The organism is Leptospira venezuelensis (assembly GCF_002150035.1).
GTDB lineage: Bacteria > Spirochaetota > Leptospiria > Leptospirales > Leptospiraceae > Leptospira_B > Leptospira_B venezuelensis.
This window is the reverse complement of the sequence record NZ_NETS01000010.1, coordinates 519,043-980,415: the sequence shown is the minus strand read 5'-3', so window position 1 is coordinate 980,415 and position 461,373 is coordinate 519,043. Positions and strand designations below refer to the sequence as shown.

The 461,373-nt window shown below is 38.7% G+C and carries 431 protein-coding genes, 6 tRNA genes, 1 rRNA gene, 1 other RNA gene and 1 riboswitch (2 of these 440 cut by a window edge); of the genes, 222 read left to right on the top strand and 217 right to left on the bottom strand.

The genetic code is table 11. The annotated features are described in order from the left end of the window. Positions 1–705 carry the final stretch of an NADP-dependent isocitrate dehydrogenase gene (locus tag B1C82_RS11785; RefSeq protein ID WP_086447751.1) on the top strand. The gene continues 762 nt to the left of window position 1, outside the view, so only the last 705 of its 1,467 coding nucleotides appear in the window; its start codon lies off the left edge, out of view; its stop codon occupies positions 703–705. A gap of 1 nt (position 706) precedes the next feature. Here B1C82_RS11785 and B1C82_RS11780 read toward each other — a convergent pair whose 3' ends face one another. The 3 genes from B1C82_RS11780 to B1C82_RS11770 form a co-directional block, all read right to left on the bottom strand. Next, on the bottom strand, positions 707–1,117 hold the full coding sequence (locus tag B1C82_RS11780) for a response regulator (RefSeq protein ID WP_086447750.1): 411 nt from the start codon (positions 1,115–1,117) through the stop codon (positions 707–709). Further along, on the bottom strand, positions 1,101–3,014 hold the full coding sequence (locus B1C82_RS11775) for a PAS domain S-box protein (RefSeq protein WP_086447749.1): 1,914 nt from the start codon (positions 3,012–3,014) through the stop codon (positions 1,101–1,103). The genes B1C82_RS11780 and B1C82_RS11775 overlap by 17 nt, the downstream gene beginning before the upstream one ends. A gap of 333 nt (positions 3,015–3,347) precedes the next feature. After that, entirely contained in the window at positions 3,348–3,581 is a 234-nt protein-coding gene (locus tag B1C82_RS11770) for a ferredoxin (RefSeq protein ID WP_086447748.1), read from the bottom strand. Positions 3,582–3,683: 102 nt separating this feature from the next. Between B1C82_RS11770 and B1C82_RS11765 the strand changes: the two genes are divergently transcribed. From B1C82_RS11765 to B1C82_RS11745, 5 genes are all read left to right on the top strand, one after another. Continuing rightward, positions 3,684–4,265 (top strand): hypothetical protein, encoded by a 582-nt coding sequence (locus B1C82_RS11765; RefSeq protein WP_086447747.1) that lies wholly within the window; start codon positions 3,684–3,686, stop codon positions 4,263–4,265. Then, positions 4,255–5,808, top strand: a complete 1,554-nt coding sequence (locus B1C82_RS11760; protein WP_086447746.1) for an FAD-dependent oxidoreductase — start codon at positions 4,255–4,257, stop codon at positions 5,806–5,808. Before B1C82_RS11765 ends, B1C82_RS11760 begins: the two co-directional genes overlap by 11 nt. 80 nt (positions 5,809–5,888) lie before the next feature. Then, positions 5,889–5,978, top strand: a tRNA-Ser gene (locus tag B1C82_RS11755). A 24-nt stretch (positions 5,979–6,002) separates the two neighbouring features. Continuing rightward, positions 6,003–6,233 (top strand): DUF2905 domain-containing protein, encoded by a 231-nt coding sequence (locus B1C82_RS11750; protein WP_086447745.1) that lies wholly within the window; start codon positions 6,003–6,005, stop codon positions 6,231–6,233. Between the two features lie 9 nt (positions 6,234–6,242). Further along, positions 6,243–7,424: a pyridoxal phosphate-dependent aminotransferase gene (locus B1C82_RS11745; protein WP_086447744.1), complete on the top strand. Its 1,182-nt coding sequence runs from the start codon at positions 6,243–6,245 to the stop codon at positions 7,422–7,424. 12 nt (positions 7,425–7,436) lie between these two features. On the opposite strand, the gene B1C82_RS11740 is transcribed toward B1C82_RS11745, so the two are convergent. Beyond that, on the bottom strand, positions 7,437–9,035 hold the full coding sequence (locus B1C82_RS11740; protein WP_086447743.1) for a 7TM diverse intracellular signaling domain-containing protein: 1,599 nt from the start codon (positions 9,033–9,035) through the stop codon (positions 7,437–7,439). Between the two features lie 344 nt (positions 9,036–9,379). On the opposite strand from B1C82_RS11740, the gene B1C82_RS11735 reads away from it, so the two are divergent. Both B1C82_RS11735 and B1C82_RS11730 read left to right on the top strand, forming a co-directional pair. After that, positions 9,380–9,862 (top strand): nuclear transport factor 2 family protein, encoded by a 483-nt coding sequence (locus tag B1C82_RS11735; protein WP_086447742.1) that lies wholly within the window; start codon positions 9,380–9,382, stop codon positions 9,860–9,862. 1 nt (position 9,863) lies between these two features. Next, positions 9,864–10,685, top strand: a complete 822-nt coding sequence (locus B1C82_RS11730; RefSeq protein WP_086447741.1) for an RNA polymerase sigma factor — start codon at positions 9,864–9,866, stop codon at positions 10,683–10,685. A gap of 21 nt (positions 10,686–10,706) precedes the next feature. Here the strand turns inward: B1C82_RS11730 and B1C82_RS11725 are convergent, their stop codons facing one another. The 9 genes from B1C82_RS11725 to B1C82_RS11685 all read right to left on the bottom strand — a co-directional run bounded on the left by B1C82_RS11725 (position 10,707) and on the right by B1C82_RS11685 (position 18,848). Continuing rightward, positions 10,707–11,702 (bottom strand): M14 family zinc carboxypeptidase, encoded by a 996-nt coding sequence (locus B1C82_RS11725; protein WP_086447740.1) that lies wholly within the window; start codon positions 11,700–11,702, stop codon positions 10,707–10,709. Between the two features lie 80 nt (positions 11,703–11,782). Further along, positions 11,783–12,244: a hypothetical protein gene (locus B1C82_RS11720; RefSeq protein WP_086447739.1), complete on the bottom strand. Its 462-nt coding sequence runs from the start codon at positions 12,242–12,244 to the stop codon at positions 11,783–11,785. Between the two features lie 3 nt (positions 12,245–12,247). Then, the gene (locus B1C82_RS11715; RefSeq protein WP_086447738.1) at positions 12,248–12,976 is read right to left on the bottom strand and encodes a flagellar motor protein MotB; all 729 of its coding nucleotides are present in this window, start codon (positions 12,974–12,976) and stop codon (positions 12,248–12,250) included. After that, positions 12,973–13,635 (bottom strand): FFLEELY motif protein, encoded by a 663-nt coding sequence (locus B1C82_RS11710; protein ID WP_086447737.1) that lies wholly within the window; start codon positions 13,633–13,635, stop codon positions 12,973–12,975. The genes B1C82_RS11715 and B1C82_RS11710 overlap by 4 nt, the downstream gene beginning before the upstream one ends. Positions 13,636–13,647: 12 nt before the next feature. After that, on the bottom strand, positions 13,648–14,790 hold the full coding sequence (locus B1C82_RS11705; protein WP_086447736.1) for an LIC13341 family surface-exposed protein: 1,143 nt from the start codon (positions 14,788–14,790) through the stop codon (positions 13,648–13,650). Positions 14,791–14,846: 56 nt separating this feature from the next. Continuing rightward, positions 14,847–15,686 (bottom strand): DUF455 family protein, encoded by an 840-nt coding sequence (locus B1C82_RS11700; protein ID WP_086447735.1) that lies wholly within the window; start codon positions 15,684–15,686, stop codon positions 14,847–14,849. A 2-nt stretch (positions 15,687–15,688) separates the two neighbouring features. Beyond that, positions 15,689–16,270 carry an ATP-binding protein gene (locus B1C82_RS11695; RefSeq protein WP_199775756.1) on the bottom strand — a complete coding sequence of 194 codons (582 nt, stop codon included), beginning with the start codon at positions 16,268–16,270 and terminating at the stop codon, positions 15,689–15,691. Between the two features lie 78 nt (positions 16,271–16,348). Beyond that, positions 16,349–17,911, bottom strand: a complete 1,563-nt coding sequence (gene gltX, locus B1C82_RS11690) for a glutamate--tRNA ligase (RefSeq protein WP_086447733.1) — start codon at positions 17,909–17,911, stop codon at positions 16,349–16,351. Further along, positions 17,898–18,848: an LIC_13346 family putative lipoprotein gene (locus tag B1C82_RS11685; protein ID WP_086447732.1), complete on the bottom strand. Its 951-nt coding sequence runs from the start codon at positions 18,846–18,848 to the stop codon at positions 17,898–17,900. The genes gltX and B1C82_RS11685 overlap by 14 nt, the downstream gene beginning before the upstream one ends. Before the next feature lie 227 nt (positions 18,849–19,075). On the opposite strand from B1C82_RS11685, the gene B1C82_RS11680 reads away from it, so the two are divergent. The 3 genes from B1C82_RS11680 to B1C82_RS11670 are packed head-to-tail and all read left to right on the top strand — an operon-like array spanning position 19,076 to position 23,480. After that, positions 19,076–20,461 (top strand): DNA gyrase subunit A, encoded by a 1,386-nt coding sequence (locus B1C82_RS11680; RefSeq protein WP_086447731.1) that lies wholly within the window; start codon positions 19,076–19,078, stop codon positions 20,459–20,461. Continuing rightward, on the top strand, positions 20,458–22,602 hold the full coding sequence (locus B1C82_RS11675; protein WP_086448585.1) for a toprim domain-containing protein: 2,145 nt from the start codon (positions 20,458–20,460) through the stop codon (positions 22,600–22,602). The genes B1C82_RS11680 and B1C82_RS11675 overlap by 4 nt, the downstream gene beginning before the upstream one ends. Before the next feature lie 53 nt (positions 22,603–22,655). Further along, positions 22,656–23,480 carry an SH3 domain-containing protein gene (locus B1C82_RS11670; protein ID WP_086447730.1) on the top strand — a complete coding sequence of 275 codons (825 nt, stop codon included), beginning with the start codon at positions 22,656–22,658 and terminating at the stop codon, positions 23,478–23,480. 131 nt (positions 23,481–23,611) lie between these two features. On the opposite strand, the gene B1C82_RS11665 is transcribed toward B1C82_RS11670, so the two are convergent. Continuing rightward, complete coding sequence (locus B1C82_RS11665) at positions 23,612–24,952, bottom strand: flavin monoamine oxidase family protein (RefSeq protein ID WP_086447729.1); 1,341 nt, start codon at positions 24,950–24,952, stop codon at positions 23,612–23,614. A gap of 239 nt (positions 24,953–25,191) precedes the next feature. Further along, positions 25,192–25,318, top strand: a riboswitch (adenosylcobalamin (AdoCbl) riboswitch). Positions 25,319–25,511: 193 nt separating this feature from the next. Between B1C82_RS11665 and B1C82_RS11660 the strand changes: the two genes are divergently transcribed. The 6 genes from B1C82_RS11660 to B1C82_RS11635 all read left to right on the top strand — a co-directional run bounded on the left by B1C82_RS11660 (position 25,512) and on the right by B1C82_RS11635 (position 30,699). After that, positions 25,512–26,033 carry a hypothetical protein gene (locus tag B1C82_RS11660; protein ID WP_086447728.1) on the top strand — a complete coding sequence of 174 codons (522 nt, stop codon included), beginning with the start codon at positions 25,512–25,514 and terminating at the stop codon, positions 26,031–26,033. A 35-nt stretch (positions 26,034–26,068) separates the two neighbouring features. Continuing rightward, positions 26,069–26,908, top strand: a complete 840-nt coding sequence (locus B1C82_RS11655) for an LIC_13355 family lipoprotein (protein ID WP_086447727.1) — start codon at positions 26,069–26,071, stop codon at positions 26,906–26,908. 71 nt (positions 26,909–26,979) lie between these two features. Further along, positions 26,980–28,023 carry a nicotinate-nucleotide--dimethylbenzimidazole phosphoribosyltransferase gene (gene cobT / locus B1C82_RS11650; protein WP_086447726.1) on the top strand — a complete coding sequence of 348 codons (1,044 nt, stop codon included), beginning with the start codon at positions 26,980–26,982 and terminating at the stop codon, positions 28,021–28,023. Positions 28,024–28,078: 55 nt separating this feature from the next. Next, positions 28,079–28,891, top strand: a complete 813-nt coding sequence (locus B1C82_RS11645) for an adenosylcobinamide-GDP ribazoletransferase (protein ID WP_086447725.1) — start codon at positions 28,079–28,081, stop codon at positions 28,889–28,891. Next, positions 28,876–29,517 (top strand): histidine phosphatase family protein, encoded by a 642-nt coding sequence (locus B1C82_RS11640; protein ID WP_086447724.1) that lies wholly within the window; start codon positions 28,876–28,878, stop codon positions 29,515–29,517. The genes B1C82_RS11645 and B1C82_RS11640 overlap by 16 nt, the downstream gene beginning before the upstream one ends. 93 nt (positions 29,518–29,610) lie before the next feature. After that, the gene (locus tag B1C82_RS11635; RefSeq protein WP_086447723.1) at positions 29,611–30,699 is read left to right on the top strand and encodes a vWA domain-containing protein; all 1,089 of its coding nucleotides are present in this window, start codon (positions 29,611–29,613) and stop codon (positions 30,697–30,699) included. A 4-nt stretch (positions 30,700–30,703) separates the two neighbouring features. On the opposite strand, the gene B1C82_RS11630 is transcribed toward B1C82_RS11635, so the two are convergent. The 7 genes from B1C82_RS11630 to B1C82_RS11600 form a co-directional block, all read right to left on the bottom strand. Next, positions 30,704–32,362: a mucoidy inhibitor MuiA family protein gene (locus B1C82_RS11630; RefSeq protein ID WP_086447722.1), complete on the bottom strand. Its 1,659-nt coding sequence runs from the start codon at positions 32,360–32,362 to the stop codon at positions 30,704–30,706. Between the two features lie 8 nt (positions 32,363–32,370). After that, positions 32,371–34,476 (bottom strand): mucoidy inhibitor MuiA family protein, encoded by a 2,106-nt coding sequence (locus B1C82_RS11625; RefSeq protein WP_086447721.1) that lies wholly within the window; start codon positions 34,474–34,476, stop codon positions 32,371–32,373. 119 nt (positions 34,477–34,595) lie between these two features. Next, the gene (locus B1C82_RS11620; protein WP_086447720.1) at positions 34,596–35,888 is read right to left on the bottom strand and encodes a sterol desaturase family protein; all 1,293 of its coding nucleotides are present in this window, start codon (positions 35,886–35,888) and stop codon (positions 34,596–34,598) included. A gap of 137 nt (positions 35,889–36,025) precedes the next feature. Next, a complete protein-coding gene (locus B1C82_RS11615; protein WP_086447719.1) occupies positions 36,026–37,591 on the bottom strand; it encodes an OmpP1/FadL family transporter in 1,566 nt (521 codons plus the stop codon). 270 nt (positions 37,592–37,861) lie between these two features. Further along, complete coding sequence (locus B1C82_RS11610; RefSeq protein ID WP_086447718.1) at positions 37,862–39,712, bottom strand: chloride channel protein; 1,851 nt, start codon at positions 39,710–39,712, stop codon at positions 37,862–37,864. A 9-nt stretch (positions 39,713–39,721) separates the two neighbouring features. Beyond that, complete coding sequence (locus B1C82_RS11605; protein ID WP_086447717.1) at positions 39,722–40,516, bottom strand: hypothetical protein; 795 nt, start codon at positions 40,514–40,516, stop codon at positions 39,722–39,724. Continuing rightward, positions 40,516–41,376, bottom strand: coding sequence for a CPBP family intramembrane glutamic endopeptidase (locus tag B1C82_RS11600; protein ID WP_086447716.1), 861 nt, complete (start codon positions 41,374–41,376; stop codon positions 40,516–40,518). The genes B1C82_RS11605 and B1C82_RS11600 overlap by 1 nt, the downstream gene beginning before the upstream one ends. 79 nt (positions 41,377–41,455) lie before the next feature. Between B1C82_RS11600 and B1C82_RS11595 the strand changes: the two genes are divergently transcribed. Both B1C82_RS11595 and B1C82_RS11590 read left to right on the top strand, forming a co-directional pair. Next, on the top strand, positions 41,456–42,367 hold the full coding sequence (locus B1C82_RS11595) for a peptidoglycan DD-metalloendopeptidase family protein (RefSeq protein ID WP_086447715.1): 912 nt from the start codon (positions 41,456–41,458) through the stop codon (positions 42,365–42,367). Then, positions 42,367–43,467, top strand: a complete 1,101-nt coding sequence (locus B1C82_RS11590) for a strictosidine synthase family protein (RefSeq protein WP_086447714.1) — start codon at positions 42,367–42,369, stop codon at positions 43,465–43,467. Before B1C82_RS11595 ends, B1C82_RS11590 begins: the two co-directional genes overlap by 1 nt. A 42-nt stretch (positions 43,468–43,509) precedes the next feature. On the opposite strand, the gene B1C82_RS11585 is transcribed toward B1C82_RS11590, so the two are convergent. The 6 genes from B1C82_RS11585 to B1C82_RS11560 are packed head-to-tail and all read right to left on the bottom strand — an operon-like array spanning position 43,510 to position 49,485. Then, positions 43,510–45,195, bottom strand: a complete 1,686-nt coding sequence (locus B1C82_RS11585) for an NADPH-dependent assimilatory sulfite reductase hemoprotein subunit (protein ID WP_086447713.1) — start codon at positions 45,193–45,195, stop codon at positions 43,510–43,512. A gap of 30 nt (positions 45,196–45,225) precedes the next feature. Next, on the bottom strand, positions 45,226–45,825 hold the full coding sequence (locus tag B1C82_RS11580) for a precorrin-2 dehydrogenase/sirohydrochlorin ferrochelatase family protein (protein ID WP_086447712.1): 600 nt from the start codon (positions 45,823–45,825) through the stop codon (positions 45,226–45,228). Further along, entirely contained in the window at positions 45,822–46,598 is a 777-nt protein-coding gene (cobA, locus tag B1C82_RS11575; protein WP_086447711.1) for a uroporphyrinogen-III C-methyltransferase, read from the bottom strand. The genes B1C82_RS11580 and cobA overlap by 4 nt, the downstream gene beginning before the upstream one ends. 9 nt (positions 46,599–46,607) lie before the next feature. Continuing rightward, entirely contained in the window at positions 46,608–47,849 is a 1,242-nt protein-coding gene (locus B1C82_RS11570; RefSeq protein WP_086447710.1) for a sulfate adenylyltransferase subunit 1, read from the bottom strand. Further along, positions 47,849–48,757 carry a sulfate adenylyltransferase subunit CysD gene (cysD, locus tag B1C82_RS11565; protein ID WP_086447709.1) on the bottom strand — a complete coding sequence of 303 codons (909 nt, stop codon included), beginning with the start codon at positions 48,755–48,757 and terminating at the stop codon, positions 47,849–47,851. Before cysD ends, B1C82_RS11570 begins: the two co-directional genes overlap by 1 nt. Beyond that, the gene (locus tag B1C82_RS11560; RefSeq protein ID WP_086447708.1) at positions 48,754–49,485 is read right to left on the bottom strand and encodes a phosphoadenylyl-sulfate reductase; all 732 of its coding nucleotides are present in this window, start codon (positions 49,483–49,485) and stop codon (positions 48,754–48,756) included. Before B1C82_RS11560 ends, cysD begins: the two co-directional genes overlap by 4 nt. A 600-nt stretch (positions 49,486–50,085) precedes the next feature. Here B1C82_RS11560 and B1C82_RS11555 point away from each other — a divergent pair. Further along, on the top strand, positions 50,086–52,053 hold the full coding sequence (locus B1C82_RS11555; RefSeq protein WP_086447707.1) for a phosphoethanolamine transferase: 1,968 nt from the start codon (positions 50,086–50,088) through the stop codon (positions 52,051–52,053). Here the strand turns inward: B1C82_RS11555 and B1C82_RS11550 are convergent, their stop codons facing one another. Further along, a complete protein-coding gene (locus B1C82_RS11550) occupies positions 52,054–53,037 on the bottom strand; it encodes a lysophospholipid acyltransferase family protein (RefSeq protein WP_086447706.1) in 984 nt (327 codons plus the stop codon). A 180-nt stretch (positions 53,038–53,217) separates the two neighbouring features. Between B1C82_RS11550 and B1C82_RS11545 the strand changes: the two genes are divergently transcribed. From B1C82_RS11545 to B1C82_RS11520, 6 genes are all read left to right on the top strand, one after another. Beyond that, on the top strand, positions 53,218–54,348 hold the full coding sequence (locus B1C82_RS11545; protein WP_086447705.1) for a lipocalin-like domain-containing protein: 1,131 nt from the start codon (positions 53,218–53,220) through the stop codon (positions 54,346–54,348). Positions 54,349–54,450: 102 nt separating this feature from the next. Next, positions 54,451–55,464 (top strand): ABC transporter permease subunit, encoded by a 1,014-nt coding sequence (locus B1C82_RS11540; RefSeq protein WP_086447704.1) that lies wholly within the window; start codon positions 54,451–54,453, stop codon positions 55,462–55,464. Further along, entirely contained in the window at positions 55,461–56,501 is a 1,041-nt protein-coding gene (locus B1C82_RS11535) for an ABC transporter permease subunit (protein WP_086447703.1), read from the top strand. Before B1C82_RS11540 ends, B1C82_RS11535 begins: the two co-directional genes overlap by 4 nt. Continuing rightward, the gene (locus tag B1C82_RS11530) at positions 56,498–57,490 is read left to right on the top strand and encodes an ABC transporter ATP-binding protein (protein ID WP_086447702.1); all 993 of its coding nucleotides are present in this window, start codon (positions 56,498–56,500) and stop codon (positions 57,488–57,490) included. The genes B1C82_RS11535 and B1C82_RS11530 overlap by 4 nt, the downstream gene beginning before the upstream one ends. Continuing rightward, entirely contained in the window at positions 57,487–58,449 is a 963-nt protein-coding gene (locus B1C82_RS11525; RefSeq protein WP_086447701.1) for an ABC transporter ATP-binding protein, read from the top strand. The genes B1C82_RS11530 and B1C82_RS11525 overlap by 4 nt, the downstream gene beginning before the upstream one ends. A 1-nt stretch (position 58,450) precedes the next feature. Then, a complete protein-coding gene (locus tag B1C82_RS11520; RefSeq protein WP_086447700.1) occupies positions 58,451–60,511 on the top strand; it encodes an AsmA family protein in 2,061 nt (686 codons plus the stop codon). Here the strand turns inward: B1C82_RS11520 and B1C82_RS11515 are convergent, their stop codons facing one another. From B1C82_RS11515 to B1C82_RS11505, 3 genes are all read right to left on the bottom strand, one after another. After that, on the bottom strand, positions 60,512–62,482 hold the full coding sequence (locus tag B1C82_RS11515) for an LTA synthase family protein (protein WP_086447699.1): 1,971 nt from the start codon (positions 62,480–62,482) through the stop codon (positions 60,512–60,514). An 82-nt stretch (positions 62,483–62,564) separates the two neighbouring features. Then, positions 62,565–64,475: a MutS family DNA mismatch repair protein gene (locus B1C82_RS11510; RefSeq protein WP_086447698.1), complete on the bottom strand. Its 1,911-nt coding sequence runs from the start codon at positions 64,473–64,475 to the stop codon at positions 62,565–62,567. After that, positions 64,472–64,705, bottom strand: a complete 234-nt coding sequence (locus B1C82_RS11505; protein ID WP_086448584.1) for a hypothetical protein — start codon at positions 64,703–64,705, stop codon at positions 64,472–64,474. Before B1C82_RS11505 ends, B1C82_RS11510 begins: the two co-directional genes overlap by 4 nt. A 164-nt stretch (positions 64,706–64,869) precedes the next feature. Here B1C82_RS11505 and B1C82_RS11500 point away from each other — a divergent pair, with 164 nt between their 5' ends. After that, positions 64,870–65,076 (top strand): hypothetical protein, encoded by a 207-nt coding sequence (locus tag B1C82_RS11500; protein WP_086447697.1) that lies wholly within the window; start codon positions 64,870–64,872, stop codon positions 65,074–65,076. Positions 65,077–65,147: 71 nt separating this feature from the next. Here the strand turns inward: B1C82_RS11500 and B1C82_RS11495 are convergent, their stop codons facing one another. The 8 genes from B1C82_RS11495 to B1C82_RS11460 all read right to left on the bottom strand — a co-directional run bounded on the left by B1C82_RS11495 (position 65,148) and on the right by B1C82_RS11460 (position 80,018). Beyond that, a complete protein-coding gene (locus tag B1C82_RS11495) occupies positions 65,148–66,770 on the bottom strand; it encodes a caspase family protein (protein WP_086447696.1) in 1,623 nt (540 codons plus the stop codon). Between the two features lie 249 nt (positions 66,771–67,019). Continuing rightward, entirely contained in the window at positions 67,020–67,565 is a 546-nt protein-coding gene (locus B1C82_RS11490; RefSeq protein ID WP_157894126.1) for an SH3 domain-containing protein, read from the bottom strand. Positions 67,566–67,859: 294 nt separating this feature from the next. Continuing rightward, on the bottom strand, positions 67,860–68,861 hold the full coding sequence (ilvC, locus tag B1C82_RS11485; RefSeq protein WP_086447694.1) for a ketol-acid reductoisomerase: 1,002 nt from the start codon (positions 68,859–68,861) through the stop codon (positions 67,860–67,862). A gap of 102 nt (positions 68,862–68,963) precedes the next feature. Next, positions 68,964–71,735: a SpoIIE family protein phosphatase gene (locus tag B1C82_RS11480; RefSeq protein ID WP_086447693.1), complete on the bottom strand. Its 2,772-nt coding sequence runs from the start codon at positions 71,733–71,735 to the stop codon at positions 68,964–68,966. A gap of 82 nt (positions 71,736–71,817) precedes the next feature. Beyond that, positions 71,818–73,386, bottom strand: coding sequence for a methyl-accepting chemotaxis protein (locus B1C82_RS11475; protein WP_086447692.1), 1,569 nt, complete (start codon positions 73,384–73,386; stop codon positions 71,818–71,820). A gap of 173 nt (positions 73,387–73,559) precedes the next feature. After that, complete coding sequence (locus B1C82_RS11470) at positions 73,560–75,128, bottom strand: methyl-accepting chemotaxis protein (protein WP_086447691.1); 1,569 nt, start codon at positions 75,126–75,128, stop codon at positions 73,560–73,562. Between the two features lie 165 nt (positions 75,129–75,293). Continuing rightward, a complete protein-coding gene (locus B1C82_RS11465; protein WP_086447690.1) occupies positions 75,294–78,440 on the bottom strand; it encodes a SpoIIE family protein phosphatase in 3,147 nt (1,048 codons plus the stop codon). 126 nt (positions 78,441–78,566) lie between these two features. Continuing rightward, positions 78,567–80,018, bottom strand: coding sequence for an NAD-dependent succinate-semialdehyde dehydrogenase (locus B1C82_RS11460; protein WP_199775755.1), 1,452 nt, complete (start codon positions 80,016–80,018; stop codon positions 78,567–78,569). Positions 80,019–80,266: 248 nt separating this feature from the next. Here B1C82_RS11460 and B1C82_RS11455 point away from each other — a divergent pair, with 248 nt between their 5' ends. Further along, positions 80,267–81,571 carry a hypothetical protein gene (locus tag B1C82_RS11455; RefSeq protein ID WP_086447688.1) on the top strand — a complete coding sequence of 435 codons (1,305 nt, stop codon included), beginning with the start codon at positions 80,267–80,269 and terminating at the stop codon, positions 81,569–81,571. Between the two features lie 37 nt (positions 81,572–81,608). Here B1C82_RS11455 and B1C82_RS11450 read toward each other — a convergent pair whose 3' ends face one another. Next, positions 81,609–82,547 carry a CPBP family intramembrane glutamic endopeptidase gene (locus tag B1C82_RS11450; RefSeq protein ID WP_086447687.1) on the bottom strand — a complete coding sequence of 313 codons (939 nt, stop codon included), beginning with the start codon at positions 82,545–82,547 and terminating at the stop codon, positions 81,609–81,611. Positions 82,548–82,622: 75 nt separating this feature from the next. Further along, a complete protein-coding gene (locus B1C82_RS11445; protein WP_086447686.1) occupies positions 82,623–84,326 on the bottom strand; it encodes a GMC family oxidoreductase in 1,704 nt (567 codons plus the stop codon). Positions 84,327–84,445: 119 nt separating this feature from the next. On the opposite strand from B1C82_RS11445, the gene B1C82_RS11440 reads away from it, so the two are divergent. Together B1C82_RS11440 and B1C82_RS11435 are read left to right on the top strand one after the other, a co-directional pair. Further along, entirely contained in the window at positions 84,446–85,882 is a 1,437-nt protein-coding gene (locus B1C82_RS11440) for a flavin-containing monooxygenase (protein WP_086447685.1), read from the top strand. Next, positions 85,863–86,894 carry an alpha/beta hydrolase gene (locus B1C82_RS11435; protein ID WP_086447684.1) on the top strand — a complete coding sequence of 344 codons (1,032 nt, stop codon included), beginning with the start codon at positions 85,863–85,865 and terminating at the stop codon, positions 86,892–86,894. The genes B1C82_RS11440 and B1C82_RS11435 overlap by 20 nt, the downstream gene beginning before the upstream one ends. 37 nt (positions 86,895–86,931) lie before the next feature. On the opposite strand, the gene B1C82_RS11430 is transcribed toward B1C82_RS11435, so the two are convergent. From B1C82_RS11430 to B1C82_RS11410, 5 genes are all read right to left on the bottom strand, one after another. After that, entirely contained in the window at positions 86,932–87,291 is a 360-nt protein-coding gene (locus B1C82_RS11430) for a hypothetical protein (protein WP_086447683.1), read from the bottom strand. Then, a complete protein-coding gene (locus B1C82_RS11425) occupies positions 87,281–89,203 on the bottom strand; it encodes a S8 family serine peptidase (protein ID WP_086447682.1) in 1,923 nt (640 codons plus the stop codon). The genes B1C82_RS11430 and B1C82_RS11425 overlap by 11 nt, the downstream gene beginning before the upstream one ends. Positions 89,204–89,212: 9 nt before the next feature. Further along, on the bottom strand, positions 89,213–90,724 hold the full coding sequence (locus B1C82_RS11420) for a choice-of-anchor D domain-containing protein (RefSeq protein WP_086447681.1): 1,512 nt from the start codon (positions 90,722–90,724) through the stop codon (positions 89,213–89,215). A 282-nt stretch (positions 90,725–91,006) separates the two neighbouring features. Next, the gene (locus tag B1C82_RS11415) at positions 91,007–91,549 is read right to left on the bottom strand and encodes a hypothetical protein (RefSeq protein WP_086447680.1); all 543 of its coding nucleotides are present in this window, start codon (positions 91,547–91,549) and stop codon (positions 91,007–91,009) included. A gap of 11 nt (positions 91,550–91,560) precedes the next feature. Beyond that, entirely contained in the window at positions 91,561–94,449 is a 2,889-nt protein-coding gene (locus tag B1C82_RS11410; protein WP_157894125.1) for a choice-of-anchor D domain-containing protein, read from the bottom strand. 532 nt (positions 94,450–94,981) lie between these two features. Between B1C82_RS11410 and lsa26 the strand changes: the two genes are divergently transcribed. Then, complete coding sequence (lsa26, locus tag B1C82_RS11405) at positions 94,982–95,773, top strand: surface adhesion protein Lsa26 (protein WP_086447678.1); 792 nt, start codon at positions 94,982–94,984, stop codon at positions 95,771–95,773. Here lsa26 and B1C82_RS11400 read toward each other — a convergent pair. The 3 genes from B1C82_RS11400 to B1C82_RS11385 form a co-directional block, all read right to left on the bottom strand. Further along, positions 95,763–96,203 carry a hypothetical protein gene (locus B1C82_RS11400; RefSeq protein WP_235848614.1) on the bottom strand — a complete coding sequence of 147 codons (441 nt, stop codon included), beginning with the start codon at positions 96,201–96,203 and terminating at the stop codon, positions 95,763–95,765. The genes lsa26 and B1C82_RS11400 overlap by 11 nt on opposite strands. A gap of 596 nt (positions 96,204–96,799) precedes the next feature. Beyond that, on the bottom strand, positions 96,800–97,471 hold the full coding sequence (locus tag B1C82_RS11390; protein WP_086447675.1) for a hypothetical protein: 672 nt from the start codon (positions 97,469–97,471) through the stop codon (positions 96,800–96,802). Positions 97,472–97,596: 125 nt separating this feature from the next. Beyond that, positions 97,597–97,779 (bottom strand): hypothetical protein, encoded by a 183-nt coding sequence (locus B1C82_RS11385; protein WP_086447674.1) that lies wholly within the window; start codon positions 97,777–97,779, stop codon positions 97,597–97,599. 72 nt (positions 97,780–97,851) lie between these two features. On the opposite strand from B1C82_RS11385, the gene B1C82_RS11380 reads away from it, so the two are divergent. The 5 genes from B1C82_RS11380 (at position 97,852) to B1C82_RS11360 (ending at position 101,133) form a co-directional block, all read left to right on the top strand. Continuing rightward, a complete protein-coding gene (locus tag B1C82_RS11380; protein ID WP_086447673.1) occupies positions 97,852–98,280 on the top strand; it encodes a MarR family winged helix-turn-helix transcriptional regulator in 429 nt (142 codons plus the stop codon). A 53-nt stretch (positions 98,281–98,333) separates the two neighbouring features. Next, positions 98,334–99,083 (top strand): glucose 1-dehydrogenase, encoded by a 750-nt coding sequence (locus B1C82_RS11375; RefSeq protein WP_086447672.1) that lies wholly within the window; start codon positions 98,334–98,336, stop codon positions 99,081–99,083. Between the two features lie 114 nt (positions 99,084–99,197). Then, positions 99,198–99,758 (top strand): DNA-3-methyladenine glycosylase I, encoded by a 561-nt coding sequence (locus tag B1C82_RS11370; protein WP_086447671.1) that lies wholly within the window; start codon positions 99,198–99,200, stop codon positions 99,756–99,758. A gap of 44 nt (positions 99,759–99,802) precedes the next feature. After that, positions 99,803–100,459, top strand: coding sequence for an SAP domain-containing protein (locus B1C82_RS11365; RefSeq protein ID WP_086448583.1), 657 nt, complete (start codon positions 99,803–99,805; stop codon positions 100,457–100,459). A gap of 77 nt (positions 100,460–100,536) precedes the next feature. Continuing rightward, a complete protein-coding gene (locus B1C82_RS11360) occupies positions 100,537–101,133 on the top strand; it encodes a hypothetical protein (protein WP_086447670.1) in 597 nt (198 codons plus the stop codon). A gap of 20 nt (positions 101,134–101,153) precedes the next feature. Here B1C82_RS11360 and B1C82_RS11355 read toward each other — a convergent pair whose 3' ends face one another. Continuing rightward, positions 101,154–101,750, bottom strand: a complete 597-nt coding sequence (locus tag B1C82_RS11355) for a TetR/AcrR family transcriptional regulator (RefSeq protein ID WP_086447669.1) — start codon at positions 101,748–101,750, stop codon at positions 101,154–101,156. 100 nt (positions 101,751–101,850) lie between these two features. Here B1C82_RS11355 and B1C82_RS11350 point away from each other — a divergent pair, with 100 nt between their 5' ends. Then, positions 101,851–102,675, top strand: coding sequence for an acyl-CoA thioesterase (locus B1C82_RS11350; RefSeq protein WP_086447668.1), 825 nt, complete (start codon positions 101,851–101,853; stop codon positions 102,673–102,675). 45 nt (positions 102,676–102,720) lie between these two features. Continuing rightward, positions 102,721–103,404, top strand: coding sequence for a YwaF family protein (locus tag B1C82_RS11345; protein WP_086447667.1), 684 nt, complete (start codon positions 102,721–102,723; stop codon positions 103,402–103,404). On the opposite strand, the gene rsx is transcribed toward B1C82_RS11345, so the two are convergent. The 4 genes from rsx to B1C82_RS11325 form a co-directional block, all read right to left on the bottom strand. Next, on the bottom strand, positions 103,405–104,766 hold the full coding sequence (gene rsx, locus B1C82_RS11340; RefSeq protein ID WP_086447666.1) for an LIMLP_03685 family anti-sigma factor: 1,362 nt from the start codon (positions 104,764–104,766) through the stop codon (positions 103,405–103,407). A 1-nt stretch (position 104,767) separates the two neighbouring features. Continuing rightward, positions 104,768–105,298 carry an RNA polymerase sigma factor gene (locus B1C82_RS11335; protein WP_086448582.1) on the bottom strand — a complete coding sequence of 177 codons (531 nt, stop codon included), beginning with the start codon at positions 105,296–105,298 and terminating at the stop codon, positions 104,768–104,770. Positions 105,299–105,438: 140 nt separating this feature from the next. Beyond that, the gene (locus B1C82_RS11330; RefSeq protein ID WP_086448581.1) at positions 105,439–107,127 is read right to left on the bottom strand and encodes an RICIN domain-containing protein; all 1,689 of its coding nucleotides are present in this window, start codon (positions 107,125–107,127) and stop codon (positions 105,439–105,441) included. Positions 107,128–107,446: 319 nt separating this feature from the next. Further along, entirely contained in the window at positions 107,447–107,848 is a 402-nt protein-coding gene (locus B1C82_RS11325; protein ID WP_086448580.1) for a hypothetical protein, read from the bottom strand. 351 nt (positions 107,849–108,199) lie between these two features. Between B1C82_RS11325 and B1C82_RS11320 the strand changes: the two genes are divergently transcribed. Further along, positions 108,200–108,496, top strand: coding sequence for a DUF433 domain-containing protein (locus B1C82_RS11320; protein ID WP_086447665.1), 297 nt, complete (start codon positions 108,200–108,202; stop codon positions 108,494–108,496). A gap of 56 nt (positions 108,497–108,552) precedes the next feature. Here the strand turns inward: B1C82_RS11320 and B1C82_RS11315 are convergent, their stop codons facing one another. The 6 genes from B1C82_RS11315 to B1C82_RS11290 form a co-directional block, all read right to left on the bottom strand. Beyond that, entirely contained in the window at positions 108,553–109,080 is a 528-nt protein-coding gene (locus tag B1C82_RS11315; protein ID WP_086447664.1) for a NuoI/complex I 23 kDa subunit family protein, read from the bottom strand. After that, positions 109,067–110,521 (bottom strand): NADH-quinone oxidoreductase subunit G, encoded by a 1,455-nt coding sequence (locus tag B1C82_RS11310; protein ID WP_086447663.1) that lies wholly within the window; start codon positions 110,519–110,521, stop codon positions 109,067–109,069. The genes B1C82_RS11315 and B1C82_RS11310 overlap by 14 nt, the downstream gene beginning before the upstream one ends. A 145-nt stretch (positions 110,522–110,666) precedes the next feature. Beyond that, positions 110,667–111,812, bottom strand: a complete 1,146-nt coding sequence (gene aroC / locus B1C82_RS11305) for a chorismate synthase (RefSeq protein ID WP_086447662.1) — start codon at positions 111,810–111,812, stop codon at positions 110,667–110,669. A 72-nt stretch (positions 111,813–111,884) separates the two neighbouring features. Beyond that, complete coding sequence (locus B1C82_RS11300) at positions 111,885–113,372, bottom strand: HD-GYP domain-containing protein (protein ID WP_086447661.1); 1,488 nt, start codon at positions 113,370–113,372, stop codon at positions 111,885–111,887. A gap of 144 nt (positions 113,373–113,516) precedes the next feature. After that, positions 113,517–115,010 (bottom strand): HD-GYP domain-containing protein, encoded by a 1,494-nt coding sequence (locus B1C82_RS11295; protein ID WP_086447660.1) that lies wholly within the window; start codon positions 115,008–115,010, stop codon positions 113,517–113,519. Between the two features lie 123 nt (positions 115,011–115,133). Beyond that, positions 115,134–115,745, bottom strand: coding sequence for an ACT domain-containing protein (locus tag B1C82_RS11290; RefSeq protein ID WP_086448579.1), 612 nt, complete (start codon positions 115,743–115,745; stop codon positions 115,134–115,136). A 266-nt stretch (positions 115,746–116,011) separates the two neighbouring features. Between B1C82_RS11290 and B1C82_RS11285 the strand changes: the two genes are divergently transcribed. Next, positions 116,012–117,889 carry an ABC transporter ATP-binding protein gene (locus B1C82_RS11285; protein WP_086447659.1) on the top strand — a complete coding sequence of 626 codons (1,878 nt, stop codon included), beginning with the start codon at positions 116,012–116,014 and terminating at the stop codon, positions 117,887–117,889. 4 nt (positions 117,890–117,893) lie between these two features. Next, on the top strand, positions 117,894–118,292 hold the full coding sequence (locus B1C82_RS11280) for an SET domain-containing protein (protein ID WP_086447658.1): 399 nt from the start codon (positions 117,894–117,896) through the stop codon (positions 118,290–118,292). Here the strand turns inward: B1C82_RS11280 and B1C82_RS11275 are convergent. Then, positions 118,289–120,334 (bottom strand): sigma-54-dependent Fis family transcriptional regulator, encoded by a 2,046-nt coding sequence (locus tag B1C82_RS11275; RefSeq protein ID WP_086447657.1) that lies wholly within the window; start codon positions 120,332–120,334, stop codon positions 118,289–118,291. The two genes, B1C82_RS11280 and B1C82_RS11275, sit on opposite strands and share 4 nt — an antisense overlap. Before the next feature lie 342 nt (positions 120,335–120,676). On the opposite strand from B1C82_RS11275, the gene B1C82_RS11270 reads away from it, so the two are divergent. Genes B1C82_RS11270 through yihA form a run of 4 tightly spaced genes read left to right on the top strand, consistent with a single transcriptional unit; the run spans position 120,677 to position 124,549 of the window. Next, positions 120,677–122,605 carry a GAF domain-containing SpoIIE family protein phosphatase gene (locus tag B1C82_RS11270; protein WP_086447656.1) on the top strand — a complete coding sequence of 643 codons (1,929 nt, stop codon included), beginning with the start codon at positions 120,677–120,679 and terminating at the stop codon, positions 122,603–122,605. 1 nt (position 122,606) lies between these two features. Beyond that, positions 122,607–122,918 (top strand): PP-loop family protein, encoded by a 312-nt coding sequence (locus B1C82_RS20880; RefSeq protein ID WP_086447655.1) that lies wholly within the window; start codon positions 122,607–122,609, stop codon positions 122,916–122,918. Between the two features lie 20 nt (positions 122,919–122,938). After that, complete coding sequence (gene tilS / locus B1C82_RS20875) at positions 122,939–123,859, top strand: tRNA lysidine(34) synthetase TilS (RefSeq protein WP_086447654.1); 921 nt, start codon at positions 122,939–122,941, stop codon at positions 123,857–123,859. Between the two features lie 15 nt (positions 123,860–123,874). Further along, positions 123,875–124,549 (top strand): ribosome biogenesis GTP-binding protein YihA/YsxC, encoded by a 675-nt coding sequence (gene yihA, locus B1C82_RS11255; RefSeq protein ID WP_086447653.1) that lies wholly within the window; start codon positions 123,875–123,877, stop codon positions 124,547–124,549. Positions 124,550–124,551: 2 nt separating this feature from the next. On the opposite strand, the gene B1C82_RS11250 is transcribed toward yihA, so the two are convergent. The 3 genes from B1C82_RS11250 to B1C82_RS11240 form a co-directional block, all read right to left on the bottom strand. Continuing rightward, entirely contained in the window at positions 124,552–125,256 is a 705-nt protein-coding gene (locus B1C82_RS11250; protein WP_086447652.1) for a hypothetical protein, read from the bottom strand. Between the two features lie 77 nt (positions 125,257–125,333). Next, entirely contained in the window at positions 125,334–125,672 is a 339-nt protein-coding gene (locus tag B1C82_RS11245) for a PilZ domain-containing protein (RefSeq protein WP_086447651.1), read from the bottom strand. A 161-nt stretch (positions 125,673–125,833) separates the two neighbouring features. Then, positions 125,834–126,772 carry an MBL fold metallo-hydrolase gene (locus tag B1C82_RS11240; RefSeq protein ID WP_086447650.1) on the bottom strand — a complete coding sequence of 313 codons (939 nt, stop codon included), beginning with the start codon at positions 126,770–126,772 and terminating at the stop codon, positions 125,834–125,836. A 49-nt stretch (positions 126,773–126,821) separates the two neighbouring features. Here B1C82_RS11240 and trmB point away from each other — a divergent pair, with 49 nt between their 5' ends. Then, positions 126,822–127,475, top strand: coding sequence for a tRNA (guanine(46)-N(7))-methyltransferase TrmB (gene trmB / locus B1C82_RS11235; protein ID WP_086447649.1), 654 nt, complete (start codon positions 126,822–126,824; stop codon positions 127,473–127,475). 2 nt (positions 127,476–127,477) lie between these two features. On the opposite strand, the gene B1C82_RS11230 is transcribed toward trmB, so the two are convergent. The 5 genes from B1C82_RS11230 to rsgA all read right to left on the bottom strand — a co-directional run bounded on the left by B1C82_RS11230 (position 127,478) and on the right by rsgA (position 136,289). After that, a complete protein-coding gene (locus B1C82_RS11230) occupies positions 127,478–131,050 on the bottom strand; it encodes a tetratricopeptide repeat protein (RefSeq protein WP_086447648.1) in 3,573 nt (1,190 codons plus the stop codon). Next, positions 131,050–132,669 (bottom strand): LIC10124 family lipoprotein, encoded by a 1,620-nt coding sequence (locus tag B1C82_RS11225; RefSeq protein WP_234008277.1) that lies wholly within the window; start codon positions 132,667–132,669, stop codon positions 131,050–131,052. Before B1C82_RS11225 ends, B1C82_RS11230 begins: the two co-directional genes overlap by 1 nt. Positions 132,670–132,889: 220 nt before the next feature. Beyond that, positions 132,890–133,819, bottom strand: a complete 930-nt coding sequence (locus B1C82_RS11220) for a FecR family protein (protein ID WP_086447647.1) — start codon at positions 133,817–133,819, stop codon at positions 132,890–132,892. 204 nt (positions 133,820–134,023) lie between these two features. Further along, positions 134,024–135,337 (bottom strand): hypothetical protein, encoded by a 1,314-nt coding sequence (locus B1C82_RS11215; RefSeq protein ID WP_086447646.1) that lies wholly within the window; start codon positions 135,335–135,337, stop codon positions 134,024–134,026. Further along, positions 135,321–136,289 carry a ribosome small subunit-dependent GTPase A gene (gene rsgA / locus B1C82_RS11210; protein WP_086448577.1) on the bottom strand — a complete coding sequence of 323 codons (969 nt, stop codon included), beginning with the start codon at positions 136,287–136,289 and terminating at the stop codon, positions 135,321–135,323. Before rsgA ends, B1C82_RS11215 begins: the two co-directional genes overlap by 17 nt. 27 nt (positions 136,290–136,316) lie before the next feature. Here rsgA and B1C82_RS11205 point away from each other — a divergent pair, with 27 nt between their 5' ends. The 3 genes from B1C82_RS11205 to thiD are packed head-to-tail and all read left to right on the top strand — an operon-like array spanning position 136,317 to position 139,303. Next, on the top strand, positions 136,317–138,131 hold the full coding sequence (locus tag B1C82_RS11205; RefSeq protein ID WP_086447645.1) for a sensor histidine kinase: 1,815 nt from the start codon (positions 136,317–136,319) through the stop codon (positions 138,129–138,131). Next, the gene (locus B1C82_RS11200) at positions 138,128–138,481 is read left to right on the top strand and encodes an MGMT family protein (protein WP_086447644.1); all 354 of its coding nucleotides are present in this window, start codon (positions 138,128–138,130) and stop codon (positions 138,479–138,481) included. Before B1C82_RS11205 ends, B1C82_RS11200 begins: the two co-directional genes overlap by 4 nt. 18 nt (positions 138,482–138,499) lie before the next feature. Further along, positions 138,500–139,303, top strand: a complete 804-nt coding sequence (gene thiD / locus B1C82_RS11195; protein WP_086447643.1) for a bifunctional hydroxymethylpyrimidine kinase/phosphomethylpyrimidine kinase — start codon at positions 138,500–138,502, stop codon at positions 139,301–139,303. On the opposite strand, the gene B1C82_RS11190 is transcribed toward thiD, so the two are convergent. Together B1C82_RS11190 and B1C82_RS20830 are read right to left on the bottom strand one after the other, a co-directional pair. Next, complete coding sequence (locus tag B1C82_RS11190; protein WP_086447642.1) at positions 139,300–141,120, bottom strand: DUF885 domain-containing protein; 1,821 nt, start codon at positions 141,118–141,120, stop codon at positions 139,300–139,302. The two genes, thiD and B1C82_RS11190, sit on opposite strands and share 4 nt — an antisense overlap. Positions 141,121–141,138: 18 nt before the next feature. After that, a complete protein-coding gene (locus B1C82_RS20830; protein ID WP_234008276.1) occupies positions 141,139–141,363 on the bottom strand; it encodes a hypothetical protein in 225 nt (74 codons plus the stop codon). A 28-nt stretch (positions 141,364–141,391) separates the two neighbouring features. On the opposite strand from B1C82_RS20830, the gene B1C82_RS20825 reads away from it, so the two are divergent. After that, positions 141,392–141,580, top strand: coding sequence for a hypothetical protein (locus tag B1C82_RS20825; protein ID WP_234008275.1), 189 nt, complete (start codon positions 141,392–141,394; stop codon positions 141,578–141,580). A gap of 109 nt (positions 141,581–141,689) precedes the next feature. Here B1C82_RS20825 and B1C82_RS11180 read toward each other — a convergent pair whose 3' ends face one another. The 4 genes from B1C82_RS11180 to hisB form a co-directional block, all read right to left on the bottom strand. Then, entirely contained in the window at positions 141,690–142,907 is a 1,218-nt protein-coding gene (locus B1C82_RS11180; protein ID WP_086447640.1) for a vitamin K epoxide reductase/DsbA family protein, read from the bottom strand. A 95-nt stretch (positions 142,908–143,002) separates the two neighbouring features. Continuing rightward, positions 143,003–143,737, bottom strand: a complete 735-nt coding sequence (gene hisA / locus B1C82_RS11175; RefSeq protein ID WP_086447639.1) for a 1-(5-phosphoribosyl)-5-[(5-phosphoribosylamino)methylideneamino]imidazole-4-carboxamide isomerase — start codon at positions 143,735–143,737, stop codon at positions 143,003–143,005. Beyond that, the gene (gene hisH / locus B1C82_RS11170) at positions 143,734–144,366 is read right to left on the bottom strand and encodes an imidazole glycerol phosphate synthase subunit HisH (RefSeq protein ID WP_086447638.1); all 633 of its coding nucleotides are present in this window, start codon (positions 144,364–144,366) and stop codon (positions 143,734–143,736) included. The genes hisA and hisH overlap by 4 nt, the downstream gene beginning before the upstream one ends. Further along, a complete protein-coding gene (gene hisB, locus B1C82_RS11165) occupies positions 144,363–144,944 on the bottom strand; it encodes an imidazoleglycerol-phosphate dehydratase HisB (protein ID WP_086447637.1) in 582 nt (193 codons plus the stop codon). The genes hisH and hisB overlap by 4 nt, the downstream gene beginning before the upstream one ends. Before the next feature lie 115 nt (positions 144,945–145,059). Here hisB and B1C82_RS11160 point away from each other — a divergent pair. After that, positions 145,060–145,141, top strand: a tRNA-Leu gene (locus B1C82_RS11160). A 212-nt stretch (positions 145,142–145,353) separates the two neighbouring features. Here the strand turns inward: B1C82_RS11160 and B1C82_RS11155 are convergent. The 4 genes from B1C82_RS11155 to B1C82_RS11140 all read right to left on the bottom strand — a co-directional run bounded on the left by B1C82_RS11155 (position 145,354) and on the right by B1C82_RS11140 (position 150,567). Continuing rightward, the gene (locus B1C82_RS11155; protein ID WP_086448576.1) at positions 145,354–148,503 is read right to left on the bottom strand and encodes an efflux RND transporter permease subunit; all 3,150 of its coding nucleotides are present in this window, start codon (positions 148,501–148,503) and stop codon (positions 145,354–145,356) included. Then, a complete protein-coding gene (locus tag B1C82_RS11150; protein WP_086447636.1) occupies positions 148,493–149,920 on the bottom strand; it encodes a TolC family protein in 1,428 nt (475 codons plus the stop codon). The genes B1C82_RS11155 and B1C82_RS11150 overlap by 11 nt, the downstream gene beginning before the upstream one ends. A gap of 5 nt (positions 149,921–149,925) precedes the next feature. After that, the gene (locus B1C82_RS11145) at positions 149,926–150,156 is read right to left on the bottom strand and encodes a YgaP-like transmembrane domain (protein WP_086447635.1); all 231 of its coding nucleotides are present in this window, start codon (positions 150,154–150,156) and stop codon (positions 149,926–149,928) included. Positions 150,157–150,300: 144 nt separating this feature from the next. After that, positions 150,301–150,567, bottom strand: a complete 267-nt coding sequence (locus tag B1C82_RS11140) for a metal-sensitive transcriptional regulator (RefSeq protein WP_086447634.1) — start codon at positions 150,565–150,567, stop codon at positions 150,301–150,303. A gap of 229 nt (positions 150,568–150,796) precedes the next feature. Here B1C82_RS11140 and B1C82_RS11135 point away from each other — a divergent pair, with 229 nt between their 5' ends. The 3 genes from B1C82_RS11135 (at position 150,797) to B1C82_RS11125 (ending at position 154,356) form a co-directional block, all read left to right on the top strand. Continuing rightward, positions 150,797–151,405: a hypothetical protein gene (locus B1C82_RS11135; RefSeq protein WP_240509600.1), complete on the top strand. Its 609-nt coding sequence runs from the start codon at positions 150,797–150,799 to the stop codon at positions 151,403–151,405. A 112-nt stretch (positions 151,406–151,517) separates the two neighbouring features. After that, positions 151,518–153,131 (top strand): long-chain fatty acid--CoA ligase, encoded by a 1,614-nt coding sequence (locus B1C82_RS11130; protein WP_086447633.1) that lies wholly within the window; start codon positions 151,518–151,520, stop codon positions 153,129–153,131. 31 nt (positions 153,132–153,162) lie between these two features. Further along, positions 153,163–154,356 carry a multidrug effflux MFS transporter gene (locus B1C82_RS11125; RefSeq protein WP_267890326.1) on the top strand — a complete coding sequence of 398 codons (1,194 nt, stop codon included), beginning with the start codon at positions 153,163–153,165 and terminating at the stop codon, positions 154,354–154,356. Positions 154,357–154,768: 412 nt separating this feature from the next. Here the strand turns inward: B1C82_RS11125 and lpxD are convergent, their stop codons facing one another. Beyond that, on the bottom strand, positions 154,769–155,821 hold the full coding sequence (lpxD, locus tag B1C82_RS11120; protein ID WP_086448573.1) for a UDP-3-O-(3-hydroxymyristoyl)glucosamine N-acyltransferase: 1,053 nt from the start codon (positions 155,819–155,821) through the stop codon (positions 154,769–154,771). A 330-nt stretch (positions 155,822–156,151) separates the two neighbouring features. On the opposite strand from lpxD, the gene B1C82_RS11115 reads away from it, so the two are divergent. Next, on the top strand, positions 156,152–157,084 hold the full coding sequence (locus B1C82_RS11115) for a ferredoxin reductase domain-containing protein (protein ID WP_086447632.1): 933 nt from the start codon (positions 156,152–156,154) through the stop codon (positions 157,082–157,084). Positions 157,085–157,201: 117 nt separating this feature from the next. Next, positions 157,202–157,414 carry a transcriptional coactivator p15/PC4 family protein gene (locus tag B1C82_RS11110; RefSeq protein ID WP_162494896.1) on the top strand — a complete coding sequence of 71 codons (213 nt, stop codon included), beginning with the start codon at positions 157,202–157,204 and terminating at the stop codon, positions 157,412–157,414. Here B1C82_RS11110 and B1C82_RS11105 read toward each other — a convergent pair. Beyond that, complete coding sequence (locus tag B1C82_RS11105) at positions 157,411–159,015, bottom strand: anti-sigma factor antagonist (protein ID WP_086447630.1); 1,605 nt, start codon at positions 159,013–159,015, stop codon at positions 157,411–157,413. The two genes, B1C82_RS11110 and B1C82_RS11105, sit on opposite strands and share 4 nt — an antisense overlap. A 73-nt stretch (positions 159,016–159,088) precedes the next feature. Here B1C82_RS11105 and B1C82_RS11100 point away from each other — a divergent pair, with 73 nt between their 5' ends. The 4 genes from B1C82_RS11100 to recR are packed head-to-tail and all read left to right on the top strand — an operon-like array spanning position 159,089 to position 161,999. Next, on the top strand, positions 159,089–159,547 hold the full coding sequence (locus tag B1C82_RS11100) for a nucleoside deaminase (RefSeq protein WP_086447629.1): 459 nt from the start codon (positions 159,089–159,091) through the stop codon (positions 159,545–159,547). 60 nt (positions 159,548–159,607) lie between these two features. Then, positions 159,608–161,056 carry a DNA polymerase III subunit gamma/tau gene (gene dnaX / locus B1C82_RS11095; protein WP_086447628.1) on the top strand — a complete coding sequence of 483 codons (1,449 nt, stop codon included), beginning with the start codon at positions 159,608–159,610 and terminating at the stop codon, positions 161,054–161,056. A 9-nt stretch (positions 161,057–161,065) separates the two neighbouring features. Beyond that, entirely contained in the window at positions 161,066–161,413 is a 348-nt protein-coding gene (locus tag B1C82_RS11090) for a YbaB/EbfC family nucleoid-associated protein (protein ID WP_086447627.1), read from the top strand. Next, the gene (gene recR / locus B1C82_RS11085; protein WP_086447626.1) at positions 161,406–161,999 is read left to right on the top strand and encodes a recombination mediator RecR; all 594 of its coding nucleotides are present in this window, start codon (positions 161,406–161,408) and stop codon (positions 161,997–161,999) included. Before B1C82_RS11090 ends, recR begins: the two co-directional genes overlap by 8 nt. Here the strand turns inward: recR and B1C82_RS11080 are convergent. Genes B1C82_RS11080 through B1C82_RS11060 form a run of 5 tightly spaced genes read right to left on the bottom strand, consistent with a single transcriptional unit; the run spans position 161,996 to position 167,856 of the window. Continuing rightward, positions 161,996–163,543 (bottom strand): hypothetical protein, encoded by a 1,548-nt coding sequence (locus B1C82_RS11080; RefSeq protein ID WP_199775774.1) that lies wholly within the window; start codon positions 163,541–163,543, stop codon positions 161,996–161,998. The genes recR and B1C82_RS11080 overlap by 4 nt on opposite strands. Positions 163,544–163,570: 27 nt before the next feature. After that, on the bottom strand, positions 163,571–164,419 hold the full coding sequence (locus tag B1C82_RS11075; protein ID WP_234008271.1) for a substrate-binding periplasmic protein: 849 nt from the start codon (positions 164,417–164,419) through the stop codon (positions 163,571–163,573). A 53-nt stretch (positions 164,420–164,472) separates the two neighbouring features. Continuing rightward, positions 164,473–165,750, bottom strand: a complete 1,278-nt coding sequence (locus tag B1C82_RS11070; protein ID WP_086447624.1) for an OmpA family protein — start codon at positions 165,748–165,750, stop codon at positions 164,473–164,475. 53 nt (positions 165,751–165,803) lie between these two features. Next, a complete protein-coding gene (serS, locus tag B1C82_RS11065; protein WP_086447623.1) occupies positions 165,804–167,057 on the bottom strand; it encodes a serine--tRNA ligase in 1,254 nt (417 codons plus the stop codon). After that, positions 167,050–167,856 carry a TatD family hydrolase gene (locus B1C82_RS11060; protein ID WP_086447622.1) on the bottom strand — a complete coding sequence of 269 codons (807 nt, stop codon included), beginning with the start codon at positions 167,854–167,856 and terminating at the stop codon, positions 167,050–167,052. The genes serS and B1C82_RS11060 overlap by 8 nt, the downstream gene beginning before the upstream one ends. 119 nt (positions 167,857–167,975) lie before the next feature. Here B1C82_RS11060 and B1C82_RS11055 point away from each other — a divergent pair, with 119 nt between their 5' ends. Genes B1C82_RS11055 through B1C82_RS11045 form a run of 3 tightly spaced genes read left to right on the top strand, consistent with a single transcriptional unit; the run spans position 167,976 to position 169,809 of the window. Then, positions 167,976–168,959, top strand: a complete 984-nt coding sequence (locus B1C82_RS11055) for a M23 family metallopeptidase (protein ID WP_086448571.1) — start codon at positions 167,976–167,978, stop codon at positions 168,957–168,959. Beyond that, the gene (locus B1C82_RS11050; protein WP_008589609.1) at positions 168,959–169,306 is read left to right on the top strand and encodes a bactofilin family protein; all 348 of its coding nucleotides are present in this window, start codon (positions 168,959–168,961) and stop codon (positions 169,304–169,306) included. Before B1C82_RS11055 ends, B1C82_RS11050 begins: the two co-directional genes overlap by 1 nt. Next, the gene (locus B1C82_RS11045; RefSeq protein ID WP_086447621.1) at positions 169,303–169,809 is read left to right on the top strand and encodes a YaaR family protein; all 507 of its coding nucleotides are present in this window, start codon (positions 169,303–169,305) and stop codon (positions 169,807–169,809) included. Before B1C82_RS11050 ends, B1C82_RS11045 begins: the two co-directional genes overlap by 4 nt. Here the strand turns inward: B1C82_RS11045 and B1C82_RS11040 are convergent, their stop codons facing one another. The 5 genes from B1C82_RS11040 to B1C82_RS11020 are packed head-to-tail and all read right to left on the bottom strand — an operon-like array spanning position 169,810 to position 174,134. After that, positions 169,810–170,229 (bottom strand): acyl-CoA thioesterase, encoded by a 420-nt coding sequence (locus B1C82_RS11040; RefSeq protein WP_086447620.1) that lies wholly within the window; start codon positions 170,227–170,229, stop codon positions 169,810–169,812. It lies immediately after the preceding gene. A 34-nt stretch (positions 170,230–170,263) separates the two neighbouring features. Then, entirely contained in the window at positions 170,264–171,145 is an 882-nt protein-coding gene (locus tag B1C82_RS11035; protein WP_086447619.1) for a ParB/RepB/Spo0J family partition protein, read from the bottom strand. After that, entirely contained in the window at positions 171,145–171,906 is a 762-nt protein-coding gene (locus B1C82_RS11030) for a ParA family protein (RefSeq protein ID WP_086447618.1), read from the bottom strand. The genes B1C82_RS11035 and B1C82_RS11030 overlap by 1 nt, the downstream gene beginning before the upstream one ends. Further along, entirely contained in the window at positions 171,881–172,672 is a 792-nt protein-coding gene (locus B1C82_RS11025; protein ID WP_086447617.1) for an RsmG family class I SAM-dependent methyltransferase, read from the bottom strand. The genes B1C82_RS11030 and B1C82_RS11025 overlap by 26 nt, the downstream gene beginning before the upstream one ends. Position 172,673: 1 nt before the next feature. After that, on the bottom strand, positions 172,674–174,134 hold the full coding sequence (locus B1C82_RS11020; RefSeq protein ID WP_086447616.1) for a M20/M25/M40 family metallo-hydrolase: 1,461 nt from the start codon (positions 174,132–174,134) through the stop codon (positions 172,674–172,676). A gap of 311 nt (positions 174,135–174,445) precedes the next feature. Between B1C82_RS11020 and B1C82_RS11015 the strand changes: the two genes are divergently transcribed. Continuing rightward, complete coding sequence (locus B1C82_RS11015) at positions 174,446–175,189, top strand: hypothetical protein (protein WP_086447615.1); 744 nt, start codon at positions 174,446–174,448, stop codon at positions 175,187–175,189. Between the two features lie 120 nt (positions 175,190–175,309). On the opposite strand, the gene B1C82_RS11010 is transcribed toward B1C82_RS11015, so the two are convergent. Next, on the bottom strand, positions 175,310–175,762 hold the full coding sequence (locus B1C82_RS11010) for a class I SAM-dependent methyltransferase (RefSeq protein WP_086478623.1): 453 nt from the start codon (positions 175,760–175,762) through the stop codon (positions 175,310–175,312). A gap of 149 nt (positions 175,763–175,911) precedes the next feature. Beyond that, positions 175,912–177,798 (bottom strand): tRNA uridine-5-carboxymethylaminomethyl(34) synthesis enzyme MnmG, encoded by a 1,887-nt coding sequence (gene mnmG / locus B1C82_RS11005; RefSeq protein ID WP_086447613.1) that lies wholly within the window; start codon positions 177,796–177,798, stop codon positions 175,912–175,914. A 110-nt stretch (positions 177,799–177,908) separates the two neighbouring features. Here mnmG and B1C82_RS11000 point away from each other — a divergent pair, with 110 nt between their 5' ends. The 10 genes from B1C82_RS11000 (at position 177,909) to B1C82_RS10955 (ending at position 191,106) form a co-directional block, all read left to right on the top strand. Further along, positions 177,909–178,832: a branched-chain amino acid transaminase gene (locus B1C82_RS11000; protein WP_086447612.1), complete on the top strand. Its 924-nt coding sequence runs from the start codon at positions 177,909–177,911 to the stop codon at positions 178,830–178,832. A gap of 17 nt (positions 178,833–178,849) precedes the next feature. Then, the gene (locus tag B1C82_RS10995; protein WP_086447611.1) at positions 178,850–179,797 is read left to right on the top strand and encodes a hypothetical protein; all 948 of its coding nucleotides are present in this window, start codon (positions 178,850–178,852) and stop codon (positions 179,795–179,797) included. 314 nt (positions 179,798–180,111) lie between these two features. Then, positions 180,112–181,419: a chromosomal replication initiator protein DnaA gene (gene dnaA / locus B1C82_RS10990; RefSeq protein ID WP_086447610.1), complete on the top strand. Its 1,308-nt coding sequence runs from the start codon at positions 180,112–180,114 to the stop codon at positions 181,417–181,419. Positions 181,420–181,744: 325 nt separating this feature from the next. Then, positions 181,745–182,866, top strand: a complete 1,122-nt coding sequence (gene dnaN, locus B1C82_RS10985; protein ID WP_086447609.1) for a DNA polymerase III subunit beta — start codon at positions 181,745–181,747, stop codon at positions 182,864–182,866. Between the two features lie 12 nt (positions 182,867–182,878). Continuing rightward, positions 182,879–183,976: a DNA replication/repair protein RecF gene (gene recF, locus B1C82_RS10980; RefSeq protein ID WP_086447608.1), complete on the top strand. Its 1,098-nt coding sequence runs from the start codon at positions 182,879–182,881 to the stop codon at positions 183,974–183,976. Then, a complete protein-coding gene (locus B1C82_RS10975; protein ID WP_086447607.1) occupies positions 183,973–184,434 on the top strand; it encodes a DciA family protein in 462 nt (153 codons plus the stop codon). Before recF ends, B1C82_RS10975 begins: the two co-directional genes overlap by 4 nt. 86 nt (positions 184,435–184,520) lie before the next feature. Next, positions 184,521–186,434, top strand: coding sequence for a DNA topoisomerase (ATP-hydrolyzing) subunit B (gene gyrB, locus B1C82_RS10970; RefSeq protein ID WP_086447606.1), 1,914 nt, complete (start codon positions 184,521–184,523; stop codon positions 186,432–186,434). 30 nt (positions 186,435–186,464) lie between these two features. Then, positions 186,465–188,978: a DNA gyrase subunit A gene (gene gyrA / locus B1C82_RS10965; protein WP_086447605.1), complete on the top strand. Its 2,514-nt coding sequence runs from the start codon at positions 186,465–186,467 to the stop codon at positions 188,976–188,978. After that, positions 188,975–189,928 carry a tRNA dihydrouridine synthase gene (locus B1C82_RS10960; protein WP_086447604.1) on the top strand — a complete coding sequence of 318 codons (954 nt, stop codon included), beginning with the start codon at positions 188,975–188,977 and terminating at the stop codon, positions 189,926–189,928. The genes gyrA and B1C82_RS10960 overlap by 4 nt, the downstream gene beginning before the upstream one ends. Continuing rightward, the gene (locus B1C82_RS10955) at positions 189,928–191,106 is read left to right on the top strand and encodes a multiheme c-type cytochrome (protein ID WP_086447603.1); all 1,179 of its coding nucleotides are present in this window, start codon (positions 189,928–189,930) and stop codon (positions 191,104–191,106) included. The genes B1C82_RS10960 and B1C82_RS10955 overlap by 1 nt, the downstream gene beginning before the upstream one ends. Positions 191,107–191,147: 41 nt before the next feature. Here B1C82_RS10955 and B1C82_RS10950 read toward each other — a convergent pair whose 3' ends face one another. Then, a complete protein-coding gene (locus B1C82_RS10950; protein ID WP_157894123.1) occupies positions 191,148–192,470 on the bottom strand; it encodes an SH3 domain-containing protein in 1,323 nt (440 codons plus the stop codon). A gap of 110 nt (positions 192,471–192,580) precedes the next feature. On the opposite strand from B1C82_RS10950, the gene lenA reads away from it, so the two are divergent. Then, positions 192,581–193,333 (top strand): lipoprotein LenA, encoded by a 753-nt coding sequence (gene lenA, locus B1C82_RS10945; protein ID WP_086447601.1) that lies wholly within the window; start codon positions 192,581–192,583, stop codon positions 193,331–193,333. A 112-nt stretch (positions 193,334–193,445) separates the two neighbouring features. On the opposite strand, the gene B1C82_RS10940 is transcribed toward lenA, so the two are convergent. Both B1C82_RS10940 and B1C82_RS10935 read right to left on the bottom strand, forming a co-directional pair. Then, positions 193,446–194,027 (bottom strand): lipoprotein LipL21, encoded by a 582-nt coding sequence (locus tag B1C82_RS10940; RefSeq protein ID WP_086448570.1) that lies wholly within the window; start codon positions 194,025–194,027, stop codon positions 193,446–193,448. 100 nt (positions 194,028–194,127) lie between these two features. Continuing rightward, on the bottom strand, positions 194,128–194,682 hold the full coding sequence (locus tag B1C82_RS10935) for a lipoprotein LipL21 (RefSeq protein ID WP_086447600.1): 555 nt from the start codon (positions 194,680–194,682) through the stop codon (positions 194,128–194,130). A gap of 134 nt (positions 194,683–194,816) precedes the next feature. On the opposite strand from B1C82_RS10935, the gene B1C82_RS10930 reads away from it, so the two are divergent. Continuing rightward, complete coding sequence (locus B1C82_RS10930) at positions 194,817–196,391, top strand: LIC10012 family protein (RefSeq protein WP_086448569.1); 1,575 nt, start codon at positions 194,817–194,819, stop codon at positions 196,389–196,391. 7 nt (positions 196,392–196,398) lie between these two features. Then, entirely contained in the window at positions 196,399–197,295 is an 897-nt protein-coding gene (locus tag B1C82_RS10925) for an AAA-type ATPase lid domain-containing protein (RefSeq protein ID WP_086447599.1), read from the top strand. Here the strand turns inward: B1C82_RS10925 and B1C82_RS10920 are convergent. Beyond that, complete coding sequence (locus tag B1C82_RS10920) at positions 197,240–198,343, bottom strand: DNA polymerase III subunit delta (RefSeq protein WP_086447598.1); 1,104 nt, start codon at positions 198,341–198,343, stop codon at positions 197,240–197,242. The two genes, B1C82_RS10925 and B1C82_RS10920, sit on opposite strands and share 56 nt — an antisense overlap. 94 nt (positions 198,344–198,437) lie before the next feature. Between B1C82_RS10920 and B1C82_RS10915 the strand changes: the two genes are divergently transcribed. Continuing rightward, positions 198,438–198,659 carry a hypothetical protein gene (locus B1C82_RS10915; protein ID WP_086447597.1) on the top strand — a complete coding sequence of 74 codons (222 nt, stop codon included), beginning with the start codon at positions 198,438–198,440 and terminating at the stop codon, positions 198,657–198,659. A gap of 24 nt (positions 198,660–198,683) precedes the next feature. On the opposite strand, the gene B1C82_RS10910 is transcribed toward B1C82_RS10915, so the two are convergent. Then, positions 198,684–199,238 carry a nucleoside triphosphate pyrophosphatase gene (locus B1C82_RS10910; protein ID WP_086447596.1) on the bottom strand — a complete coding sequence of 185 codons (555 nt, stop codon included), beginning with the start codon at positions 199,236–199,238 and terminating at the stop codon, positions 198,684–198,686. A 72-nt stretch (positions 199,239–199,310) separates the two neighbouring features. On the opposite strand from B1C82_RS10910, the gene B1C82_RS10905 reads away from it, so the two are divergent. Genes B1C82_RS10905 through B1C82_RS10885 form a run of 5 tightly spaced genes read left to right on the top strand, consistent with a single transcriptional unit; the run spans position 199,311 to position 203,090 of the window. After that, a complete protein-coding gene (locus B1C82_RS10905) occupies positions 199,311–200,189 on the top strand; it encodes a hypothetical protein (protein ID WP_086448568.1) in 879 nt (292 codons plus the stop codon). Positions 200,190–200,227: 38 nt separating this feature from the next. Continuing rightward, on the top strand, positions 200,228–200,731 hold the full coding sequence (locus tag B1C82_RS10900) for a hypothetical protein (protein ID WP_086447595.1): 504 nt from the start codon (positions 200,228–200,230) through the stop codon (positions 200,729–200,731). Next, the gene (locus tag B1C82_RS10895; protein WP_086447594.1) at positions 200,728–201,471 is read left to right on the top strand and encodes an SDR family NAD(P)-dependent oxidoreductase; all 744 of its coding nucleotides are present in this window, start codon (positions 200,728–200,730) and stop codon (positions 201,469–201,471) included. Before B1C82_RS10900 ends, B1C82_RS10895 begins: the two co-directional genes overlap by 4 nt. Then, complete coding sequence (locus B1C82_RS10890) at positions 201,468–202,085, top strand: L-threonylcarbamoyladenylate synthase (protein ID WP_086447593.1); 618 nt, start codon at positions 201,468–201,470, stop codon at positions 202,083–202,085. Before B1C82_RS10895 ends, B1C82_RS10890 begins: the two co-directional genes overlap by 4 nt. A gap of 15 nt (positions 202,086–202,100) precedes the next feature. Then, positions 202,101–203,090, top strand: coding sequence for an aldo/keto reductase (locus B1C82_RS10885; RefSeq protein ID WP_086447592.1), 990 nt, complete (start codon positions 202,101–202,103; stop codon positions 203,088–203,090). A gap of 14 nt (positions 203,091–203,104) precedes the next feature. On the opposite strand, the gene B1C82_RS10880 is transcribed toward B1C82_RS10885, so the two are convergent. Beyond that, positions 203,105–203,467, bottom strand: a complete 363-nt coding sequence (locus B1C82_RS10880) for an arsenate reductase family protein (RefSeq protein ID WP_086448567.1) — start codon at positions 203,465–203,467, stop codon at positions 203,105–203,107. A gap of 133 nt (positions 203,468–203,600) precedes the next feature. On the opposite strand from B1C82_RS10880, the gene fliG reads away from it, so the two are divergent. The 6 genes from fliG to B1C82_RS10845 all read left to right on the top strand — a co-directional run bounded on the left by fliG (position 203,601) and on the right by B1C82_RS10845 (position 209,879). Beyond that, positions 203,601–204,614 (top strand): flagellar motor switch protein FliG, encoded by a 1,014-nt coding sequence (gene fliG, locus B1C82_RS10875; RefSeq protein WP_008589915.1) that lies wholly within the window; start codon positions 203,601–203,603, stop codon positions 204,612–204,614. 267 nt (positions 204,615–204,881) lie between these two features. Then, positions 204,882–206,816, top strand: coding sequence for an adenylate/guanylate cyclase domain-containing protein (locus tag B1C82_RS10865; RefSeq protein ID WP_086448565.1), 1,935 nt, complete (start codon positions 204,882–204,884; stop codon positions 206,814–206,816). 119 nt (positions 206,817–206,935) lie between these two features. Continuing rightward, positions 206,936–207,439 carry a hypothetical protein gene (locus B1C82_RS10860; RefSeq protein WP_086447591.1) on the top strand — a complete coding sequence of 168 codons (504 nt, stop codon included), beginning with the start codon at positions 206,936–206,938 and terminating at the stop codon, positions 207,437–207,439. 1 nt (position 207,440) lies between these two features. After that, a complete protein-coding gene (locus tag B1C82_RS10855) occupies positions 207,441–208,643 on the top strand; it encodes an LIC10025 family lipoprotein (protein WP_086447590.1) in 1,203 nt (400 codons plus the stop codon). A gap of 146 nt (positions 208,644–208,789) precedes the next feature. Next, positions 208,790–209,494 (top strand): urate hydroxylase PuuD, encoded by a 705-nt coding sequence (locus B1C82_RS10850; RefSeq protein WP_167373757.1) that lies wholly within the window; start codon positions 208,790–208,792, stop codon positions 209,492–209,494. 10 nt (positions 209,495–209,504) lie between these two features. Then, positions 209,505–209,879: a c-type cytochrome gene (locus B1C82_RS10845; protein ID WP_086447588.1), complete on the top strand. Its 375-nt coding sequence runs from the start codon at positions 209,505–209,507 to the stop codon at positions 209,877–209,879. Between the two features lie 51 nt (positions 209,880–209,930). On the opposite strand, the gene B1C82_RS10840 is transcribed toward B1C82_RS10845, so the two are convergent. Genes B1C82_RS10840 through B1C82_RS10830 form a run of 3 tightly spaced genes read right to left on the bottom strand, consistent with a single transcriptional unit; the run spans position 209,931 to position 213,711 of the window. Next, positions 209,931–210,776 (bottom strand): inositol monophosphatase family protein, encoded by an 846-nt coding sequence (locus B1C82_RS10840; RefSeq protein WP_086447587.1) that lies wholly within the window; start codon positions 210,774–210,776, stop codon positions 209,931–209,933. Between the two features lie 17 nt (positions 210,777–210,793). Beyond that, complete coding sequence (locus B1C82_RS10835) at positions 210,794–211,735, bottom strand: LIC_10030 family protein (protein ID WP_086447586.1); 942 nt, start codon at positions 211,733–211,735, stop codon at positions 210,794–210,796. Then, a complete protein-coding gene (locus tag B1C82_RS10830) occupies positions 211,732–213,711 on the bottom strand; it encodes a beta-galactosidase (protein ID WP_086448564.1) in 1,980 nt (659 codons plus the stop codon). The genes B1C82_RS10835 and B1C82_RS10830 overlap by 4 nt, the downstream gene beginning before the upstream one ends. A gap of 172 nt (positions 213,712–213,883) precedes the next feature. Here B1C82_RS10830 and B1C82_RS10825 point away from each other — a divergent pair, with 172 nt between their 5' ends. The 7 genes from B1C82_RS10825 to B1C82_RS10795 all read left to right on the top strand — a co-directional run bounded on the left by B1C82_RS10825 (position 213,884) and on the right by B1C82_RS10795 (position 222,358). After that, positions 213,884–214,741 carry an Hsp33 family molecular chaperone HslO gene (locus B1C82_RS10825; protein WP_086447585.1) on the top strand — a complete coding sequence of 286 codons (858 nt, stop codon included), beginning with the start codon at positions 213,884–213,886 and terminating at the stop codon, positions 214,739–214,741. Positions 214,742–214,749: 8 nt separating this feature from the next. After that, positions 214,750–215,310 (top strand): tRNA (adenosine(37)-N6)-threonylcarbamoyltransferase complex ATPase subunit type 1 TsaE, encoded by a 561-nt coding sequence (gene tsaE / locus B1C82_RS10820; protein WP_086447584.1) that lies wholly within the window; start codon positions 214,750–214,752, stop codon positions 215,308–215,310. Then, positions 215,307–215,996 carry a tRNA (adenosine(37)-N6)-threonylcarbamoyltransferase complex dimerization subunit type 1 TsaB gene (gene tsaB / locus B1C82_RS10815; RefSeq protein ID WP_086447583.1) on the top strand — a complete coding sequence of 230 codons (690 nt, stop codon included), beginning with the start codon at positions 215,307–215,309 and terminating at the stop codon, positions 215,994–215,996. The genes tsaE and tsaB overlap by 4 nt, the downstream gene beginning before the upstream one ends. Continuing rightward, positions 215,993–218,539, top strand: a complete 2,547-nt coding sequence (locus tag B1C82_RS10810) for a ribonuclease R family protein (protein ID WP_086447582.1) — start codon at positions 215,993–215,995, stop codon at positions 218,537–218,539. The genes tsaB and B1C82_RS10810 overlap by 4 nt, the downstream gene beginning before the upstream one ends. A gap of 73 nt (positions 218,540–218,612) precedes the next feature. Then, complete coding sequence (locus B1C82_RS10805; RefSeq protein WP_086447581.1) at positions 218,613–219,116, top strand: hypothetical protein; 504 nt, start codon at positions 218,613–218,615, stop codon at positions 219,114–219,116. Between the two features lie 5 nt (positions 219,117–219,121). Further along, entirely contained in the window at positions 219,122–220,735 is a 1,614-nt protein-coding gene (locus B1C82_RS10800) for a GMC family oxidoreductase (RefSeq protein WP_086447580.1), read from the top strand. 111 nt (positions 220,736–220,846) lie between these two features. Then, the gene (locus tag B1C82_RS10795; protein ID WP_086447579.1) at positions 220,847–222,358 is read left to right on the top strand and encodes a tetratricopeptide repeat protein; all 1,512 of its coding nucleotides are present in this window, start codon (positions 220,847–220,849) and stop codon (positions 222,356–222,358) included. A 4-nt stretch (positions 222,359–222,362) separates the two neighbouring features. Here B1C82_RS10795 and B1C82_RS10790 read toward each other — a convergent pair whose 3' ends face one another. From B1C82_RS10790 to B1C82_RS10775, 4 genes are read right to left on the bottom strand one after another with little or no spacing between them, the layout of a single operon-like run. Continuing rightward, positions 222,363–223,088, bottom strand: a complete 726-nt coding sequence (locus B1C82_RS10790) for a type I 3-dehydroquinate dehydratase (protein WP_086447578.1) — start codon at positions 223,086–223,088, stop codon at positions 222,363–222,365. A gap of 6 nt (positions 223,089–223,094) precedes the next feature. Continuing rightward, on the bottom strand, positions 223,095–224,063 hold the full coding sequence (locus B1C82_RS10785; protein ID WP_086447577.1) for a KpsF/GutQ family sugar-phosphate isomerase: 969 nt from the start codon (positions 224,061–224,063) through the stop codon (positions 223,095–223,097). 2 nt (positions 224,064–224,065) lie between these two features. Next, a complete protein-coding gene (locus B1C82_RS10780) occupies positions 224,066–224,587 on the bottom strand; it encodes a UpxY family transcription antiterminator (RefSeq protein ID WP_199775753.1) in 522 nt (173 codons plus the stop codon). Next, positions 224,580–225,158 carry an LIC_10042 family TonB-like protein gene (locus tag B1C82_RS10775; protein WP_234008264.1) on the bottom strand — a complete coding sequence of 193 codons (579 nt, stop codon included), beginning with the start codon at positions 225,156–225,158 and terminating at the stop codon, positions 224,580–224,582. The genes B1C82_RS10780 and B1C82_RS10775 overlap by 8 nt, the downstream gene beginning before the upstream one ends. Between B1C82_RS10775 and B1C82_RS10770 the strand changes: the two genes are divergently transcribed. From B1C82_RS10770 to B1C82_RS10750, 5 genes are all read left to right on the top strand, one after another. Next, on the top strand, positions 225,145–226,338 hold the full coding sequence (locus B1C82_RS10770; protein ID WP_199775752.1) for a DUF445 domain-containing protein: 1,194 nt from the start codon (positions 225,145–225,147) through the stop codon (positions 226,336–226,338). The two genes, B1C82_RS10775 and B1C82_RS10770, sit on opposite strands and share 14 nt — an antisense overlap. 171 nt (positions 226,339–226,509) lie before the next feature. Further along, positions 226,510–228,204: a methyl-accepting chemotaxis protein gene (locus tag B1C82_RS10765; protein ID WP_086447574.1), complete on the top strand. Its 1,695-nt coding sequence runs from the start codon at positions 226,510–226,512 to the stop codon at positions 228,202–228,204. Positions 228,205–228,233: 29 nt separating this feature from the next. Continuing rightward, entirely contained in the window at positions 228,234–229,106 is an 873-nt protein-coding gene (locus B1C82_RS10760) for a M50 family metallopeptidase (RefSeq protein WP_086447573.1), read from the top strand. Then, positions 229,099–230,034: a UDP-glucuronic acid decarboxylase family protein gene (locus B1C82_RS10755; protein WP_411550321.1), complete on the top strand. Its 936-nt coding sequence runs from the start codon at positions 229,099–229,101 to the stop codon at positions 230,032–230,034. The genes B1C82_RS10760 and B1C82_RS10755 overlap by 8 nt, the downstream gene beginning before the upstream one ends. A 78-nt stretch (positions 230,035–230,112) precedes the next feature. After that, positions 230,113–231,282 carry a Re/Si-specific NAD(P)(+) transhydrogenase subunit alpha gene (locus tag B1C82_RS10750; RefSeq protein WP_086447571.1) on the top strand — a complete coding sequence of 390 codons (1,170 nt, stop codon included), beginning with the start codon at positions 230,113–230,115 and terminating at the stop codon, positions 231,280–231,282. Here B1C82_RS10750 and B1C82_RS10745 read toward each other — a convergent pair. Genes B1C82_RS10745 through B1C82_RS10730 form a run of 4 tightly spaced genes read right to left on the bottom strand, consistent with a single transcriptional unit; the run spans position 231,229 to position 236,365 of the window. Then, on the bottom strand, positions 231,229–231,741 hold the full coding sequence (locus B1C82_RS10745; RefSeq protein ID WP_086448562.1) for a phosphatase PAP2 family protein: 513 nt from the start codon (positions 231,739–231,741) through the stop codon (positions 231,229–231,231). The two genes, B1C82_RS10750 and B1C82_RS10745, sit on opposite strands and share 54 nt — an antisense overlap. A gap of 52 nt (positions 231,742–231,793) precedes the next feature. After that, on the bottom strand, positions 231,794–233,116 hold the full coding sequence (hisS, locus tag B1C82_RS10740) for a histidine--tRNA ligase (protein ID WP_086447570.1): 1,323 nt from the start codon (positions 233,114–233,116) through the stop codon (positions 231,794–231,796). Positions 233,117–233,121: 5 nt separating this feature from the next. After that, positions 233,122–234,276, bottom strand: coding sequence for a DUF1577 domain-containing protein (locus B1C82_RS10735; RefSeq protein WP_086447569.1), 1,155 nt, complete (start codon positions 234,274–234,276; stop codon positions 233,122–233,124). A gap of 10 nt (positions 234,277–234,286) precedes the next feature. Beyond that, on the bottom strand, positions 234,287–236,365 hold the full coding sequence (locus B1C82_RS10730) for an OmpA family protein (protein ID WP_086447568.1): 2,079 nt from the start codon (positions 236,363–236,365) through the stop codon (positions 234,287–234,289). A 39-nt stretch (positions 236,366–236,404) separates the two neighbouring features. Between B1C82_RS10730 and folP the strand changes: the two genes are divergently transcribed. Then, a complete protein-coding gene (gene folP / locus B1C82_RS10725) occupies positions 236,405–237,280 on the top strand; it encodes a dihydropteroate synthase (protein ID WP_157894122.1) in 876 nt (291 codons plus the stop codon). On the opposite strand, the gene B1C82_RS10720 is transcribed toward folP, so the two are convergent. Both B1C82_RS10720 and B1C82_RS10715 read right to left on the bottom strand, forming a co-directional pair. Then, positions 237,268–238,284, bottom strand: coding sequence for a tetratricopeptide repeat protein (locus B1C82_RS10720; protein WP_086447566.1), 1,017 nt, complete (start codon positions 238,282–238,284; stop codon positions 237,268–237,270). The two genes, folP and B1C82_RS10720, sit on opposite strands and share 13 nt — an antisense overlap. Beyond that, complete coding sequence (locus tag B1C82_RS10715; RefSeq protein WP_086447565.1) at positions 238,238–239,146, bottom strand: tetratricopeptide repeat protein; 909 nt, start codon at positions 239,144–239,146, stop codon at positions 238,238–238,240. Before B1C82_RS10715 ends, B1C82_RS10720 begins: the two co-directional genes overlap by 47 nt. 103 nt (positions 239,147–239,249) lie before the next feature. On the opposite strand from B1C82_RS10715, the gene mpl36 reads away from it, so the two are divergent. Continuing rightward, positions 239,250–240,152, top strand: a complete 903-nt coding sequence (mpl36, locus tag B1C82_RS10710; RefSeq protein ID WP_008590167.1) for an RlpA family plasminogen-binding lipoprotein MPL36 — start codon at positions 239,250–239,252, stop codon at positions 240,150–240,152. A 54-nt stretch (positions 240,153–240,206) separates the two neighbouring features. Here mpl36 and B1C82_RS10705 read toward each other — a convergent pair whose 3' ends face one another. Further along, positions 240,207–240,473, bottom strand: coding sequence for a hypothetical protein (locus tag B1C82_RS10705; protein ID WP_086447564.1), 267 nt, complete (start codon positions 240,471–240,473; stop codon positions 240,207–240,209). Between the two features lie 86 nt (positions 240,474–240,559). Continuing rightward, positions 240,560–241,273: a serine O-acetyltransferase gene (cysE, locus tag B1C82_RS10700; RefSeq protein ID WP_086447563.1), complete on the bottom strand. Its 714-nt coding sequence runs from the start codon at positions 241,271–241,273 to the stop codon at positions 240,560–240,562. Between the two features lie 150 nt (positions 241,274–241,423). On the opposite strand from cysE, the gene B1C82_RS10695 reads away from it, so the two are divergent. Together B1C82_RS10695 and B1C82_RS10690 are read left to right on the top strand one after the other, a co-directional pair. Further along, positions 241,424–242,368, top strand: a complete 945-nt coding sequence (locus B1C82_RS10695) for a site-2 protease family protein (RefSeq protein WP_086448561.1) — start codon at positions 241,424–241,426, stop codon at positions 242,366–242,368. Further along, a complete protein-coding gene (locus B1C82_RS10690; protein WP_086447562.1) occupies positions 242,365–243,810 on the top strand; it encodes a Vgb family protein in 1,446 nt (481 codons plus the stop codon). Before B1C82_RS10695 ends, B1C82_RS10690 begins: the two co-directional genes overlap by 4 nt. Here B1C82_RS10690 and B1C82_RS10685 read toward each other — a convergent pair. Then, on the bottom strand, positions 243,803–245,128 hold the full coding sequence (locus tag B1C82_RS10685) for an MATE family efflux transporter (RefSeq protein WP_086447561.1): 1,326 nt from the start codon (positions 245,126–245,128) through the stop codon (positions 243,803–243,805). The genes B1C82_RS10690 and B1C82_RS10685 overlap by 8 nt on opposite strands. Continuing rightward, the gene (locus tag B1C82_RS10680; RefSeq protein WP_086447560.1) at positions 245,125–246,435 is read right to left on the bottom strand and encodes a dicarboxylate/amino acid:cation symporter; all 1,311 of its coding nucleotides are present in this window, start codon (positions 246,433–246,435) and stop codon (positions 245,125–245,127) included. Before B1C82_RS10680 ends, B1C82_RS10685 begins: the two co-directional genes overlap by 4 nt. Positions 246,436–246,622: 187 nt before the next feature. Here B1C82_RS10680 and B1C82_RS10675 point away from each other — a divergent pair, with 187 nt between their 5' ends. The 3 genes from B1C82_RS10675 to B1C82_RS10665 all read left to right on the top strand — a co-directional run bounded on the left by B1C82_RS10675 (position 246,623) and on the right by B1C82_RS10665 (position 254,111). After that, a complete protein-coding gene (locus tag B1C82_RS10675) occupies positions 246,623–249,808 on the top strand; it encodes a SpoIIE family protein phosphatase (protein WP_086447559.1) in 3,186 nt (1,061 codons plus the stop codon). Continuing rightward, positions 249,805–250,731, top strand: coding sequence for a hypothetical protein (locus B1C82_RS10670; protein ID WP_086447558.1), 927 nt, complete (start codon positions 249,805–249,807; stop codon positions 250,729–250,731). Before B1C82_RS10675 ends, B1C82_RS10670 begins: the two co-directional genes overlap by 4 nt. Before the next feature lie 185 nt (positions 250,732–250,916). Continuing rightward, positions 250,917–254,111, top strand: a complete 3,195-nt coding sequence (locus B1C82_RS10665) for a SpoIIE family protein phosphatase (protein WP_086447557.1) — start codon at positions 250,917–250,919, stop codon at positions 254,109–254,111. 7 nt (positions 254,112–254,118) lie between these two features. Here the strand turns inward: B1C82_RS10665 and dcd are convergent, their stop codons facing one another. Both dcd and B1C82_RS10655 read right to left on the bottom strand, forming a co-directional pair. Beyond that, positions 254,119–254,649: a dCTP deaminase gene (gene dcd, locus B1C82_RS10660; RefSeq protein WP_086447556.1), complete on the bottom strand. Its 531-nt coding sequence runs from the start codon at positions 254,647–254,649 to the stop codon at positions 254,119–254,121. Positions 254,650–254,719: 70 nt separating this feature from the next. Next, entirely contained in the window at positions 254,720–255,493 is a 774-nt protein-coding gene (locus tag B1C82_RS10655; RefSeq protein WP_086447555.1) for an enoyl-CoA hydratase/isomerase family protein, read from the bottom strand. Between the two features lie 125 nt (positions 255,494–255,618). Here B1C82_RS10655 and B1C82_RS10650 point away from each other — a divergent pair, with 125 nt between their 5' ends. Together B1C82_RS10650 and B1C82_RS10645 are read left to right on the top strand one after the other, a co-directional pair. Further along, the gene (locus B1C82_RS10650) at positions 255,619–256,347 is read left to right on the top strand and encodes an LIC10067 family putative lipoprotein (RefSeq protein ID WP_086447554.1); all 729 of its coding nucleotides are present in this window, start codon (positions 255,619–255,621) and stop codon (positions 256,345–256,347) included. Between the two features lie 69 nt (positions 256,348–256,416). Then, entirely contained in the window at positions 256,417–256,617 is a 201-nt protein-coding gene (locus B1C82_RS10645) for a hypothetical protein (protein WP_086447553.1), read from the top strand. Positions 256,618–256,700: 83 nt separating this feature from the next. On the opposite strand, the gene B1C82_RS10640 is transcribed toward B1C82_RS10645, so the two are convergent. The 3 genes from B1C82_RS10640 to B1C82_RS10630 all read right to left on the bottom strand — a co-directional run bounded on the left by B1C82_RS10640 (position 256,701) and on the right by B1C82_RS10630 (position 259,921). Further along, complete coding sequence (locus B1C82_RS10640) at positions 256,701–257,072, bottom strand: VOC family protein (RefSeq protein WP_008589759.1); 372 nt, start codon at positions 257,070–257,072, stop codon at positions 256,701–256,703. 99 nt (positions 257,073–257,171) lie between these two features. Continuing rightward, the gene (locus tag B1C82_RS10635; protein WP_086447552.1) at positions 257,172–258,317 is read right to left on the bottom strand and encodes a hypothetical protein; all 1,146 of its coding nucleotides are present in this window, start codon (positions 258,315–258,317) and stop codon (positions 257,172–257,174) included. Further along, the gene (locus B1C82_RS10630; protein WP_086447551.1) at positions 258,317–259,921 is read right to left on the bottom strand and encodes an NAD(P)-binding protein; all 1,605 of its coding nucleotides are present in this window, start codon (positions 259,919–259,921) and stop codon (positions 258,317–258,319) included. The genes B1C82_RS10635 and B1C82_RS10630 overlap by 1 nt, the downstream gene beginning before the upstream one ends. Before the next feature lie 115 nt (positions 259,922–260,036). Here B1C82_RS10630 and B1C82_RS10625 point away from each other — a divergent pair, with 115 nt between their 5' ends. Next, on the top strand, positions 260,037–260,789 hold the full coding sequence (locus tag B1C82_RS10625) for an HAD family hydrolase (protein ID WP_086447550.1): 753 nt from the start codon (positions 260,037–260,039) through the stop codon (positions 260,787–260,789). Between the two features lie 20 nt (positions 260,790–260,809). Here the strand turns inward: B1C82_RS10625 and B1C82_RS10620 are convergent, their stop codons facing one another. After that, positions 260,810–261,370: a TetR/AcrR family transcriptional regulator gene (locus B1C82_RS10620; RefSeq protein WP_086447549.1), complete on the bottom strand. Its 561-nt coding sequence runs from the start codon at positions 261,368–261,370 to the stop codon at positions 260,810–260,812. A gap of 120 nt (positions 261,371–261,490) precedes the next feature. Between B1C82_RS10620 and B1C82_RS10615 the strand changes: the two genes are divergently transcribed. Beyond that, positions 261,491–262,648: an FAD-dependent oxidoreductase gene (locus tag B1C82_RS10615; RefSeq protein WP_086447548.1), complete on the top strand. Its 1,158-nt coding sequence runs from the start codon at positions 261,491–261,493 to the stop codon at positions 262,646–262,648. A 16-nt stretch (positions 262,649–262,664) separates the two neighbouring features. On the opposite strand, the gene B1C82_RS10610 is transcribed toward B1C82_RS10615, so the two are convergent. Next, positions 262,665–263,525, bottom strand: a complete 861-nt coding sequence (locus B1C82_RS10610; RefSeq protein ID WP_086447547.1) for a class I SAM-dependent methyltransferase — start codon at positions 263,523–263,525, stop codon at positions 262,665–262,667. Positions 263,526–263,677: 152 nt separating this feature from the next. Between B1C82_RS10610 and dapF the strand changes: the two genes are divergently transcribed. Beyond that, positions 263,678–264,547: a diaminopimelate epimerase gene (gene dapF, locus B1C82_RS10605; RefSeq protein WP_086447546.1), complete on the top strand. Its 870-nt coding sequence runs from the start codon at positions 263,678–263,680 to the stop codon at positions 264,545–264,547. Here dapF and B1C82_RS10600 read toward each other — a convergent pair. The 9 genes from B1C82_RS10600 to B1C82_RS10560 all read right to left on the bottom strand — a co-directional run bounded on the left by B1C82_RS10600 (position 264,544) and on the right by B1C82_RS10560 (position 267,909). Next, positions 264,544–265,254, bottom strand: coding sequence for a lysophospholipid acyltransferase family protein (locus tag B1C82_RS10600; protein ID WP_086448560.1), 711 nt, complete (start codon positions 265,252–265,254; stop codon positions 264,544–264,546). The two genes, dapF and B1C82_RS10600, sit on opposite strands and share 4 nt — an antisense overlap. 19 nt (positions 265,255–265,273) lie before the next feature. Beyond that, a complete protein-coding gene (locus B1C82_RS10595; RefSeq protein ID WP_086447545.1) occupies positions 265,274–265,552 on the bottom strand; it encodes a hypothetical protein in 279 nt (92 codons plus the stop codon). A gap of 437 nt (positions 265,553–265,989) precedes the next feature. Then, positions 265,990–266,466 (bottom strand): WbuC family cupin fold metalloprotein, encoded by a 477-nt coding sequence (locus tag B1C82_RS10590; RefSeq protein WP_086447544.1) that lies wholly within the window; start codon positions 266,464–266,466, stop codon positions 265,990–265,992. Then, positions 266,450–266,629, bottom strand: coding sequence for a hypothetical protein (locus B1C82_RS10585; protein ID WP_010515017.1), 180 nt, complete (start codon positions 266,627–266,629; stop codon positions 266,450–266,452). Before B1C82_RS10585 ends, B1C82_RS10590 begins: the two co-directional genes overlap by 17 nt. Before the next feature lie 137 nt (positions 266,630–266,766). Next, positions 266,767–266,843: transfer RNA gene (locus B1C82_RS10580), tRNA-Arg, on the bottom strand. Positions 266,844–266,849: 6 nt separating this feature from the next. After that, entirely contained in the window at positions 266,850–267,281 is a 432-nt protein-coding gene (locus B1C82_RS10575; RefSeq protein WP_086447543.1) for a hypothetical protein, read from the bottom strand. After that, a complete protein-coding gene (locus B1C82_RS10570; RefSeq protein ID WP_086447542.1) occupies positions 267,235–267,681 on the bottom strand; it encodes a magnetosome magnetite crystal formation protein family in 447 nt (148 codons plus the stop codon). The genes B1C82_RS10575 and B1C82_RS10570 overlap by 47 nt, the downstream gene beginning before the upstream one ends. A 40-nt stretch (positions 267,682–267,721) precedes the next feature. Further along, a tRNA-Ser gene (locus tag B1C82_RS10565) sits at positions 267,722–267,810 on the bottom strand. 13 nt (positions 267,811–267,823) lie between these two features. Continuing rightward, positions 267,824–267,909 (bottom strand) — tRNA-Ser (locus B1C82_RS10560). Between the two features lie 54 nt (positions 267,910–267,963). Between B1C82_RS10560 and B1C82_RS10555 the strand changes: the two genes are divergently transcribed. From B1C82_RS10555 to B1C82_RS10535, 5 genes are all read left to right on the top strand, one after another. Further along, complete coding sequence (locus tag B1C82_RS10555; protein WP_086447541.1) at positions 267,964–269,151, top strand: class I SAM-dependent RNA methyltransferase; 1,188 nt, start codon at positions 267,964–267,966, stop codon at positions 269,149–269,151. A 70-nt stretch (positions 269,152–269,221) separates the two neighbouring features. Continuing rightward, entirely contained in the window at positions 269,222–270,223 is a 1,002-nt protein-coding gene (locus B1C82_RS10550) for a patatin-like phospholipase family protein (protein WP_086447540.1), read from the top strand. Between the two features lie 33 nt (positions 270,224–270,256). Next, complete coding sequence (locus B1C82_RS10545; RefSeq protein WP_086447539.1) at positions 270,257–271,195, top strand: ABC transporter ATP-binding protein; 939 nt, start codon at positions 270,257–270,259, stop codon at positions 271,193–271,195. Beyond that, the gene (locus B1C82_RS10540) at positions 271,192–272,259 is read left to right on the top strand and encodes an ABC transporter permease (protein ID WP_086447538.1); all 1,068 of its coding nucleotides are present in this window, start codon (positions 271,192–271,194) and stop codon (positions 272,257–272,259) included. The genes B1C82_RS10545 and B1C82_RS10540 overlap by 4 nt, the downstream gene beginning before the upstream one ends. Positions 272,260–272,282: 23 nt before the next feature. Beyond that, positions 272,283–273,380, top strand: coding sequence for a quinone-dependent dihydroorotate dehydrogenase (locus B1C82_RS10535; protein ID WP_086447537.1), 1,098 nt, complete (start codon positions 272,283–272,285; stop codon positions 273,378–273,380). 2 nt (positions 273,381–273,382) lie between these two features. Here B1C82_RS10535 and B1C82_RS10530 read toward each other — a convergent pair whose 3' ends face one another. Further along, complete coding sequence (locus B1C82_RS10530) at positions 273,383–274,045, bottom strand: hypothetical protein (protein WP_086447536.1); 663 nt, start codon at positions 274,043–274,045, stop codon at positions 273,383–273,385. Between the two features lie 89 nt (positions 274,046–274,134). On the opposite strand from B1C82_RS10530, the gene B1C82_RS10525 reads away from it, so the two are divergent. Together B1C82_RS10525 and hpt are read left to right on the top strand one after the other, a co-directional pair. Continuing rightward, entirely contained in the window at positions 274,135–274,632 is a 498-nt protein-coding gene (locus B1C82_RS10525) for a SixA phosphatase family protein (RefSeq protein WP_086447535.1), read from the top strand. Then, a complete protein-coding gene (gene hpt, locus B1C82_RS10520; RefSeq protein ID WP_199775751.1) occupies positions 274,629–275,171 on the top strand; it encodes a hypoxanthine phosphoribosyltransferase in 543 nt (180 codons plus the stop codon). Before B1C82_RS10525 ends, hpt begins: the two co-directional genes overlap by 4 nt. Here the strand turns inward: hpt and B1C82_RS10515 are convergent. After that, complete coding sequence (locus B1C82_RS10515) at positions 275,156–275,770, bottom strand: hypothetical protein (RefSeq protein ID WP_086447534.1); 615 nt, start codon at positions 275,768–275,770, stop codon at positions 275,156–275,158. The genes hpt and B1C82_RS10515 overlap by 16 nt on opposite strands. On the opposite strand from B1C82_RS10515, the gene B1C82_RS10510 reads away from it, so the two are divergent. Beyond that, entirely contained in the window at positions 275,757–276,857 is a 1,101-nt protein-coding gene (locus B1C82_RS10510; RefSeq protein WP_086447533.1) for a hypothetical protein, read from the top strand. The genes B1C82_RS10515 and B1C82_RS10510 overlap by 14 nt on opposite strands. Before the next feature lie 5 nt (positions 276,858–276,862). Here the strand turns inward: B1C82_RS10510 and B1C82_RS10505 are convergent, their stop codons facing one another. Next, positions 276,863–277,432: a DUF1569 domain-containing protein gene (locus B1C82_RS10505; RefSeq protein ID WP_086447532.1), complete on the bottom strand. Its 570-nt coding sequence runs from the start codon at positions 277,430–277,432 to the stop codon at positions 276,863–276,865. Positions 277,433–277,504: 72 nt separating this feature from the next. Further along, positions 277,505–278,752, bottom strand: coding sequence for a citrate synthase family protein (locus B1C82_RS10500; RefSeq protein ID WP_086447531.1), 1,248 nt, complete (start codon positions 278,750–278,752; stop codon positions 277,505–277,507). Between the two features lie 75 nt (positions 278,753–278,827). Here B1C82_RS10500 and B1C82_RS10495 point away from each other — a divergent pair, with 75 nt between their 5' ends. From B1C82_RS10495 to B1C82_RS10485, 3 genes are all read left to right on the top strand, one after another. Beyond that, positions 278,828–279,961 (top strand): citrate synthase/methylcitrate synthase, encoded by a 1,134-nt coding sequence (locus B1C82_RS10495; protein WP_086447530.1) that lies wholly within the window; start codon positions 278,828–278,830, stop codon positions 279,959–279,961. A 162-nt stretch (positions 279,962–280,123) separates the two neighbouring features. Beyond that, complete coding sequence (locus tag B1C82_RS10490; RefSeq protein WP_086447529.1) at positions 280,124–280,918, top strand: hypothetical protein; 795 nt, start codon at positions 280,124–280,126, stop codon at positions 280,916–280,918. A gap of 61 nt (positions 280,919–280,979) precedes the next feature. Then, a complete protein-coding gene (locus B1C82_RS10485; protein ID WP_086447528.1) occupies positions 280,980–281,468 on the top strand; it encodes a hypothetical protein in 489 nt (162 codons plus the stop codon). Here the strand turns inward: B1C82_RS10485 and B1C82_RS10480 are convergent. The 5 genes from B1C82_RS10480 to B1C82_RS10460 all read right to left on the bottom strand — a co-directional run bounded on the left by B1C82_RS10480 (position 281,465) and on the right by B1C82_RS10460 (position 285,391). Next, entirely contained in the window at positions 281,465–282,562 is a 1,098-nt protein-coding gene (locus B1C82_RS10480; protein ID WP_411550325.1) for a M23 family metallopeptidase, read from the bottom strand. The genes B1C82_RS10485 and B1C82_RS10480 overlap by 4 nt on opposite strands. Positions 282,563–282,658: 96 nt before the next feature. Next, positions 282,659–283,573: an alpha/beta fold hydrolase gene (locus tag B1C82_RS10475; RefSeq protein ID WP_086447527.1), complete on the bottom strand. Its 915-nt coding sequence runs from the start codon at positions 283,571–283,573 to the stop codon at positions 282,659–282,661. 104 nt (positions 283,574–283,677) lie between these two features. Further along, positions 283,678–284,148 carry a hypothetical protein gene (locus B1C82_RS10470; protein ID WP_086447526.1) on the bottom strand — a complete coding sequence of 157 codons (471 nt, stop codon included), beginning with the start codon at positions 284,146–284,148 and terminating at the stop codon, positions 283,678–283,680. Continuing rightward, positions 284,145–284,558, bottom strand: coding sequence for an acyl-CoA thioesterase (locus B1C82_RS10465; RefSeq protein WP_086447525.1), 414 nt, complete (start codon positions 284,556–284,558; stop codon positions 284,145–284,147). The genes B1C82_RS10470 and B1C82_RS10465 overlap by 4 nt, the downstream gene beginning before the upstream one ends. 116 nt (positions 284,559–284,674) lie before the next feature. Then, positions 284,675–285,391 carry a glycoside hydrolase family 25 protein gene (locus B1C82_RS10460; RefSeq protein ID WP_086447524.1) on the bottom strand — a complete coding sequence of 239 codons (717 nt, stop codon included), beginning with the start codon at positions 285,389–285,391 and terminating at the stop codon, positions 284,675–284,677. A 235-nt stretch (positions 285,392–285,626) separates the two neighbouring features. Between B1C82_RS10460 and B1C82_RS10455 the strand changes: the two genes are divergently transcribed. The 6 genes from B1C82_RS10455 (at position 285,627) to B1C82_RS10430 (ending at position 291,036) form a co-directional block, all read left to right on the top strand. Beyond that, positions 285,627–286,163: a flagellar protein FlgN gene (locus B1C82_RS10455; protein WP_162494895.1), complete on the top strand. Its 537-nt coding sequence runs from the start codon at positions 285,627–285,629 to the stop codon at positions 286,161–286,163. Positions 286,164–286,185: 22 nt separating this feature from the next. Next, positions 286,186–288,096: a flagellar hook-associated protein FlgK gene (gene flgK / locus B1C82_RS10450; protein WP_086447523.1), complete on the top strand. Its 1,911-nt coding sequence runs from the start codon at positions 286,186–286,188 to the stop codon at positions 288,094–288,096. Between the two features lie 32 nt (positions 288,097–288,128). After that, positions 288,129–289,394, top strand: a complete 1,266-nt coding sequence (locus tag B1C82_RS10445) for a flagellar hook-associated protein 3 (RefSeq protein WP_086447522.1) — start codon at positions 288,129–288,131, stop codon at positions 289,392–289,394. A gap of 96 nt (positions 289,395–289,490) precedes the next feature. Then, entirely contained in the window at positions 289,491–289,940 is a 450-nt protein-coding gene (gene fliW / locus B1C82_RS10440; RefSeq protein ID WP_086447521.1) for a flagellar assembly protein FliW, read from the top strand. After that, positions 289,941–290,201 carry a carbon storage regulator CsrA gene (csrA, locus tag B1C82_RS10435; RefSeq protein ID WP_086447520.1) on the top strand — a complete coding sequence of 87 codons (261 nt, stop codon included), beginning with the start codon at positions 289,941–289,943 and terminating at the stop codon, positions 290,199–290,201. After that, a complete protein-coding gene (locus B1C82_RS10430; RefSeq protein ID WP_411550319.1) occupies positions 290,119–291,036 on the top strand; it encodes an SHOCT domain-containing protein in 918 nt (305 codons plus the stop codon). The genes csrA and B1C82_RS10430 overlap by 83 nt, the downstream gene beginning before the upstream one ends. A 158-nt stretch (positions 291,037–291,194) precedes the next feature. On the opposite strand, the gene B1C82_RS10425 is transcribed toward B1C82_RS10430, so the two are convergent. The 4 genes from B1C82_RS10425 to B1C82_RS10410 form a co-directional block, all read right to left on the bottom strand. Then, a complete protein-coding gene (locus tag B1C82_RS10425) occupies positions 291,195–292,355 on the bottom strand; it encodes a hypothetical protein (RefSeq protein ID WP_167373756.1) in 1,161 nt (386 codons plus the stop codon). 238 nt (positions 292,356–292,593) lie between these two features. Next, a complete protein-coding gene (locus B1C82_RS10420) occupies positions 292,594–293,277 on the bottom strand; it encodes an SIMPL domain-containing protein (RefSeq protein WP_086447517.1) in 684 nt (227 codons plus the stop codon). A 109-nt stretch (positions 293,278–293,386) separates the two neighbouring features. Then, positions 293,387–294,271 carry a M48 family metallopeptidase gene (locus tag B1C82_RS10415; RefSeq protein ID WP_086447516.1) on the bottom strand — a complete coding sequence of 295 codons (885 nt, stop codon included), beginning with the start codon at positions 294,269–294,271 and terminating at the stop codon, positions 293,387–293,389. Next, a complete protein-coding gene (locus tag B1C82_RS10410; RefSeq protein ID WP_086447515.1) occupies positions 294,261–297,254 on the bottom strand; it encodes a DUF2339 domain-containing protein in 2,994 nt (997 codons plus the stop codon). The genes B1C82_RS10415 and B1C82_RS10410 overlap by 11 nt, the downstream gene beginning before the upstream one ends. Positions 297,255–297,399: 145 nt before the next feature. Here B1C82_RS10410 and B1C82_RS10405 point away from each other — a divergent pair, with 145 nt between their 5' ends. Next, the gene (locus B1C82_RS10405) at positions 297,400–301,329 is read left to right on the top strand and encodes a PAS domain S-box protein (RefSeq protein WP_086448557.1); all 3,930 of its coding nucleotides are present in this window, start codon (positions 297,400–297,402) and stop codon (positions 301,327–301,329) included. A gap of 3 nt (positions 301,330–301,332) precedes the next feature. On the opposite strand, the gene B1C82_RS10400 is transcribed toward B1C82_RS10405, so the two are convergent. Continuing rightward, complete coding sequence (locus tag B1C82_RS10400; protein WP_162494894.1) at positions 301,333–303,135, bottom strand: methyl-accepting chemotaxis protein; 1,803 nt, start codon at positions 303,133–303,135, stop codon at positions 301,333–301,335. A 61-nt stretch (positions 303,136–303,196) separates the two neighbouring features. On the opposite strand from B1C82_RS10400, the gene B1C82_RS10395 reads away from it, so the two are divergent. Beyond that, complete coding sequence (locus B1C82_RS10395) at positions 303,197–304,558, top strand: alkaline phosphatase D family protein (RefSeq protein WP_411550318.1); 1,362 nt, start codon at positions 303,197–303,199, stop codon at positions 304,556–304,558. Beyond that, on the top strand, positions 304,555–305,412 hold the full coding sequence (locus B1C82_RS10390; RefSeq protein ID WP_086447512.1) for an alpha/beta hydrolase: 858 nt from the start codon (positions 304,555–304,557) through the stop codon (positions 305,410–305,412). Before B1C82_RS10395 ends, B1C82_RS10390 begins: the two co-directional genes overlap by 4 nt. Here the strand turns inward: B1C82_RS10390 and mtnP are convergent. From mtnP to acs, 5 genes are all read right to left on the bottom strand, one after another. Then, positions 305,403–306,266, bottom strand: coding sequence for an S-methyl-5'-thioadenosine phosphorylase (gene mtnP / locus B1C82_RS10385; RefSeq protein ID WP_086447511.1), 864 nt, complete (start codon positions 306,264–306,266; stop codon positions 305,403–305,405). The two genes, B1C82_RS10390 and mtnP, sit on opposite strands and share 10 nt — an antisense overlap. A gap of 79 nt (positions 306,267–306,345) precedes the next feature. After that, on the bottom strand, positions 306,346–307,935 hold the full coding sequence (locus B1C82_RS10380) for a methyl-accepting chemotaxis protein (protein ID WP_086447510.1): 1,590 nt from the start codon (positions 307,933–307,935) through the stop codon (positions 306,346–306,348). 48 nt (positions 307,936–307,983) lie between these two features. Then, on the bottom strand, positions 307,984–309,579 hold the full coding sequence (locus B1C82_RS10375; RefSeq protein ID WP_199775770.1) for a methyl-accepting chemotaxis protein: 1,596 nt from the start codon (positions 309,577–309,579) through the stop codon (positions 307,984–307,986). A 71-nt stretch (positions 309,580–309,650) separates the two neighbouring features. Continuing rightward, a complete protein-coding gene (locus tag B1C82_RS10370; protein WP_086447508.1) occupies positions 309,651–310,448 on the bottom strand; it encodes a cobalamin-binding protein in 798 nt (265 codons plus the stop codon). Beyond that, positions 310,445–312,412 (bottom strand): acetate--CoA ligase, encoded by a 1,968-nt coding sequence (gene acs / locus B1C82_RS10365; protein ID WP_086447507.1) that lies wholly within the window; start codon positions 312,410–312,412, stop codon positions 310,445–310,447. Before acs ends, B1C82_RS10370 begins: the two co-directional genes overlap by 4 nt. 153 nt (positions 312,413–312,565) lie before the next feature. Here acs and B1C82_RS10360 point away from each other — a divergent pair, with 153 nt between their 5' ends. Further along, on the top strand, positions 312,566–313,270 hold the full coding sequence (locus tag B1C82_RS10360; protein ID WP_086447506.1) for a lysophospholipid acyltransferase family protein: 705 nt from the start codon (positions 312,566–312,568) through the stop codon (positions 313,268–313,270). Here B1C82_RS10360 and folE read toward each other — a convergent pair. Then, on the bottom strand, positions 313,263–313,814 hold the full coding sequence (gene folE / locus B1C82_RS10355; protein ID WP_008591026.1) for a GTP cyclohydrolase I FolE: 552 nt from the start codon (positions 313,812–313,814) through the stop codon (positions 313,263–313,265). The two genes, B1C82_RS10360 and folE, sit on opposite strands and share 8 nt — an antisense overlap. 140 nt (positions 313,815–313,954) lie before the next feature. Between folE and B1C82_RS10350 the strand changes: the two genes are divergently transcribed. Then, positions 313,955–315,079 (top strand): glycosyltransferase family 4 protein, encoded by a 1,125-nt coding sequence (locus tag B1C82_RS10350; protein WP_086447504.1) that lies wholly within the window; start codon positions 313,955–313,957, stop codon positions 315,077–315,079. Between the two features lies 1 nt (position 315,080). Here B1C82_RS10350 and B1C82_RS10345 read toward each other — a convergent pair whose 3' ends face one another. From B1C82_RS10345 to rocD, 4 genes are all read right to left on the bottom strand, one after another. Next, a complete protein-coding gene (locus tag B1C82_RS10345; RefSeq protein WP_086447503.1) occupies positions 315,081–315,272 on the bottom strand; it encodes a DUF1289 domain-containing protein in 192 nt (63 codons plus the stop codon). An 8-nt stretch (positions 315,273–315,280) separates the two neighbouring features. Continuing rightward, the gene (locus B1C82_RS10340; protein ID WP_086447502.1) at positions 315,281–317,059 is read right to left on the bottom strand and encodes a cation:proton antiporter; all 1,779 of its coding nucleotides are present in this window, start codon (positions 317,057–317,059) and stop codon (positions 315,281–315,283) included. Between the two features lie 141 nt (positions 317,060–317,200). Continuing rightward, positions 317,201–317,530, bottom strand: a complete 330-nt coding sequence (locus B1C82_RS10335) for a hypothetical protein (RefSeq protein ID WP_086447501.1) — start codon at positions 317,528–317,530, stop codon at positions 317,201–317,203. 26 nt (positions 317,531–317,556) lie between these two features. Further along, the gene (rocD, locus tag B1C82_RS10330) at positions 317,557–318,792 is read right to left on the bottom strand and encodes an ornithine--oxo-acid transaminase (RefSeq protein ID WP_086447500.1); all 1,236 of its coding nucleotides are present in this window, start codon (positions 318,790–318,792) and stop codon (positions 317,557–317,559) included. A 145-nt stretch (positions 318,793–318,937) separates the two neighbouring features. On the opposite strand from rocD, the gene B1C82_RS10325 reads away from it, so the two are divergent. The 3 genes from B1C82_RS10325 to B1C82_RS10315 are packed head-to-tail and all read left to right on the top strand — an operon-like array spanning position 318,938 to position 320,221. After that, on the top strand, positions 318,938–319,264 hold the full coding sequence (locus B1C82_RS10325) for a TRL-like family protein (RefSeq protein ID WP_411550317.1): 327 nt from the start codon (positions 318,938–318,940) through the stop codon (positions 319,262–319,264). Next, the gene (locus tag B1C82_RS10320) at positions 319,261–319,851 is read left to right on the top strand and encodes a hypothetical protein (protein WP_086447499.1); all 591 of its coding nucleotides are present in this window, start codon (positions 319,261–319,263) and stop codon (positions 319,849–319,851) included. The genes B1C82_RS10325 and B1C82_RS10320 overlap by 4 nt, the downstream gene beginning before the upstream one ends. Further along, on the top strand, positions 319,832–320,221 hold the full coding sequence (locus B1C82_RS10315; protein ID WP_086447498.1) for a DUF423 domain-containing protein: 390 nt from the start codon (positions 319,832–319,834) through the stop codon (positions 320,219–320,221). Before B1C82_RS10320 ends, B1C82_RS10315 begins: the two co-directional genes overlap by 20 nt. 5 nt (positions 320,222–320,226) lie before the next feature. Here B1C82_RS10315 and B1C82_RS10310 read toward each other — a convergent pair whose 3' ends face one another. Further along, positions 320,227–320,874, bottom strand: a complete 648-nt coding sequence (locus tag B1C82_RS10310) for an NADPH-dependent F420 reductase (protein WP_086447497.1) — start codon at positions 320,872–320,874, stop codon at positions 320,227–320,229. A 157-nt stretch (positions 320,875–321,031) separates the two neighbouring features. Here B1C82_RS10310 and B1C82_RS10305 point away from each other — a divergent pair, with 157 nt between their 5' ends. After that, on the top strand, positions 321,032–321,847 hold the full coding sequence (locus tag B1C82_RS10305; RefSeq protein ID WP_086447496.1) for a PhzF family phenazine biosynthesis protein: 816 nt from the start codon (positions 321,032–321,034) through the stop codon (positions 321,845–321,847). A gap of 4 nt (positions 321,848–321,851) precedes the next feature. Here B1C82_RS10305 and B1C82_RS10300 read toward each other — a convergent pair whose 3' ends face one another. Then, a complete protein-coding gene (locus B1C82_RS10300; protein WP_086447495.1) occupies positions 321,852–322,493 on the bottom strand; it encodes a TetR family transcriptional regulator in 642 nt (213 codons plus the stop codon). A gap of 121 nt (positions 322,494–322,614) precedes the next feature. Here B1C82_RS10300 and B1C82_RS10295 point away from each other — a divergent pair, with 121 nt between their 5' ends. The 3 genes from B1C82_RS10295 (at position 322,615) to B1C82_RS10285 (ending at position 324,251) form a co-directional block, all read left to right on the top strand. Further along, positions 322,615–323,040, top strand: coding sequence for an ABA4-like family protein (locus B1C82_RS10295; RefSeq protein ID WP_086447494.1), 426 nt, complete (start codon positions 322,615–322,617; stop codon positions 323,038–323,040). Continuing rightward, on the top strand, positions 323,027–323,836 hold the full coding sequence (locus B1C82_RS10290) for a hypothetical protein (protein WP_086447493.1): 810 nt from the start codon (positions 323,027–323,029) through the stop codon (positions 323,834–323,836). The genes B1C82_RS10295 and B1C82_RS10290 overlap by 14 nt, the downstream gene beginning before the upstream one ends. A gap of 88 nt (positions 323,837–323,924) precedes the next feature. Beyond that, a complete protein-coding gene (locus B1C82_RS10285) occupies positions 323,925–324,251 on the top strand; it encodes a YnfA family protein (RefSeq protein WP_086447492.1) in 327 nt (108 codons plus the stop codon). A gap of 13 nt (positions 324,252–324,264) precedes the next feature. Here the strand turns inward: B1C82_RS10285 and B1C82_RS10280 are convergent, their stop codons facing one another. Both B1C82_RS10280 and B1C82_RS10275 read right to left on the bottom strand, forming a co-directional pair. Beyond that, entirely contained in the window at positions 324,265–324,609 is a 345-nt protein-coding gene (locus B1C82_RS10280; protein ID WP_086447491.1) for a hypothetical protein, read from the bottom strand. After that, positions 324,606–326,138 (bottom strand): carboxypeptidase M32, encoded by a 1,533-nt coding sequence (locus tag B1C82_RS10275; RefSeq protein ID WP_086447490.1) that lies wholly within the window; start codon positions 326,136–326,138, stop codon positions 324,606–324,608. Before B1C82_RS10275 ends, B1C82_RS10280 begins: the two co-directional genes overlap by 4 nt. A 64-nt stretch (positions 326,139–326,202) precedes the next feature. Between B1C82_RS10275 and B1C82_RS10270 the strand changes: the two genes are divergently transcribed. Further along, positions 326,203–326,274: transfer RNA gene (locus tag B1C82_RS10270), tRNA-Gly, on the top strand. 84 nt (positions 326,275–326,358) lie between these two features. Here B1C82_RS10270 and B1C82_RS20820 read toward each other — a convergent pair. Next, positions 326,359–327,138, bottom strand: a complete 780-nt coding sequence (locus B1C82_RS20820; protein ID WP_086447489.1) for a ZIP family metal transporter — start codon at positions 327,136–327,138, stop codon at positions 326,359–326,361. 60 nt (positions 327,139–327,198) lie between these two features. Beyond that, the gene (locus B1C82_RS10260; protein WP_086447488.1) at positions 327,199–327,858 is read right to left on the bottom strand and encodes a hypothetical protein; all 660 of its coding nucleotides are present in this window, start codon (positions 327,856–327,858) and stop codon (positions 327,199–327,201) included. A gap of 217 nt (positions 327,859–328,075) precedes the next feature. On the opposite strand from B1C82_RS10260, the gene B1C82_RS10255 reads away from it, so the two are divergent. After that, positions 328,076–328,696 (top strand): DUF6935 domain-containing protein, encoded by a 621-nt coding sequence (locus tag B1C82_RS10255; RefSeq protein WP_086447487.1) that lies wholly within the window; start codon positions 328,076–328,078, stop codon positions 328,694–328,696. Positions 328,697–328,837: 141 nt separating this feature from the next. Then, a complete protein-coding gene (locus B1C82_RS10250) occupies positions 328,838–329,620 on the top strand; it encodes an endo alpha-1,4 polygalactosaminidase (protein ID WP_199775750.1) in 783 nt (260 codons plus the stop codon). Here the strand turns inward: B1C82_RS10250 and B1C82_RS10245 are convergent. After that, the gene (locus B1C82_RS10245; protein ID WP_086447485.1) at positions 329,617–331,410 is read right to left on the bottom strand and encodes a monovalent cation:proton antiporter-2 (CPA2) family protein; all 1,794 of its coding nucleotides are present in this window, start codon (positions 331,408–331,410) and stop codon (positions 329,617–329,619) included. The genes B1C82_RS10250 and B1C82_RS10245 overlap by 4 nt on opposite strands. Before the next feature lie 224 nt (positions 331,411–331,634). Here B1C82_RS10245 and B1C82_RS10240 point away from each other — a divergent pair, with 224 nt between their 5' ends. Further along, positions 331,635–332,933 (top strand): porin, encoded by a 1,299-nt coding sequence (locus B1C82_RS10240; RefSeq protein ID WP_086447484.1) that lies wholly within the window; start codon positions 331,635–331,637, stop codon positions 332,931–332,933. Here B1C82_RS10240 and B1C82_RS10235 read toward each other — a convergent pair. Continuing rightward, positions 332,923–333,282, bottom strand: a complete 360-nt coding sequence (locus tag B1C82_RS10235; protein WP_086447483.1) for a hypothetical protein — start codon at positions 333,280–333,282, stop codon at positions 332,923–332,925. The two genes, B1C82_RS10240 and B1C82_RS10235, sit on opposite strands and share 11 nt — an antisense overlap. 208 nt (positions 333,283–333,490) lie before the next feature. On the opposite strand from B1C82_RS10235, the gene B1C82_RS10230 reads away from it, so the two are divergent. From B1C82_RS10230 to B1C82_RS10220, 3 genes are all read left to right on the top strand, one after another. After that, positions 333,491–333,976, top strand: coding sequence for a glutathione peroxidase (locus tag B1C82_RS10230; protein ID WP_086447482.1), 486 nt, complete (start codon positions 333,491–333,493; stop codon positions 333,974–333,976). After that, on the top strand, positions 333,973–334,422 hold the full coding sequence (locus B1C82_RS10225) for a MarR family winged helix-turn-helix transcriptional regulator (RefSeq protein WP_086447481.1): 450 nt from the start codon (positions 333,973–333,975) through the stop codon (positions 334,420–334,422). The genes B1C82_RS10230 and B1C82_RS10225 overlap by 4 nt, the downstream gene beginning before the upstream one ends. Before the next feature lie 68 nt (positions 334,423–334,490). Then, entirely contained in the window at positions 334,491–334,853 is a 363-nt protein-coding gene (locus tag B1C82_RS10220; protein ID WP_086447480.1) for an LIC13410 family lipoprotein, read from the top strand. Positions 334,854–334,911: 58 nt separating this feature from the next. Here B1C82_RS10220 and B1C82_RS10215 read toward each other — a convergent pair whose 3' ends face one another. After that, positions 334,912–335,685 (bottom strand): LIC13411 family adhesin, encoded by a 774-nt coding sequence (locus tag B1C82_RS10215; RefSeq protein WP_086448555.1) that lies wholly within the window; start codon positions 335,683–335,685, stop codon positions 334,912–334,914. A 161-nt stretch (positions 335,686–335,846) separates the two neighbouring features. On the opposite strand from B1C82_RS10215, the gene B1C82_RS10210 reads away from it, so the two are divergent. Further along, a complete protein-coding gene (locus tag B1C82_RS10210; RefSeq protein WP_086447479.1) occupies positions 335,847–338,267 on the top strand; it encodes a 1-acyl-sn-glycerol-3-phosphate acyltransferase in 2,421 nt (806 codons plus the stop codon). Positions 338,268–338,285: 18 nt separating this feature from the next. On the opposite strand, the gene purT is transcribed toward B1C82_RS10210, so the two are convergent. Further along, positions 338,286–339,449, bottom strand: a complete 1,164-nt coding sequence (gene purT, locus B1C82_RS10205) for a formate-dependent phosphoribosylglycinamide formyltransferase (RefSeq protein WP_086448554.1) — start codon at positions 339,447–339,449, stop codon at positions 338,286–338,288. A gap of 96 nt (positions 339,450–339,545) precedes the next feature. Next, a complete protein-coding gene (locus tag B1C82_RS10200; RefSeq protein ID WP_086447478.1) occupies positions 339,546–340,661 on the bottom strand; it encodes a FecR family protein in 1,116 nt (371 codons plus the stop codon). Between the two features lie 142 nt (positions 340,662–340,803). On the opposite strand from B1C82_RS10200, the gene B1C82_RS10195 reads away from it, so the two are divergent. Further along, a complete protein-coding gene (locus B1C82_RS10195) occupies positions 340,804–341,520 on the top strand; it encodes a hypothetical protein (RefSeq protein WP_086447477.1) in 717 nt (238 codons plus the stop codon). 4 nt (positions 341,521–341,524) lie between these two features. Here B1C82_RS10195 and B1C82_RS10190 read toward each other — a convergent pair whose 3' ends face one another. Then, entirely contained in the window at positions 341,525–342,457 is a 933-nt protein-coding gene (locus tag B1C82_RS10190) for a glycosyl hydrolase family 18 protein (RefSeq protein ID WP_086447476.1), read from the bottom strand. A 116-nt stretch (positions 342,458–342,573) separates the two neighbouring features. Between B1C82_RS10190 and B1C82_RS10185 the strand changes: the two genes are divergently transcribed. The 6 genes from B1C82_RS10185 to B1C82_RS10160 are packed head-to-tail and all read left to right on the top strand — an operon-like array spanning position 342,574 to position 347,964. Next, positions 342,574–343,470: a fructosamine kinase family protein gene (locus B1C82_RS10185; protein WP_086448553.1), complete on the top strand. Its 897-nt coding sequence runs from the start codon at positions 342,574–342,576 to the stop codon at positions 343,468–343,470. A 60-nt stretch (positions 343,471–343,530) separates the two neighbouring features. Continuing rightward, the gene (locus tag B1C82_RS10180; protein ID WP_199775749.1) at positions 343,531–344,226 is read left to right on the top strand and encodes a TetR/AcrR family transcriptional regulator; all 696 of its coding nucleotides are present in this window, start codon (positions 343,531–343,533) and stop codon (positions 344,224–344,226) included. After that, positions 344,223–344,885: a rhomboid family intramembrane serine protease gene (locus tag B1C82_RS10175; RefSeq protein WP_086447475.1), complete on the top strand. Its 663-nt coding sequence runs from the start codon at positions 344,223–344,225 to the stop codon at positions 344,883–344,885. Before B1C82_RS10180 ends, B1C82_RS10175 begins: the two co-directional genes overlap by 4 nt. Then, positions 344,886–346,409, top strand: a complete 1,524-nt coding sequence (locus tag B1C82_RS10170; protein ID WP_086447474.1) for an MDR/zinc-dependent alcohol dehydrogenase-like family protein — start codon at positions 344,886–344,888, stop codon at positions 346,407–346,409. 50 nt (positions 346,410–346,459) lie between these two features. Next, positions 346,460–346,927 carry an NUDIX hydrolase gene (locus B1C82_RS10165; RefSeq protein WP_086447473.1) on the top strand — a complete coding sequence of 156 codons (468 nt, stop codon included), beginning with the start codon at positions 346,460–346,462 and terminating at the stop codon, positions 346,925–346,927. Beyond that, positions 346,924–347,964, top strand: a complete 1,041-nt coding sequence (locus B1C82_RS10160; protein WP_086447472.1) for a carbon-nitrogen hydrolase family protein — start codon at positions 346,924–346,926, stop codon at positions 347,962–347,964. The genes B1C82_RS10165 and B1C82_RS10160 overlap by 4 nt, the downstream gene beginning before the upstream one ends. Positions 347,965–347,968: 4 nt before the next feature. Here the strand turns inward: B1C82_RS10160 and B1C82_RS10155 are convergent, their stop codons facing one another. Together B1C82_RS10155 and B1C82_RS10150 are read right to left on the bottom strand one after the other, a co-directional pair. Further along, positions 347,969–349,069 (bottom strand): hypothetical protein, encoded by a 1,101-nt coding sequence (locus tag B1C82_RS10155; protein ID WP_086447471.1) that lies wholly within the window; start codon positions 349,067–349,069, stop codon positions 347,969–347,971. 23 nt (positions 349,070–349,092) lie between these two features. Continuing rightward, positions 349,093–349,716, bottom strand: a complete 624-nt coding sequence (locus B1C82_RS10150) for a hypothetical protein (protein ID WP_086447470.1) — start codon at positions 349,714–349,716, stop codon at positions 349,093–349,095. 40 nt (positions 349,717–349,756) lie between these two features. Between B1C82_RS10150 and prfA the strand changes: the two genes are divergently transcribed. Both prfA and B1C82_RS10140 read left to right on the top strand, forming a co-directional pair. Continuing rightward, positions 349,757–350,821 (top strand): peptide chain release factor 1, encoded by a 1,065-nt coding sequence (gene prfA / locus B1C82_RS10145; RefSeq protein WP_086447469.1) that lies wholly within the window; start codon positions 349,757–349,759, stop codon positions 350,819–350,821. A gap of 77 nt (positions 350,822–350,898) precedes the next feature. After that, positions 350,899–352,401 (top strand): PLP-dependent transferase, encoded by a 1,503-nt coding sequence (locus B1C82_RS10140; RefSeq protein WP_086447468.1) that lies wholly within the window; start codon positions 350,899–350,901, stop codon positions 352,399–352,401. Positions 352,402–352,445: 44 nt separating this feature from the next. On the opposite strand, the gene B1C82_RS10135 is transcribed toward B1C82_RS10140, so the two are convergent. Beyond that, positions 352,446–353,339 carry a hypothetical protein gene (locus B1C82_RS10135; RefSeq protein ID WP_086447467.1) on the bottom strand — a complete coding sequence of 298 codons (894 nt, stop codon included), beginning with the start codon at positions 353,337–353,339 and terminating at the stop codon, positions 352,446–352,448. A gap of 166 nt (positions 353,340–353,505) precedes the next feature. Here B1C82_RS10135 and B1C82_RS10130 point away from each other — a divergent pair, with 166 nt between their 5' ends. Further along, positions 353,506–354,435, top strand: coding sequence for an alpha/beta fold hydrolase (locus B1C82_RS10130; RefSeq protein ID WP_234008258.1), 930 nt, complete (start codon positions 353,506–353,508; stop codon positions 354,433–354,435). 7 nt (positions 354,436–354,442) lie between these two features. Here the strand turns inward: B1C82_RS10130 and B1C82_RS10125 are convergent, their stop codons facing one another. Then, the gene (locus B1C82_RS10125) at positions 354,443–355,069 is read right to left on the bottom strand and encodes a TetR/AcrR family transcriptional regulator (protein ID WP_086447466.1); all 627 of its coding nucleotides are present in this window, start codon (positions 355,067–355,069) and stop codon (positions 354,443–354,445) included. Positions 355,070–355,114: 45 nt separating this feature from the next. Next, positions 355,115–357,262 carry a histidine kinase dimerization/phosphoacceptor domain -containing protein gene (locus tag B1C82_RS10120; protein ID WP_234008257.1) on the bottom strand — a complete coding sequence of 716 codons (2,148 nt, stop codon included), beginning with the start codon at positions 357,260–357,262 and terminating at the stop codon, positions 355,115–355,117. Positions 357,263–357,315: 53 nt separating this feature from the next. On the opposite strand from B1C82_RS10120, the gene pabB reads away from it, so the two are divergent. The 5 genes from pabB to B1C82_RS10095 all read left to right on the top strand — a co-directional run bounded on the left by pabB (position 357,316) and on the right by B1C82_RS10095 (position 362,978). Then, on the top strand, positions 357,316–359,127 hold the full coding sequence (pabB, locus tag B1C82_RS10115; protein ID WP_086447464.1) for an aminodeoxychorismate synthase component I: 1,812 nt from the start codon (positions 357,316–357,318) through the stop codon (positions 359,125–359,127). Then, entirely contained in the window at positions 359,124–359,657 is a 534-nt protein-coding gene (gene thpR / locus B1C82_RS10110; RefSeq protein WP_086447463.1) for an RNA 2',3'-cyclic phosphodiesterase, read from the top strand. The genes pabB and thpR overlap by 4 nt, the downstream gene beginning before the upstream one ends. Positions 359,658–359,693: 36 nt before the next feature. Beyond that, the gene (gene aat, locus B1C82_RS10105; RefSeq protein WP_167373767.1) at positions 359,694–360,353 is read left to right on the top strand and encodes a leucyl/phenylalanyl-tRNA--protein transferase; all 660 of its coding nucleotides are present in this window, start codon (positions 359,694–359,696) and stop codon (positions 360,351–360,353) included. 81 nt (positions 360,354–360,434) lie between these two features. Beyond that, complete coding sequence (locus B1C82_RS10100; RefSeq protein ID WP_008591336.1) at positions 360,435–360,722, top strand: hypothetical protein; 288 nt, start codon at positions 360,435–360,437, stop codon at positions 360,720–360,722. A 198-nt stretch (positions 360,723–360,920) separates the two neighbouring features. Beyond that, entirely contained in the window at positions 360,921–362,978 is a 2,058-nt protein-coding gene (locus B1C82_RS10095) for an AMP-dependent synthetase/ligase (protein WP_086447461.1), read from the top strand. Between the two features lie 61 nt (positions 362,979–363,039). On the opposite strand, the gene B1C82_RS10090 is transcribed toward B1C82_RS10095, so the two are convergent. Next, a complete protein-coding gene (locus B1C82_RS10090; RefSeq protein WP_234008253.1) occupies positions 363,040–363,714 on the bottom strand; it encodes an MBL fold metallo-hydrolase in 675 nt (224 codons plus the stop codon). A gap of 253 nt (positions 363,715–363,967) precedes the next feature. On the opposite strand from B1C82_RS10090, the gene ssrA reads away from it, so the two are divergent. Next, positions 363,968–364,314: a transfer-messenger RNA gene (gene ssrA / locus B1C82_RS10085) on the top strand. Positions 364,315–364,386: 72 nt separating this feature from the next. Here the strand turns inward: ssrA and B1C82_RS10080 are convergent. The 4 genes from B1C82_RS10080 to B1C82_RS10065 form a co-directional block, all read right to left on the bottom strand. Continuing rightward, a complete protein-coding gene (locus tag B1C82_RS10080) occupies positions 364,387–365,331 on the bottom strand; it encodes an alpha/beta hydrolase (RefSeq protein ID WP_086447459.1) in 945 nt (314 codons plus the stop codon). A 65-nt stretch (positions 365,332–365,396) separates the two neighbouring features. Further along, the gene (locus B1C82_RS10075; protein WP_086447458.1) at positions 365,397–366,281 is read right to left on the bottom strand and encodes a patatin-like phospholipase family protein; all 885 of its coding nucleotides are present in this window, start codon (positions 366,279–366,281) and stop codon (positions 365,397–365,399) included. Positions 366,282–366,289: 8 nt separating this feature from the next. Next, positions 366,290–366,664, bottom strand: a complete 375-nt coding sequence (locus tag B1C82_RS10070; RefSeq protein ID WP_086447457.1) for a transmembrane 220 family protein — start codon at positions 366,662–366,664, stop codon at positions 366,290–366,292. Between the two features lie 58 nt (positions 366,665–366,722). After that, the gene (locus B1C82_RS10065) at positions 366,723–368,666 is read right to left on the bottom strand and encodes an adenylate/guanylate cyclase domain-containing protein (protein ID WP_086447456.1); all 1,944 of its coding nucleotides are present in this window, start codon (positions 368,664–368,666) and stop codon (positions 366,723–366,725) included. A gap of 97 nt (positions 368,667–368,763) precedes the next feature. On the opposite strand from B1C82_RS10065, the gene B1C82_RS10060 reads away from it, so the two are divergent. The 13 genes from B1C82_RS10060 to fumC all read left to right on the top strand — a co-directional run bounded on the left by B1C82_RS10060 (position 368,764) and on the right by fumC (position 383,387). Continuing rightward, entirely contained in the window at positions 368,764–370,020 is a 1,257-nt protein-coding gene (locus B1C82_RS10060; protein ID WP_086447455.1) for a pyridoxal phosphate-dependent aminotransferase, read from the top strand. A 131-nt stretch (positions 370,021–370,151) separates the two neighbouring features. Next, the gene (locus B1C82_RS10055) at positions 370,152–372,491 is read left to right on the top strand and encodes a hypothetical protein (RefSeq protein ID WP_086448550.1); all 2,340 of its coding nucleotides are present in this window, start codon (positions 370,152–370,154) and stop codon (positions 372,489–372,491) included. Between the two features lie 8 nt (positions 372,492–372,499). Beyond that, positions 372,500–373,333 carry an Fpg/Nei family DNA glycosylase gene (locus B1C82_RS10050; RefSeq protein ID WP_086447454.1) on the top strand — a complete coding sequence of 278 codons (834 nt, stop codon included), beginning with the start codon at positions 372,500–372,502 and terminating at the stop codon, positions 373,331–373,333. 57 nt (positions 373,334–373,390) lie between these two features. Next, positions 373,391–373,507: ribosomal RNA gene (rrf, locus tag B1C82_RS10045) — 5S ribosomal RNA — on the top strand. Between the two features lie 140 nt (positions 373,508–373,647). Next, positions 373,648–373,809 (top strand): 50S ribosomal protein L34, encoded by a 162-nt coding sequence (gene rpmH, locus B1C82_RS10040; RefSeq protein ID WP_020769764.1) that lies wholly within the window; start codon positions 373,648–373,650, stop codon positions 373,807–373,809. Between the two features lie 9 nt (positions 373,810–373,818). Next, complete coding sequence (gene rnpA / locus B1C82_RS10035) at positions 373,819–374,139, top strand: ribonuclease P protein component (RefSeq protein WP_086447453.1); 321 nt, start codon at positions 373,819–373,821, stop codon at positions 374,137–374,139. After that, positions 374,136–374,366 (top strand): membrane protein insertion efficiency factor YidD, encoded by a 231-nt coding sequence (gene yidD / locus B1C82_RS10030; protein ID WP_086447452.1) that lies wholly within the window; start codon positions 374,136–374,138, stop codon positions 374,364–374,366. The genes rnpA and yidD overlap by 4 nt, the downstream gene beginning before the upstream one ends. A 2-nt stretch (positions 374,367–374,368) precedes the next feature. Continuing rightward, positions 374,369–376,222: a membrane protein insertase YidC gene (gene yidC, locus B1C82_RS10025; protein WP_086447451.1), complete on the top strand. Its 1,854-nt coding sequence runs from the start codon at positions 374,369–374,371 to the stop codon at positions 376,220–376,222. A gap of 22 nt (positions 376,223–376,244) precedes the next feature. Continuing rightward, a complete protein-coding gene (gene jag, locus B1C82_RS10020; protein WP_086447450.1) occupies positions 376,245–376,955 on the top strand; it encodes an RNA-binding cell elongation regulator Jag/EloR in 711 nt (236 codons plus the stop codon). A 6-nt stretch (positions 376,956–376,961) separates the two neighbouring features. Further along, the gene (gene mnmE, locus B1C82_RS10015) at positions 376,962–378,338 is read left to right on the top strand and encodes a tRNA uridine-5-carboxymethylaminomethyl(34) synthesis GTPase MnmE (protein WP_086447449.1); all 1,377 of its coding nucleotides are present in this window, start codon (positions 376,962–376,964) and stop codon (positions 378,336–378,338) included. A gap of 59 nt (positions 378,339–378,397) precedes the next feature. Beyond that, positions 378,398–379,660, top strand: coding sequence for a malic enzyme-like NAD(P)-binding protein (locus tag B1C82_RS10010; protein WP_086447448.1), 1,263 nt, complete (start codon positions 378,398–378,400; stop codon positions 379,658–379,660). Positions 379,661–379,803: 143 nt separating this feature from the next. Next, positions 379,804–381,909 carry a hypothetical protein gene (locus tag B1C82_RS10005; protein WP_086447447.1) on the top strand — a complete coding sequence of 702 codons (2,106 nt, stop codon included), beginning with the start codon at positions 379,804–379,806 and terminating at the stop codon, positions 381,907–381,909. A gap of 83 nt (positions 381,910–381,992) precedes the next feature. Continuing rightward, a complete protein-coding gene (fumC, locus tag B1C82_RS10000) occupies positions 381,993–383,387 on the top strand; it encodes a class II fumarate hydratase (RefSeq protein ID WP_086447446.1) in 1,395 nt (464 codons plus the stop codon). An 89-nt stretch (positions 383,388–383,476) separates the two neighbouring features. On the opposite strand, the gene loa22 is transcribed toward fumC, so the two are convergent. Further along, positions 383,477–384,037, bottom strand: a complete 561-nt coding sequence (gene loa22 / locus B1C82_RS09995; RefSeq protein ID WP_086447445.1) for an OmpA family outer membrane lipoprotein Loa22 — start codon at positions 384,035–384,037, stop codon at positions 383,477–383,479. Between the two features lie 148 nt (positions 384,038–384,185). On the opposite strand from loa22, the gene B1C82_RS09990 reads away from it, so the two are divergent. After that, positions 384,186–385,124: an RluA family pseudouridine synthase gene (locus tag B1C82_RS09990; protein WP_086447444.1), complete on the top strand. Its 939-nt coding sequence runs from the start codon at positions 384,186–384,188 to the stop codon at positions 385,122–385,124. Positions 385,125–385,170: 46 nt separating this feature from the next. Here the strand turns inward: B1C82_RS09990 and B1C82_RS09985 are convergent, their stop codons facing one another. Continuing rightward, on the bottom strand, positions 385,171–385,734 hold the full coding sequence (locus B1C82_RS09985) for a hypothetical protein (protein WP_086447443.1): 564 nt from the start codon (positions 385,732–385,734) through the stop codon (positions 385,171–385,173). A 143-nt stretch (positions 385,735–385,877) separates the two neighbouring features. On the opposite strand from B1C82_RS09985, the gene B1C82_RS09980 reads away from it, so the two are divergent. Genes B1C82_RS09980 through B1C82_RS09970 form a run of 3 tightly spaced genes read left to right on the top strand, consistent with a single transcriptional unit; the run spans position 385,878 to position 387,364 of the window. Continuing rightward, the gene (locus B1C82_RS09980) at positions 385,878–386,219 is read left to right on the top strand and encodes a YkvA family protein (RefSeq protein WP_086447442.1); all 342 of its coding nucleotides are present in this window, start codon (positions 385,878–385,880) and stop codon (positions 386,217–386,219) included. A gap of 12 nt (positions 386,220–386,231) precedes the next feature. Continuing rightward, on the top strand, positions 386,232–387,047 hold the full coding sequence (locus B1C82_RS09975; protein WP_086447441.1) for an inositol monophosphatase family protein: 816 nt from the start codon (positions 386,232–386,234) through the stop codon (positions 387,045–387,047). Continuing rightward, a complete protein-coding gene (locus B1C82_RS09970) occupies positions 387,044–387,364 on the top strand; it encodes a DMT family transporter (RefSeq protein WP_086447440.1) in 321 nt (106 codons plus the stop codon). Before B1C82_RS09975 ends, B1C82_RS09970 begins: the two co-directional genes overlap by 4 nt. 2 nt (positions 387,365–387,366) lie before the next feature. Here B1C82_RS09970 and B1C82_RS09965 read toward each other — a convergent pair whose 3' ends face one another. From B1C82_RS09965 to B1C82_RS09950, 4 genes are read right to left on the bottom strand one after another with little or no spacing between them, the layout of a single operon-like run. Next, positions 387,367–388,662 carry a glycosyltransferase family 4 protein gene (locus B1C82_RS09965; protein ID WP_086447439.1) on the bottom strand — a complete coding sequence of 432 codons (1,296 nt, stop codon included), beginning with the start codon at positions 388,660–388,662 and terminating at the stop codon, positions 387,367–387,369. Next, positions 388,646–389,719 (bottom strand): glycosyltransferase family 4 protein, encoded by a 1,074-nt coding sequence (locus tag B1C82_RS09960; RefSeq protein WP_086447438.1) that lies wholly within the window; start codon positions 389,717–389,719, stop codon positions 388,646–388,648. Before B1C82_RS09960 ends, B1C82_RS09965 begins: the two co-directional genes overlap by 17 nt. Continuing rightward, positions 389,716–390,816 carry a glycosyltransferase gene (locus B1C82_RS09955; RefSeq protein WP_086447437.1) on the bottom strand — a complete coding sequence of 367 codons (1,101 nt, stop codon included), beginning with the start codon at positions 390,814–390,816 and terminating at the stop codon, positions 389,716–389,718. Before B1C82_RS09955 ends, B1C82_RS09960 begins: the two co-directional genes overlap by 4 nt. Further along, complete coding sequence (locus B1C82_RS09950; protein ID WP_086447436.1) at positions 390,813–391,817, bottom strand: LIC_10202 family protein; 1,005 nt, start codon at positions 391,815–391,817, stop codon at positions 390,813–390,815. The genes B1C82_RS09955 and B1C82_RS09950 overlap by 4 nt, the downstream gene beginning before the upstream one ends. An 81-nt stretch (positions 391,818–391,898) precedes the next feature. On the opposite strand from B1C82_RS09950, the gene B1C82_RS09945 reads away from it, so the two are divergent. Continuing rightward, positions 391,899–392,843 carry a GDP-mannose 4,6-dehydratase gene (locus B1C82_RS09945; RefSeq protein WP_086447435.1) on the top strand — a complete coding sequence of 315 codons (945 nt, stop codon included), beginning with the start codon at positions 391,899–391,901 and terminating at the stop codon, positions 392,841–392,843. Here B1C82_RS09945 and B1C82_RS09940 read toward each other — a convergent pair. Then, a complete protein-coding gene (locus tag B1C82_RS09940; protein WP_086448549.1) occupies positions 392,840–393,502 on the bottom strand; it encodes a SanA/YdcF family protein in 663 nt (220 codons plus the stop codon). The two genes, B1C82_RS09945 and B1C82_RS09940, sit on opposite strands and share 4 nt — an antisense overlap. Positions 393,503–393,751: 249 nt before the next feature. On the opposite strand from B1C82_RS09940, the gene B1C82_RS09935 reads away from it, so the two are divergent. The 16 genes from B1C82_RS09935 to B1C82_RS09860 all read left to right on the top strand — a co-directional run bounded on the left by B1C82_RS09935 (position 393,752) and on the right by B1C82_RS09860 (position 409,209). Further along, positions 393,752–394,330, top strand: coding sequence for a hypothetical protein (locus B1C82_RS09935; RefSeq protein WP_086447434.1), 579 nt, complete (start codon positions 393,752–393,754; stop codon positions 394,328–394,330). A gap of 10 nt (positions 394,331–394,340) precedes the next feature. Beyond that, entirely contained in the window at positions 394,341–394,853 is a 513-nt protein-coding gene (locus B1C82_RS09930; protein ID WP_086447433.1) for an RNA polymerase sigma factor, read from the top strand. Positions 394,854–394,865: 12 nt separating this feature from the next. Continuing rightward, a complete protein-coding gene (locus tag B1C82_RS09925; protein WP_086447432.1) occupies positions 394,866–395,246 on the top strand; it encodes a hypothetical protein in 381 nt (126 codons plus the stop codon). A 118-nt stretch (positions 395,247–395,364) separates the two neighbouring features. Next, positions 395,365–396,735 (top strand): cytochrome P450, encoded by a 1,371-nt coding sequence (locus B1C82_RS09920; protein ID WP_086447431.1) that lies wholly within the window; start codon positions 395,365–395,367, stop codon positions 396,733–396,735. A 47-nt stretch (positions 396,736–396,782) separates the two neighbouring features. Further along, entirely contained in the window at positions 396,783–397,760 is a 978-nt protein-coding gene (locus B1C82_RS09915; RefSeq protein WP_086447430.1) for a M23 family metallopeptidase, read from the top strand. A 16-nt stretch (positions 397,761–397,776) separates the two neighbouring features. Continuing rightward, positions 397,777–399,864, top strand: a complete 2,088-nt coding sequence (gene ligA / locus B1C82_RS09910; RefSeq protein WP_086447429.1) for an NAD-dependent DNA ligase LigA — start codon at positions 397,777–397,779, stop codon at positions 399,862–399,864. 108 nt (positions 399,865–399,972) lie between these two features. Then, positions 399,973–400,161: a cysteine-rich CWC family protein gene (locus B1C82_RS09905; RefSeq protein WP_086447428.1), complete on the top strand. Its 189-nt coding sequence runs from the start codon at positions 399,973–399,975 to the stop codon at positions 400,159–400,161. 148 nt (positions 400,162–400,309) lie between these two features. Beyond that, positions 400,310–402,202, top strand: a complete 1,893-nt coding sequence (locus tag B1C82_RS09900) for an AMP-dependent synthetase/ligase (RefSeq protein ID WP_086447427.1) — start codon at positions 400,310–400,312, stop codon at positions 402,200–402,202. 21 nt (positions 402,203–402,223) lie between these two features. Further along, positions 402,224–403,840: an acyl-CoA dehydrogenase family protein gene (locus tag B1C82_RS09895; protein ID WP_086447426.1), complete on the top strand. Its 1,617-nt coding sequence runs from the start codon at positions 402,224–402,226 to the stop codon at positions 403,838–403,840. Positions 403,841–403,867: 27 nt separating this feature from the next. Next, entirely contained in the window at positions 403,868–404,299 is a 432-nt protein-coding gene (locus B1C82_RS09890) for a MaoC family dehydratase (protein WP_086447425.1), read from the top strand. Between the two features lie 18 nt (positions 404,300–404,317). Next, positions 404,318–405,859: a thiolase C-terminal domain-containing protein gene (locus B1C82_RS09885; RefSeq protein ID WP_086447424.1), complete on the top strand. Its 1,542-nt coding sequence runs from the start codon at positions 404,318–404,320 to the stop codon at positions 405,857–405,859. 331 nt (positions 405,860–406,190) lie between these two features. After that, positions 406,191–406,511, top strand: a complete 321-nt coding sequence (locus tag B1C82_RS09880; protein ID WP_086447423.1) for a hypothetical protein — start codon at positions 406,191–406,193, stop codon at positions 406,509–406,511. 60 nt (positions 406,512–406,571) lie between these two features. Next, on the top strand, positions 406,572–406,817 hold the full coding sequence (locus B1C82_RS09875; RefSeq protein ID WP_086447422.1) for a hypothetical protein: 246 nt from the start codon (positions 406,572–406,574) through the stop codon (positions 406,815–406,817). A 355-nt stretch (positions 406,818–407,172) separates the two neighbouring features. Then, positions 407,173–407,427 carry a hypothetical protein gene (locus B1C82_RS09870; protein ID WP_086447421.1) on the top strand — a complete coding sequence of 85 codons (255 nt, stop codon included), beginning with the start codon at positions 407,173–407,175 and terminating at the stop codon, positions 407,425–407,427. Then, the gene (locus B1C82_RS09865; protein ID WP_086447420.1) at positions 407,424–408,542 is read left to right on the top strand and encodes a suppressor of fused domain protein; all 1,119 of its coding nucleotides are present in this window, start codon (positions 407,424–407,426) and stop codon (positions 408,540–408,542) included. Before B1C82_RS09870 ends, B1C82_RS09865 begins: the two co-directional genes overlap by 4 nt. A 16-nt stretch (positions 408,543–408,558) precedes the next feature. Continuing rightward, complete coding sequence (locus B1C82_RS09860) at positions 408,559–409,209, top strand: hypothetical protein (protein ID WP_086447419.1); 651 nt, start codon at positions 408,559–408,561, stop codon at positions 409,207–409,209. Between the two features lie 418 nt (positions 409,210–409,627). On the opposite strand, the gene B1C82_RS09855 is transcribed toward B1C82_RS09860, so the two are convergent. From B1C82_RS09855 to B1C82_RS09795, 12 genes are all read right to left on the bottom strand, one after another. Further along, positions 409,628–411,988, bottom strand: coding sequence for a PP2C family protein-serine/threonine phosphatase (locus B1C82_RS09855; protein ID WP_086447418.1), 2,361 nt, complete (start codon positions 411,986–411,988; stop codon positions 409,628–409,630). Beyond that, entirely contained in the window at positions 411,985–413,235 is a 1,251-nt protein-coding gene (locus tag B1C82_RS09850; protein ID WP_086447417.1) for a hypothetical protein, read from the bottom strand. The genes B1C82_RS09855 and B1C82_RS09850 overlap by 4 nt, the downstream gene beginning before the upstream one ends. A gap of 31 nt (positions 413,236–413,266) precedes the next feature. Beyond that, positions 413,267–414,418, bottom strand: a complete 1,152-nt coding sequence (argJ, locus tag B1C82_RS09845) for a bifunctional glutamate N-acetyltransferase/amino-acid acetyltransferase ArgJ (protein ID WP_086447416.1) — start codon at positions 414,416–414,418, stop codon at positions 413,267–413,269. 82 nt (positions 414,419–414,500) lie between these two features. Next, positions 414,501–415,892, bottom strand: a complete 1,392-nt coding sequence (locus tag B1C82_RS09840) for a HAMP domain-containing sensor histidine kinase (RefSeq protein WP_086447415.1) — start codon at positions 415,890–415,892, stop codon at positions 414,501–414,503. After that, positions 415,882–416,586, bottom strand: a complete 705-nt coding sequence (locus tag B1C82_RS09835) for a response regulator (RefSeq protein WP_008590830.1) — start codon at positions 416,584–416,586, stop codon at positions 415,882–415,884. Before B1C82_RS09835 ends, B1C82_RS09840 begins: the two co-directional genes overlap by 11 nt. 239 nt (positions 416,587–416,825) lie before the next feature. Then, entirely contained in the window at positions 416,826–417,239 is a 414-nt protein-coding gene (locus B1C82_RS09825; protein ID WP_086447414.1) for a hypothetical protein, read from the bottom strand. Continuing rightward, complete coding sequence (locus B1C82_RS09820; RefSeq protein ID WP_086447413.1) at positions 417,236–417,604, bottom strand: hypothetical protein; 369 nt, start codon at positions 417,602–417,604, stop codon at positions 417,236–417,238. Before B1C82_RS09820 ends, B1C82_RS09825 begins: the two co-directional genes overlap by 4 nt. Next, a complete protein-coding gene (locus B1C82_RS09815; protein WP_086447412.1) occupies positions 417,585–418,172 on the bottom strand; it encodes an RNA polymerase sigma factor in 588 nt (195 codons plus the stop codon). The genes B1C82_RS09820 and B1C82_RS09815 overlap by 20 nt, the downstream gene beginning before the upstream one ends. Positions 418,173–418,225: 53 nt before the next feature. Beyond that, complete coding sequence (locus B1C82_RS09810; RefSeq protein WP_086447411.1) at positions 418,226–418,618, bottom strand: hypothetical protein; 393 nt, start codon at positions 418,616–418,618, stop codon at positions 418,226–418,228. Next, complete coding sequence (locus tag B1C82_RS20675; RefSeq protein WP_086448547.1) at positions 418,615–418,791, bottom strand: LIMLP_16695 family PerRB-regulated protein; 177 nt, start codon at positions 418,789–418,791, stop codon at positions 418,615–418,617. Before B1C82_RS20675 ends, B1C82_RS09810 begins: the two co-directional genes overlap by 4 nt. Before the next feature lie 240 nt (positions 418,792–419,031). Further along, a complete protein-coding gene (locus tag B1C82_RS09800) occupies positions 419,032–419,673 on the bottom strand; it encodes an NUDIX hydrolase (RefSeq protein ID WP_411550324.1) in 642 nt (213 codons plus the stop codon). Next, entirely contained in the window at positions 419,669–420,838 is a 1,170-nt protein-coding gene (locus B1C82_RS09795) for a ribonuclease D (RefSeq protein ID WP_086447409.1), read from the bottom strand. Before B1C82_RS09795 ends, B1C82_RS09800 begins: the two co-directional genes overlap by 5 nt. A gap of 40 nt (positions 420,839–420,878) precedes the next feature. On the opposite strand from B1C82_RS09795, the gene purF reads away from it, so the two are divergent. Further along, on the top strand, positions 420,879–422,345 hold the full coding sequence (gene purF / locus B1C82_RS09790) for an amidophosphoribosyltransferase (protein WP_086447408.1): 1,467 nt from the start codon (positions 420,879–420,881) through the stop codon (positions 422,343–422,345). 31 nt (positions 422,346–422,376) lie between these two features. Here the strand turns inward: purF and B1C82_RS09785 are convergent, their stop codons facing one another. Both B1C82_RS09785 and B1C82_RS09780 read right to left on the bottom strand, forming a co-directional pair. Then, positions 422,377–423,381, bottom strand: coding sequence for a hypothetical protein (locus B1C82_RS09785; RefSeq protein ID WP_086447407.1), 1,005 nt, complete (start codon positions 423,379–423,381; stop codon positions 422,377–422,379). Then, positions 423,365–423,838 carry an LIC13259/LIC11441 family protein gene (locus B1C82_RS09780; protein ID WP_086447406.1) on the bottom strand — a complete coding sequence of 158 codons (474 nt, stop codon included), beginning with the start codon at positions 423,836–423,838 and terminating at the stop codon, positions 423,365–423,367. Before B1C82_RS09780 ends, B1C82_RS09785 begins: the two co-directional genes overlap by 17 nt. A gap of 162 nt (positions 423,839–424,000) precedes the next feature. Between B1C82_RS09780 and B1C82_RS09775 the strand changes: the two genes are divergently transcribed. The 5 genes from B1C82_RS09775 to B1C82_RS09755 are packed head-to-tail and all read left to right on the top strand — an operon-like array spanning position 424,001 to position 426,744. Then, positions 424,001–424,321: a (2Fe-2S) ferredoxin domain-containing protein gene (locus B1C82_RS09775; protein ID WP_086447405.1), complete on the top strand. Its 321-nt coding sequence runs from the start codon at positions 424,001–424,003 to the stop codon at positions 424,319–424,321. A gap of 12 nt (positions 424,322–424,333) precedes the next feature. Continuing rightward, a complete protein-coding gene (locus tag B1C82_RS09770) occupies positions 424,334–425,365 on the top strand; it encodes a zinc-binding dehydrogenase (RefSeq protein WP_086447404.1) in 1,032 nt (343 codons plus the stop codon). Further along, complete coding sequence (locus B1C82_RS09765) at positions 425,365–425,934, top strand: LEA/WHy family protein (RefSeq protein ID WP_086447403.1); 570 nt, start codon at positions 425,365–425,367, stop codon at positions 425,932–425,934. Before B1C82_RS09770 ends, B1C82_RS09765 begins: the two co-directional genes overlap by 1 nt. Further along, positions 425,924–426,253 (top strand): LIC13255 family lipoprotein, encoded by a 330-nt coding sequence (locus B1C82_RS09760; RefSeq protein ID WP_086447402.1) that lies wholly within the window; start codon positions 425,924–425,926, stop codon positions 426,251–426,253. The genes B1C82_RS09765 and B1C82_RS09760 overlap by 11 nt, the downstream gene beginning before the upstream one ends. Beyond that, positions 426,253–426,744, top strand: a complete 492-nt coding sequence (locus B1C82_RS09755; RefSeq protein ID WP_086447401.1) for a hypothetical protein — start codon at positions 426,253–426,255, stop codon at positions 426,742–426,744. Before B1C82_RS09760 ends, B1C82_RS09755 begins: the two co-directional genes overlap by 1 nt. Before the next feature lie 141 nt (positions 426,745–426,885). Here B1C82_RS09755 and B1C82_RS09750 read toward each other — a convergent pair whose 3' ends face one another. From B1C82_RS09750 to B1C82_RS09730, 5 genes are read right to left on the bottom strand one after another with little or no spacing between them, the layout of a single operon-like run. Continuing rightward, on the bottom strand, positions 426,886–427,266 hold the full coding sequence (locus B1C82_RS09750) for a hypothetical protein (protein WP_086447400.1): 381 nt from the start codon (positions 427,264–427,266) through the stop codon (positions 426,886–426,888). Positions 427,267–427,269: 3 nt separating this feature from the next. Beyond that, positions 427,270–427,596, bottom strand: coding sequence for a hypothetical protein (locus B1C82_RS09745; RefSeq protein ID WP_086447399.1), 327 nt, complete (start codon positions 427,594–427,596; stop codon positions 427,270–427,272). Positions 427,597–427,607: 11 nt separating this feature from the next. Further along, on the bottom strand, positions 427,608–428,342 hold the full coding sequence (locus tag B1C82_RS09740) for a matrixin family metalloprotease (protein WP_086447398.1): 735 nt from the start codon (positions 428,340–428,342) through the stop codon (positions 427,608–427,610). Then, a complete protein-coding gene (locus B1C82_RS09735; protein ID WP_086447397.1) occupies positions 428,339–429,418 on the bottom strand; it encodes a hypothetical protein in 1,080 nt (359 codons plus the stop codon). The genes B1C82_RS09740 and B1C82_RS09735 overlap by 4 nt, the downstream gene beginning before the upstream one ends. Before the next feature lie 41 nt (positions 429,419–429,459). Beyond that, positions 429,460–430,158, bottom strand: a complete 699-nt coding sequence (locus B1C82_RS09730) for a hypothetical protein (RefSeq protein ID WP_157894121.1) — start codon at positions 430,156–430,158, stop codon at positions 429,460–429,462. A 634-nt stretch (positions 430,159–430,792) separates the two neighbouring features. On the opposite strand from B1C82_RS09730, the gene B1C82_RS09720 reads away from it, so the two are divergent. Genes B1C82_RS09720 through B1C82_RS09695 form a run of 6 tightly spaced genes read left to right on the top strand, consistent with a single transcriptional unit; the run spans position 430,793 to position 440,635 of the window. Next, entirely contained in the window at positions 430,793–431,734 is a 942-nt protein-coding gene (locus tag B1C82_RS09720) for a DUF1175 family protein (protein WP_086447394.1), read from the top strand. Positions 431,735–431,744: 10 nt separating this feature from the next. Continuing rightward, positions 431,745–436,364 carry an alpha-2-macroglobulin family protein gene (locus tag B1C82_RS09715; protein WP_086447393.1) on the top strand — a complete coding sequence of 1,540 codons (4,620 nt, stop codon included), beginning with the start codon at positions 431,745–431,747 and terminating at the stop codon, positions 436,362–436,364. Then, on the top strand, positions 436,342–437,016 hold the full coding sequence (locus B1C82_RS09710; RefSeq protein ID WP_086447392.1) for a YfaP family protein: 675 nt from the start codon (positions 436,342–436,344) through the stop codon (positions 437,014–437,016). The genes B1C82_RS09715 and B1C82_RS09710 overlap by 23 nt, the downstream gene beginning before the upstream one ends. Positions 437,017–437,071: 55 nt before the next feature. Further along, entirely contained in the window at positions 437,072–437,734 is a 663-nt protein-coding gene (locus tag B1C82_RS09705; protein WP_411550323.1) for a DUF2135 domain-containing protein, read from the top strand. Between the two features lie 5 nt (positions 437,735–437,739). Then, positions 437,740–438,834, top strand: coding sequence for a penicillin-binding transpeptidase domain-containing protein (locus B1C82_RS09700; RefSeq protein ID WP_086447390.1), 1,095 nt, complete (start codon positions 437,740–437,742; stop codon positions 438,832–438,834). A 1-nt stretch (position 438,835) separates the two neighbouring features. Continuing rightward, positions 438,836–440,635 carry a hypothetical protein gene (locus B1C82_RS09695; RefSeq protein WP_086447389.1) on the top strand — a complete coding sequence of 600 codons (1,800 nt, stop codon included), beginning with the start codon at positions 438,836–438,838 and terminating at the stop codon, positions 440,633–440,635. A 74-nt stretch (positions 440,636–440,709) separates the two neighbouring features. Here the strand turns inward: B1C82_RS09695 and B1C82_RS09690 are convergent, their stop codons facing one another. From B1C82_RS09690 to murA, 4 genes are read right to left on the bottom strand one after another with little or no spacing between them, the layout of a single operon-like run. Further along, positions 440,710–441,429: a hypothetical protein gene (locus B1C82_RS09690; RefSeq protein ID WP_086447388.1), complete on the bottom strand. Its 720-nt coding sequence runs from the start codon at positions 441,427–441,429 to the stop codon at positions 440,710–440,712. Next, positions 441,426–442,607 carry a SpoIID/LytB domain-containing protein gene (locus B1C82_RS09685; RefSeq protein WP_086447387.1) on the bottom strand — a complete coding sequence of 394 codons (1,182 nt, stop codon included), beginning with the start codon at positions 442,605–442,607 and terminating at the stop codon, positions 441,426–441,428. The genes B1C82_RS09690 and B1C82_RS09685 overlap by 4 nt, the downstream gene beginning before the upstream one ends. Beyond that, positions 442,604–443,257 carry a 4Fe-4S dicluster domain-containing protein gene (locus tag B1C82_RS09680; protein WP_086447386.1) on the bottom strand — a complete coding sequence of 218 codons (654 nt, stop codon included), beginning with the start codon at positions 443,255–443,257 and terminating at the stop codon, positions 442,604–442,606. The genes B1C82_RS09685 and B1C82_RS09680 overlap by 4 nt, the downstream gene beginning before the upstream one ends. Further along, on the bottom strand, positions 443,254–444,552 hold the full coding sequence (gene murA, locus B1C82_RS09675) for a UDP-N-acetylglucosamine 1-carboxyvinyltransferase (protein ID WP_086447385.1): 1,299 nt from the start codon (positions 444,550–444,552) through the stop codon (positions 443,254–443,256). The genes B1C82_RS09680 and murA overlap by 4 nt, the downstream gene beginning before the upstream one ends. Positions 444,553–444,665: 113 nt before the next feature. On the opposite strand from murA, the gene B1C82_RS09670 reads away from it, so the two are divergent. Then, positions 444,666–446,447 (top strand): apolipoprotein N-acyltransferase, encoded by a 1,782-nt coding sequence (locus B1C82_RS09670; RefSeq protein ID WP_086447384.1) that lies wholly within the window; start codon positions 444,666–444,668, stop codon positions 446,445–446,447. On the opposite strand, the gene B1C82_RS09665 is transcribed toward B1C82_RS09670, so the two are convergent. Both B1C82_RS09665 and B1C82_RS09660 read right to left on the bottom strand, forming a co-directional pair. Beyond that, positions 446,444–447,595, bottom strand: a complete 1,152-nt coding sequence (locus B1C82_RS09665) for a hypothetical protein (protein ID WP_086447383.1) — start codon at positions 447,593–447,595, stop codon at positions 446,444–446,446. The two genes, B1C82_RS09670 and B1C82_RS09665, sit on opposite strands and share 4 nt — an antisense overlap. 114 nt (positions 447,596–447,709) lie before the next feature. Next, positions 447,710–448,144: an LIC_13246 family protein gene (locus B1C82_RS09660; RefSeq protein ID WP_086447382.1), complete on the bottom strand. Its 435-nt coding sequence runs from the start codon at positions 448,142–448,144 to the stop codon at positions 447,710–447,712. Between the two features lie 282 nt (positions 448,145–448,426). On the opposite strand from B1C82_RS09660, the gene B1C82_RS09655 reads away from it, so the two are divergent. The 6 genes from B1C82_RS09655 to B1C82_RS09630 all read left to right on the top strand — a co-directional run bounded on the left by B1C82_RS09655 (position 448,427) and on the right by B1C82_RS09630 (position 452,301). Beyond that, positions 448,427–448,960, top strand: a complete 534-nt coding sequence (locus B1C82_RS09655) for an RNA polymerase sigma factor (protein ID WP_086447381.1) — start codon at positions 448,427–448,429, stop codon at positions 448,958–448,960. Positions 448,961–448,976: 16 nt separating this feature from the next. Then, positions 448,977–449,309, top strand: a complete 333-nt coding sequence (locus B1C82_RS09650; RefSeq protein ID WP_086447380.1) for a hypothetical protein — start codon at positions 448,977–448,979, stop codon at positions 449,307–449,309. A gap of 10 nt (positions 449,310–449,319) precedes the next feature. After that, complete coding sequence (locus B1C82_RS09645; protein ID WP_234008252.1) at positions 449,320–449,673, top strand: VOC family protein; 354 nt, start codon at positions 449,320–449,322, stop codon at positions 449,671–449,673. 134 nt (positions 449,674–449,807) lie between these two features. Next, positions 449,808–450,383: a hypothetical protein gene (locus B1C82_RS09640; RefSeq protein WP_086448546.1), complete on the top strand. Its 576-nt coding sequence runs from the start codon at positions 449,808–449,810 to the stop codon at positions 450,381–450,383. Between the two features lie 68 nt (positions 450,384–450,451). Next, entirely contained in the window at positions 450,452–451,648 is a 1,197-nt protein-coding gene (locus B1C82_RS09635; protein ID WP_086447378.1) for an NADP-dependent isocitrate dehydrogenase, read from the top strand. Between the two features lie 20 nt (positions 451,649–451,668). Beyond that, on the top strand, positions 451,669–452,301 hold the full coding sequence (locus B1C82_RS09630) for a hypothetical protein (RefSeq protein WP_086447377.1): 633 nt from the start codon (positions 451,669–451,671) through the stop codon (positions 452,299–452,301). Between the two features lie 66 nt (positions 452,302–452,367). On the opposite strand, the gene B1C82_RS09625 is transcribed toward B1C82_RS09630, so the two are convergent. Together B1C82_RS09625 and mazG are read right to left on the bottom strand one after the other, a co-directional pair. Further along, a complete protein-coding gene (locus B1C82_RS09625) occupies positions 452,368–453,216 on the bottom strand; it encodes a response regulator (RefSeq protein ID WP_199775748.1) in 849 nt (282 codons plus the stop codon). Between the two features lie 106 nt (positions 453,217–453,322). After that, a complete protein-coding gene (mazG, locus tag B1C82_RS09620) occupies positions 453,323–454,519 on the bottom strand; it encodes a nucleoside triphosphate pyrophosphohydrolase (RefSeq protein WP_086447376.1) in 1,197 nt (398 codons plus the stop codon). Positions 454,520–454,689: 170 nt separating this feature from the next. Here mazG and B1C82_RS09615 point away from each other — a divergent pair, with 170 nt between their 5' ends. Next, a complete protein-coding gene (locus B1C82_RS09615; RefSeq protein ID WP_086447375.1) occupies positions 454,690–455,208 on the top strand; it encodes a DUF6580 family putative transport protein in 519 nt (172 codons plus the stop codon). A gap of 55 nt (positions 455,209–455,263) precedes the next feature. On the opposite strand, the gene B1C82_RS09610 is transcribed toward B1C82_RS09615, so the two are convergent. Then, positions 455,264–456,517 carry an LA_2444/LA_4059 family outer membrane protein gene (locus B1C82_RS09610; protein WP_086447374.1) on the bottom strand — a complete coding sequence of 418 codons (1,254 nt, stop codon included), beginning with the start codon at positions 456,515–456,517 and terminating at the stop codon, positions 455,264–455,266. Positions 456,518–456,653: 136 nt separating this feature from the next. Here B1C82_RS09610 and B1C82_RS09605 point away from each other — a divergent pair, with 136 nt between their 5' ends. Together B1C82_RS09605 and B1C82_RS09600 are read left to right on the top strand one after the other, a co-directional pair. After that, a complete protein-coding gene (locus B1C82_RS09605; protein ID WP_086447373.1) occupies positions 456,654–456,905 on the top strand; it encodes a cation transporter dimerization domain-containing protein in 252 nt (83 codons plus the stop codon). A 62-nt stretch (positions 456,906–456,967) separates the two neighbouring features. Further along, positions 456,968–457,528 (top strand): LOG family protein, encoded by a 561-nt coding sequence (locus tag B1C82_RS09600; protein WP_199775767.1) that lies wholly within the window; start codon positions 456,968–456,970, stop codon positions 457,526–457,528. On the opposite strand, the gene B1C82_RS09595 is transcribed toward B1C82_RS09600, so the two are convergent. The 4 genes in view from B1C82_RS09595 to B1C82_RS09580 are tightly spaced (at most 34 nt apart) and all read right to left on the bottom strand, a layout consistent with a single transcriptional unit that may run on beyond the window. Beyond that, entirely contained in the window at positions 457,529–458,626 is a 1,098-nt protein-coding gene (locus B1C82_RS09595) for an ankyrin repeat domain-containing protein (RefSeq protein WP_086447371.1), read from the bottom strand. Further along, entirely contained in the window at positions 458,596–459,618 is a 1,023-nt protein-coding gene (locus tag B1C82_RS09590) for an AEC family transporter (protein ID WP_086447370.1), read from the bottom strand. The genes B1C82_RS09595 and B1C82_RS09590 overlap by 31 nt, the downstream gene beginning before the upstream one ends. Positions 459,619–459,652: 34 nt before the next feature. After that, positions 459,653–460,837, bottom strand: a complete 1,185-nt coding sequence (locus B1C82_RS09585) for a M23 family metallopeptidase (protein ID WP_086447369.1) — start codon at positions 460,835–460,837, stop codon at positions 459,653–459,655. Continuing rightward, positions 460,837–461,373, bottom strand: the 3' portion of a protein-coding gene (locus tag B1C82_RS09580) for a DUF2889 domain-containing protein (RefSeq protein ID WP_086447368.1). The gene runs 93 nt beyond the window's last position; only the last 537 of its 630 coding nucleotides appear in the window; its start codon lies beyond the right edge, outside the window; the stop codon is at positions 460,837–460,839. The genes B1C82_RS09585 and B1C82_RS09580 overlap by 1 nt, the downstream gene beginning before the upstream one ends.

Sequence of the window (461,373 nt, the reverse complement as noted above, 5' to 3'; positions counted from 1 at the left end):
GAAGTTGTCTCAATGTTTGAAGCAATCCATGGGTCTGCACCAGACATCGCAGGAAAAAATATCGCAAACCCAAGCGGATTGATCAATGCAGCAGTGATGATGTTAGTTCATTTAGGACAACCTGATATCGCCGCAAAGATCCAAAACGCTTGGTTACTCACTATCGAAGAAGGAATTCATACCGGAGATATATATAAAGCTGGGGTAAGCCGCATCAAAGTAGGAACGAAAGAATTCGGAGAGGCAGTGATTGGAAACCTTGGTCATCTTCCAGAAAAGTTCAAACCAATCTCTTTTGGAAAAGCAAAAGCAATCCACATTCCGGAATACAAAAGAAAAGCACTCCAAAAAGAATTAGTTGGTGTGGATGTATTTCTAGATTGGGCTCCAGGAACTTCTGAAGAACTCGCTAAAAAACTAAGTGCAGTTGCCGGAGATCTGAAACTCAGAATGATCACGAATAGAGGAGTTAAAGTTTATCCAAATGGTGCTCCAGAAACTTTTTTAACAGATCATTGGAGATGCAGATTCGTAAATCCGGAAACTCCAGACACTGAATCTGGAGATGGTTTTATAAAGATCCAGTCTGAACAGATAGCAAAATTATTACTTAGAATTTCAGAAGCAGGATTAGACAGTATCCAAACGGATAACTTGTATAAGTTTGAAGGAAAAAGAGCATTTTCCTTAGGTGGTGGAGAATAAATTAAACTTGGTTTGTGAGGATTTTTTTAAAGGAATCCAAAGACACAGGTTTGATTATATAATCTTTTACTAATGGAATTTCCTTAGCTCTTCTGAGATCCGAATCGTCGACGGAAGAGCTAACCATATAGATTTCAGGCTTTTTGCTGAGAGCGTGCACGAAATTTGCATACTCATCCAAAAATTGCCAACCATCCATAAAAGGCATATTAATATCTAAAAATATAAAGTCAGGGATGATATCCGGCTCACTTTGATGCTCTTTCAGGAAGCTAATCGCACCTTCTCCATCAGGAAATACTTTTAAACTTTCAACCGCGCCAGTCTTCTCAATGGTTCTCTTAGCAATCTCGACAAAGATCGCGTCGTCATCTACGAGTAAAAGTTTCTGTTTTTTATATAGCGAATTCATTTGCTTTTGAAAGATGAATTATAAACTTCGTGCCCTGTCCGGGAGCACTTTCCACATGGATTTCTCCGCCCAACGATTCTATTTGATTTTTGGTCATAAACAGACCCAAACCTCTTCCGTCCGTGTTTCGATGAAATCTTTTGTGTAATTTAAAAATTTGGTCCCCATGTTTATTTAAGTCAATTCCTAAACCGTTATCTTGCACTTCCAAAACGTGATTTCCGCGAGACCAATATGTCCTAAATCGGATCACTGGATGGGGGGATTCACTTCTATATTTCAAAGAATTAGAAAGTAGGTTTAAGAAAATACTCTCTAGATAGACTGGAGGGTAAACTATAGAAGGAGATTCCGAAAAATCTACGATGATTTCGGCATCACATTCTAATATTTGACCCAAAAACATGGCCTTTACTCTTGAAAATACTGATTCAAATAAGATTTCTTCGGAGACAATCTTCGGGCTTTGCCTTATTTTAATAACTTCAACGATTTCGTTTAATGTAGTAAGTAATTGGTCAGAGGTGGTCTTGAGATAGTCCATGTATTCGACTCTCTCTTCTTCAGTTTCAGCCTCTTCTAGAAATTTTACCAGTGTAGAGATATTTCCGATAGGAGATCTCATATTATGGGACACAATCTGGTTAAATTCCTCGAGTTGAGAGATCCTTTCTTTTAAATGAGTGCCTACTGATTTGAGCCTAGCATTTTTTTCTCGTAAAATATTTTCTAAGATCCTTTTTCTGGAGATATCTTGGATCTGAGAAACGATGAACATTAGTTCTCCCGAATCTTTTCTTACAGCAACTCCGGTGATAAACACCCAGACTATATGTCCTTTTTTATGGATGTATCTCTTTGCGAATTGAGCGCTATCTCTTTCTCCATCAATTATTTTGCGAAATGCTTCTGCACCGACGTTCAGATCTTCTGGATAAGTAACATCTTGGAAAGATTTGAAAAGAAGTTCATCTGGTTCATATCCTATCATCTTAGCAAAGGATTGATTGAGTTCCAAAAAGTGCCCATTCCTATCTAAAAGTATGATCCCATTGCCGGAACTATGAAATGCTTCGGAAAATTTTTTCTCACTTAGACGGATTTCTTCTTCTACCAATTTAGAAAGAGTAATGTCCTGCATCGCGCCGTATACTCCGACGATCCTACCATCCGAATATGCAGGTTTACCTTGGGTACGAACCCAGATCACTCTTCCGGTCTCTGTAACCATTCTATGTTCCACAGAGTAAGTCTCGCCTTTTTGATAGACTCTTAAGTTATTCTCTCTTAGTTTTTCCATATCTTCGGAATAAGAATATTTTTGATAAACAGTATCTCTATCAATTCCAAGAGAAGGATCTCTTTCTAAGATCTTATATATTTCAGAAGACCAATATAAATTGCCGGTTTCAATATTGGATTCCCATGCTCCTACCTTTGCAAGTTCAGCCATGATAGAAGAGAATTTTTTCTCCTGCTGCAAACTTTCCGTCAGTTGCACCTGATCAGTAACATCTCTCGATGTTGTGTTTAAATGAGTGACTTTTCCTTCTTTATTTTTAATTGGCTGAGTCAGGGTTTGGAACCAAACATAATCGCCATTCTTTTTTAAAAAACGATATTGGGTGGCGACTGTAGGTTTTCCTTCTTTTGCTGGATTATGAGAATCCTTCAGAATACGCTCTCTATCATCTGGATGAATAAAATCGTAAGGATTACGTCCCAACATTTCTTCAGGTTTAAAACCGGTAAGAATTTCAATGGCAGGATTTACAAAAAGATAGATTCCTTCTGGATTATGGAGGCAAATCAGTTCTCGACTGGTTTCGATTAAGATCCGGTACAAATCTTGGTCTTGATCCAATTTGGTTTTTTCCTGACCCGGTCTTTCTTCCATAAAATGCAAGAACTTGCTCTACTAACTAATACATATAAAGACAGCTTAGACGAGTACATTGCGAATAAAAAAGAGCCAAAATCCTAAAATTCTAAAGGCTTTCTTTTTACAAAATGAACTGATCTAAAGATTTCAAATTTTACTCGAGTCTAAACTTTTTGCTTTAGAACGAGCGGTCTGCTTTTAATGATTTGGCTCCTGAGAAGGAGCTTTTTTCGCGTGGGCTTTATCTTTTTTATAAGAATTTAAATAAGATAAATAGATTAGAAAAACGTAATTTAACTCTTAAGCGAAATTTTTCGACCTATATTGTTCGAAAAATTTCAGGCTGGTTTACTCTCCATCATCTCCGATCGCTTCTACAGGACAGATTTCCATAGCTTTGCGAGCGGCAACGGCTTCTTCCGGAGTGGTAGGCTGTTTATGAAAATATACCTTAGACTCATCGTCGGTATACTTCAAAAGTTTAGGGGCCTCTTCCAAGCAGTCATTACAAGGGACACAGCTGTTATCAATATAGAATTTGCCCGGAACATTTTCCGGAACTTTGTCATTCTTATCTGCCATGATTACTAAGGATTATCGAACGTTTGGAACGTCAAGTTGGTTTTCTATATAGAGTGGATAGGATAGGATTGACAAGTCCAAGAATCGAAGGAAAACACTGCAATGTCAAATTCAGTCCCGCGTTTTTCCCGCAGAACATTCTTGAGACTGGGACTCGCCGGTTCAGGAGCTCTAGTACTGGGAGGGTCTATTTGTATCCTAAACAGATCTTCCAGACAACTACCTAAGGCACTGTTCTTCTCCGAGTCAGAACTGGAGACTCTAGCTGCATTATCAGAAGCTATTCTACCTGAAGCTGCCAACGCTCCGAGCTATAAAGAAGCAAAGGTATTGGAAAGATTAGATGAAGAATTTTATTTCGTAGATCCATTCTTATCCGACGACTTCAAAACATTAATAATGGTTTTAGAGTATCTCCCATTCTTTTATTGGAAGTTTTCTAGATTCTCTAAACTATCTTTGGATTCCAGAAGAGAGTTCTTATCCGAATTGAATCATTCAGATTCTGATACTGTTCGTGTAGTTTGGGCAAATTTGAGAATGCCAATTTTCCTAATGTACTATGGACATGAATCTACTTTTAAAGCAATTTCGTATGACGGACCATTTTTAAATCCTCCTGAGAAATTAAGCGAATCTAGAATCTATTATCGCAAATTAGCAGGAGGTTCCGATGTCGGGTAAAATTCACGAATGGAAAAATTTGGGCGAGTCTAAAGAGATCCGCACAGAAGTTTTAGTAATTGGAACAGGTTGCGGAGGTGCAACCGTCGCCTACGAGCTAGCTAAAGCTGGGAAGAAGGTAACCTTGATCGAAGAAGGTGGTTACTATCATACAGGATCATTCGATAATCATGAATTAAATATGGCTGGTAAAGTTTCTGCAGAAAGGAACATGGCTACCACGGCAGATGGAACAGTAAATATAGTTTATGGAAAAAATGTTGGCGGGGCTTCCGTTCATTATTGGGCAGACAGTTATAGAACTCCTAAAGACAGATTAGAACTTTGGAGAGATAAATTCGGAATATTAGGTCATGGCTCTGAGGATCTAGAACCTTTTTGGAAAGAGTTAGACGACACACTAAATGTTCATCCAGCCAAAGAAGAAAATTACAATAGAATGAACCAATTGGTTCGTAAGGCTTCGAAAGATTTAGGATGGGAAGGAAATCCAGTCCCGCAAGCTAGAAAGAACTGTCAAAAATCCGGACATTGTATGCAAGGATGTATGTTCGGAGCAAAACAAAGTCAGCTTATCACTCATATTCCGATGGCAATGGCATTGGGCGCCGATCTTTATGCGGATACTAAAGCATTAGAATTGGAATTCGAAGGGGACAAAGTAGTCGGATTAGAAGCAGTTGTGATAGACAGACCTTCTCAAAAAGAATCCGAAATTAAGTTACGCTTCAAAGCAGATACAATCGTTGTTGCAGCAGGAGGATTTGGAAGTTCTACCTTTCTTCTAAAAAACGGACTGAAGAGAAAGTTACCCGCACTAGGAGAATTTTTAGCGATCAATCCTTCTCCATTTGTTCATGCGCTCTATAAAGAATCAATTGTCCAGTGGAGAAATATTCCATCTGCATATGGAGTAGAAGAATTTAGATTAGCACGTTATGCAGGAGGAATATACAGAGAAGGTGGATACCTAATCATGGCAAACCAATTGCAACCAGGAGCAATAGGTGCGTTAGTTCCGGGTTTCGGAGCGGAACATTTCGAGATCATGAAAGAACTTCCTAGACTTGGAGGTACAATAGGTTGGATAGATGATCCGGATACAGAGTTAGGAAGAATAGAGATCAAGTCCGGTGGAAAAAGAGAAGTTCAATACAGCTTCGGACCACTTACTAAAGAGATACTCAGAGATTGTATTCGCAAACAAGTGATCTTAAACTTTAAAGCGGGCGCTTACAAAGTAATCCTTCCTGATCTAAAAAGAACTGTGCTGACTAAATCTGAAGAGGTAGGTGTTGTAGATTCACTTCCGTTGACTCCTGCTTCTATGGCAATGGCAGCTCCTCATCCTGCTGGAGGATGCAGAATGGGACTGGATCCTAAAACTTCAGTCGTTGATTGGAATCATAAGGTGCATGGAATTTCGAATTTATACGTAAGTGATTCCAGTGTATTTCCTACTGCAGTTTCTGTGGATCCAAGCTATACGATCATGGCATTCTCCAAAAGAGCCGCCCAATTTATTTCAGAAAAGAAGGCCTGAACTTCTGCTCTTAACTTTTGGATCGAATCTCCTTGACCGGACCGCTCATTGGAAAAACATCGTAATCGCAACCAAGAACCGGAGAGGTGTCCGAGCGGTTTATGGTACTTGCTTGGAAAGCAAGCGTAGGGTAACACCTACCGGGGGTTCGAATCCCCCCCTCTCCGCCAGTTCTTGTTTCCAGTGGATCTAATATGGAACCGCTAGGTAAAACATTTCTTTGGATCGGGGCATTCTTCCTGATTATTGGGGCCATTATCATTTTCGGCTCCAAAATTCCGTTTATCTCGTCTCTCGGAAATTTACCAGGAGACATCAAGATCGAAAGAGAAAATTTCAGATTCTATTTTCCTTTCGCAACTTCCATTCTAATCAGCATCGGACTTTCGCTTCTTCTGTATCTTTGGAACAGATTTATACATTAAGAAAAACTTATGAATCTGGAAAATACTCCTCGCTTCAGCGATCGATTCGAATTTATCTCCGGAGAGAATGATCTATACTCTCTCTTAGAGTCCTTTAAGAAATCAGGAGAAGATTGGATCGATCTTACGATTTCTAACCCAACGAAAGTCGGACTTGTCTATCCAAGAGAAGCAATATTACATTCTTTGGAAAAGCCGGAAAGTTTGGAGTATGATCCAGATCCTAAAGGGACTCTTCTTGCCAGAAAATCGATCGTTGCTTACTATAAAGAAAAAGGTTATACAATCTCAGAAGAAGACCTATTTTTAACGTCCTCTTCCTCCGAAGCATATTCCTATTTAATAAAGTTATTATGTAATCCCGGCGAAGAAGTTCTAATCCCGTCTCCAGGATATCCACTCTTCGAATTTTTATCCTTATTAGATGGAATAGAATTCAATTCTTATAACCTGGATCAGAAAACAGATTGGAATATTGATTTTGAAGACTTAAGCTCAAAGATCACTAATAAAACTAAGATCTTATTCTTAGTGTCTCCTAATAATCCGACAGGAAGCCTACTCACTTCGGAAGAATTCGAAAAACTAAAAGTCATTTCTAAAACTAAAAAGATAGCATTGGTTTTAGATGAGGTATTTTCCGATTATCTACATGAAGAAAATCGAGACCAACTCGATTTCTTTCATACAGATTTTCCGGTTTTTGTTGTGAACGGGGTCTCCAAGATACTTGCACTTCCGCAGATGAAACTTTCCTGGATGCATGTAGGAGGTCCAACAAACTGGAAAAAAGAATGTAAAGAAAGATTAGAAATTATTGCGGATACTTATCTTTCTGTAGGAACTCCAATCCAGCGTGCTCTTCCTGAATTATTCCAATGGAGAAACATGATCCAAAGTCAGGTTCTGAGAAGAATACGCAGGAATCTTCAAATTCTGGATAGTTTCCATTCTTCTCATCCTAAAATTGCCTATACATCTCCTAAAGGAGGATGGTACGGGATTTTACAATCTTCATCCTTCTTAAAAGATGAAGATTTTTCCTTTAGATTATTACAAAAAGAAAAAGTACTAGTCCATCCAGGTTCGATGTTCGGATTCGATGAAGATTCAGGAAATATTGTGATCAGCTTAATCTCTGAAACCGAATTATTCCAATCGGGTCTCAAAAAAATTTCAAACCTTCTCTAAGTTTTGATAGAGCTATAAAATTGCTTTCTGCACAAAACTTTTATATTGTTTCGGAGTAAGTCCGGTTGCCTTCTTAAACTCAACATTAAAAGAGGTTTTAGAACCAAAACCAACAGCAAATGCGATATTTAGGATGTTGTCTTCAGTATCATTTTTCAGAAGACGTTTAGCTTCTTCTATCCTTTTAGAATTTAAATAAGCAGCAAATCCCATTCCAAGCCTTGAATTTAGTAGTTCAGACAATTGGTGAGTACTTAATCCGATCTTAGAAGCAAGCATCTGGATAGTAACTTCTTCCTCTGCGAATAATTTTTCTGTGCTCATCAGATGTTCCAAAGCATTCAGAGATTCATCCACATCCACTCCTGAAATTTTAGAACGAACATATCTAGGTTTATTTATGAAACCACTTAAGGTCTCTACTAAACTATTTCTTTCTTCCATATTCTGAGAATACTTTTGAATGATATTATAAAGTAAAATGAGAAGGTCAGCAGGAAAGAATAGTGGCACTGAATACACAGTAAAAAATCCGTATTCTAGGAATCCCATATAGTAAAAAATACTAATGTATCCAAAAGTTAGATACATTCCCCAAGAAACCAAAAACAGGTTTAGTTTCCGGTTTCCCCGCCCGCGAAGATAAATTCCTGAAATCAAGATCAAAGGAATTGAAATGGAGTATATAATCTCATTCGTTAATGTGAGATACGCAATTGTATCCATCGTAAATATTAGCGGAAGTGTAATGCTCAGAATAATGGAAAAAAAGAATAAAAGCCTGTCTACCCAAGGCAGAAAGATTTCCGTTTCCAAAAATTTTCTAATGAATTGAAATCCAAAGATCCCACCTAAATTAAAGAAAAAATAATTCACTTTTTCGGTCCAAAGCGGGGAATCTTCCCAAAAAAGTTCTATCGCATTTCCGTAATTTACGTCGTAAGAAGCCCCCATACAGAAAACATAGCAGGTATATAGTAGAAATTCCTTATATTCAGTTGCTCTATAATACAATAAAGCAACTAGTATAAGCATCCCGTATAAGCATGCAGAAAGTGAGAAAACTCCTGTTTCGAGGGCCAGATTGGCTCGAAGGCCTGCCTCATCCATAATATCGATTGGAAATGACATAATGGATTCTGATTTGATTCGAATTATAAATTCTTTTTCTTCTCCAGGCTCTCCCTGCAAGAGCAAGGTTGGATAGAGAACATTCTTAACAGGCCAATTACTTTTTGATAATGTATCTCCAACTCTCTGTATTGGAGTTACCCCATTTGGGGTATATAATTCTGCTAAATCATGAGCCTTCCATCGAATTACTAAGTAAAGATTTTCACGAATTTCTTCGCGAAATCGAATTCTGAATTTTAACCAATACGATCTTTTAGAAAAATTGAAATTTAAGGCGTTTGATCTAGTTTTTTTCCAACCGTCGTTTTGATTTATCGGGGGAGGAATATTTTCAGTATTTGTTTTTTCCCAAAGATAAAGTTCGGACGTAATGTTTTTATTATGTTCGTTTGTTTTTAGACTGAACGGAAGTTCTTTGGCGAAGATGGAACCGAAACTCGAAATTAGAACGAGAAGAAAAAACGAAATTCGGATCATGCGTTAAAAAAACATTTTTTCGTAATTCAATTAGGTGCAAACAAAAAACGTTCGTGTATATAATTCCGAACGATTTTCGATTCTATTTAGTATATTATCGAATTGTTACTCTCCAGTATGAGTTATTACTTAACTCATATACGTTAACTGGAGTTTACATCAACGCCAATGTGGCGTTTTCTATTCGCCTTGCCTCGGACGAGTTTAATCCGCTTGTCCGAATAATTTTCAGGCCCGCTTTTTAGCGGGCCTTTTTTTATCTTTTTCCAAAATTCTTCCGAAATCCAGTCACAGCAAAGCTGCAAATTCGATCCTATTATACGAATTCAATAAAGGATATTCATATGCATCCAAACGAAGCCAAAATTAGAGACTTTTATAAAAGTTTTCATTCAAGAAACTCTGCAAGTATTGCAGACTTTTATTCACAAGACGTTGAATTTTCAGATCCTGTATTTCCTAAATTAAAAGGTGGAGCAGTATCAGGAATGTGGTCCATGCTCTTAGAACGAATGGATCCGAACGCAACAATCGAATTGGTAGAAGCAAACGCTAGCGCAGATACAGGAACTGCATACTGGGTAGCAACCTATCTGTTTTCAAAAACAGGAAGAAAGGTCCAGAACCATATTCGTTCCGAATTCCAATTCAAAAACGGAAAAGTAGTTAAACAAAAGGATAGATTTCCTCTCTGGAAATGGACCAGAATGGCTTTAGGCGCTCCCGGAGTTCTTTTGGGTTGGTCACCTATAGTCCAAGGAAAGGTGAGATCAGAAGCAGCCAGAAATTTGGAACATTATCTTAGGAGAAAAGGAATCACAGCTTAGAATGGAAAAATCCGTAACCATACAAGACGAGTTTACGGATACAATCCGAATCGCCCTAGAAGGAAGACCTAGGGCGATGGAAATTCTTTTGGAAAAGATCCAAGATTATATTTTTAATCTTTCCTTAAGAATGTTATGGGATCCTCAAGAAGCGGAAGACGCTACTCAAGAGATCTTATTTAAAATTTCTAATAAACTTTCAGGATTTAGATTCGAGAGTAAATTTACTACTTGGGTATATTCTATCGCGAGCAATCATCTTCTCACCATCAAAAGACCGAAAAATATTGTATATTTAAGCAGAATACGTCAAGAATATCTGGCAAAACCAAACTTAGTTTCCTTAGAAGATCAGGTAGAAGACAAAATCTTAGAAGAAGAGATCCGATTCGGATGTGTACACGCAGTTCTTTTAAAATTAAATTCCGCAGATAGGATAGTATTCGTTCTGTCTTCTGTCTATGGTATGAATAGCGAAGAAGGAGCCGAAATTTTGAGTATCAGTTCCGAAAACTTTCGCCAAAAACTTTCTCGTTCCAAAAAGAAACTATCCGAGTTTTTATCCAAAGAATGCGGGATGTGGATCGATAATAATAAGGCTTGTCCATGCATAGGGTTGTCAGGACATCTTTTAGATCGGAATCGAGATAATGTTTCTTTCTTTACCGAACTGAAAAGACTAAAGAGGAAAAATCCTAGTTTAGAAGATTCTAAAGTATTAGAACATTTAAAAGACCTAGATCGACTTGCTTGGATCTATAAAAGCCAAGGAGTTTATGAAACTCCTAAGGAAATTTTAGAAAAACTGGGACCTTCTTCTTAATATCCCAAAAACATTAAAGATCTACTGATTTCCTGTCCAATCCTTAGGTTTAGTCAGACCTAACCGCACAAAATCCCTTAGAAAACCTCTGTATCTAGTAAGAACTTCGCTCTTATTATGCTCGGCCGGTCTAAATATTCCTTTTTTGGAAAATAACTTCATAGGTTCTTCTTTGATATCGGACCAAGTACCTACTTCTAATGTTAAAGGAAGAAATTTAGAACTCCAATTCTCTTGTTCAAAATATAATTCTTGGTAATGATCATAAAATTTGTCCCAAAGATCTCCATGAGTTGTGTAACTCTCGCTTTGAGGACCATAAGCAAAATTGATATGGCCGCAATGATCTTTAAAATGAGAAGCGATCTTCTCGTACAAAGCAGTATCGATACAAGGCCTATGAGTATAAGCATAAGGCCACCAAACATTATCCACGGTTCCGAAACCTGAATGTAAGTCCAGAACGGGCAGAATAGAATCTTTTACATGGAAAAACTTTTCGAAAACAGTTCTAGAGAGAGTTCGAGATTCAGGCTCCAATCCATACCCTCGAAAATAAGGAAGTTTATTAGAAAACTTTTGTCCTCCAAAGAATGGAAGAGGTTTCTCCGCATCTATCCCTGAGTTTCTCATCAGGTCTACTCCACCGGGATTCGACCTAGTCTTAGCGGCAACTCCTCCAGGGTTTACAATCGGAATAACAATTAATCCTAATTTACCTTTTTTTAATTCAGGAAGAAAACCGGTAGATTTGGGACTAATGATATATTCCAAAAAATCGATCAGGATCTGGATCCCTATAGTTTCCAATCCATGTACACCTGCAGTGATCCCTACAGGATGTTTTTCTAAACCTTCTTTGGTTCCTATCTCCAAACTATAGATCGGAAAACGAAAACCTTCATTTGTTCTTCTTGAAAAACCTGCTTGGTTAATTTTTACGAGTTTACCACCCAGTTTTGCAATCCTGAGTAATCTTTTCTCGTATCGATTCAGTCTTTTGATACCTCTGAGCAAGGTTCGCCTCCGAAAATTCAGATCGTATCTTTAGTCCACGGATGGGTTTATAACCCTGGTCTTTTTAGACCTTTATATTTTTATTCTTTAGAGTTTTGAAGAGTTTGTAACCATTTACAATCTTCCGAAAGTTCAGAAACTCCTTTTTTGATCAAAGAACAATCTGCTTCCGTTGCTGCTTTCAAACAAGAGATCGTCTTATCGATAACCAATTTAGGTTCTTGAGCAGCCAATATATATACTTTAGATTCTTTAAATTTTTCTAAACAAAAATCTTTTCTTAATCTTTTTTCGAGGATTGCTTCCGAGTCTGGCTTTAAGGTTTTCATGTCAGTATCTGCACATTGTCTGACCTTTTCACAATATTTGGAAACCCATGCGAATCCGTTAGAATTCTCAACACCATTCTGATCCGCTTTCCATATGGATTCTAGCGCAGCCGGAGCCTTTTTCTTTTTGGAACAGCCAAATGAGAAGACTGCTCCCGACAATACAAGAATCAGCCCTAAAGGAATTACAGTTTTATTTATTTTGGAGATCATTCCTTATTCTTCCTTACTTCGTTTACGAATGATGATTTCTATTCTTTCTTGAGAAGCTTTCACTTCAGGACTAGGACCATCTTCCTGACCTAACTTTCTAAATCCGTGATATGCTTGAACAGAAAGTCTTTCTCTGGAAATTCCATATTTTTCGGCCAGTGTTTCTGCAATCAAACCGGCACGATGAGCATTATATTCCCAAATATTTCTGAAACCTTGCCCTGCTTGCTCAGCATAAGGAACCTGGACTCTTAAAGTAATGTCCACGTCCATACCTTGTGCGACCTCAGCTACTTTTTTGAAAGTGAAGTCAGTGTCTTCATCTGGATGAAATTCACCCTCTCCCAAAGAAGGAGCAAATACTTGGATACGAATCTCTTCTGTTTCATTGATCCCAATGAATAATTTTGTTTTCTCTTTTAGTTTTTTTAAAGCATAAGAGATCCTTTCCCAGAAGCGATACATTTGTGTCCTGGGTTGTAGTAAAGGATCCTCTTCTAATGTGATATTAGAGCCTTCAAAAAAAGATTCACCTAGACCAAATCCACCTCTGACCAAATCAGCAACTTGTTTCAATTTGTTTTGATCTACCTGAGAAATAGAATATAAGATAATAAAAAGCCCAAGAAGAAGTGTGATCATATCCGCATACGTCAAAAGCCATCTGTCCCGATTCTCATCACCGGATTCGACAGACTTTCTGTATCTGGAAAAACGAGATCTTCCGTTCAAGCAGTAGGCTCCTTAGGCTGCTTTCCGTTTAAAAAAGCGGACTCTAGATATTCCGACTCTCTTCTCTCTACTTGCTCGATAAAAGAAACAAAAATTTCAGGTGATACAGGTAAAACTGCGTTGTACGCCTTCTCCACTGAATCGAATAAAAGGGAAACTCCTAATAGACCTGCCATAAATCTAGCAGGCCGAATTAAATAAGCAGAGATAGGTTTATGTGCTAGTTCATAGAATGTTCTAAGATTATGAAGAACAATCTCTAACTGCTTTTCTCTCTCTTCTTTATGACCGTAAGCTTTGTACAGATCGTCGTATTCTTCTCTAGAAAGTTTTTTACCATCCCAATCTCTTTGGATAAGTAACTGTGCCATTTCAGAATCTAGATGATCCGTAAGATTGTTTAATTCTATCAAAGTTTCTAGATTCGCCCTGGTCGTTTCCTTCATCATACCTTTTACTTTTTGGTATGTGTCCAAAGCCAAATGCATCCAAGCTTCTTTACCATCTAGGTTGTAAATAGTTTCGAAAAAATATTCCACCATAGAAATCGTTTCTTCTAGATGAAAATAGTCCGCATAAAATTTGCGAAATCTCTCCACCTGAGCTCGAACGACCTCTACCTTGGCGTGTTTAAGTTTATGTTCTTCGAAACTACTCACGATATGACCCGTTTACTTGGACTTTCCTCTCGACACCAATTGTAGAGGATAACTTTTAAAACCCTGTTGGTCTATTTCTGTTTTTACGGAACTATAATCGGTAGGAAGATTAATAGTGTCTCTATAAGATTTGGAACTAGAACGAATTAGTAAACTTGGAACACCATCCTCCGCGGGAGTGTATTTGAAACGGACTCCGTACTTATGATTTCTCGCCCAACCTTCTTTCGTAATTTCTAATAAAGGAAACTTAGAGTTGATATATTTTTTTTCGAAAGAATAAACAGAAGATCCTGGAGAATAATATCTGAGTCCCTCTTTCCCTTGGTCAATCTCCACTTTTCCGCCTTGAGGAAATGAAAGAGTGATATAAGTAGTTCCTGAATAAGATCCTCTGTTCTTGAACCAAATCACCACTTCGGATGCTACATCCTTTTTCCATTCTGCAGGAGCTTCTACACTTAATAATCCCGGAGCAGCAACACTCGGAACATCAGGAACTAATTCCCATCCGTTGAAATTAAAATTCTGAGCATAAGTACGATTATTCGGAAAGATAGTTAGATTTTTTTCTTCTTTATTATAAGAGAAATCGATCCGCTTTGATTTTGCTAAAAACTGATGATCTTTCAGAGAAGCAAGTCCATCTAAAATTTTCTCACCCTTACGGATCACATACGGAACGGAAAAAAGACCTAAAGGAGGCTCTTCACTCAAAACTTCTAAAAAGAGAGAATTGAAAGAATCCCCAGGAAGTTCTTCCATTAAAATTCTTTTAACTACATAGCCTGATTCTTTTGCATTCTCATCTTCTCCTGCCTTCCATGTGGAGGCCTTAGGATCATGAATGAAGGGTCCGATGTTCAGAAGATTAAAACCTATCTTGGACTGGAGTGCCCATTCTCCGTTTTGTTTTTTAAAAACTGCGAGAATCTCTTCGGTTCCATTTCGGACCAAGGAGAAAACTTCAAGATCGGGATCTTCGTCCAAGTTCCCAAGTTTTTTAAGCACCACATCGGGGCTTTTTTCTTCGGACTCTGGAATGGTTAGGGAGATGATCTTGGAATCGGATGGTGTTTTTGAATTACAAGCTATGAGAAGAATGAATACTGAAAAAAGGATCAGTACTCGGGAAAAAGAAACGAAACGAAACATATTCTGAACTACAGCTTCTTTCCAAGAAAAGTAGATGTCTATCGATTTCCTAGGCCTTAACTAGCCTCCATACCGAACACATTTTTTACGATCCTAGCATTTGTAGTACCATCGTATTCGTCCGTATAAGCTCCTAAAGCCTCAGCAAACTCGATCGATAATCCCGCCTTGGTCCTAAGCTCCGGAAAATATAGAAACCCCTTTGCTCTTCTGGGAGTGAATGGATGGGTCAAATATTGCAAATATTTCTCCCATTGTTGTTCTCGAGAAGTGCCGTCCGAGAACACTACCTTAACTCCCCTTTTTACATGCCTGATCTCGTCATCATGAACGATCTGCATGATATCGGCTCGTTTTTGATCCCCGAATTTTTCGAACGCCTTTTGGTAGATCATTGAAAAGTCCAAATTGGCACCTTCGAAAGAAAGAGCCATGATTGCAAAAAACTTTTGCAATGATTGCATATTCGGAGTTTGTTTCCAAAAGATATAATTAAGAGGACGATCTCCCAGATCCATTCCCCATTCCCTGATGGATCCCAAATAAAGCCTCAGATGTTTTTGCTCTTCCAGAATTGTTTTGAACAAACTTTTACGAACGGAAGAAGGAGCATTCTGAAATTTTAATATAGCCCAGGCAAATATCTCCACGGCCATGAGTTCATGATTCGCAAAATGATGGAGAGAAAGTATTCTATTCTCCTCGGAATTCAAATGTTCCACCCGAGGCATTTTTGATTTTTTATCCGAGAAAATTATCTTAGAAGATCTCTCCGGTCTATCTTTCGGAACAAAATTTGGCCAAAGAGTATCTTCCGGCATTTTTTCCGGAGAATATAACTTATCCTCCAGGTTAGGAGAACTTAAAAGAAATTGGGCGTATTCGTTTAGAGTCAAGGTCAGTGTTTTTTAGAATCGAATGCTAATTCGATAATGGACCCGCGGATACTGGAATCAGTAGGGTCTGAGGAAATTCTTCCTTCTTTACAATGGTACATGATCTTCACAGAGTCCATTAAGGATTGCATGATGAGTAAACCTTTACCTAAATTTCTATGTTGGGTAAGCTTTCCTCTATTAGGAAGAACCTCACATTTCCCTTCTTGGTAAGTCTTTACTTTTTTTAAGAACTCTTGGAGAGAAGAAGGTTTGGCTTCCGTTACCTGCTCTTCTATCTTTTCTTTTTTCAGACCGGAACCATAGTCCACAATCCATAAAGTAAATTTAGAATTATCAACGATCCATCTGCAGATGATTGTTTCTTCGGAACTGGAATTACAATTTGCTGAGATTGAGTTGGTAAGAGCCTCGTCTGCTGCGAGCTCAATCTGCTGGATATCCTTAGAGATAAAGGTATTCTCCTCCAAGGATTGACGAAGTGCTCTTCTGAACTCCCGAATGCTAGCTAAGTCGGGAGGCAGGAACATGACGTACGAACCCGAATGATGCCTAACCAAAAGTGAATCGGCCGTATCCCTCATTTCTTATCTGAGAAGTCCCTCTATATATTAATACAGACCGAAAGGGGGGTTTTGCAACAAAAAACCCCCGAAAAAATCTTAAGGTAAAGAAATTCCTACTTGTACCGAGATTTTCTCTATTCGTTTGAGTAGCTTTTCCTTCCCTAAGAGAGGGAATAGGATAGGTAACTCGAGTCCGTGAGCTTTTCCTGTAGCGGAGACTCGGATCGGCATAAACAGGGTCTTTCCCTTTTGGCCGGTCTGTTCTCCCGCTTGGGTCATTAAAGCCTTATAATCCTCATCGGTTTTAGGATCCGACTTTTTTAATAATTCGTAAAATGTTGAGACAACTTTGGGAGAAAATTCTTGGGAAAGAATTTCTTTCGCTTCTCCATCCTCAACTTTCAAGTCGGATACGAAAAATTCTGCGATATAGTCAGGTGCCTGGCGTAAATTGTCCAAATACACTCTAACGCTATCCACCAGAGAATGTAATTCTTGGTTTTTTGGATCTCTGTATTCTACCGGAATATCCGTTCTGTTTTCCAAAAAAGGTACCAGACTATCTGCTACTTTTTGGATTGGAAGTTCTCTGATGTATTTATTAGAAAGCCAATTCAATTTAGACTTAGGGTTCATCGCTTCCGCGATTTGGTCTAAGCTGGAGAAGTTAGTTGCAACTTCTTCGTCTCCACCTTTCGGTTTTCTGAATACGTCAAAAGTAGAAGGTGATTTTGAACAACGATGTACATCGAATGTTTTAGGAAGAATATCACCCGGAAGATATTCCTGGCCGTCTGGAGAAGTCCAACCGAGTAGAGCCATATAATTTAAGAATGTTTCAGGCAAATATCCTAAATCACGAAATGCTAATATAGAAGTAGCTCCCGCTCGTTTGGATAATTTTTTACCGTCCATTCCCACGATCTCGGATGCGTGAGCAAACTCAGGAACAGGAAAACCAAGCGCCTCATAGATCAATATCTGGCGAGGTGTATTAGAAAGATGCCCTACTCCACGGATCACATGAGAAATTTTCATGAGACCATCATCTACAACCACAGCGTAGTTATAAGAAGGGAAACCGTCCGATTTTACTATGATGAAGTCACCGATCAGCTTTGTTTCAAACTTCACTTTTCCTTGGATGATATCATCAAAAATCAAAGTTTTAGAAGGAGTTTTAAAACGAACAGAATAAGGAGTTCCAGCTTTCAATTTTTCCTGAACTTCTGATTCACTCATGTTTGCATGAAGTCCATCGTAAACGTAAGGGACTCCCATTGCCTCTGCCTGCTTTTTCTTTGCTTCTAATTCTTCCTGAGTACAGAAGCAACGGTAGGCTTTTCCTTCGGAGATTAATTTTTCCGTATATTCTTTATAGATAGAGATCCTTTCGGATTGTACATAGGGACCGTAAGGACCTCCTATATGAGGACCTTCATCCCATTCTATCCCTAACCATTTTAAGGACTCAAGGATGGTTTTAAAAGATTCTTCGGTGGATCTGGCTTGATCCGTATCTTCTACCCTTAGTAAAAATTTTCCGCCTTGGGATTTGGCGTATAAGTAATTGAATAAAGCGGTTCTAGCTCCGCCCACATGAAGGAAACCGGTTGGTGATGGTGCAAACCTGGTTCTAACTTCCTTATTTTCTGGCATTGTCGTAATCTTTTAAGAGGATGATTGGATAGTTCTTTAAATCGGCCAAAGCAGTAAACGGAATATTATTCGCAGTATCATAAAAATGCATAGATACGAATTCTTCCTTTCTCTTTTGTTTCCATTGGGATACGTTCTTAGAAGATAATAGATCTTCCGGAAGAATTCCCCAGGCCCAGCGATATTCACCTTCTTCTCTGAAGGTCCAAACTGGAAGCCTACCTTCTATCAAATTTACATATTGGAAGATTTGGTTCTTATAATCGTAGTCTGCGTAAGGAAAACTTCTGCCACCAGGGCTTGTATAATCCGTACTCAAACTAGTACGGCTATTACGAACATTCTCCCAATTCAATTCTACATTCTTACCTAAACTTCTATATTCTTTGGCAACCCATACAATTCCTGATTGGGAAAAATTATAGAGAAGTCCCCAATCAGAAAGATTGAGTTGTTTAGGAGAAGGAATATTTATCCCAGATCTGAAACCTTCTCCTTCCCAATGCCAAGAAAGAACACCTTGTGGATGAAATGAAACTTGTTTAGGATTAGAATATTCTCCATCTTCTAATCTTGCAGAACCGGTGAATAAAGAAGCTTTAAAACTTAATTTTGGAAAAACGATCCCTTTAGGAAGAGTAACATGGAAATCTTCTTTCGTTTCCCAAAGATCTACTTCTCCAGTCCAAATTTTTTCCTTAGATGCTTGGGTCTGTAATACTAAATATCGTAGATGGCCAGGTTGATTCCGAAAAGATTCCGAACTCGCAGGGATCGAGCTGATATTAGAATAGATACGAATACTCGGAAGGTCGGAAACCAATGGTTTTTCTTCTGTCCATTCCGTCAAAAGAGAACAGGACATAGAAAAAAACAAATAGGTCGAACCTAGTAAGAAGAATGTTGCTCTGAGATAAGATCGAGACTTCAGTTCCAAAAAAATACAGCCGGAAAAAGAGGATTTCTTGAAAAACTTTCCGTTTTCGTCCGAATCTTCAAGGAAAAACCGGGAAATTTTCTTTCCTTATCGGTGTTTCCCAACGAGAAAGTAAGAATTACTGCAACTTGAGTCGATTTCTTCCTAAAAAGTATGTACGAATTCGGGTAGTACGTTAAAAGGTTGACAGTAAAACCGTCCTAAAATCCTTTGGCAATAAAAGTCCCATGAAAGATTCCAATAAATCAGGCAAAGAAAACTTCCCTAAAATACCATTTGAGGACCAAGTCAACGACGATCAGAGAAAATATTCTCGATATGTCTGCGATTCCAGGGCAATTCCTCACGAAATCGATGGTTTAAAGCCCGTACAGAGAAGAATTCTTTGGGCTATGTGGAATTCGGACGCAAGAAACCGCTACACTAAGACAGTAAAAGTAGCGGGACTCGCAATGGGATATCACCCACACGGAGACAGATCCATCCAAGATGCTCTTTCTCAGATGGCCCAGGATTTTACTTTCGCAAACAATCAACCTTTAGTTGCAGGTGAAGGAACTTTCGGAGATGTTTTGGATCCGAGCGCGATCGCTTCTCCTCGATACACCGAGGTAAAACTTTCCGACTTCGTAAAAGATCTAGGATTTTTCGAAAGTTTACCTGATATAGATTACGTTAAGAACTATGACGAGACCGAAGATGAACCGATCCACTTCGTAGGAAAAGTTCCGATCGTCCTTCTAAACAATATTATGGGAATTGCAACTGGTTTCCGTTGTTTCATTCCTGGACACAAACTTTCTGCGATTATCAATTCTCAGATTAATTATCTCAAAACCAAAAAGCCTCTTCCTCTAAAACCTTGGTACAAGGATTACAAGGGCGAAGTGAAAATGGCGAAAACCGAAGCGGGCAATATTACAATGACCACTACATTCGGTTTTACTTGGGAAGGAGATACTCTCTATCTTACTGACGCTCCAATGAACTGGAATAGAGAGAAGGTAATAAATCTATTAGATGATATTCTGGAAAGAAAAGATTCTTGGTTGAAAGACTATGTGGATCATTCCAGCCAAACATTCCGTATAGAACTGAATTATAAAAAGGGAGAAAAGCCTAGCGCGAAAGAAATCGCTGCGGTTATCTCCAAAGAAGATACACAGACTTTAGCTAATAACGTGATCACTTATGACGGTCGTCTGAAAAACTTCGGACCGGAAGAGATCATCAAGCGTTTCTGCGATTTCAGAAAGACCCACTTGATCCGCAGGTTCAAACGTTTGGCTGGTTTAGAACAAGAGAAGATCGAAAGAAACTCAGAGTTAATTCGTTTCATCAAAGAAAAGTGGAACGAAAAAGTAATCGGTATTAAATCTAAAAAGGATTTCGAGGATAAACTCCAAAAATCGAAATTCGTATACTACGAATGGTTGGCTTCTATTCCAATCTATAGAATGACTCTGGAAGAAGTTCGTAAATGTGAAGAAGCTATCGTAGAAGCAAAAACTGCCCTTTCCAGATACCAAGGGCTTGTGAAAGAAGATAAAAAATTAACAGAATTCATGGTCGGAGAATTATCCGAGCTGAAGGATAAATGGGACAAGGAATGAGCACTGCTAAAACCAAAACCGAAAAGAAGCCCGCGACCGGAGGGGAACGGAACTTCAAAAAACTCTCCAACGTAGAACACGTAAGGATGAGGACCGGAATGTGGTTAGGGCAAAACTCTGCTTCCACATTCGAGCAGCATTTTTTCCGTAAGAACAGCGGTAATCTATACGAGATCGTACATGAGGAATTGGAAGATGTTCCCGCTAAACTAAAATGTTTGGATGAGGCTTGTATGAACGCGGTGGATGAGTACCGCAAGAACCAAAAGGACAAATCTATCCCCGAAAAGGATAAGATGTCCAAACTGATCATCCAACTTTCTTCCGACAGAAAGACTGTTACTGTTGCAGACAATGGTCGAGGTATTCCTGCAAAGAATGCGGAAGGGGTTTATCTTCATTTGATGTATGGAGAGAACTTCGATGACCACGTGAAACAAGACCATGTGGCCGGCCAGAACGGTGTAGGGATTTCTTTGGTAAGAATGGTTTCTTCTTACTTCAAAGTTAAAACCACCAACGATGGTAGTACTTTCAAAAAGTTATTCACTCTTCACGAAGACGCGAAAAAACAGATCCGCTCCTATAAACTATCTAAAGAAGATACTGAAAGAGTTTTCTTATACTTCGACGAGCATGGAAAATTTGATGATTGTCCTCTTCTTACAAAAGACCAGATTGAAAAATTAGTTCCGATCAGCAAAAAAACAAATATGATCGAAGCGATTGAAAAAGCTTCTAAAGAAGATCATGGAACCGCAGTAGAATTCGAATTAAATCCGAAATATTTTAATAATATAGATACATCCTTCAATGTGGATCTGATGAAACAGTATCTGCAGGACATCGCAATGACCAATCCAGGATTGGAAGTGCAGTTTGTTCATAAAGGTAAGAAGGAAAAGTATAAGTTCAAAAAAGGTTTAGATGAGATATTCTCACATTCTGATCTGACCTACTACAAAATGGATTATAATGCTCCAGCTTCCGGATCCCAATTACATCTGGAAGCTTACTTAGTGATCGGTCAGAATAAAAACTTGACTTGGGTGAACTCAATCTTTGCTCCTCAAGGTGGTTCTGCAATTGAATATCTGGAAAACAGACTTTGCGACGAAGTTCGTAAAAAAAGCCAGATCGTTTCCTTAGAGAAAAAACTCAAAACAAGCTGTACTCGTAACGACGTAAGAAACTGCTTTCATATGTATGTGAATGCAAGGCTTCTGAACCCTCGTTTTAAATCTCAGGATAAGTCTTATCTAATCAACGACTTGAACGAAGACATCCGCAATGCAGTAGATAAACACTTAGATAAGTTCATTAAAAAGACCGGCTTATTAGAAGAAGTGAAACTCCAAATGGAGAAAAGAACTCAGCTGAAAGCTTTTGAAGACGCACAACGCGGACTCAAAAAAGCAAGTAAGATGAATATACCTAAACTAATGCCTCCTACCGGTAAACCGAATGATCCTGGTCGGGTTCTATTCGTAGCAGAAGGAGACTCCGCAATCGCAGGTCTTCGCCCTGCAAGAAACCCTAAACTTCACGGCTTATTCCCTTTAAGAGGAAAGCCAATGAACTGCAAGGGAGTTTCTCTTGCGAAAGCGATCGCAAACGAAGAGTTAAAGAATATAGTTGCGATCCTGGGACTTCCTCTGGACCAAAAAGTAAAATCGATTGAAGAACTGAATTATGATAAAGTAAGTATCATCACTGATGCGGACTTTGACGGATATGCAATTCGTTCTTTGATGCTTTCTTTCTTTTATGAATACTGGCCCGAACTTTTTGACTTAGGGCTGATCCATATATCCAGCGCTCCTCTTTACGAGGTGGATATAAAAGGTGGAGATTCTAAAAAGACTGAAACAATATTCTGTATCGACGATAAAGATTATGATGCTCTAGTCAAACGAGTGGAAAAATCCGGTGGTCAAATCGTCCGTAAAAAAAGGAACAAAGGACTTGGAGAGACCGGAAAAGAAGCAATGAAGTTTGCGGTAGATGAGTGTATGACTAAGATCACCATCGGAAATAAAAAAGAAGCTTCTAAGATCCAAAACCTTTGGTTCCACAAAGATTTTGCAGAACAAAGAAGGGATGCAATCTCCGAATACGCAATGAGCGTAATCGAAGATTAATTCATAATAATTTTCTTTTCTACAAAGAGCCCGGATATTATTTTAAGAATAGAATGATATCCGGGTTTTTCTATTTTAAACGATCCAATTCCTTTTCCTGTAGCTTAATATTTTTCATTTTTATAATATATTTTTTCGCGAGCAACCTTCCCATTTCGTCCGATTCCGATAGAAAATTACAAACATTATTTGTAACGGCTGATATTCTGAACGTTAGAATTCGTCCGGATAAAAAATCCGACAAAATCGGATTTCTACCCTACGGAACTAAAATCCAAACCGAAAAAGCTCAAACCTTTGAAATTCAAAATGGGATAAAAGTTTATTGGTATTACTATCCTGAATCCAACGGATACGTGCTCGGCGAATTCCTGTCCAATACTGAACCGGCAAAGGGAAAGAAGAAGACAGTTTTATACAAACTTTACAGAGATAGATGCGCCCAAAATATAAAACAAAGTCTGGCCCTCTATGCAAACATTGCAGATTTGTACGTCGACATGCAAGAAGAAGGAGGGGGTTGCTCAACCGGGTTATTAAGAGGAAAATACACCTTTAATCAAAACGTTTTGGTAATTTCGGATTTAAAGGGAGTAGGATTAAAGAATAATTGTCCGTTCGATGATAATAAAGTAAGTTTTGCGGAATTAGAAAAACGTTTATTGAATATCGCCCGTGTCAAAGGAGACTTATACTTACGTTACGATCCGGATCTTGACGGCCTAGTAACTGAGGAGGTCCTCAAGCAAGTATCTTCGGAAGGATGGAAGGTAAATAAGTCCAAATGTTCCTTCGAAAAATATTTTGAATGTAAGTATACCAACGAACCGGTTTTAACATCCAAAGGTTATTTTTGTTTTAAAGAGAATTCTTTATGAATAACAATCATAGTTTTTCAATCATCCTAATTTCGACTCTTTGTCTAATAACATTACAAAAATGTATAGAACTTGAAAAGAATTTAGGCCCAAATTCTTCGGGATCCTATTACACGACTGCAGATCGTTCGCTATACTAAATTCACAGCTTTGATCGCCGAACTTAAAGCCGCCTCTACTGTTCCAGTAATTTCTCCAGTATGTTCTCCCGCGAAGAAGATACGATCATAAGGTTTTCTTAAAATAATCTCTGATCCAAAACTTCCAGGAGGAAATTCGGCGATCCCATTTGGTACGTAATCCTTTTTAGTTTCCGTAAAATAGAATCTTTGGATTTGCAGATCTTTTTTTAAGCCCAAGCGATCTAGAGTAAGGCGAATATATTCTACCTTTTGGTCCTGATTAGCAGAATCGAATACTGAAAATCTATCCCCGTTCGCAATGACTCCCAAAACCTTATCAGAGGTATCCGACTTGGTTCCTGCATCATATAAGAATTGGGCGGCCGCATCCGAATGAACAGCAAAAGGAGAGGATTCCCAAGGAGATTCTTTCAAAACCAAAAACAATTTATAGATTTGAGAATAACGTACTCTTAAGGCTGCGAGAAGTTTTTCCTTATCTAATCCAGGATTCCATTTCACGTTAGAGATTTGGTTTGCGGGTAAAGTACAGATACAAGTAGAGCCGTTAAATTTTCTTCCAGAAGCAGTAGTTACCGTAACACCCGCGGAATCTTGATCCACGGAAAGTACCGGATCAGAAAAAACAAACTCGGTATTTTCTATATTCATTACCAAGGTCTTGGCGATATTTTCCATTCCACCTTCTATCTTGCTATTCCTTTGAGGAAATTGTGCAAGATCGCTCAATACCTTCTCCGCTGACAGTACACGAATACTATCTCCATAATGAAGAGAAAGTTTATGACCAAGTAAAGTCAGATCTTCCGGACTGACTCCTTGATAAACTAGATAATTATAAATGCTGATACGATCTAAAGCCTGTTGTTGCGCAGTGTCTAATTTAGAATTTTGTGATACTAATTTACTTAGGATTTCTTGGGATTTGGGAGAAAGTTCCCAAGTGCCTGCTTTTTTATAAGTTCCTAAAAACAGATCAGGAACCAAAGGAGAAGATTGTATTTTTAATCCAAGTTCCCTGACTAAACTACGAACGGTTTTGTCTTCGGAAGAAACCCATTCAGCTCCTAGATCCACAACATGGCCGGAAGGATCTTGGATAGATCTAACTCTTCCCCCCACTCTATCTGTGGCTTCTATCAGAGTAACTTTACTTCCTGTTTTTCCTAAGATATATGCTGCATAAAGTCCAGAAAGTCCCCCACCAAGTATGATTACTTTTTTCCCAGAGTTTGTATTTTGAGCGGATAAATTTCCCTGACGACTTCCCAATAAAGCTGCGGCGCTTATAATTCCGGCTTTTAGAAAAGTGGAGCGGGTCATTTTCATAAGATTCCTCTGGAAAGTTTTTATTAGAACTCTCTCTTTTATTTTCGGTCTATGAAAGATCTTTCCCGAATTTTTTGCAGAATAGAATGTGCCTTCGATCTGAAATTATGTGCCTAATCCTTTTTAATCGATCATGTGTTTAGAATATCGCCTATTTATAGAGATATTGCAAGGAATACGTCGTTTTCATATCCACACGGTTTTTCCCTTGCCAGGGCAAGTGCAGGATCAAAACCTGGAATTACGCTTTCAGGGAGGAAGTCGGGTGTAAATCCCGCGCTGACCCGCAACTGTGATGTCCGTTTCAAACGGAATAAGCCAGATCTTCCCCGCGATACTTAATCCTCGAGGTTGGGGAGTATCGTAAATCTCGCTCTTTAGCGCATCAGCGCTTTCTGCGATGGGGCCCCGAAAGTTAAAATGTCGGGGCTCTCGAACGGAAAAAGACTATTACGGCAAATACGAAATCGTTCGGATCTTTATTAGATCAATGATCGACTAACGTTCTTTTGCTTATAATTCTTTTTTCGCGACATCCGGCAGAAATCTAGGAGAGAAAATGAGAAAAATCAGAACAAAAGCGATAATCCTTCTATTCGCTTTATCATTAATCAACACAGCTTGTTTTGAAACGGAAAAATCAGAATCTGATAATACCGCGATCCTCGCAGCAATTATCCAAGCCAATTATATTGAAATCGCCGGTTCATGGCAAGTTGGCTTTTATTCCGGTGGATCAGACGGAGGAGTTTACGATACTGCTGCTATAACTGCTAAATCCTGGATTGAACAAGGCGGTCAAAAATTAACTGTCGTAGAAGTTGATAACACAAACAGAAAACTATATTATCGCTCTTCTGCGGACGATGCTTTCAATCCGAATAAATACGGAAGAATAGATTGGACCGCAATTCACAGTAATTCTTGTCCTTCAAGCGCTGCTCGTTGTTTTGAATATTGCCAAGCTGTCTTCGGGAAAAATACCTTAGCAGAAGCAAAAAGCGATGCAACTACAACTGATTCTTCCAACTTTAAATCTGCCGGATGCTCAGGATTCGGCTGGAATTACATGATTCCATAATCATTTGTTAAAACTTTAAAGGAGAGTCACAATATATGAAATTGATAGTGAAATTGACATTTTTCGGAACCTTCATCTTTTTCTTTCTCATAGGTTGTGACAGCTCCGGAACCAGTACTGATCTAACAGGACTATTATTGACCGGACAGAATTCAATTTCTAGTTCTGAAAATTGTCCTCCTGGAACTATAGACCCGGAATATTTTTTAGCAAATACAATAGTTAGCGCGCCTGGCAGTAATCCAAGCATTCGATACAAAGATCCAGTAAAAGCGATCAATGGAGTTTGTGGAGGAGGACAAAACTCAGGTGGTATAGACGTTTATACCATGGGTTCTGCGGATCCTAATAATTTTTTGATCCTTTCTTGGAATGGAGCGACTGTGACTAACGGTACTGGCGTTGACTTTATCGTTTTCGAGAACGGCTTTCAGCAACAAGGCTCTATAAATTACTTCATTGAACCAGTAATCGTAGAAGTGAGCTTAGATGGGACTAACTATTGCGGATTCAATCCTCAATATGCTGGAGCTGCAAGTCCTGCAAGTTTGGATCCAACAGATTGGATACGATTTGGAGGAGCAAGTCCAGTCCTATGGAATATGCTTACTTATCCACTCACTCCTGAGGAAATTTTTCCCGACCCATTTGTTGCAAATGCGGGTGGAGACTCATTCGATCTGGATGATCTAACATTAGATGCTCGATTTGCAAATGGGTGCAATTCTACAGTTCTTTCCAATCTGCAAACAAACGGATTCAAGTTTATTAAACTATTGAATGCGAAAGGACAATCTACATTTCCAAGCCCTGTAGGAAGTTTTGACGGAGGCCCGGATATAGACGGAGTCATCGCAAAATCCGTGACCCCTTAACCTAAAACCGAAAAGGATCTTCTGATCTCTTTTAGTTTTAACATTTTAAATTTTTTACAAGTGAAAACAATATGATCCGCCCAAAAGATGTGTACCAATTGGACTTAGATAAATCATTACGCAACAAAATAGACACCAAGACGAAACCATTAGGCGCCTTGGGAAAATTAGAAGATCTAGCATACCGAATAGGTACAATACAGAATACAATAGATCCCGTATTATCCAATCCTCACTTACTCGTATTTGCAGGGGATCACGGACTCGCAGACTCAGGAGTTTCTGCCTTTCCAAAAGAAGTTACTTATCAGATGGTATTAAACTTTTTGAATGGAGGAGCCGCAATCAATGTATTCTGTAAACAGCATGGAATCAAATTGCTTGTGGTAGATGCAGGAGTTTCGGGTAACTTCGAACAATCTCATCCTGATTTTATACCCGCCAAGATCGCCGCCGGGACCAGAAACATTCTGAACGAAGCAGCAATGACAAGAGAAGAATGTGAAGAAGCAATCCGTATCGGTGGAGAGATTGCAAGCACTAAGGTTCCAAAAGACTGTAATGTGATCGGATTCGGCGAAATGGGAATCGGTAATACATCTAGTGCTACTCTACTCGCTTCCGTATTTTTAGATCGTTCCGCAGAAGATCTTACAGGCAGAGGAACTGGTCTTGACGACGAGGCTTTACAGCGTAAAAAAAAGATCCTATCAGAATGCAGAGCAAAACACCAAGTAAATCCAAAAGATCCGATTGAAGTTCTATCTAAGCTTGGTGGTTTCGAGATCGCAATGATCTGCGGAGCAATGCTTTCGTCCTATAAAGAAAATCGTTTAATCTTGGTAGACGGTTTTATCGCAAGCTCCGCATTCTTAACGGCTTCCAGAATTGAACCTAAGATTGTTCGTAATGCAGTATTCGCTCATAAATCTTCCGAACAAGGTCACAGACTGATCTTAGAATTTTTTGATGCAGATCCAATCTTAGATTTAGGGCTTCGTCTAGGAGAAGGTACAGGATGTGCGCTTGCCTACCCTATCCTTGAGTCCGCATTGGCTTTCTTAAGGGAAATGGCAAGCTTTGAATCGGCTGGCGTTTCCGAAAAAAAAGACTAAGAGAAGATTAAATTCTCGCTGCCCGAATCTGAGGAATGAATAAGTTCGTCTTTGCATGTTTGGATTTATCCGAAAAGAACTGATTATTTTTCTTTCCTCCGTTCGTTATAATACTCGTATCATTGTTCCTTCTTGGGTTGAACATTCGGAGGATTATCTTAATTCTTCCTCCAGATATTTTCCCCTGGTGGGATGGATTGTTGGAACTGCAACATGGTTTGTACTATGGGTTGCCGATCTTTCTTTGACCTGGGAAATCAGTATCGTTTTAGCAATGGCTGTTTCCGTTCTAGTTACCGGAGCTTTTCACGAAGACGGATTTACAGATGTATGCGATGGGTTCGGCGGAGGTTGGACTAAAGAGAAGATCCTAGATATCATGAAGGATAGCAGGATCGGCGCCTTCGGAACGATTGGGATCATACTTGTACTTCTTCTTAAATTCGTTTGTTACAAATCTTTAGAAGAGTTCTCTATAGAAGTATTGTTCATAACGATACTTTCCTCTCATTCTTCTAGTAGATTTTGGGCACTATTTACTGCAAAAACGCTCCCCTATGTACGAGAAGATCAACTCTCCAAGGCCAAGCCAATTATCCAAACTTTAAAAACTTCTAATGTGGTTATAGCGGGAATATGGGGATTAGCCCCATGGTTTGCATTTTTGCATAACGAATACCTACCTTCAGATAGAGTTTTTGGATTTTTGTTATATCCATTTCTTTTACAAACTTTCGGATATTTATATCTAAGAAGTTTTTATAAAAAATGGTTAGGAGGATATACAGGAGATTGTTTGGGCGCAGTCCAACAAGTTACTGAACTATTATACTTGATCGGAATTGTCGCTGCATGGAAATCTTTTTAGTCAGACATACAACTCCAGAAGTAGAACCGGGAACCTGCTATGGTAAATCGGATCTAGGACTTCCTTCCAGTTTTGAAAAAGAAGCGGAGAACATTCTGAAATTACTTCCTGAAAAAGTACATTCTATCCGGACCAGCCCTTTATTCAGATGTTATAGTCTCGCAGAATATATTAGCAAACATATGGAATCGAAATCTATCACACCTGCTTGGAAAGTGGACTCCAATATTCAGGAATTAAATTTCGGAGAATGGGAAGGTCGTTTATGGGAAGACTTACCAAGATCGGAAACGGATCCCTGGATGGAAGATTATGTAAACAGAAAACCTCCTGGTGGAGAAACTTATTCTGAATTGAAAACCAGGATCTTGAACTCTTGGGAAGACGGTCTTCAAGAAGCAAAGATTTGGGAAAATCTAAAAAAAGAAGAAGGTGATCACTCTGAATACAAAACGATTTGGGTTAGCCACGGAGGACCCATTCGATGTTTATCTTCAATCGTATTAGGTTTTCCTTTAGAGAATTCATTTAGATTGGTTTTAGAATATGGATCTGTTTCTTGTTTTAAGATCCGCTTCGGAGAAATGGGATCTTATCCTCAGTTTGTTTATTGGAATAAAAAATAACTCTCTTCCAAATGAATAAGACATAAATAGAGAACCGGAACTCTAAGGTGTTTTTATTTTTATCCGATAAGGAATATAGTATTCAAACTTCTCATGTTCTCTTTCCGAATATTCAGATCTAAATCTACTTTTAATAAGGAAATATTAAAATATATTCTTCTAGTTTCTCTAATTCCTAGCTCTTCTATTATCGCTTCAGATACATCACCCGAACTCGCAGTACCGGGACAACCTGAAACTGCAAAACTATTCATCTTAGATGCTAGCGGTTCTATGAATGAATATCTTGGTATCTATCAAAAGGTACATCTTGCAAAAAAGTATGTAAGGCATTACGTGGATAGACTTCCTGAAGAAACAGAAGTTGGTTTTATCGCGTATGGAAATCGCCTTCCAGGTTGCCAATCTTCTAGACTTTATCAACCTTTAGAGAAAGGTAATCGTCCGGGTTTTCAGAACAAACTTTTTGGTCTTACTCCTTCCGGTGCCACTCCACTTGCTGAGTCCATTCGAATTGCTGGAGATTATATTGTACGCAGGAAATCTCCAACTGACTTGATCTTAGTGACTGATGGAATAGAAAGCTGTTATGGAAATCCAGAAAAGGAACTTCAAGTCCTACAACAAAAAGGTATAAATTTTAAAATGCATATCTTCGGCCTTGGCTTGAAGCCTGAAGAAAAAAGAGTCATGCAGTCTTTGGCGAAAACAGGAAACGGAAAATATTATAATGTGGGAGAAGATAGCGACTTCTTTCTCGCAATGGAAGATCTTTTAAAACAAGAACCTATCTCCAAAAGGACGGAACTAGAACCCGAAAAACGTAAACCTAAGATCAGAATTGTAGGTATCGAAAAAAAACAAACCGATTCAGAAGAGAATTTTTATAGAGTAAAATTTGTTTTTGAAAACTCGGATTCTGATAATCAGTGTGTAATCTTAAATTTGAAGAGAAGAAGTTCAAGTTCTTCTAAAATACAAAACTGGAATCCTCAAAGAGCTGCAGAACCAGAAAGAGTCGAACGAACTGAGCAGATCTGTTTCCAATCTAGAAAGGGAGAAGGGGAATTTCAGATTTCTGCTCCTGCACATCTTCCATTAAACTTAGAATTGGAACTTTGGGACACAAAAGGTATCCCAAGTTCCGTAGACAAAAGTGGAGAAAGAAATTTAACAGAATAAGATCTTAAAATGATCTTAAAAAGTCCAAATTTTGGTGATTCGGATAAGTTACTTTATATTCTAACTTGATCTCTTTCTTTCCAGAAGGAGGGATTACCAAACTCCACTCAATAATTCCAGAGTTAGCGCGATATTCTTTTGAACCTGGAGTACTTGTCTCCTGATTTACTTCAACCTTTACACTTGCAGATTCAGAAATGGGGATCTGTTCTCTTACGATCACAGTTTTACTCTCTTTGCCAAAATTTTCTAGACTTAGATAAACCTTTTTCTCCATTACCTTTTGAGTAGAGATAAGTCCTTCTTTTGTTTGGTTCCAATCCTTTCTATAAGAAAGTCTTAAACTACCTTCTGTACCAAGAGAGACAGATAGATTTTCTTTCGGAGAAACATAAGAAACTTTTGTTCTTCCTACAAGACCTGAACTTCTGAACAAAGAAACTTCTCCAGGAAGAATAGGAAATTCTCCCATGTTCTGGAACTCAGCTTCCAATAAAGGAAATGGTTTATATCTTGGGGAAGCCACAGTTTTTACCTGAATAGGCGCACTAAAAGATAACATTTCGAATTTTCTGGATTCTTTTTGAGAAGCCAAAGTAATCGTCTTGGGAAGCCTAAATAAAAATCCGCTTCCTCTTTCACTCGAAGGAGAAGATTCTTCTGCAGAAGGAATATTCGATTCTTCATTTGGCATTTGTGCTGCCCCAACTGCTTGAGTCTGGTTAGTGAGAATTTCTTGTTTAGAATCGACTTCTACATCAAATAATCTTAATGGACGAAGCCTGTCCCTTCTTAAAGATAGATCCGGCCTGGTGGTAGAAAGTAAAAGTTGCACTCCTCTCCAGTCTTCTCCAGATTCTTGTCGGATCTCAACTATATACTCCAACTTTGCTTTGGTTAAAGAATCATCTGCAGTTAAAATATATGCCGGTCTCCAATCTGCATTTGGAACTAAATAACTCAAACGAAGCTCTACATTTTTAGCCTCAGAACTTGTGTTTACGATTTGGACCCAGGTGGTGCGTGTACTTTTTTCTGCCTGGGATAATAAGAGTGAATATTGCGCTCTAGCCTCTTCTAGTTCTGTTTGCACCTTACGCTTGGATTTTTCTAATTTCTCCCAAGATGCAAAAATAGAAACAGCTTCGTCTCTCGTCTTTTTCAGATAAGTTCCCCAGTTTTTTCCATCTCCTTCTACCCTTCCGTATAGAAGATTTCGGCCGACAACATCAGAAACTTTTTTACGCATCTCAGATAATAGATCCTTTTCAGCTCTTAGATCATTCTCTTTTGCTAATAGACTTTCTAAGTCTTTCTCTAACTGCTGAACTTTTTTCTGGAGTTGAGCGACTTCCGGATTAGAAGCGGCAGTACCTTCTTCTTTCCATGTTCTGGAGCCAGTGACCTCAACTTGGGGAGAAGTTACTGCTGCTGTTAATGTTTCTTCTAATAGGGAAACCGGAAGATAGGAGATCTCAATCTTATTTGCTCCTGGTTCCAATTGAACTCTTCCAGATCTCAAAATCTGGGCCGTTCCTTGGTGAACAGTTACCTCTTTAATAGGAAGACTGAATTCTTTTCCAAATATAGGAAAAGAAACTAAAGCGAATATTAATATGAATTTAACAATTGAAGAATACATTAGTTTTTTATAATCTTTCATGATAAGCCTCAGTAAGAATCAGAACCAGGAGTTTCTCTCAGGATATTGTCAGCAGGATAAGAGACTGTGTATTCGAATTGAATTGTTTTACGGGAATTCGCTCCTATCTCAAACTCATAAGTTAGAATTCCATCATCTGTTTTTGATTTAGGAGTATCGGTGCCTGCTGACCATTCCACTTTTACACTATCATCGTTTGTATAAGGAATACGATCGATCAATCTAACAGGAACAGATCTACGCTTATTATTTTTAACAGAGATAATGACTCTATAACGGATATTCTTTTTACGAGAAATAATCCCTGACTTATCATCCAGCTTTTCTTGTTTTCTTTCCACCTTGATATCTCTATCAGGCCCAAGCTCCATTTTGATTTCTTGGCCAGGCTTTAAAGTGGAAACAGTAGTCGTTCCTAGAAGATTTTCCCCCGAGTAAATTTCCAGAGGTCCTGCGAGCAAAGGTTCTCTTTCCGTATTCGAAGAAACCACATTTAGAAAAACTCCGTCGTTTGTAAGCGGAGAAGTTTCATATCCCGGACGAACAGTGATATTCCTTTTGCGAAGAAATACCCGATTCAATGTACGATCAGAAGGAATTTTTTCTCTAGATTGAGCAATGTATCTAAAATCGAATCCTTCTGATGAAATTCCAGGAGCAATCAATTGGTTTGAATATTTTTTATCAGAACTCAACTGAGAAGATCGATTCAAAAGGTTTTGCACTTCGTTCTCCAGATCTTTTAGCTCTTTTCTAGAACTTTCTCTTAAGCCCGAAAATCTGCGGAGCGCTTCTTTTCCGTACCGAATCGATTCTTCATAGGATCCTTGGTCGAAAGAATATTTCTGGTTCGCAAGTTCCCCTTGGAGCCTGTTCATATTCTCTTCTACACGAAGTGAATTGGACCTATCTTTATAATTTCCTTCAATCAATGCGCGTGATTGCATCAATGGACTATCATTCTTTTCTTGGTAATAGGCATCATCGATCCTCTCTTCCGCCTTACTTCTTTGAGATACTTTAGGTGCAGGAGCTTTTTTCTTAGATTCCTTTTTGGTTTGGATCATACTGCCTGCATTTGCAGAAGGTTTAGAAGGTGCGTCATATTCCTTATCAGCTGGAGAATAATCTTCGTCTCCTGAATATACCGCTACTTCTTTGGAAGCGATCCTATATTCTCTATACTCTGGTAAATCTATATCCTGATTTGGATTCGCTGTAGAAAATTCTAATCGAACATTCTTCCAATCTTCACCTGTTTCGTTACGAACCAAAGCATGCCAACCTAACTCTGCTTCTTGTCCATTTGAATTTAGCTCCAAAGTATAACGCGGATACCAATTTGCTCCTCGGATCAGGTACTTATATTCAAAAGGAAAAACATTTGCAGAATCGGATTCCACATCTAATCGGATTTCCTTTCTACGAAGTGTATCCCCTTCCGCAAGGTGAGCAATCTTAGTCGTTACAATATAAAATTCTTCTCTGATGCGATCTAGCTCCTCTAACTTTGCCAATCTAAGTTTTGTATTATCTTCAGCGAGTTCAGCATATGTTTTTCGAAAGGAAGTAAAATTCTCAGAGTCAATCTTCTCCACTACTCCGTCTTGTTCTCTAATTGCAGGTTTGATAGATTTGATAGAAGCTTCCCAGTCCAAAAGGTCTTGTACCTCTCTAGACTTTGTGCTTAATGCCAAGAGTAGACCTTCTTTCCTCTTTTCTAACTCTTCTGCTTCTTGGGATTTTTTTCTTCTAGAAGCTTTTTCAGAAACTCGGATCCCTTTGATCTTAAATTTCTTATTCTGATCAGTGAATGTAATGATTACACTCTTGTCCAAGGAAGCAATCGGAACTTCTCCCAATAAAACTTCTGAAACTCCGGCAGGAAGTTTTACCTCGGATTGTCTTGTGACGTAAACTAAATCGGAATATAGTAAAACAGAATCAATTCGTGCATAGGAAACGGAGATTGGGGACTTAGAAGCCTTCTCCTCTTCCGTTATAGCAGTAGGTGTATCACTCGCAGAAGGATCGGACTCTTGGGCGTAAAAATTAGTCCCTAACAAAATCAAAAAAGATGCAGCAAGAACCGAATAAGAAAAACGAAAAATCATAGGTTCTATGTGGATACTTGCCGAAACAAAGTTCGTCAATTTATTTTCAGAACCATAAAAAAAGCGCCTTCATTGAAAAGGCGCTTTTTAACTCTAAAAACTAGCTCAAAAAACTGGACTTAAACTGTTTTAGGCGTGTATCCTTTGATGCTGAAAAACCTTTTCTGAGAAACCAGGAAGCCTCCCAATACAAAGAATGAGATCAATGCAACCTGCTTCATTAACTCAGGAAGATATTTTAAAGTTTCTGTTGGGAGAACAGCAGTCAATTTTTCCACATGAGTGAAATCAAAAGGATACACATAGGTTAGCGTAGCTATAGAAGCCAAACGAACCAGCTCAGAAATGATCCCTGAAGTTTTTAATTCAAAAATTGCACCTATATTCCAAAGAGTCCAAAGAACATAAAAACCTAAAGCACACATTTCAAATAGAGGTAATTCTTTTTTAAATTCTATATAAACCATAGAAGCGCCCAATCCAAAAAAGAACTGAGTGATCGAATACGCGAGCAGTGTATAAGGAATATGTGTATTAAATTTTTTGTACGTCGATCTATTGATCTCCGGAGGAACCACTGATTCTCCAAGATCTTTTGGCATCCAACCTGGAGGTTTGATCCAAACTAAAAACTTATCCTTCCAGCTTTTAGTTTTCCAGGAAAGAAGGAATAACTCTTCGAAATAATGGAACTGTGTCCAAAGTGGGCTCCAGGTTTGCATAGGTTTTACAATCCCAAAGATAGGTTCTTCTTCTTCCTCTTTATATGATCCGAACATTCTATCCCAAATCGCAAATGTTCCTGCGTAATTCTTATCAATATACTTAGGATCTCTTCCGTGATGAACTCTGTGTTGAGAAGGAGTGTTAAAAACCAACTCGAAAATTCCCAACTTAGGTATTGCTCTAGTGTGAAGCCAAAACTGGTATGCAAAATTGATCTGTATACAGAGAAGGAACATGATAGGTGGGAATCCCATCAAAGCGAGAGGAAGATAAAATGGAAGCGAGAATGTATTCTGAGTTACTCCTTGTCTTAATGCCACTGTAAAATTATAATCTTCGCTTTGGTGGTGAGACACATGCGAAGCCCAGAAAATATTTATCTCATGACCGAATCTATGATACCAATAGTAAAAGAAGTCCGCGAGAACGAAACAGGATACCCAACCAATCCAAGAGTCATTTGAAATATTCAATATTCCAAATTTTGCATATACCCAGGTATATACAGACATCAATGCCAGAGTGATAAACACTGTAAAGATCTGCATAAAGATCCCAGCTGAAAGATTATTGATCGAGTCCTTAAAACGGTAGAACGGTTTGTCTCCGAAAACGGAGTAAAGTAGCTCTACAACTATCAAAACGAAAAATACGGGAGTGATCAGTTCAATGATATTCTTTTCCATCTCTATTACCGAGTTTCGACTATCTCTGTAGCGATCATTCGGTCAAGAAAAAGAACCGAGGCGGTTTTTGAATTCCGCCTCAGATGGAGCTATTAGATAACAAATGTTATTTCATTCCCCGAAAATGGGGAGGAGGGTTAGAAGAATAAGCTTACAGAGAAGTTTAGTGACCAGATATATCCGCCGTAATTATAGCTCGGATTCCTCTCAGTTGGGAGATATTTATTGATCTCCACACTTCTCAACTGTTGGTTCGTGATGGCCAAATCGAAAATCACAGGATTTTTCAATCTGTCTTTCAAGAACGCGAAATTTCTTCCGTTGAAGATATAAGAAACACCGACGGAGTAGATCATCCGATCGTTATCCATCCAGTTATTTTCTCCTGCATAATGAGGAACAGGGCTAGGTCTTTTTCCAATACCACCTCTGAACTTCAAGAAAGGACGGAAAGCATACTCTGCTCCCATACGAACGTTTGTTGTATCATGGAAATCAAGAGGTTCTGAATATTTTTCCTTAATTCTAGAAAGTTTATACAAACTCCAGATCTCCCTGTTTACATCTACGTTTAATAAAAGTTTTTCAGTCGGTCTGAATCCTATCCCGTAAGACCAAACTCTTGGGTTGTACTGATCCAATAAAGCCAGATCGAAATCCAATTGGATTCCTAAAAGAGTTGTCTGGGCACGAGCAGGAATCGGATCCGCAGACAAATAAGTTTCTCTCTTGTACGAGACTCCGGCACTCCATTTACCATAAGTGAATTGAAGTCCGTAAGTAGGGTTAATGATAGGCTTTAAGGTTAATACCACTTGTGAGTTTGCTTGTACTGGATCTGGAGAGATCGGAACATCTTTTAATAAGATCGCACCGGAACCACCTGCAAGAGCAGTGATACCGACCCCTGCAAAAAGACGGTCTTTCCAAAGTTCAACACCGACCCCTGCCATGATGGTAGGGCGTTCATTACTTTTTCCTGATTGAAGGTATCTAGGAACAGTAGGGTTCTGATCATTTACTACCATCAAGTTTCCGGAAGCAGGAACAATAGCGTTCAATCCGAAACGAATGGTTCTACCTATATCGAAAATTTCGTTTAGGTTCATTGTAAAACCCAAACCAACATAACTGTCGTCAGGATTCTTAGTGTTCTCATTCTTAGGAGCGTTGTTTTTTAATGTAGGGTTCGCGTAGGTCCCTAAGAAAGACACTTCATGATAAGGACGGTTCGGGCGAAGAAGAGGTTGATAAGTGAACATCCCCTTTCCCATATTCGCAAAACCGTCTCTGAAATTAAACCAAGCTTTTTTGTACCATTTATCAGGAGGTGCACCTGCTTCGGTTTGAGGTTCAGTGTTAAGTAAAGGACCTTCCTGAGGAATAGGATTACCATTAGCATCCTTGGCACCTTCTCCATTAGCAGCTGCTTCTTTCTCTTTCTCCTTTTGTTCAAATTGAGCGATGAATAAATCCGCTTCGTTCAATCTTCCCAAACCGGCAACATTATAGAAAACCGCAGATGAGTTGTTCACGGTAGCTGTAACTGCACCCGCCATACCGGCTGCACCCGCATGGGCACCATAAATATCCCCGTAACTACCGGCAGTCAGCTCAGATGTGCTGACTCCTAATATCCCCAAGACCGCGAGGATAATCCTCGATCCGGAGATAATTTTTTGACTATAAGCTCTGTTTCGCATTTTCCTTCCTGCTTTGAACCAATTCCATAACTTACCCTAACCCATCTAGAATTGGCTGATCTCTTTATTACACATCAGTTATTTTTTAAAAATTTTCCGTATCTTAGCGGAAAGCCTAAAATTGTCCACTAAAATCAAAAAAAGAGCCAATGGTCATTTTTGCTCATAAAATGGCTAAAAAGAATAAAAATAGAAGATAAATACTTATTATTGTAAAAGAATGAACGCTACATATATTTTTAGGTTTTGGAGAAGGAACTAAAACTCAGCTTACGAGCCTGAAACCGGCTTAGCGGATCGAGTCTTTTCAAAATATATGGAAATGATGTCAGCATAACGTAAATATCCCAAATATTTTCCATTCTCTTCCACCGGAATCTTGTCCATCCCCCTGTCCAATAGGGTTTTAAAGGTAGTAGCAAGGTTTGTCCTAACTGAAATCGGAAGAATCGAGGTATCAGTCACATCTTTCACAAGGATCAGGTTCTGGGTGAGATCTCTTCCTTCTAAAAATAAGCGGCTTGTACGTAGAGAAATCATTCCGAAGTAGTTTCCGTTCTCCTCCAAAACGATATAGTCGCTCGCATTGATCTTCAGTGCTTCTTCTTCTAACTGGGAAAGAAGGACAGAAGTCTTGACCTCAGCAATATTTCTCAATCTACTTCGGATATCCTCAATTAAGATACCTTCGAGCAAATCTCTATTCATGTCCCAATCATGAGCAGGAGATTGGAAACGTGTGTTCTTCTGACTTTTATATAAATTCAATTTATGAGAAAGAACAAAGGTGATAATCGAAACAATCATCAAAGGGGGAAGAAGAGAATAACTTCCTATGATCTCGCAGATCATCACCATTCCCGCTATCGGAGCGCTTGCGATACCTGCGTAAAAAGCTCCCATTCCGACCAACACAAAAGAAGCTACTGATACCTGGTAACCTAAAACTAATTTTGCAAATGTTCCAAGCGCTCCACCTAACATCCCACCAATGAATAAGGAAGGACCGAACATTCCTGCAGATCCCCCACTCCCTATAGTAAATGAAGTGGTGATAATTTTTAATAATGCGAGAAGTAAGAAGAAGAGGATGATCTGCAGATCTTGACTCAAATAAGTATCATAACTAGGAAATCGAAAACTACCCTCCAGTACATCTTGTAAGACCCCTGCACCCGTTCCGAGAACTTCAGGCAAAAAATAACCAATGATACCCACAGTAATTCCGCCTAACGCAGGCTTGATCCAAATGGGGAGTTTCCAAAATTTGGACCATTCTTGTATGAATTGAAATACCCTAATTAGAAAGGCCCCATTCATATAACAGACTATCCCCAAAAACAAATAAAAGATGAGTTCTTTATATTCTATAAATCCTATCTCCGGGACTTTATACACAGAACCAAAACCATTAAAAGAAGAGTAAGTTAAGAAAGCTGTCACAGAAGAAATGATACAAGGAACCAATGTATCACTTTCTATATCTTCTCTGTACATCATCTCTACAGAAGTTAGTGCTCCTCCTAATGGAGCATGAAAAATTGCACCTAGGCCTCCTGCAGTTCCCGCGAGTAATAAAGTGCGTCTTGCTCTTGCACCCGCTTTAGTAAGATTTGCCACTAAGGAACCGAACCCAGCTCCAATCAAAGAGATTGGGCCTTCTTTTCCTCCACTGCCACCGGAAGATAAAGTGAATATGGTAGCGATGGATTTAATCAAAGGAACTTTCGGATCTACTTTCCCCTCCTTATTATGAAATGAATCTATTAGCGAATCTGTTCCTGTGCCCGCTGAATCAGGAGAGAATTTCCATATAACTAATCCGGCAATCAATCCTCCTAAAGATGGAAGAATCAAAAGAGCCCATCTTCCTAGATAAATCGAAGTAATCGGTTCCAGAGAAACGAAATACTCCCCTCCAGAATGTGTATTATGTAAACCTGATATAGATTCTAAAGAAATGTATTCTGCCCAGGCGAGCGCTCTGGAAAAAAGAAGGGCTCCTAGACCGGAAACGATCCCGGTTAAAACACAATATAAATATAAGGATCTTCTACCCTTAATCGTGAAATAAGATGAGATCGGTCTTTGCCGGAATTCTGCGTAGATATTTCCGAACATTGAGTATCCTTAAAATGATTTGGAAACCGAAATCTCCATGATCCGATTATGAGTGTAGGTATCTTGCCAACCACCTATCATCCTATATAGTCTAGGAAGGATCAATAAACCAATAAAGACGGGCGCCCCAGGAGAATCCAAAACGTTTCCAGAAGCTGTAGGCTTAAAGAAGTAAGATTCAAGAGCACTGTTTTTTTCCATTGTAGTAGTCGCATAATAATATCCAACTCCTGCGAGCAGAAGATCAGTTACGATATATCCGAACATACTTTTTAGCCTATCTGAACCTCCATACACTGGAGATTTATACGAGTTATAAAAAACAGAAGCCGCAGGTTGGACAAGTGCTAAAGACTCGCTCCAAAAATAATTCTTACGATAAGGCTCAAACTTTGCTTCATCCGAAACATCTGCGTAATTGGAAAGTCCACCTGTTAATTCTTTTTTGGTAAGTTCTTCTTGTAGAAAATTCCTAAAAACTCTTTCCGTTCCTTTTTTAGAAGATTCGATCCGGATCAAACTCATCTTATCTCTTTTTGCAAGTCCTAAAACGAATACATCTAGTTGTAAGGGAGAATACCATTTCGTAGTGTATCTAAATGCAAAACCTTTCGTGTTTTGGTTAGATAATACTCTATCATAAGTTAATTTATTTAATGCAGAAAGAAGTCTTATGTCATTCTCTCCCGGATCACCCTCTAATTCAAAAACTTCCCCAGCGTATATAGAAGAGAAAGAGGATAAAAAGAGAAATACGAATAAGGTATTTAGGATTTTATGTTTAAAAATTTTTTGCATGTTCATTAAGAGATCCGATCCCCAAGTAGAAATCCGGCCAGAAGCATGGATGCATTATAAGTGATATGTGCTGTCACAGGCACCCATATATTACCGGTTTTTAAATAAGAAATTCCAAATGAAAATCCTACAAAGATGAGAAGGATCGGAGCCACATATGATCCCCCATTAAAATGTACCACTCCAAAAATAACTGAAGTGATTATGAGTCCAATAGAACCTAAGTTTTTTTCTTCAAAGTATTTAAGTAAAAATCCTCTAAAGAAAAATTCCTCAAAAATACCAGCTCCGAATGCAATTGAAAGCAAGGTCCATCCTAGTAGTTTCCAATTTAAGAAAAGATTTTTAGTAAGGATGATTTCCAAATAATTGGATTGAGGTTTACCTATAATAAAGAAGATCAGACTACTAGCTACATTCACAAAACAGAATGTAGCAAATCCAGTCGCGACACCTGCAACTATATCTTTTCCGCTCGCTGAATCGGTAAATTCTGCAGTTTCAATTTTAGCTATTTTTCGGATGAAAAAGAAAGAAGGGACAAGAAAGCATAATCCCCAGATAATCCTGTCTAAGGACAATAACCAAGGACGTTTAGTAACAACGAACTCTGTATATTCTCTAACTGCTTTTTCGGCGGAAGCAGGTTCATTCCAAACTACGCTGGAAGGTACTGTATTTACGACTTCTTTTGCCTTAACAAAATTCTGCTTAGGAGCCTTGAGAGATAGAGTACTTTCTACTTGGAATCGGGTGACCCTCATATAGGAATACATACCAATGAACAGTACAAAAACCTGGATCAGACCCATGAGCAGAACATCTCTACCAGGCGCGAGCTTTTGATCTTCCTTTTCTAAATCCATTCCAAAGGGCCCTTCCAATCATTTATGGGGGATTTTTTGCGTCATTGTTTTTTTATAATCTGCCGATTAGAGAAAAGATATGCCTTCCTTCAAAAGACATCTCATTTTGTTATCCGCACTTATACTACTCTCACTAAACGAGGTTCACGCGGTTTACGATCGCCTTCCATTAAAAAGTTTAGAATATTCGGACACGAAGATCATCCGAGTCCGAGAAGAGATAAAATATAATCTTCAAATTTCAGTTTCTAACTTGGACCAAAAAGATCTGGTTCATCTTAGATTCTTAGTCTACAAAGTTGGACCCAAGGATACTTTCTTTAAGATTATGGCCAGGACCGGAATGGACTTGGACACTCTTTCTTCCGTAAATGAACTTGCATCTCCGCAAGACATATATCCTGGAATGGAACTTTTGATTCCGAATATGAGAGGAGTTTACGACTCGGAAGAACATTCTCCCGACGAGTCCACTCGCAAAAAAGTTGCGGCCCGTTTTCGTATCTCTCCTAAATTCTTATACTATGATGACCTCAGAAAATCCTGGTTCGTTCCAGGAAGAGGATTACCTAAAGAAGAGAAAAACTTTTTTTACGGACTGGTATTTTCAGATCCATTAGCAGAAGAAGGAAGAGTAAGTTCCAAGTTTGGAAGAAGAAAGGATCCGTTCACTAAAAAGGATACTTTTCACGGTGGTATTGACCTGGCTGCGGAAGAAGGAACACCGGTGTATGCGTCTGCGGATGGAGAAGTTTCCTTTTCTGGTACAAGAGGCGGTTACGGAAGTTTAATCGTTTTAAAACATGGATTGGGTTACGAAACCAAATATGGGCATCTAAGTAAATTGTTGGTAGCGCCTGGCACAAAGGTCAAAAAAGGTGAGTTGATCGGAAAAGTTGGAATGAGCGGAAGAGCTACCGGATTTCATTTACATTTTGAAGTGTTAAGAAATAGTTTGAGACAGAGGCCCATTTTTAAGGGTCATGTCTAATGTTCCATCGATCTCTTTCTAACCCAGCTATTAGGATACTAATTCCTTCCGTTCTTATATCTTTGATTTTCGGGATCTTTATTCTTTTCGGTTGGGCAAAAACAGATCCAACAGACTATGATCCAGATGATATCATCCGCCAAGAAGAAAAAGATATATTATTTATTTCTAATGCGGTAAATGAAAAATCTACTATTGAAAAACCTTTCGGTCTTGCAATAGATTCCAGAGGAGCCATTTATACCGGCTCATCGGATGGGAATATATACAAGATCAAGACTGATGGACAATTGGAATTATTCGCTAAAACCTCAGGACGAGCGTTAGGAATCGTATTTGATGGAAAAGAAAATTTAGTCGCCTGCGTTTCCGGACTGGGACTTGCGTTTTATGATTCTAAAGGAAACGAGAATGTACTTCTTCGAGAAGATTCGGAAGGAAATGCATTAACCAATCTTTATGGTCTAGACATCGGATCCGACGGAACAGTATACTTTACGGAAGTCAGTAGAAAGTTCTCCTTTGAAGACTCCTATTTGGAAGAGTTAGAGTCTAAACCGAATGGTAGAATTCTTTCGTACAATCCTAAAACCCAAGAAGTAAAAACAGTTTTAGAAGATCTATATCATCCAACCGGAATCAGTTTATCTTCTTCCGAGGATTTTTTAGTCTTTGGAGAAAAGTATAGACATCGTGTGTCTCGCTTTTGGTTAAAAGGGAAGAAGGCCGGAAAGGATCAGTTCATGATCACACATCTGCCTGGAAGCCCAGCCTTGATCAGTTCAGATTCTGAAAGAAATTTTTGGATCGCTTTATCTTCTCCCAGACATATTGCAATTGATAAAATACAGAATTTTCCTCTTTTGAAAAAGGCAATTGCTGCACTTCCATTCTTTTTTCGACCTTTAGAAGGAGAATTAGCTTATATTCTCTCGATGAATGAAGAAGGAGATATTAGTATTTCTTTAATGGATAATACTTCAGATAAATTGGGATCGATTACTTCTGCTTTGCAGTACGGTTCCGGAGTTTTACTCGCAGGATTTTCTACTCAAAAGGTATGGAAGTGGAAATTGGAAAGTTTGGAAATGTTTTTCTAAACAAAAAAGCGCCCCGACTGGAGCGCTTTAGAAAAGTGAAACTTACATCGCTCCTAATAATTCTCTGAACTTATCCAAGGAATATCGAGCAGCAAAGTCTCCGAATCTTTCATCGGGGTTTCCTTCTTTTTTCCAAACTTCAAATGCCTTCTCTAGTTGGACAGGAATGTCTGCAAATGGAACTTTTTTAGCAACATAGTCACCTACTTTAGTTCCTTCCGGATTTCCTCCGAAGAATAAGGAGTATTTTCCACCTGCCTGTTGGCCGACGATTCCGATTTCCGCAGAATAAGGTCTTGCACATCCATTAGGACATCCGGTCATCCTTACAATAGGGGCTCTATCGTTTAAATCCAGCTTATCGATCACTTTTTGAATGGATTCCAATAATTGAGGGAAGGTTCTTTCGGATTCGGTTAATGCTAATCCACATGTAGGAAGAGCAGGACAGGCAAGCGCACGATCATACAAAGGTTTAGGAGAAGCAGGATTAATATTATAATCTTTTAATTTAGATTCTAATTTTTCCTTATCTTCTTTTTTGATTCCCATCAAAACTAAATCCTGATCTGCAGTTACCTGCACACTCAGTTTAAAAGTAGAGATAATATCTTTCAAAGCAGTCTTTAACGGCTTCTCAGGGAAGTCTTTAATCCTTCCTGAAAGAGTATGGAATCCTAATGCAAGAGTTCCATCCGCTCTTTCTGTCCAACCAAGATAGTTTGGAGTTTCCCATTTAGGAAGTTTACGGTCGATATCAAATTTTGCACCGGATCTGCGTTCTACTTCGGAGCGGAACCATTCCACACCCTTCTCCGCTAAAACATATTTCAAACGAGCATGTTTACGGTTAGTACGATCTCCGAAATCTCTATGAGAAGTTACAATACCTTCCGCAACTGGAATCAGATCTTTTTCGGGGATCCAACCAAGTAAGTCCGCCGCCCTAGGATAAGTCTCAGCTTTATTGTGAGTCATTCCGAGCCCGCCACCTGCAAAAGCGAAATAACCGTCTATCGTTCCATTTGCATCTAAGGTCGCTGCAAATCCCATATCGTTAGTGTAAATATCGACTGAGTTATTTCCTGCAAGAGTAACTGCTATCTTGAACTTTCTAGGAAGATAAGTAGTTCCATAAATAGGATCCGGCTCGTCCTCTTTATTAAGCTGTTTTTCACCTAACCATAGTTCAGCGTATGCATTACTCTTATATTTAAAATGGTCTGATAATAATTGAGCGATCGGATCTAATTGTGTAAGTTCCTTATTTCCCCAGGGATTCAAAGCTTGAGTCACGTTTCGCACAACGTCGCCACATGCGCCCATAGTAGAAAGATTCACTTTATGCACTGCCTGCATGATTGGTTTCAAATCTTTCAAAAGGATTGTGTGCATTTGGATGGATTGTCTAGTAGTTAAACGTAGAGCGCCACCGCCAAATTTATCGCCAAGATCGTTCCAGACCAAGTATTGGTCAGAAGTAAGTCTTCCTCCAGGGATCCTTCCGCGGATCATAAAAGAGGTTGGATTTTCTATAAATTCTCCAGCGTCATCTTTTCTACGGTCCCTGTCCTTTTGCTGGTACATTCCGTGGAATTTGATCAATTGTTTATCGTCTTCCTCGAAACCATCTGCACCTGTTTCGATAGCAGTACCGATCTTTCCTCTTAGTCCCTTAGAGGCGGTTTTAATATGCTCGACTTCGCTAAGTTCTTTTTGTTCTGACATCGATCGTATTCGTCCTTTTGGATTAGCTTCCTATGATTTCGTATCCGTTGATAAGTATTTTTGTTTAAACTCGCTCAGCAAAAATTTGAGAGCAGTTTTCCTTTCTTCCGGATCACCTAGTTTACGTTTGCTCAAATTACGGATTTCTAATAAATTTTCCAATTCTTGATCATGGTCCTCAGGAAGGATCTCTTCAAGAATAGTGCGGATGGTCCCGGCCAGTCCCGCAAACCCTCCTTGGGTGGAGACCGCCACACGAACCGGCCCCCTATCAAAATATGCTGAAGAATAAAAATCACAAAGAGAAGGATCATCTGCACAATTGATCCAAATCTTCTTTTGCTTAGCGTGTTCTACTAAGTTACGATTGGTCTGCCTATCATTTGTAGCAGAATATACGAGATCAAAACCGTCCAGATCTGAAACCTGAACTTCTCTTGTTTCTATCTTCGCATCTTTCACGGAAGAAAGTAAACGGACAGTTTCCGGCTTGAATTCTTTAGAGATAACTGTGAGCGCACAGCCGGTTTCTTTTAGGTGTTGTAATTTTTCGAGGGCAACATTTCCGCCACCCACTACTAACACCTTTTTATTTTCTAATTTTATAAAAACAGGGAGAAGTTTGTTCATACTTCTTCTCCTTGGGAAGCAAAACCCTGAAAGTCCAATTCAGGATTTTCTCCGATCAAATGAACAACCGGACCAATATAAATAATTCCAGGCCCTGAACTTTGTTTGGATAAACCTTCTTCTATAATTCTTCCCAAACTAGTGACAGTTGTCTTCTGGTTTTTTAAACTCGCGTTCTCTACCAAAGCTACTGGAACAAGAGAAGAAGCTCCGTTATTGATCAAATTTTTGGAGATCTGTTCAATGGAAGAAGTTCCCATAAATAAAGCGATTGTACCCTTGAACTCTGCAAACCATTTCCAATCAGTATCTTCTTGCAAAACGGTGTGACCATCCATGATCAAAACCTGTCTGGACAATCCTCTATGTGTTAAAGGAAAACCTGCTCCGGAAGATCCTGCACTCAATGCACTCACGCCCGGAACGATCTCGTAAGGAATTTTATATTTTCTTAAAGTGAGTAATTCTTCTCCGCCTCTTCCGAATACGAAAGGATCTCCTCCCTTCAAACGTACTACTGTTTTACCTTGGAGAGAATATCTAACAATCAGTTCCTGGATCTCTTCTTGAGTTGCGGAATGCTGCCCTGCCCTTTTCCCTACATAATGAACTAGTGCAGAAGAAGGAAAATATTCCAAAAAGGAAGAGTCTAATAGTGCGTCGTACAGAATTACTTCCGCTTTTTCTAATATTTTCAGGGCTTTTAAGGTCATTAATTCCGGATTTCCGGGACCTGCACCCACCAAATATACTTTTCCAATATCGGTCTTCATTAGACTAGATCAGTAGGCTCCTACGATCATCCCGGCACCCACTGTATTATTGGTACCTTCATCCACCAAAACGAAACTTCCCGTTCCACGATTTTCAGAATAACTATCGAATGCGATCGGTTTTGCCGTTCTGATCTTGATCCTTCCGATCTCATTCAGCGCAAGTTGAGAAGATTCCAATTTTTCGTGAGTTTGAATATCTATCCTAAAGGAGATTTCCTTAACGGCTGATTTTACAGAACCTGTAGTCTGTCTTAAAAGGTATTTATTTCCTGGAACCAAAGACTTGGCATCCATCCAGCAGACCTCAGCTTCCAGATCCTGAGAAACGGTAGGTTGGTGTTTGTCTACTACGATCATATCGCCGCGACTAATATCTATTTCATCTTCGAGTAAAATAGTAACAGACATTGGAGCAAAAGCTTCCTCTACTTCGCTTTCGTATGTGTTGATAGATTTGATCTTAGAACGTAATCCACTAGGAAGAACTGCAATTTCATCTCCCTTTTTAAAAACACCACTCCTAACTTGACCTGCATACCCTCTATAGTCGTGATGATCTTCGGTTTGAGGACGGATAACATATTGAACCGGAAATCTAGGTTCATGTTTAGTTTCGTCCACTTCGATTTCTAGATCTTCTAAATAGCCAAGAAGAGTTTTACCTTTCCACCAAGTCATGTTTGGAGAAGGATCTACAACATTGTCTCCGTTCAAAGCGGAAATCGGGATGAATTCCAAGCCTTTAAAATCCAGATCAGAAGCAAAGTTTTTATAATCTTCTACTATTTCCTCAAAACGTTCTTTAGAAAAATCCACCAAGTCCATTTTATTCACGCAGATAACTACATGAGGAATTTTTAATAGAGAAGCTATATAAGAATGTCTGTAAGTTTGTTCGATTACTCCCTTACGAGAATCGATCAGAATAATTGCAAGTTCTGAATTAGAGGCACCAGTCACCATGTTTCGAGTGTACTGGATATGCCCTGGAGCATCTGCTATGATAAACTTTCTTTTAGGCGTGGAGAAGTATTTATAGGCCACGTCAATTGTGATACCTTGTTCTCTTTCCGCCTTAAGTCCATCTGTAAGAAGGGCTAAATTGATCTGACCATTTACTTGGCCTGTTTTTTCAATTGCCTCTAACTGATCTTGGAATACAGATTTGCTATCGTAAAGAAGACGACCAATCAATGTAGATTTTCCGTCGTCTACACTTCCTGCAGTAATAAAACGTAATAAATCCATCAGAAGTAACCGCCTCTTTTACGTTCTTCCATCGCTGCTTCCGAACGTTTATCATCCAATCTGGATCCTCTTTCGGTTGTTCTAGAAGTCTGGATCTCGCGAATAATATCATCTAAAGAGTTTGCTTCAGATTCCACCGCTGCTGTGCAAGTCATATCACCTACGGTTCTAAAACGTACCGTTTTCTCTTCTACCTTATCAGAAGAATCTAAGGTTACAAATTCTGAAACAGGGAATACCACATTCTCTCTCCAGACGATTTGTCTTCTATGAGAAAAATATAATGAAGGAAGAGGGATATTTTCAGATTTAATATATTCCCAAACGTCCAGCTCAGTCCAGTTGCTGATTGGGAAAACTCTTACGTTCTCTCCCACATGGATCTTTCCGTTGTATATATTCCAAAGTTCAGGTCTTTGCAATTTAGGATCCCAGCTACCAAACTCGTCGCGCACTGAGAATACTCTTTCTTTTGCGCGGGCTTTCTCTTCATCTCTTCTGGCTCCACCTATACATGCATCAAATTTGAATTCTTCGATTGTATCTAATAATGTAACTGTTTGGATTGCGTTTCTGCTTGGGAATTTTCCTTTTTCCTCTACGGCTTTTCCTTGGTCGATGGAATCCTGAACGTATCTAACGATCAGTTTTTCGCCGATACGATTTGCAAGATCATCCCGAAATTGTAATGCTTCCTGAAAGTTATGACCTGTATCGATATGTACCAAAGGAAACGGGAACTTTCCTGGACGGAATGCTTTCAGTGCAAGATGGACTAAGGTGATCGAGTCCTTCCCCCCTGAAAATAAAAGCGCAGGTCTTTCAAATTGGGCGGCAACTTCCCTAAGTATATAAATGGACTCCGCCTCTAGTTGTTGGAGATGCGACAATCGAGTTCTAGTCGTCATACTTCTGATCCTTTTTTTCTTACCAGTTTTCCATCCACCCAATGCAGTCCGCATTCTTTCGTGGATTCATTCTCCCACCACCAACGGCCGGCTCTAAAATCTTCGCCTGCCATGACCGCTCTCGTACATGGAGCGCATCCGATACTGGGATATCCCTTATCATGGAGTGGATTGTATGGAATATGTTTATCTTGGACGTACTGTTGTACTTTCTCCCAAGACCAATCCAGAATAGGATGGAATTTCAAAATATCCCTTCCTGCATCCAGCTCCACTTTGGTTAAATTTTCTCTGGAACCAGATTGATCGTTACGAATTCCGGTGATCCAAATTTTAGCTCCCTCTAAAGCTCTGTTCAAAGGGACAACTTTACGAATATGACAACATTCTTTTCTATTTTCTATAGAATCGTAGAAGGAATCAGGTCCCTTCTCATTGATTAAATCTTCTACCGCTTGTGCATCTGGGAAGAATGTTTGGATACGCTTACCATACATTCCATTCGTACGTTTATGAAGTTCATAAGTTTCAGTGAACAATCTGCCGGTATCCAATGTAAAGATACGAATGTCCAAATTTTGGGAATAAATTGCGTGAGTAATAACCTGATCTTCAAGGCCGAAGCTGGTGGAAAAGACTGCTTGTCCCGGAAAATCTTGGGAGATTTTTGCCAGAGAATCTTCTAAGCTCAGACCGTTTAATTTTGCTTCCAGATCGGATGGACTCATCGAAATCGAACCTTTAAGTATTGGACGGACCTAAATTGAGGATGACCAATATAATGTACCAAAGTTTTATATATTGGATTATTTGTAAAGTATAGTTGATACTATATTACAAGGTTCCCACTAGAGCCGGTACAGAATAGAGAATTTTTATCGAATATAGAAATTCTCCGATTTACTTTGAAAATCCTAGATCTCTGCCGAATTTACTGTATATTTTATTTTTCACTGAATGTACTTTCAGTTATGTCACCAAAATTTGGGACACATTTGTCGGCTCAGATAGACTCGAAGCATGCTATGAAATAATTTATTTCCAGCCGTACAAAACTTTTTATACACTCATTGTATACTCTTCAAAAAACCTAACCATCTATTTTCAAAGAACGTCTAACTCCGGATATTCGACTGAGACTGGGTCTTAATTCTTTTTATTGGATTCGTTCAATTTAAAATTAAGAAGAATGAATTAGAATCAATCTACATCGTAACTGAACATCGGTCTAATATTCGTTTTTTATAACTTTCTTTTTAGCCCTTGAGAAGGTATGACATACTTGGTGTAATTGACGAATTACATATCTTTAAGAATTTTGGATAAAGATGGGAACTATAAATAAAAAAAATATACTAGAGATATTCTCCCGTTATTCTGTCTGGGTTTTGCCTGCAGTAATACTAATTTCAGACATCATTGTCAGAGATGAGATATTACCTACTTTTAAACCTTTGCAGTGGGCGTTTTATTTTCTCTCATTCATTTATTCGGTAATTCTATATTCTGCCGCGATCATTCTCCTCAGAATACTCTACCAACAAAAATCTAAGATAGCATACTATATCGTATTCTCTCTGATCTTGTCTTTTTACGTCGGAACATTATTAGGTTCTTATGGTTACTACGCGTATACAGGGATCATGCCTAATTTCTTCGTGTTCTCTTTTATATTCCATGAACCATTGAACAGTTGGACAATTGTTGAAGGAGGATTTACCAAATCCTCCTTAGTCTTCGGACTTATCGCCTTTATCGTTTTAGGTGCTTCTCTTTGGTTCACTACAATAAAGGAACCTTTAAAGTATAGATTCCAAATGCCTGTGCGGATCGGAGTGGTGATCGTTTTTTTGGCGATCAGCGGATTCTTACATAATAATACCAGATTTAATGACCAAGTATATGTTTCTGATACAAACACGATCGCATTCGTATGGAGAAACTTATACAATCAACTAACGGGAGATAGTTTAGGATCAGCAGGATTACAATCCAGGAACCAACCTAGACTTCCTCAAATGGGTTCTAACCCTAAATTCAATGTTCTATTTGTAGTAACAGAAAGTTTAAGGAAAGGAAGTTTAGGAGTATATGGTTACGAAAGAAATACCACTCCTTTCATGTCAAAATTCGCACAAACTGCGGATCGCAGCCAATACTTCCTATTTAAAAGGGCATATTCAAATTCGAGTTCTACTCTTCTATCTTTTCCGAGTATATTAACGGGTGTCTCTCCTTCTCAACCAGTTCCAATGACTCATACTTATCCATTATTCTGGGAGTATGGAAAATCCGCAGGACTATCTACATTCTATATCACTAGCCATAACCTTCAGTGGAATAATTTCGAAGGATTTTTTAAAAACTCAGGGATCGATTTCCTCTGGGATAAAGAAAAAAGCGGCCTAAAAGTATTTAACGATATCGGGATCGATGATCGAGAAACAGTAAAAGAATTCAAAAGATATCTTACAGGATTCAAGAATTCAGGTAAAAGATTCGCAGGTGTTTTACACTTCAATACAAATCACTTTCCTTATATAGTCCCAGAAGATTCTCGATTCTTTGCAGTAGATTCTGTCCCAGACCAGTATGATAACTCTGTTCGTCATATGGATAGCCTTCTGGAAGATGTTTATGCTTATCTTAAGAAAGAAGGTTTCTTAGAGAATACTGTAGTGATCTTTACTTCAGATCATGGGGAATCTCTTTTTGAGCATGATTACCTGGGACATATAGATAGCAACTATGTAGAAACTGTAGCGATCCCAATGTTGTTATATATCCCTAATTCTCTGAAAGAGTCAGTGAATCTACAAGCAATACGCAGAAACACAGATAAACCTGTTTCGAATACGGATCTGATCCCTACATTCATAGATATTCTGAATCTAGAAAATAATTCAGCAATCAAGAGATATGCATCAAATCTAGAAGGTAAATCCTTGCTTAGAGATATTTATGGAGATCGCAGGATCATTATCACTAATAATAACGAGATCTCTCTGTATAAAGTTGGGATCAGCTATATTAAGGGAAATTATCATTATATAATGAATCTGAATTCTAATCCTTCTAAAGAACGTCTATTCGATCTTTCTAAAGATCCGAAAGAGTTGAAAGATCTTTGGGCAGAAGCTAGTGAAGAGAACAGGATCAACTTTAGAGAAGTAGTAAAAGACTGTAGAGTCTGTGTGGAACTATTCACGTCCCAAGGTTTGCAATATAAAGCTTCAGAAGAAGACCTGGAAACCGCTGAACTGAAAAGAAATTCTCTTAAACCTACAGCATTTTAATTATACTTTAGATTTTTCAGAAGAAGATTTAAATTCTTTCCAAAACTTATCTAGCTCTTCTTTATTTTCCGGCTTGGTATGCCAACGTCTATGCAGCCAGAAATAATCCCCAGGATGTTTATAGACTTCTTCTTCTAAACGTTTTACCCATTTGTAAGTAAATTCTCTTTCCCAAAGTTCCGGGTCCTTTCTAGGATCCAGATTTGGTCTTTCGAATTCTTCTACATGAAAATATAACTTTCCGGTTTTATCATACCAACTGCTGCAGAATAAAATTGGCACATCAGTCATTCTGGCAAATGTTGCCGGTCCTAAGAAAGTAGAAGCCATATTTCCTAAAAATGGAAAGAAGGACCCTGTCTTGCCTGCGTCCTGATCCGATATAAACGCGACTAACTTTCCTTGTTTTAACAAAGTTAATGCCTTCCTAGGACTTTCATCCGTATAGACTAGCTTAATTCTTTGAGAGGCTCTGTTTTTTTCGATCCAAGCGTTGGACCAAGGATTGGATTGTCTTTTTGCAAATACGTACAAATCATTTTTAGGAGCAGTATAACAAATGGAAACTCCCATCGTTTCCCAGTTACCCAGATGGCCTAAAACTAGAATCCCACCTTTTTCAAATAGCCTGACATGCGTTTCTTTATCAGGTAAGAAGGTTACCCATTTATCTATGAACTTTCTGTTCATTCTAGGTTCTTCACAAAACTCGTTAGCCATATGGGAAAGGTTTCTGAGGTTATGAAGAATATACTCTTGTATCTCTGATTCTGATATTTGAGGGAATGCAGTACGTATATGTCTTTCGATCCTTTTTTTAGTCGCGCCTGTCGTTTTGGCCAGGAATCGAATAATACGATATAGGATCTTTCCCCTAAGGACATAAGGGAAGATAGATAGGGTTCCTACCAATATTCTTGCGAATACATATTGTAGGAATTTTTTGACTTTTTGTCTCTCGCTTCTGGGTTTAGGATTCGCCATAATATCAATCCCGTGTTTAAAAACAGATCTAAAGATCTCCCACGTATTTCAAATTTTTGGATCTTCTCCGAATCTAAAAATAAAAAAAACGAATCGATTGAATACTTAAAAAGAAAAAGAAACCATGGTCGGGTCTAATTTCTCAGGACTTTGTCCGAAATAGAATGAAAAGGACGATATATGCCCTTCCAATTTTTAACAAATAGAGTCGTAAGACCAAATAAAACCTCCAGGATTCTCGTTTCAGTTCTGTTCTCATCTATGCTCTTAATCTCGAGTGGAAGCGGATTCGCTGCCCCTAAGACCGATCTAAAAGAGGGCCAAAGCAAAAGTTTTAAATTTCCCCAAGATCATTTCTTTCATAAAGGCTACAGAGTAGAATGGTGTTATTTCATTGGTATCTTAGATACGGAAGAAGGTAAAGAGTTAGGATATGAGTTAAGCTTCTTCCGAGCTTACCTTGGACCCAAAGTTGCATTGTATCCTGTTCACTTTGCAATTTCCGATCTGGAAGACGAAAAACATAAGATCTCCCAAACCATCGAAAGAGAATTAGGCGGAGTCGCCGGCCAAGACAAGAGTAACTTATGGAGCGGGGACTATCGTATGGAAGCCACCGGTCCTGCAGATTTTAGGATCTCTGCTTTTCCGAGAACCGACTCAGGCTTCGGCTTGGAATTGGAACTCACCGCTAAGCCAAAAAATATTCTGATTCATGGCAAAAACGGAAAATCACTCAAGAGCAGAAAGAATCCAAAATTTTTCTCCTATTATTACAGTATTCCTCGTTTAGAAACCAAAGGTTCTCTTTATCTAGAAGGAAAAGAATATCATGTCAAATCCGGCACAAGTTGGATGGATCATGAATGGAGTAGTCCAGAAGGCACTGAAGCCGCATTCGATCTTTCCTCCAAAGATATTTCCTGGGATTGGATCTGTATACAAATGGAAGACGGTTCCGATATCATGGCATTCAATTTCAAGAACAGAGCCGGAGACATCGAAACTTTTGGGACTTACCGCTCTCCCGATGGAAAAGTAATCTCTCTAGAAAATGAGAACGATCTGAAATTTGTTCCAGAAGATAAAACCTGGAAAAGTGACCAAACCGGGAATTCCTATAAATTACGATGGAAATTAATTTCCGAACGGTTTAATTTGAATATCTCGCCCAAATTCGAAGAGCAGGAATTCGACGCAAGATCTAGCACTGGACTAATTTATTGGGAAGGCGCAGTTAAAGTCGGTGGAGATATAGAAGGAAAATCCGTAAAAGGAAAAGGTTACCTAGAACTAAAACCTTTCCGTTAATTGCAGATTAATACGGAGAAAAAACCTTTATCCCTGGCAAACACTATGGAAAATTGTTCGATGCCCGAGGCGGGTCTTGATTTTTAACGGACTTAAATCAGAATGAGAAATTATTTTTTAAAAAGGATCTTTCTGATCGTTCCCACTATCCTTGGAATCACTTTCCTAGTGTTTATTTTATCCCACTTGGCCCCGGGTGGACCCTTAGAAAGGGAGATCGCAAAATTAAGAGGATATGGCAACGAAGATGGAGCCAGATCTTCTCTCATCAATAATGAAGAAATAGAGATCTTAAAACAAAAACTACGTCTGGACAAACCATTGCCAATCGCTTATCTGTATTGGCTTTGGGATGTGGCAAGTTTGGATTTAGGAGAATCCAGATTACATTCTCGCCCAGTAAACGAACTCATTTTCGAAAAGATACCTGTTTCCCTCACATTTGGTCTTTCCGGATTTTTACTTTCGTATCTAATCTGTATTCCATTAGGAATTCGTAAAGCGATCCAAAGTGGACAAGCATTCGATAGCGGAACAAGTATCATAATTTTAATAGCATACTCGATTCCAGTATTCGCACTTTCAATGTTGCTATTATATTTGTTCTCTTCCGGTGAAGTGTTTTCCGTATTTCCTCTTGGGCATGAATATTCGGATAATTACGATGATTTGGATTTTTTTGAAAAGATTGTAGATAGAGCAGAGCATATGTTCTTACCGGTACTCTGTTATGTTTCCGGATCTTTTGCCATGCTTACTCTTTTAATGAAAAATTCTCTCTTGGATCAGATCTCTAAAGAGTATGTTAGAACTGCAATTTCTAAAGGTTTAACCTTTAAAGACGCAATTTACAAACACGCTTTTAGAAATAGTTTAATCCCAATTGCCACAGGATTTGGTTCTAATTTAAGTTTAGTCTTAGCTGGATCTTTAATTATAGAGCTTGTATTCAGTATAGATGGGATCGGCTTACTTGGTTTCCAAGCAGTTACAGAAAGAGATACCAATCTTATGATGGGATTACTGCTCATCCAAAGTTTTCTTTCTCTGATCGGAAACATTCTTTCAGATCTTTGTTACGTAATCATCGACCCTAGGATCAATTTCGAAGCATGAACTCTTTAGCCAAAAGAAGATTCGAAAAATTCAGATCCAACACAAAAGCCTGGATCTCTCTTTGGATTTTAGGGACTTCTTATATCATTTCCTTATTTGCGCCCATACTGGCAAATAATCAACCTTGGATCGTTTCTTACGACGATTCTTGGAAATTCCCTATCTTCTTCCGTTATACAGATAAGGACTTTGGCGGATCCGAATATTCCCCCATGAATTATAAAAAACTAAAATTAAGGGAAGATTTTGCAGAAGATGATGATAACTGGATCCTTTTTCCTCCTGTTCCTTATGGATACAACGAAGACAATTTAGAAACGATTGATGACAACGAAAATCCGCCTTCTCCTCCAAGTTTAAAACATTGGCTAGGAACGGATGATAGAGGAAGAGATGTGTTCACTCGGATCTTTTATGCATATAGAAATTCGATGAGTTTCGGGCTCATCTTAGTAGTTATAGAATTTCTCTTCGGAACAATTATAGGCGGTATCCAAGGATATTACGGAAAAAGAACAGATATCATACTGCAGAGAATTATCGAAATTCTATCTGCTATTCCTTTCTTATACTTGATACTCATCATGGGTTCTTTTTTTGGAAGAGGATTCATCGTACTCGGGATCACTTATTCCGCATTGAGCTGGATAGGTATCAGTATGTACATGAGGGGCGAATTTTACAGATCCAAGGCTCTTACCTATGTGGATGCGGCAAAAGCGTTAGGTGCTAGCTCTTGGAGTATTATGAAAAATCATATTCTCCCGAATGCGATCACTCCACTTGTGACCTTCTTACCTTTTGCACTTATCAGCTCGATCTCCATCTTAAGTGCACTCGACTTTTTAGGTTATGGAATTCCTGCGCCTAACCCTTCTTGGGGAGAAATGATAAGCCAAGGAAGGGATAATCTCCGAGCTTGGTGGCTGATCGATTTTCCTTCTTTGGCTTTGGCAGCGACTATTCTTCTTTCATCCTTTATTGGGGAAGGGATACGTGATTCTTTTGATTCTAAGGAGAAGGTAACGTACGAATGAATTCGGAAGCAATTCTCCAAGTATCGAACTTGAATTTAGAACTTTCTAAAGAAGGGAAGTTCGTGCCATTATTAGAAGATATTAATTTTGAGATCAGAAAAGGAGAAGTTCTCGCTCTCGTAGGCGAATCTGGTTGCGGAAAATCAGTATGTGCTGCTGCGATCACAAAATTACTTCCTCATGAATCTTTTAGATACTCGAATGGAAAGGTAATATTCCAAGGAACGGATATTCTTCAAACCGACTCTGAAACTTTAAGAAAGATCCGAGGAAAAAAAGTCTCATACGTATTCCAGGAACCCTTCTCCGCTTTAAATCCTTTAAGCAAAATAAAAGACCAAATGACAGAAGGATTTTTGGCACACGGACTCGGAACCCGCAAAGAAGCTGAAGATAAGGCCGAATATCTTCTTGGAGCAGTAGGAATTACTGACATAAAATTAAGGATGAATTGTTATCCTCATCAGTTGAGCGGTGGGATCTTACAAAGGGTCGGGATCGGGATGGCATTGATGTGTGATCCTGAACTTCTGATCGCGGATGAGCCTACTTCTGCATTGGATGTTACAGTCCAGGCCCAATTGGTAGAACTCCTGCTTAGACTCAAAGAAAAGATGAACTTATCCGTACTATTCATCTCTCATGATTTCGGTTTGGTCAGCCATATCGCTGATCGAATCTGCGTATTGTACGCGGGGCGAATCGCTGAACTTGGAACGGTAGACCAAATTTTGGATGAGCCAAATCATCCATATACAAAAGACCTTTTAGATTCTTTGCCTTCTCATTTTTCGCAGACCGGAGTTTTTAAACCGATCGAAGGAAGATTACCTTCTCCTGGAAATTATCCTAAGGGCTGTCATTATTCAGACAGATGTAATTTTGTATTCTCACATTGTCATACTGTAAAGCCTATATTAAAAAATACGAATGGATCCGGACATCTTTCCGCATGCTTCTTAAATGAGAAGAAGGAGCTTGCAGGATGAAACTTTTAGAGATCAAAGATCTGAATGTAAGCTACGGAAAAGAAGGTTTCTTCGGCGGAAGAAAATCTGTAATCAAAGCTGTTGAGAATGTTAATCTAGAAATGGAAGAAGGAGAAACCTTCAGTCTAGTAGGAGAATCCGGCTGCGGAAAGTCCACTTTAGGCAGGGCAATACTCAGACTTCTAAAATCAGATTCTGGATCCATCTTTTTCAAAGGAAAAGAGATCTTAGATCTAAGAGAAAAAGAATTTTTACCTCTCCGAAAACAGATCCAGATCGTATTCCAAGATCCTTATTCTTCTCTGAATCCAAGAAGAAATATTAAAGATATTTTAACTGAAGGATTATTTATCCACGAAAATTATACGGATGAGAAAGCTGAAAAAGAAGCAGCCGATATTTTGGAAAAAGTAGGGCTCTCTCCCGAGATCCTAAATAGATATCCTCATGAATTTTCGGGAGGACAAAGACAAAGGATAGCTATTGCTAGAGCGCTTATTCTAAAACCCGAATTTATACTTTTTGACGAAGCTGTTTCGGCTTTGGACGTATCCAACCAGGCTCAGGTACTTCTTCTATTACAAAAACTGAAAGCTGATTTTGGTCTTTCTTATTTGTTTATCTCTCACGATTTGGGGATCGTAAAATCTATCTCAGATAAGATCGCTGTCATGTATTTGGGAAAAATCGTAGAGATAGGCACAAAATCCCAAATTGCAGACAAACCTTCTCATCCTTATACAAAGGCTCTGTTTGGAGCTGTATTCGAAGTAGAAAATCGAAAGATCCGAAAAACTCCTCTCCAAGGTGAAGTGCCAAGTATATTAAAAAAACCGAAAGGTTGTCATTTCCATACTCGTTGCCCAATCGCGAAAGAGATCTGTTCCGAGACTACCCCTGAATGGAAAGACTTAGGCGAAGGCCATAAGTCCTATTGTCATTTTCCGGACGGAAAATAACATGCGCTCCTGGGATGTACTCAATCGGTATTTAGAAGAGAACAAGATCCGATATATCTCTGCTATCGGATTCTTTATATTATTATTCGTACTGATCGTTTATATACCTTTTGTTCAAAGGAAGGATGTATATAAAGAATTTATACTAGACCGCCTCAGAAGTTCAACCGATCTAGATATCAAAGTTGCAGATTCGGATCTATACCTTCTACCCTTTCCCGGGATCGAATTGGATCAAATTGAAATTCGAAAAGACAACGTACTTATTGCTGTCAGCGATAAGGTAGATATAGATATTTCTTGGTTCGGTCTTATCAAAAGAGTAATAGAGATCAGAGATATTTCCATTAACGGAGGATCCCTTCATCTGGAAAGAAGGAAAGACGGATCTTTCGATATAGTAGAATATTTGAATGGAAAGAAGAAGCAGATCGAACAAAAGAGCAACGTAAAAGAACTCCTGGATGATGTAAACTCTCGAATCGGATTTTCTACCGAGGACTTTTTTGCAGTAAGTCTGAAGAATATCGAAATTGATAATTTTACATTAGTATATAACGAACAAAGCCATGATAAAAAATATATAGTATATTTCAAAAAGTCCCAGGCCTCTGTTTCATTTTACGGAAAGGATGTAGACCTTTTATTCCAAGGAAGAATAGACGATCAACCTATCGACTTGGAAATGACAGGCGGTCTGCAAAACTTCCCAGTAAATTGGGAGAAATTACAATTCAGTGCAATCTTAAAAACGGAAGAACTTTCTCTTTCATTGCTTAGAGAAATATTTAATATTTTCCCGGCAGGAGATTTCTCCAAAACAAAGCTTTCCGGAAGAACAGAAGTAGTAAAAGAAGAAGGCACCATCTTCAAATTTAAGGTCCGAAATCAAGTAAAGGATCTTGCTTATAAAGGAGGACTTCCTTTCGGAAATATCAGATTGAATGTGGACTTTGATCTGGACCTAATCAATAAAAAAGTATCCTTTCCTTTTATAGAAGCAGTTTGGGAAGGTGTAGCAAAAGCCTCTGCAAAAGGAAGTGTCAATTGGAAGAACAGAAGTTTAGGTCAATTTGATATCAAAGCAGATTATGGAGACTATCACAATCTTTTAAAAATAGGAAAACTATTTCGTGTCAGAGATGACCTCTTCGATCCGAATTCTCCTCCAGGAATCTTCTATTTTACCGGAGAATTAAATAATATTTTTGCATTCAAACATAGATTTGCTCATATCAAAATGGAAGCAAAGTATGTGGACCCGCTCCTTTCTATCCCGAATTTCCATGCATACATCTATAACGGAGAAATATTAGGAAAAGCTAAAATATATCCTGATATACCGAAGATAGAAGTGGAAGGGGATGCTCATAGGCTTCAAGTAGATAAGGTTCTTTTACCTTATTTATCCGAAAAAATTATGGAAGGCGAACTTTCTAGTTGGTTTTCTTTCGAAACGCAGATTAGAAATCATTCTAGAGATTCTGTGACTGAACTTTTCGCCAATATGAAAGGGATCGGGAATATCACCATCAAGAATGGAGAGCTAGTTGGTTATGCAAACTTCATGATCCCAGTCTTGAACACACTAGGTAAAATTATCGCATTCAAAGGAGTCGATGGAAGAGAATTAAAATTCGAAACTCTTAGATCTGATGTGAAAATTTCAGGCAACGAAATGTATTTTCCCAATTTGAAACTAGAAATTGAAAACAGCGGAATGGATGTAGACGGGAAGGGTACAGTAGGCTTTGATCAAAAGATAGATATGAGATTACATCTTCGCTTAGGTGGAAAATATATAGGTAAAGGTTTGCAGATCCCAATTATTTATGCAGGAACTTTTGGAAAGAGTATACCTTATGTTGACCCTATCTGGCTAGGAAGTGTATATACTGGTATGACTTTACTCGGGCCTTATCTCATTCCTTTGGGAGGACCTTACGCAGGTGGTGTCGCAGGGTCCGTGATCGGAGAATATGTCCGAGATCTTTGGGACGGCGTTACCGGCCTATTTGGCGGAAGCAATCCCGAACCAGACAAAAAACAAAAAGAGAAATAATTAATACTCTTTCCTTTCCAATTCTTCCTTAGTTGGAAATACTAAATTCTGATTCATCAATTCGTGGCTCAAATTCAGGAAGGCTCTCGCCTTATTAAAATGAGAATCACAAATCTTAGGCTGAGTGTCACAAAGACTCACTTCTTCTCTTGGACCTTTTGCAGAATATTTTAAATTACGATTTCCATCCACAAAATGGATATAGAATAGATCGGACTCTATCCAACCGATTAGATTTCCATATGCAAAATAAGCAGATTCCGTTTTTTTAGGAGCAAGTAAATTTCTTCCCATAGCTGAGAAGTAAGCCTCTTTTCCAACAAGTCCTAAGATAGTAGGGATAACATCTAGCTGGGAAGCGTCTCTATCGTCTATTGCAGGTAATATTTTTCCTGGAGAATATATTAGAAATGGAATATTCCTATCTTCATAATAATCTAAATAACGATGGTGAGTATGATCCGCCACAAATACAAAGATGGTATTATCAAAGTACTTGGATTTTTCGGCACGATCCATAAAATCTCTAACAGCCCAATCAGCATAATGATATACGTTTAGATATTCGAAGTCTCTTTCATCCTCCTTAAAGATCCTAAATTTTGGATCCGGAGCTCGATAAGGATAATGTGTGGATAAGGTAAGAGAAACTCCCAAGAAAGGTTTTTTGGATTCTGAGATTTTTTCATGTAGTACTTGAAGTACATCTGCATCATCATAACCCCAGGCTCCAATCTTAAATCGATCCAGTTTAGCGATCTCTTTTTCGCCCATAACAGTATCGAATCCCCAATGAGGCATTAAAGTTGCTTTATTATCAAAACTTAAATCTCCACCGGTTACGAAGAATGTATCATATCCTAAACCTTTGAAAATATTTCCGATACCGGAAAAATTTCCTAATACTTGGTGAGTTCTAACCACCGTCAATCCCGGTCGATCAGGCAATCCAGTCAGGATAGACATCATACCATTTGTCGTTCTTCCACCTGAGGCAAAAAATCTGGTATAAAATCTACCTTTTCGTAAAAGTTTATTAAAATTAGGAGTGAGTTCTTTTCCGAAAACTTTTCCATCACCTATTGGATCTATAAATTTTCCGGTCCAGTTTTCCAGAAGGATCAAAACTATGTTCGGAGGTTTTCCGTTATTAGTTTGTTTCTGTTTTCTTAATAGAGGATATTTCTTCCCAACAAATTCCGCACCATCATAAGAGATCTCTTCCCTAACAATACGAACTGACTCTTTAGTTTCCAATTTTAGATAATTCGGAATGGACTGGCTTTTCAAGTCCATGATAGAAGTGAACACACCATTCAATGCAATATTGTTCACGAAAGAATGTCCGGAAACGATCGCATTACTCGCTCTTAATGGAGTTTCTTGAACTCCTCCTCTGATCGCAAAAACAACTAATACCAAAACAACGAAAGATAAAATGGAGTCCCTTTTCCAAGACTCAGGCTCGTGTTTGTACGGATTAAATTTTAAGAAAAGATAAGTGGATAAAGGTAAAAATACCAAAACCAAAAGCGAAGCGACTACCGCCAAAAATGGATTCTGTTCAAAGGCGGATTTTAAGATCACACCCATGTCCCTTCCGATAAATACAAATCCCTCGTAACCTATATGTTTGTTCGCATTCTCGAAATAAACTATATCCGCGATCAAATGGGAAAGCATCCAAACGCTGATGACGATTGGAAAATAACCCCAGAAAAAATTAAAAAACTTAAATCGATTTAAATAAGGAAGACAAGAGAGAAAAGCGAACGGCCCTAAGATCATTCCGATCACGGAAATATCGAACCGAAGTCCTACCAAGATCGCCCACAAAACATCTTTGGTTTCAGCGCCTTCTAATCTATAGGAATACACCCAAAGAAATGCTGCTTTATAAAAAATTAGAATGAGAACATAGTAGATGGCATATCCGCCGATCAATTTAAGATTGCTTGGTAAACGTTTCATCTTTTCTAATAGATTAGAATTTTAGAGAGCTTGTCGGGCAAGACAAAAAAGAGAGATGCTGGCTATCAACCAAAGTCTGATTTTAGTCCAGATCCAAACCTTCTAATCTTAAAACTTCCAGCGCGTTGCTGGACTGCACTATACCGGATCTGATCTTATAGTCGAAAGTCATTTTGCCGTTCTCTATCTCTTCTCTAAAGTGAAACAAGGAAAGCTCAGGTAAGTCTGCCAATTCCAGATCATGAGTTGTAATAATTCCAAAGACTCCGTACTGTCCTAACTTCTTTAAGATCCCTTTGCAGGCGATTGTTCTTTCTCTGGAATTCGTACCTTTCAAGATCTCATCTAATAGAACTAATCTGCCTTTTTTTGAATTTTTAACATCTTGTAATATTCTCCCCAAGCGTCTGACTTCCGCATAAAAGAAAGAGATCCCTTCTTCGACTGAGTCTTCGTTTCGAATACTAGAATGTACTTCTAAAATAGGAGTTATAAATTCAGAAGCAGGAACTGGGCCTCCAGCCATAGCGAATATTCCTGAAATTCCCAACGCTCTTAGATAAGTGGTTTTTCCGGACATATTCGATCCGGTTAAAAGGAGAAGTTTCCCTGGTTGCATAGGCTCCAGATCATTCGAAACTCTTTTGTCGGATGGTATTAATGGATGTACTAAATCTTTTGCGTGGATCGTTGTATTTGATTTTTCTAATTTAGGAAAAGTAAATCCAGGTTCAATCCAACTTAAGTTTGCGAGTGGGAGTAAAGAATCCAACTCTGCAAGGTCGGATATAGAAACCTTAAGAGAAGATCCGTCTTTTTCCCACCATTTAGTGTATCTTTTCCAGATCCAAAGATCGAAAAAGAATAAGATATTTAATAATGCGTGAGCAAGTGGAGACTGAGTATAGACGGCCAGATTGGAAATTTTCAGAAATTGTTTCCAAGAGTTTTTTAGTTCCTTCTTCTTCCAATTGGAAAGAAAAACTTCTCCTTTTGTCCCCGAAAGATTAGCAGAACGAATATAGAGTAGAAGTTTTCCTAACTCCTCCAAAGTCTCAGAGTCTTCCGCGATTGGTTGTAACATCCGTAAGGATCTATTTCTATAAGATCCAAAAAATGCGGAATGAAGAATAAAAATCCCGAATCCCCAAGTTTGTCCGAATAGAAAACTTCCGAATACCAAAAGCCAAACAAGGCCAAGCCAAACTGGGAATAAAACTCTTAGAACTCCTGAAACTTTTCCAAAAGAAGATTTCCAGAAATCATTTGGCTCTTCTTCAAATAGATTAAAAGGAAAGTCTATCCTATTCTTTTCAGAACGTTCCGGTTGTAAGTTCCCTATTTTTGGAATATAAGAAGGAAGTTTTTCATCTTCTCCTTCCCTTCTAGATGGAAAGGATGCCTCATATAATCTAAATTGTCTGAGAAGTTTTTGTAGAACTTTTGGTCTTTTAGAAAGACCGATAATGGCATTTTGTCTCCCAACGACCCGTGATTCTTCAGAACTTTCTAAAAAGTATTTTAAAAACCTAGAAGTTCCTTTCGGAATAACCGTAGTGTCTATTCTGGAAAAGATCCCCTTCTCTCCTAAAAAATCCAAATCCTTGGTCCAAGGAGGAAGTCCAGTTTCTAATACAAGATTTTTATAATATTCTCTTTTGGACTTGGGGTAATGTTTTCCATCCAATTGAATTCTGGAAATTTGAGTAGTTAGGAAATCGGACCAGACATGTAACCTTCTAATCTTCTCTCTTCGCTTTTGATATGCAGATAATAAACGATAGAAGATAGCCAAGATCGCAATCGAAGGTAAATAATATAGATCAGAGAAGGTTCGAAGAAGATAAATTCCAACGATCCAAGCGATAAAGAATAAGAAAGAAAGAATTCTGAAAGTGGATAAAAGAGAAAGAGAGGATTCTTCTTTTCGGATGATCCTGTCCAAGCGAGAAATTTCGGACCCAAGCCTACGGACCCTGATGAGGGCGTTCATACTGCTAAAGTAACGTTCTCGTAGTTTTCCGTCTCTCTTTTGTATATTTCATGGTCCAAAAGACGAACCAAAGAACCTACATCTTGCATCAACCATGTGGAAACCATTTTGCCTTTGTCGCGGCCTAAAAATTTGTCCACGTAGACGTAACCGAATAGATCCGTTCCGTACTCGTATACGACGAATCTCCCCGATCTTTTACCAGTCCTGTTTTCCAGACGGATCTGCATTTTACCGAATTTACTCCGCACTTTCTTTTCGTACAAGAAAAAAAATATCTCAAGTATTTTCGCAAAGTCCCGAAGTACAGTTTGGGAGAAAGCTTCCTTTCCAAGGATGGAAAACCCGGAACTTTCTCCCTTTTTTCCCGAATGGGATCGCACGGAGGCGATTTATGATATATCCCGAAATGGATCCGGATCTACGGAGTTCCTTCGCAAAAATCGGAAAAACCTTTGCTAATCTTACGAACGACACTGCTTTACCGGAGTCGGGTCTAAAAGCTGGGAATTTGCTAGATAGAAGACAAATGAAAATCCTAGTCGAAATTCGAAAAAGAAGGATCAATTCCAAACAATGGAATAGTTTTCAAAAAGATTAAAACCCAAACCAGGAACAAAAAAAGCCCCTCGATCTCTCGAGAGGCTTCTCCTGAAAATTAAATATAGAATTCTAATATTTGGTTTTAGTAGATGGAAGTTTCACATTCAGGATAATATCCACTTCAGTAACTTCTCCTTCCCTCACCTTAATATCAGCATTATTCAAGTTTAGATCTTCGGCAAATGTCGCCTTGATCTCATACTCTCCAGGTTTCAGGTTTGTAAACCAGAAGTTACCATTTTGGTCTGTGTTTAATTTATTAATACCTGTTACGCTAGTGACAGTAGGCATGAAGATTGGCTGATTGATCACAGGATTATCCAAGGTTCTGTAGAATACTTTTCCTCTGATCGCTCCATAACCTGACATAGAAGTCACCACTTCCAGATCGTTTCTCTTATTCGGAAGAACTGCCTGGGTCTTTTGAACTTCAGGATAATCATCCGCTTGGATGGTTACCTTATGAACTCCTGCCGGTACACCTTTTACAGTTAGAGTATAAGTCGCACCTGGAGTGAGTTTCCCCATTCTTTTAACAGCTCCCCAATAATTAGAGGATTCTGTAGTAATCGTCTTATCTACTTCTTTGTCATCTATAAGTACTCGGATAGAACGATTTCCCACTCTCTTCTTGCCAGAAGTTATACGAATTTCCGGAGGAAGATCAGACACCGCATAAGATCTGTCTTGGATGATAGTGGTTTTGATCACTAGATCACCTTTCAGATTTGTAGGAACAACTGGAGGCTCTTCGTTAGTGACCACTGGAGTCTCAGGCTCCGGTTTAGGAGGTTGAACATCCGGAACAGGCGTTGGATTTACAGGAGGTTTCACAGGCTCCACAGGTTTTGGAGGTTCCGGTTTTTTTTCTCCGGCTAGAAAGATACCAGATGCGTTGCCCGAAATCTGAGGCACTTGTTCATGGTCGTACTTTTTAGCCATATTTACTGTTTCGTCTTTAGAAGCGAAGAATGCTTCAAGCGCAGTGATCACATTGTCTTGATTTAAGTCTCCACTAGAGAGAGCCTTTCCGAAATTATAAGTAAAGATCCCGTGATTGATTGTTCCACCAACCTCGATTGCAGTTTGGTTATCATCCGCACTTGAAATAATGGCTTTATCTTGAAAGAAAAAGTCTTGAGAATCTTGCTTTACCGTTCCGTCACTTCCTTCTGGAATTGGAACGTTAGCGGAACCTCTGGTTGCCTTTCCTTTTTTAGCAATTCCTCCGGAGAAACAGCAGTCGAAAACGAAAACTGTTTTAGGGGATTTAATACCTTCTAGATAATCATTCAACTCGTCGTCGGAAAGGTGAGGCCTATCATAACAAATGATCAGGTTTCTCATTCCGTTCTTAGCTTTTTCATCTCTTTGAAAAGCACCGTGACCTGAAAAATAAAGAAACACTGTATCATCAGCTTTTGCTTTCGAAGCAAGAGCCTTAATTTCTTTTTGGATATTGTCTTTGGTTACATCTTTCCCTAAAACAATTTTGATCTCATCGAATTTTCCTACACGTTTGATCTCATCGTGTAGATATTTGGCATCTGCCTCACAAAGATTTAATTCAGGGATTCCGGCTTTGTTTCCTTTATAGTTGGATCCGAAGATAAGGCCGAACCTTTTCTGCGCGAATACATCAGTAGAAAACAAAAAGAGGGAAATTCCGATTATGGAAATTAAGGATTTCAATCAGAGCCTCCTGGCTTGGGTGTCTCAAAATAGCAAAAAGCTAGGCTTTGTCATTATTTTTTTGCCCTAAGGATAGATACCTTCCTAGAGCGAGTACCGGACTTATGACCGATGATTTTTCGATTTTTTTTCCAAACTTAGAATGATTTTAAGGATTTGGGCAAGAAATTTCTAACATGTTACGGCAAGTTCCCTATGATGTGAGGATATCTTTAGTCAATAACTACCGAAACGTCCCATTTTGCGTTATCAGTATCTCTCCCAACCAGAAATTGTTTCACTATTATAATTTTCTTTAAACGAATGAGCCGAATCGCTCGCGATCAATCGACGGTCATTGATCCAATAAACATAAACCGAATCTGATCCTGGATTGAAAAAATAGATTTTATTGTCTTTAATTTCCCATTTACCGGAGGCTCCTGCACTGATACAACCGTCCCCATCACAGCCCCCAAAAAAATTCGCAGAGAAAGTTCCACCGACATAAATACTTATATAATATTCAGAGTTTTTCTCAGGCTTCCAATCTCCTTCAACATCGGATTCACTAATTCTCTCAGGCGTTGCATAGGATTCATCAAATTCTGTACAATCTACTTTTAGATAACCTGAATATACCCATGCGCTTTCTCCTTTGTATTCAATTAAAGCCCATGGGTATTCTTTTCCCGAAATTTTTTCCTCTGCACCGAAACGAATGACTCGAACCTCTGTTTGGTAAGCTAAAGTCTCAAACTCTTTCCCTTTAAGGCTTGGAGTTTCTCTCACCTTTAAACCACTTCGAGTACTCACGCACATCTTTTGAACTGGATCCTGTTTTTTTAGTTCAGGAACTTGAGGAGCAGGGTCTTGATTCGAAATTTCTTTTTTACAAGAAAAAATAGAAAAAAGACAAAAAACGATAATTGATATTATAAAATTTTGCATAGTAAAATCACTTTATTAAACAGATTAATCAAAGATGAAAATTAGAAAATAGGTTCAGATTTAATTTTTTGTAGAATAATTACTAGGTTATGTATCCAACAGGACAATAAAAAAGGCCGGAAAACTTCCGGCCTTTTAAATCTAAGTATTAGGATTTTATTATTTACTCAGCCATTTCATCATGCTGCGTAATTTTTTACCTACGTCCTCGATAGGGTGTCCTGCGTTTTTCTCTCTCATTTTATTGAACTCAGGATATCCAGCTTTAGTCTCTGCGATCCAAGCTTTTGCAAACTTAGAACCGTTAGCTTTTTGGATATCAGCAAGAACATCTTTCATACGAGCTTTCACACCAGCATCAATGATACGAGGTCCGGAAACATAGTCTCCATATTCTGCTGTTCCTGAAATGGAATAACGCATACGAGCCAAGCCACCTTCGTAGATCAAGTCAGTGATGAGTTTAACTTCATGTAAACATTCGAAGTATGCGATCTCAGGATCGTATCCTGCTTCAGTAAGAGTTTCGAATCCGGCCATGATCAAGTTAGAAAGTCCGCCGCAAAGAACTACTTGCTCTCCGAAAAGATCAGTTTCAGTTTCTTCTCTGAAAGAAGTTTCAAGAATTCCTGCTCTTCCTCCACCCACTCCAGCTGCGTGAGCAAGTGCTCTTTGTTTTGCTGTTCCGGTTGCGTCTTGATTTACAGCGATCAAACAAGGAACTCCACCACCTTCTACATATACTCTACGAACCAAGTGTCCTGGTCCTTTTGGAGCAACCATATAAACGTCTACAGTTTTAGGAGGTTGGATAAATTCGAAATGGATATTGAATCCATGAGAGAAAACTAATGCGTCTCCGTCTTTCAGGTTAGGCTCGATATCCGCTTTATAAATATCGCCTTGGATCTCGTCCGGAGCTAAGATTTGGATAATGTCTGCTTTTTTAGCTGCTTCAGAAACGGAGAATACTTCGAAACCTGCTTCCTCGGCTTCTTTTTTGGATTTAGATCCTTCTTTCAGACCGATAATAACTTTCAGTCCGGAATCTTTCATGTTCTGAGCTTGTGCGTGACCTTGGCTTCCGTATCCGATTACGGCGATGGTCTTTCCTTTTAATACGGAAAGGTCCGTATCTTTATCATAGTATAAATTAGCCATTGTGGCACCTCGAATCTTAGAAAACGGGAGTCGAACCGCTTCCCAAAGGGGTCTTTTTTACAAAACATTGTGAAATGGCCGATTCCACAATCTAAATTTGTTTTAGTAGCCCTTCGATTTCAAGAGTTCATCCAGCTTTCGGACTCCTGGGCTTTCTCCGTCGATGGATTCTGCTGCTTCCAGGATGGAACGTGCCTCGTTAAAGCGACCTAATAACCTATAATTATCCGTAAGGTTGATCAGGTTCGCAAGGCGATGCGGTTGGGAGGAGCGAACCTTCTCTGCAGCTTGGCTAGACTTAGAATATTCTTTTAGATGTTTATAACATACTGAAAGTAAGAACCAGATATTAGGAGAGTCTGAATCGTACTCTAAATATTTTTCAAACCAACGAGAAGAAGGATCATATTCCTTCCGATCATAATACACTTGTCCTAATAATCTTGCAGCAGCTTTGAAAGAAGGAACGGATTGTAATGCCTCCTCCAATAGCACAACGGCAGTGCCGATCTCTCTTTGTTGTAATAGAGCCTTGGCTTCAGTATATTTTCTGAGTACAGATTCGGGAATGCTAGTTTTAGATTCCGTAATATTTGGAGAAAGTTTTTCATGAAATCCGATACGGATCAAGGAAAGGTCATCAGACAATGCACCCAAACTATGAATACGATCGACTAAGTTATCCAAATCTCCTTTAGATTCCTCGACAGTTTTGAGAAACATATTCTCATCGGAGTTCATGATCCAATTCACACCGTCTTCTGTTAAATTGATATCATCTCTTCCGTCAGAGCCCACATAAAGTATATCGCCTGGCATCAGATCGAATTCCAAAATCCGAAAGCTCATCTCAGAAGGAGAACCTAATTTACGTAATGTTAATTCTCTTTCCAAGAAAGATGCTTTTCCATCCCGGAGAAGTACGGCCCAAGGATGTTCAGCATTAAAATAATACATCTTTCCGGTCTTCTCATTAATGAGACCAAGAATAGCAGAAGCCATCATAACTCCATCGAACGTTCTGAAAATATCATCTAACTCTCTGTAAGATTCTCTCACCCAATCTTCCGGAGAAATATTCAAAACCTTACCTTGGCTTGCAGATCTGGCCATGATATTGTTCATAGCTGTTCCGAGTACGATGGCACCTCCCGCTCCTTGCATGGATTTTCCCATAGCGTCTCCATTTAAGAACACAGACCATCTTTCCTTTTCAGAACCGAATAGAAGATTTCCGCTGATACAAATATCCCCTCCTATCTCCGATTCTTTGTTCTTAAAAACGAACTTTTTCTTTTGTTCAATATAGAAGTTAGTCGTTACAGAACTTGCTCTATTCCAATTTGTCATCAAAGGTTTGCTCAAAAGGGAAGTCAGAAAATAATCTCCGTCCTGCTGCACCTTGAGTGAATGGATCTCTTCCATTTTTTCGGTAACTTCTTTTGTGCGTGCATCCACCTTTTCTTCTAAGGTGTCTGCATATTCTTCTAACTTTGTTCTTCCTTCTAAAATACTCCCCACCATCTTGTTGAAAGATTCGGAAAGATAACCGATCTCATCCTGAACAAGCACAGGAATTCGGATCGTAAGATTTCCTAAATTTACTTCTCCTACTCCTCGGATTAAAGTGTTTAAGGGACGTACCAAACTTCGATTGAAAAAGAAGGGAAATAAAACTAAGATCACAAAGACAAGTGAAAGAGTTAAGAATACAAGCCAACTATTTGTTTCATCTAAGAATTTTCTATAATGTAAATATGGAAAGGCTACTAGAAGAGTTCTTTCTCCTATTTCGTCTCTCAGATAGTAAGAATAGAACAAGTCATTGGGAGAAGTTACGTAATCTTCTGAACTTGTTTTAGGAAGATTTGTAGTTGGAGTTCTTTTTAGAAAATTCCCTAACTTTCTATTTTCTAAAATTTCTTTTTGAGCCAGACTTAGATTTGGTTCTATTCCAGCAGATTTTATTAAAACCTTAGGTTTCGTTGCAGAATCACCTAAAGAAACTGCGTATGCAATAGAAGAGCCTTCTGATTTGCCCGTATTCAAAAAGGCTTGGGCTTCTTTAATGCTAATCTCATCGAATAAGGACTCGTTTTTTAGGTTCACTACCGTAGAAAACGCCTGAGCAAAAACCAAACAAGTAGCTACAGTAATGCCGATAATTTTGGTCATAAAAGAAGTTTTATCAACTGTATTATTAATAAATAATATAGTTAACGTAAAATATCCCAAAATCATAAAACCAACATACAATTGTTGGAATGCGTTAAAAGTGATCACACCTTCTCTAAACAAAAGATTGGAAACCACAGGAACCAAATAAGTAACGTCCATTCCTAAGGACATTTGTATTATTGCTTTTCTTTCTTCCTTATCAGCTCTGATTATCTTTCTGACTTGGATAAAGATCATAACCAAAAGGAAAGCAAGAAGAGATACTGCGAGAATATTACCTACCTTTTGCTGATAATTATAGATCTGTCCTGCAAAATGAAATAAAGGTTTATTAGTAAAGATCTGAAAGTAAGAGTAAGATATTGTAATTAAAGAAATCCCGAGAAGTGATCCAATCACATACTTTGCTTCTTTCGGATGATCGTTTCTAGGATATAAATAAGCGAATATACAAAGGAAGATTGTACCGAAAGCAGCGGCGGGCCCCGTAACCATTCTATGATAAGCAGCTTCCGGATAAGGAAAGATCGCTGAGAAAAAGAAACCGAAGTTGATCAAAAATACGAAAAGAAAAAGATAAGAGAACGCGCTTGTATAGTTTGCCTTCTTTTTTAACGCAGCTAAAAAAGCAAAAATGATAAAAGTGAAAATGGAACAGATGAGCGAAGAGATCGCCCATGAGTTAAAATAAACCATGGAGCGACTTTTCTAATCCCTATTGTTTAGAATTCAAGATCTTTCTGTACAAGCTAGTTCAGAAATTTTATCAGGAGACTAACTAACCTTTCGAAGCCAATGTTTGGGCTTCAGTTTCCAGAATTTTAATGGTTTCCGCCAACATTTCACTCTTTCTTAACAAAGAATCCATAGAACTTTGCAAAGAAGATACTGACGTCATGATTGCATTAGCTCCAAGTGACTGTTCTTTCGAACCAGCCTCAATATCTGAAGATAAATTTCTTAAAACTGAAAGGCTGTTCAAAAAACGGTCGTTCACTATTTTCTGTTCACTCAATAACTGCTTCAATTGTTTAAAGCTATCTAAGAAGTTTGTGAACAAAGTATCCTGCTCTTTCACTTTTTCATTCGCTGTATGAGCTGACTTTTGTCCGTCTTGGACGTATTTAGTACTTTCGTTTATAATTTTAGAAATACGATCCGCATTCTCGGAACTACTTTCTGCGAGTTTAGAAACTTCAGTTGCGACAACTGCGAATCCTCTTCCAGCTGCCCCTGCCCTAGCTGCTTCGATGGACGCATTCAAAGATAGAAGGTTGGTTCTATCTGCAACGTCCGACATGATCTGGTTTACTTCTCCTACTGAACGGAAAGAACTTCCTAAGGATTCCAAAGAAGTCCTGAGACCATCCACAAATTCGCTCACTGCTTTTCCTGCATCCAAGACTATGTCCATGTTACGATTCAAATCATTGGAATGTCCTGAGATCCGATCGATTAGAGTATTGAGATTTCTACTTTCTCCCAATAAACCTTCGATCTTTGTAAATTGATCTTTTACTGTTTCTGCGGATTGTTCTGTCTGGGCCAAAAATTCTTCCATTGTAGAACTAATCTCTTCGAAAGAAGCAGCATGATTACTTATTACTTCTGAAAAATCATCGGAGAAGTCCTTTAACTTTTTAGAATTTTCTCTCAAAGAAACCGCAGACTCGGTCATTCGGATCCTTCCATGTTCCAGATCTTCTTTTGATTTTTCAATGGCCTGGGATTTTTCTTCTTCTACACTCTTTAGTTGTAAAAAGATCCTAATAACTGCGACTACTATGAATGCAGTGGTCATTAAAAATAGCATCTTAGTGATCTGTTCAGACATAGCGGCATAGCCAGGAGTTATTGAAACGATACTATCCTCTGTAAAAATGACTCCAGTATGGGCAGCATTGACTGTTACTAAACTTTGGCATAAGATGGTTAAGAACCCAGTCAAGTATACAAATCTAGGAGAAAGCAAAAGGCCAGCATAAACTATATAAATAACATTAATTGTATATAGTACTACTTGTTTGATAACATTCGAAGCAAGCTTGGCGTCCTCAGTAGTCGCACCAATCATAACCAGACAGAGAACAACCACATCAGTTACTATAAAAACTTTTCCTAAAAAGGGAGATACTCCGCTTCCAAATCGATTTTTAAGGAAGGAATAGGTGACATACATCACCATCACCGAAGTCCCTATAATATAGAGTGAGTTTTGGAATAGAGTACTTCTTTTGTACCCCATGGCGATGGAAGCAAAATAGAGTAATGTCAGTCCGAATCTGATTCGATTGATTGTGATCGGACCTTGAGCGAGAATTTTTTCCGTTTCGGAACGTGTCGCCATATTAGAAAAACCCGCCTTAGGATAATTTTATTATTTAGTATTCAAGACGGCAAAAGGGCGAATAAATCGATCCTTTTTCGGATTTTATTCGTGGAAAATTTATTGCAAAAGAAAGTTAACGTCGCCCTTTATTTAATAAGTCATAATATATCCGATTATTTAACTGATATAGATCAATGTTCTTTTCCGAGAAGTTCCGCCTCCTCCTCAAGAGCTTTTATAGTATCGGATAAAAGTTCGCTCTTTCTCAATAGAGAATCCATTGAGCCCTGCAATTCAGATATCGCTCCCATAATCATGGAAGCTCCTGTATTTTGCTCGTTTGAAGAAGTTTCAATCCCCGCCGAAAGTTTACGTAATTCTGATAGGCTGGAAAGAAATTGATCGTTTATTCTGATCTGGTCCTCAAGAAGTCCGTTTAATTCGTTGAATCTACCTAAGAACGCGGCAAACTGATCCTCTTGGTTCTTGACTTTTTCCGATGTTACTGAGGCCCTATTTCTGCCTTTGTCTACGTAATCATTAGATTCACCGATTATTTTAGAGATCCGAGCCGCATTTTGCCCGCTACTCTCTGCAAGTTTCGATACTTCTGTGGCAACTACTGCAAAACCTCTTCCTGCAACTCCAGCTCTCGCAGCTTCTATCGAAGCGTTTAAAGAAAGTAGATTGGTACGATCCGCAACATCGGCCATGATTACAGTTACCTCTCCCACGGAACGAAAAGATTCTCCGAGTGAGTCCAATGATTCAGAAAGACCGGAAACAAATTCAGTCACTTCTTTACCCGTATTTAAAACGGAATGAATACGCCCGTTTAACTCAGTTGAATAACCTGAGATCTTATCAATTAAAGATCTCAAATTTTGACTCTCCTTTACGAGTAATTCTATTCTTCCAAATTGGTCCTTAACGCTGGATGCTGCACTTTCAATCTGAGATAAAAATTCGGTTAATGTACTACCTATCTCATCGAATGAAGCGGCGTGATTATTAATCACATCAAAAAATTCATTAGAGAAGTTCCTTAAAGACCTGGATTTTTCCATCAAGGAAACTGCAGCAGAATCCATTCTCTCTTTACTTTTTTTCAGTTCATTTCCGGATATTATGATCGTGTTTAATTTTTCTTCTTCCGCATCACGTAGTAAGCCGAATATATTGATTACACTTCTCACAATAAAAGCGATCACGATCAAAAAAATCAGTTTTAAAATTTGCTCAGAGGTGGAGGCAAATCCAGGAGAAAGTACTTCTATTGGTTCTTCCGAAAATACAACTCCATGAAGATAACAATTTAATATCACTGCACCTTGTGCAATAGCTGAGACAATTCCTGTAATTACTACAAATTTAGGCGTTAAGAGCAACCCTGAATACACGATCAGTATTACATTAATCGCATATAATATGATTTGTCTAATAATACCTGAAGACATGTTTTTGTCCGTCGAAGCGGCAAAAAACATAACGCTCGCAAGTATTAACACATCCAAAAGAACTGAAATCATTCCGATCGATTTCGGAATCTTACCACTTCGATACGAAAAAAATAAATTCACCAAAGAGACGATCGCCATAGAGATCGTTCCACCTAGATAGGCCATATTTTGTTCAAAAGAACTTTGTTCCCAGGAGGCAGCGAGAGATGCTAGAATTAAAAAAACTAATCCTATGCGAATCCGATTGATAGTCAAAGGGCCTAGCGCCGCTATCTTTTCCAAGGTTCGTTCGTCATTCATTGGAGCCCCCGATAATGTTTGGCTTTGTCTAAAGAATACTCTAAATTCAAACCAAAGGCACAGAGAATCGATCTTATTTTTTACAAAGTGAGCAAAAACTCACATTTTAATTTCATATTATTGGGATTATATCTTTGAAAATTGATATTAGTCATTAGTATAAATCTACTGACGCCAATTTTTCCTAAGAACATCTCTTATCCTAAGCACTGCCTCGTTTTCCGGTTCTATGTGTAGAGCTGATTGGACCATATACATTGCTCTTTCATAATTTTTTAAAGCAATATACACTTGAGCCAAATTCATTAGATTTTTAAAATGATCCGGCTCTCGTAACCTCAGTCTTTCTCCAAAGTCTAAGGCCTTTTTTAACTGTCCTGCTTTTCTCGCAGCAAAGGAAGCGACATACAAAATTTCCTTATCCACCGGCTTGATATTCAGATAATCTTCTGCATAATGCGCGGCTTTTGAATAATCTTTGAGTTTTAAGAATAATTTTACAAAATTTTTCTTCACTTCAGGAATACGGCTATCAAGATTTTCCGCTTCCTCGAGGTAAGTAATAGCTTCTGCAACATCTTTATTTTGAGAAGTTTCTTTTGCTCTATTGAGAAGTTCTTTGATCTTCTGTTTTTGTTCATCGTGAACTTTTTGGTCCGAATCAGTTTCTTTAAAAGAAAGCCTGATCAGGGAAAGGTCATCGGTAAGAGGACCTTTCCCTGTAATACAAGTATAGATTCCACCGAGATCACCTTTACCTTCTTCCACGATACGAAGGAAAAGTTTTTCATCATCATTGATAATCCTTCCACCATCAGCATCCGTTCCGATCAAAATATCATCCCTACCATCGGAACCTGCAATGATCACATCCCCTGGTTCTAGTTGGAATGTTTTGATGTAAATACGACCTTCCATTCCGGTCGTTCCGAGTTTTCGGAACATTAACTCATCTTCTATAAAGCTAGCAATCCCATCTCTATACAAAACTGTCCAAGGATGTTCTGCATTAATATAATATAAAATACCGACTTCATCGTCAACGAGTCCCATTACGGAAGAAACCAACATGGAGCCGTCAAAACTTTCGAAAACTTTATGAAGTTCTGTGAAAGCGTTCTTCAGCCAACGCTCTGGTGACTGATTTTTCATATTATCAGCAAGTCTGGTTCTTTCTATAATAGATTCAAAAACGGATCCTAAAACGAGAGCACCACCCGCACCCTGCATAGATTTTCCCATTGCATCTGCGTTCAAGAAGACAGTATAAGATCTCCCGAGTAATTCAATATGGTTGGAAATATTTAAGTCTCCACCGATCTCATCATGGTATCTTCTGAAAGTGAATTTTTTCTTTTGTTCAAGTAAAAAATCTACCTTTACGTTTTCATGAACCGCCTTGTTCGCTCCTAAAGGTTTAATCAAAAGAGAAGTTAAGAAATAGTCCCCGTCCTGTTGTTGTTTTAGCTCTTGTACTTCTCCTAAGGTTTGTTCTAATTCCTTGGTACGTTCCTTTACTTTTTCTTCTAGCTCGTTAGCGTATTGTTCTAATCTTTTTCGAGCCGATTGGATAGACCTTGCCATTCTATTAAAAGATCTCGCGATAAATCCGATCTCATCTTCTACTCTTGGCTCAAGTCTATAATCCAAGTTCCCTGAATTCACTTCGGTTAAACCTACTACAACTTCGTCCATTGGTTTGATAAGAGCATTTTGAAAGAAGAATCTGAATCCTAAACTGATCACCAACATGATAGCGAGTAAACATACTACCAAGATCAACGCAGGTTCATGTATGAATGCACGGAATGATTTATAAGTGAATCCGACCTCGTATACATTTCCATTTGTAGGATGTATAACCAAATAGGAAACATAGTAGTGTGGCTTCTCATCTCCGACTTTATAGTATTTTGTTCCTCTATAGATTCTTTCTCCCACCTCTCTGATAGGAGTTAAGGGTAGAAGGACCGTTTTATCCAAGTCTGACTCTGATATATCTGCTTTAAGATCTGCTTCTGCCTTTATCTTTACTTTTTCTAAAATTGCGGACAGACCGACTTCTTCTGATTTTAAAAGTTTATAAACTGCAGATGAATCCGATTTCGAAGGTAGATGAGAATATTTACTTCTTACAACTTTCAGTCGCTTGTTCAAATGTCTGAAAAATTCTCGTATTTGTTCATCAGAAACAGGATCATTTCCCTTCGATTCTAAAAATTGCTTTAGACCTTCTTGATAAGCATAAAATTCTTTGGGAGAATTTTCTAAAATTGTTTTAGATCTATCCCATCTTTCCTTAGCAGAAAGATTTCCCAAACTTGTCAGATTTTTAGAAATATAAAAGAATTTAATCTCTAGCCTATCTTCAGAATCAAATCTCGGATCCTTAAAACCTTTCTCCGTTTGAAATCGATTTTCGCTCGGATCGAAAGAAGTCAAATATGCGAATCCGCCCGGAGTCTCTCCCTGCAAAACGACCAGTTTAGCTTCTTCTTTTTTGATCAGATCGAAAGAAGAATCGTATCCGTTTAATATTGCGAATCCAACCAACTGAAATGCGAGTAAGAAGGTAGCCATACTCACTCCTACAATCCTACTTAAGATAGTAGTCCTTTCCTTAGTTGCGTTTACATAAACGATAAGAATTAGAAATAATCCAGCAACGAGGAGAATGTCCGCTGTTTGCTGATAAACAGCTCTAGAAACTGTTCCTTCTCTACTTAAAGCATTTGTAATGCCCGGTAAAAGTGTAATTGTTAGGTAGGCTAGAGTGATATAAATTACAGACCTTCTCTCTCCTCCTTTTTCTACGATCGCTCTCCAAATTGCTGCGATCAAAAAAATGAAATTATAAAGAAAAACTATAAGAGAGAAAATTTTATAGAATAAATGAGTTTCGAAATCCCAATAATGGCTTCCCATCACGAAACTTCTTGTAGACTTTAAGGATAAAATAATATAAAAAACTGCTAAGGCTATTACTCCTGCATACAAGATAGCATATAAGGTCAGCCCTAACTTCTCTCTTTTAGGAGTCGGGAAATAAAAGAAGAATATAAAAAGCTGAGTATAACCCACCATTGGAAATGGGATTACGATCCATCTATGAAAGATCGTCCAGTCTTCAGGAGAGCAGAACGCCACCAAATATCCAAAATGAAATATGGTAGTTGATAAGCTCGAAAGACCTAAATGAAATGCTGCCTTACTTCTTTCTTTTATGGTTAGAAAGAAAAAGGAAACGTACAAAGAAAATAAGGAAGCTAGTAAGGATCCGAAGAAGTAAAAGTTAAAATAAAAAGGGTCCATAAAAAGGCAGCCTAAGAAATTGATCCGGAGGACTACTTCGTCAAGGAAAAATGCGAAAAGAAGTCCGAGCTCAAAAGACGAAAATTTTTTTACAAAACTAACAAGGTGAATTCGAGGTAATCTCGTTTAGCCTTGTCCACCCCAGCAGATATATTTTATTTCCTGATATTCTTCTATCCCATATTTGGAGCCTTCCCTGCCCATACCTGACTCTTTTACTCCGCCAAAGGGAACCTGTTCTGTGGATAAAATGCCTTCGTTGACTGAAACCATCCCGGCTTCTAAGGCTTCTGAAATTCTCCAAATCCTGGCAGGATCGTTCGTATACACGTAAGATGCTAATCCTACGTCGCTTGCGTTTGCAATTTGTAATGCTTCTTCTTCTGATTTGAAACTTTTGATAGGTGCGAGAGGACCAAAAGTCTCTTCTTGGAAACATAATGATTTTTCGGAGATTCCCGAGAGAACGCTCGGTTCGTAGAAGTTCCCACCGAGAGAATGAGGCTTACCTCCTAGCAGAAGTTTTCCTCCCTTCTCGATGGCGTCTTTTAGATGAGAATCTACTTTTTTAACCGCAGCAGAATGGATCAAAGGACCAATATTAACCCCTTCTTCAAAACCATTCCCAATTTTAAATTTGGAAACTTCTTCTGCTAAGCCGTGAGCAAATTCTTCTGCAATCTTTTCTTCCACCAAAAATCTATTTGTGCATACACAAGTCTGACCTGCATTACGAAATTTTGATGCGATTCCCCCTCGTATTGCTTCTTTCATATTTGCATCTGCGAATACAATGAATGGAGCATTTCCACCTAATTCCAAAGAAATTCTTTTAACTTGGTTTGCAGATCTTGCTAAAAGTATTTTTCCCACTCTTGTGGAACCTGTAAAACTGATCTTTCGAACAATTTTGTTTTCTAAAAATTCATTTGCGATCGGTTCGGGTTGTCCTGTGACTACTTGGAAAACTCCAGAAGGAATTCCGGCCTCTTCTGCAAGTACAGCTAATGCAATTGCCGAATATGGAGTAAGTTCAGAAGGTTTAGAAATCACAACGCATCCCGCTGCAAGAGCCGGCCCTATCTTTCGAGTGATCATGGAAGAAGGAAAATTCCAAGGTGTTAAAATTCCTGTAACGCCCACAGGTTCTTTCCAAGCCATCAATCTAAGTTCTTTTCTATGAGTTGGGATTAGATCTCCGTATGCCCGTTTTGCCTCTTCTGAAAACCATTCCAAATACGAAGCAGCATAATCTATTTCTCCTCTGGATTCCGCTAAAGGTTTTCCTTGCTCCCAGGTCATAATTTTTGCTAAGTCTTCTTTGTTTTGGATCATTAAATCCGCCCAGTTCCTGAGAAATCTTGCTCTTTGTTTAGGAATTGTTTTGGACCATTCTTTTTGAGACTTCTCAGCAAACTCCAAAGCTTTTCTTACTTCTTCCCTGGGAAGATCGGGCACTTCTCCTATCTTCTCACCTGTTGCAGGATCAAAAACCTGTATAGTCTTTGAGAAGGTCTTCCATTCTCCGGAATAAAAATTAGAATTTTTGAATAAAGAAGGTCGGTTGAGTTGGATCATATTTATGCCTAAGAGAAGCTCTTTCTCCAAAGGTATATCTTTATAACCATGCTGAAAACAGAATTTTATCTGACCTAAAAATACTAAATAGTTTCAGGATCAAATCTTCGTAGGACTCCTAGGAAGTGAAAAAGTTCATGCCATTTTGAAAAATAAGGACTATTATACATCAGTAAAGGGATAAGCAAATAAATGATTACATATGTATGTGAATTGAAGAAAGTGCCGCAATTTTGAATAATGGTTGTATGGGAAGAATTTTAGGTATTTCCTCAATCCTCCTACTGATCCTCACTTTCCCTCTCGAATCAATTTTAGCAGTAACGATCCAAACGAATGCGGGTCGTATTTTCAAAAAAGTTTCTGTTCAAAAAGAATCGGAAACCGAGATAGAGGTGGTCGATCCAGACGGAGTCATATTTAGAATCCGCAAGGATAAAATAAAACAAATTACGGAAGATGCTCCGGATGCTGTTCCGGAATTTGCCTCCGACGAAAGTGTTCCTACAGGAGCAGTGAAAACTCCTTCTCCCAAGGAAACACTCCCGGAGCATTCAATCTTACTTTCTCAATCTTTGTCTAATGATGGTGCCTTCCAAGGGTCCGATCTATTCGGAGAAAGACAGGCAAGAAGGAATGGAACTTCTTATAAAGATTTTTATGAAGCATATTTCTTAACTACAAGCGTAGAAATATTAGGTTTGCCTAAACAATTTAAACTTGGGCTTACCGTTATGAATCCTTTGGTGGACAGAAGTAACACGGACTCGGATCTGAGATTACAATCCACCCCCGGGGGTCCTGATCAAACTCATTTGTTAGATAAGTCACTTGCAACAGGGACCTTGCAATTCGATCCGAACGAAGTAAAGACCAGAAAAGAAAAAAACGGACTCTATGATTATCTGTTTACCAGAGCAATGTACGATCATGAGACAAGACTTGGTACATTCTCCGCTGGATTTTTATTCATTAACCAAAACGATCCTACTTATGTGATGAGAGGATATTGGGTGATCGGATGGAAGGCTCCTTTTTGGGAATGGCTCAACCCTCAGTTTTCAATTAACAATAAAATGTTAAATGATTACGGTGGGACTTTCCAAGGAACTCATAACTATCGTCTCACGGTTTCTCATGAATTTTTTAAAGGTGAAACTTTTAGGATCACTCCTAGCCTAGTTTTAGGCTATGCAGAAGTGAATGATAACACGGATCGAAAAAAAGGAATTAGTGACGTTAGCCCTAGACTCCAATTCGATTACGGTAAGTTTTTCTTCGCCGCTAATATGATGTATAGAGCAACACCTGCTTTAGTGGATAATGGAACTTATACACCGAATATTGGCGCTTATCCTGATAGCAATGCAAACGACGGATTAACTATTGATCCTGCTAAAGCGTACGGATATAAGAATGAGCTGATCGTTAACTATCTCTCTTCCTTATCGGATGATCCCGCAGTAAAAAGAGCCTTAGTTGACCATTACCAGCAGCAACATATAGTTCATGTGATCTTCTTCTATAATATCGGATACACGATTCGTATCTGATACTTCCGTCTCCGGTTCGAAATGAACCGGAGAATATTTACTCCATAAAATATAAAAACTGCAAAGTGGCGGCAAGTTCCATTGCCAATGCAACGCCTATATGTATCAAAATTCCTGAATATACGGATTTGGTCCGATAGGAGATTAATCCTAAGATAAAACCTCCAAAAAAAGAGCCCAAAGCCTCAAAAGAAGGTTTTGTAAAATGTAATAGGCCATACATAAATGCCATTGCTAAAACCGCAGGCTTACTTCCTATTCTCGAAGCGAGAGGGAACACCATAAATCCTCTAAAGAAAGTTTCCAAAACCGCAAAATCAGCTGCATAAGAAATTTCGAATAGAATGATCCATAAAACAGGAGGATAAATCAAATAACCATCTGACAATCTTCCAGCGAATCTAGGATATACAGAAAGAAAAGAAAGAGAGAAGGATGCAATGGCTATAATCGGGAGCATCAATCCTAATAAGAATAACACTTCTCCAAACCTAGGAGACTTACTTAGACCTAAAAATCTATCCGGAGAATTTTTACGAAGAATGATCCAAGCCAAAGGTAATGCAGTGTAAGCAAGAATTGTCCCAACATAGTTTACAGTAAGCATTGCAATCGGTATGGAAGAAGAACCTGCCCAGTAAAATAATTCTGAATCCCTGATCCTTGCTGAACACACAATGGCGAGGACTACTACGAAGCCCAAAATCAGCGGAATAGAAGGTTTGAATTCGTTTAATTTTCCGTAAAATGCGAGAACGATTGGATATATGAGCAATGCACCTGCTGCAAAAAATAAAAAGTAGAATAAGCTTAAACCGATCTGGTTATCTTTTAAAGCCTGAGTGAAAAGTGGAGCAAATCGAAAAGAATAGTTATAAGACCAAAAAATTAGAAATAGTATGAAGATTCCTGCGAAGGAGATCCAATCCTTTTTAGTTTGAAAAAAATCCTTTAAACTTTCTTTTAGTAGGCCCAAAACCCTTCTCCGGATCGGTGATACCCGATACGGAGAGATTTTCTTTAAGCAAAGTATAGGTCTATCGTTTTCGGATCACGTTTTAGGAAAGACTACAGAAGTAATTCCAAATTGTTTTTCAAATTCGAAACTAGCAACCGACTTATTGTCTTTAGGAGGGATCATAGACATTGCTCTTTCAGTCATCGCTGTAATCGAAAGCGAAGGATTCACTCCAAGATTCACAGGGATCATTGAGCTATCACAAACTCTAAGATTTTTATAACCATAAACTTTGTTCTCAAAATCGATCACACCTTCTTCCGGATCAGAACCCATTACGCATCCACCCATAATATGCCCTGTGATAGGAGCATTCAGAAGAACATCATTTAATGAGCTTCTAGGAATACCGCCTATCTTCTTAGCTACCTTTCTTGCGGTTTGGTTTGCGATAGGAATATAAGAAGGTACCTTCTCTCCTGAACTAATAGCGGAAGTTATAGACTTCTCGAAAGGCCAGGACATTCTTCTCTTTCTAACTAACTTTACCTTATTGTCCAAAGTTTGCATGACCAGCAAAATGAGAGAATTTTTTGCAAAGCCGAACGGCCATGATGCTTTCAAAAAATAAATAGGCTGAGTGAACATAGTGAAAAAATATTTAAGAGGTCTAGGAAAGAAGCCTCCGCCGTCAGTAAGAACACTCGCAAGAGTTCCAAAAAAATCAGAACCCTTAGAATAACGAACCGGCTCTATATGTGTGTGTTCATCCGGATGAATGGAAGAAGTGATCGCTACTCCATTGGAAAAATCCACATTCTTTCCAAATTTGGTTACTCCTAAGACCGTTTCACTATTTGTACGAACATCATCTCCTAGACGATGTGACAGGCGTTTCATATGTCCAGCTTCTCTGGAACGCAAAAGTAAACCAACAGTTCCCATTACTGCTGCAGAAAGTACAACAGACCTAGCTTTGAATTTTCTTTTGGGAAATCCGAACCAACCTGTTGTGGATCTTGTAGAAAGTTGATAACCGAATTCTCCGCTTGCATTTGGATCGACTTCTCCCCTTTCATTTAATGGAACTAGATCAGTCGCCTTTGTCTCAGGAAGAACTTTAGCCCCCAACTTCTCGGCAAAAAATAGATAATTTTTATCTAATGTATTTTTAGAATTAAAACGACATCCTACCATACAACCTCCGCAAAGATTACATGTAGTTCTTTCAGGGCCTTCACCTAAGAAGAATGGATCCTTAACTGTTTGTCCCGGCTTTTCACCGAAGAATACTCCAACGGGAGTGGCAGAAAAAGTTTCACCTCTTCCCATTTCATTTGCGATTTCTTTTAAAATGGAGTCAGATTCATCCAAATGAGGATTCTTAACAACACCCAACATTCTAGATGCTACATTATAGAAAGGAATCATTCCATCCTTACCGCCAATTTTTTTATATGTTGGATGATTTAATGTTTTATCGGAAGGAACGTAAAGTGTGTTTGCATAGACTAAAGAACCTCCACCAACTCCAGCACCGCTGACTAAGAAAAAATCCTTTAGAAGATTGAGTCTTTGGATTCCATAAAAACCTAATCTAGGCATCCATAAATATTTGTGAACAGACCAATTCGTTTTAGGAAATTCTTTCGCGGTCCATCTTTTACCCGACTCAATTACCAAGACAGAATAACCTTTTTGGCTTAACCTCATGGCAGAAACACTCCCGCCAAAACCGGAGCCGACTATGATATAGTCGTAATCAAAATGAACATCTGTTTTCTCTTCTGTCTTCATAAGTCCGACCTAAACATATGGATTTATTAACTCAATCCATTTTCGGGCTTGACTATGTGTTCGAAAAACTTCTACTACTAATTCGTTTTATCAACCTCATAAAAAGATCGGAGAACTATATGCAAGAGTTGCCGAAAGTCTGCGTTATTGGCGCTGGCTCTAGTGGAATCACTGTTTGTAAATCATTGCAAGACAAAGGTATCCCCTACGATTGTTACGAAAAAGGAAGCGATGTAGGAGGTAACTGGAGATATAAAAACGACAACGGTCTGAGTAATATTTATAAGTCATTACATATCAACACTCACAGAGATAGAATGGAATATAGAGATTATCCTATGCCAGATTGGTATGCGGATTATCCAAATCATGAACCTATCCAAAAATATTTTGTGGATTACGTGGAACATTTTGGACTTCGTAAACATATTAAATTTAAGAATGGTGTCGCAAAAATAGAACCTCAAGACGACGGAACTTATTTAGTTACAAGTGAGAAAGGAGAAAAAATATTTTATGATGCGGTTATCGTAGCCAACGGACATCATTGGTCTCCTCGTTGGCCTGAGCCTGACTTTCCAGGTAAATTTAACGGAAAGATAATACATTCTCATGACTATGTAGATCCAGAACATCCGATTCAATTAACCGGCAAAAGAGTTGTAGTACTTGGAATGGGAAATAGCGCTATGGATATCTCCGTAGAGTTAAGCCGTCCTGGAGTTGCAAAAAAAGTTTTCTTATCATCCAGAAGGGGAGCCTGGGTAATCCCAAATTATCTTTTCGGAAAACCTTTAGATAAACAAACGGAGTTACTTCCGCCAGGAACTCCTTTTTGGTTAAAACAATTTTTGTTTGGAACAATGTTAAAGATAGGAGTTGGAAAGATGGAAGATTTTGGCCTTCCTAAACCGGATCATAAACCTGGAGAAGCTCATCCAACTATCTCGCAAGATATTTTAGTCAGACTCGGAAGAGGAGATATAAAATACAAACCTGTGATCCAAGAATATAATGGAAACAAAGTAAAGTTTGCTGACGGCTCTGAGGAAGAGATCGACGCAATCATTTATTGCACTGGATACAACGTCAAGTTCCCGTTCTTCAAACCTGAGTTTATCTCTGCTCCTAATAATCATCTTCCCTTGTTTCACAGAACTTTCAAACCGGATCTGAATAATTTATTCTTTGTAGGATTGTATCAGCCTTTAGGAGCAATAATGCCACTTGCGGAGTTCCAAGGAAAATGGCTGGCAGAATATCTAACCGGAAATTATTGCCTCCCAACAACTACTGAAATGCAAAATCAGATCCAAGATTACGAAAAGAAGATGAAGAAGAGGTACGTAAGCTCTGCGAGACATACAATGCAGGTGGATTACGAAGACTTTTTATATTATATGCAGAAGGAACTAAAAGCAGGTAAGAAGAGAGCATCTAAAAGTGTGCAAACATTACCTGTCCCATCCAAAGCAAAGTATAAACAACCTGGAAAACAAAGCTCTTCTAACGGAAAATCTGAACCAAGGAAAAAAAGTGCTCTGGCAAAAGTTTGAGACCTTAGCGGCCAGAGCTTTACTTTCTCTTCCAAATCCGGTTCTAAGGATTTTCGGAAAAGATATCAAAAGAGAAAGAACCTTGGATTCCAAGGTTCGAGCCGCCTTAGTTTTAGCTAAGATAAAACCTAAACCTGAAAATCTTCCTCCGGCTAAAGCCAGAGATCTTTTCAAAAACATAATGGGGTTTTTTGATTTAGAGAAAGTAGATCTTCCTAGAATAGAAAATTTTTCAATCCCAGGAATGGGCCCAAGGATCAAAGTAAGATTATATTCTTCGAATATAACTAAAGACTTGGAACCATGTTTGCTTTATTTTCATGGAGGTGGTTTTGTAATCGGAGATTTAGAATCTCACGATGCGCCTCTAAGATATTTAGCAAAAATCTCCGGCCGTGCTATACTTGCAGTTGATTATAGGTTAGGGCCTGAACATACCTATCCTTCTCCTTGGGAAGATGCATATTCTGCTTATAAATGGGTGCGGAAGAATGGGAAATCGATTGGAATTGATCCTAAAAAGATTGCGGTGGGTGGAGATTCTGCTGGAGGAAATTTAGCGGTTTCTATATCTACTCGGGCTAAAAAAGAAAAACTCGCTCTTCCCCAATTCCAAATACTTATCTACCCTTGGATCGATCTAATCCAAGAAAGAGAAAGTATAGAAGAATTTGCAAACGGATACGCTCTCACTCGAGATCTTCTTCGTTATTTCAAATATCATAGCATACCAAATTCTAAAGATTGGAAGGACCCAAGAGTTACACCTTTCCAGCAGACGAATTTTTCTCATACACCCAAGACTTACATTCTCATTGCTGGATTTGATCCTCTACAGGACGAAGGACTCGCTTATGCGGACCTTCTTCGAAAAGCAAAAGTAAAACTGGAAATCAAAACCTACGAAACTTTGATCCACGGCTTTTTTAATTTAGGAAGAAGTGTCCCTGAAGCCAAAAATGCCTTAGATCAGATTGCAAAATGGATACATGCAGGATTTTCTGGAAAATAATATTATATTTTTATAAAATAATTTTCAGCATATACACTTAAAAAGCCTTGTATACCAAATTATGTTGAACCGATTCTACAAATCCGGATTTGGAAGACACAGTTTTCAGAATTTCCAGACCTGGATCAGATTTATACGTCACCTTATACGTATCTTCAGTAATTAATTCGATATTTAAAATGGTGGAATTAGGAATTAATGCCTTAATTCTTTCCGAGCTAGTTCCAGAAACCAATTTGAAAATATATTCGTTTGGAACAATACGGCCCGGTTTCACATATTTCCCTTTTTCCGCAGGAAGATTATTTTTGGGAAATCCTTGTGAAAATATAGAAGGCAAAGCTATCGATATTAAAAGAATGATCGATGCACTTTTTAAGAAAGTTCTAAGGAACATCGACACTTAGATCCACAGGAGCTTCCAAATTACGCATTGCTCCATTTGCATTCGCAGCCTTTCCAGATTTTGTAATGGATTGCAAATTACTTACAGTAGTTCCGCCTGCTATTATCGCAGTAATCGTATCTTTATATGTGAACTTAGGATTATAAGACCTCAATAAAGCAGCCAATCCAGTTACATGTGGAGTTGCCATTGATGTCCCGTTGATGGTATTGTATTGATTGGTTGTTCCTACATCCAATGTATTTATTCTAAATGTTGTAAAAGCAACCCCAGCACGATTCACGGTTTGATCTGAAATGAATTCAAGCCCAATATAACAATTCGTTGACCCTACACACTTAGGTGCAGAAATTTCTAAATTCGAAATTAACTTTCCATTCGTTTCTCCAGAAAGAGTAGAAATAATATTCGAATTGGAGTATAGAGAAGAATTTCCATTCGCATAAATATTGAAACCATCATAACCTGCTTCTGTATCTAAGTATAGACTCATAACAGCTGTTACTGCATCAGCGGCCGCGCTGATCGGAAACGCTACATCTGCTTGCGAATAAGAATACGTAGCATACCCCGCCCCAATTCCGCTAAATGCAGAATTGCAACTAGTCGCTAATAATAATACTGGAATAGTGAAACAAGTAGTAGCAACCCAACTTGTTCCGCTTCCGCCGCTAGTGAGCCAACTTGTAAATGGTACAGTAGAAGTAGCTTCTAAACCGGCCCATGAACTTCTGATATTCGTCCCTGGAGCACCGATATCCACGTTCGTTTTGGAAGTATCAAAGTTGGAGAAGCTAGCTAATTGGAATTTCTGATCTAAGGCAGCTACGCAAAGAATATTCGCGTCTCCATATTCGCAAGGATACGAATTCTTAACGCTCAAATTGCTACTTTCATTTCCGGCAGCGACAACGAATAAAGCATCATATTTACTACCTGCACTTGCCATAGCAGAACGCATAGCAGCATCATAACTTGGACCGCCCAGACTCAAATTTAAAACCTTCGCTCCATTCTTTACGGCAAAATTGATTCCTTTAATAATCGTAGCTGTATCTCCGGAACCAGATTGATCTAAAACTCGGACCGCCATAATTTTCGCGACCCAGCAAACTCCGACTACACCTGTTCCATCGGCTTCAGCTCCAATTGTGCCAGCGACATGAGTGCCATGACCATTCAAATCCATAGGATTCGAATCCTTATCTACATAATCCCAACCATTTGTGCAAGTTCCGAGGGACTCTCCCTTATCTGAAACGCAAGAATTGGAACTCCACATATTATCATTTAAATCTTGATGATTATAATTCACTCCAGAATCAACAACCGCTACAATAGTATTAGAACAATCTGTTGTGATAGCCCAAGCGCTTTCCATTCTCATGTCGTCGCCACTGGTTCCTGGATTGTTTGTAGGAGCGCTAGTAGGAGCATAAGTAGCAGTAGCGATTGTTTGGCCTGTATTGTTCAATCCCCATAATTGACTATAAAGTGTGTCGGTTGGAGCAACACTCGCATGATAAATATAATTTGGCTGAACATATTCTATATCAGGATGAGCAGAATATTCCGAAATTGCTTCTTCTACAGATTGGCCTTCTCTAAGTTCCACTTGAGAGATTCCGCTCTCATCTAAGTTGTTTACAACTTTTCCTTGGAAACTATCTACCGCATAAGATTTAACCGAATCTCCTGCCCTTTCTCTAAATTTTACAATTAATTGAGAGGATCTAAATGGTTTCTTCTCATCTTTTTTTGTATTATTCTTATTACTAACATCGGAAATCGGCCTGAATAATCTAGAGATGATTGGGACGGAATCATCTTCCTTCTCTGCAAATAAATAACCAATTGATGCGAGAAAGAAAACCGCTAGAAAAATTAATATTTTATTTTTCATTATAATTCCTTAATATCCTGGAGAACTTACTTTTGCCTGGATCGGTTTAGAAAATACTGAGCCAGTAGCGTTAAATTGAGAAAAGGATTTTACTCGGATAAACCAAGTCCCCGAGGAACTTACTGTGATCGTTTTATAATTCGCGGTATACGGGTCTCCAGCATACACTACGTCAGGATCACAGATTACAGATCCACCTTCCGCACTAAAATCGGAACCTTTATTATAACAAACCCTGTAAGCACCCGAAGCCATATGAACTGCCCGTTCTTTAGAATGTGCCCAGGTCACAATAATATCCCTTTTTCCGCCTGCTCCAGAAACACCAAGAACAGAACTAGAGGACCCTCCTCCTTTACCATTAGTAGTGCTCAATGTAATAGTCGCAGACTTGGAACCCAGATTCGTTGGACTGAACTTAATCACGAATGTAGCAGAAGAATTTGGAGAAAGACTCGTAACAGAAGGTTGAGTTATAATAAATTCCCCTGGATCTGCCCCACTTAAAGCCACAGGAGTGCCCGAAAGATCTAAATTAGATTTCCCTAAATTACGAATAGTGACTGTTTTACTAGAAGATACTGCCCCAGGAAAAACACTTCCAAAAGAATAAGAAAACCCAGTGCCACTTGTAATATCTCTAGAAATATTATTATTATCCGAATACATTACTGAAATTTGCGGTACACTTCCAGAAGTTCCTACTCCAGAAAGACCAATCGAATAACTGGCAATATTCGGATCATTACTATCGATCGAGATTGATGCTGAAAATGTAGAAACAGAATCAGGGTTAAACGAAATTGTAAATGTATAAGTTTTTTTAGGAGAGATTGTAACAGCTGAGCCAGTTTGACTAAACCGAACCGCATCTGCCCCGCTTAAGGAAATATTAGAAATTACTAAATCTTGATCTCCAATGTTTTTAACTAAAATTACTTTGGAAGAGGTTTCTCCAGAAGGTGCGTAGAAGTTCGTTTGTGCATTCGGGATAAAATTAAAACTGCCTTCCGAAACTTGAATAGAAGGTGCAGGCGCTTCTGTCCCAGTTCCTTTTAAGTAAAGAATATAAGTACCGATATTCGGATCGTCAGAATTGATTATCAAGTAGGCGGACTTTACACCTGCAGTACTAGGCTGGAAACTGATCTGAAAAGTGGTCGAATCTCCATCTGCAAGACTTGTGCTTGAAGGCTGGGAATCGATTACGTATTGAGAAGAATGGATCCCACTTTTAGAAACTGCATCTGGGTTTCCGGTGAGTGTAACTGTAAAATTTCCATTATTCTCAATCTTCAAAGTATTCGAGGAAGAAGAACTAATCAAAACGGAACCTAGGGAAAGTGTTGAACCGGAAGAATATCTATTACCTGCCGAATCGGAAATATGTAAACCCTTGATACCGGAAGGCGAAGAAGAGAATGGAAATAATGTCATTCCACCGCCCCCTCCTCCACAATTCAATTGAGGAAGGAACCCCACTAAAACACATAAAATAAAACGATAATATGCTGAACTCAATCTCAGATCCTTACTTTGTTGGAATTCCTACAAGGAATCCAATATAAGTTATGATATTATAAACAAACGAAGACTACACTTCTCCCATTCTATTGCCAAATGTTTGGAAAGGTACGTCCAGAAAAATATGATCCTAAGATCAGGAAGAATTGGCAGAATAATTCCAAAAAATAGTGAAAAACGGGAACTTAAAAGAGAAAAATAAGGCTGTTTATGACTCCAAATAAAAAGCCGCAGAGCACTTAACCCTGCGGCCTTTTAAAACTTTGCAACTTGCTAAGCTTATTTTTTTTCGAAAGGTTTATTCCGTCTAAATTTTTCGAAATCCTCTTTGGACGGAGGAGTTTTCTTTTTGAAAGCAGAATACCTAGCTTCTTGCAAAGAAGAATCTACAGCCTTACCAATAGATTTATCGTTCTTGAAAGTCCCTAAAAAGATCTCTGCTTTCTGTGGATCTTTTCCGTAGAATGCAGAAGAGTAACTTCTTACAGATAAATTTCGTAAAGACTTATGTAGGCTTCCATCTTCTATCTTACTCTTTAAAATCGATTCAGATTCTTCCGTAGGATAATACTCCAGAAGAGCAATAGCTTTTTCTTTCACGTAAATCCTAATCGAAGGATCTTCTGTAATCGCTTTCAAATATGGAATTGGATCCGAAACAATCCTTTCCAGAGAAGTTTTAAACTCCGCCTTAGATTTATGCCTGCTAATAGTAAGATCCGATTTCACTTTAGAATAGATCGAAGGATCAATCGACTGAGCAGCCACCGGCAGCGTAAACGCTGCCAGCAAGAGAATAAGTAATGTTTTCTTAATATTCATTTTCGACTCCATTAATATGCCAACGGGTTACTTCTAAGAATCCAACCTTGCTCGCCAGTAAGTTGGGTTTGAGAAGTTACACCGTCTCCGGCCCAGAACATTAGGTTTAAGGCCCCAGAATTGGTGAATCCAGTTCCAGAACATTCTGAGATAGATACGAATCCGTCAGTGTTAACATCCTGAGAACTCAAACAGTAAGGAGTTTCGATCAATGCATCTCTTGCATTCAGACCGAACATGCTCAACGTGGAGCTTGCTCCCCCTCTTTCGTTCGTGTGGAAAAGTCCTAAGAAGTGACCGGCTTCGTGAGCGATCGTATCTCCCAAGAATTGTTGATCAGTTGTGCTTAGGGCAGATGCAGCTGATCCAGAAGTTCTATGAGGCTCGATCAACACGATCATTCCCGCCTTCTTCGTAGCAACTATTCCTGGAACACCTGGAATTCCTGCAGCCATTCCTAATAATCCCGCATAATTCGAATTAGAAGTATCCGAAGTTAGGAAGATATTCAAGGAACTTGCACTTTGCGCTGACCCTGTTGTAGTATACAACTTAGTTAAAGAACTTGCGAGAGTTCCGGTTTCATCTTCGAAATCGGTAAGATCCAAGAATTCGGAAGCTGATACGCTTGTAGCTGAGAATTGAACGTCTATTTTCACAGAATCTTGAGAATAGATGCTAGTAATTCTATCAACCGCATCTTGCAAACCAGCAACCGTGTAAGTCGGATAAGAACCTTGAACAAATATAAACCTAATATTCAGTTTCTTTCTGTAAGTCCAAACCTTTGACAAACCACTGGAACTGTTCGAGCCTGTAGTAGTAACGAATATTCTCTCTTCTGTCAATCTTGGATGACAGCCTCTGATAATCGAGTAGCTCGCATTAGTTGCACTAAAGCTAACCGGCGAGTTAATATCGAAACGATAGGTTTGAGAAATGTTCGGATTGATTGTTATGGAATTAGTTCCGCCCAATAAATTCAAGAATTGAGAACCAGTCGTTCCGTACGGTAACAATCCAGAGAAATTTGTGAGCCCAACTCCATCTCTAGTCTCATAAAGACCGGTCTGAGCAGAATCATAAATACCGCTGAACATTCCGAACAATGTAGAAGTCAAGCTATGCGGTTGATTGATATAATAAATCGCCGCAGGGAAAGATGGTCCGATGGTAATCGGTATCGTACTCGAATAATACAATGTCTGTCCACTTCCACCGTAGTTCGCAATACTATTCAGGTTGGATGTAACCGATTGAGTATTGATATCGAAGCAAGGAGCAATTGGTTCGATTCCATTCGCGGACAAATTGATCACATAACTATTTTCATCCGAATCATTATTTGCGATCGTAAGAGTCGCAGTTTTTGTTCCGGTAGAAGTAGGGGAGAATGTAACCGTGAAAGTGGAAGTTCCACTCGCCGCAACAGTAGCAGAAGGTTGAGAAACCACAGAGAACAGAGAAGAATCCGTTCCTCCCACAACCACACGAGGGCTTCCGCTCAGGTTTAAGGTTGCAGTTCCAGTGTTCTCCACTGTGAACGTTGTAGTCGCACTTGTAGATCCAATCCTTGTATCAGAAATTCCTGAATAAGTTCCAGAACTTGCAATACTTGTAGAGGCTTGTTTTAAATTAATCTCAGGAGCAGGTGTTGGAGTTCCAGTACCTGTGATAGTGAAATTATAAGGATTCTCATCAGAGTCATTATTCGCAATCGAGATCGACCCAGTTTTTGCACCGGTAGAAGTAGGAACAAACCTAACAGAGAAAGTTGTAGTTCCAGAACTAGCTACGCTTGTTGTGCTAGGCTGAACGGTTACTTCAAACTGATCTGAATTCGTACCAGTGATTTCCACGATCGGAGTTCCGGATAAGCTTAAAGAAGCAGTTCCTAAATTCTGGATCCTAAATTGAACTGCAGAACCGGCGACGTTTTCCACTTGGCTTCCAAAATCGAAAGTTCCACTTCCATCGGCGATATTTACAGAACCTGTAACTCTCTGAACATTCATTTCAGGAACAGGTGTTGGAGTTGCAGTTCCGGAAAGACCAAAAGTATAATTTGGAGTTCCAGCATCATCACTTGGGATAGTAATCGTAGCAGTTTTTGTTCCAGTAGAACTAGGAGAGAATGTAACTGAGAATGTTGTAGATCCGGAAGCTGCAACAGCGCTGCTTGTTCCGCTTACATCCAAGCTATACTGGTTTGAATTCGCTCCTGTTAAAGTAATCGTACTTAAATTTAAAGTAGCATCTCCGATATTATTGATCGTAAAAGATACTGCAGTTCCACTCGTATTCTCTTGAACACTTGTGAAAGTATGAACGCTAGATCCACTCGTAAAAGTAGTTGATCCTCTTTTAATTTGGATATCAGGAGCAGGTGCAGGATTTGCAGTTCCACTCAAGTTCAAAATAAATATAGGAGTATTCGGATCGTTAGATGCTATTTGCAACTGAGCCGATTTAGTGCCTGTTGATCCAGATGGAGAAAAAGTCACGGTGAACTCAGTAGTTTCTCCAGGATCCAAAACGTTATCGGTACCTGACTGATCTACTGTAAATTGTGCTGCTTCCGCGCCTGTTTTTGCAATTACAGGTGTGCTTGTTAGATTTAAAGCTAACTCACCATTATTTTGAATCGTAAAAACGCGGGCAGTACTACTTTCCGTAATTTTTACACTTCCTAAATTTTCGGTAGAACTATCTGAAACAGAAGTTACCGTACCACTTCCCCTATAAACTCGAATGGTAGGATCTGGAGTAGGAGCCTCTGCAGTTTCACCTGGCGGTAAAAGCAAAGGTCCCTTTCCTCCACCCTTCGGACAATTTACGAAGGAGAAAAGAATAGCAAGAGTTAGGATACTCTTGAGAAAAAATGTCGCAGACCGTTTCATATCGGAACTTTTCGACCTCTCTATTTCCAATTTTAATAAGCACCAAACCCAAGATGGGAAGGAATGCCTTCTTCCTACGTTAGCCAAAATTGTATACAACTCAGACAAAAGTTCCCAAAAAATTCTCAAAAATACGCAACTGGACTTGTTTTACCGATTTTTTTTATAAGAAAGACTTAGTATACGCGAGATTATTATTTCATCCGATGATTTGCCAAAAGAAACCATACCTCAAATTGGATAAAAATGAAAAGTGTGACGGATAACGTAATCGAGGAAATAAGAATCATTTAATGAAAAGATCCTTTAATCAAAACACTTAATGATCTCTAGGAAATTTATCTCTAAGACAGAAACTTCTCTCCAAAAACCGTTTATAATGGTAGTTTTGAAACCAGATTGTGATAATTTAGAAAGAAAAATTTTTAATATTTTGCACTAGATCGGCTTATAAATGGAAAATACTTAGATCAGAGAATCTAAGAATGCCGATAGGTAGTAAGAGACCGAAAACATCGTCCAATAGAGATTTATGATCCTCAGAAAATATTCCGTCTTCTTCTATATTTCGGTATTATTGTCCCAAACCCCTGTGTTTGCCCTGGGAACCTATTCTGAAGGCTGGACAGTTGCTAAACTAACCCAATTCGAGAGCCGCGGGATCGTATACGAATCCTATGAAGGCGTGATAGAAGTCTTAACATTTGATCCGGCAGAAGAATGTGATGAGACCAGAGACGAATGTTACATGCCTATGCGTAAAAAAGCGAATGTCAGCGTTCGTCCCGAAAACGCAGATGTAGTAAATTTTCTGATGAAAAATCTGAATCAAACAATAGTGATCCAATTCAATATTCATCGGATCCAACCGATTGCACTTTCTAGCAGCATAGAAGTAATCAACGCACAATATCAAGAAAACATAATACCTCATAGCACCCCTGTAAAAGATCCAAGCGGAAGGATTACAGTATGGGTGCAAGCTCATGATACTTCTCATCCGATCGAAAAGATGGTAACTAACAAGACGGGTGGAAAAAGAAACTTTTCCGTAACGGGAAGGATCGTAAGTTTAGAATACAAAGGAACGATGGTAGGAACTTACGAAGGCCTTTATATGGACGAGTCTAGAGGAAGAATACATCCATTTTCAATCACCTCAGAAGAAATGGCAGAATTCGCTTGGAAAGCTATGAAGTATTCTGGCAAATATTATCTAGGTGTCTCTGTTGCCTACGTAACCGGTGTAAGAGAATCACATTACGATCTATTCGAGATAAATTTTCGGGAACCCGCAGGTTCTCAAGAAAGACCTAAAAAATAAAATTGCTTAAATAGGATTTAGAATCTGAAGAAAATGGCCTGCAAACCAGATAACCTTCATTTCCTGTGAGAACAAGTACCTCGATATTACCTGAAAAATTTCTGGACCGATCTTCTCTAATATAAACTTTAGCATCCGTTAAATCTATCGGAGCTTCCAATCCGAAATGAAGAATATCCCAAGATAGCTCTTCTTTCCAAAAACTTTCATCGACAAGGCTTCCATTCTTCCAACCTTGTTTCAGAAAAAGTGCAGGAGAAACTTTCAAATTAAAATGAGCATATACATTATGCTCAGATGGCTCAGCAAAAATCCTCAAATTATGAGTGTCTGCTAATCTGTGTGCCTCAACATAATAGGCCGCATCTTTTACCATCCCCAAAGAAGGATCTTGGATTTCGTATAGATCGCCTTCACAATTCGAACTCATTATGAAAGAGAATACAAATAATATAAAATAAACTAAATGTCTGAACGAAAGCCCCATATTCTATTATACGAAAAATTTTGACACATCGGTCACAGATTTTTACAGAATCTCTCAGAAAATCGATTTGGAAGGAATTTCTCGAATTAGACCGCTAAATAGCAAGAGAATCCAAATATGCTAGTTTACCTATTTAGGATATTTCCCGGGCCTGCGAAAAATATCATTATAAGTTATATCAATATATCCACTTGTTCCATTTTATATTTGGGTCTTTCCAAATCTCTAACGATGCCTTTAAAATTTGTAAACCTTCATCATCAAAATACTCGTATCTACCATGCAATTTTCCTTATGCAGATTTTATTACCTTCCTCAATGAAACAATTATTAGCCTGGGAATGGATTTCAGTAACGAGAGAGAAAAGAATTGAAAAAATTATGATTCGCATAACAACTCCTCTGCACCTATATTGAGAAACAAAAAATTTGTTAGGCGCGCACTAACGTTAATGTGGATAGTTTATTTTTTATCTTAAGTCGTAGGAATTAGTTTTTTGCAATTAAGACGGCAGTCCTGTGATTAATTTAGAATAAATTTAATATTCATTACCTGGTGGATCACATGCAGGCCACTCTCGATCTTTCGGATTGGCCTGTTCTCCACACCACTGGATTCTAAAATTCATAATGCAGTCTCGGATTGTATCTATTTTCTTTTTGTTAAGAGCAATGGATTTAACGTCGAAAAATCTGTTTGTAAAAATTCCAAGGTCATTTGTTGGATTGGAAATCCTTGGTATTGCTCCAACTGGAAAAAGACCAATTTGCCAAAACTTAGTATCAGCTTGATCATCTGTTTCCTGGAATATTCCATCATGCAATGGTTCATTTCCAAAATGAACCGTGTAAATATTCGGGCTATTCTCTGTAAGCTGTAAAAGAGAATGTTTCATATCATCATATTCTTTCGCTACATATTGAATCCGAATGGTCAATGTTTGAGGGTTAAATTCCCCACAAAAAATCGCGTTTCCTTTTTCTTTTAGTTTCGAATTCTTCTTTCGTATAGCTTCATAAATTTCTCTGGAACCACCAGACAATATAGTTTTATTAACCAAATATTCTTTTTTAGAAAGTACTCTATATATAGTCCTACCTTTTTTCTCTGCTTGACCTTCAGCTACGGAAATATTCTTATTTTCTACTCGTGAATTAGCAGTACAGCTAACATACATTACTAGAAAAATAGAAAATATTAATAGCTTCATTTTAAATTCCTTTATTAGTTATTAAGTCCATAGATTTTGTAGATCTTAGTATCCTGAAGATGCTATAGTTTTATTACTTTACCTACTTCGACCATTCCTAAACTTTCATTACGATCGTAATTGATTCAACCGTCCTCAGGTTTTTTAATCAAACAAAAATGATTCGATTCAGAAGCATTGCTATCATCTACCCAAATTTGCACAACTTCAATATCTTTATCGTTCTCCAACATTTGAGTAAATGTATCGAACGGTTTCGGGTTTGGCATATCTAGAAAGTCCCAGAACCTCAGTAAACTTATTAACATTCGACAAATCCTGAAAAAATTTCAGAATTTCCAACTTGACAAAACTTTACAACTATTTCGATGTCTAAATAAGTGAAGCCTGAATATGTAATTCATTTATTGTCTAGGACCAGGGATCGGATCCAAAAACATTTGTCCGAAGAATTCCTTAAGCAAGGTATTCAAGATCTTGTCCCCGCTCATGGAGGTGTACTTTTTATATTAGGTAAAGAAGGTCCTCTAACAATGAGTGAATTGGCAAAGTTTTTGGACAGAACCAATTCTACAGTAACTGCTCTTTTAGATAAGATGGAAGAATTTGGCTATGTTAAACGATCCAAACCTTATGAAGACGAAAGAGTAACTTCGGCAGAATTAACCGAGAAGGGAAAACAAACCTTAGAAAAAGTGCAAAAGGCATCCAAAGCTACACTTTCAAGGCTTAGTCTGAATTTGGAGCAAGGGGAAAAAGAAGAATTCATGCGAATTTTAACGAAGATCCATTCGAATTTTGATATATGATGTAAATTTTTTTGAACCAATATTTCGACATCGAAATAAATAGGAGAATGATTATGTTAGAAGGTAAAACTGCGGTAATCACAGGATCGGCTAGAGGAATAGGTAAAACAATCGCAAAGATGTTTTTGGAAAGAGGTTCTAATATTATTCTCTCCGACCTTGATGATTCCAATTGTAAAGAAACGGCGGATGAATTAGCAAAACTCAGCCCAGAAAAAGTCTTCTGGAAAACCTGCGATGTCACATCTAAACAACAAAACAAGGAATTGGCTGAGTTTGCATTTGAGAAAACGGGAGCCTTGGATATTTGGATCAATAATGCCGGAATAGTTCAAGACGATCTTCTCTTGAGAATGTCTGAGGAAAAATGGGAGAAGGTACACTCAGTAAATCTGAAAGCTGCTTTCTTTGGAATACAAACTGCTGCAAAGTTTATGATAAAGAAAAGTTCAGGTAGAATCGTAAACATTGGATCTGTCTCTGGATTTTATGGGAATGCAGGACAGGCAAATTATTCTTCGGCAAAAGCTGGACTATTCGCACTCACCAAATCTGCGGCGAGGGAACTTGCTTCTAGAAATATCACCGTAAACTGTGTCGCTTCCGGTTTTATAAATAATAGATTTGCTGAACATGTTCCGGAAGAAATTAGAAATTCTATTTTGAATTCGATTCCTTTAAAGATCAAAAGGAATCCCGAGGAAGCAGTAGCTTCGGCAGTTGCATTCCTTTCTTCCGACGAAGCGGATTGGATTACAGGAGCAACTCTTAGAGTAGATGGAGGAATGTTAATTGGTTTTTAGACCGAATACTTATTTTATAGATTTATGAACAGGCGAGAGAAGAATTCAAAAAATTTCTTGCCTGTTCTTTTGTAAGAAGCGAATTAATTCTTAGGATTATCCTATCTTTAGTATATGAATTCTCTTACAAAATATTGCCATTACGTTCTTTCACTCGAAAAGGATCAAGATCCTGAAAACAAAACGTATCATGACACAGAATACGGTTTTACCTTAAAGTCAGACGACGAGTTATTTGGCCGGTTTATTTTAGAAATCAATCAAGCTGGTCTATCTTGGACAACAATTTTAAGAAAGAAGGAAAACTTTCGAAAGGCTTATAAAAATTTTTCCATCGGAAAGATCTCAAAGTTTTCTGAAAAAGATTTTGATCGACTTATGAACGATGCAGGGATCATTCGAAATAAACTTAAGATAAATGCTGCAATTCATAATGCAAATGTGATCGTCGGTCTTCAAAAAGAATTCGGAAGTTTTCAAGATTGGTTAGCCTCTCACCATCCCAAATCATTGGATGAATGGACCAAACTATTCAAGAAAACTTTTGTATTTGTGGGTGGAGAAATAGTGAATGAGTTTTTAATGAGCACAGGATATTTAGAAGGTGCTCACGGACCTGGATGTCCGATTTATAAAAAAGCATTAAAGTCCAAGCCTGCTTGGAATTCTAAATAGAAAAAATAAATCCCTTCTTATTGTTGGAATTCCTGCAAACAAAAATGAAATTACGTCCTTCTTTTGAAAAAATCAAAACAATCTCGGAATTCGAGTCTCATTATTGGTACAGAGAAGAATTACAAGAAATTTGCACAGGATTAAAAATATCTTCCAAAGGTGCCAAAGCGGAACTTGAAGAAAGGTTAAGATCGTATATTAAATTAGGCAGAGATATGTTCCTCAAAAAGGAAAATACATCTATAAGCCCAATATCAATTCGCAGAAAAAACAAAAGTGGAAAGGAGATCACTCTCAAATCTAAAATCATTCCAGAAGGAATTCGTTTTGACTCTAAATTTAGAGAATTCTGCAGAGATTACTATGGTCTTAAAAAATTCAGTTTTACCAAGGCAATGGCAGAAGCAGTTCGAGATGCTGAGAAGGTCGGAAATCTAAAACTCTCTGTCCAAGATCTTTTGAAGGTGTATGAAAATCCTCCCAAGGAAGAAAGGCCGGATGATCGCGTTCTAAGATGGAATCGTTTTGTTAAAGATTTTCATTCTAGTACAAAAACTTCTCCGCTTAAAAATAAACTGAATATAGCTGCGTTTTTATGGGGGAAGGTTCGGGACAGACCAGGTAGTAAAAAATTCGATCCTTCTCTTTTAAAAGAATTTGCGAAGGACATTCAAAAGTTAGAAGCTAAGAGTAATGAGTAATGCTAAATCTGTAATGAAAATCTGATTTTTCTGCTGGTAGACTAACCTAACTCATTATAGAATATTCTTTCAAGCAGATGAAAGTTAAGTTGTTCTTATTCTCCATTCTATTCAGTTTTTTACTCTGTATTCCTTTTTTCATAGGGGCGCAGTCAGATAGTAAAACGGTATGTTTAAACTGGGAAAAAAATTTTCCTAAAATAGATTCTAAACTATATTTAGAGATTAGCGGTCTAGAATTAATCCTGAGTCCACCTTCCGGCGCAATAATGAGAAGCAGAAGGCCGGGAGAATTGGTGCCAATCATACACGGCTCTTATAAAATCGAAGGAAATAAGGATGTATTGATCGAATTTCCGTATGAGCCTGCCGATCCGGATGAGTGTTCTTTTAATTGTAAGGAACAATCACTGACTCTAAGATCTAATCAAAACACCGAAGAAGTATTCGATAATTGTTTTAAAACATGTAAGAATAATACAAGTTTCAAATTCGGAAAAGATAAATTTAAACTTCACTTGAAATTCAAAATTTACAGAGACGAATCGGATACCTTAAGGATCGATTCCGTTTCTTATAAAGATTTAAACCCGATCACTGGGAAATTAGCTTATTCTTTCCCACATTATTTTGCTGGTGATCTGGTAGAATGCGCTAACTCTATTTGGGATTAATAAAACCTAAAAATATTATATTAATTATCTAAGGAAAGAAGTGCTTTTTCTAAACGATGAATATGTTTGAAATCTCCAGACATTCCGTATAATTGCAAAGCCCCTTGATAATAAAAAAGGATACTTTCTGAAATGTCTTTCAATTCAGACTCAGTTTTTACCTTTTTAGAATTCCAGGTAATTTCTTTTAAACAAAGTTCGAAGTCGAGAACCCATCGGTTCAATGCTACCTTCACAAAATCTGAGATCTCCGGCTCATCATGTGTCTGGTTGGATAAATTCGCGTAAGGACAGCCGTAAATATAAGTATTTTTCAAACCTCTTCTCAACATTTTCATCCAAGATTTAATAAAGTCCGAATATTTCTTTTCCTTCTTAGCAATCCTTTTAACAAAACCTAATATAGCTTCTTCCTGTTCCAAAAGATAAGCCTTACCCAAATCCTTTTTAGATGGAAAATGAATGTACAAGCTCTTCTTAAAAGCTCCCGCTTCTTCGAGGATTTCATTTATCCCTGTATTGGGATAACCCTTGGAATAGAATAATTTGAAAGCTGCCTTTAGGATTCTGTCCTTTGCAGGGTCGTCAGACCGAATTAAGTCTTTTTGAATTCTCATTTTTTCCTCCCTTTATTATAATTATGGTAGACTGACTTGTCTACCATAATTTATTCTGGAATTTATGCAGTAGACCGATTTGTCTACCGGAGGCTTTTTTATGAGGCTCATGGAAAAAACAGATAAGATCATCACATCTTTTACAGTTCCTGTCCGTAAATCGGATATAGATGTAAACGGACATGTAAACAATGGAACGTACCAAAGTTATTTTGAAGAAGCAAGGATCAAAACCTTCCAACTTTTAAAAGAAGAAGGGGAAGCAATCCTGAGTTCAGACCGCTTGGTAGTCCGCCAAAGCGTAATAGAATATAAAGCAGAGCTAAAATATCCAGAAGATGCTATTGTTACTACAGACATCCTTCACTCCGATCCAGAATCTACTGAGATCATGCAGGAAATCTTTCGTACTTCCGATTCTGTATTAGTATGTAAGGCAAAATTCGTTTTAAGCCTTTTTGATGATGCGGAAGAAGTCTTTTATTCCGAAGCTGATTACCCTTATGCGTTCTATCATCCGATCAGCGTTGGCTGGCCGGAGATGGATCCAGAAGGAAAGGTAAATTTAGAAACGATCCAGTATTATCTAGATGATGCCAGGATTCGATCTTCTTATCAATGTGGATTGGACCTGCATTCATTACAGGCGAAAGGAATCGGCCCGGTGGTTTACAAAGCTGATTTGAATTACTTTGGCACAATGAGTTTTCCGGATGATTTTGTAATTGTTACGGTTTATCAAAAAGCAGAGAAGAATCGATTAGCATTTCGTCATGATGTATTCTCTAAAAAAACAAAAAAGTTGATTCTTACTTCGGTAGTACATGGACTTTTTATGGATCTAAAAAGAAAAAGACCTCACCAATTCACTGAAGAAGAAATGAAAATGATCTTTAGCGTAAAGAATAATCCACTCTTTGATTGAATTTATGATTTGAAATTTAGCTAACGCAAGGAGAGGGTATCTTCTATGAGATTCGAACATTGGGGCCCTCTCCATTTTATTATTCTTTTTCTTACTGCATTCCTCAGTTTCAGTCTCCCATATTTTGCTAGAAAATTTGCTTCTTCCAAAACCAAAAATATCATCGGATATACTCTTGGTATCATTCTTCTTTTAAACTATTTTGTTTACGTAATATATAGAATAGATTCAGGCTATTGGCAGATACGTTATGATCTGCCTATGGAATTTTGCAATTGGTCGGCAATTGTAACCTCTCTGGCATTATTTACTATGAACAGAACTCTGGCAGAACTTTCTTATTTTTGGGTCATTGCAGGTTCTATGCAAGGAGTAATCACTCCAGATCTTTCGGTTACATTTCCTCATATTTACTTTTTTATATTTTTTATCGCGCATTCCGGTCTGGTGATTTCTGCTCTTTATGTTGTATTTGGTTTAGAGTTAACTCCTAGAAAAGGAGCAGTGCTTAGATCAGTTCTTTATAGCCAAATTTACGTGGTTGTTGCTTTAATTATAGATTTTGCATTAGATTCAAATTATGGATATATGAGGGAGAAGTCTGCCGCAGGCTCTTTGATGGATTATTTAGGCCCTTGGCCTATTTATATCCTTTGGATGCAGGCTTTAGGAATGTTAGTATTTACTTTATTATATCTTCCGTTTTGGAAGAAGAACTTAAATCACTAATTACTCAGATTCTATTCTTTCTACAGCATCTACCGGAATAATCAAGTTACCATCCGGTCTTAATACTACATAGAAGCTATCTTGCTGGTAGATAATCCCTCTTTCCATAGATCCGTCTTTTAGGTAAAGAATACGAACTTCTTGAGAGATTTCTCGAGGAGCAGCACCTGGACCTTTACTATTTAAGATATCCAAAATGGATGCTTTGTCGACCTTCTTGACCAACTCCATCAATTGTTCTCTTTCTTTCAGGTCTTTTGGAGGGAAACGGACCATACTCGCAAACTTTCTTTCCAGGTCCGCTTTTTCATCAGGAAGTATTTTTTTGAGAGAATTCTTAAGCTCTTTAGGAGAGATAAGGAACGGATCCTTAGGAAGAGAATCCACATGAGGTTTTAAACTTTTAATTAAAGTTTCATCTAATTGCACGCTAGGCTGGGACTTCTTACTTGCTTTGATCGAATCTTCGATTCTTTTGAGACCTTTCATTCTCGCTGGAGAGAATCCTTTCCATGCAAGCTGTTGTCCTGATTCTATTGTTAGTTCTTGTTTATCAAATAAGATAGGATATTCTTTTGCGAGAAGAGCGATTTCTTCCTTGGTCAACCAACTGGAGACTGACTCGAAGAAAATCGCATCTCCAGATTCAAATCTAACTTTTCCTTCTAATACTTTTACAGAGAGAGAAGAATCCGTACGTCCTTTGTTGACCGAGACCTTAGTTCCTTCTAAAATTAATCTGAAGTCATCAGAACCTATAGAAATATTTTCTGCGTCTTTCGGGCCTTGGCTATCAAGAAGAATTGTTCCATATCCAAGAGAAACATGGATTGCATTTTCTTTACGTTCAGCAGTGAAGTCTGAATTAGGTAAGGCTCTAAGTGCAACACTCTTCTCCCCTTCTAATTGAACGTCGCAAATTGAAGATTTCCCTGATACGATCCTCTTGCCGGACACATTCTCTCCAGCTTGAGAAGTTTTACCTTCAATAGAACAATCACCATATGAATAAGTGAACTTATCTAAAGTAGCTTCCCCTTTTTTAATCGAAGAATTTTGATAAAAATATATTCCAAAAGATGCAAATACTATAGCTGCAGCCGCAAGATAGATCGCAGGTTTAGGGAAAGGAATGATTTTTTTAGAAGAAGTTTTAGGAGAAAGTTTTTTTAACTCTAAAGAAGCACTAGAAGTTCTAAGTTGTGACTGGATCTGAGTAATTTTTCGGTATTCGGCCGCTCTGTCAGGATCTTTTAATACAATTTCCAAAAGTTGTTTCTTTCCAGCGGCGTCAAGCTCGCCAGAAAGATATAACTCTAGTAGTTCTTCGAAACTATTTGACTGTTGCGTATGTAATGTCATCTTATAGTCCGATCCCTTCTGCTTCAAGATGCGTTCTTAATAATCTAAACGCACTTAATAAGCGACGACTAACGGTCCTCTCGGATATTCCAAGAGCATCTGCAGTCTCTTTGAGAGTCTTCTTCTGGATTTCCTTCAGTAATATTATACTCTTTTCAGGCTCAGGAAGACGTGAAACCCCATCTTTTAATGCTAAATTAAGAGAATTTTTTTCCAATTCCAGAGGATCTTCATGATTCCCTCCTGAGAGTTCCGGAAAGTTCTCTACATTAATTGAGACGTTGCCCGTCTCCTTCTTTGTACGATTGAAATGTTTAAAGTATAGATTTTTAGCGATCGTGCATGACCAAGAAGAGAAGCTTCCCCTATTTGGGTCAAAGCGATCCATGACCTCAAAGGCCTTTAAGAATGTCTCTTGGGTCAAATCTTCGGCAATTTCCGGATTTCCTGAAAATTTGAGCAGGAAATGATACACAGTATTTCTGCAGGACTCATATAGAGTGATAAATTCCTGTTGGGAAAGACCTTGCATTTTCAGTTTAATCGGGCCAAAAAAAGGATTTCTGCTAATTTTTGGGATATTCCGATTCTGCGGAAGCAGAAAAAAATAAGGCTCCCGAAAATCGAGAGCCCTACCTTTCATAAGACGCGGGGTTTTACCCGCCCAGTATCTTAACGCAAGAACTGGAACTTTTCGTTATCAGTCCAAGCACAAGGCCATTGGACCAAGAGACCTCCGTCTCCAGTCGCGCCGCCTGCGATATCCAAACACTGGCTGCTATGTTTTGCTTGAAGAGCAAAGAATCCGTCTCCATAGGAGAGCAATTGAAATCTTTGGTTATTTCCTCCACCGCAAGAATATTGGATCACATTCATTCCTGCTGCAGTAGATCCGCTCTTCACGTCGAAACATTTGCCGCTATGTTTAGCGATAAATTTAAAGTAGCCATCACCCGTGGATTCGAGTGTCCATCTTTGGTTATCCTGGCCAACGTTAGTCCATTGGTAAAGATTAACATTGTCGGCCGTGCTAATTCCTGGAACATCGATCACCTTACCGCTATGTTTTGCCATGATCGCTGAATAATCAGAACCATTCGGATCATTTACGAAAGGAATGTTTCCACCCACGGAAGATTTACCACAACCGTCAGATCCGCAACCTGCGTTAGAACGCCAGTCTCCTCTTTCCATTGGGTGACCGATTCCGTCAAAACATCCACTTCCTTGGCAATTCATCCAGCTAGGAGCATCTCCACCTCTTCTCAATCGAACAAGATTGTTCCAAGTATCTTGGTGATAATCGTTGCCACCTGGATTTCTGAAATCTTCGAAATATAAACATCCGCCGGATCCACCATCATCATGGAAAGATCCATGCGCGTTTTTACCAACATATGCAACTGGGTGAGTACCGTTCGCTACTTCAAAGTTACCCGCTTCTTTTGAATACCATCCAGAGTGTTGAGACCAAGCAACTCGTTTCATTTGGCCATTTACTACTAGGACACTCATTCCTTCCCAGTCAGCCGCATGACTTCCGAAACTTAAGAAACAAGTACTTTGCCAAGCGTAGAAGAACCAGTATCTAATCAGAACTGCATTCGTTCCAACTAGAGAAGTTTCATAGAAAATCGGAACTTGGTTATTTGAAATTGTAGAATAATCTTTATTACAAAGATCTTGAGGTGCAACTCCTGCGGCTCTTTGAGTGTAATAAGTTTGAGGATCGCTAGTAAAACATTTTCCGGAATCTCCAGAACCTGTAGTAGTCTCTTGATCAAATCTCAAACGAGGTGCAAATTGTTGAGCTAGTGCATCCTGATCAACATTTGGTCCACCATTATCAGCTTGGCAAAGATATAAGCTCATACTATCGCAATAACGACCATTACAGCTTGCACCTGCGATATACATAGACTCAGGAGCTACAAATTTTCCACCGTCTTCTTCAGAAATACCGGAAGTCCAATAACATCCTGTTCTAACACCGTTATTATTCAACTGAGAACATTTTAAGGAAACGTTATCGCAATAACTTCCAGAACATTTAATACCTGTTACGAATGCGTTGTTATCGCAAACACGATAGTTGGTTCCTTCTTCTGAAAACCAATCTGTCCACCAGCTATTAGTTTGAGTGTATCCGGATTCGCTTGCGAGAAGATTTACATCATCGCAATAACGACCGCTACATTTCAAACCGCGTGTTAAGAAAGTAGGTCCTGTTTCAATCGGGTTTGCACCATCTGTGGTCCAATTCAACCAGTGTGGTGGAAAAATCTCGTTATGAAAATAAGTGCTAGCTGCAAATAACTTAGATCCATTTCCGCTTTTAGAAGGAAGAAGACTAGAAAGTATTCCTAAGTCTGCTCCGTTTGATGAAGACTTATCGCCGCAAGCCACGAATGACCCTGCGAGAAGTCCTACGATTACCAGAGTATAAACACCCCGGATGATGATTCTCTTCATTATAATCCCTCTTTAGTTTTAATGTGGAGGTTTTAAGTATTTAAACGATAGGGTAATATAAGCGTCTTAATTCTCACTTATTTTCGAAACGAGATAATATAATTTCTGAAATAAATAAAATTTTTATTTATATAGGTCGTTCGAATTTAATGAGTAAAGTTTGTTCTATATTATATAAAGAAGTTTGTTTAGATTACTAAAGGGATGATTAAGGTTTGCGGCCCTTCTTCTTTGGAGAAGCGGCTTTTAAATTTTTAGGATCAGTGTCTTTGCTCATTCTGATCAATTGAGGGCCCATAAATTTTAGGAATTCTTCCAAAAAGGTAACGAATCCTTTAGAGCCTCTATTCTCGCTAATGAATATTAAGATCCTACGAATTGCAGGATCTTCCGTTAAATCGCCTAAAGCAGTTTCGTGGATATTCTTTTTATCTTTATCTAAGAATGCTTTTAGCTCCAAACGAAAGAATAAACAAAGATTGATAAAATCGTGGGTAAGTAGTCTTGATTCACCCCTTTCTATTTTTCCTAAAAGGTTAGGATTGAATGGAACTCCAAATTCTTTCTTAAGAGCGTCTGCAAGTTCCTTTAATGAAAGGCCTTTCTCCATCCGGCAATATCTAAAGACATCGCCTATTTTAACATAAATTGTTTCGATGGAGCCGTTTTCCATATTTTGAACACTAAAAAGTGTTAAGAATAGAATATGATCTGTGAAGCGGCTCTGCTTCGAATCGAATTCTTTTTCTTCGGATTAACTTAGCTCGATTTACACTGAATTTTCTATTCTAGGAGTATTTTAATTACTTTTATATATTTTTTATTCTTTATATTACTTTTGGAATTTTTCTGAAAGTTGTTCATTCCCTAAATCTTAGGGATTATTTCTTTCCAGGGAAAAACTTCAGACTTCAGAATTAAAGATTCAAAATTTGGTCTGTGGCTTTGTTGTATAATTAGAATGGAAACAGATACAAAAAAATTAGAACGAATTATCTCTCATCCTTCCATCTGCGGAGGTAAACCAGTTATCCGGGGAACCTCGATCCGAGTTTTAGAAATACTAGATATGATTTTTTTAGGATTCGGATACCGTGAGATCCTGAATGAATATCCAAATATTAAGGTTTTGGATATCGAAGCTTGTTTGGAATACGCTTCTAAAAGATTACATTCTCCAATATTGGATAAAGCGAATCGAGAACTTCCGAGAGAATTTAGTTCGGAAGTAAGAGACGCAGATCGGAGAGTTTCTTAATAGATTGTTCAGTCTTTTATGGCCTGTATATAACGGGCCATAAAAAACCTAGGAGACTAGAGTCTTTCTCCTAAGATCGGTCCTCCGACCTTTTGCATCATTCTTTCTTTAGTTAGAATTAAATCTTCTCTATTGTCAGCAGCCATCTCAGCAGGACCATCTAAATAGATCGCACCTTTAGGGCATGCCTCTTCGCACATTCCACAGAATATACAACGTAATAAGTCGATCTCGAACTTCTTAGCAAACTTATCTTCCGGATGAAGATGCTGAATTTCAGGAGTTACATGTCCTGCTTCTATCTTAATCGCGTCCGCAGGGCAAATCCACATACAACAGAAACAGCTAGTACATCTTTCTCTGCCAATCTCATCCCGCTTCATGGTATGCATTCCACGGAAACGAGTGGAGAACTTCCTTTTCTTTTCAGGAAATTCTAATGTAACTGCACCTTTTAGGAAAGCAGCTTTAATAAAATGTTTAAGAGTAATCCAAAGACCATTCGCGATTGAATAAGAATATAATCTTTGGTACCAAGCGGGCTTATGTTTTGCCGCTACATTAATTACATTAACGGTTCCCAACGGCTGCCTCTCTAGAGTTAGAACGTAATTCTAAGGTTTTCTTTTCCAATAACGAGAATATTTCCGCCGAACTTGATAAACCTTTTGGTGCTTCCATAGATTTATTAAAGTTCTGGGTCCATCCCTTCTTATTTGTAAAACTTCCACTTTGTTCCGAATAAGCTTTGATCGGCACGGAATACTTTGCTTTAGTCGCATCATCCGTAAGATTCGTTTCTAAGATTACTATAGATTCAGAAGAAACGCCAGCCAAGATTTCGTCAGTTGTTTCTTTAATTACAAAGATTAGATCGAATTCACCTTTTATAGCTGCAGAACGAATAGAATCGATCCCATCGGAGGAAACAAATCCTGCGTCTACTGCACCTTTCGTGTTCGGTCTTTTATCTGTAGTGTATTGGAAATCCACTTGTTCAGGTTCTTTGTATTGCTCAGGACTTACTCTTGCTTCTGTTACGAATAAAACCCCAAGCTTAGATAAAGATTCTTTGATTGATTTTAAGTTCTGATCAGACTCGTGAGCTCCACCGATCACTGCAATCTTTTTAGATCTGGAGATTTTTTCGGAAATCTCATCCAAAACAGTAGAACTAATACTTGTTTCTCCATTTTTATAGAAGGAGAACAATCTGTTTGTATTCAACCAATCAACATTAAATCTTCCTTTATCACAAAGGAAATACTGGTCCTTCTCTTCATCTATACGAGGCATATAACGGAACATTTTGTTGTCTCTTACATTTGTATAAGTTTTACAACCAGTACTACATCCTGGGCATACAGATTCTTCTGATTTATACCACCATACCCGGGACTTAAATAACGTTTTATGATTTAATAATGCACCAACTGGACAAATATCCGCAAGCGCACCTTGATAATTATGATTGATAGGTTCTTCTTTTGCGAGACCTATAATCGAATGATATCCTCTTTCAAAGAGTCCTAGGTTGGACTCTCCTACCATTTCTTCTTCGAAACGAACACATCGATAGCATACGATGCAACGATTGTGATTGATGATTAGATTAGAACCGATTTCTTCTTGAGGAATATTCCTTTTTTCTAATGTGAATCTGGAGTTTCCCTTTCCTGAGCCGAAAGAATTATCTTGGAGTTGGCATTCTCCTGCTTTATCGCATACAGGACAATCTAGTGGATGGTTCGCTAGTAGGAATTCCATCGTTCCTTCTCTCGCTTCGATAACTCTATCACTCTTTGTAATGATAGAAAGTCCTTCGGTGACTTTAGTATTGCAGGCTACTTGTAGACGAGGAATCCCTTCTATCTCGATGAGGCACATGCGGCACATGCCCACCACAGATAATTTAGGATGATAACAGAAAAACGGAATATCCACTCCGGCATCTTTAGCGGCGGATATTAGATTTTTTTTCTCGTCGACCTCGTATTCGATCCCGTCTATCTTTATCTTGACCACTCGAACCTCCGTTTTTCGAAACAAACCAGGGCGCCAAATTTCATTTGAAACGTACTATTCTAAGTTGGCAACCCGTTTCTAGATGCAAAGATGTGAGAGCCTGTCTCAGATTCTAATAGCTTGCTTAGCAGACTAAAAGACAAATTCAGAGTTTTAAATCCTTGTAATAATCAGGAACTTTAGCCCATTTCTGGAACCACTGAGGATTCATCGCCCTTTGGTAGAGATATGCATCTATTAGAACTAGGTTTATAGCCGCTTCTACAATTGGAACCGCTCTAGGCAGAACGCATGGATCATGCCTGCCTTTTGCTTCTAGCATGGTTTCTTTTCCGTCGATATTTACAGTATTTTGTTTTTTGAAAATGGTAGAAGTAGGTTTAAAAGCAGCTCGAACCACCAAAGTTTCTCCGTTGGAAATCCCACCTTGGAGTCCTCCGGAATTATTTGTGCGAGTGCGGACTCTTCCACTTCCTTCTTCTACATAAAATTCGTCATTATGAGTACTTCCGGTTAGAAGAGTTCCAGAAAATCCGGAACCAACTTCAAAACCTTTACATGCAGGAATGGATAGAATTGCCTTTGCTATGTCCCCATCCAATTTATCGTACACTGGATCTCCAAGACCTGGAGGAAGATTATAAGAAGCAGAGCGGATAATTCCACCCACACTGTCTCCTGCTTCTTTCATTTCTAAAATGAGAGAACGCATTTTGTCTGCCGCCTGAGGATCAGGACAACGGACTTCGTTGACATCTACTTCTTCCCTGCTTTGCGGATATTTGTTTTCAGCAATTTCAGAAGATATAGTTCCAATTGTATCTACCCAAGCGACTGTTTTGACTCCCAGATCATCTTCTAGGATCATTCTGGCAATTGCACCCGCAGCTACTCTTGCAATTGTTTCTCTGACCGAGGATCTTCCTCCGCCTACGTGAGCACGAAATCCGTACTTGGTTTGGTATGTATAATCTGCGTGAGAAGGACGGAAAGTTTCTCTTAGATTTTCATAATCTTTGGAGATCGTGTTCTGATTGTTTACTATCAACGCGATCGGACTTCCGATCGTTTTTCCCTCAAATACTCCGGAAAGAACTCGAACAATGTCCGATTCATCCCTAGGTGTGGTGAGTTTACTTTGTCCGGGTCTTCTTCTGTTTAAATCCTTTTGGATCTCATCCAATCGGATAGGAATCCCTGCTGGAACTCCTTCCACGACAACCCCCACGGCTTCGCCATGAGATTCTCCGAACGTACTGACTTTAAATATTTTACCCCAACTGGAAGGCATACAGTACCAGAAAACAGGAGACCACCAACGGAAGAAAGTAGGATTCCGAAGCGGAGAGGAAAAGCGAATCGTTTACGCGACAGATTTCGGAGCTGTTTTGCGGTAACTTCTATCGATCAGATCGAACAAAGGCGGATCCAATTCAGGATCGATAGAATAAATCACCCTTCTTGGGTCTACCGTATTGGCAAGATTGAATACTGCCTTTCTAATATCAGGACGGAAAGTTTTACGATCGTAACCTACGATTTTCAGTTTTCCTTTATTAGAGAAGACAGGTCTGATTGTCCCAACTCTTTCTAAAAGAGGGCGAGTTTGATTTTTGTTAATGTCTCGAATAACGCATGTCTCAAAATGAATCTTATGTTGAGAGTCCGTAGATACTACGATCACATAATCTCCTACGTTCAAAACACTTTTGTTCTCGCACAAACTAAGTGCCATAAAATCGAAAAATTCCTTAACCACTCTTTCATTATATGAAAAAAAGCTGTTATTCAAGATTAGCTTCATAGCAGTTATTGGAGAATAAGCAGACCTCCAATTTTGAGTACTACTCAAAGAGGCAAATTCTCCTGCGATAGAAATGATTGCTGGATCATCTTCACTATAAGAATTACTTTGCAGAATGTGTAATTGTTTCTGCATATCTTCTACAAGTACACTTCTAGAAGGATCATTCTTATATTTTTCGTAATATTCTCCGAGCCGTTTCTCCAAGAAAGCAGTAGAAGGATAGTTATTATTCAATCCCTCTCCCCTATACGGTCTATGACTATTTAATACTGCAGTTTTAACTGGAGTTTGAATAGAAGCCAAATTCCCAATCATCAAATAACTAACGATTGGATGATTCTTCACATATTCAAATTCTTCTGTGCTCAGATTTCCATGCACCGGCAGTTTCATTCTGACTTTGCCTATATCTACCATATAAGCTGCCATCATCAGATTCAATTGTTGTGCTTTTGAATTTTCACTGTCTTTAACGGAGATTGCTTTTAAACTACGTAGCTTCATCGCCATAGAGATGACTGTTCTTTTAGTCAAAACTTCTGAATCAGTTTCCACGCCAGCCGACTTCATCACTTCGATTACGTTTACCAAACCTAATTCAACGTCTTGACTATTCGCGAAATCATCTAGAATTCCATCGATCGCCTTTGCTACTTTCTTCACATGATTTCCGTTTAAAGGATAATCTCTCAACTCTTTGAGAAGATCGGAAGCCTGTCTTGCCATCTGCAAAGTCAGATCAGGATTCACTAACTTAATATAAGAAACTTTTTTGCCGTTTACTGAATCGGGCTGATCTACTTGAATTCCTACCTTGTGCCTTTCGGATAGAAGGTAATAAATGCCTTGAAGTTCAAACTTTTGAAGCTTATTAATATCTGCGTCACTCGCGTTGTCTTTACGGTGAATTAAAATCTGCCCGTTCTTATTGTAAAAATCTACAGGGATGGACTGACTTTCTTTAAATTGTCTGATGACTTCGGCATTAAACTCAAATCTTTCAAGTCTGAGAGGATCGATTGGACCACTTTGAAATTGAGTCATTATAAAAATCCATACGCATTACCAGAGGGCCAAAAATATAAACCCAAAGTACATAACGTTTAAGTAAGATATATGTGTAGTATCAAAGAAATGATTTAACCTTGCTAGTAGGCAAGAATAAATTTCCGAAATTGTGTCAATCGATCAAGAAACCGGCGCTTTAGAGGCGGAATCCGAATCAGAAGAAGTCCTAGAGGGATATGTTTCCCTAACTTTACGATCCAATGAATCAAAAAACTCAGGATCGATTTCAGGATCCACTAAATAGATAATCCTTCTAGGGTCAGCATTACGTTCCAAATTGAAAATTGCTCTTCTTCTATCCACAGTCAAGCTGCCCATTTCGAAGCCTGAGATCCGAATTTTTCCGTTATTTGCAAACTTCGGTCGGATAGTACCAATCCTTTCCAACATAGGTCGGATCGAATTTTTATGAGAATCTTTAATAACGCAGATCTCGAAAAATACCTTACGATTTGAGTCCTGAGAAGCTACAATAACGTAATCTCCAATTTTTACAAACGGCTGGTTATCGCATAAGGATAATCCTACATGATCGAAAAAGTCTTTTAGTGTCTTTTCGTTATAAGCAAAGAAACTATTATTCAAGATTAATTTCATCGCCTTAAGCCCGTCCATAGGTTCTCTCCAAGGCTGAGGGGTGGTCAAGGACGCAAATTCTCCCGCAATAGAAAGAATCCCAATGTCTTCGTAAGAGATCGCGTTAGTAAGGATGGACTTAACTTGCCTTTGGATATCGGTAGCTAAAAGATTTTTGCGAAAATCATCTTTATATTTCTCACGATAACCTTGAAGTTTTTGCACCAAAGGTTTGGTTTGCGGATAGTTATTATTCATCCCCTCTCCGCGATGTGGCCTGTGGTGATTTAGAACTACTGATTTGACAGGATCTTCAATCTCAGGAAGGTTAGCGATCATCAAATAACTAATGATAGGATGGTTCTTGATATATTCCAACTCTTCCGGTTTTAGATTCGCATGAGTCGGTATCTTCATCTGAGTATAGCCGATATCCGCAAGGTAAGAAGCCATCATCAGATTCATCTGCTCCGTCTTCTTCTGATCCATATCCACTTTGGTAAAAACTTTAGCGGCCCTAACCTTAAGCGCCATTGCGATCACAGTTCTTTTAGTAAGAACTTCTGAGTCCACTGGCATTCCGGCATTCTTCATTACTTCTATAATATTGACTAGTCCGGTCTCCATATTTGGAGAAGATTTAAAATCGTCTAGTACTGCGTTAATGGATTTGTTAATCTCTTTAACATGTTCTCCATTTAAGGGGAACTTCTTGATATCAGATAATAGATCCGTTGCTCCTCTAGACATATCCAAAGTGAGAGTAGGATTAATAAGTTTATCGAAAGAAGGATCTAAGGAACCTTTTTTGGTAGAGCCAGGATGGATCTTTGCTATCTCAGCAGATAGAAAATAGATTCCTTGCTTTTCGAATTTTTGGAGACGACTGATATCGTCTCCGGTGGCCATATCCTTTTTATGAATTAGGATCTGTCCGTGTTTATTATAAAAATCGACAGGTATGATTCTATTTTCTCGAAAGTGTTGAATCACTTCTTCCGTGAAATCGAATTTTTGTAAATCTCTAGCTGCGTCCATCGTCAGGTGGAGGGGACTCCTGCATTTTAGTATCGGCAGATTGATTCTTTGAATAGAATCATTCCGTTACCGTAATACATTTCTTTATAGATTTAGTATCTTGGACGATTCAAATAGATCTGATCAAACTTGATTTAGGCTGCTTTGTAGAATATATCTACGGATCCTTTCTTCCGTGGAACTTCCTGCGAACCCAAGTCCTGTACGAGAGTCGGTTAGTATGAATGTATCCTGAGCTTTTAAGGATTTGCCATCAGTCCTGACTTCACCAGAGATAATATTAATCCCCAGATCCTTTAATACTCCGGTCACAAAGTATAATAATCCTTTTCTATCCGGAGCTTCTAAGTAAAACTTTGTAGCAGAATTGCCAGGTACGTCTTCAAACTCCAATTGAGAATCTTGTCCTAGATAAAATGTATTTCGAATATCTATTTCACTTGAGGTTTGGATCATTTCTTCCAATGCATTATCATCGGAAAAGACAGAAGACATTAAGATACCTAGTTTGGATGCCTTGATTTTAGAATCTGTTTCAGGAGATCTAAGAAGAAATTCATCGTAACTGATCATGGAGTCGCCGTCTTTGATCGTGCGAATATCTCCCGAAAGGATCTCGAATCCCATAAAGAACATTGCCTTCACCATTTTATGAAGTGTTCCTGGGGCAGTTTCAGAAGTCTTGAGAGTAACTCTATAGACCCCGTATTCTTCTTTGTAGTTAAATTCTATCATAGTTTCCGCTTTCCTACAAAGCCTGCATAATCCTTGAAAAATAACACTCAAAAACCCGAGTTTTTGAGGAATGTTTTCGAAGTCTAAATGAGTAGTAGCGCCTTTTTCAATATTCTGTCTCGTAAAATTTTTCATCAATGAGACAGAAGTTCGAGGAAAATCCGCTGCTAGCGGATATACGCGGAAAGCCCTCCCGAATATACTGGGGAAATCGGTGAAATTTTTTTACTAACCGATACGCCCTTCTTCCCGCTGGGGATACATATATGACAAATAAACAGAAATTTACCGAAGGATTCAAATTCGGAAAAACACAGGCGACGTATTCTAACACAAAATCAGCAGGACCTAAGGTTCCGCAAGGAAGCCAGGCTGCAAGAGGCTCTTATTCTTCTTCATTAGGGCCAAGTTTTGCTGGAAATGAACCTTCTTCTTCTGAATCTCCTTTCCTAATTCTTCTTGGGTTAGGCAGATATTTTAAAAATTATAAAGTACGACTTGGGATCGTTTTAGGCCTTCTTTTTACCGAAATCATCGTTTATTCTGCGATTCCTTTCTCTTTTAAGTTTTTGATCGATGAAGCTTTGATTGGGAAGAATGAAACAGTTCTATATATTACAGGTACACTTCTAATTGGAGGCACAATCTTAATCACGGCCGCAGGAACTGTACGCGATTATTTATACAATTGGGTTTCAGCCCGTGCCATAAGGGACATGAGAGAAGAGTTATTTATTCACTTACAAAGAGTGAATTTAGACTTTTATGCAAATACTCGTCCAGGCGATGTTCTCTCAAGATTCTCTACTGACTTATCTGCATTGGAAAATGCGGTACTTGCACTCATTCCTTGGGGAATCTCTCCATTATTAGAAGCAATCTTTGGAACTGCATTATTATTTGCTCTAGATTGGAAGTTAGGCGCAATTGCTACCTTGATCTGGCCTATCACCTTTTTAGGTCCTGTATTCTTCTCCACTAGATCTACTGCAGCAAGTTACGAAAGAAAAATAGAAGAAGCTAAGGTCCTCACCGCCGTTGAAGAATCTATCTCTGCTCAAAACTTGATCCGAGTTTATGATCTGGACGGAGCTTTCTGGGACAAATTCAAAGGAAACTGCGAAAAACTATTTCATGTTTCTTTAAGATTAGGACTAACAAATTCTTATTTGGAACGTTCTGCTTCGGGTGGAATTCTACTTTTACAAGCTGTGCTTTTGATCTCAGGTGCATGGTTTGCATTCCATGGAATGGTGAGTGTGGGAGCTTTGGCGGCTTTTCTTCCTCCATTCTTAAATTTGTCTTACTCGCTACTTTATGTATCTCAATATTTTCCTACAATGAACCAAGCAAGTGGTTCAGCTAGAAGAATATTAGAGATCTTAAGAACTCCTACATTTGAATCAGAAGGGGAACGTCCATTTGCACCTTCTGAATTGCAAAATTCTATCAAGCTGGAAGATTTACATTTCCGTTATAAAGGTAGAACTAAGAATCTTAGCGGTGTAAATCTAGAAATTAAAAAAGGAACTTATACAGTAATCCTTGGCCAAAGTGGTTCCGGGAAAAGTACCATTCTGAAATTCATTTTAGGAATGATGGAACCGAACCAAGGAAAAGTTTCTTTGGATGGAATTGCAATGGAGAAAATCCGTTTAGATGCTCTTCACTCCATGATAGGTATCGTATTCCAAGATACATTCCTATTCCACACTAGCATCCTGGAAAATATTCGCATGGGGCGTCCAGACGCAACTCCAGAAGAAGCAATCGAAGCAGCAAAACTTGCAGAGATCCACGAATTCATTTCTGCACTTCCTGATGGATACGAAACAATCGCAGGAGACAAGGGTTCCAAACTCTCAGGCGGAGAAAAACAAAGGATCGCTCTTGCGAGAGCCTTAGTCAGAAATCCTCAAATCCTTCTTTTGGATGAGGCGACTTCTGCATTGGATCCGATCACTGAAGCAAGGATCTTGAAAACTCTCCAAAAATTAAGAGAAGGAAGAACAATCGTTTCCGTTACCCATAGGCTTACCGGTTTGCACGCAGCCGACCAAGTAGTTGTCTTAAAAAATGGAAGTCTGGAACCTTATCCTTCTCCGGAAAATGATTCACTTTCCGCGGCCGCAATCGGATTATAGAAATATGCTGAAAGTACCGACTTACGTTTCCGAGTCTCCAATAGGGGGCCTCGGGGTTTTTGCAGGTAGAGATATAGAAGAAGGCGAACTCGTCTGGGAATTCCATCCTAAAACTGTTTGGACTCTTACTGAAAAAGAAGTCCAAGCTCTCCCGGAAAGATTACAAAATCTGATCTACACCTATTCTTATTTGTTTGAAGGACAATGGTACTTCTGCGTGGATAATTCCCGCTTCATGAACCATAGCGATCAAGCAAACACCTTAGAAGATAAAAGCGGAGTCCAAGGCGAAAGTAACCCATTAGGAAGGGACAGAGCTGTCCGCAAAATCCTAAAGGGTGAAGAATTGACCTGCAACTATAAACAATTTGATCAGAATTGGAAGGAAAAACTTCCTTCTTAATAGTCTATCTTAAGATCTTTGATCTTCTTATCTAAGGTGTTCCTGTTGATACCCAAGAACTTGGCAACTCTGGTCTTAGTATATTTGAATTTTTTCATCGCATACTTGATCAGTCTTGCTTCGACTTCTCCCACCACAACTTCCATAGCTCTTCCATCTAATGCATCTAAATGAGCAGGAGAGAACTTGGAACTTGCTACTTCGGAAGAAGCTTCCGGATCGACACCAACTTCTACATCTTCTCCTTCGTCGCCATAAAGGATACGTCCGCTGATCTCTGAGAAATCTTGGATATCCAACATTTCAGATTGAGAAAGTACTACCGCCCTTTCAATCACGTTCTCTAATTCACGAACGTTACCAGGCCAACTATAGCTCATTAGAAGTTTATGAGCTTCTCTAGTTATACCCTTGATCTTCTTGATATTCTCAGATGTGTATTTGGTAATAAAGTGATTGATCAGAAGAGGGATATCTTCCGGTCTTTCACGAAGCGGCGGGGTCAACATATTGACCACGTTCAAACGATAATATAAGTCAGCTCTGAATAGTTTTTGAGAGATCAAATCTTCTAGGTCCGCGTTAGTCGCAGCTATGATCCTAACATCGATTTTTTTAGGCTTAACTGAACCTACTGCTTCTATTTCTTTTTCCTGAAGAACTCTTAAGAGTTTGGATTGAAGATTGAGATCCATTTCTCCGATCTCATCCAAGAAGATGGTTCCGGTATCGGCCATCTCAAACTTACCTTTTTTGTCAGCAACCGCGCCAGTGAATGATCCTTTTTTATGACCGAACAATTCGGACTCTAAAAGATTTTCAGGAATAGCGGCACAGTTGATCTTGATAAAAGGTTTATCACCTCTAGAAGAGTTATAATGGATCGCAGATGCGATCATTTCTTTTCCAGTTCCGGATTCTCCAGTGATCAAAACCGAAGCACGAGAATCGGAAACAAGTTGGATCATTTCGAAAAGTTTTTCCATGGATTTGGACTTTCCGATCAAGGAACCGAACTTGTATTTATTCTTAAGTTCTCGTTTTAATAGAATGTTCTCTCTTGATATCTCACGCTTCTCTTCATCGATCAGTTTTTGAATACGGATCGCTTGGTAAATTACTGAGGCCACTACCTGAAGGAAGTCTAAATACGTCTTTAAATCGACGTACTTTTTATGAACAAAGAATACACTAACTACACCTAAAACATCTGTATCTGACTTAATAGGTGCTGCAAGAAAACTAACGTTTTCGGGATTGTTTTTAAAGTGGCTAGCGTTATTGAGTCTGTTCAGGAAATTTTCATCGCTTACAATAGACTCTACGATGACTGCTTCTCCGGATTCGTAAACTTTTCCAGTGACTCCTTCGCCAGGAAGATAAACTCCCTTCTCCATTTCTTCCGCAGTGAGTCCAGATGCTGCACTAAGTTTTAAAATATTCTTCTCAGAATCAAATAGAACGATGGAACCTCTTTCTAGGTTAAGAGATTTATCCAATCTATCCATCACATCATCAAAAATTTCTTGGAGAACTAATGTAGAAGTTACAGTTCTAGAAATATCGATGAGAACTTGTTGGATCTTATTCTTCTGCTCCAGCTGTCTAAAAGTTTGGAGGTTCTTAAAGATCTGAGCAGCCATATTGGCCAGAGTGGAAACTAATTCGAGATGTTCGTCAGAGAACGCTTGCTTTCTGCTAGAATCTAGAGAGATAACTCCGATCACTTCGTCTTCCACGATCATTGGAACTGCTAGCTCGGAAAGAATATCGTCCTTAATGGAAATATAATGTGGGTTCTGGGTAACGTCGTTTACGATCATCCCTTCACCGGATGCGGCAACGATACCAGTAATACCTTCTCCCACTCGGAGCTTAACTTTTGTCCGAACAGAAGGGTTCATTCCACGGAAAGTAACTATGTCCAAAACCTCATCCGCTCTGCTGATTAGCATGAGGGATCCTGAACCAACCTCACAAATTTGGATACATCTCTCCAAAATCAAATCCAGAAGGCGATCTGGATCTAAAGTCGAATTCATTGCGGTTGCCACTTCTTGTATATGGCGGAGTGGGCTGGGTTTTATGTAACCGGACATCTGCTTAAAAAAGGTGCTGATTGATGATTTTGCGGTCAAGGAAAAAAACTTAAAATCCAAGCAACTCGCTTCGTTTACAGGACAGAACGCGATATTTGCACCAGAATCAACGTATGTTTAAGATTTCAAAGGACATAATATTACGAATGATCGATATACTTTCAAATTTTAGAATAAACTGAACTTCAATATTTAGAACGAATTCTCGTTATCTGCTGATTTTATTTGAAATAAGATGAAAACGTCTTTCCTCTAGTAAACATTTTCTTTACCATTTTTCTCCGGATGTCCTGCGTATTTTGCGGAGAATTTTATCTTCCGGACGGGAAACTCAAAGATGGAAAATTTCTTTGTAATTCTTGTGGAAGAGAATGGATCTTAGAAAAAAGAAAACGGAACAGGATCAAACCTCCCGAGGTCCATGCATTATCTAATGAGATCTTATTAGAATTCCTTTCTTTATTTAATACTAGTCCAAATTTGGACGACCTTCTCCAAAATTTTACCAATCTAGCATTCAGAAAATTGAATCTTCCTGGGATCTCAGTCATGGTGTATGAACCTAGATTGGATCGAATCCTAGTAAAATCTTGTAAAAACAAAAAAGGCCCTGCTTTAGAGAAGTTAGCCTTTAGAATGGAAATCAAAAAAGGTGAACAAAACGGTCCGCTTGGCCAAGCAATCGAAACTTGCAAATCTGTATATTATAGATTTGATGAACAGCCTCATAAACAAATCCGACAATATGGCCGAGTAAACAAAGTAGAATCTGAACTTTCAGTTCCAATTCATCTCAAAAAGGAAGTATTAGGATTAATCAATGTAGATTATGAAAAGGACGATCCTCTACAAGCGGAGAAGGATCAATATTTTCTGGAATTGATCGCAAGTCAGTTTGCAACTACTTTAAAAAATAGAATTCTTTTCGAAGTCTCTCAAACTCAATCTAGGAATTTTAGAAATCTTCACTCTGCAGCGTTAAAGCTAAGTAGTTTGGGGTTCAAATATAGAACCGAAATTTTCCGAGTCATTCTTCTTTCTCTAACCGAATTTTCGGAAAGTAATCTTTTCGTTTTATTAGAAAGGAAAATTGATGAGGCAGGAAAAACAATTTCTACAGAAGGGCATATACTTACAGGGAGCCCAAGAGCACCAGAGATCAAATTGAATGTACAACTAAAGGGAGAATGGAACGTACTTAAAAGATCTGCAGAATCTGCCATCCTAATAGATTCCGCAGATTTGAAAGAATGGAAAACACTAGGAAGCAACGGAAAGAAAAAACATCTAGCAATATTACCAGTATTACGTTCTGAGAATTCTGAAATTTGGATACTTCTCGCCAAAGAAGAAGAACTGCACTGGAGTCCCGAAGAAATCGACGTATTAAATGCATTTGCAGTCCAAGCTGGGATCTCAGTCCAAAACTTTCATCTATTCCACCAAAGAGCTGAAAAAGAAAGATTGGATAAGGAAATCGAAATCGCGAGAGATTTACAAAGATCTTTGTTACCTAGAAAAATGCCAGACCACGTGAATTACGAATTTGCTGGTACCATGATCCCTGCAGTAGGAGTCGGTGGCGACTATTATGATTTTATAACTCATCCTACTAATAAGGAGACTTACATTTGTATCGGAGATGTAAGTGGTAAAGGAGTTCCAGCGGGAATTGTAATGGCTACCGTTAGGACAGTGATCCATTCGTTAGTTAGAAAAAATCCAAGTCCTTGGGAGATTTTACAAACTGTAAACACTTATCTATATCAAAATTATTTTAAGGATATTATATCTCCTAGATTCATGTCTTTGACTATTATTCACTGGGACCAAAACGAAAATCGATTTGTATTCAGTGGTGGAGGCCAAGGAAATATTCTGGTTTATCGCAAAAAGGAAAATCGTTTAGAGGAAATCCCAACGGGTGGAGTTGTTTTAGGAATAGATCCGGACATAGATCATTTTGAAAATAGTGGAGAATTTCATTTAGAACCGGGAGATTTCTTCCTGATGTTTACTGATGGAGTATGGGAAGCAATGGATCCTACTGAAGATTTTTTCGAAATGGACCGTTTGCACAATTGTGTTTTTGAGGCCCGAAAGGAAAGTCTTCCTCTTCTCTTAGAAACTGTTTTGAAAAACATAAAAAACTTTACTGGGGAAAGGGAGCAGACAGATGATATTACTTTAATAGGCGTAAAACGTTTAAAATAAAATGAACGAAACTTTAGATTCCATTTTTGAAGCCGCTTGGTCCAGATTAAAAAATTATCAGGATTTTATGAAAACTAAGCCTGCTGTGATCGCTTTTTCGGGAGGAAAAGATTCTGCGCTGCTCCTTCAATTTTATCTTTGGCTTCATAATAAAAATCTAATCTCTAATTTCCCCGTAATTTATCATTTAGATCATTCCATCCGTGATAATGGTGAACAAGAATCCGAAATCTTAAAATATATTCGCGCGATTGCCCCAAAGTCGATCTTTAAAAAAAAAACGTTCCTAGGTTTGCAAATAAGGCCAAACTAAGCTTAGAAGAAGCAGGGAGAATTCTCAGATTCAGGGATCTAGAGAAAATTTCCGAAAAAATAGATGGTTATATTGCAACCGGACATCATGCCGAAGATTATCTAGAGACAGTACTCCTACAACTCATCAGGGGAGGAGGCTGGAATTCACTTCGCACCTTGGGAGTTTTAGAAAATAATAGATTTAGGCCATTATTATTATTCGGAGAAGAAGATCGCAAAACTGCGTTAGCAAAGGCTGATTGGCCTGTCTTCGAAGATGAATCGAATCATTCTCCGCAGTATCTTAGAAATAGAATTAGATCCGAACTTCTTCCTATACTTTTGAAAGAAGGTGCAGACCCAGATAAAATTTTTCGTAATTTTCACGACTCTGATACTCCTAGACGCGGAACGACAAATCGCAAAATAAACGAAGATGAGATTAGAGTCATATCCAGACGGATTTTAGAAGAAGAGCAAGCATCGATATGTAAACAAGTTCTGGACTTACACCTTAAAAGTTTAGGTCTTCATCCGCTGAATTCTCAATTTCTTACGGACCTTCTACATAATCTGGACAGAAAAGTTTCCTTCTCTCTCGAAAACAAAGAAGTTTGGTTTTGGAAAAGTGTTTCGTCAGATTTGTACATCTTACCCAAAACAGCATCTTATTTGAAACCGTTCAGTTACAACTCTGACTCTTTCTTTTTGAAATGGAATGGTAAGACCAAAAAGATACCAATAAATTGTGAGCCGTCTAACGACGGAGAAGGAGAAAAAATCCTGCTTGGAGGAATCCATCGAGACGTTTCCGAAATCCTTAGAGAGAAAGAGATTCCGGTTCCGGTCAGAAAAATGCTACCCATTCTAAAACGGAAAGGGAAAACTGTATTGCTTTGTCTTCGTATGTGGGATGCCCGTTTGGATGATATTCGATCGGATGACTTCCTTCAAGATTAAAGAGTCCAGAGGTTTATGGAAGAACTCCAAGAATTAAAGCCGGACCCATTCTTTAGAGAAGTTAGATTTCTGTCTTCTTATGCAGACGCTTCTAAAGTTCCTTCAAAAGGTATTCCTCATATCGCATTCGCAGGGCGTTCCAATTCCGGAAAGTCTAGATTATTAAACGCAATCGTAGAAAGAAAATCCTTAGCAAAAGTTTCTGCAACTCCAGGTAAAACCAAACTTCTTAACTTTTTCTTAGTTTCAAAATCTTTGTTCCTAGTGGATACACCTGGTTTCGGTTATTCCGCAAATTCTCATAAAGATCACGAGCAGATGATGGATCTACTGATGAACTATCTTAACTCTGCAAAAGATTTAAAATGTCTGTTCTTATTGTCTGATGCCCAAAGAGAATTACCTGACGAAGAATTAGAATTGATCGGTACCTGTTTCGAAAAAGGAACTAAGCCTGTATTGATTCGCACTAAAGTAGATAAACTGAATCAGTCTGAACTTTCCAAACTTAGAAAGAAAATGAAAAACATCCAAGGATTATATCCTATGCTGGAGATCGTTTTTGTTTCTCCTAAATACGGAAAAGGATTACCTGAACTAAGAAAGATCATAGAGAATATGATGAAATCATTAATCATTCCTCCAATGGAAGAAGACACGATCCCGCAAGAGACCAACGAACAAGGCTAAAATTAAGCGTGAGTTTCTAAAAGATTGCCGGCGGCGTTAATTGCATCTCCGTAATATACTTGGCCGGCAAATTGGATCTGTTTTTGATTTAATTCTTGGATTGTTTTTAAGGTCTCTTCCAAAAGAGCTTTTAGTTTTTCTTGGCTCAATGCCATCTCTAACTTACGTTTTCTTTCTATGAGTTCCATGTGACGACGAGCTTCGTCTTCCGACTTTCTTTCTGGATCATCATGAGAAGATACTTGGTTCTTATCTAATCTGTTCAACTCAAGATCGATATCTCGCAATTCAGACATAAGCTCCCATTCCTTATCAGATATAAGATCAGAATGAGTAGCTGCTTCCTTCTTCTTAGCGGAATCCGTCTGTTTATTAGAATTTCCTCCTTCTTCTTCATTCAAAGGAGATAGATTGGATTTTCTTTCATCGGTCTTTTTGACAGTGGTTGCTCTAGTTTCTCCCGCAACAGCCACTAATTTCCCATCTCTTAGTTCATATTCGATGGAAACATCTATGGATCGGAGTTCCGCATTGTCTCGAATTGCTTCGTTGCGAAACTCAGCAACATGTGCAAGTTCATGAGAAATAACATGGAGTACAGAACTAGCCTGAGGCGCACTTTCCAGCTGCCCGTGACCAATGTACTTAACCGAAGTATTTTTCGGTCGTTCCATCATGGAAGAAGATTGTATAACTCCCAGGTTCATCCTATTATAAATGTCGGTCTGGCAAGTCTTGAGTTTAGAGCTTTGGGAAAAAATTCCCTTTACTTAATGGAAAAACGTTATTTGCAATGAGCTATCTTATTAAGAATCTCAAGTATGCTTGAGTCGCAAAGATCGTGAAATACTATCGCATATCTTTGCCCCATATCGCTAACAGTTTTACGAATAACTTCTCCTGGTATCTCGCAGGTAAACATTGGTGACATAATCGTAATTTTTTTGCCAGGAGTCCAATCCTCATTCGAAAGAACGGACGCCCCTATCATCGATATATCGACCAAAACACCTTCACTCCAATTTCCTCCCTCAAAAAGTTTAACCCTACTGTCTTTACGGAACCTTGTATAGAATCTTTGATCCGCCGGCAAATTAGATGTTACCTGTTGAGAAGGATTCATCCCGATCTCTAGTCTTTGCATAGCCGGGAGAGCATACTGTACTAAGAAATAATTTAAAAGAAGATTTCTTTTGAAGCTAAAATTCTTTTAAAAAATAAGTTTAGAGACGGAAGGGTCGATTAAGAATAAATCTAAACATCTATTCTTCAAGAGCGATGCGGCTATAAATGAAAGATATCTGCTTCTCTAGCTAGTACAATCTCTGAAAGGGCAGTAGATTGTTTTTCTTCATTGAACATTCGGATGATTTCTTCATCAGGATGATCCGGTTCATGATGAGTTAGAACCAGTTTATTTACACCCAGAACTTCTCCGCAACGAACGGCTAATCTACCTGATGTATGACCCCAACCTATCTTCCGATCCGCTTCTTCAGAACTATATTGAGCGTCGATGATCAACATGTCAGGACTTCCGAATTTAGCGCGTAAATGTTCGAACTCGGAAAGATCTTCTTCTCTAACTTCTACATCTGTGCAGAATAAGAAACTTTTTCCATTTTCTTCTATATGGTAACCAGTACAATTGCCCGGATGTTTTAAGAGAAAAGGGGTTACTTTAAAATCTCCAATCTGGACTGTTTGTTGTCTTTGCAGAAGAGTGAATGTTTTCTGTGACATCATCTCATCTAATGTGATAGGAAAGTTTTCAGGATTTTGCTGCCGGTCAAATCTTTCTTTTAGATTTGAAATCGTGGAATAAAAATCTACTTGGACACTTGGAATGTATCCAGGTTTAAAAAAAGGCCAACCTTGAATATGATCCCAATGAGTATGCGTCACCAGAATTTTGACAGTGCCACCTTGAGCTATACCTTCTTTCAAAAGATCGTTTCCCAGTTCTCTCATTCCAGAACCACAATCTATAATTAATTTCTGACCTTTAGCAGATTCGACGTACACACATGTGGTGTTTCCTCCCACAGGCCGTAACAGTTCAGGACTTAAAGATTGTAAAAATGAAGGAACGGAGAAGCTACCGTTCTGATGTTTAAATTCCCTATGAGCAGACTCTAGGATCTTTTCTAATTTTTCTCTATATTCTGAACCGGAAAGCGGAGTAGGAAGAGAACCTCTTACTCCGTATAATTTTATTTTCACTGTATTAAATTAGACAACTAAGAGATTTGGTATTTGCAGGTATTCAGCGATGACATCGAATTTTCGTGAAAAACAATGGAAGATCGCTACTAGAATTCCCTTTACTTCTGATTATTTCTTAAAAATAAACCCCGGAAGTAAATTAAAAAAAAACGATTTGTTTGTAGAGGAATTCGGGACATATTATCTAGAGTTAGGTTCAGGCTGGGGAGAAGTCGCTGTATCCTTAGCAAAAGACAATCCAAACACCGGCTTTATTCTAATGGAGAAAAAGGCGGACCGCCTGCGCAAAACAATCCGTGATCTGAAAGAGCATAATATCAAGAACGTTAAACTTCTTTCGGTGAACTTTAATTGGTTTCTAGAAGAAATTTTTGAAGAAGGTATCTTCGACGAGATACTATTGAATTTTCCGGATCCTTGGCCTAAACGTAGACATCATAAACATCGAACTTTAAATCCTAGATTCTTAAATACGGTCCATATCCTTCTGAAGAATGAAGGTGTATTCCATTTTGCCACTGACTACGGCCCATATGCGCGGAAAGGCATCCGTCTTTTTAGAAATGATCTTCGATATAAAGTGGTCGATTCAGAGTTTTCTCTGCAAAGAGCAAACTTCCCAATCTCCCATTTTGAGCAGGAAAAACGGGAGGCAGGCTCCCGAATTTATTATTTAGACCGGATCAAGATTCCTAACTAGTTTTAGTGATACAATAAAGAGTAAACGTTGTCCAAATCTTGGACTAATTTGTAAGTCCAGACAGTTTCTCCTTTTTCATCATATCTGACCGCAGTATTATCCTTATATAATACGATCACATCTTTCTTTTTCCCAGGTAATAAACCTTCGACCTCTTTGTCGGAAATTTTAATTTCTTTCATACTGGAAGAATCTGCGTCCACACGATAGATTTTATCATTACCTGCAAACCAAAGGGAGTTTCCTCTAACGCTAAATAGATTAGCAGCTTTGTCTGAAATTTCAGTCTTAGTCGCTTTCCCTTTTCCGGAAATATATACGATCTCTTTGTCAGTTCGGAAAAATGTTCCATCTTCAGTAGCGCCCAGCAATTTTGGATTCGTAGTTCCAGTCCAAGCGGAATCAACATCCTTACTTAGTTTAGCATCCACATACAAAATCTTGTCTTCTTTGGAAGAAGATTGGACCAAGAACACTTGTCCTTTTTTAGATGCAGACCAAGATTTAGAATCCAACGGAATGGATTTATTTTCTTCGAAAGTATCTGAATAACTAGTTAAGGTTCTTTTCCCTGAACTTTCAGTTTCCACCAGAATTCTATCTCCTGAAACCAATGCTTTTTTGAATATCCCCGGTAGATTGATTGTCTGGAAAACAGAACCTGAATTTTGATCTCTGACTTCTAAACTTCTATCAGTAAATGCGTAAACTCTTCGGTCTGCGAGAACATTACGGAATGGTTTAGTACTTGTGATCCTCCAAAGACGAATCGCTCTGTTTTTATCGAGTGCTTCAATAGAAGTTCCATAATTCATCAATAATAGATCGTTGATGATGACCGGAACTCCGATCAAAGATCCGCGGTTCGGAAACGGCTGCAAGATCACAGGAGTATCTGAATCTGAAAGTACCAATCTTTCTGCCTGACTGGAATATGGAGAATTTGGGAATTTTTCCGCAAGTTCTCTTCCTAATTCTATTACTAGCTTTTTATATTCGGCGTTAGCAGGATTTTTAGTTTTTAATTCGGAAAGAATTCTTATACGGGCATGTAAGAACTTCTCATCTCTTTCTAATTCAAGGGCCTTTACAATCTCTGCATCCGCAGATTCCAAATCTCCTTTCTTAAAGTAAATATAAGAAAGTTGAAAATGAGCATCCGGGAAATCGGGATTCTTCTTTATGATCTCTTTAAATATTTCTACTGATTGTTCCAAAAGATTATCATTAAAAAGCACGATGCCTATATTATAAGGAGCCAATTCATTTTCAGAATCTGCCTTCATTGCACTTTCAAATTCTTCTTTTGCTTCTTTGCTCTTATTCTGATTATAATAAGCGATCCCTTTACCAATCCTAGAAGCGGTAAACTCAGGATTCAATAACCAAGAACGATTGAATGACTCGATCGCAGAGTCATAGTTTTTCTTTTGGAGAGAGATAATCCCAAGCTGATAATGGCTATAGTAAGAATCCTGTTTTTTCTCTAGAACTTTCTGAAAACCTTTTTCGGCATTATCCACTTCTCCTTTTCTAAGTAAGAAGGCATAGATTGCTTCTTGAGCAGCTAGATTTTTTGATCCGTCGGGAGAATTTTCTAAAAGGGAAATTCCTTTCTCTTCCATTCCCATTGCAAGATAACATTCAGCTACTTTAATATATAAGGTAAGTTTTTTCGTTTTATCGTAAGCCGACTGATAGAGAGGGACAGCCTTTTCGTACGATTTATTATCAAAAAGACGATTTGCTTTTTGGATCGTGGGAACTACTTCAGAAAACTTTCTATTCTGATCTATCGTTTGTTTTGCTTCCGCAATTTCAGGAAGATCTTTCGTTAATTTTTCAGCTTTTGCTAACCAAGAACTTGCAGAATCATAATTAGCTTTTTCGTTCTCTTCTAAAGCGATCTTATAATAAAGAAAAGCCAGACGGAACTGAATAGATTCGTTGTCCGGATACTTCTTCATTAAATTTTTATAGGTATTCTCTGCCTTATCGAATTCCTTTTTATCTTCGTAAGTTCTTGCGAGTACGATTCCTGAAAGGGGATCATTTCCTGTGATTGCTTCCAATTCTTTAGTGTACTGAGTCACTTTCGATTGGTTTTTCTGAGCAGAATAAAGACGGATCAAACCTTGGAGTGCAGGAAGATTTCCTTTTTGAAGGCTTAAAGCTTTTAGATAATTCTGTTCTGAAAGTTTTACGTCCCCGCTGATCTGGTACAAACGACCATAAGCTGTATAAACTCCCGGATCATCTTGATCTTTTCCTTTTGCGCGATCAAAATAGGTTTTAGCAGCCTTCGTATCCCCTTTGCGAAGACGTAAATCTCCTTCGTGGATCAATTCGGAAGATTCTAGGAAAGCAGCAACCTTCTTCGTTTCCTCATCGGACTTTAGCGATTCCAGTTCATTTTTAGCAGTCTTATATCTATGCTCAGAAGCAAGTAGATACACAAGATTCAGAACTGGTTCCTTATAATTTGGATCCAACTCGCGAGCCTTACTAAAGGATACCATTGCCTTTGCGTTTTCACCCAAAGACTTTTGATTCAAACCAATTTGGTTATAGATAGTTGCATTTTTTGGGAAGAATGGAATAGCTTTCTCTAAAACAGAAATTGCCTTTGGATTATTTCCTGATTTGCTATAAGCAGATGCAAGACCAGAATATGCTTCTAGATAATCCGCTTTCAATCTTAAGGAAGTTTCAAATGCCTTAACGGCCCCATCAGTATCATTAGAAAGAATTTTGGCATTTCCTAAAAATACAAATGGAGAAGGGTTCTTAGGATCTAATTGAGTCGCAGTAGTAAAATATTGGACCGCTTCTTTGTAATTTTTTGCCTTAAGAGCAGCATTCCCTTTCTCTAATAGACCAGCAACTTTAGTAGCAGACGCAGATTGTTTTGCAGATGCAAGATCCGGATCTGCATTTCTAGCCTTCTCAAAATAAGACTCCGCAGCCTCGTAATCTTTTACTTGGACGGCAGTATCTCCCAATTGCATGTACAATTGAGCCTTAAATTTAAACTTATCTTCTGGAATGGACTTAAGAGCAGAATACGCTTCGTCGTACTTTCCGATCGTTTTTAGTAATACGGCCTTTTTGAATGTATAAGCGCTTCCATCTACCTTAGGAAGTTTTTCCAATTTGGAATACACTTCCAATGCATCCTTATTGGCTCCTTGCGAAGTGTATAAGATGCCGAGGGTCAAAAGAATTTGCTCATTCTCCGGATCTAACTCAGTTCCCTTTTTCAATGAGGTCAAAGAGTCTTCCGTTTTTCCTAAACGATATTCGGAAGATCCGATCAGATAATAACCTTCGGCAGTAGGATATGCTTTTACAGCCTCTCTACCCTTAGAAAGAGAAATTTCGAATTTACCTTTTTGGAAAGCAGAGTTTCCTTCATTGATCAACTTGGACGCTTGTTTTAATTTTTGTGCGGCAATAATATCTTTTTCTAAGATCGCATCTTGAGAATTCGATTTTCTAAAATCTTTAGAAGCGCAATGGACCGCAAAAACGGAAACGATAGAGAATATTATAAAACGAGAAAATATACGATTCATCACTTATATCCCTTATAGAGAATCTTCAGATCTTTGATGGGAGTTTTTTCCCTAAACTCTTCTCCTCTGGTCAAAACAGAAACAGTCCAGAGTCCTCCCGCAGGTAAATCTCCCTGCCAAACGACGTCTCTTCCTAAGTATAGAGACAATTTTTTATTCTTTAAATCAGTTTTGAATGAGAATGGACGACCTATATCCTTATCCACATCCAAATATTTATAAGTGCTAAGTGTTTTTCCATCTGAAGGAAATTGAAAGATGGACACTTTCTCTTTTCCTGCCACAACACCCAGAGAAAGACCGTTCAAATGGAATGTCACTGCAACAGATGCATCTCCATGATCTACCGGAAGTAAGAAGTAACCTTCAATTTCTAATTCTTCCGGAATGAAAGGAAGAGAATATACTCCGTTCCAACCATTGGATAAGTTTTTCTTTTTTGCGAATTCCAAACCATTCGGTCCGAAAGGGGAAAACCCAAATTCTCCGGACGGTTTCCAAAATTCTAATTCTGATAATAATCCGTATCCGAAATAAGGAAGTGCCAGTTCTACTAAACGATCTGGTTTAACATCCAAGATACCTTCGTAATAAACATAAGCACCATCAGCACTTTCTTTTAGAAGCTCTAACTGATAGGCGCCAGGAGTTAAGTTACTTCGGAAGAAAGGAGTTTCTCCTTGTTTATAACCATCCAAGGAAACGGAAAGTCCGTTGGGTACAGTAATTACTTTAGCAGATCCTAATGCACGATCTTCTTCCCATTCCTGGAATAGAAAACTTTTTTTGCCTGCTCTTACTTGTATGGTCTTAGTGATTGGTTTTTTTCCTTTTAAGACTACTTGTATATCTTGGATCCCTTCTTGGATTGGGACCTCAGTCAATGGAGTATTTCCAAGAGACTTTCCGTTCCATAGGATCTCTGTATCTCCTGAAGAAGCTCTTACTGTTAAAGTTCCTTTGATGGAAGAATTTACAATTTCTTTGATTCTTGTTAGATCAGGCTTTCTATCCCAAACAGGAACAGTAGTTTGTTTGGAGTCTAATGAGATAACTCTGTCGGAAGATTTCCAGAAGATAGCCTGGTTCCATGTTCCCACTTCTTCACTGGAAACAGGACGTTTAAAGGAAAGTTCAAAGTCTCCATAAGATATTGCATCCACTGAGTCTTTTAATTCAAACTTGAAAGTCCAACCAGTAGAAGATTCGGCAATTGAACCTAAAACTAAGACATCCACGTCCTTGGATTTTAACTCCTGAGCTAAACCGGTTTTGTTTTTCCAAAGTTCGGGAGAAATTTTAGCGTTCGAAAATTTGATATCCTTCCAAATCAAACTGATCTCTTGCTCAAAGTAAGAGGCCAATTTTTTATCCACCGATTTAGGATATTCAATAGGAGAGAACGCTAAAACCGGGACATCGTGCCCAGCTTTACGAACCCGAAAATCAGTGTCAGATTCTCTAAAAATGAATACACTCTCTGAGTCGCCTATTGGCTTGTAATACGGTTCTTGTATCAGCTTAGAAGGTTCGTTTAACTTCTGTACTGAGGAGCAAGTAAGCCCAAAACTCGTAATAAGAGAGAATATAATAAGATTACGAAATGAATTGTTCCCCATCCCGTAAAAAAATTTCCCAGGGACTGATTTAGCAAATCTTTTCCTAGTTCTGGAGAAAATGAGAGCCTTTTTGCAATAAATTATCCGACCTTGGTTGGTCGTTCGGATCATTACAAAATTAAGAATTATTTACGCAGGTATATATATAAGAAGAGAAACCCCGCTGCATAGCGGGGTCCTATTGATTTTTAGAAAAGCGGAAAAGATAAAAGAAACTAAATTAGAAAGTTTCTTTAGGGTTGAGTTTCAACTTTTCTTTTTGAACGTCTTGTTGGACATATTTTGTTTCGTTCACTTGCTGAGCGGTTCTTGCTACTTCGTCCGCGTTGGCTCTAGTAGCTTCACGTTTCTGCAATTGAGTACGAACTTCTTCCACTGTGGAAGCCTGGCTCAAAATGCGAAGTTCTTCGCTGGATGCTTTTAATTCATCCACCAGGTTATTGTATTCTAAAACGTCGTTTTTCTTGAGAACGATTAGTCCTTTCAATTCTTTCACCGACTCAGGTCTTAGCGAAAGGATGAGCTTTTCAGTCAATTTCTGGTTTTTCTTCAGAGTGATCTCTCTGTTTCTTTCCAGAATGACTTCGGACTCTTCTCCAACTTTAGATACCGCAACGGAACCTTCCAATACTGCAAATTTAACATCGCAATGAGCCTCCGCACAATTCACTTTTGTGCCTGCAGGATTCTCAACAGAAGTTAAGAAGGTAGTTCCACGAACTCCCGCAAGAGCAGTAGGAGTCACTACGCTGAAATCGGAGTTTTTGTTCTCTTTACGAACCAGAGTTACGATCCTTCCGTAGTTCAGATTGACCTTAACGTTAGTTCCTTCGTCTCCGACTAGAGCAGCAATAGATACTTCACTCTCTTTGGAAACTTTGATGATACCACTTTCGGCAACCATGATCTCTACAGATCCATTTTTACCGGTAAGGATAGTGTCTGCAGCTGTTACTGTCTGACCAAATTCGGCTTTTTTCTCACCTTCGGCAGACTGGACTTTCACGTCACCATTCAACCAAACGATCTTTGCAGTAGAAGATACCGCTTCCGATTTCACTTGGCCACTGCTCGTTTTAGGACTACAAGCGATTAGATAACTAACAGCTAGTAGTGTCATTAGAATTAGGGTGCTTTTACTTTTTAACATATATTCTCCCCCGCTTTTTAAGCTTAAGAATCCTCTAGATATAACAAACTAACAAGGACTTTTTACCAATACTTTGGTTTAAAGTGTTTTACAAAAAGCAAAAGTTTTCCTTTGGAAAAAAATTTCCAAGAAATGTCCCTTTGGCAGGTTCTAATCAAAAGCTCAAAAACTAACCCTTAAGGGTTAGCAATCTGAGAACAAATTCTATTTTTTCTCCGCCTTTTTTGGCTCTATTTCAGGTAAAGAATCTAGTTCTTCTTCGAGTTTGCACTTCGGATAATGATCAGCGTTTAGACTGGAGCCTACCCAACCGAATGCTTCTTGAGATGAGATGACATGAATATCCCAACCTTGTACTATATTAGGACAATCCCAAACTTTATTCTTACATAGAACCTGGCTTGCCTTCGGTTTTGGATAGGCCCAAGCTGCAGGCGGATGAAGACATTGCATCTCCACTTCTGCCAACTTACGCATACGCTTTACGTTTTCTTCGAATTGTTTGAATAAGTTCACTAAAGGATTAGCTAACACTTCGTTGAAGTAACCTCTGGAAGTGTTGTAAGCTAAGAAATATACCAATTCTTCCATTACATATTCTTTATCATGGGAGAAGGAACTAACTGTATGAATATATCTAGCGATCTTCAAAGAATCCGTGAGAAGTTCGCGCAAAAGGTCTTCGGATTTATCTGGGAGTCCTGCATCTTCTTCATCGTCAGGAGTAGAATCACTCTCTCCATCATCGACCATCATCTCAGCGAAAAATGTTTCGTCCGGATTTTCTCTCTCTGATTTTTTAGATCCGGCGGCTGTTACATCCACATTATCCTGCAATCCCAACGGAACATGGTTAGATGCGGCAGAACACACGAATTCAGGAAGATCCAACTTCTGCATAAAGTTAGCACATTGTTTTGCGATCCTTGTTTTTTCAGTATCATCCGGAAATGGTTTGTTCCATTGGTCTCCGGTAACCCGAGCAATATCCATAAAGATACCACCGAGGAACGAATATCTGCGTAACATTTTGTATTTGAGTGCATCGGGAATCAGAACGATTCCTAAAGCGAGTAAACCTAATTCGCAAATATGTTTGAAAAAATGAGGATTTGTTTCGTAAACTTTAAAGAGAGCGAGTAAATGTTTCTTATTATTAATCCCGTTCCGAATAATTCCCTTAAAATTGAATTTATTCTCTTCGTACATGAACTTTAAGAATTTCTTATCTGTACTCTTAAGTTGCAGAACTATCTTTTCAGCCAGCTTATCCTGGATCTGGCCAATTAATTCTTTTGTTAATTTTATCTTAAATTCGGGATTGTACTGACCTTTAATTTCTTTAAGACGGGTAAGAGCAGATTCTTTTACCTGGACCTCTTCCTTTACTAGAATATTGCCGCTATTATCCTCGATCGCATTTAGGAAACGTAACATATTCCCCGCGTTATAATCGCGTACGAAGTTTAAAACCTCGTCGATTGAGTTGTATTCTATCGATTTAGGATTTACTTTCATTCTTTAAGTGGTCTCTACGTGTGATTCTAAACGGGTTTTCCAGGCTTGCAAGCATAGATTCCAGGCTCTTTTTTCTTTCCATACTTATATCGGTCGCTTCTCCCATAGAAAACAACATTTTGCATCCAGGGCCCGCGTCACAACAATCGGAAATATCACATTCTTCTTTATACTTTCTCAATTCCGGATAACTTTCTAAGATCTCACCTTTGGTTAAGTGTAAGATCCCCCATTCTTTAATACCTGGAGAATCGATTAATACGATATTATCTTCCAAAACCAGAAAGTTTGAGTTTGTAGTCGTATGTTTACCCTTCTTAGTGGAAAGACTGACCTGGGAAGTTTTCTGCAATTCTCTATCCGATAAGACGTTTACTAAGCTAGATTTTCCAACTCCTGAATTTCCTACTAAGTAGGTAGTTTTGGAAGAAAACTTGGAGTAAAGTTCTTCTAGACCTTGGCCGGTCTGGCAAGAAACAATAATTATATCGTAGCCTAGATTTTTATAAACGGAAGAGCGCTTAATCGCCGTTTCTTGATCCACTAAATCCGATTTTGTGAATATAATTAGGGGAGGGACCTCAGAAAGATACGCGGCCGCCAAACATCGATCCAAGAATCCGTCTTTGGTTTCAGGATCTTTTAAAGAGGCAAGTACTGCGATTTGATCTACATTCGCACAAAGTACCTGTGCATCCCCCTCTTTACTTTTTCGTAGAAGTTCGTTTTTACGGGATAATCTTTCTTCGATGGCCCATTCTCCGCCTGATTCCATCGCACAAACTCTGTCGCCTACGACAAATGGATGTCTTTCTTTTGCGACGATATTTCTGAGCCTTCCTCTAAGTACGGCTCTTACTCTTCCTCTTTCTGGAGAATACAAATCATAGAAGGCACCAAAGACCCTCGCTATCGTAAAAAACTCCTTTACTGGAATTGTGGAACTAGACATTCTTAAGCCTAATTTTACAGGCACGCGATGAAAATCATACGCAAATTCGGACCAATATTCGGTCTTGTTTTAGCCGCATTCCTTCTGCAATCGGCGCTAATATTCGGTTTGGATTTCAGATCCTTGGATCCTGATCGTACGATCGTGCTTCTCATCAGTTTGCCTTTTACCACTTTGGCCGCTGTATTTGTTTGGATCTGGTTCAATGAGTTTGGACCTGCATGGAACCTATCATCTGCACTTTCTAAACTGACGGACCAAGAATATGTTAAATACCTTTCTTCGTTAGATAAATTCAAAAGTGATCTGATTGCAACCAACATCACAGAAAGTGTATGTGATAAAATCCTAAAATTTCTACCTAGTATCATCAATGCAAGTAGGGCTAAAATTTACTTATGGAGGGAAGATCTTGGAAAATTCTCTCCGTATCCAAGAGAAACGGGAGAGGATCATTTTTATATCTTCGATCCGTTCCTTTTATGGATCACAGAGCATGATAAAATTTTTTATTCTGAAGAATTTACGGAAAATGCAAAACTACATCAGATACGAGAACACGCGCTTTCTTTTGCAGCAAAAACAAAAGCAGATCTTCTGGTTCCTTTTATCTTAAACAAAAGTCTTTTGGGCATGCTTGTATTAGGACCAAAAAACGATGGAAGAAAATACAATGCATCCGAGCTGGAAAAACTTAACGAAATGAGATCCGTTTCAGTGATGTCACTTTCAAATTCCATTTTTTACGAAAGACTAATAGAGCTTACTGAAACATTGGAAGAAAAAGTCCGAAACAGGACACAGGAGCTGGAAAGCGCTCAATCTCAGTTGATCATGTCCGAAAAAATGGCTTCTTTAGGAACCATGGTTGCAGGAATTGCGCATGAGATCAATACTCCAGCAGGGGTGATCAATGGTTCCGCAGACAATTTAGAATCAAATATGAATTATATCGTAAAGAACGTATTCGAAATCGTTCGTTTCGCGAGAAATAAGAAATTAAGGAAATCATTCGAAGTAGCACTTCTACATATCTTAAGAGACCGAAAAAAAAGTCAGGTTATGGAATCTAAGGACAAGTTCCGGATCAAAAGAGAATTAAAGGAAGAAATGATCCAAATGGGGATAGAAGTTTCCTTAGCAGGTGAGGTTGCTTCTTTCATAATAGAAAACGATGTTATGGAAGTAAGAAAGTACATCTTGGAAATTTTAGCCCAAGGAGCAAAACCTGGATATGAGATGCTCAAACATGCATCTAATACGAATCGTAATATTAAAAATATTAAATATTCTATCAAAAATATAGTCCGGATAGTTAAGGCTCTAAAATATTATTCTCACTTAGACCAGAGCAAATCATTTACTAGTGCAGATCTGATAGAAGGTATCGAAAACACTTTGGTCATCATGAACAACCAACTCAAGTATGGAGTCGAAGTTAAGAAGAACTTCTCCACCATCCCAAAAGTTGTATGTAATCCTGACGAATTAAACCAAGTTTGGACCAACTTGATCCAAAATGCAAACCAAGCCATTCGAGGCCAAGGCACGATCGAATTATCTGTATATTCTATTGGAGATACAGTTACTATAGAAGTACAAGACGACGGCCCAGGAATAGATTCCTCCATCAAGGATCGGATCTGGGATCCATTCTTCACTACAAAAGATCAAGGTGAAGGTTCCGGGCTCGGCCTTGGTATTGTAAAAGGTATCGTAGAAAAACATAAAGGCAAGATCACAGTCGAATCCATTCCTGGGAAAACTGTATTCAAAGTGGAATTACCTCTTAGGCCTCCACAACCGATTTCAGAAACAAATTTAGAAAAATCAGTTATATGACTGCAAAACCTAAAAAGAAAAAGATAGAATTAAAACCTGAGAATTTTTACGAATTAGTTTATAAAATTGTAAAGAAGGTTCCCAAAGGAAAAGTAACCAGTTACGGGAGGATCGCGGTTCTAATCGGAAAACCTAGAGCTGCCAGAGCAGTAGGTTATGCTTTAAACGCATTAAAGAAGGACCAAGAACAAAAGGTCCCTTGGCAAAGAGTCATCAATAGTATGGGAAAAATTTCTCATCGAGGAGATACTCCTAGAGCAATTATACAAAAAAAACTTTTAGAATCTGAAGGTATCAAATTTTCTAGAGAAGAGGTCGTGGATTGGAAACGATTCGGTTGGCCTGATTAAATTATTATAAGGTTCCGAATGCAAAAGCCGGTAGTATTAACAATCGCAGGTTCCGACTCCGGAGGGGGAGCGGGAATCCAAGCAGATCTAAAAACTTTTAACTCAACTGGATCTTTCGGAACATCAGTGATTACCTGTTTGACCGCTCAAAATCCGGACGGCGTCACTGGAATTTTAGAAGTAGATCCTGATTTTTTAGAAAAACAACTCGCAGCTGTTCTCTCTTACTTTCCCGTGAAAGCAATCAAGACCGGAATGCTCTTTTCCGAAAATTTGATCCGCAGAATTTCTAAAATCCTAAAAGAGTACAAATCAAAAGGGCAAAACTTCGAGTTAGTATTAGATCCTGTGATGGTTGCCACAAGCGGAGCTAAACTTTTGCAGGACGAAGCAATCCAATCTCTAATCTCTGAATTAATTCCTTTGGCAAGCCTTGTAACTCCGAACCTGGATGAGGCAAAAATTTTAGGGTCTGGGGAAATTTCCAAAATTGAATCCATGGAGACAGAAGCAGCTTCTCTTTCTAAAAAACTAGGAGTCCCTGTTTTATTAAAAGGTGGTCATATCAAAAATTCAAAGGAAGCACTGGATGTATTAGGAATTCCGACCGGAGAAATCTTAAAATATTCAAAACCTTTTGTAGAAGATTTCAATCCTCATGGAACGGGTTGCACTTATTCTTCTGCCATAGCTTCTTATTTGGCTCAGGATTTTCCTCTCTCTGAATCTGTTGCAAAGGCGAGGGAATTCCTACATGCGGCTATCTTACAGTCCTTCCCAGCAGGAAAAACGAAAACATTAAATCATAACCCAAAGTTCTAATTTTTGGGAATTAGTCCCAATTCTTCTTTAGAAGCTTTTTCTAAAATTTCCAAAGGAAGGGAACCTTTTCCTAAAACGAAACCATGATATTCTTTTATATCGAATGCTTCGCCTTTGACTGATTTCCAATCTTCTCTCATTTTTAGAAAAGAGATCATTCCAATCTTGTAGGAGCATGCCTGTCCTGGATAAACGATATATCTTTCAATCTCTGCCGAAACTTCTTTAGGAGCCATGCCTGTATTGTCAGACATGTAGCGAATCGCATCTTCTCTGCTCCAACGTTTGTAATGAATTCCTGTATCTACAACCAAACGAACTGCTCGGAACAATTCAGCCTGCAATCTTCCTAAATCTACATATGGATCAGAGTAAAAATTATAATCTTTTGCGAGTCTTTCCGCGTATAATGCCCATCCTTCGACAAATGCAGTAAAGTGAGTAGTTCTCAATTTTCTTGGCGCGGAAGTCAATTCTTGGGACCAAGCAATTTGTAAATGGTGTCCTGGAATTGTTTCATGATACGTTAATGTGTTCATTCCAAACTTAGGAATTTCTTTTAAATCACGCAGGTTTGCGTAGAATACACCGGGACGTTTTCCGTCCAGACTTGGTTCTTCGTAATAAGCTCCAGGTGCTCCTGCTTCTTTGAATTCAGGAATTCTTTCTACCTGCACTTTTGCTCTAGGCCAAGAAGGGAAGATAGGTTTAGATTTTTCGATAGATTCCTTTAAGATCTCTTTATAGACCTCTATAACTTTTTCTTTTCCTTCTGGAGTATTTGGAAATTGGAACTCAGATTTTTCTCTCAACTGCTTCATAGTAGCTTGCAAATTGGAAACTGCAATTCCAGAAGTTTGCAAAATAGATTTCATTTCAGTTTGGATCCTTGCAACTTCTGAAAGACCGATGGAGTGAACTTCCTCAGGAGAAAGATTGGTAGTGGTATGATATTTTAAAGTATGTTCGTAATATTTTTCACCGTTTGGAAGTTTCCAAACTCCAGCCTTACTATCGGCAGACTTAAGTTGTTGTTCTAAGAAATTCTGTAGCTTAGAATAAGCTGGATAAACCGAAATCTCTAAGATCTTTTTTACTTCTGCCAAAGAAGAAGTTTTTTGGTCAGAGAGGATCTCATCATTCTTTTCTAATTTTTTACGAAGACTAACATAAAGAATGTTTTCTTCAGAGTTTTTAACTCTGAAATTTTTCAATTCATCCAGAACTCTTCTCAAAATAAAATCCGGCGGGATCACACCATTTGATTGTCTAATCTCCAGACCTCGGATCACTTGATCTAACTTTGTCGAAATCCCTTTTAGCCTAGTAATATAAGATTCAATGTCCTCATCATCTTCTATCATATGAGAAGTCGCTAAGAAAGAAGGAATATGATTTTGGACGCCGAATAGTTGGTTTACTGGATAAGAATTATAAATATATTTTTCATAATCAGCCGCAAGTTCCAGATCCCATTCTAAAGCCTTATAATAGATTTTATCTTCTCCGCTTAATCCGGAAGGATCGTAAGTTTTAAGTGTCTCCAGATCTCTTTTTGCTTTATCTGCTCTTTCCATTTCTTTTTCGGGAGAAGAGTCAGACCATTTATAATTATGAGAAGTGATTCCCCAAGAATCCAAAATTCGGAGAGAGGTCAGTGTCTCCGGATCATCTAGAACATTCTCCCAAAAGATCTTTTCATAATATAAGCCCACTGTGATCGGCCGGAAATTGATCGTATGCCAAATTAAAATCCCTAATGAAATAGATAGAATGGCGACGGTAGATAAAGAGATGATTAGAATCTTCTTCAACATGGATAGCAGCTCCGATGATTAGAAAAGTGGAATAAGGATTTTAGATAAGAATACGAGTAATAATGTCCAAATTGCGGAAGAAGAGGCAGCAAAAGAGAAGTGATTTTCCCAATTCAATAAAGGAACACATACGAATAAGAACATTCCAAAATAAGAGAGATAAGGATTACGAAGATAAAGAGTCTTTTGCCATTCAAAAAAACCTTCTCTAAAATCCTTCGCATCTCCTTTAAACTTATTCAAGAAAATCCATTCTGAAACGAATCCGAAGATGGAGAATGTAAAAAAGAAAAACGAAATCAACAGCACCCAGGACCAATCTAAAAATGGGATTGGATTTAATGCGTGTATGATCGGAAATGCAAAAGCGAGAAAAGCCGAAAAAGGAAAAAAGAAAGCTGTCCGGAATAATCTACTTTCAGATAAAAATTTGAAAAACGGGATTCTTCCTGGTAATTGATAAGAACCGCAAAACAAACATTTTTCCGAATCGGAAAGAATGGAAGAGCCGCAGTTCCTACAATAGAAATTCTTTTTGGAGACTTCGGCTGCTTCCGACACTGAAAACCTCAGACCTTCTTAATTAAACTTTCTATCAAAGCTCTTAAGAAAGCTTCTTTAGGAGTTCCGCTTTGGATCGGTTTATTATTAATAAATAAACTTGGAGTGCTATGGATCTCGACCTTCTCAGCATCATCTACTTCTTTATTGATCTGATTACGAACGGCAGGAGAAGATAAACACGCACGGAACTGATTCATATCCAATCCCTCTTGTTGAGCTAAACTCAATACCGAAGCTGGAGAATGAGCGACTCTATTTTCAGTGTTTCTATAAAGTCCTTCGTAAACTGCAGGGAATTTATTTTGTTTATCGGCACAAATCGCAGCAGAAGCAGCTACACAGGAACTCGCATCAGGACGAGGAGATTGGACCAATCTGTTACAATTTGCATCCAATGGAAAATTTTTATAAACGATTTTTACTAGTCCTGGATAATCTCTCAAAACTCTTTTTAAGATATGAGAAGTATCCATACAGTGACCACAATTGAAATCAGCAAACTTTACAATAGTGATCGGAGCATTAGGATCTCCTTGTATAGAAGAACCTTTTAGATCAATAGATACTACCGAAGCTTTTTCGTAATCAGCCAATTGTTTTTGGATTTGAGCAACACCCGTATGTTCACCGTCTACCAAAGAATCATGGAAAGATTTTCCACCAATCTGACCCGCAGCTAAAAATAATAAAACTACTATATAAGTATTTAAACCTTCCAATTGGAAGATACCGAATGCTTTTTTCAAGGACTTGTCCTTATAGTCTTTAATTTGGAGGAAGGTTCCCACAACCAAAATCAAAGTGGAGATCCAAGTAACTGCACAAAGTCCACAGATCGCATCTATATAAAATATAGAAGCAGAGAATAATCCAAGATCAATCACCAATGCTACTAGCAAGACGTAAAAGGAAAGAAGAAGGTATCCTTCTTTATTTTCCGGACTCTTCTCTGATCTGACAAAAAGGTATGTAACAAATCCGTAAAATGTGAATCCAAAAAGTGCAATCGGAAGATCTCCTAACCAAGGAACATTTCGGATTGCTGAAATGCTACTTTCAGAGACTTTCGAACAAGAACCTGTTTCACTGACTGCATCACAAAGAGACTGTGCAAGTCCGTCCGCAGTTTCTCCACCGAAATATTTTCGGATCAATAAGAACGAGATAAATGCCGCGATACCGGAGATTACGGCAAGGATAGAGCTAGGGGACAGTTTTTTCATTCGGGACTCCGATTACAAAATACCTTTATACGTACCTGGAAGGCATAAGGAAAGAAAAAATATGCAGATTGGTACTTATAAAGGGGAATTAAAAATTAATCTGAACCCAAGCTTGTGATCGCTTCGGCCAGATCTATTTTACCTTCGTATAAAGCTTTTCCTGTAATCACACCGTACATCGGAACAGAAGTCCCTAATGCCGAGAGCGCCATGATGTCTTTCAAAGAAGAAATACCACCGGATGCGATTACTTGAAAATTATATCTGCTTAAAATTTCCTTATATGCGTTAAGGTTTGGACCCGCCAAAGTTCCATCTTGAGCGATATCTGTAAAAATAATATTACGGATTCCTGCTTGTTGCATCTTTTCCAAAAGATCTAGATACTTAACACCGGAGTCTACTTCCCAACCTGCAATTTTGACGATACCGTCTCTTGCATCCACCGCCACAACAATCCTATCTTCTCCGTACTTTTTCAGAGCAAATTCTAGAAGTTCTGGATTGTTTACTGCAGCAGTTCCTAGAATAAAACGATCTATACCTATTGAATCGTAATATTCCAACTTTTCCTTATCTCGGATTCCACCGCCTAGTTGGATCTTAAGTTTGGAAGATTTACGAATTTTTGAAATAGCTTCAGTATTGATCCCAATCTGATTTCTTGCACCGTTCAGATCTACAAGATGTAAAAGGGTAGCGCCATTTCTTTCGAAACCTTCTGCAAGTTTCCAAGGCTCAGTGGAGTAGATTGTTTTTTCGTCGTAATTGCCTTTGAATAATCTAACAGCGCAATTATCCAACAAATCAATGGCCGGAATTAAAATCATAAGGATTGAATAAAGTTCTCCAGAATCTTTAGACCGAAGGAATAGGATTTTTCAGGATGGAATTGTGTTCCGAAAACGTTTCCTTTCTCAACTACTGCTGGGAACTTCTCCCCATAATAATCGCAGAAACCAGTGATCGCGGAACTCTCCACTCCAACGGGACGGTAGGAGTGTATAAAATATGCAAAGGATTCGTCTTCTAAATTTTTCAATAAATTGCTTTTAGAAGGATTTCTTTTATATAATTTATTCCAACCGATATGAGGGACTTTGTAGTTTTTTCCCTTAAACTTTCGGATCTTACCTTTGACATAACCTAACCCAGGAACAGTTTCATTTTTGTTCCCTGAAACAACTTCGTCGGAATCTTCGAACAAAATTTGAAAACCGATACAAATCCCGAACAAAGGTTTTTCTGCCTTTACGTGATCATCTACAAAAGTTCTCAAACCAGACTCATTTAGATTTTTCATTGCCTTATCAAAATGACCATCACCTGGAAGAATGATCGCATCCGCTTGTTTCAAAATGGACGGGTCATTTGTATAAGAAAAATCTTTAGTAAAGAGAGAGATCGCTTTTAAGCAGGAGTGAATATTCCCCATTCCATAATCAAGAACGGCTATCATTCCAAAACACCCTTTGTAGAAGGAATTGTTCCACCTGCAGCTGGATCTATCTCGATTGCCATTCTCAAAGCCTTACCAAAAGCTTTAAAAATAGATTCATGAATATGATGACGATTTTCACCGTAATGAACATGAACGTGAAGATTCATCTTAGCATTTAAAGCGAACTTCTGTAGGAATTCCAACGAGAGCTCTGCGTCATAAATTCCAAACTTACCTACAAGTTCCGGTCCAGTGTATTTATAATAATATCTACCACCCAGATCGACAGCAACAGTAGTAAGAACCTCGTCCATAGGAAGAGTATAATGACCGTATCTTCTGATACCTGCCTTGTCTCCTAACTGCTTATGAAGAGTTGCACCTAGGAGAATTGCAGTGTCCTCAACGCTATGATGACAATCGATTTCTATGTCGCCTCGCAACCATAGATCGATATCCAGAAGACCATGTTTAGAAACATGGGAAAGCATATGTTCAAAGAACGGGATTTGAGTATCGAATTTATAATTTCCTTTGCCCCGAATATCCAGGGAGAGCTTAATGTCCGTCTCCGAAGTTTTGCGTTCTTCTTTCATTCTATCCTGACCCTACTTTCCTCTTAATTATCGTGTCAATGAATTCCAAAAATAAGCTGACGGAAAGTCCTCAAAGGCAAAATTATCCGTAGGGAAACAATCCCTCCAACCACTAGCCGAAGTGGCGGAATTGGTAGACGCACTGGTTTCAGGTACCAGCGGGTAACACCGTGGGGGTTCGAGTCCCTTCTTCGGCAAAAATAATACCGAAATTAATAACAGAATCTAAGGGACTCGAAGCTTTCGAGCGAGAGCGTTTGCAGTGACCCATAGGGAACGTAAGCAAACGCGATCTGAGTCCATGGATGGACGAAGGCGCGAGAAAGACGCCGTGGAGCTCAATCGAACAGGATGTGAGATTGCGTAACGGCGAGTCCTTAAGGCAAACCATTTCCCTTCTTCGGCAAAATCATCCTCTTCTACCCGAAAACCAGAAATAGAAAGCTGGCACCACAAACCTACTCAGCACAGTTGCAGCAATTTCCCCGAAAATTAAAGATACTGCAAGACCTTGAAAGATCGGATCGAATAACATCACCGATGCTCCGACGATTACTGCCGCAGCTGTTAAGAACATAGGACGGAATCTTACTACACCGGCATCTAGGACTGCTTTTTTCAAAGGTTTGCCTGCTGCCAATTCAGCATGTATAAAATCCACAAGAATGATGGAATTCCGAACGATGATCCCTGCTCCTGCAATAAATCCTATCATGGATGTTGCAGTGAAGTAAGCCCCAGAAATCCAATGTCCGGGTATAATTCCGATCAAAGAGATAGGTATTGGAGCCATAATGATGATCGGAAGTTTGTAATCCTGGAACCATCCTAGAACAAGAATGTAGATCAGAACCATTACCACAGCAAACGCACCCCCAAGATCTCGGAAGACTTCATACGTTATGTACCATTCACCATCCCATTTTATTACAGGATGTTTTGTATTCCATGGAACTTCGGAAGTGAATATCGGATAATGTATTTTAGGAGTGAGGGATAAGATCCCATAGACGGGAGCCTCTTCCTTACCGGAGAATTCAGCGGTTACGTACTCGAGCGGTTTTAGATTTTTTCGATGAAGAATCTTAGAAGATACGGTTTCTTCTTTTCCGATCAGTAACTTAGGAGAAATGGAACCACCATATTGAGAAGAAAGATCCCAATCCGAAAACGGCGTCGAAGACGAACGGAAATCATTCGGAACGGAAAGATCTACGGATATATCCTCTGGATGTTCCGACTCAGATAGATAGAATACCGAAGTTTCTCCGAAATAGAAACCTGCATTGCTTGCAAGAACATAGGATGGAATTCCAACGATGCCACCTTTACTGAATTCGAACGGATATTTTATCTTAGGTCTTGTTTCCGAAAGACTGGAATCCAAGTCCACTATACCTTCTTGCTTTTCCGCAATCGATTTGATCTCTTTTGCCACACGAATCCTTTCCGCTTCATTCGGACCGTATATTTCCACAACGAGAGTAGAAAGTACGGGAGGCCCAGGAGGAATCTCCAACACTTTACTTAGTACCGAGTTTTCCTTACTAAATTTGTCCAAAATCGGTCGGATTGATTCAATGATCTCATGACTTTTTTTCTTTCTGGAATCTTTCTCTTTCAAAACGATATGAAGATCTGATTTCCATTCATCTCTTCTTAAGAACGTATGTTTTACCATTCCCGAGAAGGAGAAGGGCGCGGGCTCTCCAGCAAAGATCTGGATCTTTTCTACGTTTTCTTCAGCCAAGATCCTTTTAGCTAGATCCGAGCTTAACTCCACAGTTTTAGAAAGTGGAGTTCTAGGATCATAATCTAATACGATTTGAAACTCATCCTTATCATCGAACGGCAACATTTTTACTTTAACGATCTTGAATGCCACAAGGGAAATCGCAATGGAGAACAAAGCAAGGATCAATAAAACCATTTTTGCCAAGTTTTTCTTAGATTCCAAAAGCCATCCCGCGATCCTTAAATATATTGCATCTAACTTAGAAATTTTTCTTTCAGATTCGGATCCGGTATGTTCCTTAAGAAGTTTTAAACTCACCCAAGGAATCACGGAAAAGGCTACCAATAGCGAGAGGATCATTGCAAGACTTGCACCGACAGGGATCGGTTTCATATAAGGTCCCATAAGACCGCGAACGAAGGCCATCGGCAGTATGGCTGCAATCACGGTAAATGTAGCAAGGATAGTAGGATTTCCTACTTCCGAAACCGCATCCAAGATCGCTCTGACTTTTCCTCTTTTTCCACCAAAGGAAAGATGTCTTTCTATATTTTCAACTACAACGATCGCATCATCTACTAGAATACCGATGGAAAAGATCAAAGCGAACAAAGTGACTCTGTTGAGCGTGTAATTTAGAAAATAATAAATAAATAAAGTAAGCGCCAATGTCACGGGGATAGCCACAAAGACCACAAGCGATGCACGGATTCCCATCCACAAAGCGATCAATACCGAAACCGATATCGTAGCGATAAGTAAGTGTTCTATCAATTCCTTGGATTTTAATCCGGCAGTAAGACCGTAATCCCGAACAACCGTTAATTTTATTCCTTTCGGAAGATCCTTAGCGAATTCGGTAGCTCTTTCCCTAATATTACCAGCAAGAGCCTCTACATTCGTTCCCTTTCTTTTCGAAAAGACGATCGTTACCGCATTCTCGCCGATATCCGGATTTTCCTTCATAAAGAATAAGGATTGTCTCGTTCTCTCCTCCGGTCCTTCATAAACCTGAGCTATATCGCCTAACTTTACGACTCTTCCCCAGCTCTGCTTTACAGGAATTTGTTTGAGATCATTCGTGTTTCGGATAGAAGATCCGATCTCTATATCGTATACCTTTTTAGGGCCCCAATTTTTTCCGGCAGGGAAATCCGAGGAATTCATCTTCAAACTTTCGGAAAGTTGTAAAAAATCCACTCCGTACTGTTTCATTCGATTCGGATCTGCAATAACACGTACCGCCTTTTTCCTTCCCCCCAACAACTCCACTTTGGAAAGATCTGGAGTAGAAGATAGTTCCCTTGCAAGCGGAGCGACCAAACTGCGAAGAGAATAATCGTCTTTTTCGGAGGAGCTAAAGGTGAACGCCAAAAATGGAACATCGTCAATAGTAAAAGAATTAACTGAGGGTTCCGAAGTATTTGGAGGAAGTTGATTCTTTATTTCCAAAATTTTGTGATGTATCTTTACTAAAGAAGGTTCTAAAGGTTCCCCAACTTTAAATCGCACAGTGATCATGGATTTATGATCCTGAGTAGCAGAATAAACGTACTCGACTCCCTCGAGTCCCCAAACTGCTCTTTCTACGACCTCCGTTACTTTTCTCTCCATTTCTTTTCCGGAATATTGAGGAGAGAAGAATGCGATATCCACCATAGGAACGGAGATCTGAGGTTCTTCCTCCTTTGGAGTCAAATATACAGATAATATGCCGGCAAAAATACTTACGACAGCAAAGATCGGAGTCAACTTAGAGCGAATAAATTTTCCTGCGAGTATCCCCGCGAAACCTTCGGTTTGGTCTTGTTTATTATTTTCCATCATCGTTTTCCTCCGAATAAAGAATCAGCTGTGCTCTCGTTTTTAAATATTCCAAATCCATAATCTCTTTTCGATATAAAGCGTCGGATGTTCTTGAGAAACTTTCTGCTAAACTGGAAGCAGGAATATTTCCTCTTTTGAATAATGTTTGAGATAGAAGAAGTTGTTCATATTGTATCCGATAGGATTGTTCAGAATCTTTTCTATTTTCAGATAATACTCTCTCCCTTTCTAAAAGGATCTTGAACTCAGAGTTTTCTTTTAATCTTGCTTCTTTGGCTTTTGTTTCAGCTGCTTCCGCTTGGATCATTGCTTCTTTTTTGGAACCAATGTCAGTAGGATTCAGAAGATTCATTTGCAAGAAAACTCCCGCATTATAAGAGTTCGCAAAGTTTCGATCTCCGTTATAACCATAGGCTTCCGCATAAACTCCTACCTTAGGTAAAAATTTAGAATTTTCCATTGTTACTTTTTGTTTGGATATGTTTGAATGAGATTCCAGAATTTTGGAAATCGCAGTTCGTCTCTCTGAATCGGATGATGGAAGAGGCAAAACTTCTTCATAAAAGCGAGAAGAAGAAATTTCAGAAGGTTGCAAGTTATCTACTACTCCTCCCGACAATATCCTAATTGATTCCAAAGATTCTTTTAAGTATAGTTCCTTCTCTTTTATCTCTGACGATACCCTAAGTTGCGTGGATCTTAACGCGAGAGAACCAGAATGGCCAATCGGATTTCCAACGGTATCCAATCTATATGAGTTTATGAAGAAATCCAATTGACGGAGTATTTTTTCCCTTTCTCTAACTCCGCCTGAAAACACTAAAGAAGAATGGAATGCAACTGCAGTCTGAATATATAACGTTTTCTTAAAGTATTCTGACTCAAGAATATAAGATTGAAGCTCTTTATCCTTAATTTCCTTAAATGCCTTTCCCGATCCTCCTTCATATATTGGAAATTCAAGCCCCAGAGTACCTCGCGAATATACATTGCTACCTGGATGATTTAAGGTATCCTTAGCGAAAATATTTGCAGAATTTGGATTTATGTTTTGATAAAGTTGGTTGTTTGAATCCAAAAAATTGGAAAGATTAGATCGATTGCTTGCCGTTGAAAAATCTGATTGTGTAGCAGATCTTTGCCCTAGTTTTCCAGTAAAATTTAGGATAGGGTCGTTCGTTTGGTAAGTGCGAACGTCAGTATACAATTTAGGAAACCAATGCAAACCCGCTCTAGCGCTTGCGGATTTCGCGGCTTCTATTTCCAAACTTTTCGTTTGCAAAGAAGGAGAATTCCCGGCTACCTTTTCCCACACGGAGAAAAAATCCATGTTTGAATCGGAAGCCTTGCCAGGAAGAGGTATTGAAAATAATACCACACCGAGTATAAGCGATAGAACGGATCTATATTTCATTGGAATTACCTATCAGATCCGCATTTATTAGGGACGCCCAATCGAGTGAGAACAAAACCCATTGGGCAAAATCCTGTCACCGAGAAGAGGATCATATTAACCCCAACTAAAAGATTCAGAAGAAGTCCCCATGGACTGAGAAAATTCGCAACGAGTAAACCAATCAAAGAGACCGATCCCGCGATCAGGAATAAGACTCTTTCCAGATACCAGTTCTGAGTGTTTGTATTCTCCATATTATATACCCCCCTAGGTATACAATATCAACATACCCATGGGGGTATATAATTCGTCAACAAAAATTCACTAGTGAAATAAATTTGAGCGTCCGAAATGAGTTTCGAACGCAAAATGCAGGAAAATTGCTTAGGAAGGGGGAATTACAGAGAGAATGCGGCTTTGATTGCCTTTTTCAAATTCCTTTGGATAGATGCAGATGATTTCTTTTCAGAAAAACATCGATCCATATACTCTTGAACATAGGCTTCTCCAAATTTTTTTAGAGCCTGGCTAGAAGCCTTGAGTAAAATTAAGGTTTTTTCACAATCTTCGTCCTTATCATATAGGCTCTTTTCGAGCGCATCCAATTGGCCTTTAATTCTATGCAGTCTATGAGTTAGCTGTTTTCTTATTTCATCAAGTTCCATAAGGTATACCCTGTATGGTATGTGAGGATGTCAAGATTTTTAACTGAACCCGCAGACGTCTACACGCATTGAATATAAAAAAGAATAGATCGTGTAATCCAATCCTAGATCCTCTATCCATATGAAAACGGTTATAAGTCTTTGTTTTATCCTATTTCTTTCTTGCGTTGGTTCCGCTCAAAGAATGCAACAAGTCTATTTTAATCATCCGGACATAAACAAATCCTGTATGCAGTTTCTTGCCTCTGAAAAATCTGCACCGAATGAAAATGAGCAAATTCTGTTGGATACTCTATACAAAATATCCGAGCATAATATTAGGGAAACTTACTTAACAGGCCAAATCGTGTATGTCCCGGAAATGGGAGAAGGAAAACATTTCCATCTCAACAAAGATGGAAATCCTGAGTATTATAGGATCAAGTATGAGACATTAAATGCAAAAGAAGGAACAGAATTCTTTTGTGCTGAAAGACTACGTTTGGACTTGGAAAAAAAGTTTCAGGCAACTTCTGGAAAATTAAAAAAGAACCCTTTGGATTTAAAAGCAAGACAAGAGCTTGAAACTAATTTGGATTCTTATCTGAAATTTGCAAACTCTGCGCGAGGAAAGTCACAACTTGTGAGGAACTTTCTATTCTTCTCTCTCGGAAAATATATGAAAGGGGATCAAGGTCTTCCTGTTTCTCCCTGTGAATTCACACAGAAAATATTAGATCCAATCACTATTGCAACCAACGATTTAAAAGATGCAGATTCTAAACTTGCTTGGGCCGCCAATATCCAAATTTTCACAGCGTATGAACTGGGTTTTACAATGGCAGGTTACTGCAGATAGCAATCGACTAACTCTGTTTAGATATAAAACAATTTTGAATTCTTTCTATTCTTCTTGACCTGAGCCCATTCAATGCAATAATCTTGGCCCTAGATTTTAAGCGGAGAAGTTTATGCGTTCTACGATGATGGATTATCCATTAGTTTTACCTTCCATTCTAAAAAGAGCTAAAGATGTTCACCCTCATAAGGAAATCGTAACCAAATGGCATGACAATTCCATCCAAAGACTGACTTATGGAGAATTTTATAAAAGAACGATCCGTTTAATGAGTGCTTTAAGAAAAGCAGGTGTAAAGCCAGGAGAAGCAATTGCCACTTTTTGTTTAAATCATTCTGTTCACTTGGAATTATATTTTGCAATCCCGAGCATTCGCGCAGTTCTCCATACGATCAATATTCGATTGTTTCCTGAACAACTTATATATATTATTAACGAAGCAAAAGACAAGTTTATATTTGTAGATAAATCTTTGGCTTCTGCCATCGAAAAGAATCTAGGCCAAATCCATGGTGTTCAAAAGTTTATCATCATAGACGATAAAGAGAATGTTCCATTCCCAAATCTTCCAAATGCGATTTCATACGAAGACTTTTTGAAAACCGGTGATGAAGTAGAAAATTTTGAACCAATAGATGAGTTCGAGGCGGCAGGGATCTGCTATACTTCTGGTACAACTGGGAATCCTAAAGGAGTAGTATATTCTCATAGATCTACATATTTACATTCAATGTCCATCTGCATGGGAGATGCTTTATGCATAAGGGAGGCAGAAACTGTTCTTCCTGTAGTTCCAATGTTCCATGTTAATTCTTGGGGAATTCCTTTCGCATCCGTAATGACCGGATGTAAATTAGTATTTCCAGGAAAACACCTATTAGGTGCTTCTCTTGCAGAACTATTGGAATCAGAAGAAGTAACTCTAACAGCAGGAGTTCCTACAGTTTGGAATGTTCTATACCAACACTTAAAGAAAACTAAATATAATCTAAAACTTCATACTATGGTAGTAGGTGGTTCTGCAGCGCCTCGGGGCTTGATAGAAGGTTTCGAAAAAGATTTCGGTATCTCCATTCTTCATGCCTGGGGAATGACTGAAACTTCTCCAGTTGGTACTGTATCCCATCTTCGTGGTATTATGAAAAACTGGGATGATGCTAAAAGATATTCTTATAGAGCAAAACAAGGTCTACCTGTTCCTGGTGTAGAAATAAGAGCAATCGATGATAATGGTAAAGATGTTCCTAAGGATGGAAAAACTCCTGGAGAACTTTTAGTGAGAGGACCTTGGATCGCTGCTTCCTATAAAAGTGGAGAATCCTCTGAATCTTTTACTTCGGATGGTTGGTTTCGCACGGGAGACGTTGTAGTACTGGATGAATTTGGTTACATGCAGATCACAGATCGTAAAAAGGATCTTATCAAAACAAGAGGAGAATGGATCTCTTCTGTTGACATGGAAAATCTAGTTATGGCAGATCCGGATGTATTAGAAGCTGCAGTTGTAGGAAGAAAAGATCCTGTAAGAGACGAGGCTCCTGTCATTTTTGTAGTACCAGTTGAAGGTAAAGAAATGGATCCTAAAAAGATCCATGATCGATTGAAAGATCATTTTGCTCACTGGCAATTGCCTAAGCTAGATGATATTCGGTCGGTTTCTACAATTCCGAAAACTAGCGTTGGTAAGTTCGATAAGAAAATTCTAAGAAAAGAATTAGAAGAATAGACCTCTAGTATTCGCATCCAATTCTAGGAGAGTGAGTAAATCTAACGGCACTTTAATCCTAATACTTGGGGCATTGACTGCAATTGCACCTTTCTCAATCGATATGTACCTTCCAGGTATGAATGAGATCGCAAAAGATCTTGGGACTCCTATCTCAGATGTGCAACTAACGTTAACTAGCTTTTTCTTTGGAATTTCTTTCGGACAATTATTTTATGGACCGATCATAGATCGTTTCGGCCGCAAAATTCCTTTGCTTGTCGGTCTTGTATTATATATTACAAGTTCTTTAGCGTGTGGATTTTCTAATTCAGTTAGTTCATTAATATTTTTTCGATTTTTACAATCTTTAGGAGCTTGTGCAGGAATGGTTATCCCGCGAGCTGTTGTGAGAGACGTGTTTTCTCCGCATGAAGGAGCCAAAGTTTTTTCTCAGATTATCTTGGTCATGGGAATCGCGCCCATACTTGCTCCTACCGTAGGGGGACTTCTACTACAATTTGCGAGCTGGAAATGGATCTTTTTCACTTTGACTGTTATTTCGACCTTAATGCTTTTTGGATCACTACTGGTATTCCAAGATACTAAGGGAGCAGATTCTTCCATCTCTCTTAAGATTGTTCCAGTAATCAAAGAATATATCGAAGTATTTTCGAATCCGATTTTCAAAACATATGTGCTTAGTTCCGGATTTTCTGCATCCGTGATGTTTGCATATATTGCAGGATCTCCATTTGTATTCATGGCTTTGAACGGACTATCGCAAACAGAATATAGTTATCTTTTCGGGTTTAATGCTTTTGGTTTGATCCTTTCTAGTCAGATCAATCGTATTCTTCTCAAAAAAATGGAAGCAGCAACAATTGTGAGGTATGTTGGATATTCCTACTTATTACTCTGTTCCTTGCTTGTTATCTTCGAAATTATAGGTTTGGGATTTATTCCTATGCTTATTTTGATCTTCTTCTTAGTGAGTGCCTTTGGGCTCATAGTTCCAAATGCTTCCGCACTTGCCATGGCTCCTTTTTCTAAGAATGCGGGAAGCGCATCTGCATTATTAGGTGCATTACAGATGGTGTTCGGAGCATTTTCTACTGCGGCAGTTAGCCTTCTTCATGACGGAACCGCTTACCCGATGATCACCGTAATGTCTATATCCGGAGTAATGTCATTGGCTTGTTTATTTTTCTTAGGGAAAACTCATAAGAAAGTTAAAGAATCATAATATTCTCTGTGAATAAATTAAGAAGAGGGAATGAAGGACCCGAGAATTCGGGTCTTATCAAAGATCTGTTTTTTATTTAGCTGCGGGTATGTCTTAGTTCGCTGATTAGCACCACTTTCGAAGAACGTGGCTCCAGCAAATTATCCGCATAAGAATCCAACAACTTTCCTAATCTATTTATATGAGGAAAGTCCCGCCCGGAAATCTGGGAGTTTGGAATATGGTCCAAGACCTCAGTATTGGGTCGGGTATTCAAGGCTATCCTCCGGTTTGGGATAAGGCGAAGAATTGAACCTTCTCCGAACCATGTCAAGCCTATTGGACATAATTCGGGAAGATTTTGGAACCTTGTCAAATCTCCGTTTTAAGCTCTTTTAGCGAAGAAGGTTAACAGGTTCCCTTTGACAAAGCCTTACTCCTCGGAGCTAAGGCCCAGTTTAGATTCAATAGCCTTTATTCTTCTGGCCCATTTTTGGAAATTAACCACGTTTTTAATATTCACTCTGAGTTTTTGGAATTCAGGGAAAGTCAATCCATAGTCCCAACCAACATAGATGTCCGGCTTTGAAAGAGTGTTTCTGACAGAAGTTCCGCCACCCACAATGGTTCCGCTCGCGATGCTAAGGTGATCTGCAATACCACAACCACCGCCGATGGTACAATTGTCTCCTATTGTAGTAGACCCTGCAACACCAGTATAACCAGCTATCACAACATTTTTTCCTAATACACAATTATGACCGATATGAACTAGGTTATCAAATTTGCATCCATCACCTATGATCGTGTTCTCCAAGCCGCCTCTATCTATTGCGCTATTAGAACCCATCTCCACATCGTCTCCTACAATCACTGTTCCGACCTGGGGGATCTTATTGTGCTTACCGTTTGCGAATACGAATCTGAATCCGTCTCCGCCTATAGTACAATTTCCGAAAGACCTAAATCTTTTTCCTATGATGACCCCGTGATGAATCACGTTATTCGGTCCTATATGAGAACCTTCTCCGACTTTTGCTCCTCTTCCGATGCGAACACCGTCTTCTAAAATTACGTTATCTCCAATCTCAGCATCTTCCGCGACAGATGCAAAGTTTCCTATGTAACAATTTCTACCGATCTTTGCTTTAGGATGAACGAAAGCGTTCGCTTCTACTTTGTTTTCAAAGGTATGTGGAGGATAGATCAGATCCAAAATTTGAGCAAGGATCAGATCCGGTTTATCTACTACCAAACAAGGTACTTCTAATTCTTTAGCGAAATCAGAAGTAGTCAGTACGATACTTGAGGCTGTCTTCTTTGCCTCGTTTAACATCTTCTTATTTGCGAGAAAACTAATGCTGTTCGTAACTCCCGGATTAACCGGAGAAACAGATTCCACCTGAACTTTTTTGGGGTCCGCGCAATTTTCTATTTTTGCTCCGGAAATTTTGGAAGCCAGTTCTTCCAAGGTATATCTAGCCATTAAGACCCTCTTTTCTAGTCTTTTAGTATCTGCCAACGTATTCGCGGATCGAATTCGGATCTATCCCAAATTTCAAAATGAATTACTAGCATATGTAAATGAATATCCACGAGAGGAACTTATATAGGGAATAAAGATAAAGAAGACATAATACGGTAAAATAGCCTTTCTCCTTTGATAAGAGCCTGTCGGCTCTTGAAGCCCCGTGGCATTACATAAATCGATTAACATATAGTCTCTGGAACGGACTATAAATATCCCGTTTGACGAATTAGCTTCCGAAAAAATTCTGTAATACATTAGAAATCGACATTAGGATCCAGCCCGCCTATGAAGCCCGTTAGAGAGCCGCAAATCAATATATTCAAAAAATCAAACCCGCTGAAAGCTAAGGTGATCAGCAATGTACTTCTTACTCCAGAAACTGGAAAGGGTAAGAGACCTAAAAAGGAAGGCGAGTCCTTAATTCATAGAATTACTATAGCTATCGATCATAGCCAGTATCCTTATTTGATCGGACAATCCGGTGGTATCATTCCTCCGGGAGAAGATCCTGAGAAAAAAGCAAAGGGTCTTGCGGACGCAGCTTATACAGTTCGTTTATACTCAATTGCTTCTCCTAGCTATTCTTTCGGTATGAAAGAAGATACCATCGAATTCATTATCAAAAGAGATAATGTTTACGACGCAGAGGGAAATATTCAATTCAAAGGGGTTTGCTCTAACTATGTTTGTGATCTGAAAGAAGGTGACGAAGTAGTAATGACTGGACCTTCCGGAAAAAAATTCCTTCTTCCTAATACTGACTTCTCCGGGGATATCATGTTCCTTGCAACTGGAACAGGTATCGCTCCATTTGTTGGAATGAGTGAAGAACTTCTAGAGCATAAACTTATCAACTTCACAGGAAACGTAACACTAGTGTATGGAGCTCCTTACTCCGACGAATTAGTAATGATGGATTACCTAAGAGGATTAGAGAAGAAGTTCCCAAATTTCAAATTAGTAACTGCTATCTCAAGAGAAGAGAACAATCCTTTCGATGGCGGAAGAATGTATATCTCTCACAGAGTTAAAATGTTAGAAGCAGAAGTTAAAAAAGTTCTCTCTTCAGGTGGACGTTTCTACATCTGCGGTGGTCCAAAAGGTATGGAAAAAGGAGTGATCGAAGAGATCCAAAAGATCGACGGAAACTCCGGAACTTACGAAGAATACAAACATCATCTGGAAGGCGCCCACCAATTATTCGTGGAAACCTACTGATCGATTTTCTAAAATTTTTCTAAGCAAAAGGCTCCCAACTGGGGGCCTTTTTTTATGGAAAACGACTGGAAATCCAGAACCGGGAATTTAGTCTTTTGCCGTCAGGAAGGGAAAACTATGAGCGTAATCCGAGATATCGATAAAGGCAAAGGTGAGATCATCCGAGTCGAAATTTCAGAATTTAAGGGAAATAAATATCTGAACTTAAGAGTATGGTACACAGACAGCGAAGGTGAATACAAGCCTACTCAGAAAGGAATCGCAATCCCGGTAGGATTATACTCAGAAGTAAAAGACGCAATACTAGCGGCGGAAAGCTCTTTAAGCTAAACCGCCTTACTTTCTATCCAGGCCTTTAGTAAACTTTGGGCCTCTTCTTCTGTTTCAGAAGCACGAATATGTGATTCTAATCTAGTAATTGAGAAAACTTTTTTTACAGAAGATCTTAGATTACTTACGATCAATTCTCCGCCTCTTTTTCTGAGCCAGCCTGCGATCTGTATCAACATTCCAATCGCAGAAGAATCTATATAAGAAGATTTGGCAAGATTGAATACGATGTATCTATAACCCTCTTTCATTTTTTCTTGGATCGCCGCTTTGATCTCAGGACATCTATATAAATCTATATCTTCATTTGTACGATATGCATAGATTTGATCGTGGTATTCTACACCATCATCCGGGAAATTTTCCATAGCACCATATTGGAGCTCAGACGCAGAGGCCACCAAATGTTTTGCGGCAGTAGGAGAATTTTCCAAAATCCGATTTTTTAAAGAACTTACTCTGAAACCAAGTGTTTGTAAAACTTCCGGTGCAAGTTCTTCCTTCTCGTTTATTTCTTTGATGAGATCATTTAAAAGTGCGATGGATTCTTCCGTGTAACCTTCTTTCAGAAGTGTTCCTGCTTTCCGCAAACCCTTTCCAGTTTTAGCAATCGTAGCCTCAACTACTACGTCCGCATCTTCCTTGGCAGAATCGTCGCTCCAATCCAAAGGAATATCTATACTTTTTTGCTCTAACTTAGCACCGTCTGTCAGTTCGTAATAACTTGCAGAAATATTAATATTTGCAGGTGTATCTTTTTTGGTTGGGCGAAGCTGGACTACTAGACTTTTTACATCGTCCGCTCTCATGTCCCCGACTTCTAACACTAGAGTTTTAGTACGTCCCGTCTCTTCCGGATCAGGTTCTTGGTAAGAAGAAACTTCTGAAACTAAGTCCAGATAATCCATTCCTTTCGGAAAATCCACTTTCAGTTCTATGGATTGAGCGTATAAGGTCCCGATGTCCCCAAACTCTTTGAAGAATATATCGCCTGTCTCTTCAGGAGTTTCCACATAATAGAAATTTCCTCCACCGGATTCTGCGATCTCTTTTAGAAGTATTTCGTTGAAGTCGTTACCAAAGCCGATCACAGTAGTACTGATCCCTTTTTTATAAGCATCAGCCGCAATCTGGATCAACTGAACTGGATCCTTGATCCCTAATGTTGGATTTCCATCAGTAAGAAGAATAACACGTTTATAACCGTCTGCAATCGGATGTAATTCCAAGGTCCTGAGAACATGAAGCCACCCACCGCTTAGGTTGGTAGAAGTACCCACTTGGATAGAATTCAATCTGTGAATGACTGAATTTTTTTCGGCCAGAGGAACTAGAGGTTGGATGACCTGAACGTCTTCTGCGTAAGCAACTGCCGTTAAAAAATCACGACGGGTCAACCAATTGACCAGGGAAGAAGAAGCCTGGATCACAGAATCCATTTTACTTCCCTTCATGGACCAACTTCTGTCCAAAGCCAGGCCTAAAACTAAAGGCTGCCTTTGAGTAGCAACTGGTCCCGTAGGAGAATTTAAACGTACAAGTAGAGTGTTAGACTTTGCGGAAGAACCGGCCGGTCTCATCAATTTGGCCGAAAGAATCATGCGCTAGAAAAAACCATTTACATACGCTAAGAGCAAGAAGAATTTAAAAGAGAAACGGAAATAGAAACCGAAAATGAGCCAAGAAATTATAGAGCCATTACTTAAGGTTTTTTTAGACCGATTTGCGGAAATTCGAACTCAAAATTCGGAAGAGATCCCTAGTTTCACGCAAATTTACAAAAACGGAAATCTTGTCTGTGAAGCTTTCAACTCGGTGGAAATTTCAGAAGATTCTTCCTTACATAGCGAAGTTCTAGCGATTTCAGAAGCAAAACGGATCTGCAAGGAAAGATATCTCCATGATTGTATTCTGATTACAACTTTAGAGCCTTGTTTGATGTGTGGAGGTTCTATTCTTCTTTCTAGAATCCCTAAAGTAGCATATCTGGTTCCTGCAAAATTGGGAGAAGGGATCTCATCTCTTCCTTTAGAAACGATCTATAGCAGAAATTTTTTTCCAGAACTTGTACTAATTAAGTCAAAAACGACCACAGAGTTATTCAAAACTTTCTTCAAAGATAAGAGAAATTAGACGGACTTTTAGGCTTTTCCTCCTTTCTTACCCCATGCTATCTGGTAAAATAACAATCCTATGGCCGGAAATCACGAAGTTCTCTCCCGCAAATATCGCCCCCAAAGATTCCAAGACGTAATCCATCAGAATCTTGCGATCGGCGCATTACAAAACGCGGTTAAGTCCGGTAAGATAGGTCATGCATATATTTTTTTCGGACCTCGAGGTGTTGGAAAAACTACAATCGCAAGGATTTTTGCAAAAAGACTGAACTGCCAAAATCCGATCGATAACGAACCATGCAATCAGTGTGATTCCTGCCAAGAGATCACCAAAGGAATTTCGGGAGATGTTCTAGAGATAGATGCTGCGAGTAACCGTGGTATAGAGAACATCAGAGAACTTAGAGATAACGTAAAGTTCACTCCGATGGGTGGTAAGTATAAGGTGTACATCATAGATGAGGTGCACATGCTTACCGATCAATCCTTCAACGCACTTTTAAAAACTTTGGAAGAACCTCCGGCTCATGTGGTTTTCGTTTTAGCTACTACAGAATATCATAAAATTCCTGAGACAATTCTATCCCGCTGCCAAGATTTTATCTTCAAAAAAGTTCCTTTATCCGTTCTCCAAGATTACGCGGAGAATTTATGTAAGGAAGAAAACACAAAGTATGATTCAGAAGGTTTGTTTTGGATAGCGAAGAAGGGTGACGGTTCTGTGAGAGACATGCTTTCCTTTATGGAGCAGGCTCTTGTGTTCACAGACAATCGACTCTTAGGTTCCGAGATTCGAAAAATGATCGGTTATCACGGGATTGATTTTTTATCCGATTTTATCAAAAGCCTGGTAGATGCCGAAAATTCTTCTAAGTCATTACAGATCATCGAGAACTTATACCAAGAAGGTCAGGATATATACAAATTCCTTTGGGATTCGATAGAGTTTACTCATACATTATGTTTAGTAAAAGACTCTGCGGCAGATTCCGAATCTGTTAATTATCCTAGAGAAGATCTGATCAAGATGAGAAAGGATTTCGAATCCGTAGATCCGATCGCATTGAACAAACTTTCTTTCCGTCTTTTTGAATTATTCGAAAAAGTGAAAACTCTTCGTTTGAGAAACTCTTTTGAGATCAAAATTTTCATCGAGATACAGATCAAAAAACTTACGGAAGATCTAACAAAACCTAGTCTTGCAGGACTTGTAGACAGGATCAATCATCTCATATTAATGATCCAAGATCAGGATTCCGTTACAGCATCCGTTGCATTCGAAACTCCTAAAAAACAAGCTCCTACTCCACCTAAAGAAGTACAAACTCCTGTTCCGACCCCTGCTCCAGTTGTGTCTAATGAGAAGAAAGAAAGTCCTCAGGAACAAAAATCAGGACCACTTTCTTCCCTGGAAGATTTGGCTAAAGGTGTTTCCTCTGAAGATGCAGAATGGGAAAAATCTTTCAAAAACGAATTTTTAGGAACGGATATAGATCCTTCCAAAGTGCCCAAGCTGGGATCCTAGGTATAAGCCATGTTTGAAAATCTAAAGAACGCATCCGAAATTTTTTCCAAAATGGGAGAAATGCGCGGCAAGATGGAAGAGATCAAAAAGAGGATCTCCAACCTTAGAGTTATGGGTGACGCGGGTGCAGGCATGGTACAAGTCACATCTACCGGAGACGGAGCAATCGTAGACGTAAAGATCAACCGCGCACTATTCGATTCGGAAGATAATAAAATGTTAGAAGATCTAGTCATGGCAGCAACAAACGATGCCATCCAAAAAGCAAAACAAGCCGCAGAGTACGAATTAAAATCGATTACAGGCGGATTGGATCTATCCGAAATTTCTAAATTATTCGGCGGTAACCTTGGCTGAACATTTAATCGAAGGAATGGTAAATGCACTTTCTTCTCTTCCCGGGATCGGAAGAAAAAGTGCTTATCGTATCAGTTTTCATTTATTAAGACAGGACCCTGCAGTTTTCAACGGGTTTATCCAAAGTTTATCAGAAGTAAAAGGAAGGATCCGTTTTTGTTCCAGATGCGGTTCCTACTCGGAAGAAGAGATTTGTGATCTTTGCCTCTCCGAAAAAAGAGACAGCCATACAGTCTGCGTAGTAGAACAACCTGAAGATGTATTCTTTATAGAAAACACTGGCGAGTTCAAAGGAAGATATCATGTTCTCAACGGCGTGATCTCTCCATTAGAAGGTGTAGGACCGCAAGATCTTCGTATCAGGGAACTTTTAAGCAGAATAGAACCGGAAGATCTAAAGGAAGTTTTAGTCGCTACAAACCCTACATTAGAAGGGGATGCAACCGCGGATTATCTAAATCATCAATTAAAGAATTTTAATGTATCCGTTACCAGGATCGCTTATGGTATTACTGTGGGTGGTTCTATTGAACTTGCAGACCAATACACTCTAGGAAGAGCAATTCGCTCCAGACTCAAACTTTAGAATCTGTGCTCTGCAGTCACAAACAATTCTCTTAGGATTGTCCCTTGAGTTGTATCTAAATAGGCTTTTAAACCGTTACCCGCTAAAAAATAACCAGAACGTAAAAGTATCTGCATATCTCTAAACGCACTCCATCTTAGATTCAGGTTATATTCCTGACCAAAGTACGCGGAAGTATGATAAAAGTTTTCCTCATTATAAAATCTATTATTATCTGTGAGTGGAGATTTGGTTCCGTACAATCTATAATAACCTAGTGTTAAAACTAAAGGACCAGATAATACTATATCCGTAAAAATCCCATATTCATAGAGTCCGCTCATATCTCTGCCGGAGAATAACGCATAACCTCCAGTGAAGTCGTTTGCGATGTTAGAAAGTGAATATCCCGGAAGTAATGTACGATAGCCATTCCCATGCAAATTGGATCTAGTTCCATCTTTCTCATAACCAGGCCGTCCAGTAGAGCCTGAAATCATTGTAGTAACACTTACGGATTCATTATAACGATAAGATAATTGTGTATCAAAGAATCCACCTTTGATCTTATACAAATCATACTTTTGCTGGATCTCATTTCCGTCCGCATCTCTATATGGATTCAAAGACTTAACGGTTCCGTGATTATAAATACCATGGATAGTCCATGTAAAATCTGAAAAATTAAATTCGTTAAATAGACCGTGCCAGAACAATTGATTTGCATCGCTAGTTCTAGAAACCAAGCCGTATACGCCATTTACATCTTGAACATCTCTTAGATTATCATCTAAATAAAAGCTATACAATTCATGTTTAGCATTATTGAAGAAGCTTGTCTTAATCTTATAAAAGTAAATATTCGAGCCTTGGTAATTTTTGTCGTTGAATGTGTTTTTATCTAGGTCAGTCAGGTTGTTCTGCTTAGCAACGAACCAACCTCCTTCAATTGTAGTATTCCAATCTCTGATATCTTTAGTTAAGTTCACTCCTGTTCCTGGAACGAACACAACTCTACCTTGCGCAGAAGTAAAAAGTTGCAGCCCAACTCTTGCAGTAAAACTTTTCTCAGGTAATTTAAAGTTAAGATAGAGAAAGTTAGTCTGCATATTCACTGCAGAACTGAAAGATGCCTCTCCTCCTTGTCCGGGTCCTACGTTAGAAGTTTGATTAACTCCTCTGCCTCCAAAGATAATATCGCCAATCTGAACACCTACTAAAGCTTCGAAATATTTCGAAGTGGAGAAGTTCATATTCAAGGTCATCCTTGTATCGTAATACGTCGTATCTTCTTTCTGAGGGGAAAGAGTGCTTGGATAACCTTTTTCTCTCGCAGCTAATTCGTTTTGATATTTAGTGAGAGTATCTTTATTGTATTGTTGTACAAAATCAGAACGATTATAAGGTGTAACAGGAGTCTGCCGGGAAGTATAAATATCTCTTCCCAAATTGAAACCACGCACCCTGTAGTTCCCTTGAAAATCTATCTTCGTCTTTTCTTCGACTTCTTGGGCAGAGATAGAAACACCAGCAAAGAAAAATATTACTACGGTGAGAATTCGGATCTTTTGAAACGGAGAGCCCAACACGAATTATTTTACCCAACCGCTTCCAAGAAAATATTTAGAGCGAAGACCTTCTATCACTCCTGTCCTTTTTAATTCTTTAATAAAGAAATTGAAATTATCGGCAAAGACTAAATCGTTCAAAGGTAATGCAGCACTGATATACTCATCCATAACAGGGTTAACAAGGGCCACATAGCTTGCTTTTAGACTAGGTTGCTTTTGTAATAGAGATAAAATATATAAACTATCTGCAACATAACAGATCACATTCCCTTTTGTTAATGCATCTATCGCAATAGAATCGGAAAGGTAACTATAAATTTGGTTCTTACCAAACCTTCTCAAAAGATAATTATGATTTGTAGTATTAGATCTGACAGAAAATGAGAGTGCATTTAGAACCGCCAAATCTTCCAAAGATTTAAAAGTCCTAGTCGTTACTATACTTCCCTCCGGCTCAGGTGGAAGAGACCGCTTATTAACAAGACCGGCAGGAGTTGTAAGAAGGTACGGATCGGAGAATGTAACAGTTTTTCCCCGGCTTAGATCCGTAGACATACCAGCCATTGCAATATCTATCGTACCTACCGCTATTTCATCCGAAAATTGACGAAATGTTTTAAGAGGTTTTATTTTGAGAGCAACTCCCAAATAATCCGCGTAAAGTTTTGCGAGTTCCATATCGAAACCGGGAAAACCGTCTTTTGGATCTTGAATATAAAAAGGTTCATAAACCCTGTTGACCCCAACCACTAACTCCTTTTTAGAAAGGACTACATCCAATCTAGAAGGCATTGCTTTGCTTTGAGAATACAAGTCTAGAGAGAAAAGGACAAGAACCGAAAGGATTGCCGACTGAAACTGCTTCCGCATTTTCATGATACCTAGGTTATCGGCATCTCCCGGTTGTTAAAGGAGTTTTTAGTCTATTCTAAAATTTGAAATTCGGTCCTGCGATTTTTGCGGTCCGTTTCAGGGTTTTTTTCTGGATAAATCGGCTCCCTGCTTCCCTTTCCATCCGTAGTAAATCTGCTAGAGGAAATTCCCTTTTTGACCAGATACTCCTTCACTGCTCCGGATCGGTTACGACTTAATTCCAAATTGTCGTTCGGATCTCCGTGCAAATCAGTATGACCGGTAATTTTCAATTTTATAGATGGGTTTTCATTTAAGAAAGATACCAATCTGTCTAGAATTTCAAAAGATTCTTCTTCGATTTCGAAAGATCCGGTCCGAAAATGAATAGATTCCAAGGAGATTTTTTTATTCTTCTTCAATTCTTCCCATTCATTCACTGAGAATTCGTAGATGTCGTAATTCCCACCCTCCTTGTCTAACCTGCAAAAGTATGCATTTTTTGCATCAGGAGTTTCCGTATAGAATGCTTCGTCACCAGCTGAATTTATTACTGGACCAAGATTAACGGCAGCGGAGAAGGTACCGTCTTCCTTAATCTCTACTTTATAAATGTCTAATCCACCATAACCACCGGGACGATTGGAAGAAAAATATAAATACTTACTATCTCTGCTTAGAGTTGCAGCAATTTCGGCATGTTCCGTATTCACGGGACTTTCCATACGGATAGCTTTTCTCCATGAGCCATCTTTATACTCAGAAATGTAAATATCAGATTCTGCAACTTTCCCGAAAGGATAACGAGTGAAGAATAAATAGCTGCCTGCTAAAAATGGATTCTCCTCAATGGCCGGAGTATTCACTTCTAAAGGAAGTCTAGTCGCTTTGTCCCAGGTTCCATTTTTTAATGTAGCAAAATATAGATCTCTCGAGACTCCAATCTTGCCACTACTCAATTTAAATTCTATACTTCCGTCTCGATTCGAGGAGAAGATAATTGCTTTCTCATTTTCTATAATAAAGGGGCTTTGATCATCAAACTGAGAATTTAATTCGGAAACTTCTACACCTGAACTCCAACCATCCTTGTTTTTTACAGATTTGTATAGATCCGAATAGTTTGAATTTTTACGTTTCGAATAATAATAAAGAGTGTTTCCGTCTTCCGAAAGGCTGATCCCAAATTCGTTTAAGGAAGTGTTAATCTCTCCTTTTAAAGGAGCAACTTTTCCTTTTGCAGAATCGTCTGCGCCAGATATGGAAAAGCCGGCAAATATGAAATAGCAAAGTAATACGGAGATGATCTTGAAAGAAATAGAAGAAGGAGTATGGATTTTAAGAGCCATACTCTAACTATCTGTCTTTTAGAGAAAAACCTGATACTTTTTCGAAGAAAAAATCAGAGATATTTTTTCAAAGCCTCAGGGAACTCAATAGTTCCGTCTTCTTTTTGATACGTTTCTATTACTGCAGCTAAAGTTCTGCCAATCGCTAAGCCGGAACCGTTCAAAGTATGGACCAATTGGTTTTTGCCTTCTTTAGATTTGTAGCGGATCTTACCGCGTCTTGCCTGAAAATCTTTGAAGTTAGAAACGGAAGAAATTTCCATCCAACGATTTAAACCAGGCATCCAAACTTCCAGATCATACGTTTTGGAAGAAGCAGCAGAAATATCCCCGCTGCATAATAGCATTACTCTGTATCGAATCCCTAATTTTTTTAGAATGTTCTCCGCATGAGAAAGCATCTTTTTATGTTCTTCTTCGGAGTCTTCTGGGCGAGCAAACTTTACAAGTTCTACTTTCTGGAATTGGTGAACTCTTACCAAACCTCTTGTATCTTTTCCATAAGAACCTGCTTCTCTTCTGAAACAAGAAGTATGGGCGGTGATAGATATAGGTAGTGAATTTTCTAGGATGATTTCATCTCTATATAAATTTGTAAGAGGAACTTCTGCAGTAGGAATAAGATTGAGTTCATCTCTTTCTAATCTATAGTATTCATCCTTGAACTTAGGATACTGACCTGTAGTAGTCATACATTCGTCGTTTACCATGACTGGAACCCAAACTTCTGTGTAACCATGTTCAGTAGTATGAGTTTCTAACATTAAGTTCGCTAATGCCCTTTCTAATTTAGCGCCAAGCCCAAAATAAGTGTAAGCTCTTGCACCTGCGAGTTTTGTTCCCTTTTCAAAATTGAACCAACCTAATGATTCTCCTAATTCGAAGTGAGGTTTTGGAGTAAATTTATAATCTCGAACTTCTCCAACTTCATACAAAACTTTATTATCATGTTCGTTCTTGCCTACAGGAACATCTTTATCCAGTATATTTGGTAGTCCCAAATTAATTTCTAATAGTTTAGATTCTATAGATTCAAGATCATCTTCTATCTTTTTGATCTTATCTCCGATCTCTTTTACGGCGGCAGAAGCGGCAGCAATATCTCCGCCTGCTTGTTTTACCTTTCCGATCTCTTTACTTGCTTTATTTCTTTCCTCACGGAACACATCCGCTTCCTTTTGGAGGACTTTTTTCTTTTGGATGATATCTGCAAGTTGGTCCAAAACAGCCAGGTCTTTAAAACCTCTTAGTTCCAGATTGGATTTTAATTCTTCAGTGTTATCGGTAATATATTTTAGATCAATCATGATGATACGCCTTCCTTTGCGTGAATTTTAAGGAATTATTATACAAAGTTTTTTCCACTTCGGAGTTGGATTCTTTTCTAAGTGAGAACATTTTTTCTAAAACGAATTTAGTATAGGATGGCTCATTTCTTTTTCCCCTGAAAGGAGGCGGTGCAAGAAAGGGTGCATCTGTTTCGATGAGCATACTTTCTAACGGAAGTTTTTCGGCGGCTTCTTGGATATCTCTTGCATTCTTAAAAGCGACTATTCCCGAAAAGGAAATATAATATCCTAGATCCACTAACTTCTTCGCCGTTGGATAATCATAAGTAAAACAATGGATCACTCCAAATGCCTTGTCTCTATGTTCTTTTAAGATAGAAACCGTATCTTCTGCAGCATCTCTTGAATGGATCACTACAGGAAGTGAATACTGACCAGAAGCTTCTAAGAAAGAATGCAGCACGTCCGCCTGATACGCCTTAGTCGAAGCATCGTGATAATAATCTAATCCGATCTCTCCAATCGCAGATAACTTTCGGTCCGTCACGTTTTCTTTGACTAATGTCAAAATTTCTTCTTTTTTAGGAAATTCATGAGTTTCAGTCGGATGGCAACCGATCGAATAAAATATTTCTATCTCTTCATTTGAAAATTTTTCAGATAAACCTTTCGCTCTAATTGAACTCTCAAGGTCGATACCGATCTGGACGATCTTTTTTATACCGGATTCTTTTGCTTTTTTTATAGATTCTGCAATATCCTGCCCTTGCTCTTGTATTATATCTAAGTGGCAATGTGTGTCGATGATGGAGTACATATGAAAACGGCTTTTAAAAGGCAGTTTTCGTGATTTGTATTGACTGAAAAGAGAATTTTTTAGAATCCTTACAGCATAACAACGGAACGGGGAAACTCGTTGGTTTGGGACATAATAGCTTGAATCTTAAATCCTATCTTGCACTACTTTATTATAGGCTCAGATACAAATACCAAGATCTGAAGCTTAAGCTAGATATCAAAATAGCAAATTGGAATAAGAAGGGTAAAGAACGTCTCACCGTCATGGTGATCCCTCACTCCGAACAAAAGACGATCAACTTTCATATCTCTTACAGAGCAATCACCATCTTCATCGGGACAATTCTGGTCCTTCTTCTTATCAGCTCTATCAACGTTCTTAGTCATTCAGGATCCATTCACCAACTTACAGAATTGAACTTATCCAACCAAGACTTCATTCGTCAGTCCGCAAAAATGAAAGAAGAGATCAACGGTCTTCACGAGCATGTTGAGTACTATCACAATCATGTAGGCGCTCTTTACGGAAGATTGACCGGAGACAATTCCAAAGTTGCAAAAGGGATCGGTGGAGCAGAAAAACTTTCTCTTGGTTCCGATAAAAATTTAGCACCGGGCGCAGAAGTATTCCGACTGAAAGAAGATGTTCATAATCTTAAAGTAGCGAACGAACTTACTCAAGAAATCATAAGTATATTAAAAAAACGTAAAAATCTAATCCGTCAAACCCCGTCTGTCTGGCCTGTAAAAGGATATGTTCTTTATCCTTATGGAGAATATCTGAATCCGGTTACCGCTCGCAGGGACTTCAACAACGGATTGGATATCGGAGCTTTCCCTGGATCAGAAGTAGTGGCAACTGCACCTGGTACAGTTTACGAGATCGGATACACTCGTAACACCGGATATTTCGTAAAAGTAGCTCACAAGTTCGGTTGGAAAACGATTTACTCTAATCTGGATCGTGTAAAAGTGAAAGCGAATCAGCAAATTTCCAAAAACGAAGTATTAGGTTTCGTTGGAAAATCGGAAAACAGTCCTCAATACAGTCTTCATTATGAAATTCATGTGGGCACCAGAGCGATCGATCCGTTTGCATTCTTGAACCAGATCCAAGACTGATGGCCCATACAGAAGAGCAATTAGCGGTAAATAGCATCATCGGCGAAGGCGCCGAATTCAGCGGAGACTTCAAACTTTCCGGGCTTCTACGTATTGACGGTATTTTTAGGGGAACCATAAAAACCGACGGAAAAGTCCTAATCGGAAAGACCGGAATCGTCGATACGGATATTAAAGCTCGTATTGTCGTCGCCGGCGGTGAAATTAATGGGAATATATTCGCGTCGGAACGAGTGACTCTACTCGCAAGCTGCCGTATGAAAGGTGATATTATCACTCCAAAGGTAGTTATGGAAGAGGGAGTACAATTCGAGGGAAATTGTAAGATTAACCCGACCACTCATTGAAGATCCAATCTCAGCAAAAAGACCCTCGCACAGAATCACGTAAAAAAAGAGACTTCGGACTTTCCCTAAGTGCTTCTATATATCAACCTGTTCCTAGTTCAGTATCAGATTCCCAGATACCTGATTCTAAAAGTGAATTTTTCGATTTAGTAGAACATCTACTTCCTTATAACCAGGAAAGAACAAGAGATCTAAATTCTTTGCTTAGAGATCTTCCTGATGCAGAGAGAAATTTTCTAAAATCTCCTACTTACTCAAATCTGGAAGTTTATAAAAGGATCGTTCAAGGGATCTTGAAAGAAGTTCTAGATAGAAATACAAGTTTGGAAACTTTACGCACTCGCGCCCGCGGCGGATCCGAGAAAGTTTACCAAGTAGTTCAGATAGTAGATGATAAGATCCAAACTTTAGCGGACTTTATCATTCATCCCGAAAATTCTACTTTTGATCTGATGAAAAGAATGGAAGATATTCGTGGTCTATTAGTAGACCTGATGAATTGATCAGTTCTTAGAACTTAAGTTCTTAAATACTTCCGGTAGTTTTGCTGGCTTTCTGGATTCCAATACCAAAAATGCCCAGGTCAATTCTCCATTACAAACTAAAGTATCATCCGAACCTTTTCGAACTTGGATATTCCAAAGAATACTAGCAGGTTTGATCTCTCCCGCTTTCACATAAATTTTTAGTTCTTCGTCAAATCTTGCAGGCGATTTATATTCGATCAAAGAGCGAGTGACTACAAAGTCTAGACCATTCTTCTCTAATTCGCCCTTATAGTCGTACTTTAAAAATCTCATGTACTCGTTCAAAGCGGTATCAAAGTAAGTGAGATAATGTGCGTTGAATACTACTGCTTGCGCATCTATCTCGGAATAGCGTACTCTTAGAGTATAATAGAATTCCGAATCGTTTGAACTCATAGGCTAATTCTGATAACTAATATTCTTTAGCGGGTTATAATCCTAGGGCATCTAAAACTTTTTGTAAAGCATCCAAGCTTGGATAAGCAATACTGAGTTTTCCTTTTCCGGAAGAAGAATTATGAGTGATATCCACTTTCATCGAATACTTTTTGCGGAACTTGTTCTCAAGTTCTACAATATCCACTTCTTTACGTTTGGATTTTTTCTTCTCTCTGACTGGAGTTTCTTCCGTTAAGTTTGCAACTATATCTTCTACTTGGCGAACTGTTAAACCTTTCTCTGCAATTTGGTAAGCGAGCTGTTCTGATTTTTTACGATCCGCAATGGATAGAAGAGGTCTTGCATGACCTTCGGATATTCTACCATTCTTAACCAGATCCATAACTGAATCAGGCAATTGTAAAAGACGAATTAAGTTGGATACGGTCGCTCTGTTCTTACCGACTCTAGATGCAATATCAGTGATCTTTAATCCGGATTTTTCAGAAAGAGTTTTGTAAGCCAAAGCCTCTTCGATCGGATTTAGATTTTCTCTTTGGATATTTTCGATAAGGGCCATTTCCAAAGTTTGCTGCACATTTGCTTTTTTAACTACGACAGGGATTTTTACGAAGCCTGCAATTTTACATGCACGGTATCTTCTTTCTCCGGAGATGATCTCATATCCGGAACCGGTGTCTTTAACAACTATCGGTTGGATAACTCCGTGAGCCTTGATGGTCTCTGCAAGTTCGCGCAATGATTCTTCATTAAAAGTTCTTCTTGGTTGGTCAGGATTGGGACGGATCTCTGAAAGTTTTACCTCTCTGAGCGAACCTTCTCCGCCTGCTTCCTTGAAAGATTTTTCCTCCGAAACAGGAATTAAATTCCCGAGTCCCCTTCCTAATGCTTTCGGTTTTGCGCTGGCACTCATTAATTTTTACCGGCAACTTCTAATGCTAGACTTCTGTAACTTTGAGCACCGATCCCATCCGGATCATAGGAAAGAATGGACTTACCGAAAGAAGGAGCTTCCGAAAGTTTGATGTTTCTTGGAATAACCGTAGTATATACTTTTTCTTTAAAGTAAGACTTAACATCTTCTGCAACTTGTTGAGCAAGATTGGTTCTCTTATCGAACATGGTAAGCAGAACGCCTTCGAGCTCGAGAGAAGGATTTAATTTTTCCTGAACCAAAGAAATGATCTTCATTAGCTGGGTCAGTCCTTCCAAAGCGAAATATTCGGTTTGAAGAGTGATCATCACACTATCAGCCGCAGACAATGCATTGATAGTAAGAACGCCAAGAGAAGGAGGACAATCGATCAGTATATAATCATACTCAGTTCTTAAATGACCGATCGCATCTTTTAAACGATACTCACGATTTTCTTCTCCCAATAAGTCGGCTTCCGCACCGGACAAATTGATATTAGAAGGAATGATATGAAGATTTTCGATATCGGTTCTTTTGATACATTCCGCAGCGGAAGATTCTCCGATCAAAAGTTCATAAGAAGTATTTTGGAGAGTGTTAATCTCGAATCCTAAACCGGATCCCGAGTTGCCTTGCGGATCAAAATCTACGATTAAAACTTTTTTACCAATCGCAGCTAGATTTGCCGCAAGATTGATGGAGGTAGTAGTCTTGCCTACGCCGCCTTTTTGATTACTGATGGATACGATCTTTCCCATAGAATTCTTTGCTCTCCTTCTCGAGAAGCTTCCAAGCTCTAGGAATACCTTGCCTTGCCGATCCGACCTTTTTCAAGACTTTAATATGTCGCATGCCTAAAAATTCAAGTTCAGATAAAAATACAGTCTTAAGAACTTCAAAGCCACTATCAGTTAAGATCTTCTTTTCAATCTTTGCATCAAACTCGTCTTTCCCGATAAAAGGGACATAATATCCTCCTTTTATAATACACCTACTTAAGACTTCTGCGCTCCAAGGATAAGGTACAAACCCCCTAGAAACACCTAAATTCCAGTCAGTTTTCCAGTCCTCCGCCCTTGCAAAAAGGAAATCAACCCCTGTGATTTTGTTTTCTTTCACAAACGTTTCTGTGTGAGAGAGTTTTCTTCTTTGTGAATCTAATAGGACTAGTTTAGGCCTTTCCTTCTCTATTAAACAACGAAAGAAGAAGCCAGGTATGCCTGGACCTGTCCCGGCATCTCCCACCTTCATACTGTTAAACGATCCAACGATGGAACGGATCTTATAAATATGAAAGATGGACTCTAATACATGGCGATCTAAGATCTCGTTTGTATCTCTTTTAGAAAAAAAACCGCCTGCTTGGTTCTTTTCTTTTAGGAAGGTTAAGAATGAAGAGACAAGTTCCCAATCGAATAAGGGAAGGATCTGTTCTGCGTCTTTTGAAAATCTATATTTAACCGCGGCTTGGATCCCATCCGGATCATGATTAAAGTCCGGATGGCTTGTCTCTGTTTCTGTCATTCTACTTTGCGACTTGGTGATTGTATTCTATGATGGACTTGAATAAAATTTCAATTCCCATCTTGAGCTGAGGAATACTCATGCTCTCATTCTTACCATGAATACCATCTATCTCCTCCGAGGAAAGTAATGCAGGAATGAGTCCGTAACATTTTAATCCGATCTGTCTAAGATAAGAACTGTCTGTAGTTCCAGGTGATAAGAATGGAGTTGCGATCGATCCAGGCTCCACTGCAGTCACAGTTCCAGCAAGAACTCTAAATAATAATCCATCCATAGGAGAGATACTTCCGGACTCTAAGTGACGTGCACTGACTTCTACTCCGTATTTTTCTCCGAGTGCTTTTACTTCTTCAAAGATCTTTTTCTCATCTTGTCCCGGAAGAATACGAATGTCCAGTGAACCAGTTGTCTCAGAAGTAATCACATTCATTCCGATCGGATGACTATCTATTCCAGTTAAACTCACAGTGTTCCTAGTCATTGCTCTCAAGTGTCTATTAGAGTTGATCACACCTTTTAAGATGATAAAGAGCAATGGGTTTCTAGATCTCTTTAGCACAAACGAATCGGGAAAATTACTGATAGCTCCCAATGAATAGAAGAATGCTGCAGTCTCATCCTTGATCATCGTTTTGTTTCCGATGTTCTGTACATCTTGTAGAAAATCTACCATTGACTTAGCAGCATAACTCACTGGAGGAGTACTTCCATGTCCGGGAATTGATTTAGCTTTTAAGTCCAGCCACACAGCACCTTTTTCTGCGAGTTGAATATTAAATACTTTAGATCCTTTAATTGCTATGTCTTTGGATCCGGTTCCACCTTCGTTCCAAACATATTCATATCCGTTGAATATTTCTTTATGTTTATCTACTAAGAATCTAGCTCCATGTTCTGAGCGACTTTCTTCATCTGCGATAGCAAGGAACATTAAGTTTCTTTCGAGCGGGATTTTCTTCTCATGAATAAGTAAAAATGCATAGAGCTGCATGATGCCAAGACCCTTAACATCCACTGCTCCTCTTCCATGAATTCTATCTCCTTTTCTTACTCCGGAGAATGGTGGAACATCCCAGTCTTTTGCATCTGCTTCAACAACATCGATATGATTTGTAAGTATTAAACCTTCTTTAGTTGTATCTTTACCTTTTAGTTCAGCAAGAAGAGATGCTCTATCCGGCTTACCAGGATATTCAATTATGCGAGAGGGAATTCCTCTCTTGTCTAAGATAGATTTTAAAAAGAGTGCTCCTTCTTTCTCTCTACCCCTGATAGTTGCGATTCTTATATAAGCTTGTAGATCTTTTGCGGCTTCTTCACTTAAAGCAGAATAATCTAAACTTGGAGCAGTTGCTTCCGGCTGGATAGGTTTGATCCCTTTTTCAGTAAATGCGATTGTATAAATGATGAAGATCGCGATAAGAGCAAGGATCGTGATCCCGATTTTTTTGAGGGACATATTTCCTCTCCACTAGTCTTTCTTTATTGGCTTCTAATCTTTTCGGTATAGAAGCCCGTAAAAAATTATTCTGTCATCACACCTCTGCAAGGAGTTTTCCTTTGATTCCGTGAATGGAATGTTATAATTTTATGTAGGACCTCCTACATAAATAAAATGAGATTCCAAGAGTCTTACAGATACTATAAAAAGAAAAGACCACAATATCTGATCTTAATCCGGTATCATTACGTAAGAAACTCGTTCAAATTTCCTAAAAAGACTCTTAACATTTTACACAAATAGTCGATGTCTAGAGGGAGGTAGTCTCCATGTTAAAAAGAGTATTCTTCGCTTTCGTTCTTATCTTCTGCATTAGTCCGATCTATTCTTTCACACCCGGAAAGTGGTCCCATACAGATAGGATCATTTTAGGTTTCGAAAAAGGCGGCCCTACCCAAGAGTTAGTAAGAGATTCGAAAGGCAATTTGATCTATACAGCAAAGTATGACTATGATGCTTCCGGAAAATTAGTTAAAGAAAACTATATTGGACAAGATGGAAAGTCTGATGGGTTCACTAAGTTTTTATACAAGGATGGAAAAATCCTAAAAGAAGAACTCTATAATAAAGACGGAGTGAATCTTGAATCCAAAAACTTTGGCTATAACAAAGCTGGAGTTCTTTCATCAATTGAACTAATCGATAAAGATGGGAAAAATATACTTACCTGTACGATCATCTCTTGGGGAGAAAATGGTTTAATAAAAGAAGCTCAAACTGAATGGGCTGATGCAAAGACAACTGAAAGATTTGCGATCGTTAAAGACCCGAACAAACCGGGACTATTCCAACAGAACATTTATAACGAAGAAAAACAGCAAGCAGCATCCATCGTTTTGACTTTTGATTCGAATGGAAAACTTCAGAGCAGAATGAATGTCCAAGGAACAATCGAAAGAATGAACAGATTGATCTGGGACAAAGAGAATCGTTTACAACAATTTACTTTCTTAATCAAACAAGGAGACAAATGGGCCGTGGAAAAAACTCACGAGCTTGTTTACGGAAAATAATCCCCGTGTTTCACGTGAAACGGATAGAAGGGAGGGCAATCGCTCTCCCTTTTTTATAATCGCATGTTGGAACTCCAACGTACTCATTAAAGTTAATTTAAAATCGATACGTCTCTAAGTTCACGCCTTGGAAGTTTGACCCATTTGGTTGAACACATATACTTTCTGAAAAACTAACCTAGTCCAAGTAACACCTTGTTTGATCTTCATTAAGCTTGGCTGGTTATCTATAATTAGTGAATTCTTAAGGCCAACTTTTAAAGCCTGATCAATACTAATCTTTCCATCTGTTTCAAACACATCAGTTCCTCTTTCAGTTGGACTCCTACGAAGTGGAAAAGCAAAGATGTCGTCTGGTTTCAGAAGTTCCGATACTCTTTTCATAGAATAGAATTGTTCTTCTCCAGCTAGCTGATGCCAGACTCCGGAAGATAGAATGAAATCGAATTGATTGTTATAATCTGAAAGATATGTAAGACTAGGTAATGAATCTTCTATCAATACAATTCGATCAGAGGAATATGGATTGGCTCCAGCTTGTCTGAATTCTTCGAGTGGTTCCACGCGTTTCACGTGAAACGTTGGAGCTCCAACACGCCGATAATAGTTACATTTCTTCATCGGACGAAATGTTTTAGATTTAGTACCGAGTGATTAACTACAATAAAAAACCCCGAGGTAAACCCGGGGTTTTTCTTTTCATTAGTAATTGTGAGAGTTGTTTAAACCGGACTAGGTTTTCTTCCTTTGATATAGAAAAGAAGCATATCAATATCACTTGGATCAACACCAGAGATCTGAGCTGCTTTTTCTAAATTTAAAGGACGATGTTTTGCAAGTTTTTGTATGGCTTCTTTCTTAATACCAGGTACCAAAGAGTAATCAATCGTTTCAGGTATTGGGGTAGTAAGATATCTATTCTTCCAATCGATAGTATCTTGCTCTCTTTTAATATAACCTTCGTACTTGATCTCCATCTCGATTACTTTTCTATCTTGTGCGCTGAGTTCTTCTGCCTCAGGAACTAAGAACTTAACATCTTCGAAAGCAATCTCAGGTCGTTTTAAAAATGAATCCAGCTTTGCGCCGTACTTTAAACTTTGGATCCCCTTTCTTTCTAATAAAGCTTCGAACTCAGGTAAAGGTTTGAGCGGAGTTGATTGTATCTTCTCCTTAACTTCAGAGATCTTTTTATATCTACTAGTCATCTCATTGAAAGTTTCTTCGGATACAAGACCCATCTTGTATCCATACTTCATAAGTCTTTGATCCGCATTGTCTTGTCTTAAAAGAAGTCTATGCTCGGCACGAGATGTAAACATTCTATATGGATCTTCTACACCTTTATGAACTAGATCATCTACAAGAACTCCGATATAAGATTCGCCTCGGGAGAATAACATAGGCTCCTCCCCTCTTAAGGAAGAAAGTACACTGTAAGCAGCAACTAAACCTTGGGCCGCGGCTTCTTCATAACCTGTAGTACCGTTGATCTGTCCTGCATGATAAAGACCTTTGATCTTCTTGGTTTCTAATGTTGGTTTTAATTCGGTAGGATCAACATAGTCATACTCGATCGCATATCCAGGTCTTAAGATCTCAGCTTCTTCTAGACCCGCTATTGAACGTACAAGTTTCCATTGAACTTCTTCGGGTAGACTTGTAGAGACTCCGTTTAGATAAATCTCTTGCGTATCGTAACCTTCTGGTTCTAAAAAAATCTGATGTCTTTCTCTATCTGCAAAACGAACGATCTTATCTTCAATAGAAGGACAATATCTAGGGCCAGTTGATTTGATCTGACCTGAATACATTGGGGAAAGATGAATGTTCTCATTGATCAGTTGATGAGTTTTTTCATTCGTGTAAGTGATATAACAAGGGATCTGTCTACGAGTGATCTTAGTTGTGGAAAAAGAAAAAGGAGAAGGATCCGGATCACCATCTTGAACACTCATCACAGAAAGATTTACTGAGTTTTTATGAATTCTAGGCGGAGTTCCAGTCTTCAATCTTCCTAATTTCAAATTATACTTAGCAAGTGAATGAGAAAGACCTTTAACGGTAGGTTCTCCGAATCTTCCGTTTTCTTTTTGATAAGTACCTATATGAACGATAGAAGATAAGAATGTTCCGGTAGTTAGGATAACATGATTGGTGAATATTTCAAAACCTCTTCCTGTCCGAACTCCAATAATACGATCTTCTTCTATCAAAAGATCTTCTACTGTATCTTGTCTGATGGATAAGTTTTGAATAGATTCAAGTGTATGTTTTACTTTGAGTTGGTATTCTTTCTTCTCCGCTTGAGCGCGCGGAGCCCAAACACTAGGACCCTTTGATGTATTCAACATTTTGAATTGGATACCGGTAGCATCAATGACCTTACCCATCAAACCACCGAGCGCATCTACTTCTCGAACCATATGTCCTTTTGCAATCCCACCGATAGCTGGGTTGCAAGACATCTGTCCGATCGTATCTAAATTCATTGTGATGAGTAATGTTCTAGCACCACCAATAGATGAGACATAGGCAGCCTCGGAGCCCGCGTGACCTGCACCGACCACAACACAATCAAATCGATTGGGAAAAAAAGAAGAATTCATTCAGACCTAGCACTCCTGCATAAGCTCATCTTAACATAGATCATTAGTCGACAGTAGAGCCTATGCTTAGAATCATGTAATCAATAGTATCACTTTCAGGTTCCCTGTACATGCCCGAATCCATCAAGAAACTCTCTTACTTCGAAGGAAAAATAGTCCCGGAGTCCGAAGCAAATATAAACATCAAAACTCACGCCTTACAATATGGAACCACTGTCTTCGGAGGTATCCGAGGATATTATGATTCAAGTTCTGATAACTTATATGTCTTCAGGATCTTAGATCATTATAGACGTCTCGTTAATTCTACCAAGATCATGCAGTTGCAATTCACAAAAACTCCGGAAGAACTCCGTGACATAACCTTAGATCTGCTTAAACAATCCGGATACAGAAGGAACGTATATCTTAGACCTTTCATCTACACTTCTGCTCTGCAACTTTCTCCTAGGTTCCATGATGTTCCTACTGAACTTGCAATTTATGTTTTAGAGTTAGATGATTACTTAGATACGAAACGTGGACTGACCACAATGGTTTCAAGTTGGAGAAGGTTCGATGATACCGTGATCCCTACTCTCTCCAAAGTTTCCGGTGGATACGTCAACTCAGCTCTTGCAAAATCAGAAGCAGTTCAAAACGGATACGACGAAGCAATCTTCCTAGACAGCAGGGGTTTTGTAAGCGAAGGTTCTGCAGAGAACATTTTCTTAGTGAGAGACGGAAAGATCATCACACCTTCGATCTCATCTTCTTTGCTAGAAGGAATTACAAGACGTTCCGTTCTGCAACTTGCGAAAGATGCAGGCTACGAAGTTATAGAAAGAGATATTACAAGAAGTGAACTTTATATCGCAGATGAGATCTTCTTCTCAGGAACTGGAGTGCAGATTGCTTGGGTAAGTGAAGTTGATAAGAGAAAGATCGGAACAGGAGAGATGGGACCGATCACTAAGAAACTTCAATCTACTTTTTTTGATCTAGTAGTTGGAAAAAACCAAAACTACAAACACTGGTTGACTCCCGTTTATTAATCTTTAATAAAAGGAACATGTCTTCTGCATTCGGTATAGAGGAAATCCAAGGCCAGGAAAGAGCTCTAGTATTCTTAAAAAAATACTCATCTCAACCTGACCTTCTTCCTCCCCTGCTCATCTTTCACGGACCAGAAGGCACCGGAAAGGAATCGGCTGTTGAAAGATTTATCAGACATATTCTTTGTTTAGAAGGAACCTCATGCGGACACTGCGTTTCTTGCAGAGCATTCATGCATCATTCTCATCCGGATATTGTTTGGTTTCCATTAGAGAAAAATAAACAGATCGCGATTGGTAAAGAAGACAATCCGGAAGAATTCACTATCCGTTGGTTAATCCGTACAAGGCTTTATTATAGACCTCACCTTTCCAAAACCAGATTTATTATCATACCTGATGCATCCTTAATCGGTAACGAAGCAGAGACCGCACTTTTAAAATCTTTAGAAGAGGCTCCCTTCTTCACTCGCTTTATATTTATAGTAAACGACTTGGAACAATTGAAAGAAACGATCGTGAGTAGAGCAGTCTGTATTCCTTTCGGGTATCTTCCACAAAAAGTGATCAAGGAACTACATAGTAAAAATTCAATACCTTATATTCCTGCAAAGGGCGGGAGTATGGTATCATTCGATTGTCCACCTGAGGTGCTTGAACAAATTTCACAAAGGATTAATGGAAATCTAAGACAGCCATTAGATTATCTTAGACTAGAAGAATGGATACTCGAATACAAAGAGGAACATTCTGATTGGAAAGAAGATTTTTCCTTCAAAGACCTCCTGGACCTCATCGGATTATTATTACTACAGGAATTTTCCAGATCGGATTTCGATTCTAATCTTCCAAAGATGGAAGCAGTTTTTCGTTTTAAAGAAAAATTACATGAAAGAGTGCATGGGCAAGAGAACATCGCGTTATCATTGCTTATACATGAACTCTCTTTACTCGAACAAAAATAAAATTTCTTCATATTTTCTTTAAATTCTCCATCATCCACTTCGCATAACAACGGTTAAATATAACAAAATACTAGTAGTTACACTAAGTGACATAATGATTTATCTATCTCTAATCCACTGTGTTTTTCCTAAGGTTTCCTTTTCGATTTCCGAATTTTCATTTGTATGCGACTGACAGAAGAAAAATAGTGTAATCTCGTCGGATGGTCCTTCGGACCGTTTCTTAATTCAGTTTTTTCTTTTCCGAGACAAATACGAGTTTCGTATTCAGTAAGTCGTCGGTTCGTTTTTGATTTTTTTCTTTGGAGTTTTTTTTGAATCCTAGTTGGAAGCGTGTATTAGAGGAAGTCTCCAAGGAAATTCCTCCTACGTACTTTGATAAGTTCATATATACCTTACAATTAGAGAGTTTAACAGACGATCGTTGTATCCTCATAGCTCCATCTTCTAACATAAAAACACATGTTGAGAAAAAATACCAAAACCATATAGAAGAAGCGATCTTCAGAGCTAGCGGAAACAGAGTCCCAGTCGAGATCGTTCTTGAAAGTGCTTCTAATCTAAACGAAGTTCTTCAAGAAAAATTCAAAGATAAGTCTTATTCTTTTAACCCAGATTACTCTTTTGATAATTTTATCGTAGGAAATACAAATCGCCTCGCTTTCAGCGCGGCAATGGAATGTGTAAAAAATCCTGCAGAGATCAATCCATTATACTTATTCGGAAAAGTAGGAGTAGGTAAAACCCACCTTTTGCATTCCATAGGTTCGGAAATCCTCAAAAAAGAACCTTGGAAAACAGTACATTACGTAGATATAAAATCATTTATGAGCGAGTTTTTGTTCGCTCTTCAATCTAGAGATTCAATCGAATCCTTTAAAATTAAGTACCAGTCTTATAACTGTTTATTGATTGATGATATCCAACTCTTGAACACAGGGGCGGAGAAGACCCAAGAAGAGTTCTTCTCTATCTTCAACTTTCTATTCGAAAGAAAAAGACAGATTGTGATCGCATCTGACCGTCCAAGTTCGGAACTTCCTCTTCATGAAAGATTAAAATCTAGATTTGTGACAGGTGTTCAGGCAGATATTCAACCTCCTGATAAAGATATTCGTATCGGAATCTTAGAAAAGAACTGCCAAATTTTGAATTTAGGACTTTCTCAAGAACATATACAATTCATTGCTGATCTGATCGAAGATGATACTCGAGCACTTCTTGGCGCATTAAACGATCTTGCTCTTCACAAGAGGGCATTCTCTCATCTATTCTTCACTACAACAATGATAGAAGAGATACTAAAGAATCGTATCTTCCGTAAAAAGAATTTCCAACTCAGCCAAGATAAAGTCATAGAACATATCTCTTCTCTATACAACCTAGATCCAAATGAAGTGATGGGTAAGAGTAGAAAACCAGAGTATGTGATCCCTCGACATCTATGTATGTATGTATTGCACAAAGGGTTCCGACTGAATAAAAGTCAAGTTGGAAGAATGTTTTCTGCAGAACATACAACTGTAATCCATGCAGTTCGTAACATCGAAAATAAGATAAAAGATGATAAAGAATTTTCCATTAAAGTGGAAGAAGTTCTCAATCGATTCCGTTTCCAATAAAAAACTTAGTTTCAATTCTTATCTATTGGCGACATAGACCTATAAATAATATGTAAATAACTAGTTAATAGTTTATTCATAACAAGTAAATAAGACATAACACAAAATTATTGTCCCTTATAGACTTTGGTTTTGAAGGTTATTATAGCAGATATACAGGAGTTTTTTCCGGGTCCTGGAAATTGTACTTTTCAATATATATGCGACATATTTCCCTTATCTAAAGAGTTATGACTCTTATCTACATATGCACAGGTACAAGTACTACAACAGTACATATATAAGAATCTATATATAGATCACCTATATAAATGGAGAATGCAAATTGAAGATCAAAGTGAACACATCCGAGTTCCTAAAAGCGATTCACGCTGTAGAGGGAGTGATCTCAGCTAGAGAGATACGTTCTGTTCTCTCCAACTTAAAATTAGAAGCTGAAACTTCTTCCGTATCTATTTCTGCGACTGACTTAGAGATATCTATTAAAACATCATTAAATGCTCAAGTAGAGAAGTCTGGAAATATTTCCTTACCTGCAAAACAATTATCCAGTATTTTTAAAACCATTCACTTCGAAGAGGCTTTACTTTCAACTGAAGATACTGATGCTGATTCAAGTATCACTTATATCACTGACGCCACTAAAAAGAATGATTATAAAAACAAACTAAATGGAATGGATGCAGAAGAGATTAAGACAATCCCTAAAGTGGATTCTTCTAATATCTCAGATTTTCCAACTGCAATGTTTGCTGAGATGATTCGTAAAACTTCTTATGCAATCGCACATGAAGACCAAAGATATATCTTTAACGGACTATTCATGGTTCCTAAAGGAGATAAGCTTGTATTCGCAGTTACCGATGGTCGAAGGTTATGTAAAATTGAAAGACCTCTTTCTACTACTTTAAAATTCAAAGATTCAGTGATCATTCCTTCTAAGGCAATCAGAGAGATCTCTAAAATGATAGCTACTGCAGAAACTGGAAAGATCGGTATCATCGACAATCAGATCTATGTGAATGCAAATCAAATCGAACTTCTTTGTAAGTTGATTGAAGGTAACTTCCCGAATTATGAGCAAGTCATTCCTAAATCTTCTAAATTCAGCGCAGTAATTCCTAAAGAAGGATTCCAAATCTATCTAAGACAAGCATTGATAGCTGCAGAAGAACCTACTCGTCAAATACGCTTAACATTCACAAAAAATAATATTAACTTCTACGCTCAAACACAAGGAGTAAATGAAGTTAGTATCAATATGCCTATCGATTATTCGGGAGACGAGGTTACCGTAGCATTCAAAGGTGAATATCTATCTGACGTATTCAAGTCTATCGATGACAACGAGTTCAGAATAGAATTCAGTGATTCAAGTTCTCCTGTTGTATTCAAGGATCCTTCTGATCCTGATTTTATATCGGTAATTATGCCGATGAAAATTTAAAAGAGAAGATCCGTGTTTTTACGAAGCCTAAGGCTTCTCAATTTCAGAAATCACGAACAGATAAGCCTGGAGTTCAATTCCAGGCTTATTTTCTTTGTGGGAGAAAACGGAGAAGGAAAAACAAACTTACTCGAAGCAATCTCCATGATCTCTTGGCTAAAAAGTTTTAGAGAATCGGAAGAAGGTAATTTGATCCGTTGGAACTCAGACGGATATTATATCAAAGGCGAAGTAGACAGAGATAATAAAAGAGAAATTTATGAATTAGGTTTTTCTAAAAAACCAGTCAGTCGTCGTAAACTTAAATTCAACCAAGAAGAAGTTAAAAAAAGATCTGACTTAGTTGGCAAATTTCTAAGTGTTCTAATGACTCCTTTAGATCTGGTTATAGTAGAAGGAGGACCTTCCGAAAGAAGAAGATTTTTAGACAGTCTGCTTTCTTCTTTGGACCCTTCTTACTTAAATGATCTAATAGAATACAATCGTATCCTAAAACAAAGAAACGCACTTTTAAAAAGTGGCTCTTCCGATCCCGGACTTTATGAAATTTGGAATCAAAGGCTTATTGAAAAAGGGATCAGTATTTTTAATAAGAGAAAAGAATTCATTTTAGAATTCGATCCTATTTATAGAGAGAATCTAAAAAAGTTAAGTGGTGGAAGAGATAATCTTACTTTGGAATATAAACCCAGCTTTTTTGATCTGGAAAATTTTAAAGAAACCCTACAACGGAATATTAACAGAGATCGAAAACTAGGTTATACTTCTGTAGGAATTCATCGCGACGATCTGTACATTGGAGAAGATAATCGTGATATCATGGATTTCGCTTCTCAGGGCCAAAAAAGAAGTACTGTAATTTCTCTTAAAGCGGCCGCTTTCGAGTATTATCGTAGGAAATTAGGTAGGACCCCTATTCTTCTAATCGATGACGTAATCCGAGAATTGGATGTAAAAAGAAGAGAATATTTCGTGGATCTTGTATTGAATTCTGGACAGGCATTCTTTACTACCACAGACTTAGAAGGTATCTCCGACTATGTGGGAAGATTAGAAGATGAAAAACAGATCTTTCTAGTTAAAGATGGATTAGTTACTCCTTATCAATGAAAGAAGAATCTAAAGTACAGAAAATTGACCCAACCGAGTTCAAAAATATTCTTCAAGATTTAGGTTTAACAGAAGAAAGTTTAGCCGAGAAAATTGCAGTCCAAACTTTAGCTAAACGTTGGGTCGACATAATAGGTCCAGTATATGCAAATCATTCCGAACCATTTGCGTTAAACGGTGATACGTTGGTAATCCTAACAGTTCATTCTGCATACAAGCAAGAGATCCTTTTTATGAGAAAGAGGATCTTAACTTATTCTGCTCGTTATTTAGGAAGAGATGTAGTAAAAAAAATTGAAATTAGGATCGGTAATCTTACTCCTAAAAAGCAAAAAAGCCCCTCGTATACTGCAGATAAAACCGGATTGGAGGGCAAACAAAACCTAGTTTCTTTAGCTGAAAAAGAAACAGATCCTGTCGCAAAAAAAAGACTTTTAGAGCTGATTGAATTCCTCTGAGGAGGATATTCTTTCTAAATAATAAGCCGAATTTCCTTGCCTCCTTAGCGAATTCAGGAAAACTATTCCTAGATTCCGGAGGACCAATGAGCCAACCAGAAAGCAGTTATAGCGCGGGTCAGATCAAAATCCTAGAAGGATTAGAGGCCGTACGCAAACGCCCCGGAATGTATATCGGGACCCAAGATGAGACCGGTCTTCATAAAATGGTCTATGAAGTAGTTGATAACTCCGTAGACGAAGCAATGGCAGGTCATTGTACTGAGATTAATATCTCTATTCTTCCGGATAATATAATAGAAGTAAAGGACAATGGGCGTGGAATTCCAGTCGCCATTCATCCTGAAAAAAATATCTCCACTATCGAAGTCGTAATGACCATTCTACACGCTGGTGGTAAGTTCGAGAACGATGCCTATAAGGTTTCCGGCGGACTTCATGGTGTTGGGGTATCTGTGGTAAATGCACTCTCTGAATCATTAGAAGTGGAAGTTTACCAAAATGGAAAGATTCACCAGCAAAAGTACTCGAGAGGTGTACCGCAAGGACCTGTAAATGTAATTGGAGATACTACTGAAAGAGGGACTGTTGTCCGATTCAAGCCTGACGCAACAATCTTCACTACAACTGAGTTTCATTTTGACGTGCTAACTTCTCGCTTTAGAGAATTGGCATTTTTGAATAAGGGCCTAAAGCTGATTGTTCAGGATAAAAGAAAATCCGATTCCGAAAAGCATGAGTTCATATTCGATGGAGGAATTGTTTCCTTCGTTGAATATTTGAATGAGAACAAACATCCCCTTCATAAAACGATTCATTTCGAAAGAAATAAAGATGATGTGGTCGCCGAAATTGCGATCCAATATTCTGATACATACTCTGAAAATATTTTTTGTTTTACCAATAATATAAATAACAACTTAGGTGGAACTCACTTAGAAGGGTTTCGTGCTGCTTTAACTAGAACACTTAACGATTACTTAAAGAAAGATCAGCAACTTGTAAAAAAACAACCTACTGCTTTATCTGGAGAGGATTTAAAAGAAGGGATCACTGCTGTAATTTCAGTAAAAATTCCTCAACCTCAGTTTAACTCTCAGACGAAAGAAAAATTAGTAAACGCAGAGATTAAAGGGATCATGCAGACTCTAACTGGAGAAGGTCTTTCCCTTTTCTTTGAAGAGAATCCAGCGATTACTAAAAAGATATTAGAAAAATGTATATTATCTGCTAAGGCTCGAGAGGCTGCACGTAAGGCTCGTGACTTAACTCGTCGTAAGTCTGTATTAGAAGGCGGTGGTCTTCCTGGAAAATTGGCGGATTGTTCTGAAAAAGATCCGGCTGCTTCTGAACTTTATATTGTAGAAGGTGACTCTGCAGGTGGTTCCGCTAAACAAGGGAGAGATAGACATTACCAAGCAATTCTTCCTTTAAAAGGTAAAATTCTAAACGTGGAAAAAGCTCGTTTAGATAAAATTCTCGGAAACGAGGAGATTCGCACATTGGTTTCTGCATTAGGAACTGGAATTGGTGAGGATGAATTTAATATAGATAAAGCCCGTTATCATAAAGTCTTTATTATGACGGATGCGGATATCGACGGTTCTCATATTCGCACATTGCTTCTTACATTCTTCTTTCGTTATATGAAACCTATCATTGAAAAAGGATTCTTATACGTTGCACAACCTCCTTTGTATTTAATTAAACATGGTAAGACATCGACTTATTTATTTTCGGATAAAGAAAAGGATGAATACTTAAAATCTTTAGGAACAGAAAAGGCAGTCATCCAACGATATAAAGGTCTGGGTGAAATGAATCCGGAACAACTCTGGGAAACAACAATGGATCCTGAAAAACGAGTCGTTCTAAAAGTAAAACTCGATGATTACGTGGAAGCAGAAGATACATTTAATATACTTATGGGCGATGAAGTAAATCCGAGACGTCGCTTTATCGAGGTCAACGCCGCAAAAGTGGCGAACCTTGATCTTTAATATATTGGTAATAGGAAATTCTAAATACAAATGAGCGAAGAGCTAGAGAACGAAACAAAAACTTTAGGATTCAGCCTTTCTTCTCGTCCTGATATCGGCGATGCATTGAAGAATGGTGTCAGGGTAATTCCTGTCGAGATCGAAGACCAAATGAAGGAAGCCTACCTAGGTTATGCAATGAGCGTAATTGTAGGAAGAGCTCTGCCGGATGTCCGAGATGGCTTAAAACCTGTTCATAGACGTATTTTACACGCAATGAACGAAAGGGCCTGGAGAAGCGACCGTCCTTACGTTAAATGCGCAAAAATTGTTGGAGAAGTTTTAGGTAATTATCATCCGCACGGAGATAGCTCCGTTTACGATGCGTTAGTTCGTATGGTCCAGGAGTTTTCTCTTAGGGTTCCTCTCATTGATGGACAAGGAAACTACGGATCGATAGACGGTGACAACCCTGCAGCATATCGATACACCGAAGCAAGACTTGCAAAGGTTGCAGAAGAACTTCTAAGAGATATCGAAAAGGAGACCGTAAATTTTTCTCCTAACTTTGATGATACCAAACAACAGCCCGATGTACTTCCTGCAAATTTTCCTAACTTATTAGTAAACGGTTCTTCCGGAATTGCAGTGGGAATGGCTACAAACATTCCCCCTCATAACTTAAGAGAAACGATTGAAGCGGTTATTACCGTAATTAAAAATCCTGAAATAAGTATATCAGAAATTCTTAAAATAATGCCAGGCCCGGATTTTCCTACTGGCGGTACAATTATTGGCGGAGAAGGTTTATTATCTGCATATCACTCTGGAAAAGGTTCTATTCGGATTCGTTCCAAAGTAGAAATAGAAGAGAACAAAAAAGGAAGAGAAGTAATCGTTGTTACTGAAATTCCTTACCAAGTAAATAAAAAGACCCTTCTTGAAAGGATTGGTGAGCTTGTTAACGAAAAACAAGTCGAAGGAATTTCCGAAATTTTAGATCTATCTGATAGAAAAGGGATCAGAGTAGAGATCCATATTAAGAAAGATGCAAATGCACAGGTTATCCTAAATCAACTTCTTAAGCTTACTCAACTACAAGTAAGTTATGGGATTACCATGCTTGCGATCTTGGATAATAAACCTAAGATCTTTAATATCAAAGAGATCCTGGTCGCTTATTCTCTTCATAGAAAGGAAGTAATTGTTCGTAGAACTCAATTCGACCTAGATAAGGCCGAAAAGCGTGCGCATATCTTAGAAGGATTGAAGATCGCTCTCGAGAATATCGAAGAAGTGATTAAGGTAATCCGTGCTTCAAAAAATGCTGCGGAAGCAAAACAACAATTGATGGCCCGATTCGTTCTTTCGGACGTCCAAGCAGACGCGATCTTAGAGATGAGATTACAAAGACTTACCTCCTTGGAGGTTCAAAAGGTAATCGACGAGTTGGAAGAAGTTCGAGCTCTCATTATGGATCTGAAAGACATTCTAGCTAAGCCTGAAAGAGTGTCTGATATAGTTTGCACTGAACTTTCTGAAGTTTCTGAAAAATTCGGAAATAAAAGAAAGACAGATATTAGTTTAGAAAGTGTGGAGTCATCCACTTTTAACGCAGAAGATCTAATTGCTGACGAAGAAGTTGTATTACAAATTACTTATGATCAATTCATAAAAAGACTTCCTCTTGATACTTTCAAAAGACAGAGAAGAGGCGGAAAAGGGATCCAAGGACTTTCTCAAAAAAGAGAAGACGTAGTTAAGATCATGAAAACCGCCATGACCCACGATAATGTAATGTTCTTCTCTAATACCGGAAAAGTTTATATGATGAAGGCTTACGAACTTCCTCAAGCTTCCAAAGAAGCCAGAGGAAAATCCTTAAAAGCAATCATAGGACTTGGAGAGAACGAAACAATTTCCGCGATCTTTACATTCAAAGAAGAAGATAAAGGAAAAGATCTACTACTCGTAACCAAAAATGGTTTTATTAAACGAGTAGAATTATCTGAATTCGGCAATGTCAAAAAATCAGGTATCATTGCGATCGGCTTAAGAGACGGAGACCAACTGATCGAAGTAATTTCTGTTGTAAAAGGCGATAACGTCATGATCTTCTCTGCAAACGGACTTGCACTGAGAATTGAAATGGATACAATCCGGGCACAAGGAAGGACCGCACAAGGTGTGACTGGAATGAGACTCTCCAAAGAAGATGCGATCGTCGGACTTTCTAAAGTGGTAGATGGCGATAATTTATTTGTGATCTCAGAGAATGGTTACGGAAAACGTTTAGGCTTCGAAGAGTTTGGGACCAAAGGAAGAGGAGGCAAAGGAATGACCTTCTTAAAAACCGGAGAGAAAAACGGTGCAGCCGTAGCAGTAAGTTCCGTGGGGGAAGAAGATGAGATCATCTTAGTCACTCAACAAGGAATGGTCATTAGAACAGAAGCAAACCAGATCTCTAAAATGGGAAGAACTGCAGTAGGAGTCAGAGTCGTAGACACCAAGGACAATGATAGAGTCCAAGATTGTACTGTGATTCGTGAAAGCAAAGAAAAATGATCCGCATCGGTTCTGTCGAAATTCCCGGTTGGTTGGCTATGTCGCCGATGGCCGGGATTAGTGATAGCCCGACTAGAACAATGGCTCGCAGATACGGATCTGCATTTTCCTACACTGAATTTGTTTCTACTGATAGCCTCGCAGTAGGGTCTAAAAAAGCATTATCTCTATTACGTTTTCGTGAAGAAGAAAGACCTATTACTTTCCAGATCTTTGGAAATAAACTAGAAATAATAGTAGAAGCAGCCAAAAGAATCCGTGAATTAAATCCTGATATCATTGACTTAAATATGGGCTGTCCTGCTCGGAATGTTTCCATGCGGGGATCGGGTGTTGGACTTCTCCGCAAACCTGTATATGCAGGAAAAATAATAGAAGAGATGAGAAAGGCACTGGATATACCAGTAACTGCAAAAATCCGCTTAGGATGGGATGATACTTCCCGAAACTATATGGAAGTCTCTCGGATATTAGAAGAATCCGGAGTAATGGCAATCTCAGTTCATGGAAGGACACGCGAGATGGGATATTCGGGAAAGGCAGATTGGGATGCAATCGCGGATATCAAATCTGAAAGAAAGGTCCCAATCTTCGGAAACGGAGATGTAAGTAGTTACGAAGAAGCAGTTCGTAGAAAAGAAGAATCTAAAGTGGATGGTGTTCTTGTTGGAAGGAATTCCATTGGAAATCCCTGGATCTTTTCAAACATCAAAAAAGAAGATTTAAGTTTCAAAGAAATAGTAACCACAACCTTAAGTCATTTGCAATTAATGAGAGAAACCTTTGGAGATAAATACGGATTGATACTCCTCCGAAAACATTTAGTGCGCTATATACAATCCAGAAAGGAACTTGAACCGATACGATTGGAGCTCCTCAAGATGGAAGATCCAGAATCTTTGATCCGCATTCTTACTGAAGTTCTTGAAGAATCCAAAGTTTTAGTTTAATGAAATTTAAAACCATTTGGATAGGAATTTCTTTAACCTCCTTCCTTGTCCTAATTTCTATTGTTAACTTAAGTTCAGAAAATTTCCAGAATCGATTGGAAGTAGTATTAGGTTTAGAAAAAGGATTGTACGCAGTAAATTTTGATCCAAATCAGGATTCGATCCGAGATAAATACACTGGTAAAATTCTAGAGTCTGCATCTGATTGTAAAACTTGTCATAGGCAGGTTTATGAAAATTGGTCAATATCTCGCCACAAGGTTGCTCATACAAACAGTTTGTATCAGCACAGCTTTGCTATCGAGCCAATGCAATGGTGTGAAAATTGCCATGCCCCTTTAAGAGATATTTCTTCTCAAACTATATATAAACGGGAAGAGGGTATATCTTGCAATGTTTGTCATGTAAGGAAAGGAGAGATCATTACAAAGGAACTTCCTAAATCGGATCAACTATATCATAAATACAATGTTGTCGCTGAATTTGGTTCAGAAAAACTCTGCGAGTCCTGCCATCAATTTAATTTTCCCACTTGGGCTTCTTTGTCAGATCAATCTAGGGGAATCAAATATTCAGATCTTATAATGCAGGGAACTAAAGACGAGTGGAGTAGCTCCGGGTTTGCTAAGGAATCAGATTGTATAGATTGCCATTTAGCTCCTGGCTCAAAAAGTTCTCACAATTTTCGGGGAGGTCATAGTATAAAAAACTTAAGAGAAAGTTTATTCGTAGATATGAAATATGTTTCTTCTAAAACAATTTTAGTACAAGTACACTCGATAGGAATTGGCCACGCATACCCTACAGGAGATCTTTTTAGAGCATTAAGATTGAAAGTTTTCTCTAAAACTGGGAAATTACAGGAAGAATTTTTACTTAGGAAGTTATATAAGATCACTTCCAAAGAAGAGAGAGAAAAACAAACTGCACCGAAAAAACTAATTTATGATTCAAGAATTCCTGCCCCGGAAGAAGGTGAAAATTCAGCTGTAAAAGAATTTTATTTAGAACTGAACGAAAGGCCTGTTTCTCTTAAAATCGAGCTATGGATCGACTATCTGAATGATATAGAAAAAATCCTAACACCTATGGATAAGAAAGAAACAATGAAGATCATTTTGAAGAAGACAATTATTGTCAAAGAGAGGGAAAAATTTACCGGAAAAGAATCTGGATAAAAACAATCAATTTATCCAGATTCTTAGTATATTGGTATGAATTAATCTGGAATAAGTTTTCCTTTTACCAATTTATAATTATATTCCTTCCTGGTTTCTCCCTCACATAAACCGGTTTTTTCAGTAATTGTCTTATATGAATAGTCGATCGAAGAACATTCGTCTGTGTTTTGGATCAGTAAATCAAAAGTACTACCGTTAAATCTATAAATTTTGGTATAAGAATATCCACTTCTGCCTTCCGAATAGGAAGAAACTAGCTCGGGAATTCCATCTTCATCAATATCTGTCGTTTCAACGTTCGTGAAATCACCTTCCAGTAATGTGTAGTTTGTTCCGTCTTTTAAGAAGAAATATTTTGTGGAATAAGTAGAATATTCGGATTTATTTACATCACTATGAGAAACTAGGTAAAGAGCTCTTTTTCCAAATACAGTTTCTTCATAGCTAGTATTTTCAAAGTCGGTTTCTTTAGAGATATTTTTGATAATCGCCTCTGCTAACTTCTTATCAAAAGTAGAAGGTAAATGTCTAAGCGATAAGGTAGCATAGTCCGGATAAGTTTTGAGAAATTCCGACCCTACATAAATATTAGTTTTCCCGAAGCTGTAGAAAACTTTTCCTTTGGGAGTTATTACTTTATTCTCGAATTGAAAAGATCCACCTAAACTAGGAAGGCTTGAAGGTTTTTTAGAAAAATTAAATTTTCCTGCTTCGAATCTATATACTACATTCGGGGTTCCAGTCAATTCTGCCCATCCAGCATCGCTAATAACTAGGTTTTCAATCGCTTTTAATTCTTCAGCAGTAGCTCCTCGCATTAAAAAAGCAGAATATGCATAACCTGACTTTCCATCTGGACTTTTGATTTGCAGCCATGAGCCGGACTTGCCTTCTATCTTTACTTCTTGCTTGGATTCGTTTTGAATTTCTACCAAGGTCTTAGCAGTAAGTTTTCCAATAACTTTTGCTTTCAGGCTAGGTTGTTCTCTGACTTGGAGCGGGTTTGCAGTGACTAACGCAAATCTTCCATTTGCTGGAGGCAGAAAGGTTGAAATATTAGATTTAACGATCTCTTCGTCATAGGAAAGATAACCGGAACCCTTAGGGCTGGATATTTTATACCATAATAATCTGGAACCGACTTCTTTATCGGGAATTTCCGACTCAATTACTTCGTAATTGGCAGAGGAGTTGATTTGGCCGACTTTTTTGCTCTTTGCAGTTGGTTTTTCGTATAAAGATACAGTGTTTCCGGTTACAAAACCAAAACCTTTAACCCCTGCTGAGGCACAGGAAAAGAGAAAAGAAATAAGGACGAAATGAAAAAAAAAGACCGTGTTGAAGCTCTTAACGTATTTCATAAAATAAGAAAACCACATATTAGCCACCAAGTTATTTTCTTTAGATTGAGATTGACAAGAATTTTTCATAGTAAGCTGATTATGGATTTCCTTAAGGAGGACAAATTTAAATGAAACTAGGTAAACAACTCTCAAGCTCTGTTATAGTATTGGCTCTTATATTATTCTCTGCTTGCAAAAAGCAGGAAGAAGCGCCTGTGGCTCAAGTTATAGGCACAAAATACTCAGGTTGGGATCAGTGGATCTATAAAAAGCCGGGAACGGCTGACAAAGCCGAACAACTCACCCTTGTTTATGGAAATGAAGAAGTTAGCGGATTAGAAGTAGTGAATCACGAAAGTACAGACGCAAAAGGTGTTAAAACAACTGTAGAATACCTAAAAGTTAAAACTGTAGACGGAAAAGAAGGTTACGGTCTTTCCAAAAACTTCTTCGATGCAGTTCTTTTCGTAGTAGGTCCAGGTGATAACGCATTTGCTAAGAATTCCTTAACTTCTCCTTCTAAAGGAAAATTGGAAAAAGGAATGTCTTGCTTTGAATTAGAGGCAAGCGGCGATTTTTCTAAAGTTCGTTGTTATTCTTCTATAGTGAAGGGTGGAAAATTGGAAACTTTATATGATGTTTGGATCCAAGGAGCTTCTTCTAATATTTCCAGAGATCCTATTTTGGGAGACAGTATCCGAAATTTGAAATCTGCTAGTAACAAATTAATTGAAGCTAGTAAGTCGACAGATCCTGCAAAGCAAGAAGAGTTGAAAACTGCAGCTGCAAAAGCTTTGAAATCAGTTGCTGAGAAGGGCGACGTGTATTTGGAAGATGCAAATAACATTGCTACTGAATACGGACTAACAATAACAGAGTAATTTCGAGAACTCTGAAACGATTATTCTAAATTAGAATTCTGAAATCGAAACCCGGAGGCATCTCGTTCCGGGTTTTTTTATTCTAGCTGGACTAAGAACTAAAATAAAGTTACTATTTTCCTGCCTCTTTCATTCTTTCAATCAGAGCGTCGCGTCCACCTGGGACTTTAATATAAATAATGCATAAACATTCTTCCCAATTGTCTTTGGAAACATCATTAGGATCTGAACCCGGTCCTGTCGCTTTACATTCATAAATTTTTGGACTACGAAATAAGGATGCAGACACAGAGGGATTACAGTCGGTAGATAAAACATAAGAAACTGCTCCGCGTTCATACTCACTATAAGTAATCCATTCGGATGGTTCAGAGTCACTTATCATTTTTCTCGTTATATTGGACGCCCCTTGTAAGCGAGCATTTTCACGACAGGTAGATTGCATCATTATAGGGTTTTTTTTCGCAATAGCTTTAATCGATGCATTAGAGGAGTATTTTATATAGAAATATTCTTTTGGATTTGTATCCCTTGGAGTTTTACCATTGCTTCCTTGTTCAGGCGGTGGTCCACCCCAACCTTGGAAAGACCAGTCATCTTTACTAACGGAGTTAACGTCTTTTTGAGCTATAGTCGAACCGCAGTAGGTAAGTAATGCAACAGTCACCACAATCGCTATAAATTTCTTGATTATCATTTTCTACATATTCTTCTATCGTGTAAAAATAAAAAACCCCACCAAATAGGCGGGGTTTTCCATTTCAGTTAGAGTAGAAACTCAAACTGACTTAATATTATTTACCAACTTCTTGAGCTTTAGCTACGAGAGCGTCGCGTCCACCTGGAAATTTAGCGTAAATAACACACTGGCATTCTTCCCAGTTGTCTTTAGAAACATCATTAGGATCGGAACCTGGACCAGTAGCTTTACACTCGTAAACTCCTACTCCTTTAACGATACCTGCAGAAGTACCAACGATAACGGAAGCAGTTGCTTCACCGTCGGAAACTCCGGATGCGGATTCAACAGTCTCACCGACCATTTTTTTAACAACGTCGGAAGCACCTTGTAAGCGAGAAGCTTCACGGCAAGTAGACTGCATCATAGCGAGACTTTTTTTCGCAACAGCTTTAGCAGATGCGCGAGAAGCGAACTTCATGTAATAATAGTCTTTAGGATTGGTATCTCTTGGAGTTTTACCGTCGTTTCTTTGCTCAGGTGGTCCACCCCAGCCTTCGAAAGACCATCCTCCGTCGCCAACAGAAGTAGCGTCTTTTTGAGCGGTATTTGCTCCGCAATAGGTAAGTAATGCAGCAGACAGTGCAATAACGATTACTTTCTTGATCATCATTTTCTCCTTGATCAGATGGAATTGAGGAATATATCCATTAAACGGATTCCGCAAGCCATTTTTTAATGAATACGTTTAAAATTAAAAGCAGCCAACTTTTTGGTAAAAAAATAATTATTCGCAGCGCACAATTGTCAAAAAATTTCCGAAATTATCTTTTTGTTCTGCTAACTCTGGCGGCTAGCGACGCAATAGCGACGACAGTTGTATTTCTTCCTGGAAATTGGGAAGGACAAGTTCCAGGGTCAATAGAAGGAACTGGAGAAAGACCTTACGAATTGGCAAAACTAGGCCAGTTTTATGCAACTAGGATCTATTCTCTTCAGATTAAAGAGCAACTCTCCTCTAATTCAGATCCGGAAATAAAAGATTTTCTGATCCCTCAGGTTTCTAGAGAAAAATTTAAACAAACTTGTTCCAGACTTAAACCTGATTATGTAGTGCGAGATCAATTATCCATTGAGGAAAAGATCAGGATAGATCGCTCTGTGTATGATTGTAACCTTTCTAAAATGGAAGAATACTCCACCATAGGAAAAAAGGATCTATTCGCTACACTAGAGAAGTTGACCAAGGATTCCTTTCCTTTGGTTCCCAAGAAAAAAATAAAAGAATATCCTAGAGAATCTTCCAGAGCCGCAAAGTCACAGATCATTGTTCTTGATTCTTCTTATTCTTATACGCCAGAAAGAAAAGAATTTATGTCGCAATTAGAAGCCATCTCTTGGCAACCCGAAACAAAATTTCGCTTAGCTGTTTTTAGTGAGAATGGCTCGAAAGTATTTCCGGAATCTAGTCGTTCAGAACTTATCAAACAATGGAAAGATTTTAAATCGGAGGGAAAATCTAATACTCAAGATCTTACGAATGCCCTTCTTCAATTAAGAAGGATTCTAAGTTCAGAAGATTCTCCAGGAAAGAAGAAGCAAAGAATGATCACCATTCTTACGAACGCCAAAGCTTCTAATTCAATCAGCGGGTATGGCGCTGCGATCGAGGGTTTGAATCAGATAGGTGCTAAAGTTTCTATTATATATTCCTCTTATGCAGGTCCAGAAGCACGTAGGGAACATAAAGAAGCAGCAAAAAGAGGAGCAGAATTCAGAGAAGTTTCCTATTACCAGAGAATTGTAACTTCTAGAGATTCTAAAACTTTGGTATTCAAAGAAGGAAAATTATACACCACTTCGGCTTCTCCTGATCCAAATATGAAAATGGAGGACTCTTCTCTCGAAAAAGTGGAGTTTGCAGGTAAGTATTCCCTAGGAGAATTCTTAAATCCGTGGAGTTTAGGAAGTATTTATGAAGAAGTAAAGAAGGAGAAAGTCCTCACTTCTGAGCCGGTCCACAGTAATTTCGCATTATTATTCTCTTCTTCTGTAAGTGAAGCTTCCAATTCAGAATATTTCGGAAATTTTCCGAAGGTTTTAGTCAAATCAGGGTCTAAGGCGTTCTGGATCCGAGTCCCAAACGTTTCCGGATTTTCAGAAGGAAAAAAAGGAGTGTGGGCGGTTACGTTTCTTTCATCCTCTTTTTCTTCGGAGGGGGTCGAAGTAATACCGGATTCGTTAGAACGATATACTCTCTCGAGTGCTAAAATTTTGGAATGTGATCCTTCCGTTGCTCGAAATTATTTGAGAAATACGGAAAAATTCAAATTCGATTGTTTAGTAAAGGGAGAGATCCTGGAAGTTTCTCAACCGTAGCAGAGCCATGGAAGAATCTAATTTTATTGCATTATCCCCTTCTACCCGGAAAATTCTGGATCGTATGAAACAAGCGGTCTCTTCCGATTTACCGATCTTGTTTTTAGGAGAATCGGGAACCGGAAAAAGTTATTTAGGTTACTTGTTTCATTCCTACTGTAAGGACAGGTTTCCGCAGTATCAGGTTTTCGATTTTTCAGTTTCCGAATCGGAGGAAGAGACTTCAGAGATCTTTTCTAAATTAGACGGCAAAGTCGGAGTTACGTTTTTTTTAGAAGCGATCTCCAATCTGAATCCGAGTTTTCAGGTACAACTTTTACAAAAGATCCGCAATGAAAAAGGAAAGAATAGATACTTACTTTCTGACCAACCCGATCTTCTAGAAAAAGTAAAGTCTGGCCGATTACAAGAATCTTTGATGACTGAGATACAAACTCTTCAAGTCAAAATTCCAACGCTAAGAGATAGAAAGGAGGATATTCCTCCTTTGACCCGATTCTTTCTAGATCTGATTGGTAAAAGATATAATCGTAAGAATATTAAAATTTCTGAAAAGTTAGGAAAGTTCCTATTAGAGTATGATTATCCGGGTAATCTTCATCAGTTAAAGAATCTTTTAGAAGCAATGGTCTCAATGCATAATGTGAAGACATTGGATACAAAACATCTTCCTCCTGAATTATTCGAAACTGGATATAAGCAGAATGATAATCTTACAGTTCGTACAGGAATACCGCTCAGAGATTATGAGAGAGAAATTATTAGACGTAATTTGATCTTAGTAAACGGAAATAGAGAAAAAGCAGCAAGAATATTAGGAATTTCTGAAAGAACAATTTATAGAAAGATCACCGAGTTCGAACTGTTCGATTCCGAGGATGGAAAAAGTCCTCCATCTTCCTGAAGAAGTAATATACAGTTTCTTCCTTTTCGGAACTGGTTTTAATCTTTTGGTTCATTTCCATTAGGAATTCGTACAGTTCTTTGATTTCCAAATCGTTAAATGCGGAGCTTTCCTTTCTGAGTCTTTTGAACGTATGATTCTTTCGAGCGGGCGAATAAGCGCCGATCCCAAGTAGGTCTGATTGCTCTTTTTCGCTCAGGACTTTATCATACATTCTAAGGATAATTTTATAGATCCTTAATTTATCCAGATGATCTTTAACTAAGGATAGGAAGATAAGAAGCGAGTCCTTACCTATTTTAAATTTGGAAAATTCTCTGGAAAATCTTCCGTAATCTTTTTCGAAAAAATATTCTACTATTTCCGAAGAACTGAACTCTGAACTTTGGAAGAGTACTTCTTTTAGATCCGCTAGATTGAAACTTTTTTTACCTAGGTATAGTTTCAATTTTTCTAAGTTCTTTAAGTATGCTCCGGCACTTGGATTTACTTTGAGTAAAAATTCTTCTTCTGCTTCGTTATCTAATTTAACTTCTACTTCTTTAGCGGCTCTTAAAAAGGCTTCCTTTCTTTTATCGGGAAATATTTTAGAAGATTTAAAATGAGAAACCTTATCCCCAAATATAGAAACTAATTCTTTTGGAAGATCCCAATGATCGTAATGAATAAGAATACGTACAGTTTCTGGAACTGAAAAAGATTTGGGAGAAGTTTTAGATTTAGTCTTTCCCAACCAAGGTTTGAAAAACGTAACTCCAGATTTGATGATAAATAATTTTTGCGCAGCGAACATATCCAGGTTTCCTGCTTCGTTCTGAAAGTTTTCCAGATCTCCTGGCTCCGCAACAAATACTACTATCTCATAAGGATCTGCACTTTTTTTATAAGCCGCCTTATAGAGATCACTTACAACACCAAATTCGTAAGAATCCTGAGAGACCACAAATAGTATCTGAGGTAAAGATTCCAGGCTTGGTTTGGTCTTGTGTAGAAAATCGATCAGATTTTCATACGAATTTGAGACTTTGGTATCGGCCACGGAAATCATTCTGGAAGGTTTTCATAGGTAGTCAAGCGGATGATCCGATTCTTTTTCTAAAGTAGATCGCAGATTTTTCCGATCTTTTAGTTAGGTTATCCCTATGAGAATCAGCGACGGCGTCCAAAGAATTTCTGCCCAAGAGGATTATCTTACTTATATCAAACCGATCTTAAATCAATCAAGGGTACCTGCGATCGAACCGATTCGCCAAAGGGATTTTTCAGATTTAGGAAAATCTTTAAAACTATATGGCCCGGAAGGAAGTTCAGCAGCTCAGGAGTCCTCAGCTTCTAAGGGTCGATTCCTAGACCTTTACGTTTAATTCACCTTCTTCTCAAATAAATACTTAGAGAAACCTACTCCAAAGAGAATGGTATAAGAAAAATTTCCGGATCGGAAACCCTAAAATATTCGAGTAAGATCCTTTAAAATTTTTTGCAGGTGAATTTGGATCTTGGATGCCGTAAGATCCAGCTTTGTCATACGGTTTGCAAATTTTAATATATTCTAAAATTTCAGATTTATTCCAAGGATGGAATTCTACTTCTGAAACATCATAATTAAAAATTTTCTCATCCTTGGTCATTATCCCTAGTCCTGAGTAGACCTCATGCGTCTTTCCAGAAAGTTCTGAGATCATAGAAAATGCTTCTGCTTCGTCCGCAGGTTTTTGTAGGATCTTATTTTGAAAAACTACGATTGTATCCGAAGCTAAGATTACATCTTCGGAATTCTTTGACTCTGGTCCAAGTTTTGCCAAGGTCACTCTTTCTAAATAACGAACGGGTGTTTCTTCATGAAGACTTGTCTCGTCTACGGGCAAGGGTAGGATTTGAAAATCTAATCCTAAGGATTGTAAGATCTCTTTTCTTCTAGGAGACTGGGATCTCAGAATGAGCATATATCCATTCTGAAAGAAAAGCCTTGCCAGACACTCCTTTTCCCGGTATCAATGTTCGCACGGATCAAACCAATGAATTTATTTCTTAGATCATTCATCTCCATACGAACCCTAATATCGGTAATTCTTATCTCGCTTGCGGCTTTCACTTCTTCTTATTCCCAAGAAGCTAAGAAAGTTGCTCCGAATGATAGTCCGGAGACCAAACCGACTAACTTGAATATAGATCCTAAATCCAAAGCGTATTCTTTGCGTAAAAAATCTTGGATTTCCTTAAGATATCTTAGAACTAGTCTTTTAAATTTTGGGAAGAAGGCAGATTGGGACGCTTGTCTCGCAGATTATTCGAAAGCAGAATCTTCTTTTCAAAGAGGTGAATGGGAACCTGCCGGAAATCAATTTCAAACTTTAAAAACAAAACTGGATCAACTTGCGGAAGCTCAAGCAAAAGAAGTGTTCAATCGTTCAGACGCATTGGAGAAGGATATCCAACCTAAGGTTGTAGATCTGAAACTAAATACAGACGCACCAGGCAAACAGTATATTCCTGTAATGGAAAAACATCTTCAGATCTATAGAGATACTTGGCAGGCAGCGAAGTTAGAAAGAGAAATAGGAAACCAAGGACAAAATTTATATTTTGCAAAACAAGGCCTCCTACAACTTTATAAAGCAAAGATTCTTCTAGAAAAATCCAAAGAAGGAAAGCTGGAATCGGAAGAGAAACTTACTAAGAACAAAGTTTTAGAAACAGACTATTTAACTCCCGAAGAGGTAAAATACTGGGACGATTGTTTGGAAGTATTGAACGAATCAGAAGAGAAAAATCGCCAAAAAGAAAAACAAGCAATCCTAAGCGTTTACCAATCTCGGACTGGAAAAAAACCGGGCGATGGTAAAAACAACGCAGGCACAGCTAATCCACCTGTAAGCGGCGACGGTAAAAAGTAAGGGCCTTTCAGGATTTTTTCCGAAAGTTAGAATAGAATATGAAATTTTCTAAAATTATCTTCCTTCTATTCTTTCTTTTCTCTGTTTCTTGCCGAGGTTTCAATTTACAAAACTTCAAGAACCATACATTCGAGAACACTTGCGATTGGTTCGATCTATTCTGTGACAAGATAGTTGTAACTCCGGATCTTTCCGACTGCGATCCATTTCATGAAGAATACGAAGGATATTCTCATTATATAGATCGTGGAGTTTTAAAGAACGATTATAAAATAGAAGAAGAAGCGAAACAAGAAAAGGAACCTAATGATCCTACGGAACCTGTTCCTAAGAAAAAAGAGAAGATCAAAGCAACCAATACGGATTATGGGAACAACATGAGAATAGATTCTAAAAAACTATTCGAAAGATATGATATTTCCGCAGGTAGAAGATCCGACAAAGACAAATCCAAGCACCCTTGTGGTGTTTTGCAAAATGGCAACAAACCTAAAGTGTATTATTCGGAACCTAAAACCAATGAAAAGGGAGGAGAATTTTGAAAAACGTATTCGATTTAACTGGCAAATCTGTATTAGTAACGGGAGCTACGAGGGGGATCGGAAGACAGATCGCTCAAGGATTTTTGGATGCAGGTGCAACAGTGTATGGAACTGGGTCTTCCGCGGAGTCCATCAAACGTTTAGAAGGTAGCGGAATCGAGGCATTCGCGGCGGATATTCGCCAACCGGGAGCAATGGATTCTGTTATCGAAACATTGAGTAAAAAACATGGTAAGTTGGATGTGCTTGTAAATAACGCAGGAGTAGCTACCAATCTCCCTGCAGGTTTTTTTAAAGAAGAAGACATACAAAACGTGACACAAACCAATTTTGTGGGAGTGTTTCGTGCAAGTCAGGCATACTATAAAATACATAAGAAAAAAGGCGGGAACATTATCAATATCGCCTCAGTCCTAGGTATGGTCGGTACTAAATTTGCGTCCGTTTATTGTGGAACAAAAGGTGCAGTAATTAATATGACCAAGGCCCTCGCGGTGGAATGGGCAGGTTCCGGATACAGAGTGAACGCGATCTGTCCGGGATTTATAGATACGGACATGACGGAAATGATCAAGGAAAGACCCGAAGTATTGGAGCAAATGAAAGCAAGGATCCCAATGTCTAGATTAGGCAGACCGGAAGATCTTGCTGGCGCTGCAGTCTTCTTAGCTTCGGATGCGGCAGCTTACGTTACTGGTCAGACTATCGTCGTGGACGGAGGTGTTACTTCCGGTATATGATATTAGAATTACATCCCCAAAATCCTGAGAAAAGGATCCTCGGACAAATTTCCAAAAAATTATCCGAGGGAGGGGTGTATGTATTTCCTACCGATACAGTTTACGGTTTAATTGCAGACTCTCAGTCACATGCTGGAGTCGAAAAATTATACAAACTAAAAAACATTTCTAAGAACCAACCTCTTTCCTTACTCTGCGCGGATATTTCTACTGCGTCCAATTATATGGAACAACTCTCCAACGAAGCGTTCCGTTTGATGAAAAGAATCACTCCTGGACCTTATACGTTCGTGGTTAAAGCGAATAAACATCTTCCTAGAGTTTCTTTCTCGAATCAAAAAGATAAGAATATAGGTATAAGAATTCCTGATTCAAAATATCTGCAGGCTTTGATGGAGCTTCATCCAAATCCTCTTACTTCTACTTCCGTATTTTTTAAAGATGAGTTCGTGACCGATGTGGACATGATCGAAAAAGAATATGGTACCAAAGTAGATGGGATTATAGATGGAGGAATTCTAGAACTCGAATTATCTACCATTCTGGATTGCACCGGCGATGGAATTTCCATCTTAAGAGAGGGCAAGGGGATGGAAAAGATTAACTCACTTTAACCTCTGGAGACAATCATGCAAAATAGACAATTGGGAAAGATAGGCCCGCTCGTATCCGAACAAGGATTGGGTTGTATGGGAATGTCTGATTTTTATGGAAAAACTGATGATGCGGAATCTATCGCAACCATACATCGTGCGATCGAACTCGGAATTACACTATTCGACACGGCCGACATGTATGGCCCTCATATAAATGAAGAACTTTTAGGAAAAGCGATCAAAGGTAAAAGAGATAAGTTGGTAATTGCCACTAAGTTTGGGATAGTAAGAGATCCAAACGATCCTTATAAAAGAGGATACAACGGAAAACCTGAATATGTAAAAGCAGCCTGCGAAGGAAGTTTAAAACGTTTAGGAGTGGATACTATCGATCTATATTACCAACACAGAGTAGATCCAGATACTCCGATCGAAGAAACTGTAGGTGCAATGGCGGATTTAGTAAAACAGGGAAAAGTAAAATACATAGGACTTTCCGAAGCTGGGATCGATACAATCAAAAGAGCTGCTAAAGTTCATCCTATCTCTGCATTACAGACTGAATATTCTCTTTGGACTAGAGATCCTGAAGATGGCATCTTGCAAACTTGCAGAGATCTTGGAATCGGTTTCGTGGCTTATAGTCCACTGGGCAGAGGATTTTTAACAGGACAGATCCAGAAATTCGAAGATCTGGATCCAAATGATTTTAGAAGAAACTCACCTCGTTTCCAAGGAGAGAATTTCCAAAAGAATTTAGAACTTGTCGCTAAGATCAAAGAGATCGCTAACGAAAAATCTGTTACTGCGGGACAACTTGCTTTGGCATGGGTTCTTGCTCAGGGACAAGATATAGTTCCGATCGCTGGAACCAAAAGACGCAAGTATTTGGAAGAGAATATTGGCGGAAGTTCGATCAAACTATCTAAAGAAGATTTAGATAGGATCAATTCAGTAGCTCCTAAAGATGTAGCTGCCGGACTACGTTATCCGGCTACTAGCATGGGTTCCGTAGGAAGATAATCTATCTGGAAGGCCTATTTAGTTTTTAGAGTGGCCTTCCATTCTTCTTCTTTAAAGCCTACGAGTCCGAAATTTTCTCCCAATACAAAAGGTCTTTTTACGAGGTTTCCATTCCCGGAAAGTAGTTCGAACTGCTCATCGAGGCTCATTTTGGAAAGTTTGTCTTTGAGTCCTAGTTCCTTATAATCTCCGCCGGAAGTGTTGAATAATTTTTTTGAGTCACCGCCTACATAACCCAGCATTTTTTTGAGTTCCGCCTTGGTCGGCGGGGTTTCCCGGATTGCCTTCTTGTCGAAGTCGATCTTCTTACCTTCCAAGAATTTTAAGGCGTTTCTGCATGTGCTGCAGTTTTTGTATTCGTAAACTTTTAACTTCACGGTTGGATCTCCTACAAAGCTTTCTCTTCCCAAATTCGGAATTTATGTCGTCTTTGCAAGTAGGAACCGACAAAAAAACTTTACCTTGAAAATGGAAAGTTTTGCCGATAGTATTCCTTAGGACGCGCTCAAAGTGCTGAATAAAAAGACCTCTCTAACCGGAAGACAAAAAGCGGCCATTTTTCTAATCGCCGTAGGGTCCGACGTATCTTCGGAAATTTTCAAACATCTACGTGAAGACGAGATCGAACAAATCACGTTCGAGATCGCACGTTTAGATAAGATCACTCCAGAGGATAAGGAGAAGGTTCTCGTAGAATTCAACGAGCTTATGATGGCTCAGGAATTCATTTCGAATGGAGGTATCGACTTTGCTAGGGGACTATTAGAGAAAGCTCTTGGTAACCAAAAGGCGATCGATATTATCAACCGACTCACTTCGAGTTTGCAGGTTCGTCCTTTCGACTTTATTCGTAGAACTGACCCTCAGCACTTATTAAACTTTATCCAGAACGAACACCCTCAAACAATCGCATTAATTTTATCTTATTTAGATCCTCAGAAAGCGTCTAGCATTCTATCAGGATTACCACATACGATCCAAGCGGAAGTTGCAAAAAGGATCGCTACAATGGACCGAGTTTCTCCGGATGTTCTTCGAGAAGTGGAACGGGTGTTAGAAAGAAAGCTTTCCACATTGGCGAGTGAGGATTATACATCTGCGGGTGGTATCGACTCAGTGGTTGAAATTTTGAACCTTGTGGACAGGGGAACTGAGAAGACAATCATCGAAGCTCTGGAAGAAGAAGATCCTGAACTTGCGGAAGAGATCAAAAAGAGAATGTTCGTATTCGAGGATATCGTACTACTCGATGACCGCGCTATTCAAAAAGTATTGAGAGAAGTGGATAACTCAGATCTTGCAAAAGCTCTCAAGTCTGTGGATACAGAAGTTCAAGAAAAGATCTTCAAGAACATGTCCAAACGTGCAGCGAACCTACTCCGAGAGGATATGGACTTTATGGGGCCAATTCGTATTAAAGACGTGGAAGACGCTCAGCAAAAAATCGTTAACATCATACGTAAGCTGGAAGAATCCGGAGACATCGTAGTCGCACGTGCTGGCGAAGACGAACTCGTTATGTGAGGTCCGAACCTGGACCATATATCTCACAAACGATTTGTGTTTTGGATCTGTGTAACCTTATTGGTTGCTCAGTTTGGTTGTGTCGCGGAAACCAAACCGGTCCGTAAAATTGATTTTTCTGAACTAGAATGGGCCGGAAGACTAATAACTGAAACTCCGAACGAAAAGAAAACAGAACAAAAAAATAAAAAACAAGAATCTGTTTCCGAAGATTGGACTCCTCTTCCGAATTTACCTTGGACATTTAATAGTCTATTCCAGATCCCAATAGATTCAGGTCTTCATCAAGTTGAGATTAAAACAGAATTCGATTTAGATAAATCGGATGAACTTCTTAAGACACCTGCCGGCCTCTATATTTCAGATATAGGAGAGAACTGGAAAATTTTCCTGAATGGAATTTTAGTAAGAGAAGAATGGTATGAACCGACTGACGGACATCTGACTAAAAACCGTTCTGTAAAAGGTCTTATCATCCCTCTGCAATTTGGAATCTTAAAATCAGGCAAAAACGATCTGAAAATACGGTTTATGGGAATGGCGGATAGCAATCCTATAAAAGCAAATGACCACTTCGGCTTTTATCATCCAAAAAATTTCAGGATCTCCTCCTTAGAAGAAATCTACAATTCTAGCTCAGAATACTTTGATATATTCCTTTTCGGGATTTATTTTATATTCGGCTTTTATCATGTTCTCTTCTTCGTGACCAGAAAGCAGGATATTTATTATTTATATTTTGGTCTCTTCTCACTATTCTCTTCCGTATACTTCTATTTTACCACTTTTCATATATATAATAAATTTATAAACTTCGCTGGCGGCCCAGATACTGAATTTTTCTTTCGAGGAGAAATCTCAGCACTCATTCCTATGGTGCCTATTTTTATGCTTTTTGCGAAAGATTTCTTTTATCAAAAAGAAGGTAAGTTTTGGATCATTCGGACCTTCTGTGTTTTGAGTGGTATTTTGTTCGTAACGAATTGGGTTCTCCCTTACAAATACGTCCTTCCGAATTTGACAGTTTTTCAAATCCTCCTATTTTTGATGCTTTTGTACGTGATCTTCTTCTCTGCAAATGCGATCCGTTTAAAAAAACCAGACTCAATTAAACTAGCAGTAGGGATTGGGGTCTGCGGTCTTTTTGGACTATGGGATACAATCGATGCGATGACAAAGATTGCAGGGTTCCATTATCCTTTCTTTAAGATCTCTTTCTCAGTATTCATTCTTGTGATTATCAGCCTTTTGGTTTCCAGATACGTGAGTTTGTACAAACAATCTCAGGCTCTCAATTTGGAGATCTCAAAACAGAGGGACGCATTCTACAGATTCGTTCCTTCAGAATTTATTTCTATTTTGGATAGAGAGAGTCCTGTTGAGATCAAAATTGGTGACTCTAAAGAAAAAACAATGTCTGTATTCTTCGCGGATCTTAGAGGTTATACGACTGTCTCTGAAAAGTTGAGTCCTGATGAGAATATCAAATATTTAAACAGATACTTCTCCGCTTTCGAGGATATTATCTTCAAGAATGCGGGTTTCGTGGATAAGTATATCGGAGATGCGATTATGGCATTATTCTCCGATCATAGTGATAGAGCGGAGAAGGAGAACTTTAATTCTGCAGATAATGCTCTTCAGTCTGCGATTGATATGGTCCGTTATGTAGAATCTCTGAATGATGGGATCGGTATCGGTGCAGACTTAGGAATCGGTGTGAATACAGGTCCTTTGATATTAGGAACAGTAGGTAGCGAAAGAAGAATTGATACTACTGTTGTAGGAGACACGGTTAACTTATCTTCTCGTGTACAAAGTCTTTCCGGATTTTATAAGAGTAAAATCCTGGTAACTCATCATACTTTCTTACGCTTGAACTTACTTTCGGATGTAATGGCCAGAGAGATCGATACTGTGATTGTGAAAGGTAAAACTCAACCAGTAATTCTATACGAAGTTTTTCAAGCAGACGAACCCGAATCTGTGGATTGGAAAGAAGGCTCGAAAATGAAACTGAATGAAGGGATTGCTCTTTATAAAGCCGGTCAATTCAAGAATGCCTTTTCTATCTTTAAGGAATTATATAAAGAAAAGCCAACGGACAATATAGTAAAACTGTATGCTAAAAGAACCAAAATGATTCTCGGTCAAACTCCTCCTGGAGACTGGGATGGGATTTTCAGGCTTCATAGAAAATAATTTCCAATTTTCATCCATTCTTCTAAAATTTGGGGAACATATAGAACCTTCTCCTGTCTGATTGTTTACTCGGTTTTGTAATCCGAATTTAATCTTATTCAAATAGTAAATTCTAACACATGAAGTATAAGATCCGGGTCATCTCAATTGTTTTGCTTCTTTCTGCTTTTGGGTTAAATGCCGACGAAAAGGAGAAATTTCCGGATTTCAAATTGTCAGACCAAAAAGGAAAAGTTTTTAGTTCCTCAACTGCAAAGGGAAATACCTACTTTTTACTCGGTTGCGGCTTTAAAGATGTGATTATTTGCAGAAAACACGGACGCAAGATCTATTGGAAGATGCAGACATTATTGAAAGATGAGGATCATGTTATCTTCACTGCTTATCTGAATTTGAAAAATGCACCTTCTGCAGTTTTTGATTACATTCTCCAAGAAAAGGAGAAAGATTACGAAAGTATTTTGTTGGATAAGAAAGGGATCCTGTCCAACGGCTTAGCCGAAGGAAAATCTTTTTTAAGAGTATATTCTCCTAAAGGTACTTTGATCCACAAAGAATATTTTGAATCCGTGGATGATGCTAAAGTTTCTGAACTTTATAAGCTAGTTCGTAACGGGAAATGAAATGAGCCAAAAAGTTTTTTCATCCTACTTTTCGTTAATTCTAATTCTTCCCCTGATGGGGTGTGTAAGAAAGAATCCGCATGTTGCTGACTATTTCGAAAAATATTTTAAATACCAAGACTTTATACAAACCGAATTTAATGACGACCCGGTTCGCGGGATTTTATACGGAAATCCAGAAGCGGATTCAGAGGAAAAATTTTATAAGAAGGATGGGTATCTTGCTCTTTCCTTTCGTTTAAGTGAAAATGGCGGTCGCTTTAGAAAGGAATTATCAGATTCTCCCCTTTCCGTTTTTCCAGAAAGTCCTTATTCTATTTTTGTAAAAGCAGAACCTACAGAATTTTATACAAAGCCAATATACAAGATTACTCGATCAGTCGAGATGCTTTCTCCCGAAGTGAGTGTGTTCGATGTATTCCCATTGATAGACGAGACTATAGAACATTTGCGTAGGTCGGAACCTAATCATGTTTTAGAGCATTCTTCTCTTCAAAAATTTTTATGCCATCAATTCGACTGTGAAATTAAAAAAGAGAATGGGGAACTCTTTCTGACGTATAAACTTTCAGAAAGAATGAAGGAACAATTTCCTATCGCCTATAAAAAATGGAATAAACGTTTAGGTCAGGTTTCTTTTAGATTTCAGTTGTTCCAGCCTGGAGGTTTTTCTAAGGGTTGGGAATTTTATAATGAAGGCAAAAAAATTATATTAGGAATTCCAAATTCTTCAAAGGGATATTGGACTTCTCCTAAGACTTTACATCTCAGGACATACATGTTTATCAATGTATATGGATTAAAGATAGATATTCGAGGATTAGGATATACCCTTAAGTTCAGTCGCTCCGGAAATACAGACATTGTAACTGGATATTATAGTAAAATCCCAGAAACAACTATTGGAGGTAGATTTCTCTCTATCTTTCCTCCCGGAGCTGTGAACTTTTTCATTCCTGGAAATATGGACGAATACGCAGAAGGAAGTTTTAAACTTTTGGTAGAAGGGTCAGACGGTAAGGGAGGGACACGTTTCGAAAATAGAACTAAACGTAACGGAAATAAAACTAAGGTTCTACTTACTACTGAATCTGAAATTTTCAGAGATCGTTTTCTTCCCTTCAAGTCGAGTGATGAAGATGATGAGCCTTCTTTTTTTACTGAGCTCGGAAAAAGTATCGTATTAGATTTACGAGGTAGATGATCCTCAAAACTTCAAGTAAACTTGAAGTTAGTAAAACCAATTTAGAAACTTTCCAAAACTGCTTGACTGGACCTCTTTCACAAATAATCCTAATCGGATTCGGTTAACGACTGAATAATATTTTTAGAACTGTGTTCGGAGGAATCATGGAATTAACCCTGTTTACCACCACGAACGGGCTTTATTACTTAGTTAAGTATATTCACTTTTTATCTGGGGTGACCTGGATTGGAATGTTGTACTACTTCAACTTCGTACAAGGTCCTTTCTTTAACGAAACCGATGCGGAAACAAAGAAGAACGCAACTCAGAAATTAGTTCCACGCGCATTATGGTGGTTCCGTTGGGGAGCAATGTTTACCTTCTTGTCCGGTATTGCGATGATTGCAATTGCACTCGGAGCTCAAGGTATTCCGCATAATTCCCAATGGGTAGTAGTAATTCTAGTAGGTGCACTTTTCGGAACGGTAATGTGGGCGAACGTTTGGTTCGTAATATGGCCGAATCAAAAAGTTGTGATCGCAAAAGCTAAAGGAGAGACCACTGTGGATCCTGCTCCTAATGCAAACCGTGCATTCGTAGCTTCTAGAACTAACACTTTTTTCTCTATTCCAATGTTATTTGCGATGGGAGCGGCTCGTAACCTTCCTATCAATTATAGCCCTGATAAGTTGAGAGTTTTCCTTGGAATCATCGTACTTTTGATTGTGATCTTTGAAGTGAATGCTTTAAGAGCGGACCAAAACGGGCCTACTGTTAAGCCGATCAAAACCGTTAAAGCAGTAATTACTAGCGGAGTGATTTTCGCATTAGTTACTTATATTCTAATGGAAGTTCTTTTAACAGCTTAAGGAATATCGAATGAATCCATTCCAAATCAATCGGAGTGGAAGCAAGAAGGGCGGTAATCACCGCCTTTCTTTTTTTAGCTTTCTACTCTTAGTAATTTTTGCAGCAGCATTCTCGTTATGCAAGGACTCTAAACCGCTTTCTCCCGAAGCCGAAGCTGGTAGAGGATTATACATGGCAAACTGTCTAGCTTGTCATAATGCGAATCCGAAACTCGATGGGGCGGTTGGGCCTTCTGTGGCAAATTCTTCTTATGAATTATTAGAAGCGAGAATGAGAGGAGAATATCCTCCAGGATACGTTCCTAAACGCCAGAGTACTGCAATGACTCGTTTTAATTTTACGGAAGCTCAACTAAAATCTTTAGAAGAGTTTTTGAAACAATAAGATCTTTATTAGGCCGCTATAATTCACAGCGGCCGGGAGTTTCACGAAAAATTAATTTCTTCCGATGGAAAGTCGAACATTTCGAAGAATGTCGATGATTTGCTTATGGATCCTTCCATTGGAAGCTACTACTTCTGCCTGTCCTGACAAGAAGTGTTTTCCTTGAAAGTCGGTAAGTTTCCCGCCTGCTTCTGTTAAGATTACCGAGCTTGCTACGGTATCCCAGAGCTTTACACCCTTTTCCCAGATACCGTCGAGTACACCTTCTGCCACCCAGCAAGTATCTAATACGAATGATCCTGTTCTTCTCATGGATCTACCACAGCTGATAAACGCAGTGATATCAGAGATGACTTCGTTTAAAATTTCCTTTCTATTCGTAGGAAAGCTGGATACCAAAAGAGATCTTGCAAGTGCATCTGTGTTTGAAACATCTATACGAAGTCCGTTCTTAAATGCACCTTGGCTTAAAATTGCCGAGTAACGTGTGTCTAGTTCAGGTGCGAACACTACTCCAGCGACAGGAGTTTCTCTATGTTCTAAACCTACTGATACACAATAAAGCGGGATCCCTCTTACAAAGTTCATGGATCCGTCTATTGGGTCTAAAACCCAACGGAAAGAATTGCTTCCTTCGTGTTTGAAATAATCTTCTGAAATGATTGAGTCGTTTGGAAAGTTTTGTCGGATAAAATCGATCAGGAATTTTCCCATCAATTCGTCCGCTTTATGAATGCGGTCTTTTTCTTCTGAGTCGCTCACGATTCCGAAAACTCGGATCTCTTTTTGAAGCTTGCGAGCGGATTCAAGTATTAGCCCGGATACGGATTGGACTGATTTCACTCTCTTTTTCACTTCTTCAAGAGGGAAATCTATGGGAGGTGCTAAGGATTCCATGTTCGGGCTTATGTCCTTTATACCCGTAAAATTTTCCAAGCCATATTTCCCGATGGGGAAATGATCCTCTCTGATTTATGAGATCGGAGCCAAGCGAAGAATGAATTTCGGGCAGATTCTTCTAAGGTCATGCTGCCTGGTCTTAACAAAAGATCAACTACTTGGTGAAACGAATTAAAATCCTTTGCAATCTTATCTAGGGAAGGATCCAGAAATCGGGCCGTTAGGGTCAGGTATTCTACCGCTAATGGAGCGAAAATTTTTCCAAGAGTCCAATCTGCAGAAGTAATCCCCAGAGACTCATGTATAAAGCTTACCTGCTTAGAATAATCCACTTCATCAAAAATTTCAGAATATGTATGCCTAACTCCTTCGAACGTATCCGTGGAGATCTGTACCATGAAGTCAGACTCTTGGTACTTCTTAGCAGTAAAGTCTATAACCGCATCTTCTAAGACCGTGAGAGAGTCTAAAGGAATTACTCGAGTAGAAAAATATGCTCTCGTGGTGTAAACAGACATAGTTTTTCCTTGAGAAGCAGGGATATAGATATCTTCCTTGGGCGCTCCGCCAAGGTGCATCAAATGAAAACTGGTAACGATTGCAAAAGGGGGAAGTTTCTCTCTCCATACTTCTGGAGAATTCTCTCTGAACATTTCTCCATCCGTATAGAATGGCTTGATCAGAAATAAACGATCAATATCCCTTTTCGGTCTTGGTTCAGGAAGCACAAGTGAATCTGCAACAAACTCAGGCGCAAATAGAAGCATAGATTTCAAAAAATCTTCTGCAGAACTAAACTCTATTTCGAAAACAGAAGTAGAAGGTAAAATAAACTTTTCTTCGAACTCAATGAAGGAAGTATGAAGGTTATCCACATAAACGGAATATTCCTTGTTTCTTCCATTCGAATGATTCTTTAGGAGCTTATTTAATTCTTTAACTTCATTCAGCTTCATTTTTTTGTTTTAGGCAGAATCCTCACCTCGTATGGTTTGAGTAGCTTGAAACCGGCAAGGGCCTTCTTATCGGAATGATTGATAAAAATTTCGTAGTCTTTGGACTTTCCCTTTCTAAAACTATGCTCTATTGTTGGGCCATAAAAAGTAAAAGGGATACCTGCCATTTTTAAGGTTCTTCTGTATAATAGCATAAACGAGATCGGACTCAGACTTGCTCCAACGTATACGACAGATCCTTTTCCAAATCGATTACAAGTAATGACAGGTTTTCCTTTATAAAATTTCTTATCATCAGAATATCTTGCCCAAACTTTGGCAGTAGTGGGTTCCAGTATCTCACAGACTTTGGAACAGGTTCCTGGTAAAACCCTGAATCGGAACTTAACGTTTCGATTTCCGACTGCTTCAAACTTTCTTACCTTAACTCCAGCCATTTCGGAGAATGGACCAGGCACTTGAGATTCTAACATCCAAGAATTTTTATCTTTTAAACCTGCTCTATATCCTAAAACTAAAACACCTCCATCTCTAACGAATTGCTCCAATTTTTTAACAATAGGATCATCCACTATCGCATAGAGGGGAAGGACCAAAACTTTGTACTTGGAAAAATCAGTTTTGGAGATTGGTAAGAAGTGAGTATTTACATTTAGAATATTAAGACCTGCAAACCAAGTTGCCATTTCAATATCATATCCAACTTGAGCAAAAGGAACAGGACTATGCTTCAAGCCAGAAGAGATTGGTTGGTGTTTGAAATTTCTAGCATTCTCTATATCATGAAGAACTGCTACGTCTGCCGGAAAATGTTCTGACGCAAAGTCTTTAGCCTCAGGTAGGATTTCAGAGATCCCTTTTTGCAATTCTAAGTATCTGTCTGTAAGGGATTTGTCATGGTCTAAAATCCCATAACAAAGTTGCTCCTGTCCGAACCTTGCAGTTCTATATCTGAAAAATACAATTTGTTCCGCACCTTGGACGATTGCTTGTTTCATCCAAAGTTGAATCTGGCCTGGAGCGGGAAGATAACCTAAAGTATCATGTCCTTGGAATCCCGAAATTTGTTCCATCACAGTAAATGGAAGATCTTTCAAACCTCGATTGTACTGGTGCATTGCTGAGATAAATGGATGAGGGAATGGCTCTTCTTGATCTCCCCAGGTAGGATAATTATCCCAAGACACATAATCTAAATGAGTGAATAATTCGCTCATATCAATTACAGGAAGAAAAGGACTTGGATATAAGTTTGTAGTGAGTTTTCTATTAGGAGAAAACTTTCTGACAATATCAGACTGCAATTTTACAAAATCCACAATCGTATCTGAGTGGAATCTATAAAAGTCTTGGATCATAGAAGGGTTAAAACCTGCACTCACATGAGGGCCTGGAAGTGGGATCTCATTCCAATCATTGAAGATCACTCCCCAAAAAATATTTCCCCAAGTATCATTTAGTTTTTGGATCGTTTTATATTTTGATTTCAACCAAAGACGAAAAGCTTTAAGGGAAGTTTCCGAATGATCGATGTCTGATCCTTCATGTCCGATCTCATTATCTATTTGCCAGCCAATAACAGCTGGATGATTGCCTAATGTTTGGGCCATCTTAGTCACTAACCGAACCACTGCTTTTCTATAATTTGGAGAAGAAAAACATGCCTGTCTTCTTGTGCCTATATTTCTTAGAACTCCATCTCTTACCTGGAGAACATCAGGATATTTTTTCGCTAGCCAAGGAGGGAATGTTGCCGTTGGAGTTCCTAGGATCACATCCATTTTATGTTTATGAAAGAGATCCAACATCTTCTTCCAAAAAGAAAAATCGAATTTGCCTTCTTTAGGTTCGACTAATGCCCATGAAAACTCTGCGAGACGGACTCTGGTTAATCCCATGTCCTTCATGATCCGAATATCTTCTTCCCAATCTTTTGGAGTCCATTGTTCAGGATAATAATCAGCTCCGAAAATCATTCGGTCCTCGCATGTTAAAAAGGTAGAGACGATGATTCTCTTGAGGGAAGATCTTTCCAGAAAGAAAACCATTAAAACCCATCGAAATTCGGAAAAAATACTGTCTTTTCGATACGATTCAGGGAGAATAGATTAGAACCTCGTCCCATAGGGTCGGGAATCCTAACATTGCATGGAAAATCACGATATATACCATTATGGGATTCTTCCCGACGTTCACTTTCGTTTTTCCTCAGCCGAAATTTCCTACGCAGTAACCGCCGCGTCTAACTTACACGGTTTTGATGATGCAGGCACGGAGCTTCTGGCAAGGACTATGCTTGCCGCGTTCTTCTTAGCAGATCTAGTGAAAGAAGATACAAAGGTGAGCGTTCAAATCCGGTTTTATGATGATACTGAGATACATTCAGTCTTAGCGTATAGCACTCGTGGCGGAAGGTTAAAGGCAACTCTGAGATATCGCCCTGAAGAAGATATAGAATCAGGACAGATCTCAGAGGAAAATTTAGGAATTTTAAAAGTATTCCGTTGGAAAGATGGAGAATGTATTTATCAATCCATTGTTCCATTTAGAAACCAAAGTTTCGAAACAAATATTGAAAACTACCTGAGAGACTCGGAGCAGGTTCCTTCCTTTTTAGTAGCTTATATTAAATTAGAAGGTTTGCATTGGAGGATCAAAGGTTTATTCTTACAAGCATTGCCGGAAGCACGGCCAGAACATATAGATGCAGTTAGGGAACTAGCCGGAAAACTTGAAGAGGAAAAATCCAAAGTTTACGAAGGCACTGTTTCTCAAGCATTAGAAATTTTGCAATCTTCTTGGAATACAAAGTTTGAGATCTTAGCAACCGGAAGACCTGAATATAGATGTGATTGCTCCGAAGAGAAGATTAAAGAGCTGATCCAAAATTTAGGAAAAGAAGAAGCGATGGATATTGCAGAAGAGCAAGGACAGATTGAAGTCACCTGTGAATTCTGTAATTCTATTTATAGATTTCCAAAAGCAGAGGTCTTAGAGTTATTTTAAGAAATAGAATGTTAGGACGGTTCGAAAATCTTACCTTAGATTCTATCGATATCCCTGTCTCAAAACTTGCCGGGATTCTTGCAGCTATCTGGAAGGAAGGAAAATTTCCCCTACTTCTTCTTTCTGGAAAAATGGGTTCAGGCAAAACCACTTTCGTTTCTAAACTTGTAAAAGCTCTTTTGGATCGATTGAAACCTGGATTGGATAAGTCCAAACTATTTGTAAATTCTCCGACATATACTTTGATGAATGAGTATCCGTTTCCAGAGATACAAAACAATTCAGGCGATCCATTAGAGATCTTTCATTTTGATCTATATCGGCTCGGCTCGCCGGAAGACATCTCGGATTTGGGTTTTGAAGAGTATTGGAACGGTAAAGGAATTTCTCTGATTGAATGGTGGGAAAAAGGGGAGCCTGAATTTAAAAACAGAAAATTCCGGATCAAAATCGATTTGGAAGAAGCTGACGAGGACACCAGGAATCTGCAGGTTGAGTTTTTAGGAGAAGAATGGAGAAGATCCGATCTTTCAATCGAATCTTTCCTAAAGTCGGAGAAAATTTTATGACAAAAATATTATTCTTCGATGCCACGAATTCTTGGATTTTAGTGGGATGTTACCTTAAAACAGAAGATGGCAAACTAGAAAAACTTTCAGAATACAAAGAGTTGCATAATAGAGAATCTTCTCTCTTACTCATTAAAGAAATTTCTAATTGTTTAAAAGTTTCTAATTGGGAAAAACCTGATATCATAGTAACTGCTACTGGCCCTGGATCTTTTACTGGAATTAGGATCTCGGTGGCGACTGCCCGGAATTTTTCACAAATCTGGAATATTCCTGTTTTAGGAATTGATAGTATAGAGTTATACACCTGCCAATATTATGTAGAATCCGAATCTTCCGTTTGTGTAGGAATAGAAGCGAAACAAGGAAAAGTTTATTTCGGTCTAAGAGACTCCAGAGGTTATTGGGGTACTATAGACATTGCTCCGGATTTGATTCCGGAAACCATCCCGGAAGATAGGATAGGCTCTTATCTTACTGGAATTAAGTTCAGCGACTCTCCCGACTTTTTTGCGGGAACAAATATGAAAGAAAATCTTCCTTCGCCGGAAGCGAGCATATTGGAGAAATCCAGTGAGATCAAAATGGCATTAGCCAAGCCTGAAGATCATTCGTATTTGCGATTGGTTCCTAATTATTTGCGAGGAACTTATGCTGATGATAAGCCTAAGGTACATTATACATGACACAAAAAAAGAAAATAGTTAAACAAATACAAACAAAGAAAAAAACAAAAACCAAAGAGAATACTGAAAAGAACAAAGGATCTAAAAATTCCGTTCCAAAAGAATCTAAAGATAACGATTTAAGACAAAAAATCAGAGAAGCGAAGGAGAAGGTTTCTAAAAAGAAAAAAGATCATAAGTCTCCTCGTTCCAAAGACCTGGAAATTTTTCCTGTCGAAAAGAAAGTTCAGAGAGACCAAAAAGTCCAGAAATTTGATACGCCTCACCCACCTTCTCCGCCTAAAAAAGAAAAAGAATTCAAGGCTACCAACTTTAAGAAAGAATCTAAACGGGAATCTCATATTCCTTCTTCAAAGCCTAAGTTTTACGATAGAAAATTCGGAAGTCATGATTGGGAAAGAGAGAATGAGCCTGGTAGAAAACTTCTAAAATTTTTCCGTTCTAAAGCAGGAAAGGTTCTTTCTATGCAAGAGATTTATTCAAAGTTCATTGCTCATGCAGGTCAGAAAAAAGGATTTAGAAGAGAGAAATGGGAAGCCCAAGAACAAAAACGTTCAGCAGAAGAAGTTCTGATCTTCTTCGAAAAAGAAGGGCTGATAGAGATCCAAAAAAAGAATATTATAGTTCATCCTAATCAGACCTTGAAAGGAACCATCTCTTTAAGTAAAAAGGGAGATGGATTCGTAAAACTTACCACAGGAACTGAAGTATTTGTTCCGGGTCAGTATACTTCTTCTGCAATCCAAGGTGATCTTGTGGAAATTCTTCCTACAGGTATTGGCCGCAAAGGAAAGTTAGAAGGAGAAGTTGCCTCCGTTCTTAGAAGAGGTCGTGAACTTTATAGAATGAAGGTCACTGAGAAAGATTATAAGTTTATAGTCGGAACCTTCTTAGATATGGAAGGAGATCTGAAAGAAGGTTTCCTTCCCCGCAAATCATTGCTCCAAGATCTACAAGACGAGATCAATATCGGAGACGTTCTGATCGTAACTTTAAAGCAAGACTCTGATCACGAAAAAAATCTATACGAAGCTCACTTTGTACGTTTTGAGTCAGACACCAAAGAAGACACGGATCTGATGAGAATGTTGATGAAGTATAATTATACTATTCTTTATCCGGAAGAAGTAAAATTAGAAGAACTTCCTGACGAAGTGGATGAATCCTCTGTGAATAATTGGAATTCCAGAGTAGATTTAAGAGAGCTTAAGTCCATCACAATAGACGGAGAATACTCCAAGGACTTTGATGATGCGATCTCCTTTATAGATGAAGGAAAGAAGATTAGATTCTACGTTCATATCGCAGATGTTTCTCATTATGTACAACCAGGTTCCGATCTGGACATAGAAGCGTATGCAAGAGCTACTTCCGTATATTTAGGGAGTAGAGTTGTCCCGATGCTTCCTCCTGAGCTTTCTGAAAATCTTTGTAGTCTTGTAGCTAAGAAAAATCGATTGGCTTTCACGGTGGAGATGGAAGCAGATTGGAGCGGAACAATCTTCCATGCTAAGTTTTATAAATCTATAATCAAAGTAGAAGAAAGATACACTTATAATCGTGCTGAAGAAGAGATCAAATCTGGAGATCCGAACAATTGGATTTTCCAAATGATGAAATTTGCAGACATTCTTCGCAAAAGAAGACTTAATTCTGGAAGAGTGGATCTGAATCTAAAGGAGACCAAGGTAGTCACGGACTCCGAACATAATGTAATAGAAATTAAACCTGTAGACAGACTTCAGGCGCACATCCTGATCGAAGAATTTATGCTCTCTGCAAACATCAAAGTTGCAGAATACATTCGTAAAAAAGAAAGACCTACTTTATATCGTGTCCATGAACCGATGGATGTAGAAAAGTTAGAGATGCTGAATTCATTCCTAAGTTTGAATGGAGTTAATGCTCAATTACAAGACACAAAATACGAATCCATTCGGAATGTTTTGCAAGTGATTGAAGGAACTCCTTCGGAACGTTTGTTTAATATTTCTCTTTTAAGAAGTTTTATGCAGGCTTATTATTCGGGCGAATATCTAGGACATTGGGGATTGGGTTTTAAAGATTATTGCCATTTCACTTCTCCCATTCGCCGTTATCCTGACTTGGTTTGTCACAGGGTTTTAGAAAGTATTCTTCTCGCTGAAGAAGAACCTTATTCGGAAGAAGATATCAAAGTGATGGGTCTTCATACTTCTCACGAAGAAAGAAAGGCAACTGATTCTGAAAGAGATTATTATAAACTCAAAGCCTGTAGGTTTTTAGAGAAAACAGGTATCAAAGAATTTAATGCTACTCTTGTTGGATTCAAGGCAGCGGTCGCATTTGTGGAATTGAATAACCCTCCAGTCGAGGCAATCATCCCTGCGATAGAATTCACAGACGAAGGCGAGTTGCAGGCAGAGACAGACTTTACATTCTATTCTAAAAAATATACCAAACAATATTCATTAGGAGAAACATTTCCTGTTGAACTGGATAGAATTGATTTTGAAGAAATCAAAATTTACGTGAAGATGAAAAAATTCCAAAAGAAAGGATAGACAAAGTCGAACAGATTCCAGAACATTCGTTACGGCAAACTTTGTTATTTCGAACAAAGTTTAGGAGTTAGAATTGGAATCGTTTCTGGATGAGAAAGTTTCTCGTAGTCGCTTTCTAAAGTTTCTGTTCAAAACGGCCGCCATCTCGGCCATCCTAGTTCCTCAAGCATCTTGCAAACCTGGATCTATTCCTAAGCTGCATGGATTGAGTGATTCTGAATATCTCGCATTCAAATCTTTAGAAGAAGTTTTCCTTGTAGGAAATCCAATCCAAGGATTTGACTTAGGAGTGGCCGCAGATAAATACATCTACGGTCATCCTTATCCTATCGATACAGAATCCGTTTTGAAATTATTGGCATTCTTGCCTGGCTCTTCTCTTGTTTCCTTTGCTTTGGATTTTTCTTTCACCTCTATGGTTGGGCTTTCCAAAGAAGATAGAGAGAAACGACTTCTTTCCTGGAAAAACTCTTCATTATCTTTGAAAAGAGGCGCTTATAATATCATGCGCCAGTTGTCCTTCTTCTTAGTTTCAATGGAAAGAGATTATAACGAACTAGTGGGATATAAAGGTTAAGAACTATGGGCGGGATTCCTAACGCAAATTCTGAGATCATCACTCCGGATAAACATGAATCTTTGATCAAAGAGAAAGGTATCAAAGACGGAGTTTGGAAATTACAAGCAGAAGCAGTTATTATAGGTTCTGGTGCAGGTGGAGCAGTAGTTGCTGCGACTCTTGCAAAGGCTGGATGGAAAGTAGTCCTGATAGAAGAAGGAGGATATTTCACTCCTGCAAAATTCACAGGGGATGAGTTCCTAGCCCAAGCAAGATTGTATAGAGATGCAGGATTTGTCATCGCAGAAGAACAGACTCTTTCTATCTTACAAGGAAGAACAGTGGGTGGTTCAACTACCGTAAACTGGCAAACTTCTCTTTATCCTCCTGATTACGTAACCAACGAATGGGATTCTCGCTTTGGTTGGAAAGGTTACGGAAGACAGGAAATGGATGCATTTATTTCGGAAGTCCATGAAAGGATAGGTGTCCACGAAGTTCCACAAAATCTTATCAACGCAAACAATAATACTTTAATGAAAGGTGGAAAAGCGTTAGGTTTGCATCCAGAAGTATTAAAGAATAATAATAGAGGATGTATTGGCGTCGGCCGTTGTGGTTTGGGCTGTCCTATTAACGCTAAACAATCTGCATTCTTAACTTGGATCCCTGATGCGATTGAAGCTGGTGCAACTGTAATCTCGAATATGAGAGCACAATACATCCAAGACGGTGATATTAAAACAGTAGTTGCAGAATTCACTCCTGATCCTTATGAAAAGGCTCCGAGCAATATTCTAGAAAAAGTAATGATCGAAGCTCCTGTAGTAATTGTGAGTGCTGGCGCGATAGAAGGGCCTGCTCTTCTTCAAAGATCAGGACTAGGAAACGACTGGGTGGGAAGAAATTTAAAAGTTCACCCTACAAGCACAAACTTTGCAATCTTTGATGAGACTATAAATATGTTCTCAGGGCCTCCTCAATCCGCGGTAATCAAAGATGGTCATAACCAAGACAATACTGGTTATGGTTACTGGTTAGAAGTAGCTCCATTCCGTCCTACACTAGCAAGTTCACTGATTCCTTTTTATGGACAGAGACAATTCGATGCTATGAAGAAGTATCCGAACATGAGTGCGGGCATTGTGCTTGTTCGTGATGGTGCAGATGGCGAAGCGAATGCTTCCGTGAAATGGTCTTTGGGAAGAAGAAAAGTTTATTTCGAGATCACTCCTACCGATGGTAAAAATTTACTTAAAGGACTGAAAGCTCTTGCAGAAGTACAAGTTGCTGCAGGTGCAAAGGCGATCATATTCCCATTCCCTGATGTACTAGATCCGATCCCAGTGGATAAAAATTCCAAGTTCGATTGGATCTTGGATAAGAGTATCGAACCTGGAAAGATTGCAATTGGTTCCGCTCACCCCCATGGATCTATCCAAGCAGCTAAGTCGGCCGACTTGGGTGCAGTGGATATGGATTTCCAACTCTATGGTCATAAGAATATTTTCGTAATGGATGCTTCTGTATATCCTACAGGATTATCCGTAAATCCTCAAATTACGACCATGAGTGTGAATCTAAGAGCTGCAAGAGCCTTGGCTCAAAGAAAGTCAGAGGTTTTAGGAAATAAATAATTCCTTTGGGAAGGCGAGAATTCCACTTTATTCGTGGCGTTCTCTTCCAAAATTGGATAAATGCCTTCCTTCTTTTGTAGTATTCGGAGGGAAAATGTCGGTCTTACCAGTATGGGTAAGCCGTTCTTTTCTCTACTGATTTGCTTTAGTATATTCTTCTTTTCCCATTCTGTCTTCGCAGATATGAAAGAAGGTAAAAAAGCTTATTCCAGAAAAGACTACACAGAGGCTCTCAAACAATTCCAGAAGTATAATGATGGTAACCCCTCCTCCGGTGAGGCTTGGATGTATATGGGTTATATCTATGAGAGCAGAAAAGATTATAATAAATCCATCCAAGCATTCAAAAAGGCAGTTAGTTTAAACCTTCCTAAAAAGGATCTGGTCAATTCTCTCACAAAAATCATTCTTTATCATAATTATCAAAGAGATTATGGAGAAGTAATCTCTTATTCCAATCGATTATTAAAGATCGATCCGGACCTTTCGCATATCCAAAAGATTAGAGCTGCCGCAGAAGAAAGATATTCTTCTGGCGGACCTCGCAAACCTGTTTATCAGGAAGAAGAGCCGGAACAAGAAAGTGTTTCCAGTCTTGAAAAAAAATTAAAACAAGATCCCAATAATAAAGAAATACTCTGGAGACTTGCATTAGCTTATTATAATGAAAAAGAATTTGCTAAATCCGAATCCATTCTTTCCGGATTGGTAAAGGGTGAACCGGAGAATGTGGAGTACGGTTATAAGTATGGTGCTTTGCTTGTGCGAGTTGGAAATTACGATGATGCTCTAGTAGTTCTAAATAGAATAGAACCTAAAATTCCTTCTGAAAGAGAAAAATTACTCTATTATACTCACCTTACTCAAGCGGCCGCTTATCATAAAAAGAAAAACTTCGAGGAAGCATCTAAGTATTATCGAAAAGCGCACGCGAATAAACATACTGTCCTTCCTTTGATTGGTCTGACCAAAATTAAATGGCAGCAAAAAGATTGTGATAACGCGATCAAAACTGCCGAAAAAGCTCTCGAATACGGAGAGAAAACCAGAGAGATCCGAATGTATATCGGGCTTTGTAAGATTCAGATCGGCAAAAAAGAAGAAGGTTATGATATTCTGAAAGAGATAGGTGCGGCTATTGAAAAAGAAAATCCGGAATTGAAAGAACTTCCGGATGTGTATTATGACGGTATCTTAAAACTCGCTAGATATTATACGAATAATGGAAATTACGAAAAAGCTCTTAAATATTTCCATGCGGTCCAACCGGATGAAGAGGAAATTAGAGAATATAATTTCTATTTAGGTAAAACTTATCTTTATACTGGTTCGGTAGACAAGGCAATTATTCTCCTAGAAAAGGTAGAAGATTCCGCAGGAGCTTATTATCTTTTAGCCAAATGTTATGCAGAGAAGAATGACCAAGAAAAGACAGCATCCTATATTAAAAAATCTGGAAGCATAAAATCTTCATACTGGGCTTCTGCGGAGAAAGATAAGGCATTTAAAAAGTTTAGATCCGACGAGAATTTCAAAACATTCTTAGAAACTCGTGCAGGAACTAGAGATCATAAAAAATCAGAAGATGATAAGGAAGAAGACGATTCCCAAGATAAGGATTAGTCCTTTATTTTCTTTTAGAAAGTAAAGTGTCCAGATCGACCTGTCCTGGAGCCTTTGGCTCTCCCAAACAAGAGTAAGTAAACTGAGATCCTATCTTCTCGGGAAAGATCCTGAATTCTTTTCCAGATTCTCCCATTAATATTCCACAGAATCCGATCGGGATATTTTGTTTAGCGCATAGTTTAGAAAGTTTAAGCGCAGAATCTTGAAATTCTTTCGATTCTTGTTCGCTTTTCGGAAGCGCGGCAATCTTAAAAATTCTCTGGAAGGGAAGTTTAGACTTAACTGTTGCTAAAACTTCTTCCGTAACCGGTCTGAGGAAAAAGAGTAATTCTTCGTAATCTGGAATTCCGGAAAAACTATGAACAGACCGAATGATCCCGAAACGTCCCTCATCAATTCCATTAAAGACTGGATTGTCTTTGTCTAATTCTAGATCTATATAATGTTTTCCTGATTCTAAACCAGAAAGTAATAGATCAATATTCTCACTACTCCAAATTCCTACACTTTTCAGACTGGAATCTTCGGGTTGTCTATAGGTGAATACACAGGATGCATTTAGATCTTTAATTTTCTTTAAGATCTTTTCCGGCGCGTCTTTATTGGAACGAAATTGATCCAAACGTATCTCTAAAAAATCAGCCTTAGGAAGAGTTTTTAATCCAAAAAACTCCTCTTCATTCAAAGTAAGAATGATCTGTATTTTCTGAGAGTCGCTTAAGCTCATGAAAGATCAGAGTCCTTTTTGTAAAAGATCATGGATGGAAACGATTCCAAGCAAAACTCCGTCTTTGGAACTGATCGGAGCTACAGAGATAGGTTTTTCTCTCCTTTCCATGGATTGTAAAACGTCGTAAGCCATGATCCCACTTTCAAATACTGTAGGTTTGGAGTTCATTAGATCTTTTGCTTTGATAGATTTATCTAGCTTTCCATCATTCAGTAATTTTCTAATATCATAATCGGTTATAAAGCCGATCAGTTTTCCGCTCGAATTTACTACACCTGTTGCGCCCACGAGTTTTTTTGTGATCTCGGAAAGAACTTCCTCTAAACTTGCATCTGAGCCGACCTTAGCGAGTTTATCTCCCTTTCTCATGACATCGTCTACTTTTAATGACAATCTTTTTCCAAGTCTACCTGCAGGGTGGTATAATGCAAAATCCTCTTTCTGGAAGTTTCTAAGCTCCATTAAAGCCATCGCAATTGCGTCCCCTAACATCAAAGCGATCGTAGTGCTTGAAGTTGGTGCAAGTTCTAAAGGACATGCTTCTTTTAATACTGGAGTTAAGATTACAATATCGCAGTCCAATGCCAATCTGGACCCCGGATTTGCAGTTAATCCTACCAATTTTGCACCAATACTTTTTATAGTAGGAAGAAGGTTGAGTAATTCTTCGCTTTCGCCACTTTTACCGATTGCGATGACCACATCACCTTGGGCTAAAATTCCAGCGTCACCATGAGCTGCATCGGATGGATGAAGAAAATAAGAGGGAGTACCAGTTGAAGATAAAGTGGATGCGATCTTTTTACCAACATCTCCAGATTTTCCGACACCGGTTACGATCACCTTTCCTTTTGATTGGAAGATGAGTTCGACCGCTTTTTCTATATTCGGATCTAGATTTTCTCTGAAATGAAGAATTGCTTCTATCTCTATATCCAAAGCTTTTTTAACTTTATCTAATGTATTTCCCATTTCTAATTCTCCTCGTCCGTTTCTAATAATTCCGAATCCAATTCTAAAGATACTGTGGTACCCGTTCCGGAAATGGAAACAAGTATAGACGATTTACTTCCTTTTCGGATCACTCTCGCTTTTCTGTCTTTAAAAAGTCCACTTCGGATCCGCACCTTTTTACCGGGAGCCAACATCTTCTCTCTTTCAATCTTGATCCTATCCGGATACTCTGTTACAAGTTGGCGGATTATCTCAATATCGTCGTTTTCGATGGCAAAAGGAATTTCTCCAATCGATACGAATCGTACTGCTCCTGGGGTTTCCAGGACTTTTAGTTTTTCGGTCCTGATATCAATTTTTACGAATACATAAGAAGGAAAAACAGGGATCAGAACCGTTTTGATCCGATCAGACCATTTTTTTTCGGTCGAGATAATCGGCAAGTATTGGGTTACTCCCTTTTTCGAAAGTTCTAGTGCTAACTTTTTCTCTGCCCTAGAATTTGTATAAACAGCATACCATGATTTAGAAGGTTCAATCATCAGATTCAATACGAAAGGATATAGGAATAATTATTATATTTCCTTCCGGCAGTTGAAATTTCCAGCTAGAAACTGACCTTCTAAACTGCGTTTCAAAAACCTTATATTTGCAAGGTTTGATCGTTGTAATTTTTTTTGCCGTCCCATTTGAGCCTATCACCACTTCCCAAGAACAATCTGATTCCAATCTCTGCTCCAACGCTTCCGGTGGAAAATGGATCTCGTTTTTAAATCTTTCAATTTCAGCTTCCGGTGTTCCAGCCAAACCCGAATTAGAAGAAGTATCCGGTCCTTCTCCCAAATTTTTGGGAAGTGAAAAATGTAAACTTGGGATTTGGCCTTTGCTAAGACTCAGCTTGATCTGTTCAGTAAAGTTTTCAGATCTTAGATTTTGGACTAAATAATAAGATAAAAATAGGACAGCATGAATAGAGAGAGAAATGAAAAAAGAAACCCTGGAGCCCATTGATTGATACAATTTTACAAGGATATTAGGTGTTGAATTTTTCTTGAATCGAATTTTTGGACCTATAAAACTCAGCTCGATGCACGGGTCAATGATGGAGATCATTTCAATTCTGATTACTTGCTCCTTTGTGGGTTGGATCACCAACTATATAGCAGTGCAAATGATCTTCTATCCTGTTAAGTTTAGAGGATTGGGAATTTTAGGCTGGCAGGGCATCATCCCAAGACATTCTAAAAAAATGGCAGGACTCATTTCTGACGTGATGATGGAAAGATTGATCCGACCTTACGATCTATATAAAAAAATCGATCCGGTGCAAATTTCAGATCTGATCCGAGATAGGATAGGAGAAAAATCTTCTTCAATAGTAAAAGATATATTTTTCGCTGACAACCCAGTGATCTGGAAGATGGTCCCTGAAGAAGCAAAACAAATTTTAGAACAGGAGATCCGAGAAGACATTCCTAAAAAAATAGAGGAGATCTATACTTCCTTTGGCAAGAATTTGGAAAGTATATTAGGAATCGGTGATTTAATTAAAGAATCTCTTTCGGGAGAAAATGCAAATATTCTATCGGAAATTTTTAGAAGATGTGGTGGCCCTGAATTTAGATTTATAGTTCGTTCAGGGATTTATTTTGGATTTCTGATTGGTTGTGTTCAGGTACTATTCATCGCGTATTTGAACCAGTGGTGGACCATGCCGTTGATGGGAATTTTTGTAGGTTACATTACTAACTGGCTGGCTATCCTTATGATCTTTTCTCCCTTACAGCCTAAGAACTTTTTATTTTTTAAATACCAAGGTCTTTTCTTAAAAAGACAGGTGGATGTTTCCAGAGAATTTGCATCCGTAGTCGCTTCTAAAATTTTAGATCCTGAAAGTCTAATAGGTGTGATCTTTAAAGGAAAGGGAGGAGATCTGATCATTGCGGAACTTCTTTTTAAATCCAAAGAATTGATGGAAGAGAAGTTAAAGAAAAAAATTCCTTATGCTTCTTTGATCTTAGGCTCGAAAAAGTTAGAAGAGCTAAAGGAAAGAATTGCGAATTCTATACTAGAACTAGTACCTGAAACTGCAGACAAAATGAAGGACTATATCGAAGAGAGATTAGAAATAGAAAAGTTGGTCTTTGATAACTTAAGTGTACTACCCCCTGAAGAATTTGAGCACCTATTACATTCAGTTTTTAAAGAAGATGAGGCAACCTTAATTAGCTTAGGTGCTTTCCTTGGTGGACTTGCAGGCTGTGTACAAGCGTATCTTGTTTTTGTAAAATAGGAATGCGGTCGGTTATTTAATTCATTATTCTATAAAATAAACCGAAAGTATTATTAGATAAATATAGCTTTATCTGAATTATTTCTCTTTGATATTCTGGTTTAATAAAATCAAGAATTGATTCTTTTAAATTCGCTATACCAAACTTGATCCCCAAAAATTACTGAAAATATGAGAAAGAACCTACCGATAACAGGTCGAGAAATTCAGTTCGCTGAATCGGCGGTAATTATTTCCAGAACAGACTCGAAAGGAAAGATTACTTACGTCTCCCAGGACTTCGCGGATGTAAGTGGTTTTACGGAAGAGGAAATGCTGGGCCAACCTCATAATATTGTGCGTCACCCGGATATTCCCCCTGCAGTCTACGAAGATCTTTGGAATACTGTCCAATCCGGTCGTCCTTGGAATGCAATAGTTAAAAATCGCGCAAAGAATGGAGATCATTATTGGGTGGATGCCACTGTAACTCCAGTTCTTGAAAATGGAGTTATCACAGGCTATATGTCCGTTCGTAAGAAGACGAACAGACAACAAATAGAAAAGGCAGAAAAACTTTTTGCGAGATTGAATGGGGAATCAAAATTATTCAGGACCTTCTTCTCTTTTATAAATTCTGTCCGCATTAAATTCGGATATCTCGGTCTTGTAGCCTTCACATTCGCATGTATATTCGTTCCTTCTTCTTACTTAGGACTGAAATTATTTTTAACTGACCCGGTCGCTTCTTCTGTAACCTTCCTTGCAGTGGTTCTTGGATTTACACTTTGTCTTAGAACTATCTATAAACTGAAAAAGAAAATGTCTGAAACCTTAGAGATCGTAGGCAAGGTTGTGAATGGAAATCTTGCCTCTGAATTTCCAAGAAAAGAAGGGATAGAAGAGGCGGACAAAATTTATTCTAATTTCAGATGTATGACTATAAGTCTCTGGGGACTTCTCGTACAAATGAAAGAGAACTACCAGAGAAACTTAAAACTGTACGAGGAATTATTCCAATCAGTAGGATCATTCGAAAGAGTTTCTCAAAAGCAGGCACATGCAGTCCAAGAAACTGCTGCAGCTTCTCATGAACTTTCCAAAACAATTGATGAGATTGTATTAACTATCAGTGAGCAAACCAGAAGTTTGTCCAATGTAAACGATAGTATCGGTTCCATAGATATGTCCTTGGGAAAAACTTCCGAATCTATGCAAAACTTGGAGTCGCAAGCAGGAAACGTAGCAAACAAAGCAGACCAAGCAAAACAGATCTTTAATGAAGCAATCCAATCCATGGAACAGATACGTTCTTATTCAAATGAGATCAATAAGATCGTGGGAATCATCACAAGCATTTCTGAGAGAACTAATATGCTCGCATTAAATGCATCTATAGAATCCGCAAGAGCTGGAGAAGCCGGGAAAGGATTCTCAGTTGTTGCAGATGAGATCTCTAAACTTGCAGAACAAACAAAGTCTAGCATAAAAGACATTACTTATCTCGTAAAAAGTACATCTAACTCTGTGGAAGAAGGCGCATTGAAAGTAGGACAATCGGTCGATGTATTCGAGAATCTTCAAAACTATATTGAAGAGGTTCATAACTCTGCCTCTAAAGTAAAAAGTCTTTTACTGGAACAGTCCAAAAGACTTGGAGAAATCCGTAGTAGTTCCGATCAGGTTTTGGTTTTAGGAAAGATGATGGCAGGAACTTCGGAACAACAAAAACTTTCTGCGGGTGAAATTTCAGACTCTATGAGTGCTATTTCCAAATCAGCGGAAGACATCGCTGCTACTTCAGAAAGCATAAGACATTCGGTGAAAGATACCTTAGAACATTCTCAAAAATTTGGCGGAATTTTAAGTCATTTTAAAACGGATTAAACGGCAAAAAAGCCGATATTGATCCTAGAATGGAAAATCGTTTCCTAAGGCTTGCGCTATTACTCGCGATCATAGTGACTCTTCTTTCCTATTGGAATCATGGATGGGTTTCTTATCTAAAAGACTTTGTAGTTTTTATCCATGAAGCTGGACATGCCATCGCAACTTTGATATCAGGCGGTTCTGTTCAGATGATAGACCTGAATGGTGACGAAGCAGGGCAAACTGTTGCCTCTCCAACTTCCGGCAAAAGTCCTTTTATATTCGTTGTCTCTGCAGGTTATTTGGGTTCTTGTTTGGTCGGAGGATTTTTGATCAACAGAGGATTCAAAGGAAGTCTGGTCCGTCCCACTTTATTACTTTTGGGAGGGGCAGTTTTATTACTTACTTTAAAGTACACTTCTTCCGGAGGGCTTGCACAAAGAACTGGTTTGCTTTGGGGGATCTTTCTTTTGGTCTCTTCTTTTCTTCCATTCGGTTGGGATCGATTGATCACTGTGTTTTTAGGAACCAGTGTGAGTTTATATAGCCTTTACGATCTTTTAGATTTTACTGAGAACGTTCAGAATACAGATGCAGGTATCTTGGCATATTGGGCCACCGGAACCTCTCCAGGTGGAACTGTTCCGAAATCGGTTTTGTTCTTGGGATATTTGATTGCTCTGCTCTGGTCCTTTTTTAGCGTATCCATCGTATTCTTTTCATTGAAGCGTGCGGTAGCTCATCGTCCTATTTTGGATGAGACTCCTGGATTTGATGAAGGGCCGGTAGTTGGTTTGGACAATCCATTTCCAGGAGAAGTTACTCCTGAAGTATTGGAATGGTTTTTAAGCAGAGGTTTGGATTTGAACGGTAAACCTCTTCCACCGGAATTTATGGATATCGAGAGAATTGATGGCTAATAGAGTGCTAGTGACCGGCGGAGCCGGATTTATCGGATCTCATCTATGCGAAAGATTGATACAAGAAGGTAACGAGGTTATCTGCGTTGATAACTTTCACACGGGAAGAAAGAAGAATGTTGAAAAGCTCCTTTCTCACCCTCGTTTCGAACTAATACGTCATGATATCACTGAGCCGATTCGACTCGAAATTGATCAGATTTACAACTTTGCCTGCCCTGCGAGCCCGATTCATTATCAATCCAACGCAATTAAAACTATTAAGACTAATGTACTCGGAACTACGAATATGTTAGGACTTGCTAAAAGAGTTAAAGCTAGGATTTTACAAGCCTCTACCAGCGAAGTTTATGGAAACCCGATTGAACATCCTCAGAAAGAAACATATTGGGGGAATGTAAATCCAATCGGTATCAGAAGTTGTTACGATGAAGGAAAGAGGGTCGCTGAAACTCTTTGTTTCGATTATCACAGAAATCATAAAGTGGACATAAGAGTTATTCGTATCTTCAACACTTACGGACCTCGGATGCTCCCTGATGATGGAAGGGTTGTAAGTAATTTTGTTGTCCAAGCACTTGCAGGAAAGGATATCACAGTTTATGGAGATGGTTCTCAAACCAGATCTTTCTGTTATGTGGATGATCTTGTAGATGGTATTATTAGAATGATGAATACCCAGGATTTCATTGGACCTGTAAACTTGGGGAACGACGGAGAGTTTACTGTCAAAGAATTAGCGGAGTTAGTTTTAAAAGAGACCGGCTCTTCTTCCAAGATTATTTATAAAACTCTTCCTCAAGACGATCCTGCCCGTAGAAAGCCCGATCTGACTTTAGCTAGACAAAAACTGGGTTACGAACCTAAAGTTCCTTTATTAGAAGGAATCAGGAAAACGGTCGATTATTTCAAAAATCACTTGGATTAATCGTTCGCCGAGAAAATCTGGACCTACTTTTCCCCTATAAGGGAATTTAACCGAAAAATTGAGTTTCGAGTAGGCTGTATGAATATCGGAGTTTTAAAAGAAGCTAAGGAAGAAACTAGAGTAGCGGTAACGCCAGACGTAGTTGATGCCTTAAAAAAAATCGGTGCTTCTGTTATCATCGAGAAAGGCGCTGGAGAAGGTTCTTATTTCTCTGACGAAGATTATAAAAAAGCCGGAGCGACCATTCAATCTCGCGCGGACATCCTGAAAAAATCCGACCTAGTTGTGAGCATTCACTTAGCGGACGGAGCAAGCTTATCTAAGATTAAAAAAGGAGCTTTCTATTTAGGAATGTTCCAACCTGCGGTGAATCCTCAGGTAGTTAAAAAGCTTGCCGCTCAAAAAGTTACAGTATTGAGCTTGGATGCGATTGCTCGTATCACTCGCGCTCAGTCCATGGACGTTCTTTCGTCTCAAGCAACGGTTGCTGGATATAAAGCTGTTCTTATAGCTTCCACTTATTTGACTAGATTCTTCCCAATGTTGACTACTGCTGCAGGAACAATTACTCCTGCTTCTGTGCTTATCATTGGTGCTGGTGTTGCAGGCTTACAAGCAATCGCAAGTTCCAGAAGATTAGGCGCAGTAGTGGATGTATTCGATACTCGTCCTGAGGTTAAAGAGCAAGTTCAATCTCTTGGCGCGAAATTTGTTGAGGTCGAAGGTGCAACTCACTCTGCAGCTGCAGGTGGTTATGCTGTAGAACAAACTGAAGACTACAAAAAACGCCAGCAAGAAGCGATCGAAAAATTCGCGGCTAAAGCTGATGTGATTATCACTACAGCTTTGATCCCAGGAAGAAAAGCTCCTATCATTATCACTAAAAAGATCGTGGATAGAATGAAGGCTGGATCCGTAGTAGTGGACCTTGCTTCTCCAAATGGAGGAAACTGCGAATACACTCAACATGGTAAGGTCGTATTAACTAAAAACGGAGTTTCCATAGTTGGTCACCAAAACCTGGCAGGTTCTCTTCCTTCAGATGCTTCCAGAATGTTCGCTAAGAACGTATTAAATTATCTGAAACTATTGGTTAAAGAGAAGAAGATTAACTTCGACTTGAATGACGAGGTTATCGCTTCTACAACGATCACTCACGAAGGAGAGATTCGTCACAAACTTACTTTGGATGCCTTAGGTGGTTCCAAACAAGAAGGGAAGAAGCCAGCGGCCAAGAAAAAGGCCTAAGGTCCCGAAACAGGTTCCTATCAACCACCCTCCGAGCACATCGGAGGGAAAATGGTGAAGAGATAATAATCTTCCGATCCCCGCCAGCAAACTCAGCACCAAAAACCATTCCGGGAAACCGAATAAAAATACCAAGATCAAAGCCGCAGTCATCGAATTAGATGCATGGGCAGATGGAAATGAATGTTTCATATCCGGATTTTGATCTACTTTCCCAGCAACAGTGATTAGGGGTCTCTTGCGAGCGATTAACTTCTTTAATACTAAAACAAAACGATCATTTGCATAAGCAACTAGGCCTGCATACGGAATTACAATCCACCAAGGATAGAGAAGAATTCCCTGCCATGCTGCGTATGCAAGATAAGGAAGAATAAGAACTAACATTATCTCTCCACGGTTGATCCTAGAGAGAGTTCTGTTCAGAAGAGGAGAATGGATCTTTTCGCGAATGAACATCGCGATCGCATAATCGATTCTTTCGAAAGCGGATAATTTTTCCAAAGTGTTCTTATCCAAGTAAGGATTTCCGTAAAATGGAGATTAGGTCGGATCTAGGGACAGAAGATTGTTCTCCTGAAGCAATATCTTTTAACTGAACCTTATTTTCGGAGAGTTCGGATTCTCCTAAGAAGATCAGGAAACGATACCCCTTTTTTTCTGCCGTCTGGATTTGTTTGCCGAGTTTTGCTGACTCGAGCATTGTTTCCACTCCGATTCCTTCTTTCCTAAGTTCTTCAGCAAGTTTCAGAACTTCTGGAAAAACTTTATCGTCCATCAAAGGAATTAAAACGGCATTTTTAGAATTCAGATTTTTCGGGACCAGGCCATGCCCTTCTAAAAAGTTTTTGAAGGTTACATCACCCAATCCAAAACCGATCCCCGAAAGTTGCTCATTGGAGAATAATCCGATCAAGTTATCGTATCTTCCTCCGCCGTACAAGGATCTTCTGTTTTCAGGATTGGTATCGAATACTTCGAAAATACAACCGGTATAATAATCAAAGCCACGAATGATAGAAGGATCGAATTCTAATTGGTCTTTGATCCCAAGAGAAGCAAGATCTGAAAATAGATTTCGGATAAATTCAACGGAAGAAGGATCTATACCTTCTAATTTTCCGATAGTTTGTAGATTGGTATCTAAGTATTTATAGATCAGAGTTAATTGTTTTTCCGGATTTGAAAGCAGAGGTTTGATCTCTTCTTCGAAAGCTTCTTTGCTGATCTTGGATTTTTTGTCTAAAAGTTTGGAAACTGCATGAGCTTTTTCAGGAGCTAAAGAAAGAGTTTGGTTCAAGAATGAATCCAAAATTCCTCTGTGAGAAACCTTGATCTGATAACTTCCTTTAGGAGCTTTGAAATTTTCTAAAATTGCGTTTGCGATCAGAATGATCTCAACTTCTGCTCTATAGGAATTTACACCGAATAGATCTACATTGAGCTGCCAATGTTCTCTGAGACGTCCTTTGCCTGGTTGTTCATATCTCCATAAGTTTGGGATGGAAAACCAGCGGATCGGCTTAGCAAGATTTCTAACTTCTCCTGCAACCATTCTTGCGAGAGTCGGGGTCATTTCAGGACGGATCGCTACATGGCGATCTCCTTTGTCTGTAAAATTATAGAGTTGTCGTTGGACGATCTCTTCTCCGCTTTTTGCGAGATAGAGTTCGAAAGATTCTAGGATTGGGCCGTCGTATTCTTCATAACCGAAAGATTGGACAGTCTTCCTCATTACGGAAAACATCCAATTTCGGAATCTCATTTCGTCCGGATAAAAATCTCTCGTTCCCTTGTAAGGGGCTGTGGGTAAAAAGGCTTTCTGTTTTTCCAAATCTCTTAGACGCTCTTAATGAAGCTTAAATTCTTCTTTAATAGAGTCATATTCGTCTTGGCATCGTTGGAGCCAACTATTTCTGCACCGACCAGGTAAATTTCCCCGATCTGAGAAATATGTCGGATTTTAAACGCAAACCGCAACGGCGCTTGCATCTTAAAAGTTATATCTGCAGTAAAGAAAGGTTTATGTAGAAAAGATTCGACTAGCTGGGATTCGGTTACTTCTAAAAGAATACCGCCTTCAGATGCGTTGATCACGTTTTGACGGATATCAACATCCAAAGTATTGGAGTCTTCTATCCTTTCGTTGAAGACATCTTCTAACTCTGCATATTTTTTTAGAATAGCAGGATCTAAAATTCTATCCTTAGTCTCCGCATAACCTAAAGCAACGAGCTTTGATCCAGAAGGGTCTTTGTAATAGATCGGATAGACTGCAAAAGATTGTATCTTTCCGGAACGATAAACTTTAGTTCTATCTTCTAGCAACATTTCATCTTCTAATTCTTGTTTTAGATCTAGAATATTGAAACCGTTTGCCTCTTCTTGGGAAAGAGGATCCATGCTGATCGCATCTTTTATAAAGATAGTTTTGCCTGTGCGTTTTGCTAAATCCTGCTCAAAGTTAAGTTCTTTTCCAGTTGGAAATACCAATCTCGAATATGGATACTCTGATAAAATATTCTTATGTAAGTCTGTGAGTAGGATCTGGCCGGAAGTTCCAAGGACTTTAGTGGAATCCTGTTCTTTCTTGAGCATATGGAATCTATGCGCTACTACTTTGCCCTGCAGTCCTTCTATCCTTGGTAGAATTCGGCCATCTTTGGCAATCCTTACATATTCTGGAGAACAGACTACTACTCCGTCCTCGTGATTTACAGATTCTACTTTAAAGCCGATTTCCATGTGTTTACTTAAGGTTTTGTAAACTGTGATCTCACCTTCTTCGTTCAGAGATTCAGGATCCATTCGAAGGAAAATTTTTCCTTCAGGAGTAGTTTGTAGGATCTGTAATTCTTGTTTTAAAGGATTTTCTTTTAGAAAGAGCCCGTTATTATGTACGTACTCTTTCAGAATATAACCGACTTTTTGCGGATCCTTAATGGTATCCCATATTCTTGGTGATTGTAGGTAAGATCGGTACTCGACTTCCATCTGCTCTCCTCTATAGCTTGCGGAAGTCGACCCTCCTGTTTTTAGCTCTTCCGTCTTCGGTAGAGTTATCTTCATCAGGTCTGGAATACCAATATGCTCTGGTTTTTAACCTAGAAGCTTGGATTCCTTTGCTACGAACGTAGTCAAAAACTTTCCGCGCTCTGTTCCCGCTTAAGCGAGTATTATATTCTTTGGAAGCTATATTATCTGTATGGCCCCCAATCTCTATTTTATCCGACGGATTCTTCTTGAGATAGTCTACAATCAGATCGAGTTGTTTGCGATGCGCATCTGTTACTTCAGTCTTATTGAATTCAAAATAGAGTTTAGTACCTAAAACAACTGGTACATCTGAATCTTTCCTCAAGGCTATAGAAATTGTTGAGCCTGGTTTGATATCTTTCTTCAAGATATTAACACTTTCGGAAATATATTTCTCAGCCTTTGCAAAGATTTCAAAATCAGTGTCAGGGATCAACTCGATATGGAAATTTTTTGACAAGCTGTTGTATTTTAAGATTTCTCCCTGTCTATTCTTAGGTGTAAATACTGTAGCGGTCGCTCCAGCAATTGGCTCTTTAGTAGTGGCATCTACAACTACCACATTAAGTCCCTTTCCTTTATCTCCGTCACCAGTATTAACAATTTTACCTTTCTCTTCATCTTTGATGGGAAGAAGCACGTAAGTTTTATAAACTTTCTTATTTCTTTCTACGTTACCACGTAAGTCTAGCTTGTCTTCAGTGGGATAAAATCCTGGAGAAGAAATTTCTACCTTATATAATCTTCCGGTTTTTAAAACTGTTTTATAGTTAGCAGGGTTTCCTTTAGAAAGATCGCCGCCGATCCTTCTGGAAGTAATTGTGCGAGAAGGTCCTATACTATCCGAAATTTTGATCGTAGCATCTAAGCCGATCATTGTGGCTTCTGAACCATCTAAGACCAATCCTTGGAAGGATACATCATAGGAGTTCCTCAGATTTTCAGGTACCTGGAATCTATAAATATCGTATTGGCCCTGTCCTCCATTTCGATTGGAGGAAATATATGCCCAGAGGCCTTCATGATCGAAAGAAATCCCTTCTGAATCGATTCCTTCTGCAGTATCTAAATTAAATGGATGAGGTAGTTTTTCTAAACTTCCAGTTTCAGGAACAGGATGAGGGAGATTTGTTTTAGAAACTGTGAGTTTGTCTTCTGCATCTTCCGTATCCCCGCTTCCTGGAAGATTTAAGAAACTACGATACAAAGAAAACTTTTTACGATCATTTTCTCTATTAGAAGAGAAGTATAATTGTTCTCCATCCGGATGAATATAAGGAAGAATTTCACTAGACTTGGAATTAATCTCTGAGCCCAGATTGATCGGGCTGGACCAAACGCCAGTAGAAAGATTTCGATAACTTACCCAGAGATCGTATTCGCCGTATCCGCCTGGACGATCAGAAGAGAAGATTAGAAATTTTCCATCCGGAGAAACTGCCGGCATCTTTTCATTAAAGTTGGAATTGATCTCGGAGACAGCGATCAAATCACTCCAACGTCTTGTCTTTTCATCTCTTTTAGTATAATAAATATCTAATGCGTCAAAACCTTCTCTATCCGCTTTTACGTTCCGGATAGAAGTTAGAAAAATTTCTTCGGGGTTTCCGGATTCATCGAATCGGATAGAAATTCCACCTTCGTATTTATCCGTATTAAATAGTTTGGACTTTTTTTCTCCAGAAGGAAGTTCTTTTTTATTCTGTTCCCAAATGTCCTGGTTCAGGTTGACCGGTTTCTTCCAGTCTGTTTCTCCATCCCTCTTTTTATAGTTGGCGTTTTCGGAGAGCCAGATATCCATCTCTCCTTCTCCGCCCGGACGATTGGATTGGAAGATCAAATATCTTCCGTCAGGACTTATGATAGGATTGTATTCCACATTTTGCGTATTTAAAGGAGATCCGAAATTTCTTTCTAAAAGTGTAGGAACAGGTTGGGCGGATCCATCCCAGGAAAATAAAAAAAACAGAAGAGTTCCTGCAAGTACGGAACTTAGAAAATGATTTCGTTTTAGAACTAGTCCTTTTCCTTGATTGTAAAAAAACATCTTGTAATTAGTATCGGAACAAAGACCCCAAGTATCAAGATGGAAACTAAGATGGAATCGAACCTTCTGAAAGGAATCCAGGCAGAAATTTTCCCCCCGAAACCGATGTTATTCGGGGTTTTGAACATAACCAGTGACTCATTTTCGGATGGGGGAAAATACCTGAAAGAGGACCTAGCTTTAGCCAAAGCAAAATCTTTAATAGAAGAAGGTGCCGATGTTATAGATATTGGAGCTCAGTCCTCCAATGTAAAAGCAGAGCCCATCTCAGAAGTTATGGAATGGGATAGAATGAAAGAGATTATCTCCGAACTTAAAAAGGAGAAGGTTGCAATCTCTATAGATACGTTCAGACCCTACGTCATCCAAAAGGCTTTGGAAGCAGGCGTAAATTATATCAATAATATCCGAGGATTCGTAGATCCTGAAAGTTTAGATTTGCTAAAAGGTGCAAGTGACAAGTCTACAAAATATATAGCAATGTTCTCCCAAGATCATTCCATCAAGGCTTCTGAATTTTCAGATCTAAGACCGGAGACAGTTGTGCCTTTTGCATTGGAATTTTTTAGAAAAAGAACAAAAACTTTCCAAGCTCTAGGATTGGCAGATCGTTTGATCTTAGATCCAGGAATGGGATTTTTTTTAAGTCCTGATTATAAGGTAAGCTTTGCTGTTCTTTCGAGAATCACAGAAATTCTTTCCGAATTCCCAAACCTTATGGTCTCCGTTACTAAAAAATCTTTTTTAGGAAATGCATTGGGTGGTTTATCTGTAGAAGATAGAATTGTTCCGACTGCGATCTCGGAAATGTATCTTTGGTCCAAAGGAGTTCCTATGATCAGAACTCATTCACCTAAACTATTTTTATTAGCAATGAAAACTTGGGAAATGTCCCACGGAGTTTATCGTCCATAACGAACTCTATCTGCCGCTTCTTTTCCTTCTGGAGTTAGAGTAGGAAAAAATTCCTCTTCAGTGAATTGGAGTCCTTTAGTTTTCAATTTTCTAAAATAAGGAAGAAGTGGAGAAACATCTGCTTTCGGATTTTTAGAAAGTAGAGAAAGTTTCCATAATTCTAAGAATACAAGTGATTCCTTTTCTGATTCGGGAGCTTTATGCAGCCAATCCAATGCTTCTGCATATCTTCTTTTTTCGCAATAAGCATGCGCGATATAGTATTCCAATTCAGGAATTCTTTCTCCGGTACCGCTTAGGCTGAGTCCGAAAACTAAAACATCATCCCATTTCTCCAAGATATGGGCCATTTTTAGCATCAGACCTCTTGCATTTTTATGAAATGGACTTTGTTGTAATATCTTTTCCAAATAATAATAACTTTTGGACCATTCTTGCTTGGAAAAGAAGTATTCTGCTAAGCCTTCCCAAGCATAAATTTCTTGGCCAGGAATGGTAGATAGCGCATCTCTATAAATCACAAGTTCTTCGTCTCTTTGAGCTTCTATAAGAAGATTCTCGAATTTTTTGCGTTCAATTGGAGGAGATTGTTTTAGGAATTTTTCCAGGAATTTTTTGGCCTCAGAGATATCATCCACTAGATAATATAAACGTAATAAATTCAGTGAAGGTATCGGGTTATTAGAAAGAAGTTTTTGCGAACTTAAGAATTCTTCTTCTGCGTCATCTATAAGAGAAAACCTTACGAATAGGACTCCCACATTATTTTTTTCAGGAGCAAGGATTGCTTTTCCTCTATGAGTTTTTGCTTCCCAAGGACTTTTTACTGAGTCAACCTTCTCCCTTGTGTAATCTGTAGCAGGAAGATACAGAAACATCGGATCGTTTTCGATCTGTTCATTGTTTCGTATTGGATATAAACAAGAGAAGAATAGAAGAACAGGTAAAAGAAGGAGATTAACCGGTTTCAGAACTAGGATTTTCCTGTAAGTTTTTCTGCGCATACAATAAATACTTTAAGGCCCGCTCTGTATCTCCATGAAACAAATACATAAGAGAAAGATCAAGCGCGTCCTGTGCTTCTGGAGCCTCGAAATCTTGAGGACTTTCCTTGGATAGAGTGAGTTTATTCTTAAATTCATCCAATTTCTTCCGAGTCAAAACTTCTAAATTATCGAAGAATACTTTCTCTTCTGGTTTAGGTTTTTGTTTGGCTTCCTTGATAGAATCGTTGAATTGAACAAATCCTTGAGCGGTTGTAGTTACCTTTTTGAGAGTCTCGAAGGACTGCTTATAGTTTCCTAGTTTTACATGGATCTCCGTCATTAGGATTTCCATTCTAGGATCATTCGGATTAATCTGAATTGCAGCATTCGCGGCTGCTAATGCTTCCTCCCATTTTTCAGTATCAAAGTAGATGGTTGCAAGCGCAGCATAAGCAGTTTTATTTTTAGGATCTAATTTGATTGCATTCTTCAGATATAATTCTGACTTATCAGGCCGGTCTAACTGCTTATAACAATATGCGAGAAGTAGATGAGAGTTTAGATATTTTTTATTTAATTCTAAAGAACCTTTAAGCGCCTTAATTGCAGCGTCTAAACTTCCTAATCTGTAGAGCTCGACACCAAGGTTATAGTAGAGCTCCGTAGTTTTTCCAAGTTCGAGAGCTTTTTGGTACGTCTTGATCGCATTCTCAGAATCACCCGTCCGAGAATAGAGTGCACCCAGGTTTAAATAAGCTTTTTGGAACTTGGGATTCATCCCCAAAATTTCAGAATATACCTTGGCCGCCTGGGAAATTTTCCCCTCTTTTTCGAGTTTTAAAGCCTGGTTGAACTTTCGTTTGATATCGGCCTCGGTCATATCCGGAATATCGACTAAAATTCCCAAGAAAACAACCTGAAAAAAACTTCAGGTAAAGTGTAAAAAACTCCGAAAATATAACATAGAAAGACAGAGGTCCGAAATGAAACAGATAGCTGCTATCTTCGCATTGATAACTGTTACCGCTTGCGCTTCTTCCGAAACAAGAAGAAGTATCAGCGCGTCCGGAGATCCTTCCGAAATATTTTTTGAAAAAGAAATCGTTCCAATGGACCAAGAGTCCAAACGAGATTTGGTTCTGGCTAAGAACTCTTCCGCTTCCAGAGGATTGGATGATCTTCTTGCGGATAATAAACCAGTAAAAGCCACTACTCCTTCCAGACAACAATCAGGATCCAATGGAGACTTCGACGAAGTTGGATATTCTTCTTGGTATGGTCCTAAATTTCACGGTAAGCCAACTGCTAGTGGAGAAATTTTCGACAAAACAAAACTGACTGCAGCTCACCCAAGCCTTCCTTTAGGTTCAGTGGTTCGAGTGAAAAATCTAGAAAACGATAAAGAAGTTTTAGTAAAAGTAAACGACCGAGGACCTTTCGTAAAAGATAGGATCATCGATCTTTCTGAAAAAGCAGCAGAGAACTTGGAATTCAAAGATGTAGGAATTGCAAGAGTTGGTCTTACTGTAGTAAGTAAAGGTGGAGCAGCAGAGTCTGAAGACATGGAAGGTTTGGAAGATGAAGAAGCTCTTCTAAAAGAAAACAAACCTGAAAGATTGACTCCTAAAAAAGCTGTAACTCCTGCTCCATTAGTGAAGGGAGCTCCCAAAGGACAAACTGTCCAAGTAGGAGTTTTTAGAAACAGCAGACTTGCTGAAGACTACAGAAAAAATCTTTCTGCAGAATATGGTGAGAAAGTATATCTTTTCGAAAGAGATGGTATGTTCGTTCTTCAAATGGGTGATTTTATGGATCGCGCAAAAGCGGACCTTCTAAAATCAAAATTGAAAGAAGACGGAGTGGATTGCTTTATCCCTAAAAAGTAAAATTCTCATTCGGTCTCTGAAAGAAAAAGCCTCCAATCTTGGAGGCTTTTTTATTTAATTCCTGTGAGCCCTGCATCCCTTAAGCTTCATTCTGCTTGCACAAAGTGTTTTAGCTAATTGAATATAGGCAGGAAGACAGGTACCTGTTCCTTGCCCACAAGCAGGATCTGCAATCAGCATAATAGTAAAACAATCATCGTAATTTTTCAGATCTTCTGCACAAAGATCCTCATGATTTACCAAAAGCCCGCAATCTGAAAATGAATAGAGTAGGACTGTAGAAAAACAAACTAGAAAAAATGCCCTTATTTTCGACTTCATAAACCCTCGGCCGCAAAGGCGGCTAACGAATATAGCCTAAAGGATTTGGAAGAAGGTCAGTTTGTCAAAAAAAATCTTTCTGAAATTTAGATTCCGCTGCCGTGAATGAACTCATTTAGTTCATCATCTTCGTGTTTAGAGTCCGACTTTTTCTCTTTGATACTGGACTTTGCATATAATTCGTTCACTTCTTTTTGCAGGGTATCTATCTTTTCGACCAAAATTGAGAAAACTCTTGCGACTGGGTCAGGAAGTTCTCCGTGATCCAGCATTCTTTCTCCTTCTTTTCCGAAATCTACTTTGGAACGGACTACTTTTCCGGGAACTCCAACAACAGTACAATCTGCAGGAACATCTCTAAGCACTACGGAACCAGCACCGATCCGAACATTATGTTCGATGACAATATTTCCTAAAATTTTTGCTCCGGCTCCAACCACCACGTTCTCTTTTAAGGTGGGGTGTCTTTTTCCACTTTCTTTACCTGTTCCCCCCAAGGTAACTCCTTGTAGAATAAGGCAACCTTTCGCTATTTCTGCAGTTTCTCCTATGACAACACCTTGGCCATGATCTATAAAAATACCCGGTTCAATTTTTGCTCCCGGATGAATATCTATCCCCGTCAAAAATCTTGCGAAAGTATTGATGATTCTGGGAAATAAAGGAATTTTGATCTTATATAAAAAGTGTGCCAGGGAATGGAACCAAAGCGCATGTAGACCCGGATAGCAGAGAATAACTTCCAAATAGGACTTGGCTGCTGGATCGTTTTTTTTAATTGCTTTGATGTTTTCGAACAAATGTTTATCCCGGTTCTTCTTTGACAGTCGACAGAAGAATATTGTTGTATCTAGTTATGAATAAACCTGAAACCATCTGTTGGTATGTAAAGGAGGAATCATTTTGGGAAAGTGCCTGAGTCGGAATCTAAAGGAAAACGGTCTAAAAAATTGAATAGATCGTCATACGGATGGAATGTACTTCTTTTCGTTCTAACTTTTTTTACTTTAACATTTCAGGATGATATATTCAAGATCCCGTATTTAAACTTCGCAACAATCTCAGAGATCTTTCGTATTAGAACTCCTTATTCCTTTTCTCTTCTTGGGATTTTATTTTGCCATGAGATGGGGCATTACTTAGCCGCCAGATATTATGGGATCAAATCAACTCTTCCTTATTTCTTACCTGTTCCATTTTCTCCCGTAGGAACAATGGGCGCTGTGATACGTATCAAAGAACCTATCCGAAATAAGATTCAATTATTCGATATAGGGATCTGGGGACCTGTGATGAGTTTGGTACTTTCTATACCTTGTCTTGTGATCGGATTATATAATTCTCAATTAGTTTCTCTCGCAGAAAGAACTGTAATATTGCATGCCCATCCAGAGCTGATGGATATTCATTTCGGAGACAGCATTTTCACTTACGTACTGTCTCAGAAAATTTTAGGCCCGTTCGACTCTTCTCTCTTTACCGTAGAATACAATCCTCTTGCGTTTGCAGGCTGGGTAGGACTTCTGATAACTGCATTAAATCTTTTACCTTTTGGTCAATTAGACGGAGGTCATGTTCTTTATTCATTAGCAGGAGAAGGTTATAGAAAGTGGATCTACTATTTGTTTTCCGCATTTCTTTTGCTATCTCTTTGGAATTATTCGTGGATCTTATGGGGATTGCTCATCTACTATTTCATCAGAGTAGAACATCCATTTGTCCCGGATGCTTCTTATCCAATCGGTAAATTTAGAAAGATATTTGGCTGGGGTATGTTATTATCCTTCCTGCTTATTTTTCCGATCTCTCCGATCACTGTTGTATCCTCTTCTGGAGCTAAGAGCAGTTTAGGAGAAGATCTCTGGAATATTCTACTCGAAGTATTTTCAAAATGAGAAAACTGATCTTCCAACTTTCTATACTACTCTTTCTAATAATCTCTCTTTCTGTCCATTCACAAGAAGAAGGTGATGTAGACATTCAATTGACCGAAAGTCCTTACGGTCTTTCTTACGACGGAACAAATTTTTGGTTCGCTGATAGCAAAAGAAGAGCGATCATTCGTGTGGATCCAAGCGGTAGACAAGAAGCTTTCAATCTAGGAATTCCATTCATTGCAGGTTTGAACTTCGATCCGAGAGAAGGTAAACTATTCGTAGCAAGTAAAAGGGTCGTTTTAAAGGTGGAGCCTAACACTGGTGGAGTTACTGAAAGAATACAGGTCCCAATAGATAAGATAGGTGGGATTGCGAATTTTCAAAATTATCTGTATATTCTGGATTCCGAAACTGGAAAGGTTTCCGTTTATGATAAAGGAACCCAAAGTTTTTTTGGTGGCTTTTTAACGGATAGGTCCGAGCCAAAAGATATTTGTTTTGCAAGAGATAGTCTCTGGATCACAGATTCTTCTGACGGAAACGTATATAGATATGATCCTACTAGCGGAAAGATCACTGGATCGATTCGTTCTCCTTCTAAGGATATACGAGGTATTGCGATCTTAGGAAGCAGGATCTATGTTGTAGATAGAACTACTAGAGAAGTCAAAAAAATCTCCTTTGTAGAAACTGATAGATTTCTTGCTTCAGGCGAGGCCACTTATCTTATCAATGTTAAGATCAAATATTCTTTGGATGAAGCAACATTAGTTGGTGGAGCTTTAGGACTTCTTCCTCCTCCTACAACGGAACACCAAAGGATAAGGAATCTAAAAACAAAAGACCCCAAATTTAAAGGGGATATGGTGATGGGAGTTCGTGCTCTTTCTAAAAAATTGGGAATAGACGATCCGAAAGGTCCCCAAACTTTAGAATACCATTTCGAAGCAAGAACGACTAATGTTCGATATTACGTCCTGGATGATTTCTTAAAGAAGAAGGAAGAGATTCCCACCGACTTGGCAGCATTCACTAAAAATAGGGTTTCTGTAAAAGAGAAGGCGGGGAATTTTTTCTTAGATAAAATTTTCGATGCGAGATTATTCCGTTCTGATTGGGACAGTTTGAAAAAGTCTTTGCTGGATTCAGGTTTGCCCGTTCGCCCAGTGAGAAGTTTGGTATTTTCAGGAAATTCGAATCCTTCTTTCAAGGATACTCTGGACATTTATATTCCGAGTTTCGGTTGGGTGCCTCTTGCCAGTGTAAAACCGGAGAAGATTGAATCTTCGCGTGCTTACCAAAAGGGAGAGGAAATGGTAGATCTATTCCGTAGTGAGGCTTGGGCTGCTCTACCTTCTCCCATTTTATTCAAAGCAAAGGATTCTGAAATTTGGAAACCACTTCCTGCGGAGATAGAAGTTACTCTTCTTCCTAAAGGAACTGATCTTTCTTCTAACTAAAGGATTTTTGCCTGTTTACAAAATATCTCTTATAGGCACCAATTCCAAGTGTGATCGCTCTTCCTAACATATAGAAAGAGAGTGAAAGCCAAAGTATATGATTATTATTTTGAAGCTTTCCCCAATAGGCAATTGGAAAGAAAAATACGATGGAACTCACGATCATTGAATTTCGAAGAATTTTACCTTCTGAAATTCCTAAGAAGAAACCATCGAATATGAAGGCAAAAGATCCAAAGAGCAGAACCGGTGCGATCCAATAACCATATTCTTTTGCAAGTGCGACGACAGGTTTGGACTTACTAAATAATTCGAATAAGAATTCGGCAGGAAGAAGAATTAAAATACAAAAGAGTAAAGAAATCCCAAACCCTGAAACGATCGCCATTTTTAGGATCTTTCTAAGGCCTTCTGAATTATTATTTCCTTTTAGATTTCCTGCAACTGTTTCCATTGCGATCGCCGCACCATCTATCCAAAATGCTCCGATCAATATCAATTGGTGAAGGATCGCATTTGCAGCTAATGTTTCTGATCCCAACCCAGAACTATAATTTCTGAACAAACTGAATGTTGTGATCAGAAGTAAGGTCCGGATCATTATATCCGAATTCAAAGATAGAAGAGATGTATATCCTTTCAGAGAAAAGATCTGTATTTCATGATATATCTGTAAGAAGCGATCCTTCTCCTTAAATAGTAATACAAGGAAGAATACGCACATCAGGTACTGGCTAATCGAAGTAGCGAAACCGGCTCCGTAAGCTTTCCAATCTAAAAATAGAATAAACCAAATATTCAATCCTATATTGACCAGGTTTGCAATTACAGTCGCCACTAATACTGTAGCACTTTTGGACCTTCCTAAAAACCAACCAGTAAGAACGAAATTACAAAGAGTTGCCGGTGCACTGATGATCCTGGATTTAAAATATTCTCCTCCAGCGGATTTTACTTCTTTATCTCCTTCCAAAACAGAAAATCCTAATTCTTCCAAATAAGTTTGAGCAAGCAGAATCAAAAGACCGATCCCGAGGCCGAGTAATAAAGATCGTAAAAGTATCTGAAAGGATTCTTTTGCGTTTTCGTTTCCTTCGGCTTGGGCCGTAAGACCTGTTGTGCTCATTCTTAAGAATGAAAATCCCCAGAACAAATAATCAAATATTACGTTGGATAGTGCGACGCCGGCTACATATGTATGAGATTCCAACTGACCTAGCACCGCAATATCAGCGAAGCTAGTAAGGGGAACAGTTAAGTTTGCGATTATATTAAAGAATGTAAGAGTAAGAAATTTTTTTTCCAAGAGAAGGCTCAAGTGCTCAATCGCTTCTTATTTTCTATACTTTGGAAAACATTGCAGGCTACTAAGTCTCCTGTGACATTTACAGTGGTCCTGCACATGTCCAAAATACGGTCTACTCCTAAAATGATTCCGATTCCTTCTGTAGGAACTCCTACTCCCGCTAAAATAGATGCGAGAATTACTATACCGAGTCCTGGAGTACTTGGAGTTCCGATAGAAGCCACTACAGTTGCGATAAGCACAAATACAAGATTGGTTGTCGTTAACTCTATTCCATAAACTTGAGCTAAGAATATTGTGGCGACCGCTTGGTAAAGTGCAGTTCCATCCATATTTACTGTAGCTCCCAAAGGCAGAATGAACTCTGCGATTTTTCGAGAGACACCCATTTTCTCTATTCCAGTTTTTAATGAAAAAGGAAGAACTGCTGCAGAACTGGAAGTAGAGAATGCAAGTAATTGCACTTCTCCAGCTTGTTTAAAGAACCAAATAGGACTCCTTCTTGCTGCAAGCATTAGTATAATTGAATACATAATGAGAATTAAAACAAGTCCGCCAAGCACAGTGAGAAAATACACTCCTAAGCTTAATAAAACTTTGAGGCCGATTTTAGCAGTAATTTGCGCGATCAGACCAAAGACAGCAAACGGTGCGATTTTCATTGCCCATTGTACGAATATCATACTGGTTTTGAATATAGCCTGAAATACAGGAAGAACATGTGATGCGCTTTGTTGTTCTATAGAAAGAATTGCGATCCCAACCAATAGCGCGAGTAAAACTACCCCTAACATATCTCCGTTTGCAAATGTTTGGAATGGGTTTCTCGGAAGAACTGAAAGTATTAACTCTGGGATCTTCTCTACCGAAATAGTACCCGAAGATTCAGATACTTTGTTTGGGACCTGCACTCTTGGAATCCCTGCCGGATCTACGAAACTACCCGGTTTGACCGTGCTTGCTAAGATCATTCCGATTGATACGGCTAATATTGTGGTGAATACGAAGTATAAGAATGCTTTCAGTCCGAAACTTTTCAGATTATCTAGAGTTTCTCCAGCATGAATTCCCAGAACGATGGAACAAAACACCAAGGGGATCATGATGATCTGCAATAAGATTAGAAAAAAATGACCCGGAAGTCCTAACCAAGAAATGATCGGCTTAGAATATTCTTGGTCTACCAGCGAATTTTCAGGACTTAGATATAAGCCTACTAAAAGTCCGGATACCAAACCTAACAAAACTCTGAACCAGAGTTTTTCTAAAGGAAGAAATCTAATAGCTTTTGGAAAGTTTTGATTCAAGTCGGCGGACATACTTGACAGAATAGGAGTCGCATTCTTATTTTTCTATTGATTTTTCCCTTTTCAAAATGATAGTGAAGGCTTTAGCCGATTTTTTACCTGTTCTGAAGATGTATTCCGGAACCGGTAAACTAAAAATAAAAAATTCGGTTTGAAGTCAGTTTCGATCATCCGGGCGTCCGAGAGCCTACAGGAGTTTATGGGGTTAAATCCGATTTCTTGGGACCTAGTCCTCTTTAATTATTATTCGTTTGGAAGTTTATTGGTCACTTTGACCACCATATTCCTCGGGATCTTCTTTCTTACCCTAAAGAATAGGACCATAGCTACCACTCATCTTGGGATCGGCTTTATGCTATTGGGAATATTCGAGACAGGATACTTCTTAGCTGCCTTCTTATATCATCCGATTGCGGCTTACCATCGCTGGATGACCGGTGGATTCATTCTATTTGCTCTCGCCCATTTCACTCAGTTCTTACTAAGGTTTCCGGGAAATAGCAACCAACGAATTGCTAGATGGGTTTTGCTCACAGAGCATTCTGTTGCTGCAATTACTGTGAGCTTTTTCATATATTTTACGTATATATCTGAGAAAATTTATCACTTCACTGCCCATCATTGGGACTTCAATGCGTTTGATGCTAGCCGTTATCTTGCATTAGTGATTGGAATATTCTCTATTGTAGGTTTTATTGTCGTCCCAACTTGGAGGGTAATAATCACCAAAGATAAGAGAAGGATTGCTCTTCTTATGTTTAATATTGGATTTTTGATCGCTGCGATCTATCCGAATATTTCAAACATTCTCAGCCGAGACGGAGTGATGGAACGTTCTACGTACATGACTTCGAACGTAATTCTGTTCTTAACTGCGTTCTCATTCTTAGTCATAGCATTCATCAATAATAGTGCCGAACGTACTACCTTTATGGTTAAGATTGTAGGGATCACACTCTTTACGATCTGTTTGATCATGCAGGCATTAGTATATATCTCCAGCCAAGAAAAAGACGCAGAATATGACAGTTTGCGTATGGTGAATATCGAAAGAGCTTTGGAGAATGGAGTAAAATCTGGAGATATAGAATACGCCTTTCATTGGGATGATTCCAAGGAAAGTTTGAATTCTTCAGAATATGATCCGAACAAAGAATTAAATCTGAAAGAGATCGAAGCAGATTTACAGAACGTAACCACTTACGAAGAGATCCGTAATTTAAAGGAAGAAGGATTTAGAAAATCTTTAAGTTTACTTTTAGATCGAACTCACACTTACTTTGGCGGTTATAAACGTTTTATCCAAAAATTATTGGAAGAAAAGAAAGACCTCTCCGACGCGGAGCTTAAAAAACTGATCTTAGAAAGTGCAGAACAATGGAATAAGCGTGCTTTCGTTGCTACGAACAGACTCGAGGCAATTGTAGGAGGCTCTTTTTGCAAAAAGGGAAGAGATTTCGTAAATGCATTAGGAGATTCGGAGTTCGGCTTTAAAGAAGAAATTTTCTCCCATTGGTCGGAAGATTGTCTTTGGGATGGAAAAGACTTAGACCAATCTCAGCTTCGTTCCGAAGTTCTGAGATATTTCCGATATTTTAAACCTAGCGAAACTCGCCACTACAGAAGAAGCCAAGATGGAACAGGGCATTACGTTGCCTTCATGAAATTCCAACCTGAAAAACAACAAATGAGCGAGGTTGGATTCTCTTATAGATTATATAGAGAATTCATGCACCCAACAGCAGTGAAACAAACTGGAATCTTGCTCGCGGTAATCTTTATCGTACTCGCGTTGTTTCCACTCTTCTTCAAGAACAGTTTAGTGGATCCATTGAATAGCCTTCTTTCTGGGGTGGAAAAGGTAAACAAGGGAGATCTGGATGTAGTGGTTCCAGTCAAGGTCCGAGATGAGATCGGATTCTTAGCAGACTCATTCAATGCGATGGTGGCTTCTATCAAGCAGGCCAGAAGAGAACTCCAAGATTACGCAGAAAACCTGGAAGAAAAAGTTCGTGAAAGAACTAGAGAAGTTCAGGAGAAGATGGAGGAAGTCCAACGCCTAAAAGTGCAGCAGGATGGAGACTACTTCTTAACTTCATTATTAGCGAAGCCACTTTTCTATAATGCGAATAAATCCAAATTGGTTTCTACTAATTTTATCATTCGCCAAAAGAAACAGTTCGAGTTCAGAGGAAAACATTCCGATCTGGGCGGGGATATCTGCGTCACAGGAAATCTTAGATTAGGACGTCCTGATTCATTCAAACGTTATACAGTTTCTATGAACGGTGATGCGATGGGTAAATCCATGCAGGGTGCGGGTGGAGCGCTGGTTATGGGAGTTGTTATGAACTCCATTCTTGCTCGCTCCGCAGCAAATAACAGGATTCTTGATGCAACTCCTGAACAATGGCTGACTGAAATTTATAACGAAATCCATGCAGTATTCAAATCCTTCAACGGATCAATGGTCATCTCTGCTTCTCTTTATCTTGTAGAGGATGAAACCGGAGTATGTTGGTATTTCAACGCTGAGCACCCTTACTCAGTACTGTATAGAGATGGAAAGGCAAGTTTTATCGAAGACGGATTGACACTAAGAAAATTAGGTCTGGATTCAGAATTCGAATTTAAGGTAAGAAGTTTCCAACTCAAAAAAGGTGATATTATCATCCTTGGCTCAGACGGTAGGGACGATGTGGACCTAACTCCGGAAGAGACGATCCGCACAATCAACGAAGATGAGATGTTGTTCCTACGACATGTGGAAACTGCAAAAGCAAATCTCGAAGATATCGAAACAGAGATCCGTAAAACCGGGGAACTTACTGATGACCTTTCTCTTCTAAAGATAGAGTTCCAAGGAGAACCTAAAAGTGACGAGATCGAAGAAATTTTCGAGTCTTCCGATCATATCGACAAAGCATTAAATACAGATTCCGTTTATGAAGATGCAAAGAAAATGTATAAAACCGGACGTTTGGACGAAGCATTAGAACTTCTGAAAACGGGTTATATGCATGATAGTGCTAACCAAAGGCTGAATAAACTTTTGGGACTCTTGAGCTTTAAGGGCAAAGATTATAGCACCGCTGTAGAAGTTCTAAATAACTATCTTGGAACTGATCCGGACCTTCATGAGTATTGGTTCTATCTTTCCATCGCAAACAAGAAGATGGGTAAATATGATCAGGCTTTGACTGCGAGTTTGAAACTTTTGGAAATCGATCCAAACAATATTTCCAATATGATCAATCTATCTGATATCTATCGTTTGATGGAAATGTATGATAGAGCAGAAGAATATGCTCGTAAAGTATTACAAAAAGAACCGGGGAACGAAAACGCTCATAAATTGATCCGTTTGATAGAGAGAGATCGTTGATCAACGGCTTTCTCTCTAGATTCTTTTTATGGATGCGGATCGGAACACTTTCCGCATGTTTGTTTTTGGTTCCCTCACTTCTTTCTCAAAATAAGAAGTCTTCAAAAACAAATGAGTCAAACTTCTCCTTTAGATTAAAAGGAGGAGAGATTCGGTTATCAGTTCGAAATGAAACTGAACTCAAAGAATGGGACAAATACGCATTCGAAAAAACAAAGAAGATCTTAGATGCGTATGAATCCTATTTAGGGATCCCATTCCATCAGGCATCTTCTCTTATATTTAAAACTCTTCCTTCTTCTGAAAAAGATAAGATTCGTTTGGTCTTAAAGGACACTGTCTTTCTGAACGGAACCAGAGTGGGAGGATATAATAATGTATCCGGAGAATTGGGAAAAGAACTCGGGATCTTTATGGAACTTGGCTTAGTGCCTCCGGGCTATCCAGCATTACTTTTACATGAGTTGGGACATTATTATTTTACTGAACCATCCTGGTTAAGCGAAGGGATCGTTTCTTATCTGCCTTATCTTTTGTCCAAAAGAGGTTATCTGAAACTCGATTCGGATGAACTCCAATCAGTAACAGAAGAATGGAGTCTGACAGAAGCAGTCCCTAAAAACGATCCTCCTCTTTCCAAGGATTTTCATCTTTCCAATCCAGCTTTGGGTCCCTGGTTTTACTCCAAGTCAATCCGCACTCAATTCATCATTCACAAAGAACTTGGCTACGAAGGTTATAAATCATTTCTGAAGCAGGTGGCTTCTTCTGAAATGTTGAATACAGAACTAGTTTTCAAGATCCTGAATAAGGTTCAGAGAAAAGATTGGAATAAGATCCTACAAGGTTGGGTGGAAGCAGGACCTTACAGCGTTTATACTCCCAACTCTTTTACGAAAATCCAAGACATAGAAAAACTTTAAGCTTGATTTTTGCATTGCATTCGTTATACAAAACAGTGAATTCTAGGCGAATTTCTTTTTTGATTTGATCTGATCGGTTCCAGCTTTAATATAATCCATTTATAAGAGCTTGTCTCAAGGGACCAGCTCTTGAAGCCCGATTGATACGGGTTACAAAGTCGCGAATTCGGTCCCCTATTGGTTGCATGGAAATTTCTTCAATCTTACAAAACGATGTTCTGCTGAACTATTATTCTTTCGGAAGCTTGCTATCGATTTTAGCGTTCTTTTGCACTTCCTTATTCTTCCTTTTCTTAAAAGAAAAATCTTCAAGCACAATGCATCTTGCATTAGGCGCTCTGTTTTTCTCATTCTTCTGTTCCGGATATTTTTTTGCGGCATTCTTATACAACCCGATGGCCGCCTATCACAGATGGTTGACCGTTGGGTTTATTTTACCTGCGCTTATTCACCTGGGACAGTTTTTAGCACGTTATCCAGGACATGCGAATCCCAAAATAAATCGAAACCTAACGGTTGGGATGTATGTAGTCGCAGCTATTGGAATTTCCTATTTTTACTATATTACCCTTAGTTCTCCTAGAAAATATCACTTCACCGCACACCATTGGGACTTTAATGCGGAGAAAGCTTCTTCTATCATTGCAGTTTTGATAGGACTATTCGTTTTAATTTCCTTTTTGATCATTCCGATTTATAGAATGACCAAAACAAAAGGAAGGGTCCGATTTGCGATCGGCGGCTTTATGGCAGCACTACTTGCAGGCGGTGTGGTCCCTGCACTTACGAATATTCTCAGCCGAGACGGTTGGATTGAACGTTCTACTTATTTAACGTCTATCGTTCTATTAATGACATTAGGGATCTTTTTGATCCTCGTAATCTTCTTAAACTTCAGTGAAGAAAAAACCACTTTTATGGTCAAGATTGTAGGGATCACTTTTGTGACATTGATGTTGATCATGCAGGCTTTGGTTTTTATTTCTAACCAAGATAAAGAAGCTGAATATGATACCAAAAGTATTGTGAACATGTCTAGAGCACTCGAGGGAGGGAAACAAATCCCTGAGATGTTATATATCGTTCAGTGGGAAGGTGGGTCCAAGAATGTGGATTATTCCCGCTATGATAATCAATACGATCTGAGACTTCCTCAATTAGAGATCGACTTTAAGAACACGATTATCTTCGAGCATATGAAACTTTTGTCAGAAGAAGGTTTTAGGGACTCAGTTAAGAAGACTCTAAAAGATACTCACGAATATTTCAGCGGATACAAAGCTGCGATCCTGAGGTTTTTGGATGATTATCCAAATTTGGAGGGGAAAGAATTAAAAACAAAATTATTCGATCATCTGAGCACTCTAAACACTGCTGTCTTTGTAACTTCTAACAAACTGGATTATATTTTCCCGAAAGAGTTCTGTGTAGACGGCAGAAACTATCTGAAAGGTGTCGGGAACAAAGGAGTTATTCCGTTCAAAGAACATCTTCTTCAAAAATGGAAGGAGAAGGACGGGACTTGTACTTTTGATGAAAAGGATTTGCTGATAGGACATTTAAAGGCAGAAGTTCTTTTATATTTCCGTCCATTCCAGCCGGCATTATATCGCCATTACAGAAAAAGTTTGGATGAACACCAACATTTCGTAACTTACATTCATTATGATGTGAAGAAGGATGTGGTCAGCGAAGTAGGTTATTCTTACCGCAAGTATAGAGAATTTATGCACCCAACTGCAGCAAAACAAACCCTGATTTTGGGTTTGGTTTTGATTGTTGTATTCTTCGTATTCCCTCTATTCTTCCGACAAAGTTTAGTTACTCCGCTAAATAGGCTATTGTCCGGGGTGGAGAAGGTAAACTTAGGCGCTTTGGACGTTGAAGTAAAAGTGGACTTAAAGGATGAGATCGGATTTTTATCCGACTCATTCAATAGCATGGTAACTTCTATCCGAAAAGCTAGAGGAGAACTCCAAGATTACGCAGAACATTTGGCTACTAAGGTAAGAGAAAGAACAAGAGAACTTTCAGAAAAGATGGAGGAACTCCAACGTCTTAAAGTACAGCAGGATGGGGATTATTTCTTAACTTCTCTATTAGCAAAACCTCTTTTTTATAATGCGAATAAATCTCCAAGGGTAAGCACTGATTTTATTCTTCGCCAAAAGAAAAAATTTGAGTTCAAAGGTAAACATGCGGATTTGGGTGGTGACCTTTGTGTAACCGGAAATCTTCGTCTCGGAAAGGAAAACGATTATAAACGTTACACTTTCGCGATGAATGGAGATGCGATGGGTAAGTCCATGCAAGGAGCGGGAGGCTCTCTCGTAATGGGAGTTGTTGTTAACTCCATTCTTGCCAGATCCGCTGCAAATGATAGAGTGTTGGATACCACACCTTCTGAGTTTTTAACGGAAATTTATAAAGAGATGCAGTCCGTTTTCAAATCATTCAACGGATCTATGGTGATCTCCGGAACATTTATCGTTGTAGAAGACGATACTGGTAAATTCTGGTATTTCAATGCGGAACACCCTTTCTCAGTAATGTATAGAGATGGAAGAGCTGGTTTCTTAGAAACAGGACTTACTCTTAGAAAGATTGGTCTGGATTCCGAATACGAGTTCAAGGTCCATTCCGGAAGATTAGAGCCAGGCGATGTATTGATTGTTGGTTCTGACGGTAAGGACGACTTGGATCTCACTCCTGAAAAAGAAGTTCGCACAATCAATGAAGATGAGATGCTCTTCTTACAAATGGTGGAGAAAGGCCAAGGTGATCTGGAAAGGATAGAAGAAGAAGTTCTCAAAGTAGGAGAATTAACTGATGACCTTTCTCTTCTTCGAATTGAATACTCACCCGTTACTTCTCCCGAACTAAATGGAAAAGAAGACGAGATCGCAGATCCTTTCGATTGGAAGTTCATCTATAAAAAAGCAAAAGAAGATTATATGGGCGGCCGTTTAAGCGAGGCTCTAGGTGCGCTCGAGGGTCTGTACAAATCAGATCCTCAAAACACTAAGGTGACCAAGCTACTTGGACTTCTTAGCTTTAAAGGTAAAAACTACGGCAAGGCTGTAGAAGTTCTGAACAAGTATCTTGGATCAGATCCTGATCTGGTAGAATACTGGTATTATCTTTCTTTGGCAAATCGTAGGATCGGAAGAATGGACGAAGCCATCTTAGCTGCCAAAAGAATGGAGGAACTCCAACCGGACAATCCCATGAACCTGATCAATCTTTCTGACTTATATCGTCAGACAGAACAATTTGATCTAGCATTGGAATATGCTCGTTTAGCTCTAGAGAAGGACCCAGAAGACGAGAATGCTCAGAAATTAGTAAGGCTGATTGAAAGAGATAGAAAAGCTTCTTAATAGAAGTTTAATATTTTCCGTTCTCGAAATCCTTATAAAGCATAGAAGTTTGGATACCTTTATTGCCTTGGTATTTGCCTGATTTGTATTCAGTGATCTCACCTTCTACTGTGTGATAGAAGATTTGGCAAATTTCCACATTCGGATAAATGATTAGAGGTTGGATGACTGAAATTTCAAGGGTCCAGAATCCTTTGAATCCCACGTCTCCGAATCCTGCAGTCACATGCACATACATTCCTAATCTACCGATAGAAGAACGACCTTCTAACATCGGGACAAGATTATGTGTTTCAGTGTATTCTAAGGTTCTTCCTAAATAAAGAACTCCAGGCTGTAAGAGTAACCCTGAATCTGGGATAATCAGATTTTCGGAAGGATTGGATTTTTTCATATCCAATGGAGTTTCTGTATAACGAACTAATTCGTTATGAAGCCTTAGATTATAAGAGTTTGGATTTAATCTATTGTCGGAGTAAGGATCAATGATGATGTCCTTCTCTAATCTTTTTTTAATTTCCTTACCCGTTAGAATCATTCGTATTCCAGCTTCCTTGTTTTGCCTATTTTCGGGTCGGCCTTGTGTCTCGCCTCCCTTTTTCGGAGTTCTATTTTCCTTTAAATTCCGGTTTTCTTTTTTCTCGAAAAGCCTTTAAGGCTTCTATCCTATCTTCTGTTTTTAAAGTCTTATTATAATGTTTCCTTTCTATCTTTAAGGCGGTTTGTATATCTTTTCCTTCACCTTCCCTAATAGCTGCTTTAGCAAGCTTTAAGGAGATAGGTGCTTTTTCGGAAAGTAAAGAAGCCAATTTTTTTCCCGCCATAAATGCTGAATCATGCCATATTGAATTAGCAAGTTGGATATTCAGTGCGGTTTGGGCATCTATAACAGAAGCAGTCAAAATAAGTTCTAATGCCTTTGTTTTTCCTACTCTACGCGGAAGTCTTTGGGTTCCACCTGCTCCAGGAATAATTCCAAGTCCAGTTTCAGTAAGGCCTACTTTTGCTTCTGCACTCATCAGAATAAAATCACAACAGAGAGCCATTTCTAATCCGCCGCCATAAGCATCTCCATCCAATGCAGCGATTGTTGGGAATGGAAGATTTTCCAGAGCCAGAAAACATTTACCGACTTGGTCCAGAAATTTATGTACTTCTTTCTCGGACATGTCTGCTCTTTCTTTCAGATCGGCTCCAGCACAGAATACGGAACCTTCTCCGCTAAGTACTAACGCTCGAATTTTTGGATCCTTGTTTGCCCTTTCGATATGTGACATAAGCTGATAGAGTGATTCTCTAGAAATTGCATTTCGTTTTTCGGGTCGATTTAAAGTGATTATGCACGTATAATCTTCGATGGAATAAAGAACAGTCTCGCTCATGTTTACCTTCTAAAAAATCTTTCCCGGATTAAGCTAAATCTTTCCGATAATTGGGTAGATTCTGCGGTTTTTTAAAAACGGCAAGCAAAAGCGTTACGTGCGAACGGTTCTAGGTTAAAGAAAAAATGCGATTTCAGACTCAGATCTTAGCTATTATTGTATCTCTATCTATTTTTGGACTTAGTTGTTCTTCGAGCAAGGACTCTGACCTTGCCAGTCAGCTGGGTTTGGGAAATCCTGTGATCACCGAGATAGATCCTCCTAGTGGATCTCCTCCAATAGGGTCCACTGCGGGAACAACGGTCACAATTAAAGGCCGTTTATTCTCCGCAAATACAAGCTCTACAACGGTTAAATTTAACGGAGTATCAGCGAATGTTCTGAGTGCTACTAGCACTGAGATCGTAACGGTGGTTCCGGCCGGTGCTTCTACTGGTACATTGTTTGTTACTAAAGAAGGTCCAGTTTATTGTGATGAGAATAATGGGAGCGCCGCCACCAATTGTTATGGTACCAAATTTTATGTAGATTGTTATAAGTCTTTCGACAATCTATACGGCGAAGAATTAGGAGTAACTTATCCCGATTCTAAATCCTTTTCAATTGCTGGCCAGACGGGAACCAAAGCTCTGAGGATTGACTTGAATCCAGAAGGGCCTACCAATGTTAAGATCGCCTGCGACACTTATCTGATCTATTCTAAGTTTTCTAAAACCTGCGGGCGCACAGATGTAGGAACTTTTAGTGATACTAATACTTGGGTATTTGAACCTACTTTGACTTTCTCCAGTTACTATACAGTTCAGATGTTTGTTACTGCCGGAAAAGGGGATTGTACAGTATCTTTTCCCTGATCTTTAGGGTAAAAAAATACTTGGTTTATTCTCCGATTTGGATTAGGATCAGCATTGAGGGATTACTGAATGTCAACAATAACCTCTATATACCTCGGACTCGCTGAAAAGGCCTCATCCGATCCACGTAAAATGCCTAAGGTGGAAGGAATACCTAATAAGCCTTATGAAAACAAACAGGCTGAAACCTTTGATCAAAAAGCAATGAATCCTAGTTATGCGGGCGATATTTATAAAACTAAGGGAGCATTTGTAGACAAGATCTCCTAACTTCTTTTGGCCCGATTGTCTAAAACCAATAAAAAAGCCCTCAATTGAGGGCTTTTCTTTATAAGAGCCTATGTCTTTAGGTCTTAATCTTCTTTGTAATTGATCTCTAAAATATTACCGGACGGATCCAAGAAATGAAGGAACTCTCCTCCGTCTCGGGCTTCTGGTCCTCTTACGATTTGAACTGACTTAGACTCGAGTTCTACGATCGCTTCGGTGAAATCATCCACATCCAATACGAAACTGAGGACAGGGGATTTAACTTCGGTTAAAGAACTTTTAACTCCGTTGGTATTGAGGAGTTTAATGTTCACAGAATCCAAACCGATGATTGCGAATTCGTTTCCTTTTTCCTCGATCGTCTCGAAATCAAATAGCTCGGAATAGAATTTTACAGAGGCTTCTATATCCCCGGTAGGTATTACAATATAATCGATTCCTTCTACGATGATCATTGAGGTAGATCCTGTTTTCCTTTTTCGTCATTATGAGATGAAAACCGGGCTTGTCTATCGGAAAACCGTAAGATACTCGTTTTTCAATTCGGAAGGGCTTTACGGGCCTAAATTTCGGAGGCCTATAAAGCCTTCCAGCTCAGAGTTGTTCTTTCCGCCCTTCCAAAGGAACCCATCTAAGATATAATGAGTGAATTGGGGAAGAAAGAAGATCGGCACTAAGATTCCCTCAAGGCCAAGTCCTAGTTCAGCTTTTATTACGGAAGAGTTTCCGAATAGATACGGATGTTCCTTCCATACAAAACTATCCCAAAGCCATTCTTCCGAAAAAGCAAATGCCAATAAGACTAATGAAAAGCTTAGGATGGCAAACGCCCCATTACGAAAGCTATTATAGAATAAGAAAGAAAGCTGCTTCTTTCTAAAATTAGAATATGCGAATACCAAGGCCATATACGGAATTCCATGGTTGATCACGTTAGTAAGGGTAAATGCAAAATCATCGTTTAATAATACAATGCCTACATACCAAACTGAAGCGGTGTTGAATAAGAGTAGAAGTTTTCCTATACTGATCCTTCTTCCTTTAAGAAGAAGATAGAGTTGGCTCAAAGAGTATACTATCACCCAACTCCAAAATAGTATATGAATGAAGTCTGAAAGGAAATGGTTTGGGTATTGATAAAAGTCACCTTCTATAAACCATTCGAAATGCCTGCCACCTGGTACTAGATGCCAATATAATACTGGCAAACCAGTTACCATATAAAGGCAGATCTTATCTAATAGGAATGGGATCTTGCTATCCGTCTTGGGTTCAGTTCTCGCATATAAACTCAAAAAACCATATTGCTGTCTTATAAAATGAAATACTGCAAGATAAGCCATAGCCCCCCAGAAGAATAATTTTCCGAAAGAGTAAAGAACCAAGGCTGCTATAAAACAAAGGAATGGAACTAAGCTTAGAAGCACTTTCTTCCGATTCCAAACTTCCTTATCAAAATAGGCTCTAAACAAAGTAGAATATACATGTGATACATCTACACCAGGAATAAGAAGTAACCAAAGCCAAGGAGGTAATGCATTGCCGTTTGTCCTAGAGGAACCAAGAGGTGAAGGTTCTGGAAATCCTAAGTAATTCGCGAGCAATACTATGATTACTGAAATCAATCCGGGAGCAATAAACCAAGTAAGATCGAATCTTTTAGAAATGATCCATGGACTGATCGTTTTATTCTCCTCCATCAACTTCTCTTTGAAAAGGTTTGTACATTTTTAGAAGCTTCGAATCCTCTATATAAAGCTTCTTCAAAAATGGAAATTCCACTTAGATCGCAATGTGCAAAATGAATTCCTGATTCTGATTGTGCTAATTTCTCCCTTTCTCCTCCCCAAAGAAATCCGGGAACAGGACGTATCATTGCATGTGCATGGGTCATGATATCAATCCGAGAAACTAAACTTTCGATATTGGGATGAGGTCTTTTGAGATCGGTAAGTATCTCTTCTTTCCAATTCTCCCAGGTTTTAGGAAGAATAGATCTTCTAGAAGCGATGGTATCTTTCTCTCCGAAAGCAAGATAATATGTAAGAACAGATTGAGGCCTAAGCGCTCTTAAATCTTGGTGGGTCGATACAACATATCCAAGAGATTTACTTTTATAAATTACATTCTCCCAAGCTGGTGGATGACCTTTTCCTTGAGGCAGTTCATCTACAAACAGATTTGCAACCAACCAAGGAGAATATTCTAATCTTTGTAGAAATGTTTCCTCCTCTCCCAAAATATATTTTCGGGTGAAAGAAGGTAGAGAGTAGATCACTTGCTCTGCTTGGATCAGAAGATCTTTCTTTTCTTTTACATCGTATGCATTGATTTCCCAGCGTCCTGAATTCTTGCGAATTCTTTCTACGAGTGTAGAAGTTCTGATCTTATCCTTAGATGGCTTTTGTAGGAGCTCCAACAGGAATCCGTTTCCTTCCGGCCAGGTTAGAACTGGCGGAGAATCTTCCTCTTCTCTCAAACGAGAACAGAAATAATGAAGTCCTGCCCAGGCGGAGATATTGTCGGAATTCCCACCGTAATCATCTCGAGTGCAATAGTCTGCATACCATAAGATCTCAGGTGATTGGATTCCGAGTGATTTTAGGTAATCGGCAAAAGTGATCCGATCCAATTTTAAAAATTCAGGATCTCTGGAAGAACGATCTATCGGAATACAGAATGCTTTTTGTCCGTCTCTTCCCCTTTTGTTTTGCCAAGAGTTTATAATTTTACGAAATAATAATTCTTGTGAGTCAGGTTCTCCACTTCTTCTAGGAACTAAACCCGCTTGCCATCTTCCTTGGTAAAAAAGTCTTTCTTCCGGATCGAAACAAAGATATTTTTCCGGATAGATTGGATTTCCATTTGAGTCTTTGCCTTGGACGAGTCCGTTCTCTTCTAAAAATTTACGAACTAAAACTGATTCAGGTCCCGGTTGTGGAAGATAATGTGCACCCCAAGGATATTTTAAAGAATTGCTTTCGGAATATCTGGAATTACCACCTATATCCTTCTCCAGGTCCAAGATCAAATAATTCGAGATCCCGAATTGGGATAGATAATATCCGGAAGAAAGTCCTGAGATCCCTCCTCCTGCGATAAGCACTTTTGTTTGGATCGTGCTTGTAGGAGAAAAATTGGTCCTGACCTGTCGGAGTCTATGACCGGTTTCTCTGTCCGGGCCAAGGATACTTCCTTGGATCTTTCTTTTTTTAAATCTGAAATAAGACCCAATTCCTAAAACGGCTGCACAAAATGCTAATGTGGAAAGGAATACTTTTCTGGAAAAACGATCTTCGGACATAAACGAACGGATTGCAGATTAGTTTTGAGGGAAGAAGAAGCAAGGAAAAAGAAATTTCCTAAACATTTTCCAAAACTCTCCTTGGCTTTCCGATCGGTCCGGGAATTTTAGAGTTATGGCAGTTCTTTTGGATTTAGATAATACAGTCTTCGATTCTATAGGGATTTATGAGTTTACGATCCGTGAAATGGAAAAAAAGGCAAAGGTTTTAGGCTTCTCTTCTTCCAAAGAATTTAAAAAGGCATATGATACGGTCCGTGCAGAAGTGAAAAACGAACTTCCGAACAATCCAGTCAATCGACTACGAATTCTTTATTTCAAGAAGATATCAGAACTTCTTTTTGGAAAATTAGATCCTTCTTTCGTTCTAAAACTGGATTCTGCATACTTTGGATTTTTCTTACAAGGGATCAAAGATTGGAAAAAGAAAAATGCCGCTGAGTTTAAAAAGATTCTATCTCTATTAAGAGCTTTGCAAGAAGTCCAGGCTTTAGTCATCATCACAAACGAATCGCTCAGAACTCAATTACTGAAATTATCCGTCCTATTTCCTAAAGACATCCAATACAAATTAGTAACCTCCGAAGAAAGTGGAGCAGAAAAGCCTTCAGCTTTGATCTTTAATAAGGCTCTAACAGGTGCCGATGCTAACAAATCTTATATTATCGGAGATTCTTTAAAAGACGATGTTGGTGGCGGACTTGCTTTCGGATTAGAATCTTTTTATTTGAAAAGCCCTATCTCTTCCGCTAAAACCAAATCAGTCTTGGAAAAGAAAAAATTAGAAGGAAAAGAATATTGGGAATCTCCCGATCTATCCTCCGCTTTAAACTATATCTTAAGTTTGGAAAAAGGAATCGTACTGTAAAATCTTAGTTTAAGATCTACTTATCCGTTCCAGCCATTCTTCAATAAAGAAAATAGAGAGTCTATACTCGTCTTTGGGTTTGCGAATTTCAAGGATCGATGTAAAGAATCTAAACAGAAATGTGCAATTGCCTCTGCTTCGATTTTACTGATTTTCTTCTTAGCTTCTTTTTGGATTGTAGAAGCTAAAGCCTGTTCATGTCTCATCCACATTGATTTTGCATAATTGCTTAATTCCGGGGTAGAATCGATCAGGTGATTAAACGTTTTGAAATTTTTTAATTCTTCTGGTTCGAGAGTCGCGTGCTGGATCGTAAAATCTCTGAGAGCATCCAGGATGGATGTTCCTGGCTTTCTGGAAACTACAGCATCAATTAACTCGCTCTCTTGCTCCTTGTCCTCGTCGAATACTAAAGCTTCCTTAGATGGAAAGTAGTTGAATAAGGTTGGCACGGATACTTGGGCCTTCTCAGCAATCTCTGCCATCGTGACGTTATGATAACCCTTCTCTATGAAAAGTCTAGTCGCAAGATTAGAGATAGATTTGCGCATTCTATCTTTTTTAAGCTCTCTTAGGCCCATAAGGCATTATTCTTAAACTTAGAGAATAGGTAAATAGGATTAATTCTTAAATTATATAAATATTTAAATAGATAAAATATTTAATTGACTTAAATATTTTTGTTTGTTACGATTCTACGTATGAAGGGAAATTTAAAAAACAAACGGGTAGCCATTATTGGCGGAGGTCCAGGTGGTTTAACTCTCGCGAGGCTTTTGCAGCTCAAAGGTGTAGATGTAAAAGTCTATGAAAGAGACATTAATAGAAGTGTTCGAGTGCAAGGCGCAACTCTTGACCTACATTTTGAATCAGGTTTGAAGGTCATGAAAGCGGCAGACCTGATGGATTCTTTTAAAGCCAATTATAGACCGGGCGCAGACAAAGGGCGAGTTGTAGATACTCATGCAAAAATAATCTACGACGAGCATGATAAAGAATCGAATGAAGATTTCGATGATGCAATGTTTAGACCTGAAATTGACAGAGGCCCTTTAAGAGAAATGTTATTAAATTCTCTAGAGCCAAATACTGTTGTTTGGGATAGCCAGTTTAAATCCATGTTACAGGTCGGAAATACTTGGAAGTTGGAATTTAAAAATGGCACAACTGCTAACGCGGATATCGTAATCGGAGCAGATGGTGCTAATTCTAAAATCAGGCCTTTTATTACTTCTACCAAGCCATTTTATTCGGGTGTAACGATTATACAGGGGAATGTGCCGGATTCAGAAACGGCTACACCCAATATTCATAAATTACTGAAAGGTGGAAAAATTTACGCGTATGATGGTGAGAAATTTTTGCATGTTTCTTCCAAAGGAGATGGCAGTTTAGACTTTTATGTTAGTTGTAAGAAGGATGAAAACTGGATTCAAAATAGTGGGATCGATTTTTCGGATAAGACACAAGTTTTCGCTTGGTTTAAAGAAGAATTCTCTGAATGGGATCCTATTTGGTTGGAGTTAGTTGAGAATGTAAGTTTACCTCTTCTACTTCGCCCTCAGTATTGTATGCCTTTAGATCAGAGTTGGGATACTTTACCAAATCTTACTATCTTGGGGGATGCAGCACATCCTATGCCTCCATCGGGTGAAGGTGTAAACTTGGCAATGTTGGATTCTTTGGAATTAAGCGAATGCCTGACAAATTCAAATTTCAAAGATATAAAAACTGCAATTGCGGTGTACGAAGAGAAAATGCAGATAAGGGCTGCGAATGAAGCAAAGGAATCCTTAGAAATGACAGAATGGATGCATTCGCCAGGTGCAGCAGAGAGATTAATGCAAATGTTGAATTAATCTCTCTGCAAGAGCGTTATTTCTTTCTAAGAAGTGCAAACAAGGTCAGATTTAGATTCACTTGTTTGAATGTTAGAAACCAAAGCATTAAAGTTCCGTAATAGAATGTCTTCTTTAAGAAAACCCCTAATTTTGCTTTGGGGCCGGAAACCCCTGATACGGAAGCAATAGGTTTTAAGATAGAAAATTCTACAGAAGAGAATCCACATTGTTCTGCTAAGAGTCCAAGTGTCTTTTCTGTATAATCGTTAATATGATCTTTTGCTTCTAGGTAATGTCCGCCTTCTTGCATTCCTTTTAATGCAACTTTCAAATTTGCTTTGAATAGCTGGACCGGGAAATTAGGAGTCTGCACAAATAAGAATCCACCCGGTTTCAAAAGCCCGAACAGATATTGGATAAGGCTATGAGGTTTAGGAATATGTTCAATCACGTCCCAAAGGGTAATGATATCAAAACTTTCTTTTGGAAGTCCGCTGTCTTGAACGATTCCCGGAAATACTTGTTTGAGACCGTTCTTTTCTCTCGCGAATTTGACCGCTTTTTCAGAGATCTCATAACCTACTGCTTCCCATCCAGGTCTTGAGGTTCCGATCGTTTTTACAAAGAAGCCAAGTCCGCAACCTACATCCAAAATTCTTCCCTTAGGAGCAGAAAGAAATTTGCCTATAAAGTCCTTGTAGATGTCTCTATGAGCCACATCCCACCAGTCTAAATCATAACCGGTTTCGTCGTCCCAGTATCCTTCATAATGTTCATCTTGTTCGTAAGTGGAGAATGCGTGGCTGCAATTCAAACAACGCACGATTGGGATTCCGTTTTCGACGAATAAGGTTTTGTTTTTCTGGCTTCCGCAAAGATAACAGGTCTGGTTCAAAGGAAGTTCCGTTTAGTTGATATTTTTATCCTTCGGGGCTAGTCTTTAAATTCCAGTAAAAAACAAAGCGTATTCGAGGCTTTTTGGATTTTCCGGAGAAGCTCCCATTGGAAGCATGGAAACAACCTCTCAGGTTTGATTAGGAGATTCGTTTGGCTAAAGTACATTTTACCAAGATGGAAGGGATCGGAAACGATTACGTTTATGTGGATGCAACCAAAGATGATTTACGTCTGAGTCCGGAGCAGATCCAAAAACTTTCCGACCGTAATTTCGGGATCGGAGGTGATGGCGTGATTTTCATCCGCGCATCTAATAAAGGCGATTTCCAAATGGATATGTACAACGCTGATGGTTCATCTTCCGAGATGTGCGGGAATGGAATTCGTTGTGTTGGAAAATATGTATTCGATCATGGCCTTACGAACAAAAAACAACCTAAGATAGAAACTGGAGCCGGAATTTTAGAACTCGACCTAAAAGTAAATGGAAGCGGCAAAGTGGAACAAGTTTCCGTAGATATGGGAAAACCGATCTTAGTTCCTTCTTTAATCCCTGTTAAATGGGAAAATGAAAATCCAATTTTAGAGCAGCCGCTTTCTTTCTTAAGTGGATTGCCGGGATATTCTTCTTATAATTTAAAATTCAGCTCAGTAAGTATGGGAAATCCACATTGTATTATTTATGTAGAAGATCCCGATAAATTCCCGGTCCGAGAAATTGGCCCGCTGATTGAAAATCATACTGAACTATTTCCTCGCAGAGTGAATGTGGAATTTGTATCCTTAAGAGGAAAAGATCATCTTTATCAAAGAACGTGGGAAAGAGGAGCTGGAGAAACATTGGCCTGCGGAACAGGTGCATGTGCTGTGATGACAGCTTCGCACCTAAATGGTAAAACAGGAAAAGATGTTCGCATCGATCTAAGAGGTGGAACCTTAAGAGTGCAGTTACTGGAATCAGGCCATGTGCTAATGACAGGTCCTGCTACAGAAGTATTCAGTGGAGTCGTGGAAGTTTAAGCTTCCGCGTACTGTCCTTCTTGTAAGGCGATCATTCTAGTTCTGACCACATCGGAGAGTTGTTTCATATTCTCCTCTAAAGTGCCTGAAAGAAAATCTCTATGATCTACTTTTTCCCCATAGATCACTTTTACCTTTTTATAGATCGCACGCTTTTTGATCTCACAGACTTCTTTAGGCATTCCCATGAAGCTTCGAACGATAGGCGGTATTGGGATATCAGAATATGATTCTTCGACAGGAATGATTACAGAAGGAAGTATATCCACTTTATTACGAATGGAGAATGCTGCGAATCCTGAATGAAAGTCCACCATTCCGGATTTAAAATCGTTTTTGACCATATAATCATGGCCTTCGGGAAAAATTCCTAGTGTCTCTCCCTTTTTAAAAACCTGTTGGATCATTTTGATGGAACCGAGGGAAATGTTTCCGTCGATCGACATCGGTATCCCGCCAGCGATCTTTGCAAGGTCTCTGAAGATAGGAATTCTAAATGTGTATTCTGCAGCGATCCAAGAAATGAATCTCGGAAAAGTATAAGAAAGAATAAATGGATCCATATCGGATCTATGATTGCAGGTAAGAATTACTTTACCATTAGTTACTATATTTTCGGTTCCGTACGCAGTGATATCTACGGCTAAACCTATAAAGGGAGCCACGAAATTTTTGATCCGAAGATATGTCTTTGCTTCTTTCTCCACGGTCAACCTTCCTAAGCGACTATTCTCCTAAGAAAACGCTCCACCATTTTTTATCCTGCCCAGCAGGCTTGTTAGAATTCGGATCTCCATCAGAGGATTTTATCTCCTGTCTGGGTCTTCCGAAATCTTTTTGTTTTCGTCTCGGCTGAACATTGGAGAGATTTTTTTTGATCTCTTCATATTCCTTCGAAGCGTTGGCATTAGAGCGAATATAATTACGTATATCGTCCCATTGAGGATCGTCTTCATTGCCATAAGCGGCATAGTTGAACAGATCAATTTGATCGAATTCAGGCATACTTTTCCTTTCCGTTAAGGGGAAGTTCGAATAAGATATGATCGGAATCGCTTAAAAGCGAAATCCTTTCAAACCATTCGCATGTTTGCCTGGGAAAATACTATGGCAACAGTTTTCGTAAATTTCAAACCGGATTTTCTGATTTCGTTTTTAAAAAATCTAGCGATTGTCACTGAATTTAGGACTTCGATTTTCCGAAGGTATAAGTTATGGAGAGAGAGAATCTCCCCCCTTTAAACAGACATAATCATAAAGAATCGGAAGATATAAAAGAAACCGGTACGGCGAAAAATCTAGGCAGGATCATTCCATTTCCTTCCCCGCCAGGAAGAAATTTGAAAAAGATCCGGGAATTGTACGAGGATATCTTCGATCAGAAACCGTGATAATAGTCCGTCGAGATGCTCCAGGAGCACGCGGCTAAATCGTTTCTGATTTTAGAAAAGAGATCTGAGAAAATCCAGATATTGAGTTTTTCCTTCACCGTTCTCTGGTGGAGCCCAGGAAGCGAACTCTTTGTCGGTGCTAGGATCGTATGGTCCTGACTTTCCTTCGAAGCAGATACAGGTTTCCGTAAGGCAGACCAATGTATGGTACACGCCCGGAAGAATATCTATCCCATAGACAGGTCCGTCCGAACTCAGGATTTGCTTATCTCTGATCGCACCATCTTCTTCGAATAATATGAAGCCTAATTTTCCTTTTAGTACTAAAAAGGTCTCAGGCTTAGGAGGATTTTTGTGACGGTGAGCTTGGACGTAAGTGTCCTTAGTAAGCACGTTTAGAAATCTCTGATAAGGTTCTAGTAGTTCGTGGAAATTATGGTTGGTTCTTCCTCTAGCAGAAGAGGAAGCAAGTGGAAGGAGTTTATCGAATAACTCCTGATCGATGAGTAATTTATCCGGCCGAGACAAGTTGTAGATGCTGCTCGCAATACGCGATTAGGTAATCAGTGCAGGCTGTACAAGTATCCGCAGCTCCGCAAGCTTTTACCACTTCACGATAGTCTTGCCCTTGTTGTTTAGCAGTCTCTACGATTTTTTCAAATGTGATTTGAGCGCAGTGGCACTTTTCCATACTGGTTCCCGATCTCTTTCTCTATAACTATCGTTTTTGAGACTCATTATTAAAGTCAAGTTTTCTGATAGAATTTGAAGAATATTTTCTAAATTATAAGGGACATAATGTCAGAGTTTATGGGGAAAAGAAGAAGTTGGTGCGCCCAGAAGGATTCAAACCTCCGACCTTCTGATCCGTAGTCAGACGCTCTATTCAGCTGAGCTATGGGCGCGGGTGATTAAAAAAGTTTCTTTTCCAAAAGCTCTAAATGCTCTTGGGGAAGTTTTGGGACCAGTTTTTTGCCCTTAGTGTAATTGTATAGCAGTAAACCGGATAGGCCAAGATAGATAATAACTCCAGCCAAGTGAGCAAGATTAGCTAACCAAGGTCCTGCTACAGGAACAAAAGACAAGAACCAAGACAATACTAAGAATGCGATAAAATATAATACGCCAATAAAGGATAGTTTAGAATGTCTGAATACTTCTGCTTCGTTGGAGTAGAAAGAAAATCCTATCAGCCAATTTCCGAATAAAGGAAGAGTCACCAAATAGATTCGAAATCTTTCGGTGTTTATAAAACTCTTTGTTTGGTTCCAGTAAGGGGAGAGAAAATTTAAGGCCTTAGCCTTTAGTTCCTCTAATTTTGCTGAGTATTTTTCGAACTTCATTCTCTATTTCCGGGAATAATGGTAATACGAACAGTTTGCCTTGGTAAGCTTGCAAGGCTCCTAAAATTCCGTAACCGAGCAAAGCTAACCATGCGACATAGCTGATAAAGTCGGTTACGATCGGATTCGCATGTATCCATTTTAAAATGGTGCTTAGAATAGGAAACTCTCTTAAGAACCAAACCACCAAGTATAAAAATAAGAATCCTAGATTTAACTTGATTGCTTGAAGCGCATGAAACTTGCAAATTTCCTGTTTTTTTCTAAAAAACCAAGGAATGACCCATCCTAAAAAAGGAATATAAGAGATGGCAGCAAATAAATTGGGGTATTCTTCCCCTTCTAATAATCGCTTGGTCTCTTCCAGGAATTCCCGGGTGTTGAATCTCTGGTCAGACATCTTCTTATTTCTCGGGGTCAGCGTGAGAGTTTGGAACTTTCGGAGACGCAGGGATTCGAACCCTGGGTACAGGTTACCCCATACGACAGTTTAGCAAACTGCTCCTTTCAGCCACTCAGGCACATCTCCAGCAGTGTTCCATCGGAGAAGGTAGGATTCGAACCCACGGTGGGAGTTACCCACGACGGTTTTCAAGACCGCTGCCTTAAACCACTCGGCCACTTCTCCGGTTAAGGATTACTTTACTGACAAGATGGGGGACCCTGTCAAGGTGATTTACCTATGAGTACGGAAAAGAACCGTAGAGAAATTTCAGGATTGGTCGTAGAGAAATGGGCTAATCTCGGAACTTGTATTTCTCATGCGGAGAATAAAACCGTTTTTGTAAAAGCTGCTGTTCCAGGAGAAAAAGTTCGGATCAGAACAGATAAAGAAAATTCTAAACTGATTTGGGGCACTGTTGTATCTGTTGAAAAAATTTCTCCGCTTCGGATCGAGTCAGATTGTTCTGCGTTTCCTGAATGTGGAGGTTGTTCTTACCGCCATATTCCGTATGAGGAAGAGCTTCAGATTAAAAAATCACTTTTACAGGATTCTTTTTTATATGTTTCTAAATTGGATCTTTCTCAAATTCCTGAAATTGGAATTTTAAGCGGGCCGCCCGACGGTTATCGCAATACTGCTCAGATCAAAATTGAATTCAAAAAAGGAAAAACAAACGCCGGGTTTTATAAGGAGAATTCCAACTCCTTGGTCTCGTTTCCAAAAGAAGGTTGTAAACATCTTCCTTCAGAGATGAACGAGTATGTTAGAAAGAATTTAGGAAATAAGAAAACGTTTTCTAGGAAAGGAGATTGGAGACTTCGATATTCTTCCGGAGAAATTTTAGAATATGATAAAAAAGAAGTGAAGATCGGCCCTTATCTTCCTGAAAAAATCGAATGGTCTATCCCGGCGGAAGGGTTTACCCAAGTGAATCGTTTTCTTTTGGAAGAATGGATGCTTAAGATACGTTCCTGGATCCCGAGAGATTCCGGACCAGTATTAGAATTTTATTCAGGAGCTGGACTGATCAGCTTGGCGATCGGTCACTTGGTGAGTCACCTCTCCGGCTACGAGTTGTCGAGTTCATCCGTAAAGGCAGCGGAGAAAAATGCAAAGAATCTAGGATATTCGCATTTAGAGTTCCATACGTTGGATCTGAATTCTTCTCTGCCTAAGAATTTGGGATCCTTTGGTGCAGATCTGTGTATTCTGAATCCACCAAGGGCTGGGGCTTCTTCTTCCTTATTAGATTTTTTGGATGTTTTACGACCTTCTCGCGTTATTTATTCTAGCTGTAATCCGAGCACCTTGGCAAGAGATCTTGGGATCTTAAAAAATTCAGGTTATAAGCCCAAGGAAATCGTTCTTACAGATTTTTTTCCCAGAACCAAACATTTCGAGGTCTTGGTTCTTTTAGATCTTTGATTTTTTACTTTTAGAATTCCGATTTGAAATTGGAAAATGGTCATAAGGGGCCCGGCTCCGGAGAAACTAAATGCCGATCATAGACGAATACGAACTACCTTCTAAAAAGTCAGATCCTGGATCCAAATTTGGCGAGGTCTTACAGGGCATTTGGTTAGAAGACGAGATCTGTTTTGCGATCGCAGGCGGTGGTTGTAAGGCATTCTACGGTTTGGGCTTTGGACATGAATTAAAAACCTGGGGATTAAAACTTAGACAAGTGTCGGGAGTTTCTGCAGGTGCTGCGATGGTGCTTTCTTTACTTTGTGAAACAGAAGAAGAATCAGTCTCCTTCTTTGAAAGAATAGTCCGCAAAAACCCACGCAATTTTTATTTTACTCGTTTATTCAATGGAGAGAAAGCATTTCCTCACGAGGATATGTATCGTAGAACGATCCGATTTGGAATGGACTTCGATAAAATCATTCGATCCGGTGCAAAAGTTTTTATTCATACGATCAAAGCTTTTCCGAAAGATGATTCTAATAAGAACACATTCAGACTCGCAAGATTGATTGCGGAAACAGGAAAAGCATTCTTAGAGGACGAAAGAGATCGCAACAAAGGGCTTTATACAGAAAGAACATTTCGTGTTTTAAGAAATTGGAATATGAAAGAAGTTCTTTTTACGGAGGCAGACTTTAGGGATCCAAGTGTGATCGAACAGATCATTATGAATTCTTCTTCTATTCCTCCCATTGTTTCTTTTCAGAACCATGGAAAGGAATATTATTTGGATGGAGGACTTACTAATAATTTACTTTTAGAAGCATTTCCTCCCAACGCAAAAATTATAGGAATACATTACGAACCAACTACAATAGTTGGAAAAGACCCACGTCTATTGGATCGTTGTTTCTTGGTAACTCCTTCTAAACAATTGCCGATCACTTCTTTCGATTATACAAATGCAAAAGGTGTAAGAGAAGCTTATGAGATGGGAAAATCGGACGCACTAAAAAAGAAGGATCAGATCTTAGAGTATCTCAAGAAAGATTGGGTGAAAAAAGCAGAAAAGCTTCGTAAGAATTAGACCGATTTTAAATCATGATCTTCAGGTTGTACTGTGGATAAAATTCAAAACCCGATCATCTCGGTATCTAATGTAACTAAAAAATTCAAAGATGTAACCGCCGTTAGCGATCTCTCTCTAGAAATTAAAAAGGGAGAGTTCGTAGGTTTGCTTGGGCCGAACGGAGCAGGTAAAACTACTCTGATCGAAATGTTGGAAGGTATACAATTTCCTGATTCGGGAAAAATCCAAATTTTAGGCACAAGCTGGAAAGAGAGCGAAACATTTTTAAGAAGTAATATAGGTCTCGCTCTTCAAGAAACCAGATTTATGGATAGAGCCACAGTTTGGGAAACTCTCAAATTATTCGGAAGTTTTTATAAGGCTCCAGAATCCAGGCTTCATGAAATTTTAGAACTCACCAGACTTACTGAAAAAAACAAATCCTTCGTGAACAGCTTGTCGGGGGGCCAAAGACAAAGATTGGCATTGGGTGTTTCTATAATGAACAAACCCGAAATATTATTTTTAGATGAACCTACTACAGGTTTAGATCCAGGAGCCAGAAGAGATATCTGGAAAATTTTAGAAGATCTGAAAGCATACGGAACTACAATGATCCTCACCACTCATTATATGGAAGAAGCAGAAGTTCTCTGCGAAAGGATCATAGTAATGGACAAGGGCCGGATCTTAGACCAAGGAACCTTATCTGATCTTTTAGGAAAATTAGGTGGAGGAGAGATTGTTCGTTTCTCTTTAGAGAATGGAACCGATCCTAGTGGATATCTTCCTGAAAAAGGAAAATTCAAATTTAGTTGGAATTCCGACACCAAAGAAGGCCGTATCAATGTGGAAAGAATTACGGATTATCTTCCTTCCATGTTGGATTCGTTTTCTAAAGCAGGTATCGTTTTAAAAGAACTGGAATGTCATAAAAAAACCTTGGACGACTTATTCCTTTCCATGACCGGAAGAGGGTTGGAAGAATGAAACAAATCTATCATTTAGTCACGATTCAATTAAAGGAATTTTATAGAGAACCTGGAATACTATTCTGGGCTTTCATATTTCCAATTGCAATTGCGGGAGTACTCGGACTTGCGTTCACTACTAAAGGAGTGCCTCAGACAAGGGTAGCAATTATCTCTTCTTCACATAATGCGAGTGGAGTTTCCGCAAAGATAGAAAAGGCATTTTCTGATTCTGTCGGTGGTAATTCCGACGGCTTAGGAGTGATTGTTCCTCAAGTGCTCGGAGAAGAAGACGCAATCAAGTCACTTAAAAGAGGAGAGATCAATCTTCTGGTAAAAGAGGATGAAAAAGGAAATTTAGAATTTTCTTTTGATCCGAGCAATGCAAACGCACAAAGAGATTACCTTCTTCTCTCTAATGCTCTTTTAACAATGCAAGGAAAAGAGCAGACCAGCTCTAGTATCAGAAGATTAGATTCAAAAGGCACAAGATATATTGATTATCTGGTTCCTGGAATGCTCGCTATGGGCGTGATGAACTCTTGTCTTTGGGGAGTAGGCTGGAATCTGATCGAGATGCGGCTAAAAAAACTTTTAAGAAGAATGTCTGCGACTCCAATGAATAAGTTGGCATTCGTAATGTCTTTCTTCTTCACTCGACTAGTTGTGACTACAGTAGAATCCATCATCTTCTTAACGTTTACATTTACTGTTTTTGAAAATGCGTTTTTCGGTTCTATTCCCGCGGCCCTTTTGATCTTTCTTACTGGAAATTTCGTATTTGCATGTATTGGAATTTTTGTGGGTTCTAGAGCCCAAAGCTCTCAGGTTGGGAATGGGCTCGTGAATGCATTCACATTTCCGATGATGGTTTTATCTGGGATTTTCTTCAGTTATAAAAACTTTCCGGATATAGTGCTTCCATTCATAAAACATCTACCTCTGACCCTGGTTGCTGATTCTTTGAGATCAGTATTTATCGAAGGAGCCGGGCTAGCAGAAATTGTCTACCCATGCGTGTTTATGGTAGGGATCGGATTTTTCTTCTTGGGTGTTGGGCTTCGTATATTTCGCTGGTCTTAACATATCAATCTAAAGAGGACCGGATGAATTCAGAATGGAAACAATGGGTTTATGAAAAAACTGCAAAACCTTTCTTCTTAAGCATTCATCCTGAATCTGCCCATTATTTAGCCCAAAACTTGCTTGGGCTTTCTAAAAAACTTCCATTTGTGTTTCCTGTTTTGGAATCACTCATGACTTATTCCAGCGACCGACTCAGAACAAAAATCGCTGGAATAGAATTTGCAAACCCTGTCGGTTTAGGTGCCGGTTTTGATAAGACAGGAGAATTGTATCCGTTCCTTTCTAGATTAGGTTTCGGTTCTATTGAGATCGGAACGATCACTGGTCAGGCGCAACCAGGGAATCCAAAGCCAAGAATTTTCAGATATGCGGAAGATGAAGCTTTGATCAATCGTATGGGATTTAATAATCCTGGCGCGGATGAAGCGGAGAAAACTCTCCAAAAGCAGAAGAAAAACTGTGTCAGAGGGATTAATGTAGGGAAAACAAAAATTGTCTCTGAGGAGAATGCAGTTGAAGACTATGTATACTCCCTGAAAAAACTCATACCTTATTCAGATTATGCAGTGATTAATATCTCCTCACCTAATACCCCTGGTCTTAGAAATTTCCAAAAGAAAGAAAATTTTATAAAGTTAATGGATGGAATCAGAAGTGGACTAGGTGGAAAATTTCCAGTCCCTACTTTTGTAAAATTTGCTCCTGATATGGAAAAAGAAGAACTGAAAGGTTTGTTGGAACTCCTACCAGATTCTAAATTATCAGGTGTAATTCTTACGAATACTACTATCGACAAATCGGTTTTATCCAGATATCCAAATGTTGAAAAAGAAGGTGGGGTTTCCGGAAAACCTCTTCGCCAGAGATCCACAGAGTTTGTAAAATATGCTTACTCTATCTTAAAAGGAAGTCTACCTATCATAGGAGTTGGCGGGATTAACTCGGGAGAAGCCGCATTAGAAAAAATTCTAGCAGGCGCGGACCTGGTTCAATTATATACAGGCTATGTATATAACGGTCCTTTCTTACCTGTGAGAATATTAGAATATTTAGATGGAGTTCTGAAGAAAACCGGCGTGAAATCGATTGGTGAATTAGTTGGAAAGAATAAGATCTAATCTTATTCTTCCGATACTTTACATTTTCCTTTTTCGTCCCATTCTGCTTTCCAAGCGGCGGAGTTTTGCTCCTTCACCAAACGAATTACTATATCTGAACAAACGGTTTTAGAACCGTTTTCTGAAACTTCGAAATCTCCCTCGTACCTAAACCAAAATTGTTCTTTATTAGGAGTAAGATTTTGTCCGAATTCTGGCTCTGTTAAACGAATTGAGTCGACCGATTTAGATCTTCCTTTCTCTTCTAGGATCGCTTCTTCTATGATTTGGTAGACTTCGTCTTTTGACGGTGGTTCTTTTCCTGGTTCGGTCACTACAACAGATCTTGCCATTCCAATATCAGAGAAGACCCAACCTTTTTCTCTTATGAATTGGTAAATCACTCCCACTGGAGTTTTGGTTGTCTGGCCTTCTTTCTTTCGAGTAGTTACGAAGAAGGAAAATTTATATCTTAGATCAACTGGTGCATTTTCTTCTGGAGCTTCTTTCTCGATCAGCTTAGGTTTTCCTGCAGCTTGAACGGAAAGTATTCTGTCTCCTGGGAATTTTTTAGACCATTGATTTTGTAATTCTTTTTTAGCCTTTTCCTCATCAGGAGTTCCTGCAATTTGTGAAGAAAGGTTTGTGGCAAAGGATATTAATAGGACTGTTCCGATAATATACATCCTTAACATAGCTCATGAGTTTTATCGTCAGGAAAGATCCTTGTCAATGAAATTCCAGATTCGAAAGTTTTATCGCGGAGGAGAGAATTTTGAAAGAGATTCATCTCATAAGACATTCTAAATCCGATTGGAGTGATACTCATTTAAAGGATAAGGAACGTCCTTTGTCAAAGAGAGGTCGTAAAAACGCGCGATTTTTAGGAAAATATGTGGAGAAGGTTTCCTTTGTTACGGATATCGCCCTTGTTTCGCCATCGATCAGAACTTCGGAAACTTGGAAGATATTACAAGGTTTTCAGAATATTACAAAGGACACTAAGATTATAAGTGAAATATATGAGGCAGAATATTCTGACTTACTTAGGACCTTAAGAAGTCTATCTTCTAAAATTAATAATGTAGTTTTGATCGGTCATAATCCGGGAATGGAAGATCTGGCAAATTATTTACTATTAGGAAATAATACCGATTCCCTTTTCGAAAAATTTCCAACTTCTTCTTTTATAAGTTTAGTAACAGATCAAAAAGAATGGGCAGATTTGGAAAGACAGAGTTGTAGACTTAAAAGGTTTTGGATTCCATCATGAACAATACTTCAAATTTTAATAATATACCCTTCCAGACCTTATTCAGTGAAGAAAAGGTCGTCTCAAGAGTCAGAGAATTGGGCTTACAGATTGCAAGTGACTATATAGAAAAAAATCCTATTTTTATATGTGTCTTAAGAGGAGGAGTTTACTTCTTCGCCGATCTTACTAAAGCGATTCCAATTCCGATAGAATTAGATTTTATACAAGCAAAATCATACGTTGGAACTGAATCATCTGGAAATGTGGAATTGCTTAAAGATCTGGATTCGAATATCGCAGGAAGAGATGTCTTAATTGTAGAAGATATTGTGGATACAGGCCGCACACTGAAATTTTTGATCTCTCATATTCTTTCTAAAAAGCCAAAGTCCCTCGAAGTAGCATCTTTATTATTTAAAGAAGGCGGAGAGGCAGTGGGATATCCAATCAAATACGTGGGTTGGAATATAGGAAAAGAATTCGTGATCGGATACGGTTTGGACTATGACGGCAAATTCAGGAATCTACCTGGAATATTTCTTTATTCAGAAGAATGAGGAGTATCCTCCGATTTTTTGATCAATGTCTTTAGTCCTGAAATGGACGTTTCTAAATCTTGGATCCTAGGTAAAAACTTCTGCCCATCTATAAAACTTTTACTTTCATTCTTTCCAAGCTCAGAATAGATTTCGGCGCTAAGATCATGGTAAGCTTTTTGTAGACTTATAAAAGAAGATTCTAAATGTCCGGGGGAGAGAGCCTTCTTCTTTATTCTATACTTATGAATAAGAGAAAATCCAAACTTAAGAACCACGAAAATATAAGCCGGAAGAAGAAGGATGAGCGCAGTCTTTGTGACCGCGAAAATTTCCCAAGACTCGGAAATCGTATGACTTAAGAAGGATCGAAGTCCTGAGATAAAAACCACAGAGATAGTATAGTTCACTCTTGGGGTCGAAGGAGATAAGGTATTGATAACGTATAATAATGGCAGTGAAAGTATTAAAACCAAGACCAAATCGATAGGAAAGAGATTTGAAATCAAATCCAGAAAATGAACGATGGCCTTATAGGTTTTCACCAGGTCGTCTACGGATTGGTTTAACCTGTCAAAGTCCGCTTTTAGATTGGAGAAAAACTGGGTGATCTGGTTCATTAATTCGTTTCCTAAAATTCCAGGATGGGAAAAGAGAACAGCCCTATCTCGAAAGCTGCAAGAACTTTCCTTAACTAAAAAACTCTTCCTGGTATATTCTGTTTTTGCGTTATATTTTTTATTCTATCATGAGGCTCATCTTCCACTGTTCTGGATGGTCGGTCTGGCTTTGATTGGCTACATTGTGTCAGGTATTCTTTTTTGGGGGATTGTATTCGCTTTCCGCAAACTAGAAACTAAGGTCGTTTTACCTGCGATTTTTGCAGAAGTAGGAATCGAAAGACCAACCATTAAACTAGTTCCTTGGGTAGAAGTTGGGTTCTTTGCCTTTTCAATTCTCGCCTGTTGGCTCACTGGATTTTTTGAGAACAGATCAGGAATTCTTTTTCTTTTGGTTTATGCTGCAGGTGTTTTAAGCGCAAGGCTCATAGACAACAAAACATATTATAAAATTGGATTGTTAGGATTAGTTATTCTGTCTTCTGGACTTATCAGCTTTAAAAGTTTGCAGAAAGCTGAGATATTCGTAGCTTACTCCATGTTCAAACCTGATTTTGAGCAAAAAGATCTATCTCGTTGGAATTACAATGCGGAGAATAGAACCTTACATAACGAAGACTTGAAGCTCGACATTCTTTTGCCGGAAGATTTTTATTTTCATAATCCTCAAAATTTGAATTTAGAAGATAAAACGGGAATTGGACAAATAGCAGGAATTATTTCTACGAGTGATTCCGATCCGAATCGTTATCCAGCTATCAGAATATTTTTTGTTCCATTCCGGTTTGATGATGAATCTGAGCTACTTTCAGAATTCAAAAAGTTTTTAGATCTCCAAGTGCAAAGAGGAGATATCCAGGAATTGAACGAATTAGAAAGAGAAGTTTTCGAAGACAGATATTATGGGACCTTCTGGACATTCTATGACGTTCTTAGGCCAAGATATGCAAAAACCGGAATGTTCTTCTTAGCAAAACACAAACAGCCCTTTAGTTTGGTCTTTATTATAGACGAAAGCCTGATCAAAGGAAGAAGACACGAAGAATCCGTGGAAAAAATTCTGACCAGCGTAAAGATAGAAGAGTAAGCGCTTTAACTAATAGTTACGTAATCTAAATGGTTCGCAATATGCATTGCATGAGCGAGTTCGTACTCTTGTTTAGTTAGTTTTCCATAAGCAAAGTGAGGAGCAAATTCTCCAGTATAATTGGAGAATTTCGTGATCGCTTTTTTTAATTCAAGAACACTATCCGAAATTGAAACTCCAGGCTGTAAAACATCTGCTCCGGGGATAGGTGCATTCAAATCGTGAGACATCTTCCCTTTTATAGAGAAATTCCAAAATGCAATCTTACCTAAAGTGTTTTGGAAAACTTCGGATTTATTTTCCGGATAACCTTTAATAGAATAATAAATACTTTGAGCACAGTGAAGAAGTATCTGGCTTGGGCTCCATTCTCCGTACGGAATAATTGTTTTAGAGAGAAGTATTCTTTCCAACTCAGCATTCACTTCCGAAAAATTTGAAAGTTGAAGTCCTCTTTCTTTTACGCCAGCAGGTGCGCCAGAGCAAGACTCTAATACGGTTGCAGAACTTGTGATAATTCCGACAGCTACAGCTTTTTGTATAAATTCTTTTCTGGAAAAATTAAGATCCGACATAGAGCACTCCACAGTTCTTTATTTCTGTTTTCCTATAACTAATGTAAAGGATAGAAAGAGTCAAGAATTTGATTATTCTTGGGGAAGGTTTCCAATGTACTTAGCTCTCGGTCGGATCAAGTTTCCAGAATCGTATTGCTCCATTGCATGAGCTAACCAACCTGCAGTTCTGCCGATCGCAAAAATTCCGATGCCTGCACCTTTAGGCAATTTGAGAGCTTTAGAAACAAGTGCAAGTCCTGCATCTATGGTTGCATAATCTTCTAGAAGATCTTCTATCTGTTTTAAGAATTGTAAATATAGTTGGATGTCAGGATCTTCTGGAAAAAATCTTTCTACCATCTCGATGAGTTTTCTGCCTCTTGGATCTCCTTTTTTATAGAGCGGATGACCAAAGCCCGGGATGTTCTCTCCGTTCCTTAATTTTTCTTCTAAGAGTTGTTTATCTTTCTTTTTGTTTCCGCTCGCTTGGGAAAGAAGAAGGATTGCTTTTTCAGTAAGTAATCCATGTTTTGGGCCGGATAATGCAGCGAGTCCAGCAAGTACGACTTGGTAAAGAGAAGCCTCACTGGAAGCAACACATCTTGCAGTAAAAGAAGAAACATTCAATTCATGGTCCGCGGAGAGTATCAAAGCCGCTTCTAAAAGTTTGAGTTTGGATAAAAAGTCAGGATCTTCCTTTTTTCTGGATGGGACCCAGCTATTTAATAGTGTTTCTGAAATTTTTCCTTCCGATTTAGTTCTGCCTGAAGAGAAAAGAGTAAGATATCTTAAGATAGAGGAAGAAGTCTTTCTGAAAGTTTTAGGATCTTTTCGAAATGCCTTTGCATCTTCATATTCTAAAAAAGGAAGTAGTATCCTGGAAATATCTAGGATGGGCCGACCTTCTAATAGTTTTAATATTTGACTACATTCTTCAGATAATGTAGGCCAATCTGATTCGAATGGATTTGTTTCTATTGTTTCCCAAAGTAAACAAGCAACATCTTCAAAACTTCCGTTCTCTGAAAGCTCTAGAACATCTTTCCCTCTGTAAAAAAGAGAATTTTCACCAAGCAAAGTAATGGAAGATTCTAAAACAGGTTGCCCTAAGGATAAAGCAGCTTTAGCAGTTTTTCCTGGTTGGCTTCGTTCTTCTCTACGCAATAATAATTGTTCTATATCTTCTCTTCTATACCTTTTACTTCTGTCTTTATTGCCACCAGATTCAGAATGCAACAAGCCGCGACTAACGTATGCATATATGGTTTGGACTTCTACCCCTAAAGCAGAGGCGGCTTCATCAGCATTTAAGAATGGTTTTTTTGAAGAAAAAGCCATATATTGACAATATAATCAATATTGACTAAAGACTGTCAACTCGCTAAACTCTATTAGAAATAAAGGAGAAACATCATGCTAATCTCTGAACAGGAAAAAGAGAAAATTTACAGCCCAGGGTTAGAAGGAATCCCGGCGGCGAGAACCAAACTTTCCCAAGTGGACGGAAAGGGAGGAAGGCTGATCATCGCAGGTTATGCTGTGGAAGAATTCGCAGGCAAGGCTGTCTTCGAAGAGACCATCTTCACGCTTTGGAATGATAGAAGGCCAAAACCTACCGAAACAAGTTTGTTCTCAGAAGAACTTAGAACCTCTAGAAGATTTTCTAAAGTAATACGAACTATCATTGAAGAAGCAGTCTATGCAAATCTTCCATTGATCGATATCTTACGAATCGGATCAGCTGCTCTTTCTTTAGGTTCTCAAAAAGAAGATCCTAGAAAGGATGCAATGGCTGTTCTTTCTACATTTCCTTTGATAGTTGCTTGGGCATACCGTTTGTTAAAGGGACAGGCTCCTATTCTTCCAAGGCAAGACCTGGATATTGCAGCTAATTTTTTATATATGTTGAATGGCACTGATCCTGATCCGAGAAGTGTTCGTGCATTAAATACATATTTAAATACAGTATGTGATCATGGATTGAATGCTTCTACATTTGCGGCGAGAGTAATTATCTCTACACAGTCTGATATGATCTCTGCAGTCACGGGAGGACTTGGTGCATTAAAAGGACCTCTACACGGAGGAGCACCTGGACCAGCATTAGATACTGTTTTCGAGATAGGGGCTAAGGAAAATGCGGAGAAGGTACTAAGAGAAAAATTAAAACATAATGAAAGATTAATGGGTTTTGGACATAGAATCTATAAAGTTAGAGACCCTCGTGCGGATGTTCTTGCGAAGGCGGCGAAAATTCTATACGACACCGATGAAAAAAGAGAGTTTTATGATCTTGCAATGTTTGTGGAAAAAACTGCTTTGGAATTGCTGAAAGAATATAAACCGGATAGAGTTCTACAAACCAATGTAGAGTTTTACACCGCGCTACTTCTTCATGGATTAGGATTTCCGACTGAGATCTTTACTCCTGTATTTGCAATGGGAAGAGCAGCAGGTTGGACTGCACATTGTTTTGAACAAATACAAGAAAGGATCTTAAGACCGGATGCGATCTATACAGGAGAGGATGGAAAACTTTGGAATTGAAAAAAATTGAAGGAAGTAGGATCGTTTTAAGGTCAGAATTTTGACCGAGTTCTTTTCAAAAAAGATATCATATATATGAGTCTTCGGAACAAATATAAACGATCTCTGCTACTTTTCGCTTTTATAGGCGGTATTTTCCTCGGGACTTGCAATGGGTCCATCATGCTAAGCTCTAAAAAGGTTGAACAATACGTTCAAAAGATAGCAGCTAATAATGTTTATATGTCTTCTTCTGTGGGGGTTGGAGGTGAGAAGCCAGACCAATATATATATTATGAAAAAATGATGGATAAATCAACGAGAGACGATTTAATAAATCTATTGGAACATGAAAATACAGTCGTTCGAGCATACGCCCTAGAGGGGATCATTGATCGAGGAATCGCAATGGACTACTTCTCCTTAGCTAAACGTTACTTATATGAATATCAATCGGTTTCGATCTTATTTGGTTGTATAGGTGGAAATCGATATATAGGTGATCTTTTTTTAGAGATTCTAATTCCAAAATTGAATAAGAATGAACTAAACGATCTGGAATCTATCGTTTTGCAAAATCCAGGAAAGACCGTATTTGCATCGACCATTATTGAAAAAATCCAACCAGATCCAAAAAATTACGATTTGATCCGAAATTTGGCAAAGTCAAAAAATCGGAATGCTTTAATAAAATTGGCAGAATTTGGAAAGGAACAAGATTTTCCTTTAATACTCTCACTTAAAGATCCTAAAGACGATGACAGCCTCTTTGATTATTTTAAAGCCATTAAGTTTTATAGATCTCCTAAACTAAAACCGGAACTGAAGTTATACTCTGATAATATATTGCACTCAAAAGAGCATTACCAAAATCAATGGAAGTTCTTTTACCAGGCTGTAGCGCCATATCAGGATTCTTTTTCTAAAGAAATTTTGAATGCTCCGTTAAAATTAAAAAAAAAACAAAGATTTACGTGAATATATTATAAATTTTGCATTTGATGCAATAGCCCCTAATGAAAGCGGATTTTACGACGATTTGTTATTTGAATATTGGGATAAAGAAAATGTAACAGATCTAAAAGTAATAGAATACTTTGCAAAAAAATATCCTGAGAAAATTCTAAAATATGTTCGAATTACTTTAAATCGGATCGACAAAGATCCTCTGCATGAATTTTCTTTGGAAGCGGTTCTAAAATTGGCATTTGAACAAGACTATGAAAATACAGTTCAAGTTTTATCTTCTAAACTCACGGCTCTAGACGTGCATTCCTTTCAAGTTTTAGCAAAATTTGGAAGGAATTACCATCATAATGATTTGAAATCCGCCTTTTTAAGAACATTAAAGACTGAAGATAATACGTACATTATAATTTCAGCAATTCGAGTCTTAGGAACATATAAGGATCCGAATCTGGAAAAAGAGCTAATGAATATTTACTCTACAAATTCCAAAATGAAAAGCAGATTTAGTAAAAATGAAATTAAGGAAATTTTAACTCGAACTGATTGGCCTGAGGATTAGGGTTTAGGTCTTTTAGATTTTACATTCACTAGATCAGTTTGAACAACTGAAAGCGGATCGATCATAGTTCCTAAGACTCTAAGTCCTAAATGTAAATGAGGGCCAGTTGACATACCGGTGGATCCTATCTTTCCAATCAAATCTCCCTTCTTCACCTTATCGCCTGGTTTTACTAAAATTTCAGATTGGTGCATATATAAGGAATATATTTCTAAGCCATGATCTATCACGGTGAAGTTTCCTTCGTAATACATAGATCTTGCTAAGATGACAGTGCCGTCGTTGATTGCGTAGATTGGATCTCCTACACCGCCCTTGAAATCGGAACCACCATGTGGGCGACCCTTCTCTTTATTATAGATCCTACGCTTATAAAAAGGACTGTTTAAGATAGGATTATGAACTGGATATTCAAAATCTGTTTCCACTTGAAGATCAGACTTAGATTGAAATGCTTTTGCTTTTGCTTCTGAACATTCTTTAATGAAAGCTTTTGTTTCATCTGAAAGCTCGTCAGTTGTGTACTGTTTATCCATCGTAAGATGCGAAACTTTTGAAGTTGCGAAATAAGTCTTTTGGATTGGGATCTCGTACTTCTTGGAATCGTTTTTAGTAAAAAGATGCTTTTCAGTTAATTCCAAAACTCCATATGGTTTGGAAAATTCTGGCGAAACAGGAAGAAAGGTGAGAATATAACCATCTCTTAAATTAAATGGTATCTCCTGTCCTTCCCAGTTGATTGTGAAATTTCCGAGCTTATCTAAAATTTTAGGCAAAGGTTTTATTTTTAAAAAAAGAAGTTCCCCTTGCGCGAATTTTCTGCCGGCAAGAGAGAATGAAAACAGTTCTTCCTGTTTTTCTACGATTTCACCTTTCAGCCTTTTGGATATTTTCTTCTCAGCGGAAACAACAGTCTCAGTTTTTTTTTCTTCCTTCTTCTTTTCAGATTTAGAATTTAAAGCTACTTGATTTAGCTTAGGAAGAACAGAAGCCTTTTTAGGTTCTTCTTTTTTCTTTTTATTGGGCTCTTTTGCAAAATGTAAGGAGCTAGAAAAAATGACTAAGGAAACAAATAGTAATATGTTTTTAGAAATGTTGCGCATTGGAAAAAGAGTCCGGAGCACGGACATTCTTATAATCGGATAAGACGAATATTGGTACAGAAATATTTTTCCAGATTTGGAAAGAATCTATTCTTCCATTAAAAAGGACTCCAATTCTGGGTTCAATATTTCAGGGATCTCATGATGGATCCAATGAGTGCCCTTCGAAAAAAAACGAACTGAAGCATCAGAAAATAATTCTAGGGTCTCTTCCGCCATTTCTTTTGCTAAAAACCTATCTTTTTCTCCCCAGAAAATGCGAGTAGGTACTTTAATTTTTCTAGTTCGTATCAATTTAGGAGGATTCTTGACTGCTGCCCGATACCAATGAAGCATTGATTTTATACATCCGGGAATTGCCCAGACTTCTTTATATATAGAGATCTCTTCTGGAGAGAATGCTCCTTTCATAGATGTTTTGGTTAAGGATCTTTCTAATTTTCTGAAATTTAATCTGGAGAGTAAGAACTCAGGTAACCAAGGAATCCGAAAGAAAAGGATGTACATACTCTTCTTCCTTTGAGACTTATCAGAAAGGATTTTTCGTTTCATGATCGTTGGATGAGGAACATTTAATATACATGCTTTTCTAAATCGTTCAGGGAACTTAGAAAGAGTCCAATACGCTACAGCCCCTCCCCAATCATGAGCGATAATATCTGTTTTAGAAATTCCATAAACATCTAAAATTGAAATGATATCTTCGGATAAAATATCCAATCCGTAGTCTGAAATTGATTTAGGTTTGGAACTTCTTGCATATCCTCTTTGATCTGGAGCGATCACAAAATATCCAAGTTTTGCAAAGTAACCAATTTGATTTTTCCAAGCATAAGAAAATTCAGGAAATCCATGCAATAGAAGTAATGGTCTTCCGTCTTTAGGGCCTGACTCTAGTAAGAAAAATTTTTGTCCGTTAGCTTCTATGTATTTAGAACGGACTTCTGGAAAGTCGGAAGGAAATGGGAATATATTTTGCTTCTCTAATAGTTCGATAGACATGATTAAGGCGCATTCTATTTCACTTTTAAGTTAAAGCAAGAACGAATAAACTATTTCAATTTATGTAAACGATCGTTTACTAATGTATGAATATTTGAAAACTATTAAAAAAACAGCGGCATCGGCATCATGGAACCAAAAATGCCGGAACAATATGCGAATGTTGAAAATCTATAATTTTTCATTTCCTCGGGTTCTGAAGATGGGTTACCTCCCGCTGCATCGGTACAAGGATCTGCTGCGATAAGAGTTATGCAGAGGTTAACTTCTCTCTTTTTATAATAATCACGCTCCGCACATCCTTTGATCATATCTTCATCTAGTTCAGTACAGGGATCAGAGGCAGCCATGAAGAGATAACTAGTTTCATAGTTGTACAAAGACTCATGAAACCCTTTACATCTTGCCGATAAACCAGCAACGACAACAGCTAGTTTTTCTTGGGCTTGTTTATAGTGTATCTTGGAATTATCCAAATCCTCAACTTCTTCGAAAAAAAAGGAAGTAACACACGACGAAGTTAAAGCTAAGGAAGTAGAAATAATTAAGATCTTAAATAGCGATTTTGCATTCATAGATATTCCTCTAATTTTCTGCGAACATCCTGAGGCCAATTAATCAGGCTTAAGCTTGCTAAAGATGCGAATCCGTGTAAAAAATCTCCAGAGCATCTTTTTTCGCCGTTACAGGTAGCTTCTATATTGATTAATATATTTTGGCGCCTCAAACGTTTCACTCTTACATGAAAACTTAATATATCTCCTAACTTTGATGGGTTATAGAATTTAGCGATAATTTTCATTGCAGGAATGCCTTGAGAATCATTGGTCACCATTTGTGGAAATCCGAATCCGATCCCTTCTCTGAACCAGTCTTCTATAGCTTCTACAAACAAATTGAAATACTGAGGAGTGAAGACTACACCTCCGGGGTCACAATGCTGCATTCGAATTATTTTGCTGATAGTATAAATTTTATTCTGCATGATGATCTCGTTTTGTTTATTCTACTTAAAGGGAATATCAATTTAAAAAATCCGGAGTAGAGAATTTACTTAGATTTATTTGGGCTCAAAACAAAGTAAAGGCATAGTCATTAATTCTATAATTTATACAGAGACTCTTCGTCTCCGTTCCATACATTTAAATCTACTGGACCGTCTATGCCTGAAATCCTCGCACGGCTATGGTATTGCCAAATGAACCATTTTCTTTCAAATGAAGAAGCTGGATGCCCGAATATATCTCTGATCCAAACAGGATATTCTAAAAAATCGGTATCTAGGTATTGATCTATAAACTCATAGGTAAGGTACAAGAGCGGTCTTTTACCATAATAATTTTCTAATGCAATTAGAAATTCCTGAATCTCTTTTTTTACATCCTGCAATGGTGGTCTTTCTTTACAGTTTCCCACAAATTCAAGATCAGCAACAGGAGGTAATGCTTTAGGATCTTTTGGAACATAGGAAATAAAATTGGCGGCTTGTTCTTTTCCAGAGCGGCATAGAGTGAAAAAATGATAAGCTCCGACTCTGATACCTAATTCGTTTGCTTCTTTCCAGTTTCGCGGGAAAGCTTTATCTTTCCAATCTCCTCCTTCGGTAGCTTTAATGTAAGCGAAGCTAATTTTATTTTCTGAAACCTTCTTCCAATCGATATTTCCTTGGTGATTGGAAACGTCGATCCCCCGGATCGGGTACTTTGATTGGGAAGGATATGCAAACCAAATAATTCCTTTGTCGAAAGCAGTATATACTGCAAAGACCAAAAGTAGTAGGGAGCTGATGAGAGTTAAAAGTTTATAAAGGAATTTCATTTGGTTTTACGAATAATAAATCTGTATTCTTTCGAAACTAGGTCATTTGTTTTCTAAAAATCGTAGACCTGAGTAAATTATGTCTCTTGTTGGAATTCCTACATTCGGTAAATCGTCCGCTTCTCTTTAGAAAATTCTTCTTACTTTACCTTCTCTGCTTTATAGCCTCTGAATTTATAAAAAAACCCCTCATAAAATTCTGGATTCCGCCGAAACAAAGAACAGGGACCGGACAATGATATTAAATAAAGAGGAATGGTTGGATCGGGTGTCTTCTCTTTTCGAGGAAGAAATCCGACTGTACTCCGAAATCCTGGAGTTAGAGAAAGAAAAGACTGAATCGATCACGAAAGCGGACGGAAGATCTTTGGAAACGATTTCTAAAAAGACCTACGAATTGATCGTTCATGCGAGCGAACTGGAAAGAGTTCGTATGTCCGCTATTCATGATGTTTATACATCAGGTAATTTAGGAATTCCTAAAGAAGGCGAACTTACTCTTACTGATTTTTTAAATAAGATAGATCGTGAATCCGAGCACAAATTGAAACAACTCGGAACAAGATTAAAGGATACGGTTCACAGGCTTAAAGATAAGATCAAAGCCAATGATAAATTGATCCGAACCAGACAGGAATTTTTGAAGGCCACCATCGACGCGATGCGAACTAACGCGAACAGCGGAGAAGTTGCAGTTTACGAGGATGAAAATCCAAGCACAGTCAGGAACAAGAAGAAACGTTCCTCGGTATTAGTAAACGCTTCTGCGTAAGATTGGATAGGAGGGAAGAAGTATGGGATCCACATTCTCCGGATTAGAAATTGGTAAAAGAGGTCTTGCGGCTCATCAGCAAGCCTTACAAACTACCGGCCATAATATTTCAAACGCGGATAATAAACATTATTCTCGCCAAAGAGTTGTTTTACAAGCTACTGATCCTCTGTACGAACCTTCTTTGAATCGTGCTCATCTTCCTGGTCAAATCGGTCAAGGTGTTGAAATCGGTTCCATCGAACGTGTTAGAGATAATTTTATCGATGATAGAATTATTGAAACTTCCGGTGTGAAGGATTATTGGGCCGCAAAGAACGAGTATCTCTACCAAGCAGAGAATATCTTTAACGAGCCTAATGGCACTACTTTAAGAACTTTGATGGATAAATTCTGGTCTTCTTGGGAAGAACTCGCGAATTATCCTGAGGATAATGCACATCGTTCTGTGGTTTTGGAGAAAGCACAAGGTCTCGGAAGTAGAATTGAAGATGTGTATCGTAAACTTTCTCAATTAAGAGACCAATCGAATCGTGAGATTGAAGCTCATGCGCTTCATTTGAATACGATCGGTGAAAATATTCGCACATTAAACGAAAGAATCGCTAAATCGGAAGCATTGGGTGATAAACCGAATGATCTTTACGACAAAAGAGATGCTCTTCTTCAAGAACTTTCCGGTCTGACTGATATCACAATTGGTAGAAGCGATGAAGACGAGCTGATGGTATTCATTGGTCAGCAGATCCTTGTCCAAGGTGGAAAGCTCAACAAAGTAGATGTATTAGGAAATCCTGCTAAAGATGGTCTATTAGATCTTTATTGGAAGGTTACTGGAGATCCGGTCCTTCTCCGCAAAGGAAGACTACAAGGTTTGATCGAAGTTCGAGATAAGATATTGGGCGAGAAGATCGACCAAGTGGATGCTCTTGCGATCAACGTTATGGACGTGATCAATGAGATCCATAAAGACGGTTTTGGTTTGAACGGAAATACAAATCAGAACTTCTTCGATATTCGTTCTTTAGCTTTGAATACTTTCGGTGAGTATGATTCAGACGGCGATGGCCAGAATGATATCTCTGCGATCTTCAGAGTTACTGGTAAGAATACTTTGGATCCGGATCGTCCTGTAGGGATCAGCGGAACCATGACATTCTTAAAACCTGATGAAAAAGAAACTCAGGTTTTAATTCCTTATTCTGCAAACGATACTTTGAACGGAATTATCAAACGTATTAATGCTTCTAAGGTTGGTGTTGTGGCTTATATGAACCACGATAACCAGTTGGCATTCAAAGCGACTGTTGCAGAAGATACTCCTAAGAAAAATTTCATTCTTAGACATATCGAAGATTCTGGAGAATTATTAGTTGGTTTGACAGGAATGCTGATGGCTTCCGGACCTTCTGGAGCGTATGATTATAAACGTTTGGGCGAGATCACTAAACTTCAATCCAAGCCGGAAGACATTACTTTAACTCCACACTTCCATCCTTCTTCTCACTTTAAAGTGAATGAACACATTGCGAATAACGTAGCAAATATCGCAGCCGCAAGAGGAAAGGATGTTGGTGGAACAGGAGATTATAATTCTCCTGGGGGCCATAAGGACGGAAGGAATGCTCTATTAGTAGCTTCTTCTCTTAGAAATAATCCTGTGATGGTGGATTATTCCAAAACCACGGATGATTTTTATAATAGTCTGATCTCTAAACTTGCGACTGAAGCAAGAGAATCAAAACAGGAATTTGGAATTCAATCAGATCTTATGACCGAGCTCGAGAATATGAGACAATCGGTGATGGGTGTAAGTTTGGATGAGGAAATGGCCAATATGGTTCAGTTCCAGCACTCGTACAATGCGTCAGCAAAGATGATCAACACTATGAATGAAATTCTAGATACCATCATCAATCGTTTGGGCGCGTAATTCCGCCGGAATAGCAAGGAGGCGAAGCCATGATGCGGATCACTAACATGATGCAAAATAACAGTCTGGTGAGGACTTTGAATCGTCACCAGTTGTCATTGGACGAAACCCAAAACCAATTGGGTACTGGGCAAAGAATTAGGACTCCTTCCGATGATCCAGGAAGAGCGACCAACCAAATGTTCTTCCGTTCCAGAATGAACGAGTTGGATACTTTCCAGGCAAATATTGACGACGGTTTCGGAAGATTACAACAGATCGACGGAGAATTGGATAGAATAGGTAACTTGTTCCAAAGAGCGAGAGTTCTTGCAGTCCAGGCTTCCAACGGTATCTATCAAGGTGATAAAGGTTTCGAATTAGAAGTTGCTGTCGGTAAAGAGATAGATGAATTATTAAGAGCGTTAGTCGATATAGCAAACACTAGAGATGCCACAGGAAGGCCCCTTTTCGGTGGGCATGTGATTGAAAGGCCTCCTTTTGAACCGATCGAATCTAAAATCAAAGGACTCCAAGGTTTGGAATTAAAAAACCAATACATCGGAGTAGAATATAGAGGAGATATCGGAGAGCAGATCAGAGAAATTGAAAAGGGAGAGTATATCCCTGTAACCATTCCTGGAAACAAGGTGTTTTGGGGAACAAACATGAGTGTTACCAGTCGTGTGGATAACTCAGGTTACGTAGCAGTCTCTGATCAAAAGTTTAAGATAGATGAAGTAGAGATCCAAGTGTCCGCAGGCGATACTATTGATGATATCATCGATAAGATCAATAACTCTCCAATCGAAGCTAAGGCAAATAAACTTGCTCAGGATAATATCAGTCTCAGTTCCACTGCACCTCATCAGATCTGGTTAGAGGACGTAGATGGAGGAACAGTTCTTAGAGATATCGGTTTGATCGATGCTGGCAACTCTGAGCCGCCTAATAATTATAGCAAGTCTGCAACTGTCACTGGGCTTTCTGTATTCGATGTATTGATCCAATTCAGGAACGATTTGATCCAGAAAGATCAAGAAAGAATTTCAGGTCGTGACATTCAAGACTTGGATCTTGCATTAGAGAATGTTCTTCGTTATAGATCCATAGTGGGTGCAAGGATGAATCGTATGGAGGAACATTCTCAAAGAGTTTCCTTTGATAAATCCTATATGACCGAGTTACTTGCTAAAAACGAAGGGATCGATTTCCCGGAAACTATCATGAACTTGAAGTGGCTGGAAACGATCCATCAATATGCGCTTAACGTAGGTTCCAAGGTAATCAAATCTACTTTAATGGACTTTCTAAGATAAGAGTTGGATGTCCCAATATTAGTTTTGGGAATTCTTCTTGTAGTGATTTGAAAAAAGTATAAACTTAGAGCATTGCTCTGAAAAACAGGTCGGTCGATGATTGAGATCCAAAGTAAACCTTTCGGAAAAATAGAAGTTTCTGAGCGACAACTTATCAAATTTCCGGAAGGACTTCTAGGTTTCGGGGGATACAAAAGTTTTGCCCTAATCGAAGAAGACGAAGAGTCTGTATTCAAATGGCTACAGTCCATTGACGAAGTGGACCTTGCTTTTGTAGTAATTCCACCTTCTCTATTCAAAAAAGAATATAAACCGATTTTGAGCCAAGAAGAACTTTCTCAAATCGGGTTGCAGGATGTTTCAGAAGCTTTGACCTTAGTCATTGTGACGATTCCGAACGACGATCCTGCATCTATGACAGCAAATCTGCAGGGCCCTATTTTGATTAATAAGACTGATTTGACAGGTCGCCAATTCGTATCACGTAACGAGATCCATTCTGTTCGTGAAAGAATTTTGGAAAGTGCCACTGTGGAGATGTCCTAAGTGCTCGTACTAGCTAGGCGTACTAACGAATCCATTATTATAGGTGACGATATCGAGATCGTTATCGTTGATATCAAAGGGGATCAGGTAAAGATCGGAGTTAAGGCCCCTAAAGAAGTTTCCGTACATAGAGCGGAAGTGTATCGTGAGATCCAGGCTGAGAACAAGAAGGCCGCCGGTGCGAAAATTAAGCCGGAGGAATTGGGAAAAATTGGCAGCATGCTTAAAAAAACCGATCCGGGCAAAAAAGAAAAACCTTAAACTTCTAGGTTTCTTTCTCACCCTTATATTTACGATCCACTGTTTGTCTTCCCAAAGAAAGGGAATGGCTTCCTCTTCGGATTCAATCGTATTATATTATCTTAAAAAAAGTTCGGACACTCCAATCTTCTTGCAAGCGGAGACTTGGTTGCCTATCGCTTCTGGAGTTTTAACTGGAGCAGGGCCGGACCAATTGGACAGGACAGAGTTCATTTCCAGATGGGACAAACTTTTTAAATTTACAGGGGTTTCGGAGACGGGAGTCTTTAATTCGGAACCAATCAGATTATTTACGGAAGAAGAATCCTCTCGTCTTGGAGAATTATTATATAGGGCAGAGGCGGAAATTCCAGACGGACTTCCTCAAGCATACCAAGTCATTATTAAAAGAGAAGATCCTATCAGACCTGGACTTAGGATCAGAAGAACCATTTTTTATATTAGAAATAGTCCGGAAGGAATCGTATTAGAATTTTCTGAAATAGGACAAATCCTTGATTTTCAAACCACTTATTCTTTTAGAGATTGGACTTTGGTTCCTATCTCTAAGCCGGAACCTTCTTCCCGTAATTCTATTTATCTTCCAGAGATCCGTCCGGAAGGTTTAGAATATCTTACATTTACTACAGAAGGAGAAGATGTAAAAAATCGTCTCATTGTAAAAACCGGATTTTGGACCGCAATTCCATCTAAGAAGAATGTTGGAACTCCGACTAAAAAAATCCCAAAAACGATAGAAGACCGATTGAGAACTTTACAGGAACTTTTAGATAAGGGATTGATCTCTAAACAGGAATACGAAAAGAAGAAGGCGGAAATTCTAAAAGAATTATAGTCCGCAAAGCGGGCTTCAGGAGAAACGCGACTATAGTCCGTTCCGAAACTTATTATGATAGATAAAACCCGGAAATTTTTCAGCCTCCGGGTTTTTTGAGAAGAATATTATAAGAGCCTGTCCCAACAGGTCCAGGCTCTTGAAGCCCGCTTTGCGGACTATAGATTCTTAACTAACCCTACTGTTCCTCCGTAATTTCCGAACTGCTCGTTATCTGTAGTAGAGCTTAAATTAGGGACTGTACTTGCTTCTACAAGTCGGCCTCCGGATATGGAAGGTCCCTTTACTTCTCCTACACTGAAATAGGTAAGTTGGTAGAAACCACCAAATCTGATCCCAAATGTTTCAAAAGGTTTAATTACAAAACCTGTTTCGAAAGTCATAGTAAATCCGGAAGCTCCCGCAAAGAATCCGTCCTTAGATTTGAACGCATTAAAGTCTAAACCGTTATATGCGCCGGCAGTAGCTCCTGTATTTACGCCTAACTGCGCAGAACTTAATGATAATGTTCCCCAGAAGAAGCTTGTATCACCACGGAAGTACCAGTTCATCCAACTCCACATAGGGACTGCGACACCGTAATCCAAAGAAAGTGTAGTGATATTATATCTAAGATCTCCAAATCCAATCGCATAACCTGACATTCCATCCGAACTTCCTGAGCTAAAACCAGGGAGTTTGAGTCCGAAATTGGAATAGTCTCCACTTGTTTTACCTTGCCCATATCCGATTGAAAATTCATAACTTATATTATTCGAAGTGTTTAAGTTTAAAGGACCCCAGCCGTACTTTACTTTCCACTCATTGGTGGTTGTAGTAATTTTATCAGTGGTGTATCTATTAGAAGTACTAGTCGTAGTAGTTTCTGTTATAGATTTTTCTCCCAAAGAGGCCACGATACCAATAAAGGTATTATCTGATAATTGATGCGAATATCTGATCTTAGGAAAGCCTCCGCTCGGAGTCGTTTTACTATCTTCTTTGAAAAATTCAGGAGTTCCACCTAATGCGCTTCCTGCAATCCTAACACTATTTAAGATTCCGTTAATAGATTGAGGCCCGCCTTGGTTCAGGCTTCCTGCAACTCCATCTAATTCCAAAATATGTAATAAACCATTTCCATATGAACTACTATTACTTGAGGAAGAGTTAGAAGAGTTGCTTCCTCCTATAGGAGTTTGGTCTTGAGGCGGTTGCTGTTGATTATTGTTCGTAGGTTGATTTTTAGGCTGCCTTTGATTATTCGGATTTGTTGGTTGTCCGAATAAAGAAAAGCAAACTAGATAAGTTGCCAATAAAGCTAGAATCTTTTTTTTCATGAGGTGCCAGAGTAATAATTTTTTTCCCAAAACACCAATTATTCTAGAAGAGAGCAAGGAAAAAAACAAAAGACCGGAGCGGCCCCCGAAAGGGCCGCTCACGTAGTGAGAATAGTGAAGAGAATTGGATATATGTTAACTATTTACCGGGTTATTGGTACTTAGGTAACAATCCATAAATACCATACCCATATAACCGATTGAAAAGACAGATTTTTTTCACTTATTTGCTGATTTTTTAATAAGAAACTTTCAATAAGATCTTCGCTTCACGAAATAAATTTCCAGCTTCGATTGGAGTCGCAGATTTTGCGCTCATAGTTTGAAAACCATCCATCATAGGAAGTGGTTCGGAAATTTCTTGGAAGTCGGCTCTAATCTCTACAAAATCCTTAAATTTCAAACCGAGTGCTGAGAGAATAATATCAGCTTTTTTGCGAGCATCCTTCGCGGCTAACTGCAAAGCTTCTTGAGAAGCCTTTTCTAAATTTGCATCCGTTGCCTGCAATCGGATCCCAAGAATTTGATTTGCTCCATTTTGAATGGATTCATCTATAAGTTTACCTGCAGATTCTACTTTAGATCTTATTAAAACTGTATTGGACGCTACATAACCTTTGATCTGTCTCGCTCCAGACTTAGGATACTCATAAATTGTTTGAAGACGGATTGCTTCTGTCTGTAACGAATGTAAGGACTGTTTTTTGAGATATTTTACGAGAGAATCAGTCTTTGCAGAAGTTTTTTCATGAGCTTCTTCTGCGGTTTTTGCTTCTGTTTCTACTCCAATACGTATTTCTATAAGTTCTACGGGAACGGCGACTTTAGAGAACCCACTGACAATCAGAACCTTTTCTTGTTCTGCAAATGCGGAACCTAAACTAGCGAATAATAATATGCACCCGAATAATATCTTTTTCATAAAAACTCCGAAGGTAAGACCTTTTTCCGTTCGAGAAAATTCCCGAACGTTTCCGGATTTTTAGATTTTATTCGAAGTTATAAAATTTGAAACTTGTAAGAAGAATCCCTTAGTACTTTACGAATTCTTGATCGAGTTCGTCATCGTAACGGCTGACCCGTTTTTTTAAGTTTTTCTTTCCTACATAATATTGGCCCTCATCTTCTCGTTTAGCCTTCTCAGTAAATTTTTCAGAGCGATGAGAAAGATAAGGATGAGTCATAAAATATTCTTGGATTGGAGAAGCTGCATTTTCCTTTCCGCCGCTTGCTTCCTGTAGTTTTAGAAAAGTTCTACCCATTGCGAACGGATCGTAATATTCTCTCAGTAATAGATCGTAACCGTAAGAGTCTGCTTCATCTTCTTGGTTTTTACCGAAAGAAGGTTTTAAAAGTAATGCAGCAGTCATGTCGGCGAGCTCTCCGAGTGTAGAAGCGCCGATCTTCTTTGCTAATAATTCTCCTCTGACCATATCCATGCAGTGGGAAAGTTCAACGTGACCGATTTCATGTCCAATCACTGCAACTAATTCTGCTTCTGAACTTACCATAGAAAGAAGTCCTTTAGTTACGAATAAGATCCCTCCAGGCATTGCATAAGCATTCGGAACGGATGAATCCATTACGAAAATCCTATATTCGAATCTTTTGTTTTTTCCGACCGTAAGGTTAGATACCAAACTTCTTAAATAGATCAGATCCGGATCTTTTTCGTCTGCATAAGATTCATAACGGAATGCAACGGAATCCCCCAGCTTCTTCTCATCTAAATCGCTAATGGGCATAATCTTTGTAAGGGAACGATCCAAGGTTTTGATGGGTTTCCCAAGCAATTGAAATGCCGGAGAAAGAGTGGCTGGCATCTCTACATTCGCCTTACTCTTTACTGCTAAAAATGAAATGGCAACTCCGGAGGCCAAAAGTATGACAAAGAATAATAATCGATTACGGAGCATCTATTTTCTCCCTATTTCCAAATTTACCATAAAGAGTATTCATTAATATAAGTATTCCTCCGACTCCCAGAAATACCAAAGCACGAGTGATTGTAGAAGATTGAGAAAGATCCCAGAAGATCAATCTAAGTAAACACACGATCATAGCAACTAATGACACGTAACGGAAATGTTCTTTTTTCAAAATAAGTCCCATTAAGAAAACGATGAACACTTCTACCATCCATAATAGAGTTAAGAGGGAAGAATCAAAACTCCAGAAGAGGAAGAATGCTCCTGCTGCAAACAAAGGATAGAATATAATATAGTCGGATTTTTGATCCAATCTTTCGGAAAGTTTTCTAATGTTGCCGGGATAACCTTCTGCTTCTATCCCTTGGTATGGAGGAAGGAGCTGGATTCTTACTAAATAAGAGATCTGTAATATGATCCCAGTGAGTCCTCCTAACCATTCTCGGTTCGCCCAATATACAGAAGGAGTCAGAGATGAACTGGAAATGAAAGCAACATGGATACAGGAATACCAATAAAAACAAATAGAATAAAACCTAAACCTGGAAATTTCCCAGGAAGTTTTTAAGCTAATTTGATTTAGGAAGAATGCCCAAACTATCCATGCAACAGGGAGCCATGTATTCGGTATTTCTAATGCAATAATCGCTGTAATAAAGATTCCAGTCAATTCCCAGAATAATGGTAAAAGGGAGTTCCAGTAATTTGGAGTTTCTTTTTTAGGATTAGGACTGTTTGCCCAATATATAAATACTCCTACAGCCAGTGCTTGGATCAGAAGTCTTATCTTAAAAATACCTACATAAAGTTCTGATTGTAAATGGACCAGAATATGAGCGCCAAGGAATAATCCAACGAATGTTAGCGCAAAAAATTGCCAGACAGGTCCCGCAAAATTGATAGAAGACTTCCAGGTATTTTCCCATTCTTTCTCTCTTTCTGAAAAAAAGTTTTTGGTTTCCAAATAAACTAAAGAGAGAAGAAGCCATAGTATTCCTGGTAGAAAAGGAGAAACACTTTGGGTAGTCCAATATGCTAAGAATACAATATGTAAAGAGAGAAGGATTGCTCCTGGAGATGAAAAATATCTAGTCCTGTCAGAACCAATCTTCATTTTAGAAAGAGGAATCATCAAGAAACAGAATAGAATTGTAGGAAGATCTCTTAGTAAAACTTCCCATCTTTCTAAAGAATAAATCCGATAGATCACTTCAAAGTGTAAAGCTGCGACAAAGAAGAAGATCCCAACCCCTAAACCATTCCAATTCCTGCTTTGTCGGATAACCAACAAAATGATCCCGAATACTGGAAGATATAGCTCCGAATGTTTCCAGTCGAATAATTGGAAACAAGTAGCAGATGCTAATAAGCCTGAAAAAATCCCTGAAGGAGAAATTCTATCTTCCCCTCCGATCGAGTAAACGTCATCACTTGCTACGGAGGTTTCTTTGTTTCGTATCTCGTCATAAAATTGGATCAAGAACGTAAGGATGATCATTACAATAGTTGTGATAACGATTGGCCAAGTTCCGAGGTTGAAGCCACCGAAGTATTTTATGACCAGAATAAGAATATACCAGACCCAGGAGATATGAAGAAGAATAGCTCCAATATTCTTTAGTAAATTTTCTTTCTCTTCCGCACTTACTACGAAGAAGATAGAGAACAGAATAGAAACATACACATTGATCAGGAATAGATCCACTTCCCATCGAGTGAGTAATAAGATCCCGATAGAAGCAAGAGCCAAAGAAACTAAAGTATCAGTTAGATATAACCAACGAATGTTTAATTTTTCTCGAGCTGTTCTTGCCCAGAAAAATAGTCCGATCGAAACACTGATTAATACAGGTGGATTCCATTTTGACCCTGTAGAATATACGGACAAACCTAAACCAATCCCAGCCCATACAATTAAATGAGTAATAAAAGGAAGACGTTGTATACTTGCAGAAGAATATACTTTTCTATAATGAGCTAAAATGGATGGAATTCCAACTACAAGAGTTCCTAAAATTCCCCAGATTCTGGACTGAGGAGAACTAAATACATATAGCTGTTCTGAGAAATGTCCTTTATAAAGAAAATTTAAAATTAAAAAAGATACGGCAGTTTGTATTAAATGGAATTCCCAATTAGACTTATAAGATAGAACCACACTGAAAGCGGAAACTCCAACCGCTAAGAAGAATATCAGAGTGCTTAACGGAAGGATTGCTAAAGAAATTAAACTTAATACAATATGTAAGCTTGCAAACTTTTGTTGAGATGTTTGCCAAGCAAGTCCTAAGTTCACTAAAATTCCAGCGATGACTAAAATGAGAGCAAAAAATTCAGATTCTATCCATTTCATTCCCGGTATTGAAACTGCGGCGATACAAGAGAATAAGATAACTGCACCTGAACCACTTCGGATCCAATAACCAATTTGCTCCCAGAATTCTTTTTTAATTAGAAGAACAGAGATTATAAATAAGCCAATACCAATCCCTAATACCATTAGGAATCTGAAGAAAGGAGACATGTTTAAAGCGGCATAAATTCCTAAGAATCCAACCCCCATCACAAGTATGATTGTCCCTAAAATCCCGGTCCAATTGTTCGCGATCTGTTTCTCAAATTTCTCCCAAGCTTCAGATTTTTTAGCTATAGGTTGAGGTTCTTGTTTTATAATAGTTGGAGGTACAACTGCAGCAGGTTTTGGCGTTTTCTCAGCTGGCTTGGAAGAAGGGAGTTCTTTCTTAGTTTCAGAGATTGTTTCTTTTACTAAGATAGGCTTTTCTTCCTTGATAGGTGGTTTTTTCTTTTCTATCTGAGTTTCAAGAAGGGTAGAAGATCCCTTCTCCTTTGATTGATTTTCCAGATCTTTGATCCTTTCTAAAAGTCCATTGATCTTGGATAATAAAACGAACGGAATGATAAGGTAGAATATGCCAGCAAAGAATGCTAATAAACCGATTAATAATTCCATAGTAGGTAGGCCTTTTCGAGTAACGCGTCCTTTAGGATTGCAACTTTCTTGAATTTTGGAAAAAAAATGAAAGTTTTAGAAAAGTAGTTTCTAGCGTTATTTAGTCCATTAGTATTTGAGGGTTTATTCTCTCGGTGATAAAAGTTTGGAATCTTCCCTTTCACAGATCAATATCCTTAGGCAGTTTTTCGAAAGGATCGGAGACGGAGTACTTGTATTCTCTTCTTCAGGAAATCTGATCGAGGCGAATCCGGCTGCTTTACAGATCTTGGGCTATTCTGACAAAGAGCTGAAAGAGATAGATTTCAATCTTATCTCAGATATTCATAGCGGGGTTTTTGAAAATCTCAAAAAAGAAGAGAAGACTAATTGGTATTTAGGTTATTTTTTACTTAAGAGCAAAGAGATCAGAACCTTTTATTGCCAAGGTTTTAAAATCCACAGTGAACCAGATTCAGAAACTACAACTTGGATCCATATTCGTTCTCCAAAACAGCAAAGTGAACTTTCTAAAGAAGATATAACTCATCCAGAGATAGGATGGAGGGCTCTCGAGAAATTTTTCGACATGAACCCTTTGCCTATGGCGATCACTGAAATCGAAACAGGTAAATATCTAAAAGTAAACAGACAATTCTGTATTCAGGTAAAGTATTCTGAAAATGAAATTGTCGGTAAAAGTGCGTTGGAACTTGGTTTCTGGAGTTCTGCTGAAACAAGAGCAGATATAGTAGAAGCTATCAAAAAAGAAGGCTTTGTCAGAGATATAGAATTACGTTTTACTAATAAATTGGGAGAGGAATTTTGGGGACTCTTCTCTGCTCACCCAATTGAATATGCAGGTTCTTTAAAACTTCTTACGATTACCGTTCCAATCACTGACAGGGTAAAGGAAGAAGTAGAAAAACAAAAACTTTTAGATGAATTAAAAGAGAACCAAGAAATACTAAACCAGATCATTCGATTGAATCCCACTGCAATCACCTTATCTAAGGCGGATGGAACTTATCTAGATGCAAATGATGTATTCTTAAGTTTGATTGGCAAAACTAACGAAGAGATTATGGGTAAGTCACCAGCAGAACTGGGAGTTTATTACGATCTAAGTGATAGAGAGATTATTCGAGGACTTCTGCTCCAAAAAGGTGCTGTAGACAATCTAGAAGTAAAAATGGGCACTGCAGACGGAAAGATCCGGTCCATTCTATTTTCAGCTAGAGTAATAGAAGCAGGTGGTGAAAAAAAGATCCTAGCGGTTGGTCACGATATCACGCATATCAAAGAGGCACAGGCGGATCTAGAAAATCTCGCTTCAGAACTTGAAAAGAGTAAGGAACTCTTCCAAAGATTATTCCAATTAATCCCTTCTGCGGTTGTTCTTACTGATTTGATTTCCAGAAAGATAATAGATGTAAATGAAAGATTTTTAGAAGTCATAAAACTTAAAAGATCCGAAGTTATCGGAAAACTTACGACTGATATCAAGGTTTGGGATTATGATCCTGATAGGAGAGCGGAGATTTATAGTCAGTTAGATGAGAAAGGTGAGGTCAGCAATATCGAAACAGTTTTTCGAGCCGCTGATGGAACTGGGATCCCGGTTCTGTATTCAGGAAGGATCGTTAAATTAGATGGAAGACCTCATGTTATTTCTCTTGCAACAGATATAAGAGATCGTTTGGAAGCAGAAGAACAAACCAGAAAATTAAACGCAGAAGTCCGACACAATAAGGAACTCTTTGAGAAAATTTTCCAAATGAACCCTGCTGCTGTTTCTCTTTCTGATCTCGAAACTGGAACTTATAGAGAGGTCAACCAAGAATACTGTGATCTGATCGGATACACAAGAGAAGAGATCATAGGAAAAACTTCCTTTGAATTGGGGATTTGGAAAGGCCCCCTGGATAGAGCAAACATCATTAAGGAACTTGATAAAGTAGGCTGGTTCAAAAATGTAGAGGCAACTATCAATCGATCTGATAATACCGAAAGGGATGTGATTTCAGGAAACAGGGTGTTTAAGATCGGAGATAAGAGGATGCTTTTGGCTCTTCTCATCGATGTCACTGACAAGAAAAAAGTAGAGAAAGAAAGAGATCAGTATCTTTTACAATTAGAAGAGAATAAGGATCTTTTCGAAAAAGTATTCGATTTAAATCCAGATACAATTTGTATCTCTGATTTAGAAACTGGTAAATATATCAGTGTGAACTCTATGTTCTATGATCTATTCGGATATACAAAGCAAGAAGCGATCGGAAAGACCTCCCTTGAACTGGGAATTTGGCCTGATCCTAATCTAAAACATAAACTAATCGATCAGATGAAAGAAGAAGGTATCTTGAGAGATCTCGATATACCTTTTATTCGAAAAGATGGAACTCGGGTAGATTCTATTTTTTCAGGACGTATTGTAAACTTGGTAGGAAGACCTGCGATAGTTGCTATTACGAAAGATAATACAGCAGGAAAAGCTGCAGCGAAAGAAAAAGAAGAAGAGAACTTAAAACTTTCCGAGCAGGCAAGAGTTTTATTGAACATGGCAACTGATCCGGATTTTGCATCGGGCAATATTTCCGCAGGTTTGAATAATATCGTTAAGATGTGTACGGAAACATTGGGGTGTGATCGCGCTTCTATATGGCTTTTTTCTGATAAGGAAAAAACTGTCTGGTCCTTAGTTTCAGGTTGGGATCAAAAATTTGAAACTTATATGGATCCCGCAATAATGGATCTAAAAAAATATCCAAAATATTTCGCCTCTATTAAGACAGAAAGATTTGTAGATTCTTACGATGTAGTCAATGATCCAAGGACTTCTGAATTTGCAGAAAGTTATAGTATTCCTCTTGAAATTAAATCTTTGCTGGACGCTCCAATCTTTTTAAGAGGTGAAATTTTTGGAGTCATCTGTTTGGAACATAGAGGTGCTCTTCGCAAATGGAAAGGATTTGAACAACAATTCGTAGTCACCGCGGCAGAACAAGTCACTCAGTTATTATTAAATTCTGAAAGAAGGGAAGCTAAGGAAGAATTGGAAAATGCTGTTCGTATCCGAACTTCAGAGTTAGCTTCCGCTTTGGATAATTTGAAAAAGACCCAAGATCAACTTATCCTTTCCGAAAAGATGGCGGCACTCGGACAATTGGTTGCAGGTATTGCTCATGAGATTAATAACCCATTAGGAGCGATCTCTGCTTTGAGCGGTGAATTAAGGGCATACTTAGATTCTTCTCCTGAACGTTTGAAGAAGTTAGGCCCTGTATTTGCCGAAGCAGAACCAAGTTATATTAAAAGACTATCAGAGTTTATTCGTGCTGGAATTTCGAATAAAGAAGTTCAGGTTTCAAGAGAAGAAAGAAGAAATGTTCTTAAAAAATTAAAGAATACATTGAGCGAACTTGGTTTCGAAAACTCATATGATCTTGCTGATAGATTGATGGATGTTGGCTTATATCATTCAACAGAAGAATTTCCTGAAATTTTTGAAGCTAAAACAAATCTAGCACTTCTCGATTTTGCGATCGAAGAGATCCAAACATACAAGAACGCGGCCTCTATTCGTTTGGCAGTGGACAGAACTTCTAAGATTGTTTATGCTCTCAAAAGTTTTGCTCATATTGATTCTGGAGAAGGTAAGATCGAAACGGATCTTGCGGAAAACATAGAAACTGTACTTACCATCTACCATAACCAGATCAAAAACGGAGTAGAAGTGGAATTAGATTTCCAAGCAAGGCCGATCATCTATGCTTATCCGGATGATTTGATCCAGGTCTGGACAAATTTAATTTATAATTCTTTGCAAGCTATGCAGTTCAAAGGAAAAATTAAAATTTCCATTCTGGATTCTGATTCTGATGTTTCCGTTTTGATTTCGGATAATGGTCCCGGAATTCCTGCGGATATTAAATCTAAAATTTTCGATCCTTTTTATACCACTAAGGCTCCCGGAGAAGGAAGCGGTCTTGGTCTGGATATTTCCAGAAGGATCGTTTTAAAACATGGCGGAAGAATAGAATTCAATTCCAAGCCTGGAAAGACAGTATTTAAGGTACTTCTTCCCAAGACTTAACGTTTAGGTTTTAAAGAATTCTACTTCTTTTTTCAAAGAGCTTGCCTGCTGAGCAAGTTTCTCGGCAAGAGAATCAATATCGTTCACTATCCCATTCAAAAACTCAGTTGCTTCAGATATACTTCCTATTGTTTTAGAAAATTCTAAAGAAGTTTGAGATTGTTCCTTGGTATGATTTCGGATCTCTTCTGCGGATTGGATCAGTTCGGAAAATGCATTCTTTACCTGAGCGCTTGCGATCAATTGAGACTCGGATAGTGAGGAAACTTGCAAAATTCTTTCAGAAGTATTTTGAGCTGTGTCTCCAATTCTTCTGAATGCGACTTCTGTATTTCCTAAAACTTCTCTTCCTGAGTTGGTTGCCTTTACCGCCTCTGCTAATGTTGTTCGGATCCTTTTTGCATTCTCCTGGGTTTGTTCTCCCAGCTTGGAAATTTCTTGGGCGACAACTGCAAATCCTTTTCCAGCCTCTCCGGCACGAGCTGCCTCGATGGCTGCATTTAAGGATAGAAGTCCGATCCTATCAGTAATCTCATGGATCACGTTTACACTAGCTTCCATTTTGGCTGTATTGGATTCTATCTCGGCCATTGCGTCTCGAGTAGATTTCAGTGCAGATTCCCCATTAGAAGTTTCTAATCTCATTCTCTCCGCATCGTTTTTTGTATCCATCAAAGAAGTATGAACATTGCGGATTCTATCCTCGAGTTCAGCAAGTGATGCAGATGCTTGTTCAACTATATCTGACTGGCTTTCTGCTCTGGAGGAAGTAGACTGAATGGATGCTGCAATTTCTTCTACCCCTGAACTCATCTGCTCTGTAGAAGCGGCCTGCTCCTGCATTTTTATAGAAAGATCTTTCGTTCTTTCTTCTAAAACCTTGGAACTTTGGGAAAGTTTTTCTGATTCTTTGATTACCGTTTTGACTACGATCCGAAGTCTTTTCACAAAATCGTTCAACATTTTGCTACTTCTTCCTAGCTCGTCTGTGGAAACCATCGGAAGCAGGATATCCAGTTCACCCTGAGACATTTCTACAAAGGCATTCATCATATTTTTGGAGTTCCTACGAATACTGGAAGCCAATAAGTAGGAAGAAATAGTGAGAGTGATCACCATAAATAATATGGTGAGAGAAAGTGCTAAAGTAACATCGCCGAGTTTTAACCAGCCGGAAGTCTCTTCTAATAATAAGTAACCAAAAATCACAACAGGCAGTAATGCAATGGATGCAATTGTAGAAATGATCCTGGCGAAGATTGAAACCTTATGAATCTCTTTTTCTTCTAAAGGAAGTCCGTTTAATCTATCTGATTCCAGTACTTCCGAAAGTACTGACTCGGTTAAAAAGAAATGTGAAATCCCTAAAGTGGGATATATGATCAAAGGCAAGAGCAAGAATGGAGCAGATTCGAAAAATTCTGGGATAAAGAAAAAATGCATCATTTTCCATGCTGCAGGAATTCCATAACTCCATTGTACAATATAAAATCCGGTATTGAGGAGAGGGAAATTCAGAAGTTTTTTCTTAACTTCTACCTTACCCTTTGTGTTCAATTTTTCCCAATTAGCGGGCTCTAAATTGGATAATAGCCTTCCTAAATATAAAAAACGAAGTGTAGGGAAAAAATAAGAAGTTGTCAATACGACTGTTGAGGATCCGATCAATACGATCGCCTTATTGAAGTCATACGCTCCTGCCGCTATAATGAATAAAACGGCCAAAGGGACGGCAAGAACGGAAGTCAATAGTTCCAGCCCTAAGGTTAGTCTCCATCTAAGTTTTCTAGATTCACCCCTCGTCATTTCCGCTCTTTTCCTTTTTTTGATTTGAAAGAAGCCAGTGGCTTCAAGATATTTCATGACAATGAGACGCAGATTGTTTTTATCATCCACCTCTTTGTTGTTTTTACTGTTTGGATTCTTTTACATCGATTTTGCAATTTATGGAAAAAGTCAGTCAATCGACACATCCTCGCCTTCGAGTATCCAATCGGGACCGATGCTCGGATACTCGACTCATAAAGAAGTGAAAATCTGGGTCCAGACTAAGAACCATTCTAAAGTTTACGCGAAATATTTTATTTCCGGAAATCCTGAACAAAGTCACATAACTCGTGAAGTGAATACGGATCATTCTAATGGTTATGTTGCCCATTTGATTGCTGATGTATTGGAACCAGGAAAAACATACGAATATAGAATTTATATAAACGGAAAATACCAAGAACCTAAATCAGAACAAAAATTTAGGACACAACCTATCTGGATTGGAAAACAAAGCGGACCACCTGATATCAAATTTGCTTTAGGTAGCTGCGCATTCGTAAACGATCCTAAATACGATACTCAAGTAAAACCTTACGGAGGAGAATATTTTATTTATAAATCCATCTCGGATCAAAGACCCGACTTCATGCTTTGGATGGGGGATAATATTTATCTGAGAGAACCGGATTGGGAATCTCGTACTGGATTTATTTATCGGTATACAGAACAAAGATCCTTGGCCGAACTCCAACCTCTTCTTGCTAATGTTCATCATTATGCAGTTTGGGACGACCACGATTGGGGACCGAATGACGGGGATGCTTCCTTTTGGATGGGGTCTACCGCAGAAGAAATTTTCAAACTTTTTTGGGCCAACCCGAACTATTCAAAAAAAGGAATATACGGTTCTTTCACTTGGGGAGATGCACAATTCTTCTTGATGGACGATCGTAGTTTTAGGACTGCTAACGATAATAAAACAGGATCCAGATCATTTTTCGGCGAAGAGCAATTAGAGTGGCTGGTAAATGGTTTAGCATTCTCCAAAGCTACATTTAAGTTTGTTGTAGTTGGAGGTCAGGTTTTAAATCCGTTAACCGTTTTCGAAAATTATTCCACATACGCAGAAGAAAGGGAAAAACTTCTTTCCAAAATCTCTAAATTGAAGATAAAAAATCTGATATTTCTGACCGGAGACAGGCACTTTACGGAATTATCATATATCCAAGAAGGTTTTGAGCATCCAATATATGATTTTACTGTTTCTCCTCTGACTTCTTCTACACATCCGCCTATTACCGAAAAAAACCCTTTAAGGATCGAAGGTACAATGGTAGATGATAAAAGGAATTTTGGAACGATAGAAATTACCGGGCCTTTGAAACAAAGGAATTTGGTGTTTAGAGTTTTTGATTCTGCCGGAAAAGAACTTTGGTCCAGGGATATTAAGGCCAAATGAAAATTCAAAAGTTTATGTTATATCTTCTCTCGGTCATATTTATTATTCTCCTGGGACTCTTCGGTTTATTATATTCTAACCAAGACAAGCTGATCTTCTTTCCTGAAACTTTGCCCGAGGATTTTCAATTTTCTTTTCCTTATAAGTTCCAGGAAATTTCTTTAGAACTAGAAAATGGAGAGAAAATATATGCATTATTCTTTCCTGCGCAAGGACCTTCTAAGGGGACTGTTCTGTATTTTCATGGGAACGCTGGAAGTTTAAGAAGTTGGGGAGGTGTCGCTGAGGATTTTGTTCCGCGCGGTTGGGACCTTCTCATGACAGATTATAGGGGTTATGGGAAAAGTAGAGCAAAACTAACTGAAAAGGGAATGTACCAGGACGCAGAAAGATGGTACGAATATCTCAAAACAGATAAACTAAAAAAAGAAAATGAAATCATTCTTTATGGAAGATCGATTGGAACTGGAGTTGTAGTGGATTTAGGGACTAAAACAAATCCAGGATATATTATATTAGAAACTCCTTATACTTCTTTGGCGGATCTGGCAAAAGAATTTTATCCGTTTGTGCCAGAATGGTTTTTGGCTTATTCTCTCAAATCTGAAAATAAGATCGGAAAGGTTCGTTCTTCTGCAACGATCATACATGGAAATGAAGACGAGATTGTTCCGTTCAGACAAGGAAAGAAGTTATTCAAAACTGCATTGGAATCAGGACTAAAGATCGAATTTCTGGAAATAGAAGGAGGAAATCATAACAATCTCTCCTTCTTTCCTGAATACCAAAAGGGATTAGTAAATATTTTAGAATCGGTCCATTTAAACCGAAGAAAATCAAACTCTCAGAGATAATCTGGGAATAATACTTTTAGTTTCGCAACAGTATCCGGATTTCTTCTCTCTGGAGCGGTGATGATAGAATATTTAGTACTATTTTTTAAGCTAAGATCGTCTCCGTTTCCAAGAGAAGGAATTAAAGCGCCCAAAAGTTTTTTAGCGTTCTCTGCATTCTTTCCTAAGTTCGCCATCACCATTTCTGCAGTGACTGCTTCTTCATTCTCTCTCCAGCAATCGTAGTCAGTGGACATACAGACCATTTGGTAAGCAATCTCAGCTTCTCTTGCAAGTTTGGCCTCAGGAAGAACGCTCATATTGATGATGTCTCCGCCCCATGAACGATACATATGAGATTCTGCTCTTGTAGAGAACAAAGGACCTTCCATACAAACTAAAGTTTTGTTTCGGTGGATGGGAAGATTAACTTTTGCTGCGGCTTTATTAATTCTATCACTTAAGTTTTGGGAAAAAGGATCTGCAAAAGGAGCATGTGCCACTACACCTTTTCCGAAGAAAGTGGACTCTCTTCCTCGAGTTCTATCAATGATCTGATTTGGAAGAACGAAGTCTAGAGGTTTGATCTCTTCTCTTAAACTTCCGACCGAGCTGAATGCTACTATCTCTTCTACACCTAAAATTTTAAGTGCACAGATATTTGCCTTCATTGGGACTTCGTGAGGCATGATAAAATGTCCCACACCGTGGCGAGGTAAGAATGCGATTAGTTTGTCTTGGATCTTTCCAATCTTGATCGTGTCGGAAGGTTTGCCCCAAGGAGTTTCTGGAAGAACTTCTTCGACAAGTTCCATTCCATCCAGACTATAGAGACCCGTACCTCCGATAACTGCAGCTTTTACTTTAGTCCCCATATCCTTCTCCTTGAATCCGAATAAATTCCATATATCGAAATATGGGTCCGATTGTAAAGAAGAAGGAAACGAAATGGTTTCAGGAATTATCGCTCAATACTTTTAGCTCGGAAGCTTTCATTTTGATCCGATCAATCTCTGAGTTTAAGTTGGATGAATCTTCGTTAATCTCATTAATATCTTTCTCTAATTGAGACATGGTTCTTATCATTTCTTTTTGGCCCACGGACTGTTCCTTTTCAGATTCATGGATCTCGTTTGAAACTGATTTGATACTTTCCAATTCACTTAAAAACTTGCGTATAATATTCCTCTGTTCCAGGTAAAGTTTATTCATCTGGACGATCCGATCAGAAGTTTCTAGGATTTTAAATTTTTGTTTTTCAGTCAGATCTCCTGTTTCTGCGGAAGCATTTTTTGCTTCTTGGATAAAACTCTGGGATTGTCTTACTATGCTTGAGATGGACTTTGCGTTTTCTGAAGTGAAGTCTGCAAGTTTGCTGACCTCGTTTGCTACTACGGCAAATCCTCTTCCTGCTTCTCCTGCTCTTGCCGCCTCGATAGATGCGTTTAATGCGAGAAGGTTTGTTTTATCCGCAATCTCTCCCATGATTTGATTGATCTGATCTACCTTGTCAAAAGAACCTGCGATATCTGCCAGATAGGATTTAGTTTTTTCAGCAGCGATTGTCACATTCTCCATATCCGCTTTATTATCATTCGCGAATGTAGAAAGTGCCTCGCTGTAACCTGTAATATTTGAAACTATTTCACCTAATTTTTTAGAATCATCTGAAAGTTCACTCAAGCTTGCATTCTGTGATTCAATTGATCTAGACGTATTTGTAGAAGCAGCAGAAAGTTCTTCTAATACTGCATTTACTTCTTCTAGAGCGGCAGCCTGGGATTCCATTTTCTCTCCTGTACGATTGATGAATGCAGCGAATTTGACGATAGAATCTTCTAGACTAATTGCAGAATCTTTAATGATTGCTTGGTTCTCGCTTAACTTTTCAAGTAGGTCTTTGGAATCAGTATAGAGGCGGTTCCCTTCTACCGTTAAACTCAAAAACAATCTCATTAATTGAGCAAGTATCACACTAGCAACAAATATGAATGCAAGTTTTATGATCTCAGTGGATCCGCTTATATTATAAGGAAGTTTTGCTGCTTCTGGATCCATAACGAAACCGACTCCATTTTGAAGTGCGCAAACTAGAGCTATAGTTGCACCCACAGTGGAAAATGCCCCCACGATCAAAACGAAAATCCTTTCTCCTAAAAGACAGGAGTAGATCATAATATAAAAATAAATGAAAAATAATACGACATTCTTTAAGGTTCCTGCCGCCACATCAGGAGAGACAAAAGTATCTAGGATCAATGTCGCACTTAGAACATTTACATCGAATAACACAAAAAGTTTGTGAAATCCGATGGACATATTCCTTTTACGATTCGCTGCAAAATTATAAATGCAGTAAAGACCCATGAAAGCTGTACCGCCCGCATGAACCATAAATTGTAAGGGTTGGAAACTTTTATAAGCTCCCGCTAAGGAAATGATAAAAAGTAAGACTAACCCCAATCGTATCCGATTGATTACAATAGCGCCATTCTTCCAGATCTGTAGGATCGTGGACTCTGTTTTTATATGGGAAGTTTCCATTCTATCAATAGACGGAATTTCCCTAGTCAGACTAACGTTGTAGTTCTTTTATTCGGTAGAATGTCCGCTTAATACTCTTAATTCGGAAGCCTGACTATTGATCTTGTCGATCTCAGTGTTCAGTTTGGTGGACTCTTCGCTGATCTCGTTTATGTCTTTTTCCAATTGGCTCATTGTCTTCATCAATTCGTTCTGGCCGAGAGTTTGCTCTTTGGTAGATTCTAAAATATCCGTAGATGCAGATTTGATTGTATCTAATTCGTTTAGGAAACTTTTGAGAATAAATTTCTGCTCCTTATAGAGCTCGTTCATTTTTAAAATCCTATCCGTAGTTTGTATCAATTTGAACTTTTGTTTTTCAGTAAGATCTCCGGTTTCCGCAGAAGCTACTTTTGCCTCATTGATAAAACTTTGCGATTGTTTTACAATAGAAGAAATGGACTTTGCATTTTCCGAAGTGAAGTCTGCAAGTTTACTGACCTCATTTGCTACTACAGCAAATCCCCTTCCGGCGACTCCTGCCCTTGCCGCTTCGATAGATGCGTTCAATGCGAGAAGGTTTGTTTTATCTGCAATCTCTCCCATGATCTGGTTGATCTCGTCTACTTTGTTGAATGAGTTTGCAATATCCACGAGATATGAATTTGTTTTTTCAGCGGCAATGGTAACATTTTCCATATCCGCTTTGTTTTCTTCCGCAAATACAGAAAGTGTTTCGCTATATTCTGTAATATCTCCTATAATACCCCCCAATTTTTGAGAGTTGGAAGCAAGTCCAGAAATACCTTCGTTTTGAGTTTCAATGGATTGAGTATTATTGATAGAAGAAGCAGAAAGTTCTTCTAATACTGCGTTTACTTCTTCCAAAGCGGCGGCCTGGGATTCCATCTTTTCTCCGGTTCTTGCGATATAACCTGCAAATTCTTTAATGGATGTTTCTAAATTTTCTGCTGAGTTGCGTATTATGTTTTGATTATCTTTGATTTGAGATAAGAATATTTGAGATTCTCCGAATAATCTGGAGCCTTCTGCAGTTAGATTTTCGAATAATCGCATCAATTGGTATAAGATCACACTTGCAGTGATCATAAAACCAATCTTTACAATCTGAACAGAGAGGATCAGAGTGTCAGGATCTTTCGATTTACTTGCATTTTCAGTAAGTACAAGCCCACTTTTCCAGCCCACATAAAGCGCTATTGCAACTCCAATCGCAGTCAGTAGGCCAATAAGAAGTACGAACCTTTTTTCTCCGAGCAAGGAAGAATAGATCATTATATAAAAGTAAATGAAGAATAAGATCATATTTGCGAGAGTATCTCTTGCTACGATTGCGTTGATACTGCAGTCTGCGGCCATGATAGCGGAAAGAATGATTACATCTAAAATTACTAATGTCTTTTGGAATCTGATCCCGACCCTTCCTCCTCTTGCCAGGAAAAATTCGAAGATACAGTATAATGCCATCAAACCTGTTCCGACCGAATGAGCAATTACCTGAGTAGGATGGTTTGTTTTAGAAACTCCGATCAGGGTTAGAATAAAAAGAACTACTAGACCTAATCGGATCCGGTTGATTACGATAGCACCGTTCGTCCAGATTTTTGCTATAGACGATTCTTTAGAGATCGCGGAATTTACCATGGAATTCATCATTCACCTTCCGGCAGATTTGATTTTAATTTATTAAATTCGCCTAATATTACTTTAGGATCTTAAGAAAGAGAATTTCTTACTTCTTCTAAAATACGATCCATTTCTAGGATACCTTCTTCGAATAAGGCAGGTCCTGGTTGCAAAATGATTGCAGGGTCCATTTCGAAAATTTTATCATTCTTGATCGCAGGAATGTCTTTCCATTCATCTCTGCTACGGACCCATTCAAAATCCATAGGTTTTCCGCACCAACTACCGATGATCAAATCAGGTTTTGCATCAGCTACTTCATGAAGACTTATGATTCTGTCTTTGGCCAAGGACTTTTCTTTTAAATGACCGAAACAATCCAACCCTCCGACGATCTCCAATAGCTCAGAAACCCATCTGATCCCTGTGATAATCGGATGATCCCATTCTTGGAAAAATACCTTTAGTTTAGGTTTAGAAGAAGAACGCTCTTTTATCTCGTTTAACTTTTTCTTATACGATTCGATGAGTTTAGAAACTTGATCAGATTTTCCAATCAAGGCGCCCACCATCAAAATCGTTTGGAAAATTTCCCCTAAACTTCTTTGATTGGTTATTAGAACGTTTAGCCCTTCTTTCACAAGATCATGAGAAAGTTGTGCCTGAATATCCGAGAAACCGACTACCAGGTCTGGATCTAGTTCTTTGATCCTCTTTATATTTCCGTTAATAAAAGCGGAGACTCTTGGTTTTTCTTCTTTTGCCTTAGGAGGTCTTTCAGTATACGCTGAGATACCCACGATACGATCTTCCTCTCCTAATAAATAGAGAAGTTCAGTAGTCTCTTCAGTCAAACATACGATTCTTTGCGGACCGATTCTACTCAACTGTGATACTTCTTCTTATCTTCTATTAATTTTTCTACAACACTTGGATCTGCTAAGGTAGAGATATCTCCTAAACCTTCGAACTCGCTGGAAGCAATTTTACGTAAGATCCTTCTCATAATTTTTCCGGATCTAGTTTTAGGAAGCCCAGGCGCCCAATGAATCACATCTGGTCTCGCAATCTTACCGATCATTTTTTCGACAGTAGCGATCAGTTCTTTTTTGAGAGAATCATTTGTGGTCACACCTTCTTTCACAGTAACGTATGCATAAATTCCTTGGCCTTTAATATCATGTGGAAATCCTACAACGGCCGCTTCAGCTACTGAATGATTTTCTACAAGCGCGCTCTCCACTTCTGCGGAGCCGATTCTATGACCTGATACATTGATTACATCGTCCACACGACCTGTGATCCAATAGTATCCGTCTTTGTCTCTTCTTGCCCCGTCCCCGGTAAAATAATACCCTTTATAAATGGAGAAGTAGGTATCGAAAAATCTTTTCGGATCCTTAAACACTCCTCTCATCATAGAAGGCCAAGGAGATTTTATCGCCAGATTGCCGGAAACTTCTCCCTTGGAGTTGATCTCTTTTCCTTCATCATCTAATAGAACAGGTTGTACCCCGAAAAATGGAAGAGTTGCTGATCCAGGTTTTTGTGCGATTGCTCCCGGCAACGGAGAGATCATGATCGCTCCGGTTTCTGTCTGCCACCAAGTGTCTACGATCGGACATTTGGATTTTCCAATATTTTTAAAGTACCATTCCCAAGCTTCTGGGTTGATTGGCTCTCCAACTGATCCAATCAATCTAAGAGAGCTAAGGTTTCTTTTTTCGATAGGATCTGTTCCTTCTCTCATCAAAGAACGTATCGCGGTAGGTGCAGTATAAAATACTGTCACTCCATGTTTGTCTATTACGTCCCAAAATCTTCCTGCATCAGGATAAGTAGGAACTCCTTCAAACATTACAGAAGTAGCTCCATTAGAAAGTGGACCGTACACTAAATAACTGTGACCTGTTACCCAACCAATATCGGCAGTACACCAATATGTATCTGTAGGTTTGATATCGAAAACATAATGAAAGGTCATATTGACCCCGAGAAGATATCCTCCAGTTGTATGAAGAACTCCTTTGGGTTTTCCGGTAGAGCCAGAAGTATAAAGAATAAACAATGGGTCTTCGGAATCCATTTGCTCTGGCTTGCAATATGCAGGAAGGTTTGGATCGTTCATTAGATAATGCCACCAACGATCTCTTCCTTCTTTCCAGTTAAGTTCCGTTTCTTGGCTTGTCCTCCTGATTACGATCACATTATTTACTTTTTCAGAAGATTGATCCAAAGCAGTGTCGACCGCTTTTTTTAGATCCAAACTTTTACCACCTCTATAACCTCCATCGGAAGTTATGATCAGTCTTGGTTTACAATCTTCGATTCTACTTTGCAGAGCTTCCGGAGAAAAACCTCCGAAGACCACAGAGTGAATTGCTCCAATCCGAGTACATGCAAGAATTGTAATGGCGAGTTCAGGGATCATAGGCAAATAAACCATGACCACATCACCTTTTCGAATTCCTGAATTTTTCAGAACGTTTGCGAACTTATTCACTTCACGGTAAAGGTCGTAATAGGTATATGTTTTGGATTCCTGAGGATTATCACCTTCCCAAATGATAGCTGCCTTGTTTTTTAGGGGAGTATCTATGTAGCGGTCCAAACAATTATAAGAGACATTGATCTTGCCTCCTTCGAACCATTTTACTTTTGCATTCTTAAAATCGTGGTCTAAAACCTTGTTCCACTTTTTGAACCATGTAAGTCGGGTAGAAGCTTCTCTAGCCCAAAATTTTTTAGGGTTCTCTATGGATTCTTTATATAATGCTTTATAATCTTTGAGGTTGATATTTGCCGTTTTCTTGAAATTGGCGAACGGCTGGACGATTCTTTCTTTCGACATGGCTGATTCCTTCGCAATCGAATACGAAACTTTTTAATTTCAGTATTGTCCACTCATTCTCTAATTAACTTTTAATAGAGTTTTTATATAAAATCTCGCCTGTTACGTAAAAAAAAGAATGCTCCCCGACCGCATTTCAGCAGGCTCGCCTCAATGTCAGAAAAATTGGATACTCGGGAAAGTTTTAAGCGTAGATTCATAGTTTGGCTGGTGCCAACTCTTGTAGTTTTTTTACAAAGGATCATCGGACTCACCTCAAGAAAGGTGGAAATAGGAAAGGAGCATTTTAACTCTCTTTATCCTTTGAAGAAGCCGTTTATCCTATGTGTTTGGCATACGAATGTCCTTTATTCACCATACTTGAATAAAAATCGTAAGCTAGCCGTTTTGATCTCTGAATCTAAAGACGGTGATTTTATCACCGGAGTAGTGCATAGATTCGGTAATGGAAGCATTCGTGGGAGTTCCTCCAAAGGTGGATCAAAAGCACTCAAGGCAATGATCGTTCACTTGAGAAAAAATCTTCCAGCTGCATTTACGCCTGATGGACCAAGAGGACCTGCTTGGATTGTTCAGCCAGGAGTCATTGCGGCAGCTCAAGTTTCTCAGGTCCCTATCTTACCTTTTCATTATGAATGTACAAAACAATGGATTGCAGAGAAGTCTTGGGATAAACACAGGATCCCAAAACCTTTCACAACATTTGTGATCTCTTACGGAGAGCCTCTTATGGTCCCAAGGGATCTAGACGAGGCTGGTTTCGAAAGAGAAAGATTAAGAGTTGAGAAAGCAATGCTCGAAAATAAAAATCGGGCAGAGCAAAAAGCAGAAGAACTTAGAGCAAAATCTTCTAGGTAGAACCGGTCCGAATTAAATCCAGAAACTCGCTCCTAGTCACCATATTTGTTTTAAATTCTCCGAGCATACAGGAAGTGAAAAGTTCGGAGTTTTGTTTTTCTACTCCTCTCATCATCATGCAAAGATGTTTTGCTTTGATGACAACAGCGACGCCCAAAGGATCCAAAACTTCCATGAGGGCGTAAGCTATTTGTTCAGTCATTCTTTCTTGGACCTGTAACCTTCTCGCAAATACGTCTACAATACGAGGGATTTTGGAAATCCCTATGATCTTTTTATTTGGAATATAACCTACGTGAGCCTTTCCAAAAAAAGGAAGAAGATGATGTTCACAAAGAGAATACATTTCGATATCTCGGACAAGAACCATACCTTGGCTGTCCTCTTCGAAGATTGCTCCATTTACAATCGTATCAATGTCTGCCTTATAACCAGAAGTCAGGAATTCATAAGCTTTCCGGACCCTTTTAGGAGTGTTTAAAAGTCCTTCTCTATTCGGATCTTCTCCGATTGCTTTTAATATACTCGTTACTTCGTTTTCCAAGGTGTCTCTCCGTTCTTCGCTTTGAAAATGTATGTAGTTAGACTCGTCTGGACAAGTCTTGGTAATTTACTTCTCTTTTCAAGGGGAAAAGCGATTGGCTTGCCATTCCGACTTCATCCTATACGATGGTTTAACTTTCCATGAAGGCTAAAGGGATCAGAATAGGATTTGATGCAAGGATGATTTCCCATTCGGGGATTGGTTCCAGAGTCAAAGGACTTTTAAATTGGCTGGGAGATATTGCCTCTAAAAAAGGGATTCAGATCGTTCTGCTTGGAAATCCTGATCTTATAAAAAAGAATCTTTCTCCAAAGGTTTTAAATTCTTACGAAATTTTGGAATATAATACGGGAATCTATTCTATTAAAGAATGGTTCGGCATTCCTGAAATGAAAGATTTCGACCTGTTGGATATCCCACATTTTAATGCCCCTTTAAGATTCTTAGATCGTTGTATTGTTACCATTCACGATATCATTCCATTCAGAATGAAACAGTTCCATTCTTCTTTTTTGAAACAAGCATATATGAAGCTCGTTTTTTTACTCATAAGAAAGAAGGCCAAAAGGATTATTACAGTTTCCGATTTTACTGCAAAAGATATTACCGAAGTTTTTTCTTTTTCCCAAACTCAAATACGAACCATCTATAACGGGTTAGATTCCAAAAATTTCTCTCCTAAAAGTGATTTAGAAAAGAAGAAGTTCCTGAAACAGTATGGATTGAAACCTGGGTACTTGCTCAGCGTTGGGATCGGAAAGGAGCATAAAAATTTAGGATTCGTACTTAAATCTTTTAAAAAGCTTTGGTCCGAAAAAAAGATCAAACTAGATTGGGTGATCGCTGGCTCCGGCGGAAAACTTCCCGAGTATTTGATAGAAGATGCAAAAGGTTGGGAAGATAGAATTAAATTAGTTCCTTACCTGTCTGAGCAAGAATTGGCTACTTTATATTCTGCAGCAGGATTGCTTGTTTATCCTTCGTTATATGAAGGATTCGGATTTCCTCCTGTGGAAGCTCAGTCTTGCGGTTGTCCTGTATATTCTTCCAACTCAAGTGTTCTTCCTGAAATTTTAGAAGATACTGCATTTTTCTTTGATCCTACAGATTCTGTTTCTTTCGAAACTGGCTTAGTTAAGTTATTAGATTCTCCCAAACTTCTGAGTTCAAAAACCAAAGCAGGTTTGAAAAATTCTAAGAGGTTCGATTGGAAAAAATCAGCAACCGAAATTGTAGAAGAATATTTAAGGTTGGTGAAGAGCTGATTTAAGGATTTTTGAAAGAAGGTTTTCCTAGGGAAATTTTTCTCTCTTCTATTTTGAGTCGGATGTTCTTTCTTTCATCTTCCGTATACATGGTCCATCGACCGATCTCTTCTAAGCTGCGATAACAACCTTCGCAGAGACCGGTTTCATAATCCATATTGCAGACTTTAATACACGGAGAACGAACAATCATCCTAAGAACTACTTGGTCTTTTTGACCTTCTTCTTATTGGACGTAGTTTTTTTAGGTTTGCCCTTTGCAGATTTCGCAATTGTGGTGCTTCCATTATCATCTACCATTCCGGACAATTCAGTAAATAGAGAAAGCCCTGAAATTTTACCTGGAACGATTACGTGGGCTGCTCCATTATTTCTAAGAACTTCTGCTTCTTTTGGATCATCCGTAGTTAAGATGATCTTAGGTTGGTGATGTCTGCAGATACTTTTTAAGGACTCTAACAATCTACGGTTGGTAGTTCCTTTTAGGATCATATCCGACACTGTACAAACAATATATCTTGCTTCTTCAATTCCTAAATGGTGAAGACTTTCAGGATTTGCTAAGTCTCCATAAGCCCAACGAATCCCTTTAGATTCCAAAGTTTGTCTATAGATTGGATTAAAGTCCACTACCAACATTCTTTTTAGCCAACTAGGTTTATCATCTTCTATTCCGTCGATCAGACCTTGTGCGATCCTGAAATATCCTAAAACTACGATATCTCTTTTGGTCTCTCCGGTAACTTGGGACTCTAGAGGCTCTTTGTTTTCTTTCACTCCAAACAGAGATAAGAAGGAGATAATTCCTCTTGCGATCGTATCATTGAACAAGATCACATAAGTGGAGATAATAGAAGCGATGATCATAGAAGTCAGAACGATCGCTTGTAGATCTTTTCCAATATGTTCTTTTTGAACTCCCAAAGCTAAGATCACCAATGAGAATTCTGAAATTTGTGCCAGGTTGAGTCCTGCAACAATACCGGCTCTTAAACCTTTGCCTGAGAAAAATACAGTAGGAGCAATGATTATAACCCTGCTCACTAAAACAAATCCAACAGCTAAGAATGCGAGGCCTAAGTCACTTGCACTTGGTGCTTGGATTTTCATCCCAAGAGCTACGAAGAATAATGTAATGAAGAAGTCCCTGATTCCGGAAAGTTTGCTGATCACGTCCGCGCCATAAGGGAAGGCCGCGATACTCACACCTGCGATCAATGCTCCCATTTCTTTCGAAAGCTGGAGTTTTTCTGCAACGCCGCATAAAAAGAAACACCAAGCAATCGAAGTGATCAAAACCAATTCAGGTTTGGAAGCAGCAAAAAGGAAAAGTTTGGATAGAATGAAACGGCTGACTGCGAAAGCAACCGCAACGAGAGCAATACCTTTCACTAAGGATCCGAGTACATTCAGGATCTGAGGATCTTGCAAATCAGGTTGGATCCCCATAAATAGAATTGCCCAAATATCTTGTAAGACCAAGACACCGATCGTAAGTCGTCCGGCTACAGTGCTAATTTCAAACTTATCATGTAATAGTTTGACTACGATCATAGTAGAACTTAGCGAGAGTGCAATCGCAAAGTAGAGAAGATCAAAATTTCCAGGAGCAGGAGGGAAGAATGTGCGGAACGCAAACCAAGCCGCTGCGACTCCTAAGAAGAATTGTAAAACTCCCAGAGCAAACATGGAGCGTCCCATTCTTGCCAATTCTTTTAGATCGATCTCTAAACCGATGATAAACAATAAAAGGATCAAACCGATCTCAGAGATCAGTTCTATACTTTCTTCGCTTTTAACATAACCGATGGTCAGCTTTCCGCCTACATATGGTCCGAATAATGGGCCGATGATTAACCCGGCGATTACATAACCTAAGACGAGAGGTTGTTTGAATGCTTTTGCTATGATTGCGAAGAAAGTCGCGAAAATAATACTAAGGGCGATATCAACTAATAGAGTAAGTGAATGATGTTCCATCTTTTCGGTATGAGTTCCCCTTAAATTAGTTTTATTGGAAGGATATTACAAAAAGAAATTATTAAATGAATCTAGTCCATTCACTTTTTAATATGAATTTCCGTATCCAGAGAATGAGGGAGTAATGCTCCAAGAGAATTTTCAGTCGTTAGATTTGAATAAATCCTTCACTGCATCTTTTGCTTTGGACAAGGTGTAGTCTTCTCTATCGATCAGTACAAAATCTAAATTCTCTTTTTCTATTCTTGCTAGTACTTTAGCGATATCTCCAGGAGATTTTAAGTTGGTAGCCAGATATTTAAATTTGGTCCCGCATTCAGGACAAGCCTTGTCCTTGGTATAATTCAGTCCCAGATGTTTACATTTTCCGCAAGTTCCATATAGATCATCTATGATCATCAATTGAGAAGAAACTTCGCTGACGCTCAGTTTTTGCCAGACCCGGATGTACTTTTTGTCTTCAGCTGACATTCTTTTAAAAAAACGAATTCGAAAGATTAGTCAAGGGTTTTACGGATTGTCTGGAGAATGAGAGAAGTCGCTTCTTCTAATTCAGTTTTGGAAATACAAAGAGGAGGAGCGAATCGGATCGTGTGATCATGAGTTTGTTTCGCGAGAATTCCCGATTCTAATAATTTGTAGCAGATTTTTTTCGCTCTCGGTCCTGTCGCATCGGGAAAAAATTCTACTGCGTTTAACAATCCTTTCCCTCTGATCTCTTTTACTTTATCAGGATATTCCGATTTCAGAACTTGCAGAGAAGATCGAAATTCTTTTCCTCGTATGTCCGAGTTCTCTGATAAGTTTTCTTCTAATAACACTTGGACAGCTGTTTTGGCGACAGCTGCAGCCAAAGGATTTCCGCCGAATGTGGAACCATGGGTTCCCGGTTTTAGGGTAAGAATAATCTCATCAGAACCTAAAACTGCGGAAACAGGAAGAGTTCCTCCGGACAATGCTTTTCCCAATACGAGCAGATCCGGCTTCACATTTTCATAGTCTGCAGCCAAAAGTTTTCCGGTTCTACCAAGACCGGTTTGCACTTCGTCCAAGATCAGAAGTACATTTCGCTCTGAGCAAAGTTTGCGAACTTCTGTTAAATAACCTTCTGTTGGAACGATTACCCCAGCTTCTCCTTGGATTGGCTCCACCATAAATGCAGCTACATTAGGATCTTCTAATTCTTTTTTTAAGGCTTCCGGATCGTTAAATGGAATGATAGAAAATCCTGGAACGAAAGGTCCAAAATCTCCTCTGCTAGTTAGATCTGTGGATGCGGAGATTGCACCTATACTTCTTCCCCAAAAATTTCCGGAAGCAAAAACGATTTTAGCTTTATCGGTCGGGATTTTTTTAACTTGGTAACCCCATCTTCTTGCGAGCTTGACAGAAGTTTCTGCAGCTTCTACTCCCGTGTTCATCGGAACCATTCTATCGAATCCAAATGTATCACATAAAAATTTTTCCATGGGGCCAAGTTGATCATTATAGAATGCTCTGGAAGTAAGAGTTAGTTTTTCAGATTGGGTCTTTAATGTTTCTATAATTTTAGGATGGCAATGTCCTTGGTTCACCGCGCTGTATGCGGATAAAAAATCGAAATATTTTTTTCCATCTGTATCCCAAAGAAAGATACCTTTCCCTTTCTCTAAGACAACTGGAAGAGGTTCATAGTTAAATGCTCCGTACTCTTTTTCGGTATCGAAGTAAAATTGGGAAGTTTGCGTGTGCATCGTACTCGATTCTAACCGGTTCAAGAGTCACACAAGGAGATTTCGGTATTTTACCTTGACTTTTATGTTTCAACTTGTTGAAATTTATTACATGCAATTCTCTTTTCCGAAAATATCCGTTTCTTTACCGATCTTTTTTGCGATTATGTTCCTTACGAACTGTCTTTATACGAATATCAAATCTCCAGGTTGGTACTATTCTCAAAGTTATTCAGATGTAAGAGGAATGGAACCGGTGGGAAAATTAGAAGGTATTTCCTGCGGGACTAGCTGGCTCTGGATGGTTTACACTGGAGACGAGAGTTACGAGGCCGCAGTTCAAAATGCAATTAAGGATAAAGCGGACCTTCTATTTGATGTTCAGACTGATTATAGTTACAAATCCTTTATATTCGCTCTTTATTTTGAAAAATGTACCAGAGTGACTGGAATTGGAGTAAAACTTCCTCAAAGACTTCTGAAAAAAGAATGAAACTTGCTCCTTACATACGGATCTTTTTTTTATTTCTGATCATATCTGACTTGGTGGCTTGCATCCAGATAGGAGCAAGTGGTAGGGCATTGGTGCGTAGGAACCCAGAACCTTTCCCAACTGGGATCGGAATTCCACCAGATAATGATGTTCATCTGAATGGTGCAAATTTTAGAGATCCTTCTATCCATTATGGAGAATCATCCACTAAATTAAGGACTGGCGGTTTTGACGGTTATATTCGTACTACAACTTCTCTTCCGCATAAGGATATGTTTCATACATCTTTAGATGGATGGGATTGGTCTGCTCATAGGATCGTAAAATTCGAGGGAGAAAGTAAGGGCTGTCAATTTGGTGTACGTTTGTTTCTTCCAATTAAACGAGGGTCTAACGATGCATTCATTCCAATTCACTTCACATTCGGGAACAAAAGTTTTTATGAAGACTTGGGTGAGCAGATGAAGTTGAATTCTATTGAAGCTTTATTCGATAGTAGGCTGGACGTGGAGTACACCGCCTATATCTTCGGATTATTCAGAAGAAAATGTCTGAGGTTTCAAAGTTATGGCATCCAAAAATTCTAATTCTATTCCATTATTCTTATCTGCTATTTTAGGTTTTTTAGCAGTAGCTCTGGGTGCTTTCGGTGCCCACGGATTAAAATCAATATTAACTCCTGACTTGCTTACTATCTACGAAACAGGAGCAAGATATCATCTCATCCATGCAGTAGTTTTATTAGTCTTAGCACTAAGTGGCAATCTTTCAGGTTCCAAGTTTAGAAGAATCGGATTTTGGCTCATCTTTACTGGAATTTTAATCTTCTCCGGTTCATTATACGCACTCTCTTTATCTGGGATTAGAGTTTTAGGTGCGATCACACCCTTTGGTGGATTAGCATTTTTAACCGGCTGGGCATCGATCGCCTATTCTGCTTTTTCAAACAAAGAATAAGTTTTCTATCTAGTAATATGGAAATTAAAATCCGTATTACCGAAAGTCCCGTACAATCTTAACCAAAGTGGGAGTATCATTTCGGTTGCTCTTGCACCCGTGATATCTCCTAGATCGATAATGTTTTTCCAGGCAAAATCCTTTGTTAAAAGATCTGAAACTTTCTTTTTTGCTTCCGAATCGTTTCCGCAAATGAACACATCATGCTCTCCCGGAACTCTGGAAGCGTTTACCATAATTGTACAATTCATTGTGTTTAATGTTTTAACCACTTTCAGATCCGGAAAAGATTTTTGGATCGTTTCACCTAAAGAATCGTTTGTTCCGAAAATTAAACCGGGCGGTCTTCCTTTAGAGAAATCAAGTGCGTTAGCTAGATCCACTAAAACTTTTCCCTTGAGAGTTTCTTCTCCAGCGGATTTTAAAACTTCTACACTGATCTCTCCTTTAGTACAATTAAATATAATGTCTCCGAAAGAAGCTGCATCCTTGAAGGTCCCTTGAGAAGCTTTACTTCCTGATTTAGAAACCCATTGTGCAGCTTTTTCATTCGTGGCAGAACGAGATCCCATTTTGACTTCGTGTCCTTTTTCGATTAGCTTACTTCCTATGGTTTCTCCTACCATTCCAGTGCCTAAAACTCCGATTTTCATTTAATTCTCCGAAGATATGATTTCAATATTGTTTTAACCAGATCAGTTTAACTGTTCTTAGACAAAAGATCGAATGTATTGTTCTTTCTGTATTGGAAAAAAGAAATAAAACTGTCACTGTATTCCTTTTCAAAAATAAGGAATGATAATTACGAATATGAAAACCGAATATACGATCTTCCAAATAGATGCATTTACAGATTCCTTATTTAAAGGAAATCCTGCAGCGGTTGTTCCCTGGGAAGGAGATTGGTTACCGGACTCTAAACTAATTGATCTTGCTGCTGAGAATAATTTATCAGAAACTGCATTCTTTCGTCCCAGAAAGGAAAAGGGAGAATATGATCTGAGATGGTTCACTCCGGGTGTAGAAGTAGATCTTTGTGGTCACGCAACTCTTGCGACTGCGTTTGCAATTTACGAAATATTAGAAAATAAACCTGGACCTTCTTCTTTAAAATTTCATACGAAGAGCGGGATACTGGAAGTGTATCGCGAGAATGGAAAATACTATTTGGATTTTCCTGCTAGGCCTCCTATAAAGACTGAATATTCTCCAGATGATGTGGCTTCTTGCTTTAATATAAAAGCAAAAGAAATTCTGAAGGCTCGTGATATCTTATTTGTTTTTGAAAAAGAATCAGATGTGAGAGATTTAGTTCCAAATCATGATTCTTTGAAGAAGCTTCCATTCTTTGCGGCAATTGTAACTGCTCCCGCAGACAAGGGGAGGTCCTACGATTTTGTTTCCAGATTTTTTGCACCAGCAAAAGGAGTTCCAGAAGATCCGGTGACTGGTTCTTCCCATTGCACATTGATCCCTTATTGGTCTGAAAAATTTGGGAAGAAGGAACTGAATGCTTATCAGGCTTCCGCAAGAGGTGGAAATTTAGTTTGCGAGAATAGAGGAGAAAGAGTTCGGATCGGAGGGAGCTGCAAATTATATTTGAAGGGTATTTTCTATCTTGAGTAAAATTTTACTTATAAGATTTATTCTTTAGACCCGAATCCAGAATTTGTAAAATTTTCTCTGCTTCCTGCAAAGCGTTGTTCTTATCGATTTGCAGCAATGGATTATTCAGTTGGCATTCGTTGAGTAAAACAGAATATCCGTGAACCAATGACCAGGCTGCAGTTGCTATTTCTCTTGCTTCGAATTTATTGATCTTTTGAGACTCACAAACTAGGACAGTTTCCCAAAGTTTTAAGAAAGAATTTTTACCTGCCTCTACAAGATCTTCTAAATCACCTACCGGCCCAAGATCAATATGCCACATCGCTCTATAATAGCCAACATTCTCTAGACAAAAAGAAATATAAGCAATGCCTAACTTCTTCAATCGATCGAATGGATCAGAAGCATTTTCCGCTTTCGTAAATTCTTCAGTGATCTTTATAAATCCATCTTTTGAAATTTGAGCGAGAAGGTCCCGATGAGAAGGAAAATGTCTATAAGCTGCGGCATGGCTGACTCCCGCTTCTCTTGCGATCTCCCTAATTGTGAATGTTGAATCCTTGCTACTCTCTAGACGTTTTAAGGCTAATGTTTTTAGGGTTTCTGCCAAATTACCATGATGATAAGAACCTTCCGGCTTTTTCATTTTTTTCCTTGCAGGCATAAAAAATTTCCTAAAAAATGTTGACGTTGGTAACATTCGGTGTTACCAATAGTAACATTCTCGAACCGACAATAGATTTTTCAAGTAAATCCCATTTCAAACTGGGAAATTAAGAGGTTTTATGACTCCAGAATTAACATTCAAACTAGCTAGCAATTTTGCGATTATAGGCTGGTTATTACTCGCAGGTCTTCCAAATGCTAGAGTAACTAAATTATTGGTAAGAAACGGGGTTTGGCCTTTGGTCCTTTCCGGATTGTATTTGCTGATACTTGCGTTGTATGCGAGGGGAGGATTCGATTTCGGATCATTGGAAGGTGTAACTAAGCTGTTTGAAAATCCTTGGGTCTTACTCGCAGGTTGGGTTCACTATCTTGCCTTCGACCTATTTGTTGGAATTTGGGAAACAAAAGAAGCAGAGGTATTGGGTATTTCCAAATGGATACTGATCCCTTGTTTATTTTTAACACTGATGTTTGGACCAATCGGTTATTTATTATTTCAAATTGTTCGTTGGAGAAAAGGAGGAAACCATGCAAGCATCTAATGTTTTATATCCGAATCATTCTCAATCGGAAGGTTTTTTCTGTACTTTAAGAAAGAATAGAAGCTTAAGTTTTTATGTTGGGTTGGTATCTTTACTTTTAATACCAGTTTACATTCTTCTTTCTCAAATAGATCCAAGAATTGTAGTAGGAGTCAATACTTGGATCAAACCGATCAAGTTTGCCGTTTCGATTGGAATCTTTCTTTGGACCATGGCTTGGTTCTTGGAATTATTGGGAGACTTTCCTACGTTTAGAGATAGGGTTGAAAAATACTTTGTGATCTCCACAGCTGTGGAATTGGTGCTGATTACTTTTCAATCTGCGAGAGGAGTGCAATCTCACTTTAACCAATCATCTGCATTTGACGGAGCCATCTATAGTATCATGGGAATGTTTATATTTCCTATGATACCAGTCGCAATTTTGATGGATAGAAAGTTCAAACTTCTGGGTTCCAAGTTGGATCCTAGAGTGTTAACTGCGGTTAGATTCTCTCTTTGGATCTTTACAATTGCTTCTGTGATCGGTGTTTTTATATCTGCGAGACTCGCTCATGCAGTAGGTGCTCCTGACGGAGGTCCAGGATTACCGCTAGTGAATTGGAGTGTAAATGGTGGAGATATTCGTATCGCGCATTTTGTGGGGATCCATGCTTTACAAGTTCTTCCATTATTCGCTTTCCTAGCGATTAAACAAAGTTGGAATACTTTTAGTGTTAAAATTGTATCTATAGGTTATGCAATCTTGGTAGGAGCAGTTTTTGTAAATGCGATGCTTGGTCGTCCTTTAATCTAAAAATTTCGAGATCCGAATCTGTCGTTTAGATAAGGTTCGGATCAGTTTTCTTCTTCTAAAAAACAGCCTTTCAAAAAGAAATCATGATATGGAATACTTTAAATCGGTAATGATCTTTATATTCGCAGGTCTTTGTGAAATAGGCGGCGGATATCTTGTATGGCTTTGGTACAAAGAATCCAAATCAGTAGTCTATCTGATTATTGGCGGATTGATCTTAGCTTTGTACGGAGTAGTCGCCGCTTTACAATCTTCTTCCTTTGGAAGAGTGTACGCTACCTACGGTGGATTCTTTATTGTGATGTCTTTGTTATGGGCCTGGAAGATGGATGGGTTTCAACCAGACCGATATGACATCATAGGATCTTTGATCGCCTTATTTGGAGTAGCAGTTATTTATTATACTCCGAGATAAGAATAGTTCTTATTTAAGAGCCTGCCCTTTCTGTTCCGAAATAAAATTTTCCCTGTTTGCGGATCAGGTTCCTTTGTATCAATCCATCAGCAATGATAAGTAGTCCTTGAGCTGCTGCATGTTTCTTTTCATCCGGAACATCGTTTTGTTTGGACATTAGCTCATGAACAAATTTCCTACGTTTTGCATCCATAACTCCTAACATAGAACCGCAAACTTTTTTATCTCCAACCAAGAACGCAAGTGCCAAGGTTTGCGGAGGAGTTTCATTACATAAATAAAACAATGCAAGATTATCAAAGAAAGACAATTCTTCGAAGGATTTTAGAGTTAATTCTTCCTTATCTTCTCCGCTCATATTTCCTCTTGTTCATTGATCTTAGAATCCAAATATTCCACTAAGTATTTGGAGTTTGGCTCTTCTCCGGTTGCTTGTCGGATGAGTTCCTTTGCTTCCAGACTCCTACCCTTACTGTGAACATGTTTTCTAAGCCAATTAAGGAGAGAAGAAGTTTCTCTGTTTTTCAATTCATCCTTAAACTTAGGATTTTGACAGACGAAGGCGGAATAGAGTTGGGCCGCATAAATATTTCCCAAAGAGTAAGTAGGAAAATAACCGAAGGCCCCGCCGCTCCAATGAACATCCTGCAAAAATCCTTGTGAATCATCCGGAACATCTACACCAAGCAAAGATTTCATTCCATCTTTCCAAGCATCTGAAAGATCTTTTAAAGCCAGTTCCTTTTTGAAAATTGCCCTTTCAATTTGGAATCGTAAGATCACATGTAGATTATAAGTAATCTGGTCTGCTTCTACTCTGATCAAAGAGGGTTTGGATTTATTCACAAAAGAATAAAGTTTAGAAAAAGGGAGGGAAGATTCGGAGATTCCTAAGTTCTTCAGAAATAGAGGATAGATCCCTTGCCAAAATTCTTTGGACCTTCCCACTTGGTTTTCCCAAAGACGGCTCTGAGATTCATGAACACCTAAAGAAACGGAATCTTTTAAAGGAGAAGGACCTCCCACAATTAAAGAAATTCCAGCCTCATACAAAGCATGACCAGTTTCATGCAAAACGGAATACACGGAAGAAAGTGGATCAGATTCTTCGTAACGTGTTGTGATCCTTTTATCAAAAGAACCTAAAGAAGTAGAGAATGGATGAGCGCTGGAATCCAAACGAAATCCTGACTCAGGCAAACCCAAAAGAACAGGAAGACTTGTATTAAAAGGAATCTGAGAATCGATCGGAAAATTTCCCTGAAAAGGAAACTCTGCATCTTTTGCTTTCGCAATTAGAGGTACTAAAGATTTTCTAAGATCAGCGAATAGAACTTCTAAGCCTGAAGCTTTTGCTTCCGGTTCATATTCATCTAAAAGAGCGTCATACGCTTCCGTAGAATAACCAAAATAGTCAGCCTTCTGAAATACAAGATCTACGATCTTTTGTAAGATAGGAAGAAAAGAAGAAGCATCATTCTTCTTTCTTGCATCTACCCAAATAGAATGAGCCTGACTTGTAACCTTGGAAAATTCTTCCACCCAAGAGATAGGCAAACAAGAAGAACGATCCAGATCTTTGAATAATAAATGCAGTTCTCTTTCTCTAAGAGATTTACCCGGAGCATCAGAGCGAGAATTTTCTTCTCTTGCTTTCTCCGCTAAACTGCGAAATGAATCACTGATAAAAGATTTATGAGCAAGTCCGGAAAGAAAACTAAGTTGATCACCTCTTTCACCTAAGCCGTCGCTTGGGATACCGATCTCCATGTCCCAATGCAATACACTTCCAATATTCCTAAGATGATAGATATTACGGAATTCATCCCGATACGTCTTGAACGCCGGAAGGATATTTTCCCAATTTTGAAGCTCAGATTCCCACATACTTAAAAAACATTCTTTTCGATTGACATCTCGTCCACCAACCAAAAACTGACTTTTGTCTATCGCGGGCATGGTGTAATGGCTAGCACCGTAGCCTTCCAAGCTTCTAGTGAGGGTTCGAGTCCCTCTGCCCGCAAAAATTTCCCCCTTAAATCAAAACGAAATTGCGTAGAGGTCGAGTCCACAATTCAAAAGTAAGATTCTGACTTTTCCTTCCTCCTTACCCAAAAATCGTATCTAAATACATCATAAATACAAACCCAAAGATTAGTGTCAAAGCGGAGAAGTCGTGGAATCCTCTCTTATGAGTTTCAGGAATAATCTCTCCAACTATAATAAACAACATCGCACCTGCTGCAAATCCCATAGTCCATGGCATCATCGGACCAGCGATGGAAACTGCAAAACTTCCGACTAGTCCTCCAATCGGCTCTATCAGTCCTGTTAAGAATGCTATTGTGAAGGATTGAAGTTTAGAATATTTTACGGATAGAAGGGACACTGCGACTGCCAATCCTTCTGGAATATTTTGGATACCAATTCCTGTTGCAAGAGAAAGGCCTGAAGTCAATCCGTCTCCTGCTATTCCAACTCCTACTGCCATTCCCTCTGGAAAATTATGAAGAGTGATTGCTACTACAAATAACCAGATCCTGCTAAGCGCTTTTGTATCAGGTCCTTCTTTTCCGGATATGAAATGTTCATGAGGAGAATATTTATGGATTAGAAATAGAATACCGACGCCGAATAGAAGCCCTAAAATTACAATACCAGCAGCAGAACTTTTGTTCTGAAAATGAATTTCACCAATCTCTAATGCAGGTAGTAATAAAGAGAAGAAGGATGCAGAGAGCATAATTCCCGCCGCAAAACTCAAAAGCCCGTCTTCTAATTTTGTAGAAAGTTGTCTGATCGCAAAAACACCTGCTGCCCCGAGACCAGTGCAGAGCCCTGCGGCTAAACTTGCTAGGAAACCGGAGAATATGATATTAGAAGACATGGACCAGGTTTTCTCCGTCTGACGCAAGTCTTCAAGATTTTTTATGGATTTAAATGTTTGTTATTTTCCTGGAAATAGTTCATGAAAATTTGAATCTGCAAAATCGTTTGGGATTAGCTCAGGGTGAAGAAGCCAAGATTCTTTTGGATTAAATTTACATTCGCCTAAGCAGTCATATTTTCCGTTCTTAAAAATATTCCCTCGAACATCTGCTAAAAATAATCCCTCAGTTCTTTCCCAGACTCTGATCCCTTTTTCGAATCGGATCCAATTTATTGAAACTGGAGCATCTGAAAGATTGCAGGTAACTATAACTAATCTACCTTTGGGATTCACTAATTCGAATCCAATCATTGCTCCATTCACATCTTCCCAAAATAGAATTCGACGTTTAGATAAGTCTATTGGAGAATTTTCACCACGATTGGGATTTAGGCGGATACATTTCTCTATGCAGATTTCTGTTTGTTTTGATTTAGTATCTCCGAATTTTATCACCTTTGTTTCGATATGATATTTGTTGCTATTGATTCGGACTAAATTCTTTTTTCCGATTTTATTTTCAGATAACCAGCCTAGAAAACTTGAATAGTCAGGAACGAGTCCCCAAGGACCTTGATATGCTCCAACAGGAAAATTACAAATGGAGGAAGGTTTTAAAGGGGTTGAAAGTAAAGCCTTTCCAGAGAAAAGTAAAACTAATATCAATAGTTTTTGCATTCGGGTCTGTTCTCCTAAATGGATTTTTTAATAGTTCGGAATTCTTCTAAATTTCTAAAGAGTCATTCCGGATTTAATGATAATTTCGCTTTTAAAAATGAAGCCGCCTATTTTGGTAAAAAAATTATTAATCTATATTAAGTTTAGAACTTTATACTCGACTTGATTCAGGTTTTGACCTAAATCTGACCTCATTCTTTTGACCAGTGGTGCGATTATGAACCGAATTCTAAAATATGTTTCTATTCTATGGATGATCTTGTTTGTGGGGAGCTTATCCGCTCAAAACGAAACCTATAATGTGACTGCAAATTCTTGGCCCGCAGATTTTACTTCTTTCGAATCATTTAGAGACGCGAATGCAAGTAATTCTCAAGGAGCGGTGATTGTTCTTTTAGCCGCACTTTCTATTTATTCTAAAAATGCAGAAGAAGGTAAGAAGGCGTTGATCATATGCTTGGATGCTAACTCTTTGATTTCCGATAATTCTCCTAATGGATACAAAGGTTTTAATATCAATAGGAATACGATCGACTTAGTAAAAAGGCAGTTAGAGCAACATCCTTATCTGATAGGTTCCTATCTGCCAGGATCTTCTTTCCAAAATGGTTATAAACCTTCTAACCCTCCTTATAATTTTACACTGACTTCGAATCGTTTTAGTGGAACGGAGGAATCGGGGCAGAAGAAATTATTTCTTCCTTCTTCCGGAGCTGATACTCCAAGGCCTGTGACTGTAAAAAGAAATGCTAAGGGTGTATGGAAGGCTGCTGAGTTTTCCAGCCTATTAGTGGGAATTAAAAAACCTGCCACTTCTAATCCAGCGGATGATCTTTGATCATTTTTCATATTTCAAATCTTAAATTCTAGAAGTAATTTTCTGAATCTTATCTTCTAATCGTTATAACTGGGGTTTCCAGCTATAACGATGGTCTCTTTTCGGGCGTTTTCTTTTTTACTTCTGGGCATCCTCCTTTGTTTGAGTTCTTGTAAACATCATTCCAATGGAGAAAGAGATTCTATCTTAATATTTCTTTTGACTAGGGTTTGGATACCATCTCCTGGAACCACTTTCCAAATCCAATTTTCAGATACTCTGGATGAATCTGTGGATGCGCAAGTGTTTGATATAGATTCGGACCTAACTGATTCCGATCCAACCGTGATCCAAAGATTACATGCTTCTGGTAAAAGAGTGATTTGTTATATAGATGTAGGTTCTTATGAAAATTACAGATCGGATGCTTCTAAATTCCCTCCTGAAGTATTAGGAAATGTTTATAGTGGTTATCCGGATGAACAGTGGTTGGATATCAGACGTATCGACCTTTTGAGTCCAATACTTTCTGCAAGGTTTGATAAGGCTAAGGCAAAAGGTTGTGATGGCATCGATCCGGATAATTTGGATGGGTATCAAAATGATACAGGTTTTCCTCTGAGCGCAGGCGATCAGATAAGATTTAATCGTTGGATTAGTGATTTAGCCCATTTTAGAGGAATGTCAGTCGGTTTAAAAAATGATCCGGACCAAATCCCAAATCTGATCGGAAACTTTGATTGGGCGGTCACTGAAAGTTGTTATGATGATGGTTGGTGTAATTTAGAAGAAGCATTTCCAAACAAAGGTTCTGCAGTTTTTCAGATTGAATACACAGAGAATGGCACGACTAAGAACGATTTCTGTTCTCAGTCGATCTCTCTTCGTTTATCTGGTTTTTTGAAAAACCAAAGTTTAGATGCTTACCGAGATCCGTGCCCTTAAGAAGCTTCCTTCTGTAACATATCCGCAGCAAAAGCTTCTTCCAATTGACGAACTGCATTTTTAGAATAAGCGATCAGTTCTTTTTCGTTATGTCTGAGTTTGAATTGATCCTTGACCATTCCTTCATCATAATCCCTGAATTTTTGGATGAAATATTTTACTTCCGAAGGTAAAAATCCAAGATCTTTCAAAGTTTCTTCTGCAAGTTCTAAAGAAGAAGCAAACGTATCTCTGCGTATAGTTTCGATTCCAAGTTCCATTAGATCGAAATAGTGAGATCTATTTCTTGCTCTTGCTATAATCCGTAAGTTTGGAAAGTTCTCCTTAGCCATTTTAGCGATCTTTACTGATAATTCTGCATCTTGGATGGCAAGCACAAGTATTTCAGCGTGCGCAGCTCCTGCAGCAGTTAATAGATCTAACCTGCTTGCATCACCGTAATAGATTTTGTGTCCGAATTTTCTGGCCGCATTTACCTGATCAGCATTATGCTCCAATGCAGTGAATTTGATCTTATGTAGATATAACATCCTCGAGATGATCTGTCCGACCCTTCCGAAACCTGCAATGATCACTCTATTCTTTTCGTAAATAGGATCAGCTGGCCTTTCCTCTTCTTCGTGTAAATAAGGATCTATTATTTTTTCTTTAATGATCCCTACAAAAGGAGTAAGTATCATAGAAGCAGTAACGATCACGATAGAATAATCCGTAGTTTCTTTAGATAGAACGCTTAGTTGAGCAGCAACATTTAGGATTACGAATGCAAATTCCCCACCTTGCGAAATGCTGACTGCAAGATTGGAAGAAGAATCAGAAGTAAGTTTTGCGATCTTTCCTAATACAAAAAGAACTATCCCTTTGACGGACATTAATCCGACTGCCAGACCGAAAATTAAGAATGGATGATTAATCAGAATTTCCAAATTCATCGACATTCCAACTGCAAGAAAGAATAAACCTAATAGTAATCCTTTAAAAGGCTCTAAGTTTGCTTCTAACTCATGTCTGTATTCGGAATCTGCAAGTAGCACTCCTCCTAAGAACGAACCGAGTGCCATGGAAAGCCCGACCTTCTCCATTGCAAAAGAAACTCCGAGCACCAATACCAAAGAAAGAGCTACGAAAATTTCGTGATTTCCAGTGGCAGCGATCATTCTAAAAAGAGGTCTCATTAAAAAACGACCGCTTAAGATGACCAAAAGAATTGCTGCAATCGCAGTTCCTAATTTATAAAAATTTAATCCATTGTGAGTGGCTTGTCCAGGTTCCAAAGCTGCTAAAGGAAGAATTGCCATCACTGGGATCACAGCTAAATCTTGGAAGAGAAGAATTGCAAAAGCAGACCTTCCGTAAGAGGTATTTAGTTGGTTCTTTTCCGCCAAAGATTGAAGAGCAAATGCAGTGGAAGATAGTGATAAACTTACTCCTAAAATGATCGAAGAAACTAATCCTAATTGAAATAGATAACCGATCAATCCGCCTAATAAAATGGAGGAGACTGCAACTTGGAAAAATCCCATCCCAAAAACCGGTTTTCTGAGTACCCAAAGAGTCTGAGGTCTAAGTTCCAACCCGATCAAAAACAGAAGAAGGACCACACCGAACTCTGCAAAATGCAAGATCTCAGTCCCACCGGTTACGAGTCGGACTCCATGTGGGCCAATCAAAATCCCTCCTACGACATAACCTATAATGGATCCTATTCCTAATTTTTTGAAAATAGGAACACATAGAACTGCTGTACTGAGTAGAATAATGGCAGTAACGAGTAGACTTTTCTCTTCCATCAATGCTCTTCCTTTTGATTTGGATTAATTTTCATTAGACATTTTACGGATAGGTAATAAAACCACTTTTCCTGTGTATGATTCTTCTTCTCAAACTAGAAAACGCTATAATTATTTAGGATTAATATGAGGAAAAATTGGTTTCTTCATAAGATTTGCGTTAAGAAATATCTTTCGGTTAAAAATGGGTAGATGATAAACAATTCTAAAATAATCAAAAATTTATGATTCCTAAATTGAGATTGGCCAGATTCATTTTTTTACTTTGTATTTGCTTCTTTTCGGGACCTATTTTTTCAGAAGAACTTCAGGTCCAAGAAACTGCTGGTAAAACAAAAGACAAGATCGTTCAAAACAAAGAAGAAAAGAATGACCCAAAAAAGTCTTCGGAAATAAAAGAAGAAGAAATAGACGGCCTTAAAACCGAAGAATTGAATCCTAAAAAGAAAGAAGATCTAATTCTTCCAATTCAATTCGGTTTTTTTGTGGATGGTTATTATAATGCTAGTTTAAACCGTCCAGCATCAAAAGAACTACAATACACAACTCAAGCAACACGAACAAACGAGTACAATATAAATTTAGCTTACCTAGACGCTAAGGTAGAAACAGATAAATACAGGGGAAGATTTGCTGTCCAATACGGTACTTCTGTCGTAGCTAATTACTCAGGTGAAGGAACAACCGGAAAAACTTCTAACGAGACTTCTATTCGTAATATGCAAGAAGCTTACGGAGGAGTTAAGTTGGGAAAGTCCACGTGGTTGGACGCAGGAATTTATTTCGGGCATTTGGGATACGAGTCGTGGATCTCTCATGAAAACTTTGTATATACTCGTGCTTTCTCACTAGACTACGTGCCATATTATGTTTCGGGGGCTAGGTTGAGTGGAAAGATAAGTGATAAGGTTTCTTATCAACTTCATTTGAATAATGGATACCAAGTAGTTACAGACAATAATAAGGATATCTCCGGAGGTTTCAGATTAGAATGGAACCCTTTAGGAAACTTGATGTTTCGTTGGAATACTTTTATTGGAAATGAACAACCAACTACTACTCCGAAAGAAACCAGATATTATAATAATTTCATCGCAGAATGGAAACCATTCCAACGACTTACGTTAGCTTCTTCCTTTGATGTTGCTTATCAGGAAAGAGCAAGTAGAGAAGATTTGATCTATACCCCTGAGGGTCCAATTTATGTTCGCAGAGACGGTACTGCGTTTAGACAAACCTATGTAGGAAACTTATGGCTTGCATATAGATTCTTTCCTGACTGGAGAATCGGTGTTCGATTAGAAAGATATTTGGATAGAGAACAAATGATCGTCGTTACAAACACAAAAGACGGTTTCCAAACAAGCGGTGCAACTGCTACTTTAGACTATCATCCTGACCCCGCCATTTTAGTAAGATTTACTTACCAATACAGAAGATCCATGGATTCTATCTATCCTCATGAGAATAATACATCTAAACTAGATCGTATGTTCATCTTCTCACTTTCCATTAAGATCTAAATCGATCCGGTAATATTTTCGGAAGAAGCTTTTTGCCTGAAATTCCCGGAGGGACTAGTAATATCTTTTTACTCAACTTAGGGTTTTCACTGAAAACGATAGCGATCTTATTTCTTTCACAAACATCTAAGCAGCCGACTTCTAATACTCTAATATCTCTGATCCCTTCCGAGCGGAGAGCGTCTTTTAATTCCGATTTGAGTCTGGTTCTTTTACCGTCTGTTTCGCCTTTTATCTTCATTGCACATTTGCTACATACTAAGATAGCCGCCTCCCAATTTGCAGCGACGTACTCAATGTCTTGCACTGGGAGTTGTTCTCGTCCTTGGAATAAAGAGATTATATTCATTTTGGATTCCTCTTCATTTATGTTGGAGAACAAGAAGAATCCTTGGATTTATTTTACGGGAAAATCCAAGTAGCGATACTTTTAAACTAGACCCAGGTATTATAAATCCGTCTTTTAAAAGGAAAAGTTTTAGAATTTTTCTAAAAAAGATTGAACAAAATTAAATTGTATGCAATCTATTTACTACGTAATTAGGAGGTGCCGAACTGTGGCCCAGAATTTATACGAACTAACCGCTACTTTAAACAATGGATCAGAAAAGAAATTACAAGATTATAAGGGAAAGGTCTTATTAATCGTCAATACCGCAAGCCAATGCGGATTTACTCCTCAATACAAAGGACTTCAGGAAATGTACGATAAGTACAAAGGAAAGGGTCTAGAAATATTAGGATTCCCTTGCGACCAATTCGGTCACCAAGAGCCAGGAAGTGACGCAGAGATTCAAAGCTTCTGCCAGGTAAACTTCGGCGTGAATTTCCCACTTTTCAAAAAGATAGAAGTAAACGGAGACGGAACTCATCCTGTTTATCAATACCTTAAAAAACAAGCTCCAGGGCTTTTGGGAAAATCCATTAAGTGGAACTTTACCAAATTCTTGATCGATAAACAAGGAAACGTGATCAAAAGATTCGCTCCAATGACTCCTCCAGAAAAACTGGATAAACAGATCGAGGAACTTCTTTCCAAGTGAATTACGAATCCTTAAAGTTAGAGAAACAGATTTGTTTCCCACTTTACGCTTCTTCCAGGGCGGTTACTGCATTATACAGGCCGCTTTTGGAGGAGTTTGATATTACTTACCCTCAATATCTTGTTCTTCTGGTTCTTTGGGAAACGGACAAAATTCCTCTAAAAGAAATTGGAGAAAAATTATTTCTGGATTCTGGAACCCTAACTCCCTTACTCAAAAAAATGGAATCTTCAGGTCTTTTGACGAGAGACAGATCTGATCAGGACGAGCGTTCTCTTGTGGTTAGCCTAACCGCAAAAGGAAAAAAATTGCAAAAAAAAGCGGTTTGTATTCCGGAACGCTTGTTGGAAGAATCGGGTCTCACTGCTGAAAAGGTACAAGGCCTGAAACGAGATCTGGACGACCTTCTTATTATCCTAGAACAAAAATTAAGAAATTCGGCGTGACAAATCCGTTTTATCGAAAACTATAGAGCCGCTTTTTTAAATAGTGCGCTCGCGCTAAGGAGTTAAGAATGAAACGTCAATTATCCGCGATATCATTTGCTGCGGTACTTATATTCGGAGCTTGTTCTTCCGATCAAAAAAAATCGGAGGCGGCTTACGTTCCGAATTCTGACATTCGTGTTGTAGAAGCGAATATGGTTAAAGAAGGAGATAAAAGAATTAAAGCAGAAGCTGTTTTAGGAACTCCTACTTTCGAAGAGAATACTCAAGACGGATCTGTTTTAGAATGGTATTTTGAATCTACTACTTACCAAAAGAATTCTTACAAAACTTTGGCAGATAAACCTTCCAGGATAGATGATAGCACTAAATATATCAAAGTGATCGTAGACAAAAAAGGTGTGATCAAAAAGTACGAATACAAACTCTGATTCAAATATTGATCTATATCCAAAAAAAGGCCGTGATTTAAAGCGGCCTTTTTTATTTTCAGATATCGTCTTCCATCAAATCGATCCCAGCGAACCCTAAAAGAAAATCTAAAAATTCACCGAAGTTAAATCCAACTCTAATACCGTATCGAATAGAAATATATAATTCCACTTCGAACAAAAATGCAGAAGGATAATTGTCTTTGTTTTTAGGATTTTGGGCTAAGAATGACTGGATTGCTTCGTTCCTTTTTTGAGGATCTAAACTTTCTAAGTACTTTCGAAAGAATGCTTCTTTTTTGGCCTTTCTTCTTTCAGAAACTGGATTATTATAAAAACGTAAATATCGGATTTCATAACTTTTAGAATTTAATCTTTCGTCCGAAAGTTCAGGAGTAGGATTTGGGTCTTGTTCCGATTCCGGATTTTCGGGAAGTAATAAAAAGTTTTTATCAGTTTGAGAATTTGATTCAGGTGTTTTGGTTTCTTCTTTTTTGGGAGAAGTTTCATTTGGAGGCATGGAGTGGAACTTCTCTCCTCCTAAAAATCCGAAGATCAATTGTTGAGATCTATAAGGTCCGTAATTTCCGCCTCTTAATCCGTATCCTGTGCCTAAGTCTCTTTTACCTGGCTCAGATTCTCCACCTTGAAAAACAAATCCCGTAGCAAGAGGTCCTATTCTAACTCCGAGTCCGTAACCTGGAGTTTCTACTCCTGCAGTGAAAACATCCGCTAAATCTTTTTTTCTATGAGACCAGTAAGTTGAACAATCGATCACTACGAGATCCAAAATTAAAATAAAGAAAAAATGTATGATAAGTCTTTTTTTCATTTTGGGAAATAGTCTGAATTTAGTCACCGAGATCGGCTTTCCGCTAAGCTCTCGGTTTCATCAGGAAACGCAATCGTAAAAGTAGAGAAATTTTATTGGTTTTCTTCCTCTAGTCTTATTGAAAAGTATCCCGATATAAAAATTAAAATTGGAATGAATAGATGAACGAATTGGAAGAAACTCGAGTCCGTCATAAAAACATCGCCGTCTTCGGGGGCGGGCCAATGGGAGTTCATCTTTCTGTATCCTTAGCCGAAAGAGCGGACAGGCTTTTTCTTTGGTACTTCGATAAGAAAAAGTCAGATCGCCTTCAAAAAGATAGATCGGCTGAGCTGTTGGAAGAAATTGTTCCCCTTGCTGACAATATTATCGTTACAAACGATTTCGATTTTTTATCTCAAGGTTCGTGGATCATCGTTATCGCAGTTCCTTCCAGACAAAAGGAAAATGTGATTGATAGGATCTCCTCTTATCTTTCAGAACAAGAAGAGCATACTATCATTTCTTTCACCAAAGGATTGGTTTCCACTTCTACTCGTAAAAAAACTAACGCTATTACATTCTCCGACTACGTGATCAAAGTTAGAGAGATGAAAGAAAATTTGAACATGGAATATGTTGCCGTGGCAGGGCCTAATCTTCTCTCCGAGATGGCTAAAGGAAAACATAGCTTTTTCTCTATTGCTTCCACAGGTGAAAGAGCTTCCGAGATTATGGAAGATCTTTTTTCAGGACCCAGAAATCATATTAAAACTTTTGAAGATATCAGAACTTTAGAATTATTCGGAGTGATGAAAAATCCGATCGCGATCGCTTGTGGTTTTGTGAATGGAATTCCAGAATGTGGATCCAATTTCGAAGGCGAATTGATCAGCTTAGGTTTTTCAGAAATAATAACTCTATTAAATGCATTAGAACTTCCCATAAAACCTGCAATGGAATTCGGACTTGCAGATTTGATTACTACTGCAACTTCCAGGTCCAGTCGGAATAGGGCTTATGGACAAAGATTTATTCGTAAGTTGATCTCTGGGGAGGATTCTCCGAATTTACTCGAAAGAATCGAGTTATTCTTAAATCCAAAAGAATTCATCCAAAAAGAGATGAGCCAGAGTGAAACACACGTAGAAGGAGCCTATGCACTTTCTACTATTCTGGATCTTGCGGAAGAGAAGAAAGTGGAGCTCCCACTTTTTACAACACTTTTTGAAGTACTTACTAGAAAGGTTTCTCCAACGGAAATGATCCGATTCGTTTCTAAATCTACAAGCGACGATATCAGAAATATCTCCAGGACGGCTCGTAAAAGATTTGGTTTATCTTTGGCATCTGGGAAGGAATTCCAACAAGCATTAAGAAGAAGGGTGCTTCGACACGTTCATTCTCAACCTGGATTATCAGATAGGATCTTAAAACAATCTGGATTGCAGATCAAGTCTTTGGAGAAGAGATATACTGAAGCCGTAGAGACTGAAGCTGGAACAGACCTGATGCTTCTTCCAAAAGAAATTGAATTATGGAAAGAAGCGGAAGTAGCTTATGAAAATGGAAAGAGCAGAAATATAGAACGTCTAGTAGAGTTTTATGTTTCTGAAATAGCAGATGAATATAGCCCACTCTTTAGAGAATCTTTGATTCATTTAGTTGCTCCTGCGCGTTTTGCAATAGGTGGTTTTAAGCCCGGAGGAGGCCTTCCTAAGATCGGCGGAAACATAAAGGAGATCAAAGCTCTTGCTTCTAGGTACGATATTTTATACACTCCAACTCATAGATCTCATTTAGATTCTATCGAAGTAGCTTTTGGTCTGAGATGGCTTGGGCTTCCTGTTCCAAGATATGCTGCTGATAAAAAAGTAATGGGGACTCCTGGGCTTGCTAGGGTTTTAAAATCCCTTGGAGCTTATATGGTGGATCGCAAAAGAAATCGGAACCTTCTATATCTAGAGTGTTTGACCCAGTACTCTACAATGATGCTCGAAGCTGGAATTCCTACATTGGTATATCCAGAGGGAACTAGATCCAGAACCGGCGGCATCATTCCGATCAAAACAGGAATTCTTTCCACATCTGTAGATGCATTTAAACATACAGGAAGCGAAGTGATTGTAGTTCCTATTGTTCTATCTTACGAGAACGTTCCGGAAGATGTGGAGTTTGCCGGAAAGGACACTCATCTTTCTTTCAGAGATTTCTTATTCAAAAGAACAGAGGTGTATATGGATCTTTGCGAGCCGATCCCGGTTTCGAGATATATACAAGAAGATGATCCCACTCTTTCTATCTCGATGGAGATTTCCAGATACTGGCAAGCTCATCATAAAATTCTTCCAAACCATATAGTAGCAAAACTTTTGATGGAAGCGGATGGAGAGATCAGCGCTTCAGATCTTAGCAAAATGATAGAAGAAATGATCCTCACACGAAAAGGAAATTATCTGACTAAGGATGTTTCTGAAATTTTAGAAAGAGGACTCAAGGTCTTAAATTCCAGAAAGTTTATCAAAAAAGAAAATGGTCTGATCAAGGCATTAGAACCTGAACTTTTGCAATATTATGGAAACATGGTACCGGACCCGACTTAAAGCCGGGTCCGTTTTGTATTAATCCACTTTGATCTTAGATGCGATCAATACTGCTCTTTTGCGAAGCATAGAGATGGATTCATCTTTATCAGAATAAGTAAGTGCCACTCCCATTCTTCTATATTTTTTGGTGATCGGTTTTCCAAAAATTCTAAGATCAGATTCAGGCATTTCACAAGCCTTATCGAGTCCTTGGATATTTGGAACCTGGCCTTCAGTTTGAGCTAGGATTACAGCGCTTGCTCCTCTTCTTACCAAAAGAATTTCAGGAATTGGCAAACCTAAAACAGTTCTAACATGTAATTCAAATTCATTAAAACTTTGGGTGCCGGCCAAAGTAACCATTCCAGTATCATGCGGTCTTGGAGAAAGTTCTGAAAAATAGACATCATCTTTTGTTAAGAAAAATTCTACTCCCCAGATACCTGCGCCACCTAGTTCTTTCGTGACCTTCTCCGCCATTTCTTGAGCTGATTTAAGTTGGGAATCGCTGATCTCTGTAGGTTGCCAGCTTTCTTGATAGTCTCCTCTTTCTTGCCTATGACCAATTGGAGGGCAGAATAAAGTTCTTCCCGACTTTTGAGTCACAGTTAATAAAGTGATCTCAGATTCGAAGGAGATAAACTCCTCGACTATGATCTCCGAAGCACCAGTTCTCCCTTTGGTTTGAGAAGCGATCCAAGCCGGTTCGATATCTGATTCCGTTTTAATGACGGACTGTCCTTTACCAGATGAGGACATCAAAGGTTTTACAACGCAAGGAATTCCTATGGTTGAAATTGCTTCTTTCAATCCTTCTAATGTAGATGCATATTTATACTTGGCTGTTTTTAAGCCTAATGTTTGAGAAGCAAGGTCTCTGATTGCTTTACGGTTCATCGTAAAGTTTGCAGCCTTAGCGCTCGGAACCACTTGGTAACCTTGCTTTTCATATTCATAAAATCTTTCGGTTCTGATTGCTTCGATTTCCGGAACGATCAAATCGGGTTTATGTTTGGCAACGACTCTATCTAGTGCGTCCCCATCCAGCATATCGATGACTTCTTTTTCATGAGCGACCTGCATTGCGGGTGCTCCATCGTAACTATCGACTGTAATTATATATTGGCCTAATCTTTGGGCTGCGATTACGAATTCTTTTCCGAGCTCACCTGAGCCGAGCAGAAGTATTTTCTTTCTCATAGGTTCTTTTGAGAGAATTTCCGGAGAGGAAGGAGAATGGAAAGGAAAAAATGGGGATCCGGCCGATTTGCAAGAAAACAAACCGACCGTCCAAGTTTACCTTTTCTTTTTAGTAACCACATCAAAGTTTTTGTATTGGATATACTCCACTTCGGAAATATTCATACGGAAGATACCTTTGGTAGAATGTACCAAAATGGTATTTCCTACCTGAGTTACCACTGCTCCATATAAAATTGTTTTATCCAGCTTATGAATTGATTCTAAAACGCTATAATATTTTTTGATCTCTTCTTCGGAGTCCAGTTTTTGAGAACCTGCAATCGATTCTACTTTATCCAGAGCAATATTCAATTTTTCGTCTTGGTCCTTTTCTATTTCCTTTGCTAGGGACTTACTATTTAAACTACCTGAGATGAGATCCTCATCTACTTTTACTAAGGTTTCTAGATCAGCACTTTCTCTAGGGTCTCTTTCAAATTTTCCTTTTTGGACTGTGCGTAATAAATCATCCCTGAAATTTTCAATACTTTGAGCAACGGCAGCATCATCTAATCGATTCAAAATTGTTTGGGCCAATTGGTCGAATTCCGGTTTAACTTCTGCTTCTTCTTCTTCAGAGATCACTATCTCGTTTTCTTCCAATAATTTCTGGAGTTTTTGATAGTTTGGATTTTCTGCAATTTTGTCTGCAGGGATTACTTGGCTAACAGGGGCCTTTAAGGTCATTGCAACCATTCCCTCATACACTTTGATTTTAGGAAGTGTGCCTTGTACTACTTCGAAAGAGAATGCAGTCCCTCGAACTCCAGCGATTGCAGTAGATGTAGAAATTTTGAACTGTTCCCTCTGGCTTAATTTATTTGTTTTTACAAGAAGAAGTCCCGTTCTAACTGCAAGGGAGGTTTCTTCAGAAAGATCCCCGTGAAGAGCATCAATGCTTAGATCTGTATATGACTTTAGACGGATTACATGGCCAAGGTTTGTTTGAAGATCTAAGGTGCCGCTATTTGTTTTAATGGTATCGTTCTTTTGAAGGATACTTCCTAAAGAAAGGGGGATGAGTTTTCCATTTCTTGAAACTTCTACTTTTCCATTTAGGAATATGACTACTAAACCTGGCTTGGATTTAGCGTTTAGAATTTTGGAACATGAATTTGTAGATCCGATAATTGTTCCAATCAGGAGTAACAGGAAGAGTTTTCGATTCATTTATTTATTCCGCCTGGAAATAAAAAAATAGCTAAATTCGAATAACTTTTTCGAACGAATAAAATTTATTTCCAGTCTTAATAACAATTTATGGCCCGGATTTTTGCAAAGATTACGAAAATTCGACGGAGGTTCCTACAGTATGTTTAAATCGGTTTTTGCTCTTTTCATTTTACTTTTGATATCCCCTCTCTCTTCAACAGAACGTGGAAAAATCAGATTTAATGGGATCGCTTACGATTTACAAACCGGCAATCTTTTGTATAAGGACTTTCACGAAGAGGTCTGGGAGAACGGCAGACATGTTAGTTCTATCATTACATATAAGGACGCTGAAGGAAAAACTTTTGCGAAAAAGAAGATCAGTTTTTCAAAAAGCAGAACCATTCCTGAATTTAAATTGGAGGACTTTAGAGACGGATATCTGGAAGGAGGGACATTGCAGGATGGAAACTCCGTAAAACTATTCGCCCGAAGAAAGTTAAGTGATACAATCCAAGAAAAATCCATAGATGGTAGCGGTTTATCCGCCTTGGATGGAGGTTTCGATTATTTCGTGATCGATCATTGGGATGAACTCATGTCCGGTAAAAAAATAAATTTTCATATTTTAGTTCCGGTAGAAAGAGATAAGTTCCAGTTCTCAGTAGAAAAAACCAAGGAAGGGGAATACAGAGGCAAACCTGCCTTATTCCTGAGAATGAAAATAGCGAGTGCCATTCTTTCTGTATTCGTAAAACCGATTGATTTAGTATATGATATAGAATCTAAAAGGATTATGGAATACAAAGGCACCAGTAATATTAACGATGAAACCGGGAAAAGTTATAAGGTAAAAATCGTTTATGGGTTTAGATAAAATTTCAAAAGCCTTGCCTCCAAAAAGCTATACCCTTCAGCTTTATGTTTTTTGAATACTCTTCCCAGAACTTTAGATCTAGGACCAGACTTCCTTCTCCTTGAGTCGTACGGATGAGAAAGATGCCTTCTTTTTCTTTTCCATGCTGAATTACAAAATTTCTATCGGAGGATTGGGTTAGGAGTTTAGGGCGTCTTACACCCTTCTTCCAATAATAACCGTAAAGAGGGAGACCAAGCCAGATTTGTTCCGGTTTATATGTTTTGAGTAGATGTTCAGTATTTCGTTTTGCCCAATTAAACTCTGTCACCGGTCCGGGAGAAGTTTTAGAAGAATGCAGATCGTAAGCCATAAGCACAATTTCGTCTGCGAGATTTTCTTTATAAATTTCTGAGTGAAAACCGGAAAGTTTAGGATCAAATCCTTCCATCGGAAAGACCGCCAATGTAAGAAGTTTACCTTTCTTTTTTAAGATCGGTTGGAGTTCCAACAAGAGTTCTTTATAGTAGGTAGAATGTTCTGTACCTATTCCTTCAAAATCCAAATGAATCCCTGAATAGAAAGAATGATCTTTCATATAGAGTTCTAGATTTCGAACAAGAGATTTTCGGAGCTGGGGAGAAGCCAGAACCTTCTTCCCTATTGCTTCTGAACTAAAAGTAATGAGCGGAAACCATCTGATCTCATTCTTATTTCCAATTATTTGAAGGGCAGAAGGTACCGAAACTCCGGAGACTTCTCCATTAGCTCCGATATAAGTCCCGGTAAAACAAATGCTGATTCCAGGTTTGAATACCTTCTCCCAATAAGCTAAGGGTTTGGAGCTTAGGTCCTGGCTTATAGTATACTTCCATACATTTTCCTGAGCCGATAAGGGACATAGGGAAATGCAAATAACGCAGTTAAATATGAATCTAAGCCCTGAAAAGACCTTCATTTATCCGTCCTGTAAATATTAAGGAAACCGATCCTTGATTTTTCTTCAATCCTGAAGGTATGATCTCCGATTTTAAATACACAGCCAGGGTCGAAGAATTAGGTAGGATGCGAATGATGGCAATCACGAATACAGGAATGGGTGAATTGATCCGAGACGGATTAGATCGTCTTGGTATTTTATCCTCCTCCAAAAAGGCGGAGATCACTCATCATTCTACAAGTTTATTCGAACTATATAAGGCACGGTTACCTGACGGTTCCCAACTTGCCATTAAGATCATTCCTAAAAAAGAAATGGCCGAGACTGAGGCAGAAGGTCTGGAACAACTTTGCAGGCTTGGGGTGCGGGTTCCTGAATATTTAGGAACCGTTCATTTAGGAAAAGTTTCCCTGCTTGCCATGGAGTTTGTGCAAACAGGTTCTTCTGCGGGTTTTAGAGAAGATCTAATTGCCAGTTTAAAAAATTTATACAAAAACGAATTCGGTTCCTGGGGCTGGAAGAAGGATAACTTTATTGGCACTTTAAACCAAGCCAACGGTTGGTTTTCTTCCTTCAGAGAATTTTATTGGGAACGAAGATTAAAACCTCAGATAGAACTTGCACAAGCCAGAAAACTTCTTACAGACAAAGACCTACTAGCAATCAGAGGGATCTTCAATAAGTTTTCAGAAGATTGGGGACTGGATCATGTAAAACCTAGAATGGTCCATGGAGATCTTTGGTCCGGAAACGTTTTGCAAGGTAAGAATGGATTTGCATATTTGATAGATCCATCTGTGGCTTATTCTCATCCGGAACAAGACCTTGCTATGCTACAATTATTCGGAAGCCCATTAAATTTAGAAGAGATGCAAGATATTCTGGCTACTGCTGGCATAGATGATCCGGGTAATTTGAAGGATAGGATCCAATTCTGGCAATTGTATCCAGTGCTTGTGCATATTAATCTATTCGGTGCTTCTTACCTGACGAGCCTCAGGCATATTCTTCGCTATTACGGCGTGAAATAGTTTTCTTGATAGAATCCAAGTTTTCTGTTCTTTTGTAAGAAACCGACTTAGAACCGGGGAATGTCTTTGCCCAAAATTGCAAAAAAGAAACTGCCAGTATCCTCTAAACAAAAAGAGAAAAACTCTAAGTTAAATCTGAGAAAATCACCTTCTCAAAAACGAGCTATAGAGAGGGTTCAATATATCTTGGATATCGTTGCCGATCTTTTGGATGAAGTTGGAACAGAAGGTCTGACTACAAATTTGATCGCTCAAAGAGCAGAGATACCTATCGGCTCCTTATATCAATATTTTCCAAACAAACATGCCATATTAAAAGCCGTAGGACAAAGGCATCTGGAAAGAGTGAATTCAATGATTCTGAATTTTCTGGATACTTCTCCGAGTAAAATGGAATGGGAAAATCTGGTAGATAAGCTTATAGATGCATTTGCTCAACTTTATAAATCTGAGCCAGGGTTTATACCTATGTGGTCGAATAAAAATCTCGATCCTGAACTTGTAAGTATAGATAGAGAGAATAACAGAGCCATCGCCAATTTTATCGCGGAGTTATTTTTCGGGGTCATTCCTTGGATGAAGAAAAAAGAGGAAATGATGGTCATGTCCAGGATCATGGTAGAAGTATCAGATTCTGTTTTAAGCCGTTGGCTTAGAGAAAGACAGGATAGTGCTCTCGCAGATGGGATTTTACAAGAACTAAAAACAATGCTTAAAGCTTATATGAATTATTATATCCAGAGAGGATCGAAATGAAGGCCTTTCTATTCGAATTTCCTCTAACTGCTTTCATTGTAGGACTTATCAGTATTTCTCAAATACTTCTAAATGTATTCGTTCCAGAAGAAATCGTAAGTACGTTCTTCATCAGTCGTCCTGGAGAATTCTATCCTTGGAAATGGATCGGTATGGTCTTCTTACATGCCGACTTCACTCATTTGTTTTGGAATATGATCTTTCTATTTTTTTTAGGAAGGATCGTAGAATATAAAGTCGGCCAAGCAAAATGGCTTCTTTTCTTTTTTATGGGGGCACTTGTCTCAGGTGGTTTGGATTCTTTTGTAAGAGGAATGATATTAGGAGAGAATCAACCTGCAATCGGAGCTTCTGGCGCTGTATCCGGGTTAGCTGCCGTTGCAGCATTACTTTCTCCTTTTTCTATTCGAATCAGAAAGCGAAGTTACCCTTTTCCTGTTTTCGCAGTGGCCTGGCTTATGGTATATTCTGATATCACCAATTTATTTTCCAGAGACCAAGTCGCACACTGGGCTCATTTGGGTGGATTTATTTCTGTGGTATTCACTGCTTATTTTCTCAATAATAAGATCAAACGAGAATTGCATACTGGCTTTGCATTAAACTTAGTGTTCGTTATTTTACTTTTGATATTGGGATTTTTTGTCGGGGCAAGATAATTGATAGAAGTCCGGTTTACCGCCTACGAATACAATTCCAACGATTCTTTCACGGACGCAGTGTATGAAATGAAAGGTTCAGAAGAATCCGGTTGGCAGATACTTCGAAATTCTTCTCTTTATCTAGAACTAGGAAAAGGTTATAGACTTCTCAAAACGGAACTTTGTGGGATTTGCTCCACAGATTTAGATCGTAGATTTTTACCTTTTTCGCTTCCGCAGATCATTGGTCATGAAGTAGTCGCATCCGATTATTTTAGCGGCGAAAAATATGTATTAGAAATTAATGATACAGTTGTCTCCAGGGGAGAAGAGGCAGATCCTTTTTGTCAGGTTGGAATTCCAACGCATAGCCCGACTAGAATGGTACTTGGAATAGATCGTTTGCCCGGAGGATTCGGACCTTATATCCTCGCACCAAAAGGGAACCTGGTAGAAACCAAACAACTTGCTGATATGGAAGCAGTTTTACTAGAGCCATTTGCAGCTTCTTTGCACGGTGTAGAAGTTTCGCTTCGTCGGGTTGGAGCAGATCTCAAAAAAATCGCAGTTTTAGGCCCTAGACGTTTAGGCTCACTTGTGATTGCCGCTTTGGATCTATATAGAAAGAGAAACAAACTAAACTATGAAATTGTTTCTTTTATCCGGCATCAAAACTTAGCAGAACTATCTTTGAGTATGGGCGCAGATCAGGCTTTATACTTTTCCACTTTAGGAGAAGGGAAAGTCGAAGAAGGACTTTTATTTGAAAAGAATATAGGAACTCCAACATCAGCATCTTGGCTTGATTACAAATATTCTTTCGATCTAGTATTCGATACTACAGGTTCAACTTCCGGATTAGAAACTAGTATACATCTTACGCGAAAAGAAATTCATAGAAAGACTACAAATGGTCAGTCGTCTCTCGGAATTGCTCATCTTACTGAGCTGGTTGTGGATGAACTCACTATTGCAGATCTTAAACCTGGCTTTTTAGATTTGGTTTGGGGAATCGAGGTTTCTTCTCCTGTGTGGGTTTTTGTTTCTTCTTCTGTTTCTTTAAACAAAGAAGAAAAAGAATTATTAGATGATCTGGACAAGGAAAATAAGATCCGGATGTTTATAGGTTCAGTCGAAGAGGGAAAAAAGTTTTTAGGATCCCAAGAATTCCAAGGTGCTCTGCCACGCTTTGATTTTGCAATAGTAGATTCTCCTTCTGAACTCGACTTAGTGATTCGTCCGGATAAGAAGGAAGAAAAATCTTTGGTTCGTCCGAGAGGTTTCATTTTAATATCTGCATCGGCTGGGGCTAAATCGAATTTATTTTTAGATTGGATTGCAGCCGGTGGAATTTTGAGCACAAGTAGATGCGGGGATTTCGTTCGAACCAGGGAACTTCTACTATCCGAACCTGGATTCTTAAAATCTGTTTCTGAAAACTTGATTAGCAAAGAATTCGATTCCAGATCTATACCGGAAGCATATACAGACGCAAGAAAACCGGAGAATATAAAAGTGGTTGTCAGGCATAAAGCTTCCTGAGCGAGTATTTAGTGACTTGCTTCCTAAGGGTCGCTAAAAGGGATAAGGCTTTGAGCAAACACGGTTTTTTTCAAATCACACAAAAGGTTTTTTTGAGAAAAGGAAAGGAACTTCTCATTCTTAGGGATCGCAAATCTGGATTTGGGGATCTTCCTGGCGGAAGAATGAACGAAGACGAATTCTATGGAGATTGGCTGGAAAGTTTATCTAGAGAGTTAAAAGAAGAAATGGGAGAAACTTGTGAGATCAAGATCCACCCGCGACCAATCCTAATTCACAAACATAGAGTCAGTGATGGAAATCATCCATGTGTGATTGTTGCTTATCATGGAGAATTTGTATCGGGAGAAATTACTCTCTCCGACGAGCATGATTATATTGCTTGGGTAGATGCTGCCACATACGATCCCAAACCTTTATTTTTCGAATATATGCTGGATGCTCTGCAATTGTATCAAAAAGAATATGTTCCCCAGATTCCTGATGGTAAATTAAATCCTAAAGGTTGGTTAGCATGAGCCCATTCGTAAGGAATGCACTCGCATCTTTAGTATTAGTCCCGATCTTCGCATTTATCGGATGGCTTCTTTCAGGAGTTTCTCTAAGCGAAGAAGAATTTCAAAAAAGGATCTCAAAAAAAGAGACTAAATCCGTTTCCTTAGGCTGGGATAGAAGGTCCGGAAATTTGCTCATCGTCCAGTTGGAATTCAAACCTGAATATTTTACTAGAGAAGATAGATTCAGAGCTTGGTTGGAAGAACCACTTGCTCTTGCAAAAGAGAAAGGTTGGCTCCAAAACTCCACAATCGTTGCATTTCCTCCGGAGATCGGAAATTATATTTTTCTAATGGATTCCAGAAAGGAACTTGTGGATTCCGAGAATATCGACTCTGCTTGGAACTGGGCCTTATTTTTTCATAGGATCTCTATTAAAAACTTTTCCCATATATTAGATGGAGAAGCAGTTTCTTTTGAAATTGCGCAAGATTCAAAAGAAAGATACGAAAGGATTTTCGGAGACCTTGCAAAGATGTACGGTGTTTCTATCTTAGCGGGATCTATCTGTTTACCTTCTCCTGAAGTGAAAGAAGGAAAACTTTCCATCAAACCGGGTGAATGGCAAGAAAGAGCTTATATTTTCGATCTTAATGGAAAGTTTTTAGAAGGTTCTTTGCTTAGAACTTCTACTCAAAAATTGGAAGCTACGCAGGTCACTGGCTCTGAAAAAGAAATCCTTCCTGAAGTGTGGGTGGCAAATTTACCATCCGGAAGATTGGGCATCTTGTTCACAGAGGATCTAAAATCTCCCCAGATGGAAGAGATTGTTAAAAAAACTTACGTAAGTAAATTGATTGGGCTTGGTTCTCAAGAAGATGAAGGCAAGTTCAGAGAATGGATTAAAAACTCTTCTTTTGAATCTAGCGGACAAGTTCAATTTTCAGGAAAAGCGTATAGCCAAGAATTTCCAGCAAAAAGTTTTGCAAAGACTCGTTACGGTTCACCTGAGCCGATCGAAGGCCAAAAAGGAAATCTGATCATTAATATCTTTTTCTAAAGAATTATTTGTCTCTGGCTTCTTCGTATAGTTTGAGGATTCTCCAATCCTCTTCTGGAAAATCTAAATTGGTGAAATACAATCCACCTTTTTCATTCTCACAAAGAACTTTGTTCTGATCCACGAGCCAGATCCTTTCACAAAGCAAAGGGAGGACCTGACTTTTTCGAGAAGGTCCCCAAAGATGTACTTTGCCAGAGTAGTTGGAAACGAATTCGTTTTTACCTGGAAGTTTCCAAGGATTGATCTCTTTTCTGCTGATCGTAAATAGTTTACTGCTAGAAGGTTTGCCTTTTCCAAGTTGTAATCTTCTTAAATGAAGCCTGCCGATCGAGCCACCTAAATAATATGCGGAATCTCCGGTTCCGTAATAGATTAATGGACTAATAACTTCTTGGTCTATTTTTTCGACCGATTTCTTATCAGGTTGGAAATAGTATAAATAGTAAGAGCCAGCATTTCCGGAGAAGAGTAAAAAATCTTTTCCAATAGGGTATAAAAAGAATCTAGCTTTGAGTCCCGTAAAAGGTGGTGTAATCTTTTCTTTAGAAACGATTAACTTAGGAGTTCTTGGCTCGATTGTTTTTTCTTCATAGAGTTGGTTGTCTACAAAGTAGTAAATTTTAGAACCGTCGTCAGAGATTCCTCCTCTATTCCTACAGGAGATCTGCGCACCTGATTCATAAAGTAGATCATTATTTTTTAATGAAATTGCAAACAAGCGACAACCGTTTGTCATCGGATATTCTGCCAGTGCAAAGTTTGCGTTTAAGGAAACAGCAAGAGAAGCAGGAACCTCGTCCAAACTTTTTGAACCGTTAGATCCGTCAGTAGCATCTCTCCAGTTGAGTTTGCTATCTTCTAAATATACTAATCGTTTTCTGTCATAAGAAAGTTCTATAATTCTAGGAGTTTCAGGTTTTTCGGAAGAAAGAACTTCGTCATCTGATTTAGGTTTTACCAGATAGTCTTTTAAGAGACCGGAAGCTTTTTCATACTTCTGCTCTTCCAGCAATTCTTGGATTTCTTCTATTAAACTTTCCTGTTTACTTTTACAGTTCCAGGAAAGAAAAATTAATAATAAAAAAGATAAAACTCTGATCATTCTAGAGAACTTAGATTTTACGTTCAGGCAGTTTCCTCAGCCCAAGGCTCGTCCGATTGGACGCTGATAATATCTTTAGAAAATAATTTCTGGGCTCTGGATGCTATATTACGAGTTTCCCAAAAGGAATATCCTCCAGAAAGTAAGGATCCGAAAATAGGGAGCCAAAATCCGTTTTTAGGTTTTGCAAACTTCTTCCCTTTCATGAGACCTTTTGCGATCTGATATGTAGCTTCTTGAAGAAGTTTCCAAGCTATTGGCCGGATTAAAACGCGAGCCCCAGCATCTTTTAGAACATTTCTGAAGAACGAGGTCTTGTCCTTGAATAAACAATAAGCCATAAGTTCCGGTGTCACCTGATGCTCTTTTCCATATAAAGCGGCGATATCCTTTACCAATCTACCTTGGAGTCTTAAGACTAAAATAATTTCAGGAGCCAATGTAACAAGTCCCAAACGTCCTTGGGGAAGGGCAAGAGCCGCACTTGCTGCTCCGGTTTGGAGAGAAGATTTTTGGGTAAGCTCTTGGATGAGCTCATCTGGCGATCCTACGGTTTTAGCATAGGGGCTACGATAGGAATGAAGACCGGATAAAAGATTCAGTATCTGATCGGAAACTGCTGAGAGAATCGAATTGTAGTTTTCCATGTAGAGGAGTAAGGTACCAAGGCAATGGGATACGGTTTCTATGTTAGACAGACTAGAAAAAATACAACAAAAATACCTCAAAATATCGGACGAACTCACGACCGCGTCCAATCCGGATGATTTAAAACGACTTTATAAGGAACGTTCCCGACTCACGCCCTTATTCGATAAAATTACCGAATACCAAAAATTAATTCAGAATAAGAAAGACGCTGAAGAACTTTTAAAAACCGAAAAAGACGGGGATATGCGCTCTATGTACGAAGAGGAGCGCAAAGAAGCAGAAGAAAGGATAGAAAGTTTGGAGAAGGAGTTGGAAATTCTTCTACTTCCTCCTGATCCGAATTCCGGTAAAAATATCCTGCTCGAGATAAGAGCAGGGACCGGTGGAGAGGAGGCAGGACTGTTCGTTTCTGATCTTTTCAGAATGTACACCAGATATGCGGACAAGCAGGGCATTCGCCATGAGATCATAGAGTCTTCTCCAACTGGAATAGGTGGGTTAAAAGAGATCATCTTTGCAATGGAAAATGATAAGGCATACGATCTTTTCAAATTCGAGGCGGGAACTCATAGAGTGCAAAGAATTCCTGCAACCGAATCTGGAGGAAGGATTCACACAAGTGCGGTGACCGTTGCAGTTTTACCAGAGGCAGAAGAATCAGAAATAAATATAAATGAAAACGATCTGAGAGTGGATGTGTATCGTTCTTCCGGATCAGGTGGACAGCACGTTAACACAACTGACTCCGCAGTTCGGATCACTCACATTCCTACCGGGATCGCAGTTGCTTGTCAGGATGAAAAATCCCAACACAAGAACAAAGCAAAAGCGATGAGGATCTTAAGCGCTAGGATCTTAGAAAAGCAGGCCGAAGAAAAGAAAGCTGCAGCCGATGCTCTTAAAAAACAGATGGTTGGTTCCGGAGACAGATCCGAAAGAATACGAACTTATAATTTTCCACAAGGAAGATGTACAGATCATCGTATCGGATTTACTAGTCATAATCTTTCTGCTATAATGGAAGGAGATCTGGACGACTTGATCAATGCTCTAACAGAAGAAGATAGAGTTAAACGCCTCGCAAATTCACAGGCCAATTAGAACCGTTTTAGACTTCTGTTCGTCCAACCGAATAAAGTTGATGTTTCTGCCTAAAATTTTGCGATGGTAATCAAAGTATGATACTAGAGATAGAAGAACCGCATCGTAGGATCTGCGGGGAAAGAATACCATTTGAAAATATACATGCGGTTTCCATGAGCCTTCCGGAAGTCGCTGATGTAATCGGATACGAAGAAAAAAGAACCGAAACTCTTTCCAGACTCAAAGCTGGATATCCTCGCTTCGTAGCTCATGCTTATATAGAAAAAATCCTAGATTATAATAAAGAAACGAACGGGGTTAATGGTCCCCAGTTTATCGTAAATTCTCGCAAGGCGGCAGATCATATCGTCTCTTCCTTCGAGATAGAAGGCGCAAGAATTTTAGAAGACGAAGGAATTATCACCTTAACGATTCCTCCTAATAAAGAAAGCGAATCCAAAGTTTTATCATTTATCCAGCATACAGGATGCCTATTATCTTCTCGCAAAGCAGAAGATTACTTATTCAAAAAAGGTCTTATCGATTCAATCTATCAGGAAGAATCCAGAAAAGAAAAACCATACGAAAGTGTAGAAGGATCGCTATCCTCTTTGTATCCGGGTAAAGACCTGCAAGTATATCTGGCGACTTCTGGGATGAATGCAGTCTATGCAGCATTTAGAGCCTTAGATAAAATCCGTGCGAAAGAAGGAAAAGATATTTGGCTCAGACTCGGATGGTTATACGTAGACAATATTAGAATATTAGAAAAGTATTCTAGAGGTTCTCATATTTTTCATGATGTGGTCGATCTAAAAGAACTGGAAGAATTCCTTTCTAAAGAAGGTCATAGAGTAGCGGCAATCCTTACCGAATCTCCAACTAATCCTCTTATTCAAGTTCCTGATTATCCAGAGCTCAAAAAACTTTTGGAAAAATATGGAATTCCATTAGTAGCGGATATTTCCGTAGCAGGTTCCGCAGTCGTGGATCTTTCTCCGTTTGCAGATGTGATCGTGGAAAGTCTAACCAAGTTTGCATCCGGACATGCGGATGTGATGATGGGTGCGTTATTTCTGAATCCTTCTTCTGCTTATTTTGAAAGACTGAAAAAAGATTCTCCTGAGTTTTTAGAAACTCCGTATATTAGAGATTGTGAACGTATGTCCTTCGAGCTAGAAGGTTATGTCGAAAGAGTCAAAGAAATTGGGAAGAATGCAGCAATACTTGCGAATTTTTTCTCAAATCATCCTAAGATCAAAGCTGTTCATTGGAGTGGCTCCGAAGAAAATCACGGAAACTTTTCTAAGATTGCAAGAGATAAAGATCTTCATTGCGGAGTAATCACTATAGAACCCGGAGTTCCTTTGGAACCGTTTTATAATTCCTTAAGATTGCTTAAAGGACCAAGCTTCGGAACTGAATTCACTTTGAACATGTTGTATATGTATTTAGCTCATTATGAGTTAGTTTCTACAGAAGCAGGAAGAGGATTTTTGAAAGAAGTAGGACTGGATCCAAGTCTGATTAGAATTTCCATAGGAAGAGAAAATCCAGAACTTCTAATTGCAGAATACAAAAAAGCTCTGGGAGATTAATCTACCAGAGCAAAAAATTTGAACGGTTCTAAAGAAGGCAATTTTTAGGCGGCAGAACGGACACTCTGCAATTTGCCACCAGTTTCTGTTTCCGATTGTAAAACACTTTTATAAAAGATTTGGAATAATCCAAATTTTGAAATTCCTAAAGTATAAATCACTAAAACGGAAATTATTGTTCCAAGTATCCATCCCAGTTGATGAATGATCACACTGGAAATAATCGCAAATCCTAATGCACCTACAAACACAGTAGCTAAAAACGCTATTGTAGAAGCAAAACCAGAAGGGGATTTTCTAACAGAAAATTCTCCAGATCCTCCTAATTCCCAACCTTCTTTTTCGATCTTTAGAAGTGAAACGATCAGGACAGGAATTAAGATCACGCCCATAACATACAATGTAATGGCAACATCAGATGTTAGCCAATTGATTGCGGTTCCCCAGGTCCATGTTTGGAATTGTTCCACTGACTCTGAAAAAAATCTTTTATAACCGGTTCCATCCCAACCATGAACTAGGATGAAGAACATTCCGAAATATCCCGCAGGAACTTGCAGATAAGCTAAGAAATTTTTTCCCGCTTCGATTAATTTCCATACTACCCAGAAACCCAAGATTCCTTGGGAAATATTCGTTAAACCAAATAAAGCCACAAGCCAACCAGGCATGGTTTTATCTCCTGCATGCATTGTTTCCCAGCTAGTAAATTGCCAAACTAGATACAGACCGGACGGCGCGAATAATAAGCCTAAATATAGAAGGTTCGAGATGAAGTAGGTATTCTTCCAAAATGGGACCTTCTTCTCTTCTTTTTTAACTGAAGGAATAGAACCTGCCGTTGTCTCTCCTGCTTGCAATTTTTTAATTTGGCGAGCTGCGGCCATTGCATAACCGGCTCCCAGGCCGTAGGCCCAAAAAACATCCACTTGAACCATTGGATTAAATTCTCCTCACCTTGATGAATATAAGAATGACATGTCATTCAGTTTTTGTCAATAGAGGAAATTGAAAAATTTCAAAGAAAAACATGTTTTACTTTGGGGCCGGAATGACGTATCTGTGATTCCGATTGGATGGGAATTTTCATTAAACAGGGAAATTATGAAAAGAACAAGAATAAGCTTAATGTTACTTCTCATCATTCTACTCAATTGTAGAGTTTTAGGGATCGGTTCCGATTCCTTAGAGGATTTGAAATCGAAATATGCAAACTCTGAGTCCAAGTTTGCTCCAATTGGGGATCTCAATATCCATTACAGGGACGAGGGCCAGGGTCCTGTAATAATACTATTGCACGGAGTATGTTCTTCTTTGCATACTTGGGATTCTTGGGCGGAATTATTAAAGTCTCGCTATAGAGTTATCCGTATCGATCTTCCCGGTCACGGTTTAACAGGTCCTCCTGAAGATCTAGAAAAGTTGAATTTGGAAGAAGGAGTAGAAGTACTAAATCGATTTCTGGACTATCTAAAAGTGGATTCTTTCTATTTAGTAGGAAATTCTATGGGGGGATATATCTCCTGGAATTACGTATTAAAATATCCTAATAAAGTTCAAAAATTGGTATTGATAGATGCGGCCGGATATGCTCAACCTATGCCTCCTATGATCGCTTTAGGTAGTAATCCGATCGTAAGTCCATTTGCACGACATATGCTTCCAAGTTTTATGGTAGAAAGAAGTGTGGATGAGGTTTATGGAGATCCTTCTAAAATTACACCAGAGATCAAAACAAGATACGTGGATCTTTCCAGAAGAGAAGGGAATAGACAGGCTTATAATTATTTTTTCAGGACTGCTAGGGAGAAGTTTACTGATCCTAAAATTTCAGAAGGAATTAAATCTGTAAAAACTCCTACATTGGTAATGTGGGGAAAAGAAGATCATTGGTTAAAATTGGAATACGCACAGAACTGGACAAAAGATCTTCAGAATTCTAAGTTTATCACTTACGAAGGTGCTGGTCATATCCCTATGGAAGAAATTCCGGACATCACTGCTAAAGATCTGGTGCAATTCCTTACATTATAAAATGTAACTAACGTTTGCCCATTCCTTCTAACATAAGGGTGGGCATTTCTTCCAGCCAACGTTTTGCAAATTTGGAATCTACTTTAGAAGATAAATTGATCCGAATTCCTTCGAACATCATTGCATTTACTGCTTGGGATGCAATACGAGTATCTAATTCTTTTCTCAAAAATCCTTTTTTCACGCCATTCTTCAGATATAACTCTGTAAGCCTAGCACTCTTGTCGATTCCAAGTTGCACTTTTCTTTTTACGGTTTCGTCCAAGGCCATCGCTTCAAAAAAAACGATCTTTGCTTGTCTCGGATCTTTGCTGAAAAGTTGAAATAATTCCCAGCCGATATTTTTGATCTGATTTCTATATTCTTCTATCGTATTTGATTTTTCAGGACTTTCTTTACGGACTACTTCTAATAAGCCGAGAAGGATCCGATCCACTAATGCGTGTAGGATATCTAATTTATTTTTAAAATAACGATAACAGGTTCCATGACCTATATTTAATTTTCCGGCTATGTCCGCGATACCAGCCTCATGATATCCTTTTTCAGAGAATACGTCCAATGCTGCTTCCAGGATCTGTTCTCTTCTTGCTTCTGCCCTGTTGGCAATCGGACTGGGAGGCTTTGTTCTCATGTTCTCCTTACTCCGATTTGGAGAACTAGTTCGCAAGGAATTTTCCTAATTCGGAAGTTCAAAACGAATTTGAAAACTGGCTCCATGGTCTTTGGAACTGGAAAAATCCAATTTTCCTTTTAGCTGTTTCGTTAGGACCTGGACCAAGGTTAGACCGAAGGAATGGGTTGCGATTGGATTTAACTCATTGGGTAAACCGACACCATTGTCTGAAACTTCTAAAATTACTAGATTCTCTTTCTTCTGAAGTCTGACCTGGATTTTCGGCCTTTCATTAGAAGGAGAAAAATTATGAGGAAAAGCGTATTTAAAAGAATTTGTGAGTAGTTCATTCAATGCAAGCCCGAGCGGAATTGCAATGCTGATCTCTAAATGAATAGGACTTGATATCACATCCACTCTTGTTTCCGCTCCGATCTTATAAGCAGACCTGATCTTCTCCGCAAGCCTTTTGGAATATCCTGAAAATTCTACATTTCCCAGATCATTGGATTGGTACAACTCATCATGGATGAGTGCCATGGTTTGTATCCTATTTTGACTTTCGGTAAATGCTTCATGGATTTTAGGATCGTTTTCGTATTCTGACTGAAGATTAAATAAACTGGAAATCACCTGCAGATTGTTTTTTACTCTGTGATGGATCTCTTTCAACATTACTTCCTTTTCTTTTAAGGAAGTTTTTAACTGTCTCTCCGCTTGTTTTTTATCTGTGATCTCTGTAACAGTAATAATGGTAGAAGAGAAAGTTTCTTCGAATTCAGGTGACAAAGACCAACGAATGGATGCTTCGAATTGTTTTCCATTGCAGGTGGATAATGTGGTTTCAGTATGAAGTACCCTTGCTCCAAAACGAATTCTGCTCAGAAGTTTTCTAAAATAATGATTGTTTCCTTTTCGAAAAAAGTTTCTGGCGAGAAATAGAACTTCTTCCTTTGAACTTGCTTCGAATAATCGAACTGATTCTTTGTTTGCATCTATTACACTTACAGTTTCGTAACATTCCGAAACGAACTGAGGATGCGTCTTTAGGAATTTGGAAAATTCTTTTCTGGACATCTTAGGTAGTTCATTCAACATCCTTATTACTTCAGAATAGTCACATTCTAAGATCGCGATCGGAACATTCTCAAATAGACCCTTGTAGATTGCCTCGCTTGCTCCCAGAAAACGATAAGAGCGATCCAATTCTTGGGTTCTCTCAGCCACCAGAACTTCTAATTTTTTATGGGAATGAAAAATCTCATCTTGTGCATCCATTCTTTCCTTCACTACAGATAAAGCGAGAAGCGAAGCGATCGAGATTGCGGATAAAAAACTTTGTAAAAGAAGAAGGGATACTTCCTTTGAAGCAGGAAAATTATACGAAGGTCCTTGCGAGGTTCCTAATATGGATATAATAGAAACTATAATCAGAACAAGAGAAGATTCTCTCCCTCCGAATCTGAGAGACACAAGTGAGATGACTGCGATCAGAAGGTAAGAAAGCGGAAAATACGCAGGGACCTGGTTGATACTAAAGAAGTAAAAGATCCCGCCTCCTAATAAAATTAGAAAGGAAACAAGACCGACACTTTCCTTCCAGGAATGTACTTTAAATGTTGCAATTCCTGATCCTAACCAACTTAAGAAGAACGGAAAGTATACAAATACTCCTAAAGAATCTCCCATCCACCAAGTGATCCAAGTAGGAAATAAAGAATTTAATTCTAAAATGCCTAAGAGTAGAAGTCCGGAACATGCGATCGTTGCGGCAATGATACAAACTAATGTTTCTATCCAAAGAAATCTAAGGACAAAGAAAGTGTTCTTTGTAAGATCTAATTCAGGAACAAACTTTTTATATAAATAAGCTCCCGTGAAAGATTGCAAAGTGCTCCCACACGCGATTAGCACCGCGGCCCCAAAATAAATGCTTAAATCTTGCCCTGGAATAATTTCATGTCGGATCTGGCAGTTGTATAAAAAGGAGCCTGTAAAAATCCCAAAATAGGAAACTCTTCCGAATAATAAAGGAGTGACTAGTCCCCAACCAGACGCAGGCCAAATAGGAGAGGCATAATCTGAAAAAGTACCAAAGAATTCTCCGAATTTTCCCAAAAGAAAATAAACAGAAGCTACCAGCAGAAATTTGCCGGCTGTTTGGAAGAATTTTAAGGATCGATATAACATTAATCTTAGAATCTTATTCATTTCGCTTTTAGGATTCGGAAGCAGCTGAGAATAAGGTTTTAAGACCTTTTCCAATGCTTTCCGATCTATTTCAAAACTCTAGGAAACCCTTTATTTATTTAGGAGAAGGTTTCACTGAAGAGGGGCATCTAGTTCTTACGGAGCCAAATCAGATTCTTACTACTAATCGACGAAGTGACGCAAGGAAATTCCTCTTAGAAATTCAAAACAAGGTTTCCCAAGGATATCACGCCGCAGGTTGGATCTCCTACGAAGCCGGGAATTTGTTTTTAAATCCTGACAATATGGAAGAAGTTTCGGAAGATCCTCTTCTTTGGTTCGGAATTTTTTCTGAGCCAAAGACCTTGGATCAGGCTAAAATTTCAGAATGGGAATCTAAATTTAAGGAAAAAGGTTATTCTGTTAAGATTCAATCTGAAATTAACCTGAAAGAATATGAAGAGAATTTTCGAAAGATACGGAACTTTCTCTACGAAGGAGACATCTATCAGGTCAATTTCACCTTCCCTTTGAAAATAGAATTACAAGGTTCTCTCGGAAAATTGTTTTTCGAACTCAGAAAAAAGCAACCGGTTCCGTATCAGGCCTGGATACATACGGGAGACTCTATTCAGGTACAAAGAGATATTCTTTCCTTCTCTCCTGAATTGTTTTGGGAAAGAAAACAGGATCAAATCAGAACAGTTCCGATGAAAGGAACTAGACCCAGAGGAAACAATTCTTCAGAAGATCAAAAATTAAAATTAGAACTTTCCAGTTCAGAAAAGGATAGAGCAGAAAATTTGATGATCACTGATCTTCTCCGTAACGATTTAGGAAGAATCTCTTTGCCTGGGTCTGTCAGTGTTTCTAAACTGTTCTCTATTGAAGAATATCCAACAGTTTTCCAGATGACTAGCGAAGTACGTTCTGAACTTTCTTCTGATGTAAAATGGACTGATATTTTAGAAGCGTTGTTTCCTGGTGGTTCCATCACTGGAGCTCCCAAAAAAAGATCTTCAGAGATTATCCATAATTTAGAAAAAAAAAGAGGAGTTTATACCGGAGGAATATTCTATCTCTCTCCTCAAAAAGAAATTTCTTCTATTGCGATACGTACTCTTGAATTTTCGCAAGATCCTTCTGGGCAAAAAATGGGAAGAATGGGTGTAGGTTCCGGAATTACGATAGGTTCCGATCCAAATTCAGAATGGGAAGAATGTTGGTCTAAGGCAAAGTTTTTGAATGATGCCAAAGAGGATTTTCATATATTCACAACTGCGATTTGCAAAAGAGGGAAAATCTATTTTTTAAAAGATCATAAAGATAGAATGAGAACATCAGCAAAAGAACTTGGATTCGTTTGGAAAGAAAAAGGTTGGGAATCTGTAGTTCATCAAGTAGAAAGCAAAGTTTCTTCCTACAAAATACACAGAGTGAAAATCATACTTATGCGAAGTGGAGATTTTCAGTTCGAAGTTTCAGAATTTCATTCAGGTCCCAAAGAGGGTAAGGTTCTGTTGAGTGAAACTTCTACCAATAAAAAAAATCAGTTCTTTTATCATAAAACAAATATCAGAGAAATTTTTTCCGCAGGGTACGAATCTGCTGTTTCCAAAGGTTATCTGGATCAAATTTATACAAATACTGATGGTTATTTAACAGAGGGATCTATTCATTCTATCTTTCTTCTTTTGAATGAAGAATGGATCACACCTTCTTTGGAAGAAGGAATTCTTCCTGGAGTTGCCCGGAAACAATGGGTTCGAAAACTAAAAGCCAAAGAAAAGAAAATTTCTAAACAAGATCTGAGTCTTGCTTCTAAGATCATTTTGGTAAATTCTCTTAGAGGAGTAAGAAGAGTTTCCGGAGTGGATTTCGAATGAGAAGTTTTTTAGGATTGGCTCTTCCTGATTCTATAAAATCGGATCTGGAAAAAATCTGTTTTGGCTTGGAAGAGATCCGCTGGGTTTCTCCTGAAAATTTTCATGCTACTCTTGTATTTCTGGGCGAATTAAAATCGGAAGAATTAGAAAAAGTTTCTGAGATCTGTAACGAGGTTTCTGAAAAAAGTTTTTCTTTAGAGATCAAAGGAGTAGGATTTTTCGGCAATAAGTTTCCAGAGATCCTCTATGCAGATGTAACACTTTCAGAAGAACTGAAAAAGCTTCAGAAAGTTTTAGAATCTACTCTCAGAAGGGAAGGTTTCTCGATTGAAAAACGGGATTATAAACCTCATATAACAATTGGAAGATTCAAGAGAACTCCCGAAAAACGTTTAGACCTGTATTTAAATGAATTCTCTCAATTCCAAACTGACATAGTTCCTGTGTCGGAATTCCATCTATTTTCTAGTCGCAGTGGAGCGAATGGTCAGATATACTCGGTCGAAGAATCGTATCCTCTTCTTTTGTAATAAATGGAAAATCCCAGACAAAATCAGTATTCTCCTATTCGGGACTTTTCCGATTTTTTTGCAGATCCTCGACATTCTACCGAAGAGGTTGTGGGCATTGGCGGAGATCTAAAACCAGATCGCCTTTTATATGCCTATACTCGAGGGATCTTTCCTTGGGCAGATAAACCTCTACTTTGGTTTTCTTTGGATCCGCGAGCTATCTTTGACCTAAATGTTCTTCATATTAGTTCCAGAGTTCACCGAAGAATTCGCCAAAAAAAATTTACAGTTACGTTTAATCGTGCTTTTGAGCAAGTTATGCGTTGCTGCGCGTTCAGAACAGAAGAGCAAACTTGGATAACGGAAAACTTTCTACAGGGTTTTACCAACTTTCATAAAGAAGGTTATGCTCATAGTATAGAGGTTTGGGACGAAAACGGACGGTTAGGTGGGGGAGTGTATGGTGTGGCTATCGGTAAATTTTTTGCCGGAGAGTCCATGTTCTCCTTTTTACCTGATTTCGGGAAGATCGGGCTCTATTTTTTGTTCGAAGCATTGAAGAAGGATGGTTTCACATTATTCGATACCCAGCAAATGAACCCGGTCACTTTGAATCTGGGAGCTTACGAGATCCCGAAAGATAAATTTTTGGACCGTTTGTCACTCGCTGTAGCAATCCCGAACAAATGGGTCCCACCTATGGATGAAATCTGATTTTTATGTAAAATGGATTTGATTTGCCTCGCATAATAATAAAATTACGACACAAATCAAAGTTTCTATAGGAAGATCATAATGAACCTATTCAAAAAAATTCTTGTTACCCTTCTTGTGTCTGCAATCGCTCTTTTCGGTTTCACCGGAGTAAGCGCACAAGAGACTACCGGCGACGCTCCTGCAAAGACTGAAGATGCTGGTGCTTCTAAAGCTGAGAAAAAAGAAAAGAAAGCTAAGAAGAAAAAAGCTAAGAAAAAACACCACAAGAAGCATAAGAAAGATTCCAAAAAAGGAAAAGAAGAAGGAACTAAGTCTGACTCTACTCCTGCTCCTGCAGAAGAAGGCGCTGGCGAAGAACAACAGTAATATTTTTCCTTTCTCACTCCGTTCGAGGTCCTCTCGAGCGGAGTTTTCTCTCTTTTATATATCTCTCCTTTGATTTTGCACTGCACCTATGTGTTGACTTCTTCTAAAATTTAGTTGACGGGTCACCTTCTCACATTAACGTAAACGCGCTTTATTGAGATAAGCGAAACATATCCCTTCTTCAAAGGAATAACTCCAATGTATAAGAATTTAGCAGACATGTACCTTAAGGCCGCCGAGTCTTATGGGGACAGACCAGCGTTTTGGTCGAAGGATGAAAATAAAGAATATCAGTCGACCAGCTTTAAACAATTAGTGGATCTAGGTCTCGCTTTATCAGAAGCGTTAATAGATTTAGGCGTGAAGGCCCGCGAACATATCGGAGTGTTAGCGGATAACCGTTTGGAATGGATCATAGTTGATGCGGGAGTTTTACTCTCTGGTTGCGCAAACGTTCCAAGAGGAACTGACGTAACCGATTCCGAGATGGAATATATCTTAACTCACTCCGAAGCTTCCGTAGTTTTCTTAGAAAACGATAAGATGTACGAGAAGTTCCTTAAGAACAAAGCCAAATTGAAAGGCGTGGAAACCGTCATCATTATGGACAAAGATAGCAAAACAAAAGCGAAAGGAGTTTTGCATCTTTATGATCTGATCGAAACTGGAAAAGAGTTAAGATCAAAAGGTGGACACAAGACTGAAAAAAGGATCGAAGGTATTAAACCTGATGATCTATTCACTTTGATCTATACTTCTGGAACAACTGGAATGCCTAAAGGTGTAATGCTAATGCATTCCAATATGGCTCACCAGATGGAATATGTTGTTCCTTTGATCTTAAAAAAATCAATTATTCGGGACGATGACAGTATGTTGTCTATTCTACCTGTATGGCATATCTTCGAAAGAGTCGTGGAATACTCTGCGATCTCTCTTGGGATTTCCACTTTCTACACCAAGGTTTCTGATCTAAGAAATGACCTGGCAAAAGCCAGACCTTCTTTCATGGCTTCTGCTCCACGGGTTTGGGAAAGTATTTATACTGGGATCTACAATAAGATCAACGATCCTAAGCAGACTCCTCCAGTCCGTAAATTCCTCTTCAATACTGCGTATCTGTTCTCTAAGAACTTTAACGCAGGGGTTCGTTTCTTAACTGGAAAAGAAGTAGATTACGAAAACCGTAATATCTTTAAATCTTTGGCACTTGCGGTTAAGGCAATTGCTCAGGTAATCGTATTTGGACCATTTACGGTTTCCTTGATCAGTGCTGTGGGTTATTCTTATATCAAAATGTACAAGCCTGAGTTTGCATTCTTAGCTCCGGTTCTGCTTACAATTGCGATTTTAGGATTAATCTTTAACTTCAAGACCTTGGATACTATCGTTCTTTCTAAGATCCGCCAAGCAACTGGTGGACGTCTGAGAGGGACATTATCCGGAGGTGGAGCTTTACAACGTCACGTTGATAATTTCTTCAACGATATCGGGCTTCTGGTGTTAGAAGGTTATGGAATGACTGAAAGTGCTCCCGTAATCTCAGTTCGTCATTACGATCATCCGATCATCGGCTCCGTAGGATATGTTGTTCCTAAAACTGAACTTCAGTTGAGAGACGATCACGGAAACGTACTGACTCATATCAGCAATGAAAGACAACTTGTTGCTGGTAAACTTGGCGTAAAAGGTATCGTTCATATCAAAGGGCCTCAAGTGATGAAGGGATATTACAAAAACCCTGAAACCACTAAGAAGACTATTGTAGACGGATGGCTGAACACTGGAGATATCGGGTTCATCAACTACAAACATACTCTAACTCTCACAGGAAGAGCAAAAGAAACTGTGGTTCTTTTGGGTGGAGAAAATGTTGAGCCGGTTCCAATAGAAAACCGTATGGACGAATCTCCTTATATCAAACAATCCATGGTATTCGGTCAGGACCAAAAAGTTCTGGGAGCGATCATTGTTCCGGATCTAGAAGTTTTACAACCTTGGTTAAGCCAGAATGGTATCGACGCAAAGGATATTAAAGATCTGATCGATAATGCTAAGGTGATCGATTTTTATAAAAAAGAGATTAGAGAGTATAATAGCACAAAGCACGGATTCAAATCTTTCGAATTGATTCAGCATGTGGTAATTGCTCAAAAACCTTTTGAGATAGGTGATGAATTGACCAACCTGCTCAAAATGAAAAGACACGTGATTACTGAAAAATATCAGAAGAGAATCGATAAAGTTTATAAATAGAAACTTAGATTCTAATCAGTGTGGTAGAGAATCCCTCGGAATAAAAACCGGGGGATTTTTTTTAATCTAGCTTATAAACCCTCGGAAAGACCTCTTCACCTAAAGACATAACAGCAGGGTCATGCATTGTTAAAATTTTAGTCCCACTCAAAGATAGAACGGAAACATAATCTAAAAATTCTTTATTATTGGAAAGAGAGAAGGCCCCCTCCAAAGAAAGACCCTGTCCTTGTTTACAAAATTCTATCCAATAACATTCATCTCCAGTGATCAGAAATCTTTTACCTGGAGATTTTAACCATTCTACCGCGACAGATCCTTGAGTATGTCCTCTGGTTAGTAAGATCCTGAAATTCTTAAAAACTTCCAGACTGGAATTTATAAGTTGGATTTTTCCGGATCTTTCCTTAGCGAAAAAATTTGATCTTACAGATCGCTTTGTTTTTTTTAATGAATCCCAATCTTCCGGAGTAACATAAATCTTTGCATTTGGGAAAAGACCAATTCCTCCAGAATGATCTGAATGGAAATGAGTGAGAATAATTTCTCCAATCATTCCAGATTTAATCCCTGCAGACCCTAAAATTTTATCCGAAGAGATCCAATTATGGATAGTAATCTCAGGAGTTGATATGGAAGAAGATCCTGTATCGATCAAGATATAACGTTTTTCTAATTTGATTAGATAGAATAAATATGCGATTTCAGAATCACCATCCCGTGTATCGGAGTTCATGAGTCGGTTTGGGTAGAATGATTTTCCAACCAGGATTGCATATAACCCATCCTGCAATTCGGACTGCGGTAATTTTGAGCCGGAGATTTCCTGGCTTGTATTTTTGATTTTTGGGGAAGAGGATATTCCGCAATAGAACAATAAAACCGTGACCAGTAGGATGAAAATTTTCAAAATAGGAGCACCAACGGATCTACTTTTTCTTGATTTCCTAACTAGCTCAACGGATTTTTAGTCTAACTATTAAATCTACGGGGACGAATTAGGTTTCGACTGTTGTAGTTAAGATATGGTGGCATGTAGGGGTGAGGGGCCTCTTAAAAACCTTCAAAACATTAAACGCTAACAACGAATTAGCACTAGCAGCTTAATCGCTACTACGGAAGAAAGGCTTACTCTCCCGGTGGTTTTTCTTCTGCCTTAAACGGGAGACTTTTTAGATCGGTTTTCGGTTCACGATTTAGAAAGTATTTGGATCGAATAGGAAGGACACGCCTGCTTGTGGGCTAAGGCCTTTCGAGATTTAAAACATAAGACAAACATGTAGAGGCCATATTAAGGCGCAATAGGACCCGGGTTCGAACCCCGGCGTCTCCAATGTAATTTTTAAAATACAATAATTTCTGAGGGCCTCGAAGCGAGACTGGGTCGCGGCGAACCCTTTCTTACACTTTAATCTTTCAGACCGTTCAAAAAGGCGCTTAGCCTTCTCTCATACTCCTGAGGATTTATCTCTCGAGCCCCACCATGTTCTCCTTTTTCTAAAAACCAAAGTTCTTTAGGACCTTTATAAATATTTGCTAATTCCTGGCTTTGTTGAAATGGAACAATCCTATCTTCTTTGCTATGAATGAATAAGATCGGTACGGACTTTGCGTTTGCCAAAGAACTCGCTGGACTTGGAGAAGTTTCAAACTTTCCTCTCCATTGAGTGAGCTTGATTAAAAGATAAGAAAAGAATGCTGGAATGTCTTTTGCTGTGCCTGGAAATTCTAAGATCAATCTTTCAAAATTATACATTGGATTTTCTACGATCACGGCAGAAAGTTTAGGCATCTCAGGTAAAGCGATTAGAATGGAAGAAGCCCCCACGGAACTTCCTAAAGTATAAATCCGATCGTATCTTTCTGAAAGGTAATGGTACACTGACAGTACATCTTTGGACTCTCTATAACCATATGTGAGTCCTGGGATTATGCAGGTAGCTTCTCCGTGACAACCGAAATCAAAACTATAAACATCCAGGCCTCTTTTCAAAAAGAAGTAGATATGTTTTGTCATTTCTCTTCTGTCGCTCCCTCCTCCGTGAACTAAAAAGATCGCACCTTGCGGTTTTCCTTTTCCATTTCCGAAAGTACCGATTTTCCAAGTAGGAAGATCGAATCCATTTGTAGATGGTATTTTTAGTTCTTCGAATTGAAATTTATTTGAATTTCTTAAATTTCCGCAAGATGGTCCCCAATGTTTTTCTGTTTCAGGGTTACATGTGGAGAAGTCCTTGTTGTCTCTCCAAACAGGAAATAATAACTGATTGCTCGCGGACCAAATCCCGAAGCTCATAAAGATTAGAATGAGAAGAAGAATGGTCAGTATAGACCATAATAAGATACGTTTCATAAAACCTCCTTTTGTATTCTTTTATCAATCGAGGTTTTGGAAATTGGACATCCGCTGAGATTTTTTTACTTAGAAAAAACCTTTCTCCCAAGTTCTATCCCTAACTGAACATTTTCAGTTAGGAGGTTTGCATTTGTGGTCATTCTTCCGGCCGGAAGTGTTTTTTCAGGAGCTATAATTTCGAAGTGGATTCCTTTAGGCGGATTATTCAGTATTTCCATAGCTCGATTATAACGATTATATCTTTGTTCTATAAATGCTTTTCCCATTTCCGGAAATTTAGGGAATGCCAGACTTCCTAGCAAAGGACTTGTCGGAGTTAATCGGAAATCCATAGGTTTAGTAAGAATAACAGTAATATCTTTATAGCCTGCGGATAATACAGCTTCGACTGGGATAGGATCTAAAACTCCTCCGTCCGTATACTTTGAGTTTTCTAAAAAGCCATATCCTTTAGTCGCGATTGGTAAAGAAGTAGCTGCTCTCAGTAGTGGGAAAAGATTTTGAGAAGTGGCCCTAATGTATTCTGGCTGCAAGGTTCTGAAATTGCTGACTACTATATAAAAAGGTACAGTCTTCTTTTGTTTCAGTACTTCTACTTTAATCGGGACCTTCTCTTGGAAAATATGATCTATTAGATAATCTTGGTCTAAGATTCTTTTGCCTCTGAGAAGATTCCAAAAGGAAATAAGCTGATTTCCTGCTAATTCTTTTCTCCAAATATCTAAGGCCCTTTCTATTTCTTCAGAAGAAGGATTCGGTTCAGTAACATAATAAGCGGAAGAGCAAGAACCGGAAGAGACTGCAACAATCAGATCAAATTTGCTAGGAGGATAAGTTGGGGCCATCGAAGACAAGACTCCACCTGCAAAGGAACCTCGCATTCCTCCACCTTCTATTATTAGAGCCTTTCCTTTTTTCTTTTTGGTAAATTTGGGTAGGACTGACATTGAATAACCTATTTAGAATTTTTAGAACGTTTTCTGTACCAAAGCCAGGTAATGACTACGATACTGATTAAAGCTCCTAAAAACTCTCTTCCTAATTCAATATAAGGCTTTTCGTCAGTCATCTTTGCAGTGATTAAATTTTCATTCCCTGTTCGGACCCAATCTAAGAATCCGTCGGCAGTAGCCGCAATTTCAATTAAAGCCATACCGATGATTGCATATAATAAAGGAAGTTTATCTTTATCAAACGCTGCAAGTATACATGCTAATGAAGAAGTAAAATATAGAAGCATCCAATGCAACGGATCAGGATCGTTATACTGAACTGCACCAGCGAAAATGAAATAAGCAGCTAAAAGAAGAGAAACTATTTTAAAAATCATACTTAGGCCCTATGGTTCAGGTATTATCTGGTTTGTTCGAGTTCTTGCAAATCGGTTTTTACTTATCTTCTTCTGGAGAAGTTAAACCGTTGAACACCAACTTGTAAGCTTGGGTTTCTTCGTTGATCCAGCTTTGGTGAAATTTCACTCTTTTTACCTTCCAACCTTTTTCGGTCATCAATTGGCGGAGCTGTTTTTCTCTAAAGACTGTTTCTGAGAAAACAACTTCTCCTCCATCGGCGATTGCTTGTAACTTTGCAGCAAAGTTTACTGTGTTTCCGAAATAATCTATATTACTATTTAGGTTCACTGCCAAACAAGGTCCCGTATGTAAACTTATACGGATTCGAATCGGAGTCTCAGTATTTTCCTCGGAGAAAAATTCTTGTAGTCTTACAGAAGCCTCAACAGCAGCGCTAGGGGAAGGGAAGGCGGCCATCACTGCGTCTCCTATTGTTTTTACAACTGCACCTTGGAATTCTCTTACTACTTTATAAACTTCGACAAAATGATATCTGACTTCGGAGAATGCACCGGAATCTCCCTTATTATAATAGAATTTTGTAGAGCCTACAATATCCGTGAACAGGATAGTCTGCATTCCAATATCTAATTGCAGATCGGTAGAAAGAGCCTCTTGAGAGAATAGATCTCTAAAGTCTTGGAAGTTAAATAAGTCGGTAGGCCTGAGGCAATCTTGGTCTTCTTTTCTTTCTTCGATCACAAAACCTTTTCGCGAAGAAGAAAGATTTTCTAAAATTAATTTAGGATGATGCGCAATCTCTATCTGTTCCTGAGTCTCATCCGTTTTCCAAACTAAGGTTTCATTTGGGACTTCTTCTTTGACCTCTAATAGAGAATAATTTTTTTCTCCGTTTACTCTGAGTCTATAAATTCCAGGAGAAAGTAGAAGTTTGGAATTATATGTTTCTCCTGATTCCAAATATTTTTGGAATCGAATATGACTTTTAGTCGCTGGTTCTGCCGCACAGAACATTCTTTTTTGTACTTCTCGAATAGAAGGATGCACATGAAAAGTGATCTCGATTGAATTCAATTGATTCGCTTCGAATTGTATCTCGCAAACTTCGCAAGTATCTCTTGTAGGAAGATCTCCTAAATGTTGAGCTTCAGTTCTCACTCCCCTACAATGTGGGCATACCACGTCCCAACTCATAGTGAATAATCCCAATCTACATCCATGTAAGAATACGAGTAGTAACTCTTTTTCAGGTATCTTCCATGCCTTGGATAATGCTTTAATTCTTATCCGATAAAGATCGGATTCATCTGCATCCAGAATATAGTTTAAAACTTTATCTACTATTTCTCTGGGCTGTCCTTCTCTAATATACCCAACTCGTATCTGTTGCATTCTCGCAGGAAATACAGGATTTTTTTCTGATTTAGATTCTTTGATTATGCTTAATGCGCTCGGCCCTAACCATCTATATGATCTCGTTTTGATTACGTCTTCTACTACACCTTTCAGTCCTTTAGCGTATGCCTTTTCAAGTTGGATCATTCCGAACTTTAAAAGAGTTTTTCCGAGCCAACCTTTAGGGATCCAACCAAAGTATACGAATAGTCTGGTAGAATCTTGGCCTAATGGATAAACAAGATATCTTACTCGAACATAATGAGCGAAGCCTTTGGAATAGATACGTGCATTATTGAGTTGTTTACAATATTCCCATTCCCAGGGAACTTCTTCCCATTCGGCAGGAATCCCTGCGTTTTTGGACTTACCGAAGAGGCGACCGTTGATCTCCTGAAATTTCATTTCAGGGATATCTATTCTTTTATTAAAAGAAGAAGTGTCGATCAGCCAGGGCCATACTTCTTCGGGAGAAACTTCCAGATCGAATTTCCATAACTTTTCAATGGGCTCAGCTAATGAGGCCCATTTTTCGTCCCAAGGATATTTTTCCAAGTAAGTCTGAAGGTCCAAGGTATTTGGATCCAACATATCATCATAGTCGACGGAATCGATCGTATGCATCGGTCTCTCCAGAGAGGATGTTAAGAGAATAAAAAAATCCTTCCTCTCTTAGATTATCTTTTCGGCAGTTTTGCTAAAAGAAAAGTGGAATAACCTTATGGGTAAAGATTTACTTTTTTCTGAATTTGGCGCCAAATTCCGTAACCAAACGGGGATTGGACAATTGATGGAGGACCTGGGCAATCTTTCTCCCGGGACCTATATGTTGGGTGGCGGAAGCCCGGCGTTAATCCCTGAAGTGGAAGAAGTCTGGAGAAAGATCTTAAGCCAGTTCTCTGAATCTGGTGCCTGGGATTCTATTTTAGGGAAATATGAAACTCCTACTGGCAAGGAGGAAACATTAGAAACACTTGCCTCCTTATTGAGCTCCGAAATCGGAACTTCGATTTCTAAAGATCAGATAGCGATCACTAACGGTTCCCAAAACGCCTTTTATCTTTTACTAAACTTTTATTCTGGAAAATTCGAAGATGGAACATTTAAAAAAATCTTCTTACCAGTTTTACCCGAGTATATTGGTTACTTGGATCAACCTATAAATCCTGATTCGTTCTCTTATTCTTTAGGCAAAGAAATTGTTACGGGAGAAGATGGATTTCGTTACGAGTTGGACACTTCTTCTTTTGAAAAAATAAACGAAGATCTTGGATGTGTGGTTTTGTCCCGTCCCACAAATCCAACTGGAAGAGTGGCAAAAAAAGAAGAATTAGAACTCATCCTTAATTTTGCAAGAAGTAGAAAGATCCCATTTTTATTGGATAACGCATATGGTTTTCCTTTTCCTGGGATCGTATTTTCGGATGAGAAACTTTTTCATTCTGAAGGAATGATCCAAAGTTTCAGTTTTTCTAAAATAGGTCTGCCGGGTGTCAGAACAGGTTTTGTGTTAGGAGATCCTGAAATCATTAAGACATTAAATAAAGCGAATGCAGTTCTGAATTTAGCCGGAGGAAATTTAGGGCAATATATCGCTTTGGAATTTGTAAAATCAGGAGAATGGCTCAGACTCTCGCGAGACATAGTAAAACCTTACTATCTAAAAAAAAGGGAACTTGCAATTTCTTCTATTCGAAGAGAATGGAAGGGAAAGTTAAAATATAGGATCCATGAAAGTGAGGGAGCCTTCTTTCTTTGGGTTCAATTTACAGGGCTTCGCAAAAAAATTTCTGAAATTTATCCCCTATTAAAAGAAAAAGGGGTCATTATCGTACCAGGTAAATATTTCTATCCGGTTACTAAAAGTGGAGAAAATTACGGCGAGGATTCGATACGTATGAGTTTTGCCAGAGAAGATTCAGAAATCCAAGAAGGAATACGAAAAATAGGCGAAATCCTAAGTGTATATACGGATTAATTCGATCTAATTTCAGCCAATATAGAGCTGAATAAAATTGTTTCATTCTCTCTTTCTTTTATGGATCTTGGTTGGAAGGAAACGATAGAAAATTTCCTTACTCGGATTGTTGTTTCGATACGGTGCAAAACATGGAAACCTTGGAGCAGGAAATATCCTTTGAGGAGCTGGCTTCTAGTCAAAACAAGGCCCCAGACTTGGAGGCCTTGGCACCGGATTATATCTTCTTAAATGATGGAGCTGTAGGACTTTCTGCAACTGCTCGTTGTATCTTAGATGAACTTCGTGATTGGCACAAAAAGACCGAAAAACACGGATCTAAAAGTGTTCATCCATCTTACCTTCTTACCCTAGATAAGCTAGGGGAACTTCTGAACAAATACAGAAACTTAAGCGAACAAGCTAAGACTCCTCCTTCGGTGGATATGGCTCTTCGCCAATTGATGGATCTAGAAAAAAAAGGAAGAAACAAATCCGCTCTGGTCTATCCATTCTTGGTTCGTAATGGAAACAAGGTTTTAGCAAGGATCTCGATTGCTTCTCCGCAAAAGGAAGCCAAGACCGATGTTACTCCTTACAGAAAGGCATGTTTTTCTTTTTCAGAAGAAACAATTGATCTTATCTTAAATAATAGAGCGAAGAAACCCCGCGCATTAGAAGAAGATCGTCCTGGAGCTATGCTTCTTCATAAAAACAAAAGCGGACAGATCTGGTTGTATCCTAAGCTTGCTTCTTTACAATCGGAGATGGCAAGTCTTATAAGACGTGGCTTCCAACCTTATAGCTATATTCCTATGAACGATTTCCTAGCCGACTTTGCAAATTATGCAAAGAACAAAGGCGCAGTAGTTGAGATCCTTCCCGATTATCATTTGATCTTGGATGATCTGCAGCTGAATCCTGACGGGACTTATGTACATCAACCGGAAGTGATAGCACATTATCGCGCCCAGAGTGACGCGTTAGAAGTATTCGCTCTTACATATCTAAAACAACTTTCGGAAAGAGCAGGATATAATCTGTTCCGAGCTCGTATCCAAGATTTCGAAACACTACATGGAAATGCTGAACCAGGAAAAAAACAAAACAGTGAAAAGGTAGAAGCACTCATCCAGCTTGTGGAAGATTTTCCTTTCGATAAAGAAAAAGATGATCTTGGAAAAAGAGTGGCAGAGACCTGTCGACAATCCATCGGAATTATTCGTAAACTGATCCAAGAAAAATCTCTATTAAGTGAGAGAAAGATAGAAGGTGCATTCAAAAGTTTGAAGAATCGCCTGAATATCCAAGTCAAGGATCATTCCCAAAACAATTTGACCTTATATAGATTCATACCTGAAAAACGTTTGGATGCCGTTGGTATCACAGATCCTGAACTTGTTTCCAAATATACAAATGAAATCATTGCAGATCTAAAAACTAAATTTGGTTTGAAAGAAACTAAAAGAGAAGATGGTACCACCGAAGTATATGTGGTCGATCCAGGTTATATGGCTGCAGTCCTTCATAAGTTAACCGCGGATGCCAAAATTAGTCCTGCTGCCGAAAAAGAACTTACAATCGCAAAAGAGATTCACGCGTCTTTACTTAGTTCCAAGAACCCAGCACTCAATTCCATGCTAAAAGCGGATTACGTAGTAAAACTACAGCAAGATGCGGCCCTAATGGAAAGAGAAGTTGAGGATCGCCAAAAGAGCGAAGCACTCGCTAAAAAAGTAAATCTTTCCATGGGACTTTTAGGTTTTGTAGGAACCATGCTATTCTTCTTAATTGCAAGCGTTCACTTTAATGCTGCGGGTGTAATCCTGGTTGGACTTCCTGTTGGACTTGTGATTGGCGGATTGCTTGCGGTATTCTTCCGGGATAGAGAAAAATCAGATATTGGTCCTGGTGGAGTTCCTAAATCTTCAGGTGGTGGAGGATTTGCGGCGAGTTATTCCGGAATATCTACAGTTAGCGATTATTATCCAAGCGGTGATGATGACGATGCTGATGAACATTTCGGAAAGGCAGAAAGCCCTAAAGAAAAGAAAGTCAGTCTGATCGCAAAAGGTGCAGAACGTTTCGTATTTCCGAATCGATTTACTAAGATCCAAGATAAGATACATGATTCCAAATCGATGCGCAAAAAGATCTGGGACAATATAGACAATATTCGCCAATCAGTCGCACATCTTAGAACTGAATCCGACGATGATAAAGTAGCATCCACAGTTGAATACGCACTTCTTCAAAATTCAGCGACGATTGCGATACCTGACGAGATCGTTCCAGTAGGAATGCCGAGCACTATCATTTTAAGTCACACTGATTTAAAGGCTCCTTTAATCCGAGATCAAATCTCAGAGTTCTTAAGGAACGAAGCCCAAAAGAAAAAATACGATAAAAAACTCGTAAAATATTATACTTTCTTAATTAATACGATAGAAGTAGAATATTATAAATATCTTCCTAGTCGTAAAAAGAAATAGGAACCATTATGCCTGAACTTCCGGATCTCGTAGTCATTCGAGAACGTCTTCTAAAAGAACTTCCAGGAGAGATAATCCAAGAGATAGAGATCTTAGATCCACTTGTCGTTCGTAACCTGAGCGGTGGAAAATCAGAAACTTCTTTTATAGGTTCTACATTTGAAACGTTGGAGAGAACCGGACCTTTTCTGAATTTTAAATTCGGTCCTAGAAATATAATAATTCATCCGATGCTTGCGGGGCGCTTCTCCTTGGATCCAAAATATAAAAAGAAGGACTTGGCGGTTCGGATCAAATTCCAGAACAAGATCCTGAATTACGCGGATGATGTTCATATGGGGAAGGTGTATTTTACCGAGCCCGAATACTTTTCTCAGATACCAAAGTTCTCTGATCAAGGAGTGGACCTTCTTTCCGAAAATTTTACGCAAGAAGAGTTTTTAAAAAGAATAGAGAAGAATCGCCAACAAACTCGCGTCTTTCTCATGGACCAGACCAAACTCAGTGCTATAGGAAATGCGTACGCGGATGAGATTCTTTTCGATTCTAAGATCCATCCCAAAACTCCATGCAACAAACTTTCTGAAGAAGAGAAAGTCCAGCTCTATCAAAGTATCAAATCCGTCTTAAATGACTCCATTGACTATATCCGTAAAAAACAAGCTCCGCTGGATTTTAAGGTCCGAGACCATGTTAAGGTTCGAAATCGGAAGAATGAACCGTGTCCTCGTTGCGGGACCACGATTCGCAGGGCAAATGTTTTGGGTCATGATTCCTTCTTCTGTCCGAATTGCCAGAGAGTGCCAGGAGAACAGTTCATAGATTGGAATAAAACTCTCTGAACCAAAAGTAAATCGCGCTTGACAGTACAAGCAAATTTTTCAAACTGTCCATAGATTCTCGGTGATTATAGAGAGAGGGTCACACCCGTTCCCATCCCGAACACGGAAGTTAAGCCTCTCATCGCTAATGGTACTGCATGGTTCGCTGTGTGGGAGAGTAGGACGTTGCCGGGTTGCCATTATTTATTCCATTATATTTAATAGTGAAAATCCGTAAAAAGAAACGGATTGACCCTTGGTTCTTCGGTAAAAAATGATACTCGAAGACCGATTCAGGGTCTTATAAGTGCAATCTTAGAGATACAGGGAACCATATGAGAAGAACATACCAACCCAGCCGGATTAAACGTGCCCGTACCCACGGATTCCGCGCCAGAATGGCGACCGCCGGCGGAAGAAAAGTCCTTTCCCGCAGAAGAGCTAAAGGCCGTTACAAGTTAACCGTTTCTGACGAAAGAACTGGTAAAAAATTCTAACGAACCCATATAGAAGAGACACTTACAACTAAGAAGGATATCCGGGAACTATTCGCTTCCGGAAAACGGGTAACCAATCCTCCTCTCACGGTGATTTATCGGGGAAATGGCCTGGAACAAAACAGGTTCTTATACTGCCCCGAACGTTCGGTCGGTAAGGCCGTTCGCAGAAACCGGATACGGAGAAGATTAAGAGCCGCCGTGGCCGAAACGGCTGGCTTTTTTCCAAAGGGTTTCGATATCGCAATACTTGCGAAACCGAGCCTATTCGAAAAAGATCACACCGAACTTCTGGCTTGTTTGGGTCAATTAGCTCGCAGATTAAAATGAACCGACTCGCCATCTTTCTGATCCAAATTTATAAACGTTGGATCTCACCTATTCTTCCGCCTTCCTGCAGATTTCACCCTAGCTGTTCAGAATATGCAATGCAGGCTTTCCAAGAATATGATTTCTTGTCGGCGACTTATCTCAGCACAAAACGAATCTTAAAATGTAATCCACTATTCGCCTCTGGCGAAGACCCTTTACCACCCAACCCTAGAAGGAATCATTAGGAATGGAAGATAGACAAAACAGACTTTTTCTCGCGTTAATTTTATCCATGGGAGTTTGGTTCTTAGTAACCTATTACTTCAACCCGGAAGCAGGAAAACCGAAACAACAACCTAAAACGGAACAAACTCCTGTTGAAAATAAGGAAACCGTAAAACAGGAAACCAAGGTCGAACCTAAACCTGTTGCTACGGTTACAAATCCTAAGGATGTAAAAACTTTTACCTTCAAGACTGAAGCTCATGTAGTTGTTCTTTCTAGCTTAGGTGGAAGGATCGAAAAATTCTATATCAAAAACTATAAAAATGTCGAAGGAAACGAGATCAACATCACCAGAGCGGATTTCCAAGAGATTGAAGTAGAAGGTGAGAAGTTCAAGGCGATCGAACTTTCCCGAGGAAAAGGTTTCGACTTTAACTTCTCGCACAGAAAAGAAGATGTAGCCGCTTCAGAATGGAATCATCTCAATTTTAAAGCAGAAGAAAACAAGGACGATCAAAGCGTTACATTCACTGCTGCAGAGAAAGGTGTTCTTCTTAAAAAAGTTTTTAGATTTTTCCCTCACGAAAATTATTTCAAAACGGAAATCTCTATTACCAACCTTGGAAAAGAAAAACTCTATTTCGGAAATCGTGAAAAACCTGCTTATTTAAGAACTTTTGGAAGTTTAGGACCTCTTCCTTTGGAAAGAGAAGCGAATACTCAGGAGCTGTCTAAATTCTTCCGTGTATATAGAATGGACGGAAGCGAAAAAGACTTCGCTGACGGTGGGGACGCTTGGGGATTCTGGGAAGGAATTCGTAACTTTATCTTCGGTCATCCGAACGGAAACGAATTTTACAAAGAAGTTTGGAGCAGCGGAGAAGGTGTCGATTTTATCGGTTCAGGTAGCCGTTACTTCTTAGCAGCAGCTGACGCATTAAATCATCCAGCAGAAGGAATTCTTTTAGATAATAGAAAGAAAAATGAAACTGGAACTGTTTTAGCTTATTCTAATATCTCTTTGGATCCAGGAAAAGAAGAAACTCTGGAATTTGCCAACTATGTTGGAATTAGAGAATGGGACGGGATGTTATTTAGAGATCCGAAACTGGATCCATTCAAAAATCCTAAGTCCACTTTTGCAGGCATCAGTGCTGACCTGAATAAATCTTTCAATCAAGGTATTTTTACCCCGATCCGAAATGGTATCGTTTGGTTCTTGCAGCAATCCTATAAGTACACGATCCCAAGTTACGGTTTCGGTATTTTACTCTTTGCATTGGTATTTAAGTTAGTCTTCTATCCGCTCAACCAGAAACAGGCAGAGGCGATGAAGAAGATGAGCGCGCTTTCGCCTGAACTTAAAAAGTTAAACGAGAAGTATGCTAACGATCCTGCCAAAAAACAAGAAAAGATGCTGGAACTTTATAAAAAGCATAATATGAATCCACTCTCTCAATTGGGCGGATGTCTTCCGATGCTGATCCAACTTCCTATCTTCTTTGCATTATATGTTGCGTTTGCGGATACGATCGATCTTTGGAAATCTCCTTTCCTTTGGATCTCGGACTTGAGTGAGCCTGATTTTATTTGGACTTCTCCAGCTATCCCTTATCTTTCTGCAACTGGACTTTCCATTAACTTACTTGTTTTATTGATGGTTGGAACTCAGTTCCTATCTATGAAATTGACTTCGGTACAAACTGATCCGAACCAAAAAATGATGATGTATTTAATGCCAGTGATGATGGTGTTCTTCCTATGGAGCATGCCATCCGGGCTGACTTTGTATTGGACAGTGACTAACGTCCTTTCCATTGCTCAACAGTGGTTAACCAATATTCGTAAGAAAGACGAAACCCCTGTAAAAGTGTGAATTCATATATCGAGGATACGATATGGAAAACTATATTTTCGAAGCCGAAGGAAAAACAAAAGCCGAGGCTGAAGAGGTCGCGTTAGAAACCTTAAGACTAGAACCCGGAGACATTCGTTTCGAAACTGTCGAATCCGGTAAGTCTGGATTTTTAGGTTTAACACAAAAAAAACCGGCAGTGGTTCGAGCATTCGTTTCGAACTTTGATATTCCGGCTGAAAAGATCATCCACGGAGTAGTGCTTACGCTTCTCCGCAAGATGGGAGTAGAAGCGGAAGTTGTCGGAATGGGAGATGTGGATGGAAAGATCTATATAGAACTTACTAGCCGCGAATCCGGACTGATTATCGGAAAGAGAGGAGCTACGTTAGATGCTCTTCAATTTTTGGTAAACTTGATGGTAGATTCTAAGATCCGTCATGGTCGTAAGATCGTATTGGATACTGAATCTTATAGAGACAAAAGAGAACTGTCCTTGATCAGATTGAGCAAGTCAGTAGCTTCTTCCGTTGCTAAGTCAGGTAAGTCCAAATTACTTGAGCCAATGAATCCTTTCGAAAGAAGGATCGTTCACATGGCTCTACAAGAGAACGAAAAAGTTTTCACCAGATCGGAAGGAAATGGAACTTATAAAAAAGTTCGAATCATTCCGATGAAAGACAGACACAAGTACAAAGACGTCGTCGATAAAAGTCCTAACGGGGACTTACTCGAGGAAGTAAACGACTACTGATCAGTCGTGGCTGATACAATAGCAGCTATCTCCACAGCTTCCGGGGCCGGTGCCATAGGCATTCTTAGGTTGTCCGGACCGGAAGCACTCCCTATCGCCTATAGGCATTTATCTTTTTTTGATGGAGCCCTTCCTCTTTCATCCATCAAACCTCGTAACGCGTATACCTGTCGTTTTGTAGATGGGGAAAAAAAATTAGACCAAGTAGTCTTTATCTATTTCGCAGGACCGAATTCTTTTAGCGGAGAAGATCTATGCGAGATCCACACTCATGGAAATCCGATCCTACTCAGAGAAGCCTTAGAATGTTTGTTTCGTTCCGGAGCAAGACCTGCCAAACAAGGTGAGTTTACCAAAAGAGCATTTTTAAACGGAAAAATAGATCTGAATGAAGCGGAAGCAATCGGAAGAATTATAGGTGCTCGTTCCAGGTTCGAATTGGAGCTCGCCCAAAAGAATGCATTTGGAGAAATTTCGAGACTTGCTTCGAATCTCAGAAGCCAACTCATCTCACTCAAAGCAGAATGCGAAGCAGAGATCGATTTTTCCACAGAAGATCTTACCTTTGAATCCCTAGAAGAAAGGAAAAAAAGAATTCGTTCTATTTCCGATATTTGCTCTAATCTTCTCAAAAGATCCAGTGAGACGGAAACTCTTCTGGAAAGAAGTAGAGTTGTCTTATACGGAGAACCAAATACTGGTAAGTCCAGTTTGATGAACCTGATTCTGGGAAGAGATCGTTCTATCATCTCCGAAATTCCAGGAACCACTCGAGATTATATCAGCGAAGATTTTTTGCTCTCAGGTATTCCTATCCGACTGATAGATACTGCAGGAGTAAGAGAAACCGGCGATCAGATAGAGAAGATGGGCATTGAGAGAAGTGAGAAAGAATTCTCTCAAGCAGATGTAAGGCTTTTTGTGATCGATGTTTCTCAAAAGAACGATTGGGATAAGTTTGCAGAAGAAAACAGATCGAAACTCGAAGGTGCCATCGTTGCAGCAAATAAATCAGATATAAGAGATCCAAGTTGGGATTCTCAATATATCTTAAAGAAAAATTATCCTGGAACCGTCTTAGTCGAAGTTTCCTGCAAATCCAGACAAGGTTTAGATACTTTGGTCTCTGAAATTTCCACAAAACTCGCTGGATTAGAAAGTTCAGAAGATTATGTCCTTTTGGAAGAAAGGAATAGATTTCATTTTTCTTCTATCACTCGAAGCCTGGAAAACTGTCTGACTTTAATGGCAGAAGGTGCTCCAGCTGAGATTTACATCAAAGAAATAGATTCTGCATTGGAACAAATCGGAGAAGTAAATGGAAGAGTGGACACCGAAGAAATTTTAGGAAGAATTTTTAGTAAATTCTGTGTTGGGAAATAAGCTCTTTCAGAAATAGAATAGAACCTAGGCCCGATCGTCGAAAAATTGGTTTTATCGTTATGAGAGAAAAATCCCTCGAATATCATTCCCTTCATCCAAAGGGTAAAATACAAGTTGTTCCTACAAAGCCGACTAGAGATTCCTTCGACTTATCCTTAGCATACTCACCGGGAGTTGCTTATCCGTGTCTGGAAATTAAAGAAAATCCGGATCTTGTGTATGAATACACAAACAAAGGAAATCTGGTAGGAATTATTACTAACGGAACCGCAATCTTGGGTCTGGGAGATATCGGACCTGCCGCAGGGAAACCTGTGATGGAAGGTAAAGCAGTACTTTTCAAAAAATTTGCTGGGATTGACGTATTTGATATAGAAGTCGATGCCAAAGATCCGGATGATTTTATAAAAGCTGTCCAAATGCTTGAGCCTACTTTCGGTGGGATCAACCTAGAAGATATCAAAGCTCCTGAAAGTTTTTATATAGAAGAAGAACTCATCAAAAGAATGAATATACCGGTCTTCCATGACGACCAACATGGGACGGCGATCATCACCGTTGCTGGACTTTTGAATGCATTCGAGATCAATAAGAAACGCCCTAGTGATGTAAAGATGGTGGTTTGTGGGGCTGGGGCCGCAGGCATTGCGATCGCAGAATTAGTCCAACATATCGGTATCCGCAAAGAACATATCTTTTTAGTGGATACAAAAGGTGTGATCCACACTGAAAGAACCGATCTAAATTCTACCAAACAAAAATACGTTCAGAAGACTAGCGCTCGTACTCTTGCAGACGTTATGCAGGATGCAGACATTTTTGTGGGAGTTTCTGTAGCAGACATGGTAACCGAGGATATGGTAAAATCCATGGCCCCTAATCCGGTTATCTTTGCTTTGGCAAATCCGGACCCGGAGATTCCGTACGCAATAGCTAAGAAGGTTCGCCCTGATATCATTATGGGTACCGGAAGAAGCGATATGCCGAACCAGGTGAATAACGTATTAGGCTTTCCATTCATTTTCAGAGGAGCTTTGGACGTAAGAGCCAAACATATTACTTTAGAAATGAAATTGGCTGCAGCTCGTGCTTTGGCAGAACTCGCTAGGATGGAAGTTCCTGATGCAGTCAGCCTTGCGTATGGCGGGGAAAAATTCGTATTCGGTCCTGATTACCTGATCCCAAAACCTTTTGACCAAAGGGTATTATACCATGTAGCTCCTGCGGTTGCGGAAGCAGCAGTTCAAAGTGGAACTGCGAGAAGGCCTTATCCTGGACGGGAAAATTACGTTTCTTTCTTGGAAGGTTTGATGAGGTCTTAAGATCTTCTCTTCGGGAATCTTTAGAATTTAACGTCTAAACCCTTAGAACTTGCTCAAGAAAGCATGTATTTGTTTCCGAAAATATAATACTAGCTCGGCTCTAACAAAAAGCCAAATTAAAATCGGAGCAAAAGGGAAGATTTATGCCCGAAATGGAAAGTAATTCCACGTCCCCAGCTTCGAATCCACTCTCGGAAGAGGGTGTCATTCCGGTAGATCGTGTCGATCTGATCCCGGAAGAGGAACTTCGTAACCTCCTTCTCCAAACAACTCCCAAAGCGATGAGAGATTTGGATCTGATTGAGAAAGGAGTGGAGAATTTCTTCTTATTCAATTATTCTCCTTTTGCTCTCGCAAAATTTGAACAGCTACAATTCCTAAAACCTGCGGATCTAAAATACTTTGAAGACAAGAATGGATTTGTTCTCTATCAATATCTATTCGTTTCAGAAGAAACAAAAGAATTAGGATTAGCTAATGTTGCTATCCGTCCCGCCTCCAGAAGAGCCGATCAGATCCAAAAGATCAAATCTGCTTGTTTAGCTCAGTCTGCGGCTGCGTTTTTACAATTTATTGTCAGAAGAGATATGAATCTAGCGGATAGAAGGTCCGCAGGAGAGTTAAGGGACTGGGTTATCAGGCAGTATCTTAACACCGATGAGAAAGGAAATCTTTTGGATTTTCAAGATTCCAGAAATCTTCCATACTCTATGCGGAACGTTAAAACTCTTTCCGTAGAATCTTTTCTACAAAGGAATTTCAAGATTAGAGAAGATATTCTTACTTCTTTAATTTCTCTTTTGAGCAAAAAACCGAATGAGATCGTAGCCTTCTTATCTCAGATAAAAGCTGTTCCTGATGCATTACTTGCACTAGAAAAAAGAGGAAGTCGTCCTCCTTTATTAAGACTTCATTTAGAATTTCACGTTATCCAGCCTTCTTTGGAAGAACTTGTAGGTGAAACTTCTATAGATACTAAAAAACCGAATGCAAATGAAGAGACTGAGTTAGAGATTATTTTCGAATTGTTTATAGGCTTATCTAGAAAGATTTTAATGTCACTTCTTCCTGGCGAGCAAGCCGGATGGATCAGACAATCTGGGACAGAACAAGGCGTTGACTTCTTAAGAGAATTATCGAAACACCCTGCATTCACTTCTGGAAAAACTTGGGAAGGCTCCGATATATTCTTACAAGCTTTCGACGTATTATTAAGTTCGATGTCTTCTCTTTCTAGTTTGAGAAAAGAGTCTTTAATTAATTTAGCTTTTAGTGATATAGTTATTCGAATCAGAGAATCAAAAGAACCACTTGTTGTGGATGCCGGTGCTTTGAAGATCAAAGATTCATCTATCCAGGCAGCTGGTCTGACTAAAACAGAAGTTTTGGATCAGGTGCTAGAAAGATTTAAAACTCGAAATGATATTCTCACTAGAGAAAAAGTGACGGGCGCCGGCCCAGGTATAGTGGCGCTTGCTTTAGAAAATGTTGTCTCTTCTTTTTTAAGCAATAAGGAAAGAAGGACTTCCATCCACACTTTGATCCGTAAGAACGGGCAGCCAAAAGGAATTTACGCTTTTCTAAAAGATGTAGTAGAAGGTGTGGATTCCGATCTTGTAATAGAAGATCAAATCCGTCTTTCAAAAGCGATTGCCGATTGGGAGAAAGAAACGGAAAAGCAGAGACTGAAAGCGATCCAAGATTCCAAATCTATCTTGGTAAAACTTTTGGAATGGTTACTCGGTCTGTTCGGCGTGAATCTTTCTCCTTCACCTAAAAAAGATATAGAACCTGCGGACGAATTTCAATCTTCCAAACAAAGTAAAAAGTCCTCAAATAGCGGACCTTCTGCAGAGCCCGAAAAGGAAACTCCTAAAAAGAAAAAGTCTTTGGGAGTACTCGTAGGTCCTAAGGAAAAATCTACTTTGATCCCAGCAAAGGTCCAAAAAGCGATAGATTATGTGGACCGTAAAAATAACGGAATAATCTGGCTGGATGAAGTAGTGAATGCTAGCTCTTCTCCGGAATTCGGAAAAGACAAAGTAGCTGACCTTATGTATTATGACCAGAAGCGGAGATATATCGAGATTCGCTCCATGAATTCTATTCGGCATGTATTTATCCGGAAAGAATTGGAATCCGATTCCGCCTGGTTGGATTCTACCTTGGAATATTTGGAGAATGTCACCGCCAAAAAACCGGAGTTTGCAGCCCTAGCGGATACTCTTCGCAAATTCCGAGACGAGTGATCAACCCAAGTTCTGATTAGGACATTCGTTCCGATCCCGGAAAATCCAACCCGATCAATTCATTACTATTGAACGGAGGATTCATGAAAACTAGAATCGAAACCGACTCCATGGGAGAAATCCAGGTAGACGATTCCAAATACTGGGGTGCTCAAACCGAAAGATCTCTTCATCACTTTCATATCGGGAACGATCGTTTCCCAAGGGAAATGATACGTGCTCTTGGAGTTCTTAAAAAATCAGCGGCTATCGTAAATGCTGGGCTTGGCCTTTTGACAGATGAGAAAAAAAATCTGATCGTTCAAGCTGCAGACGAAGTGATCTCCGGAAAATTGGATGAACATTTTCCTCTAAGCGTTTGGCAAACAGGTTCCGGAACTCAAACCAATATGAACTCAAACGAAGTGATCTCCAATCGTGCGATTGAGATTGCAGGCGGAGTCAAAGGTTCTAAAAAACCGGTCCATCCGAATGACGATGTAAATAAGGCACAATCTTCTAATGACACTTTCCCGACGGCTATGCATATCGCAGCTGCAGAACAATTAGTGAATAAACTTTTACCTGCATTAGAGCAATTGAAGAATACTCTAAAGAAGAAGTCTGATGAATTTAAAGACATCATCAAGATCGGAAGAACTCACTTACAAGACGCGACTCCATTAACTCTTGGCCAAGAATTCTCCGGTTATACAAAACAATTAGAGTACAATATTGAAAGAGTGAAATCTGTTCTTCCTTCTATATACAGATTGGCTTTAGGTGGAACTGCAGTCGGTACAGGACTTAATACTCATCCTGAATTTGCAGTAAAAGCTGCTGCTCAGATTGCAAAGGAAACTGGACTTCCTTTTACTTCAGCAGAGAACAAATTCGAGGCTTTAGCTGCTCACGATTCTTTGGTAGAAACTCACGGAGTTCTAAAGACGATTGCTGCTTCTTTTATGAAGATAGCGAATGATGTGAGATGGTTGTCTTCAGGCCCTAGATGTGGAATTGGTGAGATCTCTATTCCGGAGAATGAGCCAGGATCTTCTATCATGCCAGGAAAGGTGAACCCCACTCAGTCAGAACAAATGACCATGGTGGCTTCTCAAGTAATCGCAAATGATGTTGCTGTGAATATTGGCGGTGCTTCTGGAAACTTCGAATTAAATGTTTTCAAACCTCTGATCATTCATAATGTTCTGAATTCTATCCGTCTATTGGCCGACTCTGCAGTTTCTTTCGAAGAACATTGTGCAAGAGGGATTGAGCCTAATAAGGAAAACATCAAGGAACATTTGAAGAATAGTTTGATGCTCGTGACTGCGTTGAATCCGCATATCGGTTATGATAACGCGGCTAAAATAGCTAAGAATGCTCACAAGAAAGGAACTAGTCTGAAAGAATCTGGAATTGAACTTGGCTTATTGACTTCTGAACAATTTGACCAATGGGTTCTTCCGGAAAGAATGATCTCTCCAAGTGTTGATTGATTCAATCTGAAAGATCTCTAAAGCATAAAGGCATAAAAAAAGGCAGTGTGAAAACACTGCCTTTTTAATTCGGATCGAAACCCTACTGATTATTGTTGTTGAACAAACTTGAAGGTTACTCTGCGGTTTTTAGGATCTTTTGCATCCAATCCGGAAACTGGAGAAGAAGAACCTGCACTCTTAGTAACGATACGATTTGCAGGAATTCCTTGTTTAACTAAGGATTGTTTAACCGCTTTTGCACGAATTTCTCCGTAGAAAACGTTTCCTTTTTTATCGCCTTCTGCTTCTTCAGGTCCAACTTGGTCAGTGTGACCAGTGATCTCTAATGCCCAAGAATCAGGAAGTTTAGAAATTCCGTCTTTAAGAACAGAAATATTAACTTTTGCCCACTCGCTGAAATCTCCCGCGCTAACATCAGCTTTTTTGTAGCTGAAACCTGGACGAGTGATCCCGTCTGGATAGCGGAAGTCTTTAATTTGATTATTGATAGCGTCTGCAGGAGAGTCTACGTTGACGTTACGAGAAGCTGCGGAATTTTGTTCTCCAGGCTCAGGAGCCGCTTGGTCTTTGTTGTCTGCAGAAGAGCAAAGAGCTAAGGAAAAAACCGTTGCACCGATGAGCAGGATATTGAGAATTTTTTTTACCATGTTGTATTCCTTCCTTGATTAGGGTAGGGGTTTATTTCGATGAATTTATCCAAAATATACCTATTCTCGCAAAATGGGAAATCTTTTTTAGACCTCTGTGCGAAAGGGAAACGTTTTCCCTGCTTATATATTTCTAAGGAGAACTATTATGAATCTGGAACTTCATGCCGAAGTTAACGCCGACTCTGAGGGATCCAGACTCGATCGATTTTTAAAGGATTATCTCGGAGACGAGATTTCTAGAGCATCGATCCAGCATTGGATAGATTCAGGTTGGGTCAAAGATGGTTCGGGAAAAATTCTACTGAAATCATCCTACAAAGTAAGTCCTGGAGAAAACTTTCATATCTCAGTTCCTCCTAAACCTCCATTAAACTTAACTCCTGTAAAAATGGAGATAGAAGTTTTAAAAGAAACTCCTCAGTATCTGATCATTCGCAAACCAGCAGGTATCGCGTCACATAGTGGCCCTGGAGATAGATCTGCTACTTTGGTTAACGGACTTCTCTACAAATTTAAGGAGCTTTCGAGTATCGGAGGAGAATCAAGGCCGGGTATCGTGCATCGTTTGGATAAACCGACGGAAGGTATCATGATCGTAGCTAAGAACGATCAAGCTCATGCAAAACTTTCGGAGTTGTTTAGAAGAAGAAATATTACTAAGAAATATCTTGCCTGGGTCCAAGGCACACTTCCGGAAGGAGAAGGTACAATAGACAGACCGATAGGAAGACATCCCATCGAAAGATTGAAGATGACAGTGACTCCTAAAGGTAGAGCCTCAGTTACTCATTATCGGATCTTAAAAACTGCAGTTTCCAAGAATGGGCGTAAGTTCTCTCTTATTGAAGCTGATCTAGAAACAGGAAGAACTCATCAGATCAGGGTTCATTTTCAGAGTCTTAGATGTCCTGTTGTTGGGGATCTTCTTTACTCAAGGAATGCAGCACTTTTTGAGAATTATGGACTTTTACTTCTTTCCTATTGGTTAGAATTTAAAGATCCTTTTACGGGAGAAGATGTACAAATCGTTCTCGATCCTCCTCAAAGATTCGAAAATTTCGAAAGTAATTTGGAGAATTTTTGATCCGAAGACCTTACAAGATAAAAGGGCTTCGGATCTATAAGATAGTTTATTGGAAAGAAACTGAGATTTTTCCGTCCGCAACATAACCTGCCTTTCGTAATTCTTGGAGATAGGCGACTTCGTTTTTCAGATCAATGGTTATATCCAATTTTCCGGTTCCTTTTTCAGTGGCGGCTTGGAATCTAAACTCGTATTCTCCCGGATCTAATTTAGCTTTTAGTCCGCTATAATCGAAGTCTTCATTGAAATATAAGATGATTTCTTTACGTGCTGCGGATAGTTCCGGCCTAAAAACCCCTGCTTGTTTTGCATTAGACCACGAGGAATACTTTCCTTCAGGATTCGAAGTCTGTTTTGCATATAGAACAATCCTGAACTTTTTACCATTCGCTTCTTGAGGGCCTACAGGATCTGCCAAACAAAGTAAGGCCCACATTTCTCCTGAGAAATTCCATTTGGTAACCTCTGCAGGTAGAGCAGAGTCCCTTGAAATTTCTTTATCAAAAAAATACACAGCCCCCTTTTTCTTTCCTTCACAAAGGTCCTTTGCCCAAGCTCCAGATGCTGCAAATAGAAGCGCTAAAACGGCCGCAATTCGAAAGAGTTTCATTCAAAGCTCCTGATTTAATTTATCAAGTCTAAGTGTGGGACGGAATTTTAGATTAAATACTTTCTTTTTCAATATAAAATTAAGGAAATTTTTTTCTGGATGGTCCCAAGTTATACATCAAATACTTATGTTTAATTACGCGTATGGAAGAAGATAAGATAGAAAAGATCAAACAAGGTTTTTGGCCTAAGGTAAAGAAGGTCGCGGGGAAAGTCCCTTTTCTTGCGGATGCGATTGCTTTATACTATGCGATGTTAGATCCTTCTACACCTCTAAAAGCAAGACTTACGATTGCGGGTGCACTTGCTTATTTTCTTACACCTTTTGATGCGATCCCTGACATTCTATTTGGAGCAGGTTATATAGACGATGCAGGAGTGGTCGCAGCTGTTCTCGCTGCTGCATCTATGTATGTTAAAGAAGAACATAAGAAGAAGGCTGCGGATTTTTTAGATTCCAATCCTGAGGGTACCCTGGAGAATTGAAAAACTTCTCCAATGAGCTACCAAAACGAAATCAAGATCAGATACCAACATTTCCTAAACTTCGCCCCAACCATCTCTGAGTTCCTTAAAAAAACTCATGAAAGAGAAGATCTACAAATTTCCTTTAAAGGAAATATTGAATCGGATCTAATCACGATCGCAGACAAGGGTTCCGAAGAATTGATCGTCTCAGAGATCAGAAAGGCATTCCCTAAAGATCATATCTTAGGCGAAGAAGGAAGTAATTACGAAGGAAGTTCGCAGTTCAAATGGATCATAGATCCGTTAGATGGAACTGTAAATTATTCTCATCGCATTCCTCTCTATTGCTGTTGTATTGGATTAGAAGATCTAGAAACAAAATCCGCAGTGATGGGCATCGTTCCTATGCCAGCGCTTGGGCATGTATATCATGCAATGCTTGGAGAAGGCGCATTTAAAGATAAAACTCAGATTAAAGTTACTCAAACCAAAGAGATCAAAAAAGCACTCTTATGTACTGGCTTTCCTTATGATAGAGAAGAGAAAATAGAACAACTCATGTTCAATCTGAAAAAATTCATCTTAAGATCTAGAGGGGTGAGACGGACTGGATCTGCAGGATTAGATATCTGTTGGGTCGCAGAAGGTAAATTTGACGCATTCTGGGAAGAAGATCTGAAACCTTGGGATATGACCGCTGCTGCAGCGATCCTACAGGAAGCAGGAGGAAAATTAAGTACTTATGCAAACAATACATTCCATCCATACGTAACCAGTTTGATTGCGTCTAACGGAGTATTGCACGAAAAAATGGTAGAGACCTTACAGGAGTATTTAGATATATGAGTTGGGTTTTATTGGTATTAGCAGGACTTTTCGAAGTAGGATTTACTACTTGTATGAAATTGTCCGATGGTTTCAAGGACTGGAGATACGGTCTTGGATTTTTAGTGTTTGCGATTTTGAGCTTTTACTTTTTGAACAAGGCAACTCAGAACATTCCTCTTGGGACTGCTTATGCTGTGTGGACTGGAATTGGTGCTGCAGGAACCGTGATCATCGGGATTCTTTCTTTTGGAGATTCTATTAATACTTGGAGGATCTTCTTTCTTTCAACTTTGATATTATCCGTGATCGGATTAAAATTTTTAGGCGGAGATTGATCTTATTCAGAGTATCTTCTTCTGATACATCTCTCTACGATATGGGAGATTTTCTTCTCCACGATATCTGGATTAAAGTTCGCCTGAACGTATTTTTTACCGTTCAAGCCCATCTCTTCTCTCTCTTTGCTATGATTTACTAAATATTCAGCGACTGCACAAAAACTATCTAGGTCTGAATAATACAGACCGCCATTGCTTCTCAAACAATGTCCTTTTAGAACATCAGATCGTCCGTTGACAAGGACGGCTTTTTTACGAATCCAAGCTTCCATAATAATAATAGAAAAACTTTCCATAGGGGAAGGATTAATTAAAATATCAGAAGAGCGGATAATTTCGTCTTTTGCTTCTTCGCTTACGAAGCCTAAAGGTGATACATGAGAAAACTTCGATATTCTTTGTAGAAGTTTGGAATCTCCTCTTCCGGCCAAAAGTAGATTATCGTTCCTACCACTCCTTTTTTGCCATTCGGAAAAGTATTGAGCCATTTCAAGCACACCTTTCCCTTCGTCTATTCTTCCTACATACAAAAACTGGAATGAATCTTGTGGGTTTTTTCTATCGAACGTTTTCTTCTCTGTTTCTTCTGGAATCGCCAGATGCATTCCGATCACATTCCCAAGGCTTGGCTCGTATCCGTATAATTTATGAAAGAGTGCTTTCTCTTCAGGAGTATTAAAACAATAGGCTGAGTCGTCTTTGAAAAGATTAGAATATACGGATAATTTTGCAGGAGGTTCGTCATGCAATGTTGGAATTACAACAGACTTCTTTGCAACTAATGGTAGACCATAAACCATAGGATAATACAGATAAGAAACAAAAACGAATACATCATAATCTCTTTCGTTTGTTTCAATGTATTGGATTAGATCAGGACAATATGGACCCTGCATATCCACCCAGATTCTTTCTTTTTCTTCTTGGGAGCTTACGCTTTTTCCTGATTCAGAATTTCTAAATAGTTTATCTGAAAATCTATTAAACTTTGAGATATTTCTTTCTTTATCTACGGAAAATCTTAAAACCCTGATCCGATTTCCAGGTTCGGGTTCTATCCATTCTCTACTAACCTTCTTCTCTAAATCTTTTCCAAGAAGCACGGGCTCTAAATCTTTGACCGGGATCTGGTTTTTCCAGGTAATATAGTCGAGGGAGCGACTCGCAAGAACAGTCACTTCATAGAACTTGGATAATATTAAAGTATATTGATAGATTAGTTTTTCAGAACCACCTGAGATATGATCCGAAAAAATAGGAGTAACAACGGCTAATCTTCTACGAGAGTCTAGCAAGGACTGGCCTCAATACCGTTTCTGCGTTGATCTGGGAGAAAGAAGACAAACGCCTTTGCTGAGTTTCAAGGATCAAGTCTTTCCAGTTCCGATCTGTTACAATTTTGTGAGCAAGCTCTACGATCATGTCCATTCTCTTTTCTTTAAATAAGATCCCAGCTCCTGAAAGAGTTTCTCCTACTGCGCCACCATCGAATGCAAGGATCGGGATATTATGCACCATTGCTTCCAATAATGGAACACAAAATCCTTCGTGCTCGCTCATCGATAAGAAAAGATCGCAGTTTAAATACATTGATTTTAATTCTTCGTCGGATAAAAAATCAGTGATGATCACATTCTTTCTCAATTTATAAAAATCGAGCATACGCTCCAATTCTTCTCTATATAAATACAATTCTTTGGAACTGAAACCTACCATAAAAAGTTGGAATTCAGGCCCATATGCTTTGAGATAATGGAATGCGAATCGGATCAAGTCATCCTGCTTCTTATTTGGGGCAATTCTTCCTACAAATAAAAAGCGTGGGATGTTTGGCCGATTTTTGGGAAAATTTTCCTTAAGAGTTTGTCTTCCTTGGGGGAGTTGATAAGTGATCGGAAGCACATCCACGTCTTCGAAACCGAGATCCACAAGTTCCGATTTATTATATTCAGAAACTGCGAATACCTTATCGAATTTGTTTCGCAATGATTCCAATTCTTCTCTTCCCTTGCGTAGAAGATATGTAAGTTTTAGATCGTACTTTTCAAAAAAATGACCCGGCGTAACATTATGATATATTAGAATTTTAGAATTCTTAGTTTTTATCAAAGTTTCCAAGACTTCTGAATGGATAGAATGGTGATACACCAATATATCTTTACTATTGGAAGAATATGACTTATACTTCTTTACCAAAGTGTCTGTTCCTGGACCAGTATTCTCTGCGTAAATTTCGGAAGAATATCCTATCTTTTTGAAAACGGATTTTAAGGAATTCATTTCATTTGAAATAGCATCCCCCAAATTAAAACCGGCCGCAAATTGATGTACTCCTCTTTTTTTGAAGATCATGAGGCGGACGCTTCTTTAAATGTGAATATCTGTTTTAAGACTCTTCCGTAAGGCATGGAATCATAATCCATACAAACTTCTTTTCTTTTGGAAGAAGCATGAGGGCCATCCACAGGATGAGGGGAAGATTGAGATTCTAATATAAAATGGATCCACTCAGCCAATTTTTCCAAACTGTTTAGATCCTTTTTCCTAAAAAGATATCCTGCGTCTTTTAAAGTTTCCGGAACAGCAGTACAAGCATATGCAAAAACTGGAATATCATAACTTAGCGCTTCCACAAGAGGGATCCCAAAGCCTTCGTGTTCGCTCATGCTAATATAAGCGTCCATCTCTTCCCAAAATCTGGGCAGTTCGGAATCTTGGACCCCCATTCTGAATTGAACATTTCCGCCAATCCCAAGTTCTCTTGCCATCTGTTTTAAGTTGGTAAAATAATCTTCGAAAATACTAGGAACGTTTCCGATTAATAGAATCCTATATTTTGGTTCTATTCTTTTTAAAAAATAAGAGAGAAATAGAATATCTTCTATCTTTTTACTTGGGACCAGCCTCCCGACATAACCGAGAGTGTAGCCGTTTTTTCGATTTCGCTTTTCTCCCTTCCATCCGTACTTTCTAACAATTGGGACAACGCTGGAATTTACTATGTTAAGGTCTTCCAAATTAGATGCGCTGTATTTAGAACTCGGAAGAAAACGCTCTATAGATCTTTTAAGTTTATGTAATTCTAATATGGATTTTTTATAATCCAATTCGAAACTTTTGAATATATCCTGAGAAACGAAAGGTTTAAAAAACTTAGGAGGGGTGATATTCTGATAACGAACAAATTTCCTTCCAGGAAAGGAAAGAAAAGATTCTATAGGATAACCCGAACCACCATATTCTAAAATATGCATGGAATTAGAGGACAGAATACTTTCGTTGCGAAGTTCTTCAATTTGTATGGTTTTAATGGATCCGTCGCTCAGATCATTCTGACAAACGATCTCCGTTTTGATACCGGAAGAATTTAAAACTTCTCTTAAACCCTTGATGTCGTTTCCGATCCCGTCTTTATCCCTAAATTCGGAAATATGGAGATAGGCATTCATTTTCTGAAACTAAACACTGAGAAACCGTCTCCGGCCTTGGTGTCCACTATATTCTTAAAACCTAATTTTTGTAAGAACTCTCTAAATGCGGACTCGCTGATCTGAGTCAAAAGGATTGGTTGAAAAGGAGAGATCATTCTATTCGAATAATTGGAATATCTAAAGATGAACTCTGTCCCACTGGAAGTTTTAGAAGCTAGGGATTTGAAAAGTTTTTCTAAAACCCAATTTGGCAAAAGGCATAGATTTGCGTTTGAAATAATTTTAGAAGGAAGGGGAGACTCAGGTAAAACTTCTTCAAAGGATAAAAGGGACACTGAGTTCGTGATATTTTCTTTAATATAAGAATATTGGGCCTTATTCCAAGTGACTGATTTAAATTCTATTTGAGCCTTTAAGAGTTGTTTTAAGAATTTTCCCCACTCAGGATTGATTGCAAGAACCGAATCTCCAGGGTTCAATCTAGAAAGGATAAGAGTTTCACTTTCTTCTAAAGTTTCTTCTTCATATAAAAACTCGTTGGACCAAACGAATTCAGGACTGATCTCTTTTTTAAGAGTATAATTTAATTCTACAAACTCGTTATAGAATTTTTCGAATTTCCGCTTTAACTTTTCATGATCTCCTCTTAAAAGGATCAATTCATTTAAAACACTGTAGAATGCACGAGTTCTGTTTTCAGAAAGTTTTTTATCTAAAAATGCATATAACTCGATCAGTTTGATAAACAACCAACGGATCGGGCCACGAATATATTTGAATTTTGGATTAGTGAATTTAGGAGGAGAGATCCCTTTTTCGAATAAGTGCGCTGTTTCAGCGGCGTCGAATTCTCTATATCCTTCAGGGGATTGGGGAGAAAACTTCCATCGAGAAAGACGTTCCAATTCTTCCTTGGAAACTGGTCTTCTCGCAAGCCTGGATTCTATTTCTTCCATGAGCTCGCGGACATTGACCGAGCTGTCCTTGATTTCTATAATATCTGAAGATCTTTCTTCCATGGGAGCCCGGACTTTTATTCGATTGTTTTTTTCTTATTCGACAAAACAATCGTATTTTTACTTCTATTTATCTTAAGAAACATGAAATACTTGGTCACAGGAGCAGAAGGTTTTGTAGGATCGTATCTCGTCCGAGAACTTACAAAAGAATCCAGGTCCGAACTACTGGGCCTGGGAATGAATCCCAAAAATACAGAGTTTTCCTTTCCTTACAAGGTTTGTGATATCCGAGATATCCACTCACTCCAACAAGTATTCGAGTCCTATTCTCCTGATGTATTGTTCCATTTAGCAGGACAAACATTTGTTCCAAGATCTATCGAGAATCCAGAAGAAACATTACTTATCAATGTGGCCGGCACATTGAATATTTTAGAATGTTTTAAACGTTCTGGCAGAAAAGTGAAATTAGTTTATGTATCTTCTTCGGAAGTATATGGAAATCTAAAGGAAGAACAACTTCCAGTTTCTGAAAATCTTCTTCCAAGTCCTGTGAATCCGTATGCTTCTTCTAAGCTTGCAGCAGAAACTTATTGTCTTCAATATTCGCGCTCTTATCAAAATATAGAAACTGTAATCGCAAGACCTTTTAATCATATAGGTATTGGGCAAAACCCAAACTTCGTAGTTCCAAACTTTTGCAAACAGGTGCTGGAAAATATTTCCAAAAACGTTTCTTCTGAAATTTTAGTAGGAGATCTAACTCCTACTAGAGACTTCTTGCATGTAACCGATGTAGTAAAAGCTTATATCCTTTTAGCAAACAAAGGAATAAGTGGGGAAGTTTATAATATATGCTCTGGAGCCGAGACTTCAATCTCTCAGGTCTTGGAATGGATCTTAGAATTTGCTGATTCTAAATTAGTTTCTAAACAAGATCCTACAAGATTGAGACCTGCAGAAATGAAAAGATCTTTGGGAAATAATTCAAAATTAAGATCTTTAGGATGGGTCCCTGAAACTTCTGTCAAAGAAGCCGTTCGAGAAATTTTCGAACATATTCGAAAAACAGAATATTCTATTTAAATTACCGAACCCTTCCAGGTTTTGATCCCGCTACCTTCTATAGGAAACGGTTTGCCTAAGTATTTTGGTGCAGTGTTGGTGAGATTCATATCGATCCAAGCCAAGGTTCTTGCAAAAAATTCCCTAAATCTACTTGTGGGTCCGCTGATATAAATCCTTCTATCCGATTCATAAGATTGTAGATCCAATCCTATTTTTTTAGAAATAAATGCTGCTCTTGGTTGGTGAAATCTTTGGCTTACAAAGATCGCATCCTTGACTTGGAAAATTTCTTTTGCTCTTACTAAAGTATCTAATGTTCTGAAACCTGCATGATCTACAAACACATCTTTTTCGTTCACTCCTCTCTCTAAAACATACAATAACATAGGTTTTACTTCATTATAGTAGCTAGTTCCGTTGTCACCAGAGAGAAGGATTTTTCGGACTTTTCCTTGTTTATAAAGTTCTAACGCACAATCCAATCGATCTTGCAAAACTGGCGAAGGGATTCCTTTGTACACGGATGCACCTGGGACAATTGCAACAGTTGCTGGTTTGAGAGAACGATAATTTCCTGCATGAGTACTTCTATTCTCGTAATCCCATTCGATGGAAAGGTCTATGGATGCTGGGATTCCGATGCAGATTGCGGCGGCGAGTAAGACTGCAAGCCTCATCCTTCCCTTAAAATAGGATCTGGAAGCTTTTTGGATTTCCTGGTTTTTTAGTCCAAAGTCCATATTACTTTAAGGGGAGAATACGCTAAAGAAGCGGTTCTGGAAAAGGAATTTTCCCTAAAATTCAGGTTTTGTCCAAAATTATGTTCTCTTTAAAGGGGGGCCGATTTCTTTTTTTCTCGGACCAAAAATTTCGATCGATATTTGGAAACATGGCTGCTACCTTGGGGTCTTAGGATACACTAGGTTATGAACCGAGTAAGACTCATGAATCTCCTGAATTCATTCGTCAGAGTTGCTCTGGCCGGTGTGTTCCTCACGCCGGCGTATCTTTTCTCGGAAGATACCAAAACTAGTCTTCATACTGCCCGACCTATTCGCACCGTCTCCTTCTACCGTAATGAAAGAGCAGCAGGCGTAGTTTTCGGTGACCTAGATTCATTTAAAAATCGTTATATTCTTACAGACACCCAACTCGAACGTATCGCTGAGCTGAACCGGAGATATAAAAACGAGCATGAAAGATGGCTTCGTAGACTTTCTCCGAAACAAGTCGAACTCGAACTGGTTCTTATGGATGAAAATCCAGACCTGATCAAAGTTCGACTTCTCGTTAACGCGATTGCTAGATACACATCCGAAATCCGGATGAATCAAATCGCGCATCGGCTCGCGATCGAAAGGGTCTTATCCTCTGAGCAAAAAAAGAGGGGAAAGGAAAGGGAAATTGTTACCCTACCCGAGGAGCATAGGGAAGCTCCAGGGTTCCCCTTGAATCTGTTTGTTCCCGAGAGAATAATTTTGCCTGTACCAGGCATCCTGAGATAAGGAAACTAAAATGGACCAAAGAGAATTTGCCGGATTAATAGATAGTACGAAACATATAGTACTCTCTGCGATTAAAAAGAATTTATACGAAGAGTTTTACGATACCATCGACGATGTTGTTCAAGAAACATATATCCGTGCTTATAAAAGTTTAGCAGCAAATAAGTTCAGGGGAGATTCTTCCCACAGTACTTGGTTGTATACAATCGCAAGAAACGAATCCTTGAGGATGAACCAAAAGCGTATGCGCCAGGCAAACCTTGCGATGAAGCTAAAGGAAAAAGCCACTCAAGATTCTATTTTAAACCCAAGAGAAGAATATAACGACTCTGGAATGGACATCGAATTACAGGATTTGATCTCCAATCTTCCTTGGAAGTATAAGTCAGTGCTTGCATTAGTTTCAGAAGGATATAAAGAGCAACAGATTGCGGAGAAGCTGGGAATTCCGGAAGGAACAGTTAAATCCAGATCTTTCCGAGGCAAACAAATGCTGAAGAAACTATTTTTTCAAGAGACCTAGAGATAATCGGAAATGGAAGAAAGAAACAAAGAAAAGTTAGACCAAGAGATTTTCCGTCGTTTAGAAAGTTACGAATGGAGTGATAATATCTCAGCAAAAATAATGAGAAGGCGTAAGATCGCTAGCTTTAAGCGATTTTTCATCTTCTCGTTTAGCGGACTTGTTATTGTAGGTCTTGGTCTATCTTCTTTTTATTTTCAGCCTGAGGGAGAATCCGAATCAGGGGACTGGCAGGTTTTAATCGAAGAGCAAATCGAAGGAACTTTCGAGGAAGCAGAGACTAGTATGCAAACTCCTGATTTGAATCAGGAAGATACTCGTTCTTCTACGGTACCTTCTTCTTCTTTAATGGATATGGACGCGTTGATCGAAACTTCTTTCGAACGAAGATAGGTTTTTAGAAATAAATACAAACTCGGCTTGCTAATATAGCGGTTGTTACATAAAATTGCGGCAAGGATTGGTTGGGTGAAACTAATCCAAATGTCCTTCTTGGACTAGGAGTACACTCTTGTTTTCCTTGCATGAACCGACTTCGAGTCGCGCTAAAAAAAATAAACTGAATCTTCCTCCTGGAGTTTTCGGGATTCGGGCACTTCCTTATGTTTCCAAATTGGCAAAAGATCCGATTGGATTTTTCCAAGTGATGCAGTCCAAATTTGGAAATTCAGCACGATTTGGATTAAGGCAGGTTGTATTTCATTTAATTACACAACCTGAAGATATCAAAAGAGTTCTTCAAGAGAATAACCAAAACTATCATAAAGGAGTTTTTTACAAAGAACTCGGTAGAATTTTAGGTAAAGGCCTCTTGAATAGCGAAGGAGAATTTTGGAAGAAGCAAAGAAAGCTGATCCAACCTTCCTTCCATAAACAAAGGATCTCTGAGTTTGTGGAGATCATGGCGCAGGAAACCGAAAAGACTTCCGAAAATTGGAAAAAGATTTCTAGCCTAGATATTTCCAAGGAAATGATGCGACTAACGTTTGCGATCGTGGGCAGAACTTTGTTCAGAACAGAAGTAGAAAGTTATGCTGCCAGAATAGAACATTCTTTAAAGATCGCTTTGGAGCTTGTGACGAAGAGGATCACTAAAATTTTTCCATTACCATTCAGTTGGCCTACTCCAGATAATTTAAAACTCAAACGGGCTTTGAAGGATATGCATTCCGTAGTCGATGAGCTGATCGCAGAACGTAAAAAGAATCCTTCTAACGATTTGATCTCCATGCTTCTTGAAGTCAGAGACGAAGAAACAGGTGAGACGATGAGTGAAAGCCAAGTTAGGGACGAGGCAATCACACTTCTTCTTGCAGGACATGAGACAACTGCAAACGCATTATCTTGGGGATTCTATCTTTTATCCAAACATCCGGAAATCTGCGAAAAAGTGAGAGAAGAAGCGAATAGAGTTTTAGGAAATAAAACTCCAACTCTGGAAGATGTTCAGAAATTGACATACACTCGCAAAGTATTGGATGAGGTTTTGAGATTATATCCACCTGCTTGGGTAATCGAAAGAACTGCTATGGGTCCTGATAATATTGGCGGTTATGATGTAGAGACAGGAACAAATATTTCCATTTGTATTTTTAATATTCATCGAAATCCAGATTTTTGGGAAAATCCTGACAAGTTTGATCCGGATCGTTTTGATGAGGAAAGATCAGTAGATAGACCTAAATATGCATACCTTCCTTTTGGAGGGGGTCCGAGGATCTGTATTGGTAATATTTTTGCATTAACGGAAGCTACATTGATACTTGCTATGTTGGTCAAAAACTACAAATTCCAAACAGATCCCAACCATCCTGTGGTTATGGAACCTTTAGTCACATTAAGACCGAAGTATGGAATTCTATTAAACATAGTTTCCACTTGACTTAGGCCTTTCCTGGCCGGAATCCTCTTACCAGGGGGATTTCGACCATGGAAAAGATGATAAAAAAACGCATCGACCAGGTAAAAGAAAAAGGTCATCAAAGGTTGACCGTTCTTCTGATCCCGCACGGGTTCGATAAGTCCTTCCATTTTCAAATTTCAATCTTCACAATCTTCTTCTTAGTAGGATTATTGTTTGCGATCGTTGGGATCGCAGTTTTAGGAATTGTTCGTTATAATAATACCAGGATCCAGATCAACGCACTTGCTTCCGTTTATGGAAAGTACTTCGATGAATATATCGAATACAGCGAAAAGTTAGGAGATATTCGAGACGATTTCGCAAGCTTGAACGAAAATTTGCAAGAGGTTCACTCTTTGGTCGATGGTGAGTCGGATGAATTGCTTAAACTTCCTGATGAATCTGATTCAGAAGACTTAGCTGCTACTGAATTAAAGGTAGAAGAAGCAGTAGATAAGGATTTAATGTTAGGAAGATCCTATCTTTCTGAAATTTATGGATACCGTTCGGTGAGAGTGTCCATGGAGAAGAACAAGGCTCTTGTAGATTCAGTATTTAACTTCTTAGATTCCAGATATGGTATCATGAATTCTCTCCCATTCGGAGAACCATTATTATCTTATAATTTAACTTCTTATTATGGAATGAGAAGGTCTCCTACGTTTGGATACATGGAATTCCATGATGGAGTAGATTTAGCAAACGTCCCAGGAACTGATATTGCGGCGACCGGAGACGGAAGAGTTTATAGAGCCATTTACTCCAATAGAGGCTATGGGAATCATATTGTGATCGCTCATGCAAATGGATATTATAGTTTGTATGGCCACTGTACTTCTTTAAAAGTAAGAGAAGGTGAATATGTTCATAAAGGACAGCGGATCGCAACTGTGGGAGCCACAGGAAACGTAACCGGTCCTCACCTTCATTATGAAGTATGGATCGGAGAATCAAATCGGACCGATCCTATGGATTATATGAAAGTAGGTTTCGGCCAATATTAATTTTATATAATCGACTATGCCCAAAAAAGCCCCGGCTAAAAAGACCTCCTCTAAAAAAGAGGAGCCAACCGAAGTATCTAAAAAAGTTTTTATAGATCTGCCAAAGGATGCAAAGCAGGCGGAGAAAGAAATGCGCTCTTTGGAGGAGCAACTCCGCTATCATCAATATTTATACTACGTAAAGAATACTCCTAAAATATCTGATTATGACTTTGACCAGATGTTTAAAAAGCTTCAGGCTTTCGAAGAAGCGTTCCCAAAATTAGCAGATCCTGCCAGCCCTACATTAAGTGTCGGTTCTGATTTGGATAAGGACTTTGAGAAGTTTACTCATAAACTCCCAGTTCTTTCTTTGGAAAACACATATAACGAAGAAGAACTAATGGAATGGATCCAGAAAACAGGACCGGATGAATTGTATTCTGTTGAATGGAAAATAGACGGCGCTTCTCTCATGTTATATTATGAAAATGGAATTCTTGCGAATGGGGTAACTCGAGGAACAGGAGGCATTGGCGACGACGTTACAGAAAACATTCGAACCATTCGTTCTATTCCTCTCAGATTATCTGAATCTATTTCCATTTATTTAAGAGGAGAAGTGTATATGACCTTCTCTGACTTCGAAGAATTCAACGAAGCGGCTGAAGGTAGATATGCAAATCCTAGAAACTTATCTTCTGGATCTTTAAAACAAAAAAACTCTTCAGATGTTGCAAAAAGACCTCTCAGAATTTTTACTTACGACGCATTTTTTCCTGGTTCCAAAGCGAAGTTCAAAACTCACCAAGAAGTAATGAAGAAGGCAGAAGATCTAAAGTTTCCGCTTCCGCCTGATACTAAATTGCTGAAAGGTTCTGAGATCCCGGCTTCTATCAAAGACTTCAAGAAAAAGAAAGAGAAAGTAGGATTTCCTACTGATGGATTAGTTATCAAATTAAACGATCTTTCTAAAAGAGAAGCTTTAGGTTATACTTCTCATTCTCCTCGTTGGGCTCGCGCTTATAAATTCGATGCTTTGATGAAAGAAAGTAAGATCGTAGGTATCGATTATGCCGTGGGAAGAACAGGGAAGATCACTCCAAGGGCAGAGATCGAACCGATTAGTCTGGCAGGAACCACGGTAACATTTGCAACTTTACACAACCAAGATTATATAGATGAGTTGGGAGTAGGGATTGGAGCGATCGTAAGGATCTCCAAAAGAGGAGAGATTATTCCAGCCGTTGAGGAAGTAGTCACTCCTGGAAAAGAAGTTTTTAAGATTCCGCTGCGTTGTCCTTGTTGTGGCACTAAGACTGAGAAGAAACAGGACTCAGTCGATTACTTCTGCCCAAACCCGGATTGTCCAGACCGAGTAAAGAACGGGATTATATTCTATTGCTCTCGCAAGCAAATGGATATAGAAGGTCTGGGGGAGAAGCAGGTAGAATTTTTGTACGACCATAAGTATATCAAGGATATAGCAGATCTTTATTCTCTAAACAAGCATAAAGAAAAGTTAATGGAAGAAGAAGGATATGGAGAAAAGAGCGTATCTATCATCTTAAATGGGATTGAAGAATCTAAGAAAAAAGATTTTAGATTTGTACTTTCTTCCTTAGGCTTGAGAGAGATCGGTCCCAAAGTTGCGGAACTTCTGACAGAGCATGGATATGATACTATTGATTCTATTATCTCCGCAGCTAAAAATCCTAAAAAGCTGGAAAATGTCTTAGAAATTCCAGGCATTGGTCCCTCCACAATAGAAGCTATCCAAGAGAATTTTACTGATAAAAGAATTCTTTCTCTAATTGATCGTTTGAAAAAAGCCGGACTTAAGATGAAGGCTGATCCAATCGAAAAATCGGACAAACAACCTTTTGCAGGACAAAGCTGGTGTGTTTCCGGTTCTTTTGAAAACTTCCAGCCGAGAGATAAGGCAATGGATCTGGTTGTTTACTACGGTGGCAAAAAAGTAGGATCCATCTCTTCTAAAACAACTCACCTTTTGGCAGGACCTGGCGCTGGTTCCAAGCTAGACAAGGCACAAGAGTTGGGAGTTCAGGTAGTATCTGAGGATGAGTTTTTAAAAATTCTAAAACAAAACGGGATCAAGATCTAAAAACCTTCTTATAAAACTATACATCGCGTATAATTTTATTACCTTCTCTCTTTTTATAGTCCTATCGCTAAAGGATTGAAAATTCTCTGCCTTCATTACTATAGAACTATGGATCAAAAGAAATGCCCTCAATGTTCTAACGTTTTAGAATGTGGTGTGGACCAAGGAACTTGTTGGTGTTTCGATATTCGTTTAGATCAAGAAGTTTTGAAGAATATAAGAGAAATGTATGAAGACTGCTTATGCAAAGATTGTTTAACTCGCTTTGAAACGAACGTAGTTAATCAAAAAATTTGAATAACAGCAGTATAATATGTGAACATTTGTTCAACATGTTTCAGTTTTTTTGATCTAAATAAAAATCGATTGAAGCATAGGTCCTTCAACGTAGTGTTTCCGCCGTAGGGAAAAAATCCTAATTTAAAAGTGTTCTCAGGGGGCGTTTTTGGAAACTGATCAAAAGTATTTTTACGATATGCTGGAAAAGACAGCATCTAAATTTCCGAATAAGGAAAGTTTTTCCCGTAGGACCAAAGATGGAATAAAAGGAAGAAAATATTCGGAAATCAAATCCTTAACTGATTCTTTAATTGCAGGTTTGATCGAAGAAGGAGTCCAAAAAGATGATAAGATCTTATACCTTTGTGACTCAAGTCAGAACTGGATCATAGGCGATATCGCGATCATCTCCGCAGGCGCTGTTTCTGTTCCAAGAGGAACTGACGTAGTAGACGAAGATATATTATATATTGTTAATCATTCCGAAAGCAAATACGCAATCGTTCAAAAAGAAAAAGATAAACAAAGATTGATAAATCTTGGTTCTAAACTTCCAAGTTTGAAAAAAGTTTTTGTGATCGAAGACGATATAGGTGATTTGAAGTCCGGACCCGATACGATCCAAGCGTTGATCGAAAAAGGAAAATCAAATCTTTCAAAAGATCCAGGTATTATTCGTAAAAGACTTAAAGAAAAATCTCCAAACGAACTTGCTACATTAATCTATACATCAGGGACCACTGGCGCTCCCAAAGGAGTGATGCTCACTCAAGCAGGTTGGATTTCCGCAGTAGAAAAAGTAATTGGATTTGTTCAACTGACTTCTGAGGACTCCGGAGTTAGTCTTCTTCCACCATGGCACGCGTTTGAAAGAGCGATTGAATATTGTATCTTAGAATTGGGGGCTGGGTTTCTCGTCTCCAATATCAGCAATTTGAAAGAGGATTTGAAGGAATTCCAACCTACATTATTCCCTTCTGTTCCAAGGATCTGGGAATCCTTATATAATGGAATTATGAATAAGGTCTCAAAGGAATCCGGTTTAAAACGAGGAGTATTCAATTTCAGTTTGAAGATTGGAAATCTTTGGGCAGTTCAAAAAGGAGTTCTATTCGGATACGATTTCAGGATAGAAAAGCCAAATCTTATCGTTTGGACTTTTTCTAAATTATCCTCTTTGATTCTTCTTATATTATTATCTCCCCTCAAGTTACTTGCATATTTGGTATTTAAACCAATTCACAATGCTCTTGGCGGAAAATTAAGAGTTTCCGTTTCTGCGGGAAGTGCTCTTCCTTCTGTAGTGGATAAATTTTTATCTTCTATTGGGTTAATCGTTTTAGAAGGATATGGAATGACTGAGACTTCTGCAGTACTTTCCATTCGAAAGCCTAAACAACCTTCTCCAGGAACAGTAGGAACTCCAATACAAGGATATGAATGTATTCTTAAGGATGAGCATGGCAATTTAGTTTCTCAAGGTGGAAAGGGAAGTCTTTGGGTAAAATCCAAACAAGTTCTTATGGGATATTACAAACGCCCTGAGTTAAACGAAGTAGTTTTTGATAAAAACGGATTCTTTGACACCGGAGATATCATGCGTTTCAATTATAGAGGCGAATTGGTATTTGCAGGTAGAGCAAAAGATACTATAGTGCTTGCCGGAGGTGAGAACGTGGAGCCTGTTCCTATAGAGGATCAGCTTTTGAATTCTCCATACGTGAACCAAGTAATGGTAACTGGTCACGAAGCAAAACATCTCGTAGTTCTGATCGTTCCAGATTTCGAAAGATTGAAGGCAGAGTTCCCCGACCTACCTGAGGATGCGAATGTTTGGAATTCTAATCCTAAAATTAGAGAGATCTTTAAGAAGGAAGTTTCTGATAGAATATCTCGTAAAACAGGATTCAAAGCTTTTGAGCTAATCCCTCAAAATGCATTCTATGTCATTCCAAGACCTTTCGATCCAGACAAGGAAATGACAAGGACCTTAAAGATAAAAAGAAACGAAATATTAGAAAGTTTTAAAAAAGAAGTTTCCGATCTAACCAAAAATTAGAATCGGATTGGGAGAAAGAACATGTTTTTAAATCCATATTTAACATCCTCAGATCTAGAATTTTACGAAACCGTAAAGGACTTTGCTAAAGAAAGAGTATTGCCTTCTGTAGAGGACCGAGACGAACACGGCGTTTGGGGAGACGATATCTGGAAAGAAATGGGGAGTATGGGCCTACTCGGTATTCCTGTTCCGGAGGAATTTGGAGGCCAAGGAGGAACTTGCCTTCAATGTTGTATTGCGCAAGAAGCGTTTAACGCAGGTTCACTCGACGGAGGTTTTGGACTTTCCTGGGGAGCCCATATGATCATCGGGACTCTTCCTATTCTTTTCCAAGGAACAGAAGCCCAAAAGAAAAAATACCTTCCTAAACTTGCATCCGGCGAATGGATTGCAGGCCTTGCATTGACTGAACCTGATTCAGGTTCAGATGCGGCCGCTATGAATACCTTCGCTACAAAGGTGGATGGAGGTTTTATTTTAAATGGAAGTAAACTTTACATCACGAACGGACCGAACGGACAAGTATTCATCGTGATGGCGAGAACAACTAAGTCCAGAGGACCAATGGGAGTTTCCGCATTCATAGTAGAATCAAATATGAAAGGTTTTCACGTAAGTAAGGTGCTTAAGAAATTAGGGCATAATACTTCCATGACCGCTGAACTTTCCTTCCAAGATATGTTCGTACCTGATGAAAATCTTTTAGGTCCTCTGAATTCTGGTTTCGTTCGTATAGGAAAAGGAACGCTTGAATGGGAAAGAACAGTGCTTGTTGCTGCAGTCCCAGGTGGAATGGAATTTGGATTAGAACTTTGTTTGGATTACGCATGGAAGCGTCATCAATTCGGAAAACCGATCTTATCTTTCTTCGGAGTACAAGAGAAGATCGCGCGTAACTGGGCATATCTATGTGCATCCAGAAGATTGATTTATTTCGTAGCGAATAAGAAGGACCAAGATCCAACTGCAAGCCTTCCATTTGAAAGTTCTGCACTGAAAGTTTTTGTTACTGAAACCGCAGAAGAGTTAGCGAGTGATGCAGTTCAGATCCACGGTGGAATGGGTTATATGAGAGAATGTCATGTAAGCCGCCAATACAGAGACGTAAGACTCGGCACAATCGGTGGCGGAACTACTGAAGTTCAAAAAAGTATAATATCTTCTACTTACAAAGGTTTCGAAAAGTTGATGGATGTATTACAACAATCCCAACCAGAAGAGATCAGAACTAAGGCAGAAAAAGTCCTGGCAGGTTCTCCGGAAGAAAAAGTATTAACTGCAGCAAAAGAATTACTCAAGGCAGGTGGAGAACATTCTGACAGAAAGAAAAAACAAGCTTTGGAGTTTGGATTTGCTGATCTTGCGGTATTTGTTACTACCGTTCAGTTAGGATTCTGGGACACTGCAAATTCTACTTCCGAATATAAGTCGGAAGATAGACTAAGAGATCTAAAAATACTTACCTTCTATGCTGGTTGTAGATTTTTCAAAAGTGTTCATTTCTTAAAAGAACTAGATGCAGAAAAAACTAAAAATCTAATGAGACTTTTCTCCGAACTTCCTTCTGTGGAAAAAGAAGTGGCTGATTGTGTAGAATTCCTGAAGAACGGGGTCTTGGGCGCACAACTAGCTTAATCCGCAAAAAAGAATAAGGAAATCGGAATGTACGAAAGAGGAAAGACTTACGACGAAATACAAATAGGTGATAAGGGAAGTTTCACAAAAACGATTACTGAAACAGATATCTATCTGTTCGCAGGGATTAGCGGAGATTTTAATCCTCTGCATGTGGACGAAGAATATGCAAAGACCACAGCATTCGGAACAAGAATTGCTCACGGTGGACTTGCTGCTTCTCTATTGGCTCCTGTACTCGGGATGAAACTTCCGGGGTTAGGAACAGTCGCTTTAGAAACATTAACAAAGTTCCGCAAACCTGTGTATCCTGGAGATACGATTACTTGTACAGTCACGGTGAAAGAAAAAATCCCGAGACTAAAAGCAGTCTCCATGAACATAGAGTGGACCAATCAAAAAAAAGAAACAATCGGCAAGGGAGAATGTAAAGTTCTACCTCCTTCTGCCCAAGCTTAGAATTTTCAGGAGTTATAAATGAGTTTTCCCGTTCTATTAGGAGTCGCTGACAGTACGACCAAAGATTTTTCTGAAGAAGAATACAAATCGTGGAGCGGGTCTCAAAAAGTTTTTCAACATTATAAAAAGTCCATAAGCACACTTTTGGATTTTCTTGGAATGAAGAATGAAACGTTATCTTCTGAGCTCACCGACTTCGTAAGTATAGAAGCAGCTTCTTTGGGAAAGGGAGGCTACGGACATACAGTTCGTATCGCTAACGAGCTCGGATATACAGGAATGAAAGCCCATGTGATTGACTTGGGAGGTGCGAGTGTCACTGGAGCAATCGGGCAAGCAAGGACCATCTTAGTAGATAATCCGGATGCAGTCGTGCTTGTAGCCGCAGCAGATATTCCTAAATCAGCATTCCGTCAAGTTTCAGATCTAAAGATGGTAAACGAAACAGTATGCCATCCCGAGTTTGAATTGGATAACGGCGCCACTCTAATCGCAATGTACGGACTCATGATGAAAAGAATGATGTTTGAAGATGGGATTAGTTTAGATGATCTGAAAGAGATCACTCAAAAATTCAGATCTAATGCAATTGGAAATCCAAGAGCATTCTATTATGGACAAGAGATCACAGAGAAACAAATGTCTCGCCCTATTTCTGATCCTTATCCGACTCCAATGATCGCAATCGTAACTGATCATGGATTTGCTACTATCTTAGTATCCGAAAAAAAAGCAGAAGAATGGAAGTCAAAGGGCCTGATAAGAAAAGATCTGAAACCTTTACATCTCGTAGGAGCATCTCACGCAGCCCATAGTGAATATTTTATCTTAAAAGGTGGATTTGATTCACCTTCTAGAAATTCTGCTGAAAGACTCTTTGCTCAATCCGGTTATCAAAGAGAAGAAGTTGACTATGCTTGGATATATGATTGTTTCCCTGGCCAAGTGATCCAACAATCCGCTCAATATTTTAAATTGAGCAAGAAGGAAGTGGTTAACGCACTCAAAGCTTCTTCATTAAAACTTTCTAATGGGAAACAAATTCCAATCAATCAAATGGGTGGGATACTGAATTACCAAGCTGCAATGTCTATCTCAGCTGCCACAGGGCTTGTAGATATCGCTGTCCAATACGGATTATATGCGCAGGCAGCGGATATTGGAAAAGTTCCAGCACATTCTCCGAAATTATCACTCTTGGGAGGGAATGGCGGAATAGATAGTATCAATTCAATTGCGTTATTCTCATCGGAGCGTCCTTCGAGCGATAGAAAATCTAGAACTCCGGAACTTTCTCCTCTTACTTTAAACAAACCTGGTGCAGATATTGGTGAAGAAGGTGTCGTTTGGTCTTCTACAACCGTTAACATGAATCCAGGATTTTCTTGGAAGCCTCCTTATTCTTTAGCTTTGATCAAGTTGGCAGAAAATCGTTTCGTTCTTGCAAACATCCATGAAAAAGATGGGACGATGCGCAAGTCCGGGGACGAATTGCAATACGACAGAACTCGGGTAAAAATAGAAAAAGAAGGTAAAAGATGGAAGGCTATACTTTTATAAACCGATCGTTCGTCTTGCAAAACTAAATAGATTTTTTCTAATATTCTTCGCAGAAAACTGAAAATAAATTGATTAGAATTGTTTTAAGAAGAAAAACTTTTACTTTGTTTTTGGAAAAAAATTTCCGAACTTGAAGTACCTTCCGATTCCATTCCGTCAGATTTTTTCTCGGAATATGAAAGCGGTTTCGGATCTAAATGTTCTGAAAACAAGGCAGTCAAAATTTCAGTCTAATACTTGAGGCTGACTAGCCCCGGATAAAACCGGATATCTGAAAAGAAAATGCGAGAACCGTTTCCGTGATTCGATCTTTGTGTAGGGGACGATATTCTTGTTTATCACTGCGGAGAACATTCGAACTGGAGAAGTTAGGACCTTTCTTGGAAAAGAAAGGATCTTAGTACCCGACTCCAAACATACTGAGGCAGCCCGTTCCCTTTCTGCGCATTGGGAAACGGTAGAAGAATGTTTAGACTTACGTAAATATTCCAAATTTTTCTATGTCTCTGAAACAGAAGGTAAATGGCAAAGGGGAGAAGAAGTTTTAATCTCCACCGAAAGGCCTGTTTCTGATAGATCAGGAAGTAAAAGCCTCTCTATGGATCACGTAGATAGCTACAGAGTACTCGGAATTTTTTTAGAAAAGGAATAAAATCTGAGTAGAATACGAATCGGGAGAAGATAAGGTACGGCCCCGAAGCACTCAGTAACAATGGTCCAAAAAAAGAAAAAGAAACCCTCACCTAAAAAGAAGGTAGTTAAACGGGCAAAATCCTCTTCTACCGGGACAAAAAGTGTACGTATCCCTCGGGATAACGATGTTAAGATGAGCGAAATGGTGGATTTGGCCGCTGAGATATTCGTTCAGACCCTAGAGATTTCTGCTAAAATTCCGGACAGGTTAAGAGCCAGGCTGATCAAAAAACTCAAGGACGCTGCAAAAGAAGCGTTATCCTGAGCATATTCTACCCTCGCTTCCAGGGGTAGATTTTCGATTTTGACTGAAATTTTTTTCCTAAATCCTCGCTTAAACAAGGTGGGATTCTGTACTTATGTCCGTCGAAATTAATATGGAAACGATGTTTTTAGCAACAGCCCTTTTCTTGATTCTTTTCGAACAATATAAGGAAAGAAAGACTCGAGAGAAGGTATTTGTAGAACCTTTACGTAACTTCCTTCACCGTTAACCTACGGTCCAAGCGCCGGGCGAAAGGATGCCCCCGGCCTTCGTTTTTCTCACCTCGTTAATGTTGGAACCGACTTGAATCCTTCCGGATACCAGGGATAATGGCCTTGGGCGGATTTCAACTTCTATGAAGAACAAATTACTCACACCTATCAAAGCGATAGATACCTTCGTTAAATGCAAAAAAGAAGGGGAACGTATTCCCATTCTGGTTTGGGACAGTTTAAGGACTTACCAAAGATGGAATCAGTTGGAGTTAACAGGACTTCTAAACGCTAGCGCCTATTTTCCAGATATTCTTTTTGAAAAAGATATGGAGAAGAAGATCCAGCACCGTCTGGACGAATTTAATTCCAGGATCGTGGACATTCCCATTAAATGAATCAAACTGCTGAACCTAATATTTTATACCAAGAAGCAAATCCTTACGGATCCTTAACCGCGTATTTGGAAGACGACGGAAGAACTGTTTACCTTTATCTACAAGCTGAAGAAAGTCCTGACTTCGCGATCAAATCTGTTTGGGTATGCAATCGTATAGATGCACCTAAAACAAGAACAGATCTGGATCTACGATCAGGACTTGCACCATTTTTAATAGAAGAAGAAGTTACTGATCCTAAAGGCCAACCTGAGTTTGATCCTAAAGAGATCCATTTCATCTGGTCAGAAGAAGGAAACGGAGTCTCTTTATTCTATAAAGAAGAACTTATCGCATATCTTCCTCCTTGGTCAGGTATCAAAGGATTTCATGGCTATTCTAAATTTGCAAAGATGGATACAATTACCGCTTATCCATTAGGTAACGCAGAATACGGAGTAATTCCTGATCGTATCAACCAAGATCGAAATTTTTGGGAATATAGATCTACCAAAGGAATTTGGAAGAATATACAAGAATCCAGACTTGCTTATCTAGAATATGTATTTGGTAAACACGATAAGTATTGGTCTGCAGATGGTGGTAAATATCCGCAACTAGGTATAGTAAGATTCGCTCCGAAAAGTATGCCTGGCGTTTATATATATTCAACTGTAGGAATGAGCGCTCAAAATCTTCCTTCAGTTGAACTATACAGAAAAGATTATGAAAATTACGCGCGAATAGAGTTAGTATGTGCAGTAAAAGTTTCAGACGAGGATAGATCTGAAAGTTGGGTCCCTCATCAAATCGGAGAAATTATTCGTTATCCTTGGGTTATTGGTAAATGGTTTGGCCATGGGCATTCTATTGCAATGAGTAGAAGAGATCCGGAAGCATTGTACTTAAGTTTTAGCTCTCTTGTCCTTAGAGAAATAGGAAAAGAAGAAGGATTCCCTGAATTGACTGATCTAAAGTCTGAAAGAGGAAATCCGATCAAATTTCTGGCGATGATCCCTGTTTCAGAAGAAGAAAGGGTGTTTATAGAAGAAAAAGGTGCTGAAGAATTCTTTTCATTATTAGATTCCACTCAATCTAAATGGATCCATAATCCTGAGAGACAATCTACAATCTGATCCAACAGTTTTTTTAATGAAGACCTTTATCTCTAAGCGATTTTTAATTCTTTTATGCTTATTCTTAGCGATTAACTTTCTAAATCTAAGTTTAAATGCTCAAGATAAGACTTCTGCGGCTGCTATAGAAAAAATTTGGGAGAATATTTACTCTCAGGACTTTATCTCAGCCAAAAAACTAGTCCAAAAAGAACTTCAGTCATCTAATTCAGAGTCATTACAGCTTCTTTCTTTGATGGAAATCTGTTTGAACGGTCTAGAAAGATATAAACAAGCCGACGAAAGTCGTAAAAAGATCTTAAGCGTATGGGAAAAGAACCATAAAAAAGCTTATCTAGAAGAGAATTATCCGTTAAATCTTGCTACTTGGACTAGAATGGCAGTGGTTACACCGAATATTTTGGTATTAGGAGCAGAATATTACCTTCCTTATCCAGTAAATGCGAAGAAAGAAGGCTTCTATTATCATAAATTCACTGCATATAACCGCTATAGTAAGCATGCTATTAAGTTTTTTAAGTTAGAGAACTCACCTAAAACTGAAAAAGAGTATAGATTATTCGAAATTTCAGAAGAAGGAGAGGCGAAACTAGTTAAAAATTACGGAAATACACTGCCGGATTTCAGAGATGAGATGAAAGATGTGATGAAATATCTAAATCTTTAAGTGAATCACATCTAAAGTGTTGTATTTTTACAACAGAATCCGTTAGAAAATCGGAAAATACTAATAAAGAGGGCTATAAAAGAAAAAACCCGCCTCAAAGAAGCGGGTTTTAAGCTTCATTTCTTCCGTATCAAGTACGGAAGAGATGTTGTTGAAGTTAGTTATTTCTTTTTCGCAACTTTCTTCTTAGCAGCTTTTTTCTTAGCTACTTTTTTCTTAGCTGCTTTCTTGACTGCTTTCTTTTTTGCAACCATTGACGTCCTCCATGTATTAGAACTTTATTGCTCTTCATATAATATGATAGATCAAGAAAGCTCTTGGATAGTGACATAATTAAGCAATTTACTTTTCATTGTAAAGTATTTTAATTAATTTTAGGAAAAAAATTTTAAGAAGTTGATTTCACTCTTAGTGATACTTATTCGGAGACTTCTAGACAAACAAAAGAGATATCATCGCTAGGTTCTTTGTAATTTCTAAACTCTTCTAGCGTTTTTTTGATAAGATCAGCTAGTGATTGAGCATCTTTATCATGATTTAAGGATAATATTCGTAAAAGATTCTCTTCTCCGAAGATTTCTTCGTTATCATCGAACGTTTCAGTCACTCCGTCGGTGAACAAAACTAATTTATCACCTGGATTTAAATGAATAGTTAAGATTCTATAATCAGTTGGTAGGACACCTAGAACTCTTTGAGTTTCGTTTCTAAGTTCTATTCTTCCACCTTTTCGAATACAAATTGGTGGAGTATGACCTGCATTTACGAATGAAAACGCTCCATCGCTAGCGTTATATATCCCTGCGATGGAAGTCATGAACTCACTTCCTCTATATCTCTCGATCAAGAACAAGTTAATCGCTTTAAAAATATCAGGAAGAGATGATGAATTGCCCAATTGACGGCGAATAATTCCTCTTACTGCTGAAACAAGATAGCCTGACCCGAGTCCATGTCCTGATACATCTCCTAAGAACAATAACTGTTTTTTAGGAGAAAGTTTGAGTATATCTAGGTAATCTCCTGAAATTCCTACTGCAGGAAGAGTAAAATAACCCAATTGAACCGATTTTATGGTCTCTAACTCAGGTAAATGGAGAGTTTTATCCAAGACCGCTGCCATATTTAGATCTCGCACGATTCTTTTCTTCTCTACTTCATCTACTAGTAGTGTGTAGTTTCGAATGAGTAAGGATGCTAATCTAGTACATTCTTTTAAAAATCTAAGCTCACCCAGTGTAAAATTCTTACGAGTTATCTTCTCTCCGACCAAAAATACTGCGATTACCTCTTTTCCTTTTTCAAAATTGAATAAAGGATATGCTAGTTGGACTTCCATCTGGTTTAAAAATTTAAATACAGACTCTCTGATCCCTAATCCGTAAGCAAGGTGAGAGGTAATCGTAACTTCAGTATGATCTTCGAAATAGGTCCAAATCTCGGATCCGTATGGAATTCTGATGAAGTTTAGGTTTCTTAAATCTGTTCCTGAAAATTTATCAGCAGGGATCAATATCTGGAGTTTTTTCACTTCTAAAGCATCTACAAGCCTGCGGATCAAACTATTGATCGTTGCCCTCATTGAGATTGGAGCGCCAATCATTACTGATAATTCTTCTAATGCCGTGTGAAGTTTTGGATTATTTTTAAAACTCCAATAATCTATCCACTTATACAATTTATTGTTCAACGATCCTAAAAAGTAGGCGGAGATGATTACATAGAATAAATTCCACTCTCTTTGGTATTTTCCCAAGAATCCAGGATTCCATCTTACAAAAAACTCAAGCCCGAACAAATATCCGAAAGTTAAGATCAATATAGAATAAATAGAAGTTAAGGATGAGCTGAAAGCAATTTGAACCGGGACCAATGAGTAAGTATAAGTCCCGAATATGATTAGAACTGGAAATAAGATCAAAGCAGCCATCAGATACGGCCGAATTATGAAAAAACTTTTAGTGGACCCTAATTCCGCCATTAAGAATGGAACGACCGTAATTAAGAAAAATGCTAAGACGATACTTAATTTCTTAAAAACTTCCTGAAAGGTTCCTTTATTCCTAAAAGTGTGGAATACCAACTGCAAGATACAGATTCCTGCAGAGAACAGAGTGAAATACATTCCATTCACTGATAAGAACTGGAAGAGATCCGGATTTCCTTTTTGAGAAAGACCTACAAATCCCGCGACTAAAGAAAATATTACCTGTGGCGCAAACCATCTAGATGGTATTTCTTTTCCTCTTAACCTAAATGAAACATCTAAGATCAAAAATCCTGTGAAGTATAAAAAGAAGAAAAATGGAAAAAGGAAATCGTGAAAAGCTAATAAGAAGAAGTTAAATAAGAATAATGAAGATAAGGATCCGAATAATAAGAAAATGTATAAGTCTCTTGTATAAAAGAAAAACCAAATCGCTACTAAGAAGTATAATAAAGATAAAAATATGTCTGGTAAAAAGTCTTTCAGTACTTCAAACGAAGATCTCATATCTAATGAGAGACTTTTAACGATACTTCCTTCTTTTGCAAAAAAATGAAATGAGTGTCCTGATAATCCGTAATCTGCTCCAAGCTTTCGAACTATCTCATATTCGATTAGGTCTATTTTCATTCCGACTAGATCTATATGCGATCCGCTGGATACCGCGATCTTTCCGTTTGGATAAAAATAAAAGGGGAGTCTTGCTTCTTTAGAATAAGAGTTTAGTAATCCTGAAAATAGGATTAAACTGAATAAGATCACTGAAAGAAATACGATTAGAATATTTCTCACGGTTGTATCCCCAAATGTTGAAAGGAAATAATATTACGGTCATTCCAAGTTAAGAAGAGTGCATCTTTTCCAGGAGTTTCTATATTTTCCCAACCAATTGACGCCAAGTTCCTATCAGGCTTAGATGCATCGAATAATTTGAAATTTTTTCCTATAAATCTAAGAGAGATCTTCCCTGTTTCTTTTTGGACCATCCCTACTGCGAGATCATATCTTTCAGTCCATGAGATCTCTTTTAAGTTATCTTCTACTAAAGATTTGATCTGAAGAATGTTCTTTAACTCACCATTTATCCTAGAAGAATATAAAGTTCCTAATATATAACAAAGAGCTAAAACAGAAACAGCGTTTGTTACACTAAGGCGTAAAAATACAAAATAAAAATCTCCAGAAGGGCTTTGGAAAAATTCCAGAAGTTCTCCAGGTTCTCTGGATAATAGATCTATCTTAATATCTCCAACCATAGGAGGTTCTGGAGATTCCAAAAACTTTCGGATCTTGCCTGCATTTTCCAATTCTTTTCTGTATTTTTTATTTTCAGCAATTTGAGAAGAAAGTATCTGATTGTGAACGGCTAAAGCGCATTTTCCGGCTAAGAAACCAAGCTCATGTCTTACATTGTCTTTTGGAATATTAGAAACTGCTAAAAATCCAAAAAGTTTTTCTCTGAAAACGAAAGGAAGAATGAAGTTTGCTCTCAAACTTACGAAGTCTTCATTGATAATTTTATTTTGGTCCGGTTCTCCAATCATAGCTCCGGATCTTTTGTTTAAGATGTAAGTAAGAAGTGCTGCCCTTGGGTTGATACCTTCTAAGGTATTAACTTTTCTTTGTTTTTTGTGAGCGTAAGTATATAGCTCGTAGTGGACCAAATCATTCTTTAAGATCGCTAACTTTCCAAAATTGCTATTGGTTAATCTTACCAACTCCGGAAATACGTTTTTGATCAGTCCTTCTGAATCAAATCTTCTATGAGCTAACCTAGAAGAACCAGGGTCATCGCTTAAATATTCAGAAACGAATGTAGATTTTAAGAATCCTGAAATTTTTTCTTGGATAGGTAATATGCCGAAAACTCCGAAGACTAAACAAGTAAGTACTGCAATTTCACTTACGAATTCTATTTCTTTAGGAATAAGGTAGATGCTAAGTTCATATAAACCTAGGATCACGAATACAGAAAGTAATCGTACAGCTATAGTAATAGCTGAAGAGATAAGTCTTAGATCGGAAAAATAGGTCTTCACGTTTCAGGGATTCGATTTGGATTGGACAAACTTAGGTTGTGTAGTATGCGTTTTCCTTCACGTAACCTTCGGTCAGGTCGCATCCCCAGAACACCATCTCTTTGTTTCCGGTATTCAATACCACATCGACGAAGATCTCGGAATTCTTTTTTAAATATTCAGATAATTTTTTGAGGGTTTCTGAATCTGCACCTTTGACTGGAAGTCCGCCGAAATAAATTTCCAAAGAGTCAAAAGGGATAGGTTCATCAAAAACTTTACCTACCGCCATGACCAATCTGCCCCAATTTGGATCTCCACCGTAAATTGCAGTTTTGATCAGTGGAGAATTTAAGATGGATTTACCTATTTTTCTCGCCTGAGATTCGTCTTTGGATTTTTTGATACGTACTTCTATCAATTTAGTCGCACCTTCTCCATCTCTAGCTACTTCTTTGGCAAGGTCAGTGCATATTTCTAAAAGTGCTGATTTGAATTCATTTGGCTCTACAGAACCTGCGAGGCCATTACTTAGTAAAGCAACGGTATCAGATGTAGAAGTATCCGAATCTATTGTGATACAATTAAAACTTAAATCCACGCAGTCTTTTAACATTGGATAAACTTCGCCTTCTATCTGTGCGTCAGTAAGAATATAGGAAAGCATGGTCGCCATATTAGGCTCAATCATTCCTGCGCCCTTAGCCATTCCAAAGATAACAGCTTCTCCATTAGATGACTTGATCTTTCTCACAGAAATTTTTCTGCGAGTATCTGTGGTCATGATTGCTTCCGCCACTTGTTCTAGATTACCAGGTTTCAAATTTGATTTTGCCTGAGCACATGCAGGAAGAATTACCTGCATAGGTAGTGGAACTCCAATTACTCCGGTAGAGGATGGAAGCACAGAAGTTTCCGAAATACCAAGAGACTTTGAGATCTCGGAACAGATCTGTCTGGAATCTGAAATTCCTTTTTCTCCTGTAGCAACATTTGAGTTTTTGGAATTTATAACTACGGCTTGTAGGACTCCATCTTTTATATGTTCTTTTCCTACGATGACAGGAGCTCCCGGAAAATTATTTTTAGTAAATACCGCAGCCGCCTTGCAGGGTTTCTCGGAATAGATCACTCCGAAATCTTTTGTTTTGTCTTTGATCCCTATGTTTGTACCGAATGAAAAAAAACCCTTAGGATAATCCATGTTCTAACCTTTATATATAGAATCTCTATATTCGGGTTAGGGGTGTTTTAGGAAAAGCGTATTACGAGCAAATGCTCGGATTTCAAACTTCTGAGATCTCAGAATACACTAACGGTAGGGTTACGGAGAAGATAGTCCCACCTTCCGGATTATCGAAAACTTTGACAGAACCGTGATGTAATCTAACAATATGTTTCACGATTGAAAGTCCGAGACCTGTTCCGCCTTCTTTTCTGGATCTGTTCTTATCCACTCGGAAGAATCTTTCAAAAATCCTTTCTTTATCCTCATCCTTGATGCCGATTCCTTGGTCCATTACCTGAAAATTCACTGAGTCAGGTTCCACCTTTGTGATTTTCAAAGTGATTGTTTTATCGTCAGGAGAGTAAGAAGAAGCATTTGATATCAAGTTTAAGAGCATATGCTCCAAAAGAACCCAGTCCGCGGAGATAGTTAGAGGCGTAGGCATGTCTACGACTAACTTTTGTCCCTTCGGAGAAATAACTCCATCCACAGTGAAAGAAAGGTTTTCCACCAAAGACTTTAATGTAAATTCCTCTGGCTGAGCAATTGCAGATTGGTTTTCAATTCTAGTGATCGTAAGCATGTCTTCTACGATCCGGACCATTCTGTCTGTGTTTCTGGAGATCGCGTCTAAAAATCTTTTTTCATGACTTTCTTCCAAAAGTTTCAAACGGCCGAGTAATGTTTCTGTATAACCTTTGATAGAAGTGATCGGTGTTTTTAATTCGTGAGAAGCGTTTTGAACGAACTGTTCTCTTATTAGATAAGATTGTTTTTCTTCAGTGATGTTTCGGATCACTCCGATGAACATCAATAGATTTCCGTTCGTTCTAAGAGGATACATTTTGATTGCGTAAAAATTTTGACTTAGATCCAGTTCTGTTTTAGGTTCGCCTTTTCCAGAAAGATTCTTTTTGATAAAGTCTAGGAGTCTCGGGTCTTTCACTGCATCCTCTACTTTTCGGGAACCTGAATTTGGTTCGATCAAGGAAGAAGGTATACTTTTATTTTGGAATACGATGGAGCCTTGTAAATCCACCGAAAAAACTCCTTCCTTCAAGTTCTGTAATACGGAATCGAATTTTTCTTTTTCGATAGTAAGATCCACGAATTGGTGTTTCAGACGTCCGGACATCAGATTGATGGAGACAGCAAGATCGGCTAACTCTTGGATTTCAGGAAGACTCAACTCGGAACCGAAATCGCCCGCGTTAATCTCTCCTGTTTTCATTTCGATTTGATTTAGTGTTTGTGTTACACTTCTGGCAATGGAGAAGGACATATAAAAAGTCCCAAACATTGCTAATAAGATATATGCGGAGAATAAAAGTATTTTCAGGTCAGGGTTGATCAAGTCCTCTAAAAAGAGGACGATCCCCGCGACAGCCATAAGGAAAACGAGTAGAAGCCAGTTACTTAAGAGTAGTTTAGAAAATAAGCTACGCCTCATTGAATCTGTAACCGATCCCGCGGATGGTTTCCAACCTCTCCTTCTCTTCTCCTAGTTTATCCCGGAGTCTTTTAATATTAACATCTACAGCTCGATCCGTCACGTAAATATCTTTGCCCCAAACCTTATCTAAAAGTTTGTCTCTAGTAAAAGCAACACCTGTATTGGTCATAAACAGATAAAGGATCTTGTATTCGATCAATGTAAGGTCGATTTCTTCGTTATTAATGAAAACTTTATGAGCTTTTGGATTTAGGAAAATTTTGCCGACCGTGATATTTCCCTCTTGGTCTTGCTCATCTTCTCCTTCTCCCGATCTTCTCAATACGGAACGAACTCTTGCGATAAGTTCTCTTGTGGAGAATGGTTTTCTAACATAATCATCCGCACCGAGCTCCAGTCCTAAGACAGCGTCGGTCTCTCCGGACTTTGCGGTAACCATGATGATTGGAAGAGAATATTTTTCTTTGATCCTTTTGCAAAGATCCATTCCACCAATACCTGGAAGCATTAGATCTAACACTACTAAGTCGGGAAGATTTTTTTCGATCCTTGGAAGCACCTCTAAACCGTTTTGGCAGGTGTCTACTTGGTAGCCGTTCTCTTCTAAATGAAATTTGATCAGTTCTGCAATATCCTCTTCGTCATCTACTACGAGGATTTTTTGGCCTGGGCTGCCGGAAGCATTTTTCATAAATTCGCTGAAGCTCTTTCTCCTACGCCTCGGAGGATTTTTATCGTTAGTCGTCGGGGTGGAGGATCCTTGGATTTGGATAGGTTCCATCCCTTCAGATTGTCAGAAAATCGTTACAAAAGGTTTACACAAACATTACAATCGCCGGAAAAAGAATATTCTGGGCTTCTTCTTATGACAACCAGTAAACAAAAGGGAATATATTCCCTCCTGAATTATACTTTAGACGGCGGTTTTGTTCAGTCCCGGTCCTTAATAATTTCGTTTAACTCGCTACTTAGCTTTCTCTGACGGAAGAGGACATAAAGGACGAATCCGGAAAATAAAGCCAGACCCAAAACGTATACCCAAAGCAGACCTTTTAATCTGCTCTGTTCTTCTTCGATTGCTTTGATTGTAGTTAGGTGTTCTACTAAGAAAAAATAATTATCTGATTGGGCCCAGGATTTTCTAGCTTCTTCCCTGATCTGGGTGATTAGAACATCTGCTTCCTGTTTGCTCATATTTTGGATGAGAGGGAAGACAGAGTCTAACTTCATTTCTAGGAATTCTTTTGCAGTTAATTTGGTCTCAGGCTGTTTTTCTTGTGCGGAGATTTGGTTTCCGAAGGTAAGTAATAAAGATAAAGTGATCCCAAAACTGAAATATTTCATTCGTCGAATCCTAACTTGTTTTTCCATTCCTTGGTATAAGGACTCTTATTTTGCACAAGATAAATCCCTATTAGAACCGTAAAAAGCAGGAACAAAAAGCCGCTAGTCGCTAAAATTGCATGTAAAATCCCTGTTTGGAAGAGAAAATTCCAATCCACAAATAAAAGAACTGTAAGTGGAGAAAAAGCCAAAATTAGAATTGTAATTAGAATAAGTCTTATATGCCTCAGATGGATCAAATGAAGCATTACTTTTTTCTTAAGCATGGGAGGTACGTCATCGTTCACCCTGCCTTCCGGAGGTTTTACAAAAAAATCCAATTGCTCCTGCAATTCGTCAGGAAGTTTATCTTTTTCCGTGCTCATCTTCTTTTTTCAGCCAATCGCGTAAGATTTCTTTCCCTCGAAAAATATAACTCTTTAAGGTATTCATTTTCAAGTTTAAATTTTCGGAGATATCTTTATAGGACATATTTTCGAAGTAGTGTAACGATATAGGTTTCCGATAGAGTTCGGGTAACTTATCTACCAGGGATCTGATCTTTTCGGTGGTTTCTTTTTCTAATACTTCGGATTCTTGAGAGGAGAAATTATCTCCCAACTTCTCGCTGGACAAGGTATCTATGGGAGCATCTATCTCAGGGTGTTCTTTACGATATCTGCGTATGATCTCATTTCTTGCTATGGAGAAGACCCAAGTTGAGAATTTGGACTTTCCTCTGAATGTGGATAATCCTTCGAATGCTTTTAGAAAAACATCTTGAGTAAAGTCCTCTGCTTCCGCTTCGTTGCGGAACGCTTTTTTTGCCTGGGAATAAACCATTGCCTCGTACTTCAATACGAGTTGTTCGAATGATTCGAAATCTCCGGTTAGAACTTTTTGAATATTGGCCCAATCCTCCGGATCGCATAGGATTGGTTCTTCCGGTTTCATGGAAGTAATAATAAACCTATTTTATGGAAGGATCGGATTTCAGAAGGTCCGATTCATTTCCTAGGAGACCATTTATAATAACAGAGAAGACCAAGACCAGTCCCGAGAGGGATTAATCCTCCGAGCATCGCTAAAGATTTTCCTAATACTAAAATGAAAGTAACGGATAAAGCAATACCAACGAAGGTAAGTATCAGTCCTAAGAAGAAGGAATAAAGGCGCAGGTCGAATTTTTCTTTTTGATAAAGTCCTGCTTTAATGATCGCCATTCTCTGACGATACCACCAAAAGAATAGGAAGAATAATAATAACCATCCGAAGATGATCCCTACGATCGGAATACTATACAGGATAGCTTTGTATTCTCCACCAGGCTGACCTGCTTGGATGGCGATCCTGATTTGTTCTAGACTACGAAAGAGGGCTTCCTTTTCTTCCGGAGTCATCTGCTAAGAACCGCCACCTTTAATGAAGAAGTTTCACCTTTCTTAAAGTACGGGATTTTTTGTTCAATGCCAGGTCTGCCGGCGAGAGACTCATACCAGTCTTCCTCTTTCCAGCTTTCTTTTAAATAACTAGTGCGAATGTCTGAATTAAACAGATCCTTAATTTTGCTCATTGGAATGCTCCTATGTAAAATGCCTTTCGAAGTTCGAATACGAACTTTAAAACTCCCGGAAAAGGGTTTTAAATTATGTCGTATATAATTTCGGTCCACTTTTGGAATCCCTGAAGTGGAAAACCTCGTAGGACTACATTTTTTAGAGACGTAAGGGTTAGAAGAAAAATTGGGAGATGAGACAAAAAAATAGAAAGAAAGAGAAATCAAAAACCTGGGACCTTTAGGTTTATGCGGAAACTATTCTGACTTTTTCACGTCCAAGAAGGGCGCAGAACTTAGGTTAGGAGTTCTTAAAATGGGAGAACGATCAAAGCCTGCATGTTCTCTTAAGAAGTCCACAATGATCCTTGCAGTGGCTCCCCATAAAAGCCCTTCCTCAATATCAAAGTAAAATACTTCTAATAAAGGTGAGTCAGGTTTCCTTCTTCCCTTGATACTGTAAAAAGGAGCCTCCCAAAGTCTGTCTAGCTCCAGTATGATGATTCGTTCTACTTCTTCCGGATTGAATTCAAATCTAAAGTCTCCGGAGTATCGAGCTAAGAATGGAGTGATGTGAAATCCAGTATGAGTAAGTTGCCCTCTATAATTTCCAATCACGGATAATTCTTTGTCGGGGGCTCCCATCTCTTCTTCCCATTCTCTAAGAGCGGTAACTAAAAGATCCTTATCTTCTGGATCTTTCACTCCACCTGGAAAAGAGATCTGTCCTGGATGAGAAGCAAGGTTTGGATTTCTTTTTTGAAGAAGAAATCCATCTTGTCCGTTCTTTTGGAACACAGGCATAACTACGGAAGAATGTGCTACATCTTCCGGTAAATTTGGTTCTCCTTCTGGCAGAAGGGGAAGTTCCTTTTTTAGTTTATCTAATTCTAATCTAATCAAATTTCTTTTTGATCGGGATCAAACCGGACAAGGTGGTCTCGTAAGGTTTAGATTGCATTGCTGCTATAATTGAAGGTCCGTAATTTTCTACCTTCCAATTTGAAAAGATTCCTAGCTCTTTTAACTCTTCGATAGATTTAGGATTTCTTTTTGCAATCTCCGCGATATTCTTATTAGACGGCATTAAGTTATGACCCATCCGGCGAATGGACATGATTGTTTCTCTCCATTGCCTTAATCTTTTAAATCTGTCTGCTTCTTCCCCAGCCAAATCTTCAGTAGATCGTTTAAATAGATCATTTTTTTGGATAGGAGGTCCGCTCGGGTTCTTATAAACTTGATATAAATTTTCGGCATCTTTTTTGCCTATGATGTCTACGAGTTTATTCAACTCTCCACGAGACTTAACTAATTCCAAAACTTTGTCATTATTCCAGACTCTGAATGGTGCCTTGTTCAACTTCTTTGCTTTTTCGTCTCGGAAGCCTAGGGTATCGTGAAGTGCCCTTCTTTCGTCAGAACCCAATTCTAGAACATTTGGAAATTTTTCCAAATTGATGGAAAATCCTTCGAAAGGTTCAGGCTCTTCCTCTGCAATTTTTGCGAACTCAGAAACCGCTTCGTCTAACAATCTACGTTTTCCGAGTTCCTCACTCATTTTAGTCCAAATGGATTCCAGATACACTGTATCGAGTGCAGCATATTGGAGCTGACTTTTTTCTAGAGGGCGCTTTTCCCAGTTGGATTTTTGCTCCTTCTTCGAAAGTTTGACCTTGTGGTAATGTTCCACAAGATACAACAAAGAGTTCTGTTCTAAGTCTAATAAACGAGAGCTGAACATTGTATCTGCGATGTTGATAAACTTGAATCCGAAGTCTCTTTTCAGAGCTTTGATATCGTCCGAAGCGGAATGAAATATTTTTAAAATGTTAGGATTCTCGAATAGAGGACCTAATCCTGTGAGATCGTCCAAACGAATAGGGTCAAAGATATAATTTTTACCCTTAGAGGATATTTGGATGAGACAAACTTTGGAATAGTAGGTGTAATAACCGCTGGATTCCGTATCAATAGAGAGGCAATCGGATTGAGAGAGAGTAATCAATGCCAACTGTAAGCTTCGGACGTTGTCTACGACAATATAATCGGATTGTATTTGCATCTAAAAGGCGACCTGGGAGACTAGCGTCGGAAGGGGGACCATGAGTTCGATTCCCAATACGTCCAGTCTACGGACCCTAGTCCGAGATGACAAACCAAAAGAAGAATGTGCGATCTTTGGGATTTTTAATTCTCCCGAAGCGGCCAATTTCACTTACCTCGGCTTGTATTCAATGCAGCATAGAGGCCAAGAATCGAGCGGGATCGTTTCCTCCGATGGAGAACATCTCTACCGCTATGCCGGTATGGGACTCGTAGCCAATATTTTTACCGAGGGCAAGATCCGGGAGCTAACCGGAAACGCTGCCATTGGGCATAATCGTTATTCTACCACTGGTGCGAGCTTCTTAAGGAACGCTCAACCTCTCAGAGTTGAGTCCCATTTAGGGCCGATCGCTCTGGCTCATAATGGAAACCTGGTAAATTCCTGGGAAGTTCGTTCCCAATTGGAAAAAGAAGGTTCCATTTTCCAAACTACAATCGATTCAGAAGTAATCGTCCACTTGATGGCTCGTTCCGGAGAGACAGATCTACTTTCTGCACTTTCTTCTGCCCTGAAAAAAGTGAGAGGGGCATATTCCCTTGTAGTTCTTACTAAAAACCAATTGATCGCAGTTCGTGACCCGAACGGTTTCCGTCCTTTGGTTATGGGAAGAAGGGACGACGGATCCATCGTATTCGCATCCGAAACCTGCGCATTCGATATCACCGATACTACCTACGAAAGAGATGTGGAGCCAGGTGAGATGATCGTTGTGGATAGAACTGGAACCCGCTCCTTCTATCCTTTCCCTCCCGCAAAACCTGCTCTTTGTATTTTCGAATACATTTATTTCGCAAGACCTGATTCCAATATTTTTGGTGAGTCTGTTTACAAAGTCCGTAAGGCTCTTGGAAACCAACTTGCTCAAGAACTTCCTGTAGAAGCGGATGTTGTGATCCCAGTTCCTGACTCTGCAAACATCGCAGCACTTGGATATTCAGAAGCTTCCGGAATTCCTTTCCAATCAGGATTGATCCGTTCTCATTATGTTGGTAGAACTTTCATCGAACCGGACCAAAAGATCCGGGATTTCGGTGCTAAGATCAAATACAATGTAGTAAAGAATGTAGTGGATGGAAAACGTGTTGTGATCGTGGACGATTCCATTATGAGAGGAACCACTAGCCGTAAGATCATCAAAATGATCCGAAACGCTGGTGCTACCGAGATCCATCTAAGAGTTTCCGCTCCTCCTACTGTTTCTCCTTGTTATTACGGGATAGACATTCCCACCCATAAAGAATTGATCGCTGCTACTCATACGATCGAAGAAATCAGAAAGTATTTGAGAGTGGATTCCATTGCATATCTTTCAGTGGATTCTATGCACAAAGCGGTGAATGATCATAGGGGCGGTGGTTTCTGTAACGCTTGTTTTACCTCGGATTATCCTGTGGAATTCCAAAGCGATATGGGAAATCAAAAGAGTTTATTCAAAGAATACGAGGTAGAAGAAAGGGTCTAAAAGTTTTCGTATGATCGATATCTTTTAGATCTTATTTTACTCTAAAAACCTGAGGCCTTTTTCCGAAGGTGATAAAGTCGGACTCTTCTCCTTTGATATAAGCGGACAATAGGCTTTTTTCGGAAAAGCCTATATGGTTCTGTTCTTCTAACATTCCTAAAATTTCTAAGGCCGCATCCTTATCTAGAGTATTCAGGTAATTTAATACTTCTTGGTGAGAGTTCTTTTTGTGGGCTTCTTCTATAATTTTGAGAACTTCTTCTCTTGCTCTTAATAGAGATTCTTTTCTTTCTACAAGCCCTTCCATTGTTGAAAGTATGATATTGATCTCAGGATCTTCAGAAAATAATTCAAGAAGATGAGGATAGATCCCTGGGAATCGGATCGGGAATTCGTATAAGGAATCTTCTAACCCTCTATAGAGTTCCGCTTCTTCTTCTTTATTTAATCCTAAGGATTCTCCCAACATAAGAAGAGTTTCGATTGGCATGAGTCCCAAAAATCTGGCTGCGAATATATTATCTTTCTTAGTTCTAAGGCAGAATAATATAAATTTGGATATCCTTTCCGGGGGAAGCCCATTCCAAAATTGTGCAGCCTTGGAATCCAAGAAATTAGTTTCAGTTCCAAAGACCTTCTTCTCTTTTTTAAGTTTTTGGAATATTTTAAAGTCTTCTTTTACGATCCTATAGAGTAATGAATCGTCCATCTCCAGGATTGTAGACATGACTTGGTCTGGAGAAGAGATGGAAAGAAAGTATCTGACTAGATCGAATCCTATTTCGGATCTGGTGGAAAAGGTTTCTAAAATATCTGCGGGAGCTTGTTGGAATGCCGTGGCTCCGACTGAGAAGGAGCTGACTCCTTCTAAAAATTTTTCTAATTTTTCGAAGGCAAAACAAGCCTGTTCACCGGAATCATTCCAATTCGATTCCCTGTAAAAATCCCTACAATTTCCGGGACAGGGTTTGGATTCGGAGACTCCAGCTAGACAGGTTCTTTCTTGTTGTCTTTCGTTTTCAGGGAATAAGATCACCACAATCACGCATATCCGGAGCGTATGGATTCAGGATTTTCATGCCAGAAAAAACCCATGTCTTTTTGACCATCGGACAATAGAAACGGTTTCTTCCAGACTGTAGTCCACGCACCTTCATTGTACTCGCTAAAACTTCGCTAAACTTAGAATAGGCCTCAAAGGATATTCTCACATCCGAAGATTTTGCCCCTTCCAGAACATTTTTCATTTCTAGTGCTGAAGATTCCAAGCCACCTTTTGCTTCTCCCAAAGAATTTAAGGAAGAAATTAATCCAGTTACATCCGGAGAAACACTCTCCGTTGTTAAGAGAAATTGAATTACCTTATCGTTTTCCGACAAAACTTTTTCGAAAAGAGGTTTTTCTGTCTCTAATACAGGCTTCTCTTCCTTTTTGCATAAGGAAAGAGAAAGTAATAATGAGGATAATAAAATTAGTATTACGGATCGTTTCATCCTATTCTCCAAATATGAGTAAATACTCTGGAATGAGCCTCTTAGGCCATAAAAAAATCTTTTTTAGGTTCTGGCAACCGTTAGAGCTTCAAACTAATCTCTGAAAAAATGGGTTCAAAGCTTTTGCCTATATTGGAATATAGGAGGAAAGGCAAGGCTCTAATGTATTTTGATAAGCATGTTTTTGTCTGCGAGAATGTCAGAGCAGAAGGAGAAAGACCTTCTTGCGGCCCCAAAGGCTCTCCTCAATTGCTCGCTTATATGAAAAAGAGAGTACAAGAACTTGGGCTAAAAGGTAAGATCCGTATCCAAAAATCAGGATGTCTAGATCGATGTGAGCTGGGTCCAGTGCAGGTTTCATATCCGGAAGGTCTTTGGTTTTCTATCAAAACACAGGAAGATGCAGAAGTATTTTTACAAAATCATATACTAGAAAATAAACCGGAAACAATCCGGCATCTGACGTTAAAGGACGAAGAGTGAGAGGGTAATCAAATGGCGAAAAAATTCGAAATACCAAAGTCGTATCTTGCATACGAATTGAAAGAATACAGTAACGAACCGGGAAGAGCTAAGATCGTAGAAAAAGAACTTAAACCTCTTAAGAAGGGAGAAGTTTTGCTTAAAGTCCATTCTGGCTCTATCAATCCATCAGATTTAATGTTCATGAGAGGACTTTACGGAATTAAGAAAAAACTTCCTGTCGTTCCTGGTTTTGAAGGAAGCGGTGTAGTAATTGCAAGCGGCGGAGGCTGGAGAGCAAATTCTCTCGTAGGCAAACCGGTTGCATGTGTCGCTCCGAACAAAGGTGATGGGCCGTATGCAGAATACATGATTACTGACGCGTATTCTTGTTTTACTTTAGGAAAAGATGTAAGCTTAGAACAAGGTGCTTGTTTGTTCGTGAACCCTATCACTGCTTGGGCCTTGTTAGATCAAGTTACCCGAGAAAAGCATAAAGCATATGTTCAAACTGCTGCAGCTTCCGCGTTAGGAAGAATGTTATTAAGACTTGCTAATAAAAAAGGGATTCCTGGCATCCAAGTGGTAAGAAGAAAGGAACAAGTTGATCTTCTTAAATCTATGGGCGCTGAACATGTATTGGATTCCAGTTCTCCTAATTTTGACAGGGAGCTCAGAGTTCTTTCCAATAAACTGAATGCTACCATTTTATTGGATGCAGTTGCAGGAGAACTTCCAGGAAGAGCGTTAGCCGCTATGCCGTATGGAAGTAAATGTGTAGTCTACGGTGCGCTTTCGGAAGAGCCTATTTCATTTCATGCGGGGCTTGGTATTTTTCAGGACAAAAAGATAGAAGGTTATTGGCTTTCTTCTTGGATGCCGCAGCAAAACCCTCTTAAGATTTGGCGAATCACTTCTGAGATCCGTTCCCTTTTAGGAAAGAAAGAATTCCAAACAGAGATAGCTGCTAAGTTCCCACTTAAAGAGGCAGACAAAGCGATCCAAGAATATACGAATAATATGACCAGAGGAAAGGTTCTCATTTCCAATGGTTGGGAGCTTTGATGCGGATCCTTTCTGAAAACGGTAGAATGTTCCGACCTTGGATTTTAGTTCTAGGAGTTAGTTTAGTCTTCAGCTCCTGTTTATTAGATCTAAGGGAGAATGTCAAAAAGCTGCAGGCTTGCAAGTTTAGGATTTTGGAAACCAAAACAGAAAAGGTAGAAATTCTACCTTTTCCTCCTGCCCCTAAGATCGTGATGCTATCTAAATTGGAAATAGAGAATCCGAACGATTCTTCTGTTAAAATTTATAAATTCGATCTTGGTGTAATTACTGCTGGCAACGATGGTAAAGATACAGAATTAGCTCGTGTGATCTCGGACGAAGAAACAGAAGTTCCCGCTTTTTCCAAAACTGTAGTCCAGCTCAGGATAGAAACAAGCTTTGAAAAGAGGGAAAATCAGGATAAACTATTACTTGGAATTTTAGTAGTCACGAACTTGGTCGCAGGAAAAGATCCGAATTTGAGAATGAAAGGAAGTGTGAGATACAAAACCTCTTTAGGAGAAGTTGATCTTCCTTTGGATGAAAAAATACGATTATTACCTAAGAAGCCGGAGCATGAAATTTAACTCTTTAAGTTTTAAAACTGCCAGTAAAAATCTAATTCTTCTTATAATCTTAACTCTCGGTTTGTCGAATTGCTCCAATGTGGACGACGATTTTTATACTTTTGGAGAAGCAGGTACTAAGATCATAGTAGCTTACGCTGCAAAGGACGCAGAATGCGGATCAAACAGACAGATCACTTCTTTAGTTCCGGGAAAACAAAGGAAGAAGGATGTAGATAACTGTGTCGCCTCTGTTGCATTCGAAAAATGTAGCTTTTGGACCCAAGCGGGGGATCCTGTTCCTTTTGCATGCAAGGCTATCGAGTATAGATTGAAGTGATGGGATGGATAGCCAGACATTTTGATTATCTGATTTTTGCTGCGCTGGCTTTGTCCGGCCTTTCCTATCTTTATATACTTCTTACCAGAAACAGAAGGCAAGATTCCAAATCGGTAGTTCAGTATAATATTCCTTCGGACGAACCTGTGAGTTTTGATCCGAATGAAAAACCTAAAAAGAAAGAACCTAAAGTAAATGTTCTAGAAGTTTTTGATTATAACGGGATCAAGATCATGCATGAGAACGGTATGTACACTGTGAACCATGCAGGAGAGATCCAAGTCTATGGATCTTGGCAAGAACTACCTTCTAGATACCAGGCCATGGTAAAGGAGATGGACAAATCTTCTATTGGTCAAAAGAAGAAGGGAAATTATTATATGGAAGTTCTAAATGGAACTTACTACGTTATTTTTCCGGATGGCAAAAAACATAAATATCCTAAGTTTGAGGACATTCCGGAAAAGATCAGGAAGGCATTGGGTTATTGAGTTTCTTCTCTTTTTCTTTCTTTCAAAAAATCCTTTTCTAATTTTCCAAACTTATTAAAACAGAGTAGTTGGAAAGACATCCAGCAACAAACTTCAGAGTCTCATTTGCCGCGTTGAAAGCAAGGACAATGAAATATCAAATTATAAGCCTAAATATTTAAGCTGAATATCTTCCATTTTGAATGGCTTTATCTTTGGTATAAAGAAATTCGAACCGAAATCGCAGGGGAGAAATAAAATGGAATTATATAGGTAATCTACATCTTCTTTTCTATAATAATTTGAATTATTACATGATCCATTGCAAATCAAATTATTTGTGAAATCTGTAAAATTCAAAACATCAGCTATATCTGATTTATTTAAACAAGCAGTAAAACGAAAAATTGATGCATTAGAAATATTTTCAACAGCTTCAGATCTAGAAAGAAGGTTATTTTGAAGCTGAGCTTCAAGATCGACAATTACACATCTATTTAGAGAAAAAAATAAAATAATTATTAAATTGGTTTTGTTAAGCATGAACTAATTTGAGTAACTACCTAAAACTGATAAACAATTTGCCTTTGCTCCGATATTATCCCAAATAAATGGAAGATAATATACAGTATAACTAATATCATTTTTAGCTATATAACACGAAGACAGCGGTGTTTGAGAAATGCAATTTCCATTTGAAAGTACAAAGCCACCAGTTTCACAGATATTTTTTACAAAATTTATTCCATTGGTATTCTTTGGTTCTATGCAGATTCCTTTATATGGAATTGTGCAAACTTGCCCAATGGGTTGAGAAAAATGCTCAGTACTGTAAAGAAATAGAAGTATCAAAAATAATCTAAAATTTTTCATAATTTAACTCCTTACCTGCAAATTCCGGCTAAGTAACAAATGATAAATAAACAAACTACATCATTTCCTTCTAATCCAAAAATAGAGCAAAATTGATCAACTGCTTCTTCCGGAGATAATGGTGGCGGTCTATAACCATAAATCGACCGAATACCATTTATATCGTCAGATGCCGGTTTCGTAACGGATATATTTACAGTTGGGTACATAATAGCGGAATAATCAGCAGAATGGTTTAACCCAGTTGCGTGACCCAATTCGTGTGTAACAGTTGCTTTGAAATAGTTTTGATCATTATACATATTGTAATTTACACTTCCGTCAAAATATAGACCAAAAATAAATATTGGCGCACTTGTTAACAACCAGCCCGATCTTTGGGGTAATGTTACACCAATAGTTGAAGAAGGTAAAAATCGTAATATATTTAACGTAGTGTCGAACCTTAGGGGTACATTAGGGGGGTCACCAGCACCACCAAATGGATCTAAAGAAGCGGGGGTTACATAAACGAAATTTGATTTCCCATTCCAGGCTGCTACTGATTGTTCTACGATGGAATTATAATTAGATCCCAAATTGTTTTTGAATGAATTATCATAGCCATATGTAGCTTGATAGATTGCAAAATTCGGATTAATAGGACCAATCGGAGAACCCCACCGCGCACCCATTACTTGATATGAAATAATCGCGATTGGAAATATTAATAAGGTTAATAAAAATAAGATTTTCTTATAACTCATAATTCCACCTTTCCAAAGTTACCTTGGACAGAAATTATATCTGATATAGATTTTTTTAAAAAGAGAATTGATTGGTCGCCTGTACTATAAAATGCAGCATTCTCGGTCTTCATTATATTTTCCCCTATACTCCCTCCTAAACCTTTTACATTTAGGATATTATTTTGTGAGCAATTTAGATCAAATCTCGATTTTAAACAATTGATTGGTTTTACTTGGGCTATTGTAAAAACTAAGGAAACACCCATATAATCTTCTATGTAACTTTGTGTTGAATCTATTTTAGCAGTTAAGATTAAGTCAGATTCCGAAATAATTTCATCATATCGTTCTTTTGGTAAAACACTCAATTTACTTTCAATTTCGGAGGATAAAGAGGAATAATTAATGAGGGTAAAAATAGGAGAGTGAAAGTATTCCCCAGAAATTAATTCATAAAGCTTAAATAAATGATTTTTATTACTTAATATACTAATCGTCCTTCCTCCCTCCGCAACGAAAGGTCCCTTAATTTCCAAATAAGACTCATTTAATGAATTTGGAATATTGATGATTATTTCTGAACCATCTTCTGCTATTCCTTTAGCTTTTTTAATACTAAAAATGATCTTTGAGTATTCACCTTTAGGAAAAATTGGATATTTAATAGCACTCCCAAACTTTCCGTTGAGCAGATCGCTAAGTTTCACTTTTAAATTATTTTCATAATTTTGGTTAAATTTTATTGTCTGATCGAGGTAAAGTTTATAAGAACTAATTTCATATTCAATATCAGCTAATGGTATCTCTGGTTCTGAAACGAAATCGTTAACAATCTTAGATCCGTTCGCGATTGAAACATTCTTTCCGATTAATATGCCTGTTACCTTACTTTTGTCTCCTATTCGAATATCTGCATAAGGAGAATAGATGCTTGCATTTACATAATTATTCCCAACGGAAGAAAGACCCTCGTCGTCAAATATCCAATCACGCTTTTTTTGTAATTTGTTTATATATATAAGAAGATCATTAGATATATTCGATTGGGAATAAAGTTTCGACTTAAAACCGAGTTCTACGCTATCGCTAACCAAAATTATACATAATTTTTCACAAATTAAGGAAGAGTATTGATTTAAAGCAATAGAGTTGAAAGAATAAACGCCCCCTTAAGTATTACTGTAAATTTCGACTTAACTTTAATTTTACCGTATTTCCCCTCCGGTAATTCAAAGCCATTTGTCGGTATAAGAAATTCTTTTGTAGAAGAGCTTTGATCAAAAACGAATGGAGGTAACTTAGGCAACGATTGAATACTATTTGTGAAATTTGTAATAGTCGTATTTGGAAGTCTGATTAGATCATTTGCAAAAATATTACCCAGGGTTTTTGAATAAGGAAATAAAAACACCTTATCACCTTTAACTTCAAAACCTGAATTTTGTATTGTTTTGGTAAAAAGAGTTATACTACTTAGTTTTTTCAAACAACCATTCTTTCCGAATAATCCTCTGCATGATCCCAAAGAATATAGGTTACTATTAATTTCCCCATGCTCACCAATAATAATATTCTTTAATGCTATTATTCCATTGGATTTATCTTTCAACTCGGAAGGAGGATTTTCTACAGCCGGAGTAGTTTCGGATTCCCTTATCGTTGTATAATTTTGTAATTTTGTCTGAACGTGTTTCGAGTAGAACCCTTGATCTTTAATTTCCTCTTCTTCCTTTAGCTGAGTTTCAGAAGAGTTTTGGGAAATTTGAGAAACTAAATAGCTGAATAAATTTGATGACTTTTCTGATTGCCCGCAGTTAGCAAAAAGTACTATCAAAAAAAATAGGATGGGAATTCTTAAACACATTCGGCACATAAAGCACACATGACTTTATTTTTCAATCCTTACTTTTCTGGAATAGGTTTGATATGACATAATGCAAAAAGAAATTATTTCTTTGGAGAATATGCTTGAACCCTAATATCCAATTTGTAATATAATAATTTAATTATACTGATGATTAAAAGACTGAGGTTAAATAAAAATTGATTTTTATGAAGTGTTCTCTAATGATTTTTATTCTATTTTCAGTAACCTTTTGTGAAGTTAAGGAAGATGATAAAAACTTAGAAAAATTGGTATTATATAATTCTTGGGGAAACTTATTCGAAATTCCGTTGTCTCAACATCCCGAATTTAACGGAACTTGGCAACAGAGTTCAACTCCAAATCCATGCGATCAAGATACGCTAACATATAAATTTAACTTAAGTGTATATGGCACTTATCGAATAGTTAGTCACGACTCCTCTTGTATCGTTTCGGATACATTAATTAATTTTCATTGGAAGATTGAAGGGGGATCATTTTGCCAAAAATATGCGTTCTTGTCAGGTCCATTTAATTGCTTTCCCTATTCCATAAACTCAACTACACTCATTGTCGATGGTGAGAGTTACGATTACATTCCTTGAAGTTTCGGATTTGTTATCTTCTAATATTCGTTCTGTTTGAATGTAATTCTTACTTCGAATCCATTTTGGATCCTACTGAATTAAGGATGCCTGCGGACGGTAAATCGGTTGCCGTTTTAAAAATTTCGAATCCAATTTTTGGCACAAATGATCATTTTCTTTGGGAAGAGTTTGATCCTAACGTACTCAAACTTCTCTCGAGCGAAAAAACAGAAAGAGAAGACATCTTACGCGTCCAAGCGGGGAAGATTCCGACAAATATTGCAATCCGAACTGAAAAAGGAAAAACGGTCCAGATTTCCCTTTTTAGCCGAGATGGGGATTTTGATCAGGATGGATTTCCTGATTCTGCAGAGCTTAGAACTGAATCTGATCGTCAGGCATTTCGGGACTGGTTTGTACGGATCTCTTTGTCACAATATTTAAAAGAGAATTCCTCCTGGAATCTAAAGGAAAGGGATTGCAGCGGATTGATTCGTTTTGCATATAAGGAGTCTCTAAAGGCCCATACTCAGGACTGGCAAACTCGGACCGGGATCTTACTGGATAAAAATTTGCCCGATGTCCGGGAATTTAATTACCCGGATATACCCTATATTGGTAAAAATTTATTTCGGGCCGGCGAGGACAAATTCGGAGAATTTGCAGACGCGGAAAGTTTAGAAAAGTTCCATACTTCCTTTGTTTCCAAAGAATTGGAGTATGGACTTGCAGGAGATATTCTCTTTTTTAGATCGGATCGTGGTGTTGGATCAAACTTCCATTCCATGATCCTGGTAGAGGGAGAAGGTAAAAATCCTCAGCTTTTATATCATACGGGTTCGGATCGAGGGATCAAATTGATCCGAGCAAAAGAATTGGAAAGAAGTGTGTTGTTTTCCCCGGAAAAGAATAACCGAAATTTTCTTGGGGTTTATAGATTTCGGATTTTAGAATAGGAATTTCAGAATGAGAACTCGTGTATCGGATCGTAAAAAGATAATATTCTCTTTTCTCGCAATTTTGATCTCTGCATTAGGATTATTTTATGTGAAACCGAATTTATTCGGTTCCGCTGCATTTTATCTGGGAACGGACAGAAGTTTTGGCTCGGGCGAAAACGCGTATGTGAATTTGGAAGGAAACGGAACCTTAAATTACGAATTTAGAGTATATAAGATCACGGACCCGCAAGCATTCTTGACCAAAAAAGTAAAGGAAAGATTGGTCCAAGAGAATAATGACAGCGCATTCGGAAACCCTATCGCACTTTTTACTAGAACTGTTGATAAATTCAGAAATGATTTCCGTAAAGTTGCGAGAAAAGAATTCAATTCCAAGACAAGATCCGAGCTGAAAAAAACATTAGGAATTGATTATGAAAAACCTGATGAGTATAAATCTCTCGCGGTCCCCGCTATTTTAAAAGACCAGGAATTGGTCGCAACATTCTCCATTCCTACGGTTACTTCTTTTTGGGCGTATCGAAGGATTCCTGTTCCGATCAGAGACAATGGTGTTTATCTTGTAGAAGGGGTTTCTGGATCTCAGTTAGCTTATACAATTCTGATCAAATCGGGCTTAAACTTTTTAGTAAAACAATCTGATGCAGAGACATTTGTGTATGTCGGCCGCAAAGATAGTGGAGAGCCAGTTTCGGATGTGGATCTGACTCTTTTCAATTTGGAGAATGGCCAAGCATTCCAAACAGGAAAGACTGGCTCCGATGGAACTTACTTTTATAAAGGAAGAAGTCCTGTAAAAGGTCTGGTTCTTGCTCATAAGAATGGAGAATATTCTGTTTCCGATCCAGAGTTTTATTCCAGTTCCTTTTATGGAGAAGGTGGGCCGAGGGCCTATATGTATACAGATCGTCCTGTGTATAGGCCAGGAGATACTGTGTACTTTAAGGGAATTGTTAGAAACTTCTCCCAGGATGATTATAGAACTATTTCCGGTGCTGGTGTAATCGCTGTTGCAAGTGAACAGGGAGAAACTTCTATTCCGAGTGTTCCGATCAATATCTCAGGAGATAATGGAACTTTTTCTGGAGAGTTTGTAGTTCCTGAATCGGAGAACGCAACACTTGGAAATTACTCTCTCATATTAAATTTCCGTGATAAAACTTTTCAAACTGAATTCGCTGTGGAGGCTTATAAGAAACCAACCTTCTTAGTTTCAGTGTCCGTTCCTAAATCCAATTATTTGCAAAAAGAAGAAGTTAACGCTCTTGTAAAGGCCAGATATTATTACGGCCAACCTGTTGCAGGACAAGAGGTTGCTTATAGAGTATTCCGAAGACCAAAATTCGATTATTCACCTGTTGGGACGATCAACTTCGATGCTTCTTCCGATTACTTGGAACAATCTGGTCAAAGTGACAAACAAGAATTAGTTTTAGACGGAAAAGGAAAGTTAGATTCTAAAGGGCAATATTCTATTAACTTTAAACCGGATAAATCAGATGCAGATTCTGTTTACACGATCATTGCTTCTGTTCAATCCGAGGACATGACCTTGGATGGATCCGCTTCCTTCTCTGTGAATCGAAGTGCATTCTTTGTTAGGATCTCAAAAGATAATTCAGTTTATGAACCAGGTAAAGAAGCAAAGTTAACGGTAAATTTGATCGCTTATGATAAAACTTTGAGTGAAGTGGAACGCCAGAAAATGGTGGGAAATCGAAATGTGGATCTTATTCTTTATAATAGAGATATTCAATTTGTAAGAGAGGCAAATCGTTCTAAAATTTCTTCTTTGTCTGTGATGACTTCTGCTTCGGGTGTTGGTACTGCTTCTTTTACAATTCCTAAGAGAGGACAATTTGTTTTGGTTGCCGAGACCAAAGATCCAAGTGGAAATCTTACAAAATCTGAAACGTTCTTCTGGGCTTCGTCCGTTTCCGATTCAATCGAAATTCCTTTCAAAGATATTACTCTTAAGCCAGGTAAGGATATTTATTCAGTAGGAGATACTGCAGAAATTCTGGTCTTGAGCCCTATTTCTAACGGACATATGATCCTTACCTTAGAAGGGAATCGTATCTTCAAAAAAGAAGTGGTGAAAATGAAAGGGAATGCTTTGAAATATGCGGTCCCGATTACTGCGGAGATGAGTCCAAACTTCACGTTATCTGCGGTTCAGTTTTCAGGAAATGATGTCTATAAAAGCCAGGTAAGAGTGGTCGCTCCTCCGGAGCAGAAGTTCCTAAAAGTGGCTTTGGAACCTGGAAGAAAGGTATATCGCCCGGGAGACAAAGCAGAGATCAAATTGAAAACTACCGGATTGGGTGGCGCTGGCGTTTCTGCAGAAGTTTCTCTCGCAATTGTAGATGAAGCTATTTATCAGATCAAAGAGGAGAAGACCCCAAATATAGGAACATTCTTCTATCATCCAAGAAGAAATAACGTGCAAACTACTTTGGCTTCCGCTTATAAGTTTTTCGGTTATTCTGAAAATAAAAGATTAAAACTGGCCTTAGGTAAAAAGGGAGACTCGGTTTATTCAGCAATGAAAAACGAGGAACAGGCTCGAGATCGATTTAAAGATACAAGTTATTGGAATGCAAAAGTTAAGACGGGAGCTGATGGAACTGCAACAATTAGTTTCAATCTTCCGGACAATTTAACTTCTTGGAGAGTGACTGCGATTGCAATTACTCCTGATACAAAAGTAGGAAGAGGACAAGTCAGTTTTGTTACTAAAAAAGATCTGATGATCTTAGGCGGAATGCCAAGATTTATTATCAAAGGGGAGACGCAAAAAGTTTCCGCTACGATCTCGAATCAGTCTCCTAATAAACTGCCCGTTAAGGTTACATTAAAGGCAGAAGGTGCAAAAATTGTAGGGAGCTCAGAGACAACTATCAATTTAGAGCCTGGACAAAACCAATCTCTACATTTCGATGTGCAAACTCTTGCAGATCCAAAAATTAAATCAGCAAAGATAAGCATTCTTGCTGTGGGTGCTGGCTACCAAGATTTACTAAAATCAGAAATTCCACTTAAGACTTGGGGATTACCTAAAACTATTTCGGATAGTTTAGGAATGGAAGAAGGAGAACATTCAGGAGTTCTAAACTTAGAGGCACCTAAAGAGTTAGGAGATCCTCGTTTAGAGGTTCGACTCAGCCCCGCTTCCTTACCTGCTTTAAGACAGTCTTTGGATTATCTTGCAGATTATCCTTATGGCTGTGTGGAACAGACTATGAGTAGGTTCTATCCACTTTTATCTGCTCAGAAAGCAGGATTCATCAATGAGAAGCTTAGAAAAGAACTTCCGAAGATGATTGATGTAGGGCTCAAAAGAGTGTCGGAACTCCAACGTACTGATGGAGGATTCGGCTGGTTCGACGGCGGTGTAGAAAGTGATGTTCTGATGTCTGCTTATGTTTATAGGGGATTGGCAGTTAGTCAGAAAAATGGAGCCAAGGTTAGCGCTCCTGTATTGTACAGAGCAAGAGCCTACTTATATGATGTTTTAGGTAAAGGAGATCTTTCTCCGAATGCAAAAGCATATATTATTTTCTCCTTAAGTGAAGGTGGAAATTTAGAAGATTCCATTGTAGATGGTTTGGTGAAATCTTCTTCCAAACTGAACCAATACGGACAGGCACTTCTTGCATTGACTTTATCCAATAAAGGTAAGAAGGCGGAGGCTTCTACCTGGTTTAAGAAAGGGGTAGAGTCTAGCGGATTTGGCAAAAAACCATTCTTCAAACTCACTTCCTACGGTAAAAATCCTCGTTGGGAAGAAGATAGGATCGAAACAATTTCCGCACTATTAAGCGCAGGAGTTCGATTGGGAGAAGACAAGGTCATTCTTGCTAATCTTGCTTCTTCTCTTTTATCTAATCGTATCGAACTTGCTTGGAATAATTCGAGGGATACATCTGCAGCTGTTTTGGCGTTATCAGAATTTTTGGCTTCTGTTCGCGAATCTGAAACTCCAGCAAATGTAGAGATCGTGTTGAACGGAACTAGTTTAAAAACAGTAACTCTTCCTCCAAAATCGGAGCAAGGAGAATTATATAAGATCCCGATTCCTTCAGAATTGATACGTTCAGGCCCAAATAAGGTGGAAGTTTTGAAGAAGGACGGACCTGTTCTTTATGCCACTGCTTCCTTGTATTACACGGATCGAAGTAAAAAAATCCAGTCTTACTCCAATGGTATTAAAGTAAAACGAACTTACTATAAATTGAAAGTAGATTCGAATGATATCACTCCTGTAGAATCCAAAACTTTCCAACCGGGAGATTTGGTAATGGTCGAAGTTTCGGTCCAGAAAGAAGGAGATGTAGATTCTTATTATCAGGTAGAGGATTCGTTGTTACCTGGATTCTCCTTTTTACAAAGAGATGCGGAGTATTATGCAGGTGATCTGAAGATGGAATATCTAAGTCGTCAGGTCTATGATGATAGAGCTGTTTTCTTTGTTGGAGGTCCTACAAAAGAATTTAAGATCAGATACTTCATCAGAGCAGAAGTAGGAGGGAAGTATAAGGTCATCCCCGCTCGAGCTTCCTTAATGTATTATTCAGAAGTAACAGGAGCGAGTTCAGACGATGAAATTAACGTTGGTCAATAATCTACTCCTGGTCGCTTTCTTTCTTTTTGGATCTACGATGTCTGCGCAGACAGTTACAATAGATTCTCCTCATGGGGGATTCACTACAGAAAGAATCCAGACTGTTTCCGGCTCTGTGAGTGGAAATCTGGAAAAGGCAACGATTGTAATTAATGGAATTCCTCAGATGATCCGTTTGCAGGGAGGAAAATTTTCCCTAAGCACAGTGGTTGCTCCTGGAACAAATCTGATCGAAGTGAAAGCAGGTAACGCAAGCGATAAAGTTTCCTTCTTCGCCGCCGTTCCTCCTCGGGATATCAAAGTAGTTCTAACCTGGGACACAGCGACCGATGTGGATCTTTGGGTTTTAGATCCTACTGGAGAAAAATGTTTTTATGCAAATCGATCCACTAAGTCTGGAGGGAATCTGGACGTAGACGTAGTAGATGGATATGGCCCGGAAACATTTACAATGTCCAAGGCATTACCAGGAAATTATTCCATACAGGTTCAGTATTACGGAGCTTATGATAAGCCAATCACAAGAGTGAATGTGTATGTAGTTTTGAACGAAGGAAAACCAAACGAAAAAAGAAAACAATTTCAGTTTGTAATGACCCGTTCCCAACAAGTTTATCATATCGCAAACTTTGAAATAGATCCGGAATCTTAAGATGTTTTTTTCCGATCCAAAAAGTCGTTTTAGAAAGTATGGCAGAAGCCTTGGAATGCAAATCCTGTCTTCGGTCGTCATAATATATTCACTTTCTATAATGTATTTAGGTGCGGAAACTGTTTCGATCGATTCTCCTCACGGTGGTTTTACTACAGAAAGAATACAGAAAATCTCCGGAACTGTAACTGGCATCAACCCTGAGAAAGTTACAGTAGTTATAAACGGGATCCCTCAGATGGTGCCTTTGTACGGCGGAAAGTTTTCCTTTAGCACCGTGGCTTCTCCTGGAGATAATCTAGTAGAGGTTCGAGCAGGTAAAGCATATGATAAGGTAAGTTTTTTTGCAAAGGTTCCTGCTCGCGATATCAAAGTGGTTCTGACTTGGGATACTGCGAGTTATACCGATCTTTGGGTGATTGATCCTTCAGGAGAGAAGTGTTACTGGGCACATACTTCCACTAAATCCGGGGGAAATCTTGTTTATGATGATGCTACTTTTGCACCTCAGACATATACTATGTCAAAGGCATTGCCTGGAAATTATGCAGTCCAAGCACAATATTACGCTCCTTTTAATTCTCAGGTTACCAGAGCCAAGGTATATGTAGTTCTATACGAAGGAACCCCCAGAGAAAAAAGAAAACAATACCAATTCACAATGACCAGGGCCCAGCAAGTATATCATTTGGGAAATTTTGAGATAGAACCGGACTGATCAGAATGAATTTCAAAGTATATTATAAAAGCAGAATTTTATTTGTGATCGCCCTTTTTTCGGCATCTGGAATCAACGCAGCTCCTAAATTTTCTTATTCTTATCTGGATGAGACCGTAAAAGAGTTCGAGTCTAAAAATTCACTATCTTCAGTAGTACTGATGGAAATGGATTCCGGAAAAGTGGAATACATTTATAGACCAGAGATTGCGATTTCTAAAAAATTACCTCCGGGATCTTTGGTAAAAACTTTCTCTGCTTTAATATTATTAAAATACAAAGACAGATTTGGATTTTCTCCTGATAGGAAAGTTTTATGCAAAGGAAGATTTTATCCGAAGGAAAATTTAACTCCGATAAAATCAGATTTAAACATATTTCATTTACCTAAAGATAAAAACGGAAAAGAATACTTGAGATGTTCTCTGGCAAATGGTCATGGAGAAATGGATCTCAGATCCGCTTTAGTTCATTCTTGTAATGTATATTTTTTAACGAGTGCATCTTCTAATCCTGATCTATTTTATTCTAAACTGCATGAGGATTGGAGTCTAGGAAAATCCACTCGATCTCGATTGGATTCTTATATAGAGCCTTCTGATACAAATTTCATCTCTATCAGCCTTCTCCGAAAAGTAGCCGCATCTATTGGAGAAGGTGGGCTTCTTCTCAGCCCTTTAAAAATTTCTCAGTTGTATTCTTCCATTTGGAACGAAGGCCCAAGGCTTTCCCCCTATTGGGCACCAACCCAAGAACCTGTCCGTTCGGAAGAGAATCCTTTTATGGGAAAGGATACAAGATGGATTGCTTCCGTTCTTTCAGAGGTTCCAAAAGCAGGAACCTTGAAAAATATGTATTCTTCTGAGAAAGGAAATTTAGAGATCCTGGGTGGAAAAACCGGTACTGGAACTAAATTTATGCATAAATATGAAACTCATGGATGGGCAGTATTATCTTTTCGTAAAGATCGAAAATCGTATGTGCTGACCGTTTTCGTGGACAACGGTTCCGGAGGGAATCAGGCTAAATCTTTGGCTAGGCTCCTTCTGGATAAAATTGATTATAAAAGTAAAGATTCTGCAATTAAATTAGGTAAATAAAATGAGAACTTGCATCCAAATTTTCAAAACAAAATTAATTCCTAAGATCAAAGCCCTTTTTTCAAAAGATTCTTTGGAACAGCTTAAAGTTGGATTTACAGAAAACATATTAAAAGATCCTAAAGTAGGAGTTCCTACTGGTGTGGGGATTGTGTTTTTGGCGATAGGATTTTATCTTTCTTTCAAAGGATATTCCATAGATTCATCTATCAAAGACCCTGCTCTCCTCATCCCAAAGAAAGCAAGCGTGGTTGTGGAAGTTTACCGTCCGGTAGAGTTCGTAGAGGATATAGAAAAAACCAATTTGGGAAAAGAACTTTCAGAAGATGGCACTTTTCAAAAAATTCTTACCCTACCTGAACTTAGAAAGATCAGTTCTGTTTTATATTTATTAGAAGCCAAAGCAGGGGTTATGACTAAACCATCCAGACTAGCTGCTTTGTTTGATGGACCTGTTGCTGCCGCTACTTTTCCTAAATCCAATTTTTTACTCGTCGGTAAGGCAAGTGCAAGTTCCAAACTTGGAGTGAGTTTGATTACTGCATTCAAGGGAGAAAAAATAGTAATTAAGGAAACTCCTAAACAAGAAAAACCTCAAACTCCTCCTCAAACTGAGGAAGGATATTATACACCTACAGGTTCCGAGAATACACATTCAGCAGATGATTTTGCCGATCAATTTGAAGCGGGCTCGGAAAAATTCGGAAATTTAGAAGCCTTTAAATATGAATTCGGTTCTGGAAAAATTTTAGCAATTGTTCTGGGAGATTTTATCATTCTCACAGATTCTGAAGATCTATTAGAAAAATCTTTAGATTTGGCTTCTTCTGCCAATAATGATTCTCTAGGAAACCAAATTGGTTTTGATGTTCTAAGAAAAGAAGCTTCTAAAAAAGAGAATAAAGTTCTACTATATGCAGGAACTGATTCTTTGATTGCTCCGTTTCTTAAACCATCCTTCGGAAATTCGGGTGCCGCTTTACTTTTAGGTTGGGAAGCGGGAAGGAATCTGGATGGAAAAGTTTTTAAGATAGGCGGAGATAAAAACCAAGTAGTTAGTTCTGGCCCCGTTCTCTCCAAAGTCATACCTCGCGAAACAAACTTAGTATTTTATTCTGAAGAATTAAAACCATCTGAGGTTTGGAAATCTCTAGAATCCATAAGCGGAGAATGGGAAGAATTTGGAGAAGGTTTAAATTCATTCGGTAAAAATGCAGGCATCCATGAACAATACTTTGGTTCTGAAAAAGGGATCGCTCTCAGTTTTAATGGATTGGAATACAAATCTGGAATGGTTTATCCAAGATTTGGAATTTCTCTGCCAGCCTCTGTTCCGGACGATAAACTTTTAAAAGCCATATTCAAAGTGGGAAATCCGATTAAGGTTTCTTATCAAAATACAAACTTAGAATCTTATCCTTTGAGAAAAGGCGGCTTTTATACTCCTGCTTCTTTGAAAGTTGGAAATTGGAAATATTTAGCTTCTGATAGAAAAAGTGCAGAAGAAACTGTTTCGTCTGGAAATGGGAACAGACCGAATCAAGCGGATCTATTCTCTTCTGGTCCAGCAAAAGAATTGGCCTACTATCCACATCATTTAGTAATTCGTGTTCCTGGAATTATGGATGATCTAAAAAGTTTCTATTTATATGGAGCGGAAGGTTCTCCTGAATATACTTCCAAAACAATTGATAGAGATGTGCAACCTATCTTGGATAAACTAAAAGTTTTTGAAAGATTGGTGATCTCTTTCGGTTCAGGAAAAGAGGGAGAAGATTGGGGTAAATTGAAGGTTTTCTGAATCGTTTGTATAGCTCCAACATACTGGTTCATCTTATTTTGTTGGAATTCCTACACGACATTTGCTTTGCAAAGTCAATACCTCGACTTTATAAATTGTGAATATATATTTTGGATTTCAGGATTTGGAAGTTCTAAAAAGGCTCTAAATCTCGCTTCTCCTTTTGTTTTTAAAAGCCAGGAGCCCCATAGAAAAAGTTTCTGGTATAAAACTTTCTTTTTAGATCCATTTTTTGTATGGATCTCCTTTATACATTCTTCGTCGAATTTTTCCCATCTCCATGGAAACTTAAGATCAGCAGATGAAGGTTTTGGATTTGTAGGATATAAGGATTCACAATAAGATTCCTGCATCCAAAAGGAAGATTCAGATTTAGATTCTGGAGCTAAAAAATGGCAGATCTCATGTTTGATCACTATATCTAAAATTCCTTTTTTAGCTAGGCTTTCTGGATTTTGAAAAAAGAATTTATTACTTATTGGAGAATAGAACGCCGCTATGGTTCCAGGTTGCCCAGAGTATTTTCTGAATACCTCGGAGTTTTCTGAGACAAAGATTTGAGCTTCTTGTGGAATTCTTTTTTCCAATCTTTCCGATTCGGACCTGATCTCTATTACAAATTTTTCTGCGAAAGTTTCGAGTAATTTTCCAGGGTTTTTGTGTTTGTTCCAGTCACCTAAAAAATAAAATTCAAATCCTTCTACTTTTCTTCTTGCAGCTTGGGAGTTTAAGGTCTCAAAAAAGAATATTATAAAAAATAAATATATTGTAAGTGCGGCAGAAAATGGTTTCAAGGGATTTGCCTCAGTTCTACACCTGGAAAATAAAAACGAAGTATCTCTTCGGATTTTGATCCTCTAAAAGCCATTTCTCTGGCACCGTATTGACAAAGACCAATCCCATGTCCAAATCCTTTTCCTTTAAAGTAAAATCCTCGGGCACTTGTTTCGATCTTGAAATCGTTACTCTTGGTTTTATTCCAACCCAATGTTTTACCGATTTTAGATAAGAATTCAGAGGCTTGGATATTCTTTTTTCCAGAGTAATCTTTATATTCTAAGGAACTTACTCTGGATTCAGAATATTTTGGCCTTAACTCGGTGATCTGCCTTGCTTCCAAGGCGGATTCCAATTCTTCTATGGAGATAAAAGTTTCCCAAGAGAAATAGGGAGAATTTTTGCATTGAATATCTCCGCCTTGTGAATCGGATCCTGATCTATAATATTGTGGGTTTTTAAAATTTTTCCAAAGAACAGAAGGAGAAGATAAATTTCCGCCGCATGTAGAATGAAAAAAAGTCTCTAAAACTTTTCCATTTTTATCTAGCAGAAGAATTTTTTTAGAATTAGAGAAGATTATATTCTCCTTTTTTAATTTTCCTGAAAATTGAAGGCAATGAGTCAGATCACAAAGATCGTGACCTTCTTTCGAATGTCTTCCTAGGTTTGCTAATGCATAAGAACGGATCATTGCTGATGAGGCAGAGATGTACTCTTGTTTCCAGTTTGGATTTGGATCCTTTTCATTCTTAGGATAAAATAGATCCCCGAATTCTGAGATCATTCCTATTAACACATATTCTTCTAATGGAATAGTGAGTATGAGTTTTAGTTTTCCTTTGGAAGATGTGATTTCCAGATCTCCCGAATATTTTTTAGCATTTTGGTCTTTTGGAACTTCGAGTTCGTATTCTCCGCTTGAAAATAGGATATGTTCAGATTTTGAATTTTTTGCTCCGTCAATAATCCTAATTTGATCTTCTTCTGCTCTGACCAAAATCGTTTTATATTTTTCCAAACTATTTCTACCTGAATATTGGATCCTCGAATTTTTTGCGGTAATCCGAACTGAGTCTGGGTGATATTTAGATAAAATTCCGATCTTGATCTTATTTGGAATTGGATCTGCGATTAAAGAATTATGGAATAAAAGTAAAAACACCAAACCTGAAAGTTTGGAAAGGTAACTCATTGTACTTGGATTGCCTTAGGAAATGTAGGACAAGAAGAAACACATAATCCGCAACCTACACAATCATTCGAAAAGCTGGGTTTGTTTCCTTTGAACTGAACCACATTTGGAATTGGGCAAGTGATAGAACAGGTCTCGCAGGTTTTTTCCCCAGTTCTGGAGTTGATACAATGTTGGAAGAAACCTTTCGCCTTTCCGAATTTAGGAGACTGATTTTCTTTATAAGGTAAAAGAGCACCTGTCTCACAAGCAGAGATACATGGATAATCTTTGCATAACATACATGCATTCAGATTCACATCCATGTGAGGAAAATGTTTACCGGTCTTATCGTCGGGAACCGGAAACAGAACTGAATAAGGGCAAGCGTAGATACAATCACTGCACGCAGTACATTTAGAAAAGAATCGTTTTCCTTTTGCATCTGCTCCCGGAGGAAATTGTAAATTTCTAAAACCTTTAAATTTACTTTTTACAGTTTTAGGTTTTGGGACCTTGATCTGAGTTTTTTTAGGCGGGATCTTTTCCGGTTCTGCTTTTTTATCTTCCTCTACAGCAGTTTTCCAGGTTTCCGAAATTTCATTAACGCCTTCTTCCATTACGGAAAAAGCTTTTGCTAAGCCTTTCCGGAAGAAGTCTTTTCGGTTCATTCTTCACCTATCCTCTCAATATGAGCGCCTAGAGATCTAAGTCTAGTATCTATGTCTTGAAATCCTCTGTCTATCTGCACGATATTATGGATAGAGCTTGTACCTTCTGCGCAAAGTGCTGCGATGATCATTGCCATTCCTGCTCTGATATCTGGACTCGCTACTTTTTGTCCATATAGACGATTTGGTCCGATCACGATCGCTCTATGCGGATCACAGAGAATAATTTGAGCACCCATCGAGATTATATTATCAACGAAGAATAATCTAGACTCGAACATTTTTTCGTGAATAAGTACGGTTCCTTTGCATTGTGTAGCAGTGACTAACGCAACGGAAGTCATATCTGCTGGAAAGCCAGGCCATGGAGAATCATCTATTTTAGGAGTGGCTCCATGGTAATCAGGAATGATTTCCATTTTTTGGTCAGAAGGAACTAAAATGCCCCCGTCTTGAGGACGAACTTCTATCCCCAAGCGAGAATATACCATGCGAATCATCCGGATATCTTCCAGGTCCACATCTCCGATAAAAATTTCTCCGCCTGTGACTGCAGCTAAGCTAATAAAACTTCCGATCTCTAAATAATCGGATCCGATCCTATGAGGTTTTTCAGGCGTTTTTAAAGAGCTTACACCTTCAATAGTAAGAATGTTGGATCCTATCCCTGAAATTTTTGCACCAGCAGAAACCAAAAATTTACAAAGTCTTTGTACATGTGGTTCGCTAGCTGCATGACGTAAGATGGTTACACCTTCAGAAAGTACAGCAGCCATTACTGCGTTTTCGGTGGCAGTAACAGAAGCCTCATCCATGAGAAGGTCTATGCCTCTCAGTCTATCCCCTTTGATCTCGTAGCCGTCTGGAAATACTGCTATCTGAACGCCAAGTGCTTGTAGCGCAAGAAGATGAGTATCCATTCTTCTACGCCCGATCTTATCTCCGCCAGGTCTTGGTAAAAATACTCTTCCTGTTTTGGCCAGAATGGGACCTGCTAGTGTGACAGCTCCTCTGATCTTGGAACATAGTTCTGCAGGAAGATCCGATTTTAGGTTTCCATTATTACGAAATAAAAACGTACCTTCTCCCTTATCTTCTACTTCCATTCCTAAATGGCGTAAAACGTCCATGAGCATGAGTACGTCAGAGATCTGGGGAATATTTTCGATAATAACTTCACCTGGAACTAAACAGACAGCGCCTAAAATAGGTAAGGCCTCGTTTTTATTCCCTTGGGGCATTACAGTTCCGTGAAGAGGATTTTTACCGATAATTTTGAAATATGGAGAGCTCATGATTCGACCAGTGTTATTGGTATACTCATGCCTCCATCTCCTACGGCAAGCACTTCACCAGAACCTAAATAGATTGACTCAAAAGGTTTTTTTTCCGATCAACGTTGATACCCATGGATTCTTTTTTACATCGTTTTAGAGAGTTTCAAAAAACACTGTTTTTCGACTTCTTCTGTTTTCTCTGGATGGGGGCATTTGCATTCTTAGCCTTTGCTCCTTTTTATCTCAGCCATTTAGTTTGGATCGCACCTTTCGGTCTGTTTTGGATCACTCATAAATATTCCGGAAGATATTGGAGACTAGTAGGATACGGTTTCCTATTTGGGGTATTCTTCTACGCGATAGCATTTCATTGGATCCATCATATGGCGATGGTCTTTGGGAATTTTCCTTGGCCTCTCGCATTTATCATTCTTCTCGCAGCAGGTGTTTTGTTCGGGGCCAAATTCCCTATCTTCTTAGTCTCTTATTCTTTTCTTTCTAGAAGGGCAGGTAAACATAGTGTTTGGGTAGCTGGGGTCTGCGGAATGGCCGCCGACATGATTGGTTACCAATTATTCCCTTGGTACTGGGGAAACCTTGCGGCGGGAAATATCATACTCGCTCAAACAGTGGAGATCACTGGAGTTTACGGACTTTCCTTCTTAGTATTCGTAATCTCTTACACACTCTTTGAAACAAATCTCTTACATCTTCCTGAGATCTTAAAATCCAAAGATAAAAGATCTCATTTTATAAAATTCTGGACCTTACCTTTTTCGCTACTTCTTCTTTTTGTGGTCGTTGGTTCCACTTTGTATTTGAAATGGAAGAATGTAACTCCAACTAAAACTCTCGAAGTTTTAGTGGTCCAACCGGATGCTCCTATGAGTATTCGAGACGAGCGGGGCAGATCTCCTAGAGAAGTAATCGAAGATCTGATGGGTAGAATGGACAAGATGGTTGAGAATGCTGTCCAAAGAGCTGGTAAAAATCCGGACTTGATCGTTCTACCGGAAGCAGGGATCCCATATTTTTCGGCGAACCGTGAATTGCTTAAGATAAAGATGGGAGATCGTATCTATTGGCCTAGGTTTGATTCCTTAATGGTTTCTTTTGCGAACAGATACAAGGCTACAGTATTCTTTAATGAAATAGATGCTGCCTATAAGACTAAAAGTTCCGGAAGAGAATATCTCAGATACTTTAATAATAATGTAGTGTATGACCCGAATGGAGTAAGAAGGCAAGCTTATCAAAAACAATATTTAGTAATGTTTGGAGAGACAATGCCTTTTGAGTTTATGTATGATCTTAGTCCTCAGACTGGAAGGTTCGATCCGGGTGAATCTTTTGATCTTCTGCATTATTATTCTGATATTCCTAAAGAAAATCCTCAGACTGTTTTACCTGTTACTTGGGAAAAAACAGAAGGGATAGATGCTGAATTTGTAAGAAATTATTATTCTCCAACTCATACAGAATTGAAAGACGAAGGTTTATTCCTTCCTTTGATCTGTTACGAAGTAATCGTTCCTGAGTTTGTAAGAAAGTTCAAAGACTCTGGAAATCCTCAGTTTATTGCAAATCTTACCAACGACAAATGGTATGGAACCACTACTGAAAGTGACCAACATTTTGAGTTAGGAAGATTGAGAGCGATAGAATGGAGAAGATGGTTAGTTCGTTCTACTAACTCCGGGATCTCAGGTTATGTGGATCATTTGGGAAATTTTATAGAAGGTAAATCCACTTCTTTAATGAAAGCGGAAACTAGTTGGCAACAAATCCAAGTGATCGATTCCCCTCCTGGTTTTTATATTCTCTATGGGAATCTGATTCCTTGGATAATGATCGTTCTAACTGCGATATATTACGGAAATCTGTTGCTTCGTAGTAAAAAATCTACTGTCTAAGGATTGATCAGATAATAGGAAAAAATCCCCCGGAAGTTCTTATCTTTCGGGAGATTTCCTTCGGGAATTTGGGCGCAATCCAATTTAGAATCGGTGATATAATAGAGCTGATAAGGTTTTGTAAAAAATAATCGAACAAAGAATCTAAGTACTGCAGATATATTCGAAAGAACATAAATCTGTCCAACATTCTGCCTTCGAGAAATTGTTAAACTACAGGAACCATCTTCATCTAAATAAAACTTTTCTTTGATCGGTAAATGATAGCCTGAAAAAGGTTCCGTCTCCGATTCTAAAACTTCAGACTTCAATACTTTTGCAGAGAATAACATTTTTCCGGCAGGATCCAAAGCACTTACTGTTCTAACCTCTTCTCCTGGAAAGTTTTCGTTCCCTATAAAACCACCTGCAAATAATCTTTCTCCTGCACTATTGATGGAGCGGTATAATTCCCAACGTCTACTGTATTTGTATACTTCGTAATTGGTGAGAAGATGTTCCATTCCACCTCTTCCATTTAACTCCATTCTGTTTCCGTTCAAGACTAAATGTCCTTTTGCAGGAACAGAAGAGAATGCCATGTCTGCTTGCACAAAACTATCTTTTTCAGGCAGATGTATCTTTCCTCCTGAAAGAGAAACTGCTTTGGACCAACTAGTTTTATAACTGATAACAAGTTCGGCAGAGTCTGTAATCATTTTGATTTCGGGGCCGCCCTCTCCTTTATAAACGGAACTATCATAAATTTCTAATTCTAGATTTCCGCTCTCTGTTTTTAGTTCGTCTTTTGAATATTCTCTGGTGGAAAATTGTGTGCCGTTTTGTTTATCATAAACCACGAGACTTACCCCGCAATTTCTGGTGCCTGGTCCTAGATTACTTATTATAAAAGTGGCAAAAATCCAAGTTTGGTCATCCGTATAAGAATAATTCCAAGCTTGGAAATAACCTTCTTGAGCGTATGGATGAAATCCCATTTCATGCTTACTTGTTTTTCTAGCTTGGATCTTTGTTTCTTCGGCGGATAGTTTCCATTCCCCTAAGGCATAAAATACAAGAAAGAATACCAAAATGGATTTGGAAAGAATGGTTTTAAATCGTTTAAAAGAACAATCGTTCGCCGAAGAATTTTCGGATGAGAAAAACATGGGGATCAATTCCTAACCCTGGTTTTATTCTCAGGCAAGCAATTCTTGTCCGGATGAAATAAATTTTCTGGATTTTGTTTTCACTCAAAACGATAGATCCCCTTATTTTTGAAATTAACTACAATCCGAATCTATTTTATCCTCCTCTGATTTGGAAGCTGGGACACAGGAGAATTCGAAAATATCACTTAGGCATCGGATTTCATAAGAAGGATGATCTTTTACTCCCTTCGCTCTCATTTCGTCTCTTTCCATTCTGATCCCATCCACATGGATCCAAGAATCCGATTCTGATTTTCCTTCTGTTTCAATTCGTGCATAGATCAGAAATTCATAATCTCCAAACTTCTTCATAAAAATTTCAGAATATCTAAAATCTGTTCTTACTAGTTTTCTTCGGAAATAACGAAGCTCATTGGATTGAGAACCTTGTAGAGAATCGTAGAATCTATTTACAGAATGTATAATTCCTAAAAAACCCAATTGGTCTGTTTTCAATTTCATCCAACCGAAATGTTCCTCTACATCTTTGCTTCTTCTGGCCTTCATAAAATCCTCCGAGGAAACGGGTTTTCGCCGAAGGAAATGAGTGAAAAAAATTTAAGGTTTTAGAAAAAAATGGGACCTAAGTAATAAACTTAGCTTTCTCACATGGGACCTTTGAATCGAACTTCAGGAGTTTTCATGCAGAGCATTCTAATTTCGAATGGGTTCTGGTCCGGAATTCTTCCTTTTTGGATCATTTTTTTTCCGTTTCAAACCAATTCTTATTAAAAAAATCCAAGGAAAATCCCATAGCAACAACTACCTCTTTAAGGAAAGAGAAACACATTGGGATCCCTGGACACGATATACAGACGGGAAAGAGATAGAATCCTAGCATGGGTTCGTTCTAGGGTTGCGGATCCGGAAGAAGCAGAAGATCTTCTTCAGGAATCTTTTTTAACCGCTGTAACTGAACTGGATTCCGCTGGGTCTATTGAATATCTTTTAGCTTATGTGTATGCGGTTCTTCGAAATAAAGTCGGGGACTGGTACAGATTTAAAAAAGCAGGAAAGTATTCTAACACTCGTTTAGAGCAGGAGTTTTTCTTAGAGGATGCAATACCTGATAAAGCAGCAGGACCTGAAAAGGAATTTTACAGAAGTCTTGTGCTACAAGAATTAGCAATCGCTATCGAAGAACTTCCTGAAGAACAAAAATCTGCGTTTGTAGAAAACGTGTTCGAAGGAAAATCCTTCAGAGAAATTTCGGAAGTTACCGGAATTCCAGAAGGAACTCTCTCGGCACGAAAATCTTACGCTAAAGATTTTTTAGCAAAACGTTTAAAGGACCTGAAGGTTTTCTTTCTGGAAGAGTTTTGAGTTATGGAGGAAAACCATGCACGGTTCAGATGAGTTTAGACATAGATTAGGGAAATTTTTTCTGATCATATTCTTTATGCCGTTGTTCTTCTTTGGTTTGGCTTATGCGGTTTGGCAACTTTGGAACTGGTTGCTTCCTGATATTTTCGGGATCAAGCAGATCACTTACTGGCAAGCTTTAGGTTTGTTCGTTCTTTCACATATATTGTTTAAAGGCGGACATTGGTTTGGCCACGGCCACCACCACGGTCATCGAGAAAGAGCACATTGGAAACGTAGAATGAAAGAGAAGATGAGACACAAACTTCAACAGAAGTTAGATCAAATCGATCGCGAATTAAGGGAGTAAAATTATGTTTATGGAAGTAAATCATATCGGTATCACCTCCCGTGATCCGGAAGTAAGTGCAAATTTTTATCGTGATATTTTCGGTCTCCCCCAAAAGGAGGAGACCGAGAAAGCCGCGAAAGTTTTAGGCATTGGGAAATCGAATCTAGCGATCTATGGAGAGAAGAATGATACTTCTTCTCCTGTATTTGGATCCGGATGTGATTTTGCAATCAGAGTAGATCCTAAAAGTTTTCGAGAGATAGAGCAAAGATTATTCTCTCAAAGATTAGAATACGGTGTTCGTAAATCTTCGAAGACACTTTTTCTAAATTTCCATGATCCGGATGGCTATCTGGTAGAATTGATGTGCGAAGAGGAATAGGTCCCGATCTTATTATTCTAACCTATTCCTTGGGTACCAAACCTTTCCCCATAAGTGGTATATAAGAACGGAATTTGAATCTCAAGATAGAGATTGCCAAAAAAGGCCGAGTAAAAAATGTACTCTTTACCCACATGGAAACGGAATTACTGGGCCTGTTCTGGACAGAAAAGATCAAGCTCAGCCAGTACACTATCCAAACCGTAAAGGATCTAAGCGATTCACAGCTGGATCATACTGACGCGTTGGGCGAAACAATTCGAAGATATCTGAATTCCATAGTCGCTTCCGACTTTTTATTCCGTCTTTCCCTTCCAGTTTCCTTAGGGATCAGTTCTATCCTTCCTATTCCGAGACAAACAGAGTCCGAGGTCGAAAAAGACTTGGTAAAGGTTAGAGATCTATTCGGTTCTCCTGCTCTTCCTAGCAATTTAAAGGATGTAATTGTTAGCTCTGCAGAGGGGTTGTATTTCGAAGGATGTAATCCTTCTCTTCTTCCTACCTTACAACGCTGGCAAAAGATACTTTTACGTTTAGAAAAGTCGATCGTTGGCCTGGCAAATAAGGATTCTTTAAAATATCGTTATTTTTCAGTCCTAGGGATTGTTTCCCTTCCGGTAGCTATTAATTACTTCTCCACCCAAAACCTATACTATCTCCGAAGCGGAATCTTGAAAATAAAGGAGAATCCTTCTTTCCCGAAGTCCTAAGTCCTTAGAAGATGGAAAAACCTAAGGTTTAAACCTGCAATCCATCTGACATTCTAAGGAGAATTCCAATGGCTAAAATTAAGGTGAAAACTCCTCTCGTCGAGCTCGACGGGGACGAGATGACACGTATAATTTGGAAAGAAATTAAGGATCGTTTCATTCATCCTTATCTTGATATTGAATTAGATTATTATGATCTAGGCGTAGAATACCGCGACAAAACTGACGATAAAGTCACAGTCGATTCTGCGAATGCCATCTTAAAATACGGAGTGGGCGTTAAGTGCGCTACCATTACTCCGAACCAAGATCGAGTTGTAGAATACAAACTCAAAAAAGAATGGAAGTCTCCGAATGGGACTATTCGTTCCATTCTGGACGGAACTGTTTTCCGTAAACCGATCATCGTAAACAATATCCCTTCCGGAGTTAGATCCTGGGAGAAGCCGATCGTCGTTGGTCGTCACGCTTTCGGTGACCTTTACAAAGACACTGAGCTTTATATTCCGGAAGCTGGAAAAGTAGAGATCGTTTTCACAACCAAAGACGGAAAAGAAAAAGAAAGAGTTACCATTAACGATTTCGACGGACCTGGTGTTGTGATGGGACAGTTCAACTTGGACAAGTCCATCTATAGCTTCGCAGAAGCTTGTTTCAACTATGCGATCTCTGAAAAGATCAACGTATGGTTTGCAACTAAAGATACCATCTCTAAAAAATACCATGCTCGTTTCCGTGCGATCTTCGACGAAGTTTCCACTAAAAGAGCTGCAGAACTAAAAGCTGCTGGTATCGAATACTGGTATTACCTAATTGATGATGCAGTTGCTCAAATCGTTAAGAATCCAGGCGGAATGCTTTGGGCTCTAATGAACTATGATGGAGACGTGATGTCCGATATGGTAGCTTCCGGATTCGGATCATTAGGACTAATGACTTCTGTTCTTGTTTCTCCAGACGGAAAATTCGAATACGAAGCGGCACACGGAACTGTGACTCGTCACTACCGTCAGTATCAAAAAGGAGAAACCACTTCTACCAACTCTGTAGCTTCTATCTTTGCATGGACAGGAGCTCTTGCTAAGCGGGGAGAATTGGATGGAACACCTGATGTTGTTTCTTTTGCTCAAAAATTGGAGAAGGCGGTAATCGACACTATCCAAGCGGGCGAGATGACCAAGGACTTGGTTCTACTTACTACAACTAAAGGCCCGAAACAATTGGATACCTTCCAGTTTATGGAGGCGATCCAAAAACGCCTTTAGTCTATTAGGAACCTCACCCTGTGAAATCTAAAGACACAAACAGAAGAAGGAGCCATTTACGGCTCCTTCTTTTTTTATTTTTAATCACACCGATTTTCGGCCAAAAACTTAGCCTGCCTAAGGATCCAACTCTTCCAAACGAACCTAGTTTGGATGCAAGAGGGGATTCACCTAATTCTTCCAGTTCTTCAAGTAGTCAAAACTCTGGGCCGAACGTGAAGGCATTCTTTTGCGATGGTAGAACTATCACCGGCACATGGAAAGCTGCACCTAAAGAGTTTTCATTTAAACACACAAGAGAGAACGTACAATATTCTAAAACTTTAAAGTTGGAAGAAGTTTCCAGGATTCTTCTTAAGGCCTGGAAATTAGTCCAAGGAAAACCGAATTCTCAGGGTGTTCCTTTTAAAGCAGAACCTTGGGAGATTCATTATAAAACCAAAAATGGAGAGACCTTCGAAAGAATCGGTGAGCTCAAAAAAGATTTTGGAGAACTAAAAATCCAAAATGAATTAGGAGAAGCGAATCTATTTTTCTATTGGATCGATCTGCAATTCGAGAACAAAACCTGGTTCTCTAAATTACCTAAGATAGAAGGTGATATCAGGAGAGAATGTCATCCGGACGTGATCGTCGGGATCGAGTTTCTATAGTTCGCTTCGCGAACTTCAGGAGCGAAGCGACTATAGCCTGCGAAGCAGGCTTCAGGAGCTAAGCGACTATTTTAGAAAATTACAGATCACTTGCATATCGTAAGGTTTAGAAAATAATTCCACACCGCTTGGGATCTTATCTCTTGTAAAAGAAGATTCTTCCGCAGCTGAAGTGATCCCTAACCGAATTTTGGAAAAAGCAGGATTTTTTTGGACGAGGCTACAGAGTTCGTTCCCATTCATCCCAGGCATGTACATATCAGTAAAAATTGCTTCGAAATCATGAGGATTCTCATCTAAAATTTGGAGTGCATGTTTTCCAGAAATTGCTGTTTGGACTTCAGCCCCTTTTGATTCTAATAATCTTCTGAATAATAACAGGTTCAGTTCGGAATCATCTATGATAAGTACCTTCTTCTTTGCTAAACTAGGATTTTTTTGAGAAGGTTCCTTTTTCTCTTCTTTCAGATCTTTTATGATCTCGTCTATCGTGGATTGAAAAGAACTCAGCTCCTGGGTTTTTTCTATAAAACCGTCCGCGCCCGCGTTATGAGCGATCATTCTGTTTTCCTCGGTAAAATCGGAGGTTACAAATATGATCCTTGCTCCGGAAGATGCAAATTTTTCCTTCTTGGATTTACTTCTGATCTCTCTGCAAAGATCGAAGCCTGTCCCACCTTCTAAATGGACACCTAAAGTGATTAAATCGAATTTGTTCTCTCTGGCAAGTTGTGTTGCTTCTTCTACATGAGATACTTTTTTTACCTCGAATAGGGATGAGGAAAATTCGGAGGAGATGATCTCAAGTATAACCTTGCTTGTATCTACGATCAGTATTTTAAGTTTTTCTGAAGGCAAACCGGCACCTTCTTTCTGGATGCCGCCTTGGTAGGGTATTTCCTTATTTGCATTCATGGTATTAGAGACGGAAAGAACTTTTGATCTAGATTGGAAAATCCGTGTCTTTATTAAGGAAATTTATTATATACTTTTGAGATATATCGATGCATCCCATAACGGATCATTCTTCCTTTCCGGATAGGGCATTTTTATAATCATGGATCGATCCCAAAATTGCCTCGAAAATATTTTCCTGAGTTTTGTAGGAATTTCCAGACAAATCTTCCCAGGTTCCATTCTTCTTTTCTGATAAATTTAGATAGAAAATTGGCTGAGCCTTTCTTCCCCAAGGGTCTGCACTTGGCAATAGAGTCATAGATCCGAATGCGGAGAATATCAATGAGTATTCAGCTGATTTGTAGGAAAAACTATAAGTTTTGGGCCAATCCGTTTCCGGGCCTTGTTTCCAAACCAGAAATGAAGAAAGTCCACGAATGAGGTCTGAAACGTTAGATTGTTTTTGTTCCAAAAGATTTTGATTTCGGTCTGTTGGTTTCTTTGCTTGGTTCCAAAGTTTTTCTAACTCTTCCAAAGGGGTTTCGGAAAATTTACGATCTGATTTTCCGAGCTGAGCTTCTATATATTCTATTCTATGTTTAAACTTTATATTAGTTCTAGTGAGAGAAGATTCTGCAGAGACTCCTAGTTTTCTCGCCAGATTCACAATGGTAAAAAGTAGATCTCCCAATTCTTCCTCTATCCTAATTTGATTGGAAGAAGGATCGGCAATGCCTCTGATCTCGTCTAAGAACTCCTGTAATTCTTCGTTTAGTTTTTCTTCTACACCTTTGATGTCTTCCCAATCGAATCCTGCTTTTGCGGCTTTCTTCTGGAATTTTTCTGCCTTTAATAGCGAAGGAAATGTTTCCGGGACTTCGGAAAGAATTGATTTAGGTTTGAAAGTTTTTTGTCTAAGTTGTTTTTCTTTCTCTTTAAATAGATCCCAGTTTGCAACTACCTCATCTGCGGAAGAGATATCTTTTGTTTCAGGATCGAATACATGAGGGTGTCGTAGTACAAGTTTTTCCGCAACATCTTTGGCCACATCTTCCAAACCGAACGCACCTCTTTCGGATGCTATCTGAGAGTGAAGAACCACTTGGAATAATAGATCTCCCAGTTCTTCCTTAGTATGTTCGTCGTTTTCTTTGAGTATTGCTTCTACCACTTCTTGGGATTCTTCTATTAGATAAGGAACTAGGGTAGAATGTGTTTGCTCTCTATCCCAAGGACAACCTTCCGGACTTCTAAGCTTAGAAGTTATGTCTTGGAGAAATGCCATCGAGTTCGGATAGTCTTTCGGGTCGGGAGCTTTCATTAAGTACTAGGCTCGATTTTTGATTCCGAATTCCCAGCCTTTTTCCCGGAAATGAAGATTGACTGGTGGATTTATCCTCTCATCCTATCCGAAAATCCCTGTTTAAACCTAAGTGCTTTTCAATTAAGAGTACTTATGCTAAAATTGGGTAAAAGGATACCAGAAAGAACATGTCACTATCTAAAAATTTGGTAGCTTTCGCATTACTTGTATTTGCGGTTCTAAGTCGTTTTCTTCCTCATTTACCGAACTTCACTCCGGTTTTGGCGATTTCCATTTTCGCTGGGGTTTATTTCTCTAACCGTTGGTTAGCGATTGCTCTTCCTTTGGGAATTATGCTGATCAGTGATTTAGTGATCGGTCTTCATGATATGATTCCGGTGATTTACGGATTATTTGTAGTGTATGCAATCGTAGGAATGAAAATCAAAGACCATTTAGGTCTTGGATCTTTGGCGATCGCTGGTCTTGCAGGTTCTGTTTCATTCTTCGTGATCACCAACTTCTTCGTTTGGTTGACTTCTGGGATGTACACTTTGAACGGACAAGGATTAGTAGAATGTTATATTGCTGCGATCCCTTTCTTCAAATATAGCCTACTTGGAGACTTTACTTATGTTTCTGTTCTGTTCGGTTCCTATTATCTATTGGAAAAGAACGGATTTGTCGCTTCTACTCAAGCAGCTTAATTTTCGCTAATAAGGCGCCGCATTCTTAAGCGGCGCTTTTCCTTCTTCTTATATCCTAAATAGTCAAAGTTAAACTTAGATAAATTCCGTAAAATTTATCATGCACTTCTTTTCTTAAGGCTGAGCCGGTAGAGAACTGATCTAATGGTTTGGAAACCTGATTTAGAAATAGAACATCAGCTGGCGATCCAGGGAAAACATTCGCATTATAATTATAGCCGGAAACCTTAGAGATCAATTCCGTATATTGAAATCCTAAAGTATATTTTAACCAACGGCTTCTGAGTAAAGAAAGACCAAAATCGATTTCGTATCCAGTTCTACTAAGCAGATTCTCTTTCAGTCCACCTGGTGGAGAAGTATCTAAAATATAAGGTCCAGCAATTCCGTTCAGGACTCCCTGAGTATTTCTATTATAATGTCCTAAGGTCCTGAAATAATCCGCTTTAAAATGTCCTAATAAAAATGCATTGAAGTTCTTAAAGATCCTTACTCCGATCTGAGGACCTAATCCTCCCGCTTTTTCTTCCAATTTTCCGAAACCGTAATTTCCAGGTATCACTCCATATTCACTGGATGTGATATCTAGGTTTCTTGCTCCTACTGCTACGCCAATCCTTCCGGTTGCTGTATGCATGTACCAAGCAAAGTTCAATGAATAATCCGATCTTCTGTATTGAACGGAATGATATTGGACTGGAGCAAGCGCAGATAACACCGAAGCTGTGTCTACAGTGGTATAGGAAGGTCTGATCTTTAGATCTAAATAATTAAATTCTATCCCGAAAGTTTTAGCGGTATTTAAATAAGAAAGTTTGATTGGAAATGCAGTCTTTGTATTTCCTTGGGGACTCGAATAACCTGTGATGCTATCATTTAATAAGTTGGGATTTACTCCAGCACCTGCAGCAGAGGTTTGAGCATTTTGATAAGCACCAGATGCCGATAGGATTGTATTGTAGTTATTCACTCCGATATTCTTGTTTCTCGCTAATACTTCGGATTCCCAAGTCGATTGTAATGCAGCGAATTGAATATCTAGGGTAGGTCTGGTATAAGGTTTAGATAATTCTTGGTCATGAAGTTCATTTCGGACATCAGCTGCTTGTTTTCTTTTTTCTGCAGCGAGTAAAGCAAGCCTTCTTCTTTCTGCTTGGACCTGGGATTTGCCGGCTTGGTAATCCAGCTCGTCCGCTTCTTTTTCCAAGGCTTCCGGATCTGGTAGTTTCCCCTGAGAATATACAGGGCCCGAGACACATAAAAAAATGCCTAAGAATAAGGATGCGGTAAGTTTCAGGAAAGTCTGCAAGGTTTACCTCTAAGTATTTCGCGTAGCTTTGTAAACGGAAAGATTAAGTATCTTGGACGAAAAGACTCCAATTCTTTTTTACTAGAAGAATGAAAAAAGGAAGGAAGTATTTTCCTAAAATCGAAAGTTTTGAGGTATGCCTTTCGACTTTTCGGATGAATACAAAGAGACTCTCCAAAATATTCTCTCGGATCGGTTCTCTCAGGTTTCTAAGATCTATGATATAAAAGCCAGATCCATGGGGGAAAGGAAATTTCTTGAGTTCCGATTGGAATTCAAAAAGGAAATCCAATCCACTGAATATCCTAAGATTTTGGGATCATTACTAGACGATCTAAAGCAAGAATTCCCTTATACAGAGATCATCATTTATCCGAAACAAGGATAGGTTTAGAATCTTTCCCGCTCATATTCTCAAATCAGGTTGCCAAACCTAATTCAAAATCGATCCTGACCCAGATGAAACCAGCCATTTGCGTATTCTGCGGTTCCAGACCTGGCAAGGAACCTCGTTATCTTCAAGCCGCAGTCTTCTTAGGACATCTAATGGCTTCAGAAGGAATAGGGCTGGTCTATGGTGGAGCTACCTCCGGTTTGATGGGGGCTGTCGCTGATTCCGTTTTAGAAAAAGGCGGGACTGTAATAGGTGTTCTTCCTGAGTTTCTTACGAGTAAAGAAATTGCTCATAAAGAAATTACGGAACTGATCTTAGTTCCAACCATGCATGAAAGAAAACTACTGATGTACGAAAAGTCCATCGCGTTCATTGCTTTGCCTGGGGGAATTGGTACCTTAGAAGAATTGGTAGAAGTTACTTCTTGGAATCAGCTTGGAGTTCTTTCTAAACCGATCGGAATATTGAATGTAAACGGGTTTTTCGATCCATTATTAAAACAATTAGATCATATGGTTGAAGAAGGGTTCTTAGATTCTCAAACTAGAGAATGGATAGAAGTTAGTGCGGATCCGGAAGAACTTTTCGAAAAGATCATCAAAAGAAGTAGGATCTAATTATTTTCCTTCTTCTGGATTTAGGAATTGTTTAAATATCTGATGTAACGCTGGGCTTTCAGAAGCTTCTGCAAGCGCTAATGGAGAATTACCCTCCTTATCTGTAGAATAAGGAGAAGCTCCATTTTTCACTAATAATTCAATCAAATCTGTTTTTCCGGATTTTACAGCCAACAGTAATGGTGTGCGACCAAGCATGTCTCGTACTTCGGCCTCGTAACCATTGCTTAGGATTTTTTCCACAGTATCTGTTTTTCCTTCAGAAGAAGCTCTGAATAAGAGAGTGATCGTGGCCTTGTTAATGACCTTCAAAGTATGATGGAATTTCATTCTGTCGGCTTCTTCCTTGGCGGTTTTACCGCTTAGATTCTTGGCCAAAGGATCGGCGCCGAGGTTTAATAATCTTTCTAGGCATTCTACGCTATCATATAGAGCGGAAAGAAGAAGAGGAGTATTTCCATCTTGGTCCTTATTCTCCATTAAAGAACGTACTTCTTTATTCTCCGAGAATAGGTCTAGTATTTCATAATCATTATGAAGTGCGGTGAGATGAAGAATTGTACGTCCTTCTGAGTTTTTCTTTTTAGGATCTGCACCTTTCGATACCAGATATTCCGCGATCTCTAAATGGCCCATATCTACTGCGAGTAGAAGAGGAGAATAACCTTCTCCATTTCTGGATTCTATATCTGGAGGATGATTTGGAAGATCGAATAGCATCTCTACTAATTCTAATGTTCCGGAACTGATTGCCCTTGTTAATGGAGTGTTTCCGTCCATGTCCCTGAGTTCTGGATCAGCTCCATAATCCAAGAGTATGGTGGTGAGTTCTGTATTCTCAGATTCTAATGCGAGAAGTAGCGCAGTCTCTCCTCTGGAGCTTGTCTCATTCGGATCGGAGCCATACTCTACTAAAAGATTTGTGGCTTCTTTATTTCCTTCTTTGATGGCCCAGTACAAAAGTCCACAGCCGTACGAATCTCTGAGTTCAGGGAATTCTTCGGCGAAACCATCTCTAGTCGCCGCCTCTGATAATAAGGCGCGAAGGGTTCCGTTGTTACCTGTCTTTACTGCCCGAAAAAGATCGTTCCAGTCCACGCCTGATTCTCCAGGAGGTAATACAATCCTAAGGTCGTTAGAAAAGAAAGCGGTATTCCAATTCCAACAAGGGAAACAGCGAGTCTTGGTGTAAGTCCCCATTCTGCTGCAAGAAGACTTCCCGTGATCATGGGAGCCATTGCAGACTCCATGATTAGAATCTTAAAGTTTCTGAGAAAATTTTCGCCCATATTTTTTTCTGAATAATGGAAGAATGTTCCGAAACAAAGCCAGACCAAGATTGGACCAATTATAAGTTTAAATACTAAGCCGAATAACAAAGGAATTCTTATCCTAAAAGAATCGTCTGATCCCCTCTTGGGATTTTCGGCATTTAGATCTTCGGAATTGATTCGAATGGTACCAGGAAGTTGGTATCCTACTGAAAAAAGAGCAAGTGGGATGAGGGTATCTCCGATCCTTGAGATTGCTGACTCAAGCTCTGGAGGAACTGAAAGAGGGCGAGAGCCCAAAGAAACGAGTAATGCTAAAAATGGAGGGAATGTAAATAATGTCTTCCAAAGAGATGATTTGGTTTCTGAGAGTTGGAGTGCATGTCTTGCCTTGGTTCCTAAATAAGTTCCTGGAATAGCAAGAGTTAGAAATGTTCCTAGTTGGTCTATGATCAGAACTGTAGGAAGTCCCTCTTTAGAGTAATAAGACTCGATGAGTGGAATTCCTAAAAAAGAAGTATTTCCGAGTCCGGCAGAAAGACAAAGACATATGATTGTACTTTCTTTCCAATTTAGAAGTTTTCCCAAAAAGCTGAAAAATAAAAATCCGAATCCAAAAAGCACCCAAGGCATTGCCGCGAATGTTAAGAAGTTCCCATCTAGTGAAGCATGACGTAGAGGGCCAAACTCCATACAAGGAAGGGAAACTGAAATGATAAATGAATTGATAACCTTATGAGAATCGGCAGGAAACTTTCCTTTTGTCCTGATGAGTATTCCGAATAGAAAACAAAGTCCGATTACTACAAAATTAGACATGGATCGATCCTTTTCACCCGAAAGCGAATTTAGGTCAAGGAAGGATTTGTAGGGATCTTTCCCCTATTTCTTTTTCTTCTAGATAGAATTTGATCTTATACTTCCCAACGCTCAAAATAGGCTGCATTTCCCAAGCTTCGAAATTGATCCCACTGGGGATTTTTTCCTGAAACGTAAAACTTACTTTTTTCGTTTTTACGGAAATGAATTCCGCCTTAAAAGTATAAGGCCCTGATTTATAGATCGGGATCGAAAGATAAAATTTACGTTTTGTCTGAAGTTTATCAGGACAAAGGGAAGTTTTGTCTGGATCAGGAAAAGAATGACTGATACAGAATTCTTCCATGTTTGTGATCGGAAATCCTGGAGGAGTTTTTCCGTCTGGGGTCCAGTAAGCATTCTCCTCGCTTAAGTATTCTTTTTCTCCGGATTCAGTTTTGAATAATGTAGCGAAACTTTTTTTCTTCCGATTCTCTTCCGGTTTATAAACTTCGAAATGTAAATGTGGCCCTGTGCTGAATCCTGTATTTCCGGAGAGTCCGATTTTTTGTCCTGCAACTACCTTATCTCCTGGCTTTACGAATACACCGTTTTGTTTTAGATGTCCATAGATTGCGACTGTACCGTCTGAATGTTCTATCACAATTCGGTTTGCTTTATCTATGAGTTTAGGATCTCTTCTGCCTTCCGTAAATTTATCTTCTGTTTCTACTACGATCCCGTCTCTGGCCGCTAAAAGTGGAGTTCCATCTGGGAGAACAAAGTCCAGAGAATAAGCTCCTCCGCCTTTATGTTCTTCTCCGCTATTATAACCTACTGAGATCCAAGACTTTCCTTCGTAAGGAAGAGTGTATACGTAGGTCTCATCATGTTTTGCGGATAAGTCTCCATAATAGGCCACTGCCAATATCGCTACCGAAACGGGAGTCTCCGTATTCTCTTTCTTTTTGAAGGTCAGTACCTTCTTCTTTTCTGAATTGTTTAATACGAAAGAGATCGGGCTTTGAGGTTCCGTTTCTATATTAGAACCTTCGATTGCAGTATAGACCGTGATATGTGTTCCTGGAAACAGGTTTTTGGCTTGGAGATAAACTGAAGTTTCTTCGTTTTCCGTTTCTATCGAAGAGCAAATATTCTTTTTATCACAGTTCTGAATAACATCTGCAAATATAGGGCAGAAGCAAATGGATAAAATGAATATCAAGAAACTTCGGATCATTACTTTCCTCTGGCACTTCTGAATTCTTTTACCATCAAAGAAGTAATACTATCAAGAGGTTTTACTTGCTCTTTCAGTTCGGAAGTTTCATGTCTATCTGAGAAACTATAGCAAGAGTTTCGGACACCTTTGTCTTTCATCCACCAATGCCTTCCGATCTCTCTTCTGGATTTCGGATCTAAATCGCCTTGGTACATTCTATACTCATCCCATTCAGGTGGGAAATTTCTTTCCTTTAAGAAGAATGCATACGCAGAAGAAAAACTTTGGGCGGCATTTTGAAGAAGTTCGTTTATGTGAAGGCATCCCATCGTTTTATCTTCGGGAAATTTTCTCATAATTTTATTATAAGAGATATCCTCTCCAATTAAATAGGAATATGTTTTGATCGCATGAGGACAAGTTTCGTAAGGAACCCTATCTTCCTCTACATCCAAATCCATAATTTTCATCGTGGCCAAGTTTACTAACATGTACAAAGTCATATCATGGTATGGATCTCTTTGGCTAACTTCTATCAGGCAACTCGGAGGACT

What these genes read in the sequence shown, in the direction of transcription:
- B1C82_RS11780 (WP_086447750.1), bottom strand. Translation starts at nt 1,117, where the DNA reads ATGAATTCGCTATATAAAAAACAGAAACTTTTACTCGTAGATGACGAC.
- B1C82_RS11775 (WP_086447749.1), bottom strand. Translation starts at nt 3,014, where the DNA reads ATGGAAGAAAGACCGGGTCAGGAAAAAACCAAATTGGATCAAGACCAA.
- B1C82_RS11770 (WP_086447748.1), bottom strand. Translation starts at nt 3,581, where the DNA reads ATGGCAGATAAGAATGACAAAGTTCCGGAAAATGTTCCGGGCAAATTC.
- B1C82_RS11765 (WP_086447747.1), top strand. Translation starts at nt 3,684, where the DNA reads ATGTCAAATTCAGTCCCGCGTTTTTCCCGCAGAACATTCTTGAGACTG.
- B1C82_RS11760 (WP_086447746.1), top strand. Translation starts at nt 4,255, where the DNA reads ATGTCGGGTAAAATTCACGAATGGAAAAATTTGGGCGAGTCTAAAGAG.
- B1C82_RS11750 (WP_086447745.1), top strand. Translation starts at nt 6,003, where the DNA reads ATGGAACCGCTAGGTAAAACATTTCTTTGGATCGGGGCATTCTTCCTG.
- B1C82_RS11745 (WP_086447744.1), top strand. Translation starts at nt 6,243, where the DNA reads ATGAATCTGGAAAATACTCCTCGCTTCAGCGATCGATTCGAATTTATC.
- B1C82_RS11740 (WP_086447743.1), bottom strand. Translation starts at nt 9,035, where the DNA reads ATGATCCGAATTTCGTTTTTTCTTCTCGTTCTAATTTCGAGTTTCGGT.
- B1C82_RS11735 (WP_086447742.1), top strand. Translation starts at nt 9,380, where the DNA reads ATGCATCCAAACGAAGCCAAAATTAGAGACTTTTATAAAAGTTTTCAT.
- B1C82_RS11730 (WP_086447741.1), top strand. Translation starts at nt 9,864, where the DNA reads ATGGAAAAATCCGTAACCATACAAGACGAGTTTACGGATACAATCCGA.
- B1C82_RS11720 (WP_086447739.1), bottom strand. Translation starts at nt 12,244, where the DNA reads ATGATCTCCAAAATAAATAAAACTGTAATTCCTTTAGGGCTGATTCTT.
- B1C82_RS11705 (WP_086447736.1), bottom strand. Translation starts at nt 14,790, where the DNA reads ATGTTTCGTTTCGTTTCTTTTTCCCGAGTACTGATCCTTTTTTCAGTA.
- B1C82_RS11695 (WP_199775756.1), bottom strand. Translation starts at nt 16,270, where the DNA reads ATGAGGGATACGGCCGATTCACTTTTGGTTAGGCATCATTCGGGTTCG.
- gltX (WP_086447733.1), bottom strand. Translation starts at nt 17,911, where the DNA reads ATGCCAGAAAATAAGGAAGTTAGAACCAGGTTTGCACCATCACCAACC.
- B1C82_RS11680 (WP_086447731.1), top strand. Translation starts at nt 19,076, where the DNA reads ATGAAAGATTCCAATAAATCAGGCAAAGAAAACTTCCCTAAAATACCA.
- B1C82_RS11675 (WP_086448585.1), top strand. Translation starts at nt 20,458, where the DNA reads ATGAGCACTGCTAAAACCAAAACCGAAAAGAAGCCCGCGACCGGAGGG.
- B1C82_RS11670 (WP_086447730.1), top strand. Translation starts at nt 22,656, where the DNA reads ATGATATCCGGGTTTTTCTATTTTAAACGATCCAATTCCTTTTCCTGT.
- B1C82_RS11665 (WP_086447729.1), bottom strand. Translation starts at nt 24,952, where the DNA reads ATGAAAATGACCCGCTCCACTTTTCTAAAAGCCGGAATTATAAGCGCC.
- B1C82_RS11660 (WP_086447728.1), top strand. Translation starts at nt 25,512, where the DNA reads ATGAGAAAAATCAGAACAAAAGCGATAATCCTTCTATTCGCTTTATCA.
- B1C82_RS11655 (WP_086447727.1), top strand. Translation starts at nt 26,069, where the DNA reads ATGAAATTGATAGTGAAATTGACATTTTTCGGAACCTTCATCTTTTTC.
- cobT (WP_086447726.1), top strand. Translation starts at nt 26,980, where the DNA reads ATGATCCGCCCAAAAGATGTGTACCAATTGGACTTAGATAAATCATTA.
- B1C82_RS11645 (WP_086447725.1), top strand. Translation starts at nt 28,079, where the DNA reads ATGTTTGGATTTATCCGAAAAGAACTGATTATTTTTCTTTCCTCCGTT.
- B1C82_RS11640 (WP_086447724.1), top strand. Translation starts at nt 28,876, where the DNA reads ATGGAAATCTTTTTAGTCAGACATACAACTCCAGAAGTAGAACCGGGA.
- B1C82_RS11635 (WP_086447723.1), top strand. Translation starts at nt 29,611, where the DNA reads ATGTTCTCTTTCCGAATATTCAGATCTAAATCTACTTTTAATAAGGAA.
- B1C82_RS11630 (WP_086447722.1), bottom strand. Translation starts at nt 32,362, where the DNA reads ATGAAAGATTATAAAAAACTAATGTATTCTTCAATTGTTAAATTCATA.
- B1C82_RS11625 (WP_086447721.1), bottom strand. Translation starts at nt 34,476, where the DNA reads ATGATTTTTCGTTTTTCTTATTCGGTTCTTGCTGCATCTTTTTTGATT.
- B1C82_RS11620 (WP_086447720.1), bottom strand. Translation starts at nt 35,888, where the DNA reads ATGGAAAAGAATATCATTGAACTGATCACTCCCGTATTTTTCGTTTTG.
- B1C82_RS11615 (WP_086447719.1), bottom strand. Translation starts at nt 37,591, where the DNA reads ATGCGAAACAGAGCTTATAGTCAAAAAATTATCTCCGGATCGAGGATT.
- B1C82_RS11610 (WP_086447718.1), bottom strand. Translation starts at nt 39,712, where the DNA reads ATGTTCGGAAATATCTACGCAGAATTCCGGCAAAGACCGATCTCATCT.
- B1C82_RS11605 (WP_086447717.1), bottom strand. Translation starts at nt 40,516, where the DNA reads ATGAACATGCAAAAAATTTTTAAACATAAAATCCTAAATACCTTATTC.
- B1C82_RS11600 (WP_086447716.1), bottom strand. Translation starts at nt 41,376, where the DNA reads ATGGATTTAGAAAAGGAAGATCAAAAGCTCGCGCCTGGTAGAGATGTT.
- B1C82_RS11595 (WP_086447715.1), top strand. Translation starts at nt 41,456, where the DNA reads ATGCCTTCCTTCAAAAGACATCTCATTTTGTTATCCGCACTTATACTA.
- B1C82_RS11590 (WP_086447714.1), top strand. Translation starts at nt 42,367, where the DNA reads ATGTTCCATCGATCTCTTTCTAACCCAGCTATTAGGATACTAATTCCT.
- B1C82_RS11585 (WP_086447713.1), bottom strand. Translation starts at nt 45,195, where the DNA reads ATGTCAGAACAAAAAGAACTTAGCGAAGTCGAGCATATTAAAACCGCC.
- B1C82_RS11580 (WP_086447712.1), bottom strand. Translation starts at nt 45,825, where the DNA reads ATGAACAAACTTCTCCCTGTTTTTATAAAATTAGAAAATAAAAAGGTG.
- cobA (WP_086447711.1), bottom strand. Translation starts at nt 46,598, where the DNA reads ATGAAGACCGATATTGGAAAAGTATATTTGGTGGGTGCAGGTCCCGGA.
- B1C82_RS11570 (WP_086447710.1), bottom strand. Translation starts at nt 47,849, where the DNA reads ATGGATTTATTACGTTTTATTACTGCAGGAAGTGTAGACGACGGAAAA.
- cysD (WP_086447709.1), bottom strand. Translation starts at nt 48,757, where the DNA reads ATGACGACTAGAACTCGATTGTCGCATCTCCAACAACTAGAGGCGGAG.
- B1C82_RS11560 (WP_086447708.1), bottom strand. Translation starts at nt 49,485, where the DNA reads ATGAGTCCATCCGATCTGGAAGCAAAATTAAACGGTCTGAGCTTAGAA.
- B1C82_RS11555 (WP_086447707.1), top strand. Translation starts at nt 50,086, where the DNA reads ATGGGAACTATAAATAAAAAAAATATACTAGAGATATTCTCCCGTTAT.
- B1C82_RS11550 (WP_086447706.1), bottom strand. Translation starts at nt 53,037, where the DNA reads ATGGCGAATCCTAAACCCAGAAGCGAGAGACAAAAAGTCAAAAAATTC.
- B1C82_RS11545 (WP_086447705.1), top strand. Translation starts at nt 53,218, where the DNA reads ATGCCCTTCCAATTTTTAACAAATAGAGTCGTAAGACCAAATAAAACC.
- B1C82_RS11540 (WP_086447704.1), top strand. Translation starts at nt 54,451, where the DNA reads ATGAGAAATTATTTTTTAAAAAGGATCTTTCTGATCGTTCCCACTATC.
- B1C82_RS11535 (WP_086447703.1), top strand. Translation starts at nt 55,461, where the DNA reads ATGAACTCTTTAGCCAAAAGAAGATTCGAAAAATTCAGATCCAACACA.
- B1C82_RS11530 (WP_086447702.1), top strand. Translation starts at nt 56,498, where the DNA reads ATGAATTCGGAAGCAATTCTCCAAGTATCGAACTTGAATTTAGAACTT.
- B1C82_RS11525 (WP_086447701.1), top strand. Translation starts at nt 57,487, where the DNA reads ATGAAACTTTTAGAGATCAAAGATCTGAATGTAAGCTACGGAAAAGAA.
- B1C82_RS11520 (WP_086447700.1), top strand. Translation starts at nt 58,451, where the DNA reads ATGCGCTCCTGGGATGTACTCAATCGGTATTTAGAAGAGAACAAGATC.
- B1C82_RS11515 (WP_086447699.1), bottom strand. Translation starts at nt 62,482, where the DNA reads ATGAAACGTTTACCAAGCAATCTTAAATTGATCGGCGGATATGCCATC.
- B1C82_RS11510 (WP_086447698.1), bottom strand. Translation starts at nt 64,475, where the DNA reads ATGAACGCCCTCATCAGGGTCCGTAGGCTTGGGTCCGAAATTTCTCGC.
- B1C82_RS11505 (WP_086448584.1), bottom strand. Translation starts at nt 64,705, where the DNA reads ATGCAGATCCGTCTGGAAAACAGGACTGGTAAAAGATCGGGGAGATTC.
- B1C82_RS11500 (WP_086447697.1), top strand. Translation starts at nt 64,870, where the DNA reads ATGATATATCCCGAAATGGATCCGGATCTACGGAGTTCCTTCGCAAAA.
- ilvC (WP_086447694.1), bottom strand. Translation starts at nt 68,861, where the DNA reads ATGGCTAATTTATACTATGATAAAGATACGGACCTTTCCGTATTAAAA.
- B1C82_RS11480 (WP_086447693.1), bottom strand. Translation starts at nt 71,735, where the DNA reads ATGGTTTATTTTAACTCATGGGCGATCTCTTCGCTCATCTGTTCCATT.
- B1C82_RS11475 (WP_086447692.1), bottom strand. Translation starts at nt 73,386, where the DNA reads ATGGCGACACGTTCCGAAACGGAAAAAATTCTCGCTCAAGGTCCGATC.
- B1C82_RS11470 (WP_086447691.1), bottom strand. Translation starts at nt 75,128, where the DNA reads ATGAATGACGAACGAACCTTGGAAAAGATAGCGGCGCTAGGCCCTTTG.
- B1C82_RS11465 (WP_086447690.1), bottom strand. Translation starts at nt 78,440, where the DNA reads ATGGACCCTTTTTATTTTAACTTTTACTTCTTCGGATCCTTACTAGCT.
- B1C82_RS11460 (WP_199775755.1), bottom strand. Translation starts at nt 80,018, where the DNA reads ATGATCCAACTCAACCGACCTTCTTTATTCAAAAATTCTAATTTTTAT.
- B1C82_RS11455 (WP_086447688.1), top strand. Translation starts at nt 80,267, where the DNA reads ATGGGAAGAATTTTAGGTATTTCCTCAATCCTCCTACTGATCCTCACT.
- B1C82_RS11445 (WP_086447686.1), bottom strand. Translation starts at nt 84,326, where the DNA reads ATGAAGACAGAAGAGAAAACAGATGTTCATTTTGATTACGACTATATC.
- B1C82_RS11440 (WP_086447685.1), top strand. Translation starts at nt 84,446, where the DNA reads ATGCAAGAGTTGCCGAAAGTCTGCGTTATTGGCGCTGGCTCTAGTGGA.
- B1C82_RS11430 (WP_086447683.1), bottom strand. Translation starts at nt 87,291, where the DNA reads ATGTTCCTTAGAACTTTCTTAAAAAGTGCATCGATCATTCTTTTAATA.
- B1C82_RS11425 (WP_086447682.1), bottom strand. Translation starts at nt 89,203, where the DNA reads ATGAAAAATAAAATATTAATTTTTCTAGCGGTTTTCTTTCTCGCATCA.
- B1C82_RS11415 (WP_086447680.1), bottom strand. Translation starts at nt 91,549, where the DNA reads ATGAATATTAAGAAAACATTACTTATTCTCTTGCTGGCAGCGTTTACG.
- B1C82_RS11410 (WP_157894125.1), bottom strand. Translation starts at nt 94,449, where the DNA reads ATGAAACGGTCTGCGACATTTTTTCTCAAGAGTATCCTAACTCTTGCT.
- lsa26 (WP_086447678.1), top strand. Translation starts at nt 94,982, where the DNA reads ATGATCCTCAGAAAATATTCCGTCTTCTTCTATATTTCGGTATTATTG.
- B1C82_RS11400 (WP_235848614.1), bottom strand. Translation starts at nt 96,203, where the DNA reads ATGAGTTCGAATTGTGAAGGCGATCTATACGAAATCCAAGATCCTTCT.
- B1C82_RS11390 (WP_086447675.1), bottom strand. Translation starts at nt 97,471, where the DNA reads ATGAAGCTATTAATATTTTCTATTTTTCTAGTAATGTATGTTAGCTGT.
- B1C82_RS11385 (WP_086447674.1), bottom strand. Translation starts at nt 97,779, where the DNA reads ATGTTAATAAGTTTACTGAGGTTCTGGGACTTTCTAGATATGCCAAAC.
- B1C82_RS11375 (WP_086447672.1), top strand. Translation starts at nt 98,334, where the DNA reads ATGTTAGAAGGTAAAACTGCGGTAATCACAGGATCGGCTAGAGGAATA.
- B1C82_RS11370 (WP_086447671.1), top strand. Translation starts at nt 99,198, where the DNA reads ATGAATTCTCTTACAAAATATTGCCATTACGTTCTTTCACTCGAAAAG.
- B1C82_RS11365 (WP_086448583.1), top strand. Translation starts at nt 99,803, where the DNA reads ATGAAATTACGTCCTTCTTTTGAAAAAATCAAAACAATCTCGGAATTC.
- B1C82_RS11360 (WP_086447670.1), top strand. Translation starts at nt 100,537, where the DNA reads ATGAAAGTTAAGTTGTTCTTATTCTCCATTCTATTCAGTTTTTTACTC.
- B1C82_RS11355 (WP_086447669.1), bottom strand. Translation starts at nt 101,750, where the DNA reads ATGAGAATTCAAAAAGACTTAATTCGGTCTGACGACCCTGCAAAGGAC.
- B1C82_RS11350 (WP_086447668.1), top strand. Translation starts at nt 101,851, where the DNA reads ATGAGGCTCATGGAAAAAACAGATAAGATCATCACATCTTTTACAGTT.
- B1C82_RS11345 (WP_086447667.1), top strand. Translation starts at nt 102,721, where the DNA reads ATGAGATTCGAACATTGGGGCCCTCTCCATTTTATTATTCTTTTTCTT.
- rsx (WP_086447666.1), bottom strand. Translation starts at nt 104,766, where the DNA reads ATGACATTACATACGCAACAGTCAAATAGTTTCGAAGAACTACTAGAG.
- B1C82_RS11335 (WP_086448582.1), bottom strand. Translation starts at nt 105,298, where the DNA reads ATGCAAGGTCTTTCCCAACAGGAATTTATCACTCTATATGAGTCCTGC.
- B1C82_RS11325 (WP_086448580.1), bottom strand. Translation starts at nt 107,848, where the DNA reads ATGGAGAAAGGCCTTTCATTAAAGGAACTTGCAGACGCTCTTAAGAAA.
- B1C82_RS11320 (WP_086447665.1), top strand. Translation starts at nt 108,200, where the DNA reads ATGGAAACAGATACAAAAAAATTAGAACGAATTATCTCTCATCCTTCC.
- aroC (WP_086447662.1), bottom strand. Translation starts at nt 111,812, where the DNA reads ATGCCTTCCAGTTGGGGTAAAATATTTAAAGTCAGTACGTTCGGAGAA.
- B1C82_RS11300 (WP_086447661.1), bottom strand. Translation starts at nt 113,372, where the DNA reads ATGACTCAATTTCAAAGTGGTCCAATCGATCCTCTCAGACTTGAAAGA.
- B1C82_RS11295 (WP_086447660.1), bottom strand. Translation starts at nt 115,010, where the DNA reads ATGGACGCAGCTAGAGATTTACAAAAATTCGATTTCACGGAAGAAGTG.
- B1C82_RS11290 (WP_086448579.1), bottom strand. Translation starts at nt 115,745, where the DNA reads ATGATAGAATTTAACTACAAAGAAGAATACGGGGTCTATAGAGTTACT.
- B1C82_RS11285 (WP_086447659.1), top strand. Translation starts at nt 116,012, where the DNA reads ATGACAAATAAACAGAAATTTACCGAAGGATTCAAATTCGGAAAAACA.
- B1C82_RS11280 (WP_086447658.1), top strand. Translation starts at nt 117,894, where the DNA reads ATGCTGAAAGTACCGACTTACGTTTCCGAGTCTCCAATAGGGGGCCTC.
- B1C82_RS11275 (WP_086447657.1), bottom strand. Translation starts at nt 120,334, where the DNA reads ATGAATTCGACTTTAGATCCAGATCGCCTTCTGGATTTGATTTTGGAG.
- B1C82_RS11270 (WP_086447656.1), top strand. Translation starts at nt 120,677, where the DNA reads ATGTCCTGCGTATTTTGCGGAGAATTTTATCTTCCGGACGGGAAACTC.
- B1C82_RS20880 (WP_086447655.1), top strand. Translation starts at nt 122,607, where the DNA reads ATGAACGAAACTTTAGATTCCATTTTTGAAGCCGCTTGGTCCAGATTA.
- yihA (WP_086447653.1), top strand. Translation starts at nt 123,875, where the DNA reads ATGGAAGAACTCCAAGAATTAAAGCCGGACCCATTCTTTAGAGAAGTT.
- B1C82_RS11250 (WP_086447652.1), bottom strand. Translation starts at nt 125,256, where the DNA reads ATGAACCTGGGAGTTATACAATCTTCTTCCATGATGGAACGACCGAAA.
- B1C82_RS11245 (WP_086447651.1), bottom strand. Translation starts at nt 125,672, where the DNA reads ATGAATCCTTCTCAACAGGTAACATCTAATTTGCCGGCGGATCAAAGA.
- trmB (WP_086447649.1), top strand. Translation starts at nt 126,822, where the DNA reads ATGACATCGAATTTTCGTGAAAAACAATGGAAGATCGCTACTAGAATT.
- B1C82_RS11230 (WP_086447648.1), bottom strand. Translation starts at nt 131,050, where the DNA reads ATGAATCGTATATTTTCTCGTTTTATAATATTCTCTATCGTTTCCGTT.
- B1C82_RS11225 (WP_234008277.1), bottom strand. Translation starts at nt 132,669, where the DNA reads ATGGGGAACAATTCATTTCGTAATCTTATTATATTCTCTCTTATTACG.
- B1C82_RS11220 (WP_086447647.1), bottom strand. Translation starts at nt 133,819, where the DNA reads ATGTTAAAAAGTAAAAGCACCCTAATTCTAATGACACTACTAGCTGTT.
- B1C82_RS11215 (WP_086447646.1), bottom strand. Translation starts at nt 135,337, where the DNA reads ATGAAAGTAAATCCTAAATCGATAGAATACAACTCAATCGACGAGGTT.
- rsgA (WP_086448577.1), bottom strand. Translation starts at nt 136,289, where the DNA reads ATGTCTAGTTCCACAATTCCAGTAAAGGAGTTTTTTACGATAGCGAGG.
- B1C82_RS11205 (WP_086447645.1), top strand. Translation starts at nt 136,317, where the DNA reads ATGAAAATCATACGCAAATTCGGACCAATATTCGGTCTTGTTTTAGCC.
- B1C82_RS11200 (WP_086447644.1), top strand. Translation starts at nt 138,128, where the DNA reads ATGACTGCAAAACCTAAAAAGAAAAAGATAGAATTAAAACCTGAGAAT.
- thiD (WP_086447643.1), top strand. Translation starts at nt 138,500, where the DNA reads ATGCAAAAGCCGGTAGTATTAACAATCGCAGGTTCCGACTCCGGAGGG.
- B1C82_RS11190 (WP_086447642.1), bottom strand. Translation starts at nt 141,120, where the DNA reads ATGTTGAAGAAGATTCTAATCATCTCTTTATCTACCGTCGCCATTCTA.
- B1C82_RS20825 (WP_234008275.1), top strand. Translation starts at nt 141,392, where the DNA reads ATGGAGAATGTAAAAAAGAAAAACGAAATCAACAGCACCCAGGACCAA.
- B1C82_RS11180 (WP_086447640.1), bottom strand. Translation starts at nt 142,907, where the DNA reads ATGAAAAAACTGTCCCCTAGCTCTATCCTTGCCGTAATCTCCGGTATC.
- hisA (WP_086447639.1), bottom strand. Translation starts at nt 143,737, where the DNA reads ATGATTTTAATTCCGGCCATTGATTTGTTGGATAATTGCGCTGTTAGA.
- hisH (WP_086447638.1), bottom strand. Translation starts at nt 144,366, where the DNA reads ATGATAGCCGTTCTTGATTATGGAATGGGGAATATTCACTCCTGCTTA.
- hisB (WP_086447637.1), bottom strand. Translation starts at nt 144,944, where the DNA reads ATGAAAGAAGAACGCAAAACTTCGGAGACGGACATTAAGCTCTCCCTG.
- B1C82_RS11155 (WP_086448576.1), bottom strand. Translation starts at nt 148,503, where the DNA reads ATGGAAAATAATAAACAAGACCAAACCGAAGGTTTCGCGGGGATACTC.
- B1C82_RS11150 (WP_086447636.1), bottom strand. Translation starts at nt 149,920, where the DNA reads ATGAAATATAGATCCGTTCTATCGCTTATACTCGGTGTGGTATTATTT.
- B1C82_RS11145 (WP_086447635.1), bottom strand. Translation starts at nt 150,156, where the DNA reads ATGGAGAATACAAACACTCAGAACTGGTATCTGGAAAGAGTCTTATTC.
- B1C82_RS11140 (WP_086447634.1), bottom strand. Translation starts at nt 150,567, where the DNA reads ATGGAACTTGATGAAATAAGAAAACAGCTAACTCATAGACTGCATAGA.
- B1C82_RS11135 (WP_240509600.1), top strand. Translation starts at nt 150,797, where the DNA reads ATGCAGTTTCTTGCCTCTGAAAAATCTGCACCGAATGAAAATGAGCAA.
- B1C82_RS11130 (WP_086447633.1), top strand. Translation starts at nt 151,518, where the DNA reads ATGCGTTCTACGATGATGGATTATCCATTAGTTTTACCTTCCATTCTA.
- lpxD (WP_086448573.1), bottom strand. Translation starts at nt 155,821, where the DNA reads ATGGCTAGATATACCTTGGAAGAACTGGCTTCCAAAATTTCCGGAGCA.
- B1C82_RS11115 (WP_086447632.1), top strand. Translation starts at nt 156,152, where the DNA reads ATGAAGCCCGTTAGAGAGCCGCAAATCAATATATTCAAAAAATCAAAC.
- B1C82_RS11110 (WP_162494896.1), top strand. Translation starts at nt 157,202, where the DNA reads ATGAGCGTAATCCGAGATATCGATAAAGGCAAAGGTGAGATCATCCGA.
- B1C82_RS11105 (WP_086447630.1), bottom strand. Translation starts at nt 159,015, where the DNA reads ATGATTCTTTCGGCCAAATTGATGAGACCGGCCGGTTCTTCCGCAAAG.
- B1C82_RS11100 (WP_086447629.1), top strand. Translation starts at nt 159,089, where the DNA reads ATGAGCCAAGAAATTATAGAGCCATTACTTAAGGTTTTTTTAGACCGA.
- dnaX (WP_086447628.1), top strand. Translation starts at nt 159,608, where the DNA reads ATGGCCGGAAATCACGAAGTTCTCTCCCGCAAATATCGCCCCCAAAGA.
- B1C82_RS11090 (WP_086447627.1), top strand. Translation starts at nt 161,066, where the DNA reads ATGTTTGAAAATCTAAAGAACGCATCCGAAATTTTTTCCAAAATGGGA.
- B1C82_RS11075 (WP_234008271.1), bottom strand. Translation starts at nt 164,419, where the DNA reads ATGCGGAAGCAGTTTCAGTCGGCAATCCTTTCGGTTCTTGTCCTTTTC.
- B1C82_RS11070 (WP_086447624.1), bottom strand. Translation starts at nt 165,750, where the DNA reads ATGGCTCTTAAAATCCATACTCCTTCTTCTATTTCTTTCAAGATCATC.
- serS (WP_086447623.1), bottom strand. Translation starts at nt 167,057, where the DNA reads ATGATTGATCTAAAATATATTACCGATAACACTGAAGAATTAAAATCC.
- B1C82_RS11060 (WP_086447622.1), bottom strand. Translation starts at nt 167,856, where the DNA reads ATGTACTCCATCATCGACACACATTGCCACTTAGATATAATACAAGAG.
- B1C82_RS11050 (WP_008589609.1), top strand. Translation starts at nt 168,959, where the DNA reads ATGGCCCATACAGAAGAGCAATTAGCGGTAAATAGCATCATCGGCGAA.
- B1C82_RS11040 (WP_086447620.1), bottom strand. Translation starts at nt 170,229, where the DNA reads ATGAGTTCAAACGATTCGGAATTCTATTATACTCTAAGAGTACGCTAT.
- B1C82_RS11035 (WP_086447619.1), bottom strand. Translation starts at nt 171,145, where the DNA reads ATGAGTGCCAGCGCAAAACCGAAAGCATTAGGAAGGGGACTCGGGAAT.
- B1C82_RS11030 (WP_086447618.1), bottom strand. Translation starts at nt 171,906, where the DNA reads ATGGGAAAGATCGTATCCATCAGTAATCAAAAAGGCGGCGTAGGCAAG.
- B1C82_RS11025 (WP_086447617.1), bottom strand. Translation starts at nt 172,672, where the DNA reads ATGACAGAAACAGAGACAAGCCATCCGGACTTTAATCATGATCCGGAT.
- B1C82_RS11020 (WP_086447616.1), bottom strand. Translation starts at nt 174,134, where the DNA reads ATGTCCCTCAAAAAAATCGGGATCACGATCCTTGCTCTTATCGCGATC.
- B1C82_RS11015 (WP_086447615.1), top strand. Translation starts at nt 174,446, where the DNA reads ATGTTAAAAAGAGTATTCTTCGCTTTCGTTCTTATCTTCTGCATTAGT.
- mnmG (WP_086447613.1), bottom strand. Translation starts at nt 177,798, where the DNA reads ATGAATTCTTCTTTTTTTCCCAATCGATTTGATTGTGTTGTGGTCGGT.
- B1C82_RS11000 (WP_086447612.1), top strand. Translation starts at nt 177,909, where the DNA reads ATGCCCGAATCCATCAAGAAACTCTCTTACTTCGAAGGAAAAATAGTC.
- B1C82_RS10995 (WP_086447611.1), top strand. Translation starts at nt 178,850, where the DNA reads ATGTCTTCTGCATTCGGTATAGAGGAAATCCAAGGCCAGGAAAGAGCT.
- B1C82_RS10975 (WP_086447607.1), top strand. Translation starts at nt 183,973, where the DNA reads ATGAAAGAAGAATCTAAAGTACAGAAAATTGACCCAACCGAGTTCAAA.
- gyrB (WP_086447606.1), top strand. Translation starts at nt 184,521, where the DNA reads ATGAGCCAACCAGAAAGCAGTTATAGCGCGGGTCAGATCAAAATCCTA.
- gyrA (WP_086447605.1), top strand. Translation starts at nt 186,465, where the DNA reads ATGAGCGAAGAGCTAGAGAACGAAACAAAAACTTTAGGATTCAGCCTT.
- B1C82_RS10960 (WP_086447604.1), top strand. Translation starts at nt 188,975, where the DNA reads ATGATCCGCATCGGTTCTGTCGAAATTCCCGGTTGGTTGGCTATGTCG.
- B1C82_RS10955 (WP_086447603.1), top strand. Translation starts at nt 189,928, where the DNA reads ATGAAATTTAAAACCATTTGGATAGGAATTTCTTTAACCTCCTTCCTT.
- B1C82_RS10950 (WP_157894123.1), bottom strand. Translation starts at nt 192,470, where the DNA reads ATGAAATACGTTAAGAGCTTCAACACGGTCTTTTTTTTTCATTTCGTC.
- lenA (WP_086447601.1), top strand. Translation starts at nt 192,581, where the DNA reads ATGAAACTAGGTAAACAACTCTCAAGCTCTGTTATAGTATTGGCTCTT.
- B1C82_RS10935 (WP_086447600.1), bottom strand. Translation starts at nt 194,682, where the DNA reads ATGATCAAGAAAGTAATCGTTATTGCACTGTCTGCTGCATTACTTACC.
- B1C82_RS10925 (WP_086447599.1), top strand. Translation starts at nt 196,399, where the DNA reads ATGGAAGAATCTAATTTTATTGCATTATCCCCTTCTACCCGGAAAATT.
- B1C82_RS10920 (WP_086447598.1), bottom strand. Translation starts at nt 198,343, where the DNA reads ATGATTTCCGTGGCCGATACCAAAGTCTCAAATTCGTATGAAAATCTG.
- B1C82_RS10915 (WP_086447597.1), top strand. Translation starts at nt 198,438, where the DNA reads ATGAGAATCAGCGACGGCGTCCAAAGAATTTCTGCCCAAGAGGATTAT.
- B1C82_RS10910 (WP_086447596.1), bottom strand. Translation starts at nt 199,238, where the DNA reads ATGCTCATTCTGAGATCCCAGTCTCCTAGAAGAAAAGAGATCTTACAA.
- B1C82_RS10905 (WP_086448568.1), top strand. Translation starts at nt 199,311, where the DNA reads ATGAATTTATTTCTTAGATCATTCATCTCCATACGAACCCTAATATCG.
- B1C82_RS10900 (WP_086447595.1), top strand. Translation starts at nt 200,228, where the DNA reads ATGAAATTTTCTAAAATTATCTTCCTTCTATTCTTTCTTTTCTCTGTT.
- B1C82_RS10890 (WP_086447593.1), top strand. Translation starts at nt 201,468, where the DNA reads ATGATATTAGAATTACATCCCCAAAATCCTGAGAAAAGGATCCTCGGA.
- B1C82_RS10885 (WP_086447592.1), top strand. Translation starts at nt 202,101, where the DNA reads ATGCAAAATAGACAATTGGGAAAGATAGGCCCGCTCGTATCCGAACAA.
- B1C82_RS10860 (WP_086447591.1), top strand. Translation starts at nt 206,936, where the DNA reads ATGAAGTATAAGATCCGGGTCATCTCAATTGTTTTGCTTCTTTCTGCT.
- B1C82_RS10855 (WP_086447590.1), top strand. Translation starts at nt 207,441, where the DNA reads ATGAGCCAAAAAGTTTTTTCATCCTACTTTTCGTTAATTCTAATTCTT.
- B1C82_RS10850 (WP_167373757.1), top strand. Translation starts at nt 208,790, where the DNA reads ATGGAATTAACCCTGTTTACCACCACGAACGGGCTTTATTACTTAGTT.
- B1C82_RS10845 (WP_086447588.1), top strand. Translation starts at nt 209,505, where the DNA reads ATGAATCCATTCCAAATCAATCGGAGTGGAAGCAAGAAGGGCGGTAAT.
- B1C82_RS10840 (WP_086447587.1), bottom strand. Translation starts at nt 210,776, where the DNA reads ATGGAATCCTTAGCACCTCCCATAGATTTCCCTCTTGAAGAAGTGAAA.
- B1C82_RS10835 (WP_086447586.1), bottom strand. Translation starts at nt 211,735, where the DNA reads ATGAAGCTGAATGAAGTTAAAGAATTAAATAAGCTCCTAAAGAATCAT.
- B1C82_RS10830 (WP_086448564.1), bottom strand. Translation starts at nt 213,711, where the DNA reads ATGATTTTCGGAGCTGATTATTATCCTGAACAATGGACTCCAAAAGAT.
- B1C82_RS10825 (WP_086447585.1), top strand. Translation starts at nt 213,884, where the DNA reads ATGGAAAATCACGATATATACCATTATGGGATTCTTCCCGACGTTCAC.
- tsaE (WP_086447584.1), top strand. Translation starts at nt 214,750, where the DNA reads ATGTTAGGACGGTTCGAAAATCTTACCTTAGATTCTATCGATATCCCT.
- tsaB (WP_086447583.1), top strand. Translation starts at nt 215,307, where the DNA reads ATGACAAAAATATTATTCTTCGATGCCACGAATTCTTGGATTTTAGTG.
- B1C82_RS10810 (WP_086447582.1), top strand. Translation starts at nt 215,993, where the DNA reads ATGACACAAAAAAAGAAAATAGTTAAACAAATACAAACAAAGAAAAAA.
- B1C82_RS10800 (WP_086447580.1), top strand. Translation starts at nt 219,122, where the DNA reads ATGGGCGGGATTCCTAACGCAAATTCTGAGATCATCACTCCGGATAAA.
- B1C82_RS10795 (WP_086447579.1), top strand. Translation starts at nt 220,847, where the DNA reads ATGGGTAAGCCGTTCTTTTCTCTACTGATTTGCTTTAGTATATTCTTC.
- B1C82_RS10790 (WP_086447578.1), bottom strand. Translation starts at nt 223,088, where the DNA reads ATGAGCTTAAGCGACTCTCAGAAAATACAGATCATTCTTACTTTGAAT.
- B1C82_RS10785 (WP_086447577.1), bottom strand. Translation starts at nt 224,063, where the DNA reads ATGGGAAATACATTAGATAAAGTTAAAAAAGCTTTGGATATAGAGATA.
- B1C82_RS10780 (WP_199775753.1), bottom strand. Translation starts at nt 224,587, where the DNA reads ATGATTGAACCTTCTAAATCATGGTATGCTGTTTATACAAATTCTAGG.
- B1C82_RS10770 (WP_199775752.1), top strand. Translation starts at nt 225,145, where the DNA reads ATGATGGAGATCATTTCAATTCTGATTACTTGCTCCTTTGTGGGTTGG.
- B1C82_RS10775 (WP_234008264.1), bottom strand. Translation starts at nt 225,158, where the DNA reads ATGATCTCCATCATTGACCCGTGCATCGAGCTGAGTTTTATAGGTCCA.
- B1C82_RS10765 (WP_086447574.1), top strand. Translation starts at nt 226,510, where the DNA reads ATGAGAAAGAACCTACCGATAACAGGTCGAGAAATTCAGTTCGCTGAA.
- B1C82_RS10760 (WP_086447573.1), top strand. Translation starts at nt 228,234, where the DNA reads ATGGAAAATCGTTTCCTAAGGCTTGCGCTATTACTCGCGATCATAGTG.
- B1C82_RS10755 (WP_411550321.1), top strand. Translation starts at nt 229,099, where the DNA reads ATGGCTAATAGAGTGCTAGTGACCGGCGGAGCCGGATTTATCGGATCT.
- B1C82_RS10750 (WP_086447571.1), top strand. Translation starts at nt 230,113, where the DNA reads ATGAATATCGGAGTTTTAAAAGAAGCTAAGGAAGAAACTAGAGTAGCG.
- B1C82_RS10745 (WP_086448562.1), bottom strand. Translation starts at nt 231,741, where the DNA reads ATGTTCATTCGCGAAAAGATCCATTCTCCTCTTCTGAACAGAACTCTC.
- B1C82_RS10735 (WP_086447569.1), bottom strand. Translation starts at nt 234,276, where the DNA reads ATGGAAGTCGAGTACCGATCTTACCTACAATCACCAAGAATATGGGAT.
- B1C82_RS10730 (WP_086447568.1), bottom strand. Translation starts at nt 236,365, where the DNA reads ATGTTTTTTTACAATCAAGGAAAAGGACTAGTTCTAAAACGAAATCAT.
- folP (WP_157894122.1), top strand. Translation starts at nt 236,405, where the DNA reads ATGGAAACTAAGATGGAATCGAACCTTCTGAAAGGAATCCAGGCAGAA.
- B1C82_RS10720 (WP_086447566.1), bottom strand. Translation starts at nt 238,284, where the DNA reads ATGCGCAGAAAAACTTACAGGAAAATCCTAGTTCTGAAACCGGTTAAT.
- B1C82_RS10715 (WP_086447565.1), bottom strand. Translation starts at nt 239,146, where the DNA reads ATGACCGAGGCCGATATCAAACGAAAGTTCAACCAGGCTTTAAAACTC.
- mpl36 (WP_008590167.1), top strand. Translation starts at nt 239,250, where the DNA reads ATGAAACAGATAGCTGCTATCTTCGCATTGATAACTGTTACCGCTTGC.
- B1C82_RS10705 (WP_086447564.1), bottom strand. Translation starts at nt 240,473, where the DNA reads ATGAAGTCGAAAATAAGGGCATTTTTTCTAGTTTGTTTTTCTACAGTC.
- B1C82_RS10690 (WP_086447562.1), top strand. Translation starts at nt 242,365, where the DNA reads ATGAGAAAACTGATCTTCCAACTTTCTATACTACTCTTTCTAATAATC.
- B1C82_RS10680 (WP_086447560.1), bottom strand. Translation starts at nt 246,435, where the DNA reads ATGTCCGCCGACTTGAATCAAAACTTTCCAAAAGCTATTAGATTTCTT.
- B1C82_RS10675 (WP_086447559.1), top strand. Translation starts at nt 246,623, where the DNA reads ATGGGGTTAAATCCGATTTCTTGGGACCTAGTCCTCTTTAATTATTAT.
- B1C82_RS10665 (WP_086447557.1), top strand. Translation starts at nt 250,917, where the DNA reads ATGGAAATTTCTTCAATCTTACAAAACGATGTTCTGCTGAACTATTAT.
- dcd (WP_086447556.1), bottom strand. Translation starts at nt 254,649, where the DNA reads ATGATTCTAACGGGTAAGGAAATTAAAAAAAGATTAGAGAAGGACATC.
- B1C82_RS10655 (WP_086447555.1), bottom strand. Translation starts at nt 255,493, where the DNA reads ATGAGCGAGACTGTTCTTTATTCCATCGAAGATTATACGTGCATAATC.
- B1C82_RS10650 (WP_086447554.1), top strand. Translation starts at nt 255,619, where the DNA reads ATGCGATTTCAGACTCAGATCTTAGCTATTATTGTATCTCTATCTATT.
- B1C82_RS10645 (WP_086447553.1), top strand. Translation starts at nt 256,417, where the DNA reads ATGTCAACAATAACCTCTATATACCTCGGACTCGCTGAAAAGGCCTCA.
- B1C82_RS10640 (WP_008589759.1), bottom strand. Translation starts at nt 257,072, where the DNA reads ATGATCATCGTAGAAGGAATCGATTATATTGTAATACCTACCGGGGAT.
- B1C82_RS10635 (WP_086447552.1), bottom strand. Translation starts at nt 258,317, where the DNA reads ATGGAGGAGAATAAAACGATCAGTCCATGGATCATTTCTAAAAGATTC.
- B1C82_RS10630 (WP_086447551.1), bottom strand. Translation starts at nt 259,921, where the DNA reads ATGTCCGAAGATCGTTTTTCCAGAAAAGTATTCCTTTCCACATTAGCA.
- B1C82_RS10625 (WP_086447550.1), top strand. Translation starts at nt 260,037, where the DNA reads ATGGCAGTTCTTTTGGATTTAGATAATACAGTCTTCGATTCTATAGGG.
- B1C82_RS10620 (WP_086447549.1), bottom strand. Translation starts at nt 261,370, where the DNA reads ATGGGCCTAAGAGAGCTTAAAAAAGATAGAATGCGCAAATCTATCTCT.
- B1C82_RS10615 (WP_086447548.1), top strand. Translation starts at nt 261,491, where the DNA reads ATGAAGGGAAATTTAAAAAACAAACGGGTAGCCATTATTGGCGGAGGT.
- B1C82_RS10595 (WP_086447545.1), bottom strand. Translation starts at nt 265,552, where the DNA reads ATGCCTGAATTCGATCAAATTGATCTGTTCAACTATGCCGCTTATGGC.
- B1C82_RS10585 (WP_010515017.1), bottom strand. Translation starts at nt 266,629, where the DNA reads ATGGAAAAGTGCCACTGCGCTCAAATCACATTTGAAAAAATCGTAGAG.
- B1C82_RS10575 (WP_086447543.1), bottom strand. Translation starts at nt 267,281, where the DNA reads ATGAAGTTCGAAAAATACTCAGCAAAATTAGAGGAACTAAAGGCTAAG.
- B1C82_RS10570 (WP_086447542.1), bottom strand. Translation starts at nt 267,681, where the DNA reads ATGTCTGACCAGAGATTCAACACCCGGGAATTCCTGGAAGAGACCAAG.
- B1C82_RS10555 (WP_086447541.1), top strand. Translation starts at nt 267,964, where the DNA reads ATGAGTACGGAAAAGAACCGTAGAGAAATTTCAGGATTGGTCGTAGAG.
- B1C82_RS10550 (WP_086447540.1), top strand. Translation starts at nt 269,222, where the DNA reads ATGCCGATCATAGACGAATACGAACTACCTTCTAAAAAGTCAGATCCT.
- B1C82_RS10540 (WP_086447538.1), top strand. Translation starts at nt 271,192, where the DNA reads ATGAAACAAATCTATCATTTAGTCACGATTCAATTAAAGGAATTTTAT.
- B1C82_RS10535 (WP_086447537.1), top strand. Translation starts at nt 272,283, where the DNA reads ATGAATTCAGAATGGAAACAATGGGTTTATGAAAAAACTGCAAAACCT.
- B1C82_RS10530 (WP_086447536.1), bottom strand. Translation starts at nt 274,045, where the DNA reads ATGTATATTATCGGAACAGTCCTATTAATATCCTTTGCCACAAACCTT.
- hpt (WP_199775751.1), top strand. Translation starts at nt 274,629, where the DNA reads ATGAACAATACTTCAAATTTTAATAATATACCCTTCCAGACCTTATTC.
- B1C82_RS10515 (WP_086447534.1), bottom strand. Translation starts at nt 275,770, where the DNA reads ATGAACCAGATCACCCAGTTTTTCTCCAATCTAAAAGCGGACTTTGAC.
- B1C82_RS10505 (WP_086447532.1), bottom strand. Translation starts at nt 277,432, where the DNA reads ATGTCGGATCTTAATTTTTCCAGAAAAGAATTTATACAAAAAGCTGTA.
- B1C82_RS10500 (WP_086447531.1), bottom strand. Translation starts at nt 278,752, where the DNA reads ATGGCTTTTTCTTCAAAAAAACCATTCTTAAATGCTGATGAAGCCGCC.
- B1C82_RS10495 (WP_086447530.1), top strand. Translation starts at nt 278,828, where the DNA reads ATGCTAATCTCTGAACAGGAAAAAGAGAAAATTTACAGCCCAGGGTTA.
- B1C82_RS10490 (WP_086447529.1), top strand. Translation starts at nt 280,124, where the DNA reads ATGCTAAGCTCTAAAAAGGTTGAACAATACGTTCAAAAGATAGCAGCT.
- B1C82_RS10475 (WP_086447527.1), bottom strand. Translation starts at nt 283,573, where the DNA reads ATGTCTATCGAACTATTAGAGAAGCAAAATATATTCCCATTTCCTTCC.
- B1C82_RS10470 (WP_086447526.1), bottom strand. Translation starts at nt 284,148, where the DNA reads ATGAATGCAAAATCGCTATTTAAGATCTTAATTATTTCTACTTCCTTA.
- B1C82_RS10465 (WP_086447525.1), bottom strand. Translation starts at nt 284,558, where the DNA reads ATGCAGAATAAAATTTATACTATCAGCAAAATAATTCGAATGCAGCAT.
- B1C82_RS10460 (WP_086447524.1), bottom strand. Translation starts at nt 285,391, where the DNA reads ATGAAATTCCTTTATAAACTTTTAACTCTCATCAGCTCCCTACTACTT.
- B1C82_RS10455 (WP_162494895.1), top strand. Translation starts at nt 285,627, where the DNA reads ATGATATTAAATAAAGAGGAATGGTTGGATCGGGTGTCTTCTCTTTTC.
- flgK (WP_086447523.1), top strand. Translation starts at nt 286,186, where the DNA reads ATGGGATCCACATTCTCCGGATTAGAAATTGGTAAAAGAGGTCTTGCG.
- B1C82_RS10445 (WP_086447522.1), top strand. Translation starts at nt 288,129, where the DNA reads ATGCGGATCACTAACATGATGCAAAATAACAGTCTGGTGAGGACTTTG.
- fliW (WP_086447521.1), top strand. Translation starts at nt 289,491, where the DNA reads ATGATTGAGATCCAAAGTAAACCTTTCGGAAAAATAGAAGTTTCTGAG.
- B1C82_RS10425 (WP_167373756.1), bottom strand. Translation starts at nt 292,355, where the DNA reads ATGAAAAAAAAGATTCTAGCTTTATTGGCAACTTATCTAGTTTGCTTT.
- B1C82_RS10420 (WP_086447517.1), bottom strand. Translation starts at nt 293,277, where the DNA reads ATGAAAAAGATATTATTCGGGTGCATATTATTATTCGCTAGTTTAGGT.
- B1C82_RS10415 (WP_086447516.1), bottom strand. Translation starts at nt 294,271, where the DNA reads ATGCTCCGTAATCGATTATTATTCTTTGTCATACTTTTGGCCTCCGGA.
- B1C82_RS10410 (WP_086447515.1), bottom strand. Translation starts at nt 297,254, where the DNA reads ATGGAATTATTAATCGGTTTATTAGCATTCTTTGCTGGCATATTCTAC.
- B1C82_RS10400 (WP_162494894.1), bottom strand. Translation starts at nt 303,135, where the DNA reads ATGACGAGGGGTGAATCTAGAAAACTTAGATGGAGACTAACCTTAGGG.
- B1C82_RS10395 (WP_411550318.1), top strand. Translation starts at nt 303,197, where the DNA reads ATGAGACGCAGATTGTTTTTATCATCCACCTCTTTGTTGTTTTTACTG.
- B1C82_RS10390 (WP_086447512.1), top strand. Translation starts at nt 304,555, where the DNA reads ATGAAAATTCAAAAGTTTATGTTATATCTTCTCTCGGTCATATTTATT.
- mtnP (WP_086447511.1), bottom strand. Translation starts at nt 306,266, where the DNA reads ATGGGGACTAAAGTAAAAGCTGCAGTTATCGGAGGTACGGGTCTCTAT.
- B1C82_RS10380 (WP_086447510.1), bottom strand. Translation starts at nt 307,935, where the DNA reads ATGGAAACTTCCCATATAAAAACAGAGTCCACGATCCTACAGATCTGG.
- B1C82_RS10375 (WP_199775770.1), bottom strand. Translation starts at nt 309,579, where the DNA reads ATGGTAAATTCCGCGATCTCTAAAGAATCGTCTATAGCAAAAATCTGG.
- acs (WP_086447507.1), bottom strand. Translation starts at nt 312,412, where the DNA reads ATGTCGAAAGAAAGAATCGTCCAGCCGTTCGCCAATTTCAAGAAAACG.
- B1C82_RS10360 (WP_086447506.1), top strand. Translation starts at nt 312,566, where the DNA reads ATGTCAGAAAAATTGGATACTCGGGAAAGTTTTAAGCGTAGATTCATA.
- B1C82_RS10350 (WP_086447504.1), top strand. Translation starts at nt 313,955, where the DNA reads ATGAAGGCTAAAGGGATCAGAATAGGATTTGATGCAAGGATGATTTCC.
- B1C82_RS10345 (WP_086447503.1), bottom strand. Translation starts at nt 315,272, where the DNA reads ATGATTGTTCGTTCTCCGTGTATTAAAGTCTGCAATATGGATTATGAA.
- B1C82_RS10340 (WP_086447502.1), bottom strand. Translation starts at nt 317,059, where the DNA reads ATGGAACATCATTCACTTACTCTATTAGTTGATATCGCCCTTAGTATT.
- B1C82_RS10335 (WP_086447501.1), bottom strand. Translation starts at nt 317,530, where the DNA reads ATGTCAGCTGAAGACAAAAAGTACATCCGGGTCTGGCAAAAACTGAGC.
- rocD (WP_086447500.1), bottom strand. Translation starts at nt 318,792, where the DNA reads ATGCACACGCAAACTTCCCAATTTTACTTCGATACCGAAAAAGAGTAC.
- B1C82_RS10325 (WP_411550317.1), top strand. Translation starts at nt 318,938, where the DNA reads ATGTTCCTTACGAACTGTCTTTATACGAATATCAAATCTCCAGGTTGG.
- B1C82_RS10320 (WP_086447499.1), top strand. Translation starts at nt 319,261, where the DNA reads ATGAAACTTGCTCCTTACATACGGATCTTTTTTTTATTTCTGATCATA.
- B1C82_RS10315 (WP_086447498.1), top strand. Translation starts at nt 319,832, where the DNA reads ATGGCATCCAAAAATTCTAATTCTATTCCATTATTCTTATCTGCTATT.
- B1C82_RS10310 (WP_086447497.1), bottom strand. Translation starts at nt 320,874, where the DNA reads ATGAAAATCGGAGTTTTAGGCACTGGAATGGTAGGAGAAACCATAGGA.
- B1C82_RS10305 (WP_086447496.1), top strand. Translation starts at nt 321,032, where the DNA reads ATGAAAACCGAATATACGATCTTCCAAATAGATGCATTTACAGATTCC.
- B1C82_RS10300 (WP_086447495.1), bottom strand. Translation starts at nt 322,493, where the DNA reads ATGCCTGCAAGGAAAAAAATGAAAAAGCCGGAAGGTTCTTATCATCAT.
- B1C82_RS10295 (WP_086447494.1), top strand. Translation starts at nt 322,615, where the DNA reads ATGACTCCAGAATTAACATTCAAACTAGCTAGCAATTTTGCGATTATA.
- B1C82_RS10290 (WP_086447493.1), top strand. Translation starts at nt 323,027, where the DNA reads ATGCAAGCATCTAATGTTTTATATCCGAATCATTCTCAATCGGAAGGT.
- B1C82_RS10285 (WP_086447492.1), top strand. Translation starts at nt 323,925, where the DNA reads ATGGAATACTTTAAATCGGTAATGATCTTTATATTCGCAGGTCTTTGT.
- B1C82_RS10280 (WP_086447491.1), bottom strand. Translation starts at nt 324,609, where the DNA reads ATGAGCGGAGAAGATAAGGAAGAATTAACTCTAAAATCCTTCGAAGAA.
- B1C82_RS10275 (WP_086447490.1), bottom strand. Translation starts at nt 326,138, where the DNA reads ATGTGGGAATCTGAGCTTCAAAATTGGGAAAATATCCTTCCGGCGTTC.
- B1C82_RS20820 (WP_086447489.1), bottom strand. Translation starts at nt 327,138, where the DNA reads ATGTCTTCTAATATCATATTCTCCGGTTTCCTAGCAAGTTTAGCCGCA.
- B1C82_RS10260 (WP_086447488.1), bottom strand. Translation starts at nt 327,858, where the DNA reads ATGCAAAAACTATTGATATTAGTTTTACTTTTCTCTGGAAAGGCTTTA.
- B1C82_RS10255 (WP_086447487.1), top strand. Translation starts at nt 328,076, where the DNA reads ATGAACCGAATTCTAAAATATGTTTCTATTCTATGGATGATCTTGTTT.
- B1C82_RS10245 (WP_086447485.1), bottom strand. Translation starts at nt 331,410, where the DNA reads ATGGAAGAGAAAAGTCTACTCGTTACTGCCATTATTCTACTCAGTACA.
- B1C82_RS10240 (WP_086447484.1), top strand. Translation starts at nt 331,635, where the DNA reads ATGATTCCTAAATTGAGATTGGCCAGATTCATTTTTTTACTTTGTATT.
- B1C82_RS10235 (WP_086447483.1), bottom strand. Translation starts at nt 333,282, where the DNA reads ATGAATATAATCTCTTTATTCCAAGGACGAGAACAACTCCCAGTGCAA.
- B1C82_RS10220 (WP_086447480.1), top strand. Translation starts at nt 334,491, where the DNA reads ATGAAACGTCAATTATCCGCGATATCATTTGCTGCGGTACTTATATTC.
- B1C82_RS10215 (WP_086448555.1), bottom strand. Translation starts at nt 335,685, where the DNA reads ATGAAAAAAAGACTTATCATACATTTTTTCTTTATTTTAATTTTGGAT.
- B1C82_RS10210 (WP_086447479.1), top strand. Translation starts at nt 335,847, where the DNA reads ATGAACGAATTGGAAGAAACTCGAGTCCGTCATAAAAACATCGCCGTC.
- purT (WP_086448554.1), bottom strand. Translation starts at nt 339,449, where the DNA reads ATGAGAAAGAAAATACTTCTGCTCGGCTCAGGTGAGCTCGGAAAAGAA.
- B1C82_RS10200 (WP_086447478.1), bottom strand. Translation starts at nt 340,661, where the DNA reads ATGAATCGAAAACTCTTCCTGTTACTCCTGATTGGAACAATTATCGGA.
- B1C82_RS10195 (WP_086447477.1), top strand. Translation starts at nt 340,804, where the DNA reads ATGTTTAAATCGGTTTTTGCTCTTTTCATTTTACTTTTGATATCCCCT.
- B1C82_RS10190 (WP_086447476.1), bottom strand. Translation starts at nt 342,457, where the DNA reads ATGAAGGTCTTTTCAGGGCTTAGATTCATATTTAACTGCGTTATTTGC.
- B1C82_RS10185 (WP_086448553.1), top strand. Translation starts at nt 342,574, where the DNA reads ATGGCAATCACGAATACAGGAATGGGTGAATTGATCCGAGACGGATTA.
- B1C82_RS10180 (WP_199775749.1), top strand. Translation starts at nt 343,531, where the DNA reads ATGTCTTTGCCCAAAATTGCAAAAAAGAAACTGCCAGTATCCTCTAAA.
- B1C82_RS10175 (WP_086447475.1), top strand. Translation starts at nt 344,223, where the DNA reads ATGAAGGCCTTTCTATTCGAATTTCCTCTAACTGCTTTCATTGTAGGA.
- B1C82_RS10160 (WP_086447472.1), top strand. Translation starts at nt 346,924, where the DNA reads ATGAGCCCATTCGTAAGGAATGCACTCGCATCTTTAGTATTAGTCCCG.
- B1C82_RS10155 (WP_086447471.1), bottom strand. Translation starts at nt 349,069, where the DNA reads ATGATCAGAGTTTTATCTTTTTTATTATTAATTTTTCTTTCCTGGAAC.
- B1C82_RS10150 (WP_086447470.1), bottom strand. Translation starts at nt 349,716, where the DNA reads ATGGAAAACTACAATTCGATTCTCTCAGCAGTTTCCGATCAGATACTG.
- prfA (WP_086447469.1), top strand. Translation starts at nt 349,757, where the DNA reads ATGTTAGACAGACTAGAAAAAATACAACAAAAATACCTCAAAATATCG.
- B1C82_RS10140 (WP_086447468.1), top strand. Translation starts at nt 350,899, where the DNA reads ATGATACTAGAGATAGAAGAACCGCATCGTAGGATCTGCGGGGAAAGA.
- B1C82_RS10135 (WP_086447467.1), bottom strand. Translation starts at nt 353,339, where the DNA reads ATGGTTCAAGTGGATGTTTTTTGGGCCTACGGCCTGGGAGCCGGTTAT.
- B1C82_RS10130 (WP_234008258.1), top strand. Translation starts at nt 353,506, where the DNA reads ATGAAAAGAACAAGAATAAGCTTAATGTTACTTCTCATCATTCTACTC.
- B1C82_RS10125 (WP_086447466.1), bottom strand. Translation starts at nt 355,069, where the DNA reads ATGAGAACAAAGCCTCCCAGTCCGATTGCCAACAGGGCAGAAGCAAGA.
- B1C82_RS10120 (WP_234008257.1), bottom strand. Translation starts at nt 357,262, where the DNA reads ATGAATAAGATTCTAAGATTAATGTTATATCGATCCTTAAAATTCTTC.
- pabB (WP_086447464.1), top strand. Translation starts at nt 357,316, where the DNA reads ATGCTTTCCGATCTATTTCAAAACTCTAGGAAACCCTTTATTTATTTA.
- thpR (WP_086447463.1), top strand. Translation starts at nt 359,124, where the DNA reads ATGAGAAGTTTTTTAGGATTGGCTCTTCCTGATTCTATAAAATCGGAT.
- B1C82_RS10100 (WP_008591336.1), top strand. Translation starts at nt 360,435, where the DNA reads ATGAACCTATTCAAAAAAATTCTTGTTACCCTTCTTGTGTCTGCAATC.
- B1C82_RS10095 (WP_086447461.1), top strand. Translation starts at nt 360,921, where the DNA reads ATGTATAAGAATTTAGCAGACATGTACCTTAAGGCCGCCGAGTCTTAT.
- B1C82_RS10090 (WP_234008253.1), bottom strand. Translation starts at nt 363,714, where the DNA reads ATGAACTCCGATACACGGGATGGTGATTCTGAAATCGCATATTTATTC.
- B1C82_RS10080 (WP_086447459.1), bottom strand. Translation starts at nt 365,331, where the DNA reads ATGAAACGTATCTTATTATGGTCTATACTGACCATTCTTCTTCTCATT.
- B1C82_RS10075 (WP_086447458.1), bottom strand. Translation starts at nt 366,281, where the DNA reads ATGTCAGTCCTACCCAAATTTACCAAAAAGAAAAAAGGAAAGGCTCTA.
- B1C82_RS10070 (WP_086447457.1), bottom strand. Translation starts at nt 366,664, where the DNA reads ATGATTTTTAAAATAGTTTCTCTTCTTTTAGCTGCTTATTTCATTTTC.
- B1C82_RS10065 (WP_086447456.1), bottom strand. Translation starts at nt 368,666, where the DNA reads ATGCATACGATCGATTCCGTCGACTATGATGATATGTTGGATCCAAAT.
- B1C82_RS10060 (WP_086447455.1), top strand. Translation starts at nt 368,764, where the DNA reads ATGGGTAAAGATTTACTTTTTTCTGAATTTGGCGCCAAATTCCGTAAC.
- B1C82_RS10055 (WP_086448550.1), top strand. Translation starts at nt 370,152, where the DNA reads ATGGAAACCTTGGAGCAGGAAATATCCTTTGAGGAGCTGGCTTCTAGT.
- B1C82_RS10050 (WP_086447454.1), top strand. Translation starts at nt 372,500, where the DNA reads ATGCCTGAACTTCCGGATCTCGTAGTCATTCGAGAACGTCTTCTAAAA.
- rpmH (WP_020769764.1), top strand. Translation starts at nt 373,648, where the DNA reads ATGAGAAGAACATACCAACCCAGCCGGATTAAACGTGCCCGTACCCAC.
- yidD (WP_086447452.1), top strand. Translation starts at nt 374,136, where the DNA reads ATGAACCGACTCGCCATCTTTCTGATCCAAATTTATAAACGTTGGATC.
- yidC (WP_086447451.1), top strand. Translation starts at nt 374,369, where the DNA reads ATGGAAGATAGACAAAACAGACTTTTTCTCGCGTTAATTTTATCCATG.
- jag (WP_086447450.1), top strand. Translation starts at nt 376,245, where the DNA reads ATGGAAAACTATATTTTCGAAGCCGAAGGAAAAACAAAAGCCGAGGCT.
- B1C82_RS10010 (WP_086447448.1), top strand. Translation starts at nt 378,398, where the DNA reads ATGAGAGAAAAATCCCTCGAATATCATTCCCTTCATCCAAAGGGTAAA.
- B1C82_RS10005 (WP_086447447.1), top strand. Translation starts at nt 379,804, where the DNA reads ATGCCCGAAATGGAAAGTAATTCCACGTCCCCAGCTTCGAATCCACTC.
- fumC (WP_086447446.1), top strand. Translation starts at nt 381,993, where the DNA reads ATGAAAACTAGAATCGAAACCGACTCCATGGGAGAAATCCAGGTAGAC.
- loa22 (WP_086447445.1), bottom strand. Translation starts at nt 384,037, where the DNA reads ATGGTAAAAAAAATTCTCAATATCCTGCTCATCGGTGCAACGGTTTTT.
- B1C82_RS09990 (WP_086447444.1), top strand. Translation starts at nt 384,186, where the DNA reads ATGAATCTGGAACTTCATGCCGAAGTTAACGCCGACTCTGAGGGATCC.
- B1C82_RS09985 (WP_086447443.1), bottom strand. Translation starts at nt 385,734, where the DNA reads ATGAAACTCTTTCGAATTGCGGCCGTTTTAGCGCTTCTATTTGCAGCA.
- B1C82_RS09980 (WP_086447442.1), top strand. Translation starts at nt 385,878, where the DNA reads ATGGAAGAAGATAAGATAGAAAAGATCAAACAAGGTTTTTGGCCTAAG.
- B1C82_RS09975 (WP_086447441.1), top strand. Translation starts at nt 386,232, where the DNA reads ATGAGCTACCAAAACGAAATCAAGATCAGATACCAACATTTCCTAAAC.
- B1C82_RS09970 (WP_086447440.1), top strand. Translation starts at nt 387,044, where the DNA reads ATGAGTTGGGTTTTATTGGTATTAGCAGGACTTTTCGAAGTAGGATTT.
- B1C82_RS09960 (WP_086447438.1), bottom strand. Translation starts at nt 389,719, where the DNA reads ATGATCTTCAAAAAAAGAGGAGTACATCAATTTGCGGCCGGTTTTAAT.
- B1C82_RS09955 (WP_086447437.1), bottom strand. Translation starts at nt 390,816, where the DNA reads ATGAATGCCTATCTCCATATTTCCGAATTTAGGGATAAAGACGGGATC.
- B1C82_RS09950 (WP_086447436.1), bottom strand. Translation starts at nt 391,817, where the DNA reads ATGGAAGAAAGATCTTCAGATATTATAGAAATCAAGGACAGCTCGGTC.
- B1C82_RS09945 (WP_086447435.1), top strand. Translation starts at nt 391,899, where the DNA reads ATGAAATACTTGGTCACAGGAGCAGAAGGTTTTGTAGGATCGTATCTC.
- B1C82_RS09940 (WP_086448549.1), bottom strand. Translation starts at nt 393,502, where the DNA reads ATGAGGCTTGCAGTCTTACTCGCCGCCGCAATCTGCATCGGAATCCCA.
- B1C82_RS09935 (WP_086447434.1), top strand. Translation starts at nt 393,752, where the DNA reads ATGAACCGAGTAAGACTCATGAATCTCCTGAATTCATTCGTCAGAGTT.
- B1C82_RS09930 (WP_086447433.1), top strand. Translation starts at nt 394,341, where the DNA reads ATGGACCAAAGAGAATTTGCCGGATTAATAGATAGTACGAAACATATA.
- B1C82_RS09925 (WP_086447432.1), top strand. Translation starts at nt 394,866, where the DNA reads ATGGAAGAAAGAAACAAAGAAAAGTTAGACCAAGAGATTTTCCGTCGT.
- B1C82_RS09915 (WP_086447430.1), top strand. Translation starts at nt 396,783, where the DNA reads ATGGAAAAGATGATAAAAAAACGCATCGACCAGGTAAAAGAAAAAGGT.
- ligA (WP_086447429.1), top strand. Translation starts at nt 397,777, where the DNA reads ATGCCCAAAAAAGCCCCGGCTAAAAAGACCTCCTCTAAAAAAGAGGAG.
- B1C82_RS09905 (WP_086447428.1), top strand. Translation starts at nt 399,973, where the DNA reads ATGGATCAAAAGAAATGCCCTCAATGTTCTAACGTTTTAGAATGTGGT.
- B1C82_RS09895 (WP_086447426.1), top strand. Translation starts at nt 402,224, where the DNA reads ATGTTTTTAAATCCATATTTAACATCCTCAGATCTAGAATTTTACGAA.
- B1C82_RS09890 (WP_086447425.1), top strand. Translation starts at nt 403,868, where the DNA reads ATGTACGAAAGAGGAAAGACTTACGACGAAATACAAATAGGTGATAAG.
- B1C82_RS09885 (WP_086447424.1), top strand. Translation starts at nt 404,318, where the DNA reads ATGAGTTTTCCCGTTCTATTAGGAGTCGCTGACAGTACGACCAAAGAT.
- B1C82_RS09875 (WP_086447422.1), top strand. Translation starts at nt 406,572, where the DNA reads ATGGTCCAAAAAAAGAAAAAGAAACCCTCACCTAAAAAGAAGGTAGTT.
- B1C82_RS09870 (WP_086447421.1), top strand. Translation starts at nt 407,173, where the DNA reads ATGAAGAACAAATTACTCACACCTATCAAAGCGATAGATACCTTCGTT.
- B1C82_RS09865 (WP_086447420.1), top strand. Translation starts at nt 407,424, where the DNA reads ATGAATCAAACTGCTGAACCTAATATTTTATACCAAGAAGCAAATCCT.
- B1C82_RS09860 (WP_086447419.1), top strand. Translation starts at nt 408,559, where the DNA reads ATGAAGACCTTTATCTCTAAGCGATTTTTAATTCTTTTATGCTTATTC.
- argJ (WP_086447416.1), bottom strand. Translation starts at nt 414,418, where the DNA reads ATGGATTATCCTAAGGGTTTTTTTTCATTCGGTACAAACATAGGGATC.
- B1C82_RS09840 (WP_086447415.1), bottom strand. Translation starts at nt 415,892, where the DNA reads ATGAGGCGTAGCTTATTTTCTAAACTACTCTTAAGTAACTGGCTTCTA.
- B1C82_RS09835 (WP_008590830.1), bottom strand. Translation starts at nt 416,586, where the DNA reads ATGAAAAATGCTTCCGGCAGCCCAGGCCAAAAAATCCTCGTAGTAGAT.
- B1C82_RS09825 (WP_086447414.1), bottom strand. Translation starts at nt 417,239, where the DNA reads ATGAAATATTTCAGTTTTGGGATCACTTTATCTTTATTACTTACCTTC.
- B1C82_RS09820 (WP_086447413.1), bottom strand. Translation starts at nt 417,604, where the DNA reads ATGAGCACGGAAAAAGATAAACTTCCTGACGAATTGCAGGAGCAATTG.
- B1C82_RS09815 (WP_086447412.1), bottom strand. Translation starts at nt 418,172, where the DNA reads ATGAAACCGGAAGAACCAATCCTATGCGATCCGGAGGATTGGGCCAAT.
- B1C82_RS09810 (WP_086447411.1), bottom strand. Translation starts at nt 418,618, where the DNA reads ATGACTCCGGAAGAAAAGGAAGCCCTCTTTCGTAGTCTAGAACAAATC.
- B1C82_RS20675 (WP_086448547.1), bottom strand. Translation starts at nt 418,791, where the DNA reads ATGAGCAAAATTAAGGATCTGTTTAATTCAGACATTCGCACTAGTTAT.
- B1C82_RS09795 (WP_086447409.1), bottom strand. Translation starts at nt 420,838, where the DNA reads ATGCAAATACAATCCGATTATATTGTCGTAGACAACGTCCGAAGCTTA.
- purF (WP_086447408.1), top strand. Translation starts at nt 420,879, where the DNA reads ATGAGTTCGATTCCCAATACGTCCAGTCTACGGACCCTAGTCCGAGAT.
- B1C82_RS09780 (WP_086447406.1), bottom strand. Translation starts at nt 423,838, where the DNA reads ATGAAACGATCCGTAATACTAATTTTATTATCCTCATTATTACTTTCT.
- B1C82_RS09775 (WP_086447405.1), top strand. Translation starts at nt 424,001, where the DNA reads ATGTATTTTGATAAGCATGTTTTTGTCTGCGAGAATGTCAGAGCAGAA.
- B1C82_RS09770 (WP_086447404.1), top strand. Translation starts at nt 424,334, where the DNA reads ATGGCGAAAAAATTCGAAATACCAAAGTCGTATCTTGCATACGAATTG.
- B1C82_RS09765 (WP_086447403.1), top strand. Translation starts at nt 425,365, where the DNA reads ATGCGGATCCTTTCTGAAAACGGTAGAATGTTCCGACCTTGGATTTTA.
- B1C82_RS09760 (WP_086447402.1), top strand. Translation starts at nt 425,924, where the DNA reads ATGAAATTTAACTCTTTAAGTTTTAAAACTGCCAGTAAAAATCTAATT.
- B1C82_RS09755 (WP_086447401.1), top strand. Translation starts at nt 426,253, where the DNA reads ATGGGATGGATAGCCAGACATTTTGATTATCTGATTTTTGCTGCGCTG.
- B1C82_RS09750 (WP_086447400.1), bottom strand. Translation starts at nt 427,266, where the DNA reads ATGCTTAACAAAACCAATTTAATAATTATTTTATTTTTTTCTCTAAAT.
- B1C82_RS09745 (WP_086447399.1), bottom strand. Translation starts at nt 427,596, where the DNA reads ATGAAAAATTTTAGATTATTTTTGATACTTCTATTTCTTTACAGTACT.
- B1C82_RS09740 (WP_086447398.1), bottom strand. Translation starts at nt 428,342, where the DNA reads ATGAGTTATAAGAAAATCTTATTTTTATTAACCTTATTAATATTTCCA.
- B1C82_RS09715 (WP_086447393.1), top strand. Translation starts at nt 431,745, where the DNA reads ATGAGAACTCGTGTATCGGATCGTAAAAAGATAATATTCTCTTTTCTC.
- B1C82_RS09710 (WP_086447392.1), top strand. Translation starts at nt 436,342, where the DNA reads ATGAAATTAACGTTGGTCAATAATCTACTCCTGGTCGCTTTCTTTCTT.
- B1C82_RS09705 (WP_411550323.1), top strand. Translation starts at nt 437,072, where the DNA reads ATGCAAATCCTGTCTTCGGTCGTCATAATATATTCACTTTCTATAATG.
- B1C82_RS09700 (WP_086447390.1), top strand. Translation starts at nt 437,740, where the DNA reads ATGAATTTCAAAGTATATTATAAAAGCAGAATTTTATTTGTGATCGCC.
- B1C82_RS09695 (WP_086447389.1), top strand. Translation starts at nt 438,836, where the DNA reads ATGAGAACTTGCATCCAAATTTTCAAAACAAAATTAATTCCTAAGATC.
- B1C82_RS09685 (WP_086447387.1), bottom strand. Translation starts at nt 442,607, where the DNA reads ATGAGTTACCTTTCCAAACTTTCAGGTTTGGTGTTTTTACTTTTATTC.
- B1C82_RS09680 (WP_086447386.1), bottom strand. Translation starts at nt 443,257, where the DNA reads ATGAACCGAAAAGACTTCTTCCGGAAAGGCTTAGCAAAAGCTTTTTCC.
- murA (WP_086447385.1), bottom strand. Translation starts at nt 444,552, where the DNA reads ATGAGCTCTCCATATTTCAAAATTATCGGTAAAAATCCTCTTCACGGA.
- B1C82_RS09670 (WP_086447384.1), top strand. Translation starts at nt 444,666, where the DNA reads ATGGATTCTTTTTTACATCGTTTTAGAGAGTTTCAAAAAACACTGTTT.
- B1C82_RS09665 (WP_086447383.1), bottom strand. Translation starts at nt 447,595, where the DNA reads ATGTTTTTCTCATCCGAAAATTCTTCGGCGAACGATTGTTCTTTTAAA.
- B1C82_RS09660 (WP_086447382.1), bottom strand. Translation starts at nt 448,144, where the DNA reads ATGAAGGCCAGAAGAAGCAAAGATGTAGAGGAACATTTCGGTTGGATG.
- B1C82_RS09650 (WP_086447380.1), top strand. Translation starts at nt 448,977, where the DNA reads ATGCACGGTTCAGATGAGTTTAGACATAGATTAGGGAAATTTTTTCTG.
- B1C82_RS09645 (WP_234008252.1), top strand. Translation starts at nt 449,320, where the DNA reads ATGGAAGTAAATCATATCGGTATCACCTCCCGTGATCCGGAAGTAAGT.
- B1C82_RS09640 (WP_086448546.1), top strand. Translation starts at nt 449,808, where the DNA reads ATGGAAACGGAATTACTGGGCCTGTTCTGGACAGAAAAGATCAAGCTC.
- B1C82_RS09635 (WP_086447378.1), top strand. Translation starts at nt 450,452, where the DNA reads ATGGCTAAAATTAAGGTGAAAACTCCTCTCGTCGAGCTCGACGGGGAC.
- B1C82_RS09625 (WP_199775748.1), bottom strand. Translation starts at nt 453,216, where the DNA reads ATGAATGCAAATAAGGAAATACCCTACCAAGGCGGCATCCAGAAAGAA.
- mazG (WP_086447376.1), bottom strand. Translation starts at nt 454,519, where the DNA reads ATGAAAGCTCCCGACCCGAAAGACTATCCGAACTCGATGGCATTTCTC.
- B1C82_RS09615 (WP_086447375.1), top strand. Translation starts at nt 454,690, where the DNA reads ATGTCACTATCTAAAAATTTGGTAGCTTTCGCATTACTTGTATTTGCG.
- B1C82_RS09605 (WP_086447373.1), top strand. Translation starts at nt 456,654, where the DNA reads ATGCCTTTCGACTTTTCGGATGAATACAAAGAGACTCTCCAAAATATT.
- B1C82_RS09590 (WP_086447370.1), bottom strand. Translation starts at nt 459,618, where the DNA reads ATGTCTAATTTTGTAGTAATCGGACTTTGTTTTCTATTCGGAATACTC.
- B1C82_RS09585 (WP_086447369.1), bottom strand. Translation starts at nt 460,837, where the DNA reads ATGATCCGAAGTTTCTTGATATTCATTTTATCCATTTGCTTCTGCCCT.